Annotated in this window: 458 protein-coding genes, 8 tRNA genes and 1 pseudogene (1 of these 467 cut by a window edge); 207 read left to right on the top strand and 260 right to left on the bottom strand. The window is 69.3% G+C overall.

Going from position 1 to position 430,987, the window contains the following annotated elements; all coding sequences use genetic code 11:
* The 7 genes from ACQUSM_RS02335 to ACQUSM_RS02305 all read right to left on the bottom strand — a co-directional run.
* Window positions 1–749, bottom strand: the 5' portion of a protein-coding gene (locus ACQUSM_RS02335) for an ABC transporter permease (RefSeq protein WP_435115311.1). The gene continues 136 nt to the left of window position 1, outside the view; only the first 749 of its 885 coding nucleotides appear in the window; its start codon is at window positions 747–749; its stop codon lies beyond the left edge, outside the window.
* On the bottom strand, window positions 746–1,510 hold the full coding sequence (locus ACQUSM_RS02330) for an ABC transporter ATP-binding protein (RefSeq protein ID WP_435115309.1): 765 nt from the start codon (window positions 1,508–1,510) through the stop codon (window positions 746–748). Before ACQUSM_RS02330 ends, ACQUSM_RS02335 begins: the two co-directional genes overlap by 4 nt.
* Complete coding sequence (gene nosD, locus ACQUSM_RS02325) at window positions 1,488–2,864, bottom strand: nitrous oxide reductase family maturation protein NosD (RefSeq protein WP_435115306.1); 1,377 nt, start codon at window positions 2,862–2,864, stop codon at window positions 1,488–1,490. The genes ACQUSM_RS02330 and nosD overlap by 23 nt, the downstream gene beginning before the upstream one ends.
* Entirely contained in the window at window positions 2,864–3,583 is a 720-nt protein-coding gene (locus ACQUSM_RS02320) for a hypothetical protein (protein ID WP_435115304.1), read from the bottom strand. The genes nosD and ACQUSM_RS02320 overlap by 1 nt, the downstream gene beginning before the upstream one ends.
* 4 nt (window positions 3,584–3,587) lie before the next feature.
* Window positions 3,588–5,606 (bottom strand): TAT-dependent nitrous-oxide reductase, encoded by a 2,019-nt coding sequence (gene nosZ, locus ACQUSM_RS02315; RefSeq protein ID WP_435115302.1) that lies wholly within the window; start codon window positions 5,604–5,606, stop codon window positions 3,588–3,590.
* 1 nt (window position 5,607) lies between these two features.
* On the bottom strand, window positions 5,608–6,090 hold the full coding sequence (locus ACQUSM_RS02310; RefSeq protein WP_435115300.1) for a plastocyanin/azurin family copper-binding protein: 483 nt from the start codon (window positions 6,088–6,090) through the stop codon (window positions 5,608–5,610).
* Window positions 6,091–6,297: 207 nt separating this feature from the next.
* Window positions 6,298–6,957, bottom strand: a complete 660-nt coding sequence (locus tag ACQUSM_RS02305; protein WP_435115298.1) for a helix-turn-helix domain-containing protein — start codon at window positions 6,955–6,957, stop codon at window positions 6,298–6,300.
* Window positions 6,958–7,100: 143 nt separating this feature from the next.
* On the opposite strand from ACQUSM_RS02305, the gene ACQUSM_RS02300 reads away from it, so the two are divergent.
* Entirely contained in the window at window positions 7,101–7,316 is a 216-nt protein-coding gene (locus ACQUSM_RS02300; RefSeq protein WP_435115296.1) for a DUF2249 domain-containing protein, read from the top strand.
* On the opposite strand, the gene ACQUSM_RS02295 is transcribed toward ACQUSM_RS02300, so the two are convergent.
* A complete protein-coding gene (locus ACQUSM_RS02295) occupies window positions 7,313–7,861 on the bottom strand; it encodes a DUF2249 domain-containing protein (RefSeq protein ID WP_435115294.1) in 549 nt (182 codons plus the stop codon). The genes ACQUSM_RS02300 and ACQUSM_RS02295 overlap by 4 nt on opposite strands.
* Before the next feature lie 47 nt (window positions 7,862–7,908).
* Here ACQUSM_RS02295 and fdhF point away from each other — a divergent pair, with 47 nt between their 5' ends.
* A complete protein-coding gene (gene fdhF, locus ACQUSM_RS02290) occupies window positions 7,909–10,086 on the top strand; it encodes a formate dehydrogenase subunit alpha (RefSeq protein ID WP_435115291.1) in 2,178 nt (725 codons plus the stop codon).
* A 367-nt stretch (window positions 10,087–10,453) separates the two neighbouring features.
* On the opposite strand, the gene ACQUSM_RS02285 is transcribed toward fdhF, so the two are convergent.
* Entirely contained in the window at window positions 10,454–10,885 is a 432-nt protein-coding gene (locus ACQUSM_RS02285; RefSeq protein ID WP_435115289.1) for a type IV pilin, read from the bottom strand.
* 28 nt (window positions 10,886–10,913) lie between these two features.
* Entirely contained in the window at window positions 10,914–11,327 is a 414-nt protein-coding gene (locus ACQUSM_RS02280) for a type IV pilin (protein WP_435115287.1), read from the bottom strand.
* A 508-nt stretch (window positions 11,328–11,835) separates the two neighbouring features.
* Here ACQUSM_RS02280 and ACQUSM_RS02275 point away from each other — a divergent pair.
* Window positions 11,836–12,048: a hypothetical protein gene (locus ACQUSM_RS02275; RefSeq protein WP_435115285.1), complete on the top strand. Its 213-nt coding sequence runs from the start codon at window positions 11,836–11,838 to the stop codon at window positions 12,046–12,048.
* 220 nt (window positions 12,049–12,268) lie between these two features.
* Here the strand turns inward: ACQUSM_RS02275 and ACQUSM_RS02270 are convergent.
* Both ACQUSM_RS02270 and ACQUSM_RS02265 read right to left on the bottom strand, forming a co-directional pair.
* A tRNA-Trp gene (locus ACQUSM_RS02270) sits at window positions 12,269–12,445 on the bottom strand.
* A 48-nt stretch (window positions 12,446–12,493) separates the two neighbouring features.
* Entirely contained in the window at window positions 12,494–12,718 is a 225-nt protein-coding gene (locus ACQUSM_RS02265) for a DUF5795 family protein (protein ID WP_435115283.1), read from the bottom strand.
* Between the two features lie 127 nt (window positions 12,719–12,845).
* Here ACQUSM_RS02265 and ACQUSM_RS02260 point away from each other — a divergent pair, with 127 nt between their 5' ends.
* A complete protein-coding gene (locus tag ACQUSM_RS02260; RefSeq protein ID WP_053948309.1) occupies window positions 12,846–13,031 on the top strand; it encodes a DUF5786 family protein in 186 nt (61 codons plus the stop codon).
* A 63-nt stretch (window positions 13,032–13,094) separates the two neighbouring features.
* On the opposite strand, the gene ACQUSM_RS02255 is transcribed toward ACQUSM_RS02260, so the two are convergent.
* From ACQUSM_RS02255 to ACQUSM_RS02235, 5 genes are all read right to left on the bottom strand, one after another.
* The gene (locus tag ACQUSM_RS02255; RefSeq protein WP_435115280.1) at window positions 13,095–14,285 is read right to left on the bottom strand and encodes an NAD(P)/FAD-dependent oxidoreductase; all 1,191 of its coding nucleotides are present in this window, start codon (window positions 14,283–14,285) and stop codon (window positions 13,095–13,097) included.
* A 66-nt stretch (window positions 14,286–14,351) separates the two neighbouring features.
* Window positions 14,352–15,692, bottom strand: coding sequence for a kynureninase (gene kynU / locus ACQUSM_RS02250; protein ID WP_435115278.1), 1,341 nt, complete (start codon window positions 15,690–15,692; stop codon window positions 14,352–14,354).
* 63 nt (window positions 15,693–15,755) lie between these two features.
* Window positions 15,756–16,775, bottom strand: a complete 1,020-nt coding sequence (locus tag ACQUSM_RS02245) for an AIR synthase family protein (RefSeq protein WP_435115276.1) — start codon at window positions 16,773–16,775, stop codon at window positions 15,756–15,758.
* Window positions 16,776–16,830: 55 nt separating this feature from the next.
* On the bottom strand, window positions 16,831–17,175 hold the full coding sequence (locus tag ACQUSM_RS02240; RefSeq protein ID WP_435118262.1) for a DUF7528 family protein: 345 nt from the start codon (window positions 17,173–17,175) through the stop codon (window positions 16,831–16,833).
* Window positions 17,176–17,342: 167 nt separating this feature from the next.
* Window positions 17,343–18,500: an LEA type 2 family protein gene (locus ACQUSM_RS02235; RefSeq protein WP_435115274.1), complete on the bottom strand. Its 1,158-nt coding sequence runs from the start codon at window positions 18,498–18,500 to the stop codon at window positions 17,343–17,345.
* 88 nt (window positions 18,501–18,588) lie between these two features.
* Between ACQUSM_RS02235 and ACQUSM_RS02230 the strand changes: the two genes are divergently transcribed.
* The gene (locus tag ACQUSM_RS02230) at window positions 18,589–18,771 is read left to right on the top strand and encodes a hypothetical protein (protein WP_435115272.1); all 183 of its coding nucleotides are present in this window, start codon (window positions 18,589–18,591) and stop codon (window positions 18,769–18,771) included.
* On the opposite strand, the gene ACQUSM_RS02225 is transcribed toward ACQUSM_RS02230, so the two are convergent.
* From ACQUSM_RS02225 to ACQUSM_RS02200, 6 genes are all read right to left on the bottom strand, one after another.
* Window positions 18,768–21,098, bottom strand: a complete 2,331-nt coding sequence (locus ACQUSM_RS02225) for a heavy metal translocating P-type ATPase (protein WP_435115270.1) — start codon at window positions 21,096–21,098, stop codon at window positions 18,768–18,770. The two genes, ACQUSM_RS02230 and ACQUSM_RS02225, sit on opposite strands and share 4 nt — an antisense overlap.
* 48 nt (window positions 21,099–21,146) lie before the next feature.
* Complete coding sequence (locus tag ACQUSM_RS02220) at window positions 21,147–22,652, bottom strand: ABC transporter ATP-binding protein (RefSeq protein WP_435115267.1); 1,506 nt, start codon at window positions 22,650–22,652, stop codon at window positions 21,147–21,149.
* Window positions 22,649–23,671: an ABC transporter ATP-binding protein gene (locus ACQUSM_RS02215; protein ID WP_435115265.1), complete on the bottom strand. Its 1,023-nt coding sequence runs from the start codon at window positions 23,669–23,671 to the stop codon at window positions 22,649–22,651. Before ACQUSM_RS02215 ends, ACQUSM_RS02220 begins: the two co-directional genes overlap by 4 nt.
* Window positions 23,668–25,092 carry an ABC transporter permease gene (locus ACQUSM_RS02210; RefSeq protein WP_435115263.1) on the bottom strand — a complete coding sequence of 475 codons (1,425 nt, stop codon included), beginning with the start codon at window positions 25,090–25,092 and terminating at the stop codon, window positions 23,668–23,670. Before ACQUSM_RS02210 ends, ACQUSM_RS02215 begins: the two co-directional genes overlap by 4 nt.
* Before the next feature lies 1 nt (window position 25,093).
* Window positions 25,094–26,140: an ABC transporter permease gene (locus tag ACQUSM_RS02205; protein ID WP_435115261.1), complete on the bottom strand. Its 1,047-nt coding sequence runs from the start codon at window positions 26,138–26,140 to the stop codon at window positions 25,094–25,096.
* 126 nt (window positions 26,141–26,266) lie between these two features.
* Window positions 26,267–28,168, bottom strand: coding sequence for an ABC transporter substrate-binding protein (locus tag ACQUSM_RS02200; RefSeq protein ID WP_435115259.1), 1,902 nt, complete (start codon window positions 28,166–28,168; stop codon window positions 26,267–26,269).
* Window positions 28,169–28,338: 170 nt separating this feature from the next.
* Here ACQUSM_RS02200 and ACQUSM_RS02195 point away from each other — a divergent pair, with 170 nt between their 5' ends.
* A complete protein-coding gene (locus ACQUSM_RS02195) occupies window positions 28,339–29,304 on the top strand; it encodes a metallophosphoesterase family protein (RefSeq protein WP_435115257.1) in 966 nt (321 codons plus the stop codon).
* Window positions 29,305–29,329: 25 nt separating this feature from the next.
* Entirely contained in the window at window positions 29,330–29,614 is a 285-nt protein-coding gene (locus ACQUSM_RS02190; RefSeq protein WP_435115255.1) for a hypothetical protein, read from the top strand.
* Between the two features lies 1 nt (window position 29,615).
* On the opposite strand, the gene ACQUSM_RS02185 is transcribed toward ACQUSM_RS02190, so the two are convergent.
* From ACQUSM_RS02185 to ACQUSM_RS02175, 3 genes are read right to left on the bottom strand one after another with little or no spacing between them, the layout of a single operon-like run.
* Window positions 29,616–30,902, bottom strand: a complete 1,287-nt coding sequence (locus tag ACQUSM_RS02185) for a DUF6498-containing protein (RefSeq protein ID WP_435115253.1) — start codon at window positions 30,900–30,902, stop codon at window positions 29,616–29,618.
* The gene (locus ACQUSM_RS02180) at window positions 30,902–32,650 is read right to left on the bottom strand and encodes a hypothetical protein (protein WP_435115251.1); all 1,749 of its coding nucleotides are present in this window, start codon (window positions 32,648–32,650) and stop codon (window positions 30,902–30,904) included. The genes ACQUSM_RS02185 and ACQUSM_RS02180 overlap by 1 nt, the downstream gene beginning before the upstream one ends.
* Window positions 32,643–33,407, bottom strand: a complete 765-nt coding sequence (locus ACQUSM_RS02175; RefSeq protein WP_435115248.1) for an ABC transporter ATP-binding protein — start codon at window positions 33,405–33,407, stop codon at window positions 32,643–32,645. Before ACQUSM_RS02175 ends, ACQUSM_RS02180 begins: the two co-directional genes overlap by 8 nt.
* A 122-nt stretch (window positions 33,408–33,529) precedes the next feature.
* On the opposite strand from ACQUSM_RS02175, the gene ACQUSM_RS02170 reads away from it, so the two are divergent.
* Window positions 33,530–33,931 (top strand): CBS domain-containing protein, encoded by a 402-nt coding sequence (locus tag ACQUSM_RS02170; RefSeq protein ID WP_435118261.1) that lies wholly within the window; start codon window positions 33,530–33,532, stop codon window positions 33,929–33,931.
* On the opposite strand, the gene ACQUSM_RS02165 is transcribed toward ACQUSM_RS02170, so the two are convergent.
* Window positions 33,928–35,046, bottom strand: a complete 1,119-nt coding sequence (locus ACQUSM_RS02165; RefSeq protein ID WP_435115247.1) for a methyltransferase — start codon at window positions 35,044–35,046, stop codon at window positions 33,928–33,930. The two genes, ACQUSM_RS02170 and ACQUSM_RS02165, sit on opposite strands and share 4 nt — an antisense overlap.
* 403 nt (window positions 35,047–35,449) lie before the next feature.
* On the opposite strand from ACQUSM_RS02165, the gene ACQUSM_RS02160 reads away from it, so the two are divergent.
* On the top strand, window positions 35,450–37,120 hold the full coding sequence (locus ACQUSM_RS02160) for a DUF1508 domain-containing protein (protein WP_435115246.1): 1,671 nt from the start codon (window positions 35,450–35,452) through the stop codon (window positions 37,118–37,120).
* 6 nt (window positions 37,121–37,126) lie between these two features.
* Here the strand turns inward: ACQUSM_RS02160 and ACQUSM_RS02155 are convergent, their stop codons facing one another.
* The 3 genes from ACQUSM_RS02155 to ACQUSM_RS02145 form a co-directional block, all read right to left on the bottom strand.
* Entirely contained in the window at window positions 37,127–38,731 is a 1,605-nt protein-coding gene (locus ACQUSM_RS02155) for a TrkH family potassium uptake protein (protein WP_435115245.1), read from the bottom strand.
* A 97-nt stretch (window positions 38,732–38,828) separates the two neighbouring features.
* Window positions 38,829–40,163 carry a Trk system potassium transporter TrkA gene (gene trkA / locus ACQUSM_RS02150; RefSeq protein ID WP_435115244.1) on the bottom strand — a complete coding sequence of 445 codons (1,335 nt, stop codon included), beginning with the start codon at window positions 40,161–40,163 and terminating at the stop codon, window positions 38,829–38,831.
* Window positions 40,164–40,202: 39 nt separating this feature from the next.
* The gene (locus tag ACQUSM_RS02145; protein ID WP_435115243.1) at window positions 40,203–40,772 is read right to left on the bottom strand and encodes an SRPBCC family protein; all 570 of its coding nucleotides are present in this window, start codon (window positions 40,770–40,772) and stop codon (window positions 40,203–40,205) included.
* A gap of 170 nt (window positions 40,773–40,942) precedes the next feature.
* On the opposite strand from ACQUSM_RS02145, the gene ACQUSM_RS02140 reads away from it, so the two are divergent.
* The 6 genes from ACQUSM_RS02140 (at window position 40,943) to ACQUSM_RS02115 (ending at window position 47,735) form a co-directional block, all read left to right on the top strand.
* Window positions 40,943–42,898, top strand: coding sequence for an ABC transporter ATP-binding protein (locus ACQUSM_RS02140; protein WP_435115242.1), 1,956 nt, complete (start codon window positions 40,943–40,945; stop codon window positions 42,896–42,898).
* A 197-nt stretch (window positions 42,899–43,095) separates the two neighbouring features.
* Window positions 43,096–43,386, top strand: a complete 291-nt coding sequence (locus ACQUSM_RS02135; protein WP_435115241.1) for a hypothetical protein — start codon at window positions 43,096–43,098, stop codon at window positions 43,384–43,386.
* Between the two features lie 25 nt (window positions 43,387–43,411).
* Window positions 43,412–44,206, top strand: a complete 795-nt coding sequence (locus ACQUSM_RS02130) for an NAD(P)/FAD-dependent oxidoreductase (protein ID WP_435115240.1) — start codon at window positions 43,412–43,414, stop codon at window positions 44,204–44,206.
* A gap of 162 nt (window positions 44,207–44,368) precedes the next feature.
* A complete protein-coding gene (locus tag ACQUSM_RS02125) occupies window positions 44,369–45,304 on the top strand; it encodes a DUF4349 domain-containing protein (RefSeq protein ID WP_435115239.1) in 936 nt (311 codons plus the stop codon).
* Between the two features lie 57 nt (window positions 45,305–45,361).
* On the top strand, window positions 45,362–47,497 hold the full coding sequence (locus ACQUSM_RS02120) for a prolyl oligopeptidase family serine peptidase (RefSeq protein WP_435115238.1): 2,136 nt from the start codon (window positions 45,362–45,364) through the stop codon (window positions 47,495–47,497).
* A 31-nt stretch (window positions 47,498–47,528) separates the two neighbouring features.
* Window positions 47,529–47,735, top strand: a complete 207-nt coding sequence (locus tag ACQUSM_RS02115; protein WP_435115237.1) for a hypothetical protein — start codon at window positions 47,529–47,531, stop codon at window positions 47,733–47,735.
* 1 nt (window position 47,736) lies between these two features.
* Here the strand turns inward: ACQUSM_RS02115 and ACQUSM_RS02110 are convergent, their stop codons facing one another.
* Window positions 47,737–48,180 carry a hypothetical protein gene (locus tag ACQUSM_RS02110; RefSeq protein ID WP_435115236.1) on the bottom strand — a complete coding sequence of 148 codons (444 nt, stop codon included), beginning with the start codon at window positions 48,178–48,180 and terminating at the stop codon, window positions 47,737–47,739.
* A gap of 43 nt (window positions 48,181–48,223) precedes the next feature.
* Complete coding sequence (gene hpt, locus ACQUSM_RS02105; RefSeq protein ID WP_435115235.1) at window positions 48,224–48,787, bottom strand: hypoxanthine/guanine phosphoribosyltransferase; 564 nt, start codon at window positions 48,785–48,787, stop codon at window positions 48,224–48,226.
* A 135-nt stretch (window positions 48,788–48,922) separates the two neighbouring features.
* Between hpt and ACQUSM_RS02100 the strand changes: the two genes are divergently transcribed.
* Entirely contained in the window at window positions 48,923–49,672 is a 750-nt protein-coding gene (locus ACQUSM_RS02100) for a YqjF family protein (protein ID WP_435115233.1), read from the top strand.
* On the opposite strand, the gene ACQUSM_RS02095 is transcribed toward ACQUSM_RS02100, so the two are convergent.
* The 5 genes from ACQUSM_RS02095 to ACQUSM_RS02075 form a co-directional block, all read right to left on the bottom strand.
* The gene (locus ACQUSM_RS02095; RefSeq protein ID WP_435115232.1) at window positions 49,673–50,029 is read right to left on the bottom strand and encodes a VOC family protein; all 357 of its coding nucleotides are present in this window, start codon (window positions 50,027–50,029) and stop codon (window positions 49,673–49,675) included. It lies immediately after the preceding gene.
* A 123-nt stretch (window positions 50,030–50,152) separates the two neighbouring features.
* Window positions 50,153–50,944 (bottom strand): ABC transporter permease, encoded by a 792-nt coding sequence (locus tag ACQUSM_RS02090; protein ID WP_435115231.1) that lies wholly within the window; start codon window positions 50,942–50,944, stop codon window positions 50,153–50,155.
* Complete coding sequence (locus ACQUSM_RS02085) at window positions 50,941–51,882, bottom strand: ATP-binding cassette domain-containing protein (RefSeq protein ID WP_435115230.1); 942 nt, start codon at window positions 51,880–51,882, stop codon at window positions 50,941–50,943. The genes ACQUSM_RS02090 and ACQUSM_RS02085 overlap by 4 nt, the downstream gene beginning before the upstream one ends.
* Before the next feature lie 63 nt (window positions 51,883–51,945).
* Complete coding sequence (locus ACQUSM_RS02080) at window positions 51,946–52,278, bottom strand: hypothetical protein (RefSeq protein ID WP_435115229.1); 333 nt, start codon at window positions 52,276–52,278, stop codon at window positions 51,946–51,948.
* 82 nt (window positions 52,279–52,360) lie between these two features.
* Window positions 52,361–53,275, bottom strand: coding sequence for a sodium:calcium antiporter (locus ACQUSM_RS02075; protein WP_435115228.1), 915 nt, complete (start codon window positions 53,273–53,275; stop codon window positions 52,361–52,363).
* A 134-nt stretch (window positions 53,276–53,409) separates the two neighbouring features.
* On the opposite strand from ACQUSM_RS02075, the gene ACQUSM_RS02070 reads away from it, so the two are divergent.
* The gene (locus ACQUSM_RS02070) at window positions 53,410–53,997 is read left to right on the top strand and encodes an FAD-dependent oxidoreductase (RefSeq protein ID WP_435115227.1); all 588 of its coding nucleotides are present in this window, start codon (window positions 53,410–53,412) and stop codon (window positions 53,995–53,997) included.
* Here ACQUSM_RS02070 and ACQUSM_RS02065 read toward each other — a convergent pair whose 3' ends face one another.
* Both ACQUSM_RS02065 and ACQUSM_RS02060 read right to left on the bottom strand, forming a co-directional pair.
* Window positions 53,998–54,789 (bottom strand): arylamine N-acetyltransferase family protein, encoded by a 792-nt coding sequence (locus tag ACQUSM_RS02065; RefSeq protein ID WP_435115226.1) that lies wholly within the window; start codon window positions 54,787–54,789, stop codon window positions 53,998–54,000.
* A 209-nt stretch (window positions 54,790–54,998) separates the two neighbouring features.
* On the bottom strand, window positions 54,999–55,769 hold the full coding sequence (locus ACQUSM_RS02060) for a hypothetical protein (protein ID WP_435115225.1): 771 nt from the start codon (window positions 55,767–55,769) through the stop codon (window positions 54,999–55,001).
* A gap of 309 nt (window positions 55,770–56,078) precedes the next feature.
* On the opposite strand from ACQUSM_RS02060, the gene ACQUSM_RS02055 reads away from it, so the two are divergent.
* Window positions 56,079–56,759 carry a CPBP family glutamic-type intramembrane protease gene (locus tag ACQUSM_RS02055; RefSeq protein ID WP_435115224.1) on the top strand — a complete coding sequence of 227 codons (681 nt, stop codon included), beginning with the start codon at window positions 56,079–56,081 and terminating at the stop codon, window positions 56,757–56,759.
* A 248-nt stretch (window positions 56,760–57,007) separates the two neighbouring features.
* On the opposite strand, the gene ACQUSM_RS02050 is transcribed toward ACQUSM_RS02055, so the two are convergent.
* Window positions 57,008–57,799 carry an SDR family oxidoreductase gene (locus tag ACQUSM_RS02050; protein WP_435115223.1) on the bottom strand — a complete coding sequence of 264 codons (792 nt, stop codon included), beginning with the start codon at window positions 57,797–57,799 and terminating at the stop codon, window positions 57,008–57,010.
* 115 nt (window positions 57,800–57,914) lie between these two features.
* Here ACQUSM_RS02050 and ACQUSM_RS02045 point away from each other — a divergent pair, with 115 nt between their 5' ends.
* The 6 genes from ACQUSM_RS02045 to ACQUSM_RS02020 all read left to right on the top strand — a co-directional run bounded on the left by ACQUSM_RS02045 (window position 57,915) and on the right by ACQUSM_RS02020 (window position 60,605).
* On the top strand, window positions 57,915–58,616 hold the full coding sequence (locus ACQUSM_RS02045) for a dolichyl-phosphate hexose transferase (protein WP_435115222.1): 702 nt from the start codon (window positions 57,915–57,917) through the stop codon (window positions 58,614–58,616).
* Window positions 58,617–58,773: 157 nt separating this feature from the next.
* A complete protein-coding gene (locus tag ACQUSM_RS02040; RefSeq protein ID WP_435115221.1) occupies window positions 58,774–59,166 on the top strand; it encodes a hypothetical protein in 393 nt (130 codons plus the stop codon).
* A 3-nt stretch (window positions 59,167–59,169) separates the two neighbouring features.
* Window positions 59,170–59,373 carry a helix-turn-helix transcriptional regulator gene (locus ACQUSM_RS02035; protein WP_435115220.1) on the top strand — a complete coding sequence of 68 codons (204 nt, stop codon included), beginning with the start codon at window positions 59,170–59,172 and terminating at the stop codon, window positions 59,371–59,373.
* A gap of 15 nt (window positions 59,374–59,388) precedes the next feature.
* Window positions 59,389–60,135, top strand: a complete 747-nt coding sequence (locus tag ACQUSM_RS02030; protein ID WP_435115219.1) for a CPBP family intramembrane glutamic endopeptidase — start codon at window positions 59,389–59,391, stop codon at window positions 60,133–60,135.
* 29 nt (window positions 60,136–60,164) lie between these two features.
* Window positions 60,165–60,350, top strand: coding sequence for a hypothetical protein (locus tag ACQUSM_RS02025; protein ID WP_435115218.1), 186 nt, complete (start codon window positions 60,165–60,167; stop codon window positions 60,348–60,350).
* A gap of 51 nt (window positions 60,351–60,401) precedes the next feature.
* Window positions 60,402–60,605 (top strand): hypothetical protein, encoded by a 204-nt coding sequence (locus ACQUSM_RS02020; RefSeq protein ID WP_435115217.1) that lies wholly within the window; start codon window positions 60,402–60,404, stop codon window positions 60,603–60,605.
* Between the two features lie 8 nt (window positions 60,606–60,613).
* On the opposite strand, the gene ACQUSM_RS02015 is transcribed toward ACQUSM_RS02020, so the two are convergent.
* From ACQUSM_RS02015 to ACQUSM_RS01980, 8 genes are all read right to left on the bottom strand, one after another.
* Complete coding sequence (locus ACQUSM_RS02015) at window positions 60,614–62,809, bottom strand: ArnT family glycosyltransferase (protein WP_435115216.1); 2,196 nt, start codon at window positions 62,807–62,809, stop codon at window positions 60,614–60,616.
* Window positions 62,810–64,054 carry an ABC transporter ATP-binding protein gene (locus tag ACQUSM_RS02010; RefSeq protein WP_435115215.1) on the bottom strand — a complete coding sequence of 415 codons (1,245 nt, stop codon included), beginning with the start codon at window positions 64,052–64,054 and terminating at the stop codon, window positions 62,810–62,812.
* Window positions 64,051–65,718: an ABC transporter permease gene (locus ACQUSM_RS02005; RefSeq protein WP_435115214.1), complete on the bottom strand. Its 1,668-nt coding sequence runs from the start codon at window positions 65,716–65,718 to the stop codon at window positions 64,051–64,053. The genes ACQUSM_RS02010 and ACQUSM_RS02005 overlap by 4 nt, the downstream gene beginning before the upstream one ends.
* Window positions 65,718–66,905: an extracellular solute-binding protein gene (locus ACQUSM_RS02000; RefSeq protein WP_435115213.1), complete on the bottom strand. Its 1,188-nt coding sequence runs from the start codon at window positions 66,903–66,905 to the stop codon at window positions 65,718–65,720. The genes ACQUSM_RS02005 and ACQUSM_RS02000 overlap by 1 nt, the downstream gene beginning before the upstream one ends.
* A complete protein-coding gene (locus ACQUSM_RS01995; RefSeq protein ID WP_435115211.1) occupies window positions 66,898–68,061 on the bottom strand; it encodes an alpha-1 4-glucan-protein synthase in 1,164 nt (387 codons plus the stop codon). The genes ACQUSM_RS02000 and ACQUSM_RS01995 overlap by 8 nt, the downstream gene beginning before the upstream one ends.
* Before the next feature lie 84 nt (window positions 68,062–68,145).
* Window positions 68,146–69,741 (bottom strand): GMC family oxidoreductase, encoded by a 1,596-nt coding sequence (locus tag ACQUSM_RS01990; RefSeq protein ID WP_435115210.1) that lies wholly within the window; start codon window positions 69,739–69,741, stop codon window positions 68,146–68,148.
* The gene (locus tag ACQUSM_RS01985; protein ID WP_435115209.1) at window positions 69,738–70,286 is read right to left on the bottom strand and encodes a gluconate 2-dehydrogenase subunit 3 family protein; all 549 of its coding nucleotides are present in this window, start codon (window positions 70,284–70,286) and stop codon (window positions 69,738–69,740) included. Before ACQUSM_RS01985 ends, ACQUSM_RS01990 begins: the two co-directional genes overlap by 4 nt.
* Window positions 70,287–70,339: 53 nt before the next feature.
* Window positions 70,340–71,497: a methionine synthase gene (locus ACQUSM_RS01980; RefSeq protein ID WP_435115208.1), complete on the bottom strand. Its 1,158-nt coding sequence runs from the start codon at window positions 71,495–71,497 to the stop codon at window positions 70,340–70,342.
* A gap of 104 nt (window positions 71,498–71,601) precedes the next feature.
* Between ACQUSM_RS01980 and ACQUSM_RS01975 the strand changes: the two genes are divergently transcribed.
* Window positions 71,602–72,858, top strand: a complete 1,257-nt coding sequence (locus ACQUSM_RS01975; protein ID WP_435115207.1) for an MFS transporter — start codon at window positions 71,602–71,604, stop codon at window positions 72,856–72,858.
* A gap of 29 nt (window positions 72,859–72,887) precedes the next feature.
* On the opposite strand, the gene ACQUSM_RS01970 is transcribed toward ACQUSM_RS01975, so the two are convergent.
* Together ACQUSM_RS01970 and ACQUSM_RS01965 are read right to left on the bottom strand one after the other, a co-directional pair.
* Entirely contained in the window at window positions 72,888–73,034 is a 147-nt protein-coding gene (locus ACQUSM_RS01970; protein ID WP_435115206.1) for a hypothetical protein, read from the bottom strand.
* Window positions 73,035–73,117: 83 nt separating this feature from the next.
* Window positions 73,118–74,086: a Gfo/Idh/MocA family protein gene (locus ACQUSM_RS01965; RefSeq protein WP_435115205.1), complete on the bottom strand. Its 969-nt coding sequence runs from the start codon at window positions 74,084–74,086 to the stop codon at window positions 73,118–73,120.
* Between the two features lie 92 nt (window positions 74,087–74,178).
* On the opposite strand from ACQUSM_RS01965, the gene ACQUSM_RS01960 reads away from it, so the two are divergent.
* On the top strand, window positions 74,179–74,391 hold the full coding sequence (locus ACQUSM_RS01960; protein WP_435115204.1) for a hypothetical protein: 213 nt from the start codon (window positions 74,179–74,181) through the stop codon (window positions 74,389–74,391).
* Here ACQUSM_RS01960 and ACQUSM_RS01955 read toward each other — a convergent pair.
* Window positions 74,388–74,825: a DUF5683 domain-containing protein gene (locus ACQUSM_RS01955; RefSeq protein WP_435115203.1), complete on the bottom strand. Its 438-nt coding sequence runs from the start codon at window positions 74,823–74,825 to the stop codon at window positions 74,388–74,390. The two genes, ACQUSM_RS01960 and ACQUSM_RS01955, sit on opposite strands and share 4 nt — an antisense overlap.
* Before the next feature lie 86 nt (window positions 74,826–74,911).
* On the opposite strand from ACQUSM_RS01955, the gene ACQUSM_RS01950 reads away from it, so the two are divergent.
* The 6 genes from ACQUSM_RS01950 to ACQUSM_RS01925 all read left to right on the top strand — a co-directional run bounded on the left by ACQUSM_RS01950 (window position 74,912) and on the right by ACQUSM_RS01925 (window position 81,240).
* Window positions 74,912–76,099 (top strand): MFS transporter, encoded by a 1,188-nt coding sequence (locus tag ACQUSM_RS01950; protein WP_435115202.1) that lies wholly within the window; start codon window positions 74,912–74,914, stop codon window positions 76,097–76,099.
* A 58-nt stretch (window positions 76,100–76,157) separates the two neighbouring features.
* The gene (locus ACQUSM_RS01945) at window positions 76,158–77,615 is read left to right on the top strand and encodes an MATE family efflux transporter (RefSeq protein WP_435115201.1); all 1,458 of its coding nucleotides are present in this window, start codon (window positions 76,158–76,160) and stop codon (window positions 77,613–77,615) included.
* Between the two features lie 59 nt (window positions 77,616–77,674).
* Entirely contained in the window at window positions 77,675–79,234 is a 1,560-nt protein-coding gene (locus tag ACQUSM_RS01940) for an amidohydrolase (RefSeq protein ID WP_435115200.1), read from the top strand.
* 2 nt (window positions 79,235–79,236) lie between these two features.
* The gene (locus tag ACQUSM_RS01935; protein ID WP_435115199.1) at window positions 79,237–79,896 is read left to right on the top strand and encodes a cyclase family protein; all 660 of its coding nucleotides are present in this window, start codon (window positions 79,237–79,239) and stop codon (window positions 79,894–79,896) included.
* A gap of 31 nt (window positions 79,897–79,927) precedes the next feature.
* Window positions 79,928–80,761 carry a rhodanese-like domain-containing protein gene (locus tag ACQUSM_RS01930; protein ID WP_435115197.1) on the top strand — a complete coding sequence of 278 codons (834 nt, stop codon included), beginning with the start codon at window positions 79,928–79,930 and terminating at the stop codon, window positions 80,759–80,761.
* 209 nt (window positions 80,762–80,970) lie between these two features.
* Entirely contained in the window at window positions 80,971–81,240 is a 270-nt protein-coding gene (locus ACQUSM_RS01925; RefSeq protein ID WP_435118259.1) for a winged helix-turn-helix transcriptional regulator, read from the top strand.
* Between the two features lie 263 nt (window positions 81,241–81,503).
* On the opposite strand, the gene ACQUSM_RS01920 is transcribed toward ACQUSM_RS01925, so the two are convergent.
* Both ACQUSM_RS01920 and ACQUSM_RS01915 read right to left on the bottom strand, forming a co-directional pair.
* Window positions 81,504–81,833 (bottom strand): hypothetical protein, encoded by a 330-nt coding sequence (locus ACQUSM_RS01920; RefSeq protein ID WP_435115196.1) that lies wholly within the window; start codon window positions 81,831–81,833, stop codon window positions 81,504–81,506.
* Window positions 81,826–82,638: a ParA family protein gene (locus ACQUSM_RS01915; protein ID WP_435115195.1), complete on the bottom strand. Its 813-nt coding sequence runs from the start codon at window positions 82,636–82,638 to the stop codon at window positions 81,826–81,828. The genes ACQUSM_RS01920 and ACQUSM_RS01915 overlap by 8 nt, the downstream gene beginning before the upstream one ends.
* 390 nt (window positions 82,639–83,028) lie before the next feature.
* Between ACQUSM_RS01915 and ACQUSM_RS01910 the strand changes: the two genes are divergently transcribed.
* Together ACQUSM_RS01910 and ACQUSM_RS01905 are read left to right on the top strand one after the other, a co-directional pair.
* Complete coding sequence (locus tag ACQUSM_RS01910; RefSeq protein WP_435115194.1) at window positions 83,029–84,360, top strand: sodium:calcium antiporter; 1,332 nt, start codon at window positions 83,029–83,031, stop codon at window positions 84,358–84,360.
* Between the two features lie 205 nt (window positions 84,361–84,565).
* On the top strand, window positions 84,566–86,623 hold the full coding sequence (locus ACQUSM_RS01905) for a prolyl oligopeptidase family serine peptidase (RefSeq protein ID WP_435115193.1): 2,058 nt from the start codon (window positions 84,566–84,568) through the stop codon (window positions 86,621–86,623).
* A 676-nt stretch (window positions 86,624–87,299) separates the two neighbouring features.
* Here the strand turns inward: ACQUSM_RS01905 and ACQUSM_RS01900 are convergent.
* Window positions 87,300–88,310 (bottom strand): Cdc6/Cdc18 family protein, encoded by a 1,011-nt coding sequence (locus tag ACQUSM_RS01900; RefSeq protein ID WP_435115192.1) that lies wholly within the window; start codon window positions 88,308–88,310, stop codon window positions 87,300–87,302.
* A gap of 140 nt (window positions 88,311–88,450) precedes the next feature.
* Window positions 88,451–89,377: an alpha/beta hydrolase gene (locus ACQUSM_RS01895; protein ID WP_435115191.1), complete on the bottom strand. Its 927-nt coding sequence runs from the start codon at window positions 89,375–89,377 to the stop codon at window positions 88,451–88,453.
* A 76-nt stretch (window positions 89,378–89,453) separates the two neighbouring features.
* On the opposite strand from ACQUSM_RS01895, the gene ACQUSM_RS01890 reads away from it, so the two are divergent.
* Together ACQUSM_RS01890 and katG are read left to right on the top strand one after the other, a co-directional pair.
* Window positions 89,454–89,699 (top strand): DUF7120 family protein, encoded by a 246-nt coding sequence (locus tag ACQUSM_RS01890; RefSeq protein WP_435115190.1) that lies wholly within the window; start codon window positions 89,454–89,456, stop codon window positions 89,697–89,699.
* A gap of 630 nt (window positions 89,700–90,329) precedes the next feature.
* A complete protein-coding gene (katG, locus tag ACQUSM_RS01885) occupies window positions 90,330–92,489 on the top strand; it encodes a catalase/peroxidase HPI (RefSeq protein ID WP_435115189.1) in 2,160 nt (719 codons plus the stop codon).
* A gap of 86 nt (window positions 92,490–92,575) precedes the next feature.
* On the opposite strand, the gene ACQUSM_RS01880 is transcribed toward katG, so the two are convergent.
* From ACQUSM_RS01880 to ACQUSM_RS01865, 4 genes are read right to left on the bottom strand one after another with little or no spacing between them, the layout of a single operon-like run.
* Complete coding sequence (locus ACQUSM_RS01880) at window positions 92,576–93,814, bottom strand: MFS transporter (RefSeq protein ID WP_435115188.1); 1,239 nt, start codon at window positions 93,812–93,814, stop codon at window positions 92,576–92,578.
* 13 nt (window positions 93,815–93,827) lie between these two features.
* A complete protein-coding gene (locus ACQUSM_RS01875) occupies window positions 93,828–95,273 on the bottom strand; it encodes a short-chain fatty acid transporter (RefSeq protein ID WP_435115187.1) in 1,446 nt (481 codons plus the stop codon).
* 53 nt (window positions 95,274–95,326) lie between these two features.
* Window positions 95,327–97,171, bottom strand: coding sequence for a S9 family peptidase (locus ACQUSM_RS01870; protein WP_435115186.1), 1,845 nt, complete (start codon window positions 97,169–97,171; stop codon window positions 95,327–95,329).
* 60 nt (window positions 97,172–97,231) lie between these two features.
* Window positions 97,232–99,637, bottom strand: a complete 2,406-nt coding sequence (locus ACQUSM_RS01865) for an ATP-dependent DNA helicase (protein WP_435115184.1) — start codon at window positions 99,635–99,637, stop codon at window positions 97,232–97,234.
* Window positions 99,638–100,285: 648 nt separating this feature from the next.
* On the opposite strand from ACQUSM_RS01865, the gene ACQUSM_RS01860 reads away from it, so the two are divergent.
* The 3 genes from ACQUSM_RS01860 to ACQUSM_RS01850 all read left to right on the top strand — a co-directional run bounded on the left by ACQUSM_RS01860 (window position 100,286) and on the right by ACQUSM_RS01850 (window position 101,767).
* Window positions 100,286–100,858, top strand: coding sequence for a DUF2391 domain-containing protein (locus tag ACQUSM_RS01860; RefSeq protein ID WP_435115183.1), 573 nt, complete (start codon window positions 100,286–100,288; stop codon window positions 100,856–100,858).
* Between the two features lie 62 nt (window positions 100,859–100,920).
* Window positions 100,921–101,532 carry a DUF6517 family protein gene (locus tag ACQUSM_RS01855; RefSeq protein WP_435115182.1) on the top strand — a complete coding sequence of 204 codons (612 nt, stop codon included), beginning with the start codon at window positions 100,921–100,923 and terminating at the stop codon, window positions 101,530–101,532.
* A gap of 55 nt (window positions 101,533–101,587) precedes the next feature.
* Window positions 101,588–101,767, top strand: coding sequence for a hypothetical protein (locus ACQUSM_RS01850; RefSeq protein ID WP_435115181.1), 180 nt, complete (start codon window positions 101,588–101,590; stop codon window positions 101,765–101,767).
* A 28-nt stretch (window positions 101,768–101,795) separates the two neighbouring features.
* Here the strand turns inward: ACQUSM_RS01850 and purD are convergent, their stop codons facing one another.
* Together purD and rocF are read right to left on the bottom strand one after the other, a co-directional pair.
* Window positions 101,796–103,103 (bottom strand): phosphoribosylamine--glycine ligase, encoded by a 1,308-nt coding sequence (gene purD, locus ACQUSM_RS01845; protein WP_435115180.1) that lies wholly within the window; start codon window positions 103,101–103,103, stop codon window positions 101,796–101,798.
* Window positions 103,104–103,176: 73 nt separating this feature from the next.
* A complete protein-coding gene (gene rocF, locus ACQUSM_RS01840; RefSeq protein ID WP_435115179.1) occupies window positions 103,177–104,106 on the bottom strand; it encodes an arginase in 930 nt (309 codons plus the stop codon).
* A 267-nt stretch (window positions 104,107–104,373) separates the two neighbouring features.
* Between rocF and ACQUSM_RS01835 the strand changes: the two genes are divergently transcribed.
* The 4 genes from ACQUSM_RS01835 (at window position 104,374) to ACQUSM_RS01820 (ending at window position 108,600) form a co-directional block, all read left to right on the top strand.
* Window positions 104,374–105,738, top strand: coding sequence for an amidohydrolase (locus tag ACQUSM_RS01835; RefSeq protein ID WP_435118257.1), 1,365 nt, complete (start codon window positions 104,374–104,376; stop codon window positions 105,736–105,738).
* Window positions 105,739–105,915: 177 nt separating this feature from the next.
* On the top strand, window positions 105,916–106,314 hold the full coding sequence (locus ACQUSM_RS01830) for a DUF5805 domain-containing protein (protein WP_435115178.1): 399 nt from the start codon (window positions 105,916–105,918) through the stop codon (window positions 106,312–106,314).
* Window positions 106,304–107,335, top strand: a complete 1,032-nt coding sequence (locus ACQUSM_RS01825) for a tyrosine-type recombinase/integrase (RefSeq protein WP_435115177.1) — start codon at window positions 106,304–106,306, stop codon at window positions 107,333–107,335. Before ACQUSM_RS01830 ends, ACQUSM_RS01825 begins: the two co-directional genes overlap by 11 nt.
* Window positions 107,336–107,436: 101 nt before the next feature.
* A complete protein-coding gene (locus ACQUSM_RS01820; RefSeq protein WP_435115176.1) occupies window positions 107,437–108,600 on the top strand; it encodes a PQQ-binding-like beta-propeller repeat protein in 1,164 nt (387 codons plus the stop codon).
* 27 nt (window positions 108,601–108,627) lie between these two features.
* Here ACQUSM_RS01820 and ACQUSM_RS01815 read toward each other — a convergent pair whose 3' ends face one another.
* The 4 genes from ACQUSM_RS01815 to ACQUSM_RS01800 all read right to left on the bottom strand — a co-directional run bounded on the left by ACQUSM_RS01815 (window position 108,628) and on the right by ACQUSM_RS01800 (window position 111,100).
* On the bottom strand, window positions 108,628–109,254 hold the full coding sequence (locus tag ACQUSM_RS01815) for an RAD55 family ATPase (RefSeq protein ID WP_435115175.1): 627 nt from the start codon (window positions 109,252–109,254) through the stop codon (window positions 108,628–108,630).
* 52 nt (window positions 109,255–109,306) lie between these two features.
* On the bottom strand, window positions 109,307–109,900 hold the full coding sequence (locus ACQUSM_RS01810) for a MinD/ParA family ATP-binding protein (protein ID WP_435115174.1): 594 nt from the start codon (window positions 109,898–109,900) through the stop codon (window positions 109,307–109,309).
* 78 nt (window positions 109,901–109,978) lie between these two features.
* The gene (locus ACQUSM_RS01805; RefSeq protein ID WP_435115173.1) at window positions 109,979–110,350 is read right to left on the bottom strand and encodes a YlbF family regulator; all 372 of its coding nucleotides are present in this window, start codon (window positions 110,348–110,350) and stop codon (window positions 109,979–109,981) included.
* 105 nt (window positions 110,351–110,455) lie between these two features.
* The gene (locus ACQUSM_RS01800; RefSeq protein WP_435115172.1) at window positions 110,456–111,100 is read right to left on the bottom strand and encodes an alpha/beta hydrolase; all 645 of its coding nucleotides are present in this window, start codon (window positions 111,098–111,100) and stop codon (window positions 110,456–110,458) included.
* Window positions 111,101–111,558: 458 nt separating this feature from the next.
* Between ACQUSM_RS01800 and ileS the strand changes: the two genes are divergently transcribed.
* Window positions 111,559–114,711, top strand: coding sequence for an isoleucine--tRNA ligase (ileS, locus tag ACQUSM_RS01795; protein ID WP_435115171.1), 3,153 nt, complete (start codon window positions 111,559–111,561; stop codon window positions 114,709–114,711).
* A 134-nt stretch (window positions 114,712–114,845) separates the two neighbouring features.
* Here ileS and ACQUSM_RS01790 read toward each other — a convergent pair whose 3' ends face one another.
* Entirely contained in the window at window positions 114,846–116,060 is a 1,215-nt protein-coding gene (locus ACQUSM_RS01790) for an FAD-dependent oxidoreductase (protein ID WP_435115170.1), read from the bottom strand.
* 82 nt (window positions 116,061–116,142) lie between these two features.
* Between ACQUSM_RS01790 and ACQUSM_RS01785 the strand changes: the two genes are divergently transcribed.
* Window positions 116,143–116,808, top strand: coding sequence for a 2,5-diamino-6-(ribosylamino)-4(3H)-pyrimidinone 5'-phosphate reductase (locus tag ACQUSM_RS01785; protein ID WP_435115169.1), 666 nt, complete (start codon window positions 116,143–116,145; stop codon window positions 116,806–116,808).
* Window positions 116,809–116,814: 6 nt separating this feature from the next.
* Here ACQUSM_RS01785 and ACQUSM_RS01780 read toward each other — a convergent pair whose 3' ends face one another.
* Window positions 116,815–117,606 carry an inositol monophosphatase family protein gene (locus tag ACQUSM_RS01780; protein WP_435115168.1) on the bottom strand — a complete coding sequence of 264 codons (792 nt, stop codon included), beginning with the start codon at window positions 117,604–117,606 and terminating at the stop codon, window positions 116,815–116,817.
* A 135-nt stretch (window positions 117,607–117,741) separates the two neighbouring features.
* Between ACQUSM_RS01780 and ACQUSM_RS01775 the strand changes: the two genes are divergently transcribed.
* The 3 genes from ACQUSM_RS01775 to ACQUSM_RS01765 are packed head-to-tail and all read left to right on the top strand — an operon-like array spanning window position 117,742 to window position 121,255.
* A complete protein-coding gene (locus ACQUSM_RS01775; protein ID WP_435115167.1) occupies window positions 117,742–119,019 on the top strand; it encodes a Single-stranded DNA binding protein in 1,278 nt (425 codons plus the stop codon).
* On the top strand, window positions 119,016–120,482 hold the full coding sequence (locus ACQUSM_RS01770; protein WP_435115166.1) for an RPA family protein: 1,467 nt from the start codon (window positions 119,016–119,018) through the stop codon (window positions 120,480–120,482). The genes ACQUSM_RS01775 and ACQUSM_RS01770 overlap by 4 nt, the downstream gene beginning before the upstream one ends.
* On the top strand, window positions 120,482–121,255 hold the full coding sequence (locus ACQUSM_RS01765; protein WP_435115165.1) for a metallophosphoesterase: 774 nt from the start codon (window positions 120,482–120,484) through the stop codon (window positions 121,253–121,255). The genes ACQUSM_RS01770 and ACQUSM_RS01765 overlap by 1 nt, the downstream gene beginning before the upstream one ends.
* Window positions 121,256–121,261: 6 nt before the next feature.
* Here the strand turns inward: ACQUSM_RS01765 and ACQUSM_RS01760 are convergent, their stop codons facing one another.
* Entirely contained in the window at window positions 121,262–122,020 is a 759-nt protein-coding gene (locus tag ACQUSM_RS01760; RefSeq protein ID WP_435115164.1) for a sugar phosphate isomerase/epimerase family protein, read from the bottom strand.
* A 41-nt stretch (window positions 122,021–122,061) separates the two neighbouring features.
* Window positions 122,062–122,325, bottom strand: coding sequence for a hypothetical protein (locus tag ACQUSM_RS01755; protein ID WP_435115163.1), 264 nt, complete (start codon window positions 122,323–122,325; stop codon window positions 122,062–122,064).
* A gap of 74 nt (window positions 122,326–122,399) precedes the next feature.
* Here ACQUSM_RS01755 and ACQUSM_RS01750 point away from each other — a divergent pair, with 74 nt between their 5' ends.
* Window positions 122,400–122,951 carry a GNAT family N-acetyltransferase gene (locus ACQUSM_RS01750; protein WP_435115162.1) on the top strand — a complete coding sequence of 184 codons (552 nt, stop codon included), beginning with the start codon at window positions 122,400–122,402 and terminating at the stop codon, window positions 122,949–122,951.
* 48 nt (window positions 122,952–122,999) lie between these two features.
* On the top strand, window positions 123,000–123,185 hold the full coding sequence (locus ACQUSM_RS01745) for an HEWD family protein (RefSeq protein WP_435115161.1): 186 nt from the start codon (window positions 123,000–123,002) through the stop codon (window positions 123,183–123,185).
* 9 nt (window positions 123,186–123,194) lie between these two features.
* On the opposite strand, the gene ACQUSM_RS01740 is transcribed toward ACQUSM_RS01745, so the two are convergent.
* Window positions 123,195–123,881 (bottom strand): HAD-IIB family hydrolase, encoded by a 687-nt coding sequence (locus tag ACQUSM_RS01740; RefSeq protein WP_435115160.1) that lies wholly within the window; start codon window positions 123,879–123,881, stop codon window positions 123,195–123,197.
* 91 nt (window positions 123,882–123,972) lie between these two features.
* Between ACQUSM_RS01740 and ACQUSM_RS01735 the strand changes: the two genes are divergently transcribed.
* The gene (locus ACQUSM_RS01735; protein WP_435115159.1) at window positions 123,973–124,404 is read left to right on the top strand and encodes a hypothetical protein; all 432 of its coding nucleotides are present in this window, start codon (window positions 123,973–123,975) and stop codon (window positions 124,402–124,404) included.
* Window positions 124,405–124,490: 86 nt separating this feature from the next.
* Here the strand turns inward: ACQUSM_RS01735 and ACQUSM_RS01730 are convergent, their stop codons facing one another.
* Window positions 124,491–125,564: a phytoene/squalene synthase family protein gene (locus ACQUSM_RS01730; protein WP_435115157.1), complete on the bottom strand. Its 1,074-nt coding sequence runs from the start codon at window positions 125,562–125,564 to the stop codon at window positions 124,491–124,493.
* A gap of 135 nt (window positions 125,565–125,699) precedes the next feature.
* Between ACQUSM_RS01730 and ACQUSM_RS01725 the strand changes: the two genes are divergently transcribed.
* Window positions 125,700–126,842 (top strand): acyl-CoA dehydrogenase family protein, encoded by a 1,143-nt coding sequence (locus tag ACQUSM_RS01725; RefSeq protein WP_435115156.1) that lies wholly within the window; start codon window positions 125,700–125,702, stop codon window positions 126,840–126,842.
* Window positions 126,843–126,865: 23 nt separating this feature from the next.
* Here the strand turns inward: ACQUSM_RS01725 and ACQUSM_RS01720 are convergent, their stop codons facing one another.
* The 5 genes from ACQUSM_RS01720 to ACQUSM_RS01700 all read right to left on the bottom strand — a co-directional run bounded on the left by ACQUSM_RS01720 (window position 126,866) and on the right by ACQUSM_RS01700 (window position 131,169).
* Entirely contained in the window at window positions 126,866–128,545 is a 1,680-nt protein-coding gene (locus ACQUSM_RS01720) for a histidine kinase N-terminal 7TM domain-containing protein (RefSeq protein WP_435115155.1), read from the bottom strand.
* A 26-nt stretch (window positions 128,546–128,571) separates the two neighbouring features.
* A complete protein-coding gene (locus ACQUSM_RS01715; RefSeq protein ID WP_435115154.1) occupies window positions 128,572–129,447 on the bottom strand; it encodes a UbiA family prenyltransferase in 876 nt (291 codons plus the stop codon).
* A gap of 229 nt (window positions 129,448–129,676) precedes the next feature.
* The gene (locus tag ACQUSM_RS01710) at window positions 129,677–130,588 is read right to left on the bottom strand and encodes a mechanosensitive ion channel family protein (RefSeq protein WP_435115153.1); all 912 of its coding nucleotides are present in this window, start codon (window positions 130,586–130,588) and stop codon (window positions 129,677–129,679) included.
* The gene (locus ACQUSM_RS01705) at window positions 130,588–130,830 is read right to left on the bottom strand and encodes a YhbY family RNA-binding protein (protein WP_435115152.1); all 243 of its coding nucleotides are present in this window, start codon (window positions 130,828–130,830) and stop codon (window positions 130,588–130,590) included. Before ACQUSM_RS01705 ends, ACQUSM_RS01710 begins: the two co-directional genes overlap by 1 nt.
* Window positions 130,831–130,884: 54 nt before the next feature.
* The gene (locus ACQUSM_RS01700) at window positions 130,885–131,169 is read right to left on the bottom strand and encodes a ribonuclease P (protein WP_435115151.1); all 285 of its coding nucleotides are present in this window, start codon (window positions 131,167–131,169) and stop codon (window positions 130,885–130,887) included.
* 127 nt (window positions 131,170–131,296) lie between these two features.
* Here ACQUSM_RS01700 and ACQUSM_RS01695 point away from each other — a divergent pair, with 127 nt between their 5' ends.
* The 4 genes from ACQUSM_RS01695 (at window position 131,297) to ACQUSM_RS01680 (ending at window position 134,273) form a co-directional block, all read left to right on the top strand.
* Complete coding sequence (locus ACQUSM_RS01695; RefSeq protein ID WP_435115150.1) at window positions 131,297–132,364, top strand: glycosyltransferase family 4 protein; 1,068 nt, start codon at window positions 131,297–131,299, stop codon at window positions 132,362–132,364.
* 25 nt (window positions 132,365–132,389) lie between these two features.
* A complete protein-coding gene (locus ACQUSM_RS01690; protein ID WP_435115149.1) occupies window positions 132,390–133,499 on the top strand; it encodes a glycosyltransferase family 4 protein in 1,110 nt (369 codons plus the stop codon).
* 51 nt (window positions 133,500–133,550) lie between these two features.
* The gene (locus ACQUSM_RS01685; RefSeq protein WP_053948433.1) at window positions 133,551–133,757 is read left to right on the top strand and encodes a DUF1918 domain-containing protein; all 207 of its coding nucleotides are present in this window, start codon (window positions 133,551–133,553) and stop codon (window positions 133,755–133,757) included.
* A gap of 72 nt (window positions 133,758–133,829) precedes the next feature.
* Entirely contained in the window at window positions 133,830–134,273 is a 444-nt protein-coding gene (locus tag ACQUSM_RS01680) for an RNA-binding protein (protein ID WP_435115148.1), read from the top strand.
* Between the two features lie 9 nt (window positions 134,274–134,282).
* Here ACQUSM_RS01680 and ACQUSM_RS01675 read toward each other — a convergent pair whose 3' ends face one another.
* A complete protein-coding gene (locus ACQUSM_RS01675) occupies window positions 134,283–134,846 on the bottom strand; it encodes a thioredoxin family protein (protein WP_435115146.1) in 564 nt (187 codons plus the stop codon).
* A 46-nt stretch (window positions 134,847–134,892) separates the two neighbouring features.
* Entirely contained in the window at window positions 134,893–136,059 is a 1,167-nt protein-coding gene (locus ACQUSM_RS01670; RefSeq protein WP_435115145.1) for an NAD(P)/FAD-dependent oxidoreductase, read from the bottom strand.
* Between the two features lie 229 nt (window positions 136,060–136,288).
* Here ACQUSM_RS01670 and ACQUSM_RS01665 point away from each other — a divergent pair, with 229 nt between their 5' ends.
* Entirely contained in the window at window positions 136,289–137,257 is a 969-nt protein-coding gene (locus ACQUSM_RS01665) for an ornithine cyclodeaminase family protein (RefSeq protein ID WP_435115144.1), read from the top strand.
* Here ACQUSM_RS01665 and ACQUSM_RS01660 read toward each other — a convergent pair whose 3' ends face one another.
* Both ACQUSM_RS01660 and guaB read right to left on the bottom strand, forming a co-directional pair.
* Window positions 137,258–137,911: a HalX domain-containing protein gene (locus ACQUSM_RS01660; protein ID WP_435115143.1), complete on the bottom strand. Its 654-nt coding sequence runs from the start codon at window positions 137,909–137,911 to the stop codon at window positions 137,258–137,260.
* A 95-nt stretch (window positions 137,912–138,006) separates the two neighbouring features.
* The gene (guaB, locus tag ACQUSM_RS01655) at window positions 138,007–139,494 is read right to left on the bottom strand and encodes an IMP dehydrogenase (RefSeq protein ID WP_435115142.1); all 1,488 of its coding nucleotides are present in this window, start codon (window positions 139,492–139,494) and stop codon (window positions 138,007–138,009) included.
* Window positions 139,495–139,729: 235 nt separating this feature from the next.
* Here guaB and ACQUSM_RS01650 point away from each other — a divergent pair, with 235 nt between their 5' ends.
* Window positions 139,730–139,918: a hypothetical protein gene (locus ACQUSM_RS01650; RefSeq protein WP_435115141.1), complete on the top strand. Its 189-nt coding sequence runs from the start codon at window positions 139,730–139,732 to the stop codon at window positions 139,916–139,918.
* A 2-nt stretch (window positions 139,919–139,920) separates the two neighbouring features.
* On the top strand, window positions 139,921–140,892 hold the full coding sequence (locus tag ACQUSM_RS01645; RefSeq protein ID WP_435115140.1) for a DUF5794 domain-containing protein: 972 nt from the start codon (window positions 139,921–139,923) through the stop codon (window positions 140,890–140,892).
* Here ACQUSM_RS01645 and ACQUSM_RS01640 read toward each other — a convergent pair.
* Both ACQUSM_RS01640 and ACQUSM_RS01635 read right to left on the bottom strand, forming a co-directional pair.
* Window positions 140,889–141,584, bottom strand: coding sequence for an ArsR/SmtB family transcription factor (locus ACQUSM_RS01640; protein ID WP_435115139.1), 696 nt, complete (start codon window positions 141,582–141,584; stop codon window positions 140,889–140,891). The two genes, ACQUSM_RS01645 and ACQUSM_RS01640, sit on opposite strands and share 4 nt — an antisense overlap.
* A gap of 61 nt (window positions 141,585–141,645) precedes the next feature.
* Window positions 141,646–143,013 carry a glycerate kinase type-2 family protein gene (locus ACQUSM_RS01635; RefSeq protein ID WP_435115138.1) on the bottom strand — a complete coding sequence of 456 codons (1,368 nt, stop codon included), beginning with the start codon at window positions 143,011–143,013 and terminating at the stop codon, window positions 141,646–141,648.
* Between the two features lie 91 nt (window positions 143,014–143,104).
* Between ACQUSM_RS01635 and ACQUSM_RS01630 the strand changes: the two genes are divergently transcribed.
* From ACQUSM_RS01630 to ACQUSM_RS01615, 4 genes are all read left to right on the top strand, one after another.
* Complete coding sequence (locus tag ACQUSM_RS01630) at window positions 143,105–144,775, top strand: TraB/GumN family protein (protein WP_435115137.1); 1,671 nt, start codon at window positions 143,105–143,107, stop codon at window positions 144,773–144,775.
* Entirely contained in the window at window positions 144,772–145,446 is a 675-nt protein-coding gene (locus ACQUSM_RS01625; RefSeq protein WP_435115136.1) for a metalloprotease, read from the top strand. Before ACQUSM_RS01630 ends, ACQUSM_RS01625 begins: the two co-directional genes overlap by 4 nt.
* Window positions 145,447–146,036: 590 nt before the next feature.
* Window positions 146,037–147,017, top strand: a complete 981-nt coding sequence (gene purM / locus ACQUSM_RS01620) for a phosphoribosylformylglycinamidine cyclo-ligase (protein ID WP_435115135.1) — start codon at window positions 146,037–146,039, stop codon at window positions 147,015–147,017.
* A gap of 42 nt (window positions 147,018–147,059) precedes the next feature.
* Complete coding sequence (locus ACQUSM_RS01615; RefSeq protein WP_435115134.1) at window positions 147,060–147,983, top strand: hypothetical protein; 924 nt, start codon at window positions 147,060–147,062, stop codon at window positions 147,981–147,983.
* Here the strand turns inward: ACQUSM_RS01615 and ACQUSM_RS01610 are convergent.
* From ACQUSM_RS01610 to ACQUSM_RS01590, 5 genes are all read right to left on the bottom strand, one after another.
* Window positions 147,980–148,519: a CBS domain-containing protein gene (locus tag ACQUSM_RS01610; protein ID WP_435115133.1), complete on the bottom strand. Its 540-nt coding sequence runs from the start codon at window positions 148,517–148,519 to the stop codon at window positions 147,980–147,982. The two genes, ACQUSM_RS01615 and ACQUSM_RS01610, sit on opposite strands and share 4 nt — an antisense overlap.
* A 49-nt stretch (window positions 148,520–148,568) precedes the next feature.
* On the bottom strand, window positions 148,569–148,940 hold the full coding sequence (locus tag ACQUSM_RS01605; RefSeq protein ID WP_379731331.1) for a DUF555 domain-containing protein: 372 nt from the start codon (window positions 148,938–148,940) through the stop codon (window positions 148,569–148,571).
* A gap of 137 nt (window positions 148,941–149,077) precedes the next feature.
* Window positions 149,078–149,893 (bottom strand): hypothetical protein, encoded by an 816-nt coding sequence (locus ACQUSM_RS01600; RefSeq protein WP_435115132.1) that lies wholly within the window; start codon window positions 149,891–149,893, stop codon window positions 149,078–149,080.
* Between the two features lie 116 nt (window positions 149,894–150,009).
* Window positions 150,010–150,438 (bottom strand): GtrA family protein, encoded by a 429-nt coding sequence (locus ACQUSM_RS01595; protein ID WP_435115131.1) that lies wholly within the window; start codon window positions 150,436–150,438, stop codon window positions 150,010–150,012.
* Entirely contained in the window at window positions 150,439–151,872 is a 1,434-nt protein-coding gene (locus ACQUSM_RS01590) for a sulfatase (RefSeq protein WP_435115130.1), read from the bottom strand.
* 168 nt (window positions 151,873–152,040) lie between these two features.
* On the opposite strand from ACQUSM_RS01590, the gene ACQUSM_RS01585 reads away from it, so the two are divergent.
* A complete protein-coding gene (locus ACQUSM_RS01585; RefSeq protein ID WP_435115129.1) occupies window positions 152,041–153,009 on the top strand; it encodes an arsenic resistance protein in 969 nt (322 codons plus the stop codon).
* A 237-nt stretch (window positions 153,010–153,246) separates the two neighbouring features.
* Here ACQUSM_RS01585 and ACQUSM_RS01580 read toward each other — a convergent pair whose 3' ends face one another.
* From ACQUSM_RS01580 to ACQUSM_RS01565, 4 genes are all read right to left on the bottom strand, one after another.
* Window positions 153,247–153,477 (bottom strand): hypothetical protein, encoded by a 231-nt coding sequence (locus ACQUSM_RS01580; RefSeq protein WP_435115128.1) that lies wholly within the window; start codon window positions 153,475–153,477, stop codon window positions 153,247–153,249.
* 158 nt (window positions 153,478–153,635) lie between these two features.
* Entirely contained in the window at window positions 153,636–153,926 is a 291-nt protein-coding gene (locus ACQUSM_RS01575; protein ID WP_435115127.1) for a chorismate mutase, read from the bottom strand.
* Entirely contained in the window at window positions 153,923–154,810 is an 888-nt protein-coding gene (locus ACQUSM_RS01570; RefSeq protein WP_435115126.1) for a shikimate kinase, read from the bottom strand. Before ACQUSM_RS01570 ends, ACQUSM_RS01575 begins: the two co-directional genes overlap by 4 nt.
* A gap of 54 nt (window positions 154,811–154,864) precedes the next feature.
* Entirely contained in the window at window positions 154,865–155,644 is a 780-nt protein-coding gene (locus ACQUSM_RS01565) for a GHMP family kinase ATP-binding protein (protein WP_435115125.1), read from the bottom strand.
* Window positions 155,645–156,361: 717 nt separating this feature from the next.
* Here ACQUSM_RS01565 and ACQUSM_RS01560 point away from each other — a divergent pair.
* Window positions 156,362–156,649 (top strand): DNA-directed RNA polymerase subunit L, encoded by a 288-nt coding sequence (locus ACQUSM_RS01560; RefSeq protein WP_435115124.1) that lies wholly within the window; start codon window positions 156,362–156,364, stop codon window positions 156,647–156,649.
* Window positions 156,650–156,719: 70 nt separating this feature from the next.
* Here the strand turns inward: ACQUSM_RS01560 and hisF are convergent, their stop codons facing one another.
* A complete protein-coding gene (gene hisF, locus ACQUSM_RS01555; RefSeq protein ID WP_435115123.1) occupies window positions 156,720–157,535 on the bottom strand; it encodes an imidazole glycerol phosphate synthase subunit HisF in 816 nt (271 codons plus the stop codon).
* A 166-nt stretch (window positions 157,536–157,701) separates the two neighbouring features.
* On the opposite strand from hisF, the gene ACQUSM_RS01550 reads away from it, so the two are divergent.
* The gene (locus ACQUSM_RS01550) at window positions 157,702–157,836 is read left to right on the top strand and encodes a DUF7128 family protein (protein ID WP_435115122.1); all 135 of its coding nucleotides are present in this window, start codon (window positions 157,702–157,704) and stop codon (window positions 157,834–157,836) included.
* A gap of 120 nt (window positions 157,837–157,956) precedes the next feature.
* Here ACQUSM_RS01550 and ACQUSM_RS01545 read toward each other — a convergent pair whose 3' ends face one another.
* From ACQUSM_RS01545 to ACQUSM_RS01455, 19 genes are all read right to left on the bottom strand, one after another.
* Entirely contained in the window at window positions 157,957–158,403 is a 447-nt protein-coding gene (locus tag ACQUSM_RS01545; protein WP_435115121.1) for a DUF5796 family protein, read from the bottom strand.
* A gap of 55 nt (window positions 158,404–158,458) precedes the next feature.
* The gene (locus ACQUSM_RS01540; RefSeq protein WP_435115120.1) at window positions 158,459–159,247 is read right to left on the bottom strand and encodes a DUF5803 family protein; all 789 of its coding nucleotides are present in this window, start codon (window positions 159,245–159,247) and stop codon (window positions 158,459–158,461) included.
* A gap of 10 nt (window positions 159,248–159,257) precedes the next feature.
* Window positions 159,258–159,950 carry a DUF2110 family protein gene (locus tag ACQUSM_RS01535; RefSeq protein ID WP_435115119.1) on the bottom strand — a complete coding sequence of 231 codons (693 nt, stop codon included), beginning with the start codon at window positions 159,948–159,950 and terminating at the stop codon, window positions 159,258–159,260.
* Entirely contained in the window at window positions 159,950–160,471 is a 522-nt protein-coding gene (gene tfe / locus ACQUSM_RS01530) for a transcription factor E (RefSeq protein WP_435115118.1), read from the bottom strand. Before tfe ends, ACQUSM_RS01535 begins: the two co-directional genes overlap by 1 nt.
* A 347-nt stretch (window positions 160,472–160,818) precedes the next feature.
* Window positions 160,819–161,577, bottom strand: a complete 759-nt coding sequence (rpsB, locus tag ACQUSM_RS01525) for a 30S ribosomal protein S2 (RefSeq protein WP_435115117.1) — start codon at window positions 161,575–161,577, stop codon at window positions 160,819–160,821.
* Window positions 161,574–162,821, bottom strand: a complete 1,248-nt coding sequence (gene eno / locus ACQUSM_RS01520) for a phosphopyruvate hydratase (protein WP_435115116.1) — start codon at window positions 162,819–162,821, stop codon at window positions 161,574–161,576. The genes rpsB and eno overlap by 4 nt, the downstream gene beginning before the upstream one ends.
* Window positions 162,818–163,000 (bottom strand): DNA-directed RNA polymerase subunit K, encoded by a 183-nt coding sequence (locus ACQUSM_RS01515; RefSeq protein WP_079233229.1) that lies wholly within the window; start codon window positions 162,998–163,000, stop codon window positions 162,818–162,820. Before ACQUSM_RS01515 ends, eno begins: the two co-directional genes overlap by 4 nt.
* On the bottom strand, window positions 162,997–163,191 hold the full coding sequence (locus ACQUSM_RS01510; protein ID WP_053948627.1) for a DNA-directed RNA polymerase subunit N: 195 nt from the start codon (window positions 163,189–163,191) through the stop codon (window positions 162,997–162,999). The genes ACQUSM_RS01515 and ACQUSM_RS01510 overlap by 4 nt, the downstream gene beginning before the upstream one ends.
* Window positions 163,192–163,203: 12 nt before the next feature.
* Window positions 163,204–163,602, bottom strand: a complete 399-nt coding sequence (locus tag ACQUSM_RS01505) for a 30S ribosomal protein S9 (protein ID WP_379731574.1) — start codon at window positions 163,600–163,602, stop codon at window positions 163,204–163,206.
* On the bottom strand, window positions 163,596–164,033 hold the full coding sequence (locus ACQUSM_RS01500; RefSeq protein WP_435115115.1) for a 50S ribosomal protein L13: 438 nt from the start codon (window positions 164,031–164,033) through the stop codon (window positions 163,596–163,598). Before ACQUSM_RS01500 ends, ACQUSM_RS01505 begins: the two co-directional genes overlap by 7 nt.
* Window positions 164,030–164,386 (bottom strand): 50S ribosomal protein L18e, encoded by a 357-nt coding sequence (locus ACQUSM_RS01495; RefSeq protein ID WP_435115114.1) that lies wholly within the window; start codon window positions 164,384–164,386, stop codon window positions 164,030–164,032. Before ACQUSM_RS01495 ends, ACQUSM_RS01500 begins: the two co-directional genes overlap by 4 nt.
* 42 nt (window positions 164,387–164,428) lie before the next feature.
* Window positions 164,429–164,513: transfer RNA gene (locus ACQUSM_RS01490), tRNA-Leu, on the bottom strand.
* Between the two features lie 117 nt (window positions 164,514–164,630).
* On the bottom strand, window positions 164,631–165,392 hold the full coding sequence (locus ACQUSM_RS01485; RefSeq protein ID WP_435115113.1) for a DNA-directed RNA polymerase subunit D: 762 nt from the start codon (window positions 165,390–165,392) through the stop codon (window positions 164,631–164,633).
* 3 nt (window positions 165,393–165,395) lie between these two features.
* Window positions 165,396–165,800 (bottom strand): 30S ribosomal protein S11, encoded by a 405-nt coding sequence (locus tag ACQUSM_RS01480; RefSeq protein ID WP_053948632.1) that lies wholly within the window; start codon window positions 165,798–165,800, stop codon window positions 165,396–165,398.
* The gene (locus tag ACQUSM_RS01475) at window positions 165,797–166,327 is read right to left on the bottom strand and encodes a 30S ribosomal protein S4 (RefSeq protein ID WP_435115112.1); all 531 of its coding nucleotides are present in this window, start codon (window positions 166,325–166,327) and stop codon (window positions 165,797–165,799) included. Before ACQUSM_RS01475 ends, ACQUSM_RS01480 begins: the two co-directional genes overlap by 4 nt.
* A complete protein-coding gene (locus ACQUSM_RS01470) occupies window positions 166,324–166,836 on the bottom strand; it encodes a 30S ribosomal protein S13 (RefSeq protein WP_435115111.1) in 513 nt (170 codons plus the stop codon). Before ACQUSM_RS01470 ends, ACQUSM_RS01475 begins: the two co-directional genes overlap by 4 nt.
* Before the next feature lie 22 nt (window positions 166,837–166,858).
* Window positions 166,859–166,943 (bottom strand) — tRNA-Ser (locus ACQUSM_RS01465).
* A gap of 177 nt (window positions 166,944–167,120) precedes the next feature.
* Window positions 167,121–167,957 (bottom strand): 3-keto-5-aminohexanoate cleavage protein, encoded by an 837-nt coding sequence (locus tag ACQUSM_RS01460; RefSeq protein ID WP_435115110.1) that lies wholly within the window; start codon window positions 167,955–167,957, stop codon window positions 167,121–167,123.
* The gene (locus tag ACQUSM_RS01455) at window positions 167,954–168,205 is read right to left on the bottom strand and encodes a hypothetical protein (protein ID WP_435115109.1); all 252 of its coding nucleotides are present in this window, start codon (window positions 168,203–168,205) and stop codon (window positions 167,954–167,956) included. Before ACQUSM_RS01455 ends, ACQUSM_RS01460 begins: the two co-directional genes overlap by 4 nt.
* Window positions 168,206–168,308: 103 nt before the next feature.
* Between ACQUSM_RS01455 and ACQUSM_RS01450 the strand changes: the two genes are divergently transcribed.
* Entirely contained in the window at window positions 168,309–169,844 is a 1,536-nt protein-coding gene (locus tag ACQUSM_RS01450) for a hypothetical protein (RefSeq protein ID WP_435115108.1), read from the top strand.
* Here ACQUSM_RS01450 and ACQUSM_RS01445 read toward each other — a convergent pair.
* Together ACQUSM_RS01445 and moaA are read right to left on the bottom strand one after the other, a co-directional pair.
* The gene (locus ACQUSM_RS01445; RefSeq protein WP_435115107.1) at window positions 169,836–170,705 is read right to left on the bottom strand and encodes a hypothetical protein; all 870 of its coding nucleotides are present in this window, start codon (window positions 170,703–170,705) and stop codon (window positions 169,836–169,838) included. The genes ACQUSM_RS01450 and ACQUSM_RS01445 overlap by 9 nt on opposite strands.
* 44 nt (window positions 170,706–170,749) lie before the next feature.
* Complete coding sequence (moaA, locus tag ACQUSM_RS01440; protein WP_435115106.1) at window positions 170,750–171,778, bottom strand: GTP 3',8-cyclase MoaA; 1,029 nt, start codon at window positions 171,776–171,778, stop codon at window positions 170,750–170,752.
* 169 nt (window positions 171,779–171,947) lie between these two features.
* Here moaA and ACQUSM_RS01435 point away from each other — a divergent pair, with 169 nt between their 5' ends.
* The 3 genes from ACQUSM_RS01435 (at window position 171,948) to ACQUSM_RS01425 (ending at window position 174,474) form a co-directional block, all read left to right on the top strand.
* On the top strand, window positions 171,948–172,991 hold the full coding sequence (locus ACQUSM_RS01435) for an Mrp/NBP35 family ATP-binding protein (protein ID WP_435115105.1): 1,044 nt from the start codon (window positions 171,948–171,950) through the stop codon (window positions 172,989–172,991).
* On the top strand, window positions 172,981–173,289 hold the full coding sequence (locus ACQUSM_RS01430) for a hypothetical protein (RefSeq protein WP_435115104.1): 309 nt from the start codon (window positions 172,981–172,983) through the stop codon (window positions 173,287–173,289). The genes ACQUSM_RS01435 and ACQUSM_RS01430 overlap by 11 nt, the downstream gene beginning before the upstream one ends.
* Window positions 173,290–173,838: 549 nt before the next feature.
* Window positions 173,839–174,474, top strand: coding sequence for a uracil-DNA glycosylase (locus tag ACQUSM_RS01425; RefSeq protein WP_435115103.1), 636 nt, complete (start codon window positions 173,839–173,841; stop codon window positions 174,472–174,474).
* A 10-nt stretch (window positions 174,475–174,484) separates the two neighbouring features.
* On the opposite strand, the gene ACQUSM_RS01420 is transcribed toward ACQUSM_RS01425, so the two are convergent.
* Window positions 174,485–174,694, bottom strand: coding sequence for a hypothetical protein (locus ACQUSM_RS01420; protein WP_435115102.1), 210 nt, complete (start codon window positions 174,692–174,694; stop codon window positions 174,485–174,487).
* A gap of 97 nt (window positions 174,695–174,791) precedes the next feature.
* On the opposite strand from ACQUSM_RS01420, the gene ACQUSM_RS01415 reads away from it, so the two are divergent.
* From ACQUSM_RS01415 to ACQUSM_RS01390, 6 genes are all read left to right on the top strand, one after another.
* A complete protein-coding gene (locus ACQUSM_RS01415; protein WP_435115101.1) occupies window positions 174,792–175,535 on the top strand; it encodes a hypothetical protein in 744 nt (247 codons plus the stop codon).
* 43 nt (window positions 175,536–175,578) lie between these two features.
* The gene (locus tag ACQUSM_RS01410; RefSeq protein ID WP_435115100.1) at window positions 175,579–175,836 is read left to right on the top strand and encodes a hypothetical protein; all 258 of its coding nucleotides are present in this window, start codon (window positions 175,579–175,581) and stop codon (window positions 175,834–175,836) included.
* A 49-nt stretch (window positions 175,837–175,885) separates the two neighbouring features.
* A tRNA-Ser gene (locus ACQUSM_RS01405) sits at window positions 175,886–175,967 on the top strand.
* 196 nt (window positions 175,968–176,163) lie between these two features.
* Window positions 176,164–176,487: a DUF5785 family protein gene (locus tag ACQUSM_RS01400; protein ID WP_435115099.1), complete on the top strand. Its 324-nt coding sequence runs from the start codon at window positions 176,164–176,166 to the stop codon at window positions 176,485–176,487.
* A gap of 119 nt (window positions 176,488–176,606) precedes the next feature.
* Complete coding sequence (locus ACQUSM_RS01395; protein WP_435115098.1) at window positions 176,607–176,999, top strand: DUF7552 domain-containing protein; 393 nt, start codon at window positions 176,607–176,609, stop codon at window positions 176,997–176,999.
* A complete protein-coding gene (locus ACQUSM_RS01390) occupies window positions 176,996–177,784 on the top strand; it encodes a DUF7260 family protein (RefSeq protein ID WP_435115097.1) in 789 nt (262 codons plus the stop codon). Before ACQUSM_RS01395 ends, ACQUSM_RS01390 begins: the two co-directional genes overlap by 4 nt.
* Before the next feature lie 536 nt (window positions 177,785–178,320).
* On the opposite strand, the gene udk is transcribed toward ACQUSM_RS01390, so the two are convergent.
* The 3 genes from udk to ACQUSM_RS01375 are packed head-to-tail and all read right to left on the bottom strand — an operon-like array spanning window position 178,321 to window position 180,519.
* The gene (udk, locus tag ACQUSM_RS01385) at window positions 178,321–179,010 is read right to left on the bottom strand and encodes a uridine kinase (RefSeq protein WP_435115096.1); all 690 of its coding nucleotides are present in this window, start codon (window positions 179,008–179,010) and stop codon (window positions 178,321–178,323) included.
* A 49-nt stretch (window positions 179,011–179,059) separates the two neighbouring features.
* Window positions 179,060–179,236 (bottom strand): hypothetical protein, encoded by a 177-nt coding sequence (locus ACQUSM_RS01380; protein WP_435115095.1) that lies wholly within the window; start codon window positions 179,234–179,236, stop codon window positions 179,060–179,062.
* A gap of 26 nt (window positions 179,237–179,262) precedes the next feature.
* The gene (locus ACQUSM_RS01375; protein WP_435115094.1) at window positions 179,263–180,519 is read right to left on the bottom strand and encodes a geranylgeranylglyceryl/heptaprenylglyceryl phosphate synthase; all 1,257 of its coding nucleotides are present in this window, start codon (window positions 180,517–180,519) and stop codon (window positions 179,263–179,265) included.
* Between the two features lie 84 nt (window positions 180,520–180,603).
* Here ACQUSM_RS01375 and ACQUSM_RS01370 point away from each other — a divergent pair, with 84 nt between their 5' ends.
* Together ACQUSM_RS01370 and ACQUSM_RS01365 are read left to right on the top strand one after the other, a co-directional pair.
* Window positions 180,604–181,836 (top strand): hypothetical protein, encoded by a 1,233-nt coding sequence (locus ACQUSM_RS01370; RefSeq protein WP_435115093.1) that lies wholly within the window; start codon window positions 180,604–180,606, stop codon window positions 181,834–181,836.
* Between the two features lie 60 nt (window positions 181,837–181,896).
* A complete protein-coding gene (locus ACQUSM_RS01365) occupies window positions 181,897–182,754 on the top strand; it encodes a ZIP family metal transporter (protein ID WP_435115092.1) in 858 nt (285 codons plus the stop codon).
* On the opposite strand, the gene ACQUSM_RS01360 is transcribed toward ACQUSM_RS01365, so the two are convergent.
* From ACQUSM_RS01360 to ACQUSM_RS01330, 7 genes are all read right to left on the bottom strand, one after another.
* Window positions 182,755–183,090 carry a hypothetical protein gene (locus tag ACQUSM_RS01360; RefSeq protein ID WP_435115090.1) on the bottom strand — a complete coding sequence of 112 codons (336 nt, stop codon included), beginning with the start codon at window positions 183,088–183,090 and terminating at the stop codon, window positions 182,755–182,757.
* Window positions 183,087–184,082, bottom strand: coding sequence for a DUF7490 domain-containing protein (locus tag ACQUSM_RS01355; RefSeq protein WP_435115089.1), 996 nt, complete (start codon window positions 184,080–184,082; stop codon window positions 183,087–183,089). The genes ACQUSM_RS01360 and ACQUSM_RS01355 overlap by 4 nt, the downstream gene beginning before the upstream one ends.
* Before the next feature lie 678 nt (window positions 184,083–184,760).
* On the bottom strand, window positions 184,761–185,678 hold the full coding sequence (locus ACQUSM_RS01350) for an alpha/beta hydrolase family protein (RefSeq protein WP_435115088.1): 918 nt from the start codon (window positions 185,676–185,678) through the stop codon (window positions 184,761–184,763).
* 137 nt (window positions 185,679–185,815) lie between these two features.
* Window positions 185,816–188,050, bottom strand: coding sequence for an amino acid permease (locus ACQUSM_RS01345; protein WP_435115087.1), 2,235 nt, complete (start codon window positions 188,048–188,050; stop codon window positions 185,816–185,818).
* On the bottom strand, window positions 188,047–188,472 hold the full coding sequence (locus ACQUSM_RS01340) for a universal stress protein (protein ID WP_435115086.1): 426 nt from the start codon (window positions 188,470–188,472) through the stop codon (window positions 188,047–188,049). The genes ACQUSM_RS01345 and ACQUSM_RS01340 overlap by 4 nt, the downstream gene beginning before the upstream one ends.
* Before the next feature lie 130 nt (window positions 188,473–188,602).
* A complete protein-coding gene (locus ACQUSM_RS01335; RefSeq protein ID WP_435115085.1) occupies window positions 188,603–188,788 on the bottom strand; it encodes a DUF7511 domain-containing protein in 186 nt (61 codons plus the stop codon).
* 158 nt (window positions 188,789–188,946) lie between these two features.
* Window positions 188,947–189,186 carry a UPF0058 family protein gene (locus ACQUSM_RS01330; RefSeq protein WP_435115083.1) on the bottom strand — a complete coding sequence of 80 codons (240 nt, stop codon included), beginning with the start codon at window positions 189,184–189,186 and terminating at the stop codon, window positions 188,947–188,949.
* 275 nt (window positions 189,187–189,461) lie between these two features.
* On the opposite strand from ACQUSM_RS01330, the gene ACQUSM_RS01325 reads away from it, so the two are divergent.
* Window positions 189,462–189,680 carry a hypothetical protein gene (locus tag ACQUSM_RS01325; protein WP_435115082.1) on the top strand — a complete coding sequence of 73 codons (219 nt, stop codon included), beginning with the start codon at window positions 189,462–189,464 and terminating at the stop codon, window positions 189,678–189,680.
* A gap of 113 nt (window positions 189,681–189,793) precedes the next feature.
* Here ACQUSM_RS01325 and secY read toward each other — a convergent pair whose 3' ends face one another.
* Genes secY through ACQUSM_RS01200 form a run of 25 tightly spaced genes read right to left on the bottom strand, consistent with a single transcriptional unit; the run spans window position 189,794 to window position 204,226 of the window.
* Window positions 189,794–191,275 (bottom strand): preprotein translocase subunit SecY, encoded by a 1,482-nt coding sequence (gene secY, locus ACQUSM_RS01320; protein WP_435115081.1) that lies wholly within the window; start codon window positions 191,273–191,275, stop codon window positions 189,794–189,796.
* A 2-nt stretch (window positions 191,276–191,277) separates the two neighbouring features.
* The gene (locus tag ACQUSM_RS01315) at window positions 191,278–191,781 is read right to left on the bottom strand and encodes an uL15m family ribosomal protein (protein WP_435115080.1); all 504 of its coding nucleotides are present in this window, start codon (window positions 191,779–191,781) and stop codon (window positions 191,278–191,280) included.
* Window positions 191,781–192,239, bottom strand: a complete 459-nt coding sequence (locus ACQUSM_RS01310; RefSeq protein ID WP_435115079.1) for a 50S ribosomal protein L30 — start codon at window positions 192,237–192,239, stop codon at window positions 191,781–191,783. Before ACQUSM_RS01310 ends, ACQUSM_RS01315 begins: the two co-directional genes overlap by 1 nt.
* On the bottom strand, window positions 192,239–192,892 hold the full coding sequence (locus tag ACQUSM_RS01305) for a 30S ribosomal protein S5 (protein WP_435115078.1): 654 nt from the start codon (window positions 192,890–192,892) through the stop codon (window positions 192,239–192,241). Before ACQUSM_RS01305 ends, ACQUSM_RS01310 begins: the two co-directional genes overlap by 1 nt.
* On the bottom strand, window positions 192,889–193,446 hold the full coding sequence (locus tag ACQUSM_RS01300) for a 50S ribosomal protein L18 (protein WP_435115077.1): 558 nt from the start codon (window positions 193,444–193,446) through the stop codon (window positions 192,889–192,891). The genes ACQUSM_RS01305 and ACQUSM_RS01300 overlap by 4 nt, the downstream gene beginning before the upstream one ends.
* Window positions 193,446–193,913, bottom strand: a complete 468-nt coding sequence (locus tag ACQUSM_RS01295) for a 50S ribosomal protein L19e (RefSeq protein ID WP_053948469.1) — start codon at window positions 193,911–193,913, stop codon at window positions 193,446–193,448. Before ACQUSM_RS01295 ends, ACQUSM_RS01300 begins: the two co-directional genes overlap by 1 nt.
* Complete coding sequence (locus tag ACQUSM_RS01290; RefSeq protein WP_435115076.1) at window positions 193,910–194,617, bottom strand: 50S ribosomal protein L32e; 708 nt, start codon at window positions 194,615–194,617, stop codon at window positions 193,910–193,912. The genes ACQUSM_RS01295 and ACQUSM_RS01290 overlap by 4 nt, the downstream gene beginning before the upstream one ends.
* Entirely contained in the window at window positions 194,617–195,153 is a 537-nt protein-coding gene (locus ACQUSM_RS01285) for a 50S ribosomal protein L6 (protein WP_435115075.1), read from the bottom strand. Before ACQUSM_RS01285 ends, ACQUSM_RS01290 begins: the two co-directional genes overlap by 1 nt.
* Entirely contained in the window at window positions 195,153–195,545 is a 393-nt protein-coding gene (locus ACQUSM_RS01280) for a 30S ribosomal protein S8 (RefSeq protein WP_053948472.1), read from the bottom strand. The genes ACQUSM_RS01285 and ACQUSM_RS01280 overlap by 1 nt, the downstream gene beginning before the upstream one ends.
* Before the next feature lie 2 nt (window positions 195,546–195,547).
* The gene (locus ACQUSM_RS01275; protein ID WP_049980745.1) at window positions 195,548–195,739 is read right to left on the bottom strand and encodes a 30S ribosomal protein S14; all 192 of its coding nucleotides are present in this window, start codon (window positions 195,737–195,739) and stop codon (window positions 195,548–195,550) included.
* The gene (locus ACQUSM_RS01270; protein ID WP_435115074.1) at window positions 195,736–196,260 is read right to left on the bottom strand and encodes a 50S ribosomal protein L5; all 525 of its coding nucleotides are present in this window, start codon (window positions 196,258–196,260) and stop codon (window positions 195,736–195,738) included. The genes ACQUSM_RS01275 and ACQUSM_RS01270 overlap by 4 nt, the downstream gene beginning before the upstream one ends.
* Complete coding sequence (locus ACQUSM_RS01265; protein ID WP_435115073.1) at window positions 196,253–196,957, bottom strand: 30S ribosomal protein S4e; 705 nt, start codon at window positions 196,955–196,957, stop codon at window positions 196,253–196,255. Before ACQUSM_RS01265 ends, ACQUSM_RS01270 begins: the two co-directional genes overlap by 8 nt.
* Window positions 196,954–197,310: a 50S ribosomal protein L24 gene (gene rplX, locus ACQUSM_RS01260; protein WP_435115072.1), complete on the bottom strand. Its 357-nt coding sequence runs from the start codon at window positions 197,308–197,310 to the stop codon at window positions 196,954–196,956. Before rplX ends, ACQUSM_RS01265 begins: the two co-directional genes overlap by 4 nt.
* 2 nt (window positions 197,311–197,312) lie before the next feature.
* Window positions 197,313–197,711, bottom strand: a complete 399-nt coding sequence (locus tag ACQUSM_RS01255) for a 50S ribosomal protein L14 (protein WP_435118256.1) — start codon at window positions 197,709–197,711, stop codon at window positions 197,313–197,315.
* Window positions 197,711–198,040: a 30S ribosomal protein S17 gene (locus ACQUSM_RS01250; RefSeq protein WP_053948476.1), complete on the bottom strand. Its 330-nt coding sequence runs from the start codon at window positions 198,038–198,040 to the stop codon at window positions 197,711–197,713. Before ACQUSM_RS01250 ends, ACQUSM_RS01255 begins: the two co-directional genes overlap by 1 nt.
* Entirely contained in the window at window positions 198,025–198,528 is a 504-nt protein-coding gene (locus ACQUSM_RS01245; protein ID WP_435115070.1) for a ribonuclease P protein component 1, read from the bottom strand. The genes ACQUSM_RS01250 and ACQUSM_RS01245 overlap by 16 nt, the downstream gene beginning before the upstream one ends.
* 6 nt (window positions 198,529–198,534) lie before the next feature.
* Window positions 198,535–198,762: a 50S ribosomal protein L29 gene (gene rpmC, locus ACQUSM_RS01240; RefSeq protein ID WP_435115069.1), complete on the bottom strand. Its 228-nt coding sequence runs from the start codon at window positions 198,760–198,762 to the stop codon at window positions 198,535–198,537.
* Between the two features lie 3 nt (window positions 198,763–198,765).
* Window positions 198,766–199,719, bottom strand: coding sequence for a 30S ribosomal protein S3 (locus ACQUSM_RS01235; protein ID WP_435115068.1), 954 nt, complete (start codon window positions 199,717–199,719; stop codon window positions 198,766–198,768).
* Window positions 199,719–200,186 carry a 50S ribosomal protein L22 gene (locus ACQUSM_RS01230; RefSeq protein WP_435115067.1) on the bottom strand — a complete coding sequence of 156 codons (468 nt, stop codon included), beginning with the start codon at window positions 200,184–200,186 and terminating at the stop codon, window positions 199,719–199,721. Before ACQUSM_RS01230 ends, ACQUSM_RS01235 begins: the two co-directional genes overlap by 1 nt.
* A gap of 3 nt (window positions 200,187–200,189) precedes the next feature.
* On the bottom strand, window positions 200,190–200,612 hold the full coding sequence (locus ACQUSM_RS01225; RefSeq protein WP_435115066.1) for a 30S ribosomal protein S19: 423 nt from the start codon (window positions 200,610–200,612) through the stop codon (window positions 200,190–200,192).
* A gap of 3 nt (window positions 200,613–200,615) precedes the next feature.
* Window positions 200,616–201,347, bottom strand: a complete 732-nt coding sequence (locus ACQUSM_RS01220) for a 50S ribosomal protein L2 (protein ID WP_435115065.1) — start codon at window positions 201,345–201,347, stop codon at window positions 200,616–200,618.
* A gap of 3 nt (window positions 201,348–201,350) precedes the next feature.
* The gene (locus tag ACQUSM_RS01215; protein ID WP_435115064.1) at window positions 201,351–201,605 is read right to left on the bottom strand and encodes a 50S ribosomal protein L23; all 255 of its coding nucleotides are present in this window, start codon (window positions 201,603–201,605) and stop codon (window positions 201,351–201,353) included.
* Complete coding sequence (gene rpl4p, locus ACQUSM_RS01210; protein ID WP_435115063.1) at window positions 201,602–202,348, bottom strand: 50S ribosomal protein L4; 747 nt, start codon at window positions 202,346–202,348, stop codon at window positions 201,602–201,604. Before rpl4p ends, ACQUSM_RS01215 begins: the two co-directional genes overlap by 4 nt.
* 6 nt (window positions 202,349–202,354) lie before the next feature.
* Entirely contained in the window at window positions 202,355–203,371 is a 1,017-nt protein-coding gene (locus ACQUSM_RS01205; RefSeq protein WP_435115062.1) for a 50S ribosomal protein L3, read from the bottom strand.
* A gap of 18 nt (window positions 203,372–203,389) precedes the next feature.
* Window positions 203,390–204,226 carry a putative RNA uridine N3 methyltransferase gene (locus ACQUSM_RS01200; RefSeq protein WP_435115061.1) on the bottom strand — a complete coding sequence of 279 codons (837 nt, stop codon included), beginning with the start codon at window positions 204,224–204,226 and terminating at the stop codon, window positions 203,390–203,392.
* A 241-nt stretch (window positions 204,227–204,467) separates the two neighbouring features.
* Here ACQUSM_RS01200 and ACQUSM_RS01195 point away from each other — a divergent pair.
* Both ACQUSM_RS01195 and ACQUSM_RS01190 read left to right on the top strand, forming a co-directional pair.
* A tRNA-Gly gene (locus ACQUSM_RS01195) sits at window positions 204,468–204,538 on the top strand.
* A gap of 537 nt (window positions 204,539–205,075) precedes the next feature.
* Window positions 205,076–206,047, top strand: coding sequence for a sensor histidine kinase (locus ACQUSM_RS01190; protein ID WP_435115060.1), 972 nt, complete (start codon window positions 205,076–205,078; stop codon window positions 206,045–206,047).
* Between the two features lie 43 nt (window positions 206,048–206,090).
* On the opposite strand, the gene ACQUSM_RS01185 is transcribed toward ACQUSM_RS01190, so the two are convergent.
* Window positions 206,091–206,408 (bottom strand): hypothetical protein, encoded by a 318-nt coding sequence (locus tag ACQUSM_RS01185; RefSeq protein ID WP_435115059.1) that lies wholly within the window; start codon window positions 206,406–206,408, stop codon window positions 206,091–206,093.
* Between the two features lie 89 nt (window positions 206,409–206,497).
* Here ACQUSM_RS01185 and ACQUSM_RS01180 point away from each other — a divergent pair, with 89 nt between their 5' ends.
* Window positions 206,498–207,214, top strand: a complete 717-nt coding sequence (locus ACQUSM_RS01180; RefSeq protein ID WP_435115058.1) for a DUF1028 domain-containing protein — start codon at window positions 206,498–206,500, stop codon at window positions 207,212–207,214.
* Here the strand turns inward: ACQUSM_RS01180 and ACQUSM_RS01175 are convergent, their stop codons facing one another.
* The 4 genes from ACQUSM_RS01175 to ACQUSM_RS01160 all read right to left on the bottom strand — a co-directional run bounded on the left by ACQUSM_RS01175 (window position 207,215) and on the right by ACQUSM_RS01160 (window position 211,582).
* The gene (locus ACQUSM_RS01175) at window positions 207,215–208,303 is read right to left on the bottom strand and encodes a glutamate--cysteine ligase (protein ID WP_435115057.1); all 1,089 of its coding nucleotides are present in this window, start codon (window positions 208,301–208,303) and stop codon (window positions 207,215–207,217) included. It abuts the gene before it with no gap.
* 76 nt (window positions 208,304–208,379) lie between these two features.
* Window positions 208,380–209,012 (bottom strand): fibrillarin-like rRNA/tRNA 2'-O-methyltransferase, encoded by a 633-nt coding sequence (locus tag ACQUSM_RS01170; RefSeq protein WP_435115056.1) that lies wholly within the window; start codon window positions 209,010–209,012, stop codon window positions 208,380–208,382.
* Window positions 209,005–209,877, bottom strand: a complete 873-nt coding sequence (locus tag ACQUSM_RS01165) for an NOP5/NOP56 family protein (protein ID WP_435115055.1) — start codon at window positions 209,875–209,877, stop codon at window positions 209,005–209,007. The genes ACQUSM_RS01170 and ACQUSM_RS01165 overlap by 8 nt, the downstream gene beginning before the upstream one ends.
* A gap of 64 nt (window positions 209,878–209,941) precedes the next feature.
* Window positions 209,942–211,582 carry a hypothetical protein gene (locus ACQUSM_RS01160; RefSeq protein WP_435115054.1) on the bottom strand — a complete coding sequence of 547 codons (1,641 nt, stop codon included), beginning with the start codon at window positions 211,580–211,582 and terminating at the stop codon, window positions 209,942–209,944.
* Between the two features lie 101 nt (window positions 211,583–211,683).
* Here ACQUSM_RS01160 and ACQUSM_RS01155 point away from each other — a divergent pair, with 101 nt between their 5' ends.
* Window positions 211,684–212,511 (top strand): ZIP family metal transporter, encoded by an 828-nt coding sequence (locus tag ACQUSM_RS01155; protein ID WP_435115053.1) that lies wholly within the window; start codon window positions 211,684–211,686, stop codon window positions 212,509–212,511.
* 6 nt (window positions 212,512–212,517) lie between these two features.
* Here the strand turns inward: ACQUSM_RS01155 and ACQUSM_RS01150 are convergent, their stop codons facing one another.
* A complete protein-coding gene (locus ACQUSM_RS01150; protein ID WP_435115052.1) occupies window positions 212,518–213,099 on the bottom strand; it encodes a peroxidase-related enzyme in 582 nt (193 codons plus the stop codon).
* An 88-nt stretch (window positions 213,100–213,187) separates the two neighbouring features.
* On the opposite strand from ACQUSM_RS01150, the gene ACQUSM_RS01145 reads away from it, so the two are divergent.
* Both ACQUSM_RS01145 and ACQUSM_RS01140 read left to right on the top strand, forming a co-directional pair.
* The gene (locus ACQUSM_RS01145) at window positions 213,188–214,276 is read left to right on the top strand and encodes a mechanosensitive ion channel family protein (RefSeq protein ID WP_435115051.1); all 1,089 of its coding nucleotides are present in this window, start codon (window positions 213,188–213,190) and stop codon (window positions 214,274–214,276) included.
* 40 nt (window positions 214,277–214,316) lie between these two features.
* Window positions 214,317–215,051, top strand: a complete 735-nt coding sequence (locus ACQUSM_RS01140) for a GNAT family N-acetyltransferase (protein WP_435115050.1) — start codon at window positions 214,317–214,319, stop codon at window positions 215,049–215,051.
* On the opposite strand, the gene ACQUSM_RS01135 is transcribed toward ACQUSM_RS01140, so the two are convergent.
* Both ACQUSM_RS01135 and ACQUSM_RS01130 read right to left on the bottom strand, forming a co-directional pair.
* On the bottom strand, window positions 215,036–215,500 hold the full coding sequence (locus tag ACQUSM_RS01135; RefSeq protein ID WP_435115049.1) for a metal-dependent hydrolase: 465 nt from the start codon (window positions 215,498–215,500) through the stop codon (window positions 215,036–215,038). The genes ACQUSM_RS01140 and ACQUSM_RS01135 overlap by 16 nt on opposite strands.
* Window positions 215,501–215,546: 46 nt before the next feature.
* Complete coding sequence (locus ACQUSM_RS01130) at window positions 215,547–215,822, bottom strand: CDGSH iron-sulfur domain-containing protein (RefSeq protein WP_435115048.1); 276 nt, start codon at window positions 215,820–215,822, stop codon at window positions 215,547–215,549.
* A gap of 103 nt (window positions 215,823–215,925) precedes the next feature.
* Between ACQUSM_RS01130 and ACQUSM_RS01125 the strand changes: the two genes are divergently transcribed.
* Both ACQUSM_RS01125 and ACQUSM_RS01120 read left to right on the top strand, forming a co-directional pair.
* Complete coding sequence (locus ACQUSM_RS01125) at window positions 215,926–216,714, top strand: SDR family NAD(P)-dependent oxidoreductase (RefSeq protein ID WP_435115047.1); 789 nt, start codon at window positions 215,926–215,928, stop codon at window positions 216,712–216,714.
* A gap of 50 nt (window positions 216,715–216,764) precedes the next feature.
* Window positions 216,765–218,390, top strand: a complete 1,626-nt coding sequence (locus ACQUSM_RS01120; RefSeq protein WP_435115046.1) for a potassium channel family protein — start codon at window positions 216,765–216,767, stop codon at window positions 218,388–218,390.
* On the opposite strand, the gene ACQUSM_RS01115 is transcribed toward ACQUSM_RS01120, so the two are convergent.
* Window positions 218,391–218,981, bottom strand: a complete 591-nt coding sequence (locus ACQUSM_RS01115) for a DUF998 domain-containing protein (RefSeq protein ID WP_435115045.1) — start codon at window positions 218,979–218,981, stop codon at window positions 218,391–218,393.
* A gap of 63 nt (window positions 218,982–219,044) precedes the next feature.
* Here ACQUSM_RS01115 and ACQUSM_RS01110 point away from each other — a divergent pair, with 63 nt between their 5' ends.
* Together ACQUSM_RS01110 and ACQUSM_RS01105 are read left to right on the top strand one after the other, a co-directional pair.
* Window positions 219,045–219,428 (top strand): hypothetical protein, encoded by a 384-nt coding sequence (locus tag ACQUSM_RS01110; RefSeq protein WP_435115044.1) that lies wholly within the window; start codon window positions 219,045–219,047, stop codon window positions 219,426–219,428.
* 105 nt (window positions 219,429–219,533) lie between these two features.
* Window positions 219,534–221,687: a DUF7527 domain-containing protein gene (locus ACQUSM_RS01105; RefSeq protein WP_435115043.1), complete on the top strand. Its 2,154-nt coding sequence runs from the start codon at window positions 219,534–219,536 to the stop codon at window positions 221,685–221,687.
* A 27-nt stretch (window positions 221,688–221,714) separates the two neighbouring features.
* On the opposite strand, the gene ACQUSM_RS01100 is transcribed toward ACQUSM_RS01105, so the two are convergent.
* On the bottom strand, window positions 221,715–222,020 hold the full coding sequence (locus ACQUSM_RS01100) for a hypothetical protein (RefSeq protein ID WP_053948506.1): 306 nt from the start codon (window positions 222,018–222,020) through the stop codon (window positions 221,715–221,717).
* A 164-nt stretch (window positions 222,021–222,184) separates the two neighbouring features.
* Between ACQUSM_RS01100 and ACQUSM_RS01095 the strand changes: the two genes are divergently transcribed.
* The 4 genes from ACQUSM_RS01095 (at window position 222,185) to ACQUSM_RS01080 (ending at window position 225,757) form a co-directional block, all read left to right on the top strand.
* Complete coding sequence (locus tag ACQUSM_RS01095) at window positions 222,185–223,504, top strand: adenylosuccinate synthase (protein ID WP_435115042.1); 1,320 nt, start codon at window positions 222,185–222,187, stop codon at window positions 223,502–223,504.
* Between the two features lie 100 nt (window positions 223,505–223,604).
* Window positions 223,605–225,134 (top strand): uracil-xanthine permease family protein, encoded by a 1,530-nt coding sequence (locus ACQUSM_RS01090; RefSeq protein ID WP_435118254.1) that lies wholly within the window; start codon window positions 223,605–223,607, stop codon window positions 225,132–225,134.
* A 49-nt stretch (window positions 225,135–225,183) separates the two neighbouring features.
* Complete coding sequence (locus ACQUSM_RS01085) at window positions 225,184–225,372, top strand: methytransferase partner Trm112 (protein WP_435115041.1); 189 nt, start codon at window positions 225,184–225,186, stop codon at window positions 225,370–225,372.
* A 40-nt stretch (window positions 225,373–225,412) separates the two neighbouring features.
* A complete protein-coding gene (locus ACQUSM_RS01080; RefSeq protein WP_435115040.1) occupies window positions 225,413–225,757 on the top strand; it encodes a BsuPI-related putative proteinase inhibitor in 345 nt (114 codons plus the stop codon).
* Between the two features lie 6 nt (window positions 225,758–225,763).
* Here ACQUSM_RS01080 and ACQUSM_RS01075 read toward each other — a convergent pair whose 3' ends face one another.
* Window positions 225,764–226,699, bottom strand: a complete 936-nt coding sequence (locus ACQUSM_RS01075) for an NAD-dependent epimerase/dehydratase family protein (RefSeq protein ID WP_435115039.1) — start codon at window positions 226,697–226,699, stop codon at window positions 225,764–225,766.
* A gap of 98 nt (window positions 226,700–226,797) precedes the next feature.
* Between ACQUSM_RS01075 and ACQUSM_RS01070 the strand changes: the two genes are divergently transcribed.
* From ACQUSM_RS01070 to rqcH, 10 genes are all read left to right on the top strand, one after another.
* Window positions 226,798–227,376 (top strand): tRNA (cytidine(56)-2'-O)-methyltransferase, encoded by a 579-nt coding sequence (locus tag ACQUSM_RS01070; protein WP_435115038.1) that lies wholly within the window; start codon window positions 226,798–226,800, stop codon window positions 227,374–227,376.
* Window positions 227,377–227,799: 423 nt separating this feature from the next.
* Window positions 227,800–228,177: a cupin domain-containing protein gene (locus ACQUSM_RS01065; protein WP_435115037.1), complete on the top strand. Its 378-nt coding sequence runs from the start codon at window positions 227,800–227,802 to the stop codon at window positions 228,175–228,177.
* 41 nt (window positions 228,178–228,218) lie between these two features.
* A complete protein-coding gene (mvk, locus tag ACQUSM_RS01060; RefSeq protein ID WP_435115036.1) occupies window positions 228,219–229,232 on the top strand; it encodes a mevalonate kinase in 1,014 nt (337 codons plus the stop codon).
* Window positions 229,229–229,987 carry an isopentenyl phosphate kinase gene (locus ACQUSM_RS01055; protein ID WP_435115035.1) on the top strand — a complete coding sequence of 253 codons (759 nt, stop codon included), beginning with the start codon at window positions 229,229–229,231 and terminating at the stop codon, window positions 229,985–229,987. Before mvk ends, ACQUSM_RS01055 begins: the two co-directional genes overlap by 4 nt.
* A 156-nt stretch (window positions 229,988–230,143) precedes the next feature.
* Entirely contained in the window at window positions 230,144–230,731 is a 588-nt protein-coding gene (locus ACQUSM_RS01050; protein ID WP_435115034.1) for a thymidine kinase, read from the top strand.
* Window positions 230,732–230,756: 25 nt separating this feature from the next.
* Window positions 230,757–231,359: a YIP1 family protein gene (locus ACQUSM_RS01045; protein WP_435115033.1), complete on the top strand. Its 603-nt coding sequence runs from the start codon at window positions 230,757–230,759 to the stop codon at window positions 231,357–231,359.
* A 72-nt stretch (window positions 231,360–231,431) separates the two neighbouring features.
* Window positions 231,432–233,558: a DHH family phosphoesterase gene (locus tag ACQUSM_RS01040; protein ID WP_435115032.1), complete on the top strand. Its 2,127-nt coding sequence runs from the start codon at window positions 231,432–231,434 to the stop codon at window positions 233,556–233,558.
* Window positions 233,559–234,274: 716 nt separating this feature from the next.
* Entirely contained in the window at window positions 234,275–235,948 is a 1,674-nt protein-coding gene (locus ACQUSM_RS01035; RefSeq protein WP_435115031.1) for a tRNA uridine(34) 5-carboxymethylaminomethyl modification radical SAM/GNAT enzyme Elp3, read from the top strand.
* A gap of 39 nt (window positions 235,949–235,987) precedes the next feature.
* The gene (locus tag ACQUSM_RS01030) at window positions 235,988–236,407 is read left to right on the top strand and encodes an SHOCT domain-containing protein (protein WP_435115030.1); all 420 of its coding nucleotides are present in this window, start codon (window positions 235,988–235,990) and stop codon (window positions 236,405–236,407) included.
* A gap of 91 nt (window positions 236,408–236,498) precedes the next feature.
* A complete protein-coding gene (rqcH, locus tag ACQUSM_RS01025) occupies window positions 236,499–238,643 on the top strand; it encodes a ribosome rescue protein RqcH (RefSeq protein ID WP_435115029.1) in 2,145 nt (714 codons plus the stop codon).
* A gap of 10 nt (window positions 238,644–238,653) precedes the next feature.
* On the opposite strand, the gene ACQUSM_RS01020 is transcribed toward rqcH, so the two are convergent.
* Window positions 238,654–239,343, bottom strand: coding sequence for a 6-hydroxymethylpterin diphosphokinase MptE-like protein (locus tag ACQUSM_RS01020; RefSeq protein ID WP_435115028.1), 690 nt, complete (start codon window positions 239,341–239,343; stop codon window positions 238,654–238,656).
* A gap of 203 nt (window positions 239,344–239,546) precedes the next feature.
* Between ACQUSM_RS01020 and ACQUSM_RS01015 the strand changes: the two genes are divergently transcribed.
* Genes ACQUSM_RS01015 through ACQUSM_RS00995 form a run of 5 tightly spaced genes read left to right on the top strand, consistent with a single transcriptional unit; the run spans window position 239,547 to window position 245,642 of the window.
* A complete protein-coding gene (locus ACQUSM_RS01015; protein WP_435115027.1) occupies window positions 239,547–240,791 on the top strand; it encodes a hypothetical protein in 1,245 nt (414 codons plus the stop codon).
* Window positions 240,792–240,837: 46 nt separating this feature from the next.
* A complete protein-coding gene (locus ACQUSM_RS01010) occupies window positions 240,838–241,908 on the top strand; it encodes an mRNA surveillance protein pelota (protein ID WP_435115026.1) in 1,071 nt (356 codons plus the stop codon).
* Between the two features lie 42 nt (window positions 241,909–241,950).
* Window positions 241,951–244,341 carry a penicillin acylase family protein gene (locus tag ACQUSM_RS01005; RefSeq protein ID WP_435115024.1) on the top strand — a complete coding sequence of 797 codons (2,391 nt, stop codon included), beginning with the start codon at window positions 241,951–241,953 and terminating at the stop codon, window positions 244,339–244,341.
* Window positions 244,338–244,685, top strand: coding sequence for a hypothetical protein (locus tag ACQUSM_RS01000; RefSeq protein WP_435115023.1), 348 nt, complete (start codon window positions 244,338–244,340; stop codon window positions 244,683–244,685). Before ACQUSM_RS01005 ends, ACQUSM_RS01000 begins: the two co-directional genes overlap by 4 nt.
* A 51-nt stretch (window positions 244,686–244,736) precedes the next feature.
* Window positions 244,737–245,642 carry an HFX_2341 family transcriptional regulator gene (locus ACQUSM_RS00995; protein WP_435115022.1) on the top strand — a complete coding sequence of 302 codons (906 nt, stop codon included), beginning with the start codon at window positions 244,737–244,739 and terminating at the stop codon, window positions 245,640–245,642.
* On the opposite strand, the gene ACQUSM_RS00990 is transcribed toward ACQUSM_RS00995, so the two are convergent.
* Genes ACQUSM_RS00990 through ACQUSM_RS00970 form a run of 5 tightly spaced genes read right to left on the bottom strand, consistent with a single transcriptional unit; the run spans window position 245,639 to window position 251,949 of the window.
* Window positions 245,639–246,970: a S8 family serine peptidase gene (locus tag ACQUSM_RS00990; RefSeq protein ID WP_435115021.1), complete on the bottom strand. Its 1,332-nt coding sequence runs from the start codon at window positions 246,968–246,970 to the stop codon at window positions 245,639–245,641. The two genes, ACQUSM_RS00995 and ACQUSM_RS00990, sit on opposite strands and share 4 nt — an antisense overlap.
* A gap of 25 nt (window positions 246,971–246,995) precedes the next feature.
* The gene (locus ACQUSM_RS00985; protein WP_435115019.1) at window positions 246,996–247,601 is read right to left on the bottom strand and encodes an ArsR/SmtB family transcription factor; all 606 of its coding nucleotides are present in this window, start codon (window positions 247,599–247,601) and stop codon (window positions 246,996–246,998) included.
* Window positions 247,602–247,658: 57 nt separating this feature from the next.
* Window positions 247,659–249,890 carry a transglutaminase TgpA family protein gene (locus ACQUSM_RS00980; RefSeq protein WP_435115018.1) on the bottom strand — a complete coding sequence of 744 codons (2,232 nt, stop codon included), beginning with the start codon at window positions 249,888–249,890 and terminating at the stop codon, window positions 247,659–247,661.
* Window positions 249,887–250,948 carry a DUF58 domain-containing protein gene (locus ACQUSM_RS00975; RefSeq protein WP_435115017.1) on the bottom strand — a complete coding sequence of 354 codons (1,062 nt, stop codon included), beginning with the start codon at window positions 250,946–250,948 and terminating at the stop codon, window positions 249,887–249,889. Before ACQUSM_RS00975 ends, ACQUSM_RS00980 begins: the two co-directional genes overlap by 4 nt.
* Window positions 250,948–251,949 (bottom strand): AAA family ATPase, encoded by a 1,002-nt coding sequence (locus ACQUSM_RS00970; RefSeq protein ID WP_435115016.1) that lies wholly within the window; start codon window positions 251,947–251,949, stop codon window positions 250,948–250,950. Before ACQUSM_RS00970 ends, ACQUSM_RS00975 begins: the two co-directional genes overlap by 1 nt.
* A gap of 182 nt (window positions 251,950–252,131) precedes the next feature.
* Between ACQUSM_RS00970 and ACQUSM_RS00965 the strand changes: the two genes are divergently transcribed.
* From ACQUSM_RS00965 to ACQUSM_RS00950, 4 genes are all read left to right on the top strand, one after another.
* Window positions 252,132–253,340: a threonine synthase gene (locus ACQUSM_RS00965; RefSeq protein ID WP_435115015.1), complete on the top strand. Its 1,209-nt coding sequence runs from the start codon at window positions 252,132–252,134 to the stop codon at window positions 253,338–253,340.
* Window positions 253,341–253,564: 224 nt separating this feature from the next.
* Window positions 253,565–254,797, top strand: coding sequence for an HD domain-containing protein (locus tag ACQUSM_RS00960; RefSeq protein ID WP_435115014.1), 1,233 nt, complete (start codon window positions 253,565–253,567; stop codon window positions 254,795–254,797).
* 46 nt (window positions 254,798–254,843) lie between these two features.
* Window positions 254,844–255,311, top strand: coding sequence for an MOSC domain-containing protein (locus ACQUSM_RS00955; RefSeq protein WP_435115013.1), 468 nt, complete (start codon window positions 254,844–254,846; stop codon window positions 255,309–255,311).
* Window positions 255,312–255,350: 39 nt separating this feature from the next.
* On the top strand, window positions 255,351–255,539 hold the full coding sequence (locus ACQUSM_RS00950) for a hypothetical protein (RefSeq protein ID WP_435115012.1): 189 nt from the start codon (window positions 255,351–255,353) through the stop codon (window positions 255,537–255,539).
* A gap of 4 nt (window positions 255,540–255,543) precedes the next feature.
* Here the strand turns inward: ACQUSM_RS00950 and ACQUSM_RS00945 are convergent, their stop codons facing one another.
* Window positions 255,544–255,816 carry an acc operon protein gene (locus ACQUSM_RS00945; protein WP_435115011.1) on the bottom strand — a complete coding sequence of 91 codons (273 nt, stop codon included), beginning with the start codon at window positions 255,814–255,816 and terminating at the stop codon, window positions 255,544–255,546.
* Window positions 255,813–257,357, bottom strand: coding sequence for an acyl-CoA carboxylase subunit beta (locus ACQUSM_RS00940; protein ID WP_435115010.1), 1,545 nt, complete (start codon window positions 257,355–257,357; stop codon window positions 255,813–255,815). Before ACQUSM_RS00940 ends, ACQUSM_RS00945 begins: the two co-directional genes overlap by 4 nt.
* 273 nt (window positions 257,358–257,630) lie before the next feature.
* On the opposite strand from ACQUSM_RS00940, the gene ACQUSM_RS00935 reads away from it, so the two are divergent.
* Window positions 257,631–258,584: a biotin--[acetyl-CoA-carboxylase] ligase gene (locus ACQUSM_RS00935; RefSeq protein WP_435115009.1), complete on the top strand. Its 954-nt coding sequence runs from the start codon at window positions 257,631–257,633 to the stop codon at window positions 258,582–258,584.
* A 12-nt stretch (window positions 258,585–258,596) separates the two neighbouring features.
* Here the strand turns inward: ACQUSM_RS00935 and ACQUSM_RS00930 are convergent, their stop codons facing one another.
* The gene (locus tag ACQUSM_RS00930) at window positions 258,597–259,376 is read right to left on the bottom strand and encodes a winged helix-turn-helix transcriptional regulator (protein ID WP_435115008.1); all 780 of its coding nucleotides are present in this window, start codon (window positions 259,374–259,376) and stop codon (window positions 258,597–258,599) included.
* A 172-nt stretch (window positions 259,377–259,548) separates the two neighbouring features.
* On the opposite strand from ACQUSM_RS00930, the gene ACQUSM_RS00925 reads away from it, so the two are divergent.
* From ACQUSM_RS00925 to hemE, 4 genes are all read left to right on the top strand, one after another.
* A complete protein-coding gene (locus tag ACQUSM_RS00925) occupies window positions 259,549–259,752 on the top strand; it encodes an HVO_0649 family zinc finger protein (RefSeq protein ID WP_435115007.1) in 204 nt (67 codons plus the stop codon).
* A 99-nt stretch (window positions 259,753–259,851) separates the two neighbouring features.
* Window positions 259,852–261,393: a TrkH family potassium uptake protein gene (locus ACQUSM_RS00920; protein WP_435115006.1), complete on the top strand. Its 1,542-nt coding sequence runs from the start codon at window positions 259,852–259,854 to the stop codon at window positions 261,391–261,393.
* 149 nt (window positions 261,394–261,542) lie between these two features.
* A complete protein-coding gene (locus ACQUSM_RS00915) occupies window positions 261,543–261,716 on the top strand; it encodes a hypothetical protein (RefSeq protein ID WP_435115005.1) in 174 nt (57 codons plus the stop codon).
* A 64-nt stretch (window positions 261,717–261,780) separates the two neighbouring features.
* The gene (gene hemE, locus ACQUSM_RS00910) at window positions 261,781–262,791 is read left to right on the top strand and encodes a uroporphyrinogen decarboxylase (RefSeq protein ID WP_435115004.1); all 1,011 of its coding nucleotides are present in this window, start codon (window positions 261,781–261,783) and stop codon (window positions 262,789–262,791) included.
* On the opposite strand, the gene hemG is transcribed toward hemE, so the two are convergent.
* The 3 genes from hemG to ACQUSM_RS00895 all read right to left on the bottom strand — a co-directional run bounded on the left by hemG (window position 262,792) and on the right by ACQUSM_RS00895 (window position 266,201).
* Entirely contained in the window at window positions 262,792–264,081 is a 1,290-nt protein-coding gene (gene hemG / locus ACQUSM_RS00905) for a protoporphyrinogen oxidase (protein WP_435115003.1), read from the bottom strand.
* On the bottom strand, window positions 264,074–265,120 hold the full coding sequence (hemH, locus tag ACQUSM_RS00900) for a ferrochelatase (protein WP_435115002.1): 1,047 nt from the start codon (window positions 265,118–265,120) through the stop codon (window positions 264,074–264,076). Before hemH ends, hemG begins: the two co-directional genes overlap by 8 nt.
* A gap of 61 nt (window positions 265,121–265,181) precedes the next feature.
* Window positions 265,182–266,201: a mechanosensitive ion channel family protein gene (locus ACQUSM_RS00895; RefSeq protein WP_435118252.1), complete on the bottom strand. Its 1,020-nt coding sequence runs from the start codon at window positions 266,199–266,201 to the stop codon at window positions 265,182–265,184.
* A gap of 104 nt (window positions 266,202–266,305) precedes the next feature.
* Here ACQUSM_RS00895 and ACQUSM_RS00890 point away from each other — a divergent pair, with 104 nt between their 5' ends.
* Window positions 266,306–267,010: a 5-formyltetrahydrofolate cyclo-ligase gene (locus ACQUSM_RS00890; protein ID WP_435115001.1), complete on the top strand. Its 705-nt coding sequence runs from the start codon at window positions 266,306–266,308 to the stop codon at window positions 267,008–267,010.
* On the opposite strand, the gene ACQUSM_RS00885 is transcribed toward ACQUSM_RS00890, so the two are convergent.
* Both ACQUSM_RS00885 and ACQUSM_RS00880 read right to left on the bottom strand, forming a co-directional pair.
* Window positions 267,011–267,385: a hypothetical protein gene (locus ACQUSM_RS00885; RefSeq protein WP_435115000.1), complete on the bottom strand. Its 375-nt coding sequence runs from the start codon at window positions 267,383–267,385 to the stop codon at window positions 267,011–267,013. It lies immediately after the preceding gene.
* Window positions 267,382–267,831, bottom strand: a complete 450-nt coding sequence (locus ACQUSM_RS00880; protein ID WP_435114999.1) for a DUF2240 family protein — start codon at window positions 267,829–267,831, stop codon at window positions 267,382–267,384. Before ACQUSM_RS00880 ends, ACQUSM_RS00885 begins: the two co-directional genes overlap by 4 nt.
* A gap of 517 nt (window positions 267,832–268,348) precedes the next feature.
* On the opposite strand from ACQUSM_RS00880, the gene ACQUSM_RS00875 reads away from it, so the two are divergent.
* On the top strand, window positions 268,349–268,723 hold the full coding sequence (locus ACQUSM_RS00875) for a 30S ribosomal protein S8e (RefSeq protein ID WP_435114998.1): 375 nt from the start codon (window positions 268,349–268,351) through the stop codon (window positions 268,721–268,723).
* Window positions 268,724–268,792: 69 nt separating this feature from the next.
* A complete protein-coding gene (locus ACQUSM_RS00870; protein WP_435114997.1) occupies window positions 268,793–268,930 on the top strand; it encodes a hypothetical protein in 138 nt (45 codons plus the stop codon).
* 62 nt (window positions 268,931–268,992) lie between these two features.
* Here the strand turns inward: ACQUSM_RS00870 and ACQUSM_RS00865 are convergent, their stop codons facing one another.
* Window positions 268,993–269,211 (bottom strand): Sec-independent protein translocase subunit TatA/TatB, encoded by a 219-nt coding sequence (locus tag ACQUSM_RS00865; RefSeq protein ID WP_435114996.1) that lies wholly within the window; start codon window positions 269,209–269,211, stop codon window positions 268,993–268,995.
* A gap of 62 nt (window positions 269,212–269,273) precedes the next feature.
* Entirely contained in the window at window positions 269,274–269,894 is a 621-nt protein-coding gene (locus tag ACQUSM_RS00860) for a DUF7344 domain-containing protein (protein WP_435114995.1), read from the bottom strand.
* A 224-nt stretch (window positions 269,895–270,118) separates the two neighbouring features.
* Between ACQUSM_RS00860 and ACQUSM_RS00855 the strand changes: the two genes are divergently transcribed.
* On the top strand, window positions 270,119–270,991 hold the full coding sequence (locus tag ACQUSM_RS00855) for a hypothetical protein (RefSeq protein WP_435114994.1): 873 nt from the start codon (window positions 270,119–270,121) through the stop codon (window positions 270,989–270,991).
* A 46-nt stretch (window positions 270,992–271,037) separates the two neighbouring features.
* Here the strand turns inward: ACQUSM_RS00855 and ACQUSM_RS00850 are convergent, their stop codons facing one another.
* On the bottom strand, window positions 271,038–271,586 hold the full coding sequence (locus ACQUSM_RS00850; protein ID WP_435114993.1) for a DUF7344 domain-containing protein: 549 nt from the start codon (window positions 271,584–271,586) through the stop codon (window positions 271,038–271,040).
* 465 nt (window positions 271,587–272,051) lie between these two features.
* On the opposite strand from ACQUSM_RS00850, the gene ACQUSM_RS00845 reads away from it, so the two are divergent.
* The 7 genes from ACQUSM_RS00845 (at window position 272,052) to ACQUSM_RS00815 (ending at window position 279,466) form a co-directional block, all read left to right on the top strand.
* Window positions 272,052–273,515 (top strand): VWA domain-containing protein, encoded by a 1,464-nt coding sequence (locus ACQUSM_RS00845; RefSeq protein ID WP_435114992.1) that lies wholly within the window; start codon window positions 272,052–272,054, stop codon window positions 273,513–273,515.
* A gap of 170 nt (window positions 273,516–273,685) precedes the next feature.
* On the top strand, window positions 273,686–275,209 hold the full coding sequence (locus ACQUSM_RS00840) for a VWA domain-containing protein (RefSeq protein ID WP_435114991.1): 1,524 nt from the start codon (window positions 273,686–273,688) through the stop codon (window positions 275,207–275,209).
* Between the two features lie 204 nt (window positions 275,210–275,413).
* On the top strand, window positions 275,414–276,217 hold the full coding sequence (locus ACQUSM_RS00835; RefSeq protein ID WP_435114990.1) for a hypothetical protein: 804 nt from the start codon (window positions 275,414–275,416) through the stop codon (window positions 276,215–276,217).
* Entirely contained in the window at window positions 276,214–277,314 is a 1,101-nt protein-coding gene (locus tag ACQUSM_RS00830; RefSeq protein ID WP_435114989.1) for a hypothetical protein, read from the top strand. The genes ACQUSM_RS00835 and ACQUSM_RS00830 overlap by 4 nt, the downstream gene beginning before the upstream one ends.
* Window positions 277,311–278,354 carry a signal peptidase I gene (locus ACQUSM_RS00825; protein WP_435114987.1) on the top strand — a complete coding sequence of 348 codons (1,044 nt, stop codon included), beginning with the start codon at window positions 277,311–277,313 and terminating at the stop codon, window positions 278,352–278,354. Before ACQUSM_RS00830 ends, ACQUSM_RS00825 begins: the two co-directional genes overlap by 4 nt.
* The gene (locus ACQUSM_RS00820) at window positions 278,344–279,165 is read left to right on the top strand and encodes a hypothetical protein (protein ID WP_435114986.1); all 822 of its coding nucleotides are present in this window, start codon (window positions 278,344–278,346) and stop codon (window positions 279,163–279,165) included. Before ACQUSM_RS00825 ends, ACQUSM_RS00820 begins: the two co-directional genes overlap by 11 nt.
* 13 nt (window positions 279,166–279,178) lie before the next feature.
* Entirely contained in the window at window positions 279,179–279,466 is a 288-nt protein-coding gene (locus ACQUSM_RS00815) for a hypothetical protein (protein ID WP_435114985.1), read from the top strand.
* 4 nt (window positions 279,467–279,470) lie between these two features.
* Here the strand turns inward: ACQUSM_RS00815 and ACQUSM_RS00810 are convergent, their stop codons facing one another.
* Complete coding sequence (locus ACQUSM_RS00810) at window positions 279,471–280,472, bottom strand: PhoU domain-containing protein (RefSeq protein ID WP_435114984.1); 1,002 nt, start codon at window positions 280,470–280,472, stop codon at window positions 279,471–279,473.
* 283 nt (window positions 280,473–280,755) lie between these two features.
* On the opposite strand from ACQUSM_RS00810, the gene ACQUSM_RS00805 reads away from it, so the two are divergent.
* The 7 genes from ACQUSM_RS00805 to ACQUSM_RS00775 all read left to right on the top strand — a co-directional run bounded on the left by ACQUSM_RS00805 (window position 280,756) and on the right by ACQUSM_RS00775 (window position 287,344).
* Window positions 280,756–281,781: a PstS family phosphate ABC transporter substrate-binding protein gene (locus tag ACQUSM_RS00805; protein ID WP_435114983.1), complete on the top strand. Its 1,026-nt coding sequence runs from the start codon at window positions 280,756–280,758 to the stop codon at window positions 281,779–281,781.
* Between the two features lie 63 nt (window positions 281,782–281,844).
* Window positions 281,845–282,831 (top strand): phosphate ABC transporter permease subunit PstC, encoded by a 987-nt coding sequence (pstC, locus tag ACQUSM_RS00800; protein ID WP_435114982.1) that lies wholly within the window; start codon window positions 281,845–281,847, stop codon window positions 282,829–282,831.
* A complete protein-coding gene (gene pstA / locus ACQUSM_RS00795; protein WP_435114981.1) occupies window positions 282,828–284,414 on the top strand; it encodes a phosphate ABC transporter permease PstA in 1,587 nt (528 codons plus the stop codon). Before pstC ends, pstA begins: the two co-directional genes overlap by 4 nt.
* 13 nt (window positions 284,415–284,427) lie before the next feature.
* Window positions 284,428–285,261 carry a phosphate ABC transporter ATP-binding protein PstB gene (gene pstB / locus ACQUSM_RS00790; protein ID WP_435114980.1) on the top strand — a complete coding sequence of 278 codons (834 nt, stop codon included), beginning with the start codon at window positions 284,428–284,430 and terminating at the stop codon, window positions 285,259–285,261.
* A 92-nt stretch (window positions 285,262–285,353) separates the two neighbouring features.
* Window positions 285,354–286,025, top strand: a complete 672-nt coding sequence (phoU, locus tag ACQUSM_RS00785; protein ID WP_435114979.1) for a phosphate signaling complex protein PhoU — start codon at window positions 285,354–285,356, stop codon at window positions 286,023–286,025.
* A gap of 69 nt (window positions 286,026–286,094) precedes the next feature.
* Window positions 286,095–286,277, top strand: a complete 183-nt coding sequence (locus tag ACQUSM_RS00780) for a hypothetical protein (RefSeq protein WP_435114978.1) — start codon at window positions 286,095–286,097, stop codon at window positions 286,275–286,277.
* Window positions 286,274–287,344, top strand: coding sequence for a hypothetical protein (locus tag ACQUSM_RS00775; protein ID WP_435114977.1), 1,071 nt, complete (start codon window positions 286,274–286,276; stop codon window positions 287,342–287,344). The genes ACQUSM_RS00780 and ACQUSM_RS00775 overlap by 4 nt, the downstream gene beginning before the upstream one ends.
* Before the next feature lie 21 nt (window positions 287,345–287,365).
* Here ACQUSM_RS00775 and ACQUSM_RS00770 read toward each other — a convergent pair whose 3' ends face one another.
* The 3 genes from ACQUSM_RS00770 to ACQUSM_RS00760 are packed head-to-tail and all read right to left on the bottom strand — an operon-like array spanning window position 287,366 to window position 292,094.
* Window positions 287,366–288,238 (bottom strand): aldo/keto reductase, encoded by an 873-nt coding sequence (locus ACQUSM_RS00770; protein WP_435114976.1) that lies wholly within the window; start codon window positions 288,236–288,238, stop codon window positions 287,366–287,368.
* A gap of 49 nt (window positions 288,239–288,287) precedes the next feature.
* Window positions 288,288–289,814, bottom strand: a complete 1,527-nt coding sequence (locus ACQUSM_RS00765) for a hypothetical protein (RefSeq protein ID WP_435114975.1) — start codon at window positions 289,812–289,814, stop codon at window positions 288,288–288,290.
* Window positions 289,815–289,874: 60 nt separating this feature from the next.
* Entirely contained in the window at window positions 289,875–292,094 is a 2,220-nt protein-coding gene (locus tag ACQUSM_RS00760; protein WP_435114974.1) for a CDC48 family AAA ATPase, read from the bottom strand.
* Between the two features lie 254 nt (window positions 292,095–292,348).
* Between ACQUSM_RS00760 and radB the strand changes: the two genes are divergently transcribed.
* Window positions 292,349–293,047: a DNA repair and recombination protein RadB gene (radB, locus tag ACQUSM_RS00755; protein ID WP_435114973.1), complete on the top strand. Its 699-nt coding sequence runs from the start codon at window positions 292,349–292,351 to the stop codon at window positions 293,045–293,047.
* On the opposite strand, the gene ACQUSM_RS00750 is transcribed toward radB, so the two are convergent.
* Complete coding sequence (locus ACQUSM_RS00750) at window positions 293,044–293,448, bottom strand: DUF5518 domain-containing protein (protein ID WP_435114972.1); 405 nt, start codon at window positions 293,446–293,448, stop codon at window positions 293,044–293,046. The two genes, radB and ACQUSM_RS00750, sit on opposite strands and share 4 nt — an antisense overlap.
* 193 nt (window positions 293,449–293,641) lie before the next feature.
* Entirely contained in the window at window positions 293,642–294,802 is a 1,161-nt protein-coding gene (locus tag ACQUSM_RS00745) for a CBS domain-containing protein (protein ID WP_435114971.1), read from the bottom strand.
* 204 nt (window positions 294,803–295,006) lie between these two features.
* Here ACQUSM_RS00745 and ACQUSM_RS00740 point away from each other — a divergent pair, with 204 nt between their 5' ends.
* Together ACQUSM_RS00740 and ACQUSM_RS00735 are read left to right on the top strand one after the other, a co-directional pair.
* Complete coding sequence (locus ACQUSM_RS00740) at window positions 295,007–295,813, top strand: inositol monophosphatase family protein (RefSeq protein WP_435114970.1); 807 nt, start codon at window positions 295,007–295,009, stop codon at window positions 295,811–295,813.
* Between the two features lie 503 nt (window positions 295,814–296,316).
* Complete coding sequence (locus ACQUSM_RS00735) at window positions 296,317–296,766, top strand: Lrp/AsnC family transcriptional regulator (RefSeq protein WP_435114969.1); 450 nt, start codon at window positions 296,317–296,319, stop codon at window positions 296,764–296,766.
* Here ACQUSM_RS00735 and ACQUSM_RS00730 read toward each other — a convergent pair.
* Window positions 296,763–297,128: a hypothetical protein gene (locus ACQUSM_RS00730; protein WP_435114968.1), complete on the bottom strand. Its 366-nt coding sequence runs from the start codon at window positions 297,126–297,128 to the stop codon at window positions 296,763–296,765. The two genes, ACQUSM_RS00735 and ACQUSM_RS00730, sit on opposite strands and share 4 nt — an antisense overlap.
* A gap of 89 nt (window positions 297,129–297,217) precedes the next feature.
* Between ACQUSM_RS00730 and ACQUSM_RS00725 the strand changes: the two genes are divergently transcribed.
* From ACQUSM_RS00725 to ACQUSM_RS00710, 4 genes are all read left to right on the top strand, one after another.
* On the top strand, window positions 297,218–298,312 hold the full coding sequence (locus tag ACQUSM_RS00725) for a DUF63 family protein (RefSeq protein ID WP_435114967.1): 1,095 nt from the start codon (window positions 297,218–297,220) through the stop codon (window positions 298,310–298,312).
* 210 nt (window positions 298,313–298,522) lie between these two features.
* Window positions 298,523–299,866: an RNase J family beta-CASP ribonuclease gene (locus ACQUSM_RS00720; RefSeq protein WP_435114966.1), complete on the top strand. Its 1,344-nt coding sequence runs from the start codon at window positions 298,523–298,525 to the stop codon at window positions 299,864–299,866.
* Between the two features lie 2 nt (window positions 299,867–299,868).
* On the top strand, window positions 299,869–300,915 hold the full coding sequence (gene idsA3, locus ACQUSM_RS00715) for a geranylfarnesyl diphosphate synthase (RefSeq protein ID WP_435114965.1): 1,047 nt from the start codon (window positions 299,869–299,871) through the stop codon (window positions 300,913–300,915).
* 46 nt (window positions 300,916–300,961) lie between these two features.
* Entirely contained in the window at window positions 300,962–301,189 is a 228-nt protein-coding gene (locus ACQUSM_RS00710; RefSeq protein ID WP_435114964.1) for a hypothetical protein, read from the top strand.
* Here ACQUSM_RS00710 and ACQUSM_RS00705 read toward each other — a convergent pair whose 3' ends face one another.
* The gene (locus ACQUSM_RS00705; protein WP_435114963.1) at window positions 301,190–301,768 is read right to left on the bottom strand and encodes a metallophosphoesterase; all 579 of its coding nucleotides are present in this window, start codon (window positions 301,766–301,768) and stop codon (window positions 301,190–301,192) included. It abuts the gene before it with no gap.
* A gap of 121 nt (window positions 301,769–301,889) precedes the next feature.
* Here ACQUSM_RS00705 and ACQUSM_RS00700 point away from each other — a divergent pair, with 121 nt between their 5' ends.
* Entirely contained in the window at window positions 301,890–302,846 is a 957-nt protein-coding gene (locus tag ACQUSM_RS00700; RefSeq protein ID WP_435114962.1) for a DMT family transporter, read from the top strand.
* Between the two features lie 15 nt (window positions 302,847–302,861).
* Here the strand turns inward: ACQUSM_RS00700 and bcp are convergent, their stop codons facing one another.
* Genes bcp through priS form a run of 3 tightly spaced genes read right to left on the bottom strand, consistent with a single transcriptional unit; the run spans window position 302,862 to window position 305,511 of the window.
* On the bottom strand, window positions 302,862–303,320 hold the full coding sequence (gene bcp, locus ACQUSM_RS00695; protein ID WP_435114961.1) for a thioredoxin-dependent thiol peroxidase: 459 nt from the start codon (window positions 303,318–303,320) through the stop codon (window positions 302,862–302,864).
* Window positions 303,321–303,363: 43 nt separating this feature from the next.
* Window positions 303,364–304,281 carry a DNA replication complex subunit Gins51 gene (locus ACQUSM_RS00690; RefSeq protein WP_435114960.1) on the bottom strand — a complete coding sequence of 306 codons (918 nt, stop codon included), beginning with the start codon at window positions 304,279–304,281 and terminating at the stop codon, window positions 303,364–303,366.
* A 54-nt stretch (window positions 304,282–304,335) separates the two neighbouring features.
* A complete protein-coding gene (gene priS, locus ACQUSM_RS00685; RefSeq protein WP_435114959.1) occupies window positions 304,336–305,511 on the bottom strand; it encodes a DNA primase catalytic subunit PriS in 1,176 nt (391 codons plus the stop codon).
* Window positions 305,512–305,734: 223 nt separating this feature from the next.
* Here priS and ACQUSM_RS00680 point away from each other — a divergent pair, with 223 nt between their 5' ends.
* From ACQUSM_RS00680 to ACQUSM_RS00665, 4 genes are all read left to right on the top strand, one after another.
* Complete coding sequence (locus ACQUSM_RS00680; RefSeq protein ID WP_435114958.1) at window positions 305,735–306,373, top strand: 50S ribosomal protein L1; 639 nt, start codon at window positions 305,735–305,737, stop codon at window positions 306,371–306,373.
* Complete coding sequence (locus ACQUSM_RS00675) at window positions 306,370–307,422, top strand: 50S ribosomal protein L10 (RefSeq protein ID WP_435114957.1); 1,053 nt, start codon at window positions 306,370–306,372, stop codon at window positions 307,420–307,422. The genes ACQUSM_RS00680 and ACQUSM_RS00675 overlap by 4 nt, the downstream gene beginning before the upstream one ends.
* A 6-nt stretch (window positions 307,423–307,428) precedes the next feature.
* The gene (rpl12p, locus tag ACQUSM_RS00670; RefSeq protein ID WP_435114956.1) at window positions 307,429–307,773 is read left to right on the top strand and encodes a 50S ribosomal protein P1; all 345 of its coding nucleotides are present in this window, start codon (window positions 307,429–307,431) and stop codon (window positions 307,771–307,773) included.
* A 130-nt stretch (window positions 307,774–307,903) separates the two neighbouring features.
* Entirely contained in the window at window positions 307,904–308,116 is a 213-nt protein-coding gene (locus ACQUSM_RS00665; protein WP_435114955.1) for a hypothetical protein, read from the top strand.
* Between the two features lie 112 nt (window positions 308,117–308,228).
* On the opposite strand, the gene ACQUSM_RS00660 is transcribed toward ACQUSM_RS00665, so the two are convergent.
* Window positions 308,229–308,313: transfer RNA gene (locus ACQUSM_RS00660), tRNA-Leu, on the bottom strand.
* 141 nt (window positions 308,314–308,454) lie between these two features.
* Between ACQUSM_RS00660 and ACQUSM_RS00655 the strand changes: the two genes are divergently transcribed.
* Window positions 308,455–309,018 carry a DUF420 domain-containing protein gene (locus ACQUSM_RS00655; RefSeq protein ID WP_435114953.1) on the top strand — a complete coding sequence of 188 codons (564 nt, stop codon included), beginning with the start codon at window positions 308,455–308,457 and terminating at the stop codon, window positions 309,016–309,018.
* On the opposite strand, the gene ACQUSM_RS00650 is transcribed toward ACQUSM_RS00655, so the two are convergent.
* The 8 genes from ACQUSM_RS00650 to ACQUSM_RS00615 all read right to left on the bottom strand — a co-directional run bounded on the left by ACQUSM_RS00650 (window position 309,019) and on the right by ACQUSM_RS00615 (window position 314,985).
* Complete coding sequence (locus ACQUSM_RS00650; protein ID WP_435114952.1) at window positions 309,019–309,561, bottom strand: cupin domain-containing protein; 543 nt, start codon at window positions 309,559–309,561, stop codon at window positions 309,019–309,021.
* A gap of 51 nt (window positions 309,562–309,612) precedes the next feature.
* Window positions 309,613–311,058 (bottom strand): amidophosphoribosyltransferase, encoded by a 1,446-nt coding sequence (gene purF, locus ACQUSM_RS00645; RefSeq protein ID WP_435118250.1) that lies wholly within the window; start codon window positions 311,056–311,058, stop codon window positions 309,613–309,615.
* Between the two features lie 233 nt (window positions 311,059–311,291).
* Entirely contained in the window at window positions 311,292–311,468 is a 177-nt protein-coding gene (locus ACQUSM_RS00640) for a 50S ribosomal protein L37e (RefSeq protein ID WP_079978661.1), read from the bottom strand.
* On the bottom strand, window positions 311,465–311,695 hold the full coding sequence (locus ACQUSM_RS00635; protein ID WP_053948557.1) for an LSM domain-containing protein: 231 nt from the start codon (window positions 311,693–311,695) through the stop codon (window positions 311,465–311,467). The genes ACQUSM_RS00640 and ACQUSM_RS00635 overlap by 4 nt, the downstream gene beginning before the upstream one ends.
* Window positions 311,696–311,768: 73 nt before the next feature.
* A complete protein-coding gene (locus tag ACQUSM_RS00630) occupies window positions 311,769–312,572 on the bottom strand; it encodes a succinylglutamate desuccinylase (protein ID WP_435114951.1) in 804 nt (267 codons plus the stop codon).
* 45 nt (window positions 312,573–312,617) lie between these two features.
* Window positions 312,618–313,646: a M42 family metallopeptidase gene (locus ACQUSM_RS00625; protein ID WP_435114950.1), complete on the bottom strand. Its 1,029-nt coding sequence runs from the start codon at window positions 313,644–313,646 to the stop codon at window positions 312,618–312,620.
* A 57-nt stretch (window positions 313,647–313,703) separates the two neighbouring features.
* Complete coding sequence (locus ACQUSM_RS00620; protein ID WP_435114949.1) at window positions 313,704–314,486, bottom strand: GNAT family N-acetyltransferase; 783 nt, start codon at window positions 314,484–314,486, stop codon at window positions 313,704–313,706.
* Window position 314,487: 1 nt separating this feature from the next.
* Complete coding sequence (locus ACQUSM_RS00615; protein ID WP_435114948.1) at window positions 314,488–314,985, bottom strand: DUF309 domain-containing protein; 498 nt, start codon at window positions 314,983–314,985, stop codon at window positions 314,488–314,490.
* A gap of 99 nt (window positions 314,986–315,084) precedes the next feature.
* Between ACQUSM_RS00615 and ACQUSM_RS00610 the strand changes: the two genes are divergently transcribed.
* Window positions 315,085–315,168: transfer RNA gene (locus ACQUSM_RS00610), tRNA-Leu, on the top strand.
* A gap of 217 nt (window positions 315,169–315,385) precedes the next feature.
* On the opposite strand, the gene ACQUSM_RS00605 is transcribed toward ACQUSM_RS00610, so the two are convergent.
* The 6 genes from ACQUSM_RS00605 to ACQUSM_RS00580 form a co-directional block, all read right to left on the bottom strand.
* Window positions 315,386–316,009, bottom strand: coding sequence for a HemK2/MTQ2 family protein methyltransferase (locus ACQUSM_RS00605; protein WP_435114947.1), 624 nt, complete (start codon window positions 316,007–316,009; stop codon window positions 315,386–315,388).
* On the bottom strand, window positions 316,006–317,196 hold the full coding sequence (locus tag ACQUSM_RS00600) for a mechanosensitive ion channel family protein (RefSeq protein ID WP_435114946.1): 1,191 nt from the start codon (window positions 317,194–317,196) through the stop codon (window positions 316,006–316,008). The genes ACQUSM_RS00605 and ACQUSM_RS00600 overlap by 4 nt, the downstream gene beginning before the upstream one ends.
* Complete coding sequence (locus ACQUSM_RS00595) at window positions 317,197–318,066, bottom strand: 16S ribosomal RNA methyltransferase A (protein ID WP_435114945.1); 870 nt, start codon at window positions 318,064–318,066, stop codon at window positions 317,197–317,199.
* 91 nt (window positions 318,067–318,157) lie between these two features.
* The gene (locus tag ACQUSM_RS00590; RefSeq protein ID WP_435114944.1) at window positions 318,158–318,760 is read right to left on the bottom strand and encodes a DUF655 domain-containing protein; all 603 of its coding nucleotides are present in this window, start codon (window positions 318,758–318,760) and stop codon (window positions 318,158–318,160) included.
* 68 nt (window positions 318,761–318,828) lie between these two features.
* Window positions 318,829–319,185: an RNA polymerase Rpb4 family protein gene (locus ACQUSM_RS00585; protein WP_435114943.1), complete on the bottom strand. Its 357-nt coding sequence runs from the start codon at window positions 319,183–319,185 to the stop codon at window positions 318,829–318,831.
* Window positions 319,185–319,478, bottom strand: coding sequence for a 50S ribosomal protein L21e (locus ACQUSM_RS00580; protein ID WP_435114942.1), 294 nt, complete (start codon window positions 319,476–319,478; stop codon window positions 319,185–319,187). Before ACQUSM_RS00580 ends, ACQUSM_RS00585 begins: the two co-directional genes overlap by 1 nt.
* A gap of 129 nt (window positions 319,479–319,607) precedes the next feature.
* On the opposite strand from ACQUSM_RS00580, the gene ACQUSM_RS00575 reads away from it, so the two are divergent.
* Window positions 319,608–320,777, top strand: a complete 1,170-nt coding sequence (locus ACQUSM_RS00575; protein WP_435114941.1) for a cystathionine gamma-synthase — start codon at window positions 319,608–319,610, stop codon at window positions 320,775–320,777.
* Between the two features lie 126 nt (window positions 320,778–320,903).
* On the opposite strand, the gene ACQUSM_RS00570 is transcribed toward ACQUSM_RS00575, so the two are convergent.
* From ACQUSM_RS00570 to ACQUSM_RS00560, 3 genes are all read right to left on the bottom strand, one after another.
* On the bottom strand, window positions 320,904–321,380 hold the full coding sequence (locus tag ACQUSM_RS00570; RefSeq protein ID WP_435114940.1) for a GNAT family N-acetyltransferase: 477 nt from the start codon (window positions 321,378–321,380) through the stop codon (window positions 320,904–320,906).
* A 248-nt stretch (window positions 321,381–321,628) separates the two neighbouring features.
* Window positions 321,629–322,063, bottom strand: a complete 435-nt coding sequence (locus tag ACQUSM_RS00565) for a DUF2391 domain-containing protein (protein WP_435114939.1) — start codon at window positions 322,061–322,063, stop codon at window positions 321,629–321,631.
* 86 nt (window positions 322,064–322,149) lie between these two features.
* A complete protein-coding gene (locus ACQUSM_RS00560) occupies window positions 322,150–323,385 on the bottom strand; it encodes a KaiC domain-containing protein (protein ID WP_435114938.1) in 1,236 nt (411 codons plus the stop codon).
* 124 nt (window positions 323,386–323,509) lie between these two features.
* On the opposite strand from ACQUSM_RS00560, the gene ACQUSM_RS00555 reads away from it, so the two are divergent.
* The gene (locus ACQUSM_RS00555) at window positions 323,510–324,331 is read left to right on the top strand and encodes an NAD(+)/NADH kinase (protein WP_435114937.1); all 822 of its coding nucleotides are present in this window, start codon (window positions 323,510–323,512) and stop codon (window positions 324,329–324,331) included.
* A 39-nt stretch (window positions 324,332–324,370) separates the two neighbouring features.
* On the opposite strand, the gene carB is transcribed toward ACQUSM_RS00555, so the two are convergent.
* Window positions 324,371–327,784, bottom strand: coding sequence for a carbamoyl-phosphate synthase large subunit (gene carB, locus ACQUSM_RS00550; protein ID WP_435114936.1), 3,414 nt, complete (start codon window positions 327,782–327,784; stop codon window positions 324,371–324,373).
* Window positions 327,785–327,908: 124 nt separating this feature from the next.
* Between carB and ACQUSM_RS00545 the strand changes: the two genes are divergently transcribed.
* Window positions 327,909–328,223, top strand: a complete 315-nt coding sequence (locus ACQUSM_RS00545) for a nucleoside triphosphate pyrophosphohydrolase (RefSeq protein ID WP_435118248.1) — start codon at window positions 327,909–327,911, stop codon at window positions 328,221–328,223.
* Here the strand turns inward: ACQUSM_RS00545 and ACQUSM_RS00540 are convergent.
* The gene (locus ACQUSM_RS00540) at window positions 328,220–328,735 is read right to left on the bottom strand and encodes a DUF5815 family protein (RefSeq protein WP_435114935.1); all 516 of its coding nucleotides are present in this window, start codon (window positions 328,733–328,735) and stop codon (window positions 328,220–328,222) included. The two genes, ACQUSM_RS00545 and ACQUSM_RS00540, sit on opposite strands and share 4 nt — an antisense overlap.
* A 68-nt stretch (window positions 328,736–328,803) precedes the next feature.
* Window positions 328,804–329,151 carry a hypothetical protein gene (locus ACQUSM_RS00535; RefSeq protein WP_435114934.1) on the bottom strand — a complete coding sequence of 116 codons (348 nt, stop codon included), beginning with the start codon at window positions 329,149–329,151 and terminating at the stop codon, window positions 328,804–328,806.
* 285 nt (window positions 329,152–329,436) lie between these two features.
* On the opposite strand from ACQUSM_RS00535, the gene ACQUSM_RS00530 reads away from it, so the two are divergent.
* Both ACQUSM_RS00530 and ACQUSM_RS00525 read left to right on the top strand, forming a co-directional pair.
* Window positions 329,437–331,068, top strand: a complete 1,632-nt coding sequence (locus ACQUSM_RS00530) for a DUF255 domain-containing protein (RefSeq protein WP_435114933.1) — start codon at window positions 329,437–329,439, stop codon at window positions 331,066–331,068.
* 81 nt (window positions 331,069–331,149) lie between these two features.
* Window positions 331,150–331,956, top strand: a complete 807-nt coding sequence (locus ACQUSM_RS00525) for a TrmB family transcriptional regulator (protein WP_435114932.1) — start codon at window positions 331,150–331,152, stop codon at window positions 331,954–331,956.
* On the opposite strand, the gene mptA is transcribed toward ACQUSM_RS00525, so the two are convergent.
* From mptA to ACQUSM_RS00510, 3 genes are all read right to left on the bottom strand, one after another.
* Window positions 331,953–332,876 (bottom strand): GTP cyclohydrolase MptA, encoded by a 924-nt coding sequence (mptA, locus tag ACQUSM_RS00520; RefSeq protein WP_435114931.1) that lies wholly within the window; start codon window positions 332,874–332,876, stop codon window positions 331,953–331,955. The genes ACQUSM_RS00525 and mptA overlap by 4 nt on opposite strands.
* A 232-nt stretch (window positions 332,877–333,108) precedes the next feature.
* Window positions 333,109–333,504 carry a DUF7124 domain-containing protein gene (locus ACQUSM_RS00515; protein WP_435118246.1) on the bottom strand — a complete coding sequence of 132 codons (396 nt, stop codon included), beginning with the start codon at window positions 333,502–333,504 and terminating at the stop codon, window positions 333,109–333,111.
* A 179-nt stretch (window positions 333,505–333,683) separates the two neighbouring features.
* A complete protein-coding gene (locus tag ACQUSM_RS00510) occupies window positions 333,684–334,928 on the bottom strand; it encodes an NAD(P)/FAD-dependent oxidoreductase (RefSeq protein WP_435114930.1) in 1,245 nt (414 codons plus the stop codon).
* A 118-nt stretch (window positions 334,929–335,046) separates the two neighbouring features.
* On the opposite strand from ACQUSM_RS00510, the gene ACQUSM_RS00505 reads away from it, so the two are divergent.
* Window positions 335,047–335,598 carry a DUF6149 family protein gene (locus ACQUSM_RS00505; protein ID WP_435114929.1) on the top strand — a complete coding sequence of 184 codons (552 nt, stop codon included), beginning with the start codon at window positions 335,047–335,049 and terminating at the stop codon, window positions 335,596–335,598.
* Between the two features lie 537 nt (window positions 335,599–336,135).
* On the opposite strand, the gene ACQUSM_RS00500 is transcribed toward ACQUSM_RS00505, so the two are convergent.
* Window positions 336,136–337,452 (bottom strand): NAD(P)/FAD-dependent oxidoreductase, encoded by a 1,317-nt coding sequence (locus tag ACQUSM_RS00500; protein ID WP_435114928.1) that lies wholly within the window; start codon window positions 337,450–337,452, stop codon window positions 336,136–336,138.
* A gap of 149 nt (window positions 337,453–337,601) precedes the next feature.
* Here ACQUSM_RS00500 and ACQUSM_RS00495 point away from each other — a divergent pair, with 149 nt between their 5' ends.
* The gene (locus ACQUSM_RS00495; protein ID WP_435114927.1) at window positions 337,602–338,942 is read left to right on the top strand and encodes a hemolysin family protein; all 1,341 of its coding nucleotides are present in this window, start codon (window positions 337,602–337,604) and stop codon (window positions 338,940–338,942) included.
* 54 nt (window positions 338,943–338,996) lie between these two features.
* On the opposite strand, the gene ACQUSM_RS00490 is transcribed toward ACQUSM_RS00495, so the two are convergent.
* The 3 genes from ACQUSM_RS00490 to ACQUSM_RS00480 all read right to left on the bottom strand — a co-directional run bounded on the left by ACQUSM_RS00490 (window position 338,997) and on the right by ACQUSM_RS00480 (window position 341,453).
* Window positions 338,997–339,758 carry a class I SAM-dependent methyltransferase gene (locus ACQUSM_RS00490; RefSeq protein WP_435114926.1) on the bottom strand — a complete coding sequence of 254 codons (762 nt, stop codon included), beginning with the start codon at window positions 339,756–339,758 and terminating at the stop codon, window positions 338,997–338,999.
* On the bottom strand, window positions 339,759–341,096 hold the full coding sequence (gene hisD, locus ACQUSM_RS00485; protein WP_435114925.1) for a histidinol dehydrogenase: 1,338 nt from the start codon (window positions 341,094–341,096) through the stop codon (window positions 339,759–339,761).
* A gap of 162 nt (window positions 341,097–341,258) precedes the next feature.
* Window positions 341,259–341,453, bottom strand: coding sequence for a cold-shock protein (locus tag ACQUSM_RS00480; RefSeq protein WP_049980416.1), 195 nt, complete (start codon window positions 341,451–341,453; stop codon window positions 341,259–341,261).
* A gap of 125 nt (window positions 341,454–341,578) precedes the next feature.
* On the opposite strand from ACQUSM_RS00480, the gene ACQUSM_RS00475 reads away from it, so the two are divergent.
* On the top strand, window positions 341,579–342,202 hold the full coding sequence (locus ACQUSM_RS00475) for a class I SAM-dependent methyltransferase (protein ID WP_435114924.1): 624 nt from the start codon (window positions 341,579–341,581) through the stop codon (window positions 342,200–342,202).
* A 118-nt stretch (window positions 342,203–342,320) separates the two neighbouring features.
* Here the strand turns inward: ACQUSM_RS00475 and ACQUSM_RS00470 are convergent, their stop codons facing one another.
* Window positions 342,321–342,728 (bottom strand): MaoC family dehydratase, encoded by a 408-nt coding sequence (locus tag ACQUSM_RS00470; RefSeq protein WP_435114923.1) that lies wholly within the window; start codon window positions 342,726–342,728, stop codon window positions 342,321–342,323.
* 88 nt (window positions 342,729–342,816) lie between these two features.
* Between ACQUSM_RS00470 and ACQUSM_RS00465 the strand changes: the two genes are divergently transcribed.
* The 3 genes from ACQUSM_RS00465 (at window position 342,817) to ACQUSM_RS00455 (ending at window position 346,275) form a co-directional block, all read left to right on the top strand.
* Window positions 342,817–343,623 (top strand): alpha/beta fold hydrolase, encoded by an 807-nt coding sequence (locus tag ACQUSM_RS00465; RefSeq protein ID WP_435114922.1) that lies wholly within the window; start codon window positions 342,817–342,819, stop codon window positions 343,621–343,623.
* Entirely contained in the window at window positions 343,616–345,202 is a 1,587-nt protein-coding gene (locus tag ACQUSM_RS00460; RefSeq protein ID WP_435114921.1) for an AMP-binding protein, read from the top strand. The genes ACQUSM_RS00465 and ACQUSM_RS00460 overlap by 8 nt, the downstream gene beginning before the upstream one ends.
* Before the next feature lie 65 nt (window positions 345,203–345,267).
* Entirely contained in the window at window positions 345,268–346,275 is a 1,008-nt protein-coding gene (locus ACQUSM_RS00455; protein WP_435114920.1) for a sodium:calcium antiporter, read from the top strand.
* 45 nt (window positions 346,276–346,320) lie between these two features.
* On the opposite strand, the gene ACQUSM_RS00450 is transcribed toward ACQUSM_RS00455, so the two are convergent.
* On the bottom strand, window positions 346,321–347,181 hold the full coding sequence (locus ACQUSM_RS00450) for an SDR family oxidoreductase (protein ID WP_435114919.1): 861 nt from the start codon (window positions 347,179–347,181) through the stop codon (window positions 346,321–346,323).
* Between the two features lie 129 nt (window positions 347,182–347,310).
* On the opposite strand from ACQUSM_RS00450, the gene ACQUSM_RS00445 reads away from it, so the two are divergent.
* From ACQUSM_RS00445 to ACQUSM_RS00415, 7 genes are all read left to right on the top strand, one after another.
* Window positions 347,311–348,012, top strand: a complete 702-nt coding sequence (locus ACQUSM_RS00445; protein WP_435118244.1) for a helix-turn-helix domain-containing protein — start codon at window positions 347,311–347,313, stop codon at window positions 348,010–348,012.
* Between the two features lie 72 nt (window positions 348,013–348,084).
* A complete protein-coding gene (locus tag ACQUSM_RS00440; RefSeq protein WP_435114918.1) occupies window positions 348,085–349,425 on the top strand; it encodes an ABC transporter substrate-binding protein in 1,341 nt (446 codons plus the stop codon).
* Window positions 349,426–350,238: an ABC transporter ATP-binding protein gene (locus ACQUSM_RS00435; RefSeq protein ID WP_435114917.1), complete on the top strand. Its 813-nt coding sequence runs from the start codon at window positions 349,426–349,428 to the stop codon at window positions 350,236–350,238. It abuts the gene before it with no gap.
* A complete protein-coding gene (locus tag ACQUSM_RS00430; protein ID WP_435114916.1) occupies window positions 350,235–350,933 on the top strand; it encodes an ABC transporter ATP-binding protein in 699 nt (232 codons plus the stop codon). Before ACQUSM_RS00435 ends, ACQUSM_RS00430 begins: the two co-directional genes overlap by 4 nt.
* A complete protein-coding gene (locus ACQUSM_RS00425) occupies window positions 350,930–351,943 on the top strand; it encodes a branched-chain amino acid ABC transporter permease (protein WP_435114915.1) in 1,014 nt (337 codons plus the stop codon). Before ACQUSM_RS00430 ends, ACQUSM_RS00425 begins: the two co-directional genes overlap by 4 nt.
* Before the next feature lie 160 nt (window positions 351,944–352,103).
* A complete protein-coding gene (locus tag ACQUSM_RS00420) occupies window positions 352,104–353,303 on the top strand; it encodes a branched-chain amino acid ABC transporter permease (RefSeq protein WP_435114914.1) in 1,200 nt (399 codons plus the stop codon).
* Window positions 353,304–353,326: 23 nt separating this feature from the next.
* Window positions 353,327–354,340: a 3-oxoacyl-ACP synthase gene (locus tag ACQUSM_RS00415; RefSeq protein WP_435114913.1), complete on the top strand. Its 1,014-nt coding sequence runs from the start codon at window positions 353,327–353,329 to the stop codon at window positions 354,338–354,340.
* Between the two features lie 81 nt (window positions 354,341–354,421).
* On the opposite strand, the gene ACQUSM_RS00410 is transcribed toward ACQUSM_RS00415, so the two are convergent.
* From ACQUSM_RS00410 to ACQUSM_RS00400, 3 genes are all read right to left on the bottom strand, one after another.
* The gene (locus ACQUSM_RS00410) at window positions 354,422–354,811 is read right to left on the bottom strand and encodes a hypothetical protein (RefSeq protein WP_435114912.1); all 390 of its coding nucleotides are present in this window, start codon (window positions 354,809–354,811) and stop codon (window positions 354,422–354,424) included.
* A 310-nt stretch (window positions 354,812–355,121) separates the two neighbouring features.
* Window positions 355,122–355,868 (bottom strand): TrmB family transcriptional regulator, encoded by a 747-nt coding sequence (locus tag ACQUSM_RS00405; RefSeq protein WP_435114911.1) that lies wholly within the window; start codon window positions 355,866–355,868, stop codon window positions 355,122–355,124.
* Window positions 355,868–359,389: an MMPL family transporter gene (locus ACQUSM_RS00400; protein WP_435114910.1), complete on the bottom strand. Its 3,522-nt coding sequence runs from the start codon at window positions 359,387–359,389 to the stop codon at window positions 355,868–355,870. The genes ACQUSM_RS00405 and ACQUSM_RS00400 overlap by 1 nt, the downstream gene beginning before the upstream one ends.
* A 160-nt stretch (window positions 359,390–359,549) precedes the next feature.
* Between ACQUSM_RS00400 and ACQUSM_RS00395 the strand changes: the two genes are divergently transcribed.
* Both ACQUSM_RS00395 and ACQUSM_RS00390 read left to right on the top strand, forming a co-directional pair.
* Window positions 359,550–359,978 (top strand): DUF7575 domain-containing protein, encoded by a 429-nt coding sequence (locus ACQUSM_RS00395; protein ID WP_435114909.1) that lies wholly within the window; start codon window positions 359,550–359,552, stop codon window positions 359,976–359,978.
* A 48-nt stretch (window positions 359,979–360,026) separates the two neighbouring features.
* Complete coding sequence (locus ACQUSM_RS00390) at window positions 360,027–360,638, top strand: TetR/AcrR family transcriptional regulator (protein ID WP_435114908.1); 612 nt, start codon at window positions 360,027–360,029, stop codon at window positions 360,636–360,638.
* A gap of 26 nt (window positions 360,639–360,664) precedes the next feature.
* Here ACQUSM_RS00390 and ACQUSM_RS00385 read toward each other — a convergent pair whose 3' ends face one another.
* Window positions 360,665–361,348: a haloacid dehalogenase type II gene (locus ACQUSM_RS00385; RefSeq protein ID WP_435114907.1), complete on the bottom strand. Its 684-nt coding sequence runs from the start codon at window positions 361,346–361,348 to the stop codon at window positions 360,665–360,667.
* Window positions 361,349–361,453: 105 nt separating this feature from the next.
* On the opposite strand from ACQUSM_RS00385, the gene ACQUSM_RS00380 reads away from it, so the two are divergent.
* Window positions 361,454–361,867, top strand: a complete 414-nt coding sequence (locus ACQUSM_RS00380) for a hypothetical protein (protein ID WP_435114906.1) — start codon at window positions 361,454–361,456, stop codon at window positions 361,865–361,867.
* A 4-nt stretch (window positions 361,868–361,871) separates the two neighbouring features.
* Here the strand turns inward: ACQUSM_RS00380 and ACQUSM_RS00375 are convergent, their stop codons facing one another.
* From ACQUSM_RS00375 to ACQUSM_RS00360, 4 genes are read right to left on the bottom strand one after another with little or no spacing between them, the layout of a single operon-like run.
* A complete protein-coding gene (locus ACQUSM_RS00375) occupies window positions 361,872–362,321 on the bottom strand; it encodes a DUF7529 family protein (RefSeq protein ID WP_435114905.1) in 450 nt (149 codons plus the stop codon).
* Between the two features lie 2 nt (window positions 362,322–362,323).
* Window positions 362,324–363,739, bottom strand: coding sequence for an ABC transporter permease (locus tag ACQUSM_RS00370; RefSeq protein WP_435114904.1), 1,416 nt, complete (start codon window positions 363,737–363,739; stop codon window positions 362,324–362,326).
* Window positions 363,736–364,761 carry an ABC transporter permease gene (locus tag ACQUSM_RS00365; protein WP_435114903.1) on the bottom strand — a complete coding sequence of 342 codons (1,026 nt, stop codon included), beginning with the start codon at window positions 364,759–364,761 and terminating at the stop codon, window positions 363,736–363,738. Before ACQUSM_RS00365 ends, ACQUSM_RS00370 begins: the two co-directional genes overlap by 4 nt.
* Window positions 364,762–364,815: 54 nt before the next feature.
* Entirely contained in the window at window positions 364,816–366,654 is a 1,839-nt protein-coding gene (locus tag ACQUSM_RS00360) for an ABC transporter substrate-binding protein (protein WP_435114902.1), read from the bottom strand.
* Between the two features lie 194 nt (window positions 366,655–366,848).
* On the opposite strand from ACQUSM_RS00360, the gene ACQUSM_RS00355 reads away from it, so the two are divergent.
* Complete coding sequence (locus tag ACQUSM_RS00355; RefSeq protein ID WP_435114901.1) at window positions 366,849–367,001, top strand: hypothetical protein; 153 nt, start codon at window positions 366,849–366,851, stop codon at window positions 366,999–367,001.
* Here the strand turns inward: ACQUSM_RS00355 and ACQUSM_RS00350 are convergent.
* From ACQUSM_RS00350 to ACQUSM_RS00325, 6 genes are all read right to left on the bottom strand, one after another.
* Window positions 366,998–367,543, bottom strand: coding sequence for a ferritin-like domain-containing protein (locus ACQUSM_RS00350; protein WP_435114900.1), 546 nt, complete (start codon window positions 367,541–367,543; stop codon window positions 366,998–367,000). The genes ACQUSM_RS00355 and ACQUSM_RS00350 overlap by 4 nt on opposite strands.
* Window positions 367,540–368,112 (bottom strand): DNA starvation/stationary phase protection protein DpsA, encoded by a 573-nt coding sequence (gene dpsA, locus ACQUSM_RS00345; protein ID WP_435114899.1) that lies wholly within the window; start codon window positions 368,110–368,112, stop codon window positions 367,540–367,542. The genes ACQUSM_RS00350 and dpsA (ACQUSM_RS00345) overlap by 4 nt, the downstream gene beginning before the upstream one ends.
* Window positions 368,113–368,115: 3 nt before the next feature.
* Entirely contained in the window at window positions 368,116–368,649 is a 534-nt protein-coding gene (dpsA, locus tag ACQUSM_RS00340; RefSeq protein WP_435114898.1) for a DNA starvation/stationary phase protection protein DpsA, read from the bottom strand.
* Window positions 368,650–368,893: 244 nt separating this feature from the next.
* Window positions 368,894–369,553 carry a hypothetical protein gene (locus ACQUSM_RS00335; RefSeq protein ID WP_435114897.1) on the bottom strand — a complete coding sequence of 220 codons (660 nt, stop codon included), beginning with the start codon at window positions 369,551–369,553 and terminating at the stop codon, window positions 368,894–368,896.
* A gap of 39 nt (window positions 369,554–369,592) precedes the next feature.
* A complete protein-coding gene (locus ACQUSM_RS00330; protein WP_435114896.1) occupies window positions 369,593–371,518 on the bottom strand; it encodes a heavy metal translocating P-type ATPase in 1,926 nt (641 codons plus the stop codon).
* Window positions 371,519–371,529: 11 nt separating this feature from the next.
* On the bottom strand, window positions 371,530–371,745 hold the full coding sequence (locus tag ACQUSM_RS00325) for a heavy-metal-associated domain-containing protein (RefSeq protein ID WP_435114895.1): 216 nt from the start codon (window positions 371,743–371,745) through the stop codon (window positions 371,530–371,532).
* Window positions 371,746–371,932: 187 nt separating this feature from the next.
* On the opposite strand from ACQUSM_RS00325, the gene ACQUSM_RS00320 reads away from it, so the two are divergent.
* Window positions 371,933–372,478, top strand: a complete 546-nt coding sequence (locus ACQUSM_RS00320) for an ArsR/SmtB family transcription factor (RefSeq protein ID WP_435114894.1) — start codon at window positions 371,933–371,935, stop codon at window positions 372,476–372,478.
* 531 nt (window positions 372,479–373,009) lie between these two features.
* On the opposite strand, the gene ACQUSM_RS00315 is transcribed toward ACQUSM_RS00320, so the two are convergent.
* Entirely contained in the window at window positions 373,010–374,599 is a 1,590-nt protein-coding gene (locus ACQUSM_RS00315) for a Na+/H+ antiporter NhaC family protein (RefSeq protein ID WP_435114893.1), read from the bottom strand.
* Between the two features lie 275 nt (window positions 374,600–374,874).
* Here ACQUSM_RS00315 and asd point away from each other — a divergent pair, with 275 nt between their 5' ends.
* Window positions 374,875–375,909 (top strand): aspartate-semialdehyde dehydrogenase, encoded by a 1,035-nt coding sequence (gene asd, locus ACQUSM_RS00310; protein WP_435114892.1) that lies wholly within the window; start codon window positions 374,875–374,877, stop codon window positions 375,907–375,909.
* A 1-nt stretch (window position 375,910) separates the two neighbouring features.
* On the opposite strand, the gene ACQUSM_RS00305 is transcribed toward asd, so the two are convergent.
* Window positions 375,911–376,858, bottom strand: a complete 948-nt coding sequence (locus ACQUSM_RS00305; RefSeq protein ID WP_435114891.1) for a D-2-hydroxyacid dehydrogenase — start codon at window positions 376,856–376,858, stop codon at window positions 375,911–375,913.
* 133 nt (window positions 376,859–376,991) lie between these two features.
* Here ACQUSM_RS00305 and ACQUSM_RS00300 point away from each other — a divergent pair, with 133 nt between their 5' ends.
* A complete protein-coding gene (locus tag ACQUSM_RS00300) occupies window positions 376,992–377,339 on the top strand; it encodes a nuclear transport factor 2 family protein (RefSeq protein WP_435114890.1) in 348 nt (115 codons plus the stop codon).
* Between the two features lie 27 nt (window positions 377,340–377,366).
* Here the strand turns inward: ACQUSM_RS00300 and ACQUSM_RS00295 are convergent, their stop codons facing one another.
* Both ACQUSM_RS00295 and ACQUSM_RS00290 read right to left on the bottom strand, forming a co-directional pair.
* The gene (locus tag ACQUSM_RS00295; protein ID WP_435114889.1) at window positions 377,367–377,927 is read right to left on the bottom strand and encodes an NUDIX hydrolase; all 561 of its coding nucleotides are present in this window, start codon (window positions 377,925–377,927) and stop codon (window positions 377,367–377,369) included.
* Window positions 377,928–377,936: 9 nt separating this feature from the next.
* Complete coding sequence (locus ACQUSM_RS00290) at window positions 377,937–378,782, bottom strand: translation initiation factor eIF-2B (protein ID WP_435114888.1); 846 nt, start codon at window positions 378,780–378,782, stop codon at window positions 377,937–377,939.
* A gap of 105 nt (window positions 378,783–378,887) precedes the next feature.
* On the opposite strand from ACQUSM_RS00290, the gene ACQUSM_RS00285 reads away from it, so the two are divergent.
* From ACQUSM_RS00285 to ACQUSM_RS00255, 7 genes are all read left to right on the top strand, one after another.
* Entirely contained in the window at window positions 378,888–380,816 is a 1,929-nt protein-coding gene (locus ACQUSM_RS00285) for an acetate--CoA ligase (RefSeq protein WP_435114887.1), read from the top strand.
* Window positions 380,817–380,939: 123 nt separating this feature from the next.
* Window positions 380,940–382,631: a bacterio-opsin activator domain-containing protein gene (locus ACQUSM_RS00280; protein ID WP_435114886.1), complete on the top strand. Its 1,692-nt coding sequence runs from the start codon at window positions 380,940–380,942 to the stop codon at window positions 382,629–382,631.
* An 88-nt stretch (window positions 382,632–382,719) separates the two neighbouring features.
* Window positions 382,720–384,714 carry an acetate--CoA ligase gene (acs, locus tag ACQUSM_RS00275; protein WP_435114885.1) on the top strand — a complete coding sequence of 665 codons (1,995 nt, stop codon included), beginning with the start codon at window positions 382,720–382,722 and terminating at the stop codon, window positions 384,712–384,714.
* 55 nt (window positions 384,715–384,769) lie between these two features.
* A complete protein-coding gene (locus tag ACQUSM_RS00270; RefSeq protein WP_435114884.1) occupies window positions 384,770–385,222 on the top strand; it encodes a DUF4212 domain-containing protein in 453 nt (150 codons plus the stop codon).
* Window positions 385,219–386,874 carry a VC_2705 family sodium/solute symporter gene (locus ACQUSM_RS00265; protein WP_435114883.1) on the top strand — a complete coding sequence of 552 codons (1,656 nt, stop codon included), beginning with the start codon at window positions 385,219–385,221 and terminating at the stop codon, window positions 386,872–386,874. Before ACQUSM_RS00270 ends, ACQUSM_RS00265 begins: the two co-directional genes overlap by 4 nt.
* A gap of 3 nt (window positions 386,875–386,877) precedes the next feature.
* Window positions 386,878–387,339: a universal stress protein gene (locus ACQUSM_RS00260; protein ID WP_435114882.1), complete on the top strand. Its 462-nt coding sequence runs from the start codon at window positions 386,878–386,880 to the stop codon at window positions 387,337–387,339.
* Between the two features lie 62 nt (window positions 387,340–387,401).
* Window positions 387,402–387,803, top strand: a complete 402-nt coding sequence (locus tag ACQUSM_RS00255) for a hypothetical protein (protein WP_435114881.1) — start codon at window positions 387,402–387,404, stop codon at window positions 387,801–387,803.
* 17 nt (window positions 387,804–387,820) lie between these two features.
* Here ACQUSM_RS00255 and ACQUSM_RS00250 read toward each other — a convergent pair whose 3' ends face one another.
* The 3 genes from ACQUSM_RS00250 to ACQUSM_RS00240 are packed head-to-tail and all read right to left on the bottom strand — an operon-like array spanning window position 387,821 to window position 390,665.
* The gene (locus ACQUSM_RS00250) at window positions 387,821–388,018 is read right to left on the bottom strand and encodes a hypothetical protein (protein WP_435114880.1); all 198 of its coding nucleotides are present in this window, start codon (window positions 388,016–388,018) and stop codon (window positions 387,821–387,823) included.
* 31 nt (window positions 388,019–388,049) lie between these two features.
* Window positions 388,050–389,507: an RtcB family protein gene (locus ACQUSM_RS00245; protein WP_435114879.1), complete on the bottom strand. Its 1,458-nt coding sequence runs from the start codon at window positions 389,505–389,507 to the stop codon at window positions 388,050–388,052.
* A 39-nt stretch (window positions 389,508–389,546) separates the two neighbouring features.
* Entirely contained in the window at window positions 389,547–390,665 is a 1,119-nt protein-coding gene (locus ACQUSM_RS00240; protein ID WP_435114878.1) for a DoxX family protein, read from the bottom strand.
* Window positions 390,666–390,718: 53 nt separating this feature from the next.
* On the opposite strand from ACQUSM_RS00240, the gene ACQUSM_RS00235 reads away from it, so the two are divergent.
* Window positions 390,719–390,943: a hypothetical protein gene (locus tag ACQUSM_RS00235; RefSeq protein WP_435114877.1), complete on the top strand. Its 225-nt coding sequence runs from the start codon at window positions 390,719–390,721 to the stop codon at window positions 390,941–390,943.
* A 266-nt stretch (window positions 390,944–391,209) separates the two neighbouring features.
* On the opposite strand, the gene ACQUSM_RS00230 is transcribed toward ACQUSM_RS00235, so the two are convergent.
* Together ACQUSM_RS00230 and ACQUSM_RS00225 are read right to left on the bottom strand one after the other, a co-directional pair.
* A complete protein-coding gene (locus ACQUSM_RS00230; RefSeq protein WP_435114876.1) occupies window positions 391,210–391,635 on the bottom strand; it encodes an archease in 426 nt (141 codons plus the stop codon).
* On the bottom strand, window positions 391,635–392,927 hold the full coding sequence (locus ACQUSM_RS00225; protein ID WP_435114875.1) for a DUF502 domain-containing protein: 1,293 nt from the start codon (window positions 392,925–392,927) through the stop codon (window positions 391,635–391,637). Before ACQUSM_RS00225 ends, ACQUSM_RS00230 begins: the two co-directional genes overlap by 1 nt.
* 116 nt (window positions 392,928–393,043) lie before the next feature.
* On the opposite strand from ACQUSM_RS00225, the gene ACQUSM_RS00220 reads away from it, so the two are divergent.
* A complete protein-coding gene (locus ACQUSM_RS00220) occupies window positions 393,044–393,403 on the top strand; it encodes a hypothetical protein (RefSeq protein ID WP_435114874.1) in 360 nt (119 codons plus the stop codon).
* A gap of 39 nt (window positions 393,404–393,442) precedes the next feature.
* The gene (locus ACQUSM_RS00215; protein ID WP_435114873.1) at window positions 393,443–393,877 is read left to right on the top strand and encodes a universal stress protein; all 435 of its coding nucleotides are present in this window, start codon (window positions 393,443–393,445) and stop codon (window positions 393,875–393,877) included.
* Between the two features lie 15 nt (window positions 393,878–393,892).
* Here the strand turns inward: ACQUSM_RS00215 and ACQUSM_RS00210 are convergent, their stop codons facing one another.
* From ACQUSM_RS00210 to ACQUSM_RS00185, 6 genes and pseudogenes are all read right to left on the bottom strand, one after another.
* Window positions 393,893–394,123 carry a hypothetical protein gene (locus tag ACQUSM_RS00210; RefSeq protein WP_435114872.1) on the bottom strand — a complete coding sequence of 77 codons (231 nt, stop codon included), beginning with the start codon at window positions 394,121–394,123 and terminating at the stop codon, window positions 393,893–393,895.
* A 198-nt stretch (window positions 394,124–394,321) separates the two neighbouring features.
* Window positions 394,322–395,008, bottom strand: a complete 687-nt coding sequence (locus ACQUSM_RS00205; RefSeq protein ID WP_435114871.1) for a nitroreductase family protein — start codon at window positions 395,006–395,008, stop codon at window positions 394,322–394,324.
* A gap of 103 nt (window positions 395,009–395,111) precedes the next feature.
* The gene (locus ACQUSM_RS00200; RefSeq protein WP_435114870.1) at window positions 395,112–395,552 is read right to left on the bottom strand and encodes a universal stress protein; all 441 of its coding nucleotides are present in this window, start codon (window positions 395,550–395,552) and stop codon (window positions 395,112–395,114) included.
* A gap of 73 nt (window positions 395,553–395,625) precedes the next feature.
* Window positions 395,626–396,264: a sensor histidine kinase gene (locus ACQUSM_RS00195; protein ID WP_435114869.1), complete on the bottom strand. Its 639-nt coding sequence runs from the start codon at window positions 396,262–396,264 to the stop codon at window positions 395,626–395,628.
* 118 nt (window positions 396,265–396,382) lie between these two features.
* Window positions 396,383–396,649: pseudogene (locus tag ACQUSM_RS00190) on the bottom strand (ATP-binding protein); the annotation flags it as partial.
* A gap of 280 nt (window positions 396,650–396,929) precedes the next feature.
* A complete protein-coding gene (locus ACQUSM_RS00185) occupies window positions 396,930–398,762 on the bottom strand; it encodes an ATP-binding protein (protein WP_435114868.1) in 1,833 nt (610 codons plus the stop codon).
* A gap of 104 nt (window positions 398,763–398,866) precedes the next feature.
* Here ACQUSM_RS00185 and ACQUSM_RS00180 point away from each other — a divergent pair, with 104 nt between their 5' ends.
* Entirely contained in the window at window positions 398,867–399,196 is a 330-nt protein-coding gene (locus tag ACQUSM_RS00180) for a DUF7113 family protein (RefSeq protein WP_435114867.1), read from the top strand.
* A 495-nt stretch (window positions 399,197–399,691) separates the two neighbouring features.
* Here the strand turns inward: ACQUSM_RS00180 and ACQUSM_RS00175 are convergent, their stop codons facing one another.
* Entirely contained in the window at window positions 399,692–400,954 is a 1,263-nt protein-coding gene (locus ACQUSM_RS00175) for a DNA double-strand break repair nuclease NurA (RefSeq protein ID WP_435114866.1), read from the bottom strand.
* A gap of 83 nt (window positions 400,955–401,037) precedes the next feature.
* Between ACQUSM_RS00175 and ACQUSM_RS00170 the strand changes: the two genes are divergently transcribed.
* Window positions 401,038–401,244 (top strand): hypothetical protein, encoded by a 207-nt coding sequence (locus ACQUSM_RS00170; RefSeq protein ID WP_435114865.1) that lies wholly within the window; start codon window positions 401,038–401,040, stop codon window positions 401,242–401,244.
* Window positions 401,245–401,250: 6 nt separating this feature from the next.
* On the opposite strand, the gene ACQUSM_RS00165 is transcribed toward ACQUSM_RS00170, so the two are convergent.
* Complete coding sequence (locus ACQUSM_RS00165; RefSeq protein ID WP_435114863.1) at window positions 401,251–402,261, bottom strand: 5,10-methylenetetrahydromethanopterin reductase; 1,011 nt, start codon at window positions 402,259–402,261, stop codon at window positions 401,251–401,253.
* A 3-nt stretch (window positions 402,262–402,264) separates the two neighbouring features.
* Window positions 402,265–403,023 carry a coenzyme F420-0:L-glutamate ligase gene (locus ACQUSM_RS00160; protein WP_435114862.1) on the bottom strand — a complete coding sequence of 253 codons (759 nt, stop codon included), beginning with the start codon at window positions 403,021–403,023 and terminating at the stop codon, window positions 402,265–402,267.
* A gap of 114 nt (window positions 403,024–403,137) precedes the next feature.
* Here ACQUSM_RS00160 and ACQUSM_RS00155 point away from each other — a divergent pair, with 114 nt between their 5' ends.
* A complete protein-coding gene (locus tag ACQUSM_RS00155) occupies window positions 403,138–404,004 on the top strand; it encodes a hypothetical protein (protein ID WP_435114861.1) in 867 nt (288 codons plus the stop codon).
* Between the two features lie 132 nt (window positions 404,005–404,136).
* On the opposite strand, the gene ACQUSM_RS00150 is transcribed toward ACQUSM_RS00155, so the two are convergent.
* Window positions 404,137–405,309: an HD domain-containing protein gene (locus ACQUSM_RS00150; protein WP_435114860.1), complete on the bottom strand. Its 1,173-nt coding sequence runs from the start codon at window positions 405,307–405,309 to the stop codon at window positions 404,137–404,139.
* 82 nt (window positions 405,310–405,391) lie between these two features.
* Between ACQUSM_RS00150 and cofD the strand changes: the two genes are divergently transcribed.
* The 6 genes from cofD (at window position 405,392) to ACQUSM_RS00120 (ending at window position 410,947) form a co-directional block, all read left to right on the top strand.
* Window positions 405,392–406,480: a 2-phospho-L-lactate transferase gene (gene cofD / locus ACQUSM_RS00145; protein ID WP_435114859.1), complete on the top strand. Its 1,089-nt coding sequence runs from the start codon at window positions 405,392–405,394 to the stop codon at window positions 406,478–406,480.
* A complete protein-coding gene (locus tag ACQUSM_RS00140) occupies window positions 406,481–407,245 on the top strand; it encodes a tRNA-dihydrouridine synthase (RefSeq protein ID WP_435114858.1) in 765 nt (254 codons plus the stop codon).
* Window positions 407,242–408,123 (top strand): triphosphoribosyl-dephospho-CoA synthase, encoded by an 882-nt coding sequence (locus ACQUSM_RS00135; protein ID WP_435114857.1) that lies wholly within the window; start codon window positions 407,242–407,244, stop codon window positions 408,121–408,123. The genes ACQUSM_RS00140 and ACQUSM_RS00135 overlap by 4 nt, the downstream gene beginning before the upstream one ends.
* Window positions 408,120–408,743: a DUF447 domain-containing protein gene (locus ACQUSM_RS00130; RefSeq protein ID WP_435114856.1), complete on the top strand. Its 624-nt coding sequence runs from the start codon at window positions 408,120–408,122 to the stop codon at window positions 408,741–408,743. The genes ACQUSM_RS00135 and ACQUSM_RS00130 overlap by 4 nt, the downstream gene beginning before the upstream one ends.
* 25 nt (window positions 408,744–408,768) lie before the next feature.
* On the top strand, window positions 408,769–409,515 hold the full coding sequence (locus ACQUSM_RS00125) for a proteasome assembly chaperone family protein (protein WP_435114855.1): 747 nt from the start codon (window positions 408,769–408,771) through the stop codon (window positions 409,513–409,515).
* A gap of 61 nt (window positions 409,516–409,576) precedes the next feature.
* On the top strand, window positions 409,577–410,947 hold the full coding sequence (locus ACQUSM_RS00120) for an NAD(P)/FAD-dependent oxidoreductase (RefSeq protein ID WP_435114854.1): 1,371 nt from the start codon (window positions 409,577–409,579) through the stop codon (window positions 410,945–410,947).
* Between the two features lie 7 nt (window positions 410,948–410,954).
* Here the strand turns inward: ACQUSM_RS00120 and ACQUSM_RS00115 are convergent, their stop codons facing one another.
* On the bottom strand, window positions 410,955–411,158 hold the full coding sequence (locus ACQUSM_RS00115) for a 30S ribosomal protein S17e (RefSeq protein ID WP_379731298.1): 204 nt from the start codon (window positions 411,156–411,158) through the stop codon (window positions 410,955–410,957).
* 115 nt (window positions 411,159–411,273) lie between these two features.
* Between ACQUSM_RS00115 and thyX the strand changes: the two genes are divergently transcribed.
* The 3 genes from thyX to ACQUSM_RS00100 are packed head-to-tail and all read left to right on the top strand — an operon-like array spanning window position 411,274 to window position 413,752.
* The gene (thyX, locus tag ACQUSM_RS00110; RefSeq protein ID WP_435114853.1) at window positions 411,274–412,017 is read left to right on the top strand and encodes an FAD-dependent thymidylate synthase; all 744 of its coding nucleotides are present in this window, start codon (window positions 411,274–411,276) and stop codon (window positions 412,015–412,017) included.
* 36 nt (window positions 412,018–412,053) lie between these two features.
* Window positions 412,054–413,055 carry a lamin tail domain-containing protein gene (locus ACQUSM_RS00105; RefSeq protein WP_435114852.1) on the top strand — a complete coding sequence of 334 codons (1,002 nt, stop codon included), beginning with the start codon at window positions 412,054–412,056 and terminating at the stop codon, window positions 413,053–413,055.
* 40 nt (window positions 413,056–413,095) lie between these two features.
* A complete protein-coding gene (locus ACQUSM_RS00100) occupies window positions 413,096–413,752 on the top strand; it encodes a molybdenum cofactor guanylyltransferase (protein WP_435114851.1) in 657 nt (218 codons plus the stop codon).
* On the opposite strand, the gene yqeC is transcribed toward ACQUSM_RS00100, so the two are convergent.
* Both yqeC and ACQUSM_RS00090 read right to left on the bottom strand, forming a co-directional pair.
* On the bottom strand, window positions 413,753–414,484 hold the full coding sequence (gene yqeC / locus ACQUSM_RS00095) for a selenium cofactor biosynthesis protein YqeC (protein WP_435114850.1): 732 nt from the start codon (window positions 414,482–414,484) through the stop codon (window positions 413,753–413,755).
* A gap of 45 nt (window positions 414,485–414,529) precedes the next feature.
* Entirely contained in the window at window positions 414,530–415,348 is an 819-nt protein-coding gene (locus tag ACQUSM_RS00090) for a polysaccharide deacetylase family protein (protein WP_435114849.1), read from the bottom strand.
* A gap of 201 nt (window positions 415,349–415,549) precedes the next feature.
* On the opposite strand from ACQUSM_RS00090, the gene ACQUSM_RS00085 reads away from it, so the two are divergent.
* From ACQUSM_RS00085 to ACQUSM_RS00045, 9 genes are all read left to right on the top strand, one after another.
* The gene (locus ACQUSM_RS00085) at window positions 415,550–416,317 is read left to right on the top strand and encodes an archaeal proteasome endopeptidase complex subunit alpha (protein ID WP_435114848.1); all 768 of its coding nucleotides are present in this window, start codon (window positions 415,550–415,552) and stop codon (window positions 416,315–416,317) included.
* A gap of 78 nt (window positions 416,318–416,395) precedes the next feature.
* Window positions 416,396–417,550, top strand: a complete 1,155-nt coding sequence (locus ACQUSM_RS00080; RefSeq protein WP_435114847.1) for an amidohydrolase family protein — start codon at window positions 416,396–416,398, stop codon at window positions 417,548–417,550.
* Between the two features lie 107 nt (window positions 417,551–417,657).
* Window positions 417,658–417,732 (top strand) — tRNA-Glu (locus tag ACQUSM_RS00075).
* A gap of 326 nt (window positions 417,733–418,058) precedes the next feature.
* Window positions 418,059–419,372: a ferritin-like domain-containing protein gene (locus tag ACQUSM_RS00070; protein ID WP_435114846.1), complete on the top strand. Its 1,314-nt coding sequence runs from the start codon at window positions 418,059–418,061 to the stop codon at window positions 419,370–419,372.
* Window positions 419,373–419,438: 66 nt separating this feature from the next.
* Window positions 419,439–419,720, top strand: a complete 282-nt coding sequence (locus ACQUSM_RS00065) for a winged helix-turn-helix domain-containing protein (protein ID WP_435114845.1) — start codon at window positions 419,439–419,441, stop codon at window positions 419,718–419,720.
* Between the two features lie 31 nt (window positions 419,721–419,751).
* Window positions 419,752–420,057 (top strand): hypothetical protein, encoded by a 306-nt coding sequence (locus tag ACQUSM_RS00060; RefSeq protein WP_435114844.1) that lies wholly within the window; start codon window positions 419,752–419,754, stop codon window positions 420,055–420,057.
* A 68-nt stretch (window positions 420,058–420,125) separates the two neighbouring features.
* Window positions 420,126–420,557 carry a hypothetical protein gene (locus ACQUSM_RS00055; RefSeq protein ID WP_435114843.1) on the top strand — a complete coding sequence of 144 codons (432 nt, stop codon included), beginning with the start codon at window positions 420,126–420,128 and terminating at the stop codon, window positions 420,555–420,557.
* A gap of 49 nt (window positions 420,558–420,606) precedes the next feature.
* The gene (locus tag ACQUSM_RS00050) at window positions 420,607–422,070 is read left to right on the top strand and encodes a hypothetical protein (protein ID WP_435114842.1); all 1,464 of its coding nucleotides are present in this window, start codon (window positions 420,607–420,609) and stop codon (window positions 422,068–422,070) included.
* Window positions 422,071–422,072: 2 nt separating this feature from the next.
* Window positions 422,073–422,372 (top strand): DUF7410 domain-containing protein, encoded by a 300-nt coding sequence (locus ACQUSM_RS00045; protein WP_435114841.1) that lies wholly within the window; start codon window positions 422,073–422,075, stop codon window positions 422,370–422,372.
* Between the two features lie 247 nt (window positions 422,373–422,619).
* Here ACQUSM_RS00045 and ACQUSM_RS00040 read toward each other — a convergent pair whose 3' ends face one another.
* From ACQUSM_RS00040 to coxB, 3 genes are read right to left on the bottom strand one after another with little or no spacing between them, the layout of a single operon-like run.
* Window positions 422,620–422,889 carry a cytochrome C oxidase subunit IV family protein gene (locus tag ACQUSM_RS00040; RefSeq protein ID WP_379732407.1) on the bottom strand — a complete coding sequence of 90 codons (270 nt, stop codon included), beginning with the start codon at window positions 422,887–422,889 and terminating at the stop codon, window positions 422,620–422,622.
* Window positions 422,890–422,893: 4 nt separating this feature from the next.
* A complete protein-coding gene (locus tag ACQUSM_RS00035) occupies window positions 422,894–425,425 on the bottom strand; it encodes a cbb3-type cytochrome c oxidase subunit I (RefSeq protein ID WP_435114840.1) in 2,532 nt (843 codons plus the stop codon).
* A gap of 3 nt (window positions 425,426–425,428) precedes the next feature.
* The gene (gene coxB, locus ACQUSM_RS00030; protein WP_435114839.1) at window positions 425,429–426,172 is read right to left on the bottom strand and encodes a cytochrome c oxidase subunit II; all 744 of its coding nucleotides are present in this window, start codon (window positions 426,170–426,172) and stop codon (window positions 425,429–425,431) included.
* A gap of 129 nt (window positions 426,173–426,301) precedes the next feature.
* Between coxB and ACQUSM_RS00025 the strand changes: the two genes are divergently transcribed.
* Window positions 426,302–427,987, top strand: coding sequence for an aldehyde ferredoxin oxidoreductase C-terminal domain-containing protein (locus tag ACQUSM_RS00025; RefSeq protein ID WP_435114838.1), 1,686 nt, complete (start codon window positions 426,302–426,304; stop codon window positions 427,985–427,987).
* Between the two features lie 21 nt (window positions 427,988–428,008).
* Here the strand turns inward: ACQUSM_RS00025 and ACQUSM_RS00020 are convergent, their stop codons facing one another.
* Together ACQUSM_RS00020 and ACQUSM_RS00015 are read right to left on the bottom strand one after the other, a co-directional pair.
* Entirely contained in the window at window positions 428,009–428,293 is a 285-nt protein-coding gene (locus tag ACQUSM_RS00020; RefSeq protein WP_435114837.1) for a ubiquitin-like small modifier protein 1, read from the bottom strand.
* A gap of 38 nt (window positions 428,294–428,331) precedes the next feature.
* On the bottom strand, window positions 428,332–429,522 hold the full coding sequence (locus ACQUSM_RS00015; protein WP_435114836.1) for a redox-regulated ATPase YchF: 1,191 nt from the start codon (window positions 429,520–429,522) through the stop codon (window positions 428,332–428,334).
* A 117-nt stretch (window positions 429,523–429,639) separates the two neighbouring features.
* On the opposite strand from ACQUSM_RS00015, the gene ACQUSM_RS00010 reads away from it, so the two are divergent.
* Window positions 429,640–429,948 (top strand): hypothetical protein, encoded by a 309-nt coding sequence (locus ACQUSM_RS00010; protein ID WP_435114835.1) that lies wholly within the window; start codon window positions 429,640–429,642, stop codon window positions 429,946–429,948.
* On the opposite strand, the gene ACQUSM_RS00005 is transcribed toward ACQUSM_RS00010, so the two are convergent.
* Window positions 429,934–430,773: a DUF7504 family protein gene (locus ACQUSM_RS00005; protein WP_435114834.1), complete on the bottom strand. Its 840-nt coding sequence runs from the start codon at window positions 430,771–430,773 to the stop codon at window positions 429,934–429,936. The two genes, ACQUSM_RS00010 and ACQUSM_RS00005, sit on opposite strands and share 15 nt — an antisense overlap.
* Window positions 430,774–430,987 lie beyond the last annotated feature (214 nt).

The following is a 430,987-nucleotide window of genomic DNA, read 5'->3' as shown; positions in this document are numbered from 1 at the left end:
GGCACCGACTGGAGCGCGAGCACGCGGAACGCGGTGGCGGGGTTCGCGAGCACGAACACGGCGAGCCAGTCCGGCCCCACGACGTCGGCGGCGATCAGCCCGACGGAGACGAGGTCGTGGACCAGCGCGACCCAGACCCACAGCAGCAAGGCGCCGCCGAGGGCGTGGGTCTTCTCCGCGGCGAGCGTCGACAGCAGTACCGACAGCGCGAGAAACGCCGCGCCGCCGAGCACCGCCGCACCCACGAGCCCGAGGTACGCGGAAGTGAACCGACCCGCGCCCGCGAGCCAGAGCCCGCCGACGCCGAAGCCGGCGACGACCGCGCCCGTGAACACCGCCAGCCGGCCGAGATACGTGCCGACGACGATGCGACTCCGCGGGACGGGCAGCGCGAACAGCACGCCGAGCCAGCCCGACTCGTCGCTGCCGACGACGGCGTCGTAGCCGAACAGCAGCGCGACCAGCGGCAACAACAACGCAGTGAGTTCGACGAGGCTCACCACCACTGCGTCCGCGCGGACCACCCCGCCCTGCCCGCCGAGCGCGACGACGAGCACCGACAGCGAGGCGAACAGCGCCGTCAGCGCGAACGCCCAGCGGTTCCGGACCGCGAGCGCGAACTCCAGCCGCGCGACGGTCACGATCTGATCGAGCGCCGACCCCTCGCGAACCCCGTTCGGGATGGCGAACGTGGGCTCCTCGGCGACGCCGCCGTCCGTCTTCGACGGCTGCTCGCCGCGGTCGCTCATCGCTCCACCTCCAGTGTTTCCCCGCGACTGCCGCCCGCATCGGCGATCAGCGCGCCGAAGCCGGCTTCGAGCTCGTCGCCCTCGCCCATCTCCCGCAGGTCGTCGACCGAACCGTCGAACAGCAGCTCGCCGTCGTGGAGCACCGCGGCGTCGTCACACAGCGCCTCGACCTCCGCGAGCACGTGGGTCGTGAGCACGACCGTCAGGTCGGACTCCTCGCGCAGCCGGTCGAGGATGCGGTGGAACTCCGCGACGCCAAGCGGGTCGAGCCCCGCGGTCGGCTCGTCGAGCAGCAACAGTCGCGGGCGGTCGAGCAGCGCCGACGCGAGCGCGAGCCGGCGGTTCATCCCGTTGGAGTAGCCGCCGACCCGGCGGTCCGCGGCGTCCTCGAGCCCGACGGTGCCGAGCGCGGCGGCGACCCGGTCGGGGCGTTCGGCCTTCGGAACGCCGCGGAGGCGGGCGTGGTAGCCCAGCACCTCACGGCCCGTGAGCGCGTCCGGGAACCCCGCGTGCTCGGGGACGTACCCCACCACCTCGCGGAGCCGGTGGCCGGCGTCGGTCACGTCCTCGCCGCCGACGGTCACCGTTCCCGAGTCGGGAGTGAGGTGGCCGACGAGTAGCTTGAACAGCGTGGACTTGCCGGCACCGTTGGTGCCCAGCAGACCGAACGTCGTGCCCGCCTCGATCGACAGGCTCACGCCGTCGAGCGCGACCACGTCGCCGTAGCGTTTCCTCAGGTCAGTCGTCTCTATCGCGTGCATAGTGATCCCTCCAGTCGTGTGGCGAGCGTTCGAGCGGGTGGTAGTCGACGACGCCCGGCGCGTCGACGATCGGGAGCGTGCGCTCCGCCCGGCGGATCGCCTCGAACGCCGGGCTGTTGGTGAACACCGCGGCGGCCGGGTTCTCCCGGACCAGCTTCTCGACCAGCCCGGCGGGGCGGTAGCGGAGCTCGCTCACGCCGTCGTCGTCCAGATCGGCGGCGGCCGCGTCGCTCCAGTAGTTGCCGCGCTCGGAGCCGTTCCAGACGTGCGTGTCGCTGGTGACCGCCTGAACGTGCCGGCGGTTGCCGACGAAGCTGTTGCCGACGACGCGCTCGCCGCTGGTGCCGGCAGTCAGGTGGAAGCCGATCTCGTTGCCCAGCACGAGGTTGTCCGTGATCTCGTTGTCCGCGGAGTTCAGCGAGTAGATCCCGCGTTGGTTGTCGACGAGCGTGTTGCCCCGGATCGTCGAGTAGTCGATGCGCTTGAGCAGGAGCCCGTGGCCGCTGGTGCCGGTGTTGTTCGCGGCGGTGTTGTTCACCACCGCGATCTCCTCGGAGAGCATCAGCGCGTACCCCACGTCGTTGTCGACGGCGGTGTTGTTCACGAGTCGGTTGCGGTGGGAGTACATGTAGTGGACGCCGTAGCGCAGGTCCCAGAGCGTGTTCCCCCGGGCGGTCACGTTCGACGCCCACGAGTAGTAGATCCCGTCGCGGGCGTCGGTGATTCGGTTGTCCTCGACCAGCGTCCCGGTGGTCTTCCAGAGCTGGACGCCGTTCCCGCGGTAGGACCGCGGCGTCACCGACTCCCGGCCGACGATCGTGTTGTTCCGCAGGGTCGCGTCGTCGACGCCGTCGACCCAGACACCGAACGTGATCTCGGTCAGTCGGCTGTCGGCGACGGTGACGTTGGGCGCGTCGATCCAGACCCCGGCGTCGTTGGTCGAGGTGTCCATCCCGGCGTTGCGAATCCAGAGGTCACGGACGGTGACGTTCGCGGCGGCGATCGTGAGCACGTCGCCCTCCTGCCCGCCGTCGATAACCGCGCGGGCGTCGGGCGCCGTCGTGACGGTCACTCCGGTGGTGTTCACGACGACGCGCTCGTCGAACCGGCCGCGAAGCCGGACCGTCTCCCCGGGCTCGGCGGCGTCGACCGCGCGCTGGACGGAGTCGAACGACTCGTCGCCGACGGTGGCGACGCCGGACTCGCTCACGGGGTCGAACGAGAACTCGGTGGGGCGCTCCGCGTCGGGCGTCGGCGCGGCAGCCGACGTGGGAGCGACCGTCACCCCCGCAAGCGCGGCGGCGACGACCACCACGAGCGCGACGAACCCGCGTTCGAGTCCGGCGTCGTCCATCAGCGCTGCACCTCCGTGCGGCCGAGCCGTTGCCGCAGCCGGTCCGGGAGCGCTCGAACGAGTCGGGGCAGGTCGCCCACCGTCGCCGTCGAGTCCCGGGCCAGCCACGCGACCACCAGCAGGCCGATCGCGACCACCGTCAGGTAGGCGCCGACGCCGAACCGGGAGTGGCTGGTGATGTTCGCGACCGCGTACTTCCCCCACAGCGGCGGGGTGAACGGGTCGACGCCCATCACCGGCGCGTCCGGGTCGAGCGTGTGGCCCGCCTGATACAGCCGGTACTGGATGTCAGCCAGCAGGATCGTGAACACCAGCACCGAGCCGACCAGCTGCGCGGTGAGCCCGCGACGGAGCTTCCGCGCCGTCGGCGCGAGCGCGACGAACAGGCTGGTCGCCGCCACGCCGACGAACGCCAGCGGCCCGAACGACCACTCCGGCACGTCGATCGCGTCGGGGTGGGGCTCGTAGTTCGGCGGCCAGAACACCGGGTCCGGGTAGTAGAAGCCGACGTAGCTGTTCAGGCGGGCGATCTCGACGTAGTCGCCGCTGATCCGGGGGTAGGCGTACAGCCCCAGCGACAGCGTCTCGGTCGGGTACTGGACGGCGTCCATCCGGATGTGCCACATCGGGAAGGCGAGCGCCGCAACGAGCAGCGCCGCCGCTACGAGCGGCAACAGCCGCCTGAGCTCGCCGAACTGGCTCGGTTGCGGGCGTTCCATGGTCCTACTCGGACGGTTCCACGATCATTCGCGAGCGCATCTCCAGGTGGAGCGCGCTGCAGAAGTACGTGCAGTAGATCCAGTACACGCCGGGCTCGTCAGCCGTGAACGTCACCTGGCGCGTGTCCTGCGGCGCGAGCGCGAGGTTCACGTCGTGTTCGGGAATCGCGAGCCCGTGCACGATGTCCTGAGTCCCCTCGATGTTGGTCGCCGTCAGGGTGACCTCGTCGCCCTCCTGGACGGTGAAGTCACGCAGGCCGTACTCGCTGCGCTTGACCGAGGCGTACACCTCGACGGTGGAGTCGTCGATGCGCTCGACCCGGGAGTTCTCCTGTGTGACGAACTCCTCGTCGTAGTCGTCGGGGTTCCACGTCGTCGCGGGCTCGATCTTGTCCTTGTGGGCGAAGATCGCGTCGTGGGGCTCCGGGTAGACGGGGTGGTCCGCGACCAGCTCCATCCCGCCGGTTTCGTTGTCCTCGTCGTTGCCGATGTAGATCAGCTGGTCGTTGTCGGGGTAGATCGGCCCGACCGGCAGGAAGCGGTCCTTCGAGAGCTTGTTGAGCGCGACCAGCCAGTCGCCGGTCGGCTCGGTCGACATCGCCTGCACCGCCTGAATGTGGCCGGGGTTGTAGTGGACGTCGATCTTGCCGAGGATCGGCTCCTCGGAGCCTTTCTCGGCGTTGACGGCCTCCTCGATGTCCCACTTCACGACCTGCGAGTCGATGAACAGCGAGGTGTACGCGTGGCCCCGACCGTCGTAGGTGGTGTGCAGCGGCCCCAGCCCCACCTTCGGCTGGCCGACGATCGTGTCCGCGGGGTCGTCGGCGGTCCCGAGCTTCTCGATGTCGATGATCGACACCGTCGGCGAGAGCTTCCCGGCGACCATCCCGTAGTTGCCGTCGGGCGTCACCTCGACGCAGTGGGGTGACTTCGGCGTCGGGATGTAGCGCACGATCGGGTCGTCGCCCTCGTTGTGCGGGCTCTCCTTCGTCCCGTCGACGACGGGGACGCCGTTGACCTCCTCGTACTCGCCGGCGTCGACGAGCTCCTGGATCGCGGGCACGTCGAACGCCTTCACGTCGTCCCGGTCGTCCCGGGTCATCTCCTCGATCTCGACCCCCTCCTCGTCGTTGTAGGAGGAAGCGAGCACCCAGCGGCCGTCCTTGTCGGAGTCGACGATGTCGAGCTGGCCGTCGACCTCGACCTGCCAGAGCACGTCCATGCTCTCGGGGTCGATCGCGGAGAACACCGAGACGTACTCCTCGGGGTTGTTCACGTCGCGGCCGTCGTTGGGGATCGGCGTCCGGAACTCGCTGTTCGCGAACACGTAGTCGGTGTCCGGGCTCTGGATACAGCAGCCGTGGACCGACTGGACGTTCGGGATGTCGACGATCGCGTCGGTCTCGAAGTAGGTGAGGTTCACCCGGGCGACCCGGCCGTTGGCCTTGTCGTTGACGAAGATGTACTCCCCGTCGTACTTCCCGTCGGTCTCCGAGAGGTTCGGGTGGTGGGAGTCACCCCACGTGTAGTCGCCGGCCTCCTCCAGCATCTGGTCGGTCCCGTCGTCGAAGCCGTACCCCTTGGCCGGCTCGCGGTTGAACACCGGGATCCGGGTGAGCTGGCGCATCGACGGGAGGCCGTACACGCGGATGTCGCCGGCGTGGCCCCCCGACCAGAAGCCGTAGTACTCGTCGTGCTCGCCCGGCGGTACCTTGTGGTCGGGCACCTCGCCGCCGCTGTTCTGGGTCTCGGTGTTCGAGCCGTTCCCCAGCGCGTTCGTCCCCGCACAGCCGGCGAGCCCGCCGACCGCGCCGACGGCCGCGCCCGCCTTCATCACGTCGCGGCGGGTGACGCCGTCGCCAAGCGAGGGCAGCGTCGGCTCCGGGTCGGGGGCGTCGGGCCCCTCGACCTCCGCGAGCAGCTCGTCGAGCTGCCGTTCGTGCTCCTCGAACAGCTCCTCCTGGCTCTTGCGTTCCTCCTCGCCCTGTTCCTCGGTCGGAGTGTCGATCTCGTCGGTGCTCATGTTAGACCACCCGCACGTAGCCGACCATCCCGTTCATCTCGTGGGGGATGCAGTAGTACTCGTACTCCCCCGTCGTCTCGAACGTGTGTTCGTACGTGCCGCCCTCGGTGATGTTGCCCTCGTCCGGGTACGCCTCCACGGCGGCGTCCTGACTGTCGAAGCCGCCGGAGGCGAAGTACTCGGCGCCGTCGGGGATGTTGTCCTCGTAAGCGGTCACCGAGTGACCGATCGAGCCGACGTTCTCCCAGGTGACCGTCGTCCCGGCCTCGACCTCGATCCGCTTCGGGGCGAACGCCAGCTGATCGTTCATGTCCACGGTGCTCGTCTGCTCCCAGGACTCGCCGCTGCCGCCCGAGTCAGTGGAGGTCGGCGTGTCGGTCGGGGAGTCGGTGCTGCTGCCGCCGGAACAGCCGGCGAGCCCCAGCCCGATTCCCGTCGACGCCAGTGCGACCACGTACCGTCGTCGCGTCATGTCTTCAGTCATGGTTCGACAGGTCGGCGTTGGGGACCAAACCATTAGAACGGCCAAGCGAATTCCCACGGTATCAGAACTCACGAACCCGTTCGGCGAGGGGTTTATACGTGTATCCGGGGCGAACGAGGAGGCTTTTCAGTTAGAGGATCGAGAAGTGAAAACAACCTCGTGGCCCCGGACGATCACGGGCGGACGGGTCTCGCGCGCGGTCCGGGTCTACCCTTCGATGACCGGCTGGGGCTCCGCCTCCAGTCCGGCGGCGAACTCCTTCATCACGCGCTCCTCCGCGCGGTGGAGCGTCTCGCTGACCGTCGACTTCGCCAGCCCGACCGCGTCGGCGAGTTCGGTCAGGGAGCACTCCCGGGGCGTGTCGTAGTACCCCCGATCGATCGCCTCGCGGACGATCGCCCGCTGGCGGTCGGTCAGCAGCGCCTCGGAGCCGCCGACCTCCTGCTGAAGGTAGTTGACGGTGTAGGAGACCCCGAGCGCCGTGAGCTGGTCGCCCAGATCGGAGATGGCGTCCTGCGAGGCGGTCAGGGTCCACGTCGCCTCGCCGTCGCTGATCTCGAACGGCATCTCCAGCGGAAGGCCGGAGTCCCGGGCGGCCAGCAGCAGCAGCGGGAGCCGCGTCCGGAACTGGATCAGACACTCCCGGCTCCCGCGCTGGAGCACCTCCACGTCGTCGACGGAGTCGTGGGCGGACACGTCGGCGACGACGGACTCGGGGTCGCGGGCGGTAACCTCGGCCAGCCCGACGCCGCCGTCGGACTCGGTCATCGCCGCCAGGATCCGGATCGTCGCGTCGCCGTGGGCACGGGTGATCTCCCCGGGCCAGGTCCGTTCGGGAATCGTGAGCGTGAGCTTGGCTTCGGGCATGGCTCTACTACTGGCTCGGAGCCGGATAACCCAGTCGATACTCCCGAACATGTTCGGAGAATCCGCCGTGGACGGCGATCGGCGCCGTCGCCCCCGAACTGGTTCGGCACAACTGCCACGCCCACGGCCGGGGAGTTGGAGATATGCCCGACAAGACGCTCGACGCTCGGGAGATCGACGGGGAGCCGTTCGGCCGGATCGTCGACGAGCTGGAGGCGCTCGGGGAGGCCGAGCAGCTGGAACTGGTCAACAGCTTCGAGCCCGAGCCGCTGTACAGTGTGCTCGACCGGCGCGGCTTCGATCACGAGACCGAACAGGTCGCCGAGGACGAGTGGCGCGTCGTGATCGAGCACGCCTAGCGCTGCCAGATAACGGTGATCGCGCCGTCGCCGTCCTCGACGGTCTCGTAGCTGTACCCGCGCTCCTCGAGCCGCGGGTAGAGATGCTGGGGCCGGCGGTCGTTCGTCTGGACGAGAACGGTGTCGTCGTCGAGTTCTTCGAGCCGTTCCAGCGTGTTCCGGAGCGGCTTCGGCGGCGGCAGGTCGCTGGCGTCGAGGTGGTCCCGTGGTCGGTCGAGCGGTGCGTCGTCGAACCGATCGGCGAGATCCGGCGGCTGGTCCGTGGCCATACGTGTCCCTCGGGATGCTGTCGGCGGGAGGGTTGTGCCGAACCAGTTCGGGAACGGGCTCGTGAGCCGTTCCGGGGCTGCCGACCCGGCTTCGAGATACGCCTCGTGGCAGTCCGGGCAGATGTCGCCCGGCCGACCGTCGAGCGCCGGTCCGGAGGCGGTGAGTCCACACTCGGGACACCGGAGTTCTCCGTCGGAGATGCCGGTGTCCGCGGCGTCGAAGTCACTTAGTTCCCGCGGCGGGTCCCGCGTCGTCGATCCCACCGACACACTCATGAATCGATACACCCGATCGTGAGATATGACCACACACGGTGACGACGATGTCCAGTGAGGCGGACGAGCCGGTGAAGACGATCTGCCCGTACTGCGGCGTCGGCTGCGGGATCCGCGTCCGCGAGGGCGAACAGCGCGGGGAGATGAACTTCATGCCGTGGGGCGACGCGCCGGTCAACGAGGGCAGCGTCTGCATCAAGGGCGGCGCGGCGACGCAGGTCGTCGACCACGAGGATCGACTGACTGAACCGCTGATCAAGGAAGAGGGAGAGTTCCGAGAAGCGACGTGGGACGAAGCGCTGAGCCGAGTCGTCGACGAGATGGCATCGATCCGCGAGCAGCACGGTCCCGACGGGATGGGGTTTTTCGGCTCCTCGAAGACGTTCAACGAGGAGAACTACCTGCTCCAGAAGCTGGCACGGCGCTACGGCACGAACCAGATCGACAACTGCACCCGGATGTGTCACGCCTCGACGGTCTGGGCGCTGCGGACGAGCCTCGGGATGGGCGCGATGACCAACAGCATGGCCGATCTGGAGGAGTCGGCGGACGTGCTGTGGATTCAGGGTGCGAACCCCGGCGAGCAGCACCCTATCGCCAACAGCCAGTACTTCCGGCAGGCGGTGCTGGAGGGCGCGACGGTGATTCAAGTCGACCCCCACGCCAACAAGACCACCGAATCGTTCGACATCGAGGGGACCGAGCGCCACATGCATCTCCAGCTGGAGCCGGGGACGGACATCCCGCTGCTCAACGTCGTGCTGAAGACGATCCTCGAACGCCACGAGGCCGAGCCCGAGGCGGGCTGGATCGACGAAGAGTTCGTCGAGGAGCGCACCAAAGGGTTCGAGGATCTGCGGGAGACGCTCGAAGACTTCGACAAACAGGCCGCCGCCGAGGAGTGTGGCGTCCCGCTCGAAGAGATCGAACGCGCCGCCGAGAAGTACGCGATGGGGACCGACGCCGCCATCTTCACCGGGATGGGGATGTCCCAGCACACCTGCGGCGTCGACAACGTCCAGAACGAGATCAACCTCGCGCTGATCACCGGCAACCTCGGCAAACCCGGCGCGGGCGTGAACCCCCTTCGCGGGCAGAACAACGTTCAGGGCACCTGCGACGTGGGTGCGATGCCGAACGTGCTCCCGGGGTATCAGTTGGTCGACGACGACGAAGCGAGAGCGAGCGTCGAGGACGTGTGGGGGTTCGAGATCCCGGCCGAGCCCGGGCTGACGAACGTCGAGATCTCCCACGCCATCGGCGACACGGTCCACGGGCTGTACGTGATGGGTGAGAACCCCATCATGAGTGAGCCGGACGGGAACGCGACCGAGCGGCGGTTCCGCGAGGATCTCGGCTTCCTCGTGGTGCAGGACATCTTCATGACCGAGACGGCCGAGCTCGCGGACGTGGTGCTACCGGCGACGACGTGGGCTGAACGCGACGGCACGGTCACCAACACCGACCGCCGGGTTCAGCGAATGCGCGGGGTCCACAAAGTCCACGAGAACACGCGCCACGACCTCGACATCGTCGCTGAGGTGGGGACCCGGCTGTTCGGGGAGGGAGAGGAACGGAGTTCCTCGGAGAGCCGGGCGGAGCCCGGCGGTGGGTTCGACTTCGACGGACCCGAAGAAGTGTTCGAGGAGCTCCGGGAGGTGTGCCCGATCATGCACGGCATGAGCTACGACGCGCTCGGGGAGGCGGGGCTGCACTGGCCCTGCTACGAGCCGGGCGACGAGGGCGACCCGTACCTCTACGAGGACGAGTTCGAGACCGAGGACGGCCTCGGCCGGATCGAGGGCGTCGTCCACCAGGAGCCCAAGGAGACGCCGGACGAGGAGTACCCCCTCGTGCTCACGACAGCGCGGCTGGAGGAGCAGTACAACACGGGGACGATGAGCCGCCGCTCGCCGACGCTCGCCCGCCAGCAGCCGGAGAACTTCGTCGACGTCCACCCCAACGACGCCGAACGCTACGGCATCGAGGACGGTGACGAGGTGCGGCTGCGCTCCCGCCGGGGCGCGATCACGGTCCGGGCGGACGTGACGGAGGCCATCAAGGAGGGCGTCGTCTGGACGACCCCGCACTTCGCAGCCGCCTCGGCGAACCGACTGACGAACGACGTGCTCGACGAGCGGTCGAAGATTCCGGAGTACAAGGCGGCCGCCGCGGAGATCGAGGTGGAGGTCGAGTCGGTGGGTGGGGTGTCGGCGGACGACTGAGTTCGGAGGCGGTAGTGGTCTTCTTCAAGATGCGTTCCGGAATCGGCGACAGCCTACTACCGAGATTTTCTGCATTATTGCGCTCAAAGGGTGATCAACCGATAGAAAATCGGCGTCAACTCTGCCTAAACTTCCCCACGAGAGATCCCTCGAAGTAGTTACTTTGGTCGTTGTTGACCCCGCTCGCAATACGTATTGGTCCCTCTTATCGGGCTTTGCCGCCGCTTCGCAGTGACTTGCATTGCCTCGACAGGCCTTTATTCGATTATTTGTACTTACGGGCGAGAGCTTGGACGTCGAAGAAAGGTATACTAGGTATTGGTGGATATCGCTCGGACGAAAAAGCTGGCCACGACTACGACGTTCGTTACGTCTCGATAGTCGTGTCCAAGAGGATCGAGTCAGACGGTGTGTGAATCACACGGATGCGGTCCCCGTCAGACACGGTAATGCCGTCGGCTTGAGCCGTTTCGCCAACGGAGAACTCATCCTCCGCTGCATAGCCCGTGCCTGCATTGTCCAGAGTCGTACTTGAGCCACCATTGACCGTGATCGTGAGGTCTCCAGCAACGATGGCGTCGCCACCGTTGTGCGAGATCTCCAGGTCTGTGTTACCAGCACCGTCGGTGAACGTCCCCGCCTCAAGCTGGGCCTGCGGCGCCTGCTGCAGGCTGTCACCAAGCCCGAGGACGAATGTCCCGATCACGGCTGCAAGGATGACGGTTATTGCAACCATCAGGATAACCCCTATGACGGGACTGACGGCGCGATCATCCTCGGAATAGCTTTTTTGTTTCATGATTGCAAAATATTGATCGGTTGGTTCTTTACTGGACGTCGACCTCGGTGTCGAGAAGGATCGACTGTGAGGGATCGTGGACGATAGTCACGGAGTAGGTGCCAGTACTGGTGACGCTGCCTGTTACTGAATTACCCACACCGAATTCCGAACTGAATCCCCAAGAGACCGACTCGGAACTGCCACTGGGGTCTTCAACGTTCACCGTAATATCGGAGACTGTGAGAGCATCCCCACCATTGTGGGAAAGGGTGATTTCACCCGTCCCGCCTTCCGCGTCCAGTTGCGCCTGCGGCGCCTGATTGAGACTGTCGCCCAGCCCCAGCACGAACGTCCCGATCACGGCCGCCAGAATGACCGTGATCGCGACCATTAGGATCACACCGATGACAGGACTGACACCGCTTTCGTCGTCGAGTAACGCTTTGAGTTTCGATTTCATGGTTTGCCTACAACCCGGCGGTAGCGACACATTACCACACGGCGCCGTGTCCCCACCAGGTTGGGTCTACCCGTCAAAATCAGGCGGATGGGTATAAGGACAATGGCCCAATTATCACGTCCGAAAAAGTATGTTTGTATGACACTATGTCGATGAGTAACGGAAGGGAGCCGGTGCTGGCTCCCGACCGGGTTGTAGGAAGCCCCGATGTGGGGCGGGTGGAACGCCGCGCCGGAGTGACAAAACACCGTCGGCGTATCTATCGGGATTGAGACTCGGGATGCCCGCAGGAATCCGTTCGATCGTCTCTGATCGCGCCGGCGGACGTGAGCGACTGCGGTGCGAGGTCGGTTCTCTCCACCTCGTCGGCGGCGCGTATGGCGACTACTCGGCGTCGACGCCCCCAGTTCGGCTTTCGGCTCGGTCGTCCGACGGCGTGCCTCGGTGTGAGTTGTTGACAGGAAGTTCGGGCGGTGTCTCTTTCAGTCCTGAAACTGAACACCGCCCTATGTCCGAAGAGACGCCGAAGGATCAGTTGAAGAAGGCCGGGTCCACCGCCTGGCGTGGGACCGTCCTCGCCGCAGTGACGCTGATCGTGCTCGTGATGTTTCTCGGTATGGGGTTCCTGGTCTACCGCGGGAACATGACTGAGGGCCCGCTGATTCTGTTCGCGGGCGTGATTCTGGGGTACATTCTCCGCGCCGCTCGGGACCTGATGTAGAGTAGCCGGTCTGTCGTTGTCGACGGCGCGCTACCACGATCTGGACACCCGCGCGGCTGTGCGTCAAGGACAGTACAGCCGCTCGCGACCGTTGCTGGCGGCGGAGAAATGGGGACGGAGGGATTGTGAACCACGAGAACTCGCTGGCGCTCGTTCTCTGGGTTCGAATCCTCCGACCGAAAATCTCGCAGTCGCTCACGGTGTTCGCGACAACGAAGAATGGGGACGGAGGGATTTGAACCCCCGGTCGACTGATATCTCCGGTGCGCCTCGGTCCTCCAGAGGGTCGTCGTCGCCGAGCGATGATCAGTCGCCGACTCGGTATATCAGTCTGGAGTTCGTCACCGGGCGCGTGGCCTCTGGAGTCAGTCGCCATCCCGGGCTTGGCCACGTCCCCTTGCACTCCTCGCTACATCCGTTCGGTGTAAAGGGATTTCGATCCGATTCAGTCCCGGTCGATCTCGGCCCAGTCACACTCCTGGCACTTGTACGCGGTGACGAACTCCGTCACGCTGGGCATGTAGCCGACGCTGATCACGTCGCCGCCACAGTCCGGGCAGTCCCGGTCGGCGTCCTCGATCGGTTCGGCCTCCAGCACGTCGTCGCCCTCGACCTGTTCGGCCAGCGATTCGGGCGTCACCATCCGGCCCTGCACGACACGGTTGCTCATGTCCCACCTCTCGGCCCCCGGGGCCGTAAGCCCTGTCGGTCCGCCGCGGCGGGAAGCCGGGCGACAACCACCCTCACGGGACCGACAGGTCCACAGGGTTTTTGCGCTGCACGCCGTCCGACCAGTCATGGGATTTGGATCGTACGACGAGTCCGAGCAGGAGAACCAGAACCAGGACACCAACGATCAGGCCGAGGGCGTCGACATCGACGGCGGCGAGGAGGGCGACCTCTCCTTCGAGTCCACCGAGTCGACCGACGAGCTGGTCGGCAAGCTCGACGAGATGCGCGACGACGACGAAGACGACGAGTAACGCCCGTGACCGCCGCGTCACGAGCCCCCTTTCGTTCTTGACCGACGACCGAACAGCCGTGGCTTAGAGCCGCTCAAGTAGCTCCGCGAACTCATCGACGTCGTCCATCTCCTTTCGTAACACGCCCAGCGCGCGCCGGAGCGAGCCGTGTTCCGCGAGGTACGTCACCCCCACGGCCGACTTGAGCGCGTTGGCGGTGCCGCCGGTCACGACCGTCGGCCCGAGCTGTGCGACGGCGTCGTCGCCGACCGAGATCAGCCAGCCCGGGCTCTCCCAGCGCCACTGCTGGAGGTCGACGAAGCCGCCGTCGGCGGTCGCCGCGGCGACGACGTTCCGCGCGGCCGTCTCGGCGGCCCGCACCGCCGCGGAGGCGCTGGCGGGAACCGGCTCGCCGTCGGCGTCGACGATCCGCACCGCGTCGCCCAGCGCGAACGTGTGGTCGTCGAGGCGGAGATCCGCCCGCACCTGCGGGCGATCGCCGCCCATGGCTTCGTTCCCCCGGATCCCGCCGGTCCAGACGAACTGGTCGTAGTCGATCGTCTCCGCCTCGGTCGTGATCGTCGCGTCGTCGGCGGCGGTCACGGTAGTCCCCGTCCGCACGTCGACGCCCTGCTCGTCGAGGAGGTCGCGAGTCGCCCGCTGAAACTGCTCGGGGAAGCCGGGCGCGACGGTGGGCTCCTGTTCGAGCAGGACGATCTCGACGCTGTCGCCCACCTCGCGCTCGCGGGCCATCGCCGCCAGTTCGCCCGCGACCTGTACGCCCGAGAGGCCGGCGCCCCCGACGACGACGGTTCCGGTCCGCTCGGCATCGGCCGCCGGGTCGTCGTGGCCGAACTGGTCGACCACCGTCTCGAACTCCCGGCGGACCGTCGCGGCGTGGTCCAGCCGTTTCAGCGGCGTCGCGTGCTCCTCGACGCCCGGAATACCGTAGAACGCCGTCTCGGCACCCAGCGCGACCACGCAGTAGTCGTAGTCGATCGCGTCGCCGTCGGCCAGCGAGACGGTCCGGGCCTCGCGGTCCACGTCGGTCACCGCCGCCTCCCGCAGCGTCGCTCGGTCGAGGATCTCCGCCAGCGGAACCGAGATGTCGTCGACGTAGTCGGGTTCCCGGACCGCCCGGTGGAGTTCGTGCTGGACGAGGTGGCTCCCCGTGTCGTCGACCAGCGTGAGCGTCGCCGACGCCGGGAGCCGCCGCTCCAGCTTCCGTGTCACCGTGAGGCCGGCGTAGCCGCCGCCGAGCACCAGAACGTCCATGGTCGGTGTTGGGTCTCCGCCGACAAAACGGTGTTCACGCCGGAGTTCCGGCTCGCTCGCGTCGCGCTACGAGACGCCCTCGCTCGCCGTGAACGCCTCGTGTGCGCCCTCGTCGATCACGCTCCGGAGCTGTTCGGCCACGTCGTACACGTCCGCGTAGCCGACGTACAGCGGCGCCGGACAGATCCGGATCACGTTCGGCGGACGGTAGTCGACGACTACCCCGCGCTCCCGCAGCGCCTGACTCACGCGGTCGGCGTCGGGGTGTTCGACGGCCACGTGGCCCCCGCGTCGCTTCCCATCCGCGGGCGTGCCGACCGAGTACTCGTAGCCCGCCGCCGAGAGATCCGCGACCAGCGTCGCGAGCAGGTCGGTGAGTTCGAGCGACTTCGCCCGCACGCGGTCGATCCCGGCCTCGTCGAGCAGGTCGAGCGAGCCCTCAAGCGGCGCCGCCGACAGCATCGGCACGGTGCCGATCTGCCACGCGCCCGCCGACTGCTCCGGTGTGTAGGTGAGTTCGAGGTCGAACTGCGAGGCCTTCTCGTTCCCCCACCACCCCGGCAGCGCGGGCGTCAGCCCGTGGTAGCGCTCGTTCACGTACAGCCCCGCGATCGATCCGGGACCGGCGTTGAGGTACTTGTACGAACACCAGACCGCGAAGTCCACGTCGGCCGCCGAGAACTCGTGGGGCACCGCGCCCACGGAGTGGGCCGCGTCGAACCCCGCGAGCGCGCCGTTGTCGTGGGCGAGTTCGGTCAGCGCGGCCACGTCGAACAGCTGGCCCGAGCGGTAGAGCACGGTCGGCATGAACAGGATCCCCACGTCGTCGTCCATCGCCGCCGCGACGTCCTCGTACTCGATCGTCCGGCCGTCGCGGCTCTCGACCAGCCGGAGGTGCTCGTCGGGGTCCAGCCCGCGCTGGCGGAACTGCGCCCGGATCGCGTAGTGGTCGGTCGGGAAGTCGAGTTCGTTCGCGACGACGACGTTGCCCGAGGCGTCGACCGCCGTGTCGTCGATCGCGTCGGGCGCCTCGACCTCCCGCGCCGGCACGTCGGCGACGTGATCGAGGAACGTCCCGATCAGGCTGTGGATGTTGACCGTCGTCGAGTTCGCGATCACGACCTCCTCGGGGTCGGCGCCGACGTACGGTGCGAGTCGTTCGCCGAGGTGCTCGGCGTACTCCCACCACGGCTGCTCGCCCTCGGTCCACCCCTCGATGCCGCGCTCGCGCCACTCGTCGACCACGCGGTCCAGCGTCCGTTCGGCGTCGTCGCTGATCGGGCCCAGCGAGTTCCCGTCCATGTAGAGCTCGCTCGGCACGTCGAAGCGGTCGCGGAACGACGCCAGCGGATCCTCGGCGTCGCGCGCGGCGGCGTCCTCGCGGGCGATCGAGAAGGGACTGCTCATGCCGGAACCTCCGTCGCGCCCGACAAAGGCGTTACCACACCGGCCGCCGACACGCTCCCTGCTTCACCCCTCGCCGGCCAACTCGGCGTAGGCGTCCCACGACGGATCCCGCGGCGGCTCGGTCCACTCCTCGCCGCGGAACTGCACGCCCGACCCCTCAGTCACCGTCCCGACCTCGGCGACCGGCGTTCCGCGATCCGCGATCGCTCGTCGGACCGCGTCGGCCTCCGCGGCCGGCACGGCGATCGCGAGCGTTCCCGAACTGGTCGACTTCCACGGGTCGATCCCCAGCGCCGCACAGACCGCCTCGACGCCCGGCCGCATCGGCGCCGCCTCGTGGTCGATCTCGAACCGGACGCCGGCGCTGCCGGCCATCTCACAGAACGCGCCGAGCAGGCCGCCCTCGGTCGCGTCGTGCATCGCGGACACTTTGCCCGCCTCGGCGGCGGTAACGGCGTCCCGGACCAGCCGGGCCTCGTCCAGCCCCGCGGCGGCGTCGGCGACCGTCTCCGGGTCCAGCCCTCGCTCGCCCAGTTCCTCGGGGTACAGCGACGCGAACAGGCCCGCAGTCTCGACGGCCGGCCCGCGGGTCACGAGCAGGCGGTCGCCCGGGCGCGCGCCGTCCGGGCGCACGACCGCCTCGGGGTCGCAGACGCCCATCGCCGTCGCCGCGCCGACCCACGGGAACGCGGCGCCGGGGTAGCGCGCGGTGTGGCCCGTGAGCACGCTGATCCCCAGCTCACGACACTCCTCGTGGATCGCCCCCCAGAGCGCGTCGAACTGCTCGTCGGTGATGGACTCGGGCAGCGAGAACGAGATCGCGAGGTGGCTCGGCGTGACGCCGGCGACGGCCACGTCCGAGAGCGCGATGTGGAGCCCGAACCGGCCCGCGCGTTCGAACCCCAGCCCCGGGAGCACCGAGATCGGGTCGGTCGCGACCGCCAGCCCGTTCCCGTCGAGGTCGAGCAGCCCGAAGTCGACGCCCGCGGTCGGGGCCAGCGCCACGTCGTCGCGCTCGGCACCGAGCCGAGGGGCGATCCGCTCGGCGAAGAACGTCCGGTCGATCTTGCCGCGGTCGGTCATACCCTCGGCTGGGGACGGCGGCGACGTATGCCTGCCGACCGACGGCGACCGGGCGTCAGCCCTCGGCCTTCTCTGCACGCAGCGGGCGCTCGCTGACCAGCCGACAGTCGAACCGTGGATGCTCGGCGACGTGGCGCACGATCAGGTGCCGTCGCGAGCCCGTGACCCCGGCGTCGCCGACCGCCTCGGCACCGAACTCGTCGGGCAGCGAGTCGAACAGCGCCCGCAGCGCCGCGAACGAGTCGAACACCTGCTCGTTCCCGGGTGTGTCGGCGCCGCGCCGGGCGACGGCGTAGCTCCCGTCGCGTCGGTACTGGCCGACCGTTCGGAACAGCTCCAGCCGGCGCTCCAGCGCGTCGCCGACGGACTCCCGCAGCCCGAGCGCGGCCTCGCGGGGCAGCCGGTACGTCTCGCCGTCGACGGTCAGCCGGATCGCGCCGTCTTCACGCTCGACCGCGACGGCGGTCTCGTCGTCCGAGAAGAACCCGATCAGGAGCGTGCTGACTCCGCATGGTCGAACGCAGGACCGCGGCCGCGAAGAACGTGTCGCCGCTCAGTGACGTGTTGTCACGCCACGGGCCCGCCGACCGCGAGGAGGCCGTCGTCGGTCGGCGTCGGCGTGGGTGTCGGGGTCGGGCTCGGCGTTGGTGTCTCCCCATCGGTCGGCGTGTCGCTTGGCGTCGCCGTCCCCTCGTCGTCGGGCGGCGTCGCCGTTTCGGTCCCGTCGGGCGTCGGCGTTCCGTCGGTCTCGCTGCCGTCGCCCGAGCCGCCGTCCGCGTTGCCGAAGATATCTGTCTCGATGGTGCGCTGGATGGAGTCGAGCCGGATCTCCACGGTGTCGCCGCCGAACGAGGAGAGGTCGATCCGCGCGTAGAACGTCACCTCCAGCTGTGTGGTCTGATCGTTCTGGAGGTGGCTCACCCACCACTCGTCGAGGTTCTCGTTCTGCAGTGCCGTGGTCGCGCGGACGGTCTCGAGCTCCCCGGGGGCGATACTGACCGCGCCCTCGGTCGCGCCCTCGCCCATGGTGACGTTGTTCATCTCGATCTCGTAGCCGATCTCCGAGATCGTGACCGGCGTCGGGTTGGGGTTGTACAGCTCGAACGCGGTGTCGATCTCGGTCGTCTCGTTGCTCACCGCGCCCCACTCACCGCTGGTGCTGTTGAGCCAGAGCACGGGCTCGGGGGCGAACGGGCGGTCCACCTCGATCGGGCGCTCCTCGTCGCTGTTGAAGCCGCCGATGACGTTCGTGTTCACCGACCGCTCGATCTGTGGCTCGAACGACTGGCCGAGCAGGTCCGAGTGGATCGACGCGTCGACGGTCAGCGTGGTGTTCTCGCCGTTCTCGACGTGGCTGACCCACCACGGCGGGATGCGGTCGTTGTTCATCAGCGTCGTGAGCGGGATCGACGTGTTGCCGCTGGCGTTCACCCCCAGCCCCTCGCGCCCCCCGGTGGCCATCCGCACGTCGTTCATCTCGACGGCGTAGTCGATCGTGAGCCCGCCCAGCCGCACCCCGAACGGGTTGGGGTTGTTGACGACGATCTCGGACTCGATCGTCGTGGTCGACTCGTTCACCGGGCCGAACCCGTTGTCGACGCCGACGACCGAGGGCGCGCCGATGATCCCCACGGCCCACGCCCCGCCGACCGAGAGTGTCAGTACCCCGAACACTGCGGCCGCGATCTTCAGCGTCGACGCTGCCGCGAGCTTCCCACCCAACATAGACGGCCATGGACGGCCCTTCCCTTTAGAGTCGTCGGGGACGGGCCGGAAGCGTGTCGCTCATGCTGTCCCAGAGCGAACTATCAGTATGGACGAACGCGTACGGACCGCGGCCGGACTGGGCGGCGCGTCGATACTCGTCGTCGGGGGGACGCTCGCGACCGGCTACCTCCCGAGCACGCCCCGCTCACAACTGCTCGCGGGCGGACTGATCGTCGCCGGCTTCGCGCTCGGCTTTCTCACCCTCGGGGAGTTCGAACTGCCGGACTAGGCGACGCGAGAGGCTCGGAACGCGTTGCCGGCGATCAGCCCGCAGCACAGCACCGCCGCCCCCATCGTGAGCAGGGGGTTGAGCAGCCCGCCGACCGCCAGCGGGATCGCGACGGCGTTGTACAGCAGCGCGAGCCGATCGTTCCAGCGCCGCCGCCGGTAGCTCTCGGCCGAGTGGTCGAACGCCGCGGCGACGCCCGAGAGCTCGTCCTCGACGACCGCGAGATCCGAGGCCTCGGTCGCGAGCGCGGTCCCGCTCCCCAGCGAGATCCCCAGATCCGCCGCGGCCAGCGCCGGCGCGTCGTTCGTGCCGTCGCCGACCATCGCGACCGGCCCGTCGGCACGCAGTCGTCTGACAGCCGCCGACTTCCCGGCCGGCGGCACCCCGGCGAACACGTGGGTGACGTGCGGACTGGCGGCGAACTCGGCGGCGGCGGACTCGTCGTCGCCCGTGAGCACGACCACGTCGAGCCCCCGGTCGGCGAGCCGTTCGAGCGTCGACGCCCAGTCGGGCCGGGGCTCGTCGCCGACGATCACGATCCCCGACGCCGCGCCGTCCTCGCCGACGAGCACCGGGAGCGTCCCGGACGCCCGCGCCTCGGCCGCGCGGTCCGCGATCGAGTCGGGCACCGACCAACCGCGCTCCGCGAACAGGTCGGGGCTCCCAACGAGCATCTGCCGCCCGTCGACCGCTCCCTCGACGCCCGTGGGGTGGCTGGTGAACGACTCGACCGTTGCGTCGCCGCCGAACGCGTCGACGATCGCCGCGGCCGCGGGGTGGGCTGCCCGTCGTTCGAGTTCGGCGGCCGCCGCGAGCAGGTCGTCGGGCGCGTCAGATTCGAGCACCTCCATCCGGCCGGTGGTGAGCGTCCCGGTCTTGTCGAACACGACCGTCTCGACGCCGCGGAGCCGCTCGAACGTCGTCTCGTCGAACACTGCGACGTCGTCGTCGAGCGCGCGGGCGACGCTCGACCCGGCCGACAGCGGCGTCGAGAACCCCAGCGCCCACGGCGAGGCGGCGATGAACGTCGTGAGCACGCCCACGATTCCGACGGCGACCCGGCCGCCGCTCAGGACGAACGAGCCGACACCGACGAGCAGCGCGACCGCCAGCAGCGCCGGCGTGACACGCTCGGCGATCCGGTTCGCGCGGCGCTGGCCGCCGTGGGCCGCGCTCTGGAACCCCCAGACCGACGCCGCGAGGCGGTCGACGCTGCTCGCCACGCCGTCGCCGACGGTCATCGTCGCCGCGCCCGTGGTGACGACCGAGCCGCCGATCAGCTCGTCGCCCGCCCGCTTCCGGACGGGCGTCGACTCGCCGGTGACGACCGCCTCGTCGACCGTGCACTCGCCCGCGGCGAGCGTGCCGTCCACGGGCACGCGGTCGCCCTCCGGGACGAGCACGCGGTCGCCCGGTTCGAGCGCCTCGACCGGCACGCTCTCGGTGCCGTCGTCGGTCTCGCGGGTGGCGTCCGCGACGCGAGAGACCGTCAGATCGGTCAGCGCGCTCGCGGCGTTGCGCTTCGTGAGCGACTCGTAGAACGTCGCGCCGGTGACGCCGGCGACCGCCACCACCGCGAGGTCGTAGTAGGCGCCGAACGTCCCCGCGAAGTAGCCCGCCAGCCCGAACAGGTACGCCGCGATCGCGGTCAGCGTGACGAGCAGCCCCGTGTTGGGCGTCCGGAGCACGATCGCGATGTAGGCGTCCCGCAGCACGGGCGCCCCGGTGACGACGATGACGACGAACGTCAACACGAGGAACACGGGGACGACCGTGGTGATGCTCGCGCCGCCGCCCAGCGGGTCGGCGAAGCCCAGCAGCGCCGCGAGGTGGGACGGGTAGAACACGACGGCGTAGGGGAGCAGCAGGAACGAGGCGAACACCACCCCGGCGGCGTAGCGGTAGCCCAGCGCGCCGTCGACGACGCCGCCGTCAGTGTCGACCGCGCTTCCTGGCTCGCGGTCGTCTCGGGGCGTGGCGTCGTAGCCGAGGCCGGAGAGCGCCTCGGTCAGTTCTTCGATCGGGGGTTCGCCGTCGCAGTCGACGCGGACCGACTCGGTGACGTAGCTCGCGTCGGCGGCGACGACGCCCTCGACGCCGCGTGCGACGGCTTCGAGGTACGCCTCGCAGGTCGCGGAGTGCATCCCCTCGACCGAGAAGAACGCCGACGTGGTCTCGCCCCCGGCGTCGGCCGTCTCGGGTGCGGCGTCGGCAGGGGGCTCCGGGAGGGTCTCGGCGACCGATCGACAGCCCGTCGAACAGAACGCCCCCTCGCGGTGCTCGGGGACGGGGCTGTCACAGAGGTCGCACGCGGACGGATCGGACACGGCCGAGGGTACGTCCCCGCGGCGTAAGCCCTGTCGGTTCGCGCCCGACTAGCTCCGGTAGCGCTGCTCGATCACGGGGCCGGGATCCTCGTACTCCTCGCGGTGGCGGAGACACCGGCTCTCGCGCTCGTCGCCCACGTCGTTGGCGGCGGGGTGTTCCTCAGTGCAGACGCTGCCGAACGCCTCGTCCAGCCGCGTCGCGGCGCCGTCCTCGTCGCCGGCGCGGGCCATCTCGGCAGCCTCGTACACGACCGCCGCGGCGTCGTCGGCCATGTTCAGCGAGACGCCGTCGTCGGTCCGCTCGGCGTCGAACAGTTCGATCAGGAGCTCGTCGACCGTCGACACGTCCTGAATCCCCAGTCGCTCCTTGACCACGTCGACGATGCTCTTCTCGGCGTTCGCGCGGGCCCGGAGCACCGAGTGGAGCTGATCGAGCGCCTCCCAGTGCTCGCCGGTGACGCTGTACTCGTCGGGGCGGATCTTCGCCGGGCAGCGCGTCGAGAACCGACAGCCGCTCGGCGGGTCGCGCGGGCTCGGCGGCGTCCCGCGCAGCGTGATTCGCTCGCCGGTCTCGACCAGCGACCCGGGAATCGCCGACAGCAGCGACTCGGTGTAAGGGTGGGCGGGGTCGGTGAACACCTGCTCGGTCGGTCCGAGCTCCATCACCTCGCCCAGATACATCACCGCCACGCGGTCGGCGATGTGGCGCACCACCGAGAGGTCGTGGGCGATGAACAGGAAGGTGAGCCCGAGCTCCTCCTGCAGGTCCTCGAGGAGGTTGATGATCCGGGCCTGCACGGAGACGTCGAGCGCCGACACCGGCTCGTCGAGCACGAGGAACCGCGGTTCGAGCGCGAGCGCGCGGGCGATCCCGACGCGCTGGCTCTGCCCGCCCGAGAACTGGTGGGGGTAGCGGTAGAAGTGCTCCTCCTGCAGCCCCACCTGTTCGAGCAGGTGGCGCACGCGGTCCTCGCGCATCTCCGAGGCGTGTTTGGTCACCTCGACGCGCACCTCGACCTCGTCGGCCTCGACCTCCACATCGTCGGTCGACAGCGGCGCGTCCTCGCGGACGGTGACGCTGTCGTCGATGCCGACGGTGATGTCGGGGCGCTCGCCGTCCTCGGCGCGGTGGACGAGCTTGCCCGACACCTCGCGGTCGTCGCTGACCGACACCGCGAGATCCGGCCAGTCGTGGGCGTCCAGCGGCTCGCGGATGATCTCGCCGACGGTCATCCGTTCGTTCAGGCTGGCCTCCGGATCCTGGAACACCATCTGGGCTTGACTCTGCCACTCCCGGAGCTCCCGCCCCGAGATGCTGGTCACGTCGGTGTCGCCGGCGACGACCTCCCCCTCGGTCGCCTTCTCGAGGTTGAGGATCGTCCGCCCCAGCGTGGTCTTCCCGCAGCCGGACTCGCCGACGAGCCCGAGCGTCTCGCCCTCGCGGATGTCGAAGCTGACGCCGTCGACCGCCTTGACGGGCTCGCCGCCGAGCAGGCCGCCGTCGTCGTAGTACTTCTTGAGGTCGCGGACCTCGAGGAACGGCTCGGCGCTCACGCGCGCTCACCCCCGTCGTCCGCGAACTTCTCCTCGGGCGGCGACTCCTCGAAGCGCTCGTCGTAGAGGAGACACGCCGCCTCGTGGTCGACGCTGCCGTCGCCCACGTCGATCCGTTCCGGGTGGACCTGCTCGCAGTCCTCGAACGCGTGGGGACACCGTGGCGCGAACCGACAGCTCGTGGGCTCGCTCGTCGAGGTCGGCACCTCGCCCTCGATCGTCGGCAGCCGTTCGTCGCCGGCGGTCCGGCCGGGGATGCTCGCGAGCAGCCCCCGAGTGTAGGGGTGGCGCGGGTTGTCGAACAGCTCGTCGACCGGCGCGCTCTCGACGAACTCGCCGGCGTACATCACGTTCACGCGGTCGGTGGTCTCCTCGATCACGCCCATGTCGTGGGTGATAAAGAGGACGCCCAGGTTCTCCTCGCGCTGGAGCTCGTCCAGCAGTTCGAGGATCTGGGCCTGAATCGTCACGTCGAGTGCGGTCGTCGGCTCGTCACAGACCAGCAGGTCCGGATCACAGGCCAGCGCGATCGCGATCACCGCGCGCTGGCGCATCCCGCCGGAGAACTGGTGGGGGTACTCCGACACGCGCCGGGCGGCGTCGGGGATTCCCACGTCCTCCAGCAGTTCGATCGCGGCCTCGGTGGCCTCCTGTCCGCGGAGCCCCTGGTGGATGCGCAGGGCCTCCTTGATCTGGTTCCCGACGGTGTAGACGGGGTTGAGCGAGTTCATCGGGTCCTGGAACACGATCGCGATATCGCCGCGGTGTTCGTCCCAGTTGCCGCCGACGAGCTCGTCGCCGCGGAACTCGATCGACCCCTCCTCGATCACGCCGGGCTCCTCGACCAGCCCGAGCACCGAGCGGGCGGTGACGGACTTGCCCGAGCCGGACTCGCCGACCAGCCCGACGGTCTCGCCGCGCTGGACGTCGAAGCTGACGCCGTCGACCGCGCGGATCGTCTCCTTGTCGGTGTGGAACACGGTGCGGAGGTTCTCGACGGAGAGCAGCGTGTCGCTCACGCGCCACCCCCTGCCCCGGCGGTCTCGCCGCCGGCGCTGTCGGACTGCGGGTCGATCGCGTCGCGGATGCCGTCACCCAGCGCGTTGAACCCGGTCACGACCAGCGTGATCAGGATACCGGGGATCAGCGAGATGTGCCACGAGCCGGTCCGGACGTAGTCCTGCCCGAGGTTGACCGCGCGACCCCACTCGGGGGTCGGCGGCTGGACGCCCAGCCCGAGGTAGGACAGCCCCGCGATGGAGATGATCGCCCCGCCGAGCGTCATCGAGCCGTAGATCAGCAGGTAGCCAGTCACGTAGGGAAGCATGTGTTTTCGCATGATCGTGATCGGTGTCTGCCCGAAGCTCCGGGCGGCGTCGATCCACTCGCGCTCGGAGATCTGCAGCGCCGGACCGCGGATCGACCGCCACATGTACGTCCAGCCGGTGAACGCGAAGATCAGCGCGAGCAGGAACCCCCCGCTGTACAGGTCGCTGACCCACGTCTCCCTGAGGACGGTCGTCAGCATGATCAGCAGGAGGAGCTGGGGCATCGCCATCACGGCGTCCGAGACGAGCACCATGCTCAGGTCCACGCGACCCTTGTAGTACGCCGAGGTGAGCGCGAGCGAAGCGGCGATCGACGCGCTCAGCGCGACCGAGAGCACGCCGATCACCAAGGAGATGCGCGACCCGACTACCAGGAATGTGAACAGGTCGCTGCCGTCCTGCATCGTCCCGAACGGGTGGAACCGCCCGTAGTCGTCGTACGTCCACGGGCCGATGTTCCGGTCGTTCCCCTGCGAGAGGGAGTTGAGGTTCGCCTGTCCGACGACGACCGTCTCGACCGAGTCGGTGTCGCTGTCCCAGTAGCTGATCTCGTGACCGTAGGTGTTGCGCATGTTCTGGTCGACGGTCGTCGGCCCGAGCGCGGGCGCGAACACCGCCATCGTCACGAACATGAACACGATCACGAGCCCGAAGATCCCCCACTTGTGGCCGCGGAAGCGGTTGATCATGTCGTCGCGGGGAGTCCAGTCGGCGGCGCGGTACTCCTGTCGGTAGATCCGCAGCCCCCAGACGACCCAGCCGAACGCCGCGAACGCGTAGAGGTAGATGAGGGCCGCACGCAGCGCCCACGCCATCGCGGGCGCGAGCCCGAGGAACGTCCCCTCGTAGCCGCTGCCGTCGTAGTAGCCTTGGTTGGGGATCGTCTCGCGGGAGAGCAGCGTCGGGATCGAATGGACCGCGCTCTCGAGGCTGGTCAGGAACCCCACCGTGTCGACGCCCGGCAGGGCGAGTATCGCGTCGATCCCCAGCCCGACGACGAAGTTCGCGAGCGCTCCGACCTGTAGCACGAGCAGGAGGACGCCGGCCGCGGCCCACACCGCCGTCCGGCCGTCGGTGAGCGTGTCGGTGACGCGGGAGGTTCGCACCGCCATCTCACTCACCCTCCAGCCCGACGCGCGGGTCGATCAGCGTGTACAGCACGTCCTGAATGAGGTTGATTCCGACGATCATGAGGATGAACACGTACATCAGTGTCCCGACGAGCGGGAGGTCGCCCTGAATGGCCGCCTGGAAGAACAGGTAGCCGATCCCGTTGATCCCGAACACGGACTCGACGAGCACGCTGCCGCCGATCAGCAGGAACGCCTCGCTGGTGATGATCGGGACCAGCGGCACCAGCGCGTTCCGGAGGATGTGTTTGTACACGAGCGCGCGGTCGGAGACGCCTTTGACTTTCGCCAGCTCGACGTAGTCCTGATTCTTCACTTCCAGCACGGCCGTCCGGCCGATACGCATCTCGTTGCCCATCGACGCCGAGCCGAGGACGATCGCGGCGGGCGCCACCTTCTTGATCGCCTGCAGCGTCGCGTTCGGGTTCGTGAAGAAAGCCAGCGGGTTCCCCGAGAGATAGCTGAGATCCGGGTTGCCGGAGATCCCGGAGGTGAGGTTCGGACCGAGCGTCTCCCAGTTGATGCCGAAGATCGCTTGGGAGCTGCCGAGCACCGCGAGCAGCATGATGCCGAGCCAGAAGTTCGGCATCGCGCGCCAGACGATCCCGCCCATCGAGGCGACGTAGTCGGCGACGGTGTTCGATCGCATCCCCGCGTAGAACCCCAGCGGGACGCCGACGAAGATCGCGATCAGCACCGACCAGAACCCCAGCCAGAGCGTCCGCGGGAGGAAGTCCATGATCAGCGCGTTGACGTTCGATCCCTGGTACAGCAGCCACGTCCGGCCGAGATCGAACACCAGCAGGCTCGAGAGCCAGTCCAGATAGTGTTGTAGCGGCGGCTGGTTCAGGCCCAACTGGGTCTGTGCGGCCTGGTACGCGGCCGGGTTGCGGACCTGCCCCTCGCTCAGCAGGCGTGCGGCGGGGTCGATCGGCCCCATGAAGATGATGAACCACGTCATCGACGTCCCGAGCCACACGACAGGGATCGCCATGAGCAGGCGTTTCGCGAGGTAGCGGGCTCTGCTCACGTCTGGCCTCCGTCGGTCGACTGTTCAGTACGCGCGTTCCGGAGGTCGAGACCGCGTGTTTCGTGCATTCGTGTGCGTTCGATCAGGGGTAAGAAGGGGGTATTGAAAAGCCGGCCGGTTAGCGCTCTACCGGCTGAGCGTCAGGTCGGTGAACGTCTGGTTCTCCATCACGCCGTACATCTCGACGTCGACGTCCTGGTGCCAGAAGCGCTGACTGGCGGGGTTGACGATCGGCAGCTCCTGCATCGAGAGCCAGTTGCCCTCCTCGATGGTCTGGAACGCCTCCGCCTCGGACTCCGGCGTGGCGTCGTCGGCGGCGTAGTTCTGCTGCCACGCCTCCATCGTGCTCTGGCGGAGCTCCTCGTCGAAGTAGCTGTCCTCGGCGCCCCATCGAGTGAACTGCGTCGACGGGCTGCCGCCCCAGAGGAAGCGCAGGAAGTTCTCCGGGCCGGGGTACTCCATCCCGTCGCCCAGCGCGAACACTTCCATGCTGCCGTTGATGGCCTGACTGATGATGGTCCCGAACTGCGCCTCGGTGATGTCCATCTCGATGTGGGCCTGTCGGAGCTTGGACTGCAGGCGGGTGAACACGCGCTGGTAGGCGCTGTTGCCGGAGATGGTGGTGGCCGTGATCTCGAACGTGTTGTCGGAGCTGTAGCCGGCGTCTTCCATCACCTGTCGGGCCGACTCGATGTCGGTCTCACCGTAGCCGTACGGGTAGCCGTCGGCGGCGCCTTCGAGGTTGGACTGGTACCCCTCCTCGGCGTGACGGTCGTACGTCTCGCTCGGGGTGACGCCGTCCTCGAACGTCGGGTACGCCGCGGGCGGCACGATGTGGTACGCCGGCGTGGCGGTCCCCTTGTAGACGTTCTCCGCGACGGAGTGCTGGTTCAGCGCGTAGGCGAACGCCTTCCGGACCGGGATCGGGACCTCGAGCGTGTTGAACACGAGGTACTCCGTCGTCAGCGCCGGGATCTGGCCGTAGTTGACCGTCTGCCCGCCGAGGTCGTACGTCCCGATCGACTTGGCGCCGTCCTCCTCCTCGATGGTGACGTTGCCCGGCGTGAACGACGCCGTCGGCATCCCCTCGAGGATGTCCGCGTTGCCGTTTTCGAAGCGGTTCAGCCGGGTGTTGCCGTCGGGGACGACCGTGTAGACGATCTCGTCGATCTGGGGTTGGGTGCCGTAGTAGCCGTCGAACGCCGACAGCGTGATGGCGTCGCCCTTGCTCCAGGAGTCGACCTCGAAGGCGCCGGCGCCGGCGAACGTGGGACCGTCGCCCGCGGTGCTGAAGAACTCGTTGTAGGAGTACTCGCCGTCGTACCCCTCGATGTCCCCCACCGAGTTCTCGGGGAGGATCGCGAACGTGCCGCCCGCGATCTGGAACGGCGTCCACGTGAACGCGCTCGCGAGGGTCATCTCGAACGTGTAGTCGTCGACGGCCTCGACCTGCAGCGAGTTCGGGACCACGTCCTCGAGAGTGGTCTCGTCCTCGGGCGGGGCGAGGCTCGCATCCTTCTCGTGGGCGATGGTCATCGTCTCGCCCACGATGTCGTCCTTGTTCCGGGAGTTCTCCGACTCCGCGAGCCGGCGGTAGGAGTAGACGACGTCCTGTGCGGTCACGTCCTCGCCGTTGTGGAACGTCGCGTCCTCACGCAGCGTGAACGTGTACGTGAGGCCGTCGTCGGACAGTTCGTAGTCCTCCGCGATCGCCGGCTCCGGGGGGTACTCCCCGTCCGGGAACATCAGCAGCTGCTGGTTGTACTGGTTGTAGCCGGCGCCGGACCCCTTCGCGTTGATCGGGTCGAGGGTCTGGATCGAACCGGTCGCCATCATCTGGAGGGTGCCGCCGGACTGCGGCGTCCCCTCCGGCTCCGTGTCGGTGTCGTCGGAGCCGCCTTCCGGTTCGTCGGTCGGCGATTCCGTCGCTGTTTGATCGGGTGCATTGCCGCCGCAGCCGGCGAGCGCCGCCGCAACGCCGGTGCCTGCCGCCGCCAAGAACGATCGCCGAGTGCTCTCCTCGGGCATCACCTCAATAGGATTACCGACCGTAAAAATAGTTTGCCCTCTGTGTGTGCGTTTGGGACTGTATTTCCCCAAATCGAGCGTTTGAGACAGTATCTCTATATATAGATATATACCCAGCCGCCGTCGCCGGACCTCCGTGGGCTTATCACTGGGGTAGCCACACACCCCGTATGGCCGTCGATCCAGTCGACCACAGCGGTAGCGCACCCGGGAACCTGATGGCGCGCCTCCAGCGCCCCCGCAGCGACGAGCGGACCCGCATCGCCGTCGTCGCGGACCCGCACGTCTCCACGCGCGAGGAAGGGACCTCGAAGCTGTTCGAGCACACCGAGGCCCACCTCGAGAGCGCGGTCGCGGACATCAACGACCGCGACGTGGACTACACGCTCTGTGTCGGCGACATCACCAAGGACGGCGAGCGCTGGAACTACGACGCCGCCGACGAGATCCTCGCCGAGCTCGACAGCCCGTTCCGCTCGGTCCCGGGCAACCACGACGTGGAGAAGGAAGGGTACGACCACGAGAACCTCCCCCTGAGCGAGTTCGAGGCGCGCTACACGCCCGACGGGCTGCCGTTCCACGAGCGCGTCGGCGGCGTCGACGTGGTCGGCCTCAACAGCGCCGGCGGCGACGACTGGCTCACCGACTCCCACGACGGGCTCGTCACCGACGACCAGCTCGAGTGGCTCGACGAGACGCTGCCCGAACTCGACACGCCGCTGGTCGCGGTCCACCACAACCTCCCGACGATGTCCGAGCAGCTGGTGCAGCACCGCGACAACAACGAGCCCGAGATGGCGATCCCGCCGACGATGCGCAACCCCGGGCCGTTCCTCGACACGCTCGAAGAACACGACGCGCCGCTCGTGGTTACCGGCCACCTCCACCTCCCCTCGGCGACGAAGGAGCAGGGCGTCCGCGAGATCATGTCGCCGACGACCTGTTCGTTCCCGCAGTCGTACCTGCTGTTCGACGTGGGGCCCGAGGGGACCGAGGTCCGGCTGATCCCCGTCGCCGACCACGAGGGGATGATGCTCGGCCACTACGAGCGCCACCAGGACTCCTTCACTGGCAAGGGACTGACCGACATGGCCGCGATCCGGCTGGCCCAGTTCCCGCTGGTCGACGAGTCTTAGACGACCGCCCCCGAACACGCCCTCCATGGTCCACCCGCACCTGCTCGTACTCGCCGCCGGCCTCGCAGTCCTCCCCGTCGGGGCCGAACTCTGGTCCCGGTACTGGGGCGCCGACCCGGAGAACTGGCCCGAACGGGCGCTGATCCGGACAGGGAGCGTCCTGCTGATTCTGGCGCTCGTCGGCTTCGACGGCGCGTTCGGCCTGATCCCGGACCCGGGCGTCTCGCCGAGCGTCGCGACGGCGGCGGAGCTCGTCCTCCTCGCGCTCTCGCTCGCCGCGTACGCCGCGTTCTGGTACCGCCGCGACTGAGCTATCTGTCCCGCTCCAGTATCCACCGAACCCCGAGCGCGTCGACGACCCGCCCCGACTCCCGGAGATGCGGGAGCGTCCGCGGCCGATCCGCGTTCACGCCGTCGTCCGGCTCCTCGTCGGGGTCGGGCAGCCCGAAATCTGGCGTCGTGTCGGGCCCGTCGGCGTCGAGAGCCAGCGTCTCGGTGTCGAAAGCGCGGTCCACGAGGTCGCGGTCGATCGTCACGCCGTCGACAGCCTGTCGCCGGAGGCGGGCCTGCGCCGCGTCGAGCAGCGTGCTGTCGACGACGAGCAGCCCGTCGTAGCAGCGGTACTCCACGGCGCCGTAGGTGAGGTAGCGCGCGACGGCCCGGGCGGCGACGAACGGCGCGAGCACGATCGCCGCGACCGCCGCGGCCGTCCGGAACCCGCCCGCGAGGAGGCCGAACCCCCCGCCGACGAACGCGAAGAACGTGATCGGGCTCGTCACGCCGTAGGTCAGCCCGCTGACGAGCGCGTCGACGACGGCGACCGACCGGGACGGCCGGACCGTCACCGTCGGATCGCCCGCCGGCTCGTCGACGGGCTCGGGGTCGACCGCGGTTTCGGTGCTCCCGAACATCCGTGCGAGGACGCCGTGGCGCTCCTCGTCGGCCTCGATCCGGAGCCCCCACAGGTCGAGGAGCAGCTTCCCGCCGACCAGTAGGGCGAGGACGACCTCGCCGCGGTCGGCGGCGACGCCGGCGGCGTCGACGGCCACCCCGGCCACGAGGAGCGATCCGACCCCGAGCAGGCTCGTGAACGGCGGCGCGAACGCCGACTGCGCGGAGTGTTCGCGGTAGCCGCCGCGGACGAAGTACTCGAGGAGCTCCTCCCCGGTCCGGAGGACCAACACCGTCAGCAGCCCGAGGGCGATCGCGGCCGCCTCGTCGTCGGTCACGCCGCCGCCGGCGACGAAGCCGAACAGCGCGACCACGAACAGCAGGAGGACCGAGCCGATCACGGCGCCGCCGAACAGCGGCGGGAGGTTCCGCGGGTAGATGCCGGGGATGGGTCCGGGCAGCGGGATCGACCCCCTGAGCCGGTGGACCAGCCCGGCGAGCCGGGAGCGATCGACGCTGCCGCGGGAGCGCTTGGCCGCGAACGGGATCTTCACGAGCGCCAGCCCGAACACGATCGCGAGTTCGGCGACCAGCACGCCGAACAGCACCGCGATCGACCAGTCGAGCAGCAACACCCCCGCCGGCACCACGAGGTTCGAGGCGATCACGACGGCGACGGCGTCAAGGTCGGGGGCGTTCTCCGCCATCAGTACGGCTCGTGCTCGTCGAACCGCCGAACCGCCTCACGGTAGCCGATCCAGCCCGCCAGCACGCCCCCGCCGACTAGCAACGCACCGAAACCCAACTGGACGACTGCGAGCGGGAGCGATCGGATACTGTCGCCGAGGCCGTCGAACGACGACGCGATCGCGGCGAGCCCTCCCGACTCCCCGGCCACGATCCCGAGCAGGAAGCCGGGGACAGCGCCGACCCCCGAGGCGACGAGTCGGACGATCTCGGGCGCGACGACGACGCCCACCAGCATCGCGCCCGGGACGAAAACGAGCAGCGTGTGGAGCGCGCCGGCGAGCAGGCGCGGCGGCCGAACCTCGTCGCTGTTGCCGATCCGGATCGCGCTGTAGCGCGGGAACCAGATGCCGATCGCCGGCGCCAGCGCGGCGCCGACGGCGGTCAACAGGCAGCCGACGACCGCCAGCGCGAGCGCCGAGCCGAGCGCGTGACCGCCGGCGAGCGCGACCGCGAGCGTGAGCGCGGCGGCGATCGGCGCGGTGAACACCGCCGGCGCGATCAGCCCGCGGACGTACGTCCGCCCCGACACCGTCGTCAGCGTCATCGGTAGCACCGGCCCCTCGTCGCCGAGGGGGTTGAGCGCGAACGCGGCGCCGCCGACCCAGCCCGCGATCAGCGCGACCACCGGCCCGAACGCCGACGGGGAGACCGACCCCTGCAGGACCATGCTCGTCATTCCGGAGATCCCGCCGAACACCGGCACCATCAGGAAGTTCAGCCGCTGGGGCTCGCGCCTCGCTCGCAGCAGCGTCCACCGAGCGACCTGCCGGACCGGCCCCGTCACGAACGGCACCCTGAGCGGCGCGATCGCGCGTTCGAGCGCGCCGGGGGCCGAGCGTTCGGTGGTCGCCGGCGTAGCACCGTCGTCGGTCGGATCGATCTCGTCGCCGAACCACAGCGAGGTCGCGATCCGCTCGGTGGCCCAGCCGCCGGCGACCAGCACCACCCCGAGCGTGAGCAGCCCGCCCGCGGCGTGGACGGGGGAGAACGCGATCGGCGTCCCCACCGCCAGCAGCTCGACGATCCAGCCCAGCGGGACGGCGCTCAGCAGCGCGGGGTCGAGCGAGTAGGGGATCGACGGGAGTTGGAACAGCATGTACAGCCCGAAGAACGTGATCGCGACGAGCGCGCTCAGCCCGGTCCGATGGCGGGCGACGAACGGGACGCGGGCGACGAGCCACGCCGTCGTGTAGCCCGCGAGCCGGCCGGCGACGACGGCGCTGGCGACGAACAGGCAGCCGACCAGCGGCACCGTCAGCAGCGGCGCCGGCGTCGTGAACGCGTAGGCCCCGACGAGAGTCACGAGCGCCGCGGTCGGGAGCACGTACGTCAGCACGCGCAGCGACTCCGCGACGATCCCGCCGACGACGGCTGTCCGTGGGGAGACTGTCGTCAGCACGAACGGCGCGGCCACGGGCTCGCTGTGGGCCGACGACGCCCGCTGGCCCAGCAGGAAGACGCCGAACAGCCAGAACAGCGTCGCGCCGCCGCGCAGCGCGGGCGGGACCGCGTGCCCGGCCGGGACGTTCTCCCGAATAATCGGCGCGAACAGCGCCGCCATCCCGCCGAGCATCAGCGTCGGGAGCAGAACGCTGAGCGTCAGCAACACCAGCCGGCCCGTGTCCTCGCGGATCGCCCGAACCGATCGCCGGTACTCGAAGATGCCCGCTCGGAGCGCGTGGCGGGACCAGTTCGGCTCAGCCATCGCCCTCGTTCGGCGCCGCGTCGACGGCGTCGGTCGTGAGTTCGAGGAACGCGTCCTCCAGCGAGCGCGCTTCGCCGGTCTCGGCGCGGCGCTGCAGTTCCGCGGGCGCGCCCTCGGCCACCAGCTCGCCGTCGTAGAGGATCCCCACCGCGTCGGCAACCGCCTCGACCACCGGGAGGATGTGCGTCGAGAGGAACACGGTCGTCCCCCCGTCGGCGAGCTCGACGATCAACTCCCGGAGCGTCCGGGCCGCACGCGGGTCGAGCCCGGAAGTGGGTTCGTCGAGGAACACCACGTCGGGCTCGTGGAGCACCGCCTGCACATAGGCGACCTTCTGGCGCATCCCCTTCGAGTAGTCGGCGATGCGACCTGACGCGTCCTCGGGCGGCAGATCGAGGCGGTCGAACAGCTCGTCGACGCGCTCGCGGGCCGTCTCGGAGTCGAGATCGCGCAGGCCCGCGGCGTAGTCCAACTGTTCGTAGGCCGTCGCGTGATCGTACAGCGGCGGCTCCTCGGGCAGGTAGCCGATCCGGGGACGGAGGGCGTCGCGGTCGGTGGCGTCCGCGCCGGCGACCGTCGCGCGACCGCGTGTCGGCCGGACGAGCCCGGTCAGCATCCGCATCGTCGTCGTCTTCCCGGCGCCGTTGGGGCCGAGGAAGCCGAACACACTGCCGGCGTCGACCGCGAGGTCGAGGTCCGCGACCGCGACGGTGTCGCCGTACTGCTTAGTCAGGCCGGTAGTCTCGATGGCGGGCATGGGAAGCGTGGGACACTGGCGTCTGACGGCGCTCCCCCAAAGGCGTATCGACGCCCGGGGGTCGATCGCCCGAGAGGGGAAGGGTTATCCGCCGTGTCGTGCTGTGTATTGACATGGACGATATCGACGATCTGTTCGTGGGGCGTCTGATGAGCAGCGACGTGACGACCGTTACCCCGGACACGCTGGTCGAGACGGCCGCCGATCTGATGCTCGAGAACGCCATCGGCTCGGTCGTCGTCGTCGACGAGAGCGGGGAGCTGGAGGGGATCCTGACGCGGACGGACTTCGTCGCCATCGTCGCCGGCCAGCAGCCCAAGGACCAGACGCCCGTGGCGGAGTACATGACCCGGGACGTACAGACCGCGCGGGCCGGCGACTCGATCCGCGAGGTGGCCGATCGGATGGTCGAAGCCGGGTTCCACCACATGCCCGTCGTCGACGAGACGGAAGGCCTGATCGGGATGATCACCACCTCCGACCTCACCGCGTACCTCTCGACGGTGCAGACGCCGAGCCCCTAACGCCGCGCCGCGACGACGACGTGTTCCTCGCCGGTCGCCCGCTCGCTCACCGAGCGGTAGCCACGGAGGTGCGGCCGGAGGTCGAGATCGCGGTGGTGGACCACGAGGAGCACCCCGTCCCCCGCGAGAACGCGGGACGCGTCGCCGAGGAGCGACGAGAGCACGCCGTCGCCGGCGTGGGTCGGGGGGTTACAGAGCACGCGGTCGAACCGCTCGCCGGCGACCCCTGCGACGCCGTCGGCGGTGACGACGCGGCCGTCGACGCCTGCGGCCCGGAGGCTACAGGTCGCGGCACGCGTCGCGATCCGGCTGTCGTCGGTCAGCGTGACCGAGCAGTCGGCCGTCCGTGCCGCGGAGATGCCAAGCGGGCCGGCGCCACAGCAGAGGTCGAGGACGCGGTCGCCGTCGTCGACCGTCGCCGCGGCCGCCAGCAGCCGCGTTCCGTGATCGAGACGGCCGGCGGCGAACATCCCCGGCAGCGTGACCAGCGGGAGCGCGACGCCGTCGGCGCGCGCCGTGAACCGCGTCGGGCCCACGTACCGCGGCGGCTCGAACTCCCGCGGTCGCTCGGCGACGGAGACGACGCAGCCGTCGGCCGAGGCGACGGTTCGACAGTCGCCGGTCAGTTCGCGGAGGCAGTCCGCGTAGCGCGACCCGCCCGCGCCGTCGGCGGCGGCGACGAACAGCCGGCCGCCCGGCCGGAGCGTCGCCAGCGCGTCGGCGATCCGCTGTTTGCCGACGGCGATCGGGGTGTGGCTCTCCGGCGCGTACGACGCCGTGTCGTAGCGCCGGAGCAGCCGGCCGATGTCGGCGACGATCGCCGTGTGAACGTCGGCGCCGTTTTCGGCAGCGTTCCGTCGGCAGAGCCTCGCCCGGCGTGCGCTGGCCTCAGTCATCCGGACGGACGCCGCCGAGGCCGCGATTCCCACCCCCACGACGCCGTAGTTCGACTGGACTGAGAGGTGGTCGCCGGGGGCGGCGCCGTGGAGTGAGCGGAGCAGCAGCAGTTCGGCGGTCCGGAAGGAGCCGGGTGAGGCGACGCCGTCGGCGGTGTGGAACCGGTAGCTGTCGGGGCCGTCCGGGACGCCGGCGGCCAGTTCGAGGGGCCCGGTCATCGATCCCCTCCCGGCCGCCCAGCGGTCCCGGGCGAGTATTCGGACGGAGCGTCGGTCGGCGTGCGGTGCTGTCGTGGCGTCGGGTGTGCGTGCATTCGGGAAACGTCGGACTCGTCGGTGTACGGGCGGGACAAGCCACGCCGACCGGCGAGAGAAAGCAGGTGCTCACGGCGGGGGCGTGGCACCGGGTACCGAAAGCGCGACGACCGTCCGCCCCGGTCCCGCGGGGCGGGCGACGGGCGTCCACAGTCGGCAGGCCGACCGGCCCGACGGGGTTACCGCGACGGGACCGACCGAGAGCCCTTCTTCACGCGAACGGTGCTGCCAGCGCCCCACACTTGACGCTGTCGACGTTCCGCTCGCATACCTATAAGCACTCATGGAAGAAACAGGGGAGCCGACGATGTCAACTGACCGAACCAACGACGGAACGCTGCAGGCGGTGTATCGACGGCGGATCGGCGACCCGACGACCGACGACGAGGTCCGGGGGTACTGGCTGTTCGTTGTCGGACTCGTGCTCGCGGTGGCGGGGGTGTTTCTCTTCCTCGCGAGCGAGCCCCAGGGTGGCCTCAGACAGCTCTCGCTGGTCGGGATCAGCGTCGGACTGATCCTCCTGCTGGTGGGGCCGGTGATCCGGCTCCCGCTCGAACCCCGGGCGACGACGCTGGTCGCCGTCGGCGCCACCGTCGCGGCGATCGGCGTCGCCTACTTCGTCGCGGTGTTCCCGGGCGGGTGGTCCGTCCGGAACGGGAACACGGTCGTGATCGGACTGTACGGGCTCGGATTGCTGCTCGTCGGCGGGGGCGGCGTGCTCGTGCCGCTGCTCTCCGGCCGAGCTGACGGCGCGGGCGACCTCCGGCGAGAGCTCGCCGAACTCGACGACGTGCTCGAGGACACCGCGGCCGACGAGGCGGATCTCGCCGCACGGGTCGCAGCGCTCCGGAGCGAACTGGCGGCGTCGAACGACGCCGCGGCGTCGCTGGGGCGGGCGGTCACGGCGATGTCGGAGGAGCTCGCCGACGCCGAGTCCGACGAGGCGGACCTCGCCGCGCGGCTCTGGTCGCTCCGGCAGAGTCAGGCGCGGTTCGAGCTGTACGAGGACGGAGGCGGGGAGTGGCGCTGGCGGCTCCGCCACCGCAACGGGAACATCGTCGCGACCAGCGGCGAGGGGTACAGCCGGCGCCACAACGCACAGAAGGGGCTGGAGAGCGTTCGGCGCAACGCGCTCGGGGCGACGCTGCTGCGCGTCGAGTCCGAAGACGAACTCGCCGAGCCGGGCGAGACGTTCGAACCGCCCGAGGTCGTCGAGAGTCAGACGACGTTCGAACTGTACGAGGACAAAAGCGGGGAGTTCCGCTGGCGGCTCCGCCACGACAACGGGAACATCGTCGGCGACGGCGGCGAGGGGTACAGCCGACGGTCGGGCGCCCGTGAGGCGATCGAGCGCGTTCAGGAGTACGCCGGCCCCGCGGAGTACCTCCGGCTCGACCCGACCGGGTTCGAGATCTACCGCGACGGCGCCGGCGAGTGGCGCTGGCGGCTCGTCCACCGCAACGGGAACGTGCTCGCCGACGGGGGCGAGGGGTACACGCGCCGCCGCGACGCCCGCCGCGCGGTCGACCGCGTCCGCGAGGGGCTCGACGAGCTGACGTTCGAGACGTACGAGGACAGCGCCGGCGAGCACCGCTGGCGGCTCAAATCGGGCAACGGGCAGGTCGTCGCCGACAGCGGCGAGGGGTACAGCCGGCAGTCGAGCGTCGAGGACGCCGTCGAGCGCGTCCGGCAGTACGCCCCCGAAGCCGACGTGCTGGACATCGGCCGCGCGGCGTTCGAAGTGTACGAGGACAACGGCGGGGAGTTCCGCTGGCGGCTCCGCCACCGCAACGGCCAGATCGTCGCGACCGGCAGCGAGGGGTACGCCGAGAAGTCCAAAGCCGAGGACGCGGTCGATCGGTTCAAGCTGAACGCGCCGGGCTCGGCGGTCGAGGATCTCGACGAGGTGGCGGCAGAAGCGGACGACGGAAGCGAAGAGGGCGCCGACGCCGAGAGCGAGGACGGCGACGGGGAGTAACGCCCCTCAGCGTCGCCAGTACTCCGGCACCAGACAGACCAGCAGGGGGATGATCTCCAGTCGGCCGGCCCACATCAGCCCCACCATGAATAGCTTCGAGCTGTCGGGGAACCGGAGGTAGCCGCCCATCGGGCCGAGGCGGTAGAACGCCGGCCCGACGTTGCCGAGCGTCGAGGCCGTCCCCGAGATCACTTCGAGCACCGTGAAGTCGATGCCCGCGCGGGCGGCGTCGAGGAACAGGACCACCGCCCCGAGGAAGAAGATCGCGAGATACAGCAGCGTGAACGCCATGATCCCCCGGACCGCGCGGTCGTCGAGCGTGTTCCCGCCCAGTCGGACGGGACGGACTGCCTCAGGGTGGGCGGTCGTGAACAGTTCGCGGCGGAGCACCTTCGCGACGACGATCCAGCGGACGATCTTGATCCCCCCGCCGGTCGAGCCCGCGGAGCCGCCGACGAACATCGCGAACAGCAGGACGTACTGCGCCGGCGCACCCCACACGTCGAAGTCCATGCTCGCGTAGCCGGTCGTGGTGACGATCGAGACGGTCTGGAACAGCGCGTGGCGGATCGACGGTTCGAGGCTGCCCGAGAGCGTCGCCGCGTACTCCTGAAGGTAGGCGGCGTCGAACGTCGCACCCTCCGGGACGCCGGACGTGAAGCCGCCGGTGAACAGCAGGCCCGTGAAGATCGCCGTCAGCACCGCCATCACGCCGAGGTAGCCGCGGAACTCGGTGTCCTCGAACAGCTCGCGGGGGGAGCCGGCGACCGCCTGCCAGATCAGCGCGAAGTTGGTGCCCGCGATCACCATGAAGGGGATGATCACCCACTGGACCGCCGCCGAGAACGCCTCGATGCTGCGGGCCTGCGGCGAGAACCCGCCGGTGGGCATCGTCGTCAGTCCGTGGGCGACGGCGTTGTACGCGTTCATGTTTGGGCCGGCCATCCCGGCGAGGTCGAGCCCGTACAAAAGCAGGATCTCGACCACCGTGATCGCGAGATAGGCGCCCCAGAGCACCCGCGCGGTCTCGGCGATCTTCGGCGTGAGCTTCTCGATCCCCGGCCCCGGCGCCTCGGCGTCCATCAGCTGGGCGCCGCCGACGGAGAGCTCGGGCAGGATCGCGACCGCGAGCACGACGATCCCCATCCCGCCGAGCCACTGGGTGAGCTGGCGCCAGATCATCACCCCGCGGGTGTGGTCGGTGACGTTGATGCTCCCCAGCACGGTCGCGCCCGTGGTGGTGAACCCCGACATCGACTCGAACAGCGCGTTCACGGGGTTGCCGAGCGTCGATCCGGGGTGGATCGGCTCCACGAGCAGCGGGATGCCGTGGGCCTCGATCAGGTACGGGATCGTCCCCACGAGCGCGACCGCGAGCCACGTCGTCGCCACCATCAGGAACCCCTCGCGGTTCCCGATATCCGGCTCGGGGGCGAGTCGTTCGAGCCCCCAGCCGACCGCGAGCGTGACGGCGATGGTCGGGAGGAAGGGGGCGAGCGTCTCGCCGTACAGCAGCGCGACGACGACCGGGAGCAGCAGCGGGACGGAGAGATACTTCAGCACCGTCCCGACGAGGCTCAGGCTGGCGCGGTAATCGACGCGTATCGACACGGTTGTCGAGGCAAAACGCGTTCGGCGCTTCAAGCTACTGTTTCGGGTCGCGCCCGCGAACGCGGTGCGTGCCGGCGCGACGGCGCCGCGGAGACGCCTACAGCGCCGCGGAGACCTCGTCGGCGTGCTCGGTCTCGACGAACAGCACGACGTGGTCGCCGGCTTCGAGTTCGGTCCCGCCACGGGGGACGACGTACTCCCCGCCGCGGGTGATGGCGCCGATCACCACGTCCGCGGGCAGCGAGTGAACCGACTCGCGGATCGGCTCGCCCACCAGCGGGCTATCCGCGCCGACCTCGACTTCCAGCACTTCCGCCAGCCCGTTCTCGACCAGCGCGACGTTCTCGGCGCCGCCGGCGCGGGTGAACCGCGTGATCTCCTCGGCGACCACCTCGCGGGGGTTGATCCCCACGTCGACCCCGACCGCCTCGAACAGCTCGACGTACTCGGACTGGTCGATCACGGCGACGCTGCGTTCGGTGCCGACGCGTTCGGCGAGCAGCGACGTGAGGAGGTTCTTCTCGTCGGAGTCGAGCGCGGAGACGATCACCTCGGCGTCGCCGACGTGTTCGCGTTCGAGGAACTCGATATCGGTCGCGTCCGTCTCCATCACCATCGTGTCCGGGAGCTCCTCGGCCAGCCAGCGGGCCCGGTCGGCGTCCTGTTCGAGCAGGCGCGCGGAGACGCCGCGCTCGGAGAGCAGCCGGGCGACGTGGTAGCCGATCTCGCTGCCGCCGACGATCACCACCTCGCCGGAGAGAGCGGCCTCCTCGGGTGCGACATCGCCCGCGAACCGCCGGACACTCCGGGGCGTGCCGATCACCACGAGCCGGTCGTCGGCACGGATGTCCGTCGTCCCGGTCGGGATCAACAGCTCTTCCTCTCTGACGATCGCCGCGAACGTCAGCGAGTCGTACGTGTCCGCCTCCGCGACCGACTGCCCCGCGAGCGGCGACGCCGCGTCGACGTCGAACTCCGCCATCTCGACGCGCCCGTCGGCGAACGTGTCCGCGTCGCGGGCGGCGGGCAGGCCCACGACCCGCACGATCGACTCCGCGGCCAGCAGATACGTACAGACCATGAAGTCGACGCCGAACGCCGTCTGGGAGCGCTGCCACGTCCGGAGGTACTCGGTGTTCTTCACCCGGGCGATGGTGAACGCCTCGGAGACGGCCTTCACCGACGAGGAGACGACGATGTTGGTCTCGTCGTCGTCGGTAGAGGCGATCACCATGTCCGCGTCGGCCACGTCGGCCTCCTCGAGCGCGGAGAGGCTGGTGCCGTCGCCCTCGATCGCGAGCACGTCGAGGCTGTAGTTGAGCTCCTCGACGCGGTCGGGGTCCCGTTCCACGATCACGACGTCGTGAGCGTCGCTCAGGTCGGCGGCGATGCTCTCACCGACCTGACCGGCGCCGACGATGATTACACGCACGGGTAGGTCACTTGTCGAAGGCCACAGGGGCCCAGCGTATCACGCTTTCTCTTCGGACGAGAACCCCGTCTCTACGGCGTCGTCGCCGGTCTCGACCGTCAGATCGACCGATCGTCGCCGCCCCTCCAGGTCGGCGACCGCCCGTTCGACGACGGTCCGAGCCTCGGACTCGATCTTCGGCATCACCTTCTCGACGACCCAATCGAGCGACACCAGCGAGGGCAGGTCGACGAGGCCGCTGTGGGCGGTCTCGGGGGCGTACCCCACCTCGAATCGGACCGCCGTCGCCGTCTCCGCCCAGTCCGGGGCGTCGTCGGGGAGGGGTCGCTCGGCGACGAGCCAGCGCCCGCTGGCGTCGAAATCGCCCAGTAGCTCCCACTCGATGCGCTCGTTCTCGACGGTCTCGGTCACCGCCGAGCGTGCGGTGTACTCCAGTTTCCACCACGAGAACCGCAGCGCGTAGCGTGCACGCTCGCCCGGCCCGGGGTCGAGCTCGTCGACGCGGTCGAGATGCTCGGAGTAGTTCGCGTACCCCGGGAACGCCTCGAGGAACTCGTACACCTCCCCGACGGGGCGATAGACGACTGTCTCGACGGCGAGCCGCTCCATACCCGACCCACGCGCCGGGAGGGGTATAGCTCCGGTGGTCGTGGAACGCCACCCGCGGCGGCGCGGATCCGCGACGTTACCCACCTGTGCCAGTCGTTTCCGGCAGTCTCTGCCGGTGCTACCGCCCGGCTTCGATGGGTTCTTCCGGGGGCGCGGGGTTTCGCTTCGTAATGAGTGCGGAGGAGGGGAGCGTGTTCGACGTGTACCGGGAACGCGTCGAACGGCCGCTCTACCGGCTTTTCACGGAGTACAGCACGGGCCGGATACGGTGGCTGATCCTGGGGATGATGGGCAACATCGTCGCCCGGTCGGCGAGCCTGCTGCCACCCGTGGTCCTCGGCGCGGCGCTGGACAGCGTGTTCCAAGACACCAGCGCGTTCACGATCCCGTTCTTCCCGGCGTCGTGGATCCCGTCGACCGACACCGCGCAGTTCTGGTTCTCGGTGCGGCTGATACTGGGGTCGTTCGTCGTGACCGCAGTGTTCACCACGCTGTACGGGATCGCTGCCAACAACTACGCCCACCGCGTGATGCACGCGGTCCGGACGGACAGCTTCGAGACGATGCAGCGGCTGGACATGACGTTCTTCGACGACAAGCAGACGGGGGAGGTCATGTCCGTGCTGAACAACGACGCCAACAACCTCGAGAACTTCCTCGACAACGGGCTGCAGAACTCGATCCGGCTGACGGTGATGATCGTCGGGATCGCGGCGATCCTGTTCTCGCTGAACTGGCAGCTCGCGCTGGTGACGCTCGTGGTCGTCCCCGCGATCGTCGCGCTCACGATGTGGTTCATGCGCGCCGTCGAGCCCCGGTACGTCGACCGCCGGGCGAGCGTCGGAAACCTCAACACCCGACTGGAGAACGCGCTCGCCGGCGTCGAACTGGTCAAGACCAGCGGCACCGAGTCCTACGAGAGCGACCGCGTCGAGAACGCGTCGTGGCGCTACTTCCGGGATACGATGGCCGTGCTGCGGCTGAGCTACATCTACCGGCCCGGGATGGAGCTGCTGGCGGGGCTCTCCTTCGCGGTGACGTTCATCGTCGGCGGGCTCTGGGTGTTCCAGGGGCCGCCGCTCTTTTTCAGCGGGGAGCTCACCGGCGGGGATCTGGTGGTGTTCGTGCTGATGACCCAGCGCATCGTCACGCCGCTGGCACAGGTGTCGAACATCATCGACCAGTACGAGAACGCGAAGGCGTCCTCGGAGCGCATCTTCGGACTGATGGACATCCCCTCCCAGATCACCGAGACCGACGATCCGGTCGACCTCGACGAGGTCGAGGGGCGCGTCGAGTACGACGACGTGAGCTTCGGCTACGCCGACGTGGAGCAGGACGAGCCCGAGGAGATGGTGCTCGAGAACGTCGACTTCGAGGCCGAACCCGGCGAGGACGTGGCGCTGGTCGGCCCGACCGGCGCCGGGAAGTCGACGCTGCTCAAGCTGCTGCTGCGGCTGTACGACCCCGTCGACGGCGAGGTGCGCATCGACGGCCACGACCTCCGCGAGCTCTCGCTCGAAACGCTGCGGAGCCACGTCGGCTACGTCTCCCAGTCGACGTTCCTGTTCGACGGCACCGTCGCGGAGAACATTCGGTACGGGCGGTTCGACGCCGACCGCGAGGAAATCGTCGAAGCCGCGAAAGCAGCGGAGGCCCACGCGTTCATCGAGTCGCTGCCGGAGGGGTACGATACCCGGATCGGCGAGCGGGGCGTGAAGCTCTCGGGCGGGCAGCAACAGCGGCTCTCGATCGCGCGGACGATGCTGCAGGACCCCGACGTGCTCGTGCTCGACGAGGCCACCAGCGCGGTCGACACGGAGACGGAGATGCTGATCCAGCGCAGCCTCGACAAGCTGAGCGAGGACTGCACCACCTTCGAGATCGCCCACCGGCTCTCGACGGTGCGGGACGCCGACACGATCCTCGTGCTGGAGGACGGAGAGATCGTCGAGCGCGGCGACCACGAGGAACTGCTCGAGGCCGACGGCCTCTACGCCAAGCTCTGGGGCGTGCAGGCCGGCGAGATCGACGACCTGCCGGAGGAGTTCGTCCAGCGCGCCCGGGAGCGCGCCGCCGAGCGGACGGACATGCTGGAGGAGGACGTCGACGCGGACGACGACTGAGGGGCGGCGACGGACGGCTGATCCGGTCGACCCGTTTTTCAAGTACGATCGGGCGAGCACCCGCGCCGTGATCTGACTGCAGCCCCGGAGCGGGGAGCGGGTGCGCGGTGTGTCGCTCCGGGGAGGGAAGCACCGCCTGTTCGCTACCGCGGTGGAGAGTAGGAATCCTTTCCTCCGCGACCGAGAAACACCCGATAGTGGAAACGACGACGAAGTGGCTGACGGCGGCCGTCGCGGTGGGAGTGTTCCTACCGAGCGTTCTCCTCCTCGAAAACGCGCTGCTGGGCGGCGTCGCGGCGGGGGCGGTGGTGTGGGCAGCCATCACCCACGACCGCGACGGGAGTCTCTCCGCGTTCCCGGTGTTGGTCGCCGGAGCGGTGGTCTGTATGGGCATCCTGAGCGACGGCTACCTCGTCCACGCGCTGGTCGGCGCGAACGTCGTGCTCTGGATCGGGCGGAACGGCCTCCCCGAACTCCGAAGTTCCTAACCGCCCGCGGGGGCTCTGGGCGGGCATGTCCGATTCGACCGAGACCGCGAACGAGGAGGAGTCACAGCGCCGCGAAGTGCTGATCGTCGGCGGCGGGATCGCCGGCCTGACCGCCGCGCTGTTCACCGCCCGCGCGGGGCTCGACACGCTGGTGTACGACGGCGGCGAGTCGATCCTGCGCCGGAACGCCCACTTGGAGAACTTCCCGGGGTTCCCCGCGGGGGTCAACCCCCGACTGTTCGCGGACATGCTCCACGCACAGGTGACCAGAAACGGCGTCGATCTGGTGGCCGGACGAGTCAGCGAGCTCCGGCACGCCGAGGACGGTGACGGGTTCGTCGCGACCGCCGAGGACGGTGACGACGTTCGTGCCGACAGGGTGATCGCCGCCTCGTGGTCGAACACCGACTACCTCGATCCCGTCGACCCCGAGATCCGCTCGGCGGGCAGTAAGCAGTTCCTCGAGGACGACGAGGACGGGCGGACCAGCGTCGACGGTCTCTACGCCGCGGGCCGCCTCGCCGAACGCTACCACCAGGCCGTCGTCGCGGCCGGCGACGGCGCTCGGACGGCGATCACGCTGGTCCACGACTCCGACACGCCGTTCTACCACGACTGGGTCACGCCGGAGGGGTACTTCACCGACCGCGGTCGCGAGGTACCACCCGGCTGTGAGGAGATCGACGAAACCGAGCGGGCGGCCCGGCGGGCCGAATCCCGCGCGGCGATGCGGGAGTACTTCGCCGAGGAGCACGAGCAGCGCCAGCGGACACACCCGAGCCTCGTCGACGACGAGAAGGGGCGCCTCGACGGAAAGTAACGCCGGTCAGGTGCGACCTGCCGGGGAGATCCGTGCCACGGCCACGGAGCTGATGCCGTGATCCTGTCGCGCCCGAACGAGACGCGCGAGCCGGCGATGGTGACTCAAACGGCTCTTTGTGGCTAGCCAACCCTTTAGCGAGTTCCCCCGAGAGAGACGGGTATGCGAAGCAAACGACCGCTCGTCGCCGTCGGAGTCGCGCTCCTGCTCGTGCTCGCGGGCTGTACGGGCGGGGGGAACGCCGGCGACAGCGCCACGCAGGCGGCGCTGAGCGGCGACGAACCCGAGTACGAACAGGCAACGGGGACGCCCGCGGAGGCCGACGACGGGGGATCGAGCACGAGCGACCGGATGCGGATCTACACCGCTCGACTCGCCGTCCGCGTCGACGAGTTCGAGCCCAGCCGGTCGAACCTCTCCGCCGCAGTCCAAGCGCACGGCGGCTACGTCGGAAACTCTCAGATCACCACCAACGAGTGGGACGAGGCGACCTACCGTGACGGACGGTTCACCTACCGCGTTCCCGCGGAGAACTACTCCGCGTTCCTCGAGGACGTGCGAGCGGAGGGAACGGTCGTCCGTGAGGAGGAGAACGTGCAGGACGTAACCGGGCAGCACGCCGACCTCGAAGCCCGGCTGTCCAACCTCCGCGCGGAGCGTGACCGGCTCCGCGAGCTGTACGAGGAAGCCAACGACACCGAGGACGTGCTGGCAGTCCAGCGCGAACTCTCCGAGGTACAGGGCGAGATCGAGTCGATCGAGGCCCGCCTCGAGACACTGGAGAACCGCGTGGCCTACGCCACGGTGACCGTCGAACTCCGCGAGGAGCGCCCCGACGACCCGGTGAACGAGGAGCACTGGTACGACACCGGCGTGGTCGCCGCGTTCCTCGAGTCCGTCGACGGCGCGCTCGTCGCGCTGCGGGCCGCAGTGGTCGGACTGGCGTACGCCCTGCCGTACCTGATCGCGTTCGGCGTGCCGCTGCTCGGCCTCGGGCTGGTGTTCAAGCGCTACGTCGTCGGTGACAGGTCGATACGTGGCGGCGGGGAGCCGCCCGCCGACGGAGGCGACGAACCGCCGGGCGGCGCCGACGAGTAGCCGTCCGCGCTTCCGCTTGCCGAACGCTTTTCGCGGTGCCGGGGAACCTCGCGGGTGATGAGCGAACTCCCGCTCGACGCGTACTACGACCTCACGCAGATCGGCGAGATCGCCGTCTCCCCCGACGGCGACCGCGCCGCGTTCACCACCAACGAGTCCGACCCCGACGCCGACGAGCCAGTATCGTCGCTGTTCGTCGTTCCCACCGACGGCAGCCGCGACCCGCACCGGCTGACTCGCGTCTCCGGCGCGGGATCGCCGCAGTGGTCGCCCGACGGCGACCGCCTCGGCTTCCTCGCAGCCCGCGACGAGGACAGCGATCTCCGGGTCGGTCGGGAGGAGACAGACGACGAAGACGAGGAGGAGACTGAGCCGAACGGCGCGGGCGGGAACGGAGAGGAGGAGCCGAAGTCCCAAGTCTGGGTGTTCGATCTCGCGCTCGGCGGCGACGCCAGCCAGGTCACCGACTTCGCGGAGGGTGTCCGCGAGTTCGACTGGGCGCCAGACGGCGAGCGCGTCGTCGTCACCGCTCGCGATCCGACCGACGCCGAGTCGGCCTACCTCGACGAACGCCGTGACGGCGGCCCCGTCGAGACCGAGCGCGTCCAGCATAAGCTCGACGGCGCCGGCTACCTCGACACGGTCACCAGCTACCTGTTCGTCGTCGGCGAAGGCGCCGTACTCGGCGACGAGGCCGCGGACGCCGACTCCGCACGGAAGCTCGAGGACGCCTACGGCCGCGGCGCGTTCGAGGGGCTGAGTGGGCTCCAACCCGACTGGGGCGCAGATGGCGAGATCGCGTTCGTCTCCTACCGGCGCGACGATCCCGACAGTACCCTCGAAACCGACGTGTTCACCGTCCCCCCGGACGGGGGCGATGCGACGGCGATCACCGACGGTGGCCTGAACTGCAACAGCCCGACGTGGTCGCCCGACGGGGAGCGGCTCGCGTTCGCCGCGGGCGACGACGAGAACTGGTGTATCCCGACCGAAGCCCGCGTGTGGAACGGCGAGGAGCACGTCTCGGTCACGGGCGATCTCGACCGCACGCTCGCCCGCGGTGCCTCGTTCGAGTGGGTGGACGACGAGCGTTTCTACACGCTGGTCGGCGACGAAGCCCGGACGCGGGTGCTGCGGTGTGACGCGTCCGACGCCGACTGGGAACGCACGTTCGAGGCGCAGGGCGACGACCGCGCCGTGACGGGGCTCGCGATCGGTGGCGGGACCGCGGCGATGGGGCTCTCCCACCCCAGCGAGGGGCACGACCCCTACGCGCTGCCCGTCGACGAGCTGGCTGCCGAGGCGGAGCCCGACTCGCTCACGCGGCTGGCCGAAGTGAACGCCGGCCTCACCGACGAGCACGAGATGCCCGAAGTCCGTCGCGTGACGTTCGAGAACGACGGCTGGGAGATCTCGGGCGTGCTCTACCACCCGCCGGAGTACGAGCCCGGCGAGTCGGACCCGGCGCCGACGGTGTGTGCGATCCACGGCGGGCCGGTGTCCTACGACGAACCCGTGTTCAGCTTCGCCCACGCGGCGCTCACCTCCCGCGGCTACCTCGTCTTCCGCCCGAACTACCGCGGCGGCTCCTCGTTCGGCCGGAAGTTCTGCGAGACGCTCCACGGCCAGTGGGGCACCGTCGAGGCCAGTGACATCGCCGCGGGGATCGAGTCGCTGGTCGACCGGGGCTGGACCGACCCCGACCGCGTGTTCGGCTACGGCTTCTCCTACGGCGGGATCGCACAGGGGTTCCTCGTCACACAGTACCCCGACCTGCTCACCGCCGCGGCGCCGGAACACGGCATCTACGACCTGCGCTCGGCGTACGGGACGGACGACTCCCACATCTGGATGGAGAACGAGTACGGCTACCCGTGGGAGAACCCCGAGGCGATCGACGCCTCCTCGGCGATCACGGATATCGGGAACGTGGAGACGCCGCTGCTCGTCGCCGCCGGCGGGCAGGACTGGCGCTGCCCGCCGTCCCAGTCCGAACAGCTGTACGTCGCGGCCAAACAGGCCGGCGCGGACTGTCGGCTGGTCGTCTACGAGGACGAACACCACAACATCGGCGACCCCGACCGCGCGATCCACCGATTGGAGGAGATCACCGCGTGGTACCGACGACACGATCCCGCAGTCAGCGACTCCGGCGCCGACGATCCACACGATCGCGAACCCACGGAGGAGTAGAGCGAAGTAGTCGGCGCACCCACTCGCCGGCGTGGAACTCCCCGACGACGTTCCCGACACCTGTCCGGTCTGTGACGCGGCGTACGATTCGGTCTCCCGGCACGCCGGGGGGCTGATGGTGTCGCTTCAGGAGACCGAGCGGTACGCCCGGGTCTGTTTCGAACCGGTGACCGTCGACGCCGACGGGCGGCGCGAGGCACGGGTCGACTTCTACCACCACACGCACGACCAGGCCTGACTCACTCGTTCCAGCGCTGGCGTGCCGATTCGAGCTCGGCGTCGCCGCGCTGACCGTGGAGCGTCGGCGAGCCGAAACCGGCGAGCAGAGCGACGAACGTCAGCACCGCCAGCACCGAGAGCAGCGGCGTCGGCTGGCGAAGCAGCGTCGCGCCGACCCCGTGGAGCGCGAGGAGGAACCCGTACACCACGGCCGAAAGCGCGGAGATCAGGGCGCCGACGCCGTCGAACGCGCGGACGGCGTAGCCGAACGTCGCGGCCACGAACACGAACGGCAGCGGCGCGAACGAACGGAGCGCGAAGGTGGGGCTCGTGGCGAGCAGCACGAGCACGAAGAGGAGCGCCAGAAACGGCACGAGCCGCAGGAGCGCCGCCCAGAACGACCAGTAGGTCACCGGCCGCTCGACGGTCAGCCAGCGGTCCACCCGGCCCGGGAATCTCGACACACACGACAACTAGGCGACCAGTCCCTAAAGCGTGACTGTCGGGCTACCCGTCGCCGTTCTCGTCGACGATCACGACCTCGCCGTCCTCGACGCGGACGTTGATGAGCGTCTTGTAGTCGACCTGCTCGTCGAGCTCGTTCTCGCCGGCCTTCTTGATCACCGCCACCACGTCGGTCACGTCGGCGCCGATCCCGTCGAGCGCCTCGCAGATCGCCGAGAGCGTGCCGCCCGTCGAGAGCACGTCGTCGATCACCAGCACCGAGTCGCCGGCCTGCACGTCGTTGATGTACATCTCCGACTCGGAGTAGCCGGTCTGCTGGGAGAGCGACACCTCGCCCTCCAGCCCGTATTCGCGCTTGCGGATCACCACGATCGGCACGTCGGTCATCAGCGAGAGCGCGGTGGAGATGTGGATCCCCATCGCCGCGGGGGTGACGATCTTGTCCACGTCCTCGAGCTCGACTTTCCGGCAGATCTTGATCACGATCTCCCGGAGCAGCCCCGGCTCCAGCGTCGGAACGCCGTCGCTGATCGGATGGACGAAGTACTGGTACTCACCTTTCTCGATGATCGGCGCTTCCAGAAGCGACCGGCGGAGTTGATCCATGTCGCCCGTTCCGCAGGTGGCCGGTAAAACGTGGCGGTCTGCGGCGGGGGGTGGGGGCGAGTTGCACGGTGATTGCCACAGGCCGGCGTACCCCCCGGCCGACACCGGGAAGGGTGAGGCGGCCGAACACCGGGTATGGAGCGTCACTACCTCTCGATGGGTTGGCGGGACGCGCTGTTCGCCCACTGGCCCGTCGACGCCGCGGTCGTCGACGACCGGCTCCCGCCCGGGCTCACGGCTCGGACCCACGACGGCAGCGCGTGGCTGGGGGTCATCGCGTTCGTGATGGAGGAGATCCGTCCCCGCGGCGTGCCGGCGCCGCTCGGACTCACGTTCGGCGAGGCGAACCTCCGGACGTACGTCGCGGGGCCGGACGGCGGCGAGGGGATCTACTTCTTCAACCTCGACGCCGCCGACCGGCTGAGCGTCGGGATCGCCCGGCAGTTCTACCAGCTCCCCTACTACACCGCACACATGGAGATCGATCGGCGCGGCGACGTGCCCGGCGAGACCGGCCCCCACGAGCGGACGGTCGATCTATCCAGCCACCGCGCCCACGCCGGCGTTCCGGACGCCTACCTCGACGCCACCTACGGCCCCGAAGGGGATCGGTTCCGACCCGAGGACGGAACGCTCGAACAGTTCCTCGTCGAGAACTACCGGTTCTACCTCGCGGAGGGGGACGTGGGCGAGCGCGGGGACGGCGGCGATCTCTTCTACGGCGACGTCGCCCACCCGCCGTGGGACCTCTACGAGGCGGATCTGGACCTCCGCTCGACGAACTTCTTCGAGGCCAACGGGTTCGAGCGCCCCGACACCGAACCGCTGGCGCACTACTCGCCCGGCGTCCCGGTGCGGGCCGATCGGATCCGCCGCGTCGACTGATCAGCGGAACGTCTGGAACTCTGCGGTCCGACCGTCGGGGTCGCTCGCGAAGAACTGGTAGATGTCGTACTGTTCGTTCTCGTGTGGTTCCTCGTCGGCAGCGTCGCCCACGCGGTCGTGCATCGCGTCGACGGCCGCGGCGTCGTCGTACACGAACGTCAGGATTCCCTCGGTCTCCGTCGCCTCGGCGTCACAGAAACCGAACCGGAACCCCTCGAACGTGAGGATCGTACAGCCCGTCTGTTCGAGCCAGATCTCGGCGCCGACGGTCTCGCGGTACCAGTCGACGACCGTCTCGCGGTTCTGCGTCCGGAAGAAGACGATCCCACCGGTTCCTTCGGGTCGTTCGGCGGCCATATCCTCGCTGCTCGCGGGCGGCGCATAAATCCCGGGCGACGCGAGCGACGACAATCAGTCCGTGGAAACGGCGTGACCGACGACCGTCAGTCGGTCCGCGGAAAGCGGCGTGGCCGACGACCGTCAGTCGGTCCGCGGCACGGCGTACGTGCCGGCGACGAAGAACACCGCAGCCAGCACCCCGAGCACGGCGAGGTTGGCCAGCGCGAGCGTCGTCGGATCAGTCGCGCCCACGACGGGGACCGAGACGCGCTCGTAGGTGAGGTAGCGCACGCCGCGGGCGAAGTACGTCAGTGGCGAGAGGTTCGTGATCGGTCGGAACCACGCCGGCAGCAGCTCCGGGGTGACGAACGTCTCCGAGAGGAAGAGGAGGGGCAGCGCCACGGAGTTGCTCGCGGCGATCACGCCGTCCTGCGAGTCCGCCAGTCGACCGAGAATCGCCCCCAGCCCACAGAACAGCGCCACGCCGAGCGCGACGAAGGGGATCAGGAGCAGCAGATGCGGGCCGACGGCGATGTTGGCGTCGACGAGCGCGACCACGAGCCCGAAGATCAGCAGCGAGGCGGCGCCGATCACCAGCACGTTCACGAGCGTGTGCGCGAGCAGCCACTCCCAGCGCCGCAGCGGCGTCGTCGCGAGCTTCTCGAAGCGGCTCCCCTCGCGGTGGCGCGCGAACTCGCTGCCCACCCGCGACAGCGGCGTGAACAGCACGACGACGGCGAGATAGCCGGGGAGGTAGTAGCCCGGCGGCTCCGCGAACAGCCCGCCGCCGGTGGGCTGTGTGCCCACGAGCACGCCGAAGATGAGGACGATGATGACCGGGAAGAAGAAGGTGAAGAAGACCGCGGTCCGCCGGCGGAGGAACGCCTTCGCACCCGCGCGGCACTCGCTGCCGATCCGACCGAGGCGGCTCATCGCTCCACCTCCGCGTCGCCGGGCGCCTGCGCGGGCTCCGCGACGCCGCCCTCGCGGAACGACTCGCCCGTGAGTTCGAGGTACACGTCCTCCAACGTCGGTTCGGTCCAAGTGAACGACTCGTACTCGATCCCGGCCGCCGCGAGCGCGTCGACCGCGTCGTCGATCTCCGCGGCGTCGACGTCGTGGAGCGTGAGCCGGCCGGCGGAGGCCTCGACGCGGAAGCCGCGGTCCGCGAGCGGGTCGGCGTCGGCCTCGGTCCGGATCTCGAGCCGGGACTCGCCGCCGTGTTCCGCGATCAGCGCCGGCGGGGAGCCCTCGGCCACGACCTCGCCGTCGGCCAGCATCGCCACCCGGTCGGCAAGTCGCTCGACCTCGTCCATCGAGTGGCTGGTGAGCACGACCGTCGTCCCGGCCGCCGCGAGCTCCTCGATCAGCGTCCAGAGGTCCCGACGGCCTGCGGGATCGATTCCGGTCGTCGGCTCGTCGAGAAAGAGCACGTCCGGATCGTTGACGAGCGTGATGCCGACGCAGGCCCGGCGCTGCTGGCCGCCCGAGAGCGCCTCGTACCACGTGTCCGCCGAGTCGTCGAGCCCGACCTCGGCGATCACCGACGACACGTCGCGAGCCTCGTCGTAGAGGTCGGCGTAGTAGCCCAGCAGCTCCCGGACGGTGAGGCGCTCGGGCGGGGAGAACGACTGCGGGAGGAGGCCGATGCGCGATCGGTCGACGGACTCGGGCGGGCTGCCGAGCAGCGACACCTCGCCCTCGTACTCGGTCGTGCCGGTGAGACAGCGCACGAGGGAGGTCTTCCCCGCGCCGTTCGGGCCGATGAGCCCGAACACCGTCCCGGCGGGCACCGACAGCGAGACGCCGTCGACGGCGACGAGGTCGCCGTAGCGTTTGGTCACGTCGTCAGCGACGACTGCCGCGTCCATGGTCGGGGTGGGCGACGGCGGGAGGAAAAGCGTTCGTTCTCCTCGGGAGCGACGGGCGGGGCGTCAGACCGCGCCGGTCGACAGCGTGACCCGGGCCGGCGTCGGCGTCGGGTAGTCGGCCACCGGGCTCCGAACCGCGACGGACTCGAGCGACTCGGCCAGCCACGACTGCGTCAGCGTCAACGAACCGGTTCGCCAGCGGCGGATTAGGATCGCCGTGGAGAGCGCCCCGCGACCCCACGCGTACACGCCGCCGACCACCGCCGCAGGAAGCTCCCCGAGCCCCATGGCGGCGAGGAACTCGATCCCCCCGATCCACGTGGGCGCGAGCAGCACGACCGAGCCGACGAGCAGCAGATCGCTCGTCGCCCCCGCGTACCCATCGCTCAGCGTCATTCACTCGTGCCGACGGAGTTCTCGGTGATAAATGTTTTGTGGGGGCTATCAGAGACGATACTGGCGGCGTTGGAGTCGGAGCTCAGCCCAGAAACGGCGCCGGGAGGTAGAGCAGTAGACAGGCGGTACCGACCCAGCGGCCGACCTCGTCACGCCGGTAGAACACGCCCGCGACCGCCGCGGAGACGACGAGCATGTACCCCACCGAGAGCAGCGTCGCGTCGAGGTTCTCGACGGCCAGCGGCGCGACTGCGGCGCCGACGCCCAGCGAGAACAGCGGGTCGGTGATGTTCGACCCGAACAGCGTGCCGACCGCGATCCCGCCCCGATCGCGCCGGACCGCCAGCGCGGCCACGACGATCTCGGGCGTCGTCGTCCCGAGGCCGGTGATCAGCCCGAGCAGGTACGTCGGCACGCCGACCGAGACGGCGACGCCGCGGGCCCCCGTCACGAGCAGGTGGCCGCCGGCGACCACCAGCACGATCCCGGCGGCCGCCCAGAGCAGCGGGCGGTCGATCGCGTCCGACTCCGAGAGCCGGGACGCGACGCCGTCGTGGTCGGTGTACGCGTAGCGCACGGCGACGAACCCCAGATACGCCAGCGCCATCAGCACGCCCTGCAGGCGGGTGACCGTCCCCGAGGAGACCGCCAGCAGCATCACCCCCATCGCGACCACCATCCCGGCGCCGTAGGTGGCCACCTCCTCCCGGGTCGCGGAGAGGGGCGCCAGAAGCGCCACGACGCCGATCCCGAGCGTGATCTGGGAGGTGGCGGAGCCGACGACGTGGCCGACGACCAGCGAGCCCTGCCCGTAGGCGGCGCCGTAGATCGCGGTCGCGATCTCGGGCAGCGAGCTCCCGATCGCGACCAGCGTGACGCCGACGAAGAACGTCGAGACGCCCCGTTCGCGGGCGATCGTCGACGCCCCCTGCACGGTTCGGTCGCTCCCGAAGACGAGCATCGCGACGCCGACCACGAGCGCGAGCGTGTCCTGCACGATCCGTTCGGGTCGGGGGACGCCCTCGCGGGGGAAGGGGTTAGCGGTCCGCGGGGCGGACCGTTCGAGAACCGCTCACGTTTCACACCTGCCACCGTGGAAAGAGTTAGGGGTCGAGCGACCAACGTTGGAACGTGACCGACGTAATCGTCGTCGGCGGTGGTCCCGCCGGCCTGAGCGCTGCACTGTTCACCGAGAAGAACGGCCTCGAAACCACGGTGTTCGACACCGACAAGACGTGGATGCACAAGGCCCACCTGTTCAACTACCCCGGCGTGGGTTCGCAGGACGGCACCGCCTTTCTCGACACGCTGCGCACACAGGTCGACAGCTTCGGCGTCGACCGGAAGCAGGGCGTCGAGGTGACGGGCGTGACCGAGTCCGGCGACGGGTTCACCGTGACCACCGAAGAGGGCGAGCACGAGGCGCCGTACGTCGTGCTCGCGACCGGGGCGAACCGCGACCTCGCCGAGGAGCTGGGCTGTGCGCTCACGGACGAAGGCGTCGTCGACGCCGACGTGACGATGGAGACCAGCGTCGAGAACGCCTACGCGACGGGCGCGATGATCCGCGCCGAGGAGTGGCAGGCGGTCATCTCCGCGGGCGACGGCGCCGCCGCCGCGCTCAACATCCTCAGCAAGGAGAAAGGCGAACACTACCACGACTTCGACGTGCCCGCAGACGCCGAGTCGACGTTCGGCGGGATGGTCGACGAGGCGTAGCTACCAGTAGCGGAGCCCGAACTGCGCCTCCAGCAGTTCGTCCCACTCCGCCGGCGTTACCGACCGCGTCTCTTCTTCGCCCGCCCACGTGACCAGCGAGTCCGCGTCGAGCTTGCGGTAGCCCGCCTCGGTCCCGATGCTCACCACGGGGTCGCCGGTGAACGGCGACTCGGGCGCGCTCTCGAGGTAGTCACACGTCGCCCGGAAGTACGACAGCTCCCGGGGCACGTCGCTGAACAGGTAGCGGTCCTGCCAGTCGCCGCCGGGCAGCCGATACTGGGTGAGGTACGTCTCGTCCGGCCGTTCGCTCTCGACGACGCGCCACGCCACCCCCGTCGAGTCGGTCACTACCTCGCCGTCGACGGGGAGCGGGCGCCGCATCGGCGGCGTGCCCATCCCCACGTCGAGCAGGTACCGGCGGTCGAACGTCACGCCGATCGTGTGGTGGTTCGCGGGCGGCCGCCCGGTGCCGTCGTCGCCGACCATCCGTGCCGCGAGCCGGTCGGCGTCGAACCCCAGTTCCCGGAGGAGCCACGTGAACAGGCCGTTGAGTTCGAAACAGAAGCCGCCACGGCCGCGCTCGACGAGCTTCTCGTACAGCGCCGGCAGCGCGAGGTCGACGCCGCTCGCTCGCCACCGCCCGTCGCCGTCGGCGAACGGGTCGCCGACGATCGCGAGGTTCTCGAACGGGACGCTGGTGACGTGTGCACGCTGCAGCCGCCGGGCCGTCCCCAGCGTCGGCGAGAGGCCGGTGTCGACCCCGAGCCGGCCGAGGTAGGGGGCAGGGTCCATCGCCGACGATTACGAGCAGTCCGTCCGCCGGAACTGCGAGAGGCAGTCGAAGTCGGCCCCACAGTCCGCACACTCCCACTGGTCGGTCACGGTGTGGCCGCCGACGTCTTTCGGCCAGTCGGTCATTACTCCTCCTCGGGATGCTCGGCTGTTGAACGTTCCGGCGCCGGCGCGACACGATGTGGAACGTCGCCGTCTCGGCGACGTGGTCAGCCGAACCGAAGAGCCGACACGATGCTTTCGCTCACCGACCGAGCCGGTCGCCGATCGACGCGTAGCCGGCCCGCCGGGTGAGGTAGTAGTACGTCCCCGCGACGATCGCGAGGAGTACCAACAGCACCAGCGGGGAGGCCGGGCCGCTCTGGACGGGTGGTTCCGGCGTCGCGGTCGGCGTGGCGGTCGCCGTCGGTGTCGCCGTCGACGTACTTCACGGTGCTCGAACCGCCCGCGAACGCGAGCTCCGGTTCGTCGTCGCCGTCCAGATCACCGACGCCCGCGACGCCTTTGGCCGTCGTCTCTGTCACGCGTGTCGGCTCGCCCGGATCGGGGCCCGTCTCCACCTTGTAGACGTAGCCGGAGTCGCTGGCGTTGGGGTAGAACACCGCCGCCGTACCGTCGCCGTCGAGGTCGCCGACCCCGATCGCGGACTTCGACGCCCGCGCGCTCTCGGCGAGCGTCGTCGTCGTCCCGTCGGGCTCCGCGAGCTTCAGCGTCCCTCCCGAATCGACGAACGGTGTTTCGAGAACGCCGTCGCCGTCCAGATCGACGGTCCGACCCGTGATCGACGCGTCGACGCCGGTCTGGTGTGTCGTCCCGTCCCGCTCGACGGCGACGAGCTGCCCGTCGCTCCCCACGACGACCGCGTGGACGGCCGTGGGGGCAGACGACGCGGCACCCCCGACTGCGGAGAGTGGCGCCGCGACGGCCGCGACGAGCAGTGCGAACACGAGTAGCGTGGCTCGGAAGCTTGCGTCTCGCACGAAGTGTAGAAAATTACGGATTTCAGACTGATAAGTTTGTTCGCCGTTTCGACTCCGACAGTGGCCGTGATCCGGAGGTAGGGGGCATAATTCATGTATTTCCGGCGAGTGCCGGAGAGTATGGGCGACGACGCGTGCTACCGTGAGTTCTGCCCCGAGTGCGACCTGCAAGTCACGATCGTCGACGGGACGTGTCCCGAGTGCGGCGCCGATCTGGAGACCGAGTAGCGCGGACGGTAACGCTTATTCGTCGGGCGTCTGTCACGCTTCCACAGTGATCCGCCCGTCGAACGCCACGCAGTCGCAGGGATGAGCCTCCCAACCACGATCGGCGGCGTCGCCCTCGCGTTCGCCGGCTACCCCGTGGCCCGCCGTCTCGGCGGGCGGTTCGGCGTCCCCGCGGTGTTGCCGGACGACGAGACAGTCCGCGAGGATCTGCTGAAGTGGCTCGTGACGGGCGCGCTCCTCGCGTACGTGCTCGTCGTGGAGACCGAACCGCTCGGCTCGCTCGGTGCGACGCTGCCGCCGCCGATACTCCCGGGGAGTGGCGTCGGCGGACTCCTCGCCCTCCTCGGCTGGTGGGCCGGGGGCGTCGTGGGCACGGTCGTGCTCTCGACGGTCGCGTACAACCTCTTCCGGCACGTCGACTGGGACACCTCGGAGGAGTTTACCGACGAGCAAGCCGACCGTCCCACGGCGCTGTTCCTGTTCACCGGGATCACCGCCGGGATCACCGAGTCGGTGCTGTATCAGGCGTATCCGATCGAACGGCTCGCCGCGCTCTCGGGGTCGGTCGCCCTCGCGGGCGTCGCCTCGTGGCTCGCTTTCACCGCGGTCCACTACGCGACCGACCGGTTCTCACTGCAGGCGACCGTGTTCACGAGCGTGCCCGCGCTGGCGGTGACCGCGCTGTACGTGCTCTCGGGCAGCGTCTACGTCGTCGTGCTCGTCCACGCGACGGTGAACGCGCTGAGTTTCCTCTCGCAGTAGAGAAGCGGTAGCAGCGCCGGTTCGGTGCCTGCGCGACGGAGGGCGCAGGCGCTCACGCGCCGTCGCTGGTTACAACACGATCACGGCATCGGCTCCGAGCGAGCGGCCGACGCCGCTCGCCGGTCACGTGCCGTCACCAGAAATCAGAGATTTCTGGTTGTCACCGGAAGCCGGCGGCTTCCGGTTGCCCGAGGGACGTAGTCCCTCGATGGCAGACGAGAGTCTCTGACTCTCGTCGACGTGATCGACTATAGGTTGCTCGCGCCGGCCCCACCCTCGATCGGGAGCGCGACGCCGTTGATGTAGGAGGACTTCGGCGAGGAGAGGAACGCGACGGCGTCGCCGAGCTCCATGGGGTCGCCGATGCGCTCCAGCGGGATACCCTCGCCCCAGTCGGCCAGCCCCTCCTCGTAGTCCTCGTAGTCGCCGCGGTCGACCGCCTGCTCGACGAGCTCCTCGATCCGCGAGGTCTCGTGGGGGCCGGGCAGCACCGCGTTCGACCGGACCTCCGGGCCGAGCTCCTGCGAGAGCGTCTTCTCCAGTCCGATCACGGCCATGCGGACGGAGTTCGACAGCACCAGCGAGTCGATCGCCTCCTTCACCGAACGGGAAGTGATGAACGTCATCGTCCCGTGGTCGGACTCCTTCAGGTGCGGCGCCGCCGCCCGGACCGTCCGGACCGCGCTCATCACCAGCAGGTCGAACGCCTCGTACCAGTCCTCGTCGTCGGTCTCGAGGAACGCGCCGCTGGGCGGGCCGCCGGCGCTCGTCACGAGGGTGTCGATCCCGCCGAACTCCTCGACCGTTCGCTCGACGAGGTGTTCGATGTCGTCCTTCTCGGTCAGGTCGCCCTGCACGCCGACGACCTCGCCGTCGCCGGCGGCGTCGATCTCCGCGACGGCCTCCGCGAGGCGGTCCTCGTCGCGGCCGTTGACCACGACGTTCGCGCCCTCGCGGGCCAGCGCCGTCGCCGACGCCTTCCCGAGACCGCTGCTCGATGCCGTCACCAGTGCGCTCGTGTCCTCGAGTTCCAGATCCATACCGTCCTCTCCGCTCGGGGAGAACTTAAACCCGACTCGCTCCGGAAACGCCTGCGGGGTTCTCCGAGCAGAGTTTTTCGGCAAGCCTAAACCATCCCGTCTCCTCCGAGGAGCCATGAGCGAGTACACGCTCGCGGACGTGAGCGTCGTGATGGGGAGCTACAACGAGGCCGAGGCGATCGGGCCGGTGCTGGAGGACATCGACGAGGCCACCGACGGGCAGGCGGAGGTCGTGGTCGTCGACAGTTCGAGCGACGGCACGGCCGATATCGCCCGGGATCACGGCGCGACCGTGATCGAGCAGGAGCCACAGGGGTACGGCTACGCGGTGTGCAAGGCGCTGCTCTCCGCCACGAACCCCGTGCGGATCACCACCGACTGCGACGGGACGTACCCGATGGAGCGCATCCCTGACTTCCTCGAACTGGTCAACGAGGGGTACGACGTGGTCAGCGGCGACCGCCTCTACCACGGCGCGGACACGATGCCGACGCTGAACCGCTTCGGGAACTACGCGTTCGCGGGCCTGTCGAGCGTGCTCTCGGGGGAGTATCTCCACGACGTGACGACGGGGATGCGCGCGTACCACGAGGACGTGATCGAGGAGATCACGTGGACCGAGAACACCGGCCTCTCGGCGGAGCTGCTGATCCGGCCGGCGATGCGCGGCTACGAGATCCGGGAGGAACCGATCGCCTACGACGAGCGACTCGGCGAGACGAAGCTCGACCCGTTCTCGGGCGGCGCGGAGATCGCGGGGTCGATCCTCCGGGTGTGTGCCGAGGAGCGCAAGCGCCAGTTGGCGGGGCTGTTCTAGGCGCCTCCGTAGCGACGTTCGGTTCTCTCGGGCCGAGTAGCGGCGGATACGGCTGAACGTCGGTCTCGTCGACGACTCGACGATACGACTGAATGGAGTGTCTACCGTCCATTATGGAAAATAGTTATTACACTGTGTCAAATATACCTGACACAGAATGCCGAAACTGCAACGGGATGGTCCGATCGCGGTCGCAGTGGTCGGGATGGTGCTCGCGACTGTCGGCGCGGATCTGGTGTCGTCGCCGGATCTCGCGCTTTGGCTAGTGATCGGCGGCTCCGCGCTCACGTGGGGGACGCTCCTCGTGATGGGGCTGTTCGTCGACGACAGGGTGTGGGGCCGCCTGATGAGCGACGAGCGCATGAACCGGATCACCCACCGGGCGGGCGCCGCCGCGTGGCTCTGCACGCTGGCGACGCTCGTCACGCTGGCGCGGGCAGTCGACTACTCCCCCGTGGGCGTCTCGACCCAGAACGCGCTGCTTGCGGCCGCGGCAGTCGCGATCGCGGCGTTCCTCGGGTCGATGGGGTACCACAGCCGGCGGATGTGACCGATGGAGAACGATCTCAAAGTCTGGCGGGCGAAAGCTGACGTGACTCAGGAGGAGCTCGCGAAGGAACTCGACGTGGCGCGACAGACGATCAACGCGATCGAGCGCGGGCGGTACGACCCCTCGCTCGAACTCGCCTTCAAGCTCGCCCGCTACTTCGACTGCTCGATCGAGGAGATATTCACGTACGAACCGGACGACAGCTGATCCACCCAACTCACGATGCCCTCCACCAACGACAGTTCGAACGGACAGTCCGACAGTCACTCCACCCTCCGCCCGATCGGCGCCGCCGTCGGACTGGCGGTGGCGGGGTTCGCTGTCAACGTCGGCGGCGGCTTCGTCGGCGGCGTGATCGCCGCCCTCACCCTCGGCCCGGAGGCAGTCCTGAACGACAGTACGCTCCGGTTCGCGCTCGGGCTGCCCGGGCAGGTGCTCGTGTTCGGGTTCGCCCTCGGCTACCTGCGCTGGCGGTCGCTGGATCTCCCCGTGAGCCTGCCGTCGCGAAACCAATCGCTGCTCGTCGGCGCGAGCGTGGTCGCGTCCGTCGCCGCCGCGTTCGGACTGACGTTCCTCCGGGAGGCGCTCTCGGGCGGCGTCACGTCGACGATCGGCGGGATGGTCTCGGCGACCCCGGCGCTCGCGCTGTGGATCGGCGTCGCGTCGGTCCTCCTGATCGCCCCCGCGGAGGAGCTCCTGTTCCGGGGGGCCGTGCAGGGCCGCCTCGGCGAACAGTTCGGCACGTGGCCGGCGGTCGCGGGCGCGAGCACGCTGTTCGCGGGGTGGCACCTCCTCAACTTCGACGGGACGGCGCTCGGAACGCTGCTGGCCGCCGGGGTCGTCGGCGCCGTCTCGCTGCTGTGGGGGTACGCCTACGAGCGCACCGAGAACTTCGCGGTTCCCGTTCTCACGCACGGGCTGTACAACCTGACGCTGATGGCCATCGCGTACGCGCAACTGACCGCGTAGTCACACGAACACAGTCACCTTCCAGACCGATGTCCGAACGTTCGCTTCCGAAAGTCGGCGTCGACGAGCGAGTCGAGATCGCGCTGTTACTGATCGCCGTCGCGGCGGGCACGACCGCCGCGTACTACACCGGCCAGACCGGCGAGCCGCATCCCCTGTTCGCGGTCTGTGCGGGCCTGACTCTGTTCGTGCTCTTGTTCACGGCCGAAGAGTAACACCTCCGGCGAACGAACAGTTTCACGGGGCGACCGCACGAACGAGGGCACGTGCCCCGCGACCAGTTCCTCCCCACCAGACTCCTCCTCCTCGTCGCCCTCCTCGTCGTGCTCCCAGCCTACGGCCTCTACACCGGCGACATCGCCGTCCTGTGGACTGCACTCCTCCTCGGCGGCGCGCTGTTCGTCTGGAAGTGGCGCTGGTGGTGGACGCCGATCCGGGCGTACGTCGCCCCCGGCACGGAGCAGCCGTAGCTCGCGAACTACTCCGAAACTGCCGTCACCGTCGTGTTCGCGAACTGCCCGGGCGGCGACGGCCCGAGCCCCGCGGGCACACAGCGGTCCGGCACGGGACAGCGCTCGCGAGTCGCCGACAGCGCGCGCACCTCGTCGCCGCCGGTGTCGATCGGGAACACGAGCTGGTAGCTGAATCCCGCGCTCGGGCCGGTGGAGACGAACACCGTGACGGTGAGCTCGTCGCGGTCCTCGACCGCGAACGTCCCCGCACTCCGGATCCCCTCGCCGGCGAGCCGCGCGCCCGTCTCGTTCACCGTCAGCGTGAGCCGGAGCGTCCCCTCGCTGGCGTTGGCGGCGGCGTACGTCTGCCCGGCGTCGCCGCCCGCGCGGATCGACACCGACTCGGCCGCGGCGGGGATCCCGACTGCCGCGTCCAGCCGGACCGACTCGCCGGAGACGCGTTCCACGGGGCGGAGTTCGGCAGTCACGCTCTCGCCGTCGACGGGGTTCCACGCGCCGCGCATCACGTAGCGGCGCAGTTCGTGGTCCGGGTTCGCGGCAGCCACGTCGAGCTCGTCGTAATCACCCAGCGCGTACAGCGACGGCCCGTCGAAGTCGGGGTCGTTCCGCACCGCCTGGAACGGGTGGTTCAGCCACGGGCCGTACACCGGCGTGAGGAAGGTGAGCGTCTTGTCGTCGGTCTGGTTCCCCCCGATGGCCGCGTTACCCATCGAGAGCCCGCCCTCCTGCTCGAACGGCTCGTAGGCGGCCGCGAGCTCCTCGCTGATCCCCGCGTTGTGTGTCAGCGGGCGCTCCGCGGCGTCGGCCGCGACCGGGGCGCCGACCCCGGCCGCGACGATCACGACGGCGACGGCGACCCGCCCTGCCGTGAAGGCGTCGGGGAACCGCGGAGCGGCGAGACTCCCCAGTCGATCGGCGGCCCACACGACGGCGACCGCGCCGAACACTGCCGTCGGGACGAGCACGTCGTAGTGGTAGTACGGGCCGAGGCTGTGGATCAGACCGTCGTCCTGCACCGTGAGCGCGCCGAGGATGTTGAAGTTGCCCCAGAACGCGACGTTGCCCGCCGCGATCGAGACGAACATCCCGGCGACGACCGCGCGCCGAGCGACGAGCGCGGCCGACGCGCGCTCGCTCGCGTCCCGAACGCGGCCGAGCACGGCCGAGCCGACGGTCGCGACGACGCCCGCGGCGGCGAGTCCGGCGCCGACGATCCCCATCGCGACCCACTCGGTGAACAGCTGTGAGAGCACGCGACGGTTCGACTCGATCCCAAGTTCGAGCGTGTAGTTCTCCTCGTGGCCGAGGATCTCGCGGTGGCCGAAGCCGGGGCCGTCCTCGGGCGCGAACGCCTGATACGGGAACACGAACGGCTCGCCCGTGACGAGGACGTTGTAGCCCAGCGCGACCAGCACGCCGACGGTTCCCAGCCCCGCGGTGAGGAGCCGGCGGACGAACAGTTCCTGCTGAGTGTCGGTCACGTCCTCGAACGGCGTCCGCCACGCGCCCGAACGGAGGAGCGTCACGACCGCGTGGAGGATGAAGGGCGACGCGAACAACACGGCGGTGTACGGGCGGGCGAAGAACGCGATCGCGATCGCGCCGCCGGCGATCGCCGCCATCCGCCGGCTGCTGGTGCGCTCGCCGCGGAGGTACGCGACGGCGAAGCAGAGTTCGAACGCCGCCGTCACCGCGTACGGGAGGTACACCCCCGAGTGGACGAGAAAGAGTGGCGACGCGAGCACGAGGACGCCCGCGACGGCGCCGACCCGCCAGTCGAACAGTTCGCGGGCCAGCGCCGCGGTGCCGGCGACGACGCCCGCCGAGATCCCCGCGAGCGCGATGGGGTACCCCCCCAGCACGCGCCCCAGCGCGAACACCGCCGCGGGCACGGGCTGGTACTTCGAGTACAGCCCCTGCTCGCTCACGACGAAGAACCACGGGTGGAACGGCCCGTCGACGGGCGGTCGGAGGAACAGCCGTCCCGAGAGCAGCATCTCCGCCTGCTGCAGGTAGACGCCCTCGTCGTGGTTGATCGAGTGGTACGGGAAGACCCGGGTGGCCACGAGGAACGAGACGACGGCAGCGACGAACGCGAGCAGGAGGATCGCGACACGGCCGCGGTCGAGGCGGTCGCGGGCAGCGTCGACCGCGGCACGGAGTGTCGCAGTCGCGGCGGAGTCGGCTGGCTGCCCGGACATCTACGCCGCGGGGTACCAAGCGAGGGTGTGGTCGGCGACGAGACGGACGCGGACGCGCTCGCCCACGTCGACCTCCTCGGCGTGGTTGTGCAGACAGCGCACCACGGGGCCGTCGTCGAGTTCGACGTGGTAGACGAACGAGGGGCCGGTGTACTGGCGGCGGATCACCTCGCCGTCCGCGGTGGGGGCCGACGGCGTCCCCGCGTCGGCGACCGAATCCGTCGGCGCCCCCCCGTCCGCGCTCGCCCGGACGGCCTCCGTCTCGGCGGAGATGGGGCCCGCCTCGCCGTCGACCGGCGCGAGCCGGAGGTCGTCGGGGCGGACCAGCACGTCCACGTCGGCGCCGATGTACTCGTCGGTGACGCCCTTCAGCAGGTCGCGGCCGTAGGAGCCGATCGTGGTGTCGACGGAGCTCTCCGTGATCTTCCCGGGGACGAAGCTCGCCTGCCCGAGGAAGGAGGCGACGAAGCGGGACTCGGGGTGTTCGAACAGCGACTCCGGGCTACCGACCTGCTCGACGTGGCCGTCGGACATCACCGCCACGCGGTCGGAGATCGACAGCGCCTCCTCCTGATCGTGGGTGACCGAGACGGCGGTGACGCCGGCCTCGTTGAGGATCCGGGTCACCTCCTCGCGCATCTCCACGCGCAGGGCCACGTCGAGGTTCGAGAACGGCTCGTCGAGCAGGAGTACGTCCGGCTCGGGGGCGAGCGAGCGCGCGAGCGCGACCCGCTGGCGCTGGCCGCCGGAAAGCTCCGTCGGGGAGCGATCGCCGTACCCTTCGAGGCCGACGAGTTCGAGCAGGTCGGCGACGCGCTGCTGTGCGGCGTCGCCGTCGCGGTCGTCAAGGCCGAACGCGACGTTCTCGGCGACCGAGAGGTGGGGGAACAGCGCGAACTCCTGGAACACCATCCCCACGTCGCGCTCCTCCGGCGGGACTTCGCGGCCCTCGCCGGCGACGACCTCGCCGCCGACGCGGACGGTGCCCTCGGTTGGGGATTCGAGGCCGGCGATCGTGCGCAGCGTGGTGGTCTTCCCACAGCCCGACGGCCCGAGGAGCGTGAGCAGTTCGCCCTCCCGGACCGCGAGATCGACGCCGTCGACGGCCCGCTCGCCCGCGAACTCTTTCGCGACGTTCGACAGTTCGAGCACCGTCTCGGCGTCGTCGTCGACGCTCGCGTCCGCCCGCTCGGCTGCTCGCTCCGCCGCTCGCTCGTCGGTCGTGGGGGTGTATTCGTTGCTCATTGATCGCGTCCCTGAACGAGGAGGGGGATCATCGAGAGCCCGGACACCACCACCAGCACCAGCGCCGGCAGCGCCGCCCGGCCGTAGTAGCCGCCCTCCTGAACTCGCCAGATGTACGTCACCAGCGTTGTAAACCCTGTCGGGTGGAGGATCAGCGTCGTGTCCAGCTCCTTCATCGTCGTGAGGAAGACCAGCGCCGCGCCCGCGAGCACGCCCGGCGCGATCAGCGGGAGCGTCACCCGGCGGAACACCCGCCGCGGCGGCTCGCCGAGCACGCGCGCCGCGCCGAGCAGCGAGGGGTCGACGCCGAGCACCGACGACCGAGTCGCGCCGACCGCCTGCGGCAGGAACCGCACGACGTAGGCGAACACCAGCAGCGGGAGCGACTGGTACACCGCCCGTGCCGCGGCGGGGCCGAACCACTCGGCGAGCTGATTGCTGCTGAAAAAGACCAGCGCGAGCGCGAGCACGACCCCCGGCATCGCGTAGCCGAGATACGTCGCGCGCTCGGTCAGCCACGCGAACGTCGACCGCGAGCGGCCGGAGTAGTACGCGACGGGGATCGCCAGCGCGAGTGTCACCGTCGCCGCCAGTGCTGCGACGTAGACGGAGTTGAGCGCGAACGCCGCCTCGAACGCGCGGCCGCCCACCTCGTACTCGAGCGCCTCGGCGCGGACGAACCACATCGTCAGGATACCGACCGGAAGCACGAGCGTGAACGTCGACACGAGCGCCGGCAGGAGCATCGCGACCCACCGGAACCGCCCCAGCGAGATCAGCACCGACGACGAGGAGGCCGCGCCGTAGCCCGAGTCCTCGCCGCTGCCGATCCGGGACTCCAGCGCGACCACGACGGCGGTCACGGTCAACAGCTGCAGCGACAGCAGCGTGGCGTTGTTGCGGCCGTCGCCGAAGCTGTTGAGCTCGACGTAGATCATCCGGGTGAACACGTCGTACTGCATGATCGTCGGCGTCCCGAAGTCAGACAGCGCGTACAGCGCGACCAGCAGCGCGCCCGCGGTCACGGCGGGCAGGATCTGCGGCAGGATCACGCGCCGGAACGCCGCGACGTAGTCGACGTTGAGCGTGCGCGCGGCCTCCAACTGGGTCTCGTCGAAGGAGAGCAGCGCCGCGCGGGCGGTGAGGAACACGTACGGGTAGACAAAGAGCGTCAGCACCAGCGCGGTGCCGCCCAGCCCGTACACCTCGGGGATCCCGACGCCCAGCGGCGCGAGCGCGTCCGCGAGTTCGCCGTCGGGGCCGAACGCCGAGACGTACGCGAACGCGCCGACGTAGCTGGGGATCACCAGCGGGAGCGCGATCACGACGGTCCAGAACCGCCGGAACGGCAGGTCGGTCTGGACGGTCAACACCGCCAGCGGCACGCCCAACAGCACCGAGGCGGTCGTGACGACCGCGACGAGCGCGAGGCTGTTGGCGAACACGTCGCCCGAGGTGCGGAGCAGCGACTGTGCCTCCGCGAGCGGCACCTCGCTCGCCCGCAGCAACAGCCAGAGCAGCGGCGACAGCACCGCGGCTGCGATGGCTCCCGAGAGCAGGACGAGCGGCGTCGAAACGCCGTCGTCGCCCAGTCCGAGGAACCGGCGAGCGAACAGCCGGAGGCGTCCCTCCGGCTCGCGAGTGGTGTCGCCGGCGGCGCCCATTACAGAACGCCCACCTCACGCATGAGTTCGACCGTCGGGCCGATGTTCGAGAGCTTCGCGAGGTCGAACTCGGGCGGGTTCAGCTCGTCGATGCGCGGCAGGTCGCCCACCGGCGGCACGCCGGGGATCATGGGGTAGGCGTACGCTCGCGTCGCGAAGTACTCCTGAGCCTCCGCCGAGAGCAGGTGGCGGACGAAGGTCCGCGCCAGCTCCTGCTGGGGGCTCGGCCCCAGCACCGCGGCGCCGGCGACGTTGATCAGCGCGCCCGCGTCGCCGCTGGTGAACGCGAGGTCGATCGGCGCGTTCGGCCGCGCGGCCTGCACGCGGAGCGCGTAGTAGTGGTTCGCGAACCCGGCCTGAATCTCGCCGTCGGCGACGGCGTTGGCGACGAAGAACTCGTTCGCGTACTCCGTGATGCCGGCGTCGACCATCCCCTGCAGCCACTGGCGGGTGGCGTCCTCGCCCTCGATGATCCGCATCGCGGTGATGAACGCCTGGAACGCGCCGTAGGTCGGCCCCCAGCCCATGTTGCCCGCGATCCCGGAGTCGGGCAGATCCATCACGTCGTCGGGGATGTCGCTCTCGTCGAGGGCCTCCGTGTTGTACGGGATCGCCCGGGCACGGCCGGCGGTCCCGACCCACTCGCCGTTGGGGTGGAACTCGTCGGGCACGGGGTCGGTCACCTCGCTCGGGAGCTCGCTGGTCAGGTCCTCGGCGGCGACCGCGGCGAGCGAGCCGGCGTCGACCGACCAGAACACGTCCGCGGGCGTCGCCGACCCCTCGGTGATGATCGTGTTCGCGGCGTCGGCGGTGCCGGAGACACGCGGCGTCGCCGAGAAGTCGGGGTAGATGTTCTCGAGCTTGTTGATCAGGTCGCGGTAGAGCCCGCCTTCGCCGCCGCCGAGGTAGATCGTGAGCTCGCCCTCGAGATCGGGCAGCTCCTCGATGCGGGTGCCCCCGATCTCGTCGCGGCCCTGCGCGAGCACGCCGGAGCCGCGGAACTCCCCCAGCTCGGCGCCGAGGCTCCCGTCGCCGCCCCCTTGCGTCGGGGTGTTGGTGCCGTCGCCCGGCGTGCCCTCGGTCGCGGTCCCGTCGCCGCCGCCACAGCCGGCGATGCCGACGAGGCCGGCACTCGCCAGCGTCCCGAGCAGCCGGCGCCGGCGCTTGGAGGTCGGTTCGTCAGTCATCGGCGGGCACCTCCACGGTCTCTTCGGCAGTCGGTTCGATCGTGTCGAGACAGTCGATCCAGTCGTTCATGTATTCACCACAGTAGTTCAGGAACTCGCCGTTGTTCCACTCCTCGAAGTCGCCGGTCGCGAGCGCCTCGGCCATCGCCGCGAACGCCTCGCGGTAGCTGTCGGCGTCCGCGCCGGCGTCGTCCAGCACTTCCCACACGTGTTCGTTGAGCTCGAGGCCCGCGACCTCGTTCTGCAGGTCGTCGAACGTCGAGCGCGGCGCCTTGTTGTGCTCACACAGCGGACCGCCGTTGTACACCTGCTTGCCGAGCACGTCGGCGGCGCGCTTGAGGAACAGCCCCGACCAGATGTCGTCGAACCGCCCCACGTCCCAGCGGTTGTCGTCCATCGGTAGCTGGTAGAACGCCGGGATCACTTCCCGTCGGAACGCGAGGTTCATCGAGCAGACCGTGAGGTACTGCCCCTCCGCGGCGACGAAGTCCTCGCCGAAGTCGTCGGCGCTGGTCCGGGTCTGGGCCTGCCCCTGCAGGTCGCCGTCCATCAGGATCCGCACTGCGTCGAGGTCGGGGACGTTGGTCCAAAGACCCTGCGAAGCGACCACGTCGTCGACGTGCTCGGTGTCGCGCTCGACGTCCTCGTCCATCGCCGCGTAGGGGTACCCCCGCGGGTAGAGGTCGCCGTCGGCGTCGTCGAGCACGTTCACCCACGACTCGTCGGAGGCGCGGGACTCGATCTCGCCCTCGAAGGCGAGGTTCTCCATGTGGGTGCCGAAGAAGTCCTCGTCGTCGTGGGGGAGCGTGTCGTCGTCGATGAACACGCCGTAATCGAACCGCTCGTTGGCCCACATGTACAGCAGACCGAACGAGGTCTGGGCGTGGCTGGCCTCCGGAATGAGGTGCGAGTACTCGCTCGCACCCTGCTCGGCGAACCACTCCTCGCGGGCGGTGCCGTCGAAGACGGCGCCGTCGACGCCGAGATCGTCGAGCATCGCCGCCATCCCGTCGGTGTCACAGAAGTCCTCCGTGACCAGCACGACGAACAGGCGGTCGGTGTCGAACCCGTGTTCGCGGGCGTTCGCGACGTACTCCTCCATACACTCCCACTCCCGGATCGTCGGGACGATCACGCAGATGTCCTGCTCACTCATTGGGCGCCGATTGTTTAGGGAGTCCTAAAACGTTGCCGATTTTTCGGGTGGCCAAAAACTAGTTGCTCGGCCGACCAGTCGCGCTCAGAGCCGCGACTCGATCGCGTCGGCGGCTCGCAGCGACAGCGCGGCGATGGTGAGCGTGGGGTTCATCGCGCCCCCCGTGACGAACACGGAGCTGCCCGCGATCGAGAGGTTCGCGAGGTCGTGCGTTCGGAGGTCGGGGTCGACGACGCTCGATTCCGGGTCGGTTCCCATCCGGGTCGTCCCCATGTGGTGGTACGCCGGGCCCGTCGAGTCCGGACCGACGACCCACTCGATCTCGGCGCCCATCTCCGCCAACACGGAACGCTGGATCTCGTTCGCGCGCTCGATCGTCCGGCGGGTACGGTCGTCGAGCGACCAGACGACCTCGGGCACGGGGTTGCCGTGGTCGTCGGTCCGCGAGCGGTCGAGCGTGATGCGGTTCTCCGCGCGGGGGAACTGCTCGACCAGCGCGCCCATCGCGACGTGGTTGCCGTAGCCCGCGCGGACCTCGTCGAGCAGGTCGTCGCCGAACGTCTCCGCCCCCATCGCGATGTCTGCGGGCGCGGGGCCGGCGTAGTTGAGACACTCGAGTTTGATCGCCCCGCGGCTGTCGTCCTCGCGGTCGTAGAACTGGTGGCTCTCGGTGGTGTTGAAGCCGACGTGCTTCTGCCGGGTGCGCTCGTCGAGCCGGCCGCCGACGCCGGCGAACAGGTGGTCCATGAAGTACCGCCCGACCGCGCCGGAGCTGTTCGCGAGCCCGTCGGGGTACTGCTCGCTCTCGGAGAGCAGCAGCAGGCGCGGCGTCTCCACGCCCCCGGCGGCGAGCACGAACTCCTCGGCCTCCTGTCGGTACGTCTCGCCCTCGGGCGTGACGTACACCGCGGCGGTCACGCGCTCGCCCGACTCGTCGTGTTCGAGTCGCTGGACCGGCACCTCGTCGATCACGCGGGCGCCCTCGTCCTCGGCACTGTCGACGTGTCGCGTCGCGTGGTACTTCGCGCCCGAGGGGCAAACCGGCCGGCAGGTGCCGTAGCCCACGCAGGCGCTCTCGCCGTCGTACGGTTCGGAGTTCCGGGCGTTGGGAACGGAGTGGGTGGTGATCCCCAGTTCCTCGCACGCCTCGGCGAACAGCGAGTCGCTGTAGGATGGCGGGAACGCCGGCAACGGGTGGGGCTGCTCCCGAGGCGGCGCGAAGGGGTTGTCCGACGCGCCCGCGACCCCGAGCGCCGCCTCCGCGGCGGCGTAGTACGGTCGGAGATCCTCGTAGGAGATAGGCCAGTCCTCGGCGACGCCGACCGCGGAGTCGAGCCGGAAGTCCTGCTCGTGGAGCCGCATCACCATCCCCTGCCAGTGGAGCGTCGAGCCGCCGACCCCCTTCACCCGAGCGGCGTTGAGCGGGTAGAACCGATCGCCGCCGGAGGTGTAGGCGTCGCGGGGGCCGCCCATCCCCCAGATCGGCGTGTCGTCGCCCGGGCGGAGGTGGTTCTCCATGCGCTCCTCGCGGTCATCGGGATCGAACCGCGGGCCGGCTTCGAGGACGACCACCTCGTGGCCCGCCGCGGCGAGGCGGTCCGCGACGAGCGCGCCCGCGGGGCCGGCGCCGACGATACACACGTCGGCGTTCTGGGTCGGCGTTCGATCAGTCTGACTCATTCCGGCCCTCTCTGGTAGCTCGCCGTCCCGCCCGGGTACCCCGGAGGATTCTCGAGGCCGGCCAGCGACGCCCCCGTCGGCGACGCGTAGAGGCCGAACAGCAGGTCGTTCACGAGGTAGTAGCGCACGCGCTCGTCGTCGTCGCCCTCGGGGTCCGGGTCGGCCACGTCGACCGCCATGTACGAGAGCAGTTCCTCGCGGTCCCCGGCGTCGAGATCGGCGTACGCCGCCCCTTCGAGGTTCTCGGCGTACTCGTTCAGCGTCGCGATCGCGGCGAGCATCCCACGCCCGTGCTCGGGCCGCTCGCGCACGCGCGGTCGAACCCACTCCGCGACGAACTCCCCCACGTTCTCGACCTCGCTGGGGTAGAGCACGCCCGCCAGCGCGACCAGCGTCTCCAGATCGTCGTCGCCCAGTTCGATATCGGCGTCGCCGTCCTCCGGCCCCTCGTCCCACGAGTCGGCGTCCGGGGCGGAACAGCCGGCGGCGCCGCTCATCCCCACCGCCGACAGCGCTGCCAGCGCGTCCCGTCGAGTGAGCCGCATCTGTCGGCCGAGGATTTGGCTAGCCTAAAGAAGAGCGTTGTGGAAGCGGTCGACTACCGGAGCCGCTCCGAGGCGATCTCCGCGCCCTCGACGAGCGCTTCGAGTTTCGGCCACGCGATGTCGGGGTGGACCATCCCGAGGCCGGCCTGCGTGCCGAACCCGCAGTCGGGTGCGGCGACGATCTCGGTGTCGTCGGGAACGACGTTCGCGACGCGCTCGATGCGGTCGGCGATCGTCTCCGGGTGGTCGATAATGTTCGTCTTCACGTCGACGACGCCCGGGATCAGCGTCCAGTCCTCGGGCAGGGGGTGCTCGGCGAACGCGCGGTACTCGTGCTGATGGCGTGGGTTTGCCTGTTCGACGCTCAGGCCGGAGATGTCGGCCTCGTACAGCGTCGGCAGCATGTCGACGAGGTCGGTGTCGAGGTGGTGGGGGCCCTCGTAGCTCCCCCAGCAGGTGTGGAGGCGGACCTGCTCCTCGGGGATGCCCGAGAGCGCCTCGTTGAGCGCGTCGACGTGGAGCTCGACGACCTCGCGGAACTCCTCGACGCTGTCGTCGGCGAACAGGTGGCTGTGGCCCGTCGCGAGCAGGTCCGGCGCGTCGATCTGGAGGGTCGCCCCCGTCTCCGCGAAGATCTCGTACTCCTCGGCCATCGCGTCGGCGATGTCGAAGACGTACTCCGCGTGGTCGTCGTAGTGCTCGTCGACGTGGGTTGCGGCGACGACGCTGGGCGAGGCGGTGGTGAAGAACGTGTCCTCGATGTCGACGCCCGTGCCGTCCAGTGCTTCGCGGAGCTGCTCGATCTCCTGCTCGGCGGCGTCGTGGCCCTCGTAGCGGATCTCCCCGGTCACCGCGGGCTGTTTGGCAAGGTCGATCACGTCGGTCTCGAACGTGTCCTCGGCGACCGCGGGGTACTCTTCGAGGTCGGCCCACAGCTCCTGTTCGCGCTTGCCGCCGATGTTCGTCAGTCGGTCGCCCACGTAGTAGTTGAACGAGACGCGGGGCTGCTCGCCGTTGTTGATCTCGTCGATCCCCGTCGCGAGCTGGCGATCGACGATGTCGTCGGTCGCCTCGCGGCTCACGCGGTCCCACTCTTCGGCGTCCACGTCGCCGCCCGCCTCGCGGGTCCGGAGCAGGTCGAGCAGCTCCGGCGGTCGCGGGAGGCTGCCGATGTGTGTCGTCTGGATCCGATCGCCGTCGTGAGTCGACATACTCGGTAATACTCTCACCCACAAATATAACTAGTGGTTTTCCAAAGGGCGACAGGCCGGCCGGAAACCGTCCATTCAAGCGGGTCCGCGCCGGGGTGGGCAACATGGACGGAAACGACCGGCGGATCGTGGGGCTAGCGGGGGCGGCCCACGCGCTGGTCCACACGTACGAACTTTCGGTGCCCATCCTCGTGGGGATCTGGCTGGCGGAGTTCGCGACGACGGCGGCCGAGCTCGGGATCGTCGTCGCGATCGGGATGGCGCTGTTCGGTATCGGCGCGCTGCCGGGCGGTGTGCTCGCGGACCGCTACGGCTCGCGGAAACTGATCGCGCTCTGTCTCGTGGGCATGGGCGGCTCGTTCCTCGTGCTCTCGGTCGCGCCGGGCGCCGCGGCGGGCGTGCTCGACGGGCTGCCACTGCTCTCGACCAGCCCCGCAGTGATCGCCATCGCGGTCGCGCTGGTGCTGTGGGGCGCCGCGGCCAGCGTCTACCACCCCGCGGGGCTCGCGCTGATCAGCAAGGGCGTCTCCGAGCAGGGGCGGGGCTTCGCGATCCACGGGATGGCCGGCAACATCGGCATCGCGGCGGGGCCGCTCGCGACGACGGTGATGCTCGCGTTCCTCGACTGGGAGACGGTCGCGGCGGTGCTGGCGGTGCCGGCGTTCGTCGCGGCCGGCGCGACGCTGCTGCTCGACGTCGACGAAACGACCCACCGCGACGACGAGGAGGACGAGGAGGACACGCCCGACACGATCGGCGAGTTCCTCGACGTGTCGATGACGGTCGCCAAGAGCGCGTTCGCGTTCGTGTTCGTCGTCGTGATGATGAACGGGCTGTACTACCGCGGCGTGCTGACGTTCCTGCCCGAACTGCTCGCGGGGCTGGAGACGTTCCAGCCGATCGAGATCGCGGGCGAGCCCCAGGAGCCCGCGAACTACGTCTACTCCGGGCTGCTGGCGGTCGGGATCGCCGGCCAGTACGTCGGTGGCCGGCTGACCGAACGGCTCTCGCCCGGGCAGGGGATCGCGTACGCCTTCGGCGCGCTGGCGGTGCTGGCGGTGCTGTTCCTCCCACTGGCGTCGATGGGCGCGGCGCCGCTGCTGCTGGTCAGCGCGGTGCTCGGCTTCGCGATGTTCGTCGTCCAGCCGATCTATCAGGCCGCCGTCGCGGAGTACACCCCCGAGTCCGCCCGCGGGCTCTCTTACGGCTACACCTACCTCGGCAACTTCGGCGTCGGCGCGCTCGGCGCGGGGCTGGCCGGCGTGATCCTGACGTACTCGAACCAGACGGTGCTGTTCCTCGTGTTCGCCCTGATCGCCGCGATCGCGAGCAGCGTGGGTGTGCTGTTGCTGCGGCGGTAGTCGACTGACGGGTGACTACGGCCGGCGGCTCACGGCACCGTCCCGGTGTCGAGTTTGCTGATCGTCACGACGTACTGGCTCCCACAGTCGCACTCGAGGAGCTCGTCACAGTTCGACTCACCGACGTACCTGAGCGTCCCCGTACAGTCGTCGCACTCGATCTCGACGCCAGTCATGTTACAGTACCAACTGGACGGGGAGGAGATAAGTATTGGCTCATTATGCCGTCACCTGGGGCCGGTAGACGACACCGATCTGTTCACTCGGCGTCGACGGCCACTCGCTCCCCGGCGGAGTCGAAGATCGCGTCCACGACGCGCTGGACGCGGTTCGCGTCCGCGAAGCTCACCAGATCGCCGCCGTCACCGTCCAGTTCGGCGACGAACTCCTCGACCAGCCGCAGCGTCGTCTCGCCGGGGTCGTTCACGACCACCTGCTGTTGCTCCCCCTCGCTGCTCTCGGCCAGTCGATACCAGTCGAGCAGCGTCAGCGACCCCTCGGTGCCCACGACGGTCATCGAGTTCTGCTCGTCCGCGCCGCAGTCGGTCAGCAGGTCGATCGTCCCCGGGATCCCGTCGGCCTCGAAGTAGCCCGTGATCGACGCCTCGTACCGCCCGGGCGCGGTGTGCTCGACCGCGGCGTTCACCCAGTCGACGCCGCCGAACGCCTCCTGCACGCCGAACAGGTAGTGGGTGCCGACCTCCCGGAGCGGCCCGCCCTGCTCGTGGCCGGCGAGCCACTCGACGTCCTGCCACTCGCGGGGCCACTGCGGGAAGCGGAACGTGAGCTCGATCCGCCGGGGCTCGCCGATCGCGCCGGCGTCGATCCGGTCGATCAGCTCCCGGACGCCGGGCGTGTAGCGGAACGGGAGATTGATCGCCGTCGGCTGATCGCTGCACTCGGCCAGCCCGACGAGTTCGGCGCCGACGGTGGCGTCTTCGGCGATCGGCTTCTCACAGATCACCGGCTTCCCGGCGTCGACGGCGGCCTCGACCACCTCGCGGTGGGCTTTCGGCGGGACGCCGACGTAGACGATATCGACCGCCTCCGCCGTGACCACCGCCTCGTGGTCGGTGTACGCCGCACAGTCGTACTCCGCGGCGAACGATTCGACCTTCGACTCCACCAGATCGCAGGCGGCGTGGACGGTCGTCTCGGCGTGTGCCTCGAACGCGTCGGCCAGCCGGTGGCCGATGACTCCACAGCCGACGACGGCAACGTTGTACACAGCGGGCGGAGGGAACGAGCGGGCTTCAGCCTTCGGTCGGCCGCCGACCGCGCTCCGCCGGGGTTATGTCCCCCGCCGACGACGCCGGAGATGTGCAGACGACCGATGACGGCGTGTTCGGCCGGCTTCCCGGGCGGTACGCACACGCGTACCTAGTGGTCGCGTTCTTCGTCCTCCCGGCGGTGGCGGTGGTGCTGAGCGGCGGCGGCGTGCAGCGGCCGCCCGGCCCGATCGCGACCGCGCTGCTCGTCGCGGTCGTCGTCCACCACAGCCTGTTCCTCGTCGCGTCGGTGCTGCTGGACTAGATCTCGAGCGGTGGCTCCCGTCCCTCGGCGACGACGTAGGCGTCGTACACCGCGTACAGCCAGACCGCGGGGTAGAGCACGAAGCCGACCAGCGCCAGCACCGAGAGCATCGCGACGAAGCTGGCGACGACGATCGCCGCGCCCTTCGCGGGCTCGCGGTTGTAGAACTGCCCCAGCCCCGGGAGGATCGCGGAGTACACCGCCGCGACGAACGCGTTCTCGCCGTTGGTCAGCGTCTCGATCAGCTCGTCCATCGACGACCCGGGGGACTGCTGACGGACGCCGCACTCCGGGCAGATCTCCGCCTTCTCGCGGATTATCGCGCCGCAGTCCCGACAGTACACCTCGCCCTCGCCGGGCGTCGTTCGGTCGTCGCCGGCGGGCTCGTCGATCTCGTCGGTGGAAGGCGCCTCGTGGGGCCCGTCGTCGCTCATACCCCACGCTGGGCGTCGAAGGAGCGTAGCTCTTGTGGCACGCGAGGCCGGGGTGCTTTTGGCGCTGGGGCCGCGCGGTTCGATCGATGCCATCGGCCGCCGTCGTGCGCTACTACGCCTACAAGGCGACGAAAGCGGTCGAGCTCTACCGGCCGATCATGTACCTCTACTTCGCGAACGCCGGGCTCTCCTTCTTCCAGATCACGGTGCTCGAAGCCGCCTACAACGTGACGACGGTGCTGGGGGAGATCCCCACGGGCTACCTCGGCGACTGGCTCGGCCGGCGCAACGGGCTGATCGTCGGCACGTCGACGATCGCGCTCACGCTACTGGGGCTCGGACTGGCCGGGCGCATCGAGGGGTCGCTAACGTTCCCGGCGTTTCTCGGCCTGTACGTCTGCTGGTCGCTGGGCTACACGTTCCGCTCCGGCACGGAGGACGCGTGGCTCTACGACTCGCTGGTCGGCGACGGCCGCTCCTTCTCGGATCTGCGGGGCCGCGGCGAGTCGTTCGCGCTCGCGGCCGGCGTCGTCGCCGCGGTCGCCGGCGGCTACCTCGCGTCGGCCGACCTCGCCTACCCCTTCTACGCGGCGGCGGCGGTGACGGGCCTCGGCGCGGTGATCCTGCTGACCGTCGACGACGGCGGCGACGGCCCGGCCGACCGAACCACGCTGTCGGCCAGTCTCGACGCGGTGCGGGCGGCTTTTGCCGACCGCCGGCTTCGGTCGTTCCTCGTGCTGTACTACGTCCTGTTCGCGGCGGCGACGTACCTCGCGTTCATCTTCCTCCAGCCCCGGATCGAGACCGTCGCCGCGGGCTACGGGTTGGGCGACGTGGAGACGCTGCTGGGGTGGTACTACGGGGCGATCAGCCTCGTGGCCGCGGCGGTCACGTACCGCGCGGAGTGGATCCGGGCGACCGTCGGACTGCGGTCGTGGTTCCTCGTCGTCCCCCTCGCGGTGGGGCTGCTGCTCGTCGGGCAGTGGGTGCTGCCGGTCTCGGCGTTCCTCGCGTTCGTGCTCGTGCGCGGGCTCTCCGAGGCGACCCGGGTGTTCGCGAGCCAGTACGTCAACGACCGCATCGACGCCGTCGGGCGCGCGACGACGCTGAGCGCGATGTCGATGGTGAGCGGGCTGGCGGTCGTCCCGTTCCAGCTCGGCAGCGGGCTGCTTTCCGACGCCGTCTCCCCGGGCGTCGCCCTCGCCGCGGCGGGGGCGGTGCTGTTCGTCGGGAGCGCAGTCGTCCACCTCGTCGGCGTGCCCGTCGACGAGTAGGAGCGATACTGGGAGGATTGGTAAGCCTCTTCGCGGTCCGGGCAGAACGCGGTGACGAGTGTCCCGCAACGCAGACGTCCTCCGGCTCCCGATCCTCTACATCGGGCTGGCGCTGGCCAGAGTCGGCCTGATCGATCGGGAGCGAGCGATCGAGACGGCCGATCTGGCGTGGCCCCGCATCGTCACCGGGGTCGCCCGGATGTCGAAAAACGCGGCCGACGTGGCGATGGTCGGCGCGGTGCTCGGCGCCGACGCGATCGCGGGCGTCGGGGTGGCGGGCCCGTTCTGGGGGCTCGCGTTCGCGATCGGCGGCGGCGTCGCCGGCGGGACGATCGCGCTGGTCTCACAGCGCTACGGCGCCGAGGCGTACGAGAGACTCGGGCTGGCGGTCCGCTCCAGCACGCTGCTGGTGATCGTCGTCTCGCTGCCCGTGACGCTCGTGTTCTGGCTGGTGCCCGAGCAGCTGGTCAGCCTGATCAACAGCGACCCGACCCAGATCGACTACGCCGCGCGCTACCTCCGGGTCGTCGGGCTGGGGATCCCCTTCGCGGGGCTGAACCTCGTGGGGAGCCGCGTGCTCGTCGGCGCCGACGACGCCTACACCGCGATGCAGGTCCGGGCCGGCGGCGCGGTCGTCAACGTCGCCCTCAACGCCGTGTTCATCGTCGTCCTCGGCTGGGGCGTCGAGGGCGCGGCGCTGGGGACCGTGCTCTCGAACGTGTTCGCAGTGAGCGCGTTCGCGCTCGGGCTCTCCCGCGGGGGGATCCCCGGGTTCGGGAGCTTCCCCGTCGAGATCGACCCCGTGGGAACGTACGTCGACCCCGGGACGCTGCGCGATCTGGTCCGGATCGGCACCCCCGTCGGCGCGCGCAACCTCGTCTGGACGGTCGCGGAGTTCCCGATGCTGTTCTTCCTCGGCAGCTACCGCGACGGCACGCTCGCGGCGTTCGTCGTCGCCCGCCGCATCTGGGGGATCATGAACACGCCCGGCTGGGGGTTCGGGCTCGCGGCCTCCAGCCTCTCCGGGCAGGCGCTCGGGCAGGGGAAGGAGGCGCTCGCGGAGGCGTACGGCCGGGACATCATCCGCTACTCGGTCGCGACGTACGCCGTCTCGGCCGCGATCACCGCGGTGTTCGCTCGCCCGCTGGTGAGCCTGTTCATCAACACCGACTCCCCCCCGGCGACCGAACCGATCGCGGTCAGCCTGATCTACGCGGCCTGCGTCGCGCTGCTGTTCCGGGGAATCTCCGGCTCCTCGATCGGCCCGCTCGACGCCAGCGGCGACACCCGCGTCCCGTTCCTGAGCCAGTTCCTCGGGATGTTCTGCTGTTCGATCCCGCTGGTGTACCTCGGCTCCGTGACCGCGCTGGGTATCTGGGGGGTGTATCTCGCGTTCGTGGCCGAGACGATCGTCCCCGCGGCGATCAACTACTGGCGGTTCAACAGCGGGAAGTGGAAGGAGATCAGCCGCGAGATCCGCCCCGAGCAGGACGACCCGGCGACGACGGTGGACTGACTTCTCGGAGCCATCGGCGGCGTGAGAACGCTTAACTCGGAGCCAGCCCCCGCGCCGGTATGTCCGAACTCCTGCTCTCCGGCGGCACCGTCCACACGCTCGACGACGACCGACGGGTCGCCGAGGCGGTGCTGTTCCGGGACGGCCGCGTGGCCGCGGTCGGCGACACGGAGACGGTCGACGCCGCGGCGACCGATCCGGAGCTGATCGACCTCGACGGGCGAACCGTCCTCCCGGGGTTCAACGACGCCCACACCCACGTGTTCTCGGTCGGAATCGGTCTGCTCGAAACCGACCTCTCGGCGGCCGACGACCGCGAGGAGGCGCTCGAACTGCTCGCGGAGAACGCCGACTCCACCCCCGCCGGCGAGTGGGTGCTCGGCTTCCAGTACGACGAGAGCACCTGGCCCGCGGGCGGGCGCGACTACCTCACGAAGGGCGAACTCGACGCGGTTTCCGAGGCCCACCCCATCGTCGCGGTCCGCGTCGACGGCCACTCCGCGACGCTCAACAGTCGTGCGCTGGAGGCAGTCGACTTCTCCGGCGTCGAACACGACGTCCGGACCGAGGGCGGCGAGCCGACGGGGCGGGTCGTCGAGGACGCCACCGGCCGCGTGCGGGCGGCCTCCTACCCGGACGTGCCGAAAGCCCGCGAGGCGCTCGACGCCGCGATCGACCGCTACCACGAACTCGGCGTCACGTCGATCCAGACCGTCGCGGGGCTGACCCGCGTCAGGGAGCACGGCTACGTCCAGCAGGAGGCGCTGTTCGCCCACTGGCGCGAGGACGACCTCGACCTGCGGACGACGTTCTACGTCCCGCAGTGGCAGGCAGAGTCGCTGTCGGATCTGGAGATCGCCTCGGGGTTCGGCGACGAGTGGCTGCGGATCGGCGGGCTGAAGACGTTCTCCGACGGCTCGATCGGCTCCGAGACCGCCAAGACCCACCGCGAGTACGCCGGCGGCGGCCGCGGCGAGATGGTGAACGACCGCGAACAGCTCCGGGAGTGGTTCGCCCGCGCCGCGCGCACGAACCAACAGATCGCGACCCACGCCATCGGCGGCGAGGCGATCGACGTGGTGATCGACGAGTACGAGCGCGCCCTCGCGGAGTACGACGACGGGTTCGACCCGCGGCTCCGGATCGAACACGCCGAACTCGCGACCGACGAGGCGATCGAGCGCATGGCCGACCTCGGCATCGTCGCGTCGATGCAGCCCAACTTCCTCCAGTGGAACGGCGACGACGGCCTCTACGAGAACCGTCTGGGAGACGACGTTCGCCCCGAGAACAACCGCTACCGCGAGATGCTCGACGCCGACGTGCCGCTGGCGTTCGGCAGCGACAAGATGCCGCCCGGACCGCTGTACGGGATGAGCTTCGCCGTCGAGTCGCCGTACGAGAGCCAGCGGCTCACCGTCGACGAGGCGCTCGCCGCCTACACCCGCGGCGCGGCGTACGCGGAGTTCCAAGAGGCCGAGAAGGGCGTCCTCGAACCCGGCCGCTTCGGCGACGCGGTCGTGCTCGACGCGGACCCCTACGAGAACCCCGACTCGTTCGACGAGATCGCGGTCGAACTGACCGTGCTGAACGGCGACGTGGTGTACGACGGGCGGTGACGATGCAGGATCTCACCCACGCCATCGAGTCCGGGATGCCCGTCTACCCCGGCGATCCCGCAGTCAGTGTCGACGCCGCGAACACGTTCGCGACCGACGGCTGCCGCGTCAGCGAGCTCACCTGCGGGAGCCACGCGGGCACCCACGTCGACGCGCCGTCGCACACCGAGGAAGACGGCGACACGCTCGATACCTACCCCGTCTCGGCGTTCGTCCGCGACGCCGTCGTCGTCGACTGCACCGATCTCGACGCGCGGGAGCCGATCCCCGCTGATCGCGTGCCCGACCCCGAAACCGCGCCGGACGCGGACTGTGCGGTGTTCCGGACCGGCTGGGACCGCCACTGGGGACGCGATCGCTACCGCGACCACCCGTACCTCTCGGTGGCCGCCGCCGATCGCTGTGCCGCCCGCGGGCTCGCCGTCGCGATCGACGCGTTCAGCCCCGATCCGACGCCGCCGGCCGAGGGGGAGATGGCTCTCGGCGACCGCGACCCGTTCGGCGCCCACCACGCGCTGCTCGGGGCGGGCGTGCTGGTGTTCGAGAACCTCACGAACCTCGGCAGCGTCCCCGAGCGGTTCGAGCTCCGCGCCCAGCCGATCGCGCTCGGCGGCGACGGCGCGCCGGTCCGGGCGGTCGCCGTCGGCGACGACCGAGCGTAAGCGGTTTCGGCGCCGGCCCCGAACTTCGGGCATGGATCGACGCAGGTTCCTCGCTTCGCTCGGGGCGGCGTCGACGGTCGCCGTCGCGGGCTGTTCCTCCGACGAGTCGGCGCCGAGCGGCGACGCGCCGTTCGAACACCCCGGCACCATCGACGAGACGATGGTCGCGAACGGCGACTACCCCGACGACGGTGATCCGGCCGACGGCCTCCCGCCCGAGTTCCCGGACCCGCCCGAGGCGCCGGGCGTCGACCCCGACGCGCTGGAGACGATCACGGTCAACGGCGAGACGGTGCGGCTGCTCCCGATCGAGGCGGCCCGGGCGTGGTACCTGCGCGCCGAAGCGCGCTTCGTCGACGCGCGGGGGCTGAAACAGTACACGCGCTCGCACCTCTACGGCGGCGTGCTCTCGCCCGCACAGGAGGACTCGACCGGCGGCGGGATCGACGGCTGGCCGGCCGACGCCCGCGTCGTCGCCTACTGCGGCTGCCCGCACCACCTCTCCTCGATCCGGGCCGCGGGGCTCCAGAGAGCCGGCTACGGGGACGTGTACGTCATCGACGAAGGGTTCCGCGAGTGGGCCGACAGGGGGTACCCGATGGCCGGCACCGCGTTCGGCGAAACCGACGACGCGGCGCTCTCCGAGTGGCGGATCGACGGCGAGGTCGCCGCCGAGTACGCCGGCGAGTACGCCTGGGCGTCGGTCGATCGACAGTACGAGGCCGCCCCGATCGGCGACGACGGCCGCTTCTCGATCCACCTGCGTTTCGCCGGCGTCGACGCCGAGACGGACGTGCGCGTCTCGACGCCGGCGTTCACCCGCACGCGGCCGCTGGGCGAACTCGCCGACGGCACGGTCCGCTGAGACCGTCGGTCATGGGCGCCCGGTAACACCCGTGTCACCGACTTACCTCAGGGTCAAGAACGGCTTAAGGGTCGCGCGCGCATACGGGCATCCGTGCGCGAGAACATTGATCGATCGACCGGTACCGACGTCCCGCCGGCGCGCGGGCGCACGGCGACAACCACCCGCGGCGTGGGGCGACAGTGAGCGACGTCGCCACGGAGGCCGAGATGGCCGACCTGCCTCCCAGCGCGAAGCTGGTCCACCTCGTCCTCCAGGAGAACGACCGCATGACCCAGAGTCAGGTCACCGAGGAGACCCAGCTCGCCGGCCGCACCGTCCGTGACGCGCTCGGCCGGCTCGAGGACGCCGGGCTGGTCACCGAGGAGATCTGTCTGAAGGACGCCCGCAAGCGAGTGTACACCGCGAACAGCCCGGAGTCCGGCGAGGTCGACCACGCCGAAACCGACGCCCCCGAGGGCGCGGCGACGGGTGACTAGCGAGCGAACTGACGACGCGTTCTTCGGGCCGACGTGCCATCGCCCCGGTCCGTGAGACGGTTCCGAGCTCTTCACTGACCGGCGACACCGTGACTGGCGGTCCGTTCTCGACCGAGAGCCATCACTGTCCGAAGCAGCGCGGAACACGAGCGCGACAGGCCGGAAACCGCGGTCAGATTTACGAGCGGCCGCCCGGAGATACGGACGACGGCGAGTTCGTCGGCGCCGAGGAGACACCACGCCGACCGCGCTCTCCGTCAGTGTCAGTCCTGTTCGCGTTCTTCGAGAATCCGCTCGACGATCTCGTCGGCGTGTTCGGCCAGCACCCGGACGGCGGCGTCGTGGAACTCACGGCCGGTCACGTCCCGGATCCCGTGCTCCCGGCGCAGCAGGCTCTCCACCTCGAACTCCGCGTCCTCGAGCACTTCCAGCGTCTCCGGCCGGACGTAGATGCTCTTCGCGGTGGTCGCGTCGAACTCGAAGGCCGGGCCCGCATCCGCCTCCTCGGACTCGTCGTCCGCCGGTTCTCCGGGCTCGTCGTCGGCCTCCCCGTCGGCGTCGGAGAGGCCGGCGAAGCGGTTGTCGTCAGGCATTCTCCTCCACGATCTCGGCGAGTTTGTCGAGTCTGTCGAGCATGTCGTTGTCGGGGTCGTACTCCCGGAGCGTCTGCCCGTCGCGCCACGCGCGGCTGAACGCGATGCGGTGGCGGAGCCCCGGCCCCGGGGAGTCGGGGTCGTCGAACTCGGCGGACCGGCAGAACTCGGGTAGGTGCTCCGAAAACGGCGAGTTCTCCAGGTCCTCGATGATGCGTCGCTCCTCGTTGTTGCCCGTGAGATCGTTCGGGACGATCGCGAGCAGCTCCAGATCCACCTCGTTGCGGATGGGGACGATCTGCTGGTCCCACATGCGCTCGAAGCCGCTGACGCTGGGCTCGCTCATCAGCAGCGGGACGATCACGTTGCCGGCGCCGATCAGGGCGGCGTCGGAGAGCGGTCCCAGGCTCGGCGGCGAGTCGACGACGACGTAGTCGTACTCGTCCTCGAGCAGCGGTTCGACGATGCGCCGGCGCACCCAGAGCATCCCGAACGTGGAGTTGCGGACGCGGTCGGCGATCTCGTCGAGGTCGACGTGGGCGGGGAACACGTCGAACCCGTCGCGCTCGACGACTACCTCGCTCGCGTCGACGGGATCGTCGTCGGTGAGCACGTCGCCGACGTGGGGGCTCGCCCGCTCGTACTCCGCCTTGAGGCCGACCCCCTCCGTCGCGTTCCCCTGCTGGTCGAGGTCGACCAGCAACACGTCGTGGCCGCGGACCGCGAGCGCGTCCGCGAGGTTGATCGCGACGGTGGTCTTGCCCACACCCCCCTTCTGGAGCGAGACGGCGACGGCGCCGCCCATCAGGCTGCCACCCCGCGATCCGACCCGGACGGACGGCTCCCGCGCTCGCCCGCCCGTACGGTCGCTACGTCCCGAAGCATACGTTCGAGGATCCGCCGCGGACTACTTAAGAGTTCTCACGATTCCTGCACCGCCGATACACGGAACACACTCGAAAATTTTCGAGAATTTCGGAAATCTCGGATAGTGTTCCCCCACTCGCTACGGATTCGTTCGTTCCGGCCAATACCCGTGAAATCACGGAGATGAGCGCCTGCGTACCCGAGAAATGCCTCGATAGCGGGGTCGGGGTCGAACGGCCGTGTACGGCGCTGAGAGGGCCACAAACCGGCGCGGCATCGGTATCCTGTGATTTTTACCAACTCCGGTGCTCGCTCCGGCCAGACCGGAATGAACACGAGAAAGCTCGGAATGCTCGTCGTCGCAACGATACTCACCCTCCCGTGGCTGGGGGGGTGGCTGAGCGGGGCGGCCCACGGTCTCGGAGCGCTCTCGACCGTCGCTGTCGCCGGGATCGGGATCCTCGGGGCCTCGTTCCTGCTGACTTGGGGGGCCGAGACCGCGGAGAAGGACGTGCCGCGGGCGTTCGCGATCGCCGTGCTGGCGGTGTTGGCGGTCGCGCCGGAGTACGCGGTCGACGCGCTGTACGCGTGGCAGGCCGGCGTTCAAGCCGGCACGCCCGCCGGCGCCGAAGCCGGCAACCTCGCGGTCGCGAACATGACCGGCGCGAACCGAATCCTGATCGGGATCGGCTGGGCGGGCGTGGCGCTGTACACGGTGTTCCGCTCCGGGTCGGATCAGGACGCCGCCGTGCAGGACCGGGCCGGCTTCCTCACGGACGCCGTCTCGCTCGATCGGGACATCAGCCTCGAAATCGCGTTCCTGCTCGCCGCGACCACGTGGGCGTTCCTCGTTCCGCTGGGTCCGGGGATCGACATCTTCGATATGGCGTTTCTGGTCGGGCTGTACGTCCTCTACATCGGCGTCGTCCTCCGGGGGGAGCCGGAGGAGCACGTCGAACACGTCGGCGTCCCGGCGATGCTGGGGAAGATCCCCAACCCGTTCCGGGCGCTGACGGTGATCACGCTGTTCGCGTTCTCCGGCCTGATCATCTTCACTGCCGTCGAGCCGTTCGCACACAGTCTCGAACTGCTGGGGCAGGACGTGGGCGTCCCCTCGTTCTTCATGATCCAGTGGATCGCGCCGCTGGCGTCGGAGTCGCCGGAGCTCATCGTCGTCGTCGTCCTCGTTCGGAAGGCGCGCTCGACGGCGGGGTTCAACGCGCTGATCTCCTCGAAGCTGAACCAGTGGACCCTGCTGATCGGGACGCTGGTGATCGTCCACTCGATCGCGCTGGGGGAGTACGGCGCGTTGGCGTTCGACGCGAAGCAGGAGGCCGAGATCTGGATCACCGCGGCGCAGTCGCTGTTCGCGCTCGCGCTGATCATCAACTTCGAGATCGACGTGCGGGAGGCAGTCGGACTGTTCCTCCTGTTCATCTCGCAGGTGGTGCTGGAGTTCCTCGCGCTCCGTGAGGTCGTCCACCTCCCGGTCACGGAGATCCAGCTACTGCACATGTTCACCGCGACGTACGTCCTCCTCGCGCTGGGGCTGTTCGCCGCCCGGCGGGAGGCGCTCGTCCAGCTCGTCCGCGACACGCGGGGGATCATCGCGAGCGCCGTCCACGGGAATCCCGAGGAGAACCCCGTGGCGGACGACTGATCTCGCCGGCGTTTGCCGGGCGGCGAGGACGACTGATCGGCGCGGCGACGGACTGCCGCGCCTCTGTGGCGACTGATCGTCGCGGCGACGGACTGCCGCGCCGGACGACTGATCTCGCCGGTGTTGGTCGGCCGGCGAGGCCGACCGAAGCTGTAGGAACGGCCGCTGGGCGTACGTTTTTGACGCCGCCACGTCCATCGGGACCATGGACGAACTGTCCCCGGAGCGGTTCTACGACTTCTCGATCGCGACCGGCGCCACCGTCTCCCCCGACGGGGAGCGGGTGGCGTTCCTGGTCAGCGAGTTCGACGCCGAGGAGGACGACCGCCACACGTCGCTGTTCGTCGCACCGACCGACGGCTCCGCCGAGCCCTACCGGCTCACCCGCGCCTCCAGCGCGTCCTCGCCGCAGTGGTCGCCCGACGGCGACCGCCTCGCGTTCGTCGCGGCCCGCGAGACCGACGCCGGCGTGGCCGTCGAGAACGGCGCCGAAGTCGAGGAAGACGAGGACGAAGAGAACGGCGGCCCGGTCGGCGAGGGGCCGAAGCCGCAGGTCTGGTCGTTCGACATGGCGCGCGGCGGCGACGCCCGCCAGCTCACCGACCGCGACTACGGCGTCGCGGAGTTCGACTGGGCGCCCGACGGCGACCGCCTCGTGATCGCCGCCCGCGACCCCACCGAGGAGGACGAGGAGTACCTGCAGCAGCGCAAGGAGGACGGCCCCATCGAGATCGACCGCCTCCAGCACAAGGGCGACGGCGCGGGCTGGATGGACGAGGTGTCGAGCTACCTGTTCGTCGTCGACGCCGACAGCCGCGAGACGGTCCGGCTCGACAACGCCTACGACGACGAGGAGAAGGGCGATCGCCGGGGACTCCAGCCCGCGTGGTCGCCCGACGGCGACCGGATCGCGTTCGTCGCCCAGCACGAGGAGGACCCCGACGACACTCACGTCCGGAACGTCTACACGATCCGGCCGGACGGCACGGGGTACGAGCGCTTGACCGACGCCGGGATGCGCGTCCAGCAGCCCCGCTGGTCGCCCGACGGGAGCCGGATCGCCTTCGGCGGCGGCGACCCCTACAACTGGTACAAGCCGACCGAGGCGTTCGTGCTCGACGTGGAGAGCGGCGATCTCCGGTCCGTCTCGGCCTCGCTCGACCGTACGATCGCGTTCGGCGGTAACCCCCACTGGCTCGACGACGACACGCTCGTCGGCCTGTTCGGCGACGAGGGGAACACGCGGATGGTCCGTCTCGACGCCGAGGCGGACGACCCCGAACGCGTCTTCGTCGCGCAGGGGCGGAGCAGATCCGTCTCGGGGCTCTCGGTCTCCGAGGACGGCGATACGCTGGCGTTCCGGATGGCCGATCCCACGGCCGGCGCGGACATCTACGCGATGGGTCGCGAGGGGCTCGACGCGGAGAAAGGCGCCGAAGCCGACGAAGCGGGGCTCGCACGCGTCAGCGAGGTCAACGCGGATCTCGTCGACGACCATCACGACTGCGTCCGGCTCTCGTGGGAGAACGCCGACGGCGTCACCATCCACGGGCTGGCGTACCTCCCGCCGGAGTTCGATCCCGAGGACCCCGACCCACATCCGGTGGTCTCCTCGGTCCACGGCGGCCCGATGTCGTACGACTCGCCCGCGTTCGGCTTCGACCAGCTGTTCTGGACGAGCAACGACTACATCGTCCTGCGGACGAACTACCGCGGCTCGACCTCTTACGGGCAGGAGTTCGCCGAACGCCTGCGCGGCACCCGGGGCGACAAGGAGGTCGACGACGTGGTCAGCGGCGTCGAACACCTCGTCGAGGAGGGCTGGGCTGACGAGGACCGCCTCTACCTCACCGGCTTCTCCTACGGCGGCGTCACCACCGCCGCGACGGTCACGAAGTCCGACGTGTTCGCCGCCGCGGCCGCCGAACACGGCATCTACGACTTCTACGCCACGTTCGGCACCGACGACAACCACCTCTGGCACGAGGACGAGTTCGGCCTCCCCTGGGAGAACGTCGAGACCTACCGCGAGATCTCCTCGATCACCGACGTGGGCGGCGTCGACACGCCGCTTTTGGTCACGGCGGGGGAGAACGACTGGCGCTGCCCGCCGACGCAGGCCGAACAGCTGTTCGTCTCGGTCCGCAAGCAGGGCGTCGACTCGCGGCTGGTGATCTACCCCGACGAGCACCACAACATCGGCGACCCCGACCGCGCGATTCACCGACTCGAGGAGTTGGAGAGCTGGTTCGCCGAGCACTGAGCCTGGAGCGTCGCCGCCCGGAAGCCCGAACGGAACCTTTTCTTCCCCAGTCCGTCGGTCGATTACGGACCGTCACGAACCGAACGGAACCACCCGAAGAGCATTGATTGCGATACCGACCCGAGAGAACGTATGGCGATCCACCGACCGACGGGTACGCGCGAGGACCGAAACCACGTTCGGGAGTCGAACGGGCAGCGGGGACGTGACGCGCGGCGAGATCGGCGACGGCGGATTCGCCGTGGCGCAGCACCGGCGCGTCGACGGCGGGAGCGATCGCCGGCCGTCGTCGCTCGGGACGCCCGCTCGACGCGGGCGCGCTCCCTCTCCGTGCAAGGAACCGAGTCGGAGGGTCGGAGGCGCCTCCCTCCGGTGTTCCGAACACTCGCGCGGCTGTTCGGGATCGATTCGCCACGCGGGCTGGGTCGGCTGCTCGGCACGGCCGCGAACGGTTCGCGGAGCGCGATCACCACGGGCGCGCTGCTGTGGATCGCGCTCTACGTGAGCTGGCACGCCGGCCTCGTCGAGGCCGAGGCAGCGATCTGGCTCGCCGCGGGCGCGGTCGTCGCCGCGCTCCACGCGCTGGGGCTGGACCGCCGAGACGGAGCTCCGCGGGCGGTGAATCGGACCGAGTATCGACGCCGGCGGGATCGAGCCGCCCCCGTGAATCGGCGCCTCAGCCGTCCCGCGCGGCGAGCCGGTAGCGCTTCCCACGGGCGTCGCGCTCGGTCTCGATCAGGTTGTAGTGTTCCAGCTTCGGCAGGTGGCTCTTCCGCAGCGCGCGGAGTGTGATCGGGTCGGCGTGAGCCTGCTCGTACCGCTCGTACAGCTCCTTCTGGATCAGCGGACCGTGTTCCTCGATACACTCGTACAGCACGCGCTGGTGATCGTTGAGCTTCGAGATCGTCTTCCGCCTGACCTCGGCCTCGGCGTCGAAGACGGCGTCCTCGACGAGCCGGGCCGGGATCGCCGACAGCCCCTCCCGCTCGCTCTTGCGGGCGGCTACGCGGAGCGCGGTGATCGCCTGCCGGGCGTCGCCGTCGACGCGCTCGGCGATGCGCTGCAGGGTCTCACGCTCGACGGCGCCGGCTTCCAGCCCCTGTGCGGCCCGGCGGTCGAGGATCTCCGTGATCGTCTCGACGGTGTAGCGGTCGAACTGCACGCGGTAGCCCACGGAGACGCGGGAGTGGACGCGCTCGTCGAGCCGCGCGAGCAGGTCCACCTCGCGGTTCGCGATACAGATCCACGCGAGCCCGGGCACCGAGTGGAGGTCGTACAGCGTGTTCGGCTCCTGAAGCTGGTCGACCTCGTCGAGCACGACGACGCTCGGCCCGTCGAGGCCGGTCTGGAGCGCGTCGATCAGGTCGCGGGTCGCCGCGTTCTTCGGAACCGCGGCGTCGACGAGCGCGTTCGCCGCGCGTTCGAGCACGCTGCGCCGGGTGTAGTCCGTCCAGCAGTTGACGTAGGCGGTCGGCACGTCGAGCACCTCGCGGCGGAGCTCCCGGACGGCGGCGCGGGCGACGGTGGTCTTGCCGGCGCCGCTGGGGCCGAACAGGAAGCAGTTCTCGGCGCGTGCGCCGTGCTCGACGGGCGCGAGCGCGTCGGTCACCTCGTTCATCTGGCTGTTGCGCCCGACGATCTCCCGGGGGAGATGCTCGTCCTCGAAGACCGTCCCGTCTCGCAGCATCTACCCGCAGCAGTGGGCCGACGGCGGCATAAGTGACCCCCCTGTCGTTCCGGTCGGTTCCGTTCGGAACTGTGGCGCTACTCTATATCTCTGTATACAGTTTATTCGGTCGAACGACGCCGCGCTTCGAGGCGTCGGCGCTACGCCCGCAGCGCGTCGCCGAGATCACGTCCGACGCGGGAGGCGACCGTCTCGGCGGCGTCGATCTCCATCGTCGCGAACCCGTGGACTTGTGCGGGGTAGTTCTCGTAGCGCACGTCGACGCCGTCGGCGAGCAACTGCTCGGCGTACCCCTTGCCGGCGTCGCGGAGGGGGTCGAACCCCGCGGTGACCACCGTCGCGGGCGCGACGCCCGAGAGATCGTCGGCCCGTGCGGGGTCGGCGTAGGGGTTGCGCCGGTGAACCTCGCTGCCGTAGTAACACTGCTCGAAGAACCGCAAGTCGCCCTCGGTCAGCACGATCCCCGCGTTCTCCCGGACCGACTCCTGCTCCTCCTCGACGCCTGCCGCGGGGTAGATGAGTGCCTGATGGGCCAGCTCCGGCCCGTCACGCTCGGCGGCCATCAGCGCGACGACGGCCGCGAGCGTCGCGCCCGCGCTGTCGCCCGCGACCGCGAGGCCCTGTGCGCCGCCGAGGCGGTCGGGGTTGTCGGCGGCCCACTCCGTCGCCGCGTACGCGTCCTCGACGGCCGCCGGGAACGGATGTTCGGGCGCGAGCCGATAGGCGACCGAGAGCACCGCACAGCCGCTCTCGCGTGTCAGCCGCCGGCAGAGGACGTCGTGGGTCTCCAATCCGCCGATCACGAATCCGCCGCCGTGGAAGAACACGATCGTCGGGACGGCGTCCTCGTCCTTCGGCCGGTAGCGGCGCGCGCGGAGCCTCCCGGCCGGCCCGGGGATCGTGAAGTCGGTGACGGAACCGACCGCCGGCGGGTTCCAGTTCCCGTACTTCCCCGCCAGCCGGGCGACTGGACGGAGGAGCTTCAGTCCGAGCCGACTGTGGGGGAGCGAGAACCGCCGTCTGTCGAGTGCCGCCTTCGCTTGCGGGTCGATCTCGTCTGCCTGCACGTGCCGGCGTTCGGCCGGCGGCGACATATAGCCACCGAGCGGAAAATTCACACCTCTCCAGCGTGGACGATCAGATATGGCCCAGATCGAAGTCGATCTCCCCGACCGCATCACCGGCGAACTCGACCGACTCGTCGAATCCGGCGAGTTCCTGAACCGCGAGCGCGCCGTCGAGGACCTGCTCCAGCGCGGCGTCTCCGCCTACGACATCGAGGAAGAGCCCACCGAGGAGCTGGACAGCGACCTGTTCACCCAGACCGTCGAGGACCAGCAGGACCCCGCGATGCAGGAGGGGGGCAACGAGGACGAACCGACGTTCTGACCGCTGCCGTCGCTTTTCGGATTTTTTCGAAGCGTCGTCGCGCCACGAGGGTCGACCACGGCAACATCCGAACGTGCCGAGCAGTAACTCCCGAGTGTAGAAGCGAGCAAGGAGGACGACGCCCGATGTGGGGCGGGCGAACGTGAAGATCACGCCGGACCGTGGGATGTGGGGTGGGGGGGATGCCGGAATGCGTCGGCGTACGGTCTGGTGTCCTCCTTACTGCGTTAAGACCATTGGGCTGCTGCATTATTTAGCTGTCGGCTATACTGACCGAACTGGAAACCCAACGGGGCTAGCAGGCCGCCAGTTAGTCGGTCCCCCCGTCGGGGCCGATGCTTCCCCGTTTCGGGAGAACTACGATCTCCGTAGGTTCTGACCCCGACAGCGGCGATCAGCGTTGCTCGCTCACAGCGCCCTCGAACGGCTCTAGAACACCGGCTACTCGGTCGTGGACGCGGTACGAGGCCCTTCGCCGCCCACCAATCGGAAAGGAGACTGCGCGTATCGGAAAATATATTTTTGCAGTAGCTATTTTCTCACTTCCTACGCGTAGTTATACATTTCTTATCACCAAGACCATGCCTGAGTTGGACAACCTTAATACACGGAAGCTACACTATTCTCACGATGGCGAAGACAAACCAAGAGTGGTGGCCACAGATGCTGAACGTGGACATCCTCGACGAGAACGAACGGGACGTGAGCCCGTACGACGAGGATTTCGACTACGCGGAGGAGTTCCAGAAGCTCGACCTCGAGGAGGTCAAAGCCGACATCCGACAGGTGATGATGGACTCGAAGGACTGGTGGCCCGCGGACTACGGCACCTACGGCCCGCTGTTCATCCGGATGGCCTGGCACAGCGCCGGGACCTACCGGACCGCCGACGGCCGCGCCGGCGCCTCCGGCGGCCTGCAGCGACTCCCGCCGGAGAGTAGCTGGCCGGACAACATCAACCTCGACAAGGCACGCCGCCTGCTCCAGCCGGTCAAGCTGAAGTACGGTCGCAAGCTCTCGTGGGGCGACCTGATCGTCCTCGCCGGGAACGTGGCGCTGGAGACGATGGGGTTCGAGACGTTCGGCTTCGCGGGCGGCCGCGAGGACGAGTTCAAGTCCAACGAGGCGACCGTCTGGGGGCCCGAGGAGAACTGGGAGGAGACCTCCCCCGAGCGCTTCGAGGACGGCGAAGTTGGCAACCTCAAGGACCCGCTCGCGAACACCGTGATGGGGCTCATCTACGTCAACCCCGAAGGCCCCTACGGCGAGCCCGACGTGGAAGGCTCCGCGGCGAACATCCGCGAGGAGTTCAGCCGCATGGCGATGAACGACGAGGAGACGGTCGCGCTGATCGCCGGCGGCCACACGTTCGGGAAGGTCCACGGCGCCGACGACCCCGAGGACCACCTCGGCCCCGCACCCGAGGGAGCGCCCATCGACGAGCAGGGGCTCGGCTGGGACCACGACTTCGACGAGATCCCGGGGATGATCACCAGCGGGATCGAGGGCCCCTGGAACGATACGCCGACGCAGTGGGACACGGGCTACGTCGACAACCTGCTCGACAACGAGTGGACCTCGGTCAAGGGTCCCGGCGGCGCGTGGCAGTGGACGCCGGTCGACGCCGACGACGTTGAGGACGCCCCCGGCGCCCAGAACCCCGAGGAGTCCGAGGAGCCGATGATGCTGACGACCGACGTGGCGCTGAAACACGACGACGACTACCGCGAGGTGCTCGAGCGCTTCCAGGAGAACCCCGACGAGTTCCAGGAGGCGTTCGCGAAGGCGTGGTACAAGCTGATCCACCGCGACATGGGCCCGCCCGAGCGACTGCTCGGCCCCGAGGTCCCCGACGAGACGTTCGTCTGGCAGGACCCGCTTCCTGACGCCGACTACGACCTGATCGGCGACGAAGAGGTCGCCGAGCTCGAGGAGGCGGTGCTCGACACCGACCTCTCGCGTACCCAGCTGATCAAGACGGCGTGGGCCTCCGCCTCGACGTACCGCGAGAGCGATAAGCGCGGCGGCGCCAACGGCGCCCGGGTCCGGCTGGAGCCCCAGCGGAGCTGGGAGGTCAACGAGCCCGAGGAGCTGGAGACGGTGCTCGAGACGCTCGAAGGCGTGCAGGAGGAGTTCAACGGTTCGCGTGACGACGACGTGCGCGTCTCGCTCGCCGACCTGATCGTCCTCGCCGGCAACGTCGCCGTGGAGCAGGCCGCGGCCGACGCGGGCTACGACGTCGACGTGCCGTTCGAGCCCGGCCGCACCGACGCGACCGCGGAGCAGACCGACGAGGAGTCCTTCGAGCACCTCGAGCCGAAGGTCGACGGGTTCCGCAACTACCTCGGCAGCGGCGACTACGACGACATGTACGACACGCCCGAGGAGCGGCTGGTCGACAAGGCCGAGCTGCTCAACCTCACGGTGCCGGACATGACGGCGCTGGTCGGCGGGATGCGTTCGCTGGGCGCGACCTACGGCGACAGCGACCGCGGCGTGTTCACCGACGAGCCCGGCACGCTGACCAACGACTTCTTCGACGTCCTGCTCGACATGGAGTACGAGTGGGTGTCCGTCGACGAGGACGACGAGGTGTTCGAGGTCCGCGACCGCGACACCGGCGAGGTCGAGTACGAGGCGACCCGCCTCGACCTGATCTTCGGCTCCAACGCGCGCCTGCGCGCCACGGCCGACGTGTACGGTGCCGACGACGGCGAGCAGGAACTCGTCGAGGACTTCGTCGACGCGTGGACGAAGGTCATGCGGAACGACCGCTTCGACCTCGAGTAGATCCGACCGCTCTCGGTTTTCGATTTTTCGGGAGGTAGCTACCGAGCTTCTGGTCCGCGGCGACAGCCGAGCCTCGTCCGGACCGATCACACGCGCTGGCCGGCCAGCCGAACCGCGCCAGCACCGACGAGGGTCGCCGCGCCGGCGACGAGAAACGCCGGCTCGTACGTCCCGAGCGCGTCGTAGGCCGCGCCGGCGGCGGGGGGCGCGAACAGCCCCGACACCGCAAACGCCATCGAAGCCAGTCCGAACACCGCGTTGATGTTCTCGCGGCCGAACAGCGCCGCGACCAGCGGCGACAGCAGCGCGCCGTTGCCGCCGTAAGCCAGTCCGAACACGACCGCGAACGCGGCGATCCCCACGGTCGACGACGCGAACGCCAGCCAGAGCGTCGCCAACCCCATCACGGCGGAGCAGGCGACGAACACGCGTAACCGCCCGACAGTGTCGGCGACGTGCCCGATCGCGACACGCCCGAGCGCGCTCACGAGGCCGACCGTCGCCAGCGCCCACACGCCCACGCTCGCGTCGAGGCCGATCCCCTCCGCGTACAGGACGAGGTGAGCGAGCACGGCGTACAGCGAGCCGTAGATCGACACCCAGCCCGCCGCGAGCAGGCCGAACGCCGGCGTGAACGCGATCGAGCGCACGGCCGCGAACTGCTCGGGCAGGGGCTCCCGGTTCGGCGCCGGCGGCGCGCCGACGAACTCTCCGGACGGCGGTTCGACGCCCGCGGAGCCGGGATCGTCGCGGACGAGCAGCGTCGCGAGCAGGAGGAGCCCGCCGGCGGCCGCCGCCAGCACGAGCAACACGTCCCGCCAGCCGAGTTCGGCGATCAGCGACGCCGCGGAGGGGACGACGGCGAACATCCCGACGCCCAGCCCGGCCGACGCGAGCCCGCCGGCGAGGCCGAGCCGCCGGTCGAACCACCGGGTGACGGTGCCGTAGGCGACGACGTAGACGACACTGAGTCCCACCCCCGTCACGACGCCGTACGTCAGGATCAGCGCCGCGAGGCTGCCCGCCCGGCTGGCCGCCGCCAGCCCGCCGGCCGTCAGGAGCCCGCCGACGGCGAGGGCCCGCCGGGTGCCGTAGCGGTCGATCAGCACGCCCAGCCCGCTCGCACCGACGTAGATCGCGACCGTCTGGACGCCGAAGGCGAGCGAACTCGGCCCGCGCGCGCCGCCGAACGCGTCGACGATCCGGTCGAGAAAGACGCCGAAGGAGTAGCTCAGGCCGAAGACGACGAACGTCCCCAGAAACGAGGCCGCGACGACCGCCCAGCCGTAGTACGGGCGGCGACGCGACGGAGGGCTCGGGAGCACGGGGAACAGGTGTTCAGTACGGCACCGCGTACAGCACGATCGCGAGGAACGGGATCAGCGCCAGCAGCATCGCGATCGCGTAGCCGAACATCTCCCGCGCCTTGACGCCGGTGATCGCCAGCAGCGGCAGCGCCCAGAACGGGTTCAGCAGGTTCGTGTGGGCGTCGCCGACCGCGTACGCGATCGTCGCCTGCCCGTAGGGAACGCCGAGGTCCTGTGCGGCCTGCAGCACCGAGGGGCCGACGACCAGCCACTCGCCGCCGCCGGAGGGGACGAACAGGTTCGCGATCGCGCCAGTGACCCACGCGATCACGGGGTACGTCGCGGCGGTCGAGACGCTGAGCAGCGCCTCCGCGAGCAGCGTCGCCAGCCCCGCGCCGCTCATGATCCCCTGAATGCCGGCGAAGAAGGGGAACAGGAGGATGATCCCGGCGGCGGCGCCGGCGGCGTCGTTGAACCGCTCGCGGTAGTACGCCGGCCGCTGGTAGATCAGAATCCCGGCCATCAGGAAGCCGAAGTTGACGGCGTTGAGCGTGAACGCGCCGAGCCCGCTCTGGACGAACTGGTAGGCCAGGATGAGCACGCCCGACAGCGCGATCAGGCCGCCCAGCACCCGGCTGTTGTTGAGTCGCTCGGAGGGGAGGTCGCCGTCGGTCTCGGCCGGCTCGTCGACGGCTTCCGCCGCCGCGGAGGCGGCCTCCTCGTCGGCAGCGCCGCCGCCGGTCGCGTCGAACAGCTCCTCCTCGTCGACGAACTCGGTGATCCCCTTCGCGCGCTCACCCGAGGGCGCCAGCACGTACAGCACCAGCGTCGCGAACGCGATCGACAGCAGCGTCAGCGAGATCGCGTAGGGGTGGAAGATCGTCTCGGCGGCGGGAACCGTCGACTCGAGGAAGCCGAATCCGGTCCCCTCCCCGATGTTGGCGGCGTCGGTCAGCTGCAGCGGCGCCGACGCCGAGAGGCCCCAGTGCCACGTCAGCCCCAGCCCCATGTACCCCCCGACCGCGAGCAGCGGGTAGTGGGCGTCGATCCCCTCCTCGTGGGCGGCTTTCCCCATCTCGCGGGCGAAGATCGCACCCATGATGAGGCTGAACCCCCAGTGGATCCACGCCAGCGACATCGAGACGAGGCCGACGAACGCCGCGGCCTGCGCCCCGGTCGCCGGCACCCGCGCGAGCCGCTGGAGTAAGTTGTTGACCCGCGGGTGGTAGGCGATCACGAAGCCGGTCATCAGGATGAGCACCATCTGCATCGAGAAGCCGAGGAACGCCCAGAACCCGTCGTACCAGTACTGGAGCAGCTCCCCGGGACCCGAGCCGGTCGCCAACCCCGCGACGAACACGATGTACGTGAGCAGGATGGCGAACACGAACGGGCTCGGCATCCACCGCTCGACGATCTCGGACATCCGGAACCCGATGCGCTCGATCGTACTGCCGTTACTGTCGCTGGAAGACATACAGCGATTCGGGTCGGCTGGCGGGGATAAATAACTCCGGAATGGGGAAAGCGCTACTCCGCGGGCGTCGTCGTCGCCTGCGGCAGCCGGCGCTTGAGGAAGTCGTCCAGCGTGCGCAGCATCCGGATCTTCTGGTCGATGTCCGAGGAGGCGTGGCCCTCCTCGCCGAGTTCCACGTATTCATAGTCGGCGTCTTCCCCCTCCTCGTAGCCGGCCTCCTCCAGCGCGTCCCGAAAGATCCGGGCCTGCGAGACGGGGACGCGGCGGTCGTTGACGCCGTGGACCATCAGCAGCGGCGCCGCGAGGTTCTCGACGTGGGTGACCGGCGAGCGCTCCCGGTAGAGCTCGGGGTTCTCTTCGGGCGTGCCGAGGTACTTCTCCATCAGCTCGGTCCGGAAGTGTGGCATCGTGTTCTCGAACATGTCCTCGAGGTCGGTCACGCCGATCCACGCGATCCCCGCGGCGTACAGTTCGGGGTACTGGACCATCTGCCAGTACGCCGAGTAGCCGCCGTAGGAGCCACCGAACACGACGATCCGGTCCTCGTCGATCCAGTCCTCGGCGCTGACCTGTCGGGCCGCCTCGGCGATGTCCGCCTGCTCGCCGCCGCCCCAGTCGCCGTAGAGGCGCTCGACGAACTCCCGACCCCGACCCGTGGAGCCGCGGTAGTTCACCTTCAGCACCGAGTACCCCCGCGAGAGCAGGAACTGGGTGTACATGTCGAACGACTTGTAGTCCGCCGCGCGCGGGCCGCCGTGAGGGTTGACCACCAGCGGCGACGGCCGCTGGCCGGAGTCGTACAGCAGCGCGCCGATCTCGAGGCCGTCGTGGCTCTCGAACGTGAAGTACTCCGCCGGGACGAACCGATCGGGGTCGAACTCGCCGTACTCTGCCGCCAGCAGCGTCTCCGTCCCGCCCGTTCCGAGATCGTGGGCCAACAGGTCCGACCGGCTGTCGGTGGTGGTGTGGCTCACGAGCACGCGATCGCCGGCGAGGATCGGGGCGCGGGCGCCGGAGAACGCGGCGACGCCCTCGGGCACGTCGAGTTCGCGCCCCTCGCCGCTCTCGATATCGTACACCAGCGGCACGACGGCGGCGTCGCGGGTCCGGAGTGCGAGGAAGCGCTCGCCGTCGGGGAGGAACGCGACCGGGCTCTCCTCGGCGGTCAGGTCGCCGAACCACGTCACCTCGTCGCTCGCGAGGTCGTAGACGCCGCAGCGAGTGAAGTTCTCGGTGTTGTCCGAGACGAGCAGTCGGTCGCCGTCGGGGCCCCAGTCGGCGAAGCCGGCCTCCGCACCGTCCTCGCCGATGTGGAGGTTCCGGGGGTCCGAGCCGTCGGCCGCGGCGACGTACACGTCCTGATTGTTGTAGTCGTCGGACTCGTTGGTCGTGTACGCCAGCCGGTCGACGCCGGGCGAGAACCCGCCGCTGCCGGCCGCGCGGTCGTAGTCGGTCAGCTTCGACACCTCGCCGGTGGGGAGGTCGTACGCGAAGAGGTTCATCTGCCCGTCGCGGTTCGAGCCGAGCAGGAGGGTTTCGCCGTCGTCGGCCACGTCGACCAGCGCGGTCTGCCCGTCGAGGTCGGTGAGCTGTTCCACCTCGCCCTCGGAGTCGCCCCGGACGCCGATCCGGTAGATGTCGTTCTGCTCGTTGCCGCCCTCGTCGTCGTGGAAGTACACCCAGTCGCCGTCGGCGCTCCAGTCGACGTGCCAGCGGGCGTTGCGCGGCACCTCGCCGTCGCTGATCTGTCGACGTTCGCCGGTCTCCACGTCGAGGACGTGGAGTTCGTTCCGCCCGGTCACGTCGTAGTAGAGGGCGACGCGATCGCCGTCGGGGGACGCGACGGCGTGCTGGAAGCTCGGAAGGCTCGCGAGGCGTTCGAGGAAGTCGTCTGCCATAGTCACGCTGTCTTACTCCGGGGGTAAAGTGTTGACTGAACAGTCAGTATGGGCCGCCTTTCAGCGGTGCTGGTCCCAGAAGCGTTCGACGCCGAACGCCAGCATGTCCGGCGAAACGGGCTGGAACTCCTCGCGTTCGCGCTCGGGCAGGTACTCCCGGACCGAGTTCCACGATTCGCGGGCGTAGCGGGCGTCGACGAGCGCGCGGATGCCGACCTCTTCGGGCCCGCGGATCACGCGCCCGATCGCCTGTCGGGCCTTGCGGACCGCCGGCACCGTGAGCGCAGTTTCGAACCCATCCCCGAACTCGCGGTCGTAGGCGGTCCGCACCGCCCGCGTCCGCGGGGAGGCGGTGTTGATGATCGGGACGCCGCAGACGACCGCCGCCGCGAGTCGGTCGCCCTGGTAGTCGACGCCCTCGGTCAGCGTCCCGCGGATGCTCGTCACGAGGGCTTTCGGCTCCCCGTCGAAGAACTCGGCTTTCAGCTCCTCGGTCACCTCGTCGGTCGAGGAGCTGTCGAGGAGCACGGGCTTGTCGAGGCGGTTCTCGAGCGCGTCGGCCATCCACTCGGCCTCGCCGTAGCTGGGCATCCCCACGAGGACGTTCCCGGGCGAGCGTGCGACCGTCGCGGCCGCATCGACGTGCATCCGGCGGCACTCGGTGTCCTCGTTCGGATCGCCGCGATTGCTGTAGGTGAACTTCGGCGCGTCGACCGCGAAGGAGGCGCGGTTCGACTCCGGGAACCCCAGCCCGTAGCTCCGGGTGGTGACCGGCCGCCCCTCCGCTTCGAGGTGGTTCAGCCCCGTCACCTCCCGGAACACGTCGAGCGGTTCGAGCGTCGCGCTCATGAGGACGCCGCCGCCGAACGCCGCGAGCCGGTCGCCGATCGCCCGGCTGGGGACGCAGTTATGCAGGGAGAGCCGGGCGTTGTACGCCCGACGCCAGGAGTCCGGCCGCTCGCTCTCGTCCCACGTGCGCGAGAGCTCGATCTCGCGGAAGAACGACTCGTGGTCCTCGCGGTACCACGCGTTCAGCACTCGACCCACCGTCGTGACTGCCCGCGAGGCGTCCTCGTCTTCGACCTCGTTCAGGATCCGCGCGACGACGGCGCCGACGACCTCCGCGCGGGCCCAGACCGCCTCGCCGAACCCCTCGCGTTCCGCCCACTCGGTGATCTCGTCGGACTGGGGCGTCTCGGGGTCCCGCAGCGGCAGTTCGTGGTCGTCTAGCTCGGCCAACTCCGCGCGCCAGCCCGGGCGCTCGCGGTCGAGGTGGGCTTTCACCCGCCGGTCGAGCTCCTCGCGCAACGATTCGCAGAAATTCCGCAGATTCCGAAGTTCGTCCAGTTTTACGTCGCTCTCCTGCAGCTCGCCGCGGACGAGGTCGGCGTCGTCGTTCCCGGCCGAAGGCGTACTCTCGTCGTCGAACTCGCCGGCTGCCTGTGCCGGCGAGTCTGCGAACTCGACGGCTTGGAGGATCCGCGTCAGCTCCGACACCGCGTCGCGAAGGGTCCGGTCGCCCACGCCGTCGCTCACCAGATCCCGAACTCGCGGTTCGAGCATGTGTGCCTCGTCACAGACGACGAACGTCGACTCGTCGACGAGCGCACCGGTGAACTGCCCCGACGTGGTCGGGTCGAACGCGTGGTAGTAGTTCCCGATCACGACCTCGACGTGGCCGAGAATCGCCCCCATGATCGAGTGCGGACAACTGCCGTGGCCCGCCGCGAGGCCGACCAACTCCTCGGTGTCGATCAGGCCGCGGTCGGTGAAGTCGAACGGCACCGCCTCCGCGGGGTCGCCGTCCTCCGGGAGGTCGGCGAGGTACTGCGCGTAGAACGGGCAGTACTCGGTGCTCCCCGTGCCGGTGCCGTACTCCTCGGTGTCCGGGCGGTACGGCGTCGGCTCGCCCGCGGTTTCGAGGTAGTCGGCGCCGCCGCCACCCGAGTCCGCGATCCCCACCTGCTGGCTGCGGGCCTGACTCGCGAGCGCGTCGGCGGTCGTCGGCCCGCCGTCGGCGGTGAGGTTCCGCGTCCGCTCGCGCAGCCCCTCACAGCGGTCGTACACGTTCTCGTCGTCGACGCCGCCGCGGTTCTCGCGGGCGTACGGGCACACGTCTGCCTTTCCGACGAGCGTCAGTCCGGAGACGGGGTCGTACGCCTCGGGCAGGTTCTCGTTGATCGTTCGAAGGTCGGCCTCGAACTGGCGCAGCTGCTGCTTGACGCTTGTGAGGACGAGCACGCGCTCGAACTCGGAGTCGGGGTCGCGCACGCGGTCCAGTCCCGCAGAGAGCGCGAGCATCGTCTTTCCGGTCCCGCAGGCGCCCTCCAGCGCGAGGAAGCCGCCGTCGTCCGCAGCATCGACGGCGGCCTCGATCCCGTCGCGCTGTTCGGGGTACGGCTCCGGGTGGCCGAACAGGTCGCGCCAACTCACTACCGGAGACTGGGCGGCGGCCAGTTTAGGCATGTCGAACGTGGTCGCGCCTCCGCACTTGAACGCTCGTCCGACCACTCAAGTGCGATGACGGGGCCACGCCTCGTGTGACCTGAGAACCGCCGGGTGGGAGACGAGGCGGGAGCGCGAGAGATCCCACCCCGGTGCGGCCTCGCCTGTCAGCCAACTACGTCTCTCGACGGCGCTGCACGGTCGGGACGAGGACCGCCGCTGCCGGGTGTTCGTGAGTGGGTAACGTTTACTATAGCTCACGTAAACGTATCGTCCGAATGCTATCTCCTTCCGCCCACACGAAACTATTGTCCGGGCAGCACGGGACCGTCGTCTCCGCCGCCGGAGGTCGGTCAGGGTGATCGACGACGAGCCCGACCAGTCCGAACCACCGTCGTACACGCGGATCGACAGTTTCCGTGCGGGCGGCATCCGGTGGGGAAGCCGGTCTCGTCGTCGGCGACGAGGGGTTCGACGTGCTGATCGGCGAGCTTTGACCCTCCGCTAACGAGTTTTTGCGGCGACACGGGTCGCGTGCGACCGGTCAAAACCGCCCGTCAGCCAAACGCTTACCTTCGGCGCCGTCGCGCACTCGGGTATGACAAGCAACGCTGCCGGACCGAGTCGAGGCCTGCCCGACCGGGCCCGGGCGAGGGGGTGCTGAGTCGGATGGCGGCCGACGAGTCGGTAGAGGAGCCTGACGTCGACGACCTGCTCGACGAGCTCGAGGCGCTCGAACTCGAGCTCGCCGACGAGGACCACGAAACCCAGTCCCGGGTGCGCGAGAGCATCCGGATGGCCAGACGAATCGACGAGGAGACGCCCGTCTTCGGCCGGGTGATCAAGGGGTTCGACCGCCACGACGCCGCCGAGGCGCTGGTCGGAAGCGTCGTGTTCGGCATCCCGATGGTGATCGAAGGCGGGACGCTCGAGGCCGGCGTCTACCTCGCCGCCCACCCGCTCTACTTCCTCGCGACGCTCGTGTTCGGCGTCAGCATCGTCACCGGGCTGCTGTACGTGGCCGAGATTCAGGACGTGCGCGTCGTCGACCCGATCTTCGGCATCGTCCCGCGCCGACCCGTCGGGCTGCTCACTATCGCCGCGCTGACGGCGCTGTTCATGATGACCACGTGGGGGCGCGTCGACTGGGCCGAGCCTTGGGTCGCCGTCTGTCAGACCGCGGTGTGTTTCGTCGGGATGGCGATCGGCGGCGCGCTCGGGGACATCCTCCCCGGGAGCTGAGATGTCGCCCACCGAGTACAACGGCCACGAAGTTTATGCCCATCTCGCGGCAACGAAACCGTATGGAGCTATCACGCCGGAAAGTCGGTGCGCTGACAGTCGCAGGGATCGCGGGGCTGGCGGGCTGTAGCGGTTCGACGAGTTTCAGCGCCGAGTACGCCGTTACCGACCCCGGGGACACCGGGTACGAACAGACCGGCCAGCGACAGCCGACGATGACCCGGACGTTCGCGGGACAGGAGGTCGAGGTGACGAACACGGTGACGGAGTACCGGAAGCAGATCGACCTCGGCCCGCTGGGGAGCTCCGACATCGGCGTGTTCGCGGCGTTCACCTCGCCGCAAGTCGAACTCGCCGGGCAGTCGTTCAACCCCATCTCGAACATCGACGCCGGCGAACTCGTCCAGCGCTTCCAGCAGCGGTTCGACAACATGAACGACGTGAGCCGGGAGTCCGAGGAGGAGGTGGAGATGCTCGGCGGCGCCCGGACGGTGACGAAGTTCTCCGCGACGGTGACCGTCGACGGCAACGAGGTGCCGGTGTTCATCCTCGTCGCGAACTTCAACCACGAGTCCGACGTGGTCGTCCCGATGGGGATCTTCCCGCAGGAGCGAGAGGACGAGGAGGGACCGAACATCCGCCAGCTGATGTCGAACCTGAGCCACCCCGCCTGAGGCGGCGGTCGAAGGGGCGACAAGCTTTATCGGCCGTCGGGTCCCAATCCGGAGCATGGTCGAAGCGTTCGTCCGCCTACTGTGTCCGGAGTGTAACAAGGAGTGGGAGTCGAACCCGACGGATCTCCCAGAGTCCGACCAGAACCTCAGCTGCCCGGACTGCCACGCGACCCGGCGGCTCGCGCAGTTCATGCGGACCGACCGCGACCTCGAAGTCGTCCAGCAGTTCGAGTAACGCCGCGCCGTCCGCTTTCTCCGCCCGCTCAGTCCCGGATCGCCGCCATGTGGTCGATCCGCGACTGCACCAGCTCTTCGGTTCCCACGTCCTCACGGACCCGCAGCCCATCGCCCGCTGCCTCGAGCGCATCGGCCGCGAGCGCCTCCGCGGTCGGGATGTCGTCGGCGACGCCGACGACCGCGAACGATCGGGAGGTCGTCGTGAACAGCCCGTCCTCGCGGTCGTCGACGGAGGCGTAGAACAGCAGCGCGTCGCCGCCGTGTGCGTCGGCGGCGGCTGCGACCGTCGACTCGTCGACCTCGATCTCGCTGCCTGCGTCGGGGTCGGTCGGGTAGCCCGCCGGGACGGCGTACTTACACACCGTCGCGCGGTTCGCGAACGCCGGCTCCGGCAGCGACTCGCCGTCGCGGGCGGCGGTCACGATATCCAGCAGGGGGGTCTCCATCACGGGCAGGACGTTCATCGCTTCGGGGTCGCCGAAGCGGGCGTTGAACTCCACCACCTTCGGCCCCTCGACGGTCAGCATGAACTGCCCGTACAGCACGCCCGTGTACTCGGGAAGCGCGTCGACGGTAGCCTCCAGCACGCTCGCGGCGCTGTAGTACTCCTGTGGCGTCATGAACGGAAGCGTCGCCCCGGCGTCGGTGTAGCTCCCCATCCCGCCGGTGTTCGGCCCTTCGTCGCCCTCGTAGGCGCGCTTGTGGTCCTGCACGGCCGGCGTCAGGCGCATCTCCCCGTCGTGGACGAACGCTTGGACGGTGAACTCCTCGCCGACGAGGCGTTCCTCGATCACCCACTCGTCGTGATCGCTCCCCCGGACGTACTCGGCAGCTTCGGCGTGGGTCACCTGATCGCCGGTGACGCGGACGCCTTTCCCGCCGGTGAGCCCCGTCGGCTTGACCGCCACGTCGCCCTCGACGCGTTCGACGTACGCCGCGGCGGCCTCGGCGTCGTCGAACGTCTCGAACTCGGGCGTGCCCGGGATCTCGTGTTCGGCCATGAACTCCCGCTGGTAGGCCTTGTCAGTCTCGATCCGGGCGGCCTCGGCGGTCGGGCCGAACGTGAACACGCCGGCGTCGTTCAGCGCGTCGGCGACGCCGGCCGCGAGGGCGGACTCCGGCCCGATCACTGCGGCGTCGGCGCCGATGCTCTCGGCGTACGCGACGATCGCATCGGTATCCCCCTCGTCGGCGATCTCGGTTCCGGCCGCGAGCGACGCGATCCCCGGGTTCCGGTTGCTGGCCAGCGCGTACACCTCGGCGTCGGGCGCCAGCGCACGCGTGATCGCGTGTTCGCGGCCACCCCCGCCGATCACCAGCACGGTCTCGGACATGGGCGGAGGATATGAACACGGGAGTGTAAAGGTTCCCTTCCCACCCCGTGTCGAAATACACGAACGCGGATATCTACAGGATGCGTTTGCCGAACGCGCTGGCCGCGAGTTCGACCGCGAGCTCCGCAGTCTCGTTGTGCTGGTCGAGCGTGGGGTTGACCTCGACCAGCTCCATCGAGCGCATGCCGCCGTCGGCGGCGACCTGTTCCATCGCGTGGTGGGCCTCGCGGTAGTCGACGCCGCCCCGGACGGGCGTCCCGACGCCGGGGGCGATCGTCGGGTCGAGCCAGTCCAAGTCCAAGCTGACGTGGTAGCCGTCGGTGCCGTCGCCGGCGACCGCGAGGGCGTCGTCGACCACCTCGTCGAGGCCTCGGTCGTCGATCTCGGACATCGTGAACGCGCTGATCTCGCTGTCCCGAAGCAGTTCACGCTCGGCGTCGTCGACCGAGCGCAGGCCGACGATCGCGACGTTCTCCGGCGAGAGCGACGGCGCGTTGGCCCAGTCGACGCCTTCCCACTCCTTCACGCCGAGCAGTGCCGCCAGCGGCATCCCGTGAACGTTGCCCGATGGCGTCGTCGTCGGCGTGTTGAGGTCGCCGTGGGCGTCGAACCAGACGGCGCCGATCTCGGCGTCGGCTGCCGAGCCGGAGACGGTGCCGATAGCGATCGAGTGGTCGCCGCCCAACACCAGGGGGGTAGCGCCGTCGGCGATCGATCCGCGAACCTCCTCGGCCAGCCGGCTGCAGACGTCCTCTGTCTCCCGGAGGAACCGGGCTTTCCCCTCGCTGGGCGTACGGTAGTGAGCGTCACGCTCCTCGGCACGGGGAACGAGGAGGTCCCCCGCGTCCTCGTCGTCGACCCCGGCCTCGGAGAGTCTCTCACTCAGTCCGCCGTAACGGATCGCCGACGGCCCCATGTCGACCCCCCGCCGGTCCTGCCCGTAGTCCGTCGGCGCGCCGATGATCCGCACCGACTGCTGACGCTTCTCGGAGTTTTCGGACATACGCGCCGGTACGCCACCCGTGGGGTTAGCTTCCCGGGGTTCAGTCCGGCAGTCGATCCCGGCCGGTTCTTTCTGCTGGGGTCGTTCGGCAACGCTCCACCACGAAGTTCGATATTGCGGTATAGAGTTTACAAGTCGCCGCAGCGTCACGGGACCTCGGCCGAACAGCATCAGTTCACCGCTGGGCGAGGAGTTAAGCGGCCGCCGGCCTCGGGTGCTGGCGTGAAACAACGGCTGTTCGACGACGTCGACGACCTCGCCGACCGGATGGACGAGCTCGCGGTCGATCTCTGGGAGCACCCGGAGCTAGGGCTCCACGAGGAGCGTGCGAGCAGGCTGCTCAGGGAGACCCTCGTCGACGCAGGGTTCGAGGTCACTGCCGGCGTCGGCGACATGCCGACGGCGTTCGTCGCGAGCTACGCTGCCGGAGACGGACCGACGATCGGCATTCTCGGCGAGTACGACGCGCTCCCCGGGCTCTCGCAGGCGGTCACGACGGAACGCTCGCCGATCGAAGCTGGCGAACCGGGCCACGGCTGCGGGCACAATCTGTTCGGAACGGCGGGGGTCGGCGCCGCTATCGCCGTCGCCCGGGCGCTGGACCGCGGCGACGCCGACGGGGAGGTCCGGTTCTACGGCTGTCCCGCCGAGGAGACGCTGGTGGGCAAGACGTTCATGGCCCGTGACGGCGCGTTCGACGACCTCGCGGCCGCCGTGACGTGGCACCCGAGCGATCACACCGCGCCACAGCGTGGCAGCTCACTCGCGATGGACTCCCTCTCGTTCACCTTCGAGGGTGAGAGCGCCCACGCCGCAGCGTCGCCCGAATCCGGCCGGAGTGCACTCGACGGCGTCCAGCTGCTCAACACGGGCGTCGAGTACATGCGCGAACACGTCCCGGAGGCGGTGCGCGTCCACTACAACGTCCAGGAGGGCGGGAACGCGCCCAACGTCGTCCCTGCGGAGGCGTCGGTCTGGTACTTCGTTCGTGCGCCGACGCGAAGCGGGGTCGAACGCGTCACCGAGTGGCTGCGCGAGATCGCGACGGGCGCGGCGACGATGAGCCGGACCGCTGTCAGCGAACGCTACTACACGGGCGTCCACCGGCTCGTCTCCAACTCGGCTATCGCCGACACGTTCCGGGAGAACATGGCCGATCTCGGGCCCGTCACGTTCGACGAAGACGAACGCGAGCTCGCCGCCGAGCTCCAGGAGACGTTCCCCGACGGCGCGATCGAGGACCGAATCGCGGAGTTCGAGCCGCCACACGACGACGCGGCCGCCGACGCCGCGCTGTACGGCGAACCCATGGACGCCTTCGACGAGGGCGATCCCGGGGGCGGGAGCACCGACGTCGGCGAAGTGAGCCAGATCACGCCCACCGCACAGTTCCGCGCGACGACGTGGGCGCTGGGCACGCCCGGACACTCCTGGCAGGCCGTCGTCGCGAACGGCGACTTCGGCCGGACGGCGCTGCCCTACGTGGCGAAACTGCTCGCCGGTTCGACGCTCGACCTGCTGACTGACGGGGAGCGACTCGCCGCCGCACGCGAGGAATTCGAACGCGAAGTGGGCGAGTACGAGAACCCCCTCCCCGCGGACGCGGAGCCGCCGTTCGAGCTCACACGATGATCGACGTTGACGGGACCACGATAGTTCCGACTACAGATCGACGTTGGAGGTACCGAATAACGAATATCGACAATTCCGGTGCACATATGCGGAAGGGAACCGGTACCGCACTAGAGGATTAGTGCCCTAATCCCTGTTACCGGTACGTTGATGTGCTCGGCGGCGGACGCTCGATCCATGGCCGAGGACGCCGACAGCGAGACGGTGCAGGTCAAGACGCGGGTGCCCGCCCACCAGCGCGACCAGTGGCGAGAGGCCGCCGACGAGCTCGGAATGAGCCAGAGCGAGTTCGTCCGGACGATGGTCCAGGCGGGCCGGAACGGCTTCGAACCGGCCGACGAGCCGGGGGGAACGAGGAACCCCGAGGAAGGCAGTTCTTCGGACTCGAACCCCGGGGGAGACGGCCTCGAAACGCGTGTCCACGAAGTCCTCTCGTCGGAGGAGGCGGTCGGCTGGGACGAGTTGGTCGACGCGGTGCTGGGCGACTTCGAGGACCGTCTGGATCGAATCACACAGGAGTCGGAGGCGATCCGCTACAGCGGCAGGGACGGAGGGTACGTGCTCGATGGCGAGTAGGTCTCCCGACGCCGAGGTGGCCGACCCAGTCGACTACTACCTCGAGGACATGGAGATGCACGGCCGGGCCGAACGCACCCGCGACGCCTACGAGCGGGTGCTTCGGGGGTTCGCCGAGTTCCTCGAGGGACGGGCCACCGATCCCGGATCCGCCGGCCACCGGGACTGTCTGGCGTGGCTTCACTCCCTTCGGTCGGAGCTCTCGCCGAGCACCGTCGCCACCTACGCCACGACGGTCAATCGGTTCTACGACTACATGACCCGGGTGGGCGCCTTCGAGGAGAACCCCATGGCGCTGGTGATGGAGGAGATGGACGAGTCGATCGAGAAGGATCCCGAGCGGCGGGACGTCGACGTGGCGACCATGGGGGAGTTCCTCGGCCGGATCTCTCACCCGCTCCACCACGCGATCGTCCTGACGCTGTTGAAAACCGGGATGCGCGTGGGCGAGCTCTGTAACCTCGACTGTCGGGATCTGCGGCTCTCCGAGCCCGGGCTCGAACGGTACGGCCTCGACGGCCGGCCCCAGCTCGACGGGCGTGGTGACGCGATATACGTCGACAGCGCGCCCGCACGCGGGGAGGAGTACAACGGCGAGGTGCGCGAGGAGTCGAACAAGCGCAAGCGGTCGACGGTGATCCCCGTCGACGACGAACTTCGGCGCGGACTCCGTCGCTGGCTGGCGATCCGGCCGGACACGCCGTCAGCGGCGGAGCCGCTGTTCGTCTCGACCGCGGGCGACTGGGGCGAACGACTCACCGCACGCGCGGTCAGACACTACGTCCGGAGGTACGCCGAGGAGATGGGCTGGTACGAGCCCGGCGCGGGCGCCGGCGAGAACGTCACTCCCCACTACTTCCGGCACTTCTTCACCACACACCTCCGCGATCGCACCGGCGACCGCGGCGTCGTGAAGTACCTCCGCGGGGACGTCGCCAGCGACGTGATCGACACCTACACCCACAACTGGGGGGACCAGGTTCGGGAGACGTACGTCGCGAACATCTACCGGTTCGACTGATCGACGAGCGGAGCGCGACGGCTCTGCGACTTGTAAACTCTATTTCGCGATATCGAAAACGTCGGGGAAGGATTCAACTTCGCCCCGCCACGAGAGGGCCCATGCCCTCCCGCAGAGCCTTCCTCGCAGCCTCGGCCGCAACCGTGGGACTCGCCGGATGTCTGTCAGGAGAGCTCCCGAACGGTGAGCTCGGTAGCGTCGACGGCGAATGGCGGATGGACGGCCACGATGCCGGCCACACGCGGCGTGTCGACAATGGTCCCAGCGACCCCGCCACGGTCTGGGGACGAGAGCTCGACGGCGTCCGGGCCGCCGGGACACCCGCGCTCGCCGACGGGCGGCTGTACGTGCCGGCCGACGCTGTTTCGCCGGAGTCGCGGTCGTTCCACCGTCTCTACGCCCTCGACGCGTCGACCGGCGAGACACGCTGGTGGGCGCCATCGCGGATCGACCTCAACGGGGCGCCGGGAGTCGTCGGGGAGCGTGTAGTGGTGACGGGGAAACGATCGCTCGAACGCGGTCGGGTGCTCTGTTTCGGATCGCGGTACGGCGAGGAGGAGTGGCTGTACGACGTGGACGCGCGGCTCACCGCACCGCCGACCGTCGACGGCGGCGTCGCGTACGTTCCGGACTGGAGCGGAACCGTCCACGCGCTGTGGGTCGCGGACGGGTCGGTTCTGTGGTCGCAGCAGATCGAGGACACCACCCAGCGGGGGAGCACGACGTTCACGACCCCGGCCGCGGTCGACGGCGAGACGCTGTACGTCGGTTCGAACTCGGGAGCGACCGGCATCGTCGCGTTGGATATCGACGACGGCGGGGAGCGATGGCGCGCGGAGACCGAACCCGTGACGGCCGGGCCGGTCGTCCACGGGGATCTACTCGTGGTGCAGAGCTACGGGCTCGTGATCGCCTACGGGACCGACGGCGAGCAGCGATGGGTGTTCAACGTCCTCGACAGCGGAAATCGGCCGATAGCCGTCGACGACGAGCACGTGTACGCCACCGGCCGCGAGACGCTGTACGCGATCACACACGACGGCGAGGAGTCATGGCGGTACGAGCGGGACGGACGGGTCGGGGCGCCCACGGTCGTCGGCGACAGCGTGCTCCTCACCGGAGAGGGGCGGATTACTGCGCTCTCGGCGGCGACCGGGGGCGAACGGTGGTCCGTAACGCCCGGCGGTGGAGGCGACGCCGTCGTCTCCCCGGGGGCGCTGTTCGTCACCGGGGACAGCGGTCGACTGCTGGCGCTGGGCGAGTGAGCGACTGCGGGAAGGGACGCTGCCGGGTCAGGCGATGTCCCGGGAAGTGTCGATGTTGACGCTCTCGGCCAGCCGGAGCTTGATCGGCTCGGAGAGCGCCTTCCCGCCGCGGAACTTGGGGATCACGAGGCGGTTCTCCACCTCGGCGTTGGTGACGGTCGTCCGCAGGTCGAACACGACATCTGCGACGTGGGCGGTCAGGTCGCGGTGGTTCGGCACGTCGACGCCGTTCAGCCCGTGGAGGATCGCGACGCCACCGGTGTTGACCATCACGGTCTGGAGCTCGTTGAGGAAGCGCCGGTAGCGACCCCGATCGTAGCGCTCCAGCGCGTCGACCACGTCGACGATCAGCGTCGCTTCCTCGGGCAGCGTGCCGATCAGGCGGTTCGCCCGGTCGAGCGGCGCGTCGCCGCCCACGTCACGGACCGTCGGATCGCCCGTTCGGGTGGTCGTCCGGTCGATCGCGTCGACGACGGCCTGATCTGACCGGACGGTCGTGAGGTAGAGAGTCTGCCGCTCGGCGGTGAGTTCGTAGAGGAACAGCTCCGACTGGCTGGCGGGCTCGGCGGAGAGCAGCACGATCGAGCCCGCCGGGAGTCCGCCCTCGATCTCGCGATCGAGGACGTTGATGCCGGTCGAGAGCCGTCTCGCCATGGACACTGGTACTCGTTTGTGAACCAAAAGCGTTCCGTGCAGCTACAGCCACTCACGACGATGTCGTCACGTCGAGAAGTGCAGTCGCGGCCGCCTCGTACCGCTCGCGAACTCGCCGGTCGTCGAGTGGTCGGCCCGCGGCGTCGGGAACCACACCGAGGAGCGGACAGCCGAGCAGCTCCGCCGCGTTCGGCGGGCGGGCGAGGGTGCGGGTGAGGACGGCGCCGACGACGGGGGTGCCGACCGCACGGGCCATCGACGCCGTCTTGGCAGCGTCCCGGAGCGCCGGCGCACAGGCGGTGCTCACCAGCACGATGCCGTCCGCGAGCCGGAGCGGCGTCGCGGCGTCGACGCCCGCACCGGCGGGGGTGTCGACGAGCGTGTGGCCGTCGCTCTCTCGACTGCGGAGGCGTGCGAGCCGCTGCTCGACCGACTCGGGAGTGTCCGCCGGCGTGGGGAGGACACGACAGTCGTGTGCCGAGCAGGGGTGAGGCCCCTCGTCGGCAGGCACGCCGGCGAGCGCGTGGAGGTCCGGCATGTCGCAGTCGGCGTCGACGACCAACGGGCGGTCGGGGAGGGCGGCGGCGAGGCCGAGCGCGGTCGTCGTCTTCCCGACACCGCCCTTGCCGCCGGCGATCGCGAGCATGGGGCTACTGGTCGCGGTCTCCGACAAAAGGTCTCGGTCGCGATTCGTCCTGACAGACTGCGACTCTCCGCGTCGCGGTCAGTCCTGACAGCAGCCGCCGGCTTCGCCGCCGAAGTCGACGACGAGTTCCGAGGAGATCGCGTCGTTCACGGCGTCGAGGCGTGCCTGGAACGCCTCCTGTGCTTCGAGGAACTCCGCCATCTCCGGCAGCGAGTGGAGTTCGTGCTGGGCCTGCCGGACCTCGTCGACGAGCTCCTGATCGGCCTCGCCGGTCTGCCGGGCGGTCGTGAGCTCGGCCCGGAGCGACTCGAACTCGTCGATGCGCCGCTGGGCCTCCTCACTTTCCTCGACGGCGCGTTTGGCTGCCTCGAAGCGCTCGTACTCGTCGGTGGCGGCGATGCGTTCGCCGAGCTCGGCACCGAGATCCTCGACGGTCTTGGCGACGCTCATACACGGGGTTGGTGACGGGCAGATTTAGGGCTACCGACCGCGGCCCCGGTCCGCTACCGGCGGCTGGTTGGGGCGCAGTCCGGCTCCCCGACTACGCGGGACGGGCTAGTCGTGCTGGTCGACGAACTCCTGCACCGCATCGAGCTCGTCCGGGCCGATCCCGTGGCCCCCTTCGAACGTGCCGAACGTCACGTCGGCGCCGGCCTCGCGCATCCCCTCGGCGGCCGCCTCCGAGCGGCTCGCGGGGATGATCTGGTCGGCCGCGCCGGCGGCGACGAACACGGGCTTGCCCTCGATCCCGTCCGGCGAGCGGTCGGCGTGGGACTCCGCGAGGTAGCCGTGGTGGGCGGCGACCCACGCGAACGTGTCGGGCCGTTCGAGCACCGTCGAGAGGCTGGTGATCGCACCCTGACTGAACCCCAACAGGCCGAGGCTGTCCGGGTCGAGGTCGTAGGCGTCGACGGCGGCATCGACCGACTCGGCAACCACGTCGAGGCTCCGGCGGAACCCATCGGGGTCGGGCTGGCTCGACTCGAGCCCGCCGCCAGAGAGGTCGAGATCGTACCAGGTGTAGCCGCCGCGCAGCCGGTCCGGCGCGCGGAAGCTCACGATGTGGCGGTCGCCGGGCAGGCGGTCCGCGACGGGGAGGAGGTCCTGCTCGTCGGCGCCACGGCCGTGGAGGACGAAGACGGCGTTACCGGTGTCGCTGTCGGGTTCGCGGTGGACGTGTTCGAGCGGGATGTCGGTCATTACGTGAACGTTGGCGGGGGAGCGGTTTGAAGCTCTCCTTCGTGACACGGATTCTGAGTCGGTAGGTACCGGTTCTCGAACGGCGGTGTAGCGACGAAACTGGTCAGCAACACCGTGAAAGCCCCAATTCGCTCCGGTCCCGCGACTCGCTGCGCTCCTCGGCTCGCTTCGCTCGCCTGCGGTGCTTGCGTCGTCGGGGTTTCCGGAGCGAACTGCCCCTTTCAGTCCCGCCCGCACAGCCCACACGCCTCCCCAGCCGACTCACTCGCTCACTGCGTTCGCTCGTTCGTCCCTCGCGCTCGGGTCGCGCACGGAGGCGCGACCGCTTCGCGCCACAGCACTGGCAGTTCACATCTCTTCGCGACGGACAGCCAGAACGGAATTTGGTAACGAGGTCCATCCAACACCGAGACTGCCGGACCACCGGGTTGATAAGCGACCCAACACAGCCAAGACGTATGGACGAGGAGGTCCCGGACCAGTACGACCCGCGGGCGGTGGAGGACACCGTCTCGGCGTACTGGGACGACCACGACGCCTACGAACGGACCAAGGAGGCACACGCCGACGACCCGCCATTCTTCTTCGTCGACGGCCCGCCGTACACCTCCGGGCAGATGCACCTCGGGACGGCGTGGAACAAGACCCTCAAGGACGCCGTCATCCGGCGCAAGCGGATGGAGGGTCACCACGTCACCGACCGGCCGGGGTACGACATGCACGGCCTGCCCATCGAGACGAAAGTCGAGCAGGAGCTCGGCTTCGACTCCAAGCAGGACATCGAGGAGTACGGGATGGAGAAGTTCATCGAGGAGTGCAAGCGGTTCGCCGTCGAGAACCGCGAGAACATGGACGAGGACTTCCAGTCCATCGGCGTCTGGATGGACTGGGAGAACCCCTACCAGACGATCTCGCCGGAGTACATGGAGTCCGCCTGGTGGGCGTTCTCGCAGGCCCACGACAACGGGCTGGTCGAGCAGGGGAAGCGCTCGATCACGCAGTGCCCGCGGTGTGAGACCGCGATCGCGAAGAACGAGGTGGAGTACCACCAGGTCGAGGACCCCTCGATCTACGTGCAGTTCCCGCTTGCCGACCGCGAGGGCAGCCTCGTCGCGTGGACGACGACGCCGTGGACCGTGCCCGCGAACACGTTCGTCGCCGTCGACGAGGCCGCGACGTACGCGAAGGTGCGCGCCGAGAGAGACGGCGAGACGGACGTGCTGTACCTCGCGACCGACTGCGTCGAGGACGTACTGAAGAAGGGTCGGTACGACGAGTACGAGATCGAGGCGGAGCTCCCCGGCGAAGCGCTGATCGGCTGGCAGTACGACCACCCGCTGGCCGAGGAGGTGCCCGACCACCCCTCCTTCGTCGGCGCCGGCGAGGTGTACCACGCCGACTACGTCGAGACCGACCGCACCGGGCTGGTCCACTCCGCGCCCGGCCACGGGCAGGAGGACTTCGAGCGCGGCGACGAACTCGGGCTGGACATCTTCTGTCCCGTGGAGAGCGACGGCGTGTACGACGGGCGCGCCGGCAAGTACGCCGGCCAGTTCGTCCGCGACGCCAACGAGGAGATCATCGACGACCTCCGGGAGAACGGCTACCTGCTCGCTCACGAGACGTACACCCACGACTACGGGCAGTGCTGGCGGTGTGACACGGACATCATCTTCCTCGCGACCGAGCAGTGGTTCGTCACCGTCACCGACGTGAAGGAGGACCTGCTCGAGAACATGGAGGACAGCGAGTGGCACCCGCCGGAGGCCCGGGACAACCGCTTCCGGAACTTCATCGAGGACTCCCCGGACTGGAACGTCTCCCGGCAGCGCTACTGGGGGATTCCGATCCCGATCTGGACGCCCGAGGACAGCACGACCGAGGAGACCACCGAGGAGGACTGGATCGTCGTCGGCACGCGCGAGGAGCTCGCCGACCGCGCCGATCAAAACGTGGCGGCCGACGAGCTCGACCTCCACCGGCCGACCGTCGACGACCTCACGATCACCGAAGACGGCACGACCTACACCCGCGTTCCGGACGTGTTCGACGTGTGGCTGGACTCCTCCGTCGCCTCGTGGGGGACGCTGGACTTCCCCAGCGAGGACGAGCAGTTCGACGAGTTCTGGCCCGCCGACGTGATCGTCGAGGCCCACGACCAGACCCGCGGCTGGTTCTGGTCGCAGCTGGGCATGGGCACCGCCGCGGTCGATCAGGTCCCGTACGACGAGGTCGTGATGCACGGGTTCGCGCTGGACAGCGACGGCCGGAAGATGTCCAAGAGCCTCGGCAACATCGTCACGCCCCACGAGGCGATCGAGGAGGTCGGTCGCGACCCGCTCCGGGCGTACCTGCTCCAGCACGACCAGCACGGCGCGGACCTGCGCTTCGAGTGGGACGGGCTCGACGAGATGCAGTCGACGCTCAACATCCTCTGGAACGTGTTCCGGTTCCCGCTGCCGTACATGGAGCTGGACGACTACGATCCCGGCGAGGCCGACCTCGATGATGGGGAACTCAGCCTCGTCGACGAGTGGGTGCTCTCCCGACTCCAGACGGTCGAACAGGAGACCGAGGAGGCGTGGGAGGAGTACGCCGTCCACGACGCGCTCAACACGCTGCTCGACTTCGTCACCGAGGACGTGAGCCGGTTCTACGTGAAGGCGATCCGGGAGCGCATGTGGGAGGAGAGCGACTCCGCGAGCAAGCGCGGCGCGTACGCGACGCTCTCGACCGTCCTCGACGAGGTCGTCCGCCTGCTCGCGCCGTTCACGCCGTACCTCGCCGACCGGATGTACCAGACGCTCGACGGCGAGGCCGACACGGTGCACATGCTCGCGGCGCCGACGCCGGACGACGAGTGGCACGACCCCGAACTGGAGCGGAACATGGCTGTGCTCCGCGAGGTGGAGGAGGCCGCCGCAAACGCGCGCCAGCAGGGCGGGCGGAAGCTCCGCTGGCCCGTGCAGGAGGTCGTCGTCGAGACCGACGACGAGACGGTCGCCGACGCGATGCGCGACCTCGAGGACCTCTTCCTCGAGCGTGTGAACGCCCAGCAGCTCACGGTTACCGACCAGTACGAGGACTTGGTCGAGATCGCGGACCCGCAGATGAGCGTGGTCGGTCCGGCGTTCGGCGGCGACGCGCAGGACGTGATGGCTGCCGTCCGCGGCGAGCCCCGCGAGGCAGTCGAGGACGGCGTCGAAGTGAACGGCGAAGTCGTCGAACTCACCGACGAGATGGTCGAGTACGACGCCGAACCGCCCGAACACGTCTCCGGTGCCGAGTTCGACGGCGGCAGCGTCTACGTGAACACCGAACTCACCGAAGAAATCGAGCGCGAGGGGTACGCCCGCGACCTGATCCGACGGGTGCAGGAGACCCGCAAGCGGCTCGATCTCGACGTGGAGGAGGAGATCCGCGTCGCAGTCGAGATCAACGACGAGCGCGTTGCCGGGTTCTTCGACGACCGCCGCGATCTGGTGGCCGAGGAAGTCCGGGCCGCCGAGTTCGTCGACGTGAGCGAGATCGACGAGGACCACGGGCTCGTCGAGGAGTGGGAGATCGAGGGCGTCACGGTGACGATCGGCGTCGAGCCGGTCGACGGCTGAACGACGCGCCCCCAGCTACGAACCTTTTTGACCGATACCGGGACCAGCCCGTGGCGTGACCTGAACACTGCGGCGCGACGAACACGGCCGGAGTTCGGAGCCCGTCGCGCCGACCAGCCCGCTCCGACTGTTCGCTACTCGCTGACCACGTCGCTGTCGGCCGGTCCGACCGCGCCGAACTCGCGAGCCAGTTCGTCGAGTCGCTCGGGATCGCCCGCACCCGGTAACGATTCCTCGGCAGTTCGGCAGCGCTCCTCGACGCCCAACCCCTCACAGACGCGATCAGCCACGGCTTCGGCCATACGCCGGTAGGTGGTGAGCTTCCCGCCGACGACGCTGACCAGCCCCGGTGCAGCGTCGTGAGCGACGACCGCGAAGTCCCGCGAGATGCCCCGCCCATCACGAGCGAGTTCGTCCGGTTCGTACAGCGGTCGGAGCCCCCAGTAGGTGCGCTCAACCGTCGCGTCCCCAAGCGCCGGCAGCATCGCGGCACACTCCGAGAGCGTCCGCTCTACCTCCCAGTCCTCGCGGTCGAACGTGTCGGGATCGTCGACGGCGACGCTGGTCGTCCCGAGAACCGCCTGCTCGCCGTGGGGGACGACGATGTCGCCGTCGGCCGGCTCGCGACACCGATTGAGAACCGGGGCGAGTTCCGAGTAGTCGACGGCCACCATCACGCCCCGGGTCGGGCGCATCTCCAGTTCTGCGCCGGCCATCGCGGCGACCTCGCCCGCCCACGGGCCCGCCGCGTTCACCACCGAATCGGCGGCGATCGTGGGGCCGCCGTCGACGCGAACAGCGAGGCGCTCGGAGTTCGCACCGGCGTCGATATCGGCGACCGGCGATCCGGTGTGGATACTCGCGCCGTGGTCACGGGCGCTCGCCGCTGTCGCGGCCACGAGCCGTGCGGGGGAGACGACGCCGTCGGGAACGGCGAACCCCTCCTCGACACCTTCGGCGATTCCGGGAACCCGATCGCGGATATCGCCGGGGTCGAGACGCGCCGGCTCCATTCCGATCTCCCGACAGGCGTCGAGCTTCCGGTCGAAGTACGCCGGGTCGTCGTCCGCGAGGCGGACGAACAGCCCGCCGGACTCGGCGACACAGCCGGGGGCGATCTCGCGGAGGGTTCGATTCTCCCGTAGACAGTCGGCGGCTCCTTCGGGGTCGGACTCGGCGTACCGCGCGCCGCTGTGGAGCACGCCGTGTGAGCGTCCCGACGTACCGGCGTTGAGTCCCGTGCCGCGTTCGAGCAGCGCCACGTCGACGCCACGCATCGCGAGGTCGCGAGCGACGCCGACGCCGGTGGCACCGCCGCCGATCACGGCTACCTCCGTCTCGACAGTCATCGACGGAGTTCGGTCGTGCCGCGACTTCAGCGTTCCCGCTCGGACCGAAAGAGTCGACTCCCGCGCGGCCCGAACGGGACGTGTGCACGTCCACGTGAACGCCGCCCAGAGCGTCGACGGGAAGCTCTCGACACGCGAGCGCGAGCAGGTGGCGATCTCCGGCCCGGCGGACTTCGACCGGATGGACGAGCTCCGTGCGGGCGTCGACGGCGTGCTCGTCGGGGTCGGAACCGTACTGGCGGACGATCCCGGGCTGACCGTCAAGGAGGCCGACCGACGCACCCGGCGGGAACGCGACGGGGAGCCGGCGAACCCCGCCCGCGTGGTCGCGGACTCCCGCGCACGGACGCCGCCGGACGCGGAGCTGCTGGACGACGCAGCCGCGACGTACGTGCTCGTGAGCGAGGACGCCGACGACGCGGACGTGGCGGCGCTCTCGGCGGCCGGCGCGACCGTGATCACGGCGGGGTCGGGACGGGTCGACCTCGCCGCGGCGTTCGACCGCCTCGAAGCACACGGCCTCGAGCGCCTGCTCGTCGAGGGTGGCGGCGAACTCATTTTCTCGCTGTTCGAAGCCGGCCTCGTCGACCGGCTGACCGTCTACGTCGGCTCGGTCGTGATCGGTGGCCGTGACGCGCCGACGCTTGCGGACGGGGAGGGGTTCACCGATCCGGACTCCTTCCCGCAGCTGTCGCTGACTGACGTGGAGCAGCTCGACGGCGGCGTCGTGTTGACGTACGACGCCTGAGTACCGTCAGTCGAAAGCGGCGACGAGTTCGTCGTGAGCCTTTCCGTTCGAAGCGATGATGCCGGAGTCGCCGGGCGTCCAGCGGTTCCCCTCCAGATCGGTGACGGTGCCGCCCGCCTCCCGGACCAGATGGACACCGCCGACGGTGTCCCACGGCGAGAGTTCGACTCCCGAAACGGCGGCGTCCAGTTCCCCGGCGGCGACCGAAGAGAGCGCGTACTGCGAGCTCCCGAAGCGGCGGCTGTCGCCGAACTCCTCGGCGATGGTGGTGATGTACGCCGCCAGCTTCCGGCGGTCGCGCGGCTCGAGACCGAAGATCGGGTTGATCGTGAACGTCTCGGGGTCCGACCGGTCGCTCACACTACAGGACTCGCCGTTGCGCATCGCCCCGTCGCCGCCGGCAGCGAAGCTGTCGCCCAACGCCGGAAACTCGTTGACCGCGGCGACGGCGTCGCCGTCCTCGACGGCGGCGACCGCACAGCCCCAGATCCGGTTGCCCGCGACGAAGTTGTTGGTGCCGTCGATCGGGTCGACCACCCAGGCGGCGCCGCTCTCCGGGAGGGTCGTTCGAGTTTCGACGTCGGGCAGCTCTTCCTCGCCGACGATCACCGCGTCGGAGTCGTCCTCTCGGAACATCCCCACCACGTGCCGCTGAACCTCGCGATCGAACTCCGTCACTGAGTCGAGGGCGTTCTTCTTCGTCTCGACGGTCAGCGGCCCCCGGAACCCCCCGTGTGCGACCTCGGCGCCCGCTCTGGCAGCCTCGCGAGCGAGCGTCAGGCGTGTGGTGCTGTCCATACCACCCCGTGTCTCACCCAGAGGCAAGGGTCGTTCGGTCCGGGCCACTCGTCGACGCCCGGGGGCGACGGAGTTCGTCCACCGGTCAGGGGGTGGGACGAACCCTTATTAGCCATCGCGGCCCAATTCGGTACGATGGACGTAGACAAACACGCCGAGGAGCTCGCCTCCGCTCTCGGTGTTGACAAACAGGAGGTCAAAGAGGATCTGGAGAACCTCCTCCAGTACAGCGTTCCGATCGACGAGGCCAAACAGAGCGTCCGCCGGAAGCACGGCGACGGCGGTGGCGGCGACGCTACCCCCGAGTCGCTCGACGTTGCGGACCTGACGACCGAGCACGACAACGTCACCGTGACGGTTCGCGTGCTCACGAAGGGGACGCGCTCGATCCGGTACCAGGGCGACGACATCACCATCCGCGAAGGCGAGCTCGCCGACGAGACGGGGATCGTCTCCTACACCGCCTGGCAGGAGTTCGGCTTCGAACCGGGCGACACGGTCACCGTCGGCAACGCCGGCGTCCGGGAGTGGGAGGGGAGCCCCGAACTCAATCTGGGCGACAGCACCAGCGTCGCGCTGGAGAGCGAGGAGCTGGACGTGCCGTACGAGATCGGCGGCGAGCGCGACCTGATCGAGCTCGAACCGGGCGACCGCGGCCGGACCGTCGAGGTACAGGTCGTCGAGGTCGAAGAGCGGACGATCGACGGCCGTGACGGGGAAACCGAGATCCTCTCGGGCGTCATCGGCGGCGAGACGAGCCGGCTCCCGTTCACCGACTGGGACCCCCACCCCGAGATCGAGACGGGCGAGAGTGTCCGGCTCGAGGACGTGTACGTCCGGGAGTACCGCGGCGCACCTTCGGTGAACGTCTCGGAGTTCTCGACGGTCACGGCGCTGGACGAAGCCGTCACGGTCACCGACTCGGCGCCGTCGATGTCGATCGGCGAGGCCGTCACCGGGGGCGGCCTGTTCGACGTGGAGCTCTCCGGTAACGTGATCGAGGTCCGGGACGGGTCGGGCCTGATCCAGCGCTGTCCGGAGTGCAACCGTGCGATCCAGAACGGCGAGTGTCGCTCACACGGCGACGTGGAGGGCGAGGACGACCTCCGGACGAAGGCGATCCTCGACGACGGCACCGGGACGTGTACGGTGATCCTCGGCCGCGAACTCACCGAGGAGATCTACGGCGGCGACCTCGACGACGCCCGCGAGGCCGCCCGCGAGGCGATGGATCGGGAGGTCGTCGCCGAGACGATCGCCGGGGAGCTGGTGGGCGACGCCTATCGCGCCCGCGGCTCGCTCTCGGTCGACGAGTACGGCGCGAACCTCAACGCCGACGCGTTCGAGCCCGTCGAGGAGGATCCCGAGACGGAAGCGCGTGAACTGCTCGCGGCGCTGGGGGTGGGCGCATGAGCGCCGACTCCGGGCCGGGCAACCGCGAGATCGCCCGCCGGCTGTTCGCCGCGGAGTTCGACGACGCCACGCTCTCCTACTCCGAGAGCGACGAGGAGCGCGCGCCGAACTACGTCGTGACGCCGACGGGTGCGCGCGTGAACCGCCTGTTCGCGGTCGGCGTGCTCACGGAGGTCGAGCAGGTCAACGAGGACAGCCTCCGCGGGCGCGTCGTCGACCCGACGGGCGCGTTCGTCACCTACGCCGGGCAGTACCAGCCCGACGAACACGCCTTCCTGAGCCGTGCCGAGCCGCCGACGTTCGTCGCGCTCTCGGGGAAGGCCCGGACGTTCGAACCGGAGGACTCCGACCGCGTGTTCACCTCCGTCCGCCCGGAGAGCATCAACGAGGTCGACGCCGAGACGCGTGACCGCTGGGTCGTCTCCGCGGCCGAGCGCACGCTCCACCGGATCGCCGTCTTCACGGCCGCGCTCGACTCGGAGCTGCGCGGCGACGACCTCCGCGAAGCGCTCGTTTCGGAGGCGATCGACCCCTCGCTCGCTGCCGGGATCCCCAAGGCTATCGAGCACTACGACACCGGGACCGCCTACCTCGAAGCCGTCCGGTCGCTCGCGGTCGAGGCGGTCGAACAGGTCGCCGGCGAGCGCGACGCCGTCGGCTCGCTGGAGACGCTCCCCGACGCCGACACGCCGACCGAACTCGGCCCGCTGCCCGACGTGTCCCTCGACCTCGACGGCGTCGCGAACCACGTGTCCGGATCGCCCGAGAGCGACGACGAAGAGACGGTCGAATCGGACGCCGACACGTCCGAATCCGGCGAGCCGGAGCCGGAAACCACCGAAACTCCAGAGGCGGAGACGGCCGAACCAACCGATTCAGGGACAGAGTCGCCTGCAGAGACTGCCGAACCGTCGGCCGAGGAAGGGGAGTCGGAAGAGGAATCGACCGAGGAAGAGGAGCTCGGGGACTTCGACGCCGGCGAGTCGGTTCAGGAAACCGTCGAGGACGAGGCCGAGGAGATCGACGACTTCGACCCCGAGGAGACCGTCGCCGACGACGAGGAAGCCCTGACCGAGGAGGAGCGTCAGGAGGTCAAAGAGGAGTTCGGCGCGGAGTTCTCGACGGGAAGCGAGGTCGGCGAACCCGGCGAAGCCGGCATCGACGTTCCCTCCTCCGAGGAGGAGCTCGAGGAGATCGAGGCCGAAGTGACCGGCGAGGAGTCCGACGAAGCCGAACCGGAGGAGGAGTCCGACGAGGACGCCGCTGCTGTCGACCTGGAGGACGCCGTCATCGACGCGATGAGCGAACTGGACGACGGCGACGGCGCCGATCGCGAGGCCGTCGTCGCCCACGTCGTCGACGAGCACGGCGTCGACACCGGCGCCGTCGAGGACGCGGTGCAGGACGCGATGATGAGCGGGAAGTGCTACGAGCCGACCGACGGCACGCTCAAGGCGATCTGATGGGCGAGCCAGCGGTCGAACCCGTTCCCGGTGCGCCGGCGGCGACGCTCGATCTCGGCGCCGAGCGGGCGCTCGCGGTCGCGGACTACCACGCCGGGATCGAGGTCGGCCTCCGCTACGAGCGCGGCGTCGAACTCGACTCGAACGCCGACGAGCGCCGGCGGCGGCTGCTCTCCCTGCTCGACCGAACGGGCGCCGACCGCGTGGTCGTGCTCGGAGATCTGGTCCACCGGATCGCCGAACCCGACGGCACGGAGGCCGAGGAGGTTCGGGATCTGCTCGACGCGCTCGACGCGCGTGCGGTGCCGCTGACGCTCGCAACGGGGAACCACGACGGCGGCGTCGCCGACGTGTTCCCCGACCGGATCGACCTGCTCTCGGCCGAGGGTGCACGGGTCGGGTCGGTCGGAATGGTTCACGGGCACACGTGGCCGAACGCGGAAGCGCTGTCGGCGTCGACGCTCTGTATGGGCCACGAGCACCCGTCGGTTCGGCTGACCGACGAGGTCGGCGGGAGCCGGGTCGAGCGGGCGTGGCTCCGCGGACCGCTGCGGCGGGAGCCGTTTCTCGACGCGCTCGGCGACGACGCCGACGAACTCGCGTGGAACGAGCCGGAGCTGGTGGTGTTCCCCGCGTTCAACGACCGCTCCGGGGGGACGTGGATCAACGTCGAGGGCGAGTCGTTCCTCGCACCGTTCCTGCCCGAGGCGCTCGCGAGCGGCGAGGCGTACCTGACCGACGGGACGCGGCTCGGCCCGTATCGCGAGGTCTGAGTCGGGCTACCCGACCCGGTCGAACGCCTCGCGGAGTCGCTCGGCCGAGTGGACACAGAGGTCGAGATCCGGACTGAACGACTCGATCGTGATCGTTCCGTCGAACCCCGCCGCAGTCAGTTCGGCGGCGACCGGCTCGTAGTCGATCTCGCCGTCGCCGAGCGCGAGGTGGGTGTCGCCGCGGGCGCGGACGTCGTGGACGTGGAGGTGGGTCACGAGGTGGGCGTAGTCGGCGAGGAACGACTCGATCGCCGCCTGTCCGTCCTCCTCGAACGCGTGTCCTACGTCGAAACAGCAGGCGGCGCCGCAGTCGTCGAGGACGCGACCCACGGTGTCGAGGTCGTAGCCGCGGTCGAGCTTGCCGAGGTTCTCGAACGTGACCTCGACCCCGCGTTCGGCGCCCGCCGCGTCGAGTCGGCGAACGTTCTCCCGGAACAGGTCGAGGTCGTCACGACTGCCGCGGTTGGCGGTGCAGTGTGCGACCGCTCGGTCCGCCCCCGCCGCCGCGGCGAGGTCGAGCGCCCGTTCGAAGTAGGCGTGGGCGCCGTCGGCGTGTTCCGGCGGCGCGTGGACGAGCGGCTGCTCGATCGGGAGGTGGACGATCAGATCGAGGCCGGCCGCCGCACAGCGCTCCTGGACGGCGTCGGGGTCGAACTCCCGGAGGGGGACGTTCGACTCGCCGAGGGAGGGTTCGACGAACGCGAAGCTGTCGGGCGTCTCGGGGATGCGGTCGAGGAACGGGCCGACGCTGTTGCCGTACTGCATCGTCTCCCACTCCCGGCGGTCGCGGGTAGGCTTTCGGGTTCTCAGAGCAGCAGCGCGATCGTCCCGGCCGCCGCGGCGACGACGGCCGCCCACCAGACCGGCGTCCGCTCGTCGGGCCCGCCGGCCCACCCAGGACGGAGGACGCCGACCGATGCGGCCACCGTCAGCAGACAGAAGCCGGCGAGCGCGGCGACGTTCCCGGGCCAGACGCCGACCCGCACGACCGCGATCCCCCACGAGAGGCTCTGTGTAGCGCCGAGCCAGCAGAGGGCGAACCAGAACGTACGACGGGGCGTGAACTCCACGACGGAGGTGGGGGCGTGACGACCGAAAAGCTGGCGGGCGAAATCCTCAAGCCGGCGGCGGGACAGCCGCGGGTGTGGAGATCCGCGACACCGCCCCCGACGACGTGCCGGCGATCGCCACGGTCGCCCGCGAGTCGTGGCACGCCGCCTACGACGACCTACTGGGTGCGGAGACGGTCGACGCGACGGTCGAGGAGTGGTACGACACCGAGTCGCTGCGGGCGGAGATCCGTGAGGTGGCCGCGGCCGACGGCACCTGCTTCCTCGTCGCCGACGACGACGGCGTCGTCGGTTTCGCCAACGCCGGCCCGGCGCGGGACTGGGAGAGCGATCCCGACGGCCCGGACGCCTTCTTCTCGCGGCTCTACGTCGCCCCCGAGCACTGGGGCGGCGGCGTCGGCAGCGAACTCACCGCCCACGTCGTCCGCCGACTTCGCGCGGCGGGCCACGAACGCGTCTGGCTGGAAGTGTTCGACGGGAACGACCGGGGGCGGGGGTTCTACGAGTCGCTCGGCTTCGAGCGGATCGGGAGCGTCACCGAGTCGTTCGACGGGACGGAAGTGACGACTCTCCACCTCGCGGCGCCGCTGTCGCGGCTGGTCGAGACGACGCCGTCCGTCGAATAGGCTGCCGACGGCGGAAGCTTCATACCCGCACCAGTCCTCAGGCCAGCAATGAGCGATCTCCTCCGTACGCCCGATCAGCGCGTCTGCGAGCGCTGTGGGCGGCTCGAACGGTACGAGGACGGCGTCTGGCGGGCCGATCGGCTCGGCGAGGTGTACTGCATCCACGAGTGGGACATCGACGGAACGTTCGTCCCGATCGAGGGCGAGTCCGCGGCCGCGACCGAGAAGTGCTGAACCGGCGAGCTACGTATCGTCCGCTGCCCGCTCCCTGACCGCCCGGAGGGCGTCCAGCGTCCCGTCGACGTAGCCGCGGTCGAGGACGTCATCCGCGGCGGCTCTCGCGGTTTCGTCGGCGTTCGCGACCGCGTAGGACTCGCCGACGGTTTCGAACGTCGAGGCGTCGTTCTCGCTGTCGCCGACGGCGACGAACTCGCTCGGCTCGTAGCCGAGCGTCTCGGCGACACCGGTCAGCGCCGCACCCTTGCTGGCGTCGGCGCTCTTGAGGTGGTAGGCGTACCCCGAGTCGACGAACTGGAGGTCGAACTCCGCGGCGACCGCACGGAGCAGCGCCTCGTCGGCGGTCCGGCGGACGGCCACCTCGGTCTCGCGCCAGCGGTTGATCGTGTCGACGCCGTCCCAACCCAGTTCGCCGCCGCGCTCCTCGAACGCCGCGACGGCCGCGTCCACGCGCTCGGGGTCGCCCGCGTACGCAAGCTGCCCGTCAGCGAGCGCGACGCCGCCGTTTTCGGCGATCACTCGTTCGGGGATGCCGGCGAACTGACAGAGCGCCACCGGGTAGGGGAACGCTTTCCCGGTCGCCAGCACGACCGGCGCCTCCCACCCCGCGAGCAGCGAGAACGCCCGCGGCGCGATCGTGTGCTCGGGGGTGGTGAGCGTGCCGTCGATGTCCAACGCCAGCGGCGGAACCATCGGTTCGTCGTCGGGCGCTGGGGCGGAAAACCGTCCCGGTCGACTGCCCGGGAGAACAACCCTTTTCGCCGTGGCCCCGGAACGCGGAGGTATGGCAGACGAACCCGACGAGACCGAGGAGAGCGAGGGCGAGGAGGAGAAGTCCTTCCGCGAGCGCGTCGAGGAGATCCGCGAGCGCCGCGAGGAGGAGCGTGAGGAGGGCGAGGCGCCCGGCCCCGAGGGGATGGGCGGCGGCCCGCCCGGCATGGGCGGCGAGGGTCCCGGCGGCGGCAACCCCTTCGCGCAGATGATGTCCGGCATGATGGGCGGCGGTGGCGGCCCGGGCGGTATGGGCGGCGGTCCCGGCGGCATGGGTGGCGGCCCGGGCGGCATGGGCGCCGAAGCCGGCGCCGAGGGCGGCGAGGGCAGCGAGCGACAGGCCCAAGCCACCGAGGATATGGTACGCGAAGTCCGACAGCTCCGCGACGAGGTCCGTGACGCGACGCGGGAGCTGCGGCGGATCGCCGACGCGCTCGAAGACTGAGAACACCGACGTTCTGCTTTTCTCCACAGTCGAAAGCGACAGCTTCGGCGTCGTGACGGCTCGAAAAACGAAGGATCGCGGCCGGTTCAGTCCGCGCTGGTCGGCTGCTGGTGGAACGGCGCGCTGGCGATCCGCTCGCGGAAGGAGGGGAGCGCGTCCCGACCCTTCGAACTCATCGCGCTCACGACCGCGAACACCTCCTTTCGCGACACCTTCACGCCGCGCTCGGTCAGCACGTCCTCCGGGTGCTCGCGGACCTCCCGGAGCGTGCCCACCGCGAGCAGGAACGGCACCGCCCACGCTTCGAGCGTGTTGCCCTCTCGCAGCGGGACGTGCTGGAGGTACGTCCCCGCGTCGTCGAGGTAGGAGCGTGCGAGGTCGGTCGTGCGCCGGACGACCGAGGTCGCGCCCTCGCGTTTCGCGGGGTCGAGCACTTCGTCCTGCTCGACGCCCTCCTCGGCCAGCCACTCGGCGGGGAGGTAGACGTTGTTCTCCTCGTCGTAGTCGTCGTACACGTCCTTCGAGACGTTGACGAGCTGGAGCAGCAGGCCGAACTCCTCGGCGGTGTCGTACAGCGTCCGCTCGCGCTCGTCGTCGATCTCCCCCCGGGTCACGAGGTTGGTGATGAGGTTGCCGACGGTGCCGGCGGCGTAGTAGCAGTACTCCTCGAGTTCGCGCCGGTCGTCGATGCGGAGGCCGCCCTCGTCGGCGTAGCGCTCGACGAAGTCGGCCATCCCGTCGACCATCTCCCGCACCGGCGGCGTGATCGCTTCGCGCACGTCGGCTGGCAGCGCCTCGAACGTCCCGACGATCCGGGGGGCGCTCGCGACGACCGCCCAGTCGGCGTTGCGCTCGGCCTCGGCGGGGAGCCACTCCTCCACCTCGGCGGCGAACGCGTCGACCTCGGTGTCGTCGGTCGGATCGAGCACGGCGTCGTACGTGCGTAGCAGCGTCGCCTGTTCCGCGGGCGGGATGTGGGAGGCGTCCTCGACGGTGTCCGCGACCCGACAGAGGAGGTAGCCCAGACAGATGTAGGAGTCCATGGGCTCCTCGAGCACGTCCACTGTCAGGGCGAACGTGCGGGAGACGTCTTGGACGGCCTCGTGACACCACGCGAGGTCATCGGACGGAACGTCGGCGAGGGGGTCGGGTCCGGGCATTCGGTTTGCAGGGTCTACGTGTAGCGGCGTTAAAAGTCTCTCCCAAGCAGTTCGCGAGCCGTCGTTTTCCGACCACAGACACCGGGGCAGGGGCGGGTAGAAAACCCTAAGCCCGGTCCGAAAGGAGACGGACGTATGGACTTCAGTCTGGACGCCGAACAGCGCCAGATCCGCGACACCGTCGCCGAGTTCGTCGACGAGGAGGTGGTCCCCCGGGCCGCCGAGATCGACGAGACCGACGAGTTCCCCGAGGATCTCGTCGACCAGATGGCCGAACTGGGGCTGATGGGGATGCCGTTCCCGACGGAGTACGGCGGCGCCGGCCTCGACTACCACTCCTACGCGATCGGTATCGAGGAGATCTCCCGGGGCTCCGGCGGCCTCGGCACGATCGTCGCCGCCCACACCTCGCTCGCGGGCAACATGCTGTACGAGTTCGGCGACGAGAGCCAGAAGCAGGAGTACCTCACGCCGCTGGCCGAAGGCTCCGACGTCGGCGCGTTCGCGCTCTCGGAAGCCGGCGCCGGCAGCGACGTGCCCGCGATGACCACGACCGCCGAACGCGACGGCGACGAGTACGTCATCGACGGCGGGAAGCTCTGGACCTCCAACGGCTCGGTCGCGGACACGGTGATCGTGTTCGCGAAGACCGACCCCGACGCGGGCAACCGGGGGATCTCCTCCTTCGTCGTCCGGCCGGAGACGGACGGCGGGTTCATCGTCGAGAACACCGAGCACAAGCTCGGCGACAAGGGCTGTCCCACCGCGGAGCTCCGCTTCGACGGGCTGCGAGTGCCGGCCGAGCGCCGACTCGGCGAGGAGGGCGACGGGTTCGTCCAGTCACTCAAGACGCTCAACGGCGGCCGCATCTCCATCGCCGCCCGCGGCGTCGGGATCGCCCGCGCGGCCAAGGAGGCCGCGACGGAGTACGCCACCGACCGCGAGCAGTTCGACCAGCCCATCTCGGAGTTCCAGGCGATCCAGCACAAGCTCGCGGACATGGACACGAAGGTCCAGAGCGCGAAGCTGCTGATGCACAAGGCCGCGGACCTGAAGATCCGCGACGAGGACTACATCAAGGCGGCCGCCCAGGCCAAGCTCAAGGCCAGCGAAGTCAGCCGCGAGGTGGCCAACGAGGCGATCCAAGTCCACGGCGGCTACGGCTACACGAAGGACTTCCCCGTCGAGCGCTACTACCGCGACGCCAAGCTCAACGAGATCTACGAGGGGACCAGCGAGGTGCTGCGGAACACGATCGCCGACCGGATGTTGGGCTGAGCCGACCCCCGCCCGACGGGAGCTCACTCCCGTGAGTCGGGTGTCGACGCCTGCCGGAGGCGAACGCCGATACGCGAACCCTCCGAGGTCACCCGTGAGACGAGGTCGCCGTTCGACCGCTTGACGATCCAGTGGACCAGCCAGAGACCGATGCCGGAACCGTGGCTCAGGTCCGTCTCCTGCTCGGCGTCGAGCACTTGGAGTTCGAACTCGGGGATACCGGGGCCGTCGTCCTCGACGAACAGCGTGACCCAGTCGTCCTCGACCGACGTGTAGATGTCGACGGCCGCCCCGTCGGTCGAGTCGTTGTGGACGACCGCGTTCTCGACCAGCTCCCGGATCGCGAGGTCGAGTTTCGGGTGGGCGGAGACCGAGACGGCCGACACGTCGACGGAGATCGACGAGGCTTCCTCTCCGGGTTCGAGCGCGGCGACGGCGCGGTCGACGACCCGTTCGAGCGCAAGCGGTTCGACCTGCTCGTCGGTGAACAGCTGTCCGACGTCTTTCGCCTTCCGCGTGGTCGCGATGAGTTCGGTGGCCGACGAACCGATGAGGCCGGCGTACTCCTCGGCCTCGTCGTCGGTGACGGTCTTGATCAGCTCCGCGTAGCCGGCGATGACGTTGAGTCGGTTGTTGAAGTTGTGGCGGAAGAGACGGCTGATGACCTGCTTGAACAGCTCCAGATCCTGCTGTCGGTGCGTTATCGGGGTCACGTCGGTCAACACGACGACCCGCCCCTGTGTTCCCCGCGAGTGTGTCACCGGCGACTCCTTGACCGAGTAGTACCGGAGTTCGCCGTCGCGGGCGATCGGGATCATGTCCCGGTCGGCATCGGCCCCCGGCTCGCGGTGGGCTCGAAGCACCGAGGAGAGCCGCTTCGAGACCACGTCCGAACCCAGCAGGTCGGTCGCCTTCCGGTTCGCGTCCAACACTTTCCCGTCCGGGCTGGTGACGAGGATGGCGTCCTCGACCTGCTCGAACGCCTGCTCACGGGCGATCGTCGTCGTCTTCAGGAACCCGTACTGCTGTGTCGAGACCGCGAACGCGAGCCCGGAGAGGGAGAACACCATCGGGGTGGGGTAGAAGTATATCGGGACGAGTCCGACCACCTTCACCAGAGTCGAGAGCGCCAGTATCGTGAACACCAACAGGAGATAGGCGACCTGCCTCCGGCGGGCACCCGTCGTTCTGATCCCCTCACCGAGCAACATCCCGGTCGCGAGGCTGACGAGCAGGTAGCCGTACACCTTGACCACGAGCACTTGGATCGGCCCCCCGAACTGGGGGTAGTGGAGGATCCCCGCGGCGTCGACGTAGTACTCCTGCGTGTAGATCAGGTCCTGTGGGTTCCACCACGAGAGCACGAACAGCACGGCGACCGGAGCGAAGAGGCCGACGACGAGCGACCGATTCGGGGGCTTCGTCCCGACGTACTCGTAGACGAAGAGGAACATCGCCACCGACGTCGCCGGAATGACTGCCCAGAAGACGTTCGCCAGCGCCAGCGTCAGCTCGGGCGATCGGAGGAGCGTGAACGTGCCGACCAACAGCGCCCAAACGCCGCCGAGCACCATCGTCACGACGAACCAGAGAACACCCGGTTTCCGCCGGTCGTCGAACAGTAACAGGACGATGATGATCGCTGGCCCGACACCCAGATACGTCAGTGCCGCGGCCATGTCGGGAGAGAGCCACGGCGCCATGGTTACATCATTGGGTTACGGGTTTGTTAACGGTACGTCTCTCTGGCGGACGGGGCGGGAAGCAAGCTCGGTCCGGCAGCCGTCTTCGCGGCCGCGGTCAAATGCCTGAACGCCGAGAGGTACGCGAAGTAGCAGCCAAGCAGGACGACGATGCCTCCCCCGCCGACGACCCAAAAGAGGCCGGCGCCGGACGCTTTCGCCCCGACGACGAACAGCCGGGTTCGGGCCGCGCCGAGCCGGCTCGCGAGCGTCCCGTGGTCGGCCTGCTCGTCACCTTCGGCGTCGCCGACGTTCCGCGACTCCACCCCGGCGAAGACGACGAGCGTCCACGCGATGAACGCGACCCCGACGGGGACGGAGAGTCCGGCGCCGCCGACGGCGACGACGGTGGCGACGATCAGCGACGACCACGTGACCGCGACGGCGAGCGAGTCGAGCACCGGCACCGCCTTCAGTTGGAGGTAGACGACCGCCACCACGAACGGGAGGTGTGCGACTGCCAGGGCGACCAGCCCGTCGAACCGGTGCAACGGGAGCGAGGCGAGGAGGAGCCCCTCGTAGGCGACCACCGCGACCGACTCCGTCGCCCGAAGCGGGGCGTCGTATCGTGTCACCAGCCGGCTCCGGAGCGGGTGGTTCAGCCAGTCGTCGTCGGAGACGGCTCGTCGGTCCCCGACGTAGACGACGTAGACCACGAGCGCCGGGAGGTAGAGCCCCCAACCGAGCGTCTCGAAGGGGACGCCGAGCGCCATCGCCGTCACCCCCACCATCAGCACCGAGGCGACCGCGAGCCAGACGCTCAGCGTGAGGAAGAGGAGCACTGCGTCCCGCAGGGCGATCGCGACGCCGCAGCTCTCGCTGCCGATCGATCGGATCGACGAAGGGGGCTGTTCCGATCGCATTCGACTACTGGCCGGTGACTGGGCCGGCGCCCATCGGCCCCGGTCCCGTGAGTTCCGAACAGTTCGTGGCGGGATCGGCGATAACGTATGGTTGGCTGTCAGTAAATTCGGTCACGAGCACCGATTAGAAATACTGCCTATTGAAGGGACAGGTCCGTCGCGGCGCCGAGTGGCTGACCCGCCCGCGTCGCCGGCCCGTTCGAGCGGGACCGGCCGACTGGAGGGTGGCTCAGCGCTCGACGAGCTCCGGGGGGAGTTCGATCTCGCCCGAGAGGTCACGCTGTGGGAACGGGATTTCGATCCCCGCCTCGTCGAAGCGCCGCTTCACGTTCTTGACGTACTCCGAGCGGATCTTCACGAAGTCCGCCCGAGAGGGGTTGTCGATCCAGATGCGCGAGCGCAGGCCGACGTAGGAGTCCGCGAGCTCGGTCAGCCGGACGCTCGGCGCCGGATCCGTGAGGATGTCCGGGTGGCGTTCGGCCTCGTCGACGATGATGTCGGTCGCTTTCTCCACGTCGTCGTCGTAGCCGATGCCGAACGTGAACTGCAGGCGGAGCGTGTCCTTCGCGACGGGGTTTTTGATCACGCCGTCGGTGAGCTGGGAGTTCGGCACGGTGAGCAGCTCGTTGTCGAACGTGCGGACGCGGGTGACACGGAAGGAGATGTCCTCGACGATGCCGGAGTTGCCGTCCCACTCGATCCAATCGCCGATGCGGAACGGGCGGTCGGCGTAGATGAAGACGCCGGCGACGAAGTTCGCGATCACGTCCTGCATCGCGAAGCCGATGGCCAGCGTCGCGGCGGCGGCGACCGTCGCCAGCGACTGGAGGAAGTCACCGTAGCCGGCGAAGCCGAAGGCGACGGTGATCGCCACGAACACGATCAGGATCGACGTGATCTTGATCAGCGGGCGCCGGGCGTGAGTCTCCAGCCCGCGGGCGTCGAGCACGCGGTCGACCAGCGGGACGGCCGTCGCCTTGCCCACGCCGTAGATGACCGCGAACACCGCGAGGAAGACGAGGAGGGCGCCGATGGCGTTCGCTAGCACCGTCGGCAGGAACTGATCGAGGAAGGCCGCGACGACCTGGTTCGCGTCGGGGGTCGACCCGTCCGGAACCGGGGTCGTCTGCAGGAGCGCCATCAGTGGAACACCGCGGTGTGTCCGCGGGTATCGATCACCTCCGCGTCGACGCGCTCGGCCAGCGCCGTCGCCAGCTCCTCGGTGTCGTCGGTCCCCCGGGCCGACCGCAGGAACTTCGCCTTCACCAGCTCCTCGTTGTCGAGCTGATCGTCGAGCTCGTCGACGACCGCGTCGATCCCCTTCTTCCCCACCCAGACGGTCACGTCGAGGTCGTGTGCCTGCTTTCGCAGCTCGTCAGACATTGTTACCGGAACGATTCGCCGGGGAAGCTTTGAAGCTTCGGTCTGGGGAGCGGCTCACTCCCGGTAGGGGTAGCGGGCGATCGCGCCGCAGTCACAGCGCCGGACCACGCGCCCGCGCCGGACCCGCACCCGGACGTTCACGCCCGGGCGCTGGAACACGTCACAGTCGTCGCACGTCGAGCGCGCGAACCGCCGGGGGAGCGAGAGGCGGTTGCGTTCGGCGAGCCGCCGTGCCAGCCGCACGTACTCCCGCGAGCGGTCGAACTTCCCCGCAGCCACGGCTTCCTCGGCTAACGCGGCGAGGCGTTCGATTCGCTCCTCGGCGATCCCGGCGCTCATCTCTCGTCCGAACGGAAGCGACTGCCGGGGTTATCGCTTTCGGGGACTGCTCGGGGGGATCGCCGCCTCGACCGCGCCCACAGGCCGGAACGTTGATCAATCCGACCTCCGAAGAACGACGAAAGCCGTGCGCGTCCTCGACTACCTCGAACTGGAAGACCGGATCCGCGGCGGGATCGTGACCGCCACGCGGCAGCAGCGCAAGGCGCTCGAAGGGGCGGGCATCGACGTCGTCGAGTCGCCGTGGGTCGGCGACGGCCCCGTCGACGCCGCGAGATCCCGAGTGACCGGTGGCCGGGCGTTCCGGGAGTACGATATCGCCCACTGCAACGTCGTCGGCCCGGGGAGCGTCGCCGTCGCCCGGCACGCCACGCGCAACGACATCCCGCTCGTGCTGCACGCCCACGTGACTGCGGAGGACTTCGGCGAGTCGTTCCGGTTCACCGACCGGCTCGCCCCCGCGCTGCGGCCGTACCTGCGGTGGTTCTACTCGCAGGCGGATCTGGTGCTCTGTCCCAGCGAGTACACGAAGAGTGTGCTCCGGGAGTACCCCGTCACCACCCCGATCGAGCCCGTGACCAACGGCGTCGACATCGACTCGCTGGCGGGGTTCGAGGACCTGCGCGAGGAGACCCGGGAACGGTTCGACCTCGAAGGGATGGTGGTGTTCTGCGTCGGGGAAGTGTTCGAGCGGAAGGGGTTGACGACGTTCTGCGAGGTGGCGAAAGAGACCGAGTACGATTTCGCGTGGTTCGGCCACTACGAGGAGGGCGCCGCCGCCGGCGAGGCGACGCGCTACTGGACGAACAATCCGCCCGAGAACGTCACGTTCACCGGGTGGATGGACGACAAGCGCGCCGCGTTCGGCGCCGGCGACGTGTACCTGTTCCCGACCAAAGACGAGAATCAGGGGATCGCCGCGCTGGAGGCGATGGCCTGCGGGAAGGCGGTCGTGCTCCGGGATATCCCGGTGTTCGAGGAGTTCTTCACCGACGGCGAGGACTGCCTGAAGTGCGAGACCCGCGAGGAGTTCGTCGACGCGCTCCGCCGCCTCGACGAGAGCCCCGATCTCCGGGAGCGACTGGGGGAGAACGCCCGCGAGACCGCCGCCGAACACTCGCTCGACCGGGTGGGCGAGCGGCTGGTCGAGCAGTACGAGCGCCTCCTGGAGGAGAGCCATTCCGGAACCCCTTAACCGCGCCTCGGACAACCGCTCGCGCATGGAGTCGGTCGCCGCGTTCACGGACACCTACCTGCCGACGGTCAACGGCGTCACGTACACCGTCCAGAGCTGGCGGGACCGCTGGCGGGAGCGCGGCGGCCGGATGGAGGTGGTCTACCCGGACGCGCCCGACAGGGAGCCAGAGACCGACGAGCACTCGGTTCGATCGCTCCCGCTGCCGATCTACGCGGGGTACCGGCTGGGGCTGCCCCGCGTGCCCGACGCCGTCACGGACGTCGACGTCGTCCACGCCCACACGCCGTTCTCGCTGGGGCTCGCCGGGATGCGGCTCGCCCGGAGCCGCGACCTGCCGCTGGTCGCGACATACCACACGCCGACTTCGGAGTACGCCAGCTACCTCACCTCGTGGGCGCCGGTCCGGAAGCGGACTGCGGCGCTGAGTCGGCGCTACGAGTCGTGGTTCCTGAACCGCGCCGACGCGGTGATCGTCCCGTCGGCGGCGACCGGCGAGTACGTCGCCACCGAACTCGGCGTCGACGACCCACAGGTCGTCCCCAACGGCGTCGACACCGAGCGCTTCCGCCCGGTGGACTCGGCGGCGTTCCGCGAGCGCCACGGGCTCCCCGACGATCGGACGCTCGTCGGGTACACGGGTCGACACGGCCACGAGAAGTCGCTCTCGGCGATCCTCGCCGCCTGCGACCGCCTCGATCGGGACGTGACGGTGGTGTTCGGCGGCGACGGGCCGGCGCGGGAGAAACTGGAGGCGGCTGCCCGAAAGCGGAACGTCGACGCGCGGTTCCTCGGCTTTCTCGACCGGGAGGAGCTGCCGGCGTTCTACGCCGGGCTCGACGCGTTCCTGTTCCCCAGCCCGGTCGAGACGCAGGGGCTGGTCGCGCTGGAGGCGTTCGCCTGCGGGACGCCCGTCGTCGGCGTCGACAGCGGCGCGCTGAGCGACACCGTCGACGACGGGGAGACGGGATACCACTTCCAACCGGGCGACATCGACGGGTTCGCCGCCGCGATCGAGCGCACGCTCGACGAGCGCGAGCGCCTGCGGGAGAACTGTCTGGACCGCCGGGCATCGATCAGCGTCGAGCACGCGGTCGACCGGCTCGTGGAGATCTACGCCGCGGTCCGGGAGTGAGCGGTTCGGCGAATCACGGCGCTTAAATTCGCCCCGGCGGAACGAGTCACCATGAGCTTCGAGAAAGGCGACACGGTCGTTCTTCACGACGAACACAGCGAGTTCGACGGCGAGGAAGGGGAGATCACGCAGGTGATGGAGACGATGTTCGGCGACCCCAACTACACGATCGTCTTCGAGGACGGGCAGGAGGCCGGCATTCCGGAGGACCAGCTCGAACTGGTCGCGGAGGCCGGCGACGAAGATCCCGAGGAGTAACCGGATCGCGCCCGCCACGGGTGTCTTCTCCGTCGAGGAAGCCTTTTGCGCGCTGCACCCCTACCGGCGGGTATGCCCAGCGTCCCGTTTCACTACGTCGACCTGCGGACCTTCTGCTACGCGACGGAGGACGAGAAACGCGTCGAGCAGGCGCTCCGACAGTTCCTCCCCGAGGAGTACGAGATCGAACGCGCGGTCAACCACGGTCACCACGGCGACCGGATCGTGGTGTTCTCCGCCCGCGTCGACAACGCGGACGACGTGCGCTACGTGCTCCGCCAGCTGAGCGAGCTGTCTGACATCGAGAACGTGATCGGCGAGCTCGACGAGCGCGTCGACGAGAACTGCGCCTTCTTCCTCCGACTCGACAAGCAGGACGCGTTCAAAGGGGAGGTCGAGCGCGGCCCGGGGATCACGCTCCGCGCGAAGGTCGAGGCCTACCCCGCGAAACAGCCCGCAGCCGTCGAGAACGCCCGCGAAGCGCTGGAGAGCGCCCGGGAGCACACCGAAGCCTGAATCCCGCGCTCAGTCGTCCGTCCACTTGATGCTGCAACCGCGCGAGGGGCGGTCCTCTACGTCGACTTCCTCCCCGGCGAGCACCGCGTCGATGGCGTCCCGGATGTAGAACTCCGAGGGCTCCTCGTCGGGGTTGAGCGCGTCGTCGAGGCGGCCGTGGTACGCCAGCCGCCAGGAATCGCCTTCGTTCCTGAACAGGAACGGATCGGGCGTACAGACCGCGCCGTAGGCGTCGGCGACTTCTTGGCTCTCGTCGCGGAGGTAGGCGTCGTAGTCGATCTCGCCGGACTCGACGTACTCCCGCATCGTCTCGAAGCTGTCTTCGGGGTACTCGTCGGCGTCGTTTGGGTTGATGCCGACGATCGCGGCGTCCTCGTACTCGTCGGCGAGCTCGTTCAGCAGGCCGAACTTCGCCTGTGCGTAGGGGCAGTGGTTGCAGGTGAACACGAGCAGCAGCGCGTCGCTGTCGGCGAACGTCTCCAGCGTGTACGTCTCGCCGTCGACACCCTGCAGCGAGAAGTCGGGCGCCTCGTCGCCGCGTTCCAGTTCGGACTCGGACTCTTTCGCGACCATGGGTCGCGGTTCGAACGCCGACCGGAAGCCGGTTTCGCCCGTGGCGTCAGGCCACGTTCCGCTCGTGGAGTAGCTCGCCCACCTCGAAGCGGTCGCTACCGAGCTCCGAGATGTCGACCGTCGACGCCTCGCCGTCGAGGAGCAGTTCCGCGACCACCTGTCCGGTCGCGGGCGCGTGCTGGAACCCGTGGCCCGAGAACCCGACCGCCTGCACGAACCCCGGTCGCGAGGCCTCGATTATCGGGTGGTGATCGGGCGTGACCGCGTACAGCCCGGCCCACCCGCGCTTCAGTCTGGTGTCGTCGCCGAAGTAGTCGCAGTAGACCGCAGCGCGCTCGACCGTCTCGGCGGCCCACGCAACGTCGTAGGATTCCGCGAACGAGTCCGGGTCGGGCGTCTCCGGCTCGTCGTCGAAGTAGCCGCCGACGATCGCCGCGCCGTCGCGCTCCGGCCGGAAGTGCGAGCTCGTCTCCAGGTCGATCGTGAGCGGGTCGTCCTCTGGCACCGGCCGCTCCGGCTCGACGACGAGCGCCTGCCGGCGCTGGGGCTCGACCGGGATCTCGACGCCGGCCATCGCCGCGAGCTCGGCGGCCCACGGCCCCGTCGCGTTCACCACGGCGTCGGCGTCGATGGTGCCGTCGCTCGGCGCGCCGTCGCCCGCGACGTCGACGCCGACGACACGCCCGTCGGCCAGTCGCACGTCGGTGACGGCAGTGTTGGTCCGCACGTCGACCCCGCGTTCGCGGGCCGCGTCGGCGAACCCCTGCAACGCGAGGTAGGGGTCCGCGAATCCGTCGCGGGGGTTGTACGTCGCGGCGGTGACGGCGTCAGGATCGACGCCCGCACAGTAGTCGGTGACCTCGTCGGGGGACAGAAGCTCCGTCTCGGCGCCGCGGTCGCGCTGGAGCGCGGCCTGCTGCTCCAGCCCCCGCGCGGTGTCCTCGGTTCGCGCGAGTAGCAGGTAGCCCGCCTGTCGGTACGCGATATCCACCCCGAAGCGGTCCTCGAACGTCTCCCACACCGGTCGGCTGGCCAGCGAGAGATCGACGTTGACGGGCGTCGAGAACTGACACCGAATCCCGCCCAGCGCCCGCGAGGTGCTTCCGTCCCCGAGGCTGCCCCGCTCACAGAGCACCACCGTCGCGCCGCGGTCGGCCAGCGCGACCGCGCTCGACAGCCCGATGATCCCGCCGCCCACGACAACGACTCGCATAGACTCCCTCGGCGTGGTGTGGCCAAAACCGTTGTGCCGACCCGTGTGCCAGTCACGGAGCCGGCAGCGTGGCGAACAGACGACGCGTGGCTGGCTCACGGGGGGCGCGTCGTGCTCCCGCCTCGACTCCCCCGTGGTGAGGCTTCAGTCCCGGATCGGTGGGGTTGGTCGCGCCATCGCCCTTCAACCCTCGGCCAAGAGCTATCTTCGCGGAGGTGGATCTCGGGGTATGCGCGTGCTCTCGGACGCCGACGTGGCGGAGCTACTCGACCTCGACGAGCTGCTGCCGGCGATCGAACGGGCGTTCCGGAAGCAGGGCCGCGGCGAAGTCGAGCGCCCCGAGCGGCCACACTTCCCGGTCGGCACCGGGATCGAAGGGGACGAGCCGCTCGGAACCGGGTTGACGATGCCGGCGTACATCCACGGTGACGACCAGTACACGACGAAACTGGCGAGCGTCCACGAGGGAAACGCCGAGCGCGGGCTGCCGACCGTGCAGGCCCAGATCGCCGTCACCGACGCCCGGACGGGGACGCCGGCCGCGCTGCTCGCGGGGACGCGGATCACGAACGCCCGAACGGGCTGTATCGGCGGGCTGGCGGCCGGTCGGCTCGCAGTCGGTGACGGGCCGGTGACGCTGGGAGTCGTCGGCGCGGGGACGCAGGCGCGCTGGCAGGCTCGCGCGATCGCGGCCGCACGGGGCGTCGACTCGGTGCGGATCTACTCGCCCAGCGATTCGCGGGCGGCGTGTGCGGCCGATCTCCGAGACGAGGGGATCGACGCGGCGGCGGTCGAGTCGGCGCGGGCGGCGGTGGCGGACGCCGACGTGGTCGTGACGGCGACCACCGCCACCGAGCCGGTGTTCCCCGGCGACGCGCTCGCGCCCGGGACGCTGGTGGTCGCGGTCGGCGCCTACACTCCCGAGATGCGCGAACTCGACGCGACGACGGTCTCGCGGGCGGCACGGCTGTTCGCTGACGTGCCGGCGGAAGCGGCCGAGACCGGCGACTTCCCGGACCACGACGAGTCGGCGTTCACGCCGCTGTCGGCGGTGTTCGAGGGCGAGTCCGGGCGGGAGTCGGCGACGGAGATACTCGTCGTTGCCTCGGTGGGCTCGGCGGTGCTCGACGCCGCGGCGGCGACGGCGCTCGTCGAGCGGGCAGCGGCGGAGAACGTCGGCAGCGAGATCGGACTCTAGCTACTCCTGCACGCCGCCGAACGGGTCCTCCTCGGAGTCGTCCGCGAACGGCTCGCTCCCCTCGACGTCCTCGAAGGGGTCGTCGGCGTCCTCGAACTCCCGGAACAGCGACTCGAACTCCCCGCTCTCGCTCATCTCGTCGATCGTGGTGTCCAGCTCCGCGCGGAGCTGCTGCAGTCGATCGGTGAGCTGCTGGTACTCCTCGTTCTCGGCCAGCTCGGAGTCGGTCTTCTCGGCTTCGAGCAGCGCCTTCTTCGAGGAGAGCGAGAACAGTTCCTGGACGCCCGTGTCGTACGTGCTCCGGCGTTCCAAGTCGCCGACGGTCTCCAGTAGCTCCTCGCGCGCGACCGGCTTGACGAGGTAGTCGTCGAACCCCATCCCGAGCACGTCGAAGTCGGGCTCGACCGCGGTCACCATCGCGACCTGACAGTCGATCCCGCGCTCTTGGATCGCGTCGAGCACTTCGTCGCCGGAGAGACCCGGCATCCGCCGGTCGAGCAGCACGATGTCGACCTCGCTGTCGAGGTTCTCGAGCGCCTCACGGCCGCCGTAGGCGGTTCGGACACGGTAGTCGTTGCCGAGCCACGCGGCGTAGAGGTCTGCCAGATCTGACTCGTCCTCGACCACGAGCACGAGAGGGCGATCGTCACTCATCTGATAGGGAGCGCTTAGCTCTGCCGGAAGACGGGCGTCCGGCTATATCAAAATACCCCTTCCGGTGTCCGTTGTTCCTTCCACGACCGAACGTGTTACTCGTTCGGGCTGTAGTTGGGCGCCTCGTCGGTGATCATCACGTCGTGGGGGTGGCCCTCGGTCTGTCCGGCCGCGGAGACGCGGATGAACTCCGAGCGCTCCTTGAACTCGGGAATCGTCTCGGCGCCGACGTACCCCATTCCGGACTGCATCCCGCCGACGAGCTGGTGGAGCTCGGAGGCCAGCGTCCCGGTGTAGGGGGTCGCCGCCTCGACGCCCTCGGGGACGTACTCCTCGTCGTTCTCCTCTTTGAGGTAGCGCTCGCCGCCGCCGGACTGCATCGCGCCGACGCTGCCCATGCCGCGGTACTGCTTGTACTTCTTGCCGTTCATCGTGATCACGCGGCCGGGCGCCTCGTCCGTCCCGGCGAAGTAGGAGCCGAGCATCACCGCGTCGGCGCCGGCGGCGATCGCCTTGATCGCGTCACCGGAGTATCGAATCCCCCCGTCGGCGATCACGGGCACGTCGTGCTGGCTGGCCACGTCGGCCACCTCGGCGACGGCGGTGATCTGGGGCATCCCCGCGCCGGAGACGACCCGGGTGGTACAGATGCTGCCCGGGCCGATCCCGACCTTGATCCCGTCAGCGAAGTCGACGCAGGCCTCCGCGGCCTCTCGGGTCCCGACGTTGCCGACGACCACGTCGGCGTCGACGGTCTCGGTGATCGCCTTCGCGGAGTCGAGAACGTTGAGGTTGTGGGCGTGTGCACAGTCGATGAACAGCACGTCAGCGCCGGCCTCGTCGGCGGCGATCGCGCGCTCGTCCTCGAACGGACCGACCGCGGCGCCGACGCGCAGGCGGCCGTCCTCGTCGCGGGCCGCGTTCTCGTTCTCGCGGCGCGCGAGGATCCCCTGCATCGTCACGAGCCCGACCAGCCGGTCGTCCTCGTCGACGATGGGGACGCGTTCGATCTTGTGGTCGTACATGAGTTCGAGCGCGTCGCGGGCACTCACGTCCTCGCCGGCCGTAATCACCTCGTCGGTCATCGCCTCGCGCACGGTGTCACTCTCGCCGACTTCGAGGTACGGCCGGATGTCGGTGCCGGAGATGATCCCCAGCACCGTATCGTCGTCGTCGACGACCGGCGCGCCGGAGACGCCCTCCCGCTCCATCATCTCGTCGACCTCGTCGACGGTCTGATCGGGCGCGGCCGTGACGACGTTCTCCCGTCGGATCACCAGCTCGTCGGCACGCTTGACCTGTGCGATCTGCGCCTCCATCTCCGGGGCGTCCATGTTGCGGTGGAGCACCCCCAGCCCGCCCTCGCGGGCCATCCCGATGGCCATCCCGGCCTCGGTGACGGTGTCCATCGCCGCCGAGAGGACGGGGATCTGGAGCTCGACGTTGCGCGAGACGCGCGTGGACACGTCCGCGGCGTCGGGCTCGACACGGCTCTCCATCGGCCGCAGGAGCACGTCGTCGAACGTCAGCGCTTCCGGTACTCGTAGCTTCTCCGAGAAGGGTTCGGACCCGTTACTCGCCATGTTGTCGGTGGTGAGTCTCGGCCCAAAAGCGTTCCGTATCCCGGAACTGTGTGTCGCTCCTCCGCACACTGGCGGCCTCGGGCCGGGGGCGAGGGAGCCACCAACGTATCTTCAGTTTCAACCCGATTTCGCCGTGAGTTCTTCGACCAACGTCCAGTTTCGCTGACGATCCGGGCGTGTTCATGGGGCCCACTCTCACACAACGTTTATCGCCCTATCCGCGGAAGTAGTGGGTATGGACGTCGACCGTCTCGCTACGTCGTGCATCGTCGGCCAGCCGAACGACAGTGCCGTCGACTCGCTCAAACCGACGTGGCGAACAGTACGACGTTTCCTCCCGAAATTTACAGGATTCGCGTTCGGCCGCGGCTATCCGGAGTCGGGAGCACACTACCGTTTGGCCACGGGTGAGGCCGCCAGCTAGTCGTGAGCGTTTCGGACCACCCGATCGCGCTCCGCCTCGAACAGCACGTCGGCGGCGCTACGCGGCTGCTGGCGACGGTGATGGGGCTCCCGCTCGTCGACGGGATCTTCCCTGCACTGGTCGTCGCCGGCGCGCTCACGACCGAGACCGGGGCGATCTCCCCCGGCGGCGTGCTGCAGACCGGCCTCCTCATCTTCGGCGGCTCGGCCACCGTCGCCGTCATTCTCGCGGAGATGGACGGCACGCCGACGGAGAAGGCGATCTCCGTGCTGCTGGTCGGCGCCGTCCTCGTCCCGATCGCGGTCGTCGAGGCGGCGTTCGCCCAGACGCTGTACTCGCTGTTCGATCCCGACGTGTTCCAGCGCTTCGCGGGGCTGGTGATCCTCGCGATCGCCGCCAAAACCGCCAGCGCCGAGGTCGGCACGTACCTCCCGGGTCCCGGCGCGATCGTCGGGCTGGGGATGATCGCCAGCTTCCGCGGCGGCGCCGAGCTGACGATGAACTTCGAGCTCGCGACGCTGCTGCCCGCGGCCGCCGCCGCCGGGACCGGCGTCGCGTTCGCGCTCGGCGTCGCCCTCGGCGCGCCGACGCTGCAGGGCGCGGTCGACATCGACCGCTTCCGGTTCGGGAGCTCGGTCGCGCTGGGGATGCTCGCGGTCGACGTGCTCGGCCTGCTCGCGACCGAGCAGCCCGTCGCGCTGGGCGTGCTCGCGGTGACGGCGCTGCTCTCCTACGACCCCGACTCGGTCGACGAGAGCGAGGAGTCCGAACCCGACGAGCCCGAGCCCGACGAACCGTCGACGACGTACAGCCCCGACGCCGACAGCGAGGACCGCCCCGTCGACATCGCCGCGGAGCTGGCCGTCGACGGTGACGACGCCTCAAGCGCCATGAGCGCGGCCGACGGCGGCACCGTCGAGCGTGACGCCGTCGAGGAGGCGCCCGACGAGCCGGAGCGCCCGCCGTACCTCTAACGTCGGCGGAGCCACCAGACCGCGGCGACCCCGAGCAGCACCGCCATCCCGCCGAGGAAGAACAGTACCCCGGGCGGGAGTGCGAGCGCGTCTTCGGCGGTTCGTACGGCCTCCGGCGTCGGCGTCGCGGTAGGCTCGGGCGTCGCCTGAGCGATCCCGATGTCGCCGGATTCGGTCTCGGTCGTGACGTTCGTGGCCGTCCCGTCGGCGCCGGTCTGGTACTCCTCGCCGCCGCCCGCCCGGCCGAACGGGAGCGGGAGTTCGCCGAAGTACGCCTGCACGAGCAGGCTCGTGAGCCCGAGCGCCGCGACCGCGCCGACGAGCCGGGAGAGCGCCGCCTTCAGGCCGGTGGTCTCCTCTTCCGTGCCCGCGTAGACGATCAGCGGTGCGTCCGCGGGGCCGTACACCGTCATCTCGCGCCCCTTCTCGGAGTACACCGTGTCCACCGGCTCGATCAGGCCGGCGTCCTCGAGGTTGCCGATGTGGTACTGGGCGTTCTGGAGCGAGAGGTCCAGCCGGTCGGCGACGCCCGAGGGCGTGGCGGGGTCGTCGTGGAACTCACGCAGCATCTCCCGGGCGGTGTCAGAGGAGAGCGCGGCGAGAGTCTCGCCGGCCTCGTCGCTGTCGACACCGAGCACCCGCGGCTCCGGGTCGGGGTCGGCGTCGGGAGTGGAGGGCAGTATGTCGACCATACAGTTCGGGTTTCGCGCGGTCCGTTGAAACTCTGTTCCCTCTCGGGCGGCCCAGCGTCGCTCAGTCGCCCCGGTCGGGCACGACCAGCACGCGCAGATCGTTCACGTTTGTCCCCGTCGGGCCGGTCACGAGCGCCGCGTCCCGGTCGCCGAGGTAGCCCAGCGAGTCGTTTCGCTCGAGCGCGTCGCGGGCAGCCTCGCGGTCCTCGATCGTCTCCGCGTCGACGAGCGCGCCGGCGGCGTCGGTGGCTCCGTCTCGACCATCTGTATCGATCGCGGCCACGACGACCTCGTCGCCGGCGCCGTCGACGCTCCCGGCCAGCGAGAGCGCGGCGGCGAGCGCGAACTCGGTGTTTGGCCCGCCCTCTCCCTCGCCGTGCACGTCGACGGTCGCTTCGCCGCCGGAGAGCAGGACCGCGGGCGGCTCGACGGGGTCGCCGGCGATCGCCGCCTCCTCGGCGATCGCGACGTGTGTGGGCGCCGTCGCGCGTGCCGCGCCGCGCACACGCGAGGAGAGCACGCTGGGCTCGTACCCTCGCTCCGCGGCCGCCGTCGCGGCGGCGTCGATGGCGGTCCGAGCGCCCGCGACGACGTGGGTCGTGCCGGGAAGCTCCGCATCCGTGCCGGGCGTCTCGGGGTACTCGCCGGCGTCGCCGGCGTCGAGGTGCGTGCGGACCGCCGGCACGTCGACCCCGTGGCGGTCGATCACCGAGAGCGCGTCGGCGTACGTGGTCCCGTCCGGCACGGTCGGCCCGGAGCCGATCACCGACGGCGGGTCGCCGACCACGTCGCTCACCGCCAGCGTGACGACCGTCGCCGGGGCGGCCGCCGCCGCGAGCCGGCCGCCCTTGACTCGCGAGGTGTGTTTTCGGACGGCGTTGATCTCGTCGATATCGGCGCCGGCGTCGAGCAACGCGCGGCTCGACCGCCGGAGGTCGCCGACGGAGAGCTCGCCCGCGGGCGCGGCCAGCAGCGCGCTCGCGCCGCCCGTGACGGCCGCGAGCACGAGCGTGCGCTCGTCGGCCGTCTCGGCCAGTTCGAGCAGTTCCTCGGTGGCCGCGACGCCCTCGGGCGTCGGCAGCGGGTGGCCGCCGCCCTCGACCGCGACCGCGCCGATCGACTCGCCGACCGCGGGGTCGTCCTCGGGAACGACGATCAGCCCGTCGTCGATCCGACCGCCGAGGCGGGCGTCGAGCGCGCGGACGACTCCCGGTGCGGCTTTCCCGCCGCCGAGGACGAGCACGCGGTCGAACTCGGTCAGATCGACCGCGGTGTGCTCGTCGGTGGTGATCTCGAGGCGGTCGTCGTCGACGGCGAACGCGTCGCGGGTCGCGCGCTCGGGGTCGACGCGCCGGATCCCCGCCGCGAGACAGTCGAGCGCGACCTCGTGAGCGGGCGAGCGGGCGTGACTCTCGCGGTTCTCGAACACGCTCCGTGCTGGGGCGGCGGCGAGCAAAACGGTTCGGGGTGGGGAGCGCGCTTCGTCACGGTCAAGGCCCACGGGGGCGGAACCGCTCTCAATGAGTGATTCGGACGGCAGCGTGCGGGTCGTGGGGACCGCGCACGTCTCCGCCGAGAGCGTCCGGGAGGTCGAGGAGACCATCGAGGAGGAGCGCCCGGACGTGGTCGCCGTCGAACTGGACGAAGGCCGCTACAACCAGATGCGCGGCGAGGAACCCGAGGACCTAGCCGCGGGCGACCTGCTGGAGGGCAACACCGTGTTCCAGTTCCTCGCGTACTGGATGCTCTCGTACGTGCAGGCCCGGATGGGCGACCGCTTCGACATCCAGCCCGGCGCGGAGATGCTCGCGGCCGTCGAGACCGCGGAGGATCTCGGCATCGAGCTCGCGCTGGTCGACCGGGACATCCAGGAGACGATCCGACGCTTCTGGTCGCGGATGAGCCTGTTCGAGAAGCTCCGCGTCGTCGGCTCGTTGGCGTTCGGGGTCACCGACCCCCGGATCGGCGGCGTCGTGTTCGGCCTGCTGGTGGGCATCGTGCTCGGACCGATCCTCGGGATCTTCGGCGGCGCGGTCGGCGTCACCCAACCGCTGCTCGTCGGCCTCACCGGGAGCGCGCTGGTCGGACTGCTCTCGGCGTACGTGCTCTCCGAGGTGACGCTGCGCGTACTGGACGACGACGTGTTGGCGCTGGGTGTCGCTTGCGCGAGCGCGGTCGGCATCGGCGCGTTCGCCGGCGTCGGGCTCGGGCTGACCGACCCGCTGGTCACGCAGTACCTCGGCGACTTCGTGATCACCGCGGTGGGGTCGATGACGCTCGGCCTCTCGGCGGGGCTGGTCGTCGGCGCCGTCGTCGCGGGCGTGATGGGGCTCGCACTCGGCGAGGGTGAGCCGGCCGACGAGGAGGTGGAGGAGCTGCTCGACCCCGACGAGCTGACGGACACCGACGTGGTGACCGCGATGATGGAGGAGTTCCGGGAGTTCTCCCCCGGCGGCGCCGAGGCGCTGATCGACGAGCGCGACGCGTACATCGCCCACAACCTCGTGGAACTGCGCGAGCAGGGGAAGGACGTGGTCGCGATCGTCGGCGCGGGCCATCGGCGGGGGATCGAGGCGTACCTCGACCGCCCCGAGACGCTGCCAGCGAAGTCGTCGCTGACCGGGCAGAAGGAGCGCCTCCTCCCGTGGGGGAAGATCCTCGCGGTCGGGATCACCGGCGCGTTCGTCGCCTTCTTCGTGCTGCTGGCGATGGCGGGCGTCGAGGACCGCTTCCTGCTCGAACTGTTCGGCGCGTGGTTCGTCGTCAACGGGCTGTTCGCGGCCGGGCTCGCCCGGCTCGCAGGCGCGCGCTGGCCCTCGGCGCTGGTCGGTGGCTCGGTCGCGTGGCTCACCTCCGTTAATCCGCTGCTCGCGCCGGGCTGGTTCGCGGGCTACGTCGAACTCCGGTACACGACGGTCAACGTCGGCGACATCGACACGCTGAACGGACTGCTCGACGATCAGGAGACGCCGCTCGCGGAGCTCGTCGGGCAGATGTTCGACGTGCCGCTGTTCAAACTCATCATGATCGTCGCGCTGACGAACGTGGGGAGCTTCGTCGCGTCGTTCCTGTTCGCGCTGTACGTGCTGCCCGCCTTCTTCGGCGACATCGGCGGCGTCGCGGCGGTGCCGGACCTCCTGATCGAGGGGGCGCAGAACAGCGCCCGCACCGTCTGGGGGTGGGTCGCGTGAGCGCCCAGCGAGGCGGCGGGCGGTTCGACCCCGACCCGTCGCTGCGGTTCTCCGCGAGCGAGATTCAGGACCTGCTGGTCGCGTGGCTGGCGCTGGGGCTGGCGTTCGCGATCTTCTTCGCCGGCGGCGGGAACCGCGCGATCGCGCTGCTGACCGGGAGCCCCGCCGCGTTCGCGATCGCGCTGGTGGTGTCGCTGCTCACTGCCGGCGTGGGGTTCCTGCTCCACGAGATCGGGCACAAGGTGGTGGCGGTTCGGTACGGGAACATCGCCGCGTTCCGCGCGGAGTACGGGATGCTGTTCCTCGCGATCATGAGCGCGTTCTTGGGGTTCATCTTCGCCGCGCCGGGGGCGGTCCACCACCGCGGCCGGCTGACCGAGCGCCAGCACGGGCTGATCGCGCTGGCGGGGCCGGCGGTGAACCTCGTGCTCGCGGCGGTGTTCGTCCCGCTGTGGCTCGGTGGGCTCACGCTCGGTATCGACCTGCTCGAACTGCTCGGGGGCCGCGGGCTCGCGGTGAACCTGTTCCTCGCGGCGTTCAACATGATCCCCATCGGCGCGCTCGACGGGCGAACGATCGTGGGATGGAGCAAGGCGGTGTGGGCGGGCGTGTTCCTGCCGAGCGTGGCGGTGACGGTGTACGTGGTGTTCGTGCTGGGCGTGGGGTTCTGAGTTTTCGGCCTTCGAGGAGAGATGGGTTTTCTTGTGGTTTTGCAGGGCCACGACAGACGGGTTTTGACTGTCGTCTACCGTAACCGCGACAGCGACGGCATCTCGATCGTTGGCCACTTGCGACCGCAGTGCGCCGGGCACGAGGCCCGGCGCAGCACCGAGTCCCCACCCCTCCCCCCGCGCTCGCCGACCGCTGGCGAGCGCGAGGCGTCCACCGCACCGCGGCCGGCGGTGGCGCGCGACGTGAGCGCCTCCGTGCGCGAACGAGCGCGCGAGGGACGACTGACCGAACGTAGTGAGGGAAGGAGTCGGCTGGGGAGGCCCGTGGGCTGTGCGGCGCGGTTGCGGCCGCAAGTGGTCCGGCTCACTCCGCGGTCGTGTTGGCAGTCAAGACACCGAAATTCGCAATCAAGACACCGAAATTCGCAATCAAGACACCGAAATTCGCAATCAAGACACCGAAATTCGCAATCAAGACACCGAACCCTACACTCGTCGAAATGACGACCCACAACCCAAACGCAGAGTACACACCCACGCATCAACAGGGGAGCGGAGGACTTTTGCGCCGTCCTCCCGCCGCTTCCCACATGACCGAAGAGGAGGGGCTGACCTACTCCGAGGCGGGCGTCGACATCGCCGACAGCGAGGCGGCGACGGCCGCGCTGGTCGGCGCCGCCGGCGTCGCGGGCGAGGGCACCGACAGCGACTACGCCGGCCTGCTCGACATCGGCGACCGCTACCTCGCGCTGGCGACCGACGGCGTCGGGACGAAACTCCTCGTCGCCGAGGCGATGGAAGACTACTCCACCGTCGGGATCGACTGCATCGCGATGAACGCCAACGATCTCGTCGCCGCGGGCGTGCGCCCGGTGGCGTTCGTCGACTACCTCGCGGTCGACGAGCCCGACGAGACGTTCGCCGAGCAGATCGGCGAGGGGCTCGCAGCCGGCGCCGACGCCGCGGACCTCGAACTCGTCGGCGGCGAAACGGCGGTAATGCCCGAGGTCGTGAAGGGGCTGGACCTCGCGGGCACCTGCGCGGGACTGGCCGCGAAAGACGCCGTTTTCGAGGGCAGCGCCGAACCCGGCGACGCGCTCGTCGGCTGGGAGTCCTCCGGCATCCACTCCAACGGCCTCACGCTCGCCCGCGAGGCCGTCACACAGGAGTACCAGTACACCGATCCCTACCCCGGCGAGCGCTACGACGCCGTCGGCGACGCGCTGCTGGAGCCGACGCGGCTCTACACGGATCTGCTCGACCCCATGCGCGAGCACGGCGTCCGCGCCGCGGCCCACGTCACCGGCGGCGGCTGGACCAACCTCGAACGCCTTGGGGAGTACCACTACGAGATCGACGACCCGTGGCCCCGGCAGGAGGTGTTCGACTTCGTGCAGGACCTCGGCGACGTGAGCGACGAGGAGATGCACCGGACGTTCAACATGGGCACCGGGTTCGTCGCCGCCGTCGATCCTGACCGGGCTGACTCACTCGTGGGCGAGACGGAGGGTCGCGTGATCGGTCGAGTAGAGGAAGGCGAAGGTGTCAGTATTCGCGGCCTGGAGCTGTAACCCCGAGAAAGCATTTACCGCGGGCGGGGCGACGCGGACGTGATGCCCTCCAGACGCGAGTACCTCGCGATAGCGGGCCTCGGCTCGATGGCCGGCTGTCTCGGCGGGAACGAGTCGACGACGACCGAGAGAGATCCGACCCCGACGGCAACCAAGACCCCAGTATCGACCGCGCCGGCCACGGTGTCGACCGACGACCCTGCCGGAGTCGGGGAGCCAGTAACCGTCGACGGCGTCGACGTGACGCTCGAGCGTGTCGCGGTCCAGAGTTCGCTGGCGGTGGTCTACACCGACTCAGGCGACGTGATCGCCAACACCGACGGACGGTTCGTCCTCGCGGCGTTCGACGCGGGGCCGGCGGGGCCGGCGGCGCCGGCCGCCGATCGGTACACGCTCGTCACCGCCGGCGAACGCGAACGACCGATGGAGCCCGGGGGCGGGTTCTGGCTCTCCGAGAACGGTCGGCGCGAGCAGTACTCGACCGAATCGGCGACGAGTGAAGCCGGCGGCGGCTGGCTCGCGTTCCCGGTCGACGGCGGACTCGACGCGGAGGCTGCACAGATCACCGTCGGCAGTGGCGCGTGGGCGCTTCCAGAGCGCGTCACCGAACGACTGTCACAGCCCGCACCGCGCTACGAGCTTCGGTCGTTCGACCATCCTGAGACGGTCACGCCCGACGAACCGTTCTCGGTCTCGCTGACCGTCGAGAACGTCGGTTCCGTCGCCGGCACGTTCCGCGGCGTGCTCAACGTTCGCGGCGTGCAGTACGCCGTCTACCCGTACCCGATCCGGGTGGATCTGGAACCGGGCGAGACGGATATCTGGACGAAGGAGTACGGGCCTGACGAGGGGCTGAACGATGTGGACCAGACGGGCGCGTTCGACCTTCGGACACCCGTCGGCGACCGAGAAGGTGAGATCGAGGTAATCGCTGGGACTGCGGTAGGGACCGCGACGGAGAGCTAGGAAAGGTGACTGGCGATATCGGCCTCGGTGATGATCCCCGCGGCCTCGCCGCCCTCCGTGACGATCACCGCCTTGTAGTGGTCGAGCAGGTTTCGGATCTCGTCGACGGTCGCGTCGGCGCCGACGGTCGGGAACGACTCGCTCATCACCTCCGCGACGGGCAGGTCGCCGACGTTCTCGCCGGCGTGGACCACGTCGGACTGGGAGATCGAGCCCACCGGGACGCCGTTCTGGATCACGGGGAGCTGTGAGTACGCCTCCTCGTCCATCAGCTCGACCGCGTCGGTGACCGAGTCGTCCGGACTCACGTGGACCACCTCCTCGTGCATGAGGTCCGCCGCCCGGACCACCTCGCCCTCGGCCTCGTCGAGCGCCTCGACGATCCGTCGGAGCGTCGAGAGCCGCGGGTCCACGTCGTCGTTCTCGACGCGGGCGATCAGCGGCTGGGAGACCTCGGCGCGTTCCGCCAGCGCCGACTGGGTCAGCCCCACCGCGTTCCGCCGCTCGCGCAGGTCCTCGGGTGTCGGCAGCTCCATGTCCGCGAATAACTAGGGGTAATTTGAAAGCGTTTCGGAAGACGGGGGACTACTCGGCGCTCGCGCCCTCGTCGCCCTCCTCGGTCTCGACGGTCTGGATGACCTCCAGCGGCACGTCACGGAGTGCGCCGCCGACCTCGCTTTTGGCGATGCGGGTGGCGTGCTCCTCGTTCTCGGCGTTGAAGATGTCGATCTCGAGCACCAGCCCGACGAGCGCGGTGCTCGCGGCGATGAACGCGGAGTCGAACGGCTCGCCACAGGCCGGGCAGTCGGTCAGCCCGACCTCGACGTCGACGTACTCCTTGTCGGCCTCGTTGAGTCGGCGGCCGGACTCGGAGACGGCGACGCCGATGGCGTCGTCGATATCCTCGACGTCTCGCACGAGCCACGCAGCCTCCATCACGACGTGATAGTTGCTCATACAGCTACTCCTCCACCAGCAGGCAAAGTTTCGTTGGTTCGCCGACGCCAGCGCGGGCGACGTGCAGGGAGCGAAACGCGAGGAGCGACGCCCGTGGCCCCGAATCAGGTGGCGGTCGCGCCGTCCAGCGAACCGCGTTACAGTTCGACTTCCGCGTCGGAAACGAACTTCTCCTTCGCTCGGCTGGTCTCCGGACCCTCCGGAACCAGACCGGGCGAGGAGATCTCGTCGTCGAACCGATCCGGGTTCGGCGAGAGCGAATCGAGGATCTCCGCGAACGTGGTGCCGTCCCGGCCGGTGACGTGGACGAACCCACCGTACTGCCGTTGGTCGATCGGCGTCGTCTTCGGGTCCGGGAACGCCTCCCGGATGCAGTCGACGCGCTCGCGGAGGTACGCCGCGGCCTCGTGCTGGGAGTACTGGCAGTCGGCGTAGTACTGCTCCCGGGCGCGCTCGTCGAGCTCCGCCTCGAGATGTTTGGCGGACTCGTACCGGACCGCGTCGTCGCTGATGTCACCGGTGAGGAAGCTGAGGTTCACCGTGAAGCAGTCCGGGTAGCGGAGGACCACCAGGAAGAAGATCTGCTCGTCGACGGTGTAGCGCTCCTGCAGCCGGTAGTAACACTCCAGATAGTACGCCGCGAGCGCGCCGACCCAGTCGTCGCGCTCGCCGTCGAGGTACGCGGTCGCGACGTCGTAGTAGTCCTCGCCGGCGACCTGCTGCAGGCGATGCTGGAAGCTCTGTCGCATCTCCGCCAGTTCGTCCTCGTACACCTCCGTCAACGGCACGTCCGGATCGTCGAGCAGCTCGGCCTTCCGCTGGCCGGCGTCGGCGATCCGCATCATGTTCTCGTGGAGGGATCGTTCCGCCGCCACGTCCGGGAGCGGGATGCGGACAGCCTGTCGGTGCAGGATCTCCGTCCCCGACGCCATCCGGTCGCTCCAGTCAGTCATGCGCCATGATCTGCCGCTACGTACATCGTAGGGGTTCTTGAACTCGCCGGTCGAGTCGGCCGCGTTACACGACGAGAGGCCGAAGAGCGTGCCGAACGACCCCGTTCCAACCGGCGTCAGGTCCGTTTCCACGTCCACCGCGAGTCGAGCACGTAGCGGTAGACTCCGCTGAGCAGGATGGCGATCGCGTTCGCCAGCAGGTACTGTATCCCTCGAAAATCGACCAAGGCGTACAGCACCGCCAGCTGGATCGGGATCGCCGTCCCTCGGATCACGTTCGTCTTCACCAGACCGGTCAGGTACGCCCCCCACCCCGAGTTCCGCATCGCCGCGAACGTCCAGGCGTTGTTGAGCACGTACGTCATGACGATCGTGATCTCGATCGCGACGGTCGCCCCGAGCAGGTAGTTCACCTGCCCGACGTCGACGAACAGCCAGAGCAGCAGCATCTGCACCCCCGCAGTCGTCGTCCCGACGACGACGTACCGTCGGAGGCGGACGGCGAGCGGACCGCTCACGAGGCTGCGGAGGAGCGCGCGGACCATCTAGCGGTAGCCCAGCGCCTCCAGTCGGTGTTCGAGGTCCTCGTCGACGACGCCGGCCTCGGCGGCCGCGTCACCGTCGGCCGCGCGAAGCAGGTCCGCGTGCACGTCGACGAGCGCTCCGAACTCCTCGATCACGGCCCGACCTTCGGGACTGGGGTCGTCGCTCAGGTCGTCCTGCTGTGTCGGGTCGTCGGGGCGGAAGTACAGTTCGCTATCGTCGCTGTCGACGTTCTCGACGTACGTCCAGTCGCGGTCGCGGACGCTCACCAGCAGGTCGCCGTCGTCGAGCGATCGCGGGATCGGCTGGCTGGTCACCGTCTCGCCCCGGACCGTGACCGAGACGACGGGCTCGTCGGCCGGCTCCTCGCCGTCGAGGACGCTCGGCGCGACGCTCGCCCCCTGCCACGACTCGGGCGCGTCGACGCCGAGGAGATCGGTCACCGTCGCGGGGATCGAGTCGAGCCCGACCTGTCGCTCGATCCGTCCCCCCTCGCGCCCCGGCACGTCGACGATGTAGGGGACGTGGATCAGTTCGTCGTACAGTTTCGGGTAGTGTGCGAGGTGGCCGTGTTCCTGGAACTCCTCGCCGTGATCGCCCGCGACGACGACCGCCGTCTCGTCGTCGACGCCGGCGGTTTCGAGCGCGTCGAGCACGCGGCCCACGCTGGCGTCGACCTGCCGGACCGCGGCCTGATAGAGCGTGCGGAGGTCCGCCAGCGTCCGCTCGCCGACGTTCCACCCCAGTCCCGTCCGGGTGTGGGCGTGGATCATCCGGTGGGTACCGAGCAGTCCGTCGGACACCTCACGGATGTACCGCGGGGCCGGGACGTACGGCGTGTGGGCGTCCATGTAGTGAATCCAGAGAAAGAACGGCTCATCGACCAACTCCACGTAGTCGGTCGCCGCGTGCTCCACGTCGAACATGCGCGAGGTGTCGAGGAACGGCCGCTCGTCGGTGCCGCCGCGGAGCCACGAGCCGAATCGCCGGACGGGCGAGGTCGCGAGTTGGAGCCACGCCTCCACCGTCGGGTGGGTCGCGAGGTACTTGCTGTAGATGCTCGAGCCGACGCTGGCGACGAACGGCTCGAACTCGTCGAACCCGTCGTCGTACCCCCAGTGGGAGGTCAGAAACCCGTTGGCGGCGTTGAAGCCGGCCGTCGAGAACCCGGCGTCGGAGAGCGTCTCCGCCAGCGTCTCCGCGCCGTCGACGCCGATCTGCCCGGTGTCGGCGAACACGGGGCTGGAGGCCATGATCGACGGGAACGAGAACGGCGTCCAGTTTCCGTTCGCGAACGCGCGGTCGAACGTCGTGCCGCGGTCGGCGAGGCTGTCGAGTACGGGCGTGTGGCGGTCGTCGTCGTACGCGCCCACGGCGTCGGCCCGGAGCGAGTCGACCGTGACGAGCACGACGTTCGAGATGTCGGTGTCGGTCATGGGGGTATCCCCGCGTGTCGGCAGCTCTCTTCCCGGACGAGCCGCCGAACCGAACGACGGAGACGTGTGTATACTTCCTACCCCGCGCCCCGGGAGTATAAGTACCACCATCCCGGCGTCGGTCGGCGACCCGCGTCGTTTTCCCGAGCGGCCCCGAACGGCCGCCGGATGGACGGGAACGCGCTGCTCCAGCGCCGGCAGGTCGCGGTGTACGCCGTCGCGGTGCTGCTCGCTGTCGTCGTCGGCCTCGGCTGTCCGGTGGCAGCGCCGACGCTCGAACGCCTGATCGACCCGGTGTTAGCGCTCCTGCTGTACGTGACGTTCCTCGAAGTGCCGTTCGTCCGGTTCCGGCGCGCGTTCCGGAACCGGCGGTTCGTGGCGGCGGCGCTGGGACTCAACTTCCTCGTCGTTCCGATCGTTGCTTGGGCGCTCACACGGTTCCTGCCGGCGGAGCCCACGCTGCTCGTCGGCGCCTTCCTCGTGCTGCTGACGCCGTGTATCGACTACGTCATCACGTTCACCGACCTCGCGGGCGGCGACGCCGAGCAGGTGACCGCGACGACGCCGGCGCTGCTGCTCGGCCAACTGCTCGCGCTGCCGGTCTACCTCTGGCTGTTCGTCGGGCCGGCGGTCGCGACGGCGATCGAGCCGGGGCCGTTCGTCGAAGCGTTCCTCCTGATCATCGCGCTCCCGTTGGCGCTGGCGTGGGCGACGGAGGCGTGGGCGGAGCGCTCGCACCGCGGCGCGTCGTGGCAGGCGGCGATGGGCTGGCTGCCCGTGCCAATGCTCGCGGCCACGCTGTTCGTCGTGATCAGTTCGCAGCTCCCGCGCGTGTGGAACTCGATCGGTCGGATCGCGGCAGTCGTTCCTATCTACGTCGCGTTCCTGCTCGCCATGCCGCCGATCGCGACGGTCGTCGGTGTGCGGCTGGACCTGCCCGTCGGCGAGCGGCGCGCGCTCGTGTTCACGTCGGTGACGCGGAACTCGCTGGTGGTGTTGCCGCTGGCGCTGGCGCTCCCGCCGGCCTACCAGTTGGTGCCGGCAGTGGTCGTCACGCAGACGCTCGTGGAGTTGGCGGGGATGGTGACGCTGACGCGGGTGGTGCCGCGGTGGCTGGTGCCCGAGGGCGAGGAGTAGTCGTCAGCGGGACTCCCGCTGCTCGACCTTGTTCAGGTGTCCAAAATCCACCATACGTGTGTCGAAACGCGATCCGAAACGAGCTCTCAGGCCTGTCAAAACACACCGTAGAGTAACTGAACACCCGCTAGCGTCGGAGCAACATCGCCAGGAATAGCCACAGCGTTCGCCAGCCTACCGCGTCTCGAACGAGTCCACCACGTCGCTCGTTGAGTACACGTCGACGACCAGCCGCATTCAGTCCGCCTGCTCGTCGGCGCGTTCGCGTCCGCGCTCGTTGATTTTGTCGGCGATTTCGGCCACGTCGCTCTCCGTGAGTTCGCTGTCGGACGTGAGTTCGTCCATCACTTCGAGCGTCTCGATCTTCTCCTGGATGGCCTGTCGTGTGACCTCGCTCCAGTTGATCTCCGGGTGGCGCTCCATCCGGTCTTTGAGGTCGTCGTCGACGTTGACCGTGATTGTGGGCATACAGAGAACTACGTGTACACAGAATACTGTGTCTTTCGGTAGGCTCAGTTTTTCACAGTATGTACTCTCGTTAGTCTCTTGAGAGAGGATTGCGCAGCTACCTGAAAGGAACTATCGTGGTCGTCCCGCGCCAAACGCGCTGAGAAGGCCGTTTTCGCCTACCGACTCTCCCGCTGCTCGACCTTGTTCAGTTCGATCAGCAGCCGGAAGATTGCCTTCACGAGGTTCGAGTCCACGTCGAAGCGCTCGGCGTTCTCGCCGGCGCGGTCCATCACCGCCTGCTCTTGGTCCTCGTCCGTCGTGGGGAGCCCCTGCTCCGCCTTCACGTCGGCGATCGTGTCGGCGACGTAGGTACGCTGGGCGATGAGTTCGACCAGCTCTTGGTCGATCTGCTGGATCTCCTCGCGCAGTTCCTCCAGGGTCATGTCGTCGGGTGTGCGTTCGCTCATAGGTATCTGCCTCCGGTCGCCCGCGTCTCGGTCCGCAGCGTCTCGCCGGGCCGCTCCTGCCAGCGCTCCTCCACCGCTTCGAGGCCGTCGGGGTCGCCGACGGCGACGACGCTCGGGCCCGTCCCGGAGAGGGAGACGCCCGCGACGTGGGGCATCGCCTCGACCGCGGGCTCGGCGGAGAAGCCGAGCGCGGCCGAGAACGCGAGCCCGTTGAGCGTCATCGCGGTTCCGTACTCGCCGTCGAGCGCGAGCTCCTCGACCAGCTCGGCCATCGGCGCCACGCGCTCACAGCGCTCCGCGTCGGCGTCGGCGGAGTAAGCGCGCTCCGGCGGCGTCCAGACCAGCGCCGCCCAGTCGACCTCCTCGCGGGCGAGCAGCTCGTCGGCGGTGTTGTCGGTGACGGTGAGCCCGCCGAGCATCGACGCGCTGGCGTCGTCGAACGCGCCGGTGACGGTGACGCCCGCGGCCCGCGCCGCTCGAACGCCGAGTCGGCAGGCGTCCTCGTGGTCGACGATTCCCGCGAGTCCGAGCGCGTCGGCGGTCGCGAGCACGGCCGCGTTCGCGGCCGCGGAGGAGCTTTTCAGCCCCGCCGCGGTCGGCACCTCGCTCTCAGTTCGGACCGTGCCGCCGACCGTCTCAGGGCCGGGGAGGTCCGCGGTCGCTGCCGGGTCGTCGCCCCACTCCTCGACGGCGAGTGAGACGCAGCGTTCGATCAGTTCGGTATCGGCGTCGGGCTGGCCGTCGATCTCCCCCTCGATCTCGCCCGAGCCGTCGAGTTCGACGTGGGCGGCGGTCTCGAAATCGAGCGCGAACGCCGACCCTCGGCCGGTCGCGAGCGCGTTGAGCACCGTCCCCGCGCCGGGCGCCGCGGCGTGGCCGTCCATGTCCGTACTGGAACGGCTCCCGGGCTTGAAGCTGGTGGTCGCGGCGACGGAGGGTTACAGCAGCCGCGCGCCCTCGGTCGAGACGCGAGTCCGGTTCGCGAGCACGCCTTCGCAGTCGACGGCGACGACGGTCTCGCCGAGCATCGCCATCGTGGCCGCGCCGCCGGCGTCCTCCACGCGAGCCACGTCGTCGACGACGCGCTCGGTCGGGAGGTCCAACGCTTGGGCGAACGGCCACGAGCGCTCGATCACGGCCCGGAGCGTCGGCGGATCGGGCAGCGCGTCGAGCACGGCGCCGCCCTCTTCGCGGACCTGATCCATCAGCGCCTCGTCGGCCAGCGCGTCGGCCGTCGAGAGCCCGCCGTAGGTGACGTACTCGACCGGCTCGGCCGTGTCGACGCGCTGTCGGCCGTCGCCGACGTTGTACAGCAGCCCGCCCGCGTCCTGAATGAACACGTCGCCGAGCCCGGTGCCCGCGGCGACTTCGGCCTCGTGGCTGTGCTCGACGAGCTCGTCGCGAGCGTGACCGAGTTCGAACCGTTCGTTCGCGGCGAGTGCGGTCGCGAGCGTCGCGGCGCCGCTGGCGCCGAACCCCGCGCCGAGGGGCACCTCCGGGCGCACGTCGACCGCGGCAGCGACGCCGAGGCGGTCCAGCACGCGCTCGACCGGCTCGAACTCGGCCGGCTCGCCGTCGACGGTGACTTCGGTTTCGTCGGCGTCGTCGACGGTGACGGTCACGCCGTCTTCGAGCGCGACGCTGGCGCCGCGGGAGCCGGACTCGATCTGATCGGGAGCGAACACGGCCGTCACGCTGGCCGGGGCGAAGGCGTTCATAGTTGGGGGTGGGGAGTGGTGTAGTTGAATCCGTGTGGTTTCGGGTTTTCTCTGTTTTCGGTGAGTTGGGCGTCAACCTCGGGTCTGACCCCAACCGCAACGGCATCTCGGTGCTAGACCACTTGTGACCGCCGTGCGCCGGACACGAGGTCCGGCGCAGCACCGAGTCCCCACCCCTCCCCCCGCCGGCGCCAAGATTGGCGTCATCAGAAATCGGAGATTTCTGATTGGCAGACGAGAGTCGGAGACTCTCGTCGACGCCGGCGAGGCGTCCACCGCCCCGCTACCGCACCGCGGTCGCTGTCGGCGCGAAGCGCGAGCAGGGCGAGACCGACGGTCTCGCTGGCAGTGCGGGCGACGCGTGGGTCGCCCGCACGACGCCTCCGTCCGCGAGCCGAGCGCGAGGGACGAACGAGCGAACGGACGTGAGCGAGTGAGTCGGTTGGGGAGGGGAGAGGGCTGTGCGGGGCGGTGCGGTCGCAAGTAGTCTAGCTCACTCCGCGGTCGTGTTCACGATCGAAACCGCGAACTCCGTGGTCACGTTCGCGGTCGTGGTCGTCAATACTGCAGCAGTCCGTGCGATCACCGAGCCAGCGTCTCCCCCCACACCACGGAGACACCCACATGAGCCAAGCAATCCGTCGAACCCCCAGAACCCACGGCAGCATCGGTATCGGAGACGAAACACTCAAACGCCGACCCCGACAACCGAAATGTATGGAACTGCGGGTCATCGAGAAGACTGACGAGGAACTCCGCATCGAGGTCGCCGGCGAGGGTCACACGTTCATGAACGTCCTGAAGGGGACGCTGCTGGAGCACGACGACGTCGCCGCCGCGACGTACGACGTGAACCCCGAGCAGTCGGGCGGTCAGACGGAGCCGATCCTCTCGATCACGACCGAGGGCGACGCCGACCCCCTCGACGTGCTCGAGACCGCCGCCGGCGACGTGAGCGAGAAGAGCGCGGCGCTGCGGGACGCGTTCGAGGACGCGGCGGCCTAACGGCTCTCGGACTGTTCTCTCTGTCGTCGTCCGTCGCCGACCGTTCGAAGATCCCGTGACGCGGGAAGAATCAGATCCGGACCGGGATTCCGCGCTCGGCGAGGTACTGCTTGACCTCTTGGATCGTGTAGTCCTCGTAGTGGAAGATCGAGGCCGCGAGCCCGGCGTCGGCGTCGGCCTCGGTGAACACCTCGTACATGTCCGCGGGCGAGCCACAGCCCGAGGAGGCGATCACGGGCGTCGAGACGGCGTCACACACCGCCGCAGTGAGCGGGATGTCGTACCCCTCCTCGGTGCCGTCCTTGTCGATGGAGTTGACGAACAGCTCGCCCGCGCCGCGTGACTCGGCCTCCTCGGCCCACTCGACGGCGTCGATCCCGGTGCCCTCGCGGCCGCCCTTGACGGTACACTCGAACCAGCAGGACTCGCCGTCGACGCGCTCGTAGTGTTCGCCCTGCTCGTCGTACCGCCGGCGGGCGTCGAGCGAGATCACGATACACTGCGAGCCGAACGCCTCGGCGCCGCGGTCGATCAGGTCCGGGTTCGCGATCGCGCCGGAGTTGATGCTGACCTTGTCCGCGCCGGCCCGGAGCGTCTCCTTGATGTCGTCGGTCGTCCGGATGCCGCCGCCGACGGTCAGCGGGATGAACACCTCGTCGGCGACCGCAGACACCGTGTCGAGCATCGTCTCCCGACCCTCCGCGCTGGCGGTGATGTCGAGGAAGACGAACTCGTCGGCGCCGGCCTCGTTGTAGCGCTTAGCCATCTCCACCGGGTCGCCGGTGTAGTCCAGATCTTCGAAGTTGACGCCGGTGTAGACGGCCGGGTCGCCGTTCTCGTCCACGTCCACGTCGATGCAGGGGATGACCCGTTTGGTGAGCGTCATTGTGTGGGCTGGGCGGCGTCTGTCGACGGTCCGCGCATACGCTCGCTGGGCGGGCCACCCATTTGCACGTTACGGAAGGAGCGATCACCCGGCCCGAGCGAAACCCGGCGACGGGAGCGGGCCGATCGCCGGAAGCGATTTACGCCGTCCGTCCACACGTCCGAGTATGGTCGACGCCACGGAGCGCGACGGGATGACGTGGTACCAGTGTGAGAACTGCGGGCTCCTGTTCGACGACGAAAGCGACGCCAGCCAGCACGAGGACAACTGCGCCGGCGACGACCCCTCGTACCTCCAGTAGCCCCAGCTCTCGAGCCGCCTGCCGGAGACCAGTACGTCGCTAGCGCTGATCCGCCCGTCCGTTCGGCACCGGGCGCGGTTCGAGAGCCGAGGCCGCCGTCCTGTGGTCGGTGCTCCGGTGCTACGTCCCGTCGGACTCGTCGACGCCGACGATCTCGAAGCTTTGTTCGCCCCAGTCGTCCTCGACGAACACGAACACGCGGCCCCGGGCCACGTCGGGGTCGGCCTCGACCTCGATCCGCCGGCCTTCGAGGTGGCGCGCGATCACGCCGGGGAACACTTCCTCCTCCTCGCCGGGGTCGATCATCACGCGGCCGACGCCGGTGTCCTCGAGGATCTCGTCCTCGGTTTTGCGATCGTTGACGTACAGCATCACCCCCTCGCTCTCGGTCGGGTCGGTGACGAGCAGGTGACACTCCTTCCCCGGGCCGGTCCGGACCGAGCCCTCCTCGACGCTGGGAACCCCTCGGTACAGCGTCTCGCGGCCGTCGGCGTACTCGACGACGACGCCCTCCTCACGGAGGTCGACACCGACCGTGTCGGGGGGCACGTCGTTCCGGTTGGACATACCCCGGCGTAGCGCCCGCGAACGCAAAAGGGCCGCGTCACGCGTCGCCGACCGCTCAGCGCATCCCCGGCGGCGGCCCCTCGTCGTCGTCCTGCTCGATGTCGACGTCGAGTCCCATCTCCTCGCGGCGTTGTTCGAGCTTCCGGATCTCGCGACGGTAGTACGTGCCGCCGGCGACGGCGACGCCCAGCAGGCCGACCACCAGCCCGCCGAAGATCTGCACGTCACGCGGGAGGTAGAACCGCACGGAGAGTGACTCCCGGGAGATCTCGGTCCACTCGATCGTCAGGTGGCCGTCGACGACCGACGTCGAGTCGGCGGGCGGCGCGATCCGCCCGAACAGCGGGATCGACGCCTCGCGGTTCTCGGGGAGGACGACGGTGTAGTTCCCGCCCTCGACGGCGACGGGGTGGGTGAACTGCTTGGGCGTGCTCTCGCCGGAGTACGCCAGCCGGCCGTCCTCGCCCGGCGGCTCGATCACGAGGTGGTTGTTCTGCGTCCGCACGTCGCCGCCGTGGTCGCCGAACGCGGAGCCGTTGATGGTGGTCCCGTTGGGGTAGCGGTAGCGCAGCGAACTGATCGTGAGCGGCTGGTCCGTTCCGAGAAAGCCGGGGCGGGAGAGCCGGATGCTCTCGTTGACCGCCGAGCGGTCGTACACCGCGCGGTAGGTGACGTTGCTGGTGACGGTGATGTGCACCTCGTCCTCGGCGTCCCAGTCGTACGGCTGTGCCGGCGGCTCGTCGAGTCGGTCGGGACTGGTGGGGCCACCGCCCAGCCCGCCCATGCAGCCGCTGAGGGTGACGAGCCCGACGAGCGCGACCAGCGCGAGCAGTCGACGGTTCATCTCTCAGTTCTCAGGGGACGACGCATTTGAGTTCGGCGGGGAGGTACTCGCCGACGCTCGCGAGCAGCCCCGGCGGATCGGTGCCCGCGGCGCAGACGACGCTCTGTTCGAGCAGCCCCAGCCGCTCGACGGTGATGATGTCCTGTGCGTGGCCCGCGCGGTTCAGCGTCGCGCGCACCTCCCCGCGGGTCGCGGAGTTGACGTTGAGTCGGCCGCCGGAGTCGGCGCCCTCATCGTCGTTCCGGGTCCAGCCGTACAGCAGGTCCTGACTCTCCTCGGCGAGTCGGTGGTCGCCGTTCTCGTCGTAGACGAACTGGAGCGGCGTGTGCTGGACGACGCCGAAGCGATCCCGGATCTGCGAGCCGTCGCCGGGGCCGAGACCGAGATCGTCGGCGTCGATCTCGATCGGCTGGCCCGCGTCGAGCGTCCAGCCGTCGTCGCTCCAGGACTGGAGCGTGCCGATAGCGATCTCGCCGTGGTCGAAGTGGTCGGTGATCTCCCCCCAGCGGTCCCGGAGGACGTTCCGGGCGACGGTCGCGTCCTCGCCCTCGACGGTGACGGCGACGAACTCGTCGTCCCGGACGCCGACGGTCCAGTCGACGTCGAGGTCGGCGAGATCGTTCGCGACGAGCGAGTCCAGACTGTCGAGTGCGCGCTTGCGGGCGCTACCCTCGACGTAGCACTTGGTTGCGAGGACGACCATCAGGCGGCCTCGACGTTGAGCTCGTCGCGGAGCTGGTCGAGCCGCCACTCCATGGCCTCGACCATCCGGGTGTTCTCCATCGCCTCGAGCTGGGTTTCACAGTCGGGGCACTCGAAGCCGAACTCCATCGCCTCCTCGAACTCGAAGCGCAGCGAGCAGTTCTCACACAGGTAGAACTGGTGTTCGGTCTCGTACTCGAGTCGCTGCTCCAGCGCGTCGGCGAGGCGGTGCATCTCCTCTTCGAGGTTCTCCGGGATGTTCTCGTAGTGGAACGTCCAGAGGTAGGTGAGCCAGCCCGAGTCCTCGTCGCGGACCCGACGGTACGCCGCCAGGTCGTTCTCGTAGAGGATGAACAGCGCGCGGCGCACGTCGTTGAGTTCGAGGCCGAGCTCCTCCGCGAGTTCCTCGTCCGTCACTTCGCCGTCCGGGGGGGCGGCGGCGACGGGCATCCCCGTGGGGCCGACCAAGTCGTGGAGGTACTTCTGAATCACCGGGTCCTCCAAGAGTTCCTCAAAAGCCATTGCGGTGACCTAAAAGTGGCACGCGCTTCAACGTTGTGGGTTCCGGGTCTTCGTTCGAGACGTTCGGTTCGTTGGTGGAAGTGAGTGAACCGTGATTGATCGGCTGGTGGACGACGGAACTCGGTCAGCCATCCCGTGAAAGCCCGGCAGCCCCGCTGTGTGACGCGAATCCTCTCGCTGCCCCCGTTCGATTCACTCACGAGGACTCCGTCACTCGCTCCCAACGTAGCGGTGTCACGTCGCCCACGGAAACGAATCCACTTCAGGACCCCGACCGAGAGCTATTCAGACGACACACGGCGCCGCCGCTACCCGGACAACTGAACGCAGAAAGGATCTCGACGGGCCTACAGCCCGGCCTCGAAGTCTTCGAGGGCGTAGCTGGGCTCGGCGCCGCGGCGGTCCAGCGTCTCGTTGGCCAGCAGCCAGTAGACCACCGACAGCGCGCGTCGACCCTTGTTGTTGGTCGGGATGACCAGGTCGACGTTCGAGACGGCGTTGTTCGAGTCACACATGGCGATGACGGGGATGCCGACCGTGATGGCCTCCTTCACCGCCTGTGCGTCGCCGATCGGGTCCGTGACGACGACCACGTCGGGCTCGATGTAGCCGTCGTACTTCGGGTTCGTCAGCGTGCCCGGGATGAACCGACCCGTGCGGGCGCGGGCGCCGATGGCGTCCGCGAACTTCTCGGCCGGGAACCGGCCGTACTGCCGCGAGGAGGTGACGAGCACCTGCTCGGGGTCGTAGTTGGAGAGGAACTCCGCCGCCGTCCGGATGCGGCCGTCGGTCTGGCTCACGTCGAGCACGTACAGACCGTCGTCCCGGACGCGGTGGATGAACCGCTCCATGTCCTTCGTCTTCTGCTGGGTCCCGATGTGGACCCCGGCGGAGAGGTAGTCCTCGACGGGAATGAGGAGGTCTGCTTCCTCCTCGTCCGGCATGACGTTCTCGTCGAACCGGGACTCCTCTTCCTCGGCCTCGTCGGCCTGCTCTGTTTCTGCCTCGGCGTCCGAGGCGGGCTCTGCCGCCGCGTCGGAGTCGGCGACCTCGTCGGCCACCTCTTCCTCGGCGGGTTCTGTGTCGTCGTTCTCGCTTTCGCTCATACAGCGTCCTCCGCGATGCGGATGAGTTCGTTGAGTTTGGCAGTTCGCTCGCCCCCGACGGTGCCCGTCTTGATGAACGGTGCGCCGGTCGCGACGGCGAGGTGTGCGATCGTCGTGTCCTCTGTCTCTCCCGAACGGTGGGAGATCACGGGCGTGAACCCGTTGCGGGTCGCGGTCTCGATGGCGTCGACCGCCAGCGAGAGCGTCCCGATCTGGTTCGGCTTGATCAGGATGCTGTTGCCCGCGCCCCGCTCGATACCCTGCTGGAGTCGCTCGGTGTTGGTGACGAACAGGTCGTCCCCACACAGGAGCGTCTCCTCTGCTCGCGGGCTTCGCCCGCTCGCGTTCGAGGCGCTCCGAGCCTCGCTACCGACTCGGTCGGTGAGTTCGGCGAACCCCTCGAAGTCGTTCTCCTCCAGGGGGTCCTCGACGTACGCGAGATCGTACTCCGCGACCAGCTCGGCCACGTAGTCGATCTGCTCCGCGGGGCTCCGGGACCGCTCGCCGTACTGGTAGGCGTCGCCGTCCCAGAGCTCCGAGGCCGCCATATCGAGACCGAACTCGATCTCGAATCCCACGTCCTCGGCGACCTGCTCGCAGGCCGTCGCGACGATCTCGAACGCCTCGCTGTCGTCGATCGACGGCGCCCACGCGCCCTCGTCGCCTTTCGCGGCGGGGACGCCGCGCTCGGTGAGGAGTTCGCCCACGGTCTCGTGGACCGCGGCGTTGGCGAAGGCCGCCTCCGCGACGGAGGGGGCCCCGACCGGCGCCGCGAGGAACTCCTGGATGTGGGTCGCGTCGGCGGCGTGCTCGCCGCCGCCCACGACGTTGCCCAGCGGCACGGGGAAGTTGTCCCCGCGGAACGTCCCGCCGAGATGCTGGTACAGCGGCGCCCCGAGCACGTCGGCGCCGGCCTTCGCCGCCGCCATCGAGATGGCGACCGCGCTGTTGGCGCCGATCTCCGAGAAATCCTCGGTGCCGTCGGCGCCGCGCAGCGCGGCGTCGACCTCGCGCTGGTTCCCCGCGTGGACCTCGTCCACGAGCCGGGGGACCGCGTGCTTCCGGGCCGCGGCGATCGCTTCGCCGGGCGGGAGCTCGACGGCCTCGTGCTCGCCGGTGCTGGCCCCCGAGGGGGCGGTCGCGCGGCCGAAGCCGCCCGATCGCGTCAGCACGTCGGCCTCAACCGTGGGGTTGCCACGGGAGTCGAGCACGCGCCGGAGCGAGACGCCGCTGATGCGCGTCATTTGCCCTCCCGTCGAACGGTGAACGGCAGGACACCGGCGTCGTACTCCTGTGCCGCGATGAGGTACGGTTCGGTCCGGTCGGTCTCCACCAGCACCGGCGCGCCGTAGGACAGCTGCAGCGCTCGGGCGCCGATGATGCGGGCCTTCTCGTACCGGTTGAACTCCGTGTCCGTGCTCATTGGTAGGGGGAGACGACGTCCACCAGATCGCGGTGGCTCACCATCATGCGCCGGCAGCAGTGCCGATCGACGCCGAGGTCGTCGAGCACCGCCGCGGGGTCCTCGTCGCCGTCACGCGCTCGTTCCTCGAACTCCTCCCAGTGTTCCCCGATGACCTTGCCACACGAGAAACACCGGACGGGTATCATCATGGATTGATCACCTCAGCGGTAGGACTTCTGGTAACGGGCACGCGCGCCGGGCCCGCCCCACTTCTTCGGTTCGGACTGCCGGGAGTCGTTCACCAGCAGCGAGCGGTCGAACTCCATGTACGCGTCGCGGAGTTCGGCGTCCTGCAGGTGCTGGACGAGTCCGCGGGCGATCGCGGTGCGGGCCGCGTCGGCCTGCCCCGCGAAGCCGCCGCCGGAGACCGACACGTCGATGTCGACCTCCGAGCGGAGGTCGTCGCCGGCGATGCGGAACGGCTCCAGCATCTTGAGCCGCGAGAGCTCCGGTTCGACCAGCTCGACGGGCTGGGAGTTGATGCGAACGCGACCCTCGCCCTCGCTCACGGTGGCGCGGGCGACGGCCGTCTTCTTCTTGCCGGACGTGTTCGTTACCATGTCTTGTTGGCGCCGAGGGTCTCGGAGATCTCACCGAGCGTGGTGAACTTGATGTTCGAGAGCCGGTCGAGCGAGGTGCCCTCGAGCACTTCGCCGTCGCGGTCGTGGGGGTTGCCCACGTAGATGCGGACACTCTCGAAGGCCTCGCGGCCGCGATCCTGCTTGTACGGCAGCATCCCGCGCACGGAGCGCTTGAAGATGCGGTCCGGACGCTTGGGGTAGTACGGCCCCGAGTCCGAGCCCAGATCCGCTCGCGTGCGGTAGGTCTCCATCGTGGCCTCCTCGTTGCCGGTGATCACCGCCTGCTCGGCGTTGATCACGGCGACGCGGTCGCCGTCGAGGGCGCGCTGGGCGACCTCGCTGGCGACGCGACCCATGATGCAGTCACGGGCGTCGACGACGACGTCGGCCTCCCACTCGGCGACGCTCATCGAATCACCCGCACGTTGCTGCCTTCGGGGTTGTCTTCGAGTTCCTGTTCGAGCTGTACTGCCTCGCCGACCTGGTCGATCTTCTTCCGGGCGGTGCCGGAGAACTCGACCGCGGCGACGGTAACGTCTTTCTGGAGCACACCGCTACCGAGCACCTTGCCGGGCACGACGACCGTCTCGTCTTCCTGGGCGTATCGCTCGATGCGACCCAGGTTGACCTCGGCGTGCGTGCGGCGCGGCTTCTCAAGCCGTTCGGCAACGTCGGCCCACACGTTGGCACCGACGTCGCGGGAGACCGACTTGAGCTCGGCGATGAGGCTCCCTAGTCTCGGGTTCGTCTTGTTGCTACTCATGGATTGACCTCTAAAGTGGAGTTGCCTCCGGAAAACTGAGAGTGCAGGGAGCAGGATTTGAACCTGCGGACCTCTACAGGACAGCGCCCTGAACGCTGCGCCGTTGGCCTGACTTGGCTATCCCTGCCTGCACTCTCGTGTACTCGATGTCCCTTGAAAGCGGTTTCGGTCCGCACCCACGACACGCCGGCGCCGCGGCTCCCGGATCGGGGGCTTGCGTCGGGGTGGCGTGGGGTTGGGAACATCAGACTGCGACTTTCTCTTGTAGTTCGTCCGCGCGTGACTCGATCGACTCGATCCCGCGGAGCACCAGTTCTTCGACCGTCATCGAGCCGTCCGTCTCCACGTGGAAGACGAAGGCCCCGGGCACGTCCTCGACTTCGAGTTCCTTTCCGGGGTAGCGCTCGGTCAGGTCGTGATCGAACTCGTCGGTCGGGACCAGCTCACCCTCCTCGGTCTCGATGACCCCGCGGAGGATGTTTGTCTCTTCCTCGTCGAACTCGCCGCGCTCGCCGACGACCGACACCTTCCGCAGGTGGCGGTAGCCGACCGCGACGCCCCCCGACTGCTTGGCGTGGCTCTTGCCGTCGTCGAGGACGGCCTCGGCCTCCAGCTCGATGCGCTGGTTCTCGCCGCTGGGGTTCTCGTTCAGCTGGATGATCGGGATGTCCTCGTCGGCGGGCTGGACGTCGGGATCCGAGGACTCGATGTCCCCGGAGTACGCCGTGTCCGGCCCCTCGACGTCGAGCGCGAGGGTGACGGTGTCACCGTACTCGAAGTCGTCGGGCGTCGTCAGCGGGACGAGCCCGAGTCGGAGCCCGATCATCTCGTCGAACATCACCGAGGAGTTCTCCACGACGTGGAGCGTGTCGATCGAGAGCGTGGGCACGTCCGCGATCATCGCCCGGCGGAGCCCGTTGGCGAAGGCCGGGGTGAGACCGCGCACGAGGATCCGCGCCTCGCGATCGTCGCCTCGGATGAACTCGACGTCGAATTCGTCTGCCATGTGTTACAGTCGGTTCTTCTTGGGTGCGCGCGTCCCGTCGTGGGGAAGCGGAGTGACGTCCTCGATGCGGCCGATCTCCAGCCCCGCGCGGGCGAGCGCTCGGATCGTCGCCTGTGCGCCCGGCCCCGGGGACTTGGTGTCGTTGCCGCCCGGACCGCGAACGCGGACGTGGACGCCGCCGATGCCGGCGGCCTTCACGTCGTCGACGACCGCCTCGGCCATCTGCATGGCCGCGTACGGCGACGCCTCGTCGCGGTTCTGCTTCACGACCGTCCCACCGGAGGACTTCGCGACCGTCTCCGCGCCGGTGGCGTCGGTCACCGTGATCAGCGTGTTGTTGAACGACGCGAACACGTGTGCGATACCCCACTTCTCGTCGTCGTCGGCTGTGGACTCGCTCTGGCTCATTCGTCTTGACCCTCCGCGCGTGCGGGGTGGAGTTCGTCCGCCAGGACGGAGTTCTCGTCGAACTCGATGGTGTCCTCCTCGGAGACGGTCACGAACTTCGAGGGCTCGGTGACCCGAGCGCCGTCGACGGTGACGTGGCCGTGGACGAGGAACTGCCGAGCCTGCTGGGGCGTCGACGCCAGCCCCTGTCGGTAGACGACGGTCTGGAGGCGGCGCTCCAGCACGTCGGTCTCGTCGAGGCCCAGCACCTCGGTGATGTCGTCGTTCTCGTTGAGGATGCCGATCTTCCGGAGCCGGGCGACGAACTCCTCGCCGCGCTCGTTGGCAGCCTCGACGTCGCCCTGTGCGGCGCCGAGCAGCCGTCGGGCCTCGCGGCGGAAGTCGCGCAGGCGCGACTGTGCGCGCCAGAGCTCTTCCTTGCTCTCGAGCCCGTAGCGGTCGACCAGTCCGGCCTCCTCGGCGATACGCTCGCCCTGGAACGGGTGGTTCGGCGTCTCGTAGCGTTTGGTGGCGTTACCTGTCGTCATTCTGCCTCATCCTCCTCCATCTCCTCGCGGATCTCCTCGATGTTGACCCCGATGGTCCCCTCGGTTCGACCCGTGGACTTGGTCCGCTGTCCGCGGACCTTCTGCCCGCGCTCGTGGCGGACGCCCTTGTAGGAGCTGATCATCTTCATGCGGTTGATGTCGTGGCGCCGGGACTCCTCGAGGTCGCCCCCGGTCTCGTGGGTGGTCTCGCCGGAGAAGAAGTCCTTCTGCCGGTTGGCCATCCACTCGGGGACGTGGTCGCCGAGGTTCTCGACGACCTCGACGACGCTGTCGATCTCGTCGTCCTCGAGGCGCCCGAACGTCGCCTGCCGATCTACGTCGGCCTCGTCGGCGACGATGCGCGCCATGCGCTTGCCGATGCCTTTGAGTTCGCTGAGGGACCGCTCGACGGATTTGGTCCCGTCCAGGTCGGTCTGCCCGATCCGGACGAAGTACTGGAGGTCCTCGTCCCCCTCCGCCTCGCCGTCCGCTGGTTCTTCTGCACTCATATCTGGTTGGTGTCGGTGCGAGCGTTGCGGCGGGGATTTGAACCCCGGAGGCTGTGCGCCACAGAGTTAGCAACCCTGCGCCTTGGGCCAGGCTAGGCTACCGCAACCCGCGTTGTCTTCTATCGTCGCCCGACTCCGTCGGACTCGGGACGCCGCGCCCCTACAGTTCACTACACCCATCGCTTCCGGGACTGTACACTTAAACATCACGGAACGGGGGAGGGTGTGTGAGTGGGGAACACCGCCGACGGCGGCGGGCCGATCGCCCGACGCGGGCTCGCCGGCTACAGATTCAGAATCTTCCGCGCCTCCGCCGTCGACGCCACCGGCCGCCCCAGCTCCTCGGCGATCCGGACCGTTCGTTCGACCAACTGGGCGTTGCTCTCGGCCTGCTCGCCTTTCGCGTAGTAGAGGTTGTCCTCCAGCCCGACGCGGACGTGCCCACCGAGGAGGATCCCCATCGTCGTCAGGGGGAGCTGGTGGGGGCCGAACGCGAGCACGTTGAACTCCGCGCCGTCCGGGACGTTCGCCACCATGTTGAGGAGGTTCCGCGGCGAGGGGATCGTCGTCGTTCCGCCGCCGAACACGAGGTTCACGTACGGCGGCTCGTCGAGTTCGTCCCAGATCCGCAGCGACTCGTTGAGGTGGCCGCCGTTGAACACCTCCAGTTCGGGCTTGATCCCGCGGGCCTGCATCTCCTCGTGGAGCGCGTCGACCAGCGCCCGGGTGTTCTCGCTCGTCAGGTGGTCGTACCGGTTCAGCGGCCCCATGTCGAGCGACGCCATGTCGGGCGCGGGGTCGGTCCGCAGCGGCTCGGCCCGGAGCGCGTCGGGCGCCGCCGTCCCCCCGGTGGAGTGCTGGATCACCACGTCGTCGGTCGCCGCCCGGACCGCCTCGGTCAGCTCCTGAAACCGCTCGGTCGAGAACGCCCGTTCCCCGGAGTCCTCGCGGGCGTGGAGGTGGAGGATGCTCGCGCCCGCATCCTCCGCGGCCGCCGCCGCCTCGGCAACCTCGGCGGGCGTCTCGGGGACGTTCGGGTTGGCCTCCTTCCCGTGGACCCCGCCGGTGAGCGCGGCGGTGACGATCAGCGGCTTCCCGTCGCGGTAGTCGTCGTAGCTCACGAGCCCGCCTCCTCCGCCCCCGAATCGTTCTCGCCGTCCGCCTCGAAGCCGGTGATCGAGCCGAGCCCCTTCGCCTCGCGGTAGAACTCGCAGTCGGTCTCGGGGTCGAGGCCGTAGCGCTTCGCGCAGATATCCGCCCGCATCGGCTGGACGAACGCGTCGACGGCGGTGCAGTACGGCCGTTCGCCGTCGAACGACTCCTCGTCGCCGGCCCCCCGGCGTTCCAAGAACTCGCAGGTGTCGGACATACCTCAACGTGGCGCCGCCGACCCATGAAGCTACCTTCGGTGGCACACCACACACCGCCGGGGGACCGCTGGACTTTTTCGGGCGTTCCGGGTAGCCGGCAGCGTGTCCCCCGACGAGTCCGCCGACGACGTGACTCGTCGGCTCGACGACGCCTTGGAGCGGGTCGCCCACGGCGCCGCGGTCTCGGTGCCGAGCATCCTCCTCCAGCGCGGGCTCACCGTCGTCTTCACCGCCGCGCTCACGAACGGGCTCGGTGCGGCCCCGTACGGCTTGTTCGCGCTGGCCCGGCGCATTCAACGGTTCCTCGCCCGAATCGTGCTGGGGTTTCGGAACGGGCTGAGTCGGTTCCTCCCGACCGCCGATCAGGCGGAGCGGAACGCGCTCGCGACGTTCGCGTCGCTGCTGCTGCTCGGCGTCTCGACCGTCTTCGGCGCCGGCCTGTTCCTCGCGGCGCCGCGGCTCACGGCGATGGCCGGGCAGAGCGCGCAGTTCGAGACGCTGGTCCGGGTGTTCGCGCTCGGGATGCCCGCGAGCGTCTGGCTGTTCACGGTGACAGAAGTGCTCCGGGGGATCGAGGCGGTCGCGCCGCTGAACCTCACGCTCCGGCTCGCGTTCCCCGCCGCACAGCTGGTCGTCGGCGTCGTCGGCGCGTTCGTCCTCGGCGACATCGTGTTCGTCGCCGGGGGCGTGCTGGCGGTGATGGGGCTGACCGGCGTCGGCGCCGCGGTCTGGATCATCCGCGCACGCGGGTTCCGCCCGCGCCTGCGCGGCCCCGACCTCCCCGCACTCCGCCGGCGGTACCTCGACTACACGATCCCGCTGTTCCTCGGCGGGATCGCGACGACCACCCAGCGGCTGGGGTTCTATCCCCTGATCGCGGTGCTTCTCTCGGGCGTCGCGGGCGGCGTGTTCTCCGTCGGCGTGCTGATCTCCCAGTTGGTCCGCCTGCCGCTGATGGCGATCAATCAGTTCATCCCGCCGGTCGCGGCCGCGCTCAACGAGCAGGGCCACGGGGAGGCGCTCGCCCGCCTCTACCACGTCACCAGCCGGCTCGTGCTCGTCGGCGTCGTCGCCGCCGCGGTGCCCGTGGTAGTCTACCGCGAGACGGTGATGGCGGCGTTCGGCCCGACGTTCACCGCGTACGCGCCGCTGCTGGTCCTGTTCGTGCTCGCTCAAGTCGCCGCCTGTGCCGCGGGCAGCGTCGGCATCCTGCTCCGGATGACCGACCACCAGCGCGCGCTGTTGGTGACGAACGTCGCGATCACGGCCGTGCTCGCGGTCGTCGCGGTCCCGCTCACCCTCCGGTTCGACCTCGCGGGCGTCGTCTGGACGTACCTCCTGATGCTCACGCTCAACAACGGGATCGAGGTGCTCGTGCTCTACCACTTGGAGGGGCTCCAGCCGTTCACGAAGCGCCACGGCTTCCCGCTCGTGGCTGCCGTCCCGTACGCGGGGATCGCACTCGGTGCCCGTGCGCTCGCCCCGGGCGTCGTCGGCGCGGTCGCCGGCACCCTCGCGGGACTGCTTGCGTTTGCGGCGACGCTCAAACTGCTCGGTTTCACGCCCGTCGAACGCCGGCTGGCGTCGACGCTGTTCGAGCGGTACGGGACGATGTTCGGCGGTTGGTCGCTACGCTGAGTCAGTTCCGGCCTCGCGCTCGTCCGGGGCGGGCGAGAGTCCGGCCCGGTGGGCTCGCCCGTTCTCGCCGCCGAACCCCGCCGCGTCGGTCAGGTCGCCGACGAACACCAGCGTCGCGGTGTCGAGCACCAGCCCCACGGGCGCCAGCCCGACGATCCCGATCAGCACACCGAGGATCGAGAGGTTCGCGACGACGAGCGTCGCCGGCACCGAGATGAGCAGCACCACTACCGCGTAGGCGGCGGCGTAGCGGAGGTACGCGCCCCCGTCGGTCGCCAGCGAGACGCTCCAGCCGAGTGCGCGGCCCAAACCGACGTCGTGGAGCACGATCAGGAACGGCGCCGCGTACAGCAGGTAGCCGCCGACGACGAACACCAGCAGCCAGAGCACGAGCAGTCCCCGGAGCCCGGCCGGACCGAGCGCGAGCAGCGCGGGCGGCAGGAACATCGCGAGGAGCACGAGCGCGAACCCCAGAAACGGGAGCCAGTACTCCCGGATCGCGGCGCCGAACGCCGGCGGCTCGCCACGGACGCCCCGGGAGAGTCCGCCGAGGTAGCCCGCGAGCAACACGCCCTGTAGGACGATCCCGACGGCGAACAGGACGACGCCGGCGAGTGCGGTCGGGCCGACCGCGACGCCGCCGCCCGGGGTCGGGGTGGAGACGAACGACCACGCGTCGGTCACCGGGATCGGCACGCCGAAGGAGATCCCGGCGTGGAAGTCGTAGTCGGCGCCGAGGACGTTCCGTATCTGTCGACCGTTCAGCGCGGACAGCAGCAGCGGGACCAGCGCGTACCGCCACAGGCCGTGCTCGGCGAGTCGGTCGACGCTGTCACCGAGGCGGGCACCGAAGGAGGGCATCGCCCGGACGCTACCGGCGAGAACGCCGTAAAACTACTGGGGGATCAGTCCGCGGCCGAGATGTACTTCTCGTTGATCTCGTACTCGCCGCGGTCGTTCTCGACGAGGTACTCGCCGTAGTAGGGGACGCGCTCGGCGACCACCTGCTCGAACGTCTCGCGGATCTCCTCGCGGCTCATCTCGCCCATCGACTGCAGGTCGTCGTTGCGGTTGAGACAGCCCTTCAGATACCCCTCGTGGGTCACCCGGACGCGGCCGCAGTTGGCACAGAAGTCGGCGTTCTCGACGGGGTCGACGATCTCGACCATCCCGCCCTGGAACTCGTCGAGTTCGGAGGGCTGGGGGGAAGCGGCGACCGACGCCGCCGTCTCGGGGTTGACGAAGTAGCGCTTCCGATCGTGCATCTCGCGGTGTTCGACGTGCTCGGCGATGTCGTCGAGCCAGTCGTGGACGCGCTGGATGTCGATGTTCCACTCCGGCCGGCCCGTGAGCTCGGGCATGTACTCGATCAGCTGGAGCTGGAGCCCCTCGTTCTCGGCGACGTGTTCGACCATCCCCTCGACGTAGCCGGCGGTGTGCTCGAACACGACCATGTTGAGCTTCACGGGCGCGAGGCCGGCGTCGACGGCGGCTTGGACGCCCTCCATCACCTTCTCGTAGGCGCCGGACTTGGTGATCTCGGCGAACTCGTCGGGGTCGAGCGCGTCCTGCGAGACGTTCACGCGGTCGAGTCCCGCCTCCTTCAGGTCCTCGGCGCGCCCCGGGAGGAACGTCCCGTTGGTGGTCATCGACACCTCCATCTCGTCGGGCGCGCGCCGGATGATCTCCTCCAGATCCTGCCGGAGCATCGGCTCGCCGCCGGTGAGCTTCACCGAGTCGACGCCGTACTCCGAGACGACGTCGAGGAAGCGCACCACGTCGTCGGTGTCCATCTCGTCGTCGCCGGGCTCCATCGGTCCGCGGGTGTCCCCAAGCCCCTCGTTGTGACAGTAGACGCAGTCGAAGTTACACCGGTCGGTGAGGGAGACCCGGACCCCCGTCACCTCGCGGCCGAACTCGTCCGAGAGCGGCATTGGCTTACGGTTCGTCCGGACGGGCTTAAGCCTCCGGGTGCTGGCACCCGGATTGTAACTGTTCGTGGTTTCGCCACAGTCGGTGTGGTGGTATCGGCGGGTACAAAATCGACCCCGCGCCGGGAGCCGGCTTCAAAACCCTCATTAGCCGAACGCGCCACCTTCAGCTATGGACGAAGCCGCCGTACGCGACCTGCTCGCGGAGGTCGAGGACCCCTCCCTCGGCGACGATCTGGTGTCGCTGGGACTGGTCAACGCCATCGAAGTCGAAGAGGGGACCGCGAAGGTATCGCTCGCGCTCGGGGCGCCGTACGCTCCCCACGAGTCGGCGATCGCCGCCGAGGTCCGGGAGACGCTCGAGGACGCCGGGCTCGAGGTCGAGCTCTCGGCCAACATCCCCGACGATCAGGACGGCGAGGATCAGGTGCTGCCGGGCGTGAAGAACATCATCGCCGTCGCCTCCGGGAAGGGTGGGGTCGGGAAGTCGACGATGGCGGTCAACATCGCCGCCGGTCTGTCGAAGCTCGGCGCCGAGGTGGGCCTGTTCGACGCCGACGTGTACGGGCCGAACGTGCCGCGGATGCTCGACGCCGACGAGGCGCCGCGGGCGACCGACGAGGACACCATCATCCCGCCCGAGAAGTTCGGCGTGAAGCTGATGTCGATGGCGTTCCTCTCCGGCGAGGACGACCCCGTGATCTGGCGGGGCCCGATGGTCCACAAGCTCCTCACGCAGCTGGTCGAGGACGTGGAGTGGGGCGAGCTCGACTACATGGTGCTCGACCTGCCGCCGGGCACGGGCGACACCCAGCTGACCATCCTCCAGACGCTGCCGCTGACGGGCGCGGTCGTCGTCACGACGCCACAGGAGGTGGCAGTCGACGACGCCCGGAAGGGGCTGCGGATGTTCGGCAAGCACGAGACGCCGGTGCTGGGGATCGCCGAGAACATGGCCTCGTTCCGGTGTCCGGACTGCGGGAACGAGCACGAGATCTTCGGCGAGGGCGGCGGTCGGACGCTGGCCGACGAGAACGACCTGCCGTTCCTGGGCGGGATTCCGATCGACCCCGAGATCCGACAGGGCGGCGACGAGGGGAAGCCGGTCGTGCTCCGGGAGGGCGAAACCGCCGACGCGTTCCGCGTGCTGACCGAGAACGTCGCCAACAACGTCGGCGTGATCCGCCGGCAGAGCGTCCAGCAGCATGGCTGGTGAGGACGGCGAGACCGGCGCCGACGGCGCGGGCGACGACGAACCGGACTGGGAGATGGCGCCCGAGGGCGACGCGACGTTCCCGGAGAACGCGGAGAAGCGGGAGACGCTACGGGAGGTCGCCGACGAGATCCGCGCCCGCGACGACTCCTCGGAGGCGTCCCAGATCGGAGCGTTCCTCTACCGCGTCTCGGACCTGTACAAGGAGGGCGAGGAGACCTCGATCCCGGAGATCTACATGAATATGCGCCACATTCTGGAGGTCCGGGAGCAGGGCGGTTTGGATCCGGACGGCGAATAGGGCGATTTCGTGGTTTGGGTCGGGTTTTGCTTTGGTTCGGAATGGGCAGCGGACAGCAACAGCATCTCGGAGCCTGACTACTTGCGACCGCACCGCCCCGTACAGCCCTCGATCCTCCCCAGCCGACTCACTCGCTCACGTCCGTTCGCTCGTTCGTCCTCCGAGGGAGCAAAGCTCCCTCGTGTCCTCGCTCGTTTCACTCGCGAGGACCTCGCGCGCTCGTTCGCCCACTGAGGGGTCGTGCGGGCGACCCACGCGTCGCCCGCACTGCCAGCGGGACCTCCGGTCCCGCCTTGCTCACGTCACGCGCCACCGCAACTGCGGTGGCGGTGGACGCCTCGCGAGCGCCACTCACGGCGCTCGCGGGGGGAGGGGTGGGGAATCGGTGCCGCGCCGGGCTTCATGCCCGGCGCACTGCAGTCACAAGGTGCCAGCGATCGAGATGCGGCCGCTGTTCGCGGTCGCGGTGCCGTCGGCGACCACTCACCCAAAACCCACCCCAAATCAGCAGCGAACCGTTTTTCCACGCGCCAAACCTCACCACGAGTAGTGGACGCCCATCAGGACGACCTCGCGAACCCCTTCGCGATGGACGAGGACTGCCGGAACTGCCCCGCCCTCGCCGACTGCCGCGAGCAGGTAGTCCACGGCTACGGCGACGCCGGCGGGGAGTTCGTCTTCGTCGGCGAGTCGCCCACCGCGGGTGCCGAAGCGACGGGCGTGCCGTTCACCGGCGACGCCGCGGGCGAGCGGATCCAGCGTATCCTCGCCGAACTCGGCTTCTCGCGCTCCTCGCCGGACGCCGCCGAGCCCGACCTCCAGAACGCCTACCTCACCTACCTCTCGCGCTGTCGCCACCCCGAGCGGCCGGCGACCGACGACGAGGTGCGGAACTGCGAGCCGTTCCTCAACGCCGAACTCCGGATGATCAACCCCCACATCATCGTCCCCATCGGCGACCGCGCGCTGCGAGAGCTCGCGATCGAGTACACTACGCGGTCGCCGGACAGCTTCGACGTGACCGAGGAGCACGCCACGACCGTCCGGGGGCGAGGGTTCGAACTCGTCCCCATGATCCCGCCCGGAGAGCAGACCGACGCACAGGAGGCCGCGTTCGTCGAGCACGTCAAAGAGAACGTCTTCTCGCGTGACTACCGGCAGACGAAGGGGCGCAGGAGTCGGTAGTCGCTCGGCGCTACGTCCAGTACGCCGTCTCGTCCGGAACACTGCGGCTGCCGACGACGACGCCGGCGGCGACGACCAGCACGACGAACGCGAACACTGCCGCCGTCGGCGCGAGCGCCGCCGAGTCGGGGAGCCGTCGCAGGAACGTCCCAAGCCCGCCGAGGGCGAACGCCGAGGTGATACCGGACGCGAGCAGTCCGGCCGCGCGGGAGTCGAGCATACCGGCGCGTCAGCGGGCAGTCGCTTAAGCGCGGCGCTCGACGTTCCGGCGGTCGCGACCCGCCGGATTCAAGCGCGCGCCGAGCCGACAGTCGACGATGACAGTCGTCGTGCTGCTCGCCGATCCGCCACGCCCCGGACTCCGCTTTCCCGACCTCGCGGCGACGAGCCCGCTGACCGAGTCGGAGGCCGCCGAGCTCGCGGCCGCGATAGCGAAAGACACCATGCGGGCCGTCGAGCGCTCGGGCGCCAGCCTGCTGGTGAACTACCGGCCCGAGGAGCTGCTCCCCGAGGAACATCGGACCGACGCCGCCCCCGAGGCGGAGCTGCGCGCGCTCGCCGCCGACGCGCTCGAGGACGTGAGCGACGTGCGCTTCGAGCCGCAGGTCGGCTCGACGACCAGCGCCCGCGTGGGCAACACCGTCACCCACCTGCTCGAAGAGGAGGAGGCCCGCTCCGTCGTCGTGCTGCCGGGGAACACGCCGTTCGTCACGCGGACGGGGATCGACTCCGCGGCGATGAAGCTCCGCTCCAACGAGGTGGTGCTGGGTCCCGGCGCCCGCGGCTCGGTGTACTACGCCGGCTTCACCGACACGGTCGACTTCACCGACGCGATGGCGCCGCCGGCGCTGAACACGCTCGCGGAGCTGGCCCGCGGCGAGGGGCACGACACCGAGTTCGTCCCGACCCAGCCGACGATCGAGACCGGTGACGACCTCGCGAGCGTGGTCGCGGAGGTCCGCGCGCGCGTCGCCGCCGAGCGGGCCGTCCCCGAGTTCACGACCGCGCTGATCGAGGAGTACGGGCTGGTCGTGGACGAGAACGGCCTCGATCGGCAGTAACGGCCGCCCAAGGCTTTTACCGGCGCGTGCGGAACCGGGAAATATGTCGGTCCGAAACTCCCGACGGCTCCGCTACCCCCTCGGCCTCGTCGCGCTGGTCGTGGGGATCTTCGCCCTCCAAGGTGCCCTCGACGTCGTCGTCCAGCGCGTGGTAGAGTCCGGGTTCCCCGCGTGGCTACCGACGTTCGGCAGTCCCGGCCAGACCGTGGTGACGTACACGATGCTCGGCAGCGCCTACACGTACCTGCTCGTCCCTGCGGCCGCGTTCTGGTTGGGGGTTCGGTACGCACGCGTGGAGTGACGCCGGAACGGTAGGTTCAACCCACCCGAGCCAGTACGGCCGGACGCGCGGTGGGATGGCAGAGTGGCCTATTGCGCCGGTCTTGAAAACCGGTGGCGTCAGCCTCCTGGGTTCAAATCCCAGTCCCACCGTCGTCTCCGAACGACAGTGAGGAGCGACGCGTGTCGGATTTGTAGCCCAGAGAACGAGCGAAGCGAGTTCTCGCGGTTCAAATCCCAGTCCCACCGTATGCTGCGGCTCGCAAGTACGCGAGCCACTCCTCCGGCGTCGAGATCCCGACCGCGTCGAACGCAAAGGCTTTGGGCCGGTCGGGCGAACGACCGAGTAATGAGCGACGCCGACGACTGGCCCCACGACCCGGACGGCGAGCAGGGGAGCGAAGGCCGCCGCAAGTACGGTCACGCCGTACTGGCCAAGAAGATCGACGAGGAGGAGGACTTCCCGCTCTCCGCGGAGGAGTACGTCGCCGACTACGGCGACCACCCGGTCCGGATCAGCCACGAGCAGGTGGTCTCCGTCGAAGAGATCTTCGAGAACGTCGACGCCGAGGAGTTCGAGGACTTCGTCGAGTTCCACCGTACCCTCGGTGCGGTGATGCGCGAGAACGGCTACTGGTTCTACGAGGGCGCCGAGCAGTTCGTCGACGCCTGAGCGACTGCCCGCCTTCTCCGCCACTCCCCGACCTGAGGCCGGCCGTTCGCGATCCGAATCTTTTCGGCCGGCCTAAAAGCCGGAACGACTAAGTGGTTTTAGGTTAGCCTAAACAGTATGTGGCGACGGGACACGCCCACCGAGCCGGGGACGACGGCCGCGAGGAACCGGAGCGACTCGACCGCGACTGCGGGATCACCCCGGACGTGGCGGGAGGGAGCACGATGACGGGGGAGAAGCTCTGCCCGCTCCGACGGCGGATCGAGGCGCTGGCCAGCGAGCGCGGCGAGTACTACCTCGTCTGCAGTCGCTACGGCGACCGGCCGGTGCCGGCCGACGGCTGTCGCTTCGAGAGCCGCGCCGTCGCTCGGCGGGCTGCACGCCTGACCGAGGAGTACCGCTCGGCGCTCCGGCAGTACGACCCGGCGCTCCCGCAGTACGACATCGTCGTCAGACAGACGCCCGAGATCGGGGCGGAGGCCGACCCCGGCGGGGCAGGGGCCCCCCAGTGATCGAGACCCACGTCGACCGCGCGCGGACCGCGGTCGAGCGCGAGCGCGAGGTGCTCTCCGAAGAGCGGTCGGCGTACGAGACGTTCCGGCGCCGCGTCGAGTCGCTGTCGGCAGCGGAGATGGGCCACGGCGGTGGTGTCGGCGGGGCCCGCGGCGGCGTCGTGAGCCGGACTGCCCACGGAGACGCGAGCGGGGGCGCCTGTGAGCAGGTCCGGGAGGCGTTCGCCGAGACGGTTCGCCCGTACAGCGTCGACGACGTGGGCGACGAGCCGCTACTCGAGACGATCCGCGAGGAGCTCGGCGACGGGATCGCGCTCGCGCTGGCGCCGACGACCGAGACGGCGTTCACCCCGGAGACGAAAGGCGCGATCCTCACTGCGACCCGGGAGCGACGACGGGGGATCGACGCGACGATCGACGCCCTCGAGAGCGAGGCCGAGTCGCTCCGGGCCGTCGGCGAGGCGGTCGGGGAGATCACGGACTGGCTCGCGACGGCGGACGAGACGCCGCTGTCGGAACTGGGGTTCGAGGCGCTGCGGGAGCGGCACGACCGCCTCGCGGAGTTCCGGGACCGGTGTGAGGGGCTGCTCGACGACCGGCAGGAGCTCCTGCTGACGACGACGGGCCGGAACCAGTCTGCCGACGTGGCCCACCGGACGCTCGTGCGGTATCTCTACAGTTCGCTGCCGGTCGTCTACCCGGTGCTGTCGACGGTCACGCGGCTGTACGACCTGCTGGCGGAGTGTCAGCGCGCGGTTCGGGCGCATCTGACGCGGCGGGCGTGAGGGGTTTTGGGTGATCGTACGACTGTGACGGCATCTCGATGCTTGACTTCCGGAACAGCAACCGCGACAGCAACAGCATCTCGATCGCTGGCCACTTGTGACCGCAGTGTGCCGGACACAGGGTCCGGCACAGTTCGGAATCCCCACCCCTCCCCCCGCCGGCGCCGAATTGGCGCCGGCGAGGCGTCCACCGCCACCGCACCGCGGTTGCGGTCGGCGCGCGACGTGAGCAGGGCGAGACCGAAGGTCTCGCTGGCAGTGCGGGCGACGCGTGGGTCGCCCGCACGACGCCGACGGCGCGAACGAGCGCGCGAGGTCCTCGCGAGTGAAACGAGCGAGGGCACGAGAGAGCTTGCTCTCTCGGAGGACGAGTGACTGAGCGTCAGCGAAGGAGCGAGTCGGCTGGGGAGGCCAGAGGGCGGTGCGGTCGCAAGTGGTCAGGCGCACTCCGCGGTCCTGTTTCCAGCCGAGCCAACGACTCGTGAGCAACACAAATGCTCGAGGATCACCACTTCTCAACACGCAAACGGTGGAACCTACTCCTCGTCCAGCGACATCCGCTCGCCCAACTGCTGCTCGATCGAGCCGCGTTCCCACGTCCGGGTCCCTTCGCCCTCGATCTCCGCCTCGATCTTCTCCTCCAGCAGATTGACTGCCACCGAGTTCGCGCCCTCGGGGATGATCAGGTCGGCGTGTTTCTTCGTCGGCTCGATGAACTGCTCGTGCATCGGCTTCACCGTCGAGAGGTACTGGTCGATCACGTCCTCCAGCTCCCGGCCGCGCTGGATCACGTCGCGCTTGATCCGCCGAAGGATCCGCACGTCGGCGTCGGTTTCGACGTACAGTCGGAGGTCCATCATGTCGTTGATCTCCTCGTCGTACAGCGAGAGGATCCCTTCGACGATGATCACGTCGGTCGGCAGCACCGTCACGCGCTCCTCCTTGCGGTTGTGGATCTCGAAGTCGTACTGGGGCATCTCCACGGCCTGCCCCTCCGAGAGCTGCCGGAGGTGGTCGCGCAGCAGCTCCCACTCGAACGCGTCGGGGTGGTCGTAGTTGACCTCCTCGCGCTCCGCGCGGTCGAGGTGGCTCAGATCCTCGTAGTAGTTGTCGAGGGGGATGCGGGTCACCGATTCCCCGACGCTCTCGGTTATCAGGCGGGCGACCGTGGTCTTGCCGGCGCCGGTGCCGCCGGCGATCCCGACCACGAACGAGGGGATAGTCATCGCACGGTTCGAAGAGAGCGCGGCGTTTCAAACTGCTGTTTCGGCGCAGTCAGCCCGTCAGTTCGAGCTCGTCGGCGACGAGGAAGGCGACGGCGACGCCGAGGGTGAGCACCGCCGCCCAGAACGCGATCGCGGGCTCGCTCCAGCCGTCGGTGAACGTGACGGCACCGAGCCAGGCAAGCAGTCCGGTTCCGAGCACGAACGCGGCGTCCGGTAAGTCGACCATATCCGCGGTAGCGACGCCCGGCTACGTCAGTGTGACGCTCCGGCGTCGATCAGCGAGGCACTGAGCTGTTCGCTCTCGGCCTCGCCGTTGCCCTCGCTGGGGCCGGCGAACGCCGCCCGCGCGATCGTCTCCGCCAACGCGTCGGGGTCGTCGACCACCGGCGCCAGCGCGGCTCGGAGCGCCGTTCGCTGCACGTCGACGACCGGCGTCCCGCTGCCGGTCTCGCGGGCGCGCTCGCGGCGCGCCTGCAGTTCCAGCCACGCACGTACGGTCGCGCCGGTGTACTCCCGGGCGAGCGCCACTGGATCGTCGACGCTCGGCACCGTCGAGAGGAAGCGCGCGCCGGGCCCGTCGGCGTCCACGCGTTCCGCCACCCACGCCCGAATCGTCTCGGGGTCGTCCTCGGCGTCGAGATCGGCCGTCGCCGCCTCGAGCAGTTCGGCCTCCCGCTCGGCGACGCGGTGGAACGCGTCCCCGACGACGACCGTGTCCGCCCCGGCCTCCCGAACCGCCCGGACGTCCTCGCCGTTTGCGAGCCCGCCGCCGTACCAGAGCCGCGAGCGGACGAGCGCGTCGTCGATGCGGTCGAGCGTCTCGACCGCCGTCTCCCCGCCGAACGTGCCCGAGTACTCCAGATAGACGATCTCGGACTCCAGGTGGCGGTCGGCGGCCATCGCCCGGCGCTTGGCTGCCCCGGGGTCGAGCACGTCCTCGGCGTCGACGCCGGCCTCGCGGGCGGCGGCGCTGTCGGGGTTCTGGACGATGTACGCCTCGAACGCCGCCTCCGAGAGCAGCAGCGAGGTGGCGACGCTCGCGAGCCAGTCGGCGACGCGGTCGGGCAGCCACGGCGCCTTCCGTTCGACGAGCTGTGGCGCGAGCACCTCGCGGACGCTCTCGATCGCGACGCCCAGCGTCCCGACGAGCGCCTCGCTGTCGCCGTTGAGCACCTCCGGCACGAGCAGCAGGTCGGCGGTCTCCTGACTCCGCTCAGTGACGTGGTCGGCGCCGCTGGGTTCGTGACAGACCGGCGTCGACAGTGGCGCCAGCAGGTCGAACGCCGCCTCGGTGTTCGCCGGCGTCACGTCCGCGGAGCCCCCGACCGAGACAGCGTCGGTCTCGGCGAGCCACAGCGGGTACAGCAGCGGGAGCTTCTTCGCACCCTCCGGGTCGACTTTCGTCACGTGGTCCCAGTCCGGCACCGGATTGGTGTCGAGCGCACTCCGGGCGAGCAGCCGCGCGGCGTCGACCGCGCGCTCGCCCCGGGCTGCGAGATCCCGTCGCATACAGGCAGTTCGCCGCGGGGCGGCAAAAACCCGGTCGGTTCGGCGATGGACAGCTTCAAACCGCTGGTCGGCCCACCCACGGCCATGTCCGGACCGCTTCGCCGGGTCGCCGACCGGCTCGCGGGCGTCGGCGCGCTCCCGACGCCCGCCCGCGCGGTGTTCAGCCACTACGCCGCCGGCGGCGCGCTCGAACTCAGGGCGATCCGCCTCCAGCAGCGGGTCGAAGACGAGATCGAACGCATGGTCGACGACGCCTACGCCGACGTGGAGGCCGCCCTCGCCGCCGAGTTCGGCCGGGAGTCGGTCGAGTTCTCCTACGACACCAAGCTCACGATGCCGGTCGAGCTCACCCTCGCACACGTCTACCGCCGGGCCAGCGAGGCCGCGCCGCCGGGGATCGACCCCGTCTCGGGCCGGCGCGCGACCGATCCGATCTCGAAGTTCCGCCGCCGTCGCGCCGAGAGCGACGCCGACCCGGTGGAACTGGTCGGGGAGACGCGCCGCGCCCGCGAGGTGGCGGAGCTGGTCGTCGTCGCCCTGCTCGACGGCGACATGCGCGACGCGATCAACGACGGCGAGTACGAGGATTTCGAGGTCGACTTCGACCTGTCGCCGACGGATCGCGAACGCGTCGCCGAGATCGCACAGGAGGTGCTGCAGGCCGCCGTGCAGGAGCAGTTCGCCGCGTTCCCCGACTCGGTCCGCGAGGCGTACGACGCCGCGGTCGACCGCTCGGAGGCCCACCAGGACCGCGACCCCCACTTCCGGGAGCTGATGGCCGACGCCGTCGCCGCCGCCGAAGCCGAGGCGGTCGACGACGTGACCGTCGACGCGCCCGACGGCGACCGCGACCCGCAACGAGCCCGGGAGGCGCTCCGGGCGGAGTACAAACACGCCGGGTTCGAGGCGACGCCCGACCTGTTCGACGAGACCGAACTCGACCTCCCCTACCTCGTCACCCAGTACGGCCGCGTGGGCGTGATCTACCACGGGATGGTCGAGATGTTCCGCGAGGCCGGCGTCGCGCTCTCCCCGGAGTTCGAGCGCGCGGTCGTGCTCTCGATCGTCGGCGCGCAGGTCTGGCTCGACGACGTGGACGACTTCGCGGCCGACGTGCGGGAGGGGCAGCTCACCCCCGTCACCGCGGAGTATCTGCTGGCAGGGAGCGACGCCGACGCGTACGACGCCGTGGTCTCGATCACGGAGTCGTACCTCGACGCCGCCCGCGACGCCGCCGAGGCCTCCGACGCGCCGATCACAGGGATCGCCGTCGAGTACATCCGGCAGGACGGCGAACCCGAAAAACTCCCCCGGTAGCGGTGGCGACGGGGGCGACTGCGAGGGCTTATTAACTTCGGTATAGTGATTCACAACTAGATGGATACAGAGGCTACTCCGATGTCGTCGCGGAGCGAGCGGGTGGTCGGTGGCGCCGGCGTGCTGGCGCTGCTCGCGGCGTCGGTCGCGGGCGTCGCGATGGGAGCGACGAAGCCGGTCGGGATCGGCTGGGTCGCGTTCGCGGCGATGGTCGGCGGCGTGGCGCTCGCCCGACGGACCGGCGAGAAGCGGCCGTCGACGCTGGTCTGGGGCTCCGGGCTGGCAAGCGGCGCGATGATCGTCAGCGTCGGCCTCTTCCTGCTGCCGGACGCGCTCAACCACCACCTCAGGTTCGGCGGGCTGGGCGTCGCGACGGGCGTGATCGTCGGCTTCGGCGGCCACGCGATCGGCCACCGGCTCTCCCACGCGGAGCTGCCGATGGACTCGACCGTCGCACAGCTCACCGCCCACGCCGCCGCGGCGGGGGCGATCATCGGCATCGTCTACGGCAACATGCCCGAGCTCGGGCCGCTGCTGGGCGTCGCGATCGTCTCCCACAAGGGGCCGGCGGGGTACGCCGCCGCGGACCGACTCCAGCGCAACGGGCGCTCGTGGGTCCCGATCCTGCTGCCCGCGGCGGGAGTCGGCGTGATTGCGGTGCTGTCGAGCGCGATCGCGCTGCCGGCGTCGCCGCCGGTGAACGGGCTGGTGTTCGGGTTCGCGACCGGCGTGTTCCTCCACGTCGCGATGGACTTCCTCCCGCGGTGTGAGCTGGGGAGCGAGGTCCACGACGCGCTGAGCGTCGACGACGACGCCCACGAAGTGCTCGACCAACTCCGCCTCCACGCGGTGGCGTCGACGGTGCTCGGCGGGACGGTGGTCGTCCTCCTGTGGCTCGCCGTGACCGGCGGCCCGTGACTACTCTCGGATCCGTCGCACCTGCCACACCATCCCCGAGCCCACCAGCAGCAACACGACGAGGTTGAACGCCGCCTGGAACAGCGAGCGGTACTCGTGGCTGATCCACTGGTTGATCGCCGAGGAGACGTTGAAGTACAGCTGGAGCGTCGCGATCAGCGCCACCAGCGAGAGCCCCGCGAGCAGCACGTAGTTGAGCGTGCGCCGGAGGTCGCGTCCCTCGTCGGTCCGGTTCGGTTCGGCTTCCTCGTCGTCGGTCTGGTCGGGTTGGTCGGTCATGGTTGGCTCGATCGTGGCTCGGTCCTCGGCCTGTGCCTCCCCGTTGTCGTCGCTCATCGTCGCCTCCGCGCGAGCAGCGCCGCGCTCAGGAGTGCAGCGACGGCGACGATCGGCCCGAACCCGGGCGTCTGTGCCGCCGTGGCCTCGGTTTCCTCGGGTCGGTCCGGGGGCGCCTCCTCGCTCTCGAAGTCGCTGGCGTCGAACTCGACGTCCTGCTGGGTCTGATCGCGTTCGAGCGTCTCGGTGGGGTCGAGGTTCACCACGCCGCCCGCGGTGTCGACGATCACGCCGTCCCGGGTGAGCACGGCGTCGACGTAGTAGTTGTACTCGCTGGGCACCGCCACCTCGGTAGTCACCATCTCGGTTCGGCCCTCCCGCAGGCCGCCGGCGTCGACGCTCGTCCGGGCGGCGACGACGTTGGACTCGGCCTGCCGGAGGACGAACGTCACCGAGAGCGAGTCGGCCTCGCTGGGGCCGACAGCGGTGAGCCAGCCGCCCAGTTCGAGCGTCGTCCGGTTTTCGCCGGCGTCGGCGATCGACACCGACACCGGTTCGAGGACGGGGTCGTCGACGAAGCTCACGTTCGACTCGGCGTAGGCGGGCGTCAGCGCTTCGACGCCGCTGACCTGCCGGGTGAACTCGTCGACCCGGGTGCCGTTGCGGTACACCACGCCCTCCAGTTCGTACCCCCCGTCACGGGGGACCGAAAGGGTGGTCGAGACGCGGCGCTCCCCCTCGGCAGTCAGGTCGCCGACGCTGACCTCCTTCGAAGCTTCGAGGAGTCCGGACTCGGCGTCGGTCGCCTCGAACAACACGGTGACGTTCTCCGCGGCGTTGCCGCGGTGCTCGAGCGTCGCGAACAGTTCCAACTCGGCTGTTTGGCCCGTGATCTCGCCGGTCGCGATGTCGGCGTCGACGACGCGGACCGGCCCCGGCCGGATCGGATCGTCGTCGGGCGACGCGACCGCGCCGGGGACCACGGCGGCCGCGAGGAGGGCGACGGCGACGACCACGACGGCGCCGCCGGCGAGGACTCTGTTGCTGTCCATGGGTAGACGGTCTCGTGAGCCGTACAAGTGCTTTGTGTGCAGTTGGTGGGTGTTTTCGAGGTAGGAGATCGCTGTTCGGGGAACTGTATCCCGATCGTTGGCAACTGAGACAGCAACCGCAGCAGCAGTTTGATCATCGGTAGCTGGGACAGCAACCGCGGCAGCATCTCGACCGTTGGCAACTGGGACAGCGACCGCGACAGCAACAGCAGCTCGTTCGTAGACCACTTGCGACCGCAGTGCGCCGGGCATGAAGCCCGGCGCAGTCCCGAGTCCCCACCCCTCCCCGCGGGCCGGCGACGATTGCCGGCCCGCGGCGTCCACTGCCCCGCTACCGCAACGCGGCCAGCGGTGGCGCGCGACGTGAGCGGGGCGAGACCGAAGGTCTCGCTGGCAGTGCGGGCGACGCGTGGGTCGCCCGCACGACGCCGACGGCGCGAACGAGCGCGCGAGGTCCTCGTGAGCGAAGCGAACGAGGGCACGAGAGAGCTCCGCTCTCTCGGAGGACGACTGACCGATCGAAGCGAGGGAAGGAGTCGGCTGGGGAGGTCTGAGGGCTGTGCGGGGCGGTGCGGTCACAAGGTGCCAGCGATCGAGCTGCTGTTGCTGTGTCTGGAAAACCCTCTATCGCGGTCCACTGCGACGGCCGAGAAACACACACGACCCCCGACAGAACCCCTACAACTCCGAGTCCAGAAACGCGAGCTCGTGGTTCAGCGTCCGCTCCAACTCAACGCCCGCCAACGCGGCGTAGTGCGAACTGGGCACCCGGACGAGCGAGGCGTCCCGGACCGACTCGCTCGCCGCCGCCACCGCCTCCGGCGGCGCCACCTCGTCGTGCTCGCCGGCGACGAACAGCGTCGGGCAGTTCACGTCCGCGACGACCGACCCCAGATCGTGGCGCTGGAGCTTCACGAGCGAGCGCGCGGGCGTCGTCCCCGGCTCGCGTCCCAGCAAGTCGCGCACGTCCCGGGCAGCGTTGGCCGCAGCGATCGCCGCCACCTCGCCCGTGTCGCCGAACAGCGGCACCCTGATCCCCCGTTCGTCGGCGTCGACGCCGCGGAGCCGCCCCAGCGCCGAGGCGGGGTAGTCCGCGACGCCGCGTGCGAGCCCGCGGAGCCGCGGACGCAGCCACGACGGGAGCAGCGTCGCGCCGTCGAGCACCGGGAAGCGGGCGATCACGGCGTCGACCGCGAACGAGTCCGCGGCGGCCGCGAGCGCGGTGCCCGCCGAGAGATCCATCCCCCACAGCGCGAGGCGGTCGCCGTCGACCGCCGGGTCGTCCCGGGCGGCCTCGATCGCGGCGTCGAGATCCGCGCGCTGGCGCTCGGGGGAGAGCAGGCGGTCCCCGTCGACGCTGCCGAAGCCGCGGTGGTCGAACGCCAGCACCGCGTACCCCCGCTCCGCGAACCGCTCGGCGGTCGCTTCGAGCGTCGGTCGCCACGGGAGCCCCGCGCCGGGCGCGAGCACGATCACCGGCGCGTCTGCCGGTCGGTCCGGCGTGAACAGGTGGCCCTGCCGGCCGTCGAGCCCCACGTCCCGGGTCGAGAACGCGTAGCGACTCGGCTTCCCGCGGCGGGCGTGGCTCCCGCTCACGGCGACCACCCGGGACGCCGTCGATCGGAACGGAGTCGGTTCATGGCGGCGATTGCGCCGGCGTGGAGTAAAGCGTTCCCGTGGGTGGCGGGAGGGAAGCGGTCGGAGAGAGAGAGCGAAAACTGGAACCGAACGGTCTACCGGCGGAGCAGCCCGCGAAGCCGGTCGAGGACGCTCCGGTTCCGCTTGCGTTCCGCGAGCAGTACCGAGCAGTCCACGTCGGCCACCACGTCGGGCACCAGCGAGCCGGTGAGCATCCGCGAGAGCACGCCGCGTTCGGTCGCGCCGAGGATCACCAGCGTCGCGTCCCCGGCCGCGTCCTCGATCGCGGTCTCGGCGTCGCCGGTCGCGACGCAGAGTTCGGCGTCGACCGCCTGTCCCTCGGCCCAGCCTTCGAGGAACTCCCGCCCCGTCCGCTCGTCGTCGGCGACGTGCAGCAGGGTGAGTTCGGAGCCGAACTCCGACTGGAGCAGCTTCCCGATCTCGACGGAGAGCTCCGAGTCCGGGCCGCCCGCGGTCGGGATCAGCACCCGATCGGGGTCGAACCCGCGGTCCTTGAGCACGAGGAAGTCACAGGGCAGGTCGCCCGTCACCTCCTCGACGGCGCCCTCGACGCGCCCGCCGCTGTCGGGGCCCCAGCCCATCACCACGAGATCGGCCTCGTGGTCCGCGGCGGCGTCGAACACCTCGCCGATCCCCCGGTGGGAGATGATCGTGTTCGTCTCCACGTCGACGCCGAACGTCTCGGCGTCGCTCCGGGCGTCCTCGAGCACCGTTCGGTGGTCTTCCTCCAGCCGCTCGACGTGCTCGGCGGCGTAGCTCAGCGAGGTCTGGTCCGGGACGGTGATGACGTGGACCGCGTCGACGATCCCGCCGCGCTGTTTGGCGATCGCGCTCGCGAGCGTGATGAGCTCCTTCTCGTGGGCGGGGTTCGCGAGCGGCACCATCACGCGGTACTGGTTGTCGCCAGTGGGCTGGACGCTCTCGGCGGCGTCGACGGCTGCGTCGGGCATCTCCTCCTCCCGAGAGAGGATGTACTCGCTCAACAATCCTTGCTTCTCGGTCCTGCTCCGGGCGTAGCCGAGGTACCAGATCGCCGCGAACAGCACGATGGCGGCACCGACCAGCCGGGGAACGGGCTCGATGTAGTAGATGAGCGCGAAGGAGAGCAGGCCGCCCACGATGGGGGTGAACGGGTACAGCGGCACGGTGAAGGAGGGCTCGTAGTCGACCGCGTCGGCCTCGCGCATCACGACCAGCGCGATGTTGAGCAGCCCGTAGATCACCAGGTGGAGGAAGCTCCCGATCGACGCAAGCGTGTTGATCGGCGCGGCGACGATGAACAGGAGGATGAACGCGCCCGTCAACGCGATCGAGCGGTACGGCGTCCCGAACCGCGGGTGGATCTCGTTGAGGTCCGGCGTCACGATCCGGTCCCGCCCCATCGCGAAGTTGATGCGCGAGGACGCGAGGATCGACGCGTTCGCGCTGGAGGCCGTCGCGAGCAGGCCGCCGAACAGCATCGCGCCCGCGCCGATCGGCCCCATCAGCAGTCGGGCGACTTCGACGACCGCGATGTTGTCGGCCTCGGACTGGGCCTGAATGAACCCGGGTTCGACCGCGGCGCTCATCACGACCAACACGAGCGCGTAGATGATCGTCACGATCACCACGGAGCCGATGATCGCCCGCGGGAGGTTCTTCCCGGGCTCCTTGATCTCCTCGGCGACGCTGGTGATCTGGACGAAGCCGAGGTAGGAGACGAAGATCAGCCCGGTCGTCTCCAGCATCGGCGTCAGCCCCTTCGACCCCGGGATGTTCGCGGGGGTCGCGCGGGTCGCGCCGTACAGCGTGAACACACTCAGGATCAGCACTAGCACGACGACGATGACGTTCTGGAGCCGCCCGGTCTCCTTCGCGCCGATGTAGTTGACGAGGACGAACAGCGCCGCCGCGAGCAGGCCGATGAACTTGATCCACGGGATCGTGAACCCGGCAATCAGGAACCCGTCCGGGAGGCCGGCGATGCCGACGACGTACTCGCCGAAACCGACCATGTAGAACGCGCTGGCAAAGGCCAGCCCCAGCCAGTTCGCCCAGCCGGCGATCGAGCCGAACAGCGGCCCCAGTGCCTCGTTGACGTAGAAGTACGCGCCGCCGGAGCGGGGCATCGCCGTCCCGAGTTCGCTGGCCGACAGCGCGGTGAACAGCGCGATCCCGCCCCCGAGCACGAACGAGACGATCGCGAACGAGCCCGCGCGGGTGATCGCCTCGCCGGGGAGGACGAAGATCCCCGCCCCGATCATCGTCCCGACGCCGATGGTCAGCGCCGCCAGCGGGCCGAGGTCCTTCGCGAGCTCCTCGTCGCTCATTCAGCTCGTCCCGGGAGGGTGATCGCCGGTCGGTCCGCCTCGGTCACCAGCCGGAGCGTGCGGTCGCCCGCGAGGAACTGCTGGAGCCGGCTCCCCTCACGAGGCTGGAACGCGATCGCGCTCGCGCCGATCCGGGCGGCGGTGTCGATGACGCCCTCGACGACGTCCCGCTGGTAGGCGGTTTCGGTCTCCGCGTCCGGGAACTGCTCCCGGAACGCCTCGAAGGCGGCCTCCGCAATCGACTCGGACTGCTCGACTGGCGTCTTGTCCGGGACGCCCCCGCCCTTCTCGACGACGTGGACGACCGTCACGCGCTCGGGATCGTACGGGGCCAGTGCGACCGCCGTCTCCCGGGCGTCCTTTTCAGTGGCGACCGGAACGAGCAGATGCGACAAAAGTGCGGCTGACGGTTCGTCGGTCATAGAGGGCGGTACTGTCGCCCCGGATTTAATGCTGTCTCCTGTGCCGACCGCGGAACGGCTGCAGACGACCGTCACTTTCCGCCGACTCACCGCTGTCGGTCGTCGGCGCCTCCCGAAAAGATCGTGCCGCCTACCGGAGCTCGTCGAGAGAGACGGCGCTGTCGACGTCGACGGTGACCCACTCGGTGGTCGACATCTCCTCCCCGGGGAAGACGGTGACCTCCGAGGGGTCGTCGTCGTCGTCGTACAGACAGCTCAGCCCGAACTCGGGGTACGATGCCAGCGGGTCGCCCGATGGCGTCTGTTGTACACTCATGGTGGTCCCTCGTTCAGCGCGCCGGCCGCCACGCTTCACCGAGCGGTACGCACGGTAGACGGATAAACGCTTCAGTACCGATCGGCGTGAATCGAACGTTCCCCGGGTATCGCAGCCGCTGTTCGGGCTGTCGTCGGGTACGGACCGCGGCCGCAGGATCAGTCGGCGGTGGCGGCGATCGTCTCCGTCTCCGCCTCCTCCTCGTCCTGAAGTTCGTCGGTGACGCCGTGAATCAGCGCGAATACGGCAGCTTTGTGGTCAGTTTTCGATCGGTGAATGGATGTCGGCTGCACGCCCAGCTCCCGGTACTCTTCGGAGACAGTGTCTCCCGCTGCGTCGAACTGGCTCTGAAGCTCCGCGAGAAGGCCGTGCAGGTGGATGAGCTCCTGCTTCTTCATGGTCACCGGCTATATCGGCCGGAGGGTTATAACCTTACTCTGAGTCGGAGTACCATGGTCGGTGTGCCCGGCGGTAGCGGCGTGTTCTGGGCGGTTCACCTGCCTGTCAGGAACGGGCGGCAACGTGGCTCACTGTCGGCGGAGTCTGACCGCCGAGGGGTGGTCACTCGCGTCCCCGGTCGGGCTTCCGACGGGCCCTGCCGGGAGCGTTGGGAGGCTCTCGCGGCCGTATTCTGCGAAAACGCTATTAGTTTCGCGTACAAATCACCTCAGTTATGGGTCCTCGCGAGGAGCTCAAGACGAAGCTACAGGGCCGAACGGGCCGGGTCGTCGACCCCGCGGCCGACGGGACCGCGGCCGTCGGGCTCCGCGATCCGAACTACGCCGCCGAGGAGTACGAGTCGCTCGACGTCGTCGAGACAGTCGAACGGGCCTGTCCCGACGAGATCGAGTTCCGGGTGTACGTCGCTGCGCGCCCGGCCGGGCGCTACTGAGTCGACGGCTCGGGCCGATCGAACGCCGCTTTCGCACCACGGCAGGAGCTACGCGCGACTCGAACGTGGAAGGAGAGGGTGGCCGAAAGGGGGATGTCGGGGAGCTCGGCTGCTCACTCCGAGCCGAACATCTGGCGCATCATCGGATGCATCTCCATCAGCTGCTCCTCGGCGATCTCCTCGTACAGCTTGTACGTGATGGAGACCGTCAGCAGCAGCCCGGTTCCGGAGACCTGCCCGATGGTGCCGAGCATGTTCGCCATCACCGCCAGCAGCCCGACGAGGGCGCCGCCGATGACGGTGACCTGTGGGATGTACCGCTCCATCACCTTCTCGATCACCTGCGGGTTCTGCCGGAAGCCGGGGATCTGCATCCCGGAGTTCTGGATCTGCTGGGCGGTGGCCTCCGGGCCCATCCCGGTGGTCTCCACCCAGAAGATCGCGAACACTGCGCCGCCGACGATCATGAACGTCAGGTCGATGCCGATGCGGATCAGGACCTGCCACCAGTCGGCGGTGACGGTCGCGCCCACGAACCACATCCACTGCTCGGGGCTCTGGATCGGCTTGAGGTACCAGAACAGCCCCTCGACGACCTGCCCGGTCTGGGTGTCGTACTCGCCCAGCCACACGGGCATGCCGTTCCACTGACTGTGGAGGATCTGCCCGAGGAACTGCAGGTTCGCCTGCAGCGCACGGACGAGGATCATCGGCAGGACGCTCGCGTAGATGAGCTTCACGGGGAACTTCCCGCGGGCGCCCTTGACGCGGGCGTGCGAGAGCGGGATCTCGATCCGGACGCTCTCGGCGTAGACGACCACGACGAAGATCAGCACCGTCGTGATCATCGCGAGGATCATCCCCTGCCCGAGGAAGATCGCGCTCAGCCCCTCGGTCGTCAGCGGCGAGCCCGGGAGCTCGGTGCTCCCGGTGATGATCCCGATCCAGGAGGAGACGAAGCCGCTGTTGCCCGTCAGCCCCTGCCAACCGAACAGGCCGCTGACGAGCCGCTGGCTCACGCCGGCGATAATGAACAGGCCGACCCCGGAGCCGACGCCCCACTTGCTCACGATCTCGTCCATGAACAGGATCAGGATCCCGCCGACGAAGATCTGCGCGAACAGCAGTGCCTCGACGCCGCGGAGCCCGATCCCCAGCGACTGTGCGACCTGCGGGTCGGCGCTGAGGATGGGGCTCGCGAACACCATCGGCGCGCCGGTCAGGACGATCATCACGCCCACCAGCAGCTTCTGGAGCCCTTGGTACAGCACCTGGTCCCGCGGGTCGTTCTCGGTGTCCAGCCCGAGCAGGTCCGCCCCGCCCAGCAGCTGAAGCACGATCGACGCCGTCACGATCGGCCCGATCCCGAGCTGCAGGATCGAGCCCGACGCGCCGGCGAGGATCGAACGGAACTGCCCGTAGAAGTCAGTCCCGCCCGTCTGGAGCCCGTACAGCGTGACGTTCGTCAGGAAGAAGTACATCACGAGGATGCCGGCGGTCCACAGCAGCTTCCGCTTGAAGGGGACGTGTCCCTCCGGCCGTGCGACCGTCGGCATCCGCGTGAGCACCGGTTCGGCAGTCTCCTTCCAACCCATTGTCAGTCCTCGCTGGCTTCGTCAGATTCGGCGGCTTGCTCCGCCTCCCGCTCGGCACGCTCCTCTGCGCGCTCGGAGACGGTGGTCGAGCCGCCGGCGTCCTCGATCAGCTCGGCGGCCGCGTCGCTGAACGCGTCGGCGGTGACGTGCAGCTCCTGTCGGACCTGCCCGTTGCCGAGCACCTTCACCACGTCGGCCTCCCAGCCGTCCTCGGCCACGTCGCGGGCGTCGATGGTGTAGGCGCCGTCGTCGTTCTCGGCGACACCCTCCGCCGCCAGCAGCGCCGCGTCCTCGTCGATCTTCTGGACGCGCACCTCGGCGACGTTGTCCTGTACCTCCTCGGGCTGGGTGAAGCCGTGCTTCGCCCAGGGCCCGTAGTGGTGCATCTCGTGTTTGCGGCTGCCCGCCTTGCCGCGGCCGCCACGGTGGCCGGCGCCGCGCCGGTTCTTGTGGCTGCCGCCGCCGTGCGTGCGGGAACCGCGCTGTCGTCGTTTCTTGCTGGTCATTATCGCATCGCCTCCAGGAGCGGGTCGATGTCCTCGTGGGGACCGAGCTCGCCGCCCGTGCTGTCCGGATGCTTGATGCCGTCGTGGCCGCCGCGGGGCGGGTGGAGTCGCAGCGTCGGGGAGATGTTCTGCTCGCGCAGCGTCGTCTCCTCCTCGAGCAGCGCCTCCGCCAGCGCCTCGAAGCTGTCGTAGTCGGTCTCCTCGGCGAGGTACTCCTCGTCGACCTCGGCCTCGGCGTCGAGCGCGTCCGCACGCGTCTCGAGCACGAGCGCCAGCGTCTCCACCGAGGGCTCGCCGTGGGCGACGAAGTCGTTGACCTTCGCGACCATCCCGTCGTACGTGTCGGTCTCGGGGACGAGCGCGGCGTGGTTGACGCGACCGATGTTGAGCATGTCCAGCGTGTCGCGCTGGCCCGCGGTCATGTCGATGTTGCCGCGGAGTTGGACGACTGCTCGCATCAGTTGCTCACCCCGTCCTCGGCCTCTCGCTGGACGCGTCGTGCGCGGTCAGGCGTGCGTGCCTGCGAGGCGTTCTCGAGCGCGTTGAACGTCGCCTTCGCGAGGTTGACCGTCGTCCGGGTGTTCCCGTTGGACTGGGTCCAGGCGTCCTGGATCCCGGCCAGTTCGAGGATGTTCCGGACGGTCTCGGCGCCGGCCAGCCCGAGCCCCTGCGGGGCCGGGATGACTTCGACCTCGACGGAGCCGGCCTTGCCTTCGGCACGCCGGGTCAGCGAGTTCACGCCGCCGGCCTGGTCCTCCCAGGAACCGGAGCCGCGGTCGACGCTGATCACGTTCAGCTTCGCGACCTCGATCGCCTTCTGGATCGCGCCGCCGACCTGATCGTCTCGCCCCTCGGCGTAGCCGAGGTAGCCGTCGCGGTTGCCCACGACGACGACACAGCGGAACTTCACCCGCCGGCCGGAGTCGGTCATTCGCTGGACCATGTTGATGTCCAGTACCTCGTCCTCCATGCCGGGGAGGAGCTGGTCGACGATCTCGTGCTCCTTCAGCGGGAGCCCGGACTCCAGCGCCTCCTCCATGGAGGTGATCTCTCCGTCCTGCACTTGCTTGCCGAGCCGGGTTACCGGCTCCCAGCCGTCGTTCTGGCTCATTCGTGATCCTCCTGGAGCGTCTCGCGCACGTCGTCGAAGTGCTCGGGCAGCTCCGTGGCGTCGAACTCCCCGCTGTACAGATCGTCCTCGAGCTGCTCGGCGTAGGCGGCGATGTGCTCGCCGCGGTTGCGCGACCAGTCCGCGAGGACGCTGTCACTGTGGGGGATCTCGAGCCCCGCGTCGATTGCACCTTCCTGTACTGCGAACACCTTGTTGCCGGGCGTCGCCGTGTTGAGACCCAGATCGAGGACGGCCTCTTCGAGGCCGGCGTCGATCGCGCGTAGGCCCGCGAGGTAGCCCGTCAGGTACGCGCTCGGCAGGTTCCCGGTGGGAGCCTCCCAGCCGTACTCCGACAGGTCCTCGCTGGACGCTGCGGCGTGGATCTCGTCGCCGTCGGGTCCGGGACTGGCCAGCTGCGCCCTGACGTGCTTGTTGCTCACCCGGGCGACCAGGCGAGGCTTGCCAGATTTCAGCAGGCGCAACCGCTGATGGTAGTCCGTCCGAACCTCACGGCGACGACGCATCGGCACCTTGTATCGTGGTCCTGTTGCCATTAGTCGTCGCCTCCGATCTCGACGTCGTAGTTGTTCTCCGCGAAGGCCTCGAGGCGGGCGACGCTGTCGAACTCGCCGCCGCTGGCCTTGTTGTAGAGCTCGCGGTACTGGGAGGCGTCGAGGACCTCCTCGTCGTCGCGAAGCTCCTTCAGCCGGGAGCGCTGTGCGCGGATCCGGCTGACCCACTCGTCCTTCTCGCTGCGCCGGGCGCCGGACTTCCCCTTCCGGGAGCCGGCGCCGGTCTGGTGCCCGTAGTCGCGCTTCGCTTTGCGGTCGCGGGCACGGCCGCGGGAGTTGGACTTCTCGTCTTCCGCGCGGATCGTTCCGTCCGCGATCAGATCGCGGATGTCCTCGCGGGTGATCGCGTCCGCGAGCTCGTCCTGTGCCTCCGGGTCGAACCAGACGCGGTTCTCGCCCACGTCCAGCTCTTCGGCTGCGAGTCGCTTCTGTGCGCTCAGATCCGTCATTCCTCTACCTCCACTTCGACGTAGGTCGGGTTGAGGACGCGAATGCCGGCGTCCTCACACTCCTCCTCGATGCGCTCGCGCTTGCGGGCGCCGACCTTCGAGGCGATGCGGACCGCTTCCGTGTCGCCGTCGACGCCGTCGAGGTCGTCGACGTTGTGGACGTACACTTCCTCGAAGCCGCTCGGGTGCAGGCCGCGGGCGGCCGTCGGCGAGCGGAAGCCGGCCTCGACCTTCGGGCCCTTGCCCTTGATCGAGCGGCGCTGCTTCGAGAGGGTACCACGGGGGCGCCGCCACGAGGTGGGGACGCGCTTCTTCTTGTGGTAGTCCTGTCGGTTGAACTGCGGCTTGCCCTCGCGGTGCTTCTGTGCGAGCGCGGCCGCGGTGTCGTCGTCGAGGTCGGGCGTCTTGTCGGCGTGGCCGCGAGGCTGGAGCTCCGTCTCCACTTCTTCCTCCTCGGCTTCGGCCTCCTCTTCGGCCTCGTCCTCGATCTCGGCCTCGGTCTCCTCTTCGACTTCGAGGCCACCGACGTCGGCCTTGATCCGGGCCGCGAGGGCGTTGCCGACCCCCTCGACCTCGGCGAGTTCGGACTGCGAGGCGGCCTTGAGGTCCTCGACGGAGTCGTAGCCGGCCTCCGCGAGCGTCTCGGCCTTGGAGGGCCCGACGCCGCTGATGTCCTCGATCTCCTGGGGTTCGTCGTCAGCCATCAGGCATCACCCGTGGGTTTCTGCGTGATGTACACGCCGTCCTGGAACACGCGGTTGTCCTTGTCGCTGACGCGCGTGAGCTGTTCGATGTCCGCTGCGGTCTGGCCGACGGCCTCCTTGTCGGAGCCCGACAGGGTGAGCTGCTCGCCGTCGACTTCGACCTGCGTGTCGCCCCGGATCGGCGTCCGCCGCGGGGCACGCTCGCCGAGGAAGTTCTCGATGACGATCTCCTCGCCCTGCACTTCCACCTGCATCGGGAAGTGGGCGTAGAAGACCTCCATCTCGTAGGTCCAGCCCTCGGTTACGCCGTGGAACATGTTCCGAACGTGGCTCTCGAAGGTGCCGACCGTCGCGCGGGTGTTGGCGTCCGAGTCTTCGGGCGCCGTGATCACCACGCTGCCGTCCTCGACGCTGACGTCGACATCGGGGTACCAGAGGCGTCGGGTGACCGAGCCGTTGGGACCCTCGACGGTCAGGTCGAGGTGGTCGAGCTCCGCGGAGACGTCGTCCGGGATAGTGAGTTCTGTCCTGCTCATCAGTAGACGTATGCGATTATCTGGCCACCGATGCCCTGTTCGCGGGCCTCGTAGTGGCTCATGACGCCGTGGCTGGTCGTGACGATGAGCGACCCGTAGTCACGGGCCGGGAGGAACCGCTTCTCCCACTGCTCGTACTCGTCAGCGCCGACCGAGTAGCGAGGCTTGACCGCCCCGCAGTCGTTGATGGCGCCACTCAGTTCGACCTCGAACTTGCCTGCTCGGCCGTCGTCGACGAACTCGAAGCCGCCGATGTACCCGCGGTCGTAGAAGACCTCGAGGATACTGCCGATCACGTTCGAGGCGGGTGCTACCGTGTGGTCGAGGTGCCCGACGCTCTCGGCGTTGTCGATGCCGGAGAGGGCACTCACCAGTGGGTCGTTTCCTGCCATAGTTATCTGTACTTCCGGAAGCCCATGCTGCGGGCGATCTCTCGGAAACACTGCCGGCAGACGAAGACGCCGTACTTGCTCACCAGCCCCTCGGTGCGCTCGCAGCGTCGGCACTGCCGCTCCTGCGTGCTGCCCTGGGTGGCGTGCTCGCCGGTCTCTTCGTTGCCGGTGTGTTCGCCGTCTAGTTCACTCATTCGTCGATCTCCACGTCGAACTCGGTCTCGAGGAACGCGATGGCGTCCTCGGCGGTCATGCGGTGCTTCTCGGGGATCGACCGGGTACCCTGGTCGCGCTTGGCGACGCGGTAGCCCGGTCGGACCAGCGTGACGGTCACGTCGAGCCCGTAGATCCCCGTGTTGGGGTCGTACTCCTGACTCGGGAACGCGGTGTGCTCGTCGACGCCGAAGCTGACGTTGCCGGCCTCGTCGAACTGGGAGGCGCTGATGTCCGCCAGCGGGAGCGCCGTCTCGAGGAACTCGCGGGCGTCCTCGTTCCGCATGGTGACCTTCGCGCCGATCGGGTCGCCCTCGCGGATGTCGAACGCCTGCACCGTGCGCTTCGCCGAGGTTCGGACCGACTGCTGGCCCGTGATCTCCTCGACGATCTCCTCGGCGTTCCCGAGGTCGCGCCCGCCCTGGCCGACGCCCATGTGGACGACGACCTTCTCGATGGACGGTTCGCGCATCGGGTGGAACTCCGATTCAGCTTCACTCATCGTCATCACCCACGAAGTTCTCGTCGATGGTGACGACGTACTCCTCGACGGTCTCGAAGGAGCCGTCGTCGGTGGAGACGGTCACGCTGTTGCGGCCGGAGCCGGGGGTGACGAGGATGTCGTCGACCTCGCCGATCTCGCCGGCGTGCTGGCCGTCGACGGCGGTGACGAGCGCGCCCTCGCCGTACTCGAAGTGTGCGACGATCTCCTTGTCCTCGTTGTCGATCACCAGCGAGTCGCCCGCGCTGTACTCGTCGGCGTCCTCCACGTGGAGGGTGGTGCCGTCGTGCAGCGAGAGCTGGAACGCGCCGCCGCTGACCTGGCGCTTGTCGGTGATCTTCCCGAGTCGGGAGGCCGCGCTCTCCTCGTCGATCGGGGTGAGCGCGAGGCGGCCGCCCTCGCCGGGGAACACGCGGAAGTACTCCTCGCGGGCCGGGAACGCCAGGATGTCGAACATCCCGATCGGCCGGGCCTCGTCGGCGACTTCGTCGCCGTTGACGAGCACCGCGTCGTTGTTCAGCGCGTAGCGAGCCTCCTTGCGGGAGTCCACGTAGCCGAGCACGTCCCGGAGCACGATGAGCAGGGGAACCCCGTCCTCACCGTGGGGGCCGGCGTCGGCCTTGACCGTGAACGTCTCCTCCTTCCGTTCGACCGGCCAGGAGTTCGGTACCGAGAGTCGCTTCTGATGGTTCGTCATTCGTTGTCCTCCTCGAGACGCTCCTGCCGGATCTCGTCGTCGAGATCCAGTTCGGTCACGCGGACGTTCGAGGCGTCGAGCGGCCGGGGAACCTCCTCCCCGTCCGTCTTCTCTACGGTGACCTCCTCGACGTGGATGACCTCGTTCCGGAGGTCGACCTCCAGAACTTCGCCCTCCTCGCCGGCGTGGTCGCCGCGGAGCACCTCGACGGTGTCGCCCGCGTTGACGCGGACGTTCCGCTGGCCGTACTCCTCGCGGAGGTCGGCCGTCAGCGTGGCCCGAACCTGCTTCTGCTTCTCGTGCAGGGCGGCGTCTCGCTTCTGGTTTCGTTGTTTGCGTGGCTGTCGTGTCATGCTTAGACGATCATCGTCGCCGTGCTGGCGATGGTGCCGAACCGCTCTGCGACCTCACGCGCGACGGGCCCCTTGATCTCCGTGCCGCGGGGCTCCTCGTTCTCGTCGATGATGACGGCGGCGTTGTCCTCGAACTTGAGGCGCTCGCCGTTCGGTCGCCGGATCGGCTTTCGCTGGCGAACGACCACCGCTTCGAGCACCTGGCGGCGCATTTCGGGCGTGCCCTTGGTGACCGAGACGGTGATCTTGTCGCCGATGCCGGCTTTCGGGTGACGGTTCTTCGTCCCCGAGTAGCCGGTGATGCTGATGACCTTGAGCTCGCGGGCGCCGGTGTTGTCGGCGCACGTGATCTTCGAGCCCTTCTCCAGACCTTGCGTGACGTCGGCTTTCAGCGCCTCCATCATTCACCCCCGTCGTCGAGAACGTCGACGACGACGTGCGATTTGGTCTTCGAGAGCGGTCGTGTCTCTGCGATGCGAACCGTGTCACCTTCCTCCGTGTCCACACACGGCGGCAGGTGTGCCGGGACGCGGGACCGACGCTTCATGTACCGGTCGTACTTCGGCACACGAACGTCGTACTCCCGCTCCACGACGACGGTCTTGTCCATGTCGGTGGAGGCGACTTCACCCTCGAGCGTCTGCCCGCGCACGGAGAGGTCCCCGTGGAACGGACAGTTCTCGTCGGAGCAGGTCTCCTCCGGTTGTTCTACGTTTAGTCCGATTGCCATGTCGAATCACCCCCGCGCTCGGTTCGCGCGGTGGGTCGTGAGAGCAGTCGCTCGCCATCCACCGTTACGTAGACCGTATCCTGGCACTCGTCCGTTCGGGGGGAGTCCTCCCCGTCGAACCGACTCGCCCCCCGACCCTGACTCCGGGGCGGGGCGGACGGGCCAGACTTGCCGGGGCGGACCCCGGCAGTTTCCGTCCCGAGTTGGGATACGGACCCGGACGCCTCGGCGGCGCCCGCGGCTTCATCTGCGGCGGGAGCGACGCTGGCTCTCGCAGCGTCCTCCGCGTTCGTGATAGCGAACTCGAAGCAGCTCCCCGCCTTGGGGACCTGCCGCACCCGACGCCCGTCGTCGACGTGGAACGTCTTCATCGTCTCGACCACGACGCGGCCGCTGATCCCGACGAGGTCGGGGTTGGCGGCGTCGGCTACCCGGACGGGCAGCCCGTTCAGCTCGTGTCGTGTGAGGGTGTCGGGTGTGAGTGCCATCGTGCGTTACTCCTGGATGTCGGCTGCGTCGACGTCGTCGCCTTCCTCGTTCTGGATCGTCTTGATCCGGGCGATCGTCCGACGAAGCTCGCCGACGCGGCCGGGGTTCTCCGGCGCGCCACCCGCCGCCTGGACGGCGCGAGCGTTCAGGAGCTCGGTCTCGAGCTCCTCCAGCTCGGCCGCCCGCTCGGCGGGCGTCATGTCTCTGATCTCTTCAGTGTAGAGAATCGCCATGTATTACTCCTCCGTTTCCTCGTCGGATTCGGCCTCCTCCTCCATCTCGGAGACGAGGTCTTCGGCCTCCTCCTCGACGTCTTCGTCGAGCGCTTCTTCCTCGTCGAGCTCCTCCTCGTCGGCCGTCTCGACGGCCTCCTCGGACGCGGTCTCGACGTCGTCCTCCTCGACGCTCTCGGTCTCCTCGGCGGCCTCGACGACCTCCTCGACGACCTCCTCGTCGATGACCTCCTCGGGGTCCTCGTCGGGGAGCTCGGGCTCCTCGTGCTGGGGCGCCTCGGGGATCTCCTCCTCCTCGACGTCGGCGAGGAGCTCCTCGACGCCCTCGCCGGTCTCGGCCTGCTCGACCTCCGGCGGCTCCGAGGTCTCGGTGATCTCGAAGTCGTCGGGGAGCTCCGCGTCCGGTCCGATGACCTTGACGTTGACCCCGATGGTGCCGAGCTTCATCACGGCGACGCCCTGGCCCTCGTCGACGACCGACTGGGCGGGCTCGCCGTTGTGCTTGATGTAGCCGCGGTTGAACTTCTCCACGCGCGAGCGGGCGCCGGTGACCTTCCCCGACAGGACGATCTCCGCGCCCAGCGCGCCGGCCTCCATCATGCGGTCGATGGTGGTGTGGCCCGCCTTGCGGAAGTACCAGCCACGCTCGAGCGCGTTGGCCAGTCGATCCGCGACGATCTGTGCGTTGAGGTCGGGTTCGTCGACCTCCTGCACGTCGATCTGCGGGTCCTCCATGTCGAAGCGGTCCTCGAGCTCGGTGGTGATCTTCCGGATGTTCTTCCCACCCTTGCCGATCACCATGCCGGGCTTCTCGGCCTTGAGGACGATCTGGGTCCCCATCGGCGTCTTCGCGATGTCCATGCCGCCGTAGCCGGCGCGGCTGAGCTCGTCCGCGAAGAACTCGTCGATCTGGCTGCGCTGGAGCCCGTTCTCGATGAACTGCTGTTCGTCGGCCATTAGTTATCCTCCTCCTCGGTCTCGAGGATGATCTCCACGTCGACCTCGACAGTGTTCCAGGGGTCGGCGGTCCCCATCGCACGGGGGTTCCGGCCGACCTGCTCGCCGACCTTGTGGGCCGCGACGTGGGAGATGGTCATCTCCTCGCCGTCGAACCCCTGGTGGTCGGCGTTGTTCTTGGCGTTCTCCAGCAGCTTGAGGAAGTCCTCGCTGGCCTTCTCCGGGAAGCGGCCGGCGTCCCAGCCGTCGATGTCGGACCGGTGCCCGACGCCGCTGTTGTGCTGCTTGAACGGCACCGAGCGCTCGCCCTCGATCACCGCGTCGAGGTACTCCTCGGCCTCGGCGACCGTCTTGCCTTTGATGGCCTTCGAGATGGCCTTGCTGTGCTTCAGGCTGATCTGACGCTCCCGCAGCATGGCTTTCGCCGTGGTCTCCGGGTCGGCGTCGACGCTGTAGCTGATTCCCATATGTTACTTGAGTGGCACGAACTTCGAGGACCGGGTCGCGCCGATGCCGGCCTGACCGTGCTCGACGGTGGATCGGGTGAGGTGGAACTCACCGAGGTAGTGGCCGATCATCTCCGGCTCGACCTTCACGCGGTCGAAGCTGTGGCCGTTGTACACCTCGAAGGTGAGGCCGACGAACTCGGGCAGGATCGGCATGTCCCGGAGGTGTGTCCGGATCGGGTCGTTCGCCGTCTCCTCCTCGGTCGCCTCCCGGGCCTCCTCGACCAGCTTGCGGTGGTCGATGCCGAGTCCCCGGTCGATGGTTCGCCGCACGCGGGCGGGTAGCAGTTCCACGACCTCGTCGAGATCCATCTCTTCGAGGTCCTCGAGCGTGTGACCGCGGTAGGTGAACTCCCCTTCGCGGCCGGTTCGGTATTCCGAGCTCATGGTTTACTCTCCCCCCTTGCCACCGCTGCGGCCGGTGCGCTTGGAGGCGATGTCGCCCACCTTCCGTCCCGGCGGGGCGTCCCGCGAGACGGACTTGGGCTGACCGGGGTGCTGGCGGCCGCCGCCACCGAACGGGTGGTCGACGGCGTTCATCGCGACCCCGCGGACACGCGGGTATTTGGTCCCGCGGGCCTTCATTTTGTGGTGCTTGTTGCCGGCTTTGACGAACGGCTTCTCCGTCCGCCCACCGCCGGCGACGACGCCGATGGTGGCGCGACAGGCCGGCGGGAGCCGCCGGACCTCGCCGCTGGGCAGCTGGACGACCGCGACGTCGCGGTCGTGGCTCATCAGCTGGGCCGAGACGCCGGAGGCACGGGCGAACTTCCCGCCGTCGCCCACCTGACTCTCGACGTTACAGATCGGAATCCCCTCCGGGATCTCCGCGAGCGGCAGCGTGTTGCCGGGCTTGATCTCGGCGGAGACACCCACCTGCAGGGTGTCCCCGACGGCGATACCTTCGGGAGCGAGCACGAGCCGGCGGTCGCCGTCCTCGAACTCGACGTCCGCCAGCGGCGCGCTGCGGGCGGGGTCGTGTTCGATGTCGACGACTTCGCCGGAGATCGTGTCCTGCTCCTCGCTTTTCTTGTGTTCGAGGTCAGCTTTGTAGCGGTGGGAAGGCGCCCGGAACGTGGGCGTCCCGCGGCCACGCCGCTGCCCCTGAATTCGTCGTCCCATGTGTCAGAACACCCCGATTCGCGAGGCGATCTCCTGTGCGTCGTCCTCCTCGGAGAGGCGGACGATCGCCTTCTTCTTGCCCTGCGGCGTGACCATCGTGTTCAGCGAGTCGACGGTCACGTCGTAGCTGGACTCGATCTCCGCCTCGATGGTGGGCTTGTCCGCGTCGACGTTGACGATGAACTGGAGCGTGTTGTCGAAGTCCATCTGGTCCATCGCCTTCTCGGTGACCAGCGGGTGTTCGATGACGCCCGTCATCGGTCGGCCACCTCCTCGACGGCGCTCTCGGTCCAGAGCGTGAGTCGGCCGGCGTGGGTGCCGGGCGCGAGGTCCTCGGTGTTCACGTCCTCGGCCGTCGCCACGTCGACGCCGGCGAGGTTCCGTGCCGCACGCGAGGGCTCCTCACTGGTGACGACGAGCACCGATTTGGGCTCGTCGTACTTCCGGCCACGGGCCTTCCCCTGGCCGGCGCGGACGCCCCGACCCTCGTCGGCGCGTGCCACGTCGTCGTGGATGCCCAGCGCCTCGAAGGCCTCGACGGCCTCCTTGGTCTTGTTGAGCTCCTCGAACTCGTCGCTCACGACGAGCGGGAGTTCGAGGTCGTCGTCGAAGGCGTGACCGCGCTCGGTCACGAGCTCGGCGTCGGCCGTGGCGGCGATGGCCGAGCGAGTCGCGAGCTTGCGCTCCTTGTCGTTGACCTTCTTGCCCTGGTCCTTCTCGGCTTTCGGCGGGTGTGCCGCGCGGCCACCGACGGCCTGCGGGACACGCCGCGCGCGTCCGTTCTCCTGAGGTACGTGCGCCATGCCGCGGCCCGACCCCATCGACTCGGCGGGGGTTCGGAGCCCGGCGTACTCGTCGGCGCCGTACGCCTGCTTTCGGTTGGCCTGGGCGGCCTGCACGGCGCCTTTGATGAGGTCCGGGCGGAACGTCGTCTCGAACACCGCCGGGAGCTCGACCTCGTCGCCGTCCGAGCCGTCCAGGTTTCGGATAGTTGCTTGCATTGTGTGTTACCCTTGGTTGGAGGCCGTGGAGACGTAGCGCACCTCGGGATCGAGGCGCGGCTGGTCGTTCGGCCGGATCGCGGGGCGGAAGCGCAGGAGGCGCTGATCGGGGCCCGGCAGCGAGCCCTTCACGAGCGCGTACTGCCCGTCGACCTCGCCGTAGTTGACGAAGCCGCCGTCGACGGAGGCGTCGTCGCCCTCGCCGAAGTCGATCAGGCGCTTGTTGAGCTCCGTCCGCTGGTGGTAGCCGGTCTGGCCCTGCTGGGGAACCGTCGAGCGAACGCGGCTCGGGTTCCACGGGCCGAGGTTACCGATGCGGCGCCGCCAGCCCTGACGGGCGTGCTTGCCCTTCCGCTTCTGGACGCCCCAGCGCTTGACGGGACCCTGCGTCCCTTTGCCCTTGGTGATCCCCGAGGCGTCGAGGTACTCGCCCGCTCGGAAGACGTCGCCGAACTCGTGTTCGCCGCCGTCCTCGACCAGGTCGAGCGCGAACTCGGCGCGCTCCTGCAGGGAGCCGCCGCCGACTCGCGTCTCCATCACGTCGGGTTCCTTCTTGGGGACGTTCTGCAGCGTCGCGGGAGTGGTGTGGGTGATGACCCGGAGGTCGTCGACCGCACCCTCCTCGACGAGCGTCCGCAGCTCGTCGGCGTCGCCCTCGAAGTCGTTCTCCGCCGGCAGGTCGAGCGCGCGATCGAGCTCGTCGTGGAACTCGGTCGCCCAAACCTCGGTTGCCGGCTTCGATCCGTACGCCGTGTCCTCGTAGGCTCGCACGGCGATCGCGTGCATCGGCGGGGTCTCGACAACGGTAACGGGGACGGACTCCTCCATCCCGTTCCGCGGCGAGTCCTCCTCGTCGTTGACCATCACGACGTGGGTCATGCCGGCCTTGTAGCCAGCGAACCCCTGCAGCGCAGGGGAACCCTCGTCGTCCGGCCACGAGCGGATACGCGGCACTTCCGACGCCGCACGCGTTCGCGGGCCGAAGCCCAGCGAGCCTTTTCGTGGTCTGCTTGGTTGTGGCATGTTCGTTTTCCTCCGCGCTCAGTCCCTGAGCGCGAGCGGGGCGAGCGTGGCGAACACCGCTTCCTCGGTGCGCACCACCTCGCTGCCCTGGTCCGGAACCGTATTTAGCCAGAGGTCGAACCCGGGTGAGTCGGGTTCGACGGGGAGATCGTCGGGGGACACCCCCAAGATCTCCGGAAGCCCGCGGCCCGGCGAGCCGAAGACGACGGTGGCGCCGTCCCGGTAGCGCGGGGCGATCTCGGCCAGTCGCGAACGGGTGAGTTCGTCCCCGTGGCGCGACGTGCCGATGCGAACGCCCGCGTCCTCGCGGGCGAGGGCTTCCTGGATGTCCCCGCAGGCGTCGACGCTGAACCCGGGTGGGTCCTCGTCGACGAGCCGTGCGCGGACGGGTTCTCGCGAAGAGACCCTGACTGTGACGCGCTCCCCCTCCTCGACCGCCATCGACGACGGAACGAGCAGGGAGATCGGGTGTTGCAGTCCGCAATTGACCCGGACGCGGTCGTCAGGTCCGACCTCGGTCACGATTCCTTCTCTCGACTCCGGGGTTTCACCCTCGGAGCCGGTCCGTGGGGAGACACGCATGGGGGGGAGGACGCCTGCGTAGCGCAGTTCGTCGCGTTCGTCCCAGACCTCCCGACGGAGGTAGGGGGGTGTGGCCGCGTAGGCCAACACCGTGCGCACGAACTCCCCACTCCAGCGGCCCTCGGCTTCCCGGTCGGGGAAGACGAGGATTCGATCGATCCGGTAGATGGCCGCGGCGCGAGCCACGTACCCGAGCTTCCGGGTCGCCTCGCGCTTGTCCTCGGCCTCCCGGACGAGCGACGACGGAACGACGAGTGTGATGCCGTCCGTCATGTGCCTCGCCACTGGACTGTACCTTCACTTCCGAACGACACCGTAAAAGGGTAGCGACTCAGCGCGGGGGCTGTGACGCCGTCACACGGCTGCAGACGCCCGTTGGCGGCTTTCTTTCGTTCGTGACTGTGTGTCGTGGATGTCGTTCACGGACGACGCGCTACCCCGCCGCCGGCCGTCGATTGGAAGCGTTTCGGAAGCCTTAAGAAGAAAACCGCACTTGGTGGGAATGCGAAGGAACGCGCTGGTAGTGTAGTGGTATCACGTGACCTTGCCATGGTCACAACCTGGGTTCAAATCCCAGCCAGCGCATGATTTTCCGCGCCGCCAACTCGCTAGGGGCGAGTCTCGTCTCGACCCGAAGGCGGCGCGTGTCTGGGCGTCGCTGGATTTGAACCCTGCAAGTCGCAGCAGCCGAGCGCAGCGAGGCTGATCGTCTTGCTCTGGTTCAAATCCCAGCCAGCGCACTTCTATCGACGCCAACTGTTCGAGCGACGAGCGTAGCGAGTCGCGAGTCGGCGTCGACGAATTTCCGAGAGACGATTCCCTTTCGACCCACTGCCGTCCGGTATCTTGCCGTAGAACTCCCCTCTCGTTCAACGTTGGCACTCTCGATGCGAGAATCACCGGAACCATTATGGCTATTAAAGGGTTGTTACGAGGTAACGAGTGAATTCTGACAACCGCGCAAGCAGGGCTCTGATCGCGCTCGGTTGTCTGTTAGGAGCGATTGTCGTCGGCGAGCTAATCTGGATTACACTTTCGGACCGGTTCACACTGATAAACGCCACGTACGCGGTCGGACTCCTGACGACCCTCCCGGGAATCGTCGGGCTCGTCGCGGGTGGCGTGTTCCTGTCACGGTCGTCGCTCTCCGCCGACCAGCAGTTCCGGGTTCTGAAGTGGGCTCTCGCCGGAGGCGTCGGATTCCTGCTGGTGAACGCCGTGCTGATACTCACGATGCCGCCGGGGAACGATCTGATCACCGTCGGGTGGGCGCGGTGGGCGCTCAGCATCGGCGTCGGGGGCGGCTTCCTGATCGGCTACTACGAGGCGCGAGCGGTCCAGCGCGCCGTGAAAGCCGAGCGCGCGTCCATCCAAGCGAGGGAGTCCGAGGAGCGCCGGGAGATGCTCGACTACCTCAACTCCCTGCTCCGGCACGAGGTGCTGAACACCGCCGCCGTCATCAGCGGCTACGCCGACCTGCTCAAACAGCGGTCCGACGAGGACGACCCCGCCTACGAGTACCTCGACATCATCGAGCGACAGGCGACCGAACTCACCGGGACGACGAAGGACGTGCGGCTGCTGCTCCAGTCGATCGAGGAGGGAACCGACCTCGGTCCTGTGGATCTCACCGACGTACTGGAGGAAGAGCTCGACAAGCTGGAGGACCGCTACGGCTACGTCGAGACCGAGGCGGCGCTCCCCGATCAGGTGTACGTCCGCGCCGACGACCTCCTCAAACGCGTGTTCTCGAACCTGCTCAACAACGCGGTCGAACACAACGAGAGCGGCCACCCCTACGTGACCGTCTCCGTCTCACCATCACCGGAGACCGTCGAGGTCCGCGTCGCGGACAACGGCTCGGGCATCCCCGAGGCCGAGCGCGACCTGCTGTTCGAGACGACGACCGGGAAGACGGACCACGGGATCGGTCTCACCATCGTCGGTCGGCTGATCGACCGATACGGCGGGGACGTCGAACTCACCGAGACCGGCCCGGAGGGCACCGTGTTCACCGTGACGCTCCCGCGAGCGGAGACGGAGCCCGAGTCCACCCGACGGGAGTCGACGGCGACCGTGTCGTCCCCGCAGTAGCCCGCAGCCACGTCGGAGCGCCGTTGCTACCCGGATCCCCCCGTCAGACCTCGCGGGTATCACCGTTCCCGGGAGAACTGCCCTCCTCACCCTCGACCGTCTCGTCGACCGTTCGCTCAAGCGTCGCGTCGGTCTCGACCCGGACGACGCCCGGGAGCGAGCAGAGCTCGTCGACGCCCGCTTCGGGCAGGCGAACGAGCCAGCAGTCGAACTCCAGTGCCTCGACCACCTCGCCGTCGGCGTCCGTGACGGTGTCCCGGAGCCGGGACGGTTCGGCGTCGGCGGCGAGTTCGACGACCAGCGCCGCCGACGCGTCCCCGGGATCGTCCCGCATCCGCCGAACCGGGTGTGAGAGGTACACGGTCGACCGTGGCGGCGCGGTCGGGCAAAAACGTTCGGCCGAGGCCGGAACGTTCAAGCCGGCGACAGCCCCAGTCGGGGTGTGACTGTGTGTACCACGAGCAGGGGGCGGTCGCCGTGACCATCTCGATCGCGGCCCGCGATCCCGAGTCCGAGCAGGTCGGCGTCGCCGTCGCGTCGGCGTTCCCCGCGGTCGGGGCTGTCTGCCCGTGGGTGAGCGCCGACGGCGCCGTCGTCACCCAGTCGTGGGACGCCGGCGCCGACTACGGCGAGGCGCTGCTCGCCCTGCTCGACCGCGGGATCTCGCTCCCGACCGCGGCGGAGGCGTTCGTTGCCGGCCGGGCAGGGTCGGTCGGCCTCCAGCTCCACGGGATCGACGCCGACGGCAACACGTACGCCCACACCGGCGAGAAATGCGTCGAACACGCCGACCACTACGTCGGCGAGGAGTACACGGTCGGCGGGGATCTGCTCGCGAGCGCCGAGGTGATCGACGCCGTCGCCGCCGCGTTCGAGCGTTCGACCGGACGGTTCACCGACCGACTACTGACGGCGCTCGAGGCCAGCGAGTCCGCCGGCGGCGACAAGCGCGGCGACAACCTCAGCGCCGCGGTGCTGGTGTACGGCGACCCGCACAAGCTCTACCACAACCTCAGAGTCGACACCCCCGGCCAGCCGATCGCGGACCTGCGCGAGGCGTACGAGTCCGCGTTGGAGACCGAACGCGGGATGGACGACGAGGAGATGCAGAAGTTCTGGGGCGACGCCGTCCCCGAGACGATCCGCGAGTACCCGATCCGCTACTGACTACAGCACCAGCGCTTCCCGGAGCGCTTCGCTCCCCTGCGCCTCGTGGATCCGGCGCTGTCGCTGGCTCCCGCTCTCACGGTCGAGCAGTCCGGTCAGCGCGTCGTTGCCGATCCGGTCGCAGGTGCGCTCGATCGCCGCCGCGAGATCGATCGTCGATTCCCCGTCGCGGTCGACGAACGTCGCGTCGTGGCCGTGCCGTGTCGCGCGCCACTTGTTCTCGTCCAGCAGCTCCCGGCGCAGCCCGGCCCCGAGGGAGTCGCGCTTCCCGTCCTCGTAGCGCTCCGCGAGGTCGATCACCATCGCGTGGATCCCCTCGACGAACGCGTCGACGACCGCGGGGTCGACCTGCCCGTCCGGCGTCCGGATCTCGACGGTGCCGTGGCCGGTGTGGGGGCGCACGTCGAACCAGAGCTCGCCGCGGTCCTCGACGGCGCCCTGCTCGACCATCCGGCGCTCGTAGCGCTCGAACGCGTCGTAGTCCTCGAACGCGGTCGGCATTCCGGTGTTGGGGAGGTTCTCGAAGACCTTCGCCCGCGCCGAGGCCAGCCCCGTGTCGAACCCGTTCCAGAACGGCGAGTTGGCCGACAGCGCCAGCAGCGGCGGCATCTCCCACCGGAGCTCGTTCGCGATCCAGACCGCCTTGTCGGGGTCGTCGACGCCGACGTGGACGTGCAGCCCCGCGGTCGTGTTGCGGTGCTGTGGGTACTGGATCCGTTCGAGCTGGGACCGGTAACGCGGCTTCTCGGCGTGGTCGAGCTCGCGCCAGCGAGCCTCGGGGTGGAGCCCCGCGGCGGCGATCTGATAGCCGTGGTTCTCGGCGTGCTCGACCAGCGCCTCCCGCACCGCGAGCAGGTGGTCCTCGGCTTCGCTCACGTCCTCGATCAGCGGCGTCTGGGTCTCGATCGTGAACTTGAACAGCTCGTGGTCCAGCTTCCCCGCGAGCGGCGCCGGCGGCTCGTCGTCGCCGTACACCAGTTCGTCGATGCCCGAGACGGGCAGCCCATCGTCGTTGACGACGTAGAACTCCTCCTCGACCCCGAGGGTTCCCATCCGGTCGAAGCTCTCCCGGGAGCCCAGTTCCTCCATTTGCACCACAGTGAGGGCCCCCAACTAAATAGGGTGCCGGCTCCGGAACGGTCGGCGTGTCGGTCCCCGGCGACCGTTACCGCTTCCGGGCGACGATTCCGAGGTGGTCGTCGTGGTAGCGGTCCAGTCGCGTCGTTTCGAGCAGTTCGTACTCCTTCCCCAGCGTTGCCCGCACGTCCTCGAACACCGCGTCCGGCTCCGCGACCACGTCCTCGCTGCGGGCCTTGATCGCCGCCAGCAGCAGGCCGTCGTCGGCGAGGAACCCCGCGTTGCGGTTCGCGACCTCGGCCTGCCCGCGGGTCGCCACGTCCTGCACGATGCAGTCGAGCCCGGACTCCACGACGCCGGCGTACTCCCGCGGCTTCCGGGCGTCGGCGAGCAGCGGGAACAGGTTCGGGCGGCTCTCGGCCACGTCGACGAGATCCCGGACTGGCCGCGGCGCGAACTCCACCGCGTACGTCGGCCCCGCGAAGTCGGCGACGTGGCTGACGGTCGTCCCCGAGGCCGCGCCGAGGTACAGCACCGACTCGCCGCCCGAGAGGTGGGTGTCCATCCCGAGTTCGAGCATCGCGCCGAGCTTCGAACGGCCGGCGTCCCACACCCGCCGGCCGTCGACGGTCGGCTCGCCGTACACCGGCTCGCCCTCGGTCGTCAAGCGTTCCTCGCCGGCAACGGTCCGGCGCTCGACGCCCGCGGGGAGCTCACTCATCGGCCACCTCCTCGTCCGCCGCACGCGCGCGGATCGTCTCCATTCGCTCGCGGAGGTCCTCGTGGACGCTCTCCCGGCGGTCGCCGCTGTAGTGATCGATCCGGGCGGCGATCGAGAGCTTCCCCGCGAGGGCGCGGGCCGCCGAGCCGCGGTCCTCGGGGCGCGTGCCGCGGACGAACTCGTGGGTGAAGATCACGCCGTGTTTGGGCGAGGGGGCGTGCCCGCGGAGGTGGGCGAACAGCGCGTCCTCCGCGCCGAGCACCTGCACGGTGCCGGAGGGTTTCTTCGCGAGCGACTCCAGCCCGCCCGCGAGCGAGATCAGCCGCGCGGCGAGCACGGGGCCGGCCATCTCCGCGAGGTTCGGCGCTACCTCGGGCGCGCGGCGTTCGAGGAACGTTCGCAGATCGTCGCGCTCCTCGCGCAGGTCGACGACGCGCTCGGCCAGCGAGATCGCCCGCTCCTCGGTGGCGTCCGCGGGGTCGCGCTGGGCGACGACGGCGGCGAAGTCCAGCCCCGTGGCCTCTTCCTCCACGTCGAGCAGCGCGCCGGCCCACTCCTCCAGCCGTTCGGCGAGCTCGTTCGCGGTGCGCTCGGCGTCGTCCATGGCCCGCAGCGCGTGGATCAACTGTTGGTCGTCCGCGCGTTCGGCCGCGCGTGCGGCCTCGCGAGCGGCGTCGACGGTCGCCTCGTGGAGCCGGTCGTAGTACTCGCCCTCGTCGGCGGCGAACCCGGCGTCGACGGCCAGCGCGGGCCAGTCGCGGGGCTCGTCGGCCTCGCTCTCGCGGATCGCCGCCGCCGCGGCCTCGGAGTCGCCGGGGTCGACGCCGGCGAACCATCCTGCATTCGAGGAACTCAGATCGTTCATACCCCGATAATGAATGTGGGCCCGTATATGTATTCTCGAACGGCGAGAGTCGTCGACTGGCCTATCAGGAGAACTGCTGTTCCAGAACCTGAATCGCCATATCCGGATCGAACAACCCGGAACCGAAGAAGATCGAGAGCGGAAGCTGGTACCCGTCGTCGTCGTATTTTTCCCGCCATTGCTCTGCTAACTGCTTGAAGTCGGCGGCACGCACGAGTCGAATATCTCGACCGACCTGCATCTCGAGTTGTTCTGCCTGAGTCTCGGCGTTCTCACTGAACTCTGGAGCAATGATGAGGAACCACTCCACATGATGTTGCTCAGCTTTGGTGTCGATGTAGCTCTTGATCTTGCTCCGTGCGGTGCTACTAAGTTTGAACTCCCGGGCTCGACGCTTGTTGTCCCACAGTAGCCACTTACCGTCCTGTTCGATCTCCCCGTCGGCGACGACCCCACTCGCCTGTTGGCCGAGTAGATTCGTACCGTCGAGGTTGAACACTTCGCTGAATATCTCGGCCGTCGCGTCCTCGAAGAGGACATCAAGTTTATCGCTCGGATCGTCTGCGTCGACGAGATCCTGTAGCTGAGGGGGGACCTGTTGTACCGTCCCGTCTGCGATATCCTCGTACGCACTCAGATACAGTTCTACCGCCGGGTCGTCGTCCTCGACTGATTTCTGAGACTGCTCGAAGTATTCGATGATAGCCGAGATCATCTGGTCGGTCTTCCGTTTGTGCGCGTCGAGCCCGTACCGATCGACGATTTCTTTGAGTTCGTCTTTCGTGAGGGCGTATCTGAGGAGTTCGCTTGGAAACACACCCCCTTTGACGATACTCTCGCGCCGTCTGTCGTTTCGCCCTCCAGTCTTGGACTCGATTCCGTACTGGTCACGAACATCGACAAGCACCGACTGCCTGTCGAACGGTTCGAGTGTCTCCAGCATCCGGAGGTAGTTCTCTTCGGACATCTCGTAGTAGAGCCAGTCCCGGATGTAATCGACGTACTCCTCGGGAATTCCGACGAGTTCGTTCGTCTTGTCGGTGTTCACTTCGTAGACAATCGCCTGTTCCTGAAGCGACCAGAGCCCCTTTTCGATCGTATCGTGAGCGTGTTGAGGGCTGTCGGAACGCCGGACTTTCGGGAACCGGTCGATCGCTGAGAGACGCTTGAAGAAGTCCAGCCAAGTGTAGTACTCGCGTTTATGCTCCCGGGAGCGATTGCGAAGTTCGAAATAACTGTACACCATATGAAGCTCCGAATCGTCGACATCGTTCTTGTAATCGACGGCAGCCTCGGCGAGATGGAGCAGGTCGTCGGGATCCTGGAAGTCCTCCTCGGAGTACTCGTCTAGTATATCGAGTTGCCACGTCTGAACGTTCTCGAGAAGCCCATCCTTTGGCATACTGTAGTCGGGCTGCTGAATCAGTTGACGGAGAATCCCGTAGCGGATGACGAGTGCCTGATAGGGAGAGTCATTGAGAGCGTTCAATCGCGGCGGAGTAAAGTCATTCAACTCTGTCTCGAGCCGTTCTTCGTCGGCGAGCGCGGGAACGTAGGTTTCGAGGTATTTCTCACGGTCGCTGAAACCGTCGTGTTTGAACGATTCTGGGTCGAACGAGTCGGTTTTCGATTTTGTGTCGTCCTTTATGAATCGCTTCCGTTCATGGCTGTTCCAGTTCTGGTCGACGAGCTCACGTAATTCCATATTGACACCGATTAACAAGGTATCAACTTCAATATATCCCCCTCTGTGTTTTACCTATCCTCCCAGAGCGTATTTAGGCCCGGCCCACCCTCCTTCCGCCAATGACGCCGTTCCAGTCGATGCTGTTCGTGAGCACACTCGTGGGGCTGGCCACGGGTCTGGGCGCGATCCCGACGCTGTTCGGCGCCCGCGTGAGCCACCGCACGTACGACGCCGCGCTCGGACTGGCGGGCGGCATCATGGTCGCGGCGTCGGTGTTCGGCCTCATCATCCCCGGGAGCGAGACGGGCGCGCTCTGGGAGGTGATGCTCGGCGTGTTCGTCGGCGGGTTCGGCCTGCTCGCGGGCAACCGCGTGATCCCGCACCTCCACACGGAGTACCACCGCCGGCGGGGCCACGGCGGGGGCGAGATCGACGACGGGAGCGACGTTGAGGGCGGCGGAAACGACGGCGAGAGCGACGGCGGACTACTCGACGACCGACTCCGCCGCGCCGCGCTGGTCGGCGGCGCGATCACGCTCCACAACGCGCCCGAGGGGCTGGCGATGGGGATCGCCTACGCCTCCGGGCTGGAGGAGGTGGCGCTCGTGCTCGCGGTCGTGATCGCGCTCCAGAACGTCCCGGACGGGTTCGCGTTCGCGATCCCGGTCGCCCAGTCGGGCGTCTCGACGCCGAAGGTGTTCCTCTACACCACGCTCTCGGGGACGGTCCCGCAGGTGATCGGCTCGGTGTTCGGCTTCGCGCTCGTCGGGATCGCACAGGGGATCTTCCCCGTCGCCGCCGGCTTCGCCGCGGGCGCGATGCTCGCGGTCGTCCTCCGGGAGATGGTCCCCTCCAGCCACGGCCACGGCTACGCCGACGCCGCGACGGCGGCGTTCCTCGTCGGCTTCGTGCTGCTCGTCGTCGTCGACGCCGCAGTCGCCGCCTGATCGCAGTCAGCGCCCCATCGTGTGGAACTCCGAGTTGGGTCGCATGTCCGCGAACATCGCCATCCGGTTGCTGAGGTTGAAGAAGGCGGTCACGGCGGCGATGTCCCACATCGCCTCGGGGCTGTACCCCACCTCGGCCAGCCGTTCGAGGTCGGCCTCGGTCACGCGGTCGGGGTGTTCGGTGAGCTTCACCGCCACGTCGAGCATCGCCATCCGCTTCTCGCTCACGTCCGCCTGTCGGTAGTTCGCGACTAGCTGGTCGGCGAGCTCGGGGTTCCCCGAGTAGATCCGGGTCAGCGCGCCGTGGGCGACGTTGCAGTAGTAGCAGTGGTTCCGGCCGGAGACCGCGACGACGATCATCTCCACCTCCTCGCGGTCGAGCGCGGTGTCGTCCACGAGCGCGTCGTGATACTCGAAGAAGGCCCGGAAGTGGCTCGGCTTGTAGGCAAAGGCCGAGAACACGTTCGGCGTGAAGCCGGCCTCCTCGGTCTCCTCGGCGATGCGGTCCTGCAGATCCTCGGGGAGCTCCTCGAACTCGGGCACCTCGAAACGGGTCATCGCGTCGTCGTCGAGTGTTGGGTCGGCCATCGCCGGTCGTTGGGCGGGCGAGCACTTCAACCCGCCCGGAGCCGGGAGCACGAGAAACCGTTAAGCGCCGTTACCGCATCTGAACCGCATGAACGCTGTCACGGCGGCGCTGGACGTGCTGCCGCCGATGCTCGCGCTTCTCGTGGTCGTCGCGAGCAGCCTCGTCGCTGCCCTCGTCGTCGAGCGTGTCGTGATCCGGCTCCTGCGGCGGCTCGGTCGCTCGACGGAGAACGCCCTGGACGACATCGTGTTCGAGGAGTTACGGCTCCCGCTCGTCGTTTCGGCGGCGCTGGCGGGCGTGTTCCTGCTGACGGGCGACGGCGGCGTGCTCGACGCATTAGCCGTCGACGCCGCGACCCGAAACGCCCTGTTCAGCCGCCCGGCGCTCTCGGTGCTGGTGGTGGTCTGGGCGTGGGCGCTGAACGCCATCGTCAACCGCGCCGTCGAGAGCGTCCAAGACGCCGGCCCGCGGTTCGACTTCGCGCCGGTGTTCTCGAACGTCTGGACGCTGATCGTCGTTATCGCCGGGGCCGGGGCAGTGCTCTCGATCTGGCGTATCGACGTGACGCCGCTGCTCGCCGGGGCAGGCATCGTGGGCATCACGATCGGCTTCGCGGCGAAGGACACCGTCGCGAACTTCTTCGGCGGAATCGCGCTGTACTTCGACGACACGTACAAGATCGGCGACTTCGTCGTGCTGGACTCCGGCGAGAGGGGGACGGTCGTCAAGGTGGGCGTCCGTTCGACGACGCTCCAGACCCGCGACGAGGTGCTCGTCACGGTACCCAACGCCGTGCTCAACGCCGCGAAGATCGTCAACGAGTCCGCGCCCGGGAGCCGCAAGCGCATCCGCGTCCCGATCGGCGTGGCGTACGGCACCGACATCGACGCCTTCGAGGCGGCCGTCGTCGACGTCGCCGAGGCGGAGTCGCTGGTGCTCGACTCACCCAAGCCGCGGATGCGCTTCCGGGCCTTCGGCGACTCCGCGCTGGAGTACGAACTGCTCTGCTGGGTCCGCAGCCCCGTCCGCGGGTCGAAGGCGACCCACCGACTCAACCGCGGCATCTACGCTCGGCTGACCGAGCTCGACATCGAGATCCCGTTCCGGAAGCTCGATGTGACCCTCGTCGACGGTGGCGCCGACGCCGCGGGCAACCGTTCGCTGAGCGACGACTGAGCCACGGGACTTTCCCGCCGCCGGTCCGACAGGGCGAACGATGACGCTCGCGCCCGACACCGAGGACCGAATCGCCCGCCACTGGGCCGAGCGACTGGACTGCGCACCCGAGGCGTTCCAGGAGCCCGGTGTCACGCTCACGACGAACCCTAGCGGGGGGACGGTCCGACTGGTCCGCCGTGGGGAGGCGCTCGTCGTCGCGGCGCCCGAGGCAGCCAGAAACGCGCTCGGGGCCCACCGCGAGGCGCTCGCGGACGCGGAGTTGCCCGCGAGAGAGGTGGTCGAACGCGCGTTGGCCGATCAGGAGGCGAGCGTCGACGCCGTCCACGGCCCCTACTTCCTCGGCTACGTCGACGAGAGCTCGTTCTCGCCGGTCGACACGGACGCGCGCCTGCTCGTCGGCGCAGACCGGGACGCGTTCGACCGCCTGCAGGGGCGCGTCCCGGAGGACGAGTGGGCGCGCGCCTCGCCCGTGTTCCGGCCCGGGCAGACCGCGGGGCTGTTCGCCGACGGCGACCTCGTGGCGGTCGCGACGCTGACCCACCTCCCGTTCCCGGACGTGGGCGTCGTCGTCGACCCCGCGCACCGCGGGCGCGGCGACGGGCGCGCGGTCGTCTCCACGATCACCCAAACCGCCTTCGACGTGGACCGAAACGCCATCGTTCGCTACCGGACGCTCGCATCCGACTCGGCCTCGGTCGCGCTCGCCGAGTCGCTGGGCTACGAACGCTGGGCGAGGAGTGCGGTGCTCGTGCTCGATCAGGGCAGCCCCTGAGCCGCCAGCGCGCCCGCGGCGGCGACCGCGAAGATCCCGAGCAGGAACAGCCCCCAGTTCGCGAGCGTGTTGTCCGCGCGGGTGACGTAGAGGCTGAACGCCCGGCCCCACGGCCAGAACAAGTTCACGCCAGCGGGCGTGAGCACGTCGCCGAGCAGGTGGGCGCCGACGCTGACGAAGCCGACGAAGAAGCCGAACAGCGTGAGCGGGACGTGCCCGACGACCCCCACGCCGTCGGCCAGCAGCGCGCCGGCGCCGGCGAACGCCCCGCCGACGAGCACGGCGAACAGCAGCGAGTGGGTCGGCCCGCGGTGGGGGATCCCCGGGATCCGGTGGTCCACGTCGGGCAGCATCGCCAGCCAGAGCATCGCGCCGCCGGTCGCGAGCGCCGCCAGCGGCTGCCCGACCGCGACGAGCAGCGACACCCCGAGGTGGCCGGTCCGGTACACACGAACGGCTGGTCGCCCCATCGGCCTAAAGGGCTCGGCCGAGCTGTCAGTCGTCCGTACCGTCGCTCTCTCCGTCCGTGCCCTGGTACTCGACGCTCTCCCCGTCGGCGAACGTCACGCTCGCGATCTCGCGGCGCTCCCCGTCGACGTAGCAGTACACGCCGTCGCCCTCGTCCTCGGTCCGCCGGTGGGAGCCGTCACAGAACGGGTGCTCGTCGCTGAGCCCGCAGCGACAGACCGCGATGTCGCCCTTCTCGGGATCGATGTCCTCCTCGTCGAGATACTTCGGGGAGTGCTCTTCCCGGGTCACGTGGCGGGTCACGGCGGTCGATGGGGCGCCCGCCCCGATAGCTCTTGGGCGCGGCTGCCCGCGACGCGTCGCGAACGCGTCGGGAATTAAGTGCAGTTCGGCCGTGGGCGGGGGTATGGGCACTGTCCAGTACGACTTCGCCGACGAGACGGCTATCGTCACCGGCGGGAGCTCCGGCATCGGGCGCGCGATCGCGCTGGAGTTCGCCGACGCCGGGGCGACGGTGATCAACGCCGACATCGACCCCGAGCCGAAGGACCGCGACGCCGAGAAGCCGACCCACGAGCGGATCGAGGCCGACGGCGGCACCGCCGCGTTCGTCGAGACCGACGTGTCCGACCCCGAGGAGATCGCGGTCGCCGTCGAGGCCGCCCGCGAGTACGGCGGCGTCGACGTGATGGTGAACAACGCGGGCCTCTACATCGGCGGGCCGATGCGGGAGGTCACCGAAGACGAGTTCGACCGCATCCACGCGGTCAACGCCAAGGGGGTGTTCTTCGGCACCCAGATCGCCGCCAACGACATGATCGACCGCGGCGTCGCGGGGACGATCGTCAACACCGCCTCCATCAGCTCCAACGTCGCGCAGTTCGGGCAGGTGCAGTACGACTCCACCAAGGGCGCGATCCGGATGATCACCCGCGGGTCGGCGCTCGAACTCGCGGAGCACGACATCCGGGTCAACGCCGTCGCGCCCGGGCAGATCGCGACGGAGTTCCTCGAAGGGTGGACCGAGGAGGCACAGGCGGGCGCCGCGGAGGGGGAGTTCCTCAAGCCCGTTCCGCTGGGTCGGGCGGGGTTCCCGACCGACGTGGCGCCGGCGGCGGTGTTCCTCGCGAGCGACGCCGCGGGCTACGTGACGGGCGAACTGCTCCACGTCGACGGCGGCTGGCAGATCATCTGATCGGTGCGGTAGTCGGCGGACTTTAACCCCCACACGCCGGAACGCAGAGTATGGCACAGCCGGCACGGCGTGCGGGGCTCTTCCTCCTCGGGACCGCCGCGGTGATCGTGCTGTACGCACTGCTCTACCAGTTCGGGATGGCCCGACTGGAGGGGGTGGAGATGCGGTTCATCGAGGCGCTGCACGTCGTCGTCGAGACGTTCACCACCGTCGGCTACGGCGAGCAGGCCGGCCAGTGGGACTCCACGCCGATGCTGGCGCTGTCGATCGCGATGCAGTTCACCGGCGTCGCGCTGATCTTCCTCACGCTGCCGGCGTTCGTGCTGCCGCTGTTCGCGGAGGCGCTGGCGTCTGGCCCGCCCCGCGAGTTCGACGGCGACGGCCACGTCGTGATCTGTTCGTTCTCGCCGACGGTCGACACGCTGATCACGGAGCTCAGCGCCCGCGGCCAGCCGTACGTCGTGGTCGAGCCCGACGGCGATGCCGTCGAATCGCTGCAGGCCGACGGCGTCGAAGTAGTGCAGGGCGACCCCGAGGAGGCCGAGACGCTCGAAGCCGTCGCGGCCGCCGACGCCAGCGCGGTCGTCGTGGCCGACGACGACGAGACCAACGCCAGCGTGATCCTCGCCGCCCAGCACGTCGCCCCCGAGACTCGGGTGCTGAGCCTCGTCGAGGACGAGAGCCACGCGGACTACCACCGCTACGCCGGCGCCGACGAGGTGATCCACCCCCGTGACGTGCTCGGGGAGTCGCTGGCGGGGAAGGCGTCGGCCGCCCTCTCCTCGGAGCTGAGCGGCGCGGTCGAGATCGCCGACGAGTTCGAGGTGGGCGAGCTGCTGGTCCAGCGCGGCTCGCCGCTCGCGGGGAGCACGATCCGCGACTGCGGGATCGAGGAACTCCCGGGGACCAACATCATCGGCGCGTGGTTCCGCGGCGAGTTCGTCTCGGCGCCCGACCCGGAACGCCTCATCGACGAGCACACCGTGTTGCTCGTCGCCGGCCCCGAGGACGGCGTCGAGACGATGAAACGGCGCAGCATCGCCGAGGACCGTTCGGCGCGGTCCGGCATCACCATCGCGGGCTACGGCGTCGTCGGCTCCGCGGTCGCCGAAGCGATCACCGCCGCGGGCGTTCCGGTCACCATCGTCGACGTGGACGACAAGCCCGGCGTGGACGTGGTCGGGGACGTGACTGACCCGGCCACGTTGGAGGACGCCGAGGTGGCGGACGCGGAGGCGCTGGTGCTCGCGCTGGCCGACGACACGAGCGCGCTGTTCGCGGCGCTCGTCGCCAAACAGGTCGCGCCGGAGACCAACGTCATCGCGCGAGCCAACGATGCCGACTCGTCGCCGAAGCTCTACCGCGCCGGCGCGGAGTACGTGCTCTCGCTCCCCACCGTCAGCGGCCGGATGCTCGCATCGAAACTGCTGGACGAGGAGGTGATCACGCCCGAGACGCAGGTCGAGGTCGTTCGCCGGGAGGCGCCCGCGCTGGTGGGCCACACGCTCGCGGACGTGGACGTGCGTGCCCGCACCGGCTGTACCGTCATCGCGATCGAGCGCGACGGCCGGACGATCACGTCGATCGATCCGGGAGCGCGGATCGAGGAGGGGGACACGCTGGTCGTCGCCGGCGACGACGACGCCGTCGACGCGTTCGCCGAGATCGCGACGTAGCTACGTCGGGCGACCGGGCCGTTCAGGGCTGAGCGCGACCACCCAGACGCCGAACAGCACCGCGCCCACGAACTCCGGGACGGCGATCCCGCGACCGCCGAGCCAGAGTAGCCACGCGGGCCACGCCACGGGCGCGAGCACGCCGGCGAGCAGCGCGAGCTTCCCGCTGTCGAGTCGGAAGCGGGCGACGCCGTCGACGATCGCGGTCAGCGCGGCGAGCGCGAAAAACGAGACCGCAAAGGGGAGATGGAGCGGCTGGCCGGCGGGGGCGAGGCCGACGCCGGCCATCGCGACCAGCGCGAGCAGGTACGTCGCCGCGCGCAGATGCCCCAGCGGGTCGGCCGCGGCGCTCCACAGCGCCCACGCGTACGGCGCGCCGACGAGGCCGCCGACGACCAGCGAACCGTTGAACAGCCACGCGCTCCCGGGCGTCACGCCGAGATCAGACAGCGCCCCGGCCCACGAGAACGTCGGCGAGAGCGCCGTCGCGAGGAGTATCCCGCCGATCGTGACGACAACCGCGGCCGGCCCCGCGAGGCGGGCGATCCCCCGCCGCGGGGTGGCGGCGTCGAGCGAGAGCTGAGCGGACACGGGTCGGCCCACGCACGCCCCCTTGGTTAGCCCTTCGGACCGGCGGGCGGAGTGGGTGGATTGATGTACGAGCCACCGCTTCGACCGAACGTGACCGAGCGCTCGCCGACGCTGTTCGCCTACGGGACGCGGCTCCGGCCGGTTCGTGACGGCCGATTCGGCGACGCCGCGAGCGCGCTCGCGTGGCTCCTCGGCGCCGCCGCGACGGCCGTCCACCCCGCCGGGCTGCTCGTCGCCGCCCTCCTCCTCGCGGTCGTCGCCACGTCGATCGAGCGCGCCGTCGCGAGCGCCGCGAGCTTCGGTATCGTCGTCGTCGCCGCCGGCGCGGTGTGGCTGACGCTGACCGGAGCGCTCCCGCCGACAGGGGGGCTCTCCCCGGCAGCAGTCCTCGCGCTGGCGCTGGTCGGCGCGCCGACCGCGGCCGGGATCGTTCGGGCGCTCGGCTGAGCGGCGAGGGCGGCGCTCGCTGCCGCGAACGCGTCAGACCGCTGTCCGGATCGGGGGAACGCTCCACAAAGTATTTTGACCGTACCGGGTGAGTACCGACCAACGATGGAGAGTCAAACGGTCGAGCGAGTGACCGAGTGGGACTCGGAGCCGTTCTCCGACGGCCACGCCGGGCTTCGGGAGCTCGCCGAACGGGAGTTCACGGGTGCGGTTACCGACGGCGGGGCGTGGCTGTTCATGCTCAACGGCCGCGTCCTCGGCGTGTTCGACGGCGACATGGATCGCTTCGCCGACGCCGACGGCACGGCGTACGTCGCTCCCGACCGTTCGCTCCCCTTGCTGTTCGCGATGCGGGAGACCGGCGGCGAGGTCCGCGGCGAGTACTACACCGAGGAGACGCCGATCTCGGAGGTCGACCGGACGCTGCAGTCGGGCAACTTCACCGGCTACGTCGAGCTCTCCGAGAACGTGCTCTCGGGCGATTACTACCTCGTCTACTACGGCGGCCGGCGGCTGCCCGTCGCGTTCATCGGGAACCAGCGCCGCCGGATCTCCGGCGACGAGGCGTTCGAGCGCGCCGACGACGAGGTCGGCATCTACCGGGTCAGAACCGTCGACCTCGACATCGTGGACGTGCCCGAACCGTTCGGCGACGCCGCGGCCGGCGCTGCCGCGACCACGGACGAATCCGGGACGGACGGGGAGCCCGAAGCGGGCGATGAGCCCGCGCCGGACGAGGGGTCCACGCCGGACCGGGAGTCTGCCCCGAACGGCGGGGCCGTAGCGGGGGCGGAGTCCGCCGGCGCGGCCGCACAGACCGACACGTCCGAGACGGACGACGCGGGGGACGAGAACGATACGGCCGCCGAACCCCGGACCGCGACGAGCGAGGCCGACGACTCCTCGGTCTCGCGAAGCCCGCGGGATCGGTCGTCGGCGGCGGAGCGTGGGGCCGACGAGGCGGAGTCGTCCGCGTCCGCGCGAACGGATCGATCCGCCGGCGAAGCCGCCGAGGCGGCGATGGCCGGCGGCGAGGACACGACGGCCGACGACGAGTCGGCGTCGGGGACCGCAGCCGAGCCGTCGACCGAGCGCTCGTCTGCGGGGGAGTCCTCGGGAGCCCGGGAGCGGTTCGAGGCCGAGTCCGAGTGGCGCGAGGGGGCGACCATCCCGGCGCTCGACCCCGAGAACTCGGTGTCCCGAGAGTCCGACGACGGCGGGACCGAGCCCACGACGACGACCGACGCACAGCCGACGGCCGAGTCGAGCGAGGAGCTCGAAGCGCTGCGCGAGGAGCGGGATCGGCTCCGCGAGCACGTCGAGGAGCTGGAGGCCGAGACCGAGCGCCTCGAGTCGGAGAACGAACGGCTCTCCGGCGAGCGCGACCGGCTCGAACAGGAGCGCGACGAGGCGGCGGCGACCGCCGAGGAGCTGGAGACGGAGCTCGAAGAGCTCAGAGCGACCGTCGATCGGCTGGAGGCCGAGCTCGCGGAGGCCGAGTCCGAGCTCGAGTCGGCCCGGGAGTACGTCCCCGACGGCGACCACGAGATCACGCCGGAGGAGGCGCTGGCCGGCACGAACCTGTTCGTCCGCTACGAGCGCAAGGGCGGGCCGACGCTCGAGGACGCCCACTCCGGCGACGCCGGCCGCGAGGCGGTCAACGACAACCTCCGGCTCGAACACCACACGGAGTTCGACGACGACGGCGCGATCGTCGACGGCCGGCCGTTCGAGGAGTGGCTCCACGACACCATCGAGTACGGGTTCGTGGAGTGGCTGACCCGGATGTTCGTCCACGACGTACGCGAGACGCGCAACCAGACGTCGATGGGGACGCTGTACGACGCGCTCCCCGACATCGACCGGATCGAGCTCCGCGGCGACGTGGGGCTCGGCGAGGAGTCCGACGAGGAGCGCGCCTCCTTCGACGTGGTGCTCCGCGACCGGATGGGACAGCCGCTGGTCGTGACCGACCTCAACGACTCCCGGGAGCCCGCGACCGAGCCGATGCTCGAGTCGCTGATCCGGAACGCCACCCCCGTCGCCGAGCACAACGAACGACTGTCGGCGGCGTTTTTCGTCACGTCGAGCTACTACGAGCCGGGCGCGCTCGAGACCGCCGAGGAGGCCACCGGCGGCGGGCTCCTGAAGCGCAGCAAGAACAAGAGCTTCGTCAAGCTCTCGCGCAAGGAGGGGTACCACCTCTGTCTCGTCGAGACTCGCGAAGGCGAGTTCCACGTCAGCGTCCCGGAGCTGTAGACCCGCGGTTCAGAACTGCAGAAAGCGTCAGTTCTCGGCTTCCGGCGCCGACTCGATACGCATGTCCCGCAGCTTCTCCACGGTGTCGTCGAGCTTCTCGTCGAGATCCTCGACGAACTCCGCGGTGTGGTCGGTCGTGATCGCACCCTGACTCGACGGCTCGATGAGGTTCTCCTCTTCGAGGACGCGCAGCGAGTAGCGTACCTTGTGGTGGGGGTAGCCGGTCTCGTTCGACATCTTGACGATGCCGATCGGCTCGTTCTCGATGACCATCCGGAGGACTTGGAGGTGCCGCTCCAGCATGTCCACTTCTTTCTCCAGTCGATCTATCATGCTGTATGTTAACTTCTCTTGCGAGAGGTTAAAACTTCCCCTCGACCGCCGGGGGGTTGTGGTGTCACAGCTACACACGGGGCGAAGTTAACCGTTCCGACCGCGGGAACCGACCCGATAGCGGCATCGAAATCGGTTTAGCCGGGGGTACTGAACCGCCGCACATGACCGTCACAATCGTCGGGGCGCAACTCGGCGACGAAGGCAAAGGCGCCCTCGTCGACCGCTGGGGCGAGGAAGCCGACACAGTCGTGCGGTACCAGGGCGGCGACAACGCCGGCCACACTGTCGTTGAGGACGGTGAGGAGTACAAGCTCTCGCTCGTTCCGAGCGGCTGTGTCCGCGGGAAGACCGGCGTGCTCGGCAACGGCTGCGTCGTCAACCCTCGGACGCTGTTCGACGAGATCGAGAGCCTGCGGGAGCAGGGGCTCGATCCCGACGTACGCGTGGCCAAGCGGGCCCACGTCATCATGCCGTACCACCGCGTGTTCGACCAGATGGAGGAGGCCGACAAGGAGGACACCGACATGAAGGTCGGCACCACCGGGCGCGGGATCGGGCCGACGTACGAGGACAAGGCCGGCCGGCGCGGCGTCCGGATCGGCGACCTCCTCGACACCGACGTGCTCCGGAACCGCCTCGAGTACACCGTCCCCCAGAAGCGCGCGATCGCGGAGGACGTGTTCGGCATCGACACCGGCGTCGAGTTCGACGTGGACGAACTGGTCGCGGAGTACGCCAACTACGGCCAGCGGCTCCGGGAGAACGACATGCTCGTCGAGGCCGGCGACTTCCTCCACGAGCAGCACCAATCCGGCGGGAACCTCCTGTTCGAGGGCGCACAGGGGACGAGCATCGACATCGACCACGGGAACTACCCCAACGTCACCTCCTCGAACCCGACCGCCGGCGGCGCCGCCGTCGGCTCCGGCGTCGGTCCGGGCGTCGTCGGCTCGGGGGAGATCGTCGGCATCGTGAAAGCGTACCTCTCCCGCGTGGGCGAGGGGCCGCTGCCGACGGAGATGGAGGCCGACGAGGAAGCGCTCGCCGACGAGATCCGCGAGAAGGGCGGCGAGTTCGGCACCGTCACCGGCCGGCCGCGCCGGATCGGCTGGCTCGACGTGCCGATGCTGCGCCACGCCGCCCGGCGCTCGTCGTTCACCGGGCTGGCGGTGAACCACGTCGACGTGCTCGCCGGGCTCGACGAGCTGAAGGTCTGCCACAGCTACGAGCTCGACGGCGAGACGCGGACCACCGTCCCGGCGACGACCGAGGAGTGGGCGCGGTGTGAGCCGAACTTCCGCGAGTTCGAGACGTGGAGCGAGCAGGACTGGAGCGCCGTCGCCGCCGAGGGGTACGAGGCGCTGCCCGCCGCCTGTCGCGACTACCTCGAGTACCTCGAAGGCGAACTCGACGCGCCCGTCTACGCCGTCGGCGTCGGCCCCGATCGCGACCAGACCGTCGAGCGGCAGACTCCCTGGTAGGGCACCGACCCGGATGCGGACTGTATTTACGGGCGAGGCTGAACCGTCCGGGTAGACACTGATGACCGGAGCGTCGAACCCGGAGACCCCGCCGGAGGGGATGGCGGGCGAGCCCGGAACCGAGTCGGTCGAACAGTCGGGTGGGATCGAGTACGGCGTCGACGAGCGGCCGCCAGCGGGCGAGTCGGCGCTGCTCGGCCTCCAGCACTACCTCACGATGGTGGGCGCGAACATCGCGGTCCCGCTCGCGCTCGCGACCGCGATGGGGATGCCCGCCGCGGTCCAGCCGCTGTACGTCGGCACCTTCTTCGTCGTCTCCGGCGTCGGGACGCTGCTCCAGACCGTCGTCGGGAACCGCTACCCCATCGTGCAGGGGGCGACGTTCTCGATGCTCGCGCCCGCGCTGGCCATCATCGGGTTCGTCGGCACGGGCAACTGGGAACAGGCGATCCTCGCGCTCCAGGGGGCGATCATCGTCGGCGGGATCGTCGAGGCGCTGCTCGGCTATCTCGGCGTGATGGGCTGGCTCAAACAGTACCTCTCGCCGGTCGTGATCGCGCCGACGATCGCGCTGATCGGGCTCTCGCTGTTCAGCGCGCCGCAGGTCGTCGCCGCCGAGCAGGCGTGGTGGCTGCTCGGGCTCACCGTCCTGCTGATCGTGGGGTTCAGCCAGTACGTCGACGACGTTCACCGCGCGTTCCGGCTCTACCCCGTGCTGCTCGGGATCGCGGCCGCGTGGGTGCTCGCGGCCGCGCTGTCGGTGCTCGGGATCGTCCCCGCCGACTCCCCGGCGTTCGTCGACTTCTCGGTCGTCGCCGAGGCCAGCCTGATTCAGGTTCCGACGCCGCTGCAGTGGGGGATACCCACGTTCCGGACCTCGTTCGTGATCGGGATGTTCGCGGGCGTCGTGGCCTCGATGATCGAGTCGTTCGGCGACTACCACGCCGTCGCGCGGCTGGCGGGCGAGCGCGCGCCCTCCGCGCGCCGGATCGACCACGGGATCGGCGTCGAGGGGATCGCGACCGTGTTCGCCGGGATCATGGGCACCGGGAACGGCTCGACCTCCTACTCCGAGAACATCGGTGCGATCGGGCTCACCGGCGTGGCCTCCCGCTTCGTGATTCAGGTCGGCGCGGTGTTGATGCTGATCGCGGGGTTCGTCGGCTACGTCGGCGCGCTGATCACCACGATCCCCGACCCGATCGTCGGCGGGCTCTACGTCGCGATGTTCGGGCAGATCGTGGCGGTCGGGCTCTCGAACCTGAAACACGTCGACCTCGACTCCTCGCGCAACGCCTTCGTCGTCGGCATCTCGCTGTTCGTCGGGCTCGCGCTCCCGGCGTACATGGGCAACGTCGGCAGCGCCGCCGCCTTCGCGGAGGGCGTGGCGGCGACGCCGATCGTCGGCCCGCTGCTCACCGCGCCGATACTGCCCGACGCGACGCTGCAGATCGTCGCCGACACGGTGTACGTCGTCGGCGGCACGGGGATGGCCGTCGGCGGGCTCGTGGCGTTCGTCCTCGACAACACGATCGACGGGAGCCGGGTCGAGCGCGGCCTCGACGAGTGGGACGCGCTCACCGAGGAGTCCGGCGCGTTCCGCTCGGCGTACGAACGCTACGTGAAGTAGCCCCGCGGAACCCGCAGCCTTTTGCCCCGCCCGAACCGAGGGGCAGCGCATGAAGGAGTCGCTGATGGAGATCGTCTGCTGCCCGATGGACAAACACGACCTCGAACTCGACGCGGCAGAGCGCGACGACGCCGAGATCATCTCCGGAACGCTGACCTGCACCGACTGCGGCGAGTCCTACCCCATCGAGGACGGCATCCCGAACCTGCTGCCGCCGGACATGCGCGACGAGGCCTGACCCGGGAAGCTTTTTTCAGCCCGTCGGTGGAACTGTCGCCGTGCTCGAAAGCTCCCTCCACAGCCGGCGACACGACGGCGGGCTCGCGTTCGAACTCACCGTCGAGAACCGGGGCGACGAGCCCGTCGAACTCGCCTTCCCCGACGCCCAGCGCCTCCGCGTCTCCGTCTACCCGGCCGACGCCGCCGACGACGCGTCGCCGATCTGGCGATCGGACGCCGACCGGATGTTCGCGCAGGTGCTCGGCAGCGAGACGGTTCCGGCCGGCGAGAGCGTGACGTTCGACGCCGCGTGGCAGTCGCCCGAGCCGGGCGAGTACCTCGCGGTCGGCGAGGTCACCTGCCGGGACCGAGAGATTCTGGCCGAGGAAACCGTCCTGTTCTGAGGCGGGCTACCGGAGCTCGTCGTACAGCTGTTCGGCCGCGCGCCGGACCGCCGCGTCGCTGTTTTCCGGCACGTCGTGGAACGCCGAGAGCTTCGTCGTGTCGAGTCGCATCTTCGGCACGTCGCCGGTCCAGCCGCGGTCGCCGCCGGTGAACTCGTACTCCGGGTCGAGATCCATCACGTCGGCGACGATGTCCGCGATGTCGACCACCGAGGTGGTGGTCTTCGAGCCGAGGTTGTAGAGGTTGTACTCGTCGTCGGCGTGCTCGACCACGTCCCGGATCGCCCCCGCACAGTCCTCGACGTGGAGGTAGGACTTCTCCTGTTTCCCGTTGCCGAGGATCGTGAGCGTCTCGGGGTCGTCCTGCAGCTTCTGGATGAAGTCAGGGATCACGTTCCCCCGCTGGCGCGGGCCGACGATGTTCGCGAACCGGAACACCCACGACTGGATGCCGTAGGAGTGGGCGAACGTCGACACCACGCCCTCGTCGGAGAGCTTCGAGGCGCCGTAGATGCTGATCGGTTCCAGCGGCGCGTAGTCCTCCGGCGTCGGCCGGGGGGCCTCGCCGTACACCGTGGAGGAGGAGGTGAACGCCAGCGCGTCACAGCCGACCTCGCGCATCCGTTCGACGACGTTGTACGTCATCTCGGTGTTCTCTTCGAACACCCGGCGCTCCTCTTCGGGGTCGTCGACACGCACGTCGGTGTGGGCGGCGAAGTGGAAGACGATGTCCGTCTCCTCGTCGATCACTCGCGCCACGTCGTCGGGGTCGAGCATATCCGCCTGCTCGAACGCGACGCCCGCCGGAACCGCCTCGCGTTCGCCCTTCGAGAGATCGTCCACGGCCAGTACGTCGTTCTCGTCGGCCAGCATCCCCGCGAGGTGGGAGCCGACGAGTCCTGCGGCGCCGGTCACGACCACGCGCTTCCCGCTGAGGTCCATATCCGCGACTGTTCGGGTCAGGGGAAGTGCGTTCCGGAACGCCGCGTCGGCGGCCGGGAACCGAAAGCGCCACCCCTCCGCCCCGGTTTCGCGGGAGTATGCAAGACGCCCCGGAGTGCTGTGTGCTCCGGTTCGGCCACCGGCCGGGCCGGGACGACCGCATGACGACCCACGTCGGCCTCACCGCCCGCGCGCTGGGTGCCGACCGCGTGCTCTTCCCGGACAACGCCGGCCAGTCCGCCGAGACGGTGCGGGACATCACCGACCGCTTCGGCGGCCCGTTCGATGTCGAACTCCGGGAGGACCAGCGCGCGATCATCCGGAACTGGGAGGGAACGGTCGTCCACCTCACGATGTACGGCGAGGAGGTCCAGACCGTCCAAGAGGAGATCCGCGAGGCCCACCACGACGAACCGATCCTGATCGTCGTCGGCGGCGAGAAGGTGCCGTTCGAGGTGTACGACCACGCGGACTGGAACGTCGGCGTCACGAACCAGCCCCACTCGGAGGTCGCCGGACTGGCCGTGTTCCTCGATCGCTTGTTCGACGGCGACGAACTCGACCGCGAGTGGGAGGGCGGCGAGCAGCGCGTGATCCCGAAGGAGACGGGCAAGCGCGTCGTCGATCCGGAGGCCGTGAACGAGGACGGGAGCGTCGACGAAGCGGACGACGGCTGATTTTCGCGGAGCGACACACATGCCCGCAGTTCTGCGGTGGCGCGAAGCGCTCGCAGGGCGGGACCAGAGGTCCCGCTGGCAGTGCGGGCGACGCGTGGGTCGCCCGCACGACGCCTCCGTGCGCGACCCGAGCGCGAGGTCCTCGCGAGCAACGCGAGCGAGGGCACGAGAGGGCTTGCTCTCTCGGAGAATGAGCGACCGAACGCAGTGAGGGAGCAAATCGGCTGGGGAGGTGTGTGGGCTGTGCGGGAGGGGGTTGCGGTCACAAGGTGGCAACGATCGGGATGCTGTCGCCATCCCGGCAGTCAACTCCACGATATCCGGACGGCAGCACGATAGCGCCCGCACCCGACACGCCTGCCGTCCTCGACCCTACCACACCGCCGACGACGGGCTTTTCCTACCCCTCTCCCAGATGCACCCATGGGCTACCGAACCGTGCGAACGCAGGACGTGGAGCCGGCCCCCGACCGACCCTGTGAACTCCGGCGGCTGACCGAAGCCGCGGGACTGGAGCAGGTGGCGCTCAACCGCTACAGCGTCGAACCGGGCGAGGAGATCCCGCTGGCGTACCACTACCACGACGAGCAGGAGGAGGCGTTCTACGTGATCTCGGGCGCGATCGCGGTCGAGACGCCCGAGGGGACGATCGAGGTGGGCGCCGACGAGCTGTTCGCGGCCGAGCCCGAGAGCCCCCACCGAGCGTACTGTCCCGACGACGCCGAGGGGACCGCGGAGGTGCTGGCCGTCGGCGCGCCACAGACCGACGGCGACGTGCACGCCTACGAGCCCGACGAGTAGCAGTCGGAACGACTGTAACGATCGAGAGCGAGCGTTCGGGCATGACGACTTCGAGCGCCCCCGGCAAGGTGTACCTGTTCGGGGAGCACGCCGTGGTGTACGGCGAGCCCGCGGTGCCCTGCGCGATCGAGCGCCGGGCGCGGGTCAGCGTCGAGCCACGCGACGACCACCGCGTTCGCGTCGAGGCCGACGAGCTCACCCTCGACGGGTTCACCGTTGAGTGGGGCGGCGACACCGACGAACAGCCCGACGTGGACGTGCCGTCGAACCTCGTCGAGGCCGCGACGGGGTACGTCGACGAGGCGCTGGGGCAGGCCCGCGACGCGCTCGACGACCCCGAGGCGGGGTTCGACGTGACCATCGAGAGCGACATCCCGCTGGGCGGCGGGCTGGGCTCCTCGGCGGCGGTCGTCGTCGCCGCGATCGACGCCGCGGTCCGCTCCCGCGGGGAGTCGATCGACCCCGAGGAGCTGGCCGACCGTGCGTATCAGGCCGAGTCGACCGTCCAAGGCGGTGAGGCCTCCCGCGCGGACACGTACTGCTCGGCGATGGGCGGCGCGGTCCGCGTCGAGGGCGACGACACGCGGCCGATCGAGGCGCCCGAACTGCCACTCGTGATCGGCTACGACGGCGGCGCGGGCGACACGGGCGAACTGGTGGCGGGCGTTCGCGCGCTCAAAGACGAGTACGAGTTCGCCGCCGACACCGTCGAGACCATCGGCGACCTCACCCGCGAGGGCGAGCAGCTACTGGCCGAGGCCGACCCGGGCGAGGAGCCCAGCCCCGTGTTGCTCGACGAACTGGGCGACCTGATGGACTTCAACCACGGGCTGCTGTCGGCGCTGGGCGTCTCCTCGCGCTCGCTGGATCGGATGGTCTGGTCCGCCCGCGAGGCAGAAGCGGAGGGCGCGAAACTGACGGGGGCGGGCGGCGGCGGCTGCATCGTCGCGCTCGACCGCACGCAGGCCACCCGGCGCGCGCTGGAGTACTCGCCGGGCTGTGAGCAGGCGTTCCGCGCCGAACTCGCGACCGAGGGGGTGCGCGCGGAGGAATGAGCCCGACGATCCTCAAACTCGGCGGCTCGGTGATCACCGAGAAGGACCGCGCGGAGACGCTGGACGGCGCCGCGCTCGACGCGGCGGCCGACGCGATCGCAGCGGCGATGGAAGGCGGCGACGTGTCCGAACTAGTGTTGGTCCACGGCGGCGGGAGCTTCGGCCACCACCACGCCAGCGAGGCGGGCGTCACCACGACCGACGAGAGCGGCGACGCCGCGGACGCGATCGCGATCCACAGCGCGATGAAGACGCTGAACCAGTTCGTGCTCTCCCGACTCCACGACCGCGGCGTGCCCGCGCTGCCCGTGCATCCGCTCTCCGCGGGGGCTCGCGACGCCGACGGCGACCTCGACCTCCCGATGAATCAGGCCGCGACGATGCTGCACGAGGGGTTCGTCCCCGTCCTCCACGGCGACGTGATCGCGACCGAGGGCGAGGGTGTGACGGTGCTCTCCGGCGACGAGATCGTGACGACCGCCGCGGCACACCTCTCGGCGGACCGCGTCGGGCTCTGTTCGACGGTGCCGGGCGTGCTCGACACCGACGAGGAGGTGATCCCCGAGATCACGGCGTTCGCGGACGCCGCCGACGCGCTGGGGGGCAGCGACGCGGACGCGGACGTGACCGGCGGAATGGCCGCGAAGGTGCGGGAACTGCTCGATCTCGGCGCCCCGGCGTCGGTGTTCGGCCCCGAGAGCATCGGGGCGTTCCTCGCGGGCGAGCAGCCGGGGACGACGATCCGCGGACGGTGAGGGTCAACCGTCCCGGGACAACGATCCGCGGACGGTAACGGGCAACCGTCCCGGTGCGACAATCCGCGGACGGTAACGGGCAACCGTCCCGGTGCGACAATCCGCGGACGGTAACGCTTCAGCAACTCTTTACCCTCACCCTCCCCCGGTCCCAGTATGCACGAGATCACCGGGAGCGGCTTCGTCGAGGTGATCGCCGGGTCGATGTTCTCGGGGAAGACCGAGGAGCTGCTGCGCCGCCTGCGTCGCGCGGAGATCGCCGGGCAGGACGTGGCGGCGTTCACCCCGGCCATCGACGACCGGTACGGCCAGACCACCATCGGCTCCCACGAGGGGCGCCAGTGGGACGCACAGGTGATCGACAACGTCGGCGACGGCGTCTGGGAACTGCAGGACTACCTCAACGGCGAGGAGGTGGTCGCGATCGACGAGGCCAACTTCTTCGACAAGGACCTCGTCAACGTCTGTAACGTGCTCGCGAACGACGGTCGACGGGTGATCGTCTCTGGGACCGACATCACGTTCCGCGGCGAGCCGTTCACGCCGCTGCCACAGCTGATGGCGATCGCTGAGTACGTCGACAAGCTGCAGGCGATCTGTACCGTCTGCGGCGAGCCGGCGACCCGGAACCAGCGGCTGGTCGACGGCGAGCCGGCCCACGTCGACGACGAGACGATCGTCGTCGGCGCCGAGGAGTCCTACGAGGCACGGTGTCGGAACTGTCACACGCTGCGGACCGACTGAACATGACCGCGACGGGGGCGTACTGATGACCCAGTGGATCGGGAACCCGGAGGGCGGGCGCGACCGCGGGCCGCGAGCGCTCGCTCGCGCGTGGGCGGAGGTGCTCGTGCGCCCGCGGCGGTTCTTCCGGAACGGGGTCGCGCCCGCGGATCAGGCGCCGGGGCTGGTCTTCGGCGTGCTCGTGGCGCTGGGCGCGGTCGCCGGTCGGCTGGCGACGGGCGACATGCCCAGCTTCGAGACTGGCGGCGTGGCCCCGCCGTTCGGTCTCGGGGCGAGCCCGGTGGGAGCCGTGCTCGTGCTGTTGGGCGTCGGGCTCTTTCTCGCACCCGCGGCGTTTCACCTCTCGGCGGCGATCGAGACGGTCGGGCTGTCGCTGCTGGCGCCGGACCGCGGCGGCGTGAGCGAGACGGTACAGGTGATCGCGTACGCGACCGCGCCCTGCCTGCTGACTGCCGTCCCGTCGCCGATGCTGCGGGTAGTCTGTTGTCTGTACGGGGCGGCGTTGCTCGTCGTCGGTACCGCAGTCCGGCACCACACCTCGATCCCGCGGGCGACGCTCGCGGCGGCGCTGCCGGCAGTGATCCTGTTCGGCTACGGCTACGGCGGATTCGCGGCCGCGGGGCTCTGAGTCGGGGTCGTTCCGGCCGATCGCAGTTGCTTTCGACAACGCCTTTAGGGCGGACCGAGTTTGTCCTCACAAATGGGTAACTGTATCATCTGTGGCGCCGATACCGAGGGCCACATCTGCCAGTCACACGAAGAGGACGTCGTTTTCGAGTTCCGCGGCAACAGCCCGGACCAGCTCGTCGAGAACCGATTCTACCGCGGCGTCGTCGACGGCTACGCCGACTTCGGCGTGTTCGTCGACCTCTCGTCGAACGTCACGGGGCTGCTCCACCGCTCCGAGCTCGACGGCCGCCTCGAGAGCCTCGACTGGGAGGCCGGCGACACCGTCTTCGTGCAGGTGAAGAACGTCCGCGACAACGGCAACGTCGACCTGACTTCCTCGATTCGGCAGGCCGACCGCGAGTTCCGCGGCACGCTGATTCAGGACGGCACCGAGGAGCTGCTCCCCGAGGACGAGGAGGAGGTCGAAGAGGGAAACGGGCGTGAGCGGGACGTAGAAGCGACGACCGGGGACGAGGAGGAGTCCACCCCGGCCGAGACCGACGGCAGCGGCGCCGAGGCCGCGACCGCGGCCGAAGACGCGCAGGAGGCCGAACCGGAGCCCGTCGAAACGACGACGGAGGAGCCGGCCGCGGCCGACACCGAGGAGACGCCCGCGGGCGCCGAGCCCGAGGAGCCGACCCGCCGCGACATCGGCGAGCTGTCCGACCGCGTCGGCGAGGAGGTCCGCATCGAGGGCGAGGTCGTCAGCGCGCGACAGACCGGCGGCCCGACCGTGTTCGAGCTCCGCGACGAGACCGGCGTGGTCGACTGTGCGGCGTTCGTCGAGGCTGGCGTGCGCGCCTACCCCGAGATCGAGGTGGGCGACATCGTCCGACTCGACGGCGAAGTGGAGATCCGCCGCGAGGAACTGCAGGTCGAGACCGAGGCGCTGGTCGAACTCGACGGCGAGGAGCGCGAGACCGTCGAGCGCCGACTGGCCGAGGCGCTGACGGCCCGCGCCCGGCCGGACGAGCCGACGCTCGTCGCCGAGGACGACGCGGTCGCGGCGGCCGACGAGCACCTGCTCGACGCCGCGGAGGCGATCCGGCGTGCGGTGTTCGAGTCCCGACCGATCGTCGTCCGGCACGCGGCGACCGCCGACGGCTACATCGCCGGCGTGGCGCTCGAACGCGCGATCCTCCCCATGGTGCGCGAGGAGCACGCCGAGAGCGACGCCGAGTACCACTACGTGAACCGTCGCCCGCTGGAGGAGGCGGTGTACGAGATGAACGACGCGACCAACGACGTGACCAGCATGCTGCAGGACCGCGACCGGCACGACGAGAAGCTGCCGCTCGTGGTGCTCGCGGGCACCGCCTCCACCGTCGAGAGCGAGGACGGGCTGGAGATGCTGGGGATCTACGGCGCCAAGCGCGTCGTCGTCGACGCCGCGCCGGCGGACCCGGAGATCGCCGACGCGTCCGAGGTGCTGGTCAACCCCGACGCCGACGGGCTCTCGACGGGCGCGCTGGCGTCGTCGCTGGCGACGACGGTCTCCCCCGAGGTGCGCGAGGAGATCGCCCACCTGCCGGCGGTCAGCTACTGGCAGGACACCCCCGACTCCTACCTCGACGCCGCCCGCGAGGCGGGCTTCGACGAGGAGGCCGTCACCGAACTGCGCGAGGCGATCGCGCTGGAGGCGTTCTACCAGTCCTACGACGAGAAGCGCGAACTCATCGGCGACCTGCTGTTCGGCGAGAGCCCCGAGGCCGTCGCCGCGGGCGCGCCCGAGGACGCCGCCGAGAGCGAGACGCTGGCGGGCCACATCGCGACCCAGTTCCGCGAGAAGATGGACACCGAGGTCGAGACGGCCGAGGCCAACATCGAACGCAGCGAGAGCGAAGGCGTCGAGATCGCGGTGCTCGACACCGAGGAGTACACCCACAAGTACGACTTCCCGCCGAGCTCGCTGCTGCTCGACGAGCTCCACCGTCGCGGCGACGCGGACGTGACGATCGGGATCGCGATGGACGAGCTGTGGGTCCGCGCGGACACGGACGTGGACCTGCGTGAAGTGGCTCGCGAGGCGGCCTCGAACGCGCCGAACGCCGGGCTCTCGGCGGCCGGGCTGCGTGAGGGTCGGATCGAGTTCCTCTCGGGCGCTCGTGAGGAAGTCGAGATCGCGGTCGTCGGCGCGGTCGTCGAGCAGTTCGACTGATTCTCGGTCTTCGGCGTTCTCTCGGGTTTCGCTCGTTCGGTAGTTGGTTCTGGGGTGAGCTACTGCAACAGCAACCGCGACAGCAGCTCGATGCTTGACCACTTGCGACCGCAGTGCGCCGAACACGAGGTTCGGCGCAGCACCGAGTCCCCACCCCTCCCCCCGCCGGCGCCAATGTGGCGCCGGCGAGGCGTCCACCGCCACCGCACCGCGGCCGCGGTGGCGCGCGACGTGAGCAGGGCGAGACTGACGGTCTCGCTGGCAGTGCGGGCGACGCGTGGGTCGCCCGCACGACGCCGACGGCGCGAACGAGCGCGCGAGGTCCTCGCGAGTGAAACGAGCGAGGGCACGAGAGAGCTCCGCTCTCTCGAAGGACGACTGACCGAACGTAGTGAGGGAAGGAGTCGGCTGGGGAGGTCTGTGGGTTGTGCGGGGCGGTGCGGTCGCAAGTGGTCAGGCTCGCTCCGCGGTCGCTGTCGCCCATCAAGCAACTCAATCGCTGGCTCGCGGCTCACTACGTTCACCGTTCGCCGTTCGAGGCTGTTTGCCGTTCAGTCGCTTCGCTCCCTCACGTTTCCCGCTACGCCCCGCAACTCGCGGGTCGCTTCGCTCCCCGCTCGTTTAACGAGGGAGTTTTCCGTTCAGTCACTCCGTTCCCTCACGTTTACCTCCCTCGCTCGCAACCCTTAACCCCGAAAACCACCCACCACACACCAATGAGCACGGACGCCGCGAACGACGGCGACCCCCCCGCCTTCGTCGACGCCTGCGAGGAGCTCTGCCGCCGCATTATCGAGGAGGACCTCGAACGCGACGATCTCGAGGCCGCGAAACGCGAGGTCTGCAGCGAGACGGGCGCCCCCAAGGTACCCACCAACGGCGACATCCTCAGCTACGCGCCCGACGAGTGGCGCGAGGACGTGAAGTCCGTCGTGCGGCGCAAGCCCGTCCGGACCGCCTCGGGCGTCTCGCCGATCGCGATCATGACCTCGCCGCATCTCTGCCCGCACGGGAAGTGTCTCTACTGCCCCGGCGGCCCCGCCTCGGAGTTCTCCTCCGCGCAGTCCTACACCGGTCACGAGCCCGCGGCCGCCCGCGGCGAGCAGAACGACTACGACCCCTACGGGCAGGTCACCCTCCGGCTCGAACAGCTCCGGGCGATCGGCCACCCCGTCGACAAGGCCGAACTCATCCTGATGGGCGGCACCATGACCGCCCGCAGCCACGACTACCAGGAGTGGTTCGTCAAGCGCGCGTTGCAGGCGATGAACGAGTACGACCTCGACTCCGACCCTGACCCCAGTCAGACCGAGAGCTTCGCCGAGCCGCCCGAACAGCAGGAGTTCGAGTACCTCGAAGACGTGATCGCCCGGAACGAAACCGGCGATATCCGCGTCACGGGGATCACTTTCGAGACCAAGCCCGACTGGTGCGATCCGGAGCAGATCGACCGGATGCTCGATCTCGGCGGGACGAAGGTCGAGGTCGGCGTCCAGACCACCTACGAGCGGATCAACCGCGAGATGCACCGCGGCCACGGTACCCAAGCCAGTATCGACGCCAACCGCCGACTGCGTGACTCGGCGTTCAAGGTCGGCTTCCACATGATGCCGGGCCAGCCCGGGATGAGTCAGGAGATGTGCCGCGAGGACTTCCGCCAGATCTTCGACTCGCCGCAGTGGCGCCCGGACTACCTCAAGATCTACCCGACGCTCGTCGTCGAGGGCACCCGCGTCTACGACATGTGGAAGCGCGATGACTTCGAGCCGCTGGACAACGAGACCGCCGCCGACGTGGTCGCCGACGCGATGAACGAGATCCCGAAGTACTGCCGTCTCCAGCGCGTCCAGCGCGACATCCCGGCGGACTTCATCGAGGGGGGCGTCTGGAAGTCGAACCTCCGCCAACTGGCCCAGCAGCGCGCCGAGGAGAAGGGGTACGAGATCCGGGACATCCGCGCCCGCGAGGTCGGCCACAACGACGCCGATCCCGACCCCGCAGAGATCACGCTGGACACGATGGAGTACGAGGCCGGCGGCGGCACGGAACGGTTCATCTCCTTCGAGGACCCCGTGCGGGACCTGCTGATCGGCTTCTGCCGGCTGCGGTTCCCGAACGATCCCGTCCGCCGCGAACTCGAAGACGCCGCGCTCGTCCGCGAGCTCCACGTCTACGGCTCCGAGGCGACGTTCGACGGCAGCGACGGGGAAGACGGACAGGAGTGGCAGCACCGCGGCTACGGGAAGCGGCTGGTCCGGGAGGCCGAGCGGCAGGCCCGCGAGGCCGGCTTCGGAAAGCTGAGCATCATCTCGGGCATCGGCGTCCGGGAGTACTACCGCGAGAAGCTGGGCTACCACCAGGACGGCCCGTACGTCTCGAAGCGGCTCTGAACGGGAGTGTTTTTGTCAGCGTCGCCCAATGCCCCGCGTATGAGCGACGCAGGCGGGGGCGAGCAGGACTCCGTGGGCCGGCGGCTCCGGGAGAACGCCACGGGCATCGTGAGCACGCTCGTCACCGCGGTCTGGATGGGTGCGCTGTTCACCAATCAGGACTGGTGGCTGGCGGCGATGCTGGTGGGGTACGTCGCGGTCGTGCCGATCACCGCGATGCTGTTCGATGACGACGACGAGGAGGAGTGGCTGGACGAAGCTATCGACGATCGAGTGTCGAACAGGTCGAGCGACGAGCACGAGGAGACGCCGCTGGAGACGCTGCGCCGACGCTACGCGGAGGGGGAGCTCAGCGAGGCGCAGTTCGAGCGCAAGCTCGACCAGCTGCTCGAAACGGAGACGATGGAGGACGCCGAGGAGTACGCCCGCCGGGAGCGGGAGACCGAACGCGAGCGGTAGCCACGGTCGCGGCAAGCGTCGATGCGAGCCCCTGCTCGGGGCGTGAGCCCCGAACGGAACGCCCTTCCGGGTCGCCCCAGAAATTCGGTCCATGGAGCCGAAACGCGAACTGTCGAGCGTCGACCTCGCGGCGCTCGCGACCGAGCTCTCCCGCTACGAGGGAGCCAAGCTCGACAAGGCGTATCTCTACGACGAGGACATGCTGCGGCTGAAGCTCCGGGATTTCGACCGCGGGCGGGTGGAGCTGCTGATCGAGGTGGGCGAGAACAAGCAGGCCCACGTCGCCGACCCCGAGCGCGTGCCCGACGCGCCCGGGCGCCCACCGGAGTTCGCGATGATGCTGCGCAACCGCATCGAGAGTGCCGACCTCGTCTCCGTCTCCCAGTACGAGTTCGACCGCATCCTCGTGTTCGAGTTCGAGCGCCCCGACCAGAACACCACGCTCGTCGTCGAGCTGTTCGGCGACGGCAACGTCGCCGTCCTCGACGGCAACGGCGAGGTCGTCCGCTCGCTGGAGACGGTGCGACTCAAGTCCCGCACGGTCGCGCCGGGCAGCCCCTACGAGTTCCCGCAGTCCCGACTCAACCCCCTCGAAGTCGACTACGAGACGTTCGAGGCCCGGATGGAGCAGTCCGACACCGACGTGGTGCGGACGGTCGCGACCCAGCTCAACCTCGGCGGCTTCTGGGGCGAGGAGCTCTGCCAACGCGCGGGCGTCGAGAAGGCGATGGACATCGCCGACGCCGGCGAGGACGAGTACCGCGCGATCCACCGCGAACTGATGGATCTCGCCGACGCACTCCGGAGCGGGCAGTTCGATCCCCGCGTGTACGCCGAACTCGACGAGGACGGCGAGGACGATGAGAACCGGCCGCTGACCGAGCGCGGCCGCGTCGTCGACGTGAGCCCCGTGGTGCTGGAGGAGCGGGCGGAGCTCCACAGTCGGGCGTTCGACTCGTTCAACGCCGCGCTTTCGGAGTACTTCTACCGGCTCACCGAGCAGGAACAGCGCGAGGAGGAGGGCGGCGGCCGCGAACGTCCCGACTTCGAGGCCGAGATCGAGAAAGAGAAACGCATCATCGAACAGCAGGAGCAGGCGATCGAGGGGTTCGAGGAGGAGGCGCAGGCGCTCCGCCGGAAAGCCGAGATCTGCTACGCGCGCTACGACCTGATCGACGAGGTGCTGTCGACGATCCAGCAGGCCCGCGAGGAGGACCGGCCGTGGGACGAGATCGAGGAGACGCTCGCGGAGGGCGCCGAGCAGGGTATCCCCGCCGCCGAGGCGGTCGTCGGCGTCGACGGCTCCGAAGGAACGGTGACCGTCGAGGTGGACGACGAACGGATCACCCTCGACGCCACCACGGGCGTCGAGAAGAACGCCGACCGCCTGTATCAGGAGGCCAAGCGCGTCGAGGGGAAGAAGGAGGGCGCCCGCGAGGCGATCGAGGACACCCGCGAGCGCCTCGAAGCCGTCAAGCGACGCCGCGAGGAGTGGGAGGAAGAGCCCGAGCCGGAGCCCGAACCCGACGAGGAGGCGGAGGATATCGACTGGCTGAACCGAGAGAACGTTCCGGTCCGCCAGCCCGAACACTGGTACGAGGAGTTCCGGTGGTTCCACACCAGCGACGGCTACCTCGTGATCGGCGGGCGCAACGCCGACCAGAACGAGGCGCTGGTGAAGAAGTACCTCAACAAGCACGACCGCTTCTTCCACACACAGGCCCACGGGGGTCCAGTGACGATCCTGAAGGCCAGCGGCCCCTCGGAGCCGTCGAGTCCCGTCGACTGGCCCGAGTCGAGCATCGAGGAGGCCGCCCAGTTCGCGGTCGCGTACTCCTCGGTCTGGAAGGACGGCCGCGGCGCCGGCGACGCCTACATGGTCGAACCGGATCAGGTGAGTAAGACGCCCGAGTCCGGCGAGTACCTGGAGAAGGGCGGGTTCGCGATCCGTGGCGACCGCGAGTACTTCCGGGATCTGCCCTCGCGGGTCGCGGTGGGGATCACCTGCGAGGACGAGACCCGCGTGATCGGCGGCCCGCCGAGCGCGATCGAGCCCGACGCCGAGACGACGATCACGCTCGAACCCGGGAAGTTCGCGCAGAACGACGCCGCGGTGAAGTGCTACCGGGAGTTCAAGAACCGCTTCGCGGACGACTCGTTCGTCCGGAAGGTCGCGAGCGCCGACCGCATCCAGGAGTTCCTGCCGCCGGGCGGGAGCGATCTGGTGGACGTGTAGGCCGTCGGCGTTATTTCTCGTCCGTGGGCAGCCTCAGCCCGTCCCGCCGGCCGTCGAGCACGCCGAACCGCTCCTCCCGACGCGTCTCGAGCCAGTAGAGCAGGCGCTCGGCCCAGCGGAGCTTCTTCGCTTTCAGCTCGCCCACGTCGGGGTCGTCGAACTGCCAGCCCACGAACCGGAGCTCGCCGGCGCCCAGCGCGTCCGCGAGGAACGCCGCGCGGTCGCCGTCGGTGAAGCCGCCGAAGTTCCGGACGTGGGCCGTCGGCGCGGCCTGTGTGGTTGGCAGGAGCTGGGCCTCGGCGAACTCGGGAACCCAGCGTTCCAGCGCGTCGACGTTGTCGCCGTGGGCGTGGACCGCGACGGGGAGCCCCTCGTGACTCGCAGCCGCGAGGCGTTCCGGCGTCCCGTCGAGATCCGTCACTGCGAGATCGATCCCGACCCCGGCGTCCCGGAGCGTCGTCGCCGCGGCGGAGGCGGCGATCACGCGGTCGGCGGCCGCGGCAGCCTCGGCCTCGTCGGCGAGGGTGGGGGCAGCACCGGCGACGGCGACCGTTCGCCCCTCGAACGCGGGGAGGGCGTCGAGATCGAACGGCTCGGTCAGCGACGCCAGTCGGTCGCGGGCGCGCTCGTCGGCCGCGCGGCCGAAGCCGAAGTCGGCGAGGATGCGCTCGTAGACGGGCTCCCAGACGTGGAACTCCATACGGTGTAGCTGTCGCTGACGGACGTGAATACTGCGGAGATGAATGGGCCGGCGTGGTACCGAAGTACCCCTACCCAGGTACCGTGCCGGCGTCCACCTGTGGTTTTCTGCGGCCCCGGTATAAGCTTTCTTGTCGGATCCGACGGGAGAGGGGCGGTCGACTCCCCGTAACCTTGATGCGCTGGCTGGCGCAGGATACCCCCATGGACCTCTATCGTACCAGCGAGTCGGGCGTCGTCCCGGTACAGCCGCTCGATCCCAGCGAGACGGCCGGGCTCGCCGGGTCGCTCCTCCGCGGCCCCGGGGGGACGCTCGGCGCCGACGACGTGCTGTTCGTGACGACGGCCGCCGGCGACGGCGCCGCGACCGCGCTGGCGCTCGACGCCGAGGGATCGGCGGTCGTCGTCGGCGCCGTCGACGGAAAACTGGGCAGCGACACGGTCACCGACGCGCTCGAACGCGCCAGTACGGTCGCCGACCGCTCCTACGAGGCGCTGAACGAACAGTACGACGGGGGCTCACTCCGCGAGGCCCACGCGGAGTACTTCACCCGCGCCCCGCTCGACCCCGGGGCGTTCAACGACGAGCAGCGCGTCCGGCTGCTCGGAACGGCGTTCGCCGACGAGGCACGGGCGCTGGCGACGTTCCTGAGCGACCGCGAGGTGGCGGTCGACGCGGTCCGCGTCGAGGCGTTCGGCGCGCCGGAGAGCGAGGAGTTCCTCGTGCGGTTCGTCCCCGACGACCGGGCGGAACCCGCCGCCGACAGCGCGGAGCAGTCGGTCACCGGCACGAACGCGAGCGCCGAGGCGGCTGCCGGCGGGGAGACCGAGACCGGCAGCGGGAAATCGAACGAGCGAACAGCGGGGTCGGCGCTCGCGGCGGACGATCGGGTCGACGACGGTGCCGGAACGGACGGCGAGCGCGACTCGGAAGCGGGAAGCGGAGCCGACGGTTCGGAGGGGGCGGCGGCCGGAACGGGCGCCGAGCCCGAAACGGACGGGGTCGAGGAGACGGAGAACCTCGAACTCCCCGTGTTGCTCGACGCCGTCGCCGAGGGGATTCGGGACCGTCTCGTCGGGACGTTCGACACCGACCCCGAGGATCTGGTCTCCGTCGAGCGCGGGAACGAGCTGCTCGTCCGGCCCGACCACCCCGCCTACGCCGGCGGCGTGCTGCGCTACCGGCTCCGAGTCGACTCCGACGGCACCGTGGAGTTCGGGGTGAGCATCTACGGCGGCAGCGAGGCCGAGAAGGAGCAGATGCGCGCGGTGGTCCGGGAGAACGAGGCGGCGATCGCGGAGGAGCTGGAGTACGAGATCGCGGACGGCTACGACGGGTTCGCGGCGAGCCGGCAGTTCGCGTCGTTCGATCAGGTCGCGGCGGCCGAGATCGTCGACGAGTTCGACCGGCTCGTCCGCTTCTTCCACTCGCGGGTGATGCGGGCCTGACGCCGAGAAGGAAAGAGACGTCACCCCGGGGCCCGCAGTTTCGAGTATGCGAATCGTCCAGCGCGGTCACGGCGCGGAGGGTCGTGACCGGGTGACGCTCGTCCCCGAGACCGTCGACGACCTCTGGCACCTCTCGCACGTCCTCGAACCGGGGGATCTGGTCGAGGGCGACACCACTCGCCGCATCCAGCGCAACGACGACCAGATGCGCGACACCGGCGGCGAGCGCGAACACCTCCACGTCACCCTCGAAGTCGAGGACGTGGAGTTCGCGCGCTTCGCCAACCGCCTCCGGGTCGGCGGCGTGATCCAGCACTGCTCGATGGAGGACCAGATCGGGCTCCACCACACGATCAACGTCGAGACCCACGAGGAGCTCACGATCGAGAAGTACCTCAAACCCGACCAGCGCGACCGGATCGAGGAGGCCGCCGAGGCGACCGACGCGCCGGACGTGGCGGTCGTCACCGTCGAGGAGGGCGAGGCGTACGTCCACACGGTCCAGCAGTACGGCACCGACGAGTACGTCTCGCTGACGGCGCCCACGGGGAAGGGCGAGTACGCCCAGCCGCGAACCACGCTGTTCGAGGAGCTCGGTTCGGCGCTCCAGCACGTCGACGCCGAGGCGATCATCGTCGCCGGCCCGGGCTTTACGAAACGCGACGCGCTCGACTACCTGCAGGAGGAGTACCCCGACGTAGCCGAGAAGGTCGCGACGACCGTCGACACCTCCGCGGCCGGTGATCGTGGAGTGCACGAAGTGCTCAAACGCGGCGCCGTCGAGGACGTACAGGACCAGACCCGGATCGCCCGCGAGAGCGAACTGATCGACGAGCTCACCGAGCGCATCTCCACCGGCGAGAAAGCGACCTACGGCATCGAGGAGACCGCCGAAGCGGCGGAGTACGGCGCGGTGGAGACGCTGCTCGTCGTCGACGAGCGCCTGCGCACCGAGCGACAGGACGAGGGCGACTGGGAGCGGGACGCAAACGAGATCATCGAGACCGTCGAGCAGAAAGGCGGCGAGGTGGTGGTGTTCTCCTCGGAGTTCGCCCCCGGCGAGCAGCTGTCGAACCTCGGCGGGATCGCGGCGCTGCTGCGGTACCGACTCCAGTAGCGCGGACAAAACTTTACGAGCCTCCCCGCGTTCTATCCGGCAATGGACAGAGAGACCACCCGCCGGGCCCTGCTCTCGGCCGTCCTCGGCGCCGGCGTCGGCGGGATGGCGTTGACGGACGCCCGGTCCTACTTGAACCGGTTCGCCCCCGGGTCGGGCAGCGCCTGGGGCGCCGCCACCGGGACGGCCCCGGACGAACTCGACAGCCCGTACGGCCCGGCGACGGTGCGCTACGACGAGTACGGCGTCCCCCACGTCGAAGCCGACAGTGAACGGGCGGCGTACTACGCGCTCGGCTACTGTCACGGCGCCGATCGACTCTTTCAGATGGATCTCTACCGCCGCCGGATGGCCGGCCACCTCTCCGAAGTCGTCGGCCCGGCGACCGTCGACTCCGACGCGTTCCACCGGCAGATGGACTTCGAGGCCGCGGCGGAAGCGACGTGGGAGCGCGCCGAGGGCACCGAGACCGGCGACGTGGTCGAGGCGTACGTCGCCGGCGTGAACCACGCCCGCGAGGTCGAGCCGACGCCGCTGGAGTACGGGCTGTTGGAGTTCGAGCCGCAGCGGTGGACGCCGACGGCGACGCTGCTCGTCCAGAAACAGATCTCGTGGGGGCTCACCGGCTCGTTCCGCACGCTCCGGCGCGCGCTGGCGCGGGAGCGGCTGGGCGCCGACGCGACCGAGCAGCTCTACCCCAGAGTCATGGACCACGAGACGCCGATCCTGCGGGGCGGCGAGGCGTCGTTCGCGGCGATCGACGGCGACGCCGCGGCTCCCGACGCCGGGCTGGTCGACTGGCTCGGCGCGTTCGAGAGCGACCCGGGGATCGGCTCGAACTCCTGGGTCGTCTCGAGTGAGCACACCGCCTCGGGCGACCCGATCGTCGCGAACGATCCCCACCTCCAGCTCTCGGCACCGCCGATCTGGTACGAGCAGCACGTCGCCGGCCCGGGGTTCGACAGCCGCGGCGTCGCGTTCCCGGGCGTCCCGTTCGTCGTGATCGGGCAGAACCACGCCGGCGCGTGGGGGTTCACCAACGCCGGCGCCGACGTGGTCGACTTCTACACCTACGACACCGTCGACGGGGGCGACGGGTACGAGTACGGCGACGGTGTCCGGCAGTTCGACAGCCGGACCGAGACGATCGCCGTCGCGGGCGGCGAGAACGTCGATATCGAGGTGAAGCGCTCGGTCCACGGCGCCGTCCTCAGCGAGTACCCCGATGGCGACGGGTTCGCGGCCGCCGACGAACTCGGCGTCGCGTGGACGGGGCTGTCGGCGACCCGGACCGTCGAGGCGGTCCGGGAGCTCAACCGCTCCAACGGGCTCGACGACGCCGAGGCCGCACTCCAGAAGTTCGACGAGCCCACACAGAACGTCGTCTACGCCGACGACTCGGGGAACACCTACTACTGGATCACCGGGCAGATCCCGATCCGGACCGTCGACGGCGAGCCCGTTCGGGGAACCAGGATCTTCGACGGCTCCGCGGGCGAGGGGGAGTGGGGCGAGGGGTACGAGCCCTACGGCGAGTCCTCGTGGGACGGGTTCGTCCCCTACGACGAGAAGCCCGGCGTCCGGAACCCCGACTACCTCGCGACCGCGAACCAACGCATCACGAACGACCCCGCACACTACCTCTCGGAGGGGTACGCGCCGCCGTTCCGGGGGCAGCGTATCTACGACAGGCTCGACGCCCGCGCCGAGAGCGACGAACCGATGGACGCCGCGTTCCACCGCGGCCTCCAGACCGACGTTCTCGACGGGCGCTACGACCTGTTCCGTCCGATCGTCGAGGAAGTGGTCGACGCCGGCGAGACGGCCGACGATCTCGACGCGCCGGACGCCGAATCGCTGCTCGACTGGGACGGCGAGATGCGGCCCGAGCGGCCCGAGCCGCTGCTGTTCGAGCAGTGGCTCCGGGAGTTCCGCGCACGGACGTTCGGCGACGAGTTCGACGACGCCGACCTGCCCGAGGGGTTCCCGCGACCGAACCTCTGGGTGCTCGGCACGCTGCCCGCCGACAGCGAGTGGTTCGACGGCGACCGCGCGGCGGTCGCGGCCGGCGCGATGGCGGCGACGCGCGAGCGAATCGACTCGGAGGGGTGGGAGACGTACGGCGACTGGAACCGCGTCCGGTTCGCCCATCCGTTCGACCAGTCGTTCCTCAACTACGAACAGCGCCCGACCGCGGGCTCACCCGGGACGGTCCGGAACTTCCACAGCGAGGCGTCGACGGGCGCGAGCTGGCGGATGGTCGCGACGTTCGACGGCGACTCACGGGCGGTGCTGCCCGGCGGCAACTCCGGCGACTACTTCTCGGATCACTACGACGACCAACTCTCGCTGTGGGCCGACGGCGAGTACAAGTCGATGGCCCGGACGCTCCCCGACGGCGTGGATCTGACGTTCACGGAGGGCGAGCGATGAGTTCCGACTCGGTGGCGGCAGGGCTGACCAGCCTCCGCGAGGACCGTCGGCGCCGGCTCGCGGCGAGCGCCGGCGCCGTCGTGCTGGGGCTCGTGCTCGCGCTGTTCCACTGGGCAGGACTGCTCGCGGCTGGCGCGCTGGTCGCGCTCCCGCAGCGCTCGTTCGGGCGCGGGGTCGCCGCCGGGTTCGGGATGGGGGCCCTGATCGTCGTCGGCTTCCTCGCCCAGTTGGCGCTCGCGGGGACGCTCGATCCCGTGCTCGCGATGGGGCAGCCGAGTCTGCTCGCGCTCGGGATCGGGCTGCTGCTGCCGGCGTTCGGGTCGCTCGTTCGCGGGGTCGGCTGAGTAGCCGCGCCGAACTGTCCCTTTTTACCGACCGCCGCCTCACCCACGCCCATGGGCACCCACATCGTCCCGGTCGGCTTCGACTACGACCGGCTGATCGCGCCGCTGATCCGCGACCAGTTCGACGTGGATCGGGTGGTGCTGCTGGAGGGCGCCGTCGGCAGCGAGGCCAACGTCGAGTACTCCCAGAACCTCGCGGGCAAGCTCGAACAGGACTTCCAGAACCTCCTCGGTGCCGAAACCGAGCGCGTCGGGCTCTCGGACGTGTACGACTACGACGCCGCGTTCGAGCGGGCGTACGACCTGATCAACGCCCACCTCGATACCGGTAGCGAGGTGTGGGTGAACATCTCCTCGATGCCCCGCCCGGTGAGCTTCGCGTTCGCGACCGCGGCGCACTCGATCACGCTGGAGCGACAGGAAGACCGCCACCGCATCCACACGTACTACACCGCCCCCGAGAAGTACCTGGAGACCGAGATGGCCGAGGAGCTCCGGGAGACGCGGGACCTGCTCGCCGAGGTTCGTGAGGCGGGCGCCGACGACGGGGAGATCGCCGACCGCCTCGCGAGCATCGAGGGGCTGCTCTCGGAGTTCGACGAGCGAGGCACCACCATCGGCGCCAAGCGCATCGGCGACAACCACATCGTCGAACTGCCCGTCGCGGCGTTCTCGAACGTCGAGCCGTTCGAGGAGGTGATCCTGTTCACGCTGGGCGAACACGGCGAGTTCGAGAGCGTGAGCGAGCTCGCGAAGACGCTCGCGGCGGACATGGGCGAGGAGTACACCGACAGCTTCCGCTCGAAAGTGATCTACAACGTCGACCGGCTCGGCCCCGGCGGGAAGGCGTACGTCGAGCAGGAGGAACACGGCAACTCCCACCGCACCTCCCTCTCGCGGATCGGCGAGCTCTGGGTGCGGGCCCACGCCGACGACGAGCCCGCCGAACTCTCCTAATCCGCCGTCCCGTTGTACCAGTCGAGTTCGTCCCCGTCGATCTCCGCGGGCGACTCGGAGGTGACCGCCGTGACCGCGCCCGCGGCGTCGAGGTAGAGCCGGCCGTCGTCCTGTACGGCCGTGTTGCGGAACACGCGCTGGGCCTCGGCGGGCGAGAGGCTCTCGTTTTCCGCGAGCATCAGGGTGAGCGCCCCGGCCACCAGCGGCGCCGCCACGGAGCTGCCGTACATCTCGCCCGCCGTGTTCGTGTCGACGGCGCCCGGCGCCGAGATGTCGAGCCGGGGACCGGTCGAGCTGTACGACCGCGGCTCGCCGGTCACCGCGTCGACCGCGCCGACGGCGATGACGCCCTCGGCGGTCGCGGGCGCGACCATCCCGCCGCCGTCGCTGCTGATGCCGAGCTCGTGGCGGGAGGAGAACAGGTCGACGGTGCTCTCGCCGGCGTCGGGGCCGCCCTGAACGGCGACGTAGTAGCGCCCTTCGGGGACGGTGGCGTCGATCGCCTCGGTGTGGCTGCCGTTTCCGGTCTCGTTCGTCGCCGACTTCGCGATCAGCGGATCCTCGCCGTTCTCCGCGCGGTAGAGGAAGAGGTCGTAGTCGGCGTTCCCCTCCCAGTAGAGCCGGAGCGAGACGCCGCCGGCGATCTCGCCCTCGCCCAGCGTGTTGTACCGAGTGTCGTTCGCGAACGCGAGCCAGCCCTCGTTCCCGGTGCCGGCCCAGTGTCGCTCGGCGTAGTTGCCCGCCGACGTGACGAAGGCAGTGTCGTTCTCGGCGGCCGCGGCGGCGGCCTCGTTCAGTCGCGCCATCCCCTCGGCGGTTCGCGGGAAGTAGCTCCCGGCGTCGACGACCACGTCGACCTCGTTCTCGCGCAGCCACGAGACCGCGCGCTCGTAGGCGGCCGGCCCGCCCTCGAGGCCGATGCTCGCGAGGTACAGCTCCGAGTCGGGCGCGGTCCGGGCGACGATCTCGGCGACGGCGGTGTCGTGTGTGCTGTCGACCGCCAGCCCGGGCGACCGGTCCGCGAACGTTCGTGTCGCGACGACCGACTCGCCGAGCCGGCCGCCGGGGGAGAACTGGCTGCCGATGACGCCGACCCGGACGCCGTCACCGGTGACGCCGGCCTCGTGCACCGCGCCGAACCCCGACAGCGGGTCCGGGTCGGACGACTCCTCCGGCGGATCGGGCGACGATCGGATGGCGTCCGCGAGCGCGTCGTTGGGCGGCCCGCGGACGAGCTGCTGGCTGCTCGACCCCACGGGAACGGCGAAGGAGACGCTGCTCACGACGACGACGACGACGAACAGTGTCGCTGCCGTGCCGACCCTCATGCCGTCACCTCGGGGGGGTTGCTCATCAGTCGGTTCGGCTGTACTGGAGTGCGACCGCCGCGATGGCGACCAGCCCGCCGGCGAGGAACAGCGCCGCCGGGGGGACGGTGCCGAACACCGCGCCGGAGCCGATCGAGTCCGCGACGCGCGGGCCGGAGGGGCCGGCGATACCGCCGCCCCCGACGTTCACTGTCGCGTGGACCAGTAGGCTCCCGACGAGCACCGCGGCCGCGGCGCCGACGTACTGCCGGAGCGAGTCGAGCAGTCCCGACCGCTCCGCCTCGTTGCCCACACAGACCACCAGCGAGTCGTCGACCGGGGCGTACACCTTCATCTCGCGGCCCTTGACCGAGTAGCGCGTCTCGGCGACCTCGACCAGATCCGCCTCTTGGAGGTTGTCGAGGTGGTGGCGCACGTTCTGCAGCGAGGTGTCGACCGCGTCGGCGAGCTCGGAAGCCGTCCGGGGCTCCTCGTGCAGCGCCGTCAGCAGCGATCTGGCGGTCTCGGAGGAGAGCGACCCGATCAGGGGGTCGACCTCCTCGTCGTCGAGCCAGAGCAGCCGGGTGCCCCCCTCGTCGTCCGCCTCGTCGGCGGCGACGGCGTCGGACTCGGACGGCAACAGACCGGACATGGGTGTGCGTACCACATCCAGTAACTAAACCCTTCGGTAACGACAAGAACGGGCGAGTCAGTCAGCGCGGCGGAGTCGCCCGAGCAGGGGGGTTGACTCGGCGACGAGCGCGTCCGCGGCCGCGACTGCCTCGTCGGCGTCGGCGTCGGTCGCGTCCCCGCCGTACCGCGCCCGCTCGTACAGCCCCGCCACGCGGTACACCCGCGCGTCGGTCACGTCGAGACTGTCGAGATAGTCCTCGACGGTCTCGCCGGGGTGTCGCGGCCGGTAACGGGTTTCGAGCAGCGTCTCGATCCGGTCGAACGCCCGCTCGACGTCGCCGACCGGGTCCGCCCGCGGCTGGTAGCGCAGCCACACGAACCGATAGAGGCGGGCGTCGAGCCCGAACCGCCGGCCGGCGGCCACGCCGCCGATCAGGAGCACGAGGCCGTACCCCACCTCCTCGGGCGAGGGTAGCGCCGGCTCGTCGGAGCTCCCCTCGTCGCCGCCGGCGGTGAAGTTCCCGACGGTGCCGTTCGGCGCCTCCTGCCCGGGTCGGAGGATGTCCTCGAGGTTGGCCGTCCCCGTCACCGCGTCGGCGGTGTCGTTGACCGTCGCGGGAGTGGCCGTCTCAGTCGGCGTCGGGGTCCACTCGCCGCCGCCGGTGCGGTTGGTGTCGACGTTCGCCACGCCGGCCTCGCGGGCCTGCTCGACGCGCTGCTCGGCGGCTGACTCGCGGGGACCGCCGGGCGTCGGGTCGAACGCGACCCAGCCGGTCGCCGGGAAGTACACCTCGACCCACGCGTGGGCGTTCAGCCCGCGGACGACCCACTCGTCCTCCGCGACGCGCTCCCCGGGGGTGTAGCCGGTCACCATCCGTGCCGGGATCCCCTGCGTGCGCAGCATCACGGCCATCGTCGTCGCGTAGTAGGTGCAGTAGCCGGCGTCCATCTCGAACAGGAACGAGTCGGCGACGCTGCCGCGCGGGCGCTCGACGTTCAGCGAGTACTCCTTGGTGCGCTCCAGGTACGACTCGATCGCGACGGCGGTCGCGTAGGGCGTCGATGCGTTCGCGCGGTCGGCGACCGTGGCCGCGCGCTCGCTCACGCGGTCGGGGGTGCTGTCCGGCAGCGAGAGGTACCGCCGCTCGACCGTCTCGGGGTAGTCGGTGCCGGCCATTCGGAGGTCGTCGAGCGTGTACGCCGGCCGGTGACTGACGACCGTGTACGACTCCCCCTCGGCGATCGGCGCCGCCGCGCGGAGCCCTCCCTCGGCGGTCACCTGCGTCGCTCGCTGGACGTTCCCCTCGACGCTGACCGGCTTCCAGACCGCGGGCATCGAGTTGAGCGTGGTCTCGGCGGTGACCGTCTGCTCGATCTCGATGCTCGGCCCGGGCGGGTCGTCGAGCCGGCCGTCGTAGCTGCGGGCCTCGCCGGTCCGGACCCACGAGCCGCCGGTGTACCGGTCGTAGGCGCCGACGCGCCAGTACCCACGGCGCTCGGACTCGACGGTGAACCGGACCTCGGGCGAGAGCCGGATCGCGCCCACGATACCCACGTTGTCGGCGTTGTCGACGACGTTGCCTTCGAGCGTCGGCGTCGCGCTGCCGCCGAGGACGGGGCCGCCGGCGCCGCCGGGCACCAGCGAGACGGTCGAGGAGAGCACGATCATCACGGTGACGACGAGCACGACCGTGTCCCAGTGGAGGGCGATCGCCCGCCGGGGGCTGAGCTCGCCGAACCCGACCGCGGCCGCGGCGCCGACGACGCCCGCCAGCGTGGTGAGGAAGCCGGCGTCGCCCGTGAGCACGAACAGACCGAGCGCGCTGCCGCCGACCGCGGCGCTCAGCGGGTAGTTCCCCCGGAGCGCGAGCAGCCACGAGCCCAGCAGCGGTGCGGGCAGCACCGCGAGCGCCCAGATCTCGGCCTGAATCAGCCGGAACACCGAGAGCCCGCTGAGCAGCGCCGCGAGATCGGTCAGCACGGCGCCGGCGTCGATCAGCGCGCGCTGGCTCGGCGGGATCGAGAGGTAGTACGCCGCCAGTCCACCGAACAGCGCCGCCGCGCTCCCCAGCAGCGCCGTCCGCGTGTCGACGCGGCCGGCGAGCACCGCGCCGAGCGCGAGCACCGCGCCGACCTCGAGGAGCAACAAGCCCGTCCCGCCGACCACGTCGGTGACGTGGAACAACACCCGGAGGTACGACGCCGTGAGCACGGCGATCCCGAGCATTCCCGGGGAGAGGATCGCCGACCGCAGCGACCAGTCCGTCTCGGTCCCGACCCGCGACCGGCGGCCGGGAGCGGTCGTCACGCTTCCACCTCCCGGGCCGGCGTCATGTCGCCCGCCGTCTGCGCCTCGACCATCTCCGAGAACTGGTGGCGGCGCCCGCGCACGTCGACGGTCGCGTCGTCGGCCCGCCCCTTGATCACCACGTCGGCGTCGGGGTCGGGCACCGGCCCGGAGTCGACCACCGCGAGCGTCCGGAGCATCGCCGCCTGCCCGCCGTACTCGGGACCGATCCGGAGCTCGCCCCGCGGGAGCGAGAGCTCGACCGGGACGCCGTCGGCCACCAGCGGCAGCACCACGCTCGCGGTCGCCTCCGCCATCGCGTCGGCGCCGTCGGCGTTCGCGCCGGCGGCGACGGTCACCGACGCCACGTCGGTGTCGGCGGCGAACTCCGTGACGATCAGCTCGTCGCGCTTGGCCGTCGTCTTCCAGTGGATGTCACGCAGGGGGTCGCCGGGGACGTACTCCCGGAGCTCCTCGAACTCGCCGCGCTGGTCGCTCCGGCTGTACTCCTGCAGCCGGCCCAGCGACCGCCGCCCGACGGCGCCGAGCCGTCGGACCCGGGGGAAGACGATCGTCGTCTCGGTCCCCCGGAGCTCGGTCTCGCGGGCGTGGAGGCCGAACGCGTCGGTCGCGACCACCGTCACCGGGCCGAGCGTGTGCTGGCCGCGCTGTCGGTACTCGACCTCGTACTCGATCGGCTCGGCGCCGACGGCCGTCTCGAACGTGATCTCGGCGTCACCGCTCGGCCGTTCGCGGACCGTCGCGGTCTCCGCGGCGACCGGCCACAGCCCCTCGCCGACGCGCTCGGTCACGTCGCCGAGGAACGGCCGGGAGAGCGGGTCGCCGTCACGGCTGTGGAAGGAGAGTTCCGCCGTCCGCGTCTCGCCGGCGTGGGCGTTCGCCGGCGGCGTGCGGTCGAGTTCGACGGCGGGGACGAACCGGACCTGCAGGTAGCCCGCGACCAGCGCGACGACCGCGGGGGCGACGATCGCGTTGAGCGCGCGGGCGCCGAAGATGCCCGCGAGCAGCACCGACAGCCCCGCGACGCCGGCGACGGCGCGGCCACGGCGCGTGAGCATCACTCGACGGGGACGGTCGAGAGCGCCGAGGCGACCACGTCCTCGCCGGTCTCGCTACCCGTTCGCGGCCGGATCCGGTGGGCGAACACCGTCCGTGCCTCCGCCTGTACGTCGTCGGGGGTGACGTAGTCGCGGCCGTCGAGCAGCGCCCGGACCTGCGAGGTGCGCGCCAGCGCGATGCTCCCCCGGGGGCTGACGCCGAGCTGGGCCTCGTTTCGCGTGTGTTCGGCCAGCCGGCTGATGTAGCTCCGCACCGGCTCGCGCAGCGTCACCTGACTCGCCGTCTCGCGGGCGCGCCGGAGCTGCGTGCCGTCGGTGACGGGTTCGAGCTCCTCGATCGGGTGATGGCCGGCGGTGCGCCCGATGATCTCGGCCTCCTGGTCGTCGTCGGGGTAGCCCAGCCGGAGCTTCTTCGCGAAACGATCGACCTCGGCCATCGGGAGCTCGTAGGTGCGACCCGTCTCCACGTCGTTCTGCGTCGCGATCACGACGAACGGCTCGGGGAGGTCGCGGGTGTCGCCGTCGACGGTCACCTGTCGCTCCTCCATCGCCTCCAGCAGCGAGCTCTGGGTTTTCGGCGGCGCGCGGTTGATCTCGTCGGCCAGCACCACGTTCGCGAACACCGGGCCGGGCTGGAACTCGAACTCCTGGGTCTTCTGGTTGAACACGTTCACACCCGTCACGTCGGAGGGCAGGAGGTCGGGCGTGAACTGCACGCGGCGGAACGAGGCGTCGACGGAGGTCGCGACCGAGCGGGCGAGCATCGTCTTCCCGGTGCCGGGCACGTCCTCCAGCAGGACGTGGCCGCGGGCCACCGTGGCGACGAGGATGTGCTCGATCGCGTCGCGCTTCCCGACGATGACGCGCTCGACGTTGTCGACGATGTCGTCGATCAACTCCGCGGCCGCGTCGACCGACAGCGGGTCGAGCGTCGACGGCCCCGTGTCGCCGCCAGTCTCGACGGCCGCGTCGCCGCCGTCGGACCGAGCGTCGTCGGTCATCGTCGCGGACCACCTCCGGAAACGTCCCTGCGGGGAACGGAACGGTCGTACACGGGGGGATTGTGTGGCTGTGTCTACCTAACTCTGCCGCCAGCGGCGGATCGAAACCGTCGCTGACGGGGCGAGATGTCCGTCTTGCCGCATCGAACAACCCATTAGCCGTGGGGCCCCCAGCCCGGGCCATGGAGACCACCGACGCGTTCGCCGGCCTCGACTGCATCGACTGCGGGGAACGGTTCGACGCCGACACCGCGACCCACCGCTGCCCGGACTGCGGCGGCATCCTCGACCCGGCGTACGACTACGACGAGATCGACGTGTCCCGCGAGACGTTCGAGGGCGAGCGCTTCGACTCGCTGTGGCGCTACGACGCGCTGCTGCCGTTCCCGCGGGAATCGGCGGTCACCATCGGTGAAGGTGCGACGCCGCTGGTCGACTGTCCGAGCCTCGCCGACGCGATGGGCGTCGACGAGGTGTACATCAAAGACGAGGGGCACAACCCGACGGGGACGTTCAAGGACCGCGGGCAGACCGGCGCCGTCACCGCCGCCGCACAGCACGGCGCGGAGACGATCGCGCTGAACACGGCGGGCAACGCCGGGCAGGCGGCAGCCGCCTACGCCGCCAACGCGGGGATGGACGCGCACGTCTGGATGGCCGAGCGCGCGGGCTATACCCAGAAGGCGATGGTCGAGGTCCACGGCGGCGAACTCCACGTCGTCGAGGGGGAGATCACCGACGCCGGTGCGGGCTACGCCGAACGCATGGACGAGGAGGACTGGTACTCCACCAAGACGTTCGTCACCCCCTACCGCCACGAGACGAAGAAGACGATGCTGTACGAGACGGTCGAACAGCTGGACTGGGACGTGCCGGACGCGATCGTCTACCCCACCGGCGGCGGCGTCGGCCTCGTCGGGATGCACAAGGGCGCAAAGGAGTTCCGCGATCTCGATCTGACCGACGAGCTGCCGGGAATGTACGCCGCACAGGCCGCCGGCTGCGCCCCCGTCGTCGAGGCGTGGGAAGAAGGGAAATCCATTCACGAGGCGTGGGGCGACGAGAACATCACGACCGTGCTCAACGGGATCGCGGTCCCCGACCCGGGCGCGAGCCCGCTGATCCTCGACGCGTTGGAAGAGAGCGACGGCGGCGCCGTCGCCGCGAGCGACGACGAGATCCTCGACGCCGCCGTCGAGATCGCCCGGACCGAGGGCGTGGAGATGGGCGCGACCTGTGCGGCGGCGGCCGCCGGCGCGTTCGACCTCGCGGAACGCGGTGAACTGGATGAGGACGACACGGTCGTGCTGCTGAACACCGGCGCGGGCAACAAGGACGTGGACACGCTTCGGAGTCATCTGGGCGAGCGAGAGTTCGAGAGCGGGGAGTAGCGCAGGCTGACTCTTTTGTCGGTGCCGAGCTACCGAACTTGCGTGAGCAAGATCGACGGTGCAGGGCTGTGGGACGGCACAGATGCAGCGGAAGCTGCTCGTGAGGCCCGAAGTCGGCTGAAGCGGGATATCGCTCTTGAGACTGAACGCTGACGCTCCCCCGAACTGTTCGAATTCCGTCGAAGCTACGGTCCTTTTTACCGGATGCCGCCGAAACCCGGCGTATGACGACGATCAAGGACTCCGTCCACGACCACATCGAGGTGGAGGGGGTCGCCGCCGACCTGCTTGATACGCCCGCGGTCCAGCGGCTCCGACACATCAAGCAGTTGGGGACGGTGCAGTTGGCCTACCCCTCCGCGAACCACACGCGGTTCGAGCACTCGCTGGGCGTCTACCACCTCGCCGAGCAGGCGCTCGACCAGATGGGCGTCGACGGCGTCGACGCCGAGCGGGTGCGGGCGGCGGCGATGCTCCACGACGTTGGTCACGGCCCGTTCTCGCACAATATCGAGGGGCTGACCCACCGCGAGACGGGGAAGTACCACGACGACGTGGACGAACTGCTCGCACAAGGACAGGTCGGCGACGTGCTCCGCTCCCACGGGCTCTCGCCGGGGCGCGTCGCGGGGCTGGTCGCCGGCGAGGGGAAGTACGGGCAGCTCGTCTCCGGGGAGTTGGACGTGGACCGGATGGACTACCTCGTCCGCGACGCCCACCACACCGGCGTCCCGTACGGCACGATCGACCCCGGGCGGCTGGTGCGGGCGCTGCAGTTCGTCGACGGGGAACTCGTGCTCGCGCCGGGGAACGTCCAGAGCGCCGAGTCGCTGCTGGTCGCCCGGGCGCTGATGAACCCCACCGTCTACTCCCACCACGTCGCCCGGATCAGCAAGGCGATGCTCCGCCGGGCGACGGAGCGACTGCTCGACGCCGACCCCGATCTGACCGCCGAGGAGCTCCGCCGGATGGACGATCACGGGCTGCTGGTCGCGCTGCGGCTGTGTGAGGAGACCGAGGAGTTCGCGCGGCGGTACGCCGAGCGCGACCTGTACAAGCGCGCGGTCTGGGCCGAACTGGGCGGCGTCCCCGACTGGCTGCTCGACGCCGGCCACGAGGAGACGGGAGAACTGGAAGCCGAGATCGCCGCGGCCTGCGATCTCGACCCACGGGAAGTGATTCTCGACGTGCCGAGCGAGCCGTCGATGCGGGAGTCCACCAGCCGCGTGATGGTCGGCGACGAGATCCGCGAACTCGGCCGGCAGTCGCCGCTGGTGAAGGCGCTCCGGACCGCCCAGTACCAGCAGTGGCGGCTGGGCGTGTACACGATCCCCGAAGCGACCGAGCGCGTCGGCCACGAGGCGGTCGAGCGACTGGCCCTCGACGTGGACGGCGCGCTCGTGAGCGAGCGCCGCGGCCGGCCGGCGACGCTCGACGAGTTCGCCGGCGGGGAGTAACGACCGCCACCCCCGCACTTATGCGTAGCCGCGCCTACTCCCGACCGTGACTGGAACCGTCGAACACATCCACGTCGCCGGGGAGGCGGGGGCGCCGCCCGAGCCGCGAGAGTCCGTCGAGGCGGTCGTGGGCAAGGGGCTGACCGGCGACCGCTACTTCGAGAACGAGGGGACGTTCTCGACCGACGACGAGGACCGGACCCGGGACCTGACGCTGATCGAGGCCGAAGCGATCGAGCAGGCAGAAGCCGACTACGACGTGTCGTTCGAGCCGGGGGCCCACCGCCGGAACCTCACCGTCCGCGGCGTGGGGCTGAACCGCCTGCTGGGCGAGCGCTTCCGCGTCGGCGACGCCGTCGTGGAAGGGGCGGAGCTATGTGAGCCCTGCACGTACCTCGAACGGCGGCTCGAGGAGAAGGGGATCCAAGAAGCGCTCGTCCACCGCGGCGGCCTCCGGTGTGAGATCGTCGAGAGCGGCGAGATCGCCGTCGGCGACGACGTGGTGTCCGAGTAGAACCGACGCGTTCAGGGCGGCGCCGTCCCCAGCGGGGCCATGAGCGACCCCGACGAGCTCGACTTCGACCGCGAGATCAAAGTCCGACTGGCGTTTGCCGTCGTCGCCGCCACGCTGGGGATCGGCGTCGCGACGTTCACCGACGTCTCCCAATGGATCGCGTTCGGGATCGTCGTCGTGTTGGGGATCGTCGCGCCGCGGGCGTACCTCTACCTCACCGACGAGTAACGCCTCAGAGTCGCTCGGAGCGACCGGCGGCGCTCCAGGCGTCGGTGGGCGTCCCGTCGCGCACTCGCACGGTCCGGCGCTGGGTCGACTCGACGCGGCCGGCGAACCCCCAGCGTTTCCCCTGCCAGCTTTCTGCCTCGCTCTCGGCAGCCGCCGCGGCCGCCGCTTCGCCGTCGCGGATGTGGGCGCCAACGGCGGCGGCGATGGCCGCGGCTTCGGCCTCGTCGGCGTCGTCGGGGAGTGTGAGCCGATCCGCGAGGGAACGCTCGTCGGTCATATCGGGATGTTGCCGTGTTTCTTCTGGGGCGTCTGCTCGCGTTTGCCCTGCAGCATCTCCAGGTCGGAGATCAGTCGCTCGCGAGTCTCCGGCGGCTCGATCACGTCGTCGATGTAGCCGCGGTCGGCGGCGGTGTAGGGGTTCGCGAACTCCTCGCGGTACTCGTCGATCAGCTCCTGCCGGCGGGCCTCCACGTCGTCGGCCTCGTCGAGCTCGTCGCTGTAGAGGATATCCACCGCGCCCTCGGGGCCCATCACCGCGATCTCGGCGGTCGGCCACGCGTAGTTCACGTCGGCGCCGACGTGGCTGGAGGCCATCACGTCGTACGCGCCGCCGTAGGCTTTCCGCGTGATAACGGTCAGCAGCGGAACCGACGCCTCACAGTAGGCGTACAGCAGCTTCGCGCCGTGGCGGATGATCCCGTTGTGCTCCTGATCCGTGCCGGGCATGAAGCCGGGCACGTCGACGAACGTCAGGACGGGGACGTTGAACGCGTCGCAGGTGCGGATGAACCGCGCGCCCTTCTCGCTGGCCTCGATGTCCAGCGTGCCGGCGTTGACCCGGGGCTGGTTCGCGAGCACGCCCACCGCGCGGCCGTCCATCCGGGCGAAGCCGATCACGAGGTTCTTCGCGAACTCGGCCTGCACCTCGAAGAAGGAGCCCTCGTCGACGACGGAGGTGAGCACGTCGTGCATGTCGTATGGCTTGCGCGGCTGGTCGGGCACGACCGAGTTCAGCGACTCGTCGGCACGCTCGGGGTCGTCCCACGGCTCGACCCGCGGGGGGTCCTCGACGTTGTTCTGCGGGAGGTAGGAGAGCAGCCGGCGGATGTTGTCGAGCGCGTCCTCCTCGCTCTCCTCGGCGAAGTGGGCGACGCCGGAGGTGGAGGCGTGGGTGACCGCGCCGCCGAGCTCCTCGAAGCTGACCTCCTCGCCGGTGACGGTTTTCACCACGTCGGGACCGGTGATGAACATGTGGCTGGTGTCCTTGACCATGAACGTGAAGTCGGTCATGGCGGGGGAGTACACCGCGCCGCCGGCGCAGGGCCCCATGATCGCGGAGATCTGCGGAACGACGCCGGAGGCCTCCTGATTGCGCCGGAAGATCTCGGCGTACCCCCCGAGCGCGTCGACGCCCTCCTGAATCCGGGCGCCGGCGGAGTCGTTGAGCCCGACGACGGGCGCGCCGACCTGCGTGGCCTTGTCCATCACCTTCGTGACCTTCTCGGCGAACACCTCGCCCAGCGAGCCGCCGAAGACGGTGAAGTCGTGGGCGAACACGAACACTTTCCGGCCGTCGACCTCGCCGTAGCCCGTGACGACGCCGTCGCCGTACACTTGTTTCTCCTCCATCCCGAACTTGTGGTTGCGGTGGGTTCGGAACTGGTCGAACTCCGTGAACGTGCCGTCGTCGAGGAAGTAGTCGATCCGCTCGCGGGCGGTCATCTTCCCCTTCTCGTGCTGGCGTTCGATGCGCTCCTCGCCGCCGCCCTTCAGGGCTTCCTCGCGGCGCTCGCGGAGTTCCTCGATGCGGTCCTCCATCGTCACTGTGGACCACCTGCAGTCATTACTCCGAACGTCGCCCAGGTGTCGCAAAAGGATTCCGAACACGCGAGGCCGGAAAACGTCGCGCCCCGGCGCGACGGCAAACGGCCTCGAAAAGCGAACGGTGAGCGAAGCGAACCGTGAGCCACGAACAGTCGTAAACCAGGACGGCGAAGCGAGGGGGCAAACGACCTCGGAAACCCGACCGACCGCGAAAACCGTCGGTTCCACACCGCGACCGATTTACCCCCACCGGTCCCACGACTACCCATGACCGACACGCGTCGCGCGCTGCTCGACGCCCTCGCGGACGACCCCGTCGCCGGCCCCGAACTTGCGGACCGCCTCGGCGTCTCCCGCGCCGCGGTCTGGAAGCAGGTCGAGGGGCTGCGCGAGGAGGGACTCGAAATCGAGAGCACCGACGACGGCTACCGCGTGACCGACGTGCCCGGGTTCGGCGGCGCCGCGATCGAGTACGGCCTCGACGCGCCGTTCGACGTGGAGTTCCACGACAGCATCGGCTCGACGAACGAGCGCGCCCGCGAGCTCGCGGCGGAGGGCCGGACGGACGTGGCGGTCGTCGCCGACGAGCAGACCGCCGGGCGGGGGCGGCTCGACCGCGGGTGGACCGGACCGTCGGGCGGGATCTACACCTCGCTACTGCTCCGCCCGGACGTGCCGCCCGCGCACTCGCCCGTCTACACGCTCGCGGCCGCGGTGGCAGTCACGCGCGCCGCGCGGGAGGCCGGCGTCGACGCGCGGATCAAGTGGCCCAACGATGTGTTAGTTGAGGGGGCCGGCGAACGCGGCGGGCAGAAGCTCTGTGGGATCCTCACCGAGATGGAGGGCGAGGCCGACCGCGTCGCGTGGCTGATCGTCGGCATCGGGATCAACGCGAACGTTGGGGCGGGATCGCTCCCGGAGGGCGCCACCTCGCTACAGGAGGAACGCGGTGAGCCGGTCGACCGTCGCGTGTTCACCCAGCGGCTGCTGGAGACGTTCGACGACCTCCGGAGCGATCCCGACTCGATCCTCGACGCGTGGCGCGAGCACGCGGCGACGCTCGGGCAGCGCGTGCGCGTCGACACGCCGGGCGGTGAGGTCGTCGGTGAGGCCGTCGACGTGGCGTTCCCCGGCGCGCTGGTGATCGAGACCGACGACGGGGAGCGCGAGCGAGTGACGGCGGGGGATTGTGAGCACCTGCGGCCGGTCCGGGAGGAGTGAGACGCCGAGCGGTCAGGAGTCCGATACAGTCTCGCTGCCCGGCCCGTCGGGTTCGAATATCTCGATGGACTGCTCCGGGAACGACTCCGGCGAGAAGATCGACACCACATCGCCGGCTTCGATCCGCGTGTCTCCGTTCGGGGTGATACGGTCGTCGCCGCGCTCGATGCTGACGACGAGCACGTCGTTCGGGAGCAGCCCTTCCTCGTTTGCGGACTCGAGCGTATGGCCGGTGATCTCCGCGCGTTCGGAGACGGTGAACTCCACCACTTCGGCGCCACCGACTACGCTCTGGAAGTCGGTGATCGCCGAGTCGAGGTGGTCGGCCTCGGGCGCAAACGACTGGTAGGGCTGGACCGACTCGTCGCGGACGATATCCTCGCGCTCGATCGTCAGACCGAGCGAGGAGAGCTGCTGGGCGATCCGATTGATGTCGTCGGTGTCGGCTCCGACCGCGGTGACGACGAGGTTCTCTTGGCCGGCCAGAAGCTCCCGGACGTTCACGACGCCGGGGGTCGAGAGCGCTTCCGTCGCGATCCCGGAGCGGTCGCCGACTGGCGCGGTGCAGGTGAACTGTGTCGTCACCTTGCCGTTCGTCGACTCGTAGTCGATATCCGCGTGGTAGCCGCGAATGATACCGTGCTCCTCTAACTGCCGGATCCGGTTTCGTACCGTCGCCGGCGTCACGTCGACCTCCTCGGCGATCATCGTCGCCGACGTGTTCCGGGCGTCGCTGGCGAGGTAGTAGAGTATTCGCTCGTCGATCTCGTCGATCCGGTAGCTCACGATCATGCTACTTCCGGATCTACAAAAGACGTTTCGTTGAACAGTCTTGACGGACGCGAAGCTCTCACGAACAGCGATAACGTTTCGGTTGAAATAGAATATACGCCACTATATTTTCGCTACAGAAATATACAGCGCAGATTTTTTTTTTTCACTACAGAACCTACAAGCGACTCGTATGACGAACGACCGGAACCGATCGGCGTTCGAACGGCTGAAGCAGCACTACGATCACGAGGAGCTCGTCTGCCCCGACTGCGGGTTCGAAGACGAGGAGGGGAGTTGGACGAGCGAGACAGACGGACAGGTAGTCGAGTACTACCACGAGTGTCCGAGCTGTGGCGCTGTCCGGGAACACACGATCGACCTCACCGACGAGTGACGGCGGTCGCCTGCCTCCGCCGCCGATGAGACGTCGAACGCTCGACAGTCCGGGCAGCCGCATCGCTCGTGAAGCGAACGAACTGATCAGACAGAGAAGATGAATCGGACAGTCCGGGTCGACTGGCGTGCCGCGGTCAGCCTGACTGGGAGCATCGTGAAGTGGCTCAGCGTCCCGATGCTGTTCCCGCTAGCGCTCGCGCTCTACTACGGCCGTGGCCTCGTCGTCTTCCTGCTCAGCATCGCGGCCGCGCTGGTCGTCGGGCTGGGGCTCGAACGTCTGCACCGCGAGCCCACCTCGTCCCTCGGGATACGCGAGGGGTTCCTGATGGTGTCGCTGACGTGGCTGGCTGTGAGCGTCGTCGGTGCCGTGCCGTACGTCGTCGAGGGACAGTTCACGGCGTACGGCGCGAGCTCGACGCTCCGGTTCCCGGTGAACGCGCTGTTCGAGACGATGAGCGGGTTCACCACCACAGGGTCGACCGTGATGGGGACGATCTCCTTCGAGAGCCACTCACGAGCGCTCATGATGTGGCGCCAACTCACCCAGTGGCTGGGCGGGATGGGAATCGTCGTGCTCGCGATCGCGGTGCTCCCGGAACTCTCCGTCAGGGGCGCTCAGATCGTCGACGCCGAGGCGCCGGGGCCCGAAGTCGAGAAGCTCACCCCCCGGATCACTCAGACCGCCCGCGCGCTGTGGGGGCTGTACGGCGGACTCACGATCGTCGAGATCCTCGGGCTCTACGCGTTCCACCGACTCGGGATGGCGCCCGAGATGACGCTGTACAACGCAGTCGCACACGGGTTCACCACGATGCCGACCGGCGGGTTCTCTCCCGAAGCCCGCTCCATCCAGGCGTTCACTGCGGTCGTGCAGTGGTTCATCGTCCCGTTCATGGTCGCCGCCGGGATGAACTTCGCCCTGTTCTGGCAGCTCTGGAACCGGGAGTTCGAACCCGTGTTCGAGGACGTCGAGCTCCGAGCGTACTTGGGAGCGATCGGCGTGTTCAGCGCGATCGTCGCCGGATTTCTCTTTACGCGTCCGGGTGTCGAGGCGCTCACAGGCGCGTTGGAACCGGCCGCTCGGCACGCGACGTTCCAGATCACCTCCATCGTGACGACGACCGGCTACGCGAGCATGGACTTCAACACTTGGGGGCAGCGGAGCCAGTTCGCGCTACTGTTCGTGATGTTCATCGGCGGCTCGGCCGGGAGCACCGGCGGGAGCATCAAAGTCGTTCGGTGGGTGGTGGTGCTCAAGTCGCTGCGCCGACAATTGTTCACGACGGTCCACCCCGAGGCCGTCGACCCCGTCCGACTTGGGGGACACGTCCTCGACGATGCGACCGTTCGGGGGATATACGCGTTCACCGCACTCTACTTGGTCATCTTCGCGGTCGCGACACTACTCGTCGTATTCGTCGGCGTTCCGGCAGCGGAGCTGTCTGTGTTCGAAGCCGCGAGTGCAGTCGCTGCGACGCTCGGCAACGTCGGACCGGGTGTGGGGCTCGTCGGGCCGATGAACAACTTCTTAGCGTTCCCACGGGTTTCGAAGCTCCTGATGGTGCTCCTCATGTGGATGGGACGGCTAGAGGTAATCCCGGTGCTCGTGCTCCTGACGCGGTCGTATTGGCGGACTTAATCAGACGTCGAGCCCCGTCAGCAGTCAGGTTTCCACACTGGTATCAAAGCGATCCGAATGGGCCGATGGCGCGATCGGTCGACCGCTGACCCACGGTCTGCTGGACGGGGCTGAGCGTCGGGCTCGTCACCCTCGCCGCGCTCGTGGGCGTGAGTCCGGCGCTTCCCGTCACGGAGGAGCTCCGGTTCGGCCTCGGGATTCTCGTCGTCGGGACGGGGCTGCTCGCCTACACGGCCGGGAGCCTCGCCGTACTGGAGCGGATCGAGGACGGCGACGGCGCGTCGGCGGCGAGCCGCGACGGCGCGCCGACCGCCGACGACTGAGGGAGCCGCCCCGGCGTCACCCGCGAACGGAAACGCACTAACCTCGACCGGCCGAACCCCCGCTATGACCGACCCGCTTCTCGTCCGCGCCGCCCGCGGGGAACGCACCGAGCGCCCGCCGGTCTGGCTGATGCGGCAGGCCGGCCGCCACCTGCCCGAATACCGTGAACTCCGCGAGGAGTACTCGTTCCGCGAGGCGATCGAGACGCCCGAAATCGCCGAGGAGATCACCCTCCAGCCGTACGAGCGCTACGGCGTCGACGGCGTGGTGATGTTCTCGGACATCCTCACCTGTCTCGAACCGCTGGGCTTCGACTACCACATCGAGTCCGGCGTCGGCCCGGTGATCGAGAACCCCGTCGAGGGGCCCGAGGACGTGGCTCGCCGCCGCGGCGACGTGCGCGAAGAGCTGGCGTTCGTCGCGGACCTGCTCGACCGACTCGACGAGAGCGTCGCCGACGAGGACGCCGTGCTGGGGTTCGCCGGCGGCCCGTTCACGCTGGCGTCCTACGTCGTCGCCGGCGGGCCCGACCGCGGGCGGAAGGAAGTGCGGAAGTTCCGCGCCCGGCACCCCGACGCCTTCCTCGAACTGATGGAGCGCTTCGCGGACGTGGTCGCGGAGTACCTCGAGATGCAGGCCGACCACGGCGCCGACGCGGTCCAGCTGTTCGACACGTACGCCGGGGTGTTGCCGCCGGCGGACTATCAGGAGTACGTCCTGCCGCTCCACCGCGAGATCGTCGAGCGCGTCGACCTGCCGACGATCGAGTTCGTCCGCAACATGGGCGGGCGGCTGGAGAGCTTGGACGCGACGGGCGCCGACGCGGTCGCGCTCGACTGGACGGTCGACATGGCGGCCGCTCGCGCGGAACTGGGTGACACGCCCGTCCAAGGGAACCTCGATCCGTCGCTGCTGTACGCCGACCCTGAGACGATCCGCGAGCGGACCGCCGAGATCATCGAGGCTGCGGGGCCCGAAGGGCACGTGCTCAACCTCGGCCACGGCGTCAACCGCGACACGCCGATCGAGGGTGTCGAGGCGTTCGTCGAGACCGCGAAAAACTGGGAGTGGTAGCTACTCGCCGCCGGCCAGCTTCCCGGCCAGCCGTCGGGCCTCCCGGACGCGGCTCGGGACGCCCATCCGGCCGGTGTAGTTCGTCGCGAGCGTGATCCCCTCGGGGAGATCGACGCGCTCGCTGGCGGTCCAGGAGTCGTCCCACGCCGGGAACGCCCGCGGCATGCGTTCGACGTTGACCGCCTCGGCGTCGACGCCCATCACGCGCCGGAACTCGGCGACCGCCGTCTCCCCGAGCGTCTCGTCGTCGCGCTCGATCGCCCCGGGGTCGTGCATCCCACCGAGGAACACGGTGTAGACGCCGTCGCGGTCGAACAGGCTGGCGTTCCACGTCACGCCCAGCGTCCGCAGCGGCTCGGTCCGGCGGACCTGGTAGCCGAACCCGTCGGCGCGGGCGGGGCTCTCCAGATGCACCATCACGAGAGGGTTGTAGTTGAACTCCCTGAGCGCCGCCGCGCTCTCGGCGTCGACGCCCTCGACGATATCGGCGGTGGTGTCCGCGGGCGTCGTGAGCACGACGTGATCGACGCGCCGGCTCCCGTCGTCGGTGTGGACGAGCCACTCGTCGTCGCCGGCGCGTTCGATCCCCATCACGGGAGTCTCGCGGTGGAGTCGCTCGGCGTGTTCCTCGGCCAGCGCCTCGGGGAGCCGCTGGAGCCCGGACTCGAAGCTCGCCGGCGGCGGCGTCTCGTCGTCCGAGAGGACGAGCCGGGAGAGCGCCGCCCGCAGCAGAGTTCCGTTCTTCTCCTCCATCCCCATGATCGGCTGCAGCGCGTACTTCGCGGGCATCCGCGCCGGATCGGAGCCGTACGTGCCGCCGAACAGCGGAGCGATCAGGTTCGTGTACGTCTCGGTGCCGAACTTCCGGACGAACGCGTCCCGTGCGGACTCCTCGGGGTCGATCGGGTCGGTCAGGGGTTCGGCCAGCAGGCGGAGCTTCGCCGTCGTCGAGAGCAGGTCCGTCCGGCGGAACGCCGACAGCGACCGGGGCGCCTCCCGGAGCTTGCCGCCGGCGTAGACGAACAGCGGGAGGTCGTCGTCGGCCGTGATCACCTCGTCGGCGATGTCGAGATCGGTCACCATCGCCCGGATCGCGTCGGTCATCCGGAGGCGCTGGGGGCCGAACTCGAACAGCTTCCCGTCGATCTCGCCGCTGCGGACGACGCCGCCGACCTCGTCGGTGGCCTCGTACGCCACGGCGTCGACATCGCGCTCGGTCAGCGCGTGCAGCGTCGAGAGGCCGGTCATCCCGCCGCCGACGACGGCGACCGCGGGGTCGTCCTCAGTCATTCCGGCGGGCGTTGAGGCACATCGCGTTCGGCTCCGGCCGGCACTTGCACTGCTGGAGGCCGTAGAGGTCCGGGTCGAAGTCGGCGATGAACGGCTCGGTCAGATCCGCGAGCAGGCCGACGAACCGCTCGTCGTCGTAGGGGACGGGGACGCGAGTGAAGCCGAGCCCCTCCGCTTCGGCCTCCTCGCGCAGGTCGTGGTCGAGCTCCGCGAGCGTCTCGCTCTGTTCGTGCATGAAGCTCGTGGGGTCGACGACGACGCGGTCGGCGTCGATCTCCTCGATCACGTCCTCCACGTCGGGCTGGGTCCACTCCACGTCGCGGTTCGCGTGGTTCTGATAGCCGAGCTCGTACTCGGGGTTGCCGAGCATCCCCGCGACCATCTTGCAGTACTCCTCGACGTACTGGACGTAGCGGCTCCCTTCGTCGAGGTAGTACGTCGGCGTCCCGTGGGCGGAGAAGATCAGCCGGGTGTCGGCGTCGAGTTCGAGTCCCTCGCGGTCGAGCGTCTCGCGGATGTTGTCCGCGCGCAGCCGAGCGTAGGCGGAGTGGGTGTGGTACCCCGTGATCTCGGTGTACGGCACGTCCCAGTCGAGCTCGTCGACGGCGTTCGAGAGCTTCTCCAGCGCCTCCACCGTCGTCGAAGGGCCACACAGCGGGTAGACGGGCAGCCCGATCAGGCGGTCGACGCCGTCCTCGTGGGCGGCCTCGGCGGCGTCGCCGATGAACGGCTCCATGAACTGGTAGCCGACGTACGTCTCCACGTCGTAGCCGCGGTCGCGGAGCTCGGTCTCGACGAGCTCGGCCTGCCGGCTCGCGTGGGCGTTCAGCGGCGACCCGCCGATCTCGCCGTACTCCTCGATGAGGCCGGGCGCACGGCGTTCGGCGAGCGATCGGGCACGCTCGCGGGCGGCCTCCTGAGTGGTCTCACCCTCGATGTCCATGTTCGCGAGGAAGATGCGTTCGAGGTAGTCCTCGACGACGTCGCGGTCGGCCACGGCCGGCTCACCGAAGTTGAGCACGGCGATCCCTGTAGTCATGCCTCGAACTCGGGGCCGGCGAGGCAGAAAGGTAACGGTTCAGGCGCGCGCCCGCGCGTGCTCAGCGATCGCCGTCGGCGTCCGTATCTGCGTCGCCGTCGGCGTCCGTATCCGCGCCCGTATCGGCGCTCTCGCCGCGAACGGCGGCGGAGTCGACGGTCTCCCGCTCGGCCGCCTCGCGGGTCGCGACCCGGGCCTCACCGCTGGTGTCGTCGAACACCACGTGACGGTGCGGGTAGGCGATCTCCACGTCGACGTCCTGCTCCTCCAGCTGCTCCCAGATCGCCGTCTGGACCCGCGAGCGAGCGGTCAGGAGCTTGTACGGCCGGTCGACCCAGTAGCGGAGCGTGAGGATTACGCCGTCGTCGTGGAACTCGTCGATGTAGCAGGTGGGGCGTGCCGGGTAGCGCGCCGAGCCGATGCGGATGTCCGGTCCGCCCTCGATCACGCCGTCGACCTTCCGCGCCGCGCTCTCGATCAGCGAGCGGGCCGCGGCCACGTCGCTCTCGTAAGTCACCTCGACCGAGAGCGTGAGGCGGGTCCGCTCGTCCTCCGCGGAGAGGTTCGTCACCTTGTCCTGCCGGATCACGTCGTTGGGGATGACGAGGAACGTGTTGTCCACCGTGAATATCTTCGTGTACCGGATCGTGATGTCGTCGATGAACCCCCGGGTTTCGTCGGGGAGTTCGACCATGTCGCCGATCTCGTACGGCTCGTCGGCCAGCAGGAACAGCCCGTTGATCACCGAGCCCACCAGCGGCGCCAGCACGATCCCGATGACCGCCGAGAACACCGTCACCGAGAGCACGATGTTGCCGAGTTCGAGGCCGACCAGCCCCGCGCCCAACAGCAGGAAAAACAGCGTAATCGTCGCGCGGATCAGCCGCAACACCTGCTGGGCGACGCTCTGTCGTCGGAACCGCTTCGCGACCGGACGCCCGAACAGCCGGACGACGTACCGCGAGGCCGTGTAGCCGATAGCGCCGAATAGCACCACCAGGAGGAAGCTCAGCGCGGGCGAACTCCCCCAGTTCGGGAACAGCGGCGCCAGCCGGTCGACGAGGTCGCCGAGCAGCCGTATCGGGTCCGGGAACTGGCCGAGGCTCACGACCCCACATCCACCCGCCTCGGAAAAAGCGTTGTCGTCGGCGGTGTCGATAAGCGATCGGGCGCCCTAGCGGGGGCATGGAGAAACAGCAGCTCCGCGAACGGGTCTGGGACGAGCTCGAAGCCAGCGGCGAGGCTCGCTTCCCGTTCCCGCCCCACGGCCGGATCCCCAACTTCGCCGGGGCCGAGCGGGCGGCCGACCGCCTCGCGTCGACCGAGGCGTGGGCCGCCGCGGACACGATCAAGTCGAACCCCGACTCCCCCCAGCGGCCGGTCCGGCGGCGGGCGCTGGAGGCCGGGAAGACCGTGTACATGGCCGTTCCGCGGCTCAGCGACGAGGACTGCTTCCTGCGGCTCGATCCCGCCGAGATCGACGACATCGACCACGCCACCACGATCGGCGGGTCGTCGGAACTGGGCGTGCAGGTCGGACCCGAGGAGATGGAGCCGATCGACCTGATCGTCTCCGGCAGCGTCGCCGTGACCGAGGACGGGGCACGGGTCGGGAAAGGCGAGGGGTACAGCGATCTGGAGTTCGCGATCCTCCGGGCGTTCGGGCTGGTCGACGACGGGACCACGACGGCTACGACCGTCCACGAGATGCAGGTCGTCGACGAGGACGTGCCAACGGCGGCGCTGGACGTGCCGATGGAGCAGATACACACGCCCGAGCGGTCGATCCGGGCGGCCGCCGCGGACCGGAAGCCGTTGGGGATCGACTGGGACGCGCTCGACGACGAACGGCTCAACGAGATCCCGATCCTGTCCCGGCTCGAACCCTGACTACGCCTCGATCGCCGCCGCGAACGCCGGGAGGACGCGCTTGGCCTGCGCGCCGTCCTCGACGAAGACGATCGTCTGCGGGGGGTCGGCGGCTTTGGGTCGGACGCGGAGCCCCTCCTCCTCCGCGGCCTCGGCGACCGCCGCGGGCGCGACGCGGAACTCCACGCGAGCGCGGTCGGGCTGGACGTAGACGCTCGCGATCGTCTCGTCGGCCGGGGCGTTCCGGACGCGGTACGCGAGCGCGCCGTCCGCCGTCGGCTCCACGTCGGGATCGGCGTCGGTGACCGCGAGCGCGTCGTGGCTGGCGCCGCTCTCCAGTTCGGAGGCGAGCAGTTGGGCGATCCGGTGGCCGTCCCGTAGTCGATCCCCGGTCATTCGTCGAGCACCGAGTTGCGGGCCGCGCCGGCGACGCCGCTCACGTCGACACCCTCGCGGCGGGCGTAGACGACCGCGGCAGCTTCGATCGTCAGTCCCAGTTCACGCTGGAGCTCGTTGATCCCCGCGACTGCGGCCTGTTTCTCCACGCCGGCGTCGGTGACGCGGTCGAGCACCTGCTCGAAGGCGCTCTGCTCGCGCAGCACGTCGGCGTCGGGGGCGAACTCCTCGGGCACGTCGACGGCGTCGGGGTCGAACGTCGCGACGAGCTCGCCGTCGTCGCGTTCGAGCAGCCCGCGGCCCAGCGCCACGTCGACGACGCGTTTGGCCTGATCGGGGGAGAACCAGTCCCGGTCGAGCGAGAGCGCGACGACGAACTCGCCGTCGCCCAGCCGGTCCCGGCCCTCCTGCCGGAACGGGACGGCGACGGTGGCCTCCAGACTCATGCTCGTGTGGAGGGCGTCGATGGGGGGTAAGGGTTGTGACTCGGGTGGGTTCTGCTTTGTTTGGGTCTTGGTTAGTGGGTCCTAGTCCGCGGCAGTAGACGGTACTGCTTCCGCGACAGCGAACAGCATCTCGATCGCTGACCACTTGCGACCGCAGTGCGCCGGACACAGGGTCCGGCGCAGCACGGAGTCCCCACCCCTCCCCCCGCGATCGGCGACGGTCGCCGATCGCGAGGCGTCCACCGCCACCGCACCGCTGTGGCTGTTGGCGCGCGACGTGAGCGTCTCCGTGCGCGAACGAGCGCGCGAGGGACGAGGGAGCGAACGGACGTGAGCGAGTGAGTCGGCTGGGGAGGTCTGTGGGCTGTGCGGGGCGGTGCGGTCGCAAGTGTCCCGGCTCACTCCGCGGTCGTGGTCACGGTCGCGGTGCTGTCGGCCCAGATCGTCGAACAGCTAACGGCGAAGCAGTGGACCAAGAGTCGAACGGTTCAAGTATTCGCTGACCGTTTCCCGGAGTATGCAAGACCAGGGACCCTCCCGACGCAAGCGTACCGGGGGTCGACTCGTCCGATCGCACAAGAAGAAGCGCCACCAGCTGGGCAACGAGCCCACCGAGACCACGGTCGGCGAGCCGACGTTCCGCGTCGTCGACGCCCGCGGCGACAACCGCAAGACCCGCGCGCTCTCGACGAACGTCGCGCAGGTCGCCGACGACGGCGAGACCGTCGAGGCCGAGATCGAGGACGTGAGCGAGAACCCCGCGAACGTCAACTACGTCCGACGGAACATCATCACCAAGGGCGCGGTCATCGAGACCAGCGCCGGCACGGCCCGCGTCACCTCCCGCCCCGGCCAGACGGGGCAGGTGAACGCGGTCCTCGTCGAGGAGTAACTGCGACGCGTTCTCCCGTTCTCTCGACTCGGTAGCGGCTGCGCCGCCGAGGGAGGTAGCCTCGACATCGTGAGCGAGGTAGTCGACGCCCACGGGTGGGAGATCGCGCTGACCGATAGCGAGGACGGCGGCGAACGCTTCGAGATCGTGGAGTCGAGGTCGTCTGAGGCGTGGACGCCAGTTCGCTATCGTCTCGGTGTGGAGTAACGGCAAGAAACGAGTGATCGCACCGCTTTGAGCCGAACGTCGGTCTGCGGGGTGGTCGTGGGTCAGTCGCTCGCCGTCTCGGCGACCGCCTCGCGCTCCTCCTCGACGGTCTCTCGAATGTCGGACTCCAGCTCCTCGCGGCCGCGTTGGAACTCGCCGATGGCCTGCCCGCTCGACCGCGCGAGCTTCGGGAGCTTGTTCGCCCCGAACAGCAGGACGAGGATGCCGAGGATAATCATCAACTCCGGTCCGCCGGGTATCACGCCGATCAGTGGAACCATACCACCATCAGGCGGGGGAGGGTATTAAGCAAGCACCGGCTGTCGGCCGGAGGAGGGCGTTCTCAGTCGTCGCTCGGCTCGTACTGCGTGTCACGGTTCATCGCCCGGCGGTCCAGCCGGGCCGGGCGATAGCGGATGTAGGAGCCTACCGTAACGACGCCGAACGCGAGCGCGACCACGCCCGCGAGCTGGTAGCCGCCGAGGAGCGCGAACGGGGCGACCCCCGCCCACGCGAGCAGCGCGACGACGACGGCCGAGCAGGCGGCGGTCAGCGCCAGCCCGAGCACGCCGCCGTGTTCGACGGGCCCCCAGAGGTACGGCCGGAATCGCCGGCCCGAGTCGGTGAGCCGGACCGTCCCGCGGTTGGCGTCGTACTCCACGAGACCGTGTTTCGCGAGCTTCGGCAGGTGGGTCTGGCGGAGCGCGGTGTAGGAGCGCTTGCGCTCCTTGGAGCTGATCGTCGCGGGGGTCTGGTCGGTCTCCCACGCGGCGAGCTGGCGGGCGAGGTCTGCGACAGTCGACTCCCCTTCGGCCTCGTAGAGCGCATGTAACACGTTACGACGACGACGACTACTCAGCAGCGAGTAGGCGATGTCTCGCTCGAACGAGTCGCCCCGCTCGGTAGGTACGTCCTTCGTCGGCGGTACGTCGGCAGTGTTCGATTGCAGCAGTTGGTCTTTCATCAGTAGTCTCAACCCTCCGGACGCCGATCGTTCTGTGGCGTCGACAAGAATACGGTTGCTCCTTGAGAGCATAAACCATTCGGTGAATGGCCAGAATTTGGCAGCTTCGGGGCTTGAGAGTGTAAAATCGAGATACTCAGCGGCCCTCTGTTCGGCGGTAGGAACTACGTACCGGACGGTGGGGGGGTTCGTGTTGAAGAGGTCGTTCCGCTTACTGGTCGGATATGACCGAGACACCGAGTCCGACGCGACCGATCGACGCTCGAGCCGGCACCGGAAGTTGGCGAGACGGTGTACAGACGACGATCTCGCGGCTCCGCAACCCCGCGTACACGGGACAGAACCGCTGTCTCCCGTGCACCGGGGTGAACGTCGGCCTCACGGCCGCAGCCGCGTTCGGGGTCGGGACCGTCTCCCCGACCGCAGGAGCGGTCGTCGGCGGCCTCGGGCTGGCCGCCATCTGGCTCCGGGGCTACGTCGTCCCGGGCACGCCCGCGCTCACCAAGCGGTACCTCCCCGACAGGGTGCTCGCGTGGTTCGACAAGACGCCGTCCGGCGACGCGCTCGGCGGCATTGATCCCGAGGCGTACCTCCGCACCGCCGGCGCGATCACGGACGGCCCGGACGGCGACATCGCGGTCACGCCGTCGACGCGGGCGGCGCTGATCGACGGCGTCGCGGAGCTCGACAGCGACGATCGGCTCGCCCGTGCGCTGGCGGAGACGCTCTCGCTCCCGCCCTCCGACGTGACGGTCCGCCCGGAGGGAGTCGGCTACGCCGCTCGCGTCGGTGGGCAGCCCGCGGGCCGCTGGGAGTCCCGGCTGGCGCTGGCGACCGACCTCGCCGCCCACCAGATCTTCAGCGAGCGCGTCGGGGGGTGGCGTGCGCTCCCGGCCGACACGCGCGCGAGCCTCCTCGGGGCGTTCCGGCTCGCGCTCGATAGCTGCCCGGGCTGTGACGGCGACGTGATCCTCGGGAGCGACACCGCGGAGTCGTGCTGCCGGGCCTACGACGTGCTCGTCGCCAGCTGCGAGAGCTGTGGCAGTCGGCTATTCGAGGTCGACGCCGCACTCACCGATGAGGACGCGACTGTCTGAAGAAGTCGAATTTTTTCCTGAGAACGGTCATCGTGCCGCCGAAGGCTCACGCGCTCGTCGGGTGCCACTCCTCCTCGACGGCGGTGCCGCGGGGGGAGCGAGCGCCCCGCGGGTAGAGCGTCCAGGCGTGGTACGCCGAACTGCCGGCGTACGCTGCGAGGGCGACGATCGCCGGGAGCAGCGGGTCGACCGCGGCGAACAGGGGGATCCCCGCCAGCGCGGCGACGACGCTACAGAGCCCGAGCACGCCGATCGCCCGGTACTGCTCGCTCCAGCGCAGGCCGAACGGGCCGGTGTCGCGAATCCGCCGGACGACGTGTTTGGCCGCCGGCGTCGCACAGAGCCCCTCGTCGCGGTCGACGACCAGCCCGTGGCGTTCGAGCGTCGGGACGTGGGTCTGCCGGAGCGAGGTGGCGACGCTCTCCCGAACTGCCCGGGGCGCGGGGTCGACGCCCGCCTCCACGGCCGCGACGGCGTCGGCGACCGTCGACAGCGGCGTCGGCGCGGCGGCGTCCCAGAGGAACTCGATGGCGAGTCGGCGGCGCTGACAGCTCAGTACGCGGTAGAACTCCGAGTCGGTGAGTGTGTGGGTCATTGGTTGCTCCCGCGGTTCGTCGGCGTCGAGGCCGGGCCGCGTTCGGCCTCGCCTACGCGCGGGGGTCACTAAGTCACGGACTGCCAGCACCGACGACACGGACCGACAGCCCCGTGGAGTGGGTCACACTGCCCGGACCCTCCGACACGCTACCGAGGGACATGGTGAGCGTACCGCGGGCCGTCGCGGGCGGGATCGGGCGGTACGGTACTCCTGCCCGGGGGGAGATCGGGCGGTACGGTGATCCTGCTTCGAGAGATGGAGAGCCTCACGATCCTCGCTGAGGGGCGTCGAAACGGCGATTTCCGGGCGAACGACCGGTTCGCGAACGGCGTGGCGGTTCATGAGTAAGTCACCTCCCGACAGGGGAGTGTACGTCGACGGGCCACGGCGGCCCGTGACCCGACAGACTCGCCCCGCGGCAGGGCGGGGGCATCGCCCGACGACCGACCACAACCCAAACCAATGGACGACAACCCGAAACTGTACAACACGACCCGCCGGCAGCTACTCGCCGGCATGGGCGCCGTCGGCCTCGCCTCCGCGGGCGCGGGCCTCGGCACGACAGCGTACTTCAGCGACACCGAGTCGTTCGAAGGCAACACTCTCCAAGCCGGCACGCTCGACCTGAAGCTCGACTACAAGTCGACGTACATCGGCGGCGCCGGTCGCATCGACCACATCCGCGAGAACTACCCCGAGGCCGAGGAGCTCGGCGACGGCCAGTACCTGCTCGGGCAGGCGCCCTCGCCGGCGGACATGCAGGAGTGGGAGGATCTCGTCACCGGCGAACAGTTCGACTTCTGTTCGCCCGAGGCCGACCAGTACCTCGTCAACGGCGACGAGATCCCGATCTTCACCCTCGACGACGTGAAGCCCGGCGACTACGGCGAAGTGACCGTCAGCCTCCACATCTGTGACAACCCCGCGTACGTGCGCATGCTCGGCGAGCTGGTCTCGGAGTCCGAGAACGGCCAGACCGAGCCCGAGATGGACGCCGAGGGCGAGGACACCGACGACGTGTCCGAGCTCGCCGACGCCATCGAGGTGCGCGTCTGGTACGACGAGGACTGTGACAACGTGTACGAGCCCACGGGCACGGGCCAGCAACAGGAGCTCGAGGTCGCGCTCGTCAGCGACACCTCCGGCTCGATGAGCCAGGAGATCGGCGACCTGAAAGCCGCCGCGAACGACTTCGTCGACAACCTCTCCTCGCCGGACGAGGCCACCGCGGTCTCGTTCTCGGACGGCGCGAGCGTCGATCAGGAGCTCACGACGAACTACCAGGCCGTCAAGAACGCCATCAATCAGTACACCGCCAACGGCGGGACCGACATGGACGACGGCATCGCCGAGGCCGAGGACGAACTCCTCAACGGCACCAACGCCACCCCGGGCGCCTCGAAAGTGATGATCCTGCTCTCGGACGGCTCGCCGAGCAACGCGACCGCGGCGACCGACGCCGCCGACGACGCGAAGAACGCGGGCATCCGCATCTTCACCATCGCGCTCGGCGCCGGCGCCGACGCGTCGTTCCTCGAGAACAACATCGCGAGCTCGCCCGACGACGCCTTCGTCGCGCCCAACGCGGCCGACCTCGACACCGTCTACAGCGAGATCGCCCAGATCGTGCTCGCCGGCGAGCAGCTGATCGCGGAGGGCAGCCTCCGGGAGGTGCTCGCCGAGCTCGAAGCGATGCCCGTCCTCGACGGCGACCGCAGCGAGGAGGGGATGCAGTGTTTCCCCGGCAACACGACCCAGTGTGTCGGCTTCGAGTGGGAGCTCCCCTGGGAGACCGGCAACGAGGTCCAGAGCGACAGCGTCTCGTTCAACTTCGGCTTCGAGGCCGAGCAGTGCCGCCACAACGACGAGCCGTTCGTGACGGAGACCGAGACGGAGACGCCCACCGACACCCAGACGCCCGCCTGATCCGACCGGCCGCGGCTCTCCGGCGGCCGTTCCGACCGGCTGTCTGACTCATCCCCCGACGGAGCCACACCGTGTGGCCAGCCACCGTGGCGGTGCGACGCCGCCACCGGGGTCTGTCCCGTGACGACCGCGGGACCGAATCGCCCGACGATCACGAGACACCAACGACGATGACGAAGAAACCCTACAACACGACCCGCCGGCAGCTACTCGCCGGCATGGGTGCCGTCGGCCTCGCCTCCGCGGGCGCGGGCCTCGGCACGACAGCGTACTTCAGCGACACCGAGTCGTTCGAAGGCAACACCCTTCAGGCCGGCACGCTCGACCTGAAGCTCGACTACAAGGCGAGCTACGACGGGCCGAACGGCCCCGAACTGATCGGACAGGCCCCGACCGAGCAGCAGCTGATCGACCAGTACGGCGACCCCATGGAGGGCCCCCTGACCTGGGAGGAGCGCGCGGACCTCGGGTTCGCCTGCGACACCGAGGGGCTGATCGACGGCGACGCGATACCGGTGTTCGACCTCGACGACGTGAAACCCGGCGACTACGGCGAGGTCACCATGAGCTTCCACATCTGTGACAACCCCGCGCACGTGTTCTTCCGCGGCAGCGTCGGCGAGGACGTGGAGAACGGGCTGACCGAGCCCGAAGCCGAGGTCGACGAGACGCCGGACATCGGCGAGCTCTCGGAGGCCGTCGACGTGCGGATGTGGTACGACGAGAACTGCTCGAACACGTACGACGAGCGCACCGGGCTCGCGGACGTGCTCGTGGTGCAGGACATCTCCGGCTCGATGGAGTACGCCGGCAACGGCGGCGTGATCGACGACGGACAGGGCGGCACGACCACCAAGCTCGAGGTCGCCAAAGAGGCCGTCGGGGCGTTCGGCGACACCGCGTTCGCCGATCCCGCGGACGTGAACGTCGGCCTGTTCACGTTCGGTAACGAGGAGTACATGGGCGACGACACCCCCAGCGGCGACGACGTGGGGATCGAACTCGCACCGACGAACGACGAGTCGACGTTCGACGCCACGGTGTCGAACGTGCAGGCCGCCGCCCAGGGCGTCGGTGGCACGGCGCTCGGGCTCGCAGTGCAGGAGGCGAACGACTTCCTGCAGGCGAACCTCCGACCCAACGCTCAGCCCGTGCTGATCGTCCTGACCGACGGCGAGCAGTTCGACTCCACCGTCGACGAGCTCGCCGCGGCGAATCAGGCCAAATCCGAGGGCACCCGGATCGTGATGATCGACATCAACGACGTCGGCGACGGCGACCCACAGCTCCTCCGCGACATGGCCGGCTCCTCGCCGACCAACGCGGGCGACGGCGACGGCACCGACTACTACCAGAGCGCCGACAGTCAGTTCGCGACCGCCGCGACAGACATCTTCGACTCCATCCTCCAGACCATCGTGGTCGCGGAGGCCGTGCTGTTCGAGGGGACGCTCGCGGAGTTCGGCGACGCCTTCGAGGACGGCCTCGCGCTCGACCCGGCACCGCTGCTGGGGCAGGCGACGACGAACGATATCTGTTTCCACCCCGGGACCCACTGTGTGGCGTTCGAGTGGTGGATCGACCCCGAGGTCGGCAACGAGATCCAGGGCGACGCGGTGAGCTTCGACTTCGACTTCGCGGCGGTGCAGTGCCGCCACAACGCGGAGCCGACGAACCCCTTCGCTTCGGCCTGACCTCCCCACCTCTTCTCCGACTGCCCCGGGCCCGGGAGCGTCGCGCTCGCCGGATTCGGCACCGCAGGGTGGCCGTACCGTCGAGGAACGGGCTGCCTACCGGGCGGCGTCACCCCCCGTACTCTCCGGGTGGCTACCCGTACTAACGCTCCCGTAGCCCGTGGGGGGTACCAACGCGCCCGCGACGCGGACGCGCACACCACCATGACCAATCTCACACGACGGAGCGTTCTGACGGCGCTCGGCGGCGTCGGCCTCGGCACGGTCGCCGGGTCGCGCCTCCTCGCCGGCGAACGCCCGCCGTTCTCGCGGTACACGCTCGCCCAGTCCGCCGAGGGGACCGGCTCCCTCCGCGTGGCCTGGTACGAGCGCTACGGCGACGAGCCGGTCGAGGGGAGCGGCGGCGTCGACGCCGGCGCCGCCGACACGCTCGACCCCGACACGTCGCCGGCGTACGTCGAGACGGCCGCCACCGCGGTCGTCTCGCTGGACGACGTGCTCCCGGGCGACGACGGCACGCTGGTCGTCGGCCTGCAGGCGATCGATGCGGACCTGAACGTCTGGGTCCGCCCGCGTATCACGCTCGACGCCGAGAACGGACAGACCGAACCCGAACTGCTCGCCGAGGGCGCCGACACCGACGACGGCGAACTCGACGAACGAACCGACGTTGCGTACTGGCTCGACAACGGCGTGGTCTTCGGCCGCTGTAACGGCCAGCGCGGGCTGTTGGAGCCGCGACTGACGACGGCCACCGGCTCCCCGGCCACCGGTACGCTCCGGGCGGTCACCGACGCGCTCAGCGACGGCGTTCGCCTACCGTTCGACGGCGGGGCGGGCTGTCCCGACGCGCTGCCGGCGGGCGGGAACCGCTGTGTCGGGTTCTCCTGGGAGATCCCCGAGACGGTCGGCAACGAGATCCAGAGCGACGTGCTGTCGTTCGATCTGGAGTTCGTCGCGACCGCGTGTGGCGACGACGCCAACCCGTTCCTGGAGGTGGGGGAGTGACCCCCGTGACCCGCCGGCAGCTGCTCGCCGGCATCACCGCCGCCGGGGCGGCCGGGACGCTTTCGGGCGTCGGCACCGCGGCGCTGCTCGTCGACCGCGAGACGCTCGCGGCGAGCGTGGAAAGCGGCCGCGTCGAACTCCGGGTCGACACCGGCGACGGCCCGACCGACGCCGTGGGCGGCCCGGTCGAACTCCCGTTCCCGGCGCTGGACGCCGGCGACGCGGGATCGGTCGCGCTGTCGTTCGTCGTCCCCGACGAGCCGGGCGTCAACCCCGCCTACCTCTGGCTCCGCGCCGGCTGCGGGAGCGCGAGTGGGCTGGGCGACCAGCTCGCAGTCACGCTCTCGCGGACGGACGGCGCGGCAGAGACGCTGTACGACGGCGACCTCGCCGGGCTGATCGACGCGCTGAGCGCGGGCATCCCACTGGACCCGAGCGGTGCCGCGGCCGTGCCGGGCGGGCAGGACTGCCTCGCCCCCGGGACGACCGTCGCGCTCGAACTCGCCTACGCGCTCTCGACTGGGTACGTCGGCTCGACGTCGACCAGCCTCCTGATCGAGGGGGCCGCGATCCAGTGTCGCCGGGTCGATCCGACGACCCCGCCGGCGGCGTTCGCGATCCCGCTGGGTGTCGCGGACTGCACTGCCGCGGCGGACTGCGCCTGCCCCACGCTGGTCGGGAAGTACGACCTCCCGGGCAGCGGATCGCTCATCCCCGGGCTCTACCAGTTCACGGACGGGAGCGACGACTACCGGCTCGTCGTCTCCGACGTGGAGACGAAAGACGGCGGCGAGGCTGTCGCAGCCCGCTTCCGCGTCGTGCTCGCCGCCGATCCCACGGTGACGGTGCCGCTGGATCGCGTGCTGCTCAAGGCCGCGACGGACGTGTTCGTCTACGAGGGCGACGCCGCCCTCGGCGTGATCGGCACGGACGGCCACGGGATCAGCAACGTCACGGTCGGGGTCTGCCTGCCGGCCGTCGACGGCGACTGCCCGGACGATTTCGTCTCCGAGCCGAACGACAAACCCGGGAAGTCGAAGGAGAAGCCCGGAGAGTCGAACGACAAGCCCGGGAAGTCGAACGGAGGGTCGGAATGAGCCGACTCGACGGGGTCTCGGCCCGGCACGTCGCCGGCCTCCTCGTGCTCGTGCTGGTGGTCGCCCCGTTCGCGGCGTACACCGTGCCCGCGGCAGTCGGCGCCGACGACAGCTACATCGTGCTCACCGGGAGCATGCGCCCGGCGATCGATCCCGGGGCCGTGGTGTTCGTCAGCGCCACCCCGGCGGCCGGGATCGGCGTCGGCGACGTGATCACGTTCGATCGCGGCGGCGACGTGCCCACCACCCACCGAGTGATCGAGGTCGTCGAACGCGACGGCGAACTGCTGTTCCGCACGCAGGGCGACGCCAACGAGGACCCCGACGCCGAGCTGGTGGCCGCCGAGCAGGTGATCGGCGTGGTGACGTTCTCGATCCCCTACGTCGGCAGCGTGATGCTGGCGGCGAACAGCCAGCTCGGCTTCGCCGCGCTGGTGGTGGTGCCGTTCGGGCTGCTGCTGCTCGACGTGGTCTACGGCGCGGTGGTCCGACGGCGGGAGTCGCCGGCCGGCGACGACGCCGACGTGCCGGTCGTCTACGACCCCGCACGGGCCGCGGCGGCGTACTACGACGCCGCGGAGGAACGGCTCCGCGAGGCGGAGGCGCTCGCGGGGACCGGCGGCGTATCGAGTCGGGACATGACTGCCTCGATGCTGCTCGCCGGCGGGCTCGTGATCTACGCGGGCTGGAACGCCTACTGGCAGTTCGACGCGCTGGGCGCCCCGCGCGCGGAGACGATGTCCGTGCTCTCGGGCGCGCTGGTCTGTCTGGCGTTCCTGGGCTACCTCCGCGTCACGACCGGCGACGAGCCGGCCGAGGAGCCCAGTTCCGAACACGCCTCGGTCGCGTCGCCGCCCGTCGCGCCAGTGGCCAACGCCGGCCCGGACCAGAGTTCCCGGTCGGATGTCGGCGTGGCTCCGGCACGACCGGACGACTCCCGGCGGTCGAACGGCCACGGCGTGGAGACGCCGCAGGCCGGCTCGTCCGTCGCGGCCGAGCCCGCCCCACACGCGGGCGAGGAGGTGCTCGATGCGGAGTGATCGCGCGCTCGCGCTGGTCGCGGCGGCGTTCGTCGTCGCCGCGGCGACGACCGGCGGGACGACGATCGCGCTGCTCTCGGATTCGGAGACGGCCGTCGCTCCCCTCGTCGCCAGCGGAAGCGAGGCCGCGAGTGTCGCCGGGGTCGACCCGGCAGCCGACACCGAGCTGAACGAAACCGAAGCACCGAACGGCTCCGGGAACGTGACGGCCGCCGGCGATACTCCGACCGTGGGGAACACGACGACACCGGAGAACGAGACCGCCACACCCGAGAACGAGACGGCAGTCTCCGGGAACGGGACTGTAGCGTCCGGCAATCAGACAGCCGCGTCCGGGAACGAGACCGCCCCACCGGAGAACGGGACGGCGACGCCCGGCAACGAGACGGTCACACCGGAGAACGGGACCGCCCCACCGGAGAACGAGACGGCGAGCGCGGGGAACGACACCGCGACACCGGCCGACGGCAACGAAACCGGGACTGTCGGGAGCGGTACCGGCACGACCGGAAACGAGTCGGACGCGCCCGCGAACGAGACGGGCACCGCCGACAACACGACGACGGCGCCGACCGCCGGGAACGAGACGAGCGACGCCGGCGCGTCTTCGGCCGGGAACTACTCGGCCCCGGAGAACGGGAGCGTGAGTGATGACGGCGCGGCAGGTGACGATACCGCGAACGCGACCGAGACGGTGGGCGGCGGCCCCATCCTCGGCAGCGAAACAGCGTCTGCGCCCGACTCGACGGCCGACGACTGGGGAGCGAGCGATCCCGTCGCCGAGTCGATCCGTCGCGATCCGGGCTTCTGAACGCGGTGGTTCCGTGTCCCGAACGCACGACGCCACACTCGCCGTCGCGGTGTCGACCGTCGCGAACGCCGCCGGTGCGTGGCCCGAACTGGCGGCGGACGAGCGCGCGGCGGCGTTCGCCGCGGCCATCGACGCCGTCGAGGCGGTCGAGTCGGCGCCGATCGAACGCCAGCACCACCTGCTCGCTGCCAAGCGAGCGCTCGTCGACGGCACCGCCGAGGGGCTGAGCGGGAGCGACCGCCGGGCCGCGCTGCTGACGGCGAGAGGACAGCTCGACCGGATCGGGATGGCCGACCGCTAACGGCTCAGGGCGTCGGCGCGGCCTTCTGGAGCGCGGTCTCGGCGACGTTCCCCCCGTAGTCCGCCGAGCGGGAGAGCGAGTCGACGATCAGGCCGAGCAGCTGTGCCCGCGCGGGGTCGAGCTCCCGGAGCAGTTCGTCGATCTCGCGGGCGCTGGCGTCGATCTCCTGGACGCGCTCGCGGGCGCCGTTGGCCAGCCGGATCGCCTCGTCGTTCTCCTCGGCGACCAGCGCGGCCATCGCGTCCTCGATCACCTCGGCGGCCGCGTCGTGGAGCTCCTGCAGCGACGCCGCCACCTCCTCGGGCGGCACCCCCTCCAGCTCCAGCGAGAGGTGGGCGATCTTGGTGGCGTGGTCGGCGACGCGCTCCAGCTGCCGGGCGCTGGAGTGGTAGTCGAAGCAGACCTCCCGGGGGAGCCCCAGCTCCTCGGCGGCGGTCGGGCTGCGCAGCGTCGCCCGGAAGATCCGGGAGACCACCATGTACAGCCGGTCCACGTCGTCGTCGCGCTGGATCACGTCCCGAGCGAGGTCGCCGTCGCTGGCCGCCAGCGCCTCGACGGCGTCGTTGAGCATCGACGACGCGATCAGCCGCATCCGGTCGACCGCGTTGTGGATCGACAGCTCCGAGGAGTCGAGCAGGTCCCGCACGACCACGCGGTCGGCGGTCTCCTCCAGCACCTCCAGCCCGACGAGCCCCTGGGCGGCCTGCCTGATCTCCCGGCGCTGGTCGGTCGTGATTCGGTCGGCCTCGAAGGAGATCACGTCGAACCCCGAGACGTACATCGTCATCACGGCGCGCCGGAGCTCCTCACCTTCCAGCCCCGCCACGTCGAGGCTCCCCTCCGTCCGCCCCTCCTCGCTAACCGGCGTGAGGATGAGCGAGTGGTCCTCGGGGTGGAACTGCACGCGACTCCCCGCCTCGACGTCGTTCTCGGTCGCCCACTCCTTGGGGATCGACACGGTGAACGTCGAGCCGCCCGTCACCTGCACCTTCCGGGTTTCGGCCATTGGAAGTGGATAGCCGGCGGGACGGTGATAAACATTCCCCTCAACTATATACTCCCAGTTCGACCTGATACTCGAACGGTAAGATATTCGACCGAGACACGAACTACCAAGACGAATTTTTCGTCGCTGATCGTTGTCCGACCCGGTGGAACGCCCCATATAGCCATCTACCGGTCGTTCGGGAACTTCCGATCCGAAGGGAGCGTGTGACAACTGTTTCCGAACGTTGCACTATATAGATTTCATAGTAGTGTATTTACCTTCGTAGGGGAACTATCCGGTGATGGCGAAACAGACCGACGGCGTCTCCCGACGAACGTTCCTCGCCGGCGCCGCCGCGACGGGTGCGGTCGCGGCAGCCGGCTGTACGAGCAACACGGGCACCGAGACCGGCAACGGGCTCTCCGGCAACATCGATATTTCGGGGAGTTCGACGGTGTTCCCGCTCTCGGTGGCGATGCGCGGCGCGTTCACCGGCAGCGGCGAGTACCCCAACGTCGACGAGGCGGACCAGCACCCGGACGTCGACATCTCGATCAACTCCACCGGGAGCGGCGGCGGCTTCACGAACTACTTCTGTACGGGCGATACTGACTTCAACAACGCCTCCCGCCCGATCACCGAGACCGAGGAGCAGCAGTGTGCGGACAACGACGTGACCCCGGTCGAGCTGAAGGTCGCGACCGACGCGGTGACCGTCGTCGTCAACAACGAGGCCGACTGGTTCGGCGAGGACGACTGCATCACCGTCGAGGAGCTGGCCGAGATCTGGTCGGCCGAGAGCCAGCCGACGACCTGGAGCGACGTGAACGGCGACTGGCCCGACGAGGAGATCCAGCTCTACGGCCCCACCGACGCCTCGGGCACGTTCGACTACTTCCTCGAGGAGATCATCGGCGAGGAGGGGAGCCACCGGACCGACTACCAAGCGACCGAGCAGGACAACCAGATCATCAACGGCGTCGCCAACAGCGAGTACGCGATCGGCTACATGGGGTTCGCCTACTACTCGGAGAACACCGACCGCGTGACCGCGCTGGCGATCGACAACGGCGACGGCTGCGTGAAGCCGACGCTGGAGACCGCGAGCAGCGGGGAGTACCAGCCCCTCTCCCGACCGCTGTTCACCTACCCCGCGCAGTCGGCGCTGGCCGAGGAGCACGTCGCTGAGTTCGCACGCTTCTGGCTCGAGTACAGCACGAGCGAACAGATCGTCGCCAACGAGGTCGGTTACGTGCCGAACACGGAGGAGGAACGCGACGAGATGCTCGACCGTCTCGACTCGGCGATCGAGGCCGCCTCGGAGTAACCGCGGCGCCGTGGACCACACAACGAAGCGCTTTTTCCGAGATACACCGATGAACGATTCAGTATGAGTGGGGACGAAGCGAGGGAGCTGACCAGACGGACACAGAACTCCTCGCGGGAGCTCCTCGCGAAGGCGTTCTTCTTCGCGTGTGCGGCGCTGTCGGTGCTGACGACGCTCAGCATCATCGCGCTGCTGGTGTTCGAGGCCGCGAAGTTCTTCTCGATCAGCGCGTCGCTGGTCGGCGTCGAGGGACCGACCGCGACGGTGACGGAGTTCTTCACCGGCAGCGAGTGGGGGCTGCAGGGGCCGGATCTCGGCGTGATGCCGCTGGTGGCGGTGACGCTGATGGTGACGATCGGCTCCGGGCTGATCGCGATCCCGCTCGGCGTCGCGACGGCGCTGTACCTCAGCGAGTACGCGAGCGAGAGCGCCCGCTCCTACCTCAAGCCCGCACTCGAGATCCTCGCCGGCGTCCCGTCGATCATCTACGGCATCTTCGCGGTGGCGTACATCACGCCCGCCCTCGACGCGCTGTTCGGCGTCGACGGGCTGTTCAACGTCGCTTCGGCGTGCATCGTCGTCGGCATCATGATCCTCCCGATGGTCGCCTCCGTCAGCGAGGACGCGATGCAGGCGGTGCCGGACGACCTCCGGCAGGCCGGCTACGGGATGGGCGCGACCAAGTACGAGGTGTCGACGGGAATCGTCGTCCCCGCGGCGATCTCGGGTATCTTCTCCTCCTTTATCCTCGCGCTCTCGCGGGCGATCGGCGAGACGATGGCGGTCACGCTCGCGGGCGGGTCGCTCGCCCGGGAGTTCGACCCGACGCGGCTCTCCTCGTACCTCACGCTGTTCGACCCCGAGTCGTACCTCGAACCGGGGATGACGATGACCGCGGCGATGATCCAGCTGCTGACCGGCGACGTGACCGGGGGCGGGCTGGCGTACCGCAGCCTGTTCGCGGTGGGGCTGGTGCTGTTCGTGATCACGCTCACCATGAACGTACTGAGTGACCTGATCGCCCGACGGTATCAGGAGGACTACCAATGAGCGCCGAGAACGCGTTCGGCCGCGTCAGCCGACGGGTCGGGAAGCTGTTCCGGGCCGTGCTGCTCGCGTCGACGCTCGCGGGAATCCTCACGCTCGCAGTGCTGCTGGTGTACGTCCTCAACGACGCCGTCCAGCCGCTGACCGCTGACGCGGGCTGGCATCTCGTCTTCCTCCTCACGCTCGTCGCCCCCACCGTGGCGACGGGGTGGTGGTGCTACCGGCGGAGCTACGGCACGCTCACGACCGGGCTTCTCGGCACGGTGATGCCGACGATCGCGGCGCTGTACGCCGGCGGGCTCGCGGCGCTGTTCATCGACGTGATCCCGACGCTCGTCTGGCTCGCGTACGTGGTCGCGGTGGCGGTGCCCGTCGGCCTCGTGCTCGCGCTTCGCCGGACCGACCGGAACGTCCCGTTCCTCGCGGAACTGGGCTCGGTGCTCGCCGTCACCGTCGGCTCGCTGCTGGTGATACCCGGAATCGTGCAGGGGCTGCCGACGGTGCCGGCGGACTGGATGGTGCTCGTGCTGACGCTGGGCATCCCCGAGGCGATCCTGCTGGGCCGGTGGCTCGGCGGGCGCTGGGGCCAGCGCGCCGGGCGACTCGCGGGCGCGGCGATCCTGCTCGGGAGCGCGGCCGGCGGCGGCGTCGGCATGGTGACGGGGTTCGGCGCGGTCGCGGGCGTCGCACTCGCGCTGTTCGCCGCGGTGCCGACCGGGATCTACGTCGCGATCGTCCTGAAAGAGCGTCCCGACCGACGCGTGGGGCTGTTGCTGCCCGCCGTCGTCGTCGCCGGGTCACTGACGGGCGAACTGCTCGTTGGTGCGCTGGGGTTCGCCGGTCCCGAGTCGTGGGTCGACTGGCAGTTCCTGACCAGCACCGTCCAGAGCGGCGCCGACGCCTCGGCGGTCGGGATCTACTCCGGCGTCGTGGGGACGATCCTGCTGATGTTCGTCGTCGCCGCCATCGCGGTGCCGGCGGGCGTCGGCGCCGCGGTGTACCTCGAAGAGTACGCCCCCGACACGACGTTCACCCGGATCATCGACGTGAACATCAGCAACCTCGCGGGCGTGCCGAGCGTGGTGTACGGCCTGCTGGGGCTGGGGCTGTTCGTCCGCTACGGCGGCCAGCCGACCGGGACGCTGCTGGTCGGCGGCGCGACGCTCGCGCTGCTCGTGTTCCCCATCGTGATCATCTCCTCGCGGGAGGCGATCCGGGCGGTGCCCGACTCCGCGCGGCAGGCCTCCTACGGGATGGGGGCGACGCGCTGGCAGACCGTCAAGAACGTCGTGCTCCCCCGGGCGTTCCCGGGCATCCTCACGGGCACGATCCTCGCGCTCTCGCGGGCGATCGGCGAGACCGCGCCGCTGCTGGTGATCGGCGCCGCGCAGGTGTTCGGCGTGCCCGACTCCTGGAACTCCGCGATCGGGGCGATGCCGCTGCAGCTGTACGTCTGGGCGTCGACGTACGCCAGCCCGGCGTTCTACACCACCGTTCTCGCGGCGGGGATCGTGGTGCTGCTGACGGCGATGCTGAGCATGAACTCGATCGCGATCTACGTACGCAACCACTATGAGCAACGCTGACCAGTCCACAGACATGAGCGAGGGATCGAGCGGCGACGAGTACGCGGTCAGCGTCCCCGAGGGGCGGGGACGGGACCGGGACGCCGACGGTGAGGCGTCGACGATCATCGAGAGCCGCGACCTGAGCGTCTGGTACAACGACGAGCAGGCGCTGCGCTCGGTGAGCATGAAGATCCCCGAGAAGCGGGTGACCGCGATGGTCGGCCCCTCGGGCTGTGGGAAGTCCACCTACCTCCGGTCGATCAACCGGATGAACGACCTGATCGACGCCGCCCGCGTCGAGGGGGAGATGCTGTTCGACGGGAAGAACGTCTACGACGACGACGTCGACCCCGTCGCGCTGCGACGGCGCATCGGGATGGTGTTCCAGCAGCCCAACCCCTTCCCCAAAAGCATCTACGACAACGTGGCCTACGGGCTCCGCCTGCAGGACCGCACCGAGAACCTCGACGAGAAAGTCGAGCAGGCGCTGCGCGACGCCGCGCTCTGGGACGAGGTCAAAGACCAGCTCGATCAGTCCGGGCTGGATCTCTCCGGCGGGCAGCAGCAACGGCTCTGCATCGCCCGCGCGATCGCGGTCGACCCCGAGGTGGTGCTGATGGACGAGCCCGCCTCCGCGCTCGACCCCGTCGCGACCTCGAAGATCGAGGACCTGATCGACGACATGGCCGAGGAGTACACGGTCGTGATCGTCACCCACAACATGCAGCAGGCCGCCCGGATCTCCGACAAGACCGCCGTGTTCCTCACCGGCGGCGAGCTCGTGGAGTTCGACGACACCGAGAAGGTGTTCGAGAACCCCGAGAACGACCGCGTCGAGGACTACATCACCGGGAAGTTCGGGTAGCGATCTCCGGACCCACTCCCGTGACTACGTTTCCCACGGGAACCGCCATCGAGTCTCGAACAGTTATCTACCCGCCACCGTAACCGACGCCTATGCCACGCGAAGACTACCAACAGAAGCTCGAATCGCTCCGCGAGGACGTGCTCTACATGGGCGAGGTCGTCGCCGAACGCCTCCGCATGGGGCTGGACGCGCTCGAACAGCAGGACGACGAACTCGGCCAAGAGGTGATCGACCGCGACAGCGAGGTGAACGAGCTGTACCTCGAGCTCGAACAGGACTGCATCGACCTGCTCGCGCTCCAGCAGCCGGTCGCCGGCGACCTGCGCTTCATCGCCTCCTCGTTCAAGATCATCACCGACCTCGAACGCATCGCCGACCTCGCGACCAACCTCGGCGAGTACGCCGCGGAGGCGCGCTACGAGGTGTTCCCCGACGTGGACGTCCAGCGGATCGGCGACGAGACGCTGGAGATGCTCGCGATGGCGATGGCGGCCTACGAGGACGAGGACGCCGACGGCTGCTTCGCGGTCGCCGAGCGCGACGACGATCTGGACGCGCTGTGTGAGGACGCCTCCGAGATCATCGTCCGCGACCTGATCGAGAAGGAGGCCGACGACGAGAGCGAGGTCGAGGACCTGATGGCCGACGTCTCCCGGCTGCTGCTGACCGTGCGGGACCTCGAACGCGTCGGCGACCACACGGTGAACATCGCCGCGCGGACGCTGTACATGGTCGACAACTCCGACGAGCTCATCTACTAGTCGGCCGAGCGAGCGGCCAGCACGGCCGGTCGCACCCAGATTTTTCAGTCGCGGTCGCGAGGTACGCCCGTGTCCGACCAGTGGGAGTACGAGACCCTGCGGCCGCCGCGGGGTTCGACGAAGAAGGAATCGACCGACCCGAAGGCCGCGCTCGACGAGCTCGGCGAGGAGGGCTGGGAGCTCGCGGAGACGATCGACTACGTCGGTGGCGGGACGAAGTTCCTCGTGCTCAAACGGCGGGTCGAGGAATGAGCATCGAGGCCGACGACAGCGTCGACGCCGACGCGGAGTCGGAGACGGAGATGGAGACCTCCGGCGACACCGAGATCTCGACGGCGAACACGATGCGCGAGCGGGCCGAAGAGAGCCGGCTGAAGCTGTACGTGCTGTTGAGCGCGAACCGGCTGGTCGTCACCGCCGCGCTCGGCCTGCTGATGTTCGGGGCGTTCGTCGTGGTCGGCAGCCTCGGCGGCTTCCACGAGAACCTCAACACCGGCGACACGAAGGCGACCATCTTCTCGACGATGCTGGGGGCGATCATCACCGGAACCACCCTGATCGTCACGATCAGCCAGCTCGTCATCTCACAGGAGAACGGGCCGTTGGGCGACCAACACGAGCGCATGAGCAACACGATGGACTTCCGGGAGTACATCGGGAGCATGGCCGAGGAGCCCGTCCCGGTCGACCCCTCGGCGTTCCTCCGGAAGCTGGTCGACGAGACCCAACAGCGTGCGGAGGCACTCCGTGACTCGGTGTCGGGCAGCGACGACGACCAGCTCCGGGAGGAGGTCGACGAGTTCACCGACAGCCTCACGGGCAACGCCGACGCCGTCCGCGAGGAGCTCGACGGCGCGCGCTTCGGCAGCTTCGACGTGCTGTACGGCGCGCTCGACTTCAACTACGGCTGGAAGATCTTCCAAGTCGAACGCATCGCCGACGAGCACGCCGACGCGATCGACGGCGACACCGAGACGCTGCTCTCCGAGCTCAAGACCGCGCTGTCGATGTGGGGGCCCGCCCGGGAGCACATCAAGACGCTGTACTTTCAGTGGGCGCTGATCGACCTCTCACAGCTCATCCTCTACGTGTCGGTGCCCGCGCTGGTCGTCGCCGGCGGGATGCTCGGCTTCCTCGGCACCGGCCCCCTCCCGGGGTCGACGTTCGGCGTCCGGAACGTGCTCTGGGTCGTCGGTGCCGGGTTCACCGTGACCGCGCTGCCGTTCCTCCTGCTCGTCTCCTACATCGCCCGGATCGCGACCGTCGCGAAGCGGACCCTCGCGATCGGCCCGCTCATCCTCCGGGGTTCCCAGCGGTAGCCCGCGGGGAGCGCGGCGACCTCACTCGCTCAGGCGTGCGAACTCGTCGTCGGTCAGGTCGATCGCGCTGGCTTCGACGTTCTGTCGCAGGTGGTCGACGCTCGACGTGCCCGGAATCGGCAGCGTCACGTCCGAGCGCTCCAGCAGCCACGCCAGCGCGATCTGGTAGCGCGAGGCGTCGTGTGCGTCGGCGACCGCGTCGACGGTCTCGGCTTTCTCGCCGAGGTCGCCCGCGCCGATCGGGAAGTACGGGATGAAGCCGATCCCGGCGCCCTCACACGCCTCCAGTACGGCCTCGTGCTCGCGGTTCGCGAGGTTGTACTCGTTCTGGACCGTCGCGATCTCGACGTGCTCCCGGGCGGTCTCCAACTGCTCGACGGAGACGTTGCTCAGACCGACGTTGTCGATCAGCCCGTCGTCTTTGAGTTCGGCAAGCGCCGTCACCGACTCCTCGAACTCCGTGTCGGGATCGGGCCGGTGGAGCTGGTAGAGGTCGATGCTGTCGACACCGAGGCGGTCCTTCGACGCCAGCACGGCGTTGCGGAGGTAGTCAGGGTCGCCGAGCGGGAGCCAGTCGCCGTCGTGGTTCCGGAGCAGGCCGCCCTTCGTCGCGACCAGCGCGTCGTCGGCGCCCGGCTGACCGTCGCCGGTCGCGCCCGTGCCGACCACGCCGGCCTCCCGGAGCAGGCGCTCGCTCGTACCCGGACCGTAGGAGTCCGCGGTGTCGATGAAGTCCACGCCGAGGTCGACCGCCTCGCGCGCGACCTCGCGGGCGGCCTCCTCGTCGTCGGGCGCGCCGATGATCCCCTCACCGCAGAGTCGCATCGCGCCGAAGCCGAGTCGGTGGACGGTGTACTCGCCGATATCGAACGTGTCGCTCTGGTTCTCGGTCACGCCGGAACGTACCGACGCCGGCCGGGTGGGTGTTGTGCTACCGGCAGCACTACGCCTCGCTGTCGGCGGGCGTCACCTCGTACGCCTGCCCGTCGACGCGGACGCGGGAGGACGACTCGTCGTAGCCGACCAGCCCGTAGGTGACCCGTTCGCTGCTCCGGAGCCGTACCTCGTCGACGCCCTCGGCGAAGAAGGGGAGCGTGTTCCGCAGGCCGCGGTACCAGCCGCGCATCACCTGCTCGCGGATCAGCGTCCGGTCCGCGCTGTCCGCGCGTGTCACCGAGAGCGTCACGTCGCGCTCGCCGTCGCCGCCCGACCACTCGGAACTGGTGACGGTGACCGTCGAGCCGTCCTGTTCACTCTCCACGTCGTCGGTCGGGACGATCTCGATAGGGTCGCCGACCAGTTCCACCATCGCGGTGCTCGAGGAGGACTCGTCGCCGTAGCCGACGGAGACGGCGTAGCGACCGCCGCCGAGGTAGGGGTAGGCGCGGCCGTCCTCGGGCGGGAGGCTCCCGCCGCCGCGGTAGGCGTGCAGCGTCCACGACTTCGTGCCCGCCGGCGGCACCATCCGGCACTCCGCGGTCCGGACGTACGGGCCGAGATCGTACCACTCGCCGTCGTGGAGCTTGTACACGTACCAGTGGCCGCAGCCGAGCTGCTCGCGGGTGTGGTTGACGAACTGGAACGTGATCCCCGCCGGGAGCTCGGCCCGCTCGGTCTCCGGGCGGAGGTACGCCGCGGAGGACTCGTCGGCGGTGTGGTACCAGCCCGCCCCGGCCTCGCCGTCGCCGTCGATCGCGGGGACGGACTCGCCCGCGAACCGCGACTCCCCGGTCGGGCCGGGGGCGCTCGTCTCCCAGACGGTGATGCTGGCGTCTTCCCCGTCAACGCCACCGAGGAACTCGTACACGCCGGTCGGCCGGCCCGACCCCTCGGGGTGCCCGACGACGGCGTACTCCCCCCGGATCGCCTCGCCGGGATCGAGCGTGATCGTCTCGGGCAGCCAGCGGTCGATCCCGCCGGCCAGCCGCCAGAGGCCGTCGCCGTCGCGTTCGACTTCGGGCGGCTCGTCGACGAGGTCGTGGTTCTCGGTCGGCGCGAGGATCAGACTCCCCTCGTCGCGGAGCCCCGCACCCATCAGCGGCTCGCCGTGGTCGCGGGGCGGTTCGCTCGCCGGCCGACCGAACGGCGGGAGCCAGTCGAGGCCGACCGACTCGCGGTACCGTTCGGTGTTCTGGAGCGAGGCGACCAGCCGGGCGGGGTGGTCGGCGGTCGCGGTCGCGTCGAACCGCATCCGGATCTCGGCGCCGTCCTCGGTCCGGTAGCGCATCGGCGAGAGCGCGTACGTCCGGTCGATCGTCCCGAGATCGACGACGCTGGCGCCGAACAGGGCGTTCCCGTCGATCTCGACCACGTCGTCGGGCGTCGACGGCGTGGGCGTCGGCGTCCCGGGGGGTGTGTCCGTGGGGGTGTCGCTGTCGGTCGGTTCGGTGTCGGTCGTCGCGACGGAGCTACAGCCGGCGAGGAGGCTGCTGCCCGCCGCCAGCGATGCGAGGAGGGCGCGTCGGCGCATACGCGTCACTCCGGACCGTCGCTAAAAGGCCCTTGTGGAGGGGAAAAGACCGCTTTGTGCCTACTGGAAGCCCAGTCGGTTACCGCGGTCGACGTTCGCGCTGGAGCTACCGCGGAACTCCTCCTCGACCTCCTCGTAGTAGCTCATCAGGTCGTCGGTGATCGTCGGTCGCACGGCCTCGATCGCCTGCCGGAAGTGGCGCATCTCGACCTCCTCGGCGCCGTCGGACTCCCGCAGCGCCTCGATCGCCGCTTCGCGGCAGATCGACTCCAGATCGGAGCCGACGTAGCCGTCGGTGATCTCGGCGACCTCCTTCAGGCTCACGTCCGGCGCCAGCGGCGTGTGCTCCGTGTGGATCTGGAGGATCTGCTCGCGGCCGTCCTGATCGGGCGCGCCGACCATCACGAGCCGGTCGAACCGGCCCGAGCGGATCAGCGCGGGGTCGATCATGTCCGGGCGGTTGGTCGCGCCGATCACCATCACCTCGCCCATCTCCTCCAGTCCGTCGAGCTCGGTGAGGAGCTGGTTCACGACGCGCTCGGAGACGTTCGTCCCCGCCTGCTCACCGCGGCTCGGCGCGAGCGAGTCGAGCTCGTCGAAGAAGATCACGGTGGGCGAGACCTGTCGGGCCTTCCGGAACGTCTGCCGGATCGCCTTCTCGGACTCGCCGACCCACTTCGAGAGCAGCTGGGGCCCGCGGACCGAGATGAAGTTGGCGTTGGTCTCGTTCGCGACGGCTTTCGCCATCAGCGTCTTCCCGGTGCCGGGCGGGCCGTACAGCAGCACGCCCTTCGGGGCTTCGACGCCCATGCGCTCGAACTTCTCGGGGCTGGACAGCGGCCACTCGACGGCCTCCTTGACCTGCTGCTTGGGGTCGGTGAGCCCGCCCACGTCGTCCCAGGTGATCTTGGGGAGCTCGACCAGTACCTCCCGCATCGCGCTCGGCTCGACCTCGTTGAGCGCGCCGCGGAAGTCCTCCTTCTTGACGATCATGCGGTCGATCAGGCTGGGCGGCACCTCCTCCTCGTCTAAGTCGATCTCGGGGAGGTACCGGCGCAGCGCCTTCATCGCGGCCTCCTTGCTGAGGCTCTCGATGTCGGCGCCGACGAACCCGTGGGTCTCCGCGGCGAGGTGGTCGAGATCGATGTCGTCCGACAGCGGCATCCCGCGGCTGTGGATCTGGAGGATCTCCTTCCGGCCGGTCTCGTCGGGGACGCCGATCTCGATCTCGCGGTCGAAGCGGCCGGGGCGGCGCAGCGCGGGGTCGACGCTGTCGACGCGGTTGGTCGCGCCGATCACGATCACCTGCCCGCGGGAGTCGAGCCCGTCCATCATCGTCAGCAGTTGGGCGACGACCCGGCGCTCGACCTCGCCGGTCACGTCCTCGCGCTTGGGCGCGATGGAGTCGAGTTCGTCGATGAACACGATCGCGGGGCTGTCCTCCTTGGCGTCCTCGAAGATCTCCCGTAACTGCTGTTCGGACTCGCCGTAGTACTTCGAGATGATCTCCGGGCCGGCGATGGAGAAGAAGCTCGCCGAGGTCTCGTTGGCGACCGCCTTCGCGAGCAGCGTCTTCCCGGTGCCGGGCGGGCCGTGGAGCAACACCCCCTGGGGCGGCTCGATGCCGAGCTTCTTGAAGATCTGGGGGTGTTTCATCGGCAGTTCGACCATCTCCCGGACGCGCTGGATCTCGTCTTCGAGGCCGCCGATGTCCTCGTAGGTGATCCCGCCGCCGGTCTTGTCGAAGCCCGAGATGGGCTCCTCGCGGAGCTCCACGTCGGTCTCCTCGGTGATCAGGCAGACGCCGTCGGGCTCGGTGTCGACGGCGATCAGCGGGATCGCCTGCCCGGGCGAGCGCATGAACGGGTGGTTCGTGCTCGACATCACGGGGACGATGTCGCGCTCGACCACCGGGCGCTTGAGGATCTGCCGCTTCACCATGCCGGCGGCCTCGGAGCCGAACTGCACCGACGCCTCCTCCGGCGGGGCGAGGGTGAGCGACTCGGCGGTCTCGGCCTCGGCCTTCCGGATGGTGACGCGCTCGCCGATGCTCACGTCGGCGTTCTGCCGCGTGAAGCCGTCGATGCGCACCGTGTCGGTGTTCCAGTCCTGTCGGTCGGCGCGCCAGACCTTCGCCGCCGTGGTCTCGGCGCCCTCGATCTCGATGATGTCCCCGGGGGAGAGCTTGAGGTGGAGCAGAGTGTCGGGGTCGAGCCGAGCGATACCACGGCCCGAGTCGTTCGGGTACGCCTTCGCGACTTCTAGTTGAACTTCGTTCATGGGTGACCCGGAGTGAGTTACGTGGAAACAAGGGGTGTTCGCGCATAAGTGTGGCGTTAGGTCGAGGTTTTCTTCCCGTCTCAGTCGTGGGAATATATCCGGCGTGACCGTCTCGCCCCCGCGGAGTCCGGCCACGGCGCCGCGTCGGCCGTCGTCGACCTCTCGGACCGAGCCTCGTGACCGCGCCGGGTTCGGCGACACGCCGTCGGAGCGACTCCCGAGCGCTTTCGTACCACCGCGCGCAACCACCGCCAATGAGCGAGCCCGTCCCCACCGGCTGCGACCCGATCGACGACCTGCTCGGCGGCGGCTTCGAGCGCGGCACCGTCACGCAGGTGTACGGCGAACCGGCCGCGGGGAAGACGAACCTCGCGCTCGCGGCGGCGGTCGAGGCCGCCGTCGACGGCGGGCGCGCGCTGTACATCGACACCGAGGGGCTGTCGATCGATCGGTTCCGACAGATCGTCGACGGCAAAACGGACGGCGACGCCGACTTCGAGGACGTCGCCGGCCGCATCGTGATCTCGGAGGCCCACGACTTCGACGAGCAGGCCGAGGCCGTCCGGGACGCCGCGGAGTTCGCCGACACCGCGGACTTGATCGTGCTCGACTCCGCGACGGGTTTCTACCGGCTGGAGCGCGCGGGCGACGACTCCGGGGGGGAGTCGCTGCGCAAGGTCGCGAGTCAGGTCACCCACCTGCTCTCGCTGGCCCGGAAACACGACCTCGCGGTCGTCGTCACCAATCAGGTGTTCCGCGACCCGGACGCCGACCGGACCCGCGGGCTGGGCGGCAACACGCTGGAGCACTGGACCGGCGTCGTCCTTCGACTGGAGCGGTTCCGCGGCGGGAACCGCCGGGCCGCGCTGGAGAAACACCGCTCGAAAGCGACCGGCGAGACCGCGACGTTCCGGATCGTCGAGGAGGGGCTGGCTGCCGCCGAGGAGCTCTAAGCCGGTTCTTTCCTGCCGAACTGGACGGCCAGCCAGCCGCCGATCCCCGCACCGATCCCGCCGGCGAAGTAGCCGGCACCGAGGACGAACGCGACGGCGAGCAGACTGCCGACAGCTCTGAACCAGCCGTCCTGCCAGAGGAACCACGTCGTCGAGTCGAACAGGTACCAGGCGAGCAGCGGGAGCGCGGCGAGCAGGCCCGCGCGAGCCCCGGCCGCGTAGGCGTCGACTTCTTCGGGCGCGAGGTAGCCCGCTACGAGCCCCGCGACGAACAGCAGCGGCCCGCCCTGCCCCGCTCGGCCGTAGACGGGGAGCGCCAGCGCGACGCCGACGGCGCCGCCGAGGAGTGCAGGCCGCCACAGTCGAGCGCGATCGGTGGAGGGAGAGTCGGTCGAGGACACGCCGGAACGCTGGCACCCGAGCGGCAAAAATCCGGAGGTCGCTCGCGTGGTTCGTACAGATAGACCACTCACCGCGAGCGAACGGACGTGAGCGAGCGGGCCAAGAGCCGACCAACGGGAGGCTCGCCGGCTTTTGGCCGAGCTTTTGCCAGGGAGGAGCCGAAGGCTCCGACCGCAGCAAAAGGTCGAAGTCTTAGAGCTCGTTCAGCTTCCGCATCAGCTGGCCGCGGTACTCCTCGTCGGCCTTCACGCCTTTGAGTTCGAGCACGTTCCGTTCCAGACGGTCGAGCGCGACGTGGAACGCGTGCTCGGCGCCGTACCCCTCACCGGAGCCGGCGACCTGCCCCTGCGTCGTCCGGAGCCGGATCTGACAGCGCAGCAGCGGCGTGCCGCGGAGCTTCTCCTTGTGCTGGGTGAAGCGAACGTGGGCGTGGAGCACGTTCATCTCCTTGAACTTGTCCGCGACGCTCGTGATGTCCGCGACGATGTCCTCGCGGGAGAGCACGTCCAGCAGATTGACGTTCGTGATCTGGACGTCCATCGACTCCTCCTCGGTGTGGGTCAGCGCACGGAGCACGTCGGTCTTCGTGATGACGCCCTCGATCTCGGCGCCGTCGGGCGTCGCCGTCACGACCAGCCCGGAGATGTTGTTCTCGAACATGACCGACACCGCCTCGTCGACGGTCTCGCCGGCGGTGATCGTCTGGACCGGGCTCGACATCAGGTCGTAGACGGGGATGTCGAGCATGCGCTCGAGCTCGCCGCTGCGGTCGCCCTCGCCCTGTCGCTCCTCGTCGCGGACCGCGAAGTCGACGATGTCGTTGGTCGTGACGATCCCCGTGAGCTCGCCGTGCTCGTTCACGACGGGCAGCCGGGAGATGCCGTTCTCGCGCAGGCGGTTGATCGCCTTGCCGACGTGGTCGTCCTCGGTGACGGTGACGACCGACTCCGAGGCGATGTCGCCGACGGTGATGGCCTCGAGGTTGTCGTGGACCGCACGCAGGATGTCGTCGGCCGCGACGATCCCCCAGAGGTTCTCACCCTCGTAGACGGGCGCGATCTTCACGTCGCCCTCGACGAGCACGCGACAGACCTCGCGCACGTCGTCGTGCCGGGCCACCTTCGGGGGGCTCCCCCCGCTTCGGGAGGAGCGGACGATGGCGCCGACCTTCATGTCGTCCTCGACGTGGGACTGGATCAGCTGCTTCTCGCGAATCACGCCGATACAGTCGCCGTCGTCCATGACGACGATCCCCTTGGGGTTCTCCCGCTCGAACCGCGACCGGACCTTCGCGACCCGGGTGTCAGCATCGACTTCGACGAATTCCTCGACGGCGATATCCGAGATGTCCATAGACAGCCTGTAACTTCCCCCGGCGTTGCCTTGAAGCTTATCGCATCGGGACAGCGGCGTGACGCTTTCACGTGGCGTGTCGGGACACGACCCGGACCGCGCGACGGGAACGCGACGGGAACGCGACGGGCGATACGGCCGACGGCGCCGAGTTCGGGGAAGACCCAGAGCGTTCTTGGGGCTGGCTCCCGGAGACGGAGAACCATGCACGAACACGGAGCGAGTGGTCGCGCCGCGCTCGCCCGGCGGGCGGCCGTCGCGGGCGGCGACGTGGCGAAAGAGTTCTTCCGGAGCGGCGTCGCCGTCGAGACGAAGGCGGGGAAGACCGACGTGGTGACCGAGGCCGACCGCGCGGCCCAGCGCGAGGTCGAGGAGATCATCCGGGAGGAGCGGCCCGAGGAGGCGATCGTCGGCGAGGAGGGCGACGCGCTCAAGTCGGTGCCCGAAACCGGGCCGGCGTGGATCGTCGACCCCATCGACGGCACGAACAGCTACGTCCGGGAGCTCACGACGTGGGCCACCGCGGTCGGCTGCGTGATCGAGGGCGAGCCGGTCGCGGCGTGTAACTACCTGCCCGCGATGGACGACGTGTACACCGCCGACAGCGAGGCGGCCTACCGAAACGGCGCCGAGATCTCGGTCTCGGCGGTGAGCGACCCCGAACGCGCCGCGGTCGTGCCGACAGTCTGGTGGCCCCGCGAGCGACGCGACGAGTACGCCCGCGCGTGTGAGGCCATCGTCACCCGGTTCGCCGACCTCCGGCGACCCGGCAGCGCCCAAGCCGCGCTCGCGATGGTCGCCGCCGGATCGATCGAGGGCGTGATCACCAACGTCCAGACGAAGCCGTGGGACACGATCGCCGGGGTCCACCTCGTGCGGCAGGCCGGCGGGGAGGTGACCGACCTCCGCGGGGAGCCGTGGCGCCACGACGCCCGCGGGCTGGTGGTGTCGAACGGCGAACTCCACGACGAGATGCTCGAAGCGGCGCAGGAGATCGACGACGCGGTCTGATTCTCGGGGGTGTCTTGGTGTGGTTGGGTGGCGCGCCGTCAACGAGAAGCGACTATTCGCTGTAGATTCACGGCTTGCGACTGCGGTGGCGCGCGACGTGAGCGCCTCAGTGCGCGAACGAGCGCGCGAGGGACGACTGACCGAACGGAGTGAGGGAAGGAGTCGGCTGGGGAGGGTCGTGGGCTGTGCTGTCGGGTGGGACTGAAAGGGGCTGCCCGGTCGACGAGCGAGACGATGCAAGCACCGCAGCGAAGCGAGGAGCGTGGTTCGAGAGACGCCGCAGGCGTCTCTCGTCATCACGAGAGAGCTTCGCTCTCTCGAACGACAGCGAGTCGCAGCCGTCGAGCGGGCAGGGGCTTTCACCGTGTTGCTGACCACCATCGAAACCACGTCCTGACACCCACCGAATCGAGCGAGCCATCCCATGAGGAAACCCCGCCCGACAGACACGAATCGCCGTCCCAGTCACAACCGCAAAGAGCCTCCACCGCGATCCCCGAACCATGGAACTCGACGAGACGGACCGGCAGATCCTCCGCATCCTCCAGGAGGACGCCCGGACCCCCTTCAGCGAGGTCGCCCGCCGGATCGACATGTCCAGCGCGACGGTCCACGACCGGGTGAACCGCATGGAAGAGGCGGGCATCATCGAGGGGTACCACGCGAGCGTCGACGCCGACGCGGTGGGGTACGGCGTGAGCGCGTTCGTCGGCCTCCGGACCGAACAGGGCCGCGAGGAGGAGGCACTCGCTCACCTCGCCGGCCTCCCCGAGGTGCAGGAAGTCCACCTCACGACCGGCCAGTGGGACGTGATGGTGCGGGTCCACGCCGAGGACACCGAGGCGCTCCGGGACCTGATGTTCGACCACATCGCCGACACCGACGGGTTCACGCGCTCACAGACGATGGTGGTGCTCGGCACCGACTACGAGGCCGACGGGCTGCCGATCTAGCCGACGTACTGCGCCTCGGCGGAGTTGCGGTCCCGGCCGAAGTCGACGATCTCGGCGTCGATCACGTCGCCGACGGCGGCGCCGTCGGGCACGTCGTCGACGAAGATCACGAACCCCTCCTTCTTGCAGACCGCGACCCGCTCGCCGGAGTGGTGGCTGTTGAACTCCTTGATGCCGAGCGAGACGCGATCGCCCACGTCGACCGGCGGCTCCCGTTCGGTGGCCGCGTCGTGGGCCTGCCGCGACTGGTCGCGCTGGGCGCGTTCGATCCCGTCGGCTCGCCCCTTTCGGTAGGCGGCGTAGACGGCGATCACGGCGACCGCGACGCCACCCGCGATCAGCATCGGTGTCGGACTGACCATACCCGTGAGGGGGACCCCGGAGGGTAACGTTACTGATCCCGATGCGGGAGACCGCAACCCTGAAGCCCCACGCTGTGCGGTGTTGAGGTATGTTCTCCCTCCGCGAGTGGGCCGACGGGAGCCCGGAACGACTCTGGGCCGGCACCGTCGGCGCGCTCCTGGTGGCGCTGATCGGGGGATCGATACTCGCCCCCGAGACCGTCTACGACGGGTTCGTCTGGCACTACTTCTGGGGCCCGGTGCAGGCCGACGCACACAACGCGGTCTGTGCGATCCGCCCCGGGAGCACGGTCGAGTACCTCTACAGCACGTCGGCGTGCCAAGCGGCGGCCGAGCCGGTGGCCTACCCGGGGTACACGGTCGTCAGCGAGATCGGCTACATCGTCGCCCTGCTGATCACGATCACGGGCGTCGTGCTGCTGCTGAAACAGCTCGGCATCGGCGAGGACCGCGGGCTGTTCTGGGCGATGGTGCCGTTCATGCTGCTCGGCGGCGCGCTCCGGACCGTCGAGGACGCCCACAACGCGATGGGCGACAGCTGGTTCGACTACCCGCTGAACACGCTGCTGATCAGCCCGATCATCTACGTCACGCTGTTCGTCATCGCGCTGGCCTGCATCCTCCTCTCGCTGTGGCTGGCCCGACAGGGGTACGTCGACGACTACGTCCGCCCGCTGACGGCGATGGGCAGCGGCGCGTTCCTGCTCTCGGTCGGCTACCTCTCCTACCTCGCGGCGACGGACCCGCAGGTGCAGTTCTACCCGCTGGTGCTGCTCGCGATGGTCGGCCTCTCGGCGGCCGCAGCCGTCGGGACGTGGTACGCCATCGAGACCTTTGCCCCCGGGATCAACCAGGGGACGGGGATCGCCGGCGGGATGGTGCTCGTCGCCCACGCCGTCGACGGCGCCGCGAACGTGATCGGCCTCGACTACCTGATGGCGCTGGGCGTGCCGTACAACCTCAACCCCAAACACCCCGCGAACCAGTTCATCGTCGACCTGTTCGGGGCGGCGTGGCCGTTCCTCGTCGTGAAGATGGCGGCGGCGACGTTCCTGATCTGGGTGTTCGAGCCCGAGCTGGTCGAGGAGACGCCGCGGTACACGACGCTGCTGCTGATCGCGGTCAGCGCGGTCGGGCTGGGTCCCGGCTCTCGGGACCTGTTGCGGTCGGTGTTCGGCGTCTGAGCCGGTCTCCGGCCGTCGGCCGTCGACCCGCGCCATTTTTACCCTCGGACGCAGAAGGACGGGTAAGAACATCCCGCGGGTAAACGCCGACGTGGCGTTGCGGGGATCGGTGACCGACGCGCTGTAAGACGCCGGGGTCCACGACCCCCCACGCTCGCGGCTGTTTCAGTACGCACACCGCCACGAACGTGGCTTTGAGTGCATCCAACCATGGAAGTCGAAATCGCAACAATCGGCGGCTACGAAGAGGTCGGTAGACAGTGTACCGCGGTCCGCGCGGGCGACGACGTCGTCATCTTCGACATGGGCCTGAACCTGAGTAAGGTCCTGATCCACGACAACGTCGAAACCGAGCAGATGCACAGCCTCGACCTGATCGACATGGGCGCCATCCCGGACGACCGCGTGATGTCCGAGATCGAGGGCGACGTGCAGGCCATCGTGCCCACGCACGGCCACCTCGACCACATCGGCGCCATCTCGAAGCTGGCTCACCGCTACGACGCGCCGATCGTCTCGGCGCCGTTCACGATCGAGCTGGTGAAACAGCAGATCCAGGGCGAGTCGAAGTTCGAGGTCGACAACGACCTGATCAAGATGGACGCCGGCGAGACGATGCAGATCGGCGACGACACCGAACTCGAGTTCGTCAACATCACCCACTCCATCATCGACGCGATCAACCCCGTGCTCCACACGCCGGAGGGCGCCGTCGTCTACGGCCTCGACAAGCGGATGGACCACACGCCCGTCATCGGCGACCCGATCGACATGGATCGGTTCCGCGAGATCAGCCGAGAGGAGGGCGTGCTCGCGTACATCGAGGACTGTACCAACGCCGCGAAGAAGGGCCGGACGCCCTCCGAGCGCGTCGCCCGCGAGCACCTGCGTGACGTGATGATGAGTCTGGAGGATTACGACGGCGGCATCGTCGCCACCACGTTCTCCAGCCACATCGCCCGCGTGAAGAGCCTCGTCGAGTTCGCCGAGGAGATCGGCCGCGAGCCGGTGCTGCTCGGTCGCTCGATGGAGAAGTACTCCGGCACGGCCGAGCGCCTCGGCTTCGTCGACTTCCCGGACGACCTCGGGATGTACGGCCACCGCAAGTCCGTCGACCGGACCTTCAAGCGGATCATGAAGGAGGGGAAGGAGAACTACCTCCCGATCGTCACTGGCCACCAGGGCGAGCCGCGCGCGATGCTCACCCGGATGGGTCGCGGCGAGACCCCCTACGACATCGAGGACGGCGACAAGGTCATCTTCAGCGCCCGCGTCATCCCGGAGCCGACCAACGAGGGCCAGCGCTACCAGTCCGAGCAGCTGCTCCGGATGCAGGGCGCCCACATCTACGACGACATCCACGTCTCGGGCCACCTGAGTCAGGAGGGCCACTACCAGATGCTGGAGGCGCTCCAGCCCGAGAACATCGTCCCGGCCCACCAGAACCTCGAGAACCTCGCGAAGTACGTCGACCTCTGTGAGTCCGAGGGGTACAACCTCGGCGACGACATCCACCTCTCGCGCAACGGCAACGTGATCCAGCTGACGGAGTAACGATGAGTGAGGACGCGACGGTCGAACGGCTGCTCGCCGCGGTGAAACAGCGCCGCGAGCGGGTCAACGACGCCATCGTCGAGGAGCTCCCGATCGAGGAGCCCGAACGCCTGTACGAGGCCTCCCGCTACCTGCTCGACGCCGGCGGGAAGCGCCTGCGGCCGACGGTGTGTCTGCTCGTGGGCGAGGCGCTGGCCGACGTGACGCCGGGCACCGCCGACTACCGGCAGTTCCCCGCGCTGTTCGACGGCGAGGTCGACCTGCTGCGTGCGGCGGTCAGCATCGAGGTGATCCAGTCGTTCACGCTGATCCACGACGACATCATGGACGACGACGACCTCCGGCGCGGCGTGCCGGCGGTCCACCGCGAGTACGACGAGGAGACGGCGATCCTCGCGGGCGACACGCTGTACGCCAAGGCGTTCGAGTTCATGACCGACACGGGCAGCCGGCCGGAGCTCTCCGTCGCGGCCACCAACCGACTGGCACGCACCTGTACGGAGATCTGCGAGGGGCAGGCGCTCGACGTGGAGTTCGAGAACCGGGCCGGCGTGCTGCCCGAGGAGTACCTCGAGATGGTCGAGCTCAAGACCGCCGTGCTGTACGGCGCCTCCGCGGCCATCCCGGCGATCCTGCTCGGCGCCGACGACGAGACCGTCGAGGCGCTGCGGCAGTACGGGATCGACTCCGGGCGCGCGTTCCAGATTCAGGACGACGTGCTCGACCTGACGGTGCCGAGCGAGGAGCTGGGCAAGCAGCGCGGCTCGGACCTCGTCGGCGAGAAGGAGACGCTGATCACCCTCCACGCGCGCCAGCAGGGGGTCGACGTGGACGGGCTCGTCGACGCCGAGACGACAGACGAGCTCACCGAAGCCGAGGTCGCCGCGGCCGTCGAGACGCTCGAAGACGCGGGCAGTATCGAGTACGCCCGCTCGCGAGCGGAGGAGCTGACCGCCCGCTCGAAGGACCACCTCGACGCGCTGCCGGACAACGAGGCCAGTCGGCTGCTCGCGGATCTCGCGGACTACCTGATCAACCGCGGCTACTGAGTCCCGAGCCACGGCCGTTTTTCTACGACGACGGCGATCGACGCGTATGGAGTCGACCCCCAGCGACCGTCGCCGCCGTTCCGTCCGTCAACTGCTGTTCGTGATCGCCGGCGCCCACACCGGGGCGTTCGCCGGCTCCGTGCTCCCGACCACGTTCGGACTCCCGGGCGACATCGCGAGCGGGCTCACGATTCTGGTGCTGTTCACGCTCCCGTTCGTGGTCGACGCGAAGTGGGAGTACGTCGACCCGCTGTTCGCGAAGCTGATGCGCTGACTACCGCAGGTCGATCGCGAATTCGGACTCGGCCGTCGCGGCGTCCCGGACACGTTCGTTCGACGGGCACTGATCGAGCAGCGCCGACAGCCCCGCCAGCCGAACCGGGCGGTAGTCGAGCAGCTCCGCCGAGACGTTCACGCGGCGCGCGTCGGCGGCGACGAACGGGAACGTCTCGGGGTGGTTGTCGTGGTGGTGGCCGTGGATCACCCAGCCGTCCCAGTCCTCGGGCACGTCCTCGGGGCGGTGGGTGCAGTAGAACGTGCGGTCGCCGTGGTCCAGCACGGTGGCGTCGACGACCGGGAACGGCGCGTCGTCGGGATCGAGCCCCACGTCGTGGTTGCCACGGATCAGCAGGTCGCCGTCGAGCTGGTCGAACCGTTCGACCGTCTCCCGGCCGTCCTGCATGTCCATCGCCACGTCGCCGAGATGGACGAGCACGGCGTCCGGCGGGACGGTTTCGTAGTGGCCGTCGAGCATCGCGCTGTCCATCGCGCCGGGGGAGTCGAACGGCCGGTCGCAGTACTCGATGATGTTCGCGTGGCCGAAGTGGTGGTCCGAGATCAGATAACGGCTCACGGTCCGGGTAGCCGGGCGGGGCGGCTTAACTCCCGCCGTCGTGTGTGAGTCGTTCGCAATCGAAAGCGGCGAACGCCGCGCGGATGGACACGCTCAAGCCACCGCCGCCACCAGTTCCGACGTGTCTCGCTACCAGGACGCCGGGCTGTTCGTGGTGCTGGCTGTCGCGTGGGGGGCCGGCTTCTCGGCGATCGAGGTCGGGCTGGAGACGATCCCGCCGATCCTGTTCGCGGGGTTTCGCTTCGACATCGGCGCGGTCGTGACCGTCGGCGCGCTCGCGGCGCTGGGGCGGCTGGATCTCCCGCAGACCCGCGCGGACTGGGCGGCGATCGCCGTCGCGGCGGCGTTTCTGGTGTTCGGGAACGTGTTCTTCCTCTTCTTCGGGCAGCTCTACACCTCCGGCTCGGTCGCGTCGGTGGTGTACAGCCTCAACCCCGTGCTCACCGTGGGGTTCGCCGCCCTGCTGCTCTCGGGCGACGGGCTGGCGCCCCGGGACGCCGCGGGGATCGTTCTCGGGCTGATCGGCGTCGTGCTGATCGCGCGCCCGTCGCCGACCGCGGCGACCGAGCCGCCCGCCGGCGCGCCCGACGTGCTCGACGGCGCGTTCGCGACCCTCGGGCCGGACGGGCTCGGGGCGGCGCTGGTGTTCTGTGCGGTGATCGCGGTCGCGGCGGGGAGCGTGCTGCTGCGCCGGGTCGACGCGCCGATGGCCAGCCTCCCGACGACGGGGTGGGCGATGGGGCTCGGCGCGATCATGCTCCACGCCGCCAGCCTCGGGCTCGGCGAGCCGATCGTCGTGCCCTCGGGGACGTGGACGTGGGTCGCGGTCGGCTACGTCGGCGTCGTCGCGAGCTCGGTGGGGTACGGCGCCTACTTCACGCTGATGCGCCGCCGCGGGCCGTTCACCGCGAACCTCGTGAGCTACGCGGTGCCGCCGGTCGCCGCCGTCACGGGCTGGGCGCTGCTCGACGAGGCGCTCCCGCCGGCGGCCGTCGCCGGGTTCGGCTGCATCCTCGCGGGCTTTCTCGTGCTGAACCGGAAGGTGGTGAGTGAGGAACTGCGGCGGCTGCGGGCCTGAGTAGGCGAGGGGTGCTCAGTTCAGGCCGAGGTCGCCGAGGATCTCCTCGGCGTGGTTCTCGGGGTCGACGCCCTCGTAGACCTCGACGATCTCGCCGTCTTGCACGACGAACGTGTTGCGGAACACGCCCATCACCTCGTTGCCGAAGACGTTCTTCTCGCCGTAGGAGCCGTACGCCGCCGACACCTCGCCGTCCTCGTCGGAGAGCAGGTCGAAGGGAAGGTCGTACTTCTCGCGGAAATCAGCGAGGTCCTCGACGGGGTCGTCGCTGATGCCGACGACGGAGACGCCCGCCTCCTCGTAGGCGTCCCAGTCGTCGCGGAACGAGCAGGCCTCGGTGGTGCAGCCGGGCGTGTCGGCACGGGGGTAGAAGTAGACGACGGCGTACTCGCCGGGCAGGTCCGAGAGCGAGACCTCGTCGCCGTTTTGGTTGGGGAGCGAGAACTCGGGTGCGTCGTCGCCGGCTTCGAGCATGCCCGAGCGTGCGATCGGCGGGGACTAACGCTTTCCGCTCCCGTCACCAGAGCCGCTCGGCGGCCTCGCGCTGGAGCAGCGCCTCGGCGTTGTCTGCCGGCAGCGACACCACGTCCTCGCTCTCCAGTTCGTACTCGCGGTCGTCGACGCCGAGCATGCGCCCCACGTCCTCGGTGACACGGACGGTGGTCCGGTCGTCGGCCGCCTTCTCTGTCGCCGCGCCGGTCGCGGCCGTGTCCGCACTCGCCGGCGCGTCGTCCCCGCTCGCGGTCGCGACCCCGCCGTCCGATCGGGGATCGACCGACGCCTCGGGCGGCTCCGACCCCGCCGCCTCGGCCTCGCTGGCCGGCCTGTCCGGCGGCGCCGGCGGAACGTCGTCCGACTCGTCGGTACTCGACGGGGCGGTCGGATCGGGCGCCCCCGTGCCGACCGCCGGCTCGTCGCGGGAGGGACCGGTGTCGTCGGTTCTCGTCGGCGTCTCACCGCCGGGCGCTGTCGGCTCGCTCGTTTCCGTCGTCTCGGTTGGCTCGGGCTGGGCGCCCGGCGCGCCCGCGGACGCGGGCACGCTGTCGCCCTCGCCGGCGAGGATGTCCAGCACGCGCGAGCGGTTCTCGCCGATGCGGCCGACCATGTCCTCGAACAGGTCGCGTTCCTGCGTGGTGAGCCCCTCCTCCTCGACGGGCATGTCCGCGGCCGCGAAGGAGGCCATCTTGACGACTTTCCCGACGCGGCGCTCGTAGATCGCCTCGACCACGTCCTCCGCGCGCTCGATGTCGTCGCTGAGCCGGGAGACCTCCGGGTTCGAGAACGGCTCGTCGGCCTCCTCGGCCACGCGATCGCGCTCCTGTTTCAGCTCCTCGATGTACGCCGCGACGTCCTCGTAGAACGAGTCCCGCAGGTGCTGGAGGCTGTCCTTCTGGCGCTCCTTGCTCTGGACCGTCTGGAGTTCGTCGATGTCCATGCTGTGTGTTGGAGTCGCGCGGATGGCGCGACGGCGGCCTGCGGGTTCGTTCGATCACTCTGCGGCTTTCTCGGCGCGCCCCCTCGCCATGAGGAACACGCCGACGTACTCTTCCACTGATTGCGGACCGGGCTCTAAAGCTGTTTCGGCGCCCAGGTCGACCGGCCCCGGCTCGGTGACGTTCACCATGATCCGCTGGCCGCGGAAGCGGTCGGCGACGGCGTTTTCGAGCGGGTCGAACGAGTCGAGATCGTCGGGCTCGATCGGCTGCACGACGAACCCAGTCCCGCCGTGGAGCGTCCCCGGGAGTCGGATCAGCCGGCGCACGTCGGTCGTGACGGGCTCGTCGATCGGCGCCGTCTCCTGCTGGACGACCTGTGCGGTCAGCGCCTCGATCAGCTTCCGCAGGCCCGGACCGCCGGCCTCGACGTTCCCCTCCCGGATCGCGCCGGGGTTGCGCTCCGCGGCGTCGAGGATGGTGCTCGCCCGGCCGTCGCCGATCCCGTCGAACGCGGTGAGCTCGTCGAGCGCGTCCGCCCGATCCATCTCCCGGAGCTCGGCGACGAACTCGACGAGCTCGCGGTGGACCCGGCGTCCCCAGCCGCCGCCGGTCTTGAGCTCGCGGCGGGTGGTGCCGCCGTGGGAGACGGTGCGGATCAGCCCGTCGCGGTCGAGGTCGACCGCGCGTACGTAGTCGACGATCTCGCGGCGCGCCTCGCTGTCGAGTTCGAGCAGCGCGTCGTTGCGGACGTGGACGTGGTAGCCGCGGCCGCCCGAGAAGACGATCAGCAGTTCGTCGTCGGTGAAGCCGAAATCCTCCCGGAGCAGGTCGAGCAGTCGCTGGAGCGCGTCCTTACACGCCGCGAGCATCTGCGCGTAGCTGGCTTCGTCCTCGTCGACGCCGGGGAGGTGGTCGGCGTCGAGGTCGAACACGAGGTCCGCGCCGCGCCAGCCCTTCTCGGCCATCGTCCGGTTGTCGGGGTCGTCGTAGCGTGCGGCCGAGAAGTAGGCGTGGCGAGGGGCTGCCCGTTCGAGGAACTCCCGGACCGACTGGGCGTCCCCGCCCATGTCCAACAGCGAGCGGTGACGCACCATCGTCGTCCCGTCGCTCTCGGTGTAGGGGATATGCCCCCACTCCCGGGCCGCGGGCTCGGGCGGCACCGAGATGTCGGCGTCGGCGTAGTAGTCGCCGAAGCGCCCCTCGAGGTAGTTGCGCGTGCGCTCCTCCATTCCTGTGCTCGCTTGTGGAGTTCGGGGTATAGGGTTTTGCCTTCGCCGACGCCCCCACGCCACGGGACGGCGTCACAGGGTCCGAGACGGCGCCCTCGCCGGGTTTCGGCGAGTCCCGAGTTCGACGGCTTTAAGTCTCGCATCGCCGTCGTCTCGGGTGAGACAGGCGTAGCCTGTTTCACTCACCCGTAGGAGCCGCCTACGCGTACTACGGAGGTGAAAGATGGCAGATTCAATAGAGGAAGCAGTATCCCGCGCACTCGAGGACGCACCCGATCGGAACTTCACCGAGACGGTCGACCTCGCAGTCAATCTGCGCGACATCGACTTGAACGACCCGTCCAACCGGGTCGACGAGAGCGTCGTGCTCCCGTCAGGAACCGGACAGGAGACACGTATCGTCGTCTTCGCGACCGGCGAGACCGCCGTTCGTGCCGAAGACGTCGCCGACGAGGTGCTCGGCCCCGACGAGCTCGAGGACCTCGGCGACGACGACGACGAGGCGAAGGACCTCGCCGACGATACGGACTTCTTCATCGCGGAGGCCGCGATGATGCAAGACATCGGCCGCTACCTCGGGACCGTGCTCGGTCCGCGAGGGAAGATGCCGACCCCGCTCCAGCCCGACGACGACGTGGTGGAGACGGTCGAACGGATGAAAAACACCGTTCAGATCCGCTCCGGCGACCGCCGGACGTTCCACACCCGCGTCGGCGCCCAGGACATGACCCCCGACGAGGTCTCGAACAACATCGACGTCATCATCCGGCGTCTCGAGGCCGACCTCGAGAAGGGGCCCCTCAACATCGACTCCATCTACGTGAAGACCACGATGGGGCCGGCCGTGGAGGTGCCCGCATGAGCGAAGCACAGGACGTCCGCAAGACCGAGACGGTGCCCGAGTGGAAGCAGCAGGAGGTCGACGAGCTCGTCGACTTCCTCGAGCGCTACGACGCCGTCGGCATCGTCGGCGTCACGGGCATCCCCTCGCGACAGCTCCAGAGCATGCGCCGCGGGCTCCACGGCACCGCCGAGGTGCGCATGAGCCGCAACACGCTCATGACCCGCGCCGTCGAGGAGGTCGACGAGGGTCTCGAACAGCTCGCCACGGAGATCGGCGGCGAGGTCGCCTTCGTCGGCACGAACGACAACCCGTTCGGGCTGTTCAAGGAGCTGGAAGCCTCGAAGACCCCGGCGCCCATCGGCGCCGGCGAGGTCGCCCCCAACGACATCGTCATCCCCGAGGGTGACACCGGGATCGACCCCGGTCCGTTTGTGGGCGAGCTCCAGTCGGTCGGCGCCTCCGCCCGCATCATGGAGGGGTCGATCAAGGTCACCGAGGACTCCCACGTGCTCGACGCCGGGGAGACCGTCTCCGAGGATCTGGCGAACGTGCTCGCCGAGATGGGCATCGAGCCCAAGGAAGTCGGGCTGGACCTGCGCGCCGTCTACGCCGACGGCGTGCTGTTCGAGCCCGAGGAGCTCGAGCTCGACGTCGACGAGTACCGCGAGGACATCCAGGCCGCCGCCGCGGCTGCCCGGAATCTCTCGGTCAACGCCGCCTACCCGACCGCCCAGAACGCGGGCACCCTGCTCGCGAAGGCGGCCGGCGAGGCCAAATCCGTCGGCCTCGAGGCGACGATCGTCAACGAGGAGCTCGCGCCCGATCTGATCGGCAAGGCGGACGCACAGCTGCGTGCGCTGGCCGCCCAGATCGACGACGAGGAGGCGCTCCCCGAGGAGCTGCAGGGCGTGGAAGCGCCGGCAGCCACCGAGGACGTCGACGAGGACGAGGAGGAACAGGACGACGAAGCAACTGACGCCGAGGACGCCGACGACGCCGAGCCGGAGGACGACTCCGACGACGACGACGCCGACGGCGGCGAAGGTCTCGGCGAGATGTTCGGGTAACTTACAATGGAATACGTTTACGCTGCACTCACGCTGAACGAATCGGGCGAGGAGATCAACGAGGAGAACATCACCGCGGTGCTCGAAGCCGCGGGCGTCGACGTCGAGGAGTCCCGCGTCAAGGCCCTCGTGGCCGCGCTGGAGGACGTCGACATCGAGGAGGCCATCGAGACGGCCGCCGCCGCGCCCGCCGCGGGCGGTGCGGCCGCCGGCGGCGCTGGCGGTAGCGCCGACGAGGCCGACGAGGAAGCAGAGGAAGAGGCCGAGGAAGAGGCCGAGGCCGAGGAAGAGGACGAAGACGAGGGCGACGACGAGGAGTCCGGCGAGGGCCTCGGCGAGCTGTTCGGTTAAACGGCAGCGACCCTCTCACCGACGCTTCCGCAGTGCCGATTTCTTTCGACGCTCGTTCGGGAGTGGCGACGCTCGACACGGGTCGTTCTCCCCGGTAAATTTATTTGAACTAGCCGATATGTGTTCTGGCATGGGCCTGTTTAGCACAGACTGTGCCTACTGTGGCGATTCGGGAGCGAGCGAGAACTGCAGCCAGTGCGGAATGGACTTCCACGCGGAATGTGCCCAGCAGCGGGGCGACCTCCAGATCAAGGAGGAGGGTGGCGGGCTGTTGAGTTCGAGTACGACCCACTACCGGTGGGCGTGTCCGAACTGCGGACGGCGCTCGAACGGGTCGTTCTAACCGTACTCGGAAGAGTAGCCACTGTCGAAGGTATTTTCGGAAGGATTGTGCGTGGGTGCTGTCCAGCGGACGAGCACCTGCATCGTGTGGTGAGTGATTGCTCACCGTGCGATGCGTGGGACCGGATTTGAACCGGCGGACCTCTACAGGACAGCGCCCTCAACGCTGCGCCGTTGGCCTAGCTTGGCTACCCACGCTCGCGTGCTTGCTGCAGTCGTTCATTGCCGACGGCCCAGTAAAAGGGCTTCCTTTTGGCCGCGCCGTCGGGCGACGAGATAGCGTCGGCGCCGCCGTGCCGTCGCCACACGTTTCTTGCCCCGTCGGACCGACACGCCAGTATGAACGTTCGTACCACCGTCCGCGACCACACGCTCGGGACGGCGACGCTGCTCTCCGTCGTCGCGCTCGCGCTGGTGTTCGCCGCGGCGCTGCGTGTCGTCCCCGCCGAGGCGCTCCCCCGGGCGCCTTCGGCGGTCGTCGAGGCCATCCCGCATCTGAACGCGCTGATCTGTACGGTCGCGCTGGCCACGGTGATCCTCGGCGTCCGCGCGATCCGGGAGGGGGACGTCGACCGCCACCGGAAGCTGATGGGCGCGACGTTCGGCCTGTTCGCGCTGTTCCTCGTCGCCTACCTCTACCGGGTCAGCCTCGTCGGCCCGACGGAGTTCCCGGCGACGGGGCTGCTCGAGACAGCGTATCTCGCGATCCTCGGGATCCACATCACGCTCGCGATCGTCTGCGTGCCGCTGGTGTTCTACGCGCTGCTTTTGGCGTGGAGCTACCCCGTCTCGGAGATTCCCCGGACGAACCACCGGAAGGTGGGGAAGGTCGCGGCGCCGCTCTGGGCCATCTCGTTCGCGCTGGGCGTCGTCGTCTACCTGTTCGTGTACGTGATCGCCTGACTACGCCCACCGCGGCTCGGATCGCTCCGCGCCGCAGTCCGGGCAGACGACGATCGTCTCGCCCTCCCCCTCCCCGGACGCGACCTCCATCTCCGCGTTCCCACACGCCGGACAGCCACGCGTTCGATGCTCGCCGCCGCAGTCGGGACACGCCAGTCGAAGCTCGCCGTCGAACTCGGGGGAGAGCCCGCGGTGGCCACAGTCCGGGCAGTCGAGCGGGACCCGCACCTGCTCGCTCTCCCTCGGCGCGCCGATCGCGAGCACGACGGCCGGCGACTCCCCCGTGTTCGCGCCGGTCTGGTACTCGCCGGGGGCGAACCGGACCGCCTCGCCCGCGTCGACGGCGACCGGCTCAGAGAGGGTATCGAACGTCACCGTCCCCTCGATTACGTAGAACACCTCCTCCTGATCGAGGTGGGTGTGGAGCCCGCTCGGCAGCCCTTCGCCCGGGGAGAGCCGGTAGCGGTTGATCGCGACGTCGGTCGTCCCGAGCGCGTCGGAGAGCGACTCGCTGGGAGAACCGTCCGAAACGAACGTCTGCATGCGCTGGAACTCTCCCGTCGTAAAGGAACGTCTTGTGCCAAGTGCCGCGTCTCAATCGTCCGCCACGACGGCGTCGTCGATATCCGGCCGCGTCACGTCGCGATCGGTCTCCTCGCCGTCGATGTCGTAGGGGTACTCGCCCGTCACACAGCCAAGACAGAGATCCCCCCGGGACTCGCCCAGCACCTCGGCGACGCCGTCGACGGAGAGGTAGGAGAGCGAGTCCGCGCCGACCGTCTCGCGGATGTCCTCGGTGTCCTGTCCCGCGGCGATCAGCTCCTCGCGGGAGGCCATGTCGATCCCCATGTAGCACGGCGCGAGGATCTGTGGCGCGCCGATGCGGAGGTGGACCTCCTCGGCGCCGGCCTCTTCGAGCAGCGAGACGAGCTGCGTCGAGGTCGTCCCGCGGACGATGCTGTCGTCGATCAGCGTGACCGACTTCCCCTCGACCGTCGAGCGGATGGGGTTGAGCTTGAGGCGGACGGCCTGCTCGCGCTGGTCCTGTGTGGGCATGATGAACGTCCGGCCGACGTAGCGGTTCTTCATCAGCCCCTCCGCGAACTCCGGGCCGTCGTCGCCGAGCTCGTCGGCCGCGGCCTCGGCGTACCCCGTCGCGAACGCCCGGCCGGAGTCGGGGACTGGCATCACCACGTCGCTCTCCACGCCCGACTCCTCCCACAGGCGGGCACCGAGATCGCGCCGCGTGTCGTAGACGAGCGCCTCGTCGATCACGGAGTCCGGCCGCGCGAAGTAGACGTGCTCGAAGAAGCAGTGGGCCGTGTGCTCCTCCTCGACCAGCTGGTAGCTGTCGTACCCCGTCCCGTCGGGATCGAGCAGGACGAGTTCGCCGGGCTTCACGTCCCGGATCAGCTCCCCGCCCAGCGTGTCGATCGCCGCCGACTCCGACGCGAGCACGTAGCCGTCGTCGAGCTTGCCGAGACAGAGCGGACGATTTCCTTGGGGGTCCCGAATTCCGAGGACAGTCTCGTCGTGCATCACCGTCAGCGCGTAGGAGCCGTGGATCCGGTCCATCGTGCGCTTGACCGCGCGGACGAGGTCGGCGTCGAGCAGATTGCGCGCGAGATCGTGGGCGATCACCTCGGTGTCGCCGTCGGAGGTGAACGCGTGGCCCTCCCCGGCCAGCTCCTCGCGGATCTCGCCGGCGTTGACCAGGTTCCCGTTGTGGCTCAGCGCGAGCGAGCCCGAGCGGAAGGAGACGGTGAACGGCTGTGCGCAGGCTTTGTCGACGCTCCCCGCGGTGGGGTAGCGGACGTGACCCACGCCGGTCGAGCCCTGCAGCCCGTCGAGGTCGTCCTCCTCGAACGCCTCGCCGACCAGCCCCATCTCGACGTGGTCGTGCTGCTGAAACCCGTCGTGGGTGACGATCCCCGCCGACTCCTGGCCGCGGTGCTGGAGCGCGTACAGGCCGTAGTAACAGGGGTGGGCGGCCCCGCGATCCTCGAGCGCGACGCCGACGACGCCACACTTCTCCCGCATCCCGTCGGTCGGCCCTTCGGCCGAACCCTCGTGCATACCCGCCCGTCGGTCGCGCGGAACCAAAAACCCCCGCTATCGTGCTGTATCGTTGCCGGTATACCGAAAGAATATACAGACACGTGCATACCGACGGACGATGCGGCGATCGTGCTCCCCGTCGCGTCGACTGTCGGCGGCGAGAGTGCGGCCGCTACTTCGGTTAGAAACGGCGGAGAAAACTGCAGTGAGAGCCGTCAGTTGTCGCCGCTTTTCGACTGCCACTCGTAGTCGCGTCGCTTGGCGGACTTCCCGAACCCGCACGACGAGCAGACCTTCTTCTTCGTGTGGTAGGATTTCTCGCCGCAGCGGCGACATTTCGTGTGAGTCGTGGTGTTCTTCTTCCCCTGGCTCGGTGTTCCTGCGCCGGTCATAGAGTTACCGAAACGACGTTGTCACCACGGATAATCGTTGTGTTGTCCACTTCCTCGACGTCGAGTTCGCCCAGCACGGCGTCGCTCGCGTCGGCCGGTTCGAGCACGACGTTCATGTGCTGGTCGTAGCCCGAGAGCGCCCCGTAGAAGGACTCGCCGTCCTTCAGATGGACCGTCACCGGCTCCGAGAGCGACTCTTCGAGCACGTCGAGCGGGCGTCCACTCATGGTCACTCAAACCCCGGTGCCGGAAATAAACGTACCGAACCGCCGACGACGGCCGGCGGCCGGGAGAGCAGGCTCACTCCAGTTGGCCGACAGCCTCGGCGGCGTAGCCGAAGATGTCGTCGTACCCCTCCGCCGAGAGGAGCACGGGGTAGAACGGCTCGTCGGCGGTCAGCGCCTCGCCGTCGGCGATCGCGAACCGCTCGCCGGCCTCGACGCGCTCGAAGTTCGGGACGACCACGTCGTACTCCCGGCCGGGGGGCTTGGCGATCGGCCCGTCGAGCCGGAACACTTCGACCTCGCCGCGTTCGGGCTGAGCCAGTCGGTCGTCCGTGGCCGGTACCGAAAGCGCGTTCGACGCCGCGAGGAACGCCCGGGTGAGCCAGTAGGCGTTCTCGGCGGCCTCCTCGCTGCCCTGGAGGCCACACTCCAGCTCGATCGTGTGGGCGTGCTCGACCAGCCGGCCGTCGGTGTAGTTGTCGGTCTCGACCAGCACGTCGACGGGGAGCAGCGGCGCGAGCGAGCGCGCGATCTCGTCGACGGTGTCGATCACCGCGATCGGCTCGGCGTAGGACTGCGTGGAGTGCAGCGCGAGCACCGTACAGCCCTGTACCTCGCGGGCGAGCTCGTGGGCCAGCCGTGACTCGTGTGTGTCGCCCTCGGGATCGCCCGGGAACGCGCGGTTGAGGTCCTCTTCGACGTATCTGACCCCGCGTTCCAGCGCCTCCTCGTTGGCGATTATCAGCTTCACCGGACGGTCGACTTCGGGCTCCTCGGCGACGAGACGTTCGACCGCCTCGACGCCACAGGGCTCGTCCCCGTGGATGCCAGCGACGACGGCCAGTTCGGGCTGTCCCTCGCCCAACTGGTAGATCTGCATACCCCACTGGAGGAGGTGAACGGGCAAGAAGGGATCGGCTTCGGCTTACTCGACGAGCGACGCCGTCCGGGACAGCGCCACCGTCAGTAGCGCCACCGTCGCCGACAGGTCGTCGCGATGGGCGGTCTCGACGGGGGAGTGGTGGTAGCGCACGGGGATCGAGAGCGCGCCCGACAGGACGGCGCCGCCGGCGTTCTGCAGCGCCCCGGTGTCGGTCCCGATGTTCGCGGCGACCTCCGGCTGGTGGGCGATCTCCCGGTCGTCTGCCACGTCGACGAGCCACTCGACCACCGCGGGGCTGGGGATCACGGAGGCGTCCTTCCGCTTGATCCCGACGCCCTCACCGAGCGTGGATACCGTCTCGGCGGCGTGAACGCCGGGGACGCTCCGTTCGAGTGTCCCGTCGAGCGCGAGCACGAGGTCTGGGTCGAAGCGGTCGTCGGTCGCGACTGCGCGGGCGCCGCGCAGGCCGACCTCCTCCTGCACCGTCGCACAGAAGTGGACCGTCGCGTCGGGCTCGGCCGTGCGTGCGGCCGCGAGCATCGCGTAGACGCCCGCGCGGTCGTCGAGCGCCTTCCCGGTCACGCAGTCGCCGAGCGCGCGGGGTTCGGCGTCGAGCGTGACCACGTCGCCGACCGAGACCGTCTCGGCCGCGGCGTCGGCGTCGAGTCCCAGATCCACCGCGAGGTCGTCGATGTCCTCCACGTCGTCCTCGTCGCGCGTGTGCGCCGGCTCGGCGCCGATCACGCCCGGCACTGTCCCGTCGTCGGTGTGGACGGTGACGGGCTGTGCGCGGAGGACCTGTGGGTTCCAGCCGCCGAGAGAATCGAGCCGCAGGAAGCCGTCGTCGGTGACCCGCGAGACCACGAAGCCGATCTCGTCCATGTGGGCGGCGACGACCACCTCGCGATCGCTCTCACCCTCGACGGTGCCCACGACGTTGCCCATCGCGTCGGTGTCGATTCGGTCGACTGCGGGCGCCAGCGCCTCGCGGACCACCGCGCGGACGCCGTCCTCGTACCCCACCGGGCCGGCGGCCCGGGCGAGATCGAACAGCAGTTCCCGGTCGTGCATACCCGAGGCTGTTCCGGGCCGAGCAAAGGCGCTCCGGTCGGGGCGACCGTCGCCGGCTCAGGGGAGCCGCGCGAACCGCCAGAGGGAGGCGACCTGAACGAAGCCGACCGACTCGTAGAAGCCGACGTGCTCGTCCGTGGCACAGACGACGATCCGCTCGGCGGGGAGCGGGCACCGATCGACGACCGCGCGGACCAGTTCGGCGCCGACGCCCTCGCCCTGTGCGTCGGGTCGGACGCCGACGTGGGTGAACCGGGCGACGGGATCGACGCTATCGTCGCCGTGGACGTACCAGCCGGCGGCAGCGATCGGCTCACCGCCGCGGGCGGCGACGACCTCGCGCCCGTCGAGCGCGCCCGCGATCGCGGCCGCGTACTCGATCCCTGCCGGGTCGCGACCGACCGACTCGTGGACGGCTCGCGCCCCGTCGCTCCCGTGCCGGCGAGTGTCGAACTGGAGTGTCGTGTCGTCGCCGGGTGGGGCGACCGACTCCGGGACGAGCGCCCGGTAGTCCTCCCGGTCGTAGCCGTGGTTCCGGAGCAGCGGATCGAGGCGAACCGCCGTCTCGGTGTCGTGGCCGGCGACGACGCGGTGGGGGAGATCGTGGCGCCGGTAGAGGCTGTCGAGCTGGTCGAGTAGCGACTGCGCGGCCTCGTCGTCGCCCACCGTCGACGGGAGCGCCGCCGCGGAGGGGAGCCGCGCGTCGAGCAGCTGTGTCGCCGCTGCGCGGTCGGCGTGGGCGGGGTCGTGGACGAACGTCCCGAACCACGTCTCGGTCACGTCGGCGAGCACGCGCCACTTGGCGTACTCCGCGTCGGCGACGCGCTGGGGCGCGAGCATCTCACCCCAGCCCCGCGGCGTACTCGTAGTCGGCGGGGTAGGCGTCGGGGGTGTGGTCGTCGATCGCGATCCGCCAGTCGTCGATCAACTGGGGCTCGAACATCGCGACCAGCAGCCGGCGCCGGACCGCGGCCACGTCGACGCCGTAGAAGTCGTCGGGCACCCCGCGGAGGTAGTCGAGCGCGGTGGAGAACAGCGAGCGCATCCCGTCGTCGCCGGCCTCGGCGCCCCGCCCGCGGTCGGCGGCGTGTTTGTGCGTCCCGGCGGCGACCTGCTGCATCCCGTGGCAGAACGCCGACTCCGCGGTCCCCCGGCCGTAGTTGTACCACTCGAACTTGAAGCAGTCGTAGCTCTCGGTGTAGGCGGCGTCGTTGTACAGCCGGACGCCGTGTTCGGCCGCGCGCCGGAGCGTCGCGTGCTCCCAGCGGCGGTCCTCGCGCCACCCGGTCGGGTCCCCCAGCGGCGGCGCGACGCCGGGGTCACGGGTGTGCTCGTCCATCGTCGGGCCGGTAGGACGGGCAGGGGCCTGAAACTATCGCCGGGCAGGAGCGCCGAACCGTTGGCTTAAACCACGACGGCCCGTTTCCCCGGACTGCGTGCGAGGGTAGCCAAGCTGGGAAACGGCGGCGGACTCAAGATCCGCTCCTGTAGAGGTCCAAGGGTTCAAATCCCTTCCCTCGCATGAGTGCGCGCCGACGGCGCGCTACGAATGCACACGGAAGGATTTGAACGAGGGCAGACGCAGCGCGAAGCGACCGTCTGCACGTAGTTCAAATCCCTTCCCTCGCATCGTCGGGGCAACCACCCCGTGATGCGGGAAGACGCTCTCGGAGCGCTCTTCCCTCGCAAAACTTCGACAGAACTCGACCAGCGACGGCTGTCCGGAACGGCGTCGGCGGCTACTCGATCTTCCCGCTCGACGGCTTCGCACACATCGAGAACCGCGTCAGCCGCAGGATCGACAGCGTCTCGAAGGGGTAGGACTCCTGTCGGACCTCCTCCGGCACGAAGCCGGCGTCACGGGCCAGCGCCTCAACCTCTTCGAACCCCGCGAGCGAGGAGACGAGCAGCAGCGCCTGCCCGCCCGGCGCGAGCACGCGCCCGAGGTCGTCGAGGAACGGCTCGATCAGCTCGCGCCCGCTCTCGCCGCCGGAGAGGGCCTGCTCCATCCAGTCGTCCCACTCGTTTTCCGGGTCGGTCGGGAGATAGGGGGGGTTGAACAGCACCGTCTCGAAGCTCCCGTCGGCGAACGCGTCCGTGAGGTTCGTTCGGACCGCCTCGATCCCCCGCTCGCGGGCCTGCTGGCAGGCGTGTGGGTTCACGTCGGCGGCGACCATCTCCGGAACGCTCCCGGCGACCTGCTCGGCGACCCAGCCCGAGCCGGTGCCGACCTCCAGCGTCCGGCCGCGGGCGAACTCCGCGGCGGCGTCGGCGAGCAGCCCCGAATCCTCCGCGGGCTGGTACACCTTCGTCTCCTCGCCCCGGCGCTCGGCCAGCCCCGACACCGACTCCTCCTCGGTCATTCGTCCCCCTCCGAGTCGGCGGCGTCCTCACGCTCGATACGGTCGTCGTCGGTCGCTTCCGGGCTCTCGTCCTCGTCGTCGGTCACGTCACTCGCACTGACGCCCGAGACGGCGAGCCCGCCGGCCTCCGGCCGGCCGGAGAGCTCGCGCTGCGGGAACGGGATCTTGATCCCCTCCCGGGCGAACGCCTCCTTGACCGCCGCGATCACCTCCGTCCGGGCTTTCCACATCTTCCGGGCGCTGGGGTTGTCGATGTAGTAGCGCAGGCGGAGGAGGACGCTGGAGCCGCCGAACTCCGCGAGCACGACGTTCGGGTCGGGGCGCTCCATCGGCGTCTCCGTCTCGGCCATCGCCTCGGCGGCCACCTCCATCGCGTGCTCCACGTCGGTGTCGTAGTCGACGCCCACGTCGGTCTCGATCCGCAGGCGTCCCTTCCGGGAGCGGTTGCGGATCTCGGTGGCGGTGACGATGTCGTTGGGGATCATCACGTACTCGTCGTCGAACGTCCGGATCCGAGTGTTGAACACGCTGATGTCGGTGACGATCCCCTCCTCGTCGCCGATGACGACCCAGTCGCCCAGATCGAACGGTCGCGAGAACAGCACCACGAACCCCGCGAGCACCGCGCCCAGCGTCTGCCGGGCCGCGAGGCCGAGCACGACGCCCGCGGCCCCCGCACCGAGCAGCAGTTGGCCGGGATCGACCCGCCAGATGCCCAGCACCACCAGCACCGCCATCCCGAAGATCACGATCTGGACGAGGTGATGGGCGATCTCCTGCTGGTGGTCGCTGATCGCGCCGCGCTCCTTCGAGAGCCGGCGGATGCTGTTCTTGCTGAGCCGAGTCAGCGCGTACGCGGCCACCAACACCGCGACGCTCAGCGCGGCCGCGACGATGTCCTGCCGGCTGGGGTTGATCTGGGCGAGGCCCTGGCTGAGCAGCCAGCCAGCCCGCCAGACGGCGACCAGGAACAGCGTCGTCACCGCGGTCCATAGCGCGACGATCCCGCCCTGAATCGGCTCCGCCACCGTGTCGTCGACGTACTGTTTCAGCCACGGCCCGGCTCGGCGCACGCCGACGACGACCGCCGCGAGCACGACCAGCGCGAGCAGCGTCGCCAGCAGCCGAGCGGCGGTCGACATCGTCGCCAGCCAGATCGCGTTCCGGAGCGCGTCGACCCCGATCATTCAGCCACCCCCGTTCCCGACCCCGGGGTCGACCCGCCGCGCCAACTGCGCGAGTTCGGCGAACTCGGCGGGCGTGACGGTCCCGGCACGCTGGCTCATGAGCGACTCCGCTGCCGCGTCCACGACGGCGTCCGGCTCTTCGAGCCCGGAGATGTGGCCGGTGTTCCGGACGGCGTTGCGCATCGTCTTCCGGCGCTGCGTGAACAGCGCCTTGACGAACCGCAGGAAGAACGCCTCGTCGGCCACCTCGTACTCCGGCTCGCGAGGGGTACAGCGCACGACCGCGCTGTCGACCCGTGGCCGCGGATCGAACGCCTCGGCGGGAACGTGCTCGACGATCTCCACGTCGGCGTAGTGTTGGGCCGAGACGGATAGCCGGCCGTAGTCGTCCTCGCCGGGCGCGGCGACCATTCGCTCGGCGAACTCCCGCTGGAACATCAGCACGAGCGGCCGCTTCCGTGGCAGGAGGTCGAACGCGATCTCCGAGGAGGCGCCGTACGGGAGGTTCGACACCGACGCCGAGAACGCCGGCAGATCGACCTCGAGGGCGTCGCCGGCGATCACGGTCAGATCGCCCGACTCGATCGCGTCGGCGAACTCCTCGCGGAGGAAGCCGACGAGGTCCGGGTCGCGCTCGACGACGGTGACCTGCCCGTCGGCGGGCGCGGCCGCGAGCAGGCGGTCGGTGAGCGCGCCGGTCCCGCCGCCGATCTCGAGCACGTGCGAGCGGTCGGCCCCCTCCGGGAGATAGCCCGGGAGCCGGTCGAGCACCCGGTCGTCGACGAGGAAGTGTTGGTCGAACTCCGGGTTCCCCCGCTTGGCCCGGCGGATGAGGGCGTCGGGATCCCGCAGGTCGTCGGACCCAGTCATTACCGGCGATACCGTGCCGCCGGCGTTAAAAGCCCCGTTCCGGCCACGGCGAGACGCTACTCCTCGCCGGCTCACCGCGCCGGCGAGACGCTCACTCCTCCTCGCCCACGAACGCCCGGTACTTCACGTCCTCGGTGAGTTCCTCGATGATCCGCTCGACGACAGTGCCTTTCGCGTCGTGGAGCCCGGAGATGCGCTCCTCCAGCTCCTCGAAGCTCTCGAAGGGGCCCTCGCGCTTGCGGCTCTCGAGGATGTCGTCCCGGAGCTTCTCGCCGATCCCGGGGAGGACGTTGAGCTGGTGGAGCCGCAGCGTCAGCGGCTGGGCCTCGTTGAAGTACTCGAGGAAGCGGTCGGGGTGGCGCTCGACGATCTCTTCGATGACGTAGTCGAGCTCCTGCTCGGCGCCCCGGGAGAGGTCGTCGTGATCGATCTCGCGGTAGCGCTGGACAAGCTCGCGGTCGGCGTCGGGGGCGACGACGATCCGGTCACCGATGCTCACGTCGGCGCCGTCGGTCAGCGTGAGCTCGAACAGATCGAACGCCTGTTCGCCCACGGCGTAGGCGATCTCGGGCTTCTGGTGCTGTGGCCGATCGTCGTCGGGGCGCCCGTACGGGAGGTGGTCGAGCACGACCGCGTACTCGACTTCCTCCTCGGCGGCGTCCTCGGCCGTGCCGGAGTCGTCGGCGTCGCTCATAGCGCTGATACGTCACCCCGACGGATAAACTGTCGCCCGGCGTGAGAACGAGTCGAGAGCGCCCGCAGTCAGGCGTACTCGGCGACGACGTTCAGGATCTCGTCCAGCTCCTCGCCCGACAGCGAATAGCGCTCCTGTGCGTACACCGTCCGGAGCTCGTCGCGGTCGCGGGGGAGCAGATCCGCGATCTTGTGCGCGGTGGCCTCGTCGACCTTGTCGAGCTCCTGCAGGCGCTCGACGAGCTCGCGGGACTCCTCGGCGTCGAGCAGCGCGAAGCGGTTCACGTGCTCGATGGCGCGGGCGAGCTCGTAGCGGAGCTCGCGGTCCTCGTCGGCCGCGCGCTCCTCCTCGACGGACTGGAGCTCCTCTTTCACCTCGGCGGCGGTGAGATACTCCTCGTCGAGCTTCTCTTTGAAGATCGTCATTACTCCTCCTGCGCGCGGAGATGGGCGGCGGCGGCGATGATCGTCTTCTCCTTGCCGCCGTCGGTGATCTGGACTTTGAACGCGTCGCCCTGCTGGCCGACGACCTCGCCGGTGTGACCGTTGAAGCGCGCGTGGAAGCGCCCGTCCTGCACCGAGGGGTCGAGCACGAGGTGGACCTTCTGTCCCTCGTCGAACTCGGCGATGGCGCGCTGGGGCGGCGACGTGCCGCGCTCGCGTGGGTGGTTCGAGAGCTTGTTCCGGGTTCCGGTGTTGGGCCCGTTGGAGCTAGGCATGGTCTTGTTCCCGCGTACTGGTGGTCGGCGTATAAACGATGCGTTCTCGGGACGGGGTGTGCCGCCGAGACACCCCACCAGTCAGACCGGAAGCGGAACTATGACGCCCCCGCCGATCCAGATACGGGTATGAGCGACGAGCACGACGACGACCGCATCGAGACCCGCGCGATCCACGCCGGGCAGGAGCCCGACGAGGAGACCGGCGCGCTGATGACGCCGATCTACGCCAACTCCACCTACGAGCAGGACGCCCCGGGCGACCACCGCGGCTACGAGTACTCCCGGACTGGCAACCCCACGCGGACCGATCTGGAGGAGAACCTCGCCGCGCTGGAGGGCGGGGAGTTCGGCCGCGCGTTCTCCTCGGGGATGGGGTCGATCAACACCGTCCTCAATCTGCTGGAGTCCGGCGACCACGTCGTCGCCGGCGACGACGTGTACGGCGGCACCCACCGCATCTTCACGCAGGTGTACGAGGACTACGACCTCGAGTTCGACTTCGTCGACACGACCGACCACGACGCCGTCCGCGACGCGATGCAGGAGAACACCGAACTCCTGTGGGTCGAAACGCCCACGAACCCCCTGCTCAACGTCAACGACATCGACGCGCTGACCGACATCGCCGACGAGTACGACGCGCTCAGCGCCGTGGACAACACGTTCGCGACGCCGATGCTCCAGCGCCCGCTGGAACACGGCGCCGACATCGTCTCCCACTCGCTGACGAAGTACCTCGGCGGCCACTCCGATGTGGTCGGCGGCGCGCTGATCGTCGACGACCCCGAACTCGACGACCGCATCGCGTTCTACCAGAACTCCGTCGGCGCCACGCCGTCGCCGTTCGACTGCTTCCTCGTCCTCCGCGGGACGAAGACGCTGCCCGTCCGGATGGACCGCCACTGCGAGAACGCCAGCGAACTGGCACACTGGCTGCAGGATCACGACGCCGTGGACCGCGTCTACTACCCCGGGCTGGAGAGCCACCCGGACCACGAACTCGCGGCCGAGCAGATGGACGACTTCGGCGGGATGCTCAGCTTCGAACTCGACGGCACGCTGGAGCAGGCCCGGACGGTCGTCTCGGAGACGGACGTGTTCACGCTCGCCGAATCGCTCGGCGGCGTCGAGAGCCTGATCGAGCAGCCGGCGACGATGACCCACGCCGCGATCCCGAAGGAGGAGCGCGAGGCTGCGGGGCTGACCGACGGCCTCATTCGGGTCAGCGTCGGCGTCGAGCACGTCGACGATCTGAAGGGCGATCTGCAGGCGGCGTTCGACGAGGCGCTGGAGTAAGTCCGATAGGTACCGACCGCGAACGAGCGAAGCGAGTGAGCCGGCCGAGGAACCCTCGAAGAGGCCGACGCAGGCTTTTGGTCGAGCTTTTGCAAGGGCCCTCCGGGGCCCGCAGCAAAAGGTCGATTAGCGTCGAACGAACTCCGAGAGCTTCTCCGAAATACTGCGGTCCTCGCCGAGTTTGAGGTAGTAGGCGTCGCCGCCGTCCTCGTAGTAGCTCTCGATGCGGCGCACCACCTCGAAGCCGATGTGGCGGTAGAAGGAGAGCGCGTCCTCGTTGGTCGCGCGGGCGTGGCAGGTCACCGAGTCGTGGTCCGCCGCGACGGCGGCGACCAGCCGTTCCCCGAACCCCTCGCCGCGGTAGTCCGGCGAGACGGCGAGAAAGAGGATGTAGCCGTCCCGACGGGCCGAGACGAAGCCGGCGAGCTCCCCGTCGACGAACAGCAGTCGGCAGTCAGCACGGCGATAGGCGTCCCTGAAGAAGCTGCGGCGCTGCTTCAGCACGCCCTCCGCCCGGCGGATGCGTTCTTTCAGTTGCCACGCCTCGGACTCGTGGGTGTCGTCCCCCCGAGGGTCCCGGCGCGTCTCGACCGTCGCGCTCACTGTTGCCGATCAGTAGTCGTGACGGGGATTTAACTCCGTCGTCGGTGGGGGCAAGCGTCGCCGGGAGGGCGGCGGCCGCCCCCTGTCACTCGCCGTGTTTCGGGGTCCGCACGGCGGGGCATCGAGCTTCGTGGCTCCAGCACGGAGGCTGGAGCAGGGCACTCGCCGTCGACGGTCGAAACACTCCCACGGCATCGAGCTTCGTGGCTCCAGCACGGAGGCTGGAGCAGGGCACTCGCCGTGGGAGGTCAAAACACGCTGTCGGCTGTCGCGGCCCCGACTACCGCGAAGACGGCGCCGATACTCACCGCCTTCGCGGTCTGGTAGATATCGGCGTCGAACGCCTCCGGCGCGGCGAAGCTGAACGCGAGCACCAGCACCGAGCCGAAGGAGACCAGCATCAGCGTCAGGAACCGATAGGGGATCCCCGCGACCTCGGTCTCGTCGTCGGCGTCGCGGCCGCTGTCGGCGCGGTAGAGCGCCCCCCAGCCGATCGCGAACACCATCCCGACCACCGTGACCCACTGGGCGGGGTTCATGAAGCCCGCGAGCACCCAGACCTCCTCGGTGACGACGAACGGCCCCGCGAGCAGGAACCCCCCGACGACCTGCTGTGCCACGTCGGCCGGCTGGAACTCGCGGTTGAACAGCCGGCGGAGGATCGTCCGCACGATTCCGGTCATACCGGACCCTCACGGCGGGAGGTCTTTACTCCGACGACCGCCGCGGCTGCCCGTCCCCGCGGCGAGTCCCGGCCCCGAACAGCACGTCAGAAGATGTTCGCCTGCCGGTACACCGAGATCCCCTCGTTGGTGATCTCGTACGGCTTCGTCTCGCGGGAGTGGTTCGCGTCCCGGATCTTCTGAATCTCCACCGCCAGTCTGGTCTCCCGGAAGTCCGAGGGTCGGACGTACTGGAGGATGAACACCGCGTCCACGAGGTACTCGATGATCCCGTACCGCGAGGTGTAGGCGTCCTCGCTGTCGGCCTCGGAGGTCAGCATCGTCGTCACGCCCGCCCGCTTGAGCGAGCGGGCGAAGTCGAACACCTCGGACCGCCGGTCGGCTGGGTGGTCGTACATCATCTCCAGCAGCGACACCGAGTCGAGCACCAGCCGGTCGGCGTTGAACTCCTCGACCAGCCGCGAGATGTCGTTCCGGATCGACGACAGCGAGTTCGCCATCTCGATGGGGTCCATCGCGACGATCGCCAGCCGGCCCTCGTCGCGCCACTTCCGGAACGGCCAGCCCTTCTCCTCGGCGGTCGAGAGGATCGCCTCGCGGGACTCCTCCAGCGTGATGTAGATGGCGCGCTGGTCGTCCCGTAGCGCCTCCGTCAGGAACTGGAGGCCGAACGTGGTCTTCCCCGTCCCGGCGGCGCCGATAGCCACCATCAGCGAACGCTTGGGGACGCCACCGAGGATCATTTCGTCCAGCCCCTCGATCCCCACGTCGATCCGATCGATGTCCGAGTCCAGTTCCGCCTCGTCGAACGACTCAGCCTCGTCGCCGAACCCCTCGCCGCCGCCGAACCCACCGCCGCCACCGCCGAACCCGCCACCGAACTCGTCCGCGCCGCCCTCCTCGCCGATCGGGCCGCCCCCGCTCCCGCGGTCGCCGAACCCCGGCGCGTCGCCGAACGGGTCCTCCTCGGCGTCTGCCTCCTCGCCGGCGACACCGCCGAACGGGTCGGCCTCCGTCTCGCTCTCGCCGAACGGGTCGGCCTCCGTCTCGCTCTCGCCGAACGGGTCGGCCTCCGTCTCGCTCTCGCCGAACGGGCCCGCGGCCCCGTCGCCGGATCCGCCGAACGGATCGGATTCGGGAGACGCCGAGGAGCCCTCGGCGGCCGGCTCGCCGAACGAGTCTTCCCCCTCGTCGTCGGTCTCGTCGGCAGACTCCTCCGCGGCGGATGACTCCTCGGCTTCGTCCTCGTCCGCGCCCGCGTCCTCCTCGTCGGCCTCGCGCATCGCGCGCTCGAACCAGTCTTCCTCCTCCTCGTCGCTCATGGGGGCGCGCTCACCTCCGCGGGGCGGTCACTCATTGACGAACCCTCAGTCGCGCCCGCAAATGAAGGTTGCCCGTGTAGCGCGTATCCGCGCGTTTTTGCCGGCGGGGTGGGAAGCGCGAGCCATGCTGGTCGGTATCGTCGCGAAGCGGGGCAACAAACGGGCGTCGTTCCTGGCGGCGGACATCCGCGACCGCCTCCGGGAGGCCGACGTCGAGGTGTGGCTCGACGAGGCCACGGCGGGGGCACACGACGAGTCCGGCCACCCCGTCGACGCGATGGACGCGTGTGACCTCGTGGTCGCGATCGGCGGCGACGGCACGTTCCTGTTCGCCGCCCGGGGCGTCGGCGGGACGCCGATCCTCGGCGTGAACCTCGGCGAAGTCGGCTTTCTGAACGCGCTCGGGCCGGAGGAGGCGGTTCACGAGGTGCTTCGGGAGGCAGTGGCGCTCGAGAACGGGGAGCTCTCGGTCCGCGAGGCCCCCCGGCTCGTCGCCGCCGGGGAGGGCTGGGAGAGCCCCGCGGCGGTCAACGAGATCGTGCTGCAGGGCCCCCAACGCGGCCGTGCGGGCGGAGTCGACCTCGAGATACGGGTCGACGGCTCGCTGTTCTCCTCCGGCCGGGCCGACGGCGTGCTCGCCGCGACGCCGACGGGGTCGACCGCGTACAACCTCTCCGAGGGCGGCTCGCTGATCCACCCCGACGTGGACGCGATCGTGCTCAACGAGATGTGCGCCGACGCGGGGATGCCACCGCTGGCGGTCGGCCTCGACAGCGAGATCACGGTCCGGCTCACGGGGGCGCCGGAGGCTCACGTCGTCGTCGACGGGCGCGTGACCCGGAGCCCCGAGCCGCCGACGACGGTGACGGTTCGAACCGCCGACACGCCGGTCCGGATCGCCGGCCCCGACGCGGAGTTCTTCGAGGCGCTGAACAAGCTGGAGTAGGGTTTTTGCGGAAAACGAGCGAGTGACGGCCCGAGGCGTTCAGCCCCAGTTCTCCTCGCGCGTCGGGCGGTCCGACAGCGCGGCCACGTCGACGCCGGCTAGCGGCTCGTCGGTCGCCGCGGCGGCGTCGAGCGCTTCGAGCGCCGCGCGGGCCGACACCACGGTCGAGAGGTAGGGGATCTCCTCCTCGACGGCGGTTCTGAGGCTGGCGCGCTCCGTCGACAGCAGGAAGTCGATCTCGTCAGCCAGCAGCGCGCCTTCGAGGTCGTCCGGTTCGACGAGGTCGAGGTGGTCGGCGAACGCGTCGACCACGTCGGCGGGCCAGTCGCCGTCGACCGCGAGCGTCCCGGACTCGGGGATCTCGTTGTCGGCCGCGATCTGGGCCTTCCCGTAGGCCGCGCCGAAGCTGCCGGCGGTGCCCATGACCTCGCCGGTGGACTTCATCTCCGGGCCGAGGCGCGGGTCCGAGTTCGGCAGGCGGTCGAACGGCAGCACGACCTCCTTCACGCTCGGCTGCTCGGGGATCTGCTCGGCGACGTCCATCTCCGACAGCGACTCGCCCGCCATCGCCCGGGCCGCAAGCTTCGCGATCGGCACGCCCGTCGCCTTCGACACGAACGGGACGGTGCGCGAGGAGCGGGGGTTCGCTTCCAGCACGTAGACGGTGGCCCCGTCGTCGTCTTCCTGCACCGCCAACTGGACGTTCAGCAGGCCCACCGTCGAGAGCGCGTCGGCGATCTCCTCGACGACCTCGCGGACGCGGGCCATCGTCTCGTCGTCGAGCGAGCGCGGCGGGATCACGCAGGCGGAGTCGCCGGAGTGGACGCCCGCGCTCTCGACGTGTTCCATCACGCCGCCGATCAGGACGTCCTCGCCGTCGCTCACGGCGTCGACGTCGAGCTCGACCGCCTCTTCGAGGAACGAGTCGATCAGGATCGGCTTCTCCGGGGAGACGCGGACCGCCTCCTCGACGTACTCCTGCAGCTCCGCGTCGCTGTGGACGATCTCCATCGCGCGCCCGCCGAGCACGTAGGAGGGGCGCACGAGCACCGGGTAGCCGATCTCGTGAGCGAGATCGAGCGCCTCTTCCTCACTGGTCGCGGAGCCGCCGTCGGGCTGTTCGATGCCGCGCTCGGCCATCAGGCGGTTGAAGCGGTCGCGGTCCTCCGCGAGGTCCATCGCGTCGACGCCGGTGCCGAGGATCTCGCAGTCCAGCCCGCGGCGGTCGAGCTCGTCCTGCAGCGGCTCGCCCACGTCGACGGAGGTCTGCCCGCCGAACTGTACCATCACGCCGTCGGCGTTGGTGGCCTCGACGGCGTCGGCGACCTCCTCGGCGGTGATCGGCTCGAAGAACAGCCCGTCGGAGGTGTCGTAGTCCGTCGACACCGTCTCGGGGTTGTTGTTGAGCACGTGGGCGTCGATGCCGAGTTCCGACAGCGCGCGGACCGCGTGGACCGCACAGTAGTCGAACTCCACGCCCTGCCCGATGCGGATCGGGCCGCCGCCGACCACGACGACGCTCTCGGCGTCGCGGTCGACCTGCAGTTCGCCCGCGGCCGCGTCGCCCTCGAACGGGCCGGTGAACGACGGGGGCTTGCGCGAGGAGTAGTAGTACGGCGTCGACGCCGCGAACTCGCCCGCGCAGGTGTCGACCTGCTTGTACGTGCGCCCCGGCACGGTCGCCTCGACCTCGCCGACGCCGGCGCGCTCCGGCGAGACGGGCAGGCTCTCGCTCTCGGCGGCGCCCGCGGCCGCGGGCTCGGCGGCCTCACGCCACGCGCCGCGGGTCTCGGGCAGCCACGTCAGGCTGCTGTCCTCGAACACGTTCCCCGCGAGCGCGGAGATCTCCGCGTTCGTGAAGCCGGCGACCGCCGCGGGCGTGAACTCCCCGTCGACGACCTCCTGACTCGCGTCGACGATGCGGGCGAAGCGCTCGACGTACCACTCGTAGATCCCGGTAGCCTCGACGACCTCCTCGACGCTGAAGCCGCGCTCGAACGCCTCGAACATCGCGTACGGGCGGTCCGGGCTCGGGCGTTCGAGATACCCCTCACGGAGCTCCTCGTCCTCCAGCGCGTCGAACTCCACGGCGGGGTCGTACTCGGATGAACGGAGCGCCTTCAGCAGCGACTCCTCGAACGTTCGTCCGATCGACATCGCCTCGCCGGTCGACTTCATCGCCGTCGACAGCGTGAAGTCGGTCTCGGGGAACTTGTCGATCGGCCAGCGGGGCACCTTCGTCACCACGTAGTCGATCGCGGGCTCGAACGCGGCGGTCGTCTCGCCGGTGATCTCGTTCTCGATCTCGTGGAGGCGCTTGCCGAGCGCGACCTTCGCGGTCACGCGGGCGATCGGGTAGCCCGTCGCCTTCGACGCCAGCGCCGAGGAGCGGGAGACGCGCGGATTGACCTCGACGACGCGGTACTCGCCGCCGGGGGTGCCGTCGTCGCGCCACGCGAACTGGATGTTACAGCCGCCCTGAATGCCGAGGTCGCGGATCACCTCCAGCGCCGCGTCGCGCATCTCCTGGTGGCCGTCGTCGGGGATCACCTGCGACGGCGTGACGACGGTGGACTCGCCCGTGTGGATACCCATCGGGTCGAGGTTCTCCATGTTGCAGATGATGATGCAGGAGTCGCCCGCGTCGCGCATCACCTCGTACTCCAGTTCGACCCAGCCCGAGATGGACTCGGTGATCAGGACCTCGTCGTTGCGCGAGAGGCGGAGCCCCTTGCGCGTACGTTCGAGCAGTTCGTCCATCTCGTGGACGACGCCCGACCCGGAGCCGCCCAGCGTGTACGTGGTGCGGGCGATCACCGGGAGGCCGCCGACCTCGTCGACGGCGTCCTCGACGCGCTCTCTCAGCGCGGCCTCGCTCATCTCGGTCGCGGATTCGTCGTCGTCGAGGGTGACGGTCGTCGAGGCGGGCACCGGCTGGCCCAGATTCTCCATGCGCTGGCGGAACAGGTCGCGGTCCTCCGTCGCGTAGATCGTGTCCAGCGGCGTGCCCATGATCTCCACGTCGTGCTCCTCGAGCACGCCCAGTTCCGCGAGCTCGGCGGTGACGTTCAGCCCGGTCTGCCCACCGAGCCCGGCGATCACGCCGTCGGGCTGTTCCTTCCGGATCACCTCGGCGATCGCCTCAGGAGTGATAGGTTCGACGTACACCCGGTCGGCGGTCTCGGGGTCGGTCATGATCGTCGCGGGGTTGGAGTTGACGAGCACGACCTCCGCGCCCTCCTCCTGCAGCGCCCGGCAGGCCTGCGCGCCGGAGTAGTCGAACTCCGCGGCCTGCCCGATCTGGATGGGGCCGGAGCCGATCAGGAGGATCGTCCGACCCTCGCCGGCGCCAGCGTCGCCGCCCTCCGTCGCGTCTGTCGCCGACGACGCTCCGCCGCCGTCCGTGACTGGCTCCGGGACCCCTGCTCCGTCGTCACTGCCGGTGTCCGTCATTACTCACCCCGAATACGTGAATCGTAATAAGCTCGGCGAATAGCTACGAGGTCCGTAGAGAGATTACGAATTTCGTAACAAGCGGATCGAAAACGCGACGGCGGCGAGAGCCGTGACGACGAGCGTGCCCCGCGAGTACGACAAACTGGTCCGTGACGGGATTCCCGCAGTGATCGAAGCCGACGGCGAAACACCGGTCACCCACGTCGTCGACGGCGACGCGTACGAGGAGCGGCTGTTCGAGAAGCTCGACGAGGAGGTGCGCGAGCTCCGCGAGGAGCCGGGCGCCGACGAACTCGCCGACGTGCGGGAGGTGCTGGCCGCGATTCAGAACTGTCTCGGCGTCGACGACGACGAACTCGAACACGTTCGAGAAGAGAAGGCCGCCGAACGCGGGCGGTTCGAGGACGGGGTCGTGCTGGAGCGCGTCGAGGATTAGACGTACGGCTCGGGGTCCAGATCCCGCTCGTCGCGGTACTGGTCGACGAACGCCGTCACGTCGAACTCCAGCATCTGCTCCTCGAACTCGGTCATCGCGCGCTCGCTCTCGGCGTGGGAGATCGCGTGCTCCATCATCTCGACGACCAGCTCGACGACCACTTCGTGGAGCCGGCGGGAGTCGAACTGGGAGATCCACACCATCGCGAAGCCCACGTCGCCCTCGTCGGTCGCGTCGGCGACCGCGATCTGCTCGGGGAACTCCTCCATCACCATCCCCATCAGGTGGGGGGTGCCGAAGTCCGGCATCTCCTCGCTGGTCGTCTCGACCACGTCGTCGAGCGTCTCCACCAGGAACTCCGGGAAGAACCGCGTCGGCGGGTGCATGTCCATCACGACCGCGTGGGCCTCCCCGCAGTCACAGTCGAGTTCGCGCATCCCGAGGTCGAGCGACGTGAGCGCGACCGTCTCGCCACAGGGTAGCTCCAGTCGCTCGCCGCCTGCCGTAGCCATGGTCGAGAGAGGGGGCTGACGGGCTAAAAGGTCGCCGCTCCCGCGATGTCGGGTCCCGCCGCGATCGGTTACTCCTCGTCGTCGGAGCCGACGTCGAACGTCTCGCCGCCGTCCTCGTCGTCGTCGGCGATCGAGACCTCTGTCGCGCCGTCGTCACCCTCGTCGGTCACCTCGATCTCCGCGGCGTCGTCGTCGGCCTCGTTTTCCTCTTCGTCGGCCTCGTGTTCCTCTTCCTCGTCACTTTCGTCGGCCTCCCGTTCGACCCCCTCGATCTCCAGCTCCACTTCGACCTCGATGCCGTCGGTTTCGAGTTCGGCCTCGATCTCGCGTTCGTCGCCGGCCGCGACTTCGAGCTCCTCGCTGTCCACCTCGACTTCGACCTCCACGTCGATCTCGACGTTCGCGTCGTCGGACATACGCGAGGCGGTAGGGACGCGAACGGGATAGTTCGCTCGGCCGCCGAGTCGGCGACGCCGCTGCCGTTCTCGACCCGCCGCTCACGCCTCACTCCGTTCGTCGTTCGAGATTCCGAGGCCGTTTCCTCCCCGCTCCGTTCGGCGGCACGGCCTCGCCCCCTCCGCCGCTCACGGGTCGCTTCGCTCCCCGTTCGCGTACCGAGGCTGTTTACCGCCTCCCTTCGGTCGGCGTTTACCAGCCTCGCGTTCGACACGCTTTACCCCGAAACACCCCGACCACGAAGCATGCAAGAGGAGACCCGCGTCGAGTGGCGTCAGTGGGGGCAGGACGCCTTCGACGAGGCGCGCCGACGCTCCGTACCCGTACTGCTCTCGCTCTCCACGACCTGGTGTGTGGACTGCCACGAGATGGACGCCACCACCTACGCCGACACCAATATCGCGGCCAACGTCAACGATCGCTACGTTCCGATCCGCGTCGACGCCGACCGCCGGCCGCGAGTGCGGGAGCGCTACGCCGCCGGCGGCTTCCCCTCGACCGTGTTCCTCACGCCCGACGGCGAGGTGCTCTCGACGGCGACCGCGCTCGCGCCCGACGGGATGCGGCAGGTGCTCGACCGCGTCGCCGAGAACTACGCCGAGAAGGGCGACGACGCCGGCCGGGTGCCGCGCGCGCTCTCGGGCGATCTCCCGCCCGCGGGCGAGGTCGACGCCGCGATCGAGGAGCAGCTCGCCGGCCAGCTCGGCGAGAAGTTCGACGACCGCTTCGCGGGCTGGGGCGAGAGCGCGAAGTTCCCGCTCGCCCGCACCGTGGAGTTCGCGCTCAAACGCGAGCGCGATCAGGCTCTCCGCACCCTCGACGCGGTCCGGGACCACCTCCACGATGACGTGGCCGGCGGCTTCTTCCGCTACGCCGGCCGCCGGGACTGGGGGGAGGTCCACCACGCGAAGCTGCTCGACACGAACGCCACCCTCCTGCGGGCGTTCGCCCACGCCTACGTGTACACCGGCGAGGACGCCTACCGCGAGCCCGCGGAGTCGACCGTCGAGTTCCTCACCGACGACCTCTGGAGCGGCGTCGCCGTCGGCGGCAGCGTCGGCCCGGGCGAGGGCGCCGAGTACTGGCGAAAGAACGCCGAGGAGCGCGCGAACGCCCGCTCGCCGCGGACGGACCTCACCGCCTACGCCGGCGGCAACGCCCTCGCGGCCGACGCGCTGCTGTCGTTCTACGGCTACACCGACCACGAGCGCGCCCGGGAGTACGGCGAGCGCGTGCTGGACTACCTCGAACGCGACCTGCTCGAACACGGCTCTGTCGTCCACTTCCGCGAGCGCGGGCAGACTGGTCCCCGCGACGTGCTCGCCGATATCGCCGCCGTCGTCGGTGCGTTCACCCGGGCCGAGCAGACGCTGGGCTACGGCGCCGACGTGGCCGCGACGGTCGCCGACCACGCGATCGAGACGCTCCACGACGGCGGGTCGTTCCGCGACGGTCCCACGGAGGGCCCCGGCCTGCTCGACCGGCCGCTCCGCCCGCTGGACGGCAACGCCGCGATGGCGAACGCGCTGGTCGACCTCGCGACGCTGACCGGCGACGACGAGTACCGCGAGCTCGCCCGCGAAACCGTCGGCGCCTTCGCGGGGGCCTCTCACCGCGTCGGCGTCCAGGTCGCGGAGTACGGCACGGCCGCGAGCCGGCTCGTCCACGAGCCGCTGACCGTCGCCGTCGCGGACGAGCCGGGAAGCGACCTCCACCGCGCCGCACTGCGTATCGCGGACCACGAGAAGGTGGTCGTCCCCGACGCCGACGCGTCGATCGCCCCCGAACTCGACCGCGGGACTGCCCGCGTGGCAGGGGTCGACGAGCCAGCGAGCGATCCCGAGGCGCTGATGGAGCGCGTCGCCCGGTTGGAGTGAACGGTCGGGAAACGCCGCGAAACGGTCTTTACGGGTAAACGTTCGGTGAGTTTTTGAGGGGGCGAACTGTGACAGACGAGTATGGCAAGCTTGCGCGATCTCGGGCTCTCGGAGTACGAAGCCCGGGCGTACCGGGCGCTTCTCGACGACTCCCCGAGCACGGCGAAGGAGCTGTCGGGCTCCAGCGACGTGCCGATGGGCCGGGTGTACGACGTGCTGAAGGATCTGGAACGACGGGGGCTGGCCCGGAGTCAGGCCGCGAGCCGGCCGAAGAAGTACGTCGCTGTCGAGCCCGAGGCGGCGTTGGACCGGCTGCTCGACGCCAAACGCGAGGAGCTACGGGAGCAGGAGGTTCAGTACGAGGAGACCGTCGAAGAGCTGGAAGGTGATCTGGACGCCGGCGTCCCCACCGAGGAGGGGTTCTGGACCGCGGTCGTCGGCCGGGAGGAGAGCGCCGACCTGCTGCTCGAACGGCTCGATACGGCGACCGAACGGGTGATCACCGTCGCCGGCGGGCCGACGCCGCAGTTCGACGTGGGCGAGTACGGCGACGAGGTGACCGCGGCGCTGCAGCGCGCGCTCGAACGCGGCGCCGAGGTGTCGGTGCTGCTCGGCCCCGACCTGATCGAGACGCTCCCCAACACGGCGCTCAAACGATACGAGAAGCAGCTCGCGGGACATCCCGCCTTCGAGGTGCGAACGACCGAGCGAGTGAGCGGGTCGTTCCACCTGATCGACGGCGTCGAGGCGTGTATCGAGATCCCGAACCCGCTGGCGCCGCGGGAGCCGTTCGCGATGCTCGACCTGAAGGATCGGGAGTTCACCGCGGACGTGCGGGAGACGTTCGACCCGCGGTGGGAGGACGCGGAGCCGCTGACGACGGACTAGGCCGAGAGCTCCTCGCGGAGCCGGGCCATCGTGACCTCGCGCTCGGCGACCGCGTCGTGCTGGTGGATCGACTCGTCGTTCTCCTGTTTGACGTGGATCACCGCCTCGTCGTCGAGGTCGGGGTAGGCGTCGACGACGCCCTCCGCCAGCGAGCGCACGCAGTCCTCGACGAACTTCGCGTTGGCGTGGGCCGCGTAGGTCATGTGGTCCTCGTCGGGGCGCTTGGCCAGGTTGTAGATCCGCGCGCTCATCGAGTCCCGCGCGATCTCGATCAGCTCCATCAGGTCGACATTGGGCTCGGTGTCCTGTGTGACCGTCAGCGTGGCGTGCCCGCGCTGGGAGTGACCGGGCTGGGGCACCTGATCGAGGAACGCTTCGGTTGTCTCGTCGTCGACGCCCAAGTCCGCGAGCGTCTCGCGGGCCCGGGACTCGGACATCCCCTGCGAGCAGGGGCAGACCGTCATCCCGGTGACGCGGCAGCCGATCTCCTCCTCGGTCCCCTCGTCGGTCGCCGTCGCGGAGGCGATGATGTCGACGGTGCTCTGTGTGGGCCGGCCGCTGGCGGGGGTCTCCTCCCGGAGCACCCACTCCGCCTCCATCTCTACTTCGGCGGTTGTGGTGTACTCGTGTTTGGCGAGCAGGCGCTCGGCCGCCTCGCCGCAGAGTTCCTCAACGCGGTCGGTCTCGCCGTCGACGGCGTCCTCCAGTACCTCGTCGATCACCTCCATGTTTCGGCTCATGTCGATCCCCTTCCGACCGCTGGGGAGGTCGACGAACACGGAGAACTCCGCGGTCAGCACGTACGGTCGGTCCTCGCCCTCGAGTTCGACGAGCTTCTCGACGCCCGTGACGCCGACCTGACTCAGCCCGACCGTTACGTCGGGCTCGTCGGCCTGCACGTCCGGAAGCTGGTGACTCATTACCGGTGCTGCGGCCTCCGCGTGATTAGTGTTGTTGGAAGAGGCACGCGCGCCGGCGCGCACGCGAGAGGCCTCGGGCTTACGGCTGACAACACACAGCCACGGCATCGAGTTCGTAGCTGCGAGACGGCGCTCGCAGCAGGTCACGCGCCGTGACTGGCTATGCACAGCGACGGCGTCTAGCTCCGTCGGCGCGCGACGGAGCGCGCGCCAGGTCACGCGCCGTCGCTGGCTATGGCCAATCCTCGCGCTGGTCCCCCTCCTCGAAGTGGTCCTCGTCGTCGTCCTCGGCCGCGATCTCCCAGTCTGCGGCCTCGGCGGCGTTCTCGAGCGGGAGGTACTCCCAGCCGACCGACTCGGCCTGCTCGCGGTGCTCCTCTGAAGTGCCGACGAACACGTGGCGCTCGGTGTCGAACTGGCGTTTGACGTTCTCGAGGCTCTCCTCGACGCCCCGCGGGCCGGAGAAGAAGTCCTGTCTGATCCGCTCCTTGCGGGTGAAGTTGGTGACGACGTACGTGGGCTTGTCGCTCACCACGCCGACGTAGCTCGTCCACCCGCGGGCGTCGTTGAACACCGCGTTGGGGTCGGCGAGCGACTTCAGCGCGTCCAGTTCGAACGCGAGCGTCATATCCGAGGAGCCGCCGGAGTCCATACGCTCACTGGGAACGGTCGCCGCAAAACGACTTCGGTGTCGCAGTCGTCCGGAGCCGAGCCGAAAACGGAGCCGGCGAAATCAGTCGTCCACGCCGGCTGACAGCGTGCCGGCGAGATCAGTCGTCCACGCCGGCTGGCAGCGTGCCGGCGAAATCAGTCGTCCGCGACGGGCGCTTCGAGGTCGTCGACGCTGAAGGATTTCTCGACCAGCTTCTCCTTCTCGTCGCCGACGTGGGTGCCCTCACGCATCAGCTGCTTGTACGCCGACTGAGGGGCGAGGTCGCCGATCAGGACGCCGCCGACGATGCGGCCGTCCTTCAGCGCGAGGCGGCGCCACTCCGTGTCGGAGTACTTGCGCTCGACGCTGTCGTCGCCCTGTGTCGGGTGGCCGAAGGAGAGGAACGGGAAGTCGAAGTGGGTGATGGAGTACGAGGAGACCCAGCGGAACTCCTCCTCGCCGTAGTCGAGCATGTTCTTGGCCGCACACTCGCCCTGGGCCTTGGCGGAGCCCCACGCGCCGTTCTGGGCCTGGTCACCGAGGATCAGGTCGTTGAACTTGGTACAGTCACCGGCGGCGTACACGTCGTCGAGGTTGGTCTGCATGTACTCGTCGACGATGATGCCGTCGTCGTCGTAGTCGAGGCCAGTCCCGCGGAGGATCTCGGTGTTGATGTCCAGCCCGATCGCGACCCCGGCGAAGTCGGCGTCGAACTCCTCGCCGTTGGGGTCGACCGCGGACTCGATGTGGCCGTCGTCGTCGACCTCGAAGTGGTCGACGCCGGAGTCGAACACCGGAGTGACGCCCCGCTCGCGCATCGCGTCGTGGAGGATCTCGGCGCCCTCCTCGCTGAGCGCGTAGCGCCACCACGCGTTGCCGCGCATCAGGTAGTGGGCGTCGACGTCCTGTGCGCCACAGATCGCCGCGAAGTCGATGCCGAGCAGCCCCGCACCGACGATGACGCCGGTGTCAGCCTCCTCGACGTCCTCCTTGATCTTCCGGGCGTCCTCGAACGTCCAGAAGTGGTGGATCCCCTCCGCGTCGGAGTTGTCGACGGGGAGCTGTGCGGGCGTTCCGCCGGTGGCGATCAGCAGCTTGTCGTACTCGTAGCTGTCGCCCTCGTGGCTCGTGACCTCGTGGGCGTCGGTGTCGATGTCGACGACGAGGGTGTTGAGCTGGAGGTCGATATCCCGCTCCGCGTACCACGACTCGTCGTGGATGGAGATGGGCGCCTCCGGAAGCTTCCCCTTCGCGAACTCCTTGATCAGGATACGGTTGTAGAGAGCCTCCCCCTCGTCGGTGATGACGGTGATGTCGGCGTCCGGGGCGTTCTCGCGCAGCGTCTCCGCCGCCGAGCTCCCAGCGACCCCGTCGCCGATGATCACGAACGACTCGCTCATGGCTTCAGGTTTGGCAGCGGGGGTTAATGTGGGTTGCCATACGGCTTTCGGTTGGGGAAATCCACCCACACCGCGGGTCTCGGAGGGTTGAAGGTCGTTGCGCCGCTACGCCCGAGTAATGAAGCTCCGACAGAACCTCCGCCACTTCGCGGCGAAGCAGGCGCTCACGATGCCGGTGGTCGGGGAGAAGATGAACGACAAGCTGGTCGACCTCCACGTCGATGTGTTCGGTGGCCGCGCCGAGGACGGCCGCCGGGCGGAGCGCGAAGACCACATGGAGGCGTTCTTCGACTGTACGATGGCCACGTACATCGCCGCGCTGAGCGATGGGTTCCCGGAGGCCGAGGCCCGGGAGATCACCCACCTGCAGGCGAACTTCGACTTCTACAACCACGGCTGGACGGAGATGATGGAGTTCCCCGTCGACGAGGTCGAGGAGCACTACGACCGGTACGCCGACTTCTTCGAGGCTCACGGCATCACGATCGACGACCCGCTCGGTGAGTTCCGGAACCGCGAGGTCCCCGACGCCCCCTCGACGCCGGAGAAGCTCGACGATCCGGAGCATCCCCACGCTGCGGAGGGGTTCGCCGACGACGTGTACGTCGAAACCGAGGACGGGGTCGTGGCCGGGGATCGGAGCGACGAGATCCAAGAGTCGACCGGCTGATCGGGGAGAACCGGTTGGCGAACAGGTGACTCGATCGGCGACCGCGACGGACTGAGCCACACACCCGCGAGGCCCGCCGCGATGGGAGGTCAGGTCACGATGGGGGTGGTCGCGTTTTGGTAGTTAAGTGTCGGCCTCAATTTCGCTCGTTCGCGTCGTCGGCGTCGTGCGGGCGACCACACGTCGCCCGCACTGCCAGCGGGACCGGAGGTCCCGCCCTGCTCACGTCACGCGCCACCGCGGCCGCGGTGCGGTCGCGGTGGACGCCTCGCGAGCGCCAACGGTCGGCGTCACCAGAAATCTCCGATTTCTGGTTGGCAGCCGAGAGTCGCAGACTCTCGGCGACGCCCGCGGGGGGAGGGGTGGGGACTCGGTGCCGTGCCGGGCCTCGTGCCCGGCACTCTGCGGTCGCAAGTGGTCAGGCTTCGAGATGCTGTTTCGGTAGGGGTTCCAGTAGGCAACGGTGGAGGTGCTGTTGCCATCGCTATTACCGACTGACTCGACGGAACCTCAGTTCTCGCAAAGGAACACCCTTAGTCAGTCCGCCTTCCGGTCGATGCGCTTCGCGCACTCGAAGCCGGCGACGATGCCGCCGTCGAGGCTGCGCTCGGGGTACTGCGCCTCGCTGGCCATCCCGGCGTAGTAGAGCCCCTCGCCCACGTCCTCGGCCAGATCGTACGGCACCACCATGTCCAGATACCCGCGCTCGTAGATCGGCGCGGCTCGCGGCGCCTTGGCCAGCCGGAACTCCTCGACGTGCTCGCGACCGAACTCGGGGTACATCCCCTCGATCGCGTCGAGCCACTCCTGCTGGATCTCGTCGTCGTCGGCCGTCGCGAGCCACTCGTCGTCGCTCTGGACGTACGAGGCGACGTAGAGGAGGTGCTGCCCGCCGTAGCGCGCCGGCGGCACGAAGTTCGTGTGCTCGATCAGCGCGCCGAAGGGGGCGTCGTCGGCGATGTTGAGCCAGTACGTGTCGGTCAGCGGGCGGTCCATCGTCACGACCGCACACACCGCGCCCTGGAAGTCGATCTCGCAGGTGTACCCCGTCAGCTCCTCGAGGACGTTCGGCATCGTCGCCACGACGACGCCCTCGGTGTCGTGGGTCGTCGTCTCGCCGCCGGACTCTGTCGTGAGCGTCTCGACGGTCCCGTCCGACATCCCGAGATCGGTGACGTGAGTGTCCGTCTGTACGGTGTCGGGCCCGACAGCCTCGATCAGGGGGTCCAGCAGCGCCTCGAAGCCGCCCTCGGGGTAGCCCAGAATCTCGCCCCGGAGCAGGTCGCGCTCGCCGCGGAACTTGATCCGGCCGAGCAGCCACGCCGCGCTCACGTCCTCCTTGCGGTCGCCGAACTTCGCGTCGAGCAGGGGTTCGAAGAAGTTCTCGTACACCCCGCGCGTCGTGTGTTCCAACAGGAACTCCTTGATCGGCACGTCCTCGAACTCGGTGAGGTCGTCGTACGTGTCGAACTTCGGAACGCCGCCGCGCACGTCGATCTCCAGCGTGAGCATCCCCAGTCGGAAGATGTCGTAGAGGTTCATGTGCGGGTACGCGAGGATCTCCCACGGGGTGTCCATCGGGTGGGCCTCGCCGTCGACGAAGTAGGCGTTCTTCCCCAGTCGCCAGTCGATCCGGTCGCCGACGCCCAGTTCGTCGGCGAGCTGGACGATCGTCTCCTCGGACTTCGAGAGGTGGTGGTAGAACTTCTCGATGGGGTCGCCCCCGGTCTCGTAGCTGGCCGCGAGCCCGCCGAGTTCGTCGCTGCCCTCGAAGATTCGGACCTCGTGACCGCGCTGCTGGAGGCTGTACGCGGCCGCGAGGCCGGCGATCCCGCCGCCGACGACGTGGTACATGGCTCGACGAAGGACGGCTGCACAGGAAAACCCTCCCGGTCCGCGGGCGACGACCCCCGGCACCGACCGTGGGGGATGCTTTTTGCCGCCAGCGCCGGACAGTCGGGTATGGACTCGTCGCAGACGACCGCCAGCTGCTCGTCGGGGCGATGGTAGACGTCGCCCTCTCGGTCGGCCGGCTACTCGTCGCGTTGTTGCTCGTCGGATTGAACGGCCTGTTCGTCGCCGCGGAGTTCGCGTTCGTGCGGGTGCGAGCCACCTCGGTCGAGCAGTTGGTCGAGGAAGGACGCACCGGCGCGGGCGCGCTGCAGGACGTGATGACGGATCTCGACAACTACCTCGCCGTGACGCAGTTGGGGATCACCCTCGCCTCGCTGGGGCTGGGGTGGGCCGGCGAGCCCGCGATCGCGTCGCTGCTGGAGCCGGTGCTGGGGTCGGTGCTCCCGCCGACGCTGGTCCACCTCGTCGCGGTGGCGATCGGCTTCTCGATCATCACGTTCCTCCACGTCGTGTTCGGCGAGCTCGCGCCCAAGACGTTCGCGATCGCCCGAACCGAACGGCTCTCGCTGCTGCTCGCGCCGCCGATGAAGCTGTTCTATCTGCTGTTCTACCCGGGAATCGTCGTGTTCAACGGCGCCGCCAACGCGTTCACCCAGCTGGTCGGCGTCCAGCCGGCCTCGGAGTCCGACGAGACGCTGGGCGAACGGGAGCTCCGGCGCGTGCTGTCCCGATCCGGCGAGGCGGGCCACGTCGACATCGGCGAAGTCGCGATGATCGAGCGCGTGTTCGAACTCGACGACACCGCGGTCCGGGAGGTGATGGTGCCGCTGCCGGACGTGGTGAGCGTTCCGACCGACGCGTCGCTCGACGACCTCCGGACCGTCGTCGACGAGTCGGGCCACACGCGCTACCCGGTCGTCGAGGCCGACGACCCGACACAGGTGGTCGGGTTCGTCGACGTGAAGGACGTGCTGCGCGCGGTCGGTGACGGCGACTCGGCAGTCACGGCCGGCGACCTCGCCCGCGAGATCATCGTCGTCCCCGAGACCACGTCGATCGACGATCTGCTGGCGCAGTTCCGGGACGACAGCCAGCAGATGGCCGCGGTGATCGACGAGTGGGGGTCGTTCGAGGGGATCGCCACGGTCGAGGACATCGTGGAGGCCGTCGTCGGCGACCTCACGGACACGTTCGACGAGGCCGAACCGTCGATTCACCGGCGCGCCGGGGGCGGGGTCGACGTGGACGGCGGCGTCGCGATCGCGGCGGTGAACGACGTGCTCGGCACCGAGTTCGCACACGAGGGCGTCGAAACGGTCGGCGGCCTCGTGCTCAGTCGGCTGGACCGCGCGCCCGAACACGGCGACAGCGTCGAGATCGACGGGCACGTCGCCGAGGTGACCGGCGTCGACGGGACCCGGATCGCGACGCTGCGAATCCGCGAGCGCGACGGCTCGGACGGTGCGCCGGAGTCGGAGGAGTCCGGGTAATCACGCGACTATCCGCGGGACTGTTCTCGAAATTTTCGCAACAGAAACCGACCGTCAGGCTCGGGCGACCAACAGCGTCGTCCCCGAACCGTCGACGAGTCGGACGTCCTGTAGCCCGGCCGCTTCCGCGGCTTCCCGGAGCGACTCGGCGTCGTGGACCGGAACCGTGATGGTCTCGCTGGTCGTCGCGGTGTCGCCGCTGTCCTCGTCGGTCGCGCGGTAGCCCATCCGAAGGTCGATCCCGCCACTGCTCGGGAGATCGGTCACCGAGCGCTCCATCCGGTAGCCGCTCCCGGTCAGCACGCCCACGGACTCGACGGCGCCGCGGACGGCGTCGGCGTCGGTGACCGCACGCAGGAGGAGCGTCCCTTCGGGAGCGAGTCGGCCGGCCGCGGCCTCGACCAAGTCGGCGGGATCGTCGACCGTCGGCGGCGCCGCGGGGCCGGCCATCGCGACCACGAGGTCGAACGCCGCGTCCGTCGGCGGGTCGCGCGGGTCGCCGACCGCCACGTCCGCGTCGGGGGCACGGTGGGCCGTGAAGCGGAGCAGGTCGTGGTGGCTGTCGACGCCGAGCGCGCGGTCGTAGCGGTCGGTGAGGTGGGTCAGCAGCGCGCCGACGCCGCAGCCGAGTTCGAGCGCGTCGCCGGACTCGGGGGCGAACGCCCGGACGGCCTCGAAGTCGCCGGCGACGCGCTCCTCGTCGGTCAGACGATCGAACACCGGTGCGAGCGTCGTGTACAGCGAGTGGTCGCCGTCGGGATCGCGGAGCAGTCGCTCGCAGGCGTCCGGGAACGTCGGTGCCGCGGGTCGGGGCATCTAGCTATCGTCCCCGGCGCGGCCGGCACCGTCGGTGCTGTCGCCGGACGCGTCCCCTGCGTTCTCGCCGTCGTGTAGTCGCACCCGGACGCTCTCGGCGTGTGCCTCCAGCCCCTCCGCCTCGGCGAGCGTGGTGACGGTGTCCGAGAGGTCGGCCAGCGCGTCGCGGTCGAGGCGCTGCACCGTCGAGGAACGCAGGAACTCGTCGACGGAGAGGCCGCCGTGGACTTTCGCGCCGCCGCCGGTCGGGAGCACGTGGTTCGTACCGGTGGCGTAGTCGCCGGCAGCGACCGGCGCGTACGGGCCGAGGAACACGCTGCCCGCGTTGTCGATCCGATCGAGCAGCGCCTCGTCGTTCTCGGCTTGGATCGAGAGGTGTTCGGCGGCGTACTCCTCGGCGAACAGCACCGCCTCGGGCATCGAACGCGCGACGAGCACGCCCGAGGCGTCGTTGTCTAGGGCCTCTCGGATCAGCTCTTCCCGCTCGCGCTCGCCGACCTGTTCCTCGACCGCCTCGACGACCGCCTCGGCCAGCGCGGCGTCGTCGGTGACGGCGACGACGCTGGCCTCCGGGTCGTGTTCGGCCTGTGCGACCAGGTCCGCGGCGACGAACTCGGGGTCGGCGGTGTCGTCGGCCAGCACGAGCACCTCGCTCGGCCCGGCGAGGAAGTCGATCTCGACCTCGCCCCGGACCTCCGCCTTCGCGGCCGTCACCCAGGGGTTGCCCGGGCCGACGACCTTCTGGACCGCGTCGACGGTCTCGGTGCCGTAGGCGAGGGCGCCGATAGCCTGCGCACCCCCGACGGAGTACACCGCGTCGGCGCCGGCCTCGTGGATCGCCGCGAGCGTGACGGGGTTGATCTCCTCGGCGGGCGGCGTCGCGACGGCGACGTGTTCGACGCCGGCGACTTTCGCGGGCACGACGCCCATGATCGCGCTGGAGGGGTAGGCGGCGGTGCCGCCGGGGACGTAGACGCCGACGCGTTCGATCGGCCGGAAGCGCCGGCCGAGCTCGCGGTCCTCGAACGTCTCGCGCCAGTCGTCTGGGCGCTGACGCTCGTGGAACGCCCGGACGTTCTCGACGGCGTCGCGGATCGCCGACAGCGTGTCGTCGGCCACGTCCTCGGCCGCGCGCTCGGCCTCGGCGGTCACGTCGATGTTCGCGACGTCGACGCCGTCGAACTCCTTGGAGAGCTCACGAACCGCCACGTCGCCCTCCTCACGCACCCGCGGGAGGATCTCGCGAACGTCCTCGCGGGCGCTCTCGACGCCCGAGTCCCGGTCGAAAAAGGCCCGGCGCTCGGCGGTCGAGAGCTCCGCGATCGCTCGTGGTTGCATGGTTCGCGTTCCACGCCGACGGCCTAAGGCGGTTGCGGATAGCCGTCGCTCGGGGCGTGAACACAGCGCGGCAGCGAATGGCTGCCGCTCGAACGTGTGAGTTCAGGGGTCCGCAACGCGGACGCCCGAATAGTTACTGCGTCGCGAAAACGCTGAGCCGAGTTACAGGCGGGTCAGGTTCGTCGCGCGCGGGCCCTTGTCGGCCTGTTCGATGTCGAACTCGACCTCCTGGCCCTCTTCGAGGTCGGGACCGCCGACGTCTTCCATGTGGAAGAACACGTCGTCGTCCGCGTCCTCAGTCTCGATGAAACCGTAACCGCCCGTGTCGTTGAAGAAATCAACCGTACCAGTCGCCATTACGTATCGAAGAACTCGCGGCCGACTGTTAACCCCTTCGGTCCGACCTCGCCGGCGTCGAAGCGCCGGCAGCCGCCCGTCCGCGGGCCGACGGGCCTTTACTCGCCCGTGCCCGACGGTCGAGCGTGAACCCAGAGGACGTGCGCGAGGAGTGGGCCGAGCGGACCGGCGAGTTCTCGCCGACGTACTACGCCCACAAGGGGCCGAACGAGGCCAGCGAGCAGGTGCGCGATCTCGTCTCGCACTTCCTCGACCGGGAGGCGCGCGTGCTGGAGATCGGCTGTAGCTCCGGCCGCCACCTCGCACACCTCCACGACGGCGGCTTGGAGAACCTCCACGGGATCGAGATCAACGCGGACGCCATCGACGTGCTCCGCGAGGAGTACCCCGACCTCGCCGCCGACGCGACGTTCCACGTCGGCGACGCCGCCGCGATCCTGCCCGAGTTCGACGACGGCGCGTTCGACGCCGTCTACTCCGTCGAGACGCTCCAGCACATCCACCCCGACGAGGCCGAGACGGTGTTCGACGAGGTGGCCCGCGTCACCGGCGACCTGCTGCTCACCGTCGAGAACGAGTCCGCCCGCGGCGCGGGCGCCCGCGAGGCGGCCGACGTCTCCTACGTCAACGACGAGTTCCCGCTGTACCACCGCGACTGGAAGGCGATCTTCGAGCAGCGCGGGTTCGCACAGCTGCTCTCGGAGTCGAGCAAGCGGCGGGACACGCTGCGCGCGTTCCGCCGGCCGTAGTCGCCGCGGAACTGCGAGCCTTCCGCCGACCGTAGTCGCCGCGGAACTGCGAGCCTTCCGCCGACCGTAGTCGCCGCGGAACTGCGAGCGTTTCGGCGGCCGTAGCTGCCCTTTTTCGCTATTCGTCGTGCGGCACCGACAGCACGACCGCCTCCCCGTCGATCACCGTCGTCGGCTCGCCGTCGACGACCTCGGCGACCGTCTCGACGCGCACGCGGTCGTCGCCCAGTTCCGCGACGACCGCCACGCTCGCCCGCACCGTGTCGCCGGGTCGAACCGGCGCCTCGAACGCGAGATCCTGCGAGAGGTAGACGATGTCGCCCGGGAGCGCGGCCAGCGCGGCGCTGATCAGCCCCGCGCCGAGCATCCCGTGGGCGACGACGCCGCCGAAGAACCCCTCCGCGGCGTAGTCGGGGTCGGTGTGGAGGCGGTTCTCGTCGCCGGTGAGCTCGGCGTACTCCCGGATCGTCTCCTCGGTCACGGTGCGCTGTACTTCGGCGTCGTCGCCGACGGTCGCAACGGGCATACCTCGACGGAGTTCCGGCGGCACCGTAGCATCCCCGGTTCACATGTGAATACGGACCTTGATAGCCCGCGGGCGACAGTTCGAGGGTATGCCGACCGCACACAACGGCGACGTGGCGCTCTCCTACGACCGGGAGGGGCCGCGCGACGCGCCGACGGTGGTGTTCGTCGAAGGGCTGGGCTACGGGAAATGGATGTGGCAGTTCCAGCGCGACCCCCTCGCCGAGTCCTACGACACGATCGTGTTCGACAACCGCGGGACCGGGGCCTCGGACTGCCCGGCAGGGCCGTACACGATCGCGGAGATGGCCGAGGATCTGGGGGCGGTGCTCGACGACGCCGGCGTCGAGTCGGCCCACGTCGTCGGCGCGAGCATGGGCGGGATGATCGCCCAGCGCTTCGCGCTCAACGACGACCGCGCCGCGTCGCTCGCGCTGCTCTGTACCTCCCACGGCGGCGAGGACGCGGTCCCCGTCCCGCCGGAGACGCAGGCGTTCATGTTCGACGTGCCCGAGGACGCCGACGAGCGCGAGGCGATCCGGTACAAGATGACGCCCGCGATCTCCGAGGGGTTCGCCGAGGCGCACCCGGAACTGATCGAGAACATCGTCGACTGGCGGCTCGACTCCGACGCCAGCGAGGCCGGGCGGAACGCACAGGCCGCCGCGGTGCAGGCGTTCGACGCTGCCGACGAGCTCGGGTCGCTCTCGCTCCCGACGCTGGTCATGCACGGTACCGACGACGAGGTGCTGCCCGTCGACAACGCCCACGCGCTCGTGGACCGACTCCCCCACGCCGAACTCGAACTGTTCGAGGGGGGCCCGCACCTCTTCTTCGTCGAGCAGGCCGAGAGCGTGACCGACCGACTCCGCGAGTTCCTCGAGCAGCATGCCTGAGGAGTTCTCGCCGGTCCACGGCCACAGTTCCCGCCCGTACGACTGGGTGGGCGCGTGGAGCGAGAAGCGCGCCGAACTCTCGCCCGACCGCGTCGGCCTCGTCGACGACACCACGGGGCGGGAGTTCACCTACACCGACCTCGACGCGCGGGCGAACCGGACCGCACGCCTGCTCCGCGAGCACGGCGTCGCCGAGGGCGACCGCGTCGCGGTCGTCTCCCGGAACCGACCCGCGCTGGTCGACCTGTTCTTCGCCTGCGGGAAGACCGGCGGGGTGCTCGCGCCGCTCTCGCACCGTCTCGCCGCGCGGGAGTTGGGCGAATTGCTCGACAATGTGGATCCAGAACTGCTCGTCGTCGAGGCACCGTTCGTCGGGGCGGTCGAGGACGCGCTCGCCCGCGTCGATCTAGAGACGACCGTTCGCGCGCTTCCCGCGGAGGACGGTGGAGTGGTCGACCACCCCTCACTGCTCGACGAGCGCCCCGCCGACGACTCGCCGGTCGACACCGCCGACCTCTCGATGGACGACCCCGCGCTCTTTCTCCACACCGGCGGCTCGACGGGGACGCCGAAGGAGACGGTGCTGACCCACGGCGGCCTCCTGTGGAACTCGTTCAACACGATCACCGCGTGGGGCCTGCGCGAGGACGACACGACGCCGATGGTGTTCCCGATGTTCCACACCGGCGGCTGGAACGTACTCACGCTCCCGCTGTTCCACATGGGTGGGACGGTCGTGATCGCCCGGGAGTTCGACCCCGGCGAAGTGTTGAACCTCGTCGAGGAGACGAACGCCTCGGTGCTCGTCGCGGTCCCCGCGGTGCTGCGGATGATGACCGAACACGACGACTGGGAGACCACGGACCTCTCGACGCTGCGGTTCGCGAAATCCGGCGGGGGCCCGTGTCGCGACGCCGTCCTGCGGGCGTGGTGGGACCGCGGCGTCGACCTCTCGCAGGGGTACGGGCTGACCGAGTGCGGACCGAACAACTTCACCATGCCAGACGGCTGGCCCCGCGAGAAGGCCGACAGCGTCGGCGTGCCGGCGATGCACGTCGACGCCCGCGTCGTCGACGACGCCGGGGAGGCAGTCGAGCAGGGGGAGGTGGGCGAACTCGAACTCGCCTCGCCCCACGCCGCCGACCGCTACTGGGGGAACGAGAGCGAGACGCGGGGCACGTTCGGCGCCACGGGCGACGCCGGCCACGGCTGGGTCTCCACGGGCGACCTCGTCCGTGTCGACGAGGACGGCTACTACTACGTCGAGGGGCGGAAGAAGAACATGTACGTCTCGGGCGGGGAGAACGTCTACCCCGCCGCCGTCGAGAACGCGCTGACCGACCACCCGAAAGTCGACGAGGCGGTCGTCGTCCCGATCCCCGACGAGACGTGGGGCGAGGTCGGGAAGGCGGTCGTCGTCGGCGACGAGTCGCTCACGCTCTCGGAGCTGACGGCGTTCCTCGACGGCCGGCTCGCGTCGTTCAAACACCCGAAAGCGCTGGCGTTCGTCGACGAGATGCCCACCTCCGGCCCCTCGAAGATCGACCGGGGCGCCGTGAACGATCGGTTCGGGGAGTAACGCATCCTCGCTGAGCCGGATCGATTGGGTCATTCCTTTCCGTCCCGTCGCGTAACGGGCCGACAATGCCGGGACTGGCTGCATCCCTCGTCTTGATCGTGGTCGGGGTCGGGGTCATCTGGAAGGGCAGCGAGTACTTCGACCGATCCGCGGAGCGACTCAGCCGGCACTACGGCCTGCCGGTCGCGGTTCACGGGGCCGTCGTGGTCGCCGTCGGGTCGAGTTTCCCGGAGATCAGCTCCGTCGTCATCAGCACGGTGGTCCACGACGAGTTCTCCCTCGGCGTGGGCGCCATCGTCGGGAGCGCCATCTTCAATCTGCTCGTCATCCCCGCGCTGTCGGCCATCTTCAGCGACGAGCTCGAAGCGACGCGGAGCCTCGTCCTCAAGGACGCCCAGTTCTACGTCATCAGCGTCCTCGTGCTGTTCATCGTGTTCGCGCTCGGCGCGACGTACGTCCCGGGCGGGACGAACAGCGCCGCGATACTGACGCCGTCGCTGGCGATACTGCCGCTGGCGACGTACGGGATCTACCTCTTCCTCCACCAGCAGGACGCGAGCGACCACGTCGCCGAGGCCACGACCGACGTGCGTCCAGCCCGTGAGTGGGGGATCCTCCTGATCGCGCTGCTCGTGATCGCCGTGGGCGTCGAGGGGCTCATCCGCGCCGCTCTGTCCCTCGGGGCGATCTTCGGCTCGCCGAGTTTCCTCTGGGGGATCACCGTCATCGCGGCCGGGACGAGCCTCCCCGACACGTTCGTGAGCGTCCGCGCCGCCAAGAACGACGACAGCGTGACGAGCCTCACGAACGTGCTCGGGAGCAACACGTTCAACCTTCTCGTCGCGATCCCCATTGGGGTCATCTTGGCCGGCTCGGCGACGATCAACTTCCTCGCGGCGATCCCGACGATGGGCTTTCTCGCGTTCGCGACGCTGGTGTTCATCGTGTTCACGCGGACCGACCTCGAACTGACCGACCTCGAGGCGTACGGCTTCCTCGGCCTGTACCTGCTGTTCCTCGTCTGGATGGTGTTGGAGTCGGTCGGGATCATCGAGACCGTCAGGGGCATCTGATCGCGCCTCGGGTCCAGTCCGCCGCCGCCGGGCACTCCGTCTCCCCTACTCGTAGGTGGTCGTCATCCCGCCGTCGAACAGCAGATCCCCGCCGTTGAGGTGTGTCGCGTGCCGCGAGAAGCCGAACACGAACAGGTTCGCGACCTCGACGGGGCTCATCATTCGCTTCGTCCGTGACTGCCCGAGCATCACGTCCTCGACCACCTCCTGCTCGGTCAGCCCGCGCTGCTCGGCAGTGTCCGGGATCTGCCCGGTCACCAGCGGCGTCGAGACGTACCCCGTCGACACCGAGAACGCCCGGACCTCGCCGTCGCCCTCGGCCGCGAGCGACTGCGTGAGCCCGCGGAGCCCGAACTTACAGACGTTGTACGCCACCTTGTCGCTCGTCGTGTAGTGGCCGTGGACCGACGCCATGTTGCCGACGGCGCCGCCGCCGGCCGCGCGGACGTGCGGGAGCGCGTGCTTGGCCAGCAGCGTGGGCGCGCGGAGCATCACTCGCTGCATCAGGTCGTACCGCTCGGCCGGGAACTCCTCGATCGGCGCGACGTGCTGGAGCCCCGCGACGTTCGCGAGGAACCGCAGATCGCCGTACTCCGCCGCGGTGTCGACGATCCGTTCGATGTCGGCGTCGTCGGTCAGATCACCCTCGATCGTGTGCACCGGGCCGTCGGCACCCAGCGCCGCGGCGCGGTCGGCAGTGTCGTCGAGGCCGTCGGCGTCCACGTCGGTCGCGGCGACGGTGCAGCCGTTGGCCGCCAGCGCGACCGCGACCGCGCGGCCGATCCCCGAGGCCGCACCCGTCACGATGGCGACCGAATCGCTGGTGTACCGGTCGTCGTCGACCTCGAGGACGTTCTCGGCGGTGAGTGCCGGGCCGTCGGCGCCCGGGATGGGGTCGTCGGTCATGGAGAGGGACAGTCCCCGAACCACCCAATAAGGGAGGGTTCAGGTATGAACCCGGCCCCCAAGAGCTGGTCCGCCCACGGAAACCCTTAACAGGGAACCGAAGAATCGTTCATGATAGTACAGCGCCCCATGATCGACATCGCACTCGATATGCGGCAGTACGACTGCCCGTTCATCGACACGACGGACGACGCCGACCTGAGCTTCGCTGCCTCCTACTGGGAGTTCAACCCCGCGGCGGGGGAGCTCGAAACCCGGATGGTCGTCGAGGCGCCGGACCGCCACGAGCTCGATCAAGGGCTGTCGATGCTCCGCGAGCACCGGGGGATGGAGGGGTTCGACCTGCTCGCCAAGCGCGACGGCGCGGCCCGGATCCGGACCACGATCCAGGAGACCAGCGCAATGCGCACCATCCGGCAGAACGACGGCTACGTCACCGGCCCGTTCTACATCGAGGACGGCCGCGAGACGTGGCACGTCGGCTTCGACAACGACGGGCTCGCCGACGGCGCGCTCGCGGGGCTGGAGCGCAACAACGACTTCTCGGTGCTCTCCCGCGAGGACACCAGCATCCCGGAGATCTCCGAGCTCATGAGCAACGCGGGCGCGGCGATGACGCTGATAAACGGCTGCCGGGAGCTCTCCGAGACCGAGCGCGAGACGCTCGAAACCGCGGTCGAAGGGGGGTACTTCGAGAGCCCGCGCGGGGCGACGCTGGGCGACCTCGCCGACGAGTTCGACGTCTCCAAGCCCGCGGCGTCGAAGAACCTCCGCCGGGCCGAGCGGAAGCTGATCGATCGCGTGGTCGACGCGCTCGGCGAGCTGGAGTAGCGCGCCGAACGCCGGCGGTATTTACATGTTAACCCGCCAATCCATGGTGGGAGAGAGCCTCATACTGAGGATATGGCGCGAAAGCTATCGCGGCGTGGAATGCTTCGAGCGACCGGCGTCGCCGGCGTCGCCGGGCTCGCAGGCTGTACAGGCGCACTGAGTGGCGGGAGCGGCATGAGCATCGGCGTGCTCCAGCCGGTATCCGGCGACCTCGGCTACTACGGGCAACAGGCGCTCTGGGGGTTCTTCTCCGGACTGGCCTACAAGGGGGACACCGACCCGATCGAGGATTCGACCACGGGGAGCTACACCGTGACCGCGGGCGACACCGAGTACGAACTGATCGTCCGTGACACGCAGTTCAGCGCCGACACCGCCCAGTCGGCCGCGACCGACCTCGTGGAGAACGACGACGTGGACATGCTGTTCGGCACCGCCTCCTCCGGGGCGGCCGGGCGCGTGATCGACACGGTCGTCGACACCGCCGAGGTCCCGTTCATGGCTGGCCCCGCGGCGTCTGCGGGGATCACCTCGAACGAGGGGACGTGTTCGGACCTCGTGTTCCGAGCCTCCGAGAACACGGCGATGGACGCCCGCTCCGGCGGGAAGTACGTCGCCACCGAGACCGACATCTCGTCGGTGTACCTGTTCGGCGCCGACTACTCCTTCGGCCGCGCGGTCGTCAACAACTACGAGCAGGTGCTCTCGAACAACGGCGTGGAGATCCTGGGCAAGCGCTTCGTCCCGCAGGGGTACAGCGAGTGGGACGGGCTGCTCCAGAACGCCGAGGACGCGGGCGCCGACGGCGTCGTCGGCGGCTTCACCGTCTCGACGCTCCCGCAGATGTTCACCTCCTACCTGCAGGGCGACTACAGCTACTCGGTGTTCGGCGGGCTGGCGACGCAGATCACCAGTCAGGTCGTGGGGCAGACGCTCCGGCAGGTGCTGGGCGAGCCGCTCACACAGGAGAAGCTCGACAACTCCGGGCTCGGACCGTTCACGACGCGCTACCACTGGAACCAGTACGACAACGAGATCAACAGCTCGTTCGTCGACTCGTACACGAGCGCCTACGGCGTCGTGCCGGACCTGTTCAGTTCCGGGACGTTCACCGCGGCCTCCGCGATCGTGCAAGCCGTCGAGGAGTCGGGCTCGACGAGCGGCAGCGACGTGGCCGGAGCGCTCCGGGGCATGACCGTCACGGACACGCCCAAAGGCGAGAACGGCTACACGTTCCAGGAGTACAACAACCAGGCCCGCTCGGCCATGACCGTCGCGAACCTCGCACCCACCAGCGACGAGTGGAGCGACAGCTGGGACGCCGCGATCCAGCCCGGCGAGCCCCTCGCGACGATCGACAAGGGCGAGACCACGATCCCCGCCGACGCGCCGGGGATGAACTGCTCGCTGTAGATGCTCCGTACCGCCGGGCTGACGAAGAACTTCGGCGGGCTCACCGCCGTCGACGACGTCGACTTCCGGCTCCGGGAGGGCGAACTCTGCTCGCTGATCGGGCCCAACGGCGCCGGGAAGACGACGTTCTTCGACCTGCTGACGGGCGCACTCGAACCGACCGCCGGCAGCATCGAGCTCCGCCAAAACGGCGAGTGGGAGCCGCTCACCGACGCCTCCCCCGCGGCGGTCGCACAGGCGGGAGTCCACCGATCGTACCAGATCACGAACGTGTTCCCCGAACGGACCGTGTTGGAGAACGTCCGGGTGGCCGCACAGGCCGCCGGCGAGAACGCCTGGAAGGGGTGGCGCAACACCGCGGCGTTCGAGGAGCACGTCGAGGAGGCGCACGCGATCCTCGACCGCGTCGGCCTCGACAGCCTCGCCCACCGGCCGGCGAGCGCGCTCGCCCACGGCGAGAAGCGCCAACTGGAGGTCGGCATCGCGCTCGCGGGCGACCCCGACGTGCTGCTGCTCGACGAGCCCAACGCCGGCGTCTCCAGCGAGAGCGTCGACGACATCATCGACCTGATCGCCGACGTGGCGACGGATCACGCGGTGCTGTTGGTCGAGCACAACATGGACATCGTGATGAACGTCTCCGACCGCATCGTCGTGCTGAACCAGGGCGCCGTCATCGCCGACGACGAGCCCGCGGCAGTGCGTGACGACCCCGCGGTACAGCGGGCGTACCTCGGCGGGTACGGCGAGGACGACGACCCGCCGAGCAGCGGCGCGACGACCGACGACGACGAGGAGGTGGCCGGCGCGTGAGCCTGCTCGAACTCGACGGCGTCGAGACGTACTACGGCGAGAGCCACATCCTCGAAGGGGTCGACCTCGAAGTCGAGGAGGGCGAGGTGGTCGCGCTGATGGGGCGCAACGGCGTCGGTAAGACCACGACGCTGCGGAGCATCCTCCAGCTCACGCCGCCCCGCGAGGGGTCGATCCGCTACCGGGGCGAGGAGCTGGTCGGCAAGGAGACCCACGAGGTCGCCGACGCCGGCGTGGGGTGGATCCCCGAGGACCGCCGGATGTTCAGCCAGCTCACCGTCGAGGAGAACGTCCGCATCGCCGTTCCGAAAGGGGGTGACGTGCAGGCGGGGCTGGATCTCGCGTGGGACGCCTTCCCCGACCTCGAAGAGATCCGCGACCGCGACGCCGGCGACCTCTCGGGCGGGCAGCAGCAGATGCTCGCGATCGCCCGCGGGCTCGTCGGGGAGAACGACCTGCTGCTGGTCGACGAGCCCAGCGAGGGGCTCGCGCCGCTGATCGTCGAGGCCGTCCACGACGCGCTCGAAGCGGTGGCCGGCGAGACGACGATCCTGCTGGTCGAGCAGAACCTCCCGATGGCGCTCGACCTCGCGGACCGCTTCTACGTGCTCGATCACGGCGTCGTCGTCGACAGCGGCGACGCCGACGAGGTGTCGACCGACTCCGAACGGCTCAGGAGGCATCTCTCGGCATGACGGGGGCCGTACTCACACCCCTGATCGTCGACGCGCTGGGGGAGTTCTTCCGCCTCGGCACGCTGTCGGAGGTGTTCGTGAACGGGCTCTCGAAGGCCGCGCTGTACGCGATGATCGCCAGCGGGCTGACGCTGGTGTTCGGACTGCTGGGCGTGCTGAACTTCGCCCACGGCTCCTTTACGATGCTCGGCGCCTACCTCGGCGGGCTGGTGATGGTCGTGCTCGTCGGGAGCGCGACGGGCGATCTCGCCCGCGTGCTGTTCTTCCTCGTCGGCACGCTGCTCGTGTTCGCCGCCATCGGTGCACTCGGCGGTGCCGTCGAGGTGGGGCTGATCCGCCAACTGTACGATCGCCCGCCGATCTACCAGATCCTGCTGACGTTCGGGCTGGCGCTCGTGCTCGACGAGGTGGCCCGCATCGTCGTCTCGTTCTACGGCATCCAGCCGATCACCGACTGGCGCGCCGCGCTGGGGACGAAGCCGGCGTTCATGGTCGAGAACCTCTCGTTCGCCGGGCTCTCGGTGTCGCCGCTGGCGCTGTTCCAGATCGTCTTCGGCACGGTCACGATCGGCGCGGTTTGGCTGTTCCTGACCCGGACGCGCTACGGGATGGTGGTCCGGGCCGGCAGCGAGGACGACGAGATGACCGCCGCGCTCGGCATCGACGTGAACCGCGTGTTCACCACCGTGTTCGCGCTTGGTTCGGCGATCGCCGGCGTCGCCGGCATGCTGCTGATGTGGGACCCCGTCTGGGGGGCGAGCCTGCCGCTGGCCCACGAGACGCTGCTTCCCGCGTTCGTCGTCGTGATCGTCGGCGGCCTCGGCACGTTCCGGGGCACCGTCGTCGCGGCCGGCCTCGTGGGCATGGTCGACGCGACGATGACGTGGTGGTTCCAGAACGCGATCACGTTCACCGGCCTCCCCGAGATGATGATCTTCCTCGTGCTCGTGCTGACGCTGATCGTACGGCCACAGGGACTGTTCGGCGTCGAGGAGGTGGGCGGCCATTAGCTCTCCCACCGAGCCGCCAAGCGAAGACGGATCACCCGACAGCGGCGCTCACCCGCCGGACGAGGAGGATCCGGCCACTCCCGACGAGGACAGCATCGCGGCCGCCAGCGGGCGCGAGTGGTGGCGGCGCTACCTGCGCGAACACACCGCTCACGCGCTGGTGGTGGCGGCGTTCGCGCTGTACCCGTTCCTCTACGCGCTGCTCGCGGCCTCGCCGCTCGGCACGGAGGTCGAGACGCTGCTGCCCCGCGTCGAGACGATGGTCGCGGTGTTCTACTTCGGCCTGTTCGCGATGTCGTTCGACTTCGTCTCGGGGTACACCGGCTACCTCTCCTTCGGCCACGCCATCTTCTACGGCACGGGCGCGTACTTCGTCGTGCTCGCGGCCAACGGACAGGTGCCGCTGTTACCCCCGGGGACGCCGTTTATGCTCCTGCTGCTGCTGGCGGGGCTGCTCGCGGTCGTCATCGCGCTCGCGATCGGCGCGCTCTCGTTCCGACTCTCGGGGGTGTACTTCGCGATGATCACCCTCGGCTTCGCGCAGGTCGCGTACGTGTTCGTCCGCGGCTGGGACTACGTGAGCGAGAACCCGCGGGACGGCGCCGCCGTCTCGACGGAGGTCCACCCCGGCGGCTTCGACGTGGGCGTGCCCGGGATCGACGCGCTGAACCTCGCGATCGGCCGGCTGACCGGCGACAGCGTGGAGCTGCTGTTCGTCGAACTCGGCGGGACCGAGGTGTCCTACTACATGGTGGGGCTGGTCGTGCTCGTCTGCTACCTCGCGATGCAGCGGCTGATCCACTCGCCGTTCGGCACGGTGCTGCTGGCGATCCGGGAGAACGAGGAGCGCGCCGAGGCGGTGGGGTACGACCCGTTCCGGTTCAAGCTGGCGGCCTTTGCGGTCAGCGGCTTCTTCGCCGCGATCGCGGGCGGGCTGTTCGCCGGCTTCCGGCGCTCGGTCGCCCCGGACAACTCGATGTACTTCCTCGTCACCGGCGACGCGCTGCTGGCGTCGATCATCGGCGGCTTCGGCACGCTCGCCGGCCCGCTGTACGGCCGGCTGTTCGACGAGACCGTCCGTGAGTTCCTCTCGAAGCGGGGCTCCGGCGGCGGCCTGCTGCCGTACCTCCGGGAGCACCTCCCGGCGGGCGTGATCGAGGCCGACCTCGTCGGCGGGCTCACCGTCGGCGGCGCCATCGAGACGTTCCTCAACGGCCACGCCAGCCTCTACATCGGCGTGATCTTCGTGCTGTTCGTGCTGTACGTCCCGAACGGCCTGCTCGGCACCGTCCGTGACCGCCTCGGTGGCACGGTCGCGAAACAGCTCCCGGAGTATCTCGACCGCTACCGCCGCGACTGATCGGTCGCGGCCTTTCCACATCCATGACCGTCTCACTCACCGGCTACGGCCGTTACGTACCGCAGGAAACGATCACCGGCCCGGAGATCGCCGACCGCTCGGGCATCCCCGAGGACGTGGTCGTCGAGAAGATGGGCGTTGTCCAGAAGCACGTCTGTCCGCCGGACGACGACCACGCGACCGACATGGGCGTCGCCGCGGCCCGCGAGGCGCTCGCCGACGCGGGCGTCGACGCCGCCGACGTGGATCTGGTGCTGTACCACGGCTCGGAGTACAAGGACCACGTCGTCTGGTCGGCCGCCGCCGACATCGCCGAGCGCCTCGGCGCATCGAACGCCTACGCGACCGAGAGCTACTCGCTCTGTGCCGGCCAGCCGATCGCGTTCCGGCAGGTCGCCGCCCAGATCGAGACGGGCGACGTGGACACCGCGCTGCTCGTCGGCGCCAGCCGCGAGGAGGATCTCGTGGACTACACGGACGCCGACGCGTCGTTCATGTTCAACTTCGGCTCGGGCGCGTGTGCGACCGTGCTCGAACGCGACGCTGGCGAGCGCGCGCTCGCGACCGTCCACGGCCACGCCGCCAAGACCGACGGCTCGTTCTCGCGGGACGTGATCATGCCCGCCGGCGGCTCCGAGATGCCGCCGAGCCGGGCGACCGTCGACGAGGGGCTGCACACGCTGACGGTGCCCGACCCCGACGGCATGAAGGAGCGGCTGGGCGAGGTGAGCCTCCAGAACTTCCTCTCGGTCGCCGACGACGCGCTCGCCGAGTCGGGGCTGGCCCGCGAGGAGATCGACTTCGTCGCGGTCACCCACATGAAGCGCTCGTTCCACGACTACCTCACCGACGAACTGGGCGTCGGCGACGGGCACCACTACCTCGACGAGTACGGCCACGTCCAGAGCGTCGATCAGGTGCTCGCGCTCGACGAAGGGCTGGAGCGCGGGCTCGTCGCGGACGGCGACGTGGTGCTGTTCCTCGCCGCCGGGACGGGGTACACGTGGGCGGCGAGTGTGCTGCGGTGGGTTGACTGAGTCGATCAAGGGGTGTTTTTGTCGTCAGGACGATCGCGAAACGTCTGCTAAGTCGTTCCGGCGTATTGAGCAGCAGATCCCTCAATAAACGACTCGTTCGTCCTCAACTTCGCCTTTTGAATCCACGGTCAGAGTCAAACTCTCGTAATCATCGACATCTTCACTATACTCCTGTTCTCCGTCAATAGAGAGGCTGATTTCGCAGGTTTCGGCGTCCTCTTTACGGTTGATCTGAACGGATTCTCCCGGCTGAATCGAAAACTCCCTCTCGCGACAATCTGCCTGTAGTGTCACATCACCCGAAAAGCCGTTCGAGACGATCACCTCCACGAGCTTCGTCCCCTCGCACATCGAGGGCCCACACTCCGGTGTCACGCCTTCGGGCGACGATGTGTCACTGACGTCTTCCTCGGTACAGCCGGAGAGCGATATCGATACCGCCGAGAGCACGAGGAACCGTCGACGATTCACATTAATTGATGGTATCTATCATTCGTATGCTTTCTGGTGAAAAGAGCCGCTTCGATCGCGCCCAGAAGGAACGTACTGCTACGTGGATCGGTTGTACTTAGCGTTCAGTTGTTCCACAAAACCCAGCATCCGCGAGCGAAGCGAGCGGTTCGCCGGACCGACCGAAGGGAGGTCCGGATTTTTGGCATCACCAGAATCGCGATGCGATTCTGGTTAGCAGTCAGAACGCAAAGCGTTCTGACGACATGAACGGGTTTTACGGGGGTTCGACCGAGCGAAGCGAGGGAGGACCCCCGTAAAAGAGGTTGGTTCAGACGAACGCCTGCCGGATCACCGCCGCCAGCACGCGCGCGAAGCCGGTCCCCTCGCTCCAGAACGCCGACTCGTCGGCGACGGCGGGCATCTCCTCGGTCGGCTGCACGCTCAGCAGCACCGTGTCGCCGTCGATCAGCAGCACTCGACCGACGCTGAGCTCCGGCGCCGCGTCCTCCACGTCGATGGCCGACAGCCCGGCGTCGTTCGCGGCCTCGCGCACGGCCGCATCTGCGCTAGCGACGGTTACGTCGACGCCCGTGCTCGCGGCGTCGGCCAGCGCGTCGGCCACGTCACCGGTCAGCAGCGCCGGGTTGCTGGTCGCGAACAGTACCCGTCGGTCGGCGCTCGCGACCAGCGAGGTGATCCGGGCGGTCACGTTCTCCCGGCCCTCGGTGGTCCAGATGGCCTCGCGGTCGTCGGATGGGGTGTGCTGACCCCGGACGCTCTCGAGGTGGTCGAACGCCGCGTCGGCGGTCGACTGCAGCCGGTCGTACAGCAGCTCGCGGGCCTCGTCGACCGGGACCGCCCGGTATCGCGTGGGCGACCCCTCCTGCACGTCGACCAGCCCCAGCTCCTCCAGCTCGTCGGTCGCGCCGTACACCTGCGACCGCGGCACCTCCGTCACCTGTGCGACCTCGCTCGCGCTGGCGACGCCGATCTTCTGAAGGCCGACGAACGTCCGGGCCGCGTACGTCGACAGCCCGAGTTCGGTCAGCGCGTTCGCGGCGTCGGCGTCGTCCATCACTCCTCCCCGCGGGTCCAGGCTTGGTTGATCCGGCTGAGCTGGGCCTCAGTGAGCTCCTCGCGCTCGAACCCGTCGTAGGCGTCCGCGAGATCCGCCGCCGACACCGTACCGGAGGCGGTGACGCGCTCGAACACGTCGGAGACGACCGACACCTCGGAGTCGCCGTCGGTCTTGTACGCCTCGCCGCCGACGACGACCGCGCCGTCGAACGCGACCGTCTCGCCGTCCGTCGCGCCCTCGGGCACCGTCGTCGTGTACCGGAGCGTCGGGTTCTCGCCCTCGAGCGCGACCGAGAGCACGCCGTCGGTTTCGACGTACCGAACCGGCTCGGGCGTCGCGGACTCGACTGTCGGCGTCCCGGCCGCGCGCTCGTACACGACCGCACGGCCGTCGACGCCCGTCGTCTCGATGGTCACCGTGACCGTGCCGTCGGGGCCGACGACCGAGCGGTCGAAGCGCCGTTCGGCACGGGGCGCCTCGCTCGGGCTGCCGGCGGCGGCCGCCGAGCCGCCGTCGTCGCCGTCGTCGGTGCCGGCGTCGCCGTCGTCCGCACCCTCGTCGGGCGCGGGGAACACGCCGTCCGGACCGACGAACCGGGTCCAGACCGCGAGCAGCGAGGGCAGCACCAACACGCTCGCGAGGAACGCGTAGATGATCGTCAGCCCCGTGATCTGGCCGAACTGCTGGAGCGGCGGCAGGATCGCGAAGATCAGCACGCCGAAGCCGCCGACCGTCGTGGCCGCCGACCCCAGCAGCGCGCCGCCGGTGCCGGTGACGGCTCGCTCCATCGCGGTCCAGACCTCGCCGGTGCGCTCCAGCTCCTGATTGTACCGCTCGGAGAGGTGGATGCTGTAGGCCACCCCCAGCCCGACGGTGAGGCTGGTGATCATCCCCGTGATCACGTTGAACGGGATGTCCAGCAGATGCATCGTGCCGAGGATCCACGTCACGCTGAACGCGACCGGGAGCAGCGTCACCGCGCCCAGACTGGCGCTGCCCTCGGTGATGCGGTAGGCGATCATCAGGAACACGAACGTCGCCACGAGCGTGATGATCAGGCTCTCGACGACGGTTTCGAGCAGCTGGTCCTGCACGATCTTGTTCAGGACCGCGCTACCGGTGGCGGTCGCTTCCAGCCCCTCGCCGTCGACCTCGTCGGCCACGTCGCGCATCGACTCGGTGACGGCGTCGCCGTTCGCGCCGCCCTGCACGGAGACGACGATCCGCATCGCGGTGTACTCGCCGTCGTCCTGGTCGATGACGCTCGACGCGCGGTCGGGCGCGACCTCGAACAGCTCGTCGTACAGCGCTTCGAGGTTGCGGTCCGGCACCCCGTCGTCGTTCGTGTCCGCGGCAGCGAACTGCTCGGCGAAGGCGTCGTTCTGCTCGGCGACGGACTCCATCACCGACAGCGGGCTCTGGATCCGCGGCTCGCCGTTGGAGAGCGTCTGTGTCACGTCGTCGTGCTCCGCAGCCGTGGCCTCCGCGTCGGCGACCCGCTGGAGCACGTCGTCGTCGGTCAGATCACCGCCGTCCGGACGTATCAGGATCTGGGCCTGCGAGTCCTGTCGCAGGAAGTTGTCGTTGACGTACTCGAGGTTGCCCTTCGCGGTGTAGTCCCCGGGCGCGAACGGCTCGGGGAGGTCCTTCATCCAGTCGGCGGGGTCCTCCGCGATGAAGTCGGACTGCTCGAAGGAGGTGTCGACCTGCGTCGCGCCGTACCCGCCGCCGGCGCTGAGCACCAGCGCGAACACGATCACGAGGTACGGGCTCTTCCGTGCGGCGGTCGCGCCGACGGAGAGCACCGACGAGAACGCGCCGCCGCCGGTGCCGAACGCCCGCTTCCGGCGGTCGAAGCCGCGGGCTTCGAGGAGCTCGTCGAGTTCGACCTTCATCGCGGGCACGAGCAGCCCGAACACCAGCAGCGCCGCGGTGATCCCCGCGGAGCTCACGATCCCGAACTCCCGGATCGGCGGCACCGGGCTGGTGAGGTTCGAGAGGAACCCGATCACGGTTGTCGCCGTGACGTAGATCAGCGCGATCCCGACGCCGACGAGCGCGGTCCGCATCGACCCCCGCGGGCCGTCGCCGCCGCCGTTCCCGCGCTCCTCGCGGTGGCGCATGAAGATGTGGATCGCGTAGTCGATGCTCAGCCCGATCAACAGCACCGGAACGGCGATGAAGATCTGGTTGAACGCGATGTCCGCCCAGCCCATGAAGCCGAACGTCCACGCGAGCACCGCGCCGATGCCGAACAGCCCGAGCAGGATGTCGAGCACGTCGCGGTAGGCGACGATCAGCGCGATCAGCACGAACACGATCGCCAGCGGCCCGACGATCAGCAGGCTGTCGGTCATCGAGCTGGTGATCTCGTGGCTGATGATCCCCGCACCGAACACGAGGTACTCGCCGCCGTCGGCCTGCTCGCCCAGCGTCTGCATCGCGAGCTGGGCGTCGATCACGTCCTCGCCGGCCGAGCCCTGAGCCGCGGCGCCGTCACCCTCCATCGTCACGATCAGCATCGTCGCGTCGGCCTCGGTCGAACCGGGGTCGTAGTCGGTCGGCATCAGGGCGAACGTTCCGGGCCCGTCGCCGCCGTTCCCACCGGCGTCCTCGCCGAGCACGGTGCCGATCGTGTCGTGGATCTCCGACTCGTTCATCGAGCGCAGCTGCTCCTGCTGCTCCTCGAGCGTGGCGTTCGACGCGTTCTCGTACTGCTGGCGCTCGGTTTCGAGCTCGTCGGCGAGCGCCTGCAAGCGGTCGGCGTCCTCCTGCAACGCCGCGGCACGCTCCTGCAGGGCGGTGTACTGATCCGCCAGCACGCCCTGCGTCCCGAGTTGGTACGCCTCCTGAGCCTCGGCCTCCGAGGAGGCGTTCCGGAGCTGTCCGGCCGCGCGGTCGAACGTCGCGGCGTCCTCCTCGTCGAGCTCGACGGTCGTGTTCGCGCGCACGTCGGCGAACGCGGCATCGACGCTCGCGTCGGGGTTCTGCCGGAGCGTCGTCAGCGACTCGCGGAGCAGCCCCGCGGTGGCTGTCAGCGTCTCGTTGCGCTCACGGATCGCCGCTCGCTCCTCGCTGACGCTCTCGTTGAGCGCCTGCAGTTCCGCGGCGGTTCGCTGAACGTCCTCGCCCTCCTCGGCGGTGATCGCCGTAATCGCGATCACGTTCGCGATGCTCGTACTGGACTGATCGCCCGCGAGCGTCGCGTTGACCGTCTCGTTCTGCCGGAGCGTCTGCTGATACTCCAGCATCCCGACGAGCGACGACCGGTCGAACACGTCGTCGTCGCGCTGTATCACCTGTGCGGTGGTGGTGTCCTCCTCGCCGGTCGAGAAGTTCCCCTCGGCGTAGTCGAGCGCCTCGCCCTCCGGCGAGTCGGTCTGGAACTGATCGAGCGAGGACGTCTGCTCGACCATCGCCGCGCCGCTGCCGATCGCGACGGTCAACACCAACATCACCGCGATCACCACCTTACTGTGATCCATCACGGCGTCGACGACGGTGTCGACCCCTCTCATCCGCACCTCCGCTCGTCCGCCGCACGCTGGCCATTCATCTGTCTGTACTCTCGTACTAACAGCCCGGGCATAACCCTTCCGACTCCGGTGAACGCTCGTTCAACTTCGGGGGTCGCGGGCAGACGGAAGCGCTTTCCCCGACGGGCCGCTCAGGGGGCGTATGTCGTTGGTTCCGGAGCGACTCCGGCCGTACTTGGCCGGGCTGTTGGGCACCATCGCGACCGGGTTCGGGCAGTTCTACCTGCGGCGCTGGCTGCGCGGGGTCGGCTGGCTCGCGCTGGCGTTCGCGGTGACGTTCGCGTTCGTCCCCGAGGGAACGCTGATGGCGATGAGTTCGGGCGAGGCGATCGCCGACAGCACCGCGCTGTATCCCACGATGGCCGTCCAGTTCGCCGGCGCGTTCGACGCGTTCCTGCTGGCCTACCGGAGCCGGAGCGATCGCGACGTGACGCCGGACGTCGACGTGCCGGTCGTCTCCGAGGAGAACCCGGGGATGGTCACCTGCCCCAACTGCGGGAAGGAGGTCGACGCCGACCTCGAGTTCTGTCACTGGTGTACGACCGAGTTCGCGTCGGCCGACTCCGAGTGAGCCCCGACGACCGACACCCATATCCTCGCGACTGAACACTCGTTCGACATGGGGGAGACACCACCGTTCCTCGCCGACCCCGGGACCACCCGGGAGTCGATCATGCGGGCGACGTATCTCGCGCTGTGTGAGCACGGCTACGCGGGGCTGACGATCCAGCGGATCGGCGAGTCCTTCGAGAAGAGCAAGTCGCTGCTGTACCACCACTACGACGACAAGGACGAGCTGCTGCTGGCGTTCCTTCAGTTCATGCTGGAGGAGCACGAGGCGTCGGTGCCCGAGACGGCCGACGGCGACGCGGTCGACCGGCTCGACGCCGTTCTCGACGCGATGCTCGCCCCCTCCCTCGCCGCGGAGCACGAGGAGTTCACCGCCGCGATGGTCGAGCTCCGGGCGCAGGCCGCCCACGACGAGCGCTACCGCGAGCAGTTCGCCGAGCACGACCGGGCGTTCCGCGACCGGCTCGTCGACGTGATCGAAGACGGGATCGACGCGGGGACCTTCCGCGAGGTCGACCCCGCGAGCGTCGCGGAGTTCCTGAGCACGACCGTCGCCGGCGCGATGACCCGCCGCGTCACCGGCGGCGACGACGTGGCGGCGACGGCTGCCCGCGACGAACTCGACGACTACGTCGATCGCGTGCTGCTGGCCGAGGACTGACCGGCCCCGCGGCGCGTCGCGCTCTGTCAGACGCCGAGCTCGTCGGCCAGTTCGTGGATGCCCGCGACGGTCAGATCCGGGTCGGCGGCGAACCCGTCCCACGGGTCACTTTTTCGATCGATCCAGACGCCCTGCATCCCCGCGTGACTCGCGCCGAGCACGTCGAACCAGCCCGCGGTCGCGTGGGCGATCTCGTCGATCGGCGTGCCGGTCCGGGCGGCGGCGTGGCGGTACAGTTCGCTGTCCGGCTTGAACGTCCCGACCTCGTCGGCGCTGATCGTGTCCGCGATCAGGTCGCCGATGCCGGCGTGGTCGACCATCGAGTCCAGCATCTCGGGGTTGCCGTTCGAGACGACGTACGTGTCGTAGCCGCCGTCCCGGAGGCGCTCGATCCCCGCGCGAACGTCGTCGAACACGTCGAGTTCGTGGTACACTGCGAGGATCTCGTCGCGCTCTTCGGCCGTGATGTCGACACCGTGGGCGTCGAGTGCGTACTGGAGCGCGTCGCGGTTCATCTCGTAGAACGGCTGGTAGGCGTCGATCGCGTTCGCGACGAACGTGTACGCCAGCGACCGCGAGCGCCACAGCGTCGAGACGGGCTCGGGGTCGGGGACGCGGTCGGCCAGCGCTCGCTCCGCGGCGTCGACGTCGACCAGCGTGCTGTACGAGTCGAACGTGACCGTCTCCACACGGTCGGGGTCGAACGGCATCCGTCCGGGAGCGCGGCCGGCACGGGCAAAGGCCTGCCGCCGCCGGCACCCGGCCGCCGACTCCGGCGAGGCCGGGTTTAAGCGCCGCGCGAGCGAAGCGCACGTATGGTCTCGAACACGCGGCTGTACGGCGCCGCGATCGCCGCCGTCTCCGGCGGCTACTCGCTGTGGAGCGCGTCGATGGGGGCGATGGGGACGGGCGGCTGGCTGATGGCCGTGCTGGGCGCCGTCGTGCTCGTCCACGGCGCGCTGTTGCTGACCGACTACGCCGACCGGCTCGGCGACGCCAGCGGCCCGCTGATGATCGCGTACGCGGTGCTGATGCTGCTGAACCAAGCGCTGCTCGGCTCGGGGATGATGGACGGGATGGGCGGCGGCATGGGCGGCGGGATGCAGGGCGGCATGCCCGGACCGAGCGCCGGGATGGGCTGGGACGCCGGCATGGTCGCGCTCGCGCTCCTGATGCTGCTCAGCGGCGTCATCATGACGCAGAGCGACTCCGCCGACGACGGGATGTAGGAGGCTAGAGCCCGTCGACGAACGGCGCGACGCGTTCGTGGTCGAACCGGGCCGCCTCGCGCCCGTCGACGCGGCGCACGAGCGTGCGGGCGGCCGCGTCGGGCTCGGACGCGTGTGGCCGCAGCGAGTCGTGGCCCACGCCGCCCGCGAGCAGCACGACCGGCGCGTCCGGGGCCTGCACGTCGAGTACGAACAGCCGCGTCCCGTCCACGTCGACGTACTGGACCTCGGTCCGGTAGGCCGCGTCGTCGTCGACCGCCGCCGCGAGTTCGTCCGCGAGGTCGCCCGGGGCGGTGAAGCTCAGCGTCACCGCGTCGTCGGTCTGTCGCACCGTCGCGTGATCCGCCACGACTTCGACGACCTCGTGGCCGTCCTCACGGTACGTCGCGGCGGTCGAACTCACGACGTTCCGGACGCGCGTCCACGCCGCCGCGAGTGGGTGATCGCCCGACATCGTTACCCTCCGGCCCCGCTGGCGGCCGCGCTGGCCTCCTCCTCGTTCTCGAGGTTGGTCTCGGAGTCGATCGCGTCGCGGATCCCGTCGCCCAGCGCGTTGAACCCCGTCACGACGATCACGATCAGCACGCCCGGCATCACCGCGATGTGCCACGAGACGGTCGTGAGCAAGGGTTGGCCGACGTTGACGAGCCGGCCCCACTCCGGCGTGGGCGCGGTGACGCCCAGCCCGAGGAACGAGAGGCCGGCGGCGCCGATGATGATGCCGCCGAGGCTCATCGACGCGTAGACGAGCAGGTAGCCGACGACGAACGGGAAGATGTGCCGCAGCATCGTCCGCGGGGAGTCGAGCCCGTAGCCGTCGGCGGCGTCGACCCACGTCCGCTCGGACACCTGCAGCGCCGGCCCACGGACCGCACGCCACAGCGACGGCCAGCCCGTGAGCGCGAAGATGAGCGCGAGCAACACCGCGCCGTTGTAGAGGCCGGCGATCCACGTCTGGGAGAGCACCACCGAGAGCATGATCACCACCAGCAGCTGTGGCAGCGACTGGGTCGCGTCGCTGAGCAGGACGATCGCGAGATCGACCAGTCCGCCGTAGTACGCGCTGACCAGCGCGAGCGCTGCCGAGACGGCCGCGCTGACGGCGATCGCGACGAGCCCGATGAACAGCGACACCCGCGCGCCGAGCGCGACCGCGGTGAACAGGTCCTGCCCCGAGGGAAGCGTGCCGAACGGGTGGTAGCGGTTGTACCGGTCGTAGCTGAACAGCCCGACGTTGCGCTCCGGGATCCCCTGCGAGGTGGACTCGAGGTTCGCCTGCCCGACCGTCACCGTCTGCACCTCGCCGGCGTCCTCGTCGTAGTAGCTCACCTCGTAGCTGAACGGGTCCTCGACGTTGCGCTCCATCGTCGTCGGGCCGAGCGCGGGGGCGAAGACCGAGAGGATCAGGAACAGCACCACGACGACCAGCCCGAACTGCCCCCAGCGGTGGCGGCCGAACCCACGGACCGCGTCGTCCCGCGGCGTCCAGTCGGCGTCGCGGTACTCCCGCCGCCAGAGCCGGTAGCCGTACCACAGCCACACACACCAGACGCCGCCGTAGAGGAACGCGACCCCCACTCGCAGCGCCCACGCGCCCGCCGGCGACAGGCCGAGGAACGTCCCCTGCCAACCGGAGCCGGGGACGTGCGCCCCCTGGTTCGGGATCGTCTCCCGGCTGATCAGGGTGGGGACGCTGTCCGCGAGGCTGGACACCCCGGCGCCGAGCGGGAGGATCTCCGCGGCGAACTGCAGCAGCGCGCCGAGCTCCGGGAGCACCAGCAGGCCGGCGATCAGCGCCCAGCCGGCCGCGGAGTTGACGAGCACGGGGAGCCGACGCCGGTCGGCGTCCCGCTGGTAGACGCCCCCGCTCATCGTCGCTCCTCGTAGCCGATCCGGGGATCGATCAGCGTGTACAGGAGGTCCTGTGCGATGTTGATGGAGACCGTGATCAGGATGAACACGAACATCAGCGAGCCCGCGAGCGGGAGGTCGCCGCTGGTCATGGCCTCGTAGAACAGCGTCCCGATGCCGTTGATGCCGAACACCACCTCGACGAGGACGCTCCCGCCGACCAGCAGGTACGCCTCGCTGGTGACGATCGGGATCAGCGGGATCATCGCGTTCCGGAGCACGTGCTTGCCGATGATCCGGTAGTCGGGGACGCCGGTGGCTTTCGCCATGTCGACGAAGTCCTCGGTGATGATCTCGAGGACCGCCGTCCGGGAGAGCCGGAGCTCGTTCCCCATCGACGCCGAGCCGAGCACGAACGCGGCGGGGAGGATCTGCTTCGTCGCCGTGACGAACCCGTCGACGCTGCCGAGGTTCGAGAGGTCGGGCGCCCCGACGAGATCGGTCTCGACGAGGAACGACTCCCAGCCCGCGCCGAGGAACAGCGAGTCCGTGCGGGACAAAAGCGCAAGCAGAATCACCGCCAGCCAGAAGTTCGGCATCGCCCGCCAGACGATCCCCCCGATCGAGGCGGCGTAGTCCTCGGCGGTGTTGGCGTTGAGCCCGGCGTAGATCCCGAGCGGGATGCCGACGAAGATGGGGATCAGCACCGCCCAGAGCCCGAGCCAGATCGTCCGCGGCCCGAACTGCGCGAGCAGCGAGATCGTGCTCTGCCCCGGGTAGACGACCCACGACTGCCCGAGATCGAGCGTGATCAGGTTCGTCATGTACTCGACGTACTGCACGCCGATCGGGTCGGTGAGCCCGAGCTGTTGGCGGATGCGTTCCAGCTGTTCCTGCGCCTGTGCGCTGTTGACCGGGCCGACGATCGCCGCGGCCGGGCTGAGCGGACCGACCCGGATGATCAGGAACGTCGCCGTCGTCCCCAGCCAGAGCACGGGGATCGACATCAGTATCCGTCGGAGCAGGTAGCCGAGCCGATTCATGAGGCGTAGTCGAGTCGAACAGTTATCATGTGGGGAGAAAAATCGGCCGGGGGGTCAGAACGTCACGTCGTCGTAGAGTCGGTCGTGGAAGCCGCTGCTCTGGACCGGCACGTCCACGTCGTCGTACCACCACTGCTGACCGCGCGGGTGGTAGTTCGTGAGGTAGATCGCGTCCTCCCAGATCGCCTCCTCCATCGTGATGAACGCCTCGTTGCGGGCCTCCTGTGCGGCCTCGCCCGGGCCGAGGTTGTTCTGAATCTGCTCCCACGCCTCGGCCGCCCGCTCGGACGCGTCGGAGGGGTCCTCGCGCCACCGGACGAGGTTCCCGTCGTACGGGCGGCCGAACTTGAGCATGTCCATGGGGGAGGGGTACTCCAGCCCGTTCCCGAGCGTGTACATGTCGAGGTTGCCGCTGACGGCCTCGCTGATGATGGTGTTGAACGGCGCGCGCTCGATCGTGAGGTCGACGTGGATCGACGCCGCCTTCGAGCGCAGGATGTTCGCGATCCGGGAGTAGGCGTCCGGGTTCCGGTCGTTGTACAGCGAGAGCGTGACCGAGGCGGGGTTGTCGGGGCCGTAGCCCGCCTCTTCCATCGTCGTCCGGGCTTCCTCCATCATCGCCTCGTTGTAGCCGTACGGGAAGTTCTCCTGCGCGTGCCGGTCGTACGCCTCCTTGCCGCCGGGGAACACCGACGGCGGGCTCTGGTGGTACGCCGGCTCGCCGACGCCGCGGAACCCCTGCTCGACGAAGTTCTCCTGGTTGACCGCGTAGTTCAGCGCCTGCCGGATCGGCTTCTCGACGCGCGAGCAGTCGAAGATGAAGTACGCGGTGTAGGCGTCGTCCCACGTCGCGTAGTTCACAGTCTCGTCGTTCGACAGCGGCCCGTACGTCCCGACCCGCTGGCCCAGTTCGCGGCTCTCCTCGAAGGAGACCTTGCTCGGATCGAACCGGGAGTTGGGGAGCTCGAACACCTGCACGCTCTCGTTGACCGCGCGCTGGTACCGCGCCTGCGTGTTCTGGACCACCTGCATCCGGATCTCGTCGGGGCCGGGCGCCTCGCCGTGGTACTCCTCGTCGGCGGCGAGGACGACCTCCGTCCCCGTCTCGACGGTGTCCGTGCGGAACGGACCCGTCCCGATCGGCGACTGGGAGGCGAACTCCGAGTACTCCATCTCGCCGTCGTACCCCTCGATGTCGCCGACGATCCCCTCCGGGACCGGGCTCAGCGAGCCGTACGCGAACCAGAACAGCGCGTCGAAGAAGGGGCTCGCGAGCGTCACCTCGAGGGTGGTGTCGTCGACGGCCTCGACCGCCAGACTCCCGGGCTCGTACACCTCCTGCTCCTCGCCGTCGACCGTCTCGGTTGTGGTCTCGTGCTCGATCTGGAAGCCACCGTTGAGGATCACGCCGCCCTCCTGACTGTTCTCGGAGGCCGCGAGGCGCTCCCAGGAGTACACCACGTCCGACGCCGTCAGCTGCTCGCCGTTGTGGAACGTCACGTCCTCGCGGAGCTGGAACGTGTACGTCCGGCCGTCGTCGGAGACCGAGTAGTCAGAGACGAGCTGTGCCTCCGGCTCCAGACTCCCGCGAGGGAGGGAGAACAGCTCGCTGAACACGTGATCGGAGACGATCTGCGAGCCGTCGCCCTTGATCTGGACCGGGTCGAAGTTCGCCGCGTTCGGGATCGACAGCGACAGCGTGTTCCCGGTCGGCGTCTCCCCGTCGCTGCTCTCGGGCGTCGCCGTCTCAGTTTCCCCACCTCCGCCGCCGGTCGCCGGGGACTCCCCTTCGTTCCCGCCACCGCTACAGCCCGCGAGCCCCGCGGTGGCGACGACCCCAGCCGTCTTCAGAAACGTCCGCCGTGCACGACCGCCCTCGTTGGAATCTTGCACACGAGCGAGATGCTTTCTGGGGCGAAATAACGGATTGGATACAGGAAACCCCACAGGGGTATGCATATTTTAAAGTTGTACGAGTCCGTGTTTGGACATCTCTACGGAACGGTCCGGTCACGTCGGGATCGCTATATAGCCCCGCGCGTCCCGACCCGAACCTTTTTCTCTTTAGGTGTCCCTAAACCCAGCTAATGCCGACGAAGGAGCAGATCGAGGCGGCCGAGACCGGCGACCTGCCCGCCGTGAACGCCCGCTGTCTCTCGACGGAACGAACCGTGTTTACAGAGGAAGGGAACGAGGACGGCTGGATCTCGACCGATCTGACGGTCGACGTCCGCCGCTAGAGGCTGTCGTCGGCGAGATAGCGCTCGACGGTGTGGGCGTCCTGTTCGATCGTGAGCAGTCCTTCTTCCAGCGCTTCCGCAGTCCGTTCGTCGCCGACCTCGCGGGCGGTCTCGATCGCTTCGCGGAACGTCACCGCGAGCGTCGCGTAGCCGTCGAGGTCGCTCGCGAGTGCGTCCCGCAGCGCGTACACGTCGCCGCCCTCGATGCGCATCGGCGCGTGCTCGCGGATGCCCATCGGCCCGTTGACGGGGACGCCGCCCAGCGCGTGGACCCGGATCGCGAGCTCGTCGGTCAGGTCGCTGAGACGGTCGGCCTGCGTCTCGAGCCGTTGCTCGACCTGCTGGGACTCCACGCCCTCGATCGTCCAGACGTGCTTGCGGAGCTGATTGAACAGGATGTACAGCCCAGAGAGGCAGCGGTTCACGTCCTCGATCACCGCGGCGGCCGCCTCGGGATCGAGCCGGATCTCGTTGTCGGTGACGCTGCCCCACTCGCGGCGCAGTTCCTCGTCGGCCGGGCGTCGGAGGTGGGGCGCGCTCATGCGTCCACCTCCACGAGCGCGTCGTCCTCGACGAAGCGCTCGATCGTGTGGGCGTCGTCCTCGATCGTCTCGAGGCGGTCCGAGAGCAGTTCGTAGCTGGCCTCGTCGCCGATCCGGTCGGCAGTCTCGATCGCCTCCCGGAAGCTGACGGCCAGCGTGGCGTACGCGTCCAGATCGCCTTCCAACGAAGCGCGCAGGCTGTAGAGGTGTTCGGCTTCGAGGTGGACCGCGGCGTACTCCTGAATCTCCGGCGGCGTGCTCACGGGGACGCCGCCGAGCTCGGTGATCCGCTCGGCGACGCTGTCGTCGATCTCGCGGAGCCGCCCATAGGCGTCACCGAGGAACTCGGCGACCTCGCCGGACTCGGCGCCCTCGGCGCTCCAGTAGTGTTTCCGCACGAGATAGAAGAGGTTGAACGCCCCCGCGTGAGCGACGTTCAGCGCCTCCACCATCTCGGCGGCCTCGTCGGGGTCGAGCCGGACCGCGTTCTCCTCGACGCTGCCCCGTTCCTGTCGGACGGTCCCGCCCGGCAGGTCGCGGACGAGCCGTCCGCGTTTTGGTTCGGACACGGCTTACTCCTGGACGAGCGTGTCGTTCTCGAGGTAGTGGTCGATGTCGTGGGCGTCGTCCTCGAGGTCCTCCAGCACCTCGCGGAGGAGTTCGGCCGTCGCGTAGTCGCCGAGGTCGGTCGCGAGGCCGACGTGCTCGCGCACGTTCTCGATCACGTCGCCGTAGGCCTCGAGGTCGGCCTCCAGCGAGTCGCGGATCGCGTACACGTCCTCGCCCTCGAACTCGACGTAGGCGTGCTCCTCCTGTGCGGCCGGGCCCGCGACGGGGACGCCGCCCAGCGCCTGCGCGCGCTCGGCGATCGCGTCGGCGTGGCTCTCGAGCGTCCCCGCGGCGTCGTCGAGGAAGTCGTGCAGGTCGCCGGACTCGGCGCCCTCGACGTTCCAGTGGTGCTTGCGTACCTGGTGGTAGAGCACGTACGTCGACGCGAGATCTCGGTTCAGGGCGTCGATGATCTGTTCGGCCTTCTCGGTGTCGATACGAACCGCGTTCTCCTCGACCGTGTCGGCACGCTGTCGGGCAGTCTTCTGGGTACTCATACTCAGTCAGTAGTTGGGCTGCCACCCTAATAAAGCTTGTAGCTGGTACTCCCCGATATCGGCGATTAGGGCGCCCAAAACCACCGATTTACGTCTTCTCAGCGCCGCCGATTCAGCCGGTTCGGCCGGGGAACGAGCGTGTCCCGTTCGACGGCGCCGACGCTGACCGGTCGAGTGTCGCCCGGAACAGTACCGGACGACTCTCCCAGCGGGCTCGGCGGACCGAAAATCGAGCGTTCTGTGGTCAGTGTTCGACGGTCGTGACCGTGAATAGCGAGTCGTCGGAGAGCACACTCCGGACGCGACCATGCCACACGTCAGCGAACAGCTCGCGCTCTTCGTCGCTCGCCGTTCCTTCGACGATCCGTTGGAGGTTGCCGAGCGCTGGCCCGCCGTCCGGAACGTCGCCGACGTGGTAGGTCACCTCGACGGTTTCGTCAGTGTCGGTCCGGCGGAATCGGAACGTCGGGGCAGCAGTATCGGGGTCGAACGCGTCGAACGTCAACATGTTCCGGCGGTCACCGTAGCCGCCGGCGAGCCCGCCGAAGCCGTCCTCCTGGGCCGCACCGGTCACGTACGAGATGAGCCGCCCCATCACGCCGTACGTGGCGTCGTCACGCGGTCCCGCAGCGAGTACCTCGACCTCGCTCCGGACGGGGAGATTGTCGGGGTACAGCGCGTCGAGTCCCAGCTGGGCGATGCGATAGGCGCCCGACGCGGTCGGGCAGGAGTGACCCGCCGCCGTCACCACGTCCTCGTAGGTGACGACGAACGGGTCGCCGGGATCGAGGACGGCGAGCGCTTCCGCGACTGGGTCACGGATCCGGATCGGTTCGGCGTCGTATTCGACGGCCATGTTCGAGCCGGGTCGGTTCGTGTGGGTCGGAGTCGTGTTCTCTGACATTGTGAGCTTTTGTGATCGCTGGTCGTGATTCGGTCCTGTTCAGTACCGCAGCAGCCGCATCCCGTTGCCGATCACGGCGAGGACGCTGGCCTCGTGGACGAGCATCCCGAGTGCGAGCGTGACGTAGCTCGTCAGGACTCCTGCCAGCAGGAGCGTCACCGTCAGCACTGCGAGGCCGACGTTCTCGTAGATGTTCCGCCGGGTGGCCTTACTGAGTGTCACCGCGTCGGGGATGCGTTCGAGATCGTCCGCCATCAGCGCCATGTCCGCCGTCTCGATGGCGGTGTCGGTCCCGGCGGCGCCCATGGCGATCCCCACGTCGGCAGTCGCCAGCGACGGCGCGTCGTTGATGCCGTCGCCGACCATCGCCACGACGTGATCCGCCTCGCGGTACTCCTCGATGACCGCTTGCTTGTCTTCGGGGAGCAGCTCCGCGCGGTAGTCGTCGATGCCGACCTCCTCGGCGACCGCACGAGCGGTACGCTCGTTGTCGCCGGTGAGCATCACCGTCTCGATGCTCGCGTCTTGGAGTCTCGCGACGACGCCGGGCGCGGCCTCGCGCAGTTCGTCCCGGAGCGCGATCGCACCGACGACGACACCGTCGCGGACGACGTGGACGGCAGTTTCGCCGCGCTCCTCGCGCTTGCGAACGTACTCCGCCACGTCGTCGGGGAGTTCGACCCCGCGCTCGTCGAGCAGTGCGCGGTTCCCGACGACGATCTCGCGGCCATCGTAGTGCGCGACGACGCCCTTCCCGGCGACGACGGCGAAATCGTCCGGGTCGGGGAGCGACCGCCCGTCCGTGGTTGCTGAATCGCCGTCCGCCCGGGAAGTCGTCGTCCCGCCATCGGCCACGGGGTCCCGTCGGTTCCGCGCCGCCTCGAGGATGGCGTCGCCGAGGTGGTGTTCGCTCTTCTTTTCGGCGATGGCCGCGAGTTCCAGCACGTCGCTGGCCTCGGCGCCGAACCCGGCAACGTCGGCGACGGTCGTCTCGCCCTTCGTGAGCGTGCCCGTCTTGTCGAAGGCGACGAGGTCGATCTTGCCCGCCCGTTCGAGGTGCTCGCCGCCCTTCATCAGAACGCCGCTTCGGGCGGCGTTGCCGATCGCGGAGACGATGCTGACCGGCGGTCCGATCACCAGGGCCCCGGGGCAACCGATGACCAGTAGCGTCAGCGACAGGATCGCGTTCTGCGTGACTGCGTAGGCCCCGATAGACAGTGCGATCACCCCGGGCGTGTAGTACTTCGCGAAGCGGTCGATGAGGCTCTCCGTCGGGGACTGGGCCTCCTGGGCCGCCTCGACGCGCTGGATGATCCGTTGGAGCGTCGTGTCCGAGCCGGCGCCCGTCGTCTCGATCTCCAGTGAGCCTTCTTGGTTGATGGTGCCGGCGTACACTTCGTCGCCGTCGGCTTTGTGGACGGGCGCGCTCTCGCCGGTGACCGGCGCCTGGTTGACGGCGCTCTCGCCCTCGACGACGTCGCCGTCCACGGGTATCTTCTCGCCGGGTTTGACGATGACGACCTCCCCCGTTTCGACCTCGCGGGCGGGGACTTCTTTCTGCTCGCCGTCGCGGCGCACGGTGGCCGTGTCGGGCGTCATCTCCAGCAGTTCTTCGAGGGCGTTGCGCGTCTTGCGCATCGTCCGGCCTTCGAGGTACGAGCCGAGCGCGAACAGGAAGACCACCGCGGCGGCCTCCCAGTACGAGCCGATACCGATCGCGCCGACGGCGGCCAAGGTCACGAGCGTCTTGATGCCGAGCGTCCGGCTTGTGACTTCGTGATAGGCGGTCTTGGCGATGTCGTAGCCACCGACGATCGCCGCGAGGATCAGGATCGCGGCGCTCGCCGTGTCGAAGGCGGAGACGTAGCCGAGGGTCCACCCGCCGGCGTACAGCAGGCCGCTCACCGCGACGATGATGGCCTTCCGGTGTTTGCGGTAGTACTGTTTTACTGATTGGGTATCCATGGCTCTCCTCCTCAGGCGGGCTGGGGCGTGTAGCCCTGGTTCTCGATGGTCTGTTCGAACGTGGCGGGGTCGGCGACGCTGTCGTCGTAGTCGATCTCGACGCGACCGGTCGAGTAGTGTACCTCGACGTCTTCGACGCCCTCCTTCTTCGAGAGGGCGCGTTCGACGGTGCTCGCACAGCTCGGACAGTCGAAGTCCATCACGCGGAGTTGCGTCGTTTCGCTCATTGCAGTTCAACGTAGCATCGGAGCCGGCATAAGTATTTTTTAAATGATATGTTTGAATAGAGATACGATGTGTTTGAACGGACAAACGAGTCGTCTCGAGCTTTCAGAGCTCTCCCGAGAACAGGCGCCGCGCGAAGTTCGGACGGCGGTCGTTATTACTTAGCGTGTACAGGCCGTTAGTTCACGTATGAGCACGTCCGATTCTGCCCGCGATCTCGAGGACATCGCCATTCGAGACACGCGGGTCTCCGACGCCATCGACGAACCGATGCGGGCGATGATTCTGGATATTCTCGCCGAGGAAGCGCTGACGGCGAGCGACGTACACGAGCGCCTCGCTGACCGCGGGGTAGATCGGACAGAGAACACCGTGCGTCACCACATCAACGAACTCCGGGATGCGGGCCTCGTGGATGTAGTTCGATTCGAGGAGGGACGGGGTGGGACAACCAAATACTACGGCGCAAACACGACCGTTCTCTCGTACTCGCTGCCGGAATCAGCCGATCTCGCTGTCGAGGAGATGGTCGACGCGGTCCAGCCACAGATCGAGAGGGCGCTCGGCACTCTGACCGATGAGTACGACGACGAGATCGACGAGATCACGGCAGAGATGCAACCCTGCGAGCACTGTCGTACCCAAAAATACGAGACGTACGTGCTCTTGACAGTCCTCCGTCGGGCGTTCGTCCGAGCACATCAAGACGGGGAGTCCGCGACGAAGGAACCCTGATACGTCTCGTTTTACCCTGAGAGGCGTCCGGTGCCGGCAGATGTGAGTACTCCCGATAGACCCCACCTCACCGACTGTTTTCACAGATCCCGCGGGACGGAGGCGTCACTACGGAATGAGTCCGTCCAACGATAGCCGATGCCTGACGCGATCATAGATTCACAGAGGGTTCTTACGGTGCGCTCGAAATGTACGCCCGGAACACTAACTGCCAGCCTCATCCCGGGGCTGCGTGCCGCGTCGGCTGGCTAACCCTCGTGCCGGGCGACCGGGTACGCCCCGGCGGGCGGTCGCTCTCGCGACGGATGTGCCGCGCCCGGGTTCGCCACGCTGTCATCGCTCCCATGTGGGAGTGCTCGGGTGGGGACTGAAGGCGCGGAGTACAGTTACCGTCCGTAGCGGTTTAAAAGGAGCGTCGGGAGGGCCTCAGTCGTCGCCGGCTGCTCGCCTCGGCGACACCGTCTGTCGTCGCCGGCTGCTCGCCTCGGCGACACCGTCTGTCGTCGCCGGCTGCTCGCCCCACCGACCCCGTCAGTCGTCCGCGGGGCCCGACTCCTGCGGTCCGTCGGCGGCGACCGGCTCGATTCCCTTGCGGCCCGCGTCGAGTTCGGAGAGCCCGTAGACGAGGCCGACGAGCACGACGACGCCGACGGGCAGCAGCGCGACGGGAGTGATCCGGGTGACCCCCCACACGAGCAGCAGCACGACGGCGACGAGCGCCACGGTGAGCGCGTAGTACAGCTGCGTGCGGACGTGGTCGATCAGGTCCGCGCCGGTGAACGTCGCCGAGAGCACCGTCGTGTCCGAGATGGGGGAGCTGTGGTCGCCGAAGATGGCGCCGGAGAAGATCACGCCGACCATCGCCGCGATGATCGTGTGGTCGCCGGTGAGGTTCCACGCGACCGGGATCACGATCGGTGTCAGGATCCCCATCGTGCCCCACGAGGTACCCGTCGAGAACGCGATGAAGGCCGCGAGCACCAGCACGAGCGCCGGCAGCACCGCGATCGGGAACTGGTCGCCGACGATCCCGGCGACGTACTCGCCGGTCTGGAGCGCGCTCACGACCTCGCCGATCCCCCACGCGAGCACGAGGATCGACACCGCCGTCAGCATCAGGCCGAACCCCTCGATCACGGTGTCCGTCGACTCCCCCAGCGTGAGGATGCCGTAGAACTTCCCGAGGGCGAACCCCGTGACGACCATCGCGAACGAGCCGTAGATCAGCGCCGACGCGAAGTCGGCGTTGGTCACCATGTCCATCAGGCTCGCGCCGGGCGAGTAGCCTGTCCACAGCGCGCTCGCGATCGTGACGGCAATGAGCACGATGATCGGCACGAAGAAGCTCACGAGCCGGGGGTTCCTCGCGCTCGGCTCGCCGAGGTCGGACTCCACGTCCTGCATCGGGCGGGCGTCGGCACGACTCACCGCGCCCGTGCGCCACGACCGGTGCTCCGCGTCGAGCATCTCGCCGAAGTCACGGCCGGAGAACACGATTATCGCGACCATCACGATCGCGAGGATGGAGTACATGTTGAACGGGATGGAGCTGAGGAACACCTCGAACGCGGGCGGGTGGTCGGACACGCCCGCGGCCGCGTACCCGTCGGATATGAGCGAGAGCTGGAACGCGACCCACGAGGAGATGCCGAGCGTCGCCACCGGCGCCGCCGTGGAGTCGACGATGTAAGAGAGCTTCTCCCGGGAGATGCGCAGGTGGTCCGAGACGTCCTTCATCGCGGAGCCGACGATCGCGGTGTTGGCGTAGTCGTCGAAGAACAGCACGACCCCGAGCAGCCACGCGACGGCGCCGACCTTCCGCTGACTGTCCAGTTTCGCGATCGCCCAGTCGCGGACCGCGTAGGAGCCGCCGAGGTTCCAGATCATCGCGACGCCGGAGCCCAACAGCAGGGTGAAGACGAGGATCCGGACGTGGAAATCCCCGGCGACCGCGGCGACGATCCAATCGAACGTCTGGACGATCCCGAGGCTGCCCGTGTAGATCACCGCCCCGGCCCAGATGCCGAGAAACAGCGACAACACCGCCTTCCGGGTCGCGATCGCCAGCACGATCGCGAGCAGCGGCGGCAGCACCGACAGCGCGCCGAACTCTGATGGCATATTCGTGGAGATATATCTCGAGACCGTATAAAACTAGTCGGCACTTCGCTCCGTAGTGGGAGGGAATCACACGTCCCTCGGGTGTGTCGGCGGCGATCCCGGCGGGACATCAGCGCGGGCGGGCGTCCGCCGAGAGTTCGTCGGCGTCGCCGGAAACGTGCCGACGGTTCGCAACTGAACCGTGACTGAGAGCTCGGAACTCTCGAAATCGGTGGGTAGCCGGGCTCTCTCCCGCTACCCGAACGCACTTAGGCACGCCACTCCCACACCGGGTAATGTCCGTACGTGTCGGCCTCCTCGGCGCCACCGGCGCCGTGGGCCAACGGTTCGTCCAACTACTCGAAGACCACCCGACGTTCGAGATCGCCGCGGTCACCGCCAGCCCGGAGAGCGCCGGGAAGGCGTACCGCGACGCCGCCAAGTGGCGCGTCGACACGCCGATTCCCGAGTACGTCGCGGGGATGACCGTCCGGGAGACCAGCCCCGAGGCGCTGCCGGACGACCTCGATCTGCTGTTCTCCTCGCTGCCCTCCGGCGTCGGCGCCGAGATCGAGCCCGAGCTCTGCCGGGCGGGGTACGTCGTCTCCTCGAACTCCTCGAACGAGCGCATGGCCGAGGACGTACCCCTGACGATCCCGGAGGTCAACGCCGACCACCTCGACCTGCTCGAAACCCAGCGCGAGGAGCGCGGCTGGGACGGCGCGCTCGTCAAGAACCCCAACTGCTCGACGATCACCATGGTCCCGACGCTCGCCGCGCTCGACCAGTTCGGCCTCGAACGCGTCCACGTCGCGACCCTGCAGGCGGTCTCGGGCGCGGGCTACTCCGGCGTCACGTCGATGGAGATCATCGACAACGTCCTCCCCCACATCGGCGGCGAGGAAGCGAAGATGGAGTCCGAGTCCCGCAAGCTGCTGGGCGACGTGGAGAACGGCGAGCTCTCGCTCCACGACGTGGACGTGTCGGCCTCCTGCAACCGCGTCCCCTCGCTCGACGGGCACCTGGAGAACGTGTTCGCCGAGCTCGACGCGAACCCGACCGCCGAGGCCGTCCACGAGGCGCTGGCGGGCCTCGACGGCGTGGACCTGCCGTCGGCGCCCGAGCAGCCGGTCCACGTGTTCGCCGATCCCGATCGCCCGCAGCCGCGGCTCGACCGGATGCGCGGACAGGGGATGCAGATCTCGGCGGGCGGGCTGCGCGAGACCGCCGAGGGCGTTCAGTACAACTGTCTCGCACACAACACCATCCGCGGCGCCGCCGGCGCGTCGGTGCTCAACGGCGAACTGCTCGTCGAAGAGGGCTGGGTCTGAGCTAGACGACGCGGTTCTCGATCTCGCCGCCGTTCTCCAGCGCCTCGTAGTTCCCCGCCACGATGTCGGCCAGTCGCTCGAAGTACACCGGGGAGTGGCCCGCGTTGTGGGGGGTGATCCGGACGTTGTCGAACCCCCAGAGCGGGTGGTCCGCCGGCAGCGGCTCGGGGTCGGTCACGTCGAGGAACGCCGCGCCGATGGCGTTGCCCCGGAGCGCGCGGACCAGCGCGTCGGTGTCGACGACGCCCCCGCGGGCGATGTTGACGAGGTTGGCGTCCGCCGGCATCGTCTTGAACGCCTCGTCGTCGAGGAGGTTCCGGGTCGCGTCCGTGAGCGGGCACGCGAGCACGACCGAGTCGCTGCGCCGCAGCGCGTCGTGGATCTCGTCGAAGCCGAGCACCTCGTCGGTCGGGCCGCCCTTCTCGGGCGTGTAGCGCACGCCGATCGTGTCGGCCTCGAACGGCTCCAGCCGATCGACGACCGCCTGTCCGATCGCGCCCATCCCGACGACGGTGACCGTCGACTCGTACAGCTCCTGACTGCCGAAGGACTGCCAGACGCGCTTCTCCTGCTGGCGGGCCGCCCGCGGGAAGTTCCGGGCCAGCGAGATCAGCGCGCCGATCACGTACTCCGAGATGTTCGGCCCGTGGACGCCCGAGGCGTTGGTGACGGCGACGCCGGCCTCCTCCAGCGCCTCCATCGGGAGGTGGCCCGTGCCGGCGTAGGAACAGGCGAACAGTTCGAGGTTCGCCGCGCGGTCGAGCATCTCGGGGTCGATGTTGAAGCCGGCGACGACCCGTGCGCTCTCGATCAGCTCCCGCTCCTCCTCGGGGGTCCGGCCGACGGCGATGTCGGCCTCGGGGAGTCGGTCGCGCATCGCGTCGGCGTACTCGTCGACGGACAGTCCGTGGATCTTCTGGCGCAGCAGCAGCACGTCTGGCTCGCTCATACTCGCGGCGTCGACCTGCGGCGAAAAGAGTGTACCCTTCTCGGCAGGTCACGCGCGGCGGCGCCGGCCGTCCCCTCGCGACACGGGCCGGCACGGGACAACGCTCAACCGGCTCGACCACACAGGCACCGCCATGGACCGAGAATCGGTCGCACGACGGTACTACGAGCTGGTCGACGCCGGCGACTACGACGCGCTGGTCGCACTGTTCACCGAGGACGTGGTCTACGAGCGCCCGGGGCAAGCGACCATCGAGGGCCGCGAGGCGCTGCGGTCGTTCTACGAGGACGGGCGGCCGCTCTCGAACGGCGAGCACGAACTCCACGCGGTCGTCCCCGACGGGAACACCGTCGCGGTCCGCGGGACGTTCCGGGGGGAGCAGAACGGCGACGCCGTCGAACTCGGCTTCGCGGACTTCCACGAGTTCGACGGCGAGTCGATCGCGCGCCGCTACACGTACACGGACCGGGACACCGTGTGATCGAGGCCGGCCGGAGGACGGTCGACGCTACACCACGGGCGGCGCGGTCCGGTCCTCGATCACCGGGATCGCGTTCGCCGGCGCCTCGTCGAACCACCGGACTTCGAGCAGTTCTTCCCCCTCGTCCAGTCGGCCCGGGTCGACGCCCGCCTCGCCGCCCACGGCGTCGGCGGTGAAGAACACCTCGAGCAGGTAGCCCCGCCGCTGCGGGTCGTCCCGGCGGACGAACCGCTTGCGAACCGCGCGCCAGACGCCCGTGATCTCGCAGTCGACGCCCGTCTCCTCCCGGACCTCGCGGCGGGCCGTCTCGGGGAACGTCTCGCCCGGCTCGTGGCCGCCGCCGGGCAGCACCCACGTCTCGGGGTCGCGGTCGTCGCGGAGCAGGAGCAGTCGCCCCTCGCCGTCGGTGACGCGGGCGCCCGCGGCGCCGCGGGCCCCGGACTCGAACAGCGCGACGCCGTCGGCGAAGAAGTCAGGGTCGTTGAGCCGGGTCACGTCCACGACCGGGAACGCGCCGAACCGTTCGCGCAGGCTCTCGATCCGGTCGTCGACGGCGCGCCGGGTGCGGATCGAGAGCGGGTCGCTCATCGGCCGGGGTCAGGGCTCCTCGACGCCCTCGTCGGTGATCAGCGTGTCCACCAGTTCGACCGGCGTCGCGTCGTACGCGGGGTTCTCGATCTCGACGCCCTCGACGGGCTCGCGCATCACTTCGCTGCCCGGGCGGTACTCGTTCTCGAAGCGGAACTCGTCGATCACCTTGGTCGAAGAGCCGACGACCGTCACAGGCACGTCCTCGCGGTCCGCGACGGCGGCGATGGGGTAGGTGCCGATACGGTTGTACAGCGTCCCCTCGACGATGCAGTCCATGCCGACGATCACGCGGTCGACCTCGTCCATGACGTAGCCCGCGGCGCTGTCGACCAGCAGGTGGGGCTCGACGCGGTCGATCCCCGCGAGCATCCGGGCGGTCTTGCGCCCGAGGTAGCGCGGCCGGGCCTCGGTGACGTACGCAGTCAGGTGTTTTCCGTCTGCGCAGGCGGTCTCGACGGCTTCGAGGACGGTCGAGGAGTAGTCGTGTGTCAGGATCGTCTCGCCGTCGTCGAACGTGTCCGCCGCGTGGGCGGCCGCGCGGCGCTTCCCCGACTCGACGCGCTCGACTGCCTCCTCGATCGCCTGTTCGAGCAGCGACTTGGCCTCCTCGGGGGTGTCGGCCTCGCCCACCACCGCGTCGGTGATGCTGCGCATCGCGGTGTGGAGCGAGGCGTGGGAGGGGTTCGCCCGCCGGAGGGCGCCGGCGTTGTGTTCGAGGTCGCGGTCGAACGCGTCCGCGGAGACGTACTCCCGATCCAGTAGCTCCCGGAGTGCGGTGGCGGCTTTCACCGCCACGGCCGAGGAGGAGTGGCTCCGCATCTCCCGGATCTCGGCGACCGTCTCGTCGATCATGGTCGCCGCTGGGGTCGCTCGCCCGATAGGTGTTGCTACTCGCGGAACGGGCGAACGGAGCCCCGAGCGGGAAACTTATCTCCCTCACACTACCCACCCCAAACGATGACGGGCGACGGCGCCGACCGCACGCCGGGAGCGGCGATCAAGCCGCCGGCGTGGTTCAGGTCGGCCGCGGCGGTCTCGGACCCCGAGATCTACGACCAGTTCGAGCGCGAGTGGCCCGACTGCTGGGAGCGCGCCGGCGATCTGCTCGACTGGGAGCGCGAGTACGAGACGGCGTTCCGCGGCGGCGACACGCCGCCGTTCGAGTGGTTCCCCGGCGGGGAACTCAACGCCTCGGTCAACTGTCTCGACCGCCACCTCCCCGAACGCAAGAACCAGCGCGCGCTCGTCTGGGAGGGCCAACTCGACGAGCGCCGGAGCTACACCTACCTCGAACTGTACCGCGAGGTGAACGCGCTCGCGGCCGGGCTGCGCGACCTCGGCGTCGAAGAGGGCGACGTGGTGACGATCTACCTCCCGATGGTGCCGGAGCTCCCGGCGGCGATGCTCGCGTGTGCCCGCCTCGGCGCGATCCACAACGTCGTCTTCGCCGGCTTCTCCGCGGACGCGCTCGCGACGCGGATGCGGCGGGCCGACTCCGGCTTCCTGCTCACCTGCGACGGCTACTACCGCCGCGGCGACGCCATCGCCCAGAAGAACAAAGCCGACAACGCCCGGCTCGCGCTGGACCGCGACGTGGACGTGGTCGTGCTCGACCACCTCGGGCAGGGCGTCCACCTCGGCGAGGGGTACCACGACTACGGCGACCTGATCGACGCCCACGAGGGGACCGAGGTCGAGCCGGTCGCCCGGGACGCCGCCGACCCCCTGTTCCGGATCTACACCTCCGGCACCACCGGCGAACCCCGGGGCGTCACCCACACCACGGGCGGCTACCTCGCTCACGTCGCGTGGACCGCCCAGTCGGTGCTGGACATCCGCCCGGAGGACACCTACTGGTGTGCCGCCGACATCGGCTGGATCACGGGCCACTCCTACGTCGTCTACGGCCCGCTCGCGCTCGGGACGACCACCGTGCTCTCGGCTGGGACGGCCGACCACCCCGAGCGCGACCGGCTCTGGAAGCTGATCGATCGCCACGCCGTCGACGTGTTCTACACCGCGCCCACGGCGATCCGGGCGTTCATGAAGTGGGGCGCCGAGCACCCCGAGCGCCACGACCTCTCCAGCCTCCGCCTCCTCGGCACGGTCGGCGAACCGATCGACGAGCGCGCGTGGCACTGGTACCGCGACCACATCGGCGGCGGCGACTGCCCGATCGTCGACACGTGGTGGCAGACCGAGACGGGGGCGATCCTCGTCTCGACGCTGCCCGGCGTCGACGCGATGAAGCCCGGTGCGGCGGGGAAACCCCTCCCCGGAATCGAGGCCGAAGTGTTGGGGCCGACAGGGGAGCCGGTCGAGCCCGGCGAGCGCGGCGAGCTCGTCCTCACGCGGCCGTGGCCGGGGATGCCCACCGCGCTCGCGGAGGGGACCAACTGGGGCGAACGCGCGGCGACGGAGCGGGACGGCTGGCGCTACTACCCGGAGGACGCCGCGACGGTCGACGACGACGGCTACGTCACGTTCCTCGGCCGCGCCGACGAGGCGGTCAACGTCGCCGGCCGGCGGTTCAGCACGATGGAGTTGGAGTCGACGATCGTCGGCGTCCCCGGGATCGCGGAGGCCGCGGTCGTCGGCGCGGACCACGAGACTACCGGCACCGCGATCTACGCGTTCGTCGCGCCCGAACACGGCGCCGACGAGGGCGCGCTCCGGGAGCGAGTCCGCGATGCGGTCGAGGACGCCGTCGGCGCCGTCGCGATCCCCGAGGCTATCGTGTTCACCCCGGACCTCCCCAAGACGCGCTCGGGGAAGATCATGCGCCGCCTGCTCGAAGACGTGGCCAACGGCGAGGATCTCGGCGACACGTCGGCGCTGCGCAACCCCGAGATCGTCGGGGAACTCCAGTCCCGGACGCCGAACTGATTTCGGATCAGTCGCTCGTCCGAAACCGGTTTCGGCGCTTCTCACCGTTCGAATCCCCCTACCCCGAGGAGATTCGAGAATCGAGCGGTGCACTTATTTCGCTTCGCGCGACAGACCGAAACCGTGTCACTGACGCCCGCGGCGTACGACCGGCTCCGGCGCGCGACCCGGACCCACCGCGAGGAGCTCGCGGTCCGACTGGCCGGCGAGGCCGGGCTCCGGCCCGTCGAGCAGGCACGCCTCCGGCCCGGTGACGTGTTCGAACACGGCGATACTCACCTCGTTGCGGTCCACGACGAGTCGACGGCCGCCGCGCGCGAGGCGGGCGAGTCACCGGAGCCGGCCCGGGAGACGGTGCTGCCCGACGGCGTCGCCCACGACCTGCGGCAGTACGCGGCGAGCAACGGGATCGACGACGACGAGCCGCTGTTCTCGGTGTCGCCCCGACGGCTCGCGATGCTGATCCGGGAGGTGTCCGACCGCGTCGACGGCGTCGACGCCGCGGCGCCGGATCTACGCGAGCACTTCGCCGCCGGCCTGCTCGACGAGGGCGTCCCGGCAACCGTCGTCGCGGCCGCCGGGGGCTGGGACAGACTCGACAGCCTCGCCCCGCTCCTGCCCGAGCCCGACCGCGACGCGCTGGTCCGGGCGGCGACCGAGCGCGAGCAGGGGTCCGGCGCCGGCGGGCTGGCCCGCCGCACGCTCGCCGCCGCGCGAGGGCTGCCCGACGCGCTCCACGACGCCGGGGATCGAGAGACCGTCGCGGCGACCGTCTGCGACCGACTGGCGGATATCGAGGGGGTCCAGTTCGCGTGGCTCGCGGAGCGGACCGGCGAGACCGTCACGCTCCGCCACGTCGCCGGCGTGCCGGAGCGGACCGTCCGCGACCACCTCGACGACAACCGCGACGCGATGGAGGCGGTCGCCGCCGAGGGAACCGCCCGCCAGCTTCCGGGTCCGGACGGGCCGATCGTCGTCGCCCACGCCCCGGGCGGCGACGCCGGCGGGGCGCTGCTGGCCGTCGGGGCGAGTCAGCAGGTCGACGATGCGGCGACGGACGCGGTCGCGGCCGTCGCCGGGCAGACCGCCCACGCGCTCGCGGCCGTGCGGCGCAAGCGACTCGTGCTCTCGGACTCGGCGGTCGAACTCGACTTCCGGTGTCCGGCGGCGGCGTCGGCGCTCGCCGACCTCTCGACGGCGCTGTCCTGCCGGGTCGAACTCTCCGGGCTCGTCCCGGTCGACGGCGACTCGCTGCTGTTCTACGCGGCCGTCGAGGGGGCGAACGCCGAGTCGGTGCTGACGCGGGCGGCGGCAGCCGACGCGGTCGAGGACGCACGGCTGCTCGAGGAGTACGACGACGGCGCGGCGATCGAACTGGTGTTGACCGCGACGCCGGTCCTCCCGGTGGTCGAGCACGGGGGACGGGTCAGGTCGCTCTCGGCGGCCGACGGCGTGACGACGCTCACGGCGGAACTGCCCGGCGACGCCGACGTGCGTGCGACCGTCGACGCCGTGACCGACGCCTACTCGTCGGTACGACTGGCCGCGAAACGGCAGGTCGACCGGCCGGTCGAGACCGACGCCGGGTTCCGCGAACGGCTCGGCGATCGCCTCTCCGAGCGGCAGACGACCGTGCTCCGGGCGGCCTACCACGCGGGCTACTTCGAGTGGCCGCGGGACACGACCGCCGAGGAGCTGGCCGACTCCGTCGGCGTCTCGGCGCCGACGCTGCACAACCACCTCCGAAACGCCGAGGGGAAACTGCTCACCGCCTTTTTCGAGGACGCTCCCGCGGGGGAGAGAGGGGGTCGCTGAGCCCCGACCGACGGGCGAAACCGGGCGCGGTTTGGATAATTAGCGCCCCCGTTTATATGATGGGAAGGTGGATCGTCGGCGATAGATCATGGGTGATCAAGACGCGGAACTGGAAGCGCGGCTCGAAGCGCAGGACGTGTTCGAGCCGCCGGAATCGTTCGTCGAGCAGGCGAACGTCTCGGATCCCGACATCTACGGGGAGTTCGAAGAGAACTGGCCGGAGTGTTGGGAGGCCGCGGCCGACATGCTCGACTGGGACACCGAGTACGACACCGTACTCGACGACTCGAACCCGCCGTTCTACGAGTGGTTCACCGGGGGAGAGCTCAACGCCTCGGCGAACTGCATCGACCGGCACCTCGACGAGCGGGGCGACGACGCCGCGATCGAGTGGGTCGGCGAGCCGACCGCGGAGGAGAACCGCACGTACACGTACGAAGAGCTCCACCGCGAGGTGAACGAGTTCGCGGCCGCGCTGCGGGAGATGGGCGTCGGCGAGGGCGACGTGGTGACGATGTACATGCCGATGATCCCCGAGCTCCCGATCGCGATGCTCGCGTGTGCCCGAATCGGCGCGCCGCACTCGGTCGTGTTCGCCGGCTTCTCCGCCGACGCGCTCGCGACTCGCATGAACGCCGCCGACTCCGAGTACCTCGTCACTGCCGACGGCTACTACCGTCGCGGCGACCCGCTCGACCACCTCGAGAAAGCCAACGAGGGCCTCGGCGGCGTCGACCACGAGGTGTCGGACACGGTGGTCGTCGGCCGGCTCGCGGCCAACGGCGACGATCACGGTCACGAACTGGGCGAGTCACAGCACGACTACGACGACCTCGTCGCCGCCCACGAGGGCGCGACGGTCGAACCGGTCGAACGTGACGCCGAGGACATGCTGTTCCTGATGTACACCTCGGGGACGACCGGCGAGCCGAAGGGGGTGAAACACACCACGGGTGGCTACCTCTCGTGGGCGGCGTGGACCTCCCAGGCGGTGCTGGACATCAAGCCCGAGGACACGTACTTCTGTTCGGCCGATATCGGCTGGATCACCGGCCACTCCTACATCGTCTACGGCCCGCTTTCGCTGGGGACGACCACGATGATGTACGAGGGGACGCCCGACCACCCCGAACGCGACCGCCTCTGGGAGATCGTCGAAGAGTACGACGCCACGCAGTTGTACACGGCCCCCACCGCCATCCGCGCGTTCATGAAGTGGGGCTCGGAGTTCCCCGACAGCCACGACCTGTCGAGTCTCCGTCTCCTCGGCACGGTCGGCGAACCGATCAACCCCCGGGCGTGGAAGTGGTACTACAAACACATCGGGGACGAGAACTGCCCGATCGTCGACACGTGGTGGCAGACCGAGACGGGCGGGATGATGGTCACCACCCTGCCGGGCGCCAAGGAGATGAAGCCCGGCTCCGCCGGGCCGGCGCTCCCGGGCATCGACGCGGAGATCCTCGACACGACGGGTGAGCCGGTCGAACCCGGACGTGCGGGCTACCTCACGATCCAGAAACCGTGGCCGGGGATGCTGCGCACGCTGTACCAGAACGACGAGCGGTACATCGACGAGTACTGGCGGGAGTACTCCGACACCGACTCCGACGATCCCGAGGACTGGGTGTACTTCCCGGAGGACGGAGCGAAGATCGACGAGGACGGCTACATCACCGTGCTCGGTCGGGTCGACGACGTGCTGAACGTCTCGGGCCACCGGCTGGGGACGATGGAGATCGAATCGGCGATCGTCGGCGTCGAGGGCGTCGCCGAGGCCGCCGTCGTCGGCGGCGATCACGAGGTGAAAGGGGAAGCCGTCTACGCCTACGTCATCACCGAGGACGGCCACGCGGGTGACGAGGAGCTCCGGCAGGCCATTATCGAGGGGGTCGAGGACGCGATCGGCCCGATCGCCCGTCCCGAGCAGGTGATCTTCACCCCCGAACTCCCCAAGACGCGCTCGGGCAAGATCATGCGCCGACTGCTGGAAGACATCGCCAACGGCGCCGAACTCGGCGATACTTCCACCCTCCGCAACCCCGATATCGTCGAGGAGATCCGCACCAGCGTACAGGACTGACGACCGTGTTCCGACTTCGAGACACCACCGACAACGCCGACACACGACACGACCTATGACACAGAATCCCTCACACGAACCGGACGACACGGCCGAGGACCTCGCCACCGATGGTGGGGTTCCCGAGGAGGAGGCCGACGTCGACTATCTCGACACCGAGATCAACATCCTGAAACCGAAGACGCCGTTCATGCGCGACCACCTGAAGCAGGTGTGGGCCGGCTTCATCGCGTGGACGATCCTCACGTGGGGGCCGGTGACGGCGACGTTCCTCGCGCCGGGGCTGATGACCCAGGAGATCCCGATCATCCAGTTCCCCGCCCACTACTTCGCCGTCGCGTTCGTCGCCCCCACCAGTTCGCTCGTGCTCGCGTACATCTACACGAGACGGCGCGACCGACTGGACGAGAAGTACGGTATCGACCACTCCACGCCTGCCGAGAGCGAGGAGGACACGTCACCGCCCGAGGAGGGGGCCGCCGTCTCCGACGGGGGTGAGGCGAAATGAATCTCGCCGCCGTGAACGCCGCGGTCCTCCAGTCGAACGAGCTCCTGCCGGAGGCGCTCGACATCTCGTTCAAGCCGATCCCCGCGGTGCTGGTGATCGCGATGCTCGCGCTGTTCCTCGTCGTCGGCTACCTGTTCAAGGTGGCCGACACCGAGGGGATGTGGGTCGCGGGCCGCTCGATCGGCAACGTCGAGAACGGGATGGCGATCGGCGCCAACTGGATGTCCGCGGCCTCGTTCCTCGGGCTCGCCGGGCTGGTCGCCCTCTCGGGGTTTTACGGGCTCGCGTTCATCATCGGCTGGACGGCCGGCTACTTCGTCCTCCTGATCTTCCTCGCCGCCCAGATGCGGCGGTTCGGGAAGTACACCGCGCCGGACTTCGTCGGCGACCGTTTCAACTCCGACACCGCCCGCGCGCTGGGCGCGCTGACGACGATCCTGATCGGCTTCGTCTACTCGGTCGGGCAGGCCCGCGGGATGGGGCTGGTCGGCCTGTACGTGTTCGGCACGGACTACGTGACGATGGTGCTGATCATGATGGCGATCACCGTCGCCTACCTCACCCTCTCGGGGATGATGGGCGCGACGAAGAACATGGCCGTGCAGTACGTCATCCTGATCGTCGCGTTCCTCGCCGCGGTGTACGTCGTCGGCTTCACCGGCGACTACTCCACGGTCCTCCCACAGATCGAGTACGGGGCGCTGATCAGCGACCTCAACAGCGAGTTCTCCGAACCGTTCGCGAACTCCTCGTTCTTCCTGTGGATCGCCACGGCGTTCTCGTTGGTGTTCGGGACGTGTGGGCTGCCACACGTGCTCGTTCGGTTCTACACCGTCGAGAACGAGAAAGTCGCCCGCCAGTCGACGGTGTGGGGGCTGTTCTTCATCATGCTGCTGTACTGGGGCGCACCCGCGCTGGCGGCATTCGGCGTCGACCTCTACGACGCCTCCCAGTACGGCCCGACGTACGCCGCCGAGGGCGGGATGAGCGGCGGCGAGGGTGACCTGATCGTCGTGCTCGCCGCCCAGCTGTCGAACCTCCCGACGTGGTTCGTCGGCCTCGTCGCCGCCGGCGGGATCGCCGCCGCGATCGCGACGACCGCCGGGCTGTTCATCACGGCCTCCTCAGCGGTTTCCCACGACATCTACACCAACATCATTAACCCCGACGCGACCCAGCGCGAGCAGGTGCTCGTCGGCCGAGCGACGATCGTCGTCCTCGGCGCGATCGTCAGCGTCACCGCACTCGACCCGCCGGCGCTGGTGGGCGAGCTCGTCGCGCTGGCGTTCTCGCTCGCGGCGATCGTGCTGTTCCCGATGTTCTTCCTCGGCCTGTGGTGGGAGAACACCAACCGACAGGGCGCGCTCGCGGGGATGATCGTCGGCCTCACGATCTGGGTCGCCGCCGTGGTGAACGACCTGATCGTGCCGTTCAGCGACCTGTACGGGCAGGTGTTCCCGGCGATCGGCGCCGCGCTCGTCGGCACGCCGATCGTGTTCGCGATCACCATCGCCGTCTCCAAGTTCACCGAGGAGCCGCCCGAGGAGACCAAGCGGATGGTCCGACAGTGTCACAGCCCCGAACCGATGTCCCGACAGGAGAGCGCCGAAGACGTCGCGACCGACGGGGGCGAGACCCCCGCGGACGACTGACCAATGTACGACGATATCCTCGTTCCGACCGACGGAAGCGACACCGCCGAGGCCGCCGTGGACCGCGCGGTCGACCTCGCCGCGAAGTACGACGCCACCGTCCACGCGCTGTACGTGATCGACGTGGACGCCGTGAACTACTCGCTGGGCACCGAGCAGGTGGACCGCATCCGGCAGGGCCACCTCGACGACATGCCCGAGGTGAAGCAGGCCGCCGACGACGCGACGGGCTACGTCGCCGACACCGCCGCGGCCGCTGGCGTCCCCGCCGAGGAGCACGTCCGCGCCGGCCAGCCCGCGCTGGCGATCCGTGACGCGATCGAGGAGATCGGCGCCGACCTCGTCGTGATGGGGAGCCACGGTCGCTCGGGCATCTCGCGGGCGCTGCTGGGCAGCGTCGCCGAGAAGGTGCTCCGGAAGACGAAGATCCCCGTGCTCGTCGTAGACGCGCGGGGGGAGGAGTGACTCGGCGGCGCTGACCGCACCGCCGCCGAAACCCACGTATCGCTCGGGCGCCTACGGCGCCCATGGCCTACCCCGTCACCTACTACTGCCCGCGCTGTGGCGCCGTCCACGAACTCGAGCGCGAGGGGTATCTCGCCGACAAAACCGTCACGCCGTACCCACTCGAAGGGTGGGAGTACGTCGCCCCGGACGAGCCGTTCGAGGACGAGGGGGGCGTCGACGGCGTCCGGTTCGTCTGCGGTCGGGACGAGGAGCTGTTACTGACGGGCGAGGAACTGCCGGACGCCGCCGAGGCGCCCGACTCCGGCTGCGGGGAGCCGTTCTACCTCTCGTTCGTCCGGTTCGAGGACGGAAAAGAGATCCAACCCGAGCGCGGCGACGACCGCGTCACCATCGGCGTCGGCCCGCAGCGACCGCGCGGGCCGGACAGCCCGAACGGTCCGAGCGGTCCCCACGGCGACTGAACGCGGGGGGACAGCGATCAGTCCCCCCGCAGCCGTTCGTACACCGTCGGGTGGCTGAGCAGGTTCGCCGCCGTGAGCGCGAACAGCACCACGCCCACGACGACGACCACCTGCGTGTACGGGTCCGGCGGGATCAGCAGCGCCGACAGCGGGACGGCGACGGCGAGGATGGCGACGGCGATGCCGACGAACCGACCGCGCCGCGTTTCGAGCATACGCCCCGTAGCGCTCGGTCCGACGTAAAGCTCAGCCTTTGATGTTGCAGACCGGGAACGTCCGCGCCACCTTGTCGCCGATGTCTAGCTCGTCGCTGACCCGGACCACCTCGTCCACGTCCTTGTACACGCCGGGGGCCTCCTCGGCAATGGTGGCGCCGGAGTTGGCTTTCACGTAGACGTGCTCCTGTTCGGCGAGGTCGTCCTGCACGTCGCCGCCCCAGAACTCGGATTTGGCCTGCGTCCGGGACATCAGCCGCCCCGCGCCGTGGGCCGTGGAGCCGAACGTCTCCGCGAGCGAGCGGTCGCCGCCTTTCAGCACGTAGCTGCCGGCGCCCATCGATCCCGGGATGATGACGGGCTGGCCCACGTCGCGGTAGGCGGCGGGCACCTCCTCGCGGCCGGGCGGGAACGCGCGGGTCGCGCCCTTCCGGTGGACGAACAGGTCGCGCTGCTCGCCGTCGACCTCGTGGGTCTCGCGCTTGGCGATGTTGTGGGCCACGTCGTACAGCAGCTCCACGTCCGCGGTGTCGACGCTTTCGAACACGTCGGCGAGCGTCTCCCGCGTCCGGTGGGTGATGAGCTGGCGGTTCACCCACGCGAAGTTCACCGCCGCGCACATGGCGCCGTAGTACTCCTCGGCCAGCGCCGAGTCCGCGGGAGCGGCCGCGAGATCCTTGTCGGGCAGTTCGTCGAGCAGATCGCCGTGGTCCTGCTCGATCTTCCGCACGTAGTTCGAGCAGATCTGGTGGCCGAGCCCGCGGCTGCCGCAGTGGATCAGGACCACGATCTGCCCCGCCTCCAGTCCGTAGGCGTCGGCGACGGCGTCGTCGAACGTGTCGGTGACGCGCTGGAGTTCGAGGAAGTGGTTGCCCGAGCCGAGGCTCCCCATCTGGTTCATCCCGCGATCCTTGGCCTTCTTGGAAACGTACTCGGGCTTCGCGTCCGGGCGCCGACCCTCGTCCTCGCAGTGCGCGAGGTCGTGCTCGGTCGCGTACCCCTCCTCGACGGCCCACTCGACGCCGCGTTCGAGCGCCCCCTCGACGGCGTCGCGGCTCCCCTCGATGACGCCGCCGCCGCCGAGGCCGGAGGGGACCGCGTCGAACAGCGCGTCGACCACCTCCTCCTCGCGGCCGCGCACGTCGTCGTACACGAGATTAGTTTTCAGTAATCTTACTCCGCAATTAATGTCGAAACCCACCGCTCCGGGCGAGATGCAGCCGTCCTCGGCGTCGATCGCGCCGACGCCGCCGACCGGGAACCCGTACCCCTGGTGGGCGTCGGGCATCGCGAGGGCGTACTTCGTCATCCCGGGCAGCGCCGCGGCGTTTTTCAGCTGCTTGAGGCTGGCGTCGTCGCCGATGTCTTCGAGCAGCGCCTCGCTCGCGAGCACGCGGCCCGGGACTTCCATGTCGCCCTCCTGTGGGATCTCCCAGACGTGCTCCCGGACGCGCTCGAGCGTCACGTCGCCGAACTCTCTCGTAGTCATGCTCGGGCATGCGGCCCGGAGCAGAAAGACCGTTGCGTGTCAGTCGGCGGCGACCGCCGACTCGTCGCCGCGCCAGTCGGCCCCCGTCTCGTCGCCGAACCGTTCGGCCAGCCAGCGGTCGAGCGAGTACGCGCCGCCGCCGGTGATCACCAGCACCGACACCAGCCCGAACAGCGAGACGTGGGCCATCACGGGGTCGTCGGGCAGGCCGAACAGCGTGGTCGTGAACATCAGGATCGCGACGCCGCAGCCGGCGCGAGTGAACAGCCCGAGCGCGAGCGCGATCCCCAGCGCCACCTCCGTCAGCGCGGCGCCGACGACCCACAGCTCCGGCGAGACGGGGACGACCGCAGTGAGGTTGTACTTCGCGACGACGCCCAGCGCCTGCCCCGGCATGAGCAGCTTCTGGACGACGCCGAGGTAGACGAACGAGATGCCCAGTCCGACGCGGACGATCACCGGCACGAACTCGTCGCGGTCGGCGAGCCGCTCGCCGATCGGCGCGAGCGTCTCCCGCACGGGGTCGATGCGCTGGTACACCGTCCCCCCGACGGCCGACAGCCGCGAGAAGACGTGGTCAGCGCTCGGGCGTCCGCCGCCGAGCAGCAGGATCGCGAGCAGCCCCGGGACGAACTCGAACGCCAGCAGCAACGCCGGACTCAGCAGGACCCCGACGAGGTAGCCCGCCAGCCCGACCGCGGCCGCGAGCCGCGTCGCGAAGCCGAACACGAGCAGGAAGCCGATCCCGATCCCGAACAGTCGGACGAGCGCGCCCGGGAGTCCGAGGAAGTCGGCGGTCGCCGCGGGCGAGAACAGGTAGCCCGTGAAGCCCGCACCGACCATCGGCAGGCCGATCGCGAGGCGGGCGAGCCACGGCAGGAGGTCGTCGTAGCTCCGGAGCGTCCGTCTGAGCACGGCGAGATCCAGCCGGAACGGCCGGAAACGGAGCCAGCCGGCGCCCGCGACGACGGCGCCGGCACCGCCGCCGAACAGCATCGCGAGTGCGAGCGGGTCCGCCGCGACGGCGGCGAGCAGTTCGGCGGCCCGTTCCCCGCCGTCACCCGGCGTGACGTACCGGACGTGTGCGAGCGCCCGATCCGGAACGACGGCGAGCAGCACCCCGAGTGCGGCCGCCGCGGGGGCGATGTGACGCGTCATACTCCAAACTGTGTCCGGAGGGGCAAAGGCGTTCGCCCGGGGGAACTACGTCGATGGGGGACGGAGACGGCACCATGGCGACGACGAGACGGTGTCCGGACTGTGGCGTCACGCTCGAGGAGATGACGATGCGGACCGGCGACGGCTTCGAACTCCACCTCGTCACGGACGAGCCCAAGGAGGGAATTCTGGGGAGCCTCGGCGCGAAGGAGAAGGTGAAGCCGACGACGTACGCCTGCCCGGAGTGCGGGCTCGTCCGGCAGTACGTCGAGGAGTGAACTGAGAGTCAGAGCGACCGAACGTCGCTCGCCGGTCGCGAGCCTGAATCGGTTACACACAGCCGCGGCAACACGCTCCTCGCGAGCGACCGAAGTCGCTCGCCGGTCGCGAGCCTGAATCGGTTACACACAGCCGCGGCAACACGCTCCTCGCGAGCGACCGAAGTCGCTCGCCGGTCGCGAGCCTGAATCGGTTACACACAGCCGCGGCAACACGCTTCATGCGAGCGACCTGACGTCGCTCGCCGGTCGCGAGCCGCGGCTGGCTACACATCGAAGACGACGTACGCCTCCCACGCCCCGTCGACGCGTTCGAGGCGCATCTCCGAGTACGTCACCGCCTTCACGTCCCGGGCAGTCACCGCCGAGAGCGGGACGCCCCGGTAGCTGGCGTCGACGGTCCACGCCTCGCCGTCGGCCATCGCGGCCTCGTTGTCGACGGGCAGCACCGACCGGACATCGCGCTCGTAGATGAGCTGGTCGAGATAGTCGTACAGCGCTGCCTCGCGACTCTCGGCGGTGAGCCGGAGTCCGGCGCGCTCCCCGCCGTTGGGGGCGTCCGCGGCCGGCCACTCGTCACACATCGCCGCCGCGAGCCCGTCGGCGACGGCCGCGAACGTCGATCCGAGCTGCTCGCCGCGGGCCGCGACCGCCACGTCGGCGGTGTGCTCCCGGAGCTCGAACGCCGCCATCAGCTCCGGCCACCCCGATCCTCGTTCGACTCCGCCTCGGGCTCACCCTCGGTGGCCTCGCGCTGGTCGTCCGCGCGGTCGGCCGCCTCCGCCGGCCGTTCATCGGTCGACTCGCGCTCGCCGGCGTCGCGGCCGGCCGCCTCCGCCGGGGGCTCGTCGGTCGCTTCGCGCTGCTCGGCGTTCCGGTTGGCCGCCTCCGCCGGTCGTTGGTCGGTCGCCTCGCGATCGGCGGCGTCGCGGTCGGCCATCTCCGCGGGGGGCCGGTCGGTCGCGTCGGCCTCGGTGGCGTAGCGGCCCGACTCCTCTGCGGGCGTGACGTTCGCGTCGTCCGTGTCGACGCCGTGGGCTCGCTCCGCGGGCGTGTCGGCGTCGGCGGCAGGGCCCTCGGCCTCGGGGCGTTCCCGGCGCGCGATGTCGTCGGGCGTCGTCGCCCGCGCGGGTTCGACCGACTCGTCGTACGTATCCGATCGGTCGGTGTCGACCGGCTCCGAGCGGCGGATCGTCGGCGACTCCGCCCCGGGTTCGAACTGCTGGTCGGCGTGCTCGACGCCGGCCAGATCCCGGAGCTGCTCCTCGGACATCCCCCCGCTCGTGGCCGCGCCGCCACCGGCCACGGCGACGCCGCTGGTGACGATGGCGCGGATCCCCTCCTCGACGGTCATGTCCACGTCCATCACGCGGTCGGCGGGCATGTGGACCAGATGCCCGCCCATCACGGGGTTGGGCGCCAGCGGGAGGAACAGCGTGAGCATCTCGGCGTGGCCCGCCGGGTCCGACAGCGCGTCCGGCGTCTCGGTGGTGACGAACCCCAGCGTGTACGCGCCTTCGTGGGGGAACTCCACCAGCTTCACCTCCCGGAAGCTCTGGGTGTCGGACTCGAGCATCACGTCGCTCATCTGCCGGAAGGAGTCGTAGACGCCGCCGACCGCGGGGATCTGCGAGATGAAGTAGTCGAAGTAGTCCACCGCGCGCTCGCCCCACTTGGTGGTGTTCGTGAAGATCCCGACCACCATGATCACCGCCAGCAGGATCACCGGCGTGATCAGCTGGATCACGAAGACGCTAGCGGGGATGTCGCCGATGATCGGGATCTGTACCTGACTGTCGGCCGCGACGATCCCCTCGGCGAACAGCGAGAGGTAGTTGTAGACGTACTGGAACGCGACCGCCAGCACGATCACCGTGACCAGCATCGGCACGACGACCGCGAGCCCGGTGACGAACGACTCCCGGAGGGTCTCGCGGGTCGACTTCCTGACGCGCTGGTCCATCCGCAGGTCCGACTCGTCCATTCGTCACGACCAACGCAGTGACCCCCGCTAAAGCCTTCGGCCTCCCCGGAGCCGTCCTGTCGCCGACCGCCCACGTCGCCCACCACGCTTTCCCCGACGCGACGCGTTGGCCGGGTATGGCTCTCGTCGACGGACTGCTCGTCGGTATCGTCAGCCTACTCGTCGGCGCGCTCGCGATCCACGTCGGCGCGAGGGGAGTCGTCGGCGACGACCCCGCGTTCGGCAACGCCGTGGTCGCCGCCGCCGCCGGCGCGCTGGTGTACGCGCTGTTCGGCTTCGTCGGCGGGATCCCCCTCGTCGGGCCCGCGCTGCTGCTCCTGTTGTGGATCGGCGTCGTGAACTGGCGCTACCCCGGCGGCTGGGTCAGCGCCGCGGGGATCGGCTTCGCCGCGTGGCTGGCGGCGATCGTCCTGCTGTGGATCCTCTCGCGGGTCAGTCTGGTCGACATCGGCGCGCTGGGCGTCCCGGGCGTCTGAGGGCGAGCGTTTATTCCGGTTCGCGCCCCCTGAGGGGGCATGTACCGCCGAATACTGATCCCGACCGACGGGAGCGACCCCAGCTATCTCGCCGCCGAGGAGGCGCTCGACCTCGCGGAGCTGTTCGACGCGACGGTCGACGCGCTGTTCGTCGTCGAGCAGTCCGGGCCGAGCGGCCACTGGGACTTCGAGGTCGAGAAACAGGAAGCCGTCGGCGAGGCGGCGCTGGACAAGGTGGCCGAACTGGCCGAAGAACGCGGCGTCCCCGTCGAACGCCACCTCCGCCGGGGGCGACCGGCCGAGGAGATCGTCGACGCCGCGGTCGACTACGGGGCGGAGCTGATCGTCATGGGAACCCAGGGCCGAACCGGGTTCTCCCGGATCGCCACCGCCGGCAGCACGACCGAGCGAGTCGTCCGACTCACGGAAATCCCGACGCTGGTGGTCGGCGGCGCGGGAGCTGGGACGGAGTAGACCGGGGGTCTGCACTCAAGCGATCCCGTCGACGACGAGCAGCAGGCCGACGACGACCGTGAGGCTCCCGACGACGAACCCGACCAGCCGGGCGTTGTCGTCCATCTCGATCTCCGACGGCTGCTGGGTCGTCCCGGCCGACTTGAGCCAGCGGTTGAGCCAGTCGATCGCCGGGTGGTCGATCGCCAGGAGGACGCCGCCGACAGCGAGGAACACGCCGAACAGGACCTGTTCGACTGCGACCATAGCGAAGCGGCGTCGGCGGGGAGGATAGTTCTGTTCGTTGTCGTCGCCGGTCGGCCTACACGATCACGGCAACAGGCTCCGTCGCCGGGACACAGAGATCCCGGCAGGTCACGAGCCGTGATCGGTTACTGCACGACCACGGCAACAGGTTCCGTCGCCGCGCGACGGAGCGCGCGGCAGGTCACGCGCCGTGGTCGACTACTGCGTCGCGAAGCTCTCGGTCACGACCTCGTCCTCGAGTTCGGCCTCCGTCGGCTCGAACTCCTCGCGGTGGACGATGTCGTCGACGGGGCGGCGGAACTTCCGGGGCGTGTTCGTGTCGGCGGCGTTGGGCGCGGCGTGGCCCATCGTCACCAGCATCACCGGCTCGTACTGGTCGTCGATGTCGAACTCCTCGTGGAGCGCGTCGGGGTCGAAGCCGCCGACGGGGCAGGTCGAGAGCCCCTCGGCGCGGGCGGCGTGCATCAGCGTCATCCCCGCCAGCGCCGTGCTCTTGGTCGCCCAGACGCGGTTGGTCTCCTCGTCGCGGTCGGCCATCCCCTCGATCGTCTCGAGCAGGCCCGCCTTGGCCTCCTCGTTCGGGAGGTACCCCTTCCGGAGCTGGTCCTCGGCGACCGCCTCGCCGTGGGCGCTGGGGTCGGTGTTGCCCAGCACTGCGACGGCGACGGGGGCGTCCGTGACGTGCTCCTGACCGTAGGCGACCTCCTGCAGGCGCTCGCGGTTCCCCTCCTCGGTCAGGACGAGGAACTCCCACGGCTGGAGGTTGTAGCTGGAGGGGCTGTAGCGGACGCGCTCGAAGACGGCCTCGATCGTCTCCTCGGCGACCGGCTCGTCGCTGTACTCGTGGACGCTGCGGCGGGTCAGGACGGTGTCGTCGAACTCCATACCGGAGACCGGCGGTTCGAGGTTTAATGCCTGTCGTGTCGCTCGTAATTAGGTCACCGTCGAGTCAGGGGGTGGCGTCGACGTCACCGTCCTGTCGGCCGACTCACCGGACGACCGTGACGGGAATCGGCGACTCCCGGACCACCCGCTCGGCGACGCTGCCCAGCAGCATCCGCGAGACGCCGGTCCGGCCGTGGCTGCCGACGACGAGGTGGTCGTACGCCGGGGCGTCCACGTCGTCGCTGTCGCCGCCGGCGACGTCGACGATCGTCTGTGGCGGCCGCCCGACCGCGATCTCGGTCCGGAACTCGGTGTCGTACTCGGCGTCGGCCTCCTCGAACAGCTCCTCGGCGTCCGCCTTCGACTGCTCGAACCACTCCTCGCCGCCGCTGGGGATGCCGACGCCGGCGCTGTAGCCCGCCTCGACGGGGTTGATGACGTACAGCAGGGTGACGTCGGCGTCGCCCCACTCGTCGATCACGAACTCCAGCGCTTCCTCGGCCTGTGGCGTCCCGTCGTACGCGACGAGTATTCGCTTGGTCATGGCTGGGGGTTCGGGCGGCGGGGTAAAAAGCCCGGTTGCCGAATCGCGTTCGCCGGTGTGTTCGTGCCGGCGATCACGACGGGTCGGCGTTCGCGTACGGGAGCGCCACCACGAACACCGAGCCGCGGGGGTCGTTGTCCTCGATCCGCAGCTCGCCGTCGTACCCCTCGACCAGCGTCCGGACGAGCGAGAGCCCGCCACTATTGCCGTCCTGCCCGGAGAGCACGCGCTCTTTCTGTTCCTCCGAGAGGCCCGGGCCGTTGTCCGTGACCGTCAGCTCGACCGTCTCGCCGCCCACGTCTACGTCGACGTGGACCTGCGGGTCGTCGGCGTCGTTGTGCTCGACGGCGTTCTCGAGCAAGTTATCGACGACCGACCGTAGCCCCTTGTTCGCAGTGACGGGAGCCTGCTCCGGGATGTCCGTCGTGACCGTGATACTGTAGGTGGCCTCGACCCCTTTCGCGATCTCGGCGGCGATCGCCGCGAGATCGATCGGGGCGAGCTCGGCTTCCCCGCTGAGCGTCTCGGCGACCACGCCCGTCGTGTCGATGCGGGCGAGCGCCTCGTCCGCTTTCTCGGCGATGATCGACGGGCTGTCGCCGGCCGCCTCGGCGTCGCTGTCCACCAGCTGGGCGTGGCCGCGGATCACGTTGAGGTCGTTGCGGAGGTCGTGGCGGATGAGGCCGTTGACGAACCGGAGCGCTTCGCTCACGGTGCGTGCGCGGCGAGCTTCGCTCCGTGCACGGCCGACGTAGTAGCCCGCGACCACGCCCGCGATCCCCCCCCGATTCCGCCGCGATAAGCAGGGGGAATATGGCTTCACCGACGACGCGTCCCTCGAACGCTCGAATGAGGAGGGAGAACCCCATGATGACCACGAATATCGTGGCACCGAACAGACACCACAGGAACACCCGCCAGCGGTCCTGCGGGAGGAGGTCGGTGTCAGAAAGCCAGTATCCGGCGTACACGATCACGAGCGCGAGAAAGCCGTCCAACAGCCCCGCCACGACCGGCCCGATCAGCCCGTCGATCGCGATGATCTCGGTCGCGTGATGAACGACGGCTATCAGAAACAGCACCGCCCCGAAAGCCATGAGAAGATGTGGCGATCTCGTCCGGAGGCGATGACGGTCCATGAAAAATACGCAGCAGGGACCGTATTTACACTTTTGGAATCCGACAACTTCCCGGAGCCCCAAGCACACGTCGTCATCGCACGAGGGCACGGCGGCCGTCGCTTACTCGCCGTGGTAAGTCACACATAGACACGGCATCCGTCCTGCGGGCTCCGTGCCGCGACGGGTCAGTCGCCGTGTCTGGTGACACATCCCCACGGTGTCGGTTGTACGCTCCCGACACGAGCTCGCTTCGCGTTCACTCGCCGTGGCGAGTGACACACTCGCTCAGCCCGATCAGTTCCACCGGCTCGGAGTTGTCGGGCGAGTACACCACCATCTGCCCCTTCTCCATGTACGGCACCTTCTGAGCCAGCTCGGTCGGGATGTTGACCGACGAGATCGCGTCCTCGTCGCCGAGGTTCAGCACGATCTTCGTGTTCACCTGCTTGAACACCGGCTCCGCGATGTCTTGCGGGTCCTGCGTGATCAGGAACAGGCCCAGTCGCTCTTTCCGGCCCTGCTTTGCGGCCTCAGTGAACTTCTGGACCACCTTCTGGGCCTGCACGGTGTCGGCGTCGGAGAGGAAGTTGTGCGCCTCGTCCATCCCCAGCACCAGCGGGGTCTCCTTGATCCGCTGGCTGTTGGGGGAGTTCGAGAGCTTGTCGTCGACGAGCAGCGAGGAGACCGCGAGCACGAACATCTCCTTCGCCCGCGAGGTCGAGAGGTGGTACGTCGGCACGACCGTCAGCCCGCCCGGCCGGACGAGCTCGTGGTCGAGTTCGGTGATCGGTCGGGCGTCCTGATCGAAGATGCCCGAGGGAATCCCGCGAACGCGGCGCTTCACCGCGTCGAAGGTGGCTTCGTGGACGCGGCCGGACTCGTCGAGCTCCTCCTTGAGCCCGGGATCGTCGAGGAACCGTTTGAACTCCTCGTACGTGCCGTCGTCGCCGTAGTCGGCGAAGAAACGGTTGAGGAGCGTGAGCAGCGCGGGGTACTGATTGTCGTTCAGGCCGCTCCCCGCCACGAGCCACGGCATGTCGTACTCGTTCACGACCGAGAACGGGATGGTGAAGCGCACCTGCTCGGCGCGGTGGTTCTCGCCGCCGTAGCTCACGCCGTCCTCGACGGGGACCAGCGCGATGGTGTCGTCGTGGCCGCCGTGGGCGATCCCCTCGCGGTCGAGCTTGCGGGCGAACGCGTCGCTCATCCCGGGGTTGTCGTCGTGCATCTGGGCGTACTCGTCCTGCGGGTCGAACTGCACGACCGCAGGTGAGACCTCTCGACCGTCGTCCATCGGGTACGTCCGGTCCGCGTCGAGGTACTGCCGGAGCACGTTCTTGGACGCGTGTGTCTTCCCCGAGCCCGTGCCCCCGGCGACGAGTGTGTGCCGGAACACGAGCGGGTCGCCGTCGGCGTACTCGTCTTTCACGCGGTAGTCGACCGTCGGCGGCTCCGCGGCGGTGCGGACCTTCTCCCCGCCGACGGAGAGGTGGCCGAGGAACACGCCGTCGCCGGGGATCTTGAGGCCAGTCTTGATCTGCTCCTCGTCCGAGGCTTCGCGAGCGAGCGCGCCGGGTTTGGGCACGCGGTCGGTCATCCGGCGTTTGAGTTCGCCGCCCTCCTCGTAGATCACCGCGACGGGCTCCAGTTCGGCCATGAACTTGTAGTCGCGCTCCTCGAACTCCTCGCGGCGCATCTGCCGGCGCGCGTGGATCTCGGTCGCGTCGTCGGACTGGAACTCCTGTGCGTACTCCAGCGCGGCGATGGAGCAGAACAGCGCCTCGTCGTCGGGATAGGGAACGAGCAGGTAGCTCCCCAGCCGGACCGAATCGCGGTTGCCGGTGGTGATAAAGGCCCGCAGGGTCGTCTCGTCGCCGTCCTGCGAGACGCGCAGCCCCTGCGAGACGGAGACGGTGCCCAGTCCCTCGTCGGTGCCCGACGGCTCGGCGCCGTAGCGCTCGAACTCGGTCGCGTCGTCGCCCTCGCCGCCCGGATCGGTTTCCGTGGCCGCGTCGCCGCCGTCGGTCGCCCCCGACTCGTCGCCGTCGACGTAGTCGGTGAAGTCGCCGAGATCGCCCGAATCGCTCATGTCCCGGAGGTGGGCGGCTCCCGCCATACGCCTTTCCCTGTCCCGGGGATCGCGACGGGCGCCGCGGGCAGCACCCCTAAAGGCGCCGACCGACTAACTGCGGTATGATTCACGTCCACGGCCGCGGCGGCGGGACCGCCCTCACCGGCACGGTGTTCGAGCGCGGCGAGGACCCCCCGACGTACAAGGGCGCGCCCGACGAGGACGCCGCCTACGTCTGGGTCTGTGACGCGTTCTACGAGGTCGAGAGCGGCGGCTCGGCCATCGAGGTCGACGGCGAGGAGATCCGGGTGGCGTTCGAGTCGCCGATGCCCCGGGGGTTCGACACCCGCGAGCAGGCGCTCGCGGCGGCACGGGAGCACATCCGCACGCAGTTCGCCCGGATCGGCGTGGAGGACGTGGCGATCGACGTGGAGAAGGAGACGCCGGCTTAGACGTTGTCTTAGCGGTCAGGTGCGGATAATCTGGTTTCGTCGACTGGGACACGCGGACCGCAACCGGCAACAGAACCGCGGAGTGAAGCTGACCACTTGTGGCCGCACCGCCCCGCACAGCCCTCATGCCTCCCCAGCCGACTCCTTCCCTCACTCCGGCAGAGCAAAGCTCTGCCGTGCCCTCGTTCGCTTCGCTCACGAGGACTCCGTTCGGTTAGTCGTCCCTCGCGCTCGGCTCGCGCACGGAGGCGCGAGCGCTTCGCGCCACCGCCGGCTGCGGTGGCGGTGGACGCCTCGCGAGCGCCACTCACGGCGCTCGCGGGGGGAGGGGTGGGGACTCGGTGCTGCGCCGAACCTTGTGTTCGGCGCACTGCGGTCGCAAGTGGTCAGCGACCGAGATGCTGTTGCGGTCCCAGTGGTCTACGATCGGGATGCCGATGCAGCCGCGATCACGGTCTCAAACCCCCGCAACCAAAGCGCGACCGAAAACGGGGACTACTCCTCCTCGCCCCACCGTAGCCCGTCGTACGTCGACCGCGACTCGCTCCCGAACGTCTCCTCGAACTTCCGGCGGATCGCCGCCTTCTCGCCGGCGCCGATCTTCGCGAGCTCGTCGGCCTTCCCGACTGCCTCCGGCGGCCCGCGCTCGGTCGCGACCTCGCTCAGGAGCTGCGTCGTTAGCGCCTCCCGAGTCTCGGGGTCCCGGGTGACGGCGTAGGGCGCCTCCACTTTGTACGTCACGTCGGTCCGCGGGTCGTAGAGGTAGCAGAACGTCACCTCGTACGCCTCGGGGTCGAGCCGGCGCTCGACCCCCATCGCGTCGCCGTCGACGGACATCGGCTCGTCCGACGAGCCGCGGGAGCGGAACCACGAGGTGAACGTGAGGTCGGACTCCTCGCGGGCCGCGGACGGGTCGTCGGTCGTCTCGTCGAGCGCGTCGTCGCGCTGCTCCAGCAGCCGGGTGAACAGCGCGGCGTCGTCGGTCCACGGCGTCGGCACGCGATCCGAGAGCGTCCGGACGATAAAGCGGGAGGTGGGGTTCTTCACGAACCCCGCGATCGGGACGCCGCGCTCGACGAACTCCTCGACCAGTCGGACGTAGTTCTCGACGATCGCCTGCGGCGCCGCCTCCTTGGTGGCCTCCGCCAGCGCGGGGTCGCGGGACTCCCAGTTGAACAGCCGCTTGGGGTACAGTGGCCCGTCGAGCAGGAGCAGTTCGTCGACGTTGTCGGCGTGAGCGAGCGCGTGGGAGGACTCCGCGAGATACAGCGCGAGCTCGTGTGTCACCTCGTCGGCGAACTCCGCGACTTCGGGCACCTGCAGCACCTGCTGGCGGCTGTAGCCGCGGTCGTACTGCTGCCACTCGGTGCCGTACTCCCGGGTGGCGTCGCTGGCGTGAACCGTCGCGACCATCGAACGCGAGCGGTGGAGGTCGAGATCCGTCGGCGCCGACGCGATCGCGGCCTGCGCCACGTCGAGCAGCAGCCCGTTCTTGAACGCCGTGGGGTTGAGCGTCCCCGCGTCGAGCCCGTGGGTCGTCTCGAACGGGCGGTCGGCGAGCGCCACGTCGTCGATCGTGGCCGCCCGGAGCGCCGGCTCCCCGAGCGGCTCGACCACGGCCCGGCCGTCGTCGCGTAACGGGTCGAGCATCCCCCACGCCCGGGCCGCGTGGTCGTCGTGGTCGGAGTCGTCGACGGTGCCCGCGATCGAGGCCGCGATCCGGGCGATGGTGTCGACGTGGATAGGGTCGAGCGTCACTGGCTGTCGCTGGGGGGCGGGCCGGGAAAACTCCCCCGGCTGCACACGGAAGAGCGAAGTGACCCCGGATCCAACGCCGACGTATGGCTACGCTGCAGGAGTTCGTGAGCCGGATCGTCACCGACCTGCCCGAGATGGGCCGGCTGTTCGAGGGCGTCGTGACGCAGGACCCGCTGTCGGCCGTCTCGGCCGCGATGGGCGCGCTGTTCGTGATCGTCGCCAGCGCCGGGCTCGGCTACCTCGCGTTCGGCGGCCTGCTCGACCTGCTGGGCGCGAACCCGGCACGATAGCGTCGTTCAGTCCCGTTCTTCCGCCCGTTCCAACGCCTCGCCCGCCAGCTCCACGGCCGTATCGAGATCCGGCCCCAGCGGCGAGCCACACACCACGCCGTCGGCGTGGTCGAGCACGCCCGCCAGCCGGTCGGCCACTTCGTCCACGGTGCCCGCCGCGGCGAAGGCGTCGATCATCGCCGGCGACACCTGCTCGAACGCCTCGGTGAACGCACCCTCGCTGATCTTCTCGCCCACCGTGGCAGCGCGCTCGGCGTCGATCTCGTGCCGTGCGAGCACCGGCTCCGGCGCGCCGGCGGCGATGAACGCCACGGGCGGGCGTGCTGCCTCACGGGCGGCTTCGCGCTCGGCGGCGACGCTCACGCTGGCGTACGCGAGGAAGTCGAACGCGCCGCGGCGGTCGGGACGCTCGCTCAGCCCCTCCGCGACGCGGTCGCCCGCCCACGAGAGGTCGCGGGGGTGGGAGCCGTTGAACAGCAGCCCGTCGGCGTGTTTCGCCGCCATCCGACACATGTGCGGCCCCTCGCCGCCGACGTAGACGGGGATCTCGCCCGGCGGCTCGTAGTTCAGCCCCGCATCGTCGGCGCTGAAGGTGCCGTCGTGATCGACGCGCTCGCCCGCCCAGAGGCGCTTCGCGACCTTGAACGCCTCCAGCACCGAGCGCAGCCCGCGGTCGTCGCCGTCGACGCCGAGGTTCCGCAGCGTCGAGGGGTCGCCCGGGCCGATTCCGAACACGCCGCGGCCGCCGGAGCGCTCGTCGAGGGTGGCCATCCGGGAGGCGAGCGCGACGGGGTGGCTCTCGTGGGGGTTGGCGACGCCCGGCCCGAGTCGGATCGCGTCAGTGCGGTCGGCGATCGCGCCGAGGGCCTGAAACGGGTCGCGGTTGTTGTAGTGCGACGACGCGAACACGGCCTCGAAGCCGGCCGCCTCGGCGGTTTCGGCGAGGTCGGTCAGTCGGTCGATGGGGTGCTCGGGCGTGAGTTCGATCCCGCGGCGGATGGGAGTGGGCTCGGCCATCGATCAGTCCTCGTACTCCCAGCCACGTAGCGCTTGGCGCACGAAGTCGCCGCGCATCTCGCGGAACATGTTGTCGCTGCCGTCGTGGTCGCCGAACTCCCAGTCCCGGACGATCACGACGGGATTCCCGCCGTCGCCCTCGCCGGAGACGAGGTTGGCCGCGCCCGCGAGCTCGTCGACGACGCTCTGGACGGTCACCTGCAGCTCGTGGCCGTCGCGGTCGGTCTCGCCGCGCCAGTCCCGGGAGGCGGGCATCCCCGCCCAGCCGATCGCGACGCCGCGCTGGCCGTGGCGGAACGGCCGGCCCGAGGTGTCGGTGACGATCACGGGCGGCGACTCGGGGAGGTTCTCGTGGATGCGCTCGGCAGACTGGCTCGGGCGCTCGGGCAGCAGGAGCAGGTCGTGCTCGGGGACGTTCGAACGGTCGATCCCCGCGTTGACGCTGACGTGGCCGAACGGCGCCTCGGTGAGGACGAACGGCGCCTCCATCACCACGTCGGTGCTGTTCTCGAGGACGGCTTGGGCGAACCGCGGATCCTTCTCGTCGCCGGAGATCTCCTCGAGGTTGCGGGCGATCTCTTTCGCTCGGGGGCCGGCGGGGAACTCCTCGAGGTCGGCGGTCCGGCCCTCGGCCTTGGAGACGACGGTCGAGGCGACACAGACCACGTCGTCCGCCCGGAGGTCGACGCGCTCGGCGATCATCGCGGCGAGGTCGTCCCCCCCCCGGATCTCCGGGAGGTCGGGGACGGCGAACAGTTCCATACCCGCCACTCCGCGCCGCCACACAAAAGTCGTGGTGAATGGGCGAGCCGCGCGTTCGAGGGGCCACGAAAGCAACAGGAATACGTAGAACGGCTGAGAACCCACCGGTAATTGATGCGGGATCAGGATTTCCTCGAGTCCGACTGGGACTACTGCCTGGTGCTCGACGCGTGCCGCTACGACGTGTTCAGCGAGATCTACGACGAGTATCTGGACGGGCGACTGGAGAAGCGACGCAGCGTCGGCTCGTCGACGCCGGAGTGGGCGTACCGGAACTTCACGGGGCACCACGACATCGCGTACTTCTCGGGGAACCCGTTCATCAACGACCTCGGGATCCCGCTGAACGAGCTCAAGTGGGGGGCGAGCTGCGACTACGAGTGGACCGCTTCCGACCACATCTCCGAGGTGTTCGACGTGTGGAAGACCGGTTGGGACGACGACCTCGGGACGGTCCCGCCGGAGGGGATCACCGAGGCGTTCCGGAGCAACCGCGACGCCGTCGAGCGCGCCGAGCGCACGGTGCTGCACTACATGCAGCCCCACGCCCCCTATCTCTCCCGCGGGAAGGGCCAGAAGCTCAAACAGATCCAGAAGGGGATCCGGAAACAGGAGGAAGCCGAGAACGGCGACGCCGAGGCCGACGGCGGCACGCTCGCGTCGATGAGCGACCGGCTCCGGACCAACGTCGAGAGCGTGCTCGACGGCAGCGAACTCGCCCAGAAAGCCGGGCTCTGGCTCGAACTCGATCCCGCCGACGTGATGAAAAACGGCACGCAGGAGGCCGCGCTCGGGCTGTACGAGGAGAACCTCCGGATCGTGCTCGAAGATATCGCCGAGTTCGTCGACGAGCTCGACGGCGACGTGGTGGTGACGGCCGACCACGGCGAGGCGTTCGGCGAGGAGGGCGTCTGGGAGCACCACATCGAGACCCACATCCCGCCGCTGGTCGAAGTGCCGTGGTTAGAGTTGGACAAATAGCGAACGACTGATACAGATCCGCGCCGAACGTCCCGCCGGGCGGCAGTGACGAGGGTTACCCCCACCGAGCCCCGTGTGACGATGGATTCTCCCGAGCCGCCCGTTCTACCCGGCGAGCGTCGCCGATAGCGCTCAGCGCTGCACGCGATCGGGCAGCCCCAGCACGTCCACCGCCGCCGCCGCGACCGCGTCGCGCTCCTGTTCGGGCGCGTACACGCCCAGTCGCCAGCCGTCGCGCTGGGCCTCCCGGATCGCCGTCACGAGCCCGGAGGCTTCCTCCAGCCGCTGGATCACGCCGTCGACGACGACGCGGGCGTTGGACTCCTTCATCGACGGCCGCCGGGGCACGTCGACGATCACTTCCGACTCGTCGACGCCCGCACGCTCGGCGATGTCGCGTTCGGCGGCGCGCTCGTCCTCGTGTTCGAGTTCCAGTAGGTGCGCGGGCGTGTCCGAGAGCCCTGCCCAGACGGTGCGCTTGTACAGGTCGCGGCGCTCGATCCGGCCGCCGAGTTCCGGGACGTGCTCGCCCAGCGCGACCAGCAGGTCGTGGTCGGCCATCCGGGCGAACTCATGGATGTCCACGTCGTTCTCGCCGTCGAGCAGGCGTTCCGCGGCGCGTTCGAGCATCGAGCCCGCGATCCGGGAGACGTGGTGGCGGTAGACGATCCCGTTCATCAGCCCGCGGGCGAGCAGCAGCGACTCCGCGGTGCGGACGTTCCCCTCCGCGAGGACGAGTTCGCCGTCGCGGTAGCGTAGCGAGCGAACGAGCCGGCCGTGGTCGATCGAGCCGTAGGGGACGCCGGTGTGGTGGGCGTCGCGGACGAGGTAGTCCATCCGATCCACGTCGAGTTCGCCGGAGACGAGCTGGCCGAGTTCGCCCTCGCCGCGGACCAGCGCGGCGACGCGGTCCGGGGAGAGGTCGTGCTCCCGGAGCACGTCGGCGATCCCGGTGTCCGCGATCACGTCGGCGATCTCGTCGTGGTGGCGGCCCGCGCGGCGCATGATCACCTCCTCGGTCTGGTGGCCGTAGGGGCCGTGCCCCACGTCGTGCAGCAGGGCGGCGGCGCGGACGTGATCGGCACGCTCGCCGTCGACGCGCAGGTGGGTGAGCGCCTGTTCGGCGAGGTGGTACACCCCGAGCGAGTGCTCGAAGCGCGTGTGGGAGGCCGAGGGGTAGACGAGCCGGATCGTCGAGAGCTGCTTGATGTGCCGGAGCCGCTGAAACGCTGGCGTGTCCAGCAGATCCGTCGCGACCGGCGAGAGCGTGATCCAGTCGTGGACGGAGTCCTTGATCGCGTTCATACCGGAGCCCCGTGGGCGAGCCCCAAAGTCGCCCCGGTGCAGGGAGAGGAAGCTTCAACCCGGCGCACCCGAAACGTCGGCCATGGTCACGTTCCTCGCCGGGGGCACGGGCACCCCCAAGCTGCTCTCGGGCGACGAGCCCGTCTTCGCCCGCGACGCAGTCACGGTCGTCGGCAACACCGGCGACGACGTGGAGCTCGGCGGGCTGTTGGTCTGCCCGGACCTCGACACGGTGCTGTTCGACGGCGGCGGCGTCCTCGACCGCGAGACGTGGTGGGGGATCGACGGCGACACCCACGAGACCGACGACGAACTGTTCCGGCTGGCCGACGCCGCCGGCCTCGAAACGGGCCCGCGCTACCTCCCCGAAGACGCCCAGACCGACGGCCGGGAGATCGCGCGCTGGCGACGCTTCTCGGGGATCGCGGAGTTCATGACGATCGGCGACCGCGACCGCGCGGTCCACATCACCCGGACCTCGCTGCTCGACGAGGGCCACACGCTGACCGAAGCGACCCGAACCCTTGCCGACGCGTTCGACCTCGAGATCGACCTGCTGCCGATGAGCGACGATCCCGTCGCCACCATCGTCCACACGCCCGACGGCGAGATGCACTTTCAGGAGTACTGGGTCGCGAACCGAGCCGAACCCGTCGTCGAAAACGTGGAGTTCCGCGGCGCGAGCGACGCCGAACCGACGCCTGCGGTCGAGGCGGCGCTCACCGACCCCGTCGTAGTCGGCCCCTCGAACCCCGTCACCTCGGTCGGCCCGATCCGGGCGCTGCCGGGCGTCGACGCCGCGCTCGGGGCGACGCCGGTCGTCGCCGTCTCGCCGTTCTGTGAGGACGAGGCGTTCTCCGGCCCCGTCGCCGACCTGATGGCCGGCACGGGCCGTGAGCCGTCGACCGCCGGCGTCGCCGAAACGTACCCGTTCGCGGACGCGTTCGTGCTCGACGACGAGGACGATACCGACCTCGACCGGCCGGTCGTCCGCACGGACACGAAGATCGAGGAGTCGGCGGACGCCGAGCGCGTCGCCCGAGCCTGCGCACTCGCGCTCGCGGCCGTCGGCGCGGATCCGGACGAGCTCGGCCTCGCGGTCGACGATCCTGGGGAACTGAACGGAGAGGATATCGACACGAGCGAACTGCCCGTCGGGGGTGAGCAGTAGGTGTTCGAGCCCCGACTCGCGCTGGCGTCGCTCTCGGGGGAGGCAGATTCCGAGTGGGCGAAAAACGGTGCCGAGTGGGCGGGCGCGGCGTTCCTCGGCGGGATCTGTCTCGACGAGCCGACCCGCGAGGCGGCCCGGGAGATGGTCGCCGACCGCGACCGTTCGGAGTTCCTGCCCGACGATCCAGTCGCGTTCGTCGACGGCGAACTGGCGGCGCTGTCCGGCGTCGACGTACGGCCGGGGATTAACGTCCGCTCGACGACCCCGGGACCGGTCCGCGAGGTCGCCGCGGTGGCCGCCGACCACGGCGCGATCGTCGAGATCAACGCCCACTGCCGACAGGAGGAGCTCTGTGCGGCCGGCGCTGGGGAGACGCTGCTCCGCGAACCGGACCGACTCGAACCGCTGGTCCGGGCAGCCGCCGAGTCGGGCGCCGACGTGAGCGTAAAACTCCGGACCGAACTCGACGGCGTCGACCTCGGGGACGTGGCTCGGCGAGTCGAGGCCGCGGGCGCCGACGCGCTTCACGTCGACGCGATGGACAGCGAGGCCCGCGTTGCCGACCTCGCGGACGCGACCGACCTGTTCCTGATCGCGAACAACGGGGTCCGCGGGCGGGAGAGCGTCCGTGAGTACCTGAACTACGGCGCCGACGCGGTGAGCGTGGGGCGCCCGAGCGACGATCCCGCGGTGCTCGAACGCGTTGCCGACGCCGTGGACGAGTGGTTCGCCGAGCGGGGGGTGTCCGCGGAGGCGCCGCGATGAGCCGCGACAGCCCCCGAACCCCGGCGGAGAACGCCGAGCTCGCGCTGCTGCTGGAGGTCGCGGGCACGCCGAAGCCGGGGAATGTCGACCGCCGCCGCGACCTCGACGACCTGCGCTTCGAGCAGTTCCTCGCCGGGAGCGTCGGGAGCGCCGCGGGGCTCCGACTCGCGGCCGACGGCGCCCCGATCGGGGAGGCGTTCGACCACGCCGTCGCGGGGATGAGCCGGCAGTCCGGCGGCAACACCCAGTTCGGCTGCCTACTGCTGCTGACGCCGCTGGTGAGCGCTGCCGCGGACGGCGAACTGACCCGCGAGGCGGTTCGAGAACGCTGTCGGGCGACGACCGTCGACGACGCCGTCGACTTCTACCGCGCGTTCGAGCACGTCGATGTCGCCGTCGGCGACCCGCCCGAGGGCGCGGACGACCTCGACGCGCGGCGCGGGAGCGACGCCGAGCCCGCGCTCCGCGAGCGGGAGATGACGCTGTGGGACGTGATGGCGCTCTCCGCGAACCCCGACGAGGGCGTCCCCGACACGAACGCCGCCGAGTGGGTCGAGGGGTTCCCGGGGACGTTCGACGCCGCGGACGCGATCTTGGCGGACGACGGGCCCGTACTGGACCGCGCGGCGCGCTGTTTCCTCCGGCAGTTGGCCAACGAGCCGGACACGCTGGTCTGGACGAACCACGACGAGGAGACCGCGCGGACGGTCCGGGAGCGTGCCGAGTCGACGCTCGCCGAAGTCGAACGGACGGGCTCGCTCGACCCGGCCGAAGAACTGGCTACCGAGTTCGTCGACGAGGGAATCAACCCCGGTACGACCGCCGACCGCGTGGCCGCAGCGCTGTTCGTCGCGCTCGAACGGGGGCTGACAGTATGACGGCGGACGGAGGGGACTGGGCGCCCGAGGACGACGCGCCCGACGGCTGGCCGGTCCCGCTGCGCGGGGTGACGGAGTCCGTCATCGCGACGAAGGGGCCGAACGGGCTGTGGAACCTCGCCGCGCTGGGGCTCCACGCCGGCGATCCCGTCACCGCGCGGACGTACGGGAACACGCGGACGCGGCGGAACTTCGAACGTCGCGGCGGCGGCGTGGTCCAGTTCGTCGCCGACCCGCGGACGTTCGTCGACGCGGCGCTGTCGATCCGGGAGGCGTCCGAGCCGGTAGCCGCCAGCGCGGACGCGTGGGTCGAAGTCGACGCGACGCTGGTCGACAGGTGGACCGAGGAGGGAACGACGATCCGGGAGTGGGAGCTCACGCCCGGCCAGAGCGGGGTCGTCCGCGAGGGGCCGACGACGGTCAACCGCGGGTTCGGCGCGGTGATCGAGGCGACGGTCGCGGCCTCGCGGCTCGGGGTCGCGGGGTTCGACGATGCGGAGCTCCGGGAGCGCCTCGACTTCCTCGCGGGCGTGGTCGAGCGCTGCGGCGGCGCCCGCGAGCGCGAGGCGCTGGAGCGCGTGGCGGCGAACGCGGACTGGTGTCACCAACCGGAGAACTAAGACCACAGCCCCCGACTCCGGAGGCATGAACGACAGCGCTCGCCCCGCGGGCCAGTTCGGCGTGGAGAGCAGCGAGGAGCCGAAAGAGACGCTGCTCTGTGGGTTCGCGAGCTACGGGCTCTCCGGGCTGACGGCCCTCGACTTCCTGATCGACCAGCTCGAACTCGTGGAGACGGGCCACGTCTCGGCGGAGGGGATGCCGAGCATCACCCCCTTCGAGAACGGGACGCCAACCCACCACACGCGGCTGTTCTCCCGGCCGGATCTGGAGCTGACGCTGCTGAAAAACGAGCTGTTCGTGCCGCCGGCGCTGAGCGGGCCGTTCGGCGAGGAGATCCTCTCCTGGACCGAGCGCCACGGCGTCGAGGAGGTGGTCGTCGTCGACGCGGTGCCGATGCAGCACGGCCCCGACGACCACCGGACGTACTACGTCGCGACCGACGACTACCGCGAGCGCCGGCTCGCCGACGCCGGGATCGAACCGATGGCGCGCGGCTACCTCGACGGCGTGACCGGTGCGCTGGTCGAGCAGGGGATCGCCTCGCCGCTCGCGGTCGGGGTGTTCCGCACGCCGGTCCACGAGCAGATGCCCGACGTGGAGGCGGCGATCCGGCTGGTCGACACCGTCTGTGAGCTGTACGGGCTCGATGTGGACACCGAACCGCTGCAGTCGTTCGCCGACGAGATACAGCGCTACTACGAGGAGCTCCACGAGCGCTACGAGGCCGCCGCGGAGCGCGAACGGGCGTTCGACGACCGGATGTACATGTGACCGAGGGGTCGGGCGCCCGGAGTCAGTACCTTTAACGCTGCGAGTACACAGCTATGGAGTCATGGAACGCGTAGACGTCGCCATCGTCGGCGGGGGGCCGGCCGGGACCGCGGCCGCCCACGCCGCGGCCGAGCACGGCGCCGACGCGGTGGTGCTGGAGAAGGGAGTCCCGCGCGAGGACCGCTCGGGGCTGGGCCCCGACTCCACCGACGCCGCCGGCATCCTCGACTACTGGGTCGACATCATGGGCATCCACCCCGACGAGATGCCCGACGGGGTGGTACAGAACACCCTCGACCGCGCGGAGTTCCGCGGCCCGAACACCGCCTGTAACCTCCGCTCGACCGGGATCGAGTCGTCGTACGACGAGTTCGGCTACACCTTCCACCGCGCCCGCTTCGACGACTTCCTGCGCTCCCGCGCGGAGGAGGCCGGCGCCCACTACCGCACGGACGCGTCGGTGAAGGGCGTCCTGACGGAGGCACACGACCACCCGCGGCACACGATCGCGCTCGCGAACGGCGAGGAAGTCGGCGCGGACTACCTCCTGCTGTGTGACGGCCCCCAGCGCACCGTCACGATGGGCGTGCTCGACGACTACCTTCCGGAGCGGCGCGGCTCGGAGGTGCTCTCGCCGCCGACGGCCAACCACATCGCGTATCAGGAGTACCGGAAGTTCCCCGAGGAGATCTACGAGGAGGTCAAGGACGCCATCGTGTTCTGGTGGGGGCTGATGCCCGGCCACACCGCCTACCCGTGGATCTTCCCGAACCAGGACCGAGTCTGCCGGGTCGGGCTCACGATGCCGATCGGGATGGACATCGACGAGGTCGAGGACCGCGAGAAGTACGACCTGCTGCGGCCCGAAGACGACCGGATCCCGCAGGGCGCCACCTACATCGAGCGCCTGCTCGAACGCGAGTACGGCGACGAGTACGACCTCGAGGACTTCCCAATCGTCGAGGACGCGGGCAAGAGCCGCGGCACCGAGACGTACCCCATCTCCTCGACGCGGCCGATCGAGTCGCCCGTCGACGCCGGGATCGCGGTCTGCGGCGGCGCGATGGGCACCACGTCGGCGTTCCACGAGGGCGGCGACCACCTCGCGGTCCGGACCGGCGCGATCGCCGGCCGACTCGCGGCACAGGAGCGTCTGGGCCACTACAACCACGAGTGGCGCGACGCCATCGGCGAGGAGGTGCTGCGGAACGTCTCGCTCGCGGAGCTGGTCCGCGGCTGGGGGCCGGATCAGTGGGACAACGTGTTCCGCGTTGGCGAGGAGATGCTCGCCGAGGAGGGTGCCGGCGAGATGCTCTCCTGGAGCCCTCGTGCGGGGCTGCGCGGCGCGAAGCTGCTCGCGGAGTACAAGCTGGTGAAGTTCCGGAACCGGAACCGCTACGTCCAGCTGACCGCCGACGAGTACAGCTACTAACGGAGAACTACGCTTCGGCTTCCTGCGCGGCGGCGCCGGCTTCCTTCCGCGTGATGTAGCCTGCGATGCGGTTGCGGACTTCCTTGGACTCGACGTTCGTGAGCGCGGAGACGCTCTCCTTGTTCGTCTCGAAGTTCTGGTTGAACGACTCGGGGTACTTCTCGAGCAGGATCGTCCCCAGCTGTTTGACGTACTTCGGCTTGATTGCCATACGGTTGGATTCCCCGGAGAGCCACTAAAGCGATTCGTTCCGGGCCAAGGGGCTCGCGGGGGCCGCGGACGGACAAGGTAGAGTTATGCCGCGCCGGTCCCGCGAACGTAGTAACATGGAGGTCGAACTGCTGGAGGCCACGGAGGACCCGGAGGAAGTAATCTGTCGGGCCGCACGCAACGACTACGCGTCGGCGTTCGTCGGCGACCAGACGTTCGCGGAGACGATGGAGACCGTCGACGGCGACGACCTTGAAGCGAAGAAGGAGACGCTGATCGGCCACCTGCTCTCCCACGGCCACTTCGGCCCGTTCGAGCACCCGCAGGCCACGTTCGCGATCGAGGGGATGTCCCGCTCCTGTATGGCCCAGCTCACCCGCCACCGGCACGTCTCCTTCGACGTCCAGAGCATGCGTTACGTCGCGTTCGACGACGTGGACCCCGAGGCGGTGGGCGACGGCGAGATGGTCGTCACCCCGCCGTCGGCGACCGACCCCGACTGGATCGGCCGCAATCAGCAGAGCGGCGCCGTCGACGAGGAGACCGTCGAGCAGCGCGAGCAGGTGTTCCGCGACTCGGTTCAGCGCTCCGTCGAGGAGTACCAGCGCCTGCTTGACCTCGGGATGCCCCCCGAGGACGCCCGGTTCGTGCTGCCGATCGGCACCGAGGTCAACGTCGTGATGAGTATGAACGCCCGGACGCTGATGCACGTCGCCGACATGCGCGCCGCCGCGGACGCCCAGTGGGAGATCCGCGGGCTGACCGAGCAGGTGCTCGACTTCGCCGCGGAGTGGTGTCCGATCACGTTCGAGTACTACGAGGAGAACATGAAAAACCGGAAGAACCGCCTCGCGCCGTAGCAAACGCCTTTCTCCCTGCTCCTCGTAGGCGCCGGTATGTCCGGCGCCCGCGCAGTCGCGCTCTGTCTGCTCCTCGTTCTCGCCGGCTGTGGCGGCGGTCCCGTCGCGACCGACGGCGAGGGACGGATGCCGACCGACACCGCGGCCACGCCGTCGACGGCCATCGACGCGCCGCCGTCGGCGACGCCCAAGCCCGACGGGATCGAGGTCGAGGTGATCGACGTGGTCGACGGCGACACGATCGACGTGCGCTACCCCAACGGCAGCGAGGACACGGTGCGCCTGCTCGGCGTCGACACGCCGGAGGTTCACGCCGAGAACGACCCCGCGGAGTTCCCGGGCGTCCCCGAGACCGACGCGGGGCGGAACTGCCTCCGCGAGTGGGGCGAACGCGCCAGCCAGCACGCCAAAGAGGAACTCATGGGCGAGACGGTGACGCTCTCCTTCGACGAGAACGAACCCCGGCGGGGGTACTACGGCCGGCTGCTGGCGTACGTCCACGTCGACGGCGACTCGTTCAACTACGGCCTGCTCACGGCGGGGCTCGCGCGGCGGTACGACAGTTCGAACTTCCAGTACCGCGAGCGCTACGGCACCGCCGAGGGGATCGCGCGCGGCACCGACACCGGGCTCTGGGGCGCCTGCGCGACCGACGACCCCCGGACCGCGACCGAGACGGCGATCCCCATCGCCGACGGCGGCCCGCCGCTGTGGATCAGCGAGATCCACGCCGACGCCGCGGGCGACGATCGGGAGAACCTCGACGACGAGTACGTCACGTTCGGCAACGCGGGCAACGAGACGCTCGACCTCTCGGGCTGGACCGTCAGCGACGAGGCAGACCACACGTACACGTTCCCCGACGGGACGGCGATCGAACCGAACGGGACGCTCACGCTCTACACCGGCAGCGGCGACGACGGCGACGGAGAGCTCTACTGGGGACAGGGGAGCCCGGTCTGGAACAACGGCGGCGACACGGTGATCGTCCGGAACGAGAGCGGGGACGTGGTGATCGAGCGCGAGTACGACGGGTAGGACCGCAAGCGACATTCCGCGACGCGCCCACACCCCGGACATGCACTCGGCCGTGATCGTCGCCGGCGGGCGCTCGACTCGCTTCGGCGACGACGACAAGGCGACCGCGTCGCTCGCCGGAACGCCGATGATCCGTCGCGTCGCGGACCGCCTCGAACCCGTGGTCGACGAGCTCGTCGTGAACTGTCGGGACGACCAGCGCGCGGCGATCGAGGAAGCGCTCGACGGCTACCCCCTCACCACGAACTTCGCGCTCGACCCCGAGGTCGATCAGGGACCGATGGCGGGGATCCGGAACGGCTGCCGGGCCGCGACGGGCGAGTACACCGCCGTCGTCGCCTGCGACATGCCGTTCGTCGACCCGGACGCGATCAGCTACCTGTTCGACCGCGCGAGCGGCGAGATCGAGCCGCCAGCGGACGCCGAGGACGAGGGAACGCCGCCGTTCGACGGCGCAGTCCCCCGGCTGGGCGACGGCTGGTACCAGACGACTCAAGCGGTCTACCGCCCGGACGCGATGGCCGACGCCTGCGACGCCGCGCTGGAACGCGGCGACCGCAAGATCCTCGCGCCGCTCGAGGACCTGACCTACGCGGTCGTGAGCGAGGCCGAAATCACCGACGTGACCGATCTCACGACGTTCGAGAACATCAACACGAAGGAGGAGTTCGACGAGGCCGCGGATCGACTGGCCTGACTACTCGACGATCTCCCGAACGTCGGCGTCGGCCATCCGCGCGAGCACGACCCGCGGGACGATCGAGCGGTCGGCGTGGTGGAGCGTTGCGTCGGCGATCTCCCGGGCCGCGTCGAGATCCTCGTCGTCGTCGACTTTGTTCACCAGCGGGATCGCCGCCGCGCCCGGCGGGACGCCCCGGAGCCCGCCCTCGGGGCTCGCGAGCACTCGGCCAACGACCTCGGGCGTGATCTCGTCGCCGACCTCGATGCCCGCGACGGCGGCGACCCGTTCGGGGCGGTGGACAAGCTCCTCCGAGAGCGGTTCGCCCACGACGTGGGCGCTGGCGACCGGGATCACGGTGTCGGCCTGCTCGGGGATTCGGGGCTCGTTCTCGCCGGGGGCTTTGAAGTCGCGCATCCGCGCACCGTCGGCTTTCACCAGGACGGGGCCGTCGTGGGCCGCCCCGATCTCGTCGACCGTATCGGGATCGTACCCGCGGTAGCGGTCCTCGAACTCCCGTTCGGGGACGAGGCCGAGCGGCCAGTCGGTGGCGGTCATCAGCGTCGCAAGCGGGTCTTCGGTCACGGCGACGCTGGCGACGTGGGGGTCGAAGATGGGGATGCGGACCGTTGCGGTGACGACCGCGCGGTCGCTCTCGGCCGCCAGCGCGTACATGGTGGTCTTCTTGCCGCCGGCACCGACGACGCAGGTGAGTCCGTCGGCGTCGAGGGCGGCAGTGAGGTCGGACATGGAGCAGCGTGGGACCGCGAGAGGCCAAACAGTTTCGGGACGGGATCAGACCACCTCGCCGACCGTCGCGAACTCGACGCCCGGCTTGGCGGCCATGTGCTCGATCAGCTCCCGGAGCATCGACGGCCGGGGGCTCCGGCCGCTGACCTGTGGGTGGAGCGTGAGGACGTACACGCCGCCGCCGGATCGCGTCCCCTCGTGCTGCTCGTACAGCCAGTCGAACTGCCGGCGCCAGTGGTCGAACACCGCCGCCTCGTCCGAGAACGCGCGGTTGCCCGAGAACGCCAGTGCGGGGTAGTCGTCGCGCTGCCAGGAGACGGGCACCTCGGTGATCCCCACCGGCTCGCCGACCTCGTACGGCTCGTCGACGGGCGCGTGCTCGTCGGTGAGCTCGTACGGCTCGAACTCCCGGGCCATCCCGCTGGAGGAGTACTCGAAGCCGAACTCCCGGAGGATCGACACCGTGTGCGGCGAGAAGTCCCACGACGGCGAGCGATAGCCCGCCGGCGGGGCGCCGGTCAGCGACTCGATGCTCTCGATCCCGCGGGCCACGTCGGCGCGCTCGGCCTCGCGTCTCTCGTACTCGCCGGGCGGGGTGTGACTCCAGCCGTGGTGGCCGATCTCGTGGCCGGCGTCGACGACGCGCTCACAGGGCTCGGGGAAGGAGTCGATCGTGTGCCCCGGGACGAACCACGTCGTCGGCACGTCGAGGCGGTCGAACAGGTCGAGCAGCCGCGGCGCGCCCACCTCGGCGCCGAAGCGGCCGCGGGAGCGTTGGACGGGCGAGTCGGCGAACTCGCCGGCGTGGAGCCACGGCGAGACGGCGTCGAAGTCGACGGTGAGACAGACGGTGGCACGGGCCATACGTACGCCGCGGACCACGGCGGCATAAATCCCCGAACCGAGCGGCACGAGCCCGGCCGCGTCCCGTCTCACGCGACGACCCGAGATCGCCAGCAGCGATAGGGGTTGTAAAATCCCGCTTAGGCAGGGTTTTTCAGTCGGGGGGGCGTATCGATAGTCGATGACCGACAGCGAAGCCGTCTCTGCGGCGGAGGGTTCCCGATGAGAGGAAACGACCAGCAGGCCTACGACCGCGGGACGTCGCTGTTCTCCCCGGACGGCCGGATCTACCAGGTGGAGTACGCTCGCGAGGCCGTCTCGCGTGGCGCACCCAGCGTGGGCGTCCGGACGGAGGAGGGCGTCGTCCTCGCCGCACAGGCCCAAGCGAGCTCCGAGCTGATGGAGTCCGAGAGCATCGAGAAGATCCACAAGCTCGACGACCACATCGGCGGCGCCTCCGCCGGCCACGTGGCCGACGCGCGCCAGCTGATCGACTTCGCCCGCCAGATGGCTCAGAGCAACCATCTGCGCTACGGCGAGGCGATCGGCGTCGAGACGCTCACCAAGTACATCACCGACCACATCCAGGAGAACACCCAGATGGGCGGCACCCGGCCGTACGGCGCCGCGCTCCTGATCGGCGGGATCGAGGGCGGCGTCGAGGGCGAGAAGGGGACGCCGCGCCTGTTCAGCGCCGACCCCTCGGGGACGCCCCACGAGTGGAAGGCCACCATCATCGGCGGCGGCCGCGAGGAGATCCAGGGCGTGCTCGAGGACGGCTGGTCCGACGACCTCAGCCTCGACGAGGGGCTGAACCTCGTGCTCCGGAGCCTGCGTGAACACGAAGAGGAGATCGAGGCCGACTCGCTCTCGGTCGTCTCGATCACGATCGACGACGGGTACGAGACGTACGAGACCGAGGAGATCGCGGAGCTGCTCGGTGCGCTCGAAGACGAGGCCGACGACGAGGCCGACGACTCCGAAGAGTAACGAAGCCCGATCTCCCGCCGCGGATCGCTTCTCGCCGCCACCCGACGCTTTAGGTAGTCGGCGCCACCACCGACGGCCATGCAGTTACTCGAAGGCGGGACGGTAGTCGACGCCGAGGGCGCGCGGCTGGCGGACGTACTGATCGACGACGGCAGCGTCGCGGTCGTCGGCGACGCGAGCGACGAGAACCCCGACGAGCGCGTCGACGTGTCCGGACAGTTCGTCGTGCCGGGGATGATCGACAGCCACGTCCACCTGATGATGGACGCCCGGGCCGACGCCGAGAGCGTGCAGGGCGACAGCGAGGCGACGCTCGCGTACCGCGCCGCCGAGAACCTCCGAAAGCAGGCGAAGGCGGGCGTCGTCGCGACCCGAGATCTGGGCGCGCCCGCGACGGTCGCGATCGACGCCGGCGCGGCGGTCGCGAACGACACGCTGCTCGGCCCACGCGTGCAGGCCGCCGGAGAGAACGTCGTCATGACCGGCGGCCACGGCCACTGGTTCGGCCGCGAGGCCGACGGGACCGACGAGGTGCGGAAGGCGGTCCGCGAACAGCTCAAAGCCGGCGCCGACGTGATCAAGTGTATGGCCACCGGCGGCGTGCTGACCACCGGCGCCCAGACCGGCGCCCCGGAGCTCACACCCGAGGAGCTGGACGCGCTCGTCGATACGGCCCACACCGCCGGCCGCCCCACGGCGGCCCACTGTCACGGCACGCAGGGGATCAAAAACGCCGTCCGCGCGGGGATCGACAGCGTCGAGCACGGGACGTTCATGGACGAGGAGGCCGCCGAACTGATGGCCGATCGGGACACCTACTGGGTGCCGACGCTGGCGGCGCTGAAGGGGATCGTCGAGAACAGCGACGCCGGCATCCCCCAGCAGGCCGTCGAAAAGGGGCAGGACGCCGCCGAGCGGATGGCCGCCGCGTGGGAGTACGCGCTCGACGCGGGCGTCCCGATAGCGATGGGCACCGACGCGGGCACGCCGTTCAACGACCACGCCGACGCCGCCCACGAGCTCGCCTACATGGTCGAGTACGGCCTCGACGAGCGGGGCGCGCTGGAGGCGGCGACGGTCAACGCCGCCGACCTGCTCGGCCTCGACGACACGGGGCTGGTCGAGAAGGGGTACCGTGCGGACCTGCTCGTCCTCCCCGAGAACCCCCTCGAGGACGTGCAGGCGTGGCAGTCGCCCGAGCGGGTGTACCTCGGCGGCGAGCGCGTTCGGTAGCCGGTCGCCGCCCCCACGATACAGCCCTGCGATCTGCGAATCCGCCACACGGCGGCGAGGAAACGCAACGGTTTTACGTTCTACCCCGCTACCGTTGGATGCGAAGCGCTCTGGTGGTGTAGTCCGGCCAATCATATCACCCTCTCACGGTGATGACCTGGGTTCGAATCCCAGCCGGAGCATTTCTGTCGACGCCAACGTCCGAGCGGTGAGCTTCGCTAACCGCGAGTCGGCGTCGACGAAATCGAGTCATGATTCGAAGCCTGCGAGTCGCAGCCCGGAAGCGCAACGAAGTGAGCATCCCGGAACGTCTTGCTCCGGTTCGAATCCCAGCCGGAGCATTTCTCTCGACTCTGCCTCCCTGAGCGACGAGCTTCGCGAGCCGTCGACCGCCACACGGCGACTGATTCCGGACGAAATTCCCCCTCGGCTCCCCCGGAGTTCCGCGGAATTTGTGTCAAAATTCGGAAAATACGTAAGGGGGTGTCCGCCCTCGAACCGAGTGGAGATGTTCCCCAGTAACTCAGGCGGCGACGACGACTCGCGGCGCACTCGACGCGGCTTCCTCGGCACCGTGGCAGTCGCCTCGGCGGTCGGGCTGGCCGGCTGTTCCGGCGGCGACGGCACCGAGACGCCGACCGACGAGCCGATGGCGACGATGACCGACACGGCGACGCCGACGCCCACCGAGGAGCCAACGGCGACGTCCCAGCCCGCGGCGCCGGACGTGCCGGTGCTGAACTACGCGCTCACGCTGGAGCACTTGGAGAACGTGTTCTACCGCGACGGGCTGGAGACGTTCAGCGACGACGAGCTGATGAACGCCGACGCGCTGTCGTCGTTCAACGAGACGGTGCGGATGCAGGTGCCGGAGTACCTCCGCACCGTCGGCGCCCACGAGCAGGCACACGTGGAGGCGCTGTCGGCGACCATCGAGGAACTCGACGGCGAGCCGATCCCGGAAGGGGAGTACGAGTTCGGCTACGAGACCCCCTCGGAGTTCTTCGCGGTCGGGATGGCGCTGGAGAACACCGGCGTCGCCGCCTACGCCGGCGCCGCGCCGAAGGTGGTGAACAACGAGCTGCTCTCGGTCGCCGCGGGGATCCACTCCGTCGAGGCACGCCACGCGGCCTTTCTGAACCTCGTCAACGACCGGGCGCCGTTCCCGAACGCCGTCGACGAGGCCAAGTCCGTCGACGAGGTGCTCGAGATCGCCGGCCAGTTCGTGACGAGGGAGGTCGACCCGAGCGCCTACGAACTCGACGCGGAGCGTCCGACCCACGACCGGAAGGCCGAGAACGACACCAGCGACGTGGACGTGCTGAACTACGCGCTCACACTCGAACACCTCGAGAACGCGTTCTACCGCGACGGGCTCGCGGGGTTCAGCGACGAGGAGTTGATGAACGCCGACGTGCTGAGCGACTACGGGACCGCGGTGCGAGAGAAAGTGCCCGGCCACCTCGCGATGGTCGGCGACCACGAGGCAGCCCACGTGAGCGCGCTCGGCGACACGATCGAACAGCTCGGGGGGACGCCCGTCGAGGAGGCGAACTACGACTTCGGCTACGAGACGCCCTCGGAGTTCCTCGGCGTCGCGAAGGCGCTGGAGAACACCGGCGTCGCCGCCTACGCCGGTGCCGCGGGGACGGTCTCCGCGGACGCGGTGTTCGAGGCCGCGATCAGCATCCACTCCGTGGAGGCCCGGCACGCGAGCTTCCTGAACGAGCTCAACGTCGACTCCCCGTTCCCCAACGGCGTCGACGAGCCGATGACGATGGCCGAGGTCCGCGAGGTCGCGAGCCAGTTCATCGTCGAGTGAGCCGGCAGCCACTCCCGGGACGGCTGGCCGGTGGGCTTAGGTAGGTCGGGGGAGTCGGTACGGACGATGGAGGCGGCCCTCTGGTACGTGCTTTCCGGGACCCGTGGCGGGCCCAACCGGGCCCGGGTGCTCCGGGCCGTCGAGGAGCGACCACGGAACCCGAACCAGTTGGCCGAGGCGCTCGACCTCAACTACGACACCGTCACACACCACCTCGACGTGCTGGCGGAGAACGACGTGGTCGAGTCCAGCGGCGACGAGTACGGTGCGGTGTACCTGCCCACCGACCGCGCCCGCGAGCACTGGGACGTCGTCGAGGAGATCACCAGCGGACTGGAGCAACCATGAGCCCGAACACACCCCGAGGGGAGCCCGATCGATGAGCACGCTCGTCACCGCCGCACAGGTCGCGGTCGGCATCAACGTCCTGCTGTTGCTGGGGCTCTGCTGGGTCTGGGGCCGGAACTACCTGCAGCTCGGGTCGAAACACACCCTCGGGATGCTGGTGTTCGCGCTGCTGCTGCTGGCGGAGAACGCGTTCTCCCTCTACTACTACCTCGTGGATCCGAAGCTGTCGGCGTGGTTCAGTACGAGTGTTCCCCCGGAGGCGTGGTACGCCATGCTGCTGTTCCACGTGCTCGAGACGGTGGCGCTGGCGTTCCTGGCGTGGGTGACGTTCGACTGAGCGGGCCACGACGGAGAAACGAATCTTTATACCCTCGCCGTGGCCATATTTCGCTAACGGAGCGCACTATGGCATCGACGATCTACCTCGTGAGTGCGGCGCTGATGGCAGTCCTCCTCGTCGCCGTCGTGGCGGCGACGGTAGGTCGGGGCTGGAAAAAGTACACGCCGGGGCTCCAGCACGACCAGTCGGTCTGGAGCTCCCTCGCCGGCAACGAGTCGGCATGGACGCTAGCGTTCATCGTCGTGGCGCTCGCGGTCGGGGGCGGCGCGACGCTGTTCGTGAGCGGCGACTCGTTCTCCGGCTCGATCGTCGCGATCGGCGGCGCGGCGGTCGGCGGCGCGCTGGCGGCGGCGTTCGTCTTCTACCTCTTCTACGGCACCTACGCGGCCGCGAAGGCCCGCGGCTACCGGCGCGCGGCGGCCGTGATGGCCGGCTCGTGGGTGCTGGGGCTGCTGCTCGTGCTCGTGATCACGGTGAACCTGCTGACCGGCGCCTGAGCCGGTTGCGAAACGTTCCTGTAGCTCCCGACCCGAGTTTCGGAGAGACGTGAGTACACACCGCCAGCGCTCGGTGTCGGCCCGGCGACGCCGGGGAGACGCCCGCCGACTCGCAGCGTCCGTCCGATCGGCCGTGGCCGGCACGGGAACGCGCTGGCTCGCAGTCCTGCTGTCGGTGACGCTGTTCGCGGCGCCGGCCCGCGCCCACGGCGGCCCGGGGATCACCTCGGGCAACGTCGACACGCCGACGTGGCTGTTCCTGATGACCGGCGGCGGCGTCGTCGCCGTCTCGTTTCTGCTCACCAGCTTCGTCACCGACCGCGACCTGCTGGAGTCCTACCACGACTACCGCGTGACCATCCCCGGCGGCGAAACGATCCGCCGCTGGGGCGGGCCCGTCGGCGGCGCCGTCGGCCTGCTCGGGCTCGCCGGCGTCGTCGTGACGGGCGTGTTCGGCCCGCCCGAGGCCGCACGGAACTTCGCGGTGCTGCTGGTCTGGGTGGTGTGGTGGGCCGGATTCACCGCCAGCACCTACCTCGCCGGGAACAGCTGGCCCGCGCTCAATCCGTTCGGCCGGCTCGCGGCGCCGCTCGCCGGCGACGGGACGGTTTCGCTGCCCGACTGGGTGGGGCGCTGGCCCGCAGTCGCGGGGCTGTTGCTGCTCGTCTGGCTGGAGGTCGTCACCGCGGTGGCGTCGAACCCGACACAGCTGACCGTCGTCGTCGGCGCGTACCTCGTCGCGACCGTCGTCGGGAGCGCGCTGCTCGGCCACGAGACGTGGCGGACACAGATCGACCCCATCTCGGGCGTGTTCGAGCTGTACGGCCGCGTCGCGCCGATCCAGCGCACCGACGACGGCCTCGAACTGGCCGCGCCCGGCGCGGCGCTGACCGAGGCGGACGCCGACGCGACGACGGTGGCCAGCGAGGTCGGCTTCGTGATCGCGCTGCTGTGGGTGACGACGTTCGACGGGTTCGTCGCGACCCCCGGCTGGCAGTCGATCGCGGCGCCGATCGTCCGCGCGGGCGTTCCCGCGGCGCTGGCGTACTTCGGCGCGATGCTCGGCGGCTACGCGCTGTTCTTCGGCGTCTACTGGGGCGCGTCGAAGCGCGTGCGGACCAGCGGGCGGACGTACCGCTCGGCGCCGCGGATCGCCGCCGCGTTCGCGCCCGCGCTGGTTCCCATCGCGGCGGGCTACCACTTCGGGCACTACTTCCCGTACTTCCTGACCCAGCTCCCGGCGTCGGTCGTCGTCACCCTGAGCCCGCTGTCGCCGCCGATCGCGCCGCCGGTGCTCGGGCTGCCGGGGTGGATCAGCTGGGTCGGCCCCGTCGCGGTGCTGTCGGGCCACCTGCTCGCGGTGTGGGCCGCCCACGCCCGGGCGTTCGACCTGTTCACCGGCCGGCTTCAGCCGATCCGGAGCCAGTACCCCTACGTGATCGTGATGGTGCTGTACACGATCACGGGGCTCTGGCTGCTCGCACAGCCGACGATCGACGCCCCCTTCATCTGACCATGACCGACCAATCCACCACCGACGAGTCCGAACGAGGGCACGCCGAGGCGGCGTTCGCCGTCGACGACGACGCCGAGCGCTGTCCGTACTGTGGGCGCCCGTTCGCGTCCGAGCACCTCCACGCGCTGCATCTCGGCGAGGAACACCCCGACGCGCTGACCGAGGCGGAGGCCGAGCGCTACGCCGCGGCCGACGACCGCGAGAGCGACGAGCTGTTCAAGTTCCACATCAAGGTGCTCGCGGTGCTGACGCTGATCGCGTTCGTGTTCCTCTACAGCTACACGTTCGTCTGGACCTGAAAGGGGCAGTGCAGCGTCACGATCTCGCCGTTCTCGGCGTCGACGGTCATCATCGTCGCGCGCTCGGCGGGGCCGGCGCCGGTCACTGACCCGAGGTAAGGCGGCCGCCTCGGGGCCGGTGTTCCTCGACGACGTGGCTGTCGGAGACGACTGCCAAGCCCACGTGTCCCGATGGTCGGGACCCGGAACACCGGGGGCTGTTAGCGTTCGACTATCGTTCGCAAAAAGCCGCGACTGCGGCGGCGTCTTACTGGATCGAGTACGACGCCGCGACCGTGAGCGCCAGGAAGCCGACGAACCCCAGCAGCATCACGTACGTCACCGAGCGGGGCTCCCAGACGAGATGTTGGAAGTAGCCCGCGACCATCACCGCCTTGATCAGCGAGAGCGCGGTGATCAGGCCGAGCGCGAGCAGGTAGCTGTTCTCGAGCAGACCGATCTGCTCGACGCCGACCTGCATCGTCGCGATGACGAACAGTGCCACGTAGATCCCGGTGTAGAGTTTTGTTCGTGCCATTGGTCTAGATGATGTAGAACATCGGGAACAGGAACAGCCACACGATGTCCACGAAGTGCCAGTACAGCCCGAAGTACTCCAGGGGCTCGTCGTCGCCGTTGACGTACGCGCCGTTCCAGGCGCGCCAGATCAGGTAGGCGGTGACGAGCAGCCCCGCGATCACGTGGCCCATGTGCAGGCCCGTCGTCAGGAAGTACGTCGAGGCGCGCACGCTGGAGTCCAGCGCGATCGGCGCGTACTCCTCGGTTCCCTGGAACAGGACGACCCACTCGATCGCCTTGTTCACGAGGAACGCCAGCCCGAGCAGGAACGTCACGACGAGGCTCGCGACGACGCCCTTCCGACTGCGCTTCTGGGCGGCGACCAGCGAGAGGATCACCGTGAACGAGCTGGTCAACAGCAGGTACGTGTTGACCAAGCCCGGGATGGGGTTGTGCGGGATCGGGTGCCACTGCGTCCAGCCGTAGGCCACACGCAGGAAGATGGCCGCGCCGATGAACGCCCCGAACAGCACCACGTCGGAGGCCAGGAACACCCACATGCCCATCTTCGTGTTCTCGACGCCGCCGAACGGCCACGTCTCGCCGAAGCCGCCCTCGTGGGCGGTGAAGTTCTCGTACCCCATGAACGAGACCGAGCCGATCAGGCCGAGCACGCCGAGCACGGAGGCCGCGGCGTAGAACGTCCCTTCGAGGCCGGCCGGGAAGCTCCCGGTCTGGAGGCCGGAGAAGCCGATCGCCGTGACCACGGTGAACAGGCCGATCGCGAACGGCCAGTAACTGGCGTGATCGACGTGTCCACCGTCGTCGTGCGCCGACTCGAGTGCGGCCGCGTGGCCGCCGTCGGTCGCGGTCGTGCCGCCGTCGGCGGCCGCCGCGCCCGTCGGTTCGTCGTCACGCAGGAACTCGAGCGAGCCGCTGGCGTACGACGGCGTGCCGGGGAAGTTCTCCATCGGCGGCGGCGAGGAGACCGCCCACTCCGCGGTCGTCGAGTACGGCCACGGGTTCGCCGCGGCGTCGTCGCCCGCGACGATGCTCTTCGCGAGGTTGTAGATGATCAGCAGGAACGAAATCCCGAGGATCACCGCACCCACCGAGGCGAGGCGGTGCCACGGGAGGTACTCCGGCCGGTACGCGAACACGCGCCGGGGCGTCCCCCACGCGAGGAACAGCGGGAAGTACAGCAGATTGAACCCGGTGAAGTACACCGCGAAGCTCACCTTCCCGAGGAACTCGTCGTACGTCTTCCCGGTTATCTTCGGGAACCAGTAGAACAGCCCCGCGATCAGGCCCGTCACCCCCGAGACCATCACGTAGTGGAAGTGGGCGACGACCCAGTAGGTGCCGCGGAACTCGTAGTCGAGCACGACCGCGCCGAGGAACACGCCGGTGATCCCGCCGACGATGAACAGCACGAGCGCACCGAAGGCGTACAGCATCGGCGTGTCCCACCTGATCCGTCCCTTGATCAAGGTGTAGATCAGCGCGAACACCATCAGGTCGAACGGCAGCGAGATCCCGATGGTGGTCGCCATGAACAGCGTCTTCACCTCGAGGTTGATCGAGGTGAGGAACATGTGGTGCATCCAGACGATGAAGCTCTGCAGCGCCACCAGCACCATCGAGACGATGAACCACTTCCGGCCGACGATCCGGTTGCCCGAGAACGTCTGGAAGATCTCCGCCATCGCGCCCAGCGCCGGGAAGAACACGATGTACACCTCGGGGTGGCCGAAGAACCAGAACAGGTGGGTCCACAGCACGGACCCGCCCGCGGTCGTCGCGGCGAAGTACGTCGTCCCGAGCATGCGGTCCGACAGCAGGATCATCGCCGCCGCCAGCAGCGCCGCGAAGGCGAGCAGCATCATCCAGACCGTCAGCAGCCACGACCAGGTGAACAGCGGCAGCGAGCGCATCGTCAGGCCGGGCGCCCGCATGCGGTGGATGGTGGTGATGAAGTTCACCCCACCCACCGTGACCGAGGCGCAGAACACCACGATCGCCAACACCGTCGTCGTCGCCCCGATGCTCGGCATGAACGCCGGGATGTTCAGCGGCGCGTACAGCGTCCACCCGCCCGCGTAGGAGGCGCCCTGGAAGAACGACGCGAACACCAGGATGCCCGAGGCGAGGTAGAGCCAGTACGACAGCGCGTTCAGCCGGGGGAACGCCAGGTCCTCCGCGCCGATCTGGAGCGGCACGACGTAGTTGGCGAACCCGGTCGCGAACGGCGAAATGAACCAGAACACCATGATCAGGCCGTGTAGCGAGACGGCCTGGTTGTACGCCATCGCCGAGAGGATCCCCTCGCCGGGGGCTCGCGGCGTCCACATCTGGGCGCGGATCAGCAGCGCGAGCACCCCGCCGAAGATGAGGAAGAACATCGCCGTCGCGAGGTAGAGGATGCCGACGTCCTTGTGGTTGGTCGTGACGAGCCAGCGCTTCAGCGACCACCGCGGCGGGAGGTGGCTGTCGTCGTGGCTGTCACCCGGCAGTGCCGTGCCGCCGTCAGTTCGTGGTTGTGTGTCGTCTGTCATGCGTTACACCCCCGCCGCCGCGACGCTGGCGGCGGACTCGTTGTTCGCGGACGCGTTCTGGGACGCGTACCAGTCCTGGTACTCGTCCTGTGGCATCACGATCACTTCCGCGGTCATGTAGGAGTGACCCTGCCCACATAGCTCGTAGCAGTTGGCCGTGTACGTGCCCGTGTCGCTGGCCTCGAACCACGTGTCCGTCGTCTGTCCGGGGATCGCGTCCGACTTCACCCGGAGTTCGGGGATCCCGAAGTTGTGGAACACGTCCGACGACGTCACCTGCAAGTTCACCTGCCTGTCGACCGGCACGCGGAGCGTGTTCGTGGTGTTCACCCCCGCGTAGCTCCCGTCGTCGTTGAGGTAGTGGAAGTTCCAGCCGAACTGGTACCCCTCGACCTCGACCTCGACGCCCTGTTCGCCGGTCTGTCCTTCGACGAACAGCAGCGTCCCGTAGGTCCACGCGATGAGCGAGATGACGATGATCGCGCTCAGGCTCAGCGAGAGGAACAGCTTCTTCCCCTTCCCCCCGCCGGTCGGGACCTCTCCCAGCTTCGGGCGGTCCTTCTCGTCGCTGCCGCCCTCGTAGCTGTATTTATACGCATTGTACAACATGTAGCCGATAACGACGGCTCCCACCAGGGTTCCGAGCACGAGGAACACCCAGTAGATCTCGCTGAACACTTGCACCCGTGTCCCGTCGGGGACCAGCCCGCTCTGGAGCACGGATGCGGCTGTGGCATCAGGTATCATCGGCGACCTTGATAGTGGGTATTCGCTCCGCTCCGACCTTAGTGGTTTCGAACGGTTTCGCACGCGCGCGAGGCGGGCCGCCGAAAACCGGGGACAGGAATAAGTCTCACTGGATCGAAGCGACCACGCATGCTTCACGCGAAGGGACCGATGCTCACCGTCGACGTTGGGGAGCGGAGCGCCGACACCGTCGACATCGACAGCGTGCTCGAACGGACCATCGGCGGGCGTGCGACGGCGACCGCGCTGGCCCACGATCGCATCCCCTTCGACGCCGACCCGTTCGGCCCGGAGAACCGGGCGTACCTCTCCACGGGGCCGATGCAGATGAGTCGGACCTCCTTCACCGGCCGGATGAACATGACGGGGCTCTCGCCGCTGACCGACGGCCTCGTCTCCACCAACGCCGGCGGCTACCTCTCCCGGAACTTCGTCGGCGCGGGGCTCTCCGTGCTCGAACTGGTCGGCGAGAGCGACGAGCTGCTCGCGATCCACGTCACCGATGGCCCCGAGGGCCCGGAAGTCGAGTTCGAGGCGGTACCCGAACTCGAGGGCGCCGAGACCAGTCGCGTCTCCGCGTACATGGAGAGCCACCACGACCTCGGCCCGGAGAACTGCATCACGATCGGGCCGGCGGGCGAGAACCTCGTCCGGTTCGCGTCGGTGATGACGTTCGACTCGCGGGCGTTCGGGCGCGGCGGCATCGGCGCCGTGCTCGGATCGAAGAACGTCAAGTGCGTCACGTTCGAGGGCGACTCCGCGCCCGAGGTCGAGATCCCGGACCCGCCGGCGATGGACGTCCACCGCGAAGCCGCCACCAGCGACGACCTGATGCGCCGGCAGGGGACCACGGGCAACACGGAGTTCATCAACGACAACTTCTCGATCCCGACGCGGTACTTCGACGACTACGAGTTCGAGAGCATCGCGAGCATCGGCGGCGACGCCGTCGAGGAGAAGAAGTACAAGAAAGGCGCCTGCTCGCAGTGTGCCTACGCCTGCAAGCTCCCCACGAAAGACGAGGAACGGGGCGTCGAGACCGAGGGACCAGAGTTCGAGACGGTCTATTCGTTCGGCACCTGTCAGGGGGTCGGCGACATCGTCGACGTGATGATCTCGAACGAGCTCTGTGACGAACTCGGGATGGACACCATCTCCGCGGGCGTCACCGTCGCCGCCTACCTCAAGAGCGAGGACGCCTTCGGCGACGCCGAACTGGTCCACGAGACCCTGGAGAAGATCGCCCACCGCGAGGGGATCGGCGACCTGCTCGCGGAAGGGACCGCCCGCGCTCACGAGGAACTGGGCGTGGACAACTACACGGTGAAGGGGCTGGAGTTCGCGGCCCACGACGGCCGGACGCTCCACGGACAGGGGCTCTCCTACGCGGTCGCGAACCGCGGCGCCGACCACATGTACGGCGGGATGCTCGGGCTGGAGTACTCCGGCGAGGTCGACCCCGAGGGGACGCTCGGCAAGGCTGAGACCCTCGTCGGACTGGAGAACCACAACGTCGTCCGGGACTCGGGCGTGATCTGTGCGTTCGGCGGCGACTACATGACCGACGAGCGCCTCGAACAGCTGTTCGGCGTCGAGTACGAGCGACTGCAGGAGATCGGCGCCGAGGCGATCGAGCGCGAGCGCCACTTCAACAACAAGCGCGGCAAGGACGTGGCGGACGACGACCTCCCCTACGAGATCCCCGATCTCGCCGAGGCCGTCCAGGAGTACTACGCGGCCCGCGGGTGGAACGAGGACGGCACCGTCCCCGACACTGAAGTCGACTCCGTGGCGCCCGCGGCCGGCGACGACTGAGAGTTCGGCCGCGTCCGCGAGCTACCCGCCGTACACCGAGGGGACGATCCGGACTACGTCGCCGTCATCGAGTTCGGTGTCGAGCCCGTCGAGGTGTGTCACGTTCTTCTCGTCGACTGTCACGACCGTCGAGCCCTCGGTTTCGCCGGCCTCCTCGTCGACGAGTCGACCGTCGAGGCTGGGGTACGCCGCCTCGAGGTCACGCAGGAGCGCCCCCACAGTCGTTCCGGGGTCGTACTCGCCGCCCACGTCCTCGACGCCGGCGTCGTCGCGGAACGGACCGAACAGCTTGCACTCGACTTGCACGGTCGACACGTCGGGCGGCGGGGAGAAGTAGCCAGCGGTCAGCCGGTGGTGACGATCTCGACCACGTCGCGGTGGGCGAGCTCGTGATCCGCGCCGACCTGTCGGCCGGAGCGGCAGTCGATCCCGTGGAGCAGCCCGTCGCCCACGTCCGAGTGGATGGTGTACGCGAAGTCCTCGACGGTGCCGCCCTCGGGGAGGACGAAACAGTCACGGAACACCCCCTTCTCGTCTTTCGACCCGTTGGCGCTGCCGGGGAACACGCCGATACAGCCCAGCGTCTCGAACAGCGCGGTCTCGAGGACGTCCTGCACGCCGGTGCCGTCGTACTCGTCGACGAACTCGCGGATCTGTTCGAGCCCCGCTTCCTGTTCGTCGCTCACGTCGCCGACGATCTCGAAGTCGGCTTCGCCGGGCGTGTAGTCGACGACGCCCGCGTCGTTCGCCTTCTTCAGCGACTTCTCGGCGTGGGCGCTCACGGGCACGAAGTCGAGGTGGTCGTACTGCGCCTCGTCGGTGATCTCGGCCCAGTTCTCCTGGGCGGCGGGCGTGTCCATCTTGTTCGCGGCGATCACGATCGGCTTGGTGCGCTTGCGGATCTCGCGGGCCAGTTCCTCCCGCTCCTCGTCGTCCCACGCCTCGGGGTCGAAACCGATCCCCTGCCCGAGGATGATCTGTTTGATCTCCTCTTCGACGATGCCGAACGCGTCCATCTGCTCGCCGAGCGCCGCCTCCACGTCGCCGTCGCCGCCGTGGTAGCCCGAAAGGTGACGCTCGATCCCCTTCTCCAGCACGTCGAGATACCACATGTCGATCTCGTTTTCGAGGAACGCGATGTCCTCGCGGGGGTCGTGACCCTCGGTGGCCTCGCCCTCGAGGTCAGTCTCCCCGGAGAAGTCGACGACGTGGACCAGCACGTCCGTCTCGTTCAGGTCCGCGAGGAACTGATTGCCGAGCCCGTTCCCCTCGTGAGCGCCGGGAATGAGGCCGGCCACGTCGACGAGCTTGACGGGGACGAACCGGGTGCCGTCGTCGCAGTAGCCGACGCTCGGGGTACACGTCTCGTCGAACTCCGGGGCGGCACACTCCACGCGGACGTACGCCTCGCCCACGCTCGGGTCGATCGTCGTGAAGGGGTAGGCGCCTTCCGGCACGTCGTTCATCGTCGCAGCGTTGAACAGCGTCGACTTGCCCACGGAGGGCTTGCCGACGAGTCCGATCCGATAACTCATTGGAACAGCCGATGTGGTTCCCGGACAAAAGCCGTCCCATCGGCGCCGTCCCAGTCTGTGAGTCTCACACACGGTCGATCCGGAGGGGATTTGCCTCGTCGGGACCCAGAGCCGGGTATGAGCGACGACGGGACGGGCGAGGCGGTCGACGGCGACACGTTCGGCGTCGGAGTTCGGGTGACTGAGAGCGAACTGCGCGTCGTGGTTCAGGTGCCGTCGGATATCGACTCGGGCTGGACCGACCCCGAGTCGTTCCAAGGGATGGTCGAGCAGGTGCTCTGGGATCGGCTCGATCAGGAGGAGACGCTTCGAGCGATCGCGTCGGCGAACGAGCCCGGGGAGACGACGATGCTCGGAACGGTGACGCTCCAGCCGGATGGCACCGTCGTCGACAGCTCGCTCGAGGCGCCGTCACTCGGGGAGTAGCTCGACCGCGAGCCCGAGCTCCACGGCGCGCTCGCGGTCGTAGCGTCGGCAGTCGTACCGGTTCGGGCCGTTGGTGTCGGCCCGGACCGCGAGCGCGTCGAGCTGTGCCAGCGCCGACAGCGTCGCCCCGAGCGTCCGCGAGGAGAGCTCGGTGTCGAGCTGGCCGGCCTGCACGTACGAGCGGTCGATCCGATCAAGGATCTCGATCGCGTCCCGCCAGTACTGCCGGAAGTAGCCGAACGTGGTCGGGTCGGTCGCGCGGAGCCGCTGGACCGCGGTCGGCGCGTCGGAGTCGAACGACGGCTCGCCGACGGTTTCAGTGAACGCGTCACCGAAAGCGACGGCCTCGCACACCGCATCGTCGGGAACGCCGGCGACGATCCCCGAACCGTCCTGCGCGGTGCGCGCACGGAACCGTTCGAGCAGGGACTCGACGGTCTCCCCGTCGGTGTCCTCACGGAGGTCGCGCAGCGACTCGACGTACACCACGGTCCCGCGTGGGCTCTCGGCCCAGCCGTCGAAGAACCGATCGTACACCGACTGGAGCCCCTCGCCGGAGAGTGGGCGCTCCAGTTCGGTGACGACGAGCTCGTTCGAGACGACGTTCGTCCGTGTCTCCGTCGTGGCGCCACGGGTGAAGTCGAAGCAGTCGACGATCGCCAGCTGTGTCGCGTCGCCGCCGGACCGCTCCCAACGGCGATACCACTGGTCGGCCGTCGAGTCGGTCAGCACCGCGATGACGTTCCGTCCGGCCGCGTGCTCGCGTAGCGCCCGCATCGCCCGGTCCACCCCGAACGAGAGGAGTGCCGGGCCGTCGTCGGGCATCGTGTCGATTACAACAACCGAACGGGTATAAAAATACGTGTTGCGGCGGATGGGATATCCGCTCTGGGTATCGAAAACGAACGGGAAGCGATCGACTCGCTCACCGCTCGACAAGACGAAAATACCGCAATGAATAGAGAGACGGCGAGTGCACTTTCCCAGCGGGTCGCCCACGCCAGTACTCGCCCACACGTAGGTGAGCTTAACTTCCGTG

Origin of the sequence: Halolamina sp. C58 (assembly GCF_051195095.1) — an archaeon.
Taxonomy (GTDB): domain Archaea; phylum Halobacteriota; class Halobacteria; order Halobacteriales; family Haloferacaceae; genus Halolamina.
This window is presented reverse-complemented; position numbering and strand designations above follow the sequence as displayed.

What these genes read in the sequence shown, in the direction of transcription:
- ACQUSM_RS02030 (WP_435115219.1), top strand. Translation starts at nt 59,389, where the DNA reads ATGCCCTCCACCAACGACAGTTCGAACGGACAGTCCGACAGTCACTCC.
- ACQUSM_RS00845 (WP_435114992.1), top strand. Translation starts at nt 272,052, where the DNA reads ATGGACGACAACCCGAAACTGTACAACACGACCCGCCGGCAGCTACTC.
- ACQUSM_RS00665 (WP_435114955.1), top strand. Translation starts at nt 307,904, where the DNA reads ATGGGCCTGTTTAGCACAGACTGTGCCTACTGTGGCGATTCGGGAGCG.
- ACQUSM_RS00865 (WP_435114996.1), bottom strand. Translation starts at nt 269,211, where the DNA reads ATGGTTCCACTGATCGGCGTGATACCCGGCGGACCGGAGTTGATGATT.
- ACQUSM_RS01835 (WP_435118257.1), top strand. Translation starts at nt 104,374, where the DNA reads ATGGACGAGCTCGCGGTCGATCTCTGGGAGCACCCGGAGCTAGGGCTC.
- ACQUSM_RS00285 (WP_435114887.1), top strand. Translation starts at nt 378,888, where the DNA reads ATGACGGGCGACGGCGCCGACCGCACGCCGGGAGCGGCGATCAAGCCG.
- ACQUSM_RS00300 (WP_435114890.1), top strand. Translation starts at nt 376,992, where the DNA reads ATGGACCGAGAATCGGTCGCACGACGGTACTACGAGCTGGTCGACGCC.
- ACQUSM_RS00945 (WP_435115011.1), bottom strand. Translation starts at nt 255,816, where the DNA reads ATGACCGACGAGCGTTCCCTCGCGGATCGGCTCACACTCCCCGACGAC.
- ACQUSM_RS00760 (WP_435114974.1), bottom strand. Translation starts at nt 292,094, where the DNA reads ATGAACGAAGTTCAACTAGAAGTCGCGAAGGCGTACCCGAACGACTCG.
- ACQUSM_RS01600 (WP_435115132.1), bottom strand. Translation starts at nt 149,893, where the DNA reads ATGACTGACTGGAGCGACCGGATGGCGTCGGGGACGGAGATCCTGCAC.
- ACQUSM_RS01710 (WP_435115153.1), bottom strand. Translation starts at nt 130,588, where the DNA reads ATGGCGCTCCTGCAGACGACCCCGGTTCCGGACGGGTCGACCCCCGAC.
- ACQUSM_RS01575 (WP_435115127.1), bottom strand. Translation starts at nt 153,926, where the DNA reads ATGAGCGAACGCACACCCGACGACATGACCCTGGAGGAACTGCGCGAG.
- hemH (WP_435115002.1), bottom strand. Translation starts at nt 265,120, where the DNA reads ATGACTACAGGGATCGCCGTGCTCAACTTCGGTGAGCCGGCCGTGGCC.
- ACQUSM_RS00860 (WP_435114995.1), bottom strand. Translation starts at nt 269,894, where the DNA reads ATGAAAGACCAACTGCTGCAATCGAACACTGCCGACGTACCGCCGACG.
- ACQUSM_RS00530 (WP_435114933.1), top strand. Translation starts at nt 329,437, where the DNA reads ATGCAAGAGGAGACCCGCGTCGAGTGGCGTCAGTGGGGGCAGGACGCC.
- ACQUSM_RS02065 (WP_435115226.1), bottom strand. Translation starts at nt 54,789, where the DNA reads ATGGACCCTGCCCCCTACCTCGGCCGGCTCGGGGTCGACACCGGCCTC.
- ACQUSM_RS00265 (WP_435114883.1), top strand. Translation starts at nt 385,219, where the DNA reads ATGAATCTCGCCGCCGTGAACGCCGCGGTCCTCCAGTCGAACGAGCTC.
- yqeC (WP_435114850.1), bottom strand. Translation starts at nt 414,484, where the DNA reads ATGTCCGACCTCACTGCCGCCCTCGACGCCGACGGACTCACCTGCGTC.
- ACQUSM_RS02140 (WP_435115242.1), top strand. Translation starts at nt 40,943, where the DNA reads ATGAGTGCGGAGGAGGGGAGCGTGTTCGACGTGTACCGGGAACGCGTC.
- ACQUSM_RS00025 (WP_435114838.1), top strand. Translation starts at nt 426,302, where the DNA reads ATGCTTCACGCGAAGGGACCGATGCTCACCGTCGACGTTGGGGAGCGG.
- ACQUSM_RS00320 (WP_435114894.1), top strand. Translation starts at nt 371,933, where the DNA reads ATGAGCACGTCCGATTCTGCCCGCGATCTCGAGGACATCGCCATTCGA.
- ACQUSM_RS01075 (WP_435115039.1), bottom strand. Translation starts at nt 226,699, where the DNA reads ATGGACCTCAGCGGGAAGCGCGTGGTCGTGACCGGCGCCGCAGGACTC.
- ACQUSM_RS01435 (WP_435115105.1), top strand. Translation starts at nt 171,948, where the DNA reads ATGGACGAAGCCGCCGTACGCGACCTGCTCGCGGAGGTCGAGGACCCC.
- ACQUSM_RS00500 (WP_435114928.1), bottom strand. Translation starts at nt 337,452, where the DNA reads ATGTACCACGTCGTCGGCGGCGGGATCGCCGGCCTCGCGGCCGCGTAC.
- ACQUSM_RS00890 (WP_435115001.1), top strand. Translation starts at nt 266,306, where the DNA reads ATGGAGAAACAGCAGCTCCGCGAACGGGTCTGGGACGAGCTCGAAGCC.
- ACQUSM_RS00330 (WP_435114896.1), bottom strand. Translation starts at nt 371,518, where the DNA reads ATGGATACCCAATCAGTAAAACAGTACTACCGCAAACACCGGAAGGCC.
- ACQUSM_RS01145 (WP_435115051.1), top strand. Translation starts at nt 213,188, where the DNA reads ATGAACGCTGTCACGGCGGCGCTGGACGTGCTGCCGCCGATGCTCGCG.
- ACQUSM_RS01475 (WP_435115112.1), bottom strand. Translation starts at nt 166,327, where the DNA reads ATGACGACAGGTAACGCCACCAAACGCTACGAGACGCCGAACCACCCG.
- ACQUSM_RS00425 (WP_435114915.1), top strand. Translation starts at nt 350,930, where the DNA reads ATGACGGGGGCCGTACTCACACCCCTGATCGTCGACGCGCTGGGGGAG.
- ACQUSM_RS01065 (WP_435115037.1), top strand. Translation starts at nt 227,800, where the DNA reads ATGGGCTACCGAACCGTGCGAACGCAGGACGTGGAGCCGGCCCCCGAC.
- ACQUSM_RS01910 (WP_435115194.1), top strand. Translation starts at nt 83,029, where the DNA reads ATGAACACGAGAAAGCTCGGAATGCTCGTCGTCGCAACGATACTCACC.
- ACQUSM_RS01900 (WP_435115192.1), bottom strand. Translation starts at nt 88,310, where the DNA reads ATGCTGCGAGACGGGACGGTCTTCGAGGACGAGCATCTCCCCCGGGAG.
- ACQUSM_RS00305 (WP_435114891.1), bottom strand. Translation starts at nt 376,858, where the DNA reads ATGAGCGAGCCAGACGTGCTGCTGCTGCGCCAGAAGATCCACGGACTG.
- ACQUSM_RS01670 (WP_435115145.1), bottom strand. Translation starts at nt 136,059, where the DNA reads ATGCGAGTCGTTGTCGTGGGCGGCGGGATCATCGGGCTGTCGAGCGCG.
- ACQUSM_RS00775 (WP_435114977.1), top strand. Translation starts at nt 286,274, where the DNA reads ATGAGCATCGAGGCCGACGACAGCGTCGACGCCGACGCGGAGTCGGAG.
- ACQUSM_RS02185 (WP_435115253.1), bottom strand. Translation starts at nt 30,902, where the DNA reads ATGGCGGAGAACGCCCCCGACCTTGACGCCGTCGCCGTCGTGATCGCC.
- ACQUSM_RS00295 (WP_435114889.1), bottom strand. Translation starts at nt 377,927, where the DNA reads ATGAGCGACCCGCTCTCGATCCGCACCCGGCGCGCCGTCGACGACCGG.
- ACQUSM_RS02310 (WP_435115300.1), bottom strand. Translation starts at nt 6,090, where the DNA reads ATGACTGAAGACATGACGCGACGACGGTACGTGGTCGCACTGGCGTCG.
- ACQUSM_RS01860 (WP_435115183.1), top strand. Translation starts at nt 100,286, where the DNA reads ATGGCGGCCGACGAGTCGGTAGAGGAGCCTGACGTCGACGACCTGCTC.
- ACQUSM_RS00690 (WP_435114960.1), bottom strand. Translation starts at nt 304,281, where the DNA reads ATGGACATCGACGAACTCCAGACGGTCCAGAGCAAGGAGCGCCAGAAG.
- ACQUSM_RS01955 (WP_435115203.1), bottom strand. Translation starts at nt 74,825, where the DNA reads ATGAGCGACGACGGGCCCCACGAGGCGCCTTCCACCGACGAGATCGAC.
- ACQUSM_RS00115 (WP_379731298.1), bottom strand. Translation starts at nt 411,158, where the DNA reads ATGGCAATCAAGCCGAAGTACGTCAAACAGCTGGGGACGATCCTGCTC.
- ACQUSM_RS01285 (WP_435115075.1), bottom strand. Translation starts at nt 195,153, where the DNA reads ATGAGCAGGACAGAACTCACTATCCCGGACGACGTCTCCGCGGAGCTC.
- ACQUSM_RS00400 (WP_435114910.1), bottom strand. Translation starts at nt 359,389, where the DNA reads ATGAGAGGGGTCGACACCGTCGTCGACGCCGTGATGGATCACAGTAAG.
- ACQUSM_RS01370 (WP_435115093.1), top strand. Translation starts at nt 180,604, where the DNA reads ATGTCCGGACCGCTTCGCCGGGTCGCCGACCGGCTCGCGGGCGTCGGC.
- ACQUSM_RS00580 (WP_435114942.1), bottom strand. Translation starts at nt 319,478, where the DNA reads ATGCCTAGCTCCAACGGGCCCAACACCGGAACCCGGAACAAGCTCTCG.
- ACQUSM_RS01235 (WP_435115068.1), bottom strand. Translation starts at nt 199,719, where the DNA reads ATGGCCGACGAACAGCAGTTCATCGAGAACGGGCTCCAGCGCAGCCAG.
- ACQUSM_RS00805 (WP_435114983.1), top strand. Translation starts at nt 280,756, where the DNA reads ATGGCGAAACAGACCGACGGCGTCTCCCGACGAACGTTCCTCGCCGGC.
- ACQUSM_RS00885 (WP_435115000.1), bottom strand. Translation starts at nt 267,385, where the DNA reads ATGACCGGGGATCGACTACGGGACGGCCACCGGATCGCCCAACTGCTC.
- ACQUSM_RS00995 (WP_435115022.1), top strand. Translation starts at nt 244,737, where the DNA reads ATGGGCACCCACATCGTCCCGGTCGGCTTCGACTACGACCGGCTGATC.
- ACQUSM_RS01500 (WP_435115115.1), bottom strand. Translation starts at nt 164,033, where the DNA reads ATGAGCGTCGCCGAGTGGGAGGCCGACGTCGTCGTCGACGCCCGTGAC.
- radB (WP_435114973.1), top strand. Translation starts at nt 292,349, where the DNA reads ATGAGCGAGCCCGTCCCCACCGGCTGCGACCCGATCGACGACCTGCTC.
- nosD (WP_435115306.1), bottom strand. Translation starts at nt 2,864, where the DNA reads ATGGACGACGCCGGACTCGAACGCGGGTTCGTCGCGCTCGTGGTGGTC.
- ACQUSM_RS00105 (WP_435114852.1), top strand. Translation starts at nt 412,054, where the DNA reads ATGTCCGGCGCCCGCGCAGTCGCGCTCTGTCTGCTCCTCGTTCTCGCC.
- ACQUSM_RS01720 (WP_435115155.1), bottom strand. Translation starts at nt 128,545, where the DNA reads ATGGCGCCGTGGCTCTCTCCCGACATGGCCGCGGCACTGACGTATCTG.
- ACQUSM_RS00765 (WP_435114975.1), bottom strand. Translation starts at nt 289,814, where the DNA reads ATGCGCCGACGCGCCCTCCTCGCATCGCTGGCGGCGGGCAGCAGCCTC.
- ACQUSM_RS00990 (WP_435115021.1), bottom strand. Translation starts at nt 246,970, where the DNA reads ATGAGGGTCGGCACGGCAGCGACACTGTTCGTCGTCGTCGTCGTCGTG.
- ACQUSM_RS01250 (WP_053948476.1), bottom strand. Translation starts at nt 198,040, where the DNA reads ATGGCAATCGGACTAAACGTAGAACAACCGGAGGAGACCTGCTCCGAC.
- ACQUSM_RS02200 (WP_435115259.1), bottom strand. Translation starts at nt 28,168, where the DNA reads ATGCCCGAGGAGAGCACTCGGCGATCGTTCTTGGCGGCGGCAGGCACC.
- ACQUSM_RS02055 (WP_435115224.1), top strand. Translation starts at nt 56,079, where the DNA reads ATGAGCCTCCCAACCACGATCGGCGGCGTCGCCCTCGCGTTCGCCGGC.
- ACQUSM_RS01770 (WP_435115166.1), top strand. Translation starts at nt 119,016, where the DNA reads ATGAGCGCCGACTCCGGGCCGGGCAACCGCGAGATCGCCCGCCGGCTG.
- ACQUSM_RS01245 (WP_435115070.1), bottom strand. Translation starts at nt 198,528, where the DNA reads ATGGCACTCACACCCGACACCCTCACACGACACGAGCTGAACGGGCTG.
- ACQUSM_RS00135 (WP_435114857.1), top strand. Translation starts at nt 407,242, where the DNA reads ATGAGCCGCGACAGCCCCCGAACCCCGGCGGAGAACGCCGAGCTCGCG.
- ACQUSM_RS02245 (WP_435115276.1), bottom strand. Translation starts at nt 16,775, where the DNA reads ATGACCGACCGCGGCAAGATCGACCGGACGTTCTTCGCCGAGCGGATC.
- ACQUSM_RS00085 (WP_435114848.1), top strand. Translation starts at nt 415,550, where the DNA reads ATGAGAGGAAACGACCAGCAGGCCTACGACCGCGGGACGTCGCTGTTC.
- ACQUSM_RS01825 (WP_435115177.1), top strand. Translation starts at nt 106,304, where the DNA reads ATGGCGAGTAGGTCTCCCGACGCCGAGGTGGCCGACCCAGTCGACTAC.
- pstC (WP_435114982.1), top strand. Translation starts at nt 281,845, where the DNA reads ATGAGTGGGGACGAAGCGAGGGAGCTGACCAGACGGACACAGAACTCC.
- ACQUSM_RS01430 (WP_435115104.1), top strand. Translation starts at nt 172,981, where the DNA reads ATGGCTGGTGAGGACGGCGAGACCGGCGCCGACGGCGCGGGCGACGAC.
- ACQUSM_RS00970 (WP_435115016.1), bottom strand. Translation starts at nt 251,949, where the DNA reads ATGACCGACGACGCTCGGTCCGACGGCGGCGACGCGGCCGTCGAGACT.
- ACQUSM_RS01940 (WP_435115200.1), top strand. Translation starts at nt 77,675, where the DNA reads ATGTCCGAACTCCTGCTCTCCGGCGGCACCGTCCACACGCTCGACGAC.
- ACQUSM_RS00385 (WP_435114907.1), bottom strand. Translation starts at nt 361,348, where the DNA reads ATGCCGTTCGACCCCGACCGTGTGGAGACGGTCACGTTCGACTCGTAC.
- ACQUSM_RS02160 (WP_435115246.1), top strand. Translation starts at nt 35,450, where the DNA reads ATGTCAACTGACCGAACCAACGACGGAACGCTGCAGGCGGTGTATCGA.
- purF (WP_435118250.1), bottom strand. Translation starts at nt 311,058, where the DNA reads ATGCGGGAGAAGTGTGGCGTCGTCGGCGTCGCGCTCGAGGATCGCGGG.
- ACQUSM_RS00405 (WP_435114911.1), bottom strand. Translation starts at nt 355,868, where the DNA reads ATGGACGACGCCGACGCCGCGAACGCGCTGACCGAACTCGGGCTGTCG.
- ACQUSM_RS02180 (WP_435115251.1), bottom strand. Translation starts at nt 32,650, where the DNA reads ATGGCTGAGCCGAACTGGTCCCGCCACGCGCTCCGAGCGGGCATCTTC.
- ACQUSM_RS01980 (WP_435115208.1), bottom strand. Translation starts at nt 71,497, where the DNA reads ATGTCGACTCACGACGGCGATCGGATCCAGACGACACACATCGGCAGC.
- ACQUSM_RS00935 (WP_435115009.1), top strand. Translation starts at nt 257,631, where the DNA reads ATGACCGACACGCGTCGCGCGCTGCTCGACGCCCTCGCGGACGACCCC.
- ACQUSM_RS02120 (WP_435115238.1), top strand. Translation starts at nt 45,362, where the DNA reads ATGAGCGAACTCCCGCTCGACGCGTACTACGACCTCACGCAGATCGGC.
- ACQUSM_RS00125 (WP_435114855.1), top strand. Translation starts at nt 408,769, where the DNA reads ATGAACGACAGCGCTCGCCCCGCGGGCCAGTTCGGCGTGGAGAGCAGC.
- ACQUSM_RS01470 (WP_435115111.1), bottom strand. Translation starts at nt 166,836, where the DNA reads ATGAGTGCAGAAGAACCAGCGGACGGCGAGGCGGAGGGGGACGAGGAC.
- ACQUSM_RS01810 (WP_435115174.1), bottom strand. Translation starts at nt 109,900, where the DNA reads ATGCTCGCGATCGCCGGCGGCAAGGGCGGTGTCGGGAAGACGACGACC.
- ACQUSM_RS00490 (WP_435114926.1), bottom strand. Translation starts at nt 339,758, where the DNA reads ATGCCCCGACCCGCGGCACCGACGTTCCCGGACGCCTGCGAGCGACTG.
- ACQUSM_RS01820 (WP_435115176.1), top strand. Translation starts at nt 107,437, where the DNA reads ATGCCCTCCCGCAGAGCCTTCCTCGCAGCCTCGGCCGCAACCGTGGGA.
- ACQUSM_RS01485 (WP_435115113.1), bottom strand. Translation starts at nt 165,392, where the DNA reads ATGGCAGACGAATTCGACGTCGAGTTCATCCGAGGCGACGATCGCGAG.
- ACQUSM_RS02275 (WP_435115285.1), top strand. Translation starts at nt 11,836, where the DNA reads ATGTCCGAAGAGACGCCGAAGGATCAGTTGAAGAAGGCCGGGTCCACC.
- ACQUSM_RS01205 (WP_435115062.1), bottom strand. Translation starts at nt 203,371, where the DNA reads ATGCCACAACCAAGCAGACCACGAAAAGGCTCGCTGGGCTTCGGCCCG.
- ACQUSM_RS00100 (WP_435114851.1), top strand. Translation starts at nt 413,096, where the DNA reads ATGCACTCGGCCGTGATCGTCGCCGGCGGGCGCTCGACTCGCTTCGGC.
- ACQUSM_RS00220 (WP_435114874.1), top strand. Translation starts at nt 393,044, where the DNA reads ATGGCTCTCGTCGACGGACTGCTCGTCGGTATCGTCAGCCTACTCGTC.
- asd (WP_435114892.1), top strand. Translation starts at nt 374,875, where the DNA reads ATGTCCGTACGTGTCGGCCTCCTCGGCGCCACCGGCGCCGTGGGCCAA.
- ACQUSM_RS00600 (WP_435114946.1), bottom strand. Translation starts at nt 317,196, where the DNA reads ATGATCGGGGTCGACGCGCTCCGGAACGCGATCTGGCTGGCGACGATG.
- ACQUSM_RS02080 (WP_435115229.1), bottom strand. Translation starts at nt 52,278, where the DNA reads ATGACGCTGAGCGATGGGTACGCGGGGGCGACGAGCGATCTGCTGCTC.
- ACQUSM_RS01455 (WP_435115109.1), bottom strand. Translation starts at nt 168,205, where the DNA reads ATGTCCGACACCTGCGAGTTCTTGGAACGCCGGGGGGCCGGCGACGAG.
- ACQUSM_RS01930 (WP_435115197.1), top strand. Translation starts at nt 79,928, where the DNA reads ATGGATCGACGCAGGTTCCTCGCTTCGCTCGGGGCGGCGTCGACGGTC.
- katG (WP_435115189.1), top strand. Translation starts at nt 90,330, where the DNA reads ATGGCGAAGACAAACCAAGAGTGGTGGCCACAGATGCTGAACGTGGAC.
- ACQUSM_RS00130 (WP_435114856.1), top strand. Translation starts at nt 408,120, where the DNA reads ATGACGGCGGACGGAGGGGACTGGGCGCCCGAGGACGACGCGCCCGAC.
- ACQUSM_RS01925 (WP_435118259.1), top strand. Translation starts at nt 80,971, where the DNA reads ATGGCCGACCTGCCTCCCAGCGCGAAGCTGGTCCACCTCGTCCTCCAG.
- ACQUSM_RS00315 (WP_435114893.1), bottom strand. Translation starts at nt 374,599, where the DNA reads ATGCCATCAGAGTTCGGCGCGCTGTCGGTGCTGCCGCCGCTGCTCGCG.
- ACQUSM_RS00070 (WP_435114846.1), top strand. Translation starts at nt 418,059, where the DNA reads ATGTTCCCCAGTAACTCAGGCGGCGACGACGACTCGCGGCGCACTCGA.
- ACQUSM_RS01985 (WP_435115209.1), bottom strand. Translation starts at nt 70,286, where the DNA reads ATGCGGCTCACTCGACGGGACGCGCTGGCAGCGCTGTCGGCGGTGGGG.
- ACQUSM_RS00460 (WP_435114921.1), top strand. Translation starts at nt 343,616, where the DNA reads ATGCCTGAGGAGTTCTCGCCGGTCCACGGCCACAGTTCCCGCCCGTAC.
- ACQUSM_RS01550 (WP_435115122.1), top strand. Translation starts at nt 157,702, where the DNA reads ATGGTCGACGCCACGGAGCGCGACGGGATGACGTGGTACCAGTGTGAG.
- ACQUSM_RS00480 (WP_049980416.1), bottom strand. Translation starts at nt 341,453, where the DNA reads ATGGCGACTGGTACGGTTGATTTCTTCAACGACACGGGCGGTTACGGT.
- ACQUSM_RS00735 (WP_435114969.1), top strand. Translation starts at nt 296,317, where the DNA reads ATGGAACTCGACGAGACGGACCGGCAGATCCTCCGCATCCTCCAGGAG.
- hemG (WP_435115003.1), bottom strand. Translation starts at nt 264,081, where the DNA reads ATGACTGAGGACGACCCCGCGGTCGCCGTCGTCGGCGGCGGGATGACC.
- ACQUSM_RS01690 (WP_435115149.1), top strand. Translation starts at nt 132,390, where the DNA reads ATGGAGTCGGTCGCCGCGTTCACGGACACCTACCTGCCGACGGTCAAC.
- idsA3 (WP_435114965.1), top strand. Translation starts at nt 299,869, where the DNA reads ATGAGTGAGGACGCGACGGTCGAACGGCTGCTCGCCGCGGTGAAACAG.
- ACQUSM_RS00515 (WP_435118246.1), bottom strand. Translation starts at nt 333,504, where the DNA reads ATGACGCTCGCGTTCGAACTGGACGCGCTGAAGTCGCTCGCCGACCCC.
- ACQUSM_RS01590 (WP_435115130.1), bottom strand. Translation starts at nt 151,872, where the DNA reads ATGACCGACACCGACATCTCGAACGTCGTGCTCGTCACGGTCGACTCG.
- ACQUSM_RS01355 (WP_435115089.1), bottom strand. Translation starts at nt 184,082, where the DNA reads ATGGACAGCAACAGAGTCCTCGCCGGCGGCGCCGTCGTGGTCGTCGCC.
- ACQUSM_RS01505 (WP_379731574.1), bottom strand. Translation starts at nt 163,602, where the DNA reads ATGGTAACGAACACGTCCGGCAAGAAGAAGACGGCCGTCGCCCGCGCC.
- ACQUSM_RS02195 (WP_435115257.1), top strand. Translation starts at nt 28,339, where the DNA reads ATGGCCGTCGATCCAGTCGACCACAGCGGTAGCGCACCCGGGAACCTG.
- ACQUSM_RS01270 (WP_435115074.1), bottom strand. Translation starts at nt 196,260, where the DNA reads ATGAGTGAAGCTGAATCGGAGTTCCACCCGATGCGCGAACCGTCCATC.
- mptA (WP_435114931.1), bottom strand. Translation starts at nt 332,876, where the DNA reads ATGAGTCACCAGCTTCCGGACGTGCAGGCCGACGAGCCCGACGTAACG.
- ACQUSM_RS00370 (WP_435114904.1), bottom strand. Translation starts at nt 363,739, where the DNA reads ATGAGCGGGGGCGTCTACCAGCGGGACGCCGACCGGCGTCGGCTCCCC.
- ACQUSM_RS00940 (WP_435115010.1), bottom strand. Translation starts at nt 257,357, where the DNA reads ATGGAGGACCGCATCGAGGAACTCCGCGAGCGCCGCGAGGAAGCCCTG.
- ACQUSM_RS00440 (WP_435114918.1), top strand. Translation starts at nt 348,085, where the DNA reads ATGGCGCGAAAGCTATCGCGGCGTGGAATGCTTCGAGCGACCGGCGTC.
- ACQUSM_RS00620 (WP_435114949.1), bottom strand. Translation starts at nt 314,486, where the DNA reads ATGCTCGCGCCCCAGCGCGTCGCCGACGCGGAGTACGCCAAGTGGCGC.
- ACQUSM_RS00835 (WP_435114990.1), top strand. Translation starts at nt 275,414, where the DNA reads ATGACCAATCTCACACGACGGAGCGTTCTGACGGCGCTCGGCGGCGTC.
- kynU (WP_435115278.1), bottom strand. Translation starts at nt 15,692, where the DNA reads ATGAGCAGTCCCTTCTCGATCGCCCGCGAGGACGCCGCCGCGCGCGAC.
- ACQUSM_RS01905 (WP_435115193.1), top strand. Translation starts at nt 84,566, where the DNA reads ATGGACGAACTGTCCCCGGAGCGGTTCTACGACTTCTCGATCGCGACC.
- purD (WP_435115180.1), bottom strand. Translation starts at nt 103,103, where the DNA reads ATGTCCGAGACCGTGCTGGTGATCGGCGGGGGTGGCCGCGAACACGCG.
- ACQUSM_RS01535 (WP_435115119.1), bottom strand. Translation starts at nt 159,950, where the DNA reads ATGGTCGTCCTCGCAACCAAGTGCTACGTCGAGGGTAGCGCCCGCAAG.
- ACQUSM_RS01915 (WP_435115195.1), bottom strand. Translation starts at nt 82,638, where the DNA reads ATGGGCGGCGCCGTCGCCGTCTCGCTCCAGAAGGGGGGTGTGGGCAAG.
- ACQUSM_RS02320 (WP_435115304.1), bottom strand. Translation starts at nt 3,583, where the DNA reads ATGGAACGCCCGCAACCGAGCCAGTTCGGCGAGCTCAGGCGGCTGTTG.
- ACQUSM_RS00855 (WP_435114994.1), top strand. Translation starts at nt 270,119, where the DNA reads ATGACCGAGACACCGAGTCCGACGCGACCGATCGACGCTCGAGCCGGC.
- ACQUSM_RS00250 (WP_435114880.1), bottom strand. Translation starts at nt 388,018, where the DNA reads ATGCTCGAAACGCGGCGCGGTCGGTTCGTCGGCATCGCCGTCGCCATC.
- ACQUSM_RS01890 (WP_435115190.1), top strand. Translation starts at nt 89,454, where the DNA reads ATGGCCCAGATCGAAGTCGATCTCCCCGACCGCATCACCGGCGAACTC.
- ACQUSM_RS02085 (WP_435115230.1), bottom strand. Translation starts at nt 51,882, where the DNA reads ATGGACGCGGCAGTCGTCGCTGACGACGTGACCAAACGCTACGGCGAC.
- ACQUSM_RS01325 (WP_435115082.1), top strand. Translation starts at nt 189,462, where the DNA reads ATGGGTCCTCGCGAGGAGCTCAAGACGAAGCTACAGGGCCGAACGGGC.
- ACQUSM_RS02040 (WP_435115221.1), top strand. Translation starts at nt 58,774, where the DNA reads ATGCCGAAACTGCAACGGGATGGTCCGATCGCGGTCGCAGTGGTCGGG.
- ACQUSM_RS01740 (WP_435115160.1), bottom strand. Translation starts at nt 123,881, where the DNA reads ATGGTTCCGCCGCTGGCGTTGGACATCGACGGCACGCTCACCACCCCC.
- ACQUSM_RS01230 (WP_435115067.1), bottom strand. Translation starts at nt 200,186, where the DNA reads ATGGGAATCAGCTACAGCGTCGACGCCGACCCGGAGACCACGGCGAAA.
- ACQUSM_RS00245 (WP_435114879.1), bottom strand. Translation starts at nt 389,507, where the DNA reads ATGACTACGAGAGAGTTCGGCGACGTGACGCTCGAGCGCGTCCGGGAG.
- secY (WP_435115081.1), bottom strand. Translation starts at nt 191,275, where the DNA reads ATGGGTTGGAAGGAGACTGCCGAACCGGTGCTCACGCGGATGCCGACG.
- ACQUSM_RS02280 (WP_435115287.1), bottom strand. Translation starts at nt 11,327, where the DNA reads ATGAAATCGAAACTCAAAGCGTTACTCGACGACGAAAGCGGTGTCAGT.
- ACQUSM_RS02255 (WP_435115280.1), bottom strand. Translation starts at nt 14,285, where the DNA reads ATGGACGTTCTGGTGCTCGGCGGCGGCTACGCCGGCCTCACGGTGACA.
- ACQUSM_RS00595 (WP_435114945.1), bottom strand. Translation starts at nt 318,066, where the DNA reads ATGACTGGGTCCGACGACCTGCGGGATCCCGACGCCCTCATCCGCCGG.
- ACQUSM_RS00065 (WP_435114845.1), top strand. Translation starts at nt 419,439, where the DNA reads ATGGAGGCGGCCCTCTGGTACGTGCTTTCCGGGACCCGTGGCGGGCCC.
- ACQUSM_RS01610 (WP_435115133.1), bottom strand. Translation starts at nt 148,519, where the DNA reads ATGGAGCTGCCGACACCCGAGGACCTGCGCGAGCGGCGGAACGCGGTG.
- ACQUSM_RS01365 (WP_435115092.1), top strand. Translation starts at nt 181,897, where the DNA reads ATGGATACAGAGGCTACTCCGATGTCGTCGCGGAGCGAGCGGGTGGTC.
- ACQUSM_RS00040 (WP_379732407.1), bottom strand. Translation starts at nt 422,889, where the DNA reads ATGGCACGAACAAAACTCTACACCGGGATCTACGTGGCACTGTTCGTC.
- ACQUSM_RS01870 (WP_435115186.1), bottom strand. Translation starts at nt 97,171, where the DNA reads ATGGCAGACGACTTCCTCGAACGCCTCGCGAGCCTTCCGAGCTTCCAG.
- ACQUSM_RS00950 (WP_435115012.1), top strand. Translation starts at nt 255,351, where the DNA reads ATGAGCGACCCCGACGAGCTCGACTTCGACCGCGAGATCAAAGTCCGA.
- ACQUSM_RS02305 (WP_435115298.1), bottom strand. Translation starts at nt 6,957, where the DNA reads ATGCCCGAAGCCAAGCTCACGCTCACGATTCCCGAACGGACCTGGCCC.
- rocF (WP_435115179.1), bottom strand. Translation starts at nt 104,106, where the DNA reads ATGTCCGAAAACTCCGAGAAGCGTCAGCAGTCGGTGCGGATCATCGGC.
- ACQUSM_RS01255 (WP_435118256.1), bottom strand. Translation starts at nt 197,711, where the DNA reads ATGGAGGCGCTGAAAGCCGACGTCACGCAAGGTCTGGAGAAGGGCTCG.
- ACQUSM_RS00575 (WP_435114941.1), top strand. Translation starts at nt 319,608, where the DNA reads ATGAGCGACGAGCACGACGACGACCGCATCGAGACCCGCGCGATCCAC.
- ACQUSM_RS01280 (WP_053948472.1), bottom strand. Translation starts at nt 195,545, where the DNA reads ATGGCAGGAAACGACCCACTGGTGAGTGCCCTCTCCGGCATCGACAAC.
- ACQUSM_RS01975 (WP_435115207.1), top strand. Translation starts at nt 71,602, where the DNA reads ATGGACGGAAACGACCGGCGGATCGTGGGGCTAGCGGGGGCGGCCCAC.
- ACQUSM_RS00080 (WP_435114847.1), top strand. Translation starts at nt 416,396, where the DNA reads ATGCAGTTACTCGAAGGCGGGACGGTAGTCGACGCCGAGGGCGCGCGG.
- ACQUSM_RS01330 (WP_435115083.1), bottom strand. Translation starts at nt 189,186, where the DNA reads ATGAAGAAGCAGGAGCTCATCCACCTGCACGGCCTTCTCGCGGAGCTT.
- ACQUSM_RS01950 (WP_435115202.1), top strand. Translation starts at nt 74,912, where the DNA reads ATGCCATCGGCCGCCGTCGTGCGCTACTACGCCTACAAGGCGACGAAA.
- ACQUSM_RS00710 (WP_435114964.1), top strand. Translation starts at nt 300,962, where the DNA reads ATGGAGTCGACCCCCAGCGACCGTCGCCGCCGTTCCGTCCGTCAACTG.
- ACQUSM_RS00445 (WP_435118244.1), top strand. Translation starts at nt 347,311, where the DNA reads ATGATCGACATCGCACTCGATATGCGGCAGTACGACTGCCCGTTCATC.
- ACQUSM_RS00165 (WP_435114863.1), bottom strand. Translation starts at nt 402,261, where the DNA reads ATGGCCGAGCCCACTCCCATCCGCCGCGGGATCGAACTCACGCCCGAG.
- ACQUSM_RS00880 (WP_435114999.1), bottom strand. Translation starts at nt 267,831, where the DNA reads ATGAGTCTGGAGGCCACCGTCGCCGTCCCGTTCCGGCAGGAGGGCCGG.
- ACQUSM_RS01300 (WP_435115077.1), bottom strand. Translation starts at nt 193,446, where the DNA reads ATGGCAACAGGACCACGATACAAGGTGCCGATGCGTCGTCGCCGTGAG.
- ACQUSM_RS00225 (WP_435114875.1), bottom strand. Translation starts at nt 392,927, where the DNA reads ATGGACGAGTCGGACCTGCGGATGGACCAGCGCGTCAGGAAGTCGACC.
- ACQUSM_RS02175 (WP_435115248.1), bottom strand. Translation starts at nt 33,407, where the DNA reads ATGCCCGCCATCGAGACTACCGGCCTGACTAAGCAGTACGGCGACACC.
- ACQUSM_RS02165 (WP_435115247.1), bottom strand. Translation starts at nt 35,046, where the DNA reads ATGACCGGGCCCCTCGAACTGGCCGCCGGCGTCCCGGACGGCCCCGAC.
- ACQUSM_RS00450 (WP_435114919.1), bottom strand. Translation starts at nt 347,181, where the DNA reads ATGACCGACGACCCCATCCCGGGCGCCGACGGCCCGGCACTCACCGCC.
- ACQUSM_RS00200 (WP_435114870.1), bottom strand. Translation starts at nt 395,552, where the DNA reads ATGACCAAGCGAATACTCGTCGCGTACGACGGGACGCCACAGGCCGAG.
- ACQUSM_RS01005 (WP_435115024.1), top strand. Translation starts at nt 241,951, where the DNA reads ATGGACAGAGAGACCACCCGCCGGGCCCTGCTCTCGGCCGTCCTCGGC.
- ACQUSM_RS00435 (WP_435114917.1), top strand. Translation starts at nt 349,426, where the DNA reads ATGCTCCGTACCGCCGGGCTGACGAAGAACTTCGGCGGGCTCACCGCC.
- ACQUSM_RS00350 (WP_435114900.1), bottom strand. Translation starts at nt 367,543, where the DNA reads ATGAGCGCGCCCCACCTCCGACGCCCGGCCGACGAGGAACTGCGCCGC.
- ACQUSM_RS01920 (WP_435115196.1), bottom strand. Translation starts at nt 81,833, where the DNA reads ATGCCTGACGACAACCGCTTCGCCGGCCTCTCCGACGCCGACGGGGAG.
- ACQUSM_RS02035 (WP_435115220.1), top strand. Translation starts at nt 59,170, where the DNA reads ATGGAGAACGATCTCAAAGTCTGGCGGGCGAAAGCTGACGTGACTCAG.
- ACQUSM_RS01030 (WP_435115030.1), top strand. Translation starts at nt 235,988, where the DNA reads ATGAGCGACGCAGGCGGGGGCGAGCAGGACTCCGTGGGCCGGCGGCTC.
- ACQUSM_RS01850 (WP_435115181.1), top strand. Translation starts at nt 101,588, where the DNA reads ATGGTCGAAGCGTTCGTCCGCCTACTGTGTCCGGAGTGTAACAAGGAG.
- moaA (WP_435115106.1), bottom strand. Translation starts at nt 171,778, where the DNA reads ATGCCGCTCTCGGACGAGTTCGGCCGCGAGGTGACGGGGGTCCGGGTC.
- ACQUSM_RS01660 (WP_435115143.1), bottom strand. Translation starts at nt 137,911, where the DNA reads ATGAGTGACGATCGCCCTCTCGTGCTCGTGGTCGAGGACGAGTCAGAT.
- ACQUSM_RS00210 (WP_435114872.1), bottom strand. Translation starts at nt 394,123, where the DNA reads ATGGTCGCAGTCGAACAGGTCCTGTTCGGCGTGTTCCTCGCTGTCGGC.
- ACQUSM_RS01705 (WP_435115152.1), bottom strand. Translation starts at nt 130,830, where the DNA reads ATGTCTGACGAGCTGCGAAAGCAGGCACACGACCTCGACGTGACCGTC.
- ACQUSM_RS00270 (WP_435114884.1), top strand. Translation starts at nt 384,770, where the DNA reads ATGACACAGAATCCCTCACACGAACCGGACGACACGGCCGAGGACCTC.
- ACQUSM_RS00960 (WP_435115014.1), top strand. Translation starts at nt 253,565, where the DNA reads ATGACGACGATCAAGGACTCCGTCCACGACCACATCGAGGTGGAGGGG.
- ACQUSM_RS02025 (WP_435115218.1), top strand. Translation starts at nt 60,165, where the DNA reads ATGTCCGAACGTTCGCTTCCGAAAGTCGGCGTCGACGAGCGAGTCGAG.
- ACQUSM_RS00235 (WP_435114877.1), top strand. Translation starts at nt 390,719, where the DNA reads ATGGGGGACGGAGACGGCACCATGGCGACGACGAGACGGTGTCCGGAC.
- ACQUSM_RS01040 (WP_435115032.1), top strand. Translation starts at nt 231,432, where the DNA reads ATGGGTAACTGTATCATCTGTGGCGCCGATACCGAGGGCCACATCTGC.
- ACQUSM_RS01155 (WP_435115053.1), top strand. Translation starts at nt 211,684, where the DNA reads ATGACGCCGTTCCAGTCGATGCTGTTCGTGAGCACACTCGTGGGGCTG.
- ACQUSM_RS01415 (WP_435115101.1), top strand. Translation starts at nt 174,792, where the DNA reads ATGACAGTCGTCGTGCTGCTCGCCGATCCGCCACGCCCCGGACTCCGC.
- ACQUSM_RS01765 (WP_435115165.1), top strand. Translation starts at nt 120,482, where the DNA reads ATGGGCGAGCCAGCGGTCGAACCCGTTCCCGGTGCGCCGGCGGCGACG.
- ACQUSM_RS01160 (WP_435115054.1), bottom strand. Translation starts at nt 211,582, where the DNA reads ATGGAATTACGTGAGCTCGTCGACCAGAACTGGAACAGCCATGAACGG.
- ACQUSM_RS01595 (WP_435115131.1), bottom strand. Translation starts at nt 150,438, where the DNA reads ATGGTCCGCGCGCTCCTCCGCAGCCTCGTGAGCGGTCCGCTCGCCGTC.
- ACQUSM_RS00365 (WP_435114903.1), bottom strand. Translation starts at nt 364,761, where the DNA reads ATGAATCGGCTCGGCTACCTGCTCCGACGGATACTGATGTCGATCCCC.
- ACQUSM_RS02050 (WP_435115223.1), bottom strand. Translation starts at nt 57,799, where the DNA reads ATGGATCTGGAACTCGAGGACACGAGCGCACTGGTGACGGCATCGAGC.
- ACQUSM_RS01055 (WP_435115035.1), top strand. Translation starts at nt 229,229, where the DNA reads ATGAGCCCGACGATCCTCAAACTCGGCGGCTCGGTGATCACCGAGAAG.
- ACQUSM_RS02100 (WP_435115233.1), top strand. Translation starts at nt 48,923, where the DNA reads ATGGAGCGTCACTACCTCTCGATGGGTTGGCGGGACGCGCTGTTCGCC.
- ACQUSM_RS02005 (WP_435115214.1), bottom strand. Translation starts at nt 65,718, where the DNA reads ATGGGCGCCGCCGGCGACACCACTCGCGAGCCGGAGGGACGCCTCCGG.
- eno (WP_435115116.1), bottom strand. Translation starts at nt 162,821, where the DNA reads ATGACGCGCATCAGCGGCGTCTCGCTCCGGCGCGTGCTCGACTCCCGT.
- ACQUSM_RS02295 (WP_435115294.1), bottom strand. Translation starts at nt 7,861, where the DNA reads ATGAGTGTGTCGGTGGGATCGACGACGCGGGACCCGCCGCGGGAACTA.
- tfe (WP_435115118.1), bottom strand. Translation starts at nt 160,471, where the DNA reads ATGGCTTTTGAGGAACTCTTGGAGGACCCGGTGATTCAGAAGTACCTC.
- ACQUSM_RS02145 (WP_435115243.1), bottom strand. Translation starts at nt 40,772, where the DNA reads ATGGAGCGGCTCGCCGTCGAGACAGTCGTCTATCGCCCCGTCGGGGAG.
- ACQUSM_RS01780 (WP_435115168.1), bottom strand. Translation starts at nt 117,606, where the DNA reads ATGGACAGCACCACACGCCTGACGCTCGCTCGCGAGGCTGCCAGAGCG.
- ACQUSM_RS01510 (WP_053948627.1), bottom strand. Translation starts at nt 163,191, where the DNA reads ATGATGATACCCGTCCGGTGTTTCTCGTGTGGCAAGGTCATCGGGGAA.
- carB (WP_435114936.1), bottom strand. Translation starts at nt 327,784, where the DNA reads ATGACGGACACCGGCAGTGACGACGGAGCAGGGGTCCCGGAGCCAGTC.
- ACQUSM_RS01675 (WP_435115146.1), bottom strand. Translation starts at nt 134,846, where the DNA reads ATGGTCGCGAAAGAGTCCGAGTCCGAACTGGAACGCGGCGACGAGGCG.
- mvk (WP_435115036.1), top strand. Translation starts at nt 228,219, where the DNA reads ATGACGACTTCGAGCGCCCCCGGCAAGGTGTACCTGTTCGGGGAGCAC.
- ACQUSM_RS02130 (WP_435115240.1), top strand. Translation starts at nt 43,412, where the DNA reads ATGTCCGATTCGACCGAGACCGCGAACGAGGAGGAGTCACAGCGCCGC.
- ACQUSM_RS01125 (WP_435115047.1), top strand. Translation starts at nt 215,926, where the DNA reads ATGGGCACTGTCCAGTACGACTTCGCCGACGAGACGGCTATCGTCACC.
- ACQUSM_RS01585 (WP_435115129.1), top strand. Translation starts at nt 152,041, where the DNA reads ATGGACGGGAACGCGCTGCTCCAGCGCCGGCAGGTCGCGGTGTACGCC.
- ACQUSM_RS01605 (WP_379731331.1), bottom strand. Translation starts at nt 148,940, where the DNA reads ATGAGCAACTATCACGTCGTGATGGAGGCTGCGTGGCTCGTGCGAGAC.
- nosZ (WP_435115302.1), bottom strand. Translation starts at nt 5,606, where the DNA reads ATGAGCACCGACGAGATCGACACTCCGACCGAGGAACAGGGCGAGGAG.
- ACQUSM_RS00655 (WP_435114953.1), top strand. Translation starts at nt 308,455, where the DNA reads ATGAACGTTCGTACCACCGTCCGCGACCACACGCTCGGGACGGCGACG.
- ACQUSM_RS01120 (WP_435115046.1), top strand. Translation starts at nt 216,765, where the DNA reads ATGGCACAGCCGGCACGGCGTGCGGGGCTCTTCCTCCTCGGGACCGCC.
- rpsB (WP_435115117.1), bottom strand. Translation starts at nt 161,577, where the DNA reads ATGAGCGAAAGCGAGAACGACGACACAGAACCCGCCGAGGAAGAGGTG.
- ACQUSM_RS01175 (WP_435115057.1), bottom strand. Translation starts at nt 208,303, where the DNA reads ATGGAGGAACTGGGCTCCCGGGAGAGCTTCGACCGGATGGGAACCCTC.
- ACQUSM_RS01095 (WP_435115042.1), top strand. Translation starts at nt 222,185, where the DNA reads ATGACCGTCACAATCGTCGGGGCGCAACTCGGCGACGAAGGCAAAGGC.
- ileS (WP_435115171.1), top strand. Translation starts at nt 111,559, where the DNA reads ATGGACGAGGAGGTCCCGGACCAGTACGACCCGCGGGCGGTGGAGGAC.
- rqcH (WP_435115029.1), top strand. Translation starts at nt 236,499, where the DNA reads ATGGAGCCGAAACGCGAACTGTCGAGCGTCGACCTCGCGGCGCTCGCG.
- ACQUSM_RS00160 (WP_435114862.1), bottom strand. Translation starts at nt 403,023, where the DNA reads ATGGAACTGTTCGCCGTCCCCGACCTCCCGGAGATCCGGGGGGGGGAC.
- ACQUSM_RS00820 (WP_435114986.1), top strand. Translation starts at nt 278,344, where the DNA reads ATGCGGAGTGATCGCGCGCTCGCGCTGGTCGCGGCGGCGTTCGTCGTC.
- ACQUSM_RS02010 (WP_435115215.1), bottom strand. Translation starts at nt 64,054, where the DNA reads ATGAGCAACGAATACACCCCCACGACCGACGAGCGAGCGGCGGAGCGA.
- priS (WP_435114959.1), bottom strand. Translation starts at nt 305,511, where the DNA reads ATGGAGGAGCGCACGCGCAACTACCTCGAGGGGCGCTTCGGCGACTAC.
- ACQUSM_RS00640 (WP_079978661.1), bottom strand. Translation starts at nt 311,468, where the DNA reads ATGACCGGCGCAGGAACACCGAGCCAGGGGAAGAAGAACACCACGACT.
- ACQUSM_RS00120 (WP_435114854.1), top strand. Translation starts at nt 409,577, where the DNA reads ATGGAACGCGTAGACGTCGCCATCGTCGGCGGGGGGCCGGCCGGGACC.
- ACQUSM_RS00920 (WP_435115006.1), top strand. Translation starts at nt 259,852, where the DNA reads ATGAATCGGACAGTCCGGGTCGACTGGCGTGCCGCGGTCAGCCTGACT.
- ACQUSM_RS01580 (WP_435115128.1), bottom strand. Translation starts at nt 153,477, where the DNA reads ATGCCCACAATCACGGTCAACGTCGACGACGACCTCAAAGACCGGATG.
- coxB (WP_435114839.1), bottom strand. Translation starts at nt 426,172, where the DNA reads ATGATACCTGATGCCACAGCCGCATCCGTGCTCCAGAGCGGGCTGGTC.
- ACQUSM_RS01400 (WP_435115099.1), top strand. Translation starts at nt 176,164, where the DNA reads ATGAGCGACGCCGACGACTGGCCCCACGACCCGGACGGCGAGCAGGGG.
- ACQUSM_RS00680 (WP_435114958.1), top strand. Translation starts at nt 305,735, where the DNA reads ATGGCAGATTCAATAGAGGAAGCAGTATCCCGCGCACTCGAGGACGCA.
- ACQUSM_RS00850 (WP_435114993.1), bottom strand. Translation starts at nt 271,586, where the DNA reads ATGACCCACACACTCACCGACTCGGAGTTCTACCGCGTACTGAGCTGT.
- hisD (WP_435114925.1), bottom strand. Translation starts at nt 341,096, where the DNA reads ATGCAACCACGAGCGATCGCGGAGCTCTCGACCGCCGAGCGCCGGGCC.
- ACQUSM_RS02260 (WP_053948309.1), top strand. Translation starts at nt 12,846, where the DNA reads ATGGGATTTGGATCGTACGACGAGTCCGAGCAGGAGAACCAGAACCAG.
- pstB (WP_435114980.1), top strand. Translation starts at nt 284,428, where the DNA reads ATGAGCGAGGGATCGAGCGGCGACGAGTACGCGGTCAGCGTCCCCGAG.
- ACQUSM_RS02015 (WP_435115216.1), bottom strand. Translation starts at nt 62,809, where the DNA reads ATGTCCGGGCAGCCAGCCGACTCCGCCGCGACTGCGACACTCCGTGCC.
- ACQUSM_RS00005 (WP_435114834.1), bottom strand. Translation starts at nt 430,773, where the DNA reads ATGCCCGACGACGGCCCGGCACTCCTCTCGTTCGGGGTGGACCGGGCG.
- ACQUSM_RS01995 (WP_435115211.1), bottom strand. Translation starts at nt 68,061, where the DNA reads ATGAGTGAGCAGGACATCTGCGTGATCGTCCCGACGATCCGGGAGTGG.
- ACQUSM_RS01085 (WP_435115041.1), top strand. Translation starts at nt 225,184, where the DNA reads ATGAAGGAGTCGCTGATGGAGATCGTCTGCTGCCCGATGGACAAACAC.
- ACQUSM_RS00230 (WP_435114876.1), bottom strand. Translation starts at nt 391,635, where the DNA reads ATGGCGGCGTTCGAGCTCCGGGAGCACACCGCCGACGTGGCGGTCGCG.
- ACQUSM_RS00565 (WP_435114939.1), bottom strand. Translation starts at nt 322,063, where the DNA reads ATGACCGGAATCGTGCGGACGATCCTCCGCCGGCTGTTCAACCGCGAG.
- ACQUSM_RS00555 (WP_435114937.1), top strand. Translation starts at nt 323,510, where the DNA reads ATGCTGGTCGGTATCGTCGCGAAGCGGGGCAACAAACGGGCGTCGTTC.
- ACQUSM_RS00825 (WP_435114987.1), top strand. Translation starts at nt 277,311, where the DNA reads ATGAGCCGACTCGACGGGGTCTCGGCCCGGCACGTCGCCGGCCTCCTC.
- cofD (WP_435114859.1), top strand. Translation starts at nt 405,392, where the DNA reads ATGGTCACGTTCCTCGCCGGGGGCACGGGCACCCCCAAGCTGCTCTCG.
- ACQUSM_RS01420 (WP_435115102.1), bottom strand. Translation starts at nt 174,694, where the DNA reads ATGCTCGACTCCCGCGCGGCCGGACTGCTCGCGTCCGGTATCACCTCG.
- ACQUSM_RS01265 (WP_435115073.1), bottom strand. Translation starts at nt 196,957, where the DNA reads ATGACGAACCATCAGAAGCGACTCTCGGTACCGAACTCCTGGCCGGTC.
- ACQUSM_RS00380 (WP_435114906.1), top strand. Translation starts at nt 361,454, where the DNA reads ATGGTCTCGAACACGCGGCTGTACGGCGCCGCGATCGCCGCCGTCTCC.
- ACQUSM_RS01725 (WP_435115156.1), top strand. Translation starts at nt 125,700, where the DNA reads ATGGACTTCAGTCTGGACGCCGAACAGCGCCAGATCCGCGACACCGTC.
- hpt (WP_435115235.1), bottom strand. Translation starts at nt 48,787, where the DNA reads ATGGATCAACTCCGCCGGTCGCTTCTGGAAGCGCCGATCATCGAGAAA.
- ACQUSM_RS02090 (WP_435115231.1), bottom strand. Translation starts at nt 50,944, where the DNA reads ATGAGCCGCCTCGGTCGGATCGGCAGCGAGTGCCGCGCGGGTGCGAAG.
- ACQUSM_RS01700 (WP_435115151.1), bottom strand. Translation starts at nt 131,169, where the DNA reads ATGAGCGCCGGGATCGCCGAGGAGCGAATCGAACGCCTCGCCGCGTTA.
- ACQUSM_RS01640 (WP_435115139.1), bottom strand. Translation starts at nt 141,584, where the DNA reads ATGGTCGACATACTGCCCTCCACTCCCGACGCCGACCCCGACCCGGAG.
- ACQUSM_RS00470 (WP_435114923.1), bottom strand. Translation starts at nt 342,728, where the DNA reads ATGCCCGTTGCGACCGTCGGCGACGACGCCGAAGTACAGCGCACCGTG.
- ACQUSM_RS01140 (WP_435115050.1), top strand. Translation starts at nt 214,317, where the DNA reads ATGACGCTCGCGCCCGACACCGAGGACCGAATCGCCCGCCACTGGGCC.
- ACQUSM_RS00055 (WP_435114843.1), top strand. Translation starts at nt 420,126, where the DNA reads ATGGCATCGACGATCTACCTCGTGAGTGCGGCGCTGATGGCAGTCCTC.
- ACQUSM_RS01050 (WP_435115034.1), top strand. Translation starts at nt 230,144, where the DNA reads ATGCACGAGATCACCGGGAGCGGCTTCGTCGAGGTGATCGCCGGGTCG.
- ACQUSM_RS00155 (WP_435114861.1), top strand. Translation starts at nt 403,138, where the DNA reads ATGCGGGATCAGGATTTCCTCGAGTCCGACTGGGACTACTGCCTGGTG.
- ACQUSM_RS02300 (WP_435115296.1), top strand. Translation starts at nt 7,101, where the DNA reads ATGCCCGACAAGACGCTCGACGCTCGGGAGATCGACGGGGAGCCGTTC.
- ACQUSM_RS00525 (WP_435114932.1), top strand. Translation starts at nt 331,150, where the DNA reads ATGGCAAGCTTGCGCGATCTCGGGCTCTCGGAGTACGAAGCCCGGGCG.
- ACQUSM_RS00725 (WP_435114967.1), top strand. Translation starts at nt 297,218, where the DNA reads ATGTTCTCCCTCCGCGAGTGGGCCGACGGGAGCCCGGAACGACTCTGG.
- ACQUSM_RS01070 (WP_435115038.1), top strand. Translation starts at nt 226,798, where the DNA reads ATGCAAGACGCCCCGGAGTGCTGTGTGCTCCGGTTCGGCCACCGGCCG.
- ACQUSM_RS01805 (WP_435115173.1), bottom strand. Translation starts at nt 110,350, where the DNA reads ATGAGCGTCGCCAAGACCGTCGAGGATCTCGGTGCCGAGCTCGGCGAA.
- ACQUSM_RS01775 (WP_435115167.1), top strand. Translation starts at nt 117,742, where the DNA reads ATGGACGTAGACAAACACGCCGAGGAGCTCGCCTCCGCTCTCGGTGTT.
- ACQUSM_RS01295 (WP_053948469.1), bottom strand. Translation starts at nt 193,913, where the DNA reads ATGACGGATCTGAGCGCACAGAAGCGACTCGCAGCCGAAGAGCTGGAC.
- ACQUSM_RS01215 (WP_435115064.1), bottom strand. Translation starts at nt 201,605, where the DNA reads ATGACGGGCGTCATCGAACACCCGCTGGTCACCGAGAAGGCGATGGAC.
- ACQUSM_RS00635 (WP_053948557.1), bottom strand. Translation starts at nt 311,695, where the DNA reads ATGAGTGGACGCCCGCTCGACGTGCTCGAAGAGTCGCTCTCGGAGCCG.
- fdhF (WP_435115291.1), top strand. Translation starts at nt 7,909, where the DNA reads ATGTCCAGTGAGGCGGACGAGCCGGTGAAGACGATCTGCCCGTACTGC.
- ACQUSM_RS00675 (WP_435114957.1), top strand. Translation starts at nt 306,370, where the DNA reads ATGAGCGAAGCACAGGACGTCCGCAAGACCGAGACGGTGCCCGAGTGG.
- ACQUSM_RS00590 (WP_435114944.1), bottom strand. Translation starts at nt 318,760, where the DNA reads ATGAGCGACGCCGACGACTCCGGCACGGCCGAGGACGCCGCCGAGGAG.
- hisF (WP_435115123.1), bottom strand. Translation starts at nt 157,535, where the DNA reads ATGACGCTCACCAAACGGGTCATCCCCTGCATCGACGTGGACGTGGAC.
- ACQUSM_RS02285 (WP_435115289.1), bottom strand. Translation starts at nt 10,885, where the DNA reads ATGAAACAAAAAAGCTATTCCGAGGATGATCGCGCCGTCAGTCCCGTC.
- ACQUSM_RS00465 (WP_435114922.1), top strand. Translation starts at nt 342,817, where the DNA reads ATGCCGACCGCACACAACGGCGACGTGGCGCTCTCCTACGACCGGGAG.
- ACQUSM_RS01650 (WP_435115141.1), top strand. Translation starts at nt 139,730, where the DNA reads ATGGACGTCGACCGTCTCGCTACGTCGTGCATCGTCGGCCAGCCGAAC.
- ACQUSM_RS00840 (WP_435114991.1), top strand. Translation starts at nt 273,686, where the DNA reads ATGACGAAGAAACCCTACAACACGACCCGCCGGCAGCTACTCGCCGGC.
- ACQUSM_RS00010 (WP_435114835.1), top strand. Translation starts at nt 429,640, where the DNA reads ATGAGCGACGACGGGACGGGCGAGGCGGTCGACGGCGACACGTTCGGC.
- ACQUSM_RS01445 (WP_435115107.1), bottom strand. Translation starts at nt 170,705, where the DNA reads ATGCCCTCCTTCGGTGCCCGCCTCGGTGACAGCGTCGACCGACTCGCC.
- ACQUSM_RS00015 (WP_435114836.1), bottom strand. Translation starts at nt 429,522, where the DNA reads ATGAGTTATCGGATCGGACTCGTCGGCAAGCCCTCCGTGGGCAAGTCG.
- ACQUSM_RS01335 (WP_435115085.1), bottom strand. Translation starts at nt 188,788, where the DNA reads ATGAGTGTACAACAGACGCCATCGGGCGACCCGCTGGCATCGTACCCC.
- ACQUSM_RS00390 (WP_435114908.1), top strand. Translation starts at nt 360,027, where the DNA reads ATGGGGGAGACACCACCGTTCCTCGCCGACCCCGGGACCACCCGGGAG.
- bcp (WP_435114961.1), bottom strand. Translation starts at nt 303,320, where the DNA reads ATGCTCGAAGCCGGCGACGACGCACCCGAGTTCTCGCTCCCCAACCAA.
- ACQUSM_RS00605 (WP_435114947.1), bottom strand. Translation starts at nt 316,009, where the DNA reads ATGACCGAGGAGGAGTCGGTGTCGGGGCTGGCCGAGCGCCGGGGCGAG.
- ACQUSM_RS00560 (WP_435114938.1), bottom strand. Translation starts at nt 323,385, where the DNA reads ATGAGCGACGAGGAGGAGGAAGACTGGTTCGAGCGCGCGATGCGCGAG.
- ACQUSM_RS00650 (WP_435114952.1), bottom strand. Translation starts at nt 309,561, where the DNA reads ATGCAGACGTTCGTTTCGGACGGTTCTCCCAGCGAGTCGCTCTCCGAC.
- ACQUSM_RS01495 (WP_435115114.1), bottom strand. Translation starts at nt 164,386, where the DNA reads ATGAGTAGCAACAAGACGAACCCGAGACTAGGGAGCCTCATCGCCGAG.
- ACQUSM_RS00185 (WP_435114868.1), bottom strand. Translation starts at nt 398,762, where the DNA reads ATGAGCGATTCGGGCGATCTCGGCGACTTCACCGACTACGTCGACGGC.
- ACQUSM_RS00060 (WP_435114844.1), top strand. Translation starts at nt 419,752, where the DNA reads ATGAGCACGCTCGTCACCGCCGCACAGGTCGCGGTCGGCATCAACGTC.
- ACQUSM_RS02000 (WP_435115213.1), bottom strand. Translation starts at nt 66,905, where the DNA reads ATGACTGACGAACCGACCTCCAAGCGCCGGCGCCGGCTGCTCGGGACG.
- ACQUSM_RS00325 (WP_435114895.1), bottom strand. Translation starts at nt 371,745, where the DNA reads ATGAGCGAAACGACGCAACTCCGCGTGATGGACTTCGACTGTCCGAGC.
- ACQUSM_RS01935 (WP_435115199.1), top strand. Translation starts at nt 79,237, where the DNA reads ATGCAGGATCTCACCCACGCCATCGAGTCCGGGATGCCCGTCTACCCC.
- ACQUSM_RS01830 (WP_435115178.1), top strand. Translation starts at nt 105,916, where the DNA reads ATGGCCGAGGACGCCGACAGCGAGACGGTGCAGGTCAAGACGCGGGTG.
- ACQUSM_RS01200 (WP_435115061.1), bottom strand. Translation starts at nt 204,226, where the DNA reads ATGACGGACGGCATCACACTCGTCGTTCCGTCGTCGCTCGTCCGGGAG.
- ACQUSM_RS01560 (WP_435115124.1), top strand. Translation starts at nt 156,362, where the DNA reads ATGGAACTGCGGGTCATCGAGAAGACTGACGAGGAACTCCGCATCGAG.
- ACQUSM_RS01020 (WP_435115028.1), bottom strand. Translation starts at nt 239,343, where the DNA reads ATGGAGTTCCACGTCTGGGAGCCCGTCTACGAGCGCATCCTCGCCGAC.
- ACQUSM_RS01990 (WP_435115210.1), bottom strand. Translation starts at nt 69,741, where the DNA reads ATGAGTCAGACTGATCGAACGCCGACCCAGAACGCCGACGTGTGTATC.
- ACQUSM_RS01815 (WP_435115175.1), bottom strand. Translation starts at nt 109,254, where the DNA reads ATGGCGAGACGGCTCTCGACCGGCATCAACGTCCTCGATCGCGAGATC.
- ACQUSM_RS02265 (WP_435115283.1), bottom strand. Translation starts at nt 12,718, where the DNA reads ATGAGCAACCGTGTCGTGCAGGGCCGGATGGTGACGCCCGAATCGCTG.
- ACQUSM_RS01150 (WP_435115052.1), bottom strand. Translation starts at nt 213,099, where the DNA reads ATGGCCGACCCAACACTCGACGACGACGCGATGACCCGTTTCGAGGTG.
- ACQUSM_RS00875 (WP_435114998.1), top strand. Translation starts at nt 268,349, where the DNA reads ATGCAAGACCAGGGACCCTCCCGACGCAAGCGTACCGGGGGTCGACTC.
- ACQUSM_RS01735 (WP_435115159.1), top strand. Translation starts at nt 123,973, where the DNA reads ATGGCAGACGAACCCGACGAGACCGAGGAGAGCGAGGGCGAGGAGGAG.
- ACQUSM_RS00045 (WP_435114841.1), top strand. Translation starts at nt 422,073, where the DNA reads ATGACCGACCAATCCACCACCGACGAGTCCGAACGAGGGCACGCCGAG.
- rpmC (WP_435115069.1), bottom strand. Translation starts at nt 198,762, where the DNA reads ATGGCGATTCTCTACACTGAAGAGATCAGAGACATGACGCCCGCCGAG.
- ACQUSM_RS02045 (WP_435115222.1), top strand. Translation starts at nt 57,915, where the DNA reads ATGAGCGAGTACACGCTCGCGGACGTGAGCGTCGTGATGGGGAGCTAC.
- ACQUSM_RS01105 (WP_435115043.1), top strand. Translation starts at nt 219,534, where the DNA reads ATGGAGAGTCAAACGGTCGAGCGAGTGACCGAGTGGGACTCGGAGCCG.
- ACQUSM_RS00375 (WP_435114905.1), bottom strand. Translation starts at nt 362,321, where the DNA reads ATGTCGGGCGATCACCCACTCGCGGCGGCGTGGACGCGCGTCCGGAAC.
- ACQUSM_RS00335 (WP_435114897.1), bottom strand. Translation starts at nt 369,553, where the DNA reads ATGTCAGAGAACACGACTCCGACCCACACGAACCGACCCGGCTCGAAC.
- rpl12p (WP_435114956.1), top strand. Translation starts at nt 307,429, where the DNA reads ATGGAATACGTTTACGCTGCACTCACGCTGAACGAATCGGGCGAGGAG.
- ACQUSM_RS01730 (WP_435115157.1), bottom strand. Translation starts at nt 125,564, where the DNA reads ATGCCCGGACCCGACCCCCTCGCCGACGTTCCGTCCGATGACCTCGCG.
- ACQUSM_RS00505 (WP_435114929.1), top strand. Translation starts at nt 335,047, where the DNA reads ATGAAGCTCCGACAGAACCTCCGCCACTTCGCGGCGAAGCAGGCGCTC.
- ACQUSM_RS02095 (WP_435115232.1), bottom strand. Translation starts at nt 50,029, where the DNA reads ATGGCCGCCGAACGACCCGAAGGAACCGGTGGGATCGTCTTCTTCCGG.
- ACQUSM_RS01100 (WP_053948506.1), bottom strand. Translation starts at nt 222,020, where the DNA reads ATGATAGATCGACTGGAGAAAGAAGTGGACATGCTGGAGCGGCACCTC.
- ACQUSM_RS00205 (WP_435114871.1), bottom strand. Translation starts at nt 395,008, where the DNA reads ATGGAGTTCGACGACACCGTCCTGACCCGCCGCAGCGTCCACGAGTAC.
- ACQUSM_RS01665 (WP_435115144.1), top strand. Translation starts at nt 136,289, where the DNA reads ATGCGCGTGCTCTCGGACGCCGACGTGGCGGAGCTACTCGACCTCGAC.
- ACQUSM_RS01515 (WP_079233229.1), bottom strand. Translation starts at nt 163,000, where the DNA reads ATGAGCACGGACACGGAGTTCAACCGGTACGAGAAGGCCCGCATCATC.
- ACQUSM_RS01380 (WP_435115095.1), bottom strand. Translation starts at nt 179,236, where the DNA reads ATGGTCGACTTACCGGACGCCGCGTTCGTGCTCGGAACCGGACTGCTT.
- ACQUSM_RS00535 (WP_435114934.1), bottom strand. Translation starts at nt 329,151, where the DNA reads ATGTCCGACGACGCGAACGTCGAGATCGACGTGGAGGTCGAAGTCGAG.
- ACQUSM_RS01275 (WP_049980745.1), bottom strand. Translation starts at nt 195,739, where the DNA reads ATGAGTGAACTAGACGGCGAACACACCGGCAACGAAGAGACCGGCGAG.
- dpsA (WP_435114898.1), bottom strand. Translation starts at nt 368,649, where the DNA reads ATGAGTACCCAGAAGACTGCCCGACAGCGTGCCGACACGGTCGAGGAG.
- ACQUSM_RS00355 (WP_435114901.1), top strand. Translation starts at nt 366,849, where the DNA reads ATGCCGACGAAGGAGCAGATCGAGGCGGCCGAGACCGGCGACCTGCCC.
- ACQUSM_RS02190 (WP_435115255.1), top strand. Translation starts at nt 29,330, where the DNA reads ATGGTCCACCCGCACCTGCTCGTACTCGCCGCCGGCCTCGCAGTCCTC.
- ACQUSM_RS01165 (WP_435115055.1), bottom strand. Translation starts at nt 209,877, where the DNA reads ATGAACGATCTGAGTTCCTCGAATGCAGGATGGTTCGCCGGCGTCGAC.
- ACQUSM_RS01545 (WP_435115121.1), bottom strand. Translation starts at nt 158,403, where the DNA reads ATGTCCAACCGGAACGACGTGCCCCCCGACACGGTCGGTGTCGACCTC.
- ACQUSM_RS01715 (WP_435115154.1), bottom strand. Translation starts at nt 129,447, where the DNA reads ATGCGATCGGAACAGCCCCCTTCGTCGATCCGATCGATCGGCAGCGAG.
- ACQUSM_RS00415 (WP_435114913.1), top strand. Translation starts at nt 353,327, where the DNA reads ATGACCGTCTCACTCACCGGCTACGGCCGTTACGTACCGCAGGAAACG.
- ACQUSM_RS02125 (WP_435115239.1), top strand. Translation starts at nt 44,369, where the DNA reads ATGCGAAGCAAACGACCGCTCGTCGCCGTCGGAGTCGCGCTCCTGCTC.
- ACQUSM_RS00255 (WP_435114881.1), top strand. Translation starts at nt 387,402, where the DNA reads ATGGCCTACCCCGTCACCTACTACTGCCCGCGCTGTGGCGCCGTCCAC.
- ACQUSM_RS01745 (WP_435115161.1), top strand. Translation starts at nt 123,000, where the DNA reads ATGAGCGATCTCCTCCGTACGCCCGATCAGCGCGTCTGCGAGCGCTGT.
- ACQUSM_RS01865 (WP_435115184.1), bottom strand. Translation starts at nt 99,637, where the DNA reads ATGCCTAAACTGGCCGCCGCCCAGTCTCCGGTAGTGAGTTGGCGCGAC.
- ACQUSM_RS02235 (WP_435115274.1), bottom strand. Translation starts at nt 18,500, where the DNA reads ATGTTGGGTGGGAAGCTCGCGGCAGCGTCGACGCTGAAGATCGCGGCC.
- purM (WP_435115135.1), top strand. Translation starts at nt 146,037, where the DNA reads ATGACCGAAGAGGAGGGGCTGACCTACTCCGAGGCGGGCGTCGACATC.
- ACQUSM_RS00585 (WP_435114943.1), bottom strand. Translation starts at nt 319,185, where the DNA reads ATGACGATCTTCAAAGAGAAGCTCGACGAGGAGTATCTCACCGCCGCC.
- ACQUSM_RS01015 (WP_435115027.1), top strand. Translation starts at nt 239,547, where the DNA reads ATGGACCTCTATCGTACCAGCGAGTCGGGCGTCGTCCCGGTACAGCCG.
- ACQUSM_RS00720 (WP_435114966.1), top strand. Translation starts at nt 298,523, where the DNA reads ATGGAAGTCGAAATCGCAACAATCGGCGGCTACGAAGAGGTCGGTAGA.
- ACQUSM_RS01540 (WP_435115120.1), bottom strand. Translation starts at nt 159,247, where the DNA reads ATGAACCGTCGACTGCTCGCGCTGGTCGCGCTCGTCGGGCTCGTCACC.
- ACQUSM_RS01310 (WP_435115079.1), bottom strand. Translation starts at nt 192,239, where the DNA reads ATGCGAGCAGTCGTCCAACTCCGCGGCAACATCGACATGACCGCGGGC.
- ACQUSM_RS01480 (WP_053948632.1), bottom strand. Translation starts at nt 165,800, where the DNA reads ATGAGCCAGAGCGAGTCCACAGCCGACGACGACGAGAAGTGGGGTATC.
- ACQUSM_RS00240 (WP_435114878.1), bottom strand. Translation starts at nt 390,665, where the DNA reads ATGACGCGTCACATCGCCCCCGCGGCGGCCGCACTCGGGGTGCTGCTC.
- ACQUSM_RS01855 (WP_435115182.1), top strand. Translation starts at nt 100,921, where the DNA reads ATGGAGCTATCACGCCGGAAAGTCGGTGCGCTGACAGTCGCAGGGATC.
- ACQUSM_RS01220 (WP_435115065.1), bottom strand. Translation starts at nt 201,347, where the DNA reads ATGGGACGACGAATTCAGGGGCAGCGGCGTGGCCGCGGGACGCCCACG.
- ACQUSM_RS00625 (WP_435114950.1), bottom strand. Translation starts at nt 313,646, where the DNA reads ATGCACGACCGGGAACTGCTGTTCGATCTCGCCCGGGCCGCCGGCCCG.
- ACQUSM_RS00965 (WP_435115015.1), top strand. Translation starts at nt 252,132, where the DNA reads ATGGAGACCACCGACGCGTTCGCCGGCCTCGACTGCATCGACTGCGGG.
- rpl4p (WP_435115063.1), bottom strand. Translation starts at nt 202,348, where the DNA reads ATGCAAGCAACTATCCGAAACCTGGACGGCTCGGACGGCGACGAGGTC.
- ACQUSM_RS01790 (WP_435115170.1), bottom strand. Translation starts at nt 116,060, where the DNA reads ATGACTGTCGAGACGGAGGTAGCCGTGATCGGCGGCGGTGCCACCGGC.
- ACQUSM_RS00290 (WP_435114888.1), bottom strand. Translation starts at nt 378,782, where the DNA reads ATGATCGACGAGACGGTCGCCGAGATCCGGGAGATGCGGAGCCACTCC.
- ACQUSM_RS01035 (WP_435115031.1), top strand. Translation starts at nt 234,275, where the DNA reads ATGAGCACGGACGCCGCGAACGACGGCGACCCCCCCGCCTTCGTCGAC.
- phoU (WP_435114979.1), top strand. Translation starts at nt 285,354, where the DNA reads ATGCCACGCGAAGACTACCAACAGAAGCTCGAATCGCTCCGCGAGGAC.
- ACQUSM_RS01680 (WP_435115148.1), top strand. Translation starts at nt 133,830, where the DNA reads ATGCCCAGCGTCCCGTTTCACTACGTCGACCTGCGGACCTTCTGCTAC.
- ACQUSM_RS01685 (WP_053948433.1), top strand. Translation starts at nt 133,551, where the DNA reads ATGAGCTTCGAGAAAGGCGACACGGTCGTTCTTCACGACGAACACAGC.
- ACQUSM_RS00260 (WP_435114882.1), top strand. Translation starts at nt 386,878, where the DNA reads ATGTACGACGATATCCTCGTTCCGACCGACGGAAGCGACACCGCCGAG.
- ACQUSM_RS01760 (WP_435115164.1), bottom strand. Translation starts at nt 122,020, where the DNA reads ATGCAGTACGGCAACAGCGTCGGCCCGTTCCTCGACCGCATCCCCGAG.
- ACQUSM_RS00740 (WP_435114970.1), top strand. Translation starts at nt 295,007, where the DNA reads ATGCACGAACACGGAGCGAGTGGTCGCGCCGCGCTCGCCCGGCGGGCG.
- ACQUSM_RS01345 (WP_435115087.1), bottom strand. Translation starts at nt 188,050, where the DNA reads ATGAGCGACGAGGAGCTCGCGAAGGACCTCGGCCCGCTGGCGGCGCTG.
- ACQUSM_RS00150 (WP_435114860.1), bottom strand. Translation starts at nt 405,309, where the DNA reads ATGAACGCGATCAAGGACTCCGTCCACGACTGGATCACGCTCTCGCCG.
- ACQUSM_RS01305 (WP_435115078.1), bottom strand. Translation starts at nt 192,892, where the DNA reads ATGAGCCAGAACGACGGCTGGGAGCCGGTAACCCGGCTCGGCAAGCAA.
- ACQUSM_RS02210 (WP_435115263.1), bottom strand. Translation starts at nt 25,092, where the DNA reads ATGGCGGTGCGAACCTCCCGCGTCACCGACACGCTCACCGACGGCCGG.
- ACQUSM_RS01615 (WP_435115134.1), top strand. Translation starts at nt 147,060, where the DNA reads ATGCCCTCCAGACGCGAGTACCTCGCGATAGCGGGCCTCGGCTCGATG.
- ACQUSM_RS00930 (WP_435115008.1), bottom strand. Translation starts at nt 259,376, where the DNA reads ATGATCGTGAGCTACCGGATCGACGAGATCGACGAGCGAATACTCTAC.
- ACQUSM_RS00615 (WP_435114948.1), bottom strand. Translation starts at nt 314,985, where the DNA reads ATGGACGAGCACACCCGTGACCCCGGCGTCGCGCCGCCGCTGGGGGAC.
- ACQUSM_RS01090 (WP_435118254.1), top strand. Translation starts at nt 223,605, where the DNA reads ATGGCGGGCGAGCCCGGAACCGAGTCGGTCGAACAGTCGGGTGGGATC.
- ACQUSM_RS00630 (WP_435114951.1), bottom strand. Translation starts at nt 312,572, where the DNA reads ATGCAGATCTACCAGTTGGGCGAGGGACAGCCCGAACTGGCCGTCGTC.
- ACQUSM_RS01570 (WP_435115126.1), bottom strand. Translation starts at nt 154,810, where the DNA reads ATGGACGGCCACGCCGCGGCGCCCGGCGCGGGGACGGTGCTCAACGCG.
- ACQUSM_RS01970 (WP_435115206.1), bottom strand. Translation starts at nt 73,034, where the DNA reads ATGACTGGCGTCGAGATCGAGTGCGACGACTGTACGGGGACGCTCAGG.
- ACQUSM_RS00745 (WP_435114971.1), bottom strand. Translation starts at nt 294,802, where the DNA reads ATGGACATCTCGGATATCGCCGTCGAGGAATTCGTCGAAGTCGATGCT.
- ACQUSM_RS00395 (WP_435114909.1), top strand. Translation starts at nt 359,550, where the DNA reads ATGTCGTTGGTTCCGGAGCGACTCCGGCCGTACTTGGCCGGGCTGTTG.
- ACQUSM_RS01110 (WP_435115044.1), top strand. Translation starts at nt 219,045, where the DNA reads ATGTACGAGCCACCGCTTCGACCGAACGTGACCGAGCGCTCGCCGACG.
- ACQUSM_RS02230 (WP_435115272.1), top strand. Translation starts at nt 18,589, where the DNA reads ATGGACGAACGCGTACGGACCGCGGCCGGACTGGGCGGCGCGTCGATA.
- ACQUSM_RS00455 (WP_435114920.1), top strand. Translation starts at nt 345,268, where the DNA reads ATGCCGGGACTGGCTGCATCCCTCGTCTTGATCGTGGTCGGGGTCGGG.
- ACQUSM_RS00215 (WP_435114873.1), top strand. Translation starts at nt 393,443, where the DNA reads ATGTACCGCCGAATACTGATCCCGACCGACGGGAGCGACCCCAGCTAT.
- ACQUSM_RS00810 (WP_435114984.1), bottom strand. Translation starts at nt 280,472, where the DNA reads ATGGCCGAAACCCGGAAGGTGCAGGTGACGGGCGGCTCGACGTTCACC.
- pstA (WP_435114981.1), top strand. Translation starts at nt 282,828, where the DNA reads ATGAGCGCCGAGAACGCGTTCGGCCGCGTCAGCCGACGGGTCGGGAAG.
- ACQUSM_RS02330 (WP_435115309.1), bottom strand. Translation starts at nt 1,510, where the DNA reads ATGCACGCGATAGAGACGACTGACCTGAGGAAACGCTACGGCGACGTG.
- ACQUSM_RS00090 (WP_435114849.1), bottom strand. Translation starts at nt 415,348, where the DNA reads ATGGCCCGTGCCACCGTCTGTCTCACCGTCGACTTCGACGCCGTCTCG.
- thyX (WP_435114853.1), top strand. Translation starts at nt 411,274, where the DNA reads ATGGAGGTCGAACTGCTGGAGGCCACGGAGGACCCGGAGGAAGTAATC.
- ACQUSM_RS01000 (WP_435115023.1), top strand. Translation starts at nt 244,338, where the DNA reads ATGAGTTCCGACTCGGTGGCGGCAGGGCTGACCAGCCTCCGCGAGGAC.
- ACQUSM_RS01340 (WP_435115086.1), bottom strand. Translation starts at nt 188,472, where the DNA reads ATGACCGACGAACCGTCAGCCGCACTTTTGTCGCATCTGCTCGTTCCG.
- ACQUSM_RS01290 (WP_435115076.1), bottom strand. Translation starts at nt 194,617, where the DNA reads ATGGCTGACGACGAACCCCAGGAGATCGAGGACATCAGCGGCGTCGGG.
- ACQUSM_RS01225 (WP_435115066.1), bottom strand. Translation starts at nt 200,612, where the DNA reads ATGAGCTCGGAATACCGAACCGGCCGCGAAGGGGAGTTCACCTACCGC.
- ACQUSM_RS01875 (WP_435115187.1), bottom strand. Translation starts at nt 95,273, where the DNA reads ATGTCTTCCAGCGACAGTAACGGCAGTACGATCGAGCGCATCGGGTTC.
- ACQUSM_RS00035 (WP_435114840.1), bottom strand. Translation starts at nt 425,425, where the DNA reads ATGACAGACGACACACAACCACGAACTGACGGCGGCACGGCACTGCCG.
- ACQUSM_RS01375 (WP_435115094.1), bottom strand. Translation starts at nt 180,519, where the DNA reads ATGCGACGGGATCTCGCAGCCCGGGGCGAGCGCGCGGTCGACGCCGCG.
- ACQUSM_RS01565 (WP_435115125.1), bottom strand. Translation starts at nt 155,644, where the DNA reads ATGAACGCCTTCGCCCCGGCCAGCGTGACGGCCGTGTTCGCTCCCGAT.
- guaB (WP_435115142.1), bottom strand. Translation starts at nt 139,494, where the DNA reads ATGGCGAGTAACGGGTCCGAACCCTTCTCGGAGAAGCTACGAGTACCG.
- ACQUSM_RS01315 (WP_435115080.1), bottom strand. Translation starts at nt 191,781, where the DNA reads ATGACCAGCAAGAAACGACGACAGCGCGGTTCCCGCACGCACGGCGGC.
- rplX (WP_435115072.1), bottom strand. Translation starts at nt 197,310, where the DNA reads ATGACACGACAGCCACGCAAACAACGAAACCAGAAGCGAGACGCCGCC.
- ACQUSM_RS00985 (WP_435115019.1), bottom strand. Translation starts at nt 247,601, where the DNA reads ATGTCCGGTCTGTTGCCGTCCGAGTCCGACGCCGTCGCCGCCGACGAG.
- hemE (WP_435115004.1), top strand. Translation starts at nt 261,781, where the DNA reads ATGACCGACCCGCTTCTCGTCCGCGCCGCCCGCGGGGAACGCACCGAG.
- ACQUSM_RS01360 (WP_435115090.1), bottom strand. Translation starts at nt 183,090, where the DNA reads ATGAGCGACGACAACGGGGAGGCACAGGCCGAGGACCGAGCCACGATC.
- ACQUSM_RS01170 (WP_435115056.1), bottom strand. Translation starts at nt 209,012, where the DNA reads ATGAGTGAGCTCCCCGCGGGCGTCGAGCGCCGGACCGTTGCCGGCGAG.
- ACQUSM_RS00730 (WP_435114968.1), bottom strand. Translation starts at nt 297,128, where the DNA reads ATGGTCAGTCCGACACCGATGCTGATCGCGGGTGGCGTCGCGGTCGCC.
- ACQUSM_RS01800 (WP_435115172.1), bottom strand. Translation starts at nt 111,100, where the DNA reads ATGACCGACATCCCGCTCGAACACGTCCACCGCGAACCCGACAGCGAC.
- ACQUSM_RS00180 (WP_435114867.1), top strand. Translation starts at nt 398,867, where the DNA reads ATGATTCACGTCCACGGCCGCGGCGGCGGGACCGCCCTCACCGGCACG.
- ACQUSM_RS01045 (WP_435115033.1), top strand. Translation starts at nt 230,757, where the DNA reads ATGACCCAGTGGATCGGGAACCCGGAGGGCGGGCGCGACCGCGGGCCG.
- ACQUSM_RS01630 (WP_435115137.1), top strand. Translation starts at nt 143,105, where the DNA reads ATGAGTGATTCGGACGGCAGCGTGCGGGTCGTGGGGACCGCGCACGTC.
- ACQUSM_RS00510 (WP_435114930.1), bottom strand. Translation starts at nt 334,928, where the DNA reads ATGAGCGAGTCGTTCGTGATCATCGGCGACGGGGTCGCTGGGAGCTCG.
- ACQUSM_RS01010 (WP_435115026.1), top strand. Translation starts at nt 240,838, where the DNA reads ATGCGAATCGTCCAGCGCGGTCACGGCGCGGAGGGTCGTGACCGGGTG.
- acs (WP_435114885.1), top strand. Translation starts at nt 382,720, where the DNA reads ATGGGTGATCAAGACGCGGAACTGGAAGCGCGGCTCGAAGCGCAGGAC.
- ACQUSM_RS00170 (WP_435114865.1), top strand. Translation starts at nt 401,038, where the DNA reads ATGGCTACGCTGCAGGAGTTCGTGAGCCGGATCGTCACCGACCTGCCC.
- ACQUSM_RS00495 (WP_435114927.1), top strand. Translation starts at nt 337,602, where the DNA reads ATGGTAGACGTCGCCCTCTCGGTCGGCCGGCTACTCGTCGCGTTGTTG.
- ACQUSM_RS00975 (WP_435115017.1), bottom strand. Translation starts at nt 250,948, where the DNA reads ATGCTCACGCGCCGTGGCCGCGCCGTCGCCGGCGTCGCGGGGCTGTCG.
- udk (WP_435115096.1), bottom strand. Translation starts at nt 179,010, where the DNA reads ATGACTATCCCCTCGTTCGTGGTCGGGATCGCCGGCGGCACCGGCGCC.
- ACQUSM_RS01410 (WP_435115100.1), top strand. Translation starts at nt 175,579, where the DNA reads ATGTCGGTCCGAAACTCCCGACGGCTCCGCTACCCCCTCGGCCTCGTC.
- ACQUSM_RS00540 (WP_435114935.1), bottom strand. Translation starts at nt 328,735, where the DNA reads ATGGCTACGGCAGGCGGCGAGCGACTGGAGCTACCCTGTGGCGAGACG.
- ACQUSM_RS00925 (WP_435115007.1), top strand. Translation starts at nt 259,549, where the DNA reads ATGACGAACGACCGGAACCGATCGGCGTTCGAACGGCTGAAGCAGCAC.